The sequence below is a fragment of the Paenibacillus sp. FSL R10-2734 genome, from assembly GCF_037963865.1.
Classification (GTDB): Bacteria; Bacillota; Bacilli; order Paenibacillales; family Paenibacillaceae; genus Paenibacillus_AQ.
Window position 1 is genome coordinate 2998620 of record NZ_CP150170.1, and the last position, 461373, is coordinate 3459992.

General features: G+C 42.9%; 416 protein-coding genes and 2 pseudogenes (2 of these 418 running past the window's edge). 342 read left to right on the plus strand and 76 right to left on the minus strand.

The window, feature by feature from the left end:
- The 4 genes from NSS67_RS13055 to mglC form a co-directional block, all read left to right on the plus strand.
- Positions 1–533, plus strand: the 3' portion of a protein-coding gene (locus tag NSS67_RS13055; RefSeq protein ID WP_339319925.1) for a substrate-binding domain-containing protein. The gene continues 490 nt to the left of window position 1, outside the view; the window shows 533 of its 1023 coding nt (coding positions 491–1023); its start codon lies off the left edge, out of view; the stop codon is at positions 531–533.
- Positions 534–795: 262 nt separating this feature from the next.
- Positions 796–1893 carry a galactose ABC transporter substrate-binding protein gene (locus tag NSS67_RS13060; protein ID WP_339319926.1) on the plus strand — a complete coding sequence of 366 codons (1098 nt, stop codon included), beginning with the start codon at positions 796–798 and terminating at the stop codon, positions 1891–1893.
- A 144-nt stretch (positions 1894–2037) separates the two neighbouring features.
- Positions 2038–3549, plus strand: coding sequence for a sugar ABC transporter ATP-binding protein (locus NSS67_RS13065; RefSeq protein WP_339319927.1), 1512 nt, complete (start codon positions 2038–2040; stop codon positions 3547–3549).
- A 93-nt stretch (positions 3550–3642) separates the two neighbouring features.
- Complete coding sequence (gene mglC, locus NSS67_RS13070) at positions 3643–4650, plus strand: galactose/methyl galactoside ABC transporter permease MglC (protein ID WP_060622771.1); 1008 nt, start codon at positions 3643–3645, stop codon at positions 4648–4650.
- A gap of 475 nt (positions 4651–5125) precedes the next feature.
- Here the strand turns inward: mglC and NSS67_RS13075 are convergent, their stop codons facing one another.
- The 3 genes from NSS67_RS13075 to NSS67_RS13085 all read right to left on the minus strand — a co-directional run bounded on the left by NSS67_RS13075 (position 5126) and on the right by NSS67_RS13085 (position 6193).
- The gene (locus NSS67_RS13075; protein ID WP_339319928.1) at positions 5126–5449 is read right to left on the minus strand and encodes a hypothetical protein; all 324 of its coding nucleotides are present in this window, start codon (positions 5447–5449) and stop codon (positions 5126–5128) included.
- A gap of 29 nt (positions 5450–5478) precedes the next feature.
- On the minus strand, positions 5479–5700 hold the full coding sequence (locus NSS67_RS13080; RefSeq protein ID WP_339319929.1) for a hypothetical protein: 222 nt from the start codon (positions 5698–5700) through the stop codon (positions 5479–5481).
- A 319-nt stretch (positions 5701–6019) separates the two neighbouring features.
- Positions 6020–6193, minus strand: a complete 174-nt coding sequence (locus NSS67_RS13085; protein ID WP_339319930.1) for a hypothetical protein — start codon at positions 6191–6193, stop codon at positions 6020–6022.
- 110 nt (positions 6194–6303) lie between these two features.
- On the opposite strand from NSS67_RS13085, the gene NSS67_RS13090 reads away from it, so the two are divergent.
- From NSS67_RS13090 to NSS67_RS13125, 8 genes are all read left to right on the plus strand, one after another.
- Positions 6304–8268 carry a WG repeat-containing protein gene (locus NSS67_RS13090; protein WP_339319931.1) on the plus strand — a complete coding sequence of 655 codons (1965 nt, stop codon included), beginning with the start codon at positions 6304–6306 and terminating at the stop codon, positions 8266–8268.
- Positions 8269–8526: 258 nt separating this feature from the next.
- Complete coding sequence (locus NSS67_RS13095) at positions 8527–9279, plus strand: CAP domain-containing protein (protein WP_339319932.1); 753 nt, start codon at positions 8527–8529, stop codon at positions 9277–9279.
- Between the two features lie 240 nt (positions 9280–9519).
- Positions 9520–10356, plus strand: a complete 837-nt coding sequence (locus NSS67_RS13100; protein WP_339319933.1) for a GDSL-type esterase/lipase family protein — start codon at positions 9520–9522, stop codon at positions 10354–10356.
- Positions 10357–10463: 107 nt separating this feature from the next.
- A complete protein-coding gene (locus NSS67_RS13105) occupies positions 10464–11444 on the plus strand; it encodes an ABC transporter ATP-binding protein (RefSeq protein ID WP_339319934.1) in 981 nt (326 codons plus the stop codon).
- Positions 11437–12426, plus strand: coding sequence for an ABC transporter permease (locus NSS67_RS13110; protein WP_339319935.1), 990 nt, complete (start codon positions 11437–11439; stop codon positions 12424–12426). Before NSS67_RS13105 ends, NSS67_RS13110 begins: the two co-directional genes overlap by 8 nt.
- A 168-nt stretch (positions 12427–12594) precedes the next feature.
- Positions 12595–14577 carry a DNA topoisomerase IV subunit B gene (gene parE / locus NSS67_RS13115; RefSeq protein WP_339319936.1) on the plus strand — a complete coding sequence of 661 codons (1983 nt, stop codon included), beginning with the start codon at positions 12595–12597 and terminating at the stop codon, positions 14575–14577.
- A gap of 253 nt (positions 14578–14830) precedes the next feature.
- Positions 14831–17272, plus strand: coding sequence for a DNA gyrase subunit A (gyrA, locus tag NSS67_RS13120; RefSeq protein WP_339319937.1), 2442 nt, complete (start codon positions 14831–14833; stop codon positions 17270–17272).
- 192 nt (positions 17273–17464) lie between these two features.
- Positions 17465–17896 carry a MarR family transcriptional regulator gene (locus NSS67_RS13125; RefSeq protein WP_339319938.1) on the plus strand — a complete coding sequence of 144 codons (432 nt, stop codon included), beginning with the start codon at positions 17465–17467 and terminating at the stop codon, positions 17894–17896.
- 43 nt (positions 17897–17939) lie between these two features.
- On the opposite strand, the gene NSS67_RS13130 is transcribed toward NSS67_RS13125, so the two are convergent.
- A complete protein-coding gene (locus NSS67_RS13130; RefSeq protein ID WP_339319939.1) occupies positions 17940–18686 on the minus strand; it encodes an RluA family pseudouridine synthase in 747 nt (248 codons plus the stop codon).
- Between the two features lie 3 nt (positions 18687–18689).
- Positions 18690–19553, minus strand: a complete 864-nt coding sequence (locus NSS67_RS13135; protein ID WP_042190039.1) for a class I SAM-dependent methyltransferase — start codon at positions 19551–19553, stop codon at positions 18690–18692.
- 227 nt (positions 19554–19780) lie between these two features.
- Here NSS67_RS13135 and NSS67_RS13140 point away from each other — a divergent pair, with 227 nt between their 5' ends.
- From NSS67_RS13140 to NSS67_RS13155, 4 genes are all read left to right on the plus strand, one after another.
- The gene (locus NSS67_RS13140; protein WP_339319940.1) at positions 19781–20638 is read left to right on the plus strand and encodes a helix-turn-helix domain-containing protein; all 858 of its coding nucleotides are present in this window, start codon (positions 19781–19783) and stop codon (positions 20636–20638) included.
- 92 nt (positions 20639–20730) lie between these two features.
- Positions 20731–21096, plus strand: a complete 366-nt coding sequence (locus NSS67_RS13145; protein ID WP_339319941.1) for a VOC family protein — start codon at positions 20731–20733, stop codon at positions 21094–21096.
- 170 nt (positions 21097–21266) lie between these two features.
- Positions 21267–21719 (plus strand): flavodoxin, encoded by a 453-nt coding sequence (locus NSS67_RS13150; RefSeq protein WP_339319942.1) that lies wholly within the window; start codon positions 21267–21269, stop codon positions 21717–21719.
- A 25-nt stretch (positions 21720–21744) separates the two neighbouring features.
- On the plus strand, positions 21745–22500 hold the full coding sequence (locus NSS67_RS13155; protein WP_339319943.1) for a hypothetical protein: 756 nt from the start codon (positions 21745–21747) through the stop codon (positions 22498–22500).
- A 75-nt stretch (positions 22501–22575) separates the two neighbouring features.
- Here NSS67_RS13155 and NSS67_RS13160 read toward each other — a convergent pair whose 3' ends face one another.
- Together NSS67_RS13160 and NSS67_RS13165 are read right to left on the minus strand one after the other, a co-directional pair.
- Positions 22576–23421, minus strand: a complete 846-nt coding sequence (locus tag NSS67_RS13160; protein ID WP_339319944.1) for a GNAT family N-acetyltransferase — start codon at positions 23419–23421, stop codon at positions 22576–22578.
- A gap of 70 nt (positions 23422–23491) precedes the next feature.
- Positions 23492–23779, minus strand: coding sequence for a GNAT family N-acetyltransferase (locus NSS67_RS13165; RefSeq protein WP_339319945.1), 288 nt, complete (start codon positions 23777–23779; stop codon positions 23492–23494).
- Between the two features lie 290 nt (positions 23780–24069).
- Here NSS67_RS13165 and NSS67_RS13170 point away from each other — a divergent pair, with 290 nt between their 5' ends.
- The 11 genes from NSS67_RS13170 to NSS67_RS13220 all read left to right on the plus strand — a co-directional run bounded on the left by NSS67_RS13170 (position 24070) and on the right by NSS67_RS13220 (position 38026).
- Positions 24070–24681 carry a 50S ribosomal protein L25 gene (locus NSS67_RS13170; RefSeq protein ID WP_339319946.1) on the plus strand — a complete coding sequence of 204 codons (612 nt, stop codon included), beginning with the start codon at positions 24070–24072 and terminating at the stop codon, positions 24679–24681.
- Positions 24682–24939: 258 nt separating this feature from the next.
- Entirely contained in the window at positions 24940–25584 is a 645-nt protein-coding gene (locus tag NSS67_RS13175) for a YhbD family protein (RefSeq protein ID WP_339319947.1), read from the plus strand.
- Positions 25585–25595: 11 nt separating this feature from the next.
- Entirely contained in the window at positions 25596–26282 is a 687-nt protein-coding gene (locus NSS67_RS13180; RefSeq protein ID WP_339319948.1) for a hypothetical protein, read from the plus strand.
- On the plus strand, positions 26275–26931 hold the full coding sequence (locus NSS67_RS13185) for a hypothetical protein (protein WP_339319949.1): 657 nt from the start codon (positions 26275–26277) through the stop codon (positions 26929–26931). Before NSS67_RS13180 ends, NSS67_RS13185 begins: the two co-directional genes overlap by 8 nt.
- A 42-nt stretch (positions 26932–26973) precedes the next feature.
- Positions 26974–28512, plus strand: coding sequence for an MDR family MFS transporter (locus NSS67_RS13190; protein WP_339319950.1), 1539 nt, complete (start codon positions 26974–26976; stop codon positions 28510–28512).
- 763 nt (positions 28513–29275) lie between these two features.
- Positions 29276–30235 (plus strand): ABC transporter permease subunit, encoded by a 960-nt coding sequence (locus tag NSS67_RS13195; RefSeq protein WP_339319951.1) that lies wholly within the window; start codon positions 29276–29278, stop codon positions 30233–30235.
- Between the two features lie 17 nt (positions 30236–30252).
- Entirely contained in the window at positions 30253–31149 is an 897-nt protein-coding gene (locus NSS67_RS13200; RefSeq protein ID WP_339319952.1) for a carbohydrate ABC transporter permease, read from the plus strand.
- Positions 31150–31240: 91 nt separating this feature from the next.
- Positions 31241–33079, plus strand: a complete 1839-nt coding sequence (locus NSS67_RS13205) for an ABC transporter substrate-binding protein (RefSeq protein WP_339319953.1) — start codon at positions 31241–31243, stop codon at positions 33077–33079.
- Between the two features lie 138 nt (positions 33080–33217).
- The gene (locus tag NSS67_RS13210) at positions 33218–34963 is read left to right on the plus strand and encodes a histidine kinase (protein WP_339319954.1); all 1746 of its coding nucleotides are present in this window, start codon (positions 33218–33220) and stop codon (positions 34961–34963) included.
- Complete coding sequence (locus NSS67_RS13215; protein WP_339319955.1) at positions 34956–36359, plus strand: response regulator; 1404 nt, start codon at positions 34956–34958, stop codon at positions 36357–36359. The genes NSS67_RS13210 and NSS67_RS13215 overlap by 8 nt, the downstream gene beginning before the upstream one ends.
- On the plus strand, positions 36356–38026 hold the full coding sequence (locus tag NSS67_RS13220) for an extracellular solute-binding protein (protein ID WP_339319956.1): 1671 nt from the start codon (positions 36356–36358) through the stop codon (positions 38024–38026). The genes NSS67_RS13215 and NSS67_RS13220 overlap by 4 nt, the downstream gene beginning before the upstream one ends.
- 305 nt (positions 38027–38331) lie before the next feature.
- Here NSS67_RS13220 and NSS67_RS13225 read toward each other — a convergent pair whose 3' ends face one another.
- Positions 38332–38751, minus strand: a complete 420-nt coding sequence (locus NSS67_RS13225) for a MarR family winged helix-turn-helix transcriptional regulator (RefSeq protein WP_339319957.1) — start codon at positions 38749–38751, stop codon at positions 38332–38334.
- 164 nt (positions 38752–38915) lie between these two features.
- Here NSS67_RS13225 and NSS67_RS13230 point away from each other — a divergent pair, with 164 nt between their 5' ends.
- A complete protein-coding gene (locus tag NSS67_RS13230; protein ID WP_339319958.1) occupies positions 38916–40376 on the plus strand; it encodes an MFS transporter in 1461 nt (486 codons plus the stop codon).
- Positions 40377–40406: 30 nt separating this feature from the next.
- On the opposite strand, the gene NSS67_RS13235 is transcribed toward NSS67_RS13230, so the two are convergent.
- Both NSS67_RS13235 and NSS67_RS13240 read right to left on the minus strand, forming a co-directional pair.
- Positions 40407–41480 (minus strand): glycoside hydrolase family 99-like domain-containing protein, encoded by a 1074-nt coding sequence (locus NSS67_RS13235; RefSeq protein ID WP_339319959.1) that lies wholly within the window; start codon positions 41478–41480, stop codon positions 40407–40409.
- Between the two features lie 13 nt (positions 41481–41493).
- On the minus strand, positions 41494–42531 hold the full coding sequence (locus NSS67_RS13240) for a glycosyltransferase (protein ID WP_339319960.1): 1038 nt from the start codon (positions 42529–42531) through the stop codon (positions 41494–41496).
- A 205-nt stretch (positions 42532–42736) separates the two neighbouring features.
- Between NSS67_RS13240 and NSS67_RS13245 the strand changes: the two genes are divergently transcribed.
- Positions 42737–43147 (plus strand): hypothetical protein, encoded by a 411-nt coding sequence (locus tag NSS67_RS13245; protein WP_339320590.1) that lies wholly within the window; start codon positions 42737–42739, stop codon positions 43145–43147.
- 91 nt (positions 43148–43238) lie between these two features.
- On the opposite strand, the gene NSS67_RS13250 is transcribed toward NSS67_RS13245, so the two are convergent.
- On the minus strand, positions 43239–44594 hold the full coding sequence (locus NSS67_RS13250; protein WP_256989813.1) for a PFL family protein: 1356 nt from the start codon (positions 44592–44594) through the stop codon (positions 43239–43241).
- A 13-nt stretch (positions 44595–44607) separates the two neighbouring features.
- Positions 44608–44877: an ACT domain-containing protein gene (locus NSS67_RS13255; RefSeq protein ID WP_339319961.1), complete on the minus strand. Its 270-nt coding sequence runs from the start codon at positions 44875–44877 to the stop codon at positions 44608–44610.
- Between the two features lie 217 nt (positions 44878–45094).
- Between NSS67_RS13255 and NSS67_RS13260 the strand changes: the two genes are divergently transcribed.
- From NSS67_RS13260 to map, 6 genes are all read left to right on the plus strand, one after another.
- Positions 45095–46726, plus strand: coding sequence for a diguanylate cyclase (locus NSS67_RS13260; RefSeq protein WP_339319962.1), 1632 nt, complete (start codon positions 45095–45097; stop codon positions 46724–46726).
- Positions 46727–46747: 21 nt separating this feature from the next.
- Positions 46748–47122 (plus strand): response regulator, encoded by a 375-nt coding sequence (locus NSS67_RS13265; protein ID WP_339319963.1) that lies wholly within the window; start codon positions 46748–46750, stop codon positions 47120–47122.
- Complete coding sequence (locus NSS67_RS13270) at positions 47109–50366, plus strand: ATP-binding protein (protein ID WP_339319964.1); 3258 nt, start codon at positions 47109–47111, stop codon at positions 50364–50366. Before NSS67_RS13265 ends, NSS67_RS13270 begins: the two co-directional genes overlap by 14 nt.
- 267 nt (positions 50367–50633) lie before the next feature.
- Complete coding sequence (locus tag NSS67_RS13275) at positions 50634–52484, plus strand: assimilatory sulfite reductase (NADPH) flavoprotein subunit (protein ID WP_339320591.1); 1851 nt, start codon at positions 50634–50636, stop codon at positions 52482–52484.
- A gap of 46 nt (positions 52485–52530) precedes the next feature.
- Positions 52531–54255: an assimilatory sulfite reductase (NADPH) hemoprotein subunit gene (gene cysI / locus NSS67_RS13280; RefSeq protein ID WP_339319965.1), complete on the plus strand. Its 1725-nt coding sequence runs from the start codon at positions 52531–52533 to the stop codon at positions 54253–54255.
- Positions 54256–54992: 737 nt separating this feature from the next.
- Positions 54993–55739: a type I methionyl aminopeptidase gene (gene map / locus NSS67_RS13285; RefSeq protein WP_339319966.1), complete on the plus strand. Its 747-nt coding sequence runs from the start codon at positions 54993–54995 to the stop codon at positions 55737–55739.
- Between the two features lie 78 nt (positions 55740–55817).
- Here map and NSS67_RS13290 read toward each other — a convergent pair whose 3' ends face one another.
- Positions 55818–56222 (minus strand): CBS domain-containing protein, encoded by a 405-nt coding sequence (locus tag NSS67_RS13290; RefSeq protein WP_339319967.1) that lies wholly within the window; start codon positions 56220–56222, stop codon positions 55818–55820.
- Between the two features lie 183 nt (positions 56223–56405).
- Between NSS67_RS13290 and NSS67_RS13295 the strand changes: the two genes are divergently transcribed.
- From NSS67_RS13295 to NSS67_RS13315, 5 genes are all read left to right on the plus strand, one after another.
- On the plus strand, positions 56406–58514 hold the full coding sequence (locus tag NSS67_RS13295) for a methyl-accepting chemotaxis protein (protein ID WP_339319968.1): 2109 nt from the start codon (positions 56406–56408) through the stop codon (positions 58512–58514).
- A gap of 286 nt (positions 58515–58800) precedes the next feature.
- Positions 58801–59001: a cold-shock protein gene (locus NSS67_RS13300; protein ID WP_036685790.1), complete on the plus strand. Its 201-nt coding sequence runs from the start codon at positions 58801–58803 to the stop codon at positions 58999–59001.
- A 166-nt stretch (positions 59002–59167) separates the two neighbouring features.
- The gene (locus NSS67_RS13305) at positions 59168–59395 is read left to right on the plus strand and encodes a DNA-binding protein (protein WP_339319969.1); all 228 of its coding nucleotides are present in this window, start codon (positions 59168–59170) and stop codon (positions 59393–59395) included.
- 207 nt (positions 59396–59602) lie between these two features.
- Entirely contained in the window at positions 59603–60700 is a 1098-nt protein-coding gene (locus NSS67_RS13310) for an LCP family protein (RefSeq protein WP_339319970.1), read from the plus strand.
- Positions 60701–60744: 44 nt separating this feature from the next.
- On the plus strand, positions 60745–61236 hold the full coding sequence (locus tag NSS67_RS13315) for a DinB family protein (RefSeq protein ID WP_339319971.1): 492 nt from the start codon (positions 60745–60747) through the stop codon (positions 61234–61236).
- A gap of 12 nt (positions 61237–61248) precedes the next feature.
- Here NSS67_RS13315 and NSS67_RS13320 read toward each other — a convergent pair whose 3' ends face one another.
- The gene (locus tag NSS67_RS13320) at positions 61249–61458 is read right to left on the minus strand and encodes a hypothetical protein (protein WP_339319972.1); all 210 of its coding nucleotides are present in this window, start codon (positions 61456–61458) and stop codon (positions 61249–61251) included.
- A gap of 164 nt (positions 61459–61622) precedes the next feature.
- On the opposite strand from NSS67_RS13320, the gene NSS67_RS13325 reads away from it, so the two are divergent.
- From NSS67_RS13325 to NSS67_RS13335, 3 genes are all read left to right on the plus strand, one after another.
- Positions 61623–62156: an HAD family hydrolase gene (locus NSS67_RS13325; protein WP_339319973.1), complete on the plus strand. Its 534-nt coding sequence runs from the start codon at positions 61623–61625 to the stop codon at positions 62154–62156.
- Positions 62157–62187: 31 nt separating this feature from the next.
- Complete coding sequence (locus NSS67_RS13330) at positions 62188–63330, plus strand: GntR family transcriptional regulator (protein ID WP_339319974.1); 1143 nt, start codon at positions 62188–62190, stop codon at positions 63328–63330.
- A 244-nt stretch (positions 63331–63574) separates the two neighbouring features.
- Positions 63575–65683, plus strand: coding sequence for a DUF5054 domain-containing protein (locus NSS67_RS13335; protein WP_339319975.1), 2109 nt, complete (start codon positions 63575–63577; stop codon positions 65681–65683).
- 81 nt (positions 65684–65764) lie between these two features.
- On the opposite strand, the gene NSS67_RS13340 is transcribed toward NSS67_RS13335, so the two are convergent.
- Together NSS67_RS13340 and NSS67_RS13345 are read right to left on the minus strand one after the other, a co-directional pair.
- A complete protein-coding gene (locus NSS67_RS13340; RefSeq protein WP_339319976.1) occupies positions 65765–67072 on the minus strand; it encodes a GHKL domain-containing protein in 1308 nt (435 codons plus the stop codon).
- Positions 67065–67802, minus strand: coding sequence for a LytTR family DNA-binding domain-containing protein (locus NSS67_RS13345; RefSeq protein WP_339319977.1), 738 nt, complete (start codon positions 67800–67802; stop codon positions 67065–67067). The genes NSS67_RS13340 and NSS67_RS13345 overlap by 8 nt, the downstream gene beginning before the upstream one ends.
- Positions 67803–67997: 195 nt before the next feature.
- On the opposite strand from NSS67_RS13345, the gene NSS67_RS13350 reads away from it, so the two are divergent.
- From NSS67_RS13350 to NSS67_RS13360, 3 genes are all read left to right on the plus strand, one after another.
- The gene (locus tag NSS67_RS13350) at positions 67998–68909 is read left to right on the plus strand and encodes an ABC transporter ATP-binding protein (protein ID WP_339319978.1); all 912 of its coding nucleotides are present in this window, start codon (positions 67998–68000) and stop codon (positions 68907–68909) included.
- 3 nt (positions 68910–68912) lie between these two features.
- Positions 68913–69710 (plus strand): hypothetical protein, encoded by a 798-nt coding sequence (locus NSS67_RS13355; RefSeq protein ID WP_339319979.1) that lies wholly within the window; start codon positions 68913–68915, stop codon positions 69708–69710.
- A 104-nt stretch (positions 69711–69814) separates the two neighbouring features.
- Positions 69815–70174 carry a hypothetical protein gene (locus NSS67_RS13360; protein WP_339319980.1) on the plus strand — a complete coding sequence of 120 codons (360 nt, stop codon included), beginning with the start codon at positions 69815–69817 and terminating at the stop codon, positions 70172–70174.
- A gap of 27 nt (positions 70175–70201) precedes the next feature.
- Here NSS67_RS13360 and NSS67_RS13365 read toward each other — a convergent pair whose 3' ends face one another.
- The gene (locus NSS67_RS13365; protein ID WP_339319981.1) at positions 70202–71464 is read right to left on the minus strand and encodes a serine hydrolase domain-containing protein; all 1263 of its coding nucleotides are present in this window, start codon (positions 71462–71464) and stop codon (positions 70202–70204) included.
- A 66-nt stretch (positions 71465–71530) separates the two neighbouring features.
- On the opposite strand from NSS67_RS13365, the gene NSS67_RS13370 reads away from it, so the two are divergent.
- From NSS67_RS13370 to NSS67_RS13385, 4 genes are all read left to right on the plus strand, one after another.
- Positions 71531–72214, plus strand: coding sequence for a response regulator transcription factor (locus NSS67_RS13370; protein ID WP_339319982.1), 684 nt, complete (start codon positions 71531–71533; stop codon positions 72212–72214).
- A gap of 2 nt (positions 72215–72216) precedes the next feature.
- Positions 72217–73485 (plus strand): HAMP domain-containing sensor histidine kinase, encoded by a 1269-nt coding sequence (locus NSS67_RS13375; RefSeq protein ID WP_339319983.1) that lies wholly within the window; start codon positions 72217–72219, stop codon positions 73483–73485.
- A gap of 164 nt (positions 73486–73649) precedes the next feature.
- Positions 73650–74423, plus strand: coding sequence for an ABC transporter ATP-binding protein (locus NSS67_RS13380; RefSeq protein ID WP_339319984.1), 774 nt, complete (start codon positions 73650–73652; stop codon positions 74421–74423).
- Positions 74424–74425: 2 nt separating this feature from the next.
- Positions 74426–76768: an ABC transporter permease gene (locus NSS67_RS13385; protein WP_339319985.1), complete on the plus strand. Its 2343-nt coding sequence runs from the start codon at positions 74426–74428 to the stop codon at positions 76766–76768.
- Between the two features lie 89 nt (positions 76769–76857).
- On the opposite strand, the gene NSS67_RS13390 is transcribed toward NSS67_RS13385, so the two are convergent.
- On the minus strand, positions 76858–77289 hold the full coding sequence (locus tag NSS67_RS13390) for a VOC family protein (RefSeq protein ID WP_339319986.1): 432 nt from the start codon (positions 77287–77289) through the stop codon (positions 76858–76860).
- Between the two features lie 193 nt (positions 77290–77482).
- Positions 77483–77878, minus strand: a complete 396-nt coding sequence (locus tag NSS67_RS13395) for a DUF2871 domain-containing protein (protein ID WP_339319987.1) — start codon at positions 77876–77878, stop codon at positions 77483–77485.
- A 347-nt stretch (positions 77879–78225) separates the two neighbouring features.
- Between NSS67_RS13395 and NSS67_RS13400 the strand changes: the two genes are divergently transcribed.
- The gene (locus tag NSS67_RS13400) at positions 78226–78438 is read left to right on the plus strand and encodes a hypothetical protein (protein ID WP_339319988.1); all 213 of its coding nucleotides are present in this window, start codon (positions 78226–78228) and stop codon (positions 78436–78438) included.
- A gap of 119 nt (positions 78439–78557) precedes the next feature.
- Here NSS67_RS13400 and NSS67_RS13405 read toward each other — a convergent pair whose 3' ends face one another.
- On the minus strand, positions 78558–79523 hold the full coding sequence (locus NSS67_RS13405; RefSeq protein WP_339319989.1) for a nitronate monooxygenase: 966 nt from the start codon (positions 79521–79523) through the stop codon (positions 78558–78560).
- Between the two features lie 266 nt (positions 79524–79789).
- Here NSS67_RS13405 and NSS67_RS13410 point away from each other — a divergent pair, with 266 nt between their 5' ends.
- From NSS67_RS13410 to NSS67_RS13465, 12 genes are all read left to right on the plus strand, one after another.
- Positions 79790–80452 (plus strand): MgtC/SapB family protein, encoded by a 663-nt coding sequence (locus NSS67_RS13410; RefSeq protein ID WP_339319990.1) that lies wholly within the window; start codon positions 79790–79792, stop codon positions 80450–80452.
- Between the two features lie 522 nt (positions 80453–80974).
- Positions 80975–82138, plus strand: a complete 1164-nt coding sequence (locus NSS67_RS13415) for an ROK family transcriptional regulator (protein WP_339319991.1) — start codon at positions 80975–80977, stop codon at positions 82136–82138.
- A gap of 28 nt (positions 82139–82166) precedes the next feature.
- On the plus strand, positions 82167–83171 hold the full coding sequence (locus tag NSS67_RS13420) for an asparaginase (RefSeq protein ID WP_339319992.1): 1005 nt from the start codon (positions 82167–82169) through the stop codon (positions 83169–83171).
- Between the two features lie 86 nt (positions 83172–83257).
- The gene (locus NSS67_RS13425; protein ID WP_339319993.1) at positions 83258–84862 is read left to right on the plus strand and encodes a glutathione ABC transporter substrate-binding protein; all 1605 of its coding nucleotides are present in this window, start codon (positions 83258–83260) and stop codon (positions 84860–84862) included.
- A gap of 112 nt (positions 84863–84974) precedes the next feature.
- On the plus strand, positions 84975–85898 hold the full coding sequence (locus NSS67_RS13430) for an ABC transporter permease subunit (protein ID WP_339319994.1): 924 nt from the start codon (positions 84975–84977) through the stop codon (positions 85896–85898).
- 67 nt (positions 85899–85965) lie between these two features.
- Positions 85966–86877, plus strand: a complete 912-nt coding sequence (locus NSS67_RS13435; protein ID WP_339319995.1) for an ABC transporter permease subunit — start codon at positions 85966–85968, stop codon at positions 86875–86877.
- Positions 86878–86890: 13 nt separating this feature from the next.
- Complete coding sequence (locus tag NSS67_RS13440; protein ID WP_339319996.1) at positions 86891–87892, plus strand: ABC transporter ATP-binding protein; 1002 nt, start codon at positions 86891–86893, stop codon at positions 87890–87892.
- Positions 87889–88881: a dipeptide ABC transporter ATP-binding protein gene (locus NSS67_RS13445; protein WP_339319997.1), complete on the plus strand. Its 993-nt coding sequence runs from the start codon at positions 87889–87891 to the stop codon at positions 88879–88881. The genes NSS67_RS13440 and NSS67_RS13445 overlap by 4 nt, the downstream gene beginning before the upstream one ends.
- 41 nt (positions 88882–88922) lie before the next feature.
- Entirely contained in the window at positions 88923–90377 is a 1455-nt protein-coding gene (locus NSS67_RS13450; RefSeq protein WP_339319998.1) for a M17 family peptidase N-terminal domain-containing protein, read from the plus strand.
- Between the two features lie 24 nt (positions 90378–90401).
- Positions 90402–91094 (plus strand): copper homeostasis protein CutC, encoded by a 693-nt coding sequence (locus NSS67_RS13455; RefSeq protein ID WP_339319999.1) that lies wholly within the window; start codon positions 90402–90404, stop codon positions 91092–91094.
- A gap of 27 nt (positions 91095–91121) precedes the next feature.
- Positions 91122–92078: an ROK family protein gene (locus tag NSS67_RS13460; RefSeq protein WP_339320000.1), complete on the plus strand. Its 957-nt coding sequence runs from the start codon at positions 91122–91124 to the stop codon at positions 92076–92078.
- A 44-nt stretch (positions 92079–92122) separates the two neighbouring features.
- Positions 92123–93400, plus strand: a complete 1278-nt coding sequence (locus NSS67_RS13465; protein ID WP_339320001.1) for an alpha-L-fucosidase — start codon at positions 92123–92125, stop codon at positions 93398–93400.
- Between the two features lie 330 nt (positions 93401–93730).
- On the opposite strand, the gene NSS67_RS13470 is transcribed toward NSS67_RS13465, so the two are convergent.
- Together NSS67_RS13470 and NSS67_RS13475 are read right to left on the minus strand one after the other, a co-directional pair.
- The gene (locus NSS67_RS13470) at positions 93731–94726 is read right to left on the minus strand and encodes a hypothetical protein (RefSeq protein WP_339320002.1); all 996 of its coding nucleotides are present in this window, start codon (positions 94724–94726) and stop codon (positions 93731–93733) included.
- On the minus strand, positions 94713–95060 hold the full coding sequence (locus NSS67_RS13475) for a PadR family transcriptional regulator (protein WP_339320003.1): 348 nt from the start codon (positions 95058–95060) through the stop codon (positions 94713–94715). The genes NSS67_RS13470 and NSS67_RS13475 overlap by 14 nt, the downstream gene beginning before the upstream one ends.
- 163 nt (positions 95061–95223) lie before the next feature.
- On the opposite strand from NSS67_RS13475, the gene NSS67_RS13480 reads away from it, so the two are divergent.
- The 9 genes from NSS67_RS13480 (at position 95224) to NSS67_RS13520 (ending at position 104463) form a co-directional block, all read left to right on the plus strand.
- Positions 95224–96138: a phosphotransferase family protein gene (locus NSS67_RS13480; RefSeq protein WP_339320004.1), complete on the plus strand. Its 915-nt coding sequence runs from the start codon at positions 95224–95226 to the stop codon at positions 96136–96138.
- A gap of 38 nt (positions 96139–96176) precedes the next feature.
- Positions 96177–96872 (plus strand): response regulator transcription factor, encoded by a 696-nt coding sequence (locus tag NSS67_RS13485; RefSeq protein WP_339320005.1) that lies wholly within the window; start codon positions 96177–96179, stop codon positions 96870–96872.
- 28 nt (positions 96873–96900) lie between these two features.
- Positions 96901–98214, plus strand: a complete 1314-nt coding sequence (locus NSS67_RS13490; protein WP_339320006.1) for a HAMP domain-containing sensor histidine kinase — start codon at positions 96901–96903, stop codon at positions 98212–98214.
- 101 nt (positions 98215–98315) lie between these two features.
- The gene (locus tag NSS67_RS13495; RefSeq protein WP_339320007.1) at positions 98316–99029 is read left to right on the plus strand and encodes a type II CAAX endopeptidase family protein; all 714 of its coding nucleotides are present in this window, start codon (positions 98316–98318) and stop codon (positions 99027–99029) included.
- A 90-nt stretch (positions 99030–99119) separates the two neighbouring features.
- A complete protein-coding gene (locus NSS67_RS13500) occupies positions 99120–99587 on the plus strand; it encodes a MarR family transcriptional regulator (protein ID WP_339320008.1) in 468 nt (155 codons plus the stop codon).
- A 104-nt stretch (positions 99588–99691) separates the two neighbouring features.
- A complete protein-coding gene (locus NSS67_RS13505; RefSeq protein WP_339320009.1) occupies positions 99692–100711 on the plus strand; it encodes a ring-cleaving dioxygenase in 1020 nt (339 codons plus the stop codon).
- Positions 100695–101756, plus strand: coding sequence for an LLM class flavin-dependent oxidoreductase (locus tag NSS67_RS13510; protein ID WP_339320010.1), 1062 nt, complete (start codon positions 100695–100697; stop codon positions 101754–101756). Before NSS67_RS13505 ends, NSS67_RS13510 begins: the two co-directional genes overlap by 17 nt.
- 14 nt (positions 101757–101770) lie before the next feature.
- Complete coding sequence (locus NSS67_RS13515) at positions 101771–102337, plus strand: NADPH-dependent FMN reductase (RefSeq protein ID WP_339320011.1); 567 nt, start codon at positions 101771–101773, stop codon at positions 102335–102337.
- Positions 102338–103368: 1031 nt separating this feature from the next.
- Positions 103369–104463: a winged helix DNA-binding domain-containing protein gene (locus NSS67_RS13520; RefSeq protein ID WP_339320012.1), complete on the plus strand. Its 1095-nt coding sequence runs from the start codon at positions 103369–103371 to the stop codon at positions 104461–104463.
- 47 nt (positions 104464–104510) lie between these two features.
- Here the strand turns inward: NSS67_RS13520 and NSS67_RS13525 are convergent, their stop codons facing one another.
- From NSS67_RS13525 to NSS67_RS13535, 3 genes are all read right to left on the minus strand, one after another.
- Positions 104511–104939, minus strand: coding sequence for a PH domain-containing protein (locus tag NSS67_RS13525; protein ID WP_339320013.1), 429 nt, complete (start codon positions 104937–104939; stop codon positions 104511–104513).
- A 125-nt stretch (positions 104940–105064) separates the two neighbouring features.
- Positions 105065–105673 carry an isoprenylcysteine carboxylmethyltransferase family protein gene (locus NSS67_RS13530; RefSeq protein WP_339320014.1) on the minus strand — a complete coding sequence of 203 codons (609 nt, stop codon included), beginning with the start codon at positions 105671–105673 and terminating at the stop codon, positions 105065–105067.
- A gap of 231 nt (positions 105674–105904) precedes the next feature.
- Entirely contained in the window at positions 105905–106441 is a 537-nt protein-coding gene (locus NSS67_RS13535; protein ID WP_339320015.1) for a MepB family protein, read from the minus strand.
- Between the two features lie 132 nt (positions 106442–106573).
- On the opposite strand from NSS67_RS13535, the gene NSS67_RS13540 reads away from it, so the two are divergent.
- The 9 genes from NSS67_RS13540 (at position 106574) to NSS67_RS13580 (ending at position 111672) form a co-directional block, all read left to right on the plus strand.
- The gene (locus tag NSS67_RS13540; RefSeq protein ID WP_339320016.1) at positions 106574–106705 is read left to right on the plus strand and encodes a hypothetical protein; all 132 of its coding nucleotides are present in this window, start codon (positions 106574–106576) and stop codon (positions 106703–106705) included.
- An 80-nt stretch (positions 106706–106785) separates the two neighbouring features.
- A complete protein-coding gene (locus NSS67_RS13545) occupies positions 106786–107013 on the plus strand; it encodes a cysteine-rich CWC family protein (RefSeq protein WP_339320017.1) in 228 nt (75 codons plus the stop codon).
- Entirely contained in the window at positions 106988–107557 is a 570-nt protein-coding gene (locus tag NSS67_RS13550; protein WP_339320018.1) for a hypothetical protein, read from the plus strand. Before NSS67_RS13545 ends, NSS67_RS13550 begins: the two co-directional genes overlap by 26 nt.
- A gap of 153 nt (positions 107558–107710) precedes the next feature.
- Entirely contained in the window at positions 107711–108037 is a 327-nt protein-coding gene (locus NSS67_RS13555) for a PadR family transcriptional regulator (RefSeq protein WP_339320019.1), read from the plus strand.
- Between the two features lie 6 nt (positions 108038–108043).
- Positions 108044–108817 (plus strand): permease prefix domain 1-containing protein, encoded by a 774-nt coding sequence (locus NSS67_RS13560; protein WP_339320020.1) that lies wholly within the window; start codon positions 108044–108046, stop codon positions 108815–108817.
- Between the two features lie 133 nt (positions 108818–108950).
- Positions 108951–109211, plus strand: coding sequence for a DUF305 domain-containing protein (locus NSS67_RS13565; RefSeq protein ID WP_339320021.1), 261 nt, complete (start codon positions 108951–108953; stop codon positions 109209–109211).
- Positions 109212–109375: 164 nt separating this feature from the next.
- Positions 109376–110404, plus strand: a complete 1029-nt coding sequence (locus NSS67_RS13570; protein WP_339320022.1) for an aminoglycoside phosphotransferase family protein — start codon at positions 109376–109378, stop codon at positions 110402–110404.
- Positions 110405–110440: 36 nt separating this feature from the next.
- Positions 110441–110929, plus strand: coding sequence for a GNAT family N-acetyltransferase (locus NSS67_RS13575; protein ID WP_339320023.1), 489 nt, complete (start codon positions 110441–110443; stop codon positions 110927–110929).
- Positions 110926–111672 carry a hypothetical protein gene (locus tag NSS67_RS13580; RefSeq protein ID WP_339320024.1) on the plus strand — a complete coding sequence of 249 codons (747 nt, stop codon included), beginning with the start codon at positions 110926–110928 and terminating at the stop codon, positions 111670–111672. The genes NSS67_RS13575 and NSS67_RS13580 overlap by 4 nt, the downstream gene beginning before the upstream one ends.
- Positions 111673–111701: 29 nt before the next feature.
- On the opposite strand, the gene NSS67_RS13585 is transcribed toward NSS67_RS13580, so the two are convergent.
- Together NSS67_RS13585 and NSS67_RS13590 are read right to left on the minus strand one after the other, a co-directional pair.
- Entirely contained in the window at positions 111702–112967 is a 1266-nt protein-coding gene (locus NSS67_RS13585; RefSeq protein WP_339320025.1) for an MFS transporter, read from the minus strand.
- 62 nt (positions 112968–113029) lie between these two features.
- Positions 113030–113941, minus strand: a complete 912-nt coding sequence (locus tag NSS67_RS13590) for a LacI family DNA-binding transcriptional regulator (RefSeq protein WP_339320026.1) — start codon at positions 113939–113941, stop codon at positions 113030–113032.
- Positions 113942–114253: 312 nt separating this feature from the next.
- Here NSS67_RS13590 and NSS67_RS13595 point away from each other — a divergent pair, with 312 nt between their 5' ends.
- Together NSS67_RS13595 and NSS67_RS13600 are read left to right on the plus strand one after the other, a co-directional pair.
- The gene (locus NSS67_RS13595; RefSeq protein ID WP_339320027.1) at positions 114254–114805 is read left to right on the plus strand and encodes a polymer-forming cytoskeletal protein; all 552 of its coding nucleotides are present in this window, start codon (positions 114254–114256) and stop codon (positions 114803–114805) included.
- 118 nt (positions 114806–114923) lie between these two features.
- Positions 114924–115169, plus strand: coding sequence for a hypothetical protein (locus NSS67_RS13600; protein ID WP_042189863.1), 246 nt, complete (start codon positions 114924–114926; stop codon positions 115167–115169).
- Positions 115170–115232: 63 nt separating this feature from the next.
- Here NSS67_RS13600 and NSS67_RS13605 read toward each other — a convergent pair whose 3' ends face one another.
- Positions 115233–115850: a histidine phosphatase family protein gene (locus NSS67_RS13605; RefSeq protein ID WP_339320028.1), complete on the minus strand. Its 618-nt coding sequence runs from the start codon at positions 115848–115850 to the stop codon at positions 115233–115235.
- Positions 115851–116005: 155 nt separating this feature from the next.
- Here NSS67_RS13605 and NSS67_RS13610 point away from each other — a divergent pair, with 155 nt between their 5' ends.
- Positions 116006–116941, plus strand: a complete 936-nt coding sequence (locus NSS67_RS13610) for a LysR family transcriptional regulator (RefSeq protein ID WP_339320029.1) — start codon at positions 116006–116008, stop codon at positions 116939–116941.
- Positions 116942–116966: 25 nt separating this feature from the next.
- Here the strand turns inward: NSS67_RS13610 and NSS67_RS13615 are convergent, their stop codons facing one another.
- The 4 genes from NSS67_RS13615 to NSS67_RS13630 form a co-directional block, all read right to left on the minus strand.
- Positions 116967–118796 (minus strand): ABC transporter ATP-binding protein, encoded by a 1830-nt coding sequence (locus tag NSS67_RS13615; RefSeq protein ID WP_339320030.1) that lies wholly within the window; start codon positions 118794–118796, stop codon positions 116967–116969.
- Positions 118793–120634 carry an ABC transporter ATP-binding protein gene (locus tag NSS67_RS13620; protein WP_339320031.1) on the minus strand — a complete coding sequence of 614 codons (1842 nt, stop codon included), beginning with the start codon at positions 120632–120634 and terminating at the stop codon, positions 118793–118795. Before NSS67_RS13620 ends, NSS67_RS13615 begins: the two co-directional genes overlap by 4 nt.
- A 42-nt stretch (positions 120635–120676) precedes the next feature.
- Positions 120677–121804 (minus strand): helix-turn-helix domain-containing protein, encoded by a 1128-nt coding sequence (locus tag NSS67_RS13625; RefSeq protein ID WP_339320032.1) that lies wholly within the window; start codon positions 121802–121804, stop codon positions 120677–120679.
- Positions 121805–122132: 328 nt separating this feature from the next.
- Complete coding sequence (locus NSS67_RS13630; protein ID WP_339320033.1) at positions 122133–124001, minus strand: LTA synthase family protein; 1869 nt, start codon at positions 123999–124001, stop codon at positions 122133–122135.
- Between the two features lie 208 nt (positions 124002–124209).
- Between NSS67_RS13630 and NSS67_RS13635 the strand changes: the two genes are divergently transcribed.
- From NSS67_RS13635 to NSS67_RS13690, 12 genes are all read left to right on the plus strand, one after another.
- Positions 124210–124758: a sigma-70 family RNA polymerase sigma factor gene (locus tag NSS67_RS13635; protein ID WP_339320592.1), complete on the plus strand. Its 549-nt coding sequence runs from the start codon at positions 124210–124212 to the stop codon at positions 124756–124758.
- Complete coding sequence (locus NSS67_RS13640) at positions 124748–126046, plus strand: DUF4179 domain-containing protein (protein ID WP_339320034.1); 1299 nt, start codon at positions 124748–124750, stop codon at positions 126044–126046. The genes NSS67_RS13635 and NSS67_RS13640 overlap by 11 nt, the downstream gene beginning before the upstream one ends.
- 67 nt (positions 126047–126113) lie before the next feature.
- Positions 126114–126575: a hypothetical protein gene (locus NSS67_RS13645; protein WP_339320035.1), complete on the plus strand. Its 462-nt coding sequence runs from the start codon at positions 126114–126116 to the stop codon at positions 126573–126575.
- Between the two features lie 97 nt (positions 126576–126672).
- Entirely contained in the window at positions 126673–127086 is a 414-nt protein-coding gene (locus NSS67_RS13650; protein ID WP_339320036.1) for a hypothetical protein, read from the plus strand.
- 54 nt (positions 127087–127140) lie between these two features.
- A complete protein-coding gene (locus tag NSS67_RS13655; protein WP_339320037.1) occupies positions 127141–127665 on the plus strand; it encodes a hypothetical protein in 525 nt (174 codons plus the stop codon).
- Between the two features lie 49 nt (positions 127666–127714).
- Positions 127715–128227, plus strand: coding sequence for an adenylyl-sulfate kinase (gene cysC / locus NSS67_RS13660; RefSeq protein ID WP_339320038.1), 513 nt, complete (start codon positions 127715–127717; stop codon positions 128225–128227).
- Between the two features lie 195 nt (positions 128228–128422).
- Positions 128423–130429 (plus strand): AraC family transcriptional regulator, encoded by a 2007-nt coding sequence (locus tag NSS67_RS13665; RefSeq protein WP_339320039.1) that lies wholly within the window; start codon positions 128423–128425, stop codon positions 130427–130429.
- Positions 130430–130522: 93 nt separating this feature from the next.
- Positions 130523–131527, plus strand: coding sequence for an iron ABC transporter permease (locus NSS67_RS13670; protein WP_339320040.1), 1005 nt, complete (start codon positions 130523–130525; stop codon positions 131525–131527).
- On the plus strand, positions 131520–132521 hold the full coding sequence (locus tag NSS67_RS13675) for an iron ABC transporter permease (protein WP_339320041.1): 1002 nt from the start codon (positions 131520–131522) through the stop codon (positions 132519–132521). The genes NSS67_RS13670 and NSS67_RS13675 overlap by 8 nt, the downstream gene beginning before the upstream one ends.
- A 40-nt stretch (positions 132522–132561) precedes the next feature.
- Positions 132562–133623: an NAD(P)/FAD-dependent oxidoreductase gene (locus NSS67_RS13680; protein ID WP_339320042.1), complete on the plus strand. Its 1062-nt coding sequence runs from the start codon at positions 132562–132564 to the stop codon at positions 133621–133623.
- A gap of 108 nt (positions 133624–133731) precedes the next feature.
- Entirely contained in the window at positions 133732–134511 is a 780-nt protein-coding gene (locus NSS67_RS13685) for an SDR family oxidoreductase (RefSeq protein WP_339320043.1), read from the plus strand.
- Positions 134512–134558: 47 nt separating this feature from the next.
- Positions 134559–134969: a GNAT family N-acetyltransferase gene (locus NSS67_RS13690; protein ID WP_339320044.1), complete on the plus strand. Its 411-nt coding sequence runs from the start codon at positions 134559–134561 to the stop codon at positions 134967–134969.
- 50 nt (positions 134970–135019) lie between these two features.
- On the opposite strand, the gene NSS67_RS13695 is transcribed toward NSS67_RS13690, so the two are convergent.
- From NSS67_RS13695 to NSS67_RS13705, 3 genes are all read right to left on the minus strand, one after another.
- Complete coding sequence (locus NSS67_RS13695) at positions 135020–135379, minus strand: VOC family protein (RefSeq protein WP_339320045.1); 360 nt, start codon at positions 135377–135379, stop codon at positions 135020–135022.
- A gap of 54 nt (positions 135380–135433) precedes the next feature.
- Positions 135434–135895 carry an SRPBCC domain-containing protein gene (locus tag NSS67_RS13700; protein WP_339320046.1) on the minus strand — a complete coding sequence of 154 codons (462 nt, stop codon included), beginning with the start codon at positions 135893–135895 and terminating at the stop codon, positions 135434–135436.
- Positions 135896–135968: 73 nt separating this feature from the next.
- Positions 135969–136796 (minus strand): AraC family transcriptional regulator, encoded by an 828-nt coding sequence (locus NSS67_RS13705; protein WP_339320047.1) that lies wholly within the window; start codon positions 136794–136796, stop codon positions 135969–135971.
- Positions 136797–136913: 117 nt separating this feature from the next.
- On the opposite strand from NSS67_RS13705, the gene NSS67_RS13710 reads away from it, so the two are divergent.
- The 3 genes from NSS67_RS13710 to NSS67_RS13720 all read left to right on the plus strand — a co-directional run bounded on the left by NSS67_RS13710 (position 136914) and on the right by NSS67_RS13720 (position 140242).
- Positions 136914–137618 (plus strand): class I SAM-dependent methyltransferase, encoded by a 705-nt coding sequence (locus NSS67_RS13710; RefSeq protein WP_339320048.1) that lies wholly within the window; start codon positions 136914–136916, stop codon positions 137616–137618.
- Positions 137619–137642: 24 nt separating this feature from the next.
- Positions 137643–138398 carry a DUF4184 family protein gene (locus NSS67_RS13715; protein WP_339320049.1) on the plus strand — a complete coding sequence of 252 codons (756 nt, stop codon included), beginning with the start codon at positions 137643–137645 and terminating at the stop codon, positions 138396–138398.
- Positions 138399–139003: 605 nt separating this feature from the next.
- Complete coding sequence (locus NSS67_RS13720) at positions 139004–140242, plus strand: ATP-binding protein (RefSeq protein ID WP_339320050.1); 1239 nt, start codon at positions 139004–139006, stop codon at positions 140240–140242.
- A gap of 150 nt (positions 140243–140392) precedes the next feature.
- Here the strand turns inward: NSS67_RS13720 and NSS67_RS13725 are convergent, their stop codons facing one another.
- Positions 140393–141802: an MDR family MFS transporter gene (locus NSS67_RS13725; protein WP_339320051.1), complete on the minus strand. Its 1410-nt coding sequence runs from the start codon at positions 141800–141802 to the stop codon at positions 140393–140395.
- An 87-nt stretch (positions 141803–141889) separates the two neighbouring features.
- Positions 141890–142315: a MarR family transcriptional regulator gene (locus NSS67_RS13730; protein WP_339320052.1), complete on the minus strand. Its 426-nt coding sequence runs from the start codon at positions 142313–142315 to the stop codon at positions 141890–141892.
- 280 nt (positions 142316–142595) lie between these two features.
- Here NSS67_RS13730 and NSS67_RS13735 point away from each other — a divergent pair, with 280 nt between their 5' ends.
- The 8 genes from NSS67_RS13735 (at position 142596) to NSS67_RS13770 (ending at position 153656) form a co-directional block, all read left to right on the plus strand.
- Entirely contained in the window at positions 142596–143117 is a 522-nt protein-coding gene (locus NSS67_RS13735; RefSeq protein ID WP_339320053.1) for a CAP domain-containing protein, read from the plus strand.
- 107 nt (positions 143118–143224) lie between these two features.
- A complete protein-coding gene (locus NSS67_RS13740; RefSeq protein WP_339320054.1) occupies positions 143225–144055 on the plus strand; it encodes an AraC family transcriptional regulator in 831 nt (276 codons plus the stop codon).
- Positions 144056–144128: 73 nt separating this feature from the next.
- Positions 144129–145358, plus strand: coding sequence for a multidrug efflux MFS transporter (locus NSS67_RS13745; protein ID WP_339320055.1), 1230 nt, complete (start codon positions 144129–144131; stop codon positions 145356–145358).
- Positions 145330–145923 (plus strand): hydrolase, encoded by a 594-nt coding sequence (locus tag NSS67_RS13750; protein WP_339320056.1) that lies wholly within the window; start codon positions 145330–145332, stop codon positions 145921–145923. Before NSS67_RS13745 ends, NSS67_RS13750 begins: the two co-directional genes overlap by 29 nt.
- A gap of 266 nt (positions 145924–146189) precedes the next feature.
- Positions 146190–146711, plus strand: a complete 522-nt coding sequence (locus NSS67_RS13755; RefSeq protein WP_339320057.1) for a GNAT family N-acetyltransferase — start codon at positions 146190–146192, stop codon at positions 146709–146711.
- A gap of 200 nt (positions 146712–146911) precedes the next feature.
- On the plus strand, positions 146912–148417 hold the full coding sequence (locus NSS67_RS13760) for a hypothetical protein (protein WP_339320058.1): 1506 nt from the start codon (positions 146912–146914) through the stop codon (positions 148415–148417).
- Positions 148418–148429: 12 nt separating this feature from the next.
- A complete protein-coding gene (locus NSS67_RS13765) occupies positions 148430–149188 on the plus strand; it encodes a DUF6063 family protein (protein WP_339320059.1) in 759 nt (252 codons plus the stop codon).
- Positions 149175–153656 carry a hypothetical protein gene (locus NSS67_RS13770; protein ID WP_339320060.1) on the plus strand — a complete coding sequence of 1494 codons (4482 nt, stop codon included), beginning with the start codon at positions 149175–149177 and terminating at the stop codon, positions 153654–153656. The genes NSS67_RS13765 and NSS67_RS13770 overlap by 14 nt, the downstream gene beginning before the upstream one ends.
- A gap of 340 nt (positions 153657–153996) precedes the next feature.
- Here NSS67_RS13770 and NSS67_RS13775 read toward each other — a convergent pair whose 3' ends face one another.
- The 3 genes from NSS67_RS13775 to NSS67_RS13785 form a co-directional block, all read right to left on the minus strand.
- Positions 153997–154881: a DMT family transporter gene (locus tag NSS67_RS13775; RefSeq protein WP_339320593.1), complete on the minus strand. Its 885-nt coding sequence runs from the start codon at positions 154879–154881 to the stop codon at positions 153997–153999.
- Positions 154881–155732, minus strand: coding sequence for an AraC family transcriptional regulator (locus tag NSS67_RS13780; protein ID WP_339320061.1), 852 nt, complete (start codon positions 155730–155732; stop codon positions 154881–154883). The genes NSS67_RS13775 and NSS67_RS13780 overlap by 1 nt, the downstream gene beginning before the upstream one ends.
- Before the next feature lie 92 nt (positions 155733–155824).
- The gene (locus tag NSS67_RS13785; protein ID WP_339320062.1) at positions 155825–157288 is read right to left on the minus strand and encodes an ATP-binding protein; all 1464 of its coding nucleotides are present in this window, start codon (positions 157286–157288) and stop codon (positions 155825–155827) included.
- A gap of 204 nt (positions 157289–157492) precedes the next feature.
- On the opposite strand from NSS67_RS13785, the gene NSS67_RS13790 reads away from it, so the two are divergent.
- Together NSS67_RS13790 and NSS67_RS13795 are read left to right on the plus strand one after the other, a co-directional pair.
- Positions 157493–158215, plus strand: coding sequence for an MOSC domain-containing protein (locus NSS67_RS13790; RefSeq protein ID WP_339320063.1), 723 nt, complete (start codon positions 157493–157495; stop codon positions 158213–158215).
- 83 nt (positions 158216–158298) lie between these two features.
- A complete protein-coding gene (locus NSS67_RS13795; RefSeq protein ID WP_339320064.1) occupies positions 158299–160368 on the plus strand; it encodes a serine hydrolase domain-containing protein in 2070 nt (689 codons plus the stop codon).
- A gap of 66 nt (positions 160369–160434) precedes the next feature.
- On the opposite strand, the gene NSS67_RS13800 is transcribed toward NSS67_RS13795, so the two are convergent.
- Positions 160435–160866 (minus strand): flavodoxin domain-containing protein, encoded by a 432-nt coding sequence (locus NSS67_RS13800; RefSeq protein ID WP_339320065.1) that lies wholly within the window; start codon positions 160864–160866, stop codon positions 160435–160437.
- 232 nt (positions 160867–161098) lie between these two features.
- Here NSS67_RS13800 and NSS67_RS13805 point away from each other — a divergent pair, with 232 nt between their 5' ends.
- From NSS67_RS13805 to NSS67_RS13835, 7 genes are all read left to right on the plus strand, one after another.
- A complete protein-coding gene (locus NSS67_RS13805) occupies positions 161099–161254 on the plus strand; it encodes a hypothetical protein (RefSeq protein WP_339320066.1) in 156 nt (51 codons plus the stop codon).
- 24 nt (positions 161255–161278) lie between these two features.
- The gene (locus tag NSS67_RS13810; RefSeq protein WP_339320067.1) at positions 161279–161620 is read left to right on the plus strand and encodes a DUF4181 domain-containing protein; all 342 of its coding nucleotides are present in this window, start codon (positions 161279–161281) and stop codon (positions 161618–161620) included.
- 242 nt (positions 161621–161862) lie between these two features.
- Complete coding sequence (locus NSS67_RS13815) at positions 161863–162768, plus strand: phosphatase PAP2 family protein (RefSeq protein WP_339320068.1); 906 nt, start codon at positions 161863–161865, stop codon at positions 162766–162768.
- 82 nt (positions 162769–162850) lie between these two features.
- Positions 162851–164206, plus strand: a complete 1356-nt coding sequence (locus tag NSS67_RS13820) for an MFS transporter (protein ID WP_339320069.1) — start codon at positions 162851–162853, stop codon at positions 164204–164206.
- A gap of 33 nt (positions 164207–164239) precedes the next feature.
- Positions 164240–166504: a glycoside hydrolase family 3 C-terminal domain-containing protein gene (locus NSS67_RS13825; protein WP_339320070.1), complete on the plus strand. Its 2265-nt coding sequence runs from the start codon at positions 164240–164242 to the stop codon at positions 166502–166504.
- A gap of 24 nt (positions 166505–166528) precedes the next feature.
- Positions 166529–168229 carry a glycoside hydrolase family 3 N-terminal domain-containing protein gene (locus NSS67_RS13830; protein ID WP_339320071.1) on the plus strand — a complete coding sequence of 567 codons (1701 nt, stop codon included), beginning with the start codon at positions 166529–166531 and terminating at the stop codon, positions 168227–168229.
- Between the two features lie 114 nt (positions 168230–168343).
- On the plus strand, positions 168344–170884 hold the full coding sequence (locus NSS67_RS13835) for a helix-turn-helix domain-containing protein (RefSeq protein ID WP_339320072.1): 2541 nt from the start codon (positions 168344–168346) through the stop codon (positions 170882–170884).
- Here NSS67_RS13835 and NSS67_RS13840 read toward each other — a convergent pair.
- Positions 170832–171677, minus strand: a complete 846-nt coding sequence (locus NSS67_RS13840; protein ID WP_339320073.1) for a lipase family protein — start codon at positions 171675–171677, stop codon at positions 170832–170834. The two genes, NSS67_RS13835 and NSS67_RS13840, sit on opposite strands and share 53 nt — an antisense overlap.
- A 101-nt stretch (positions 171678–171778) precedes the next feature.
- On the opposite strand from NSS67_RS13840, the gene NSS67_RS13845 reads away from it, so the two are divergent.
- The 7 genes from NSS67_RS13845 to nagA all read left to right on the plus strand — a co-directional run bounded on the left by NSS67_RS13845 (position 171779) and on the right by nagA (position 178868).
- Positions 171779–172279 carry a hypothetical protein gene (locus NSS67_RS13845; RefSeq protein WP_339320074.1) on the plus strand — a complete coding sequence of 167 codons (501 nt, stop codon included), beginning with the start codon at positions 171779–171781 and terminating at the stop codon, positions 172277–172279.
- A 234-nt stretch (positions 172280–172513) separates the two neighbouring features.
- Positions 172514–173221 (plus strand): DNA alkylation repair protein, encoded by a 708-nt coding sequence (locus NSS67_RS13850; protein WP_339320075.1) that lies wholly within the window; start codon positions 172514–172516, stop codon positions 173219–173221.
- Positions 173222–173324: 103 nt separating this feature from the next.
- Positions 173325–174614, plus strand: a complete 1290-nt coding sequence (locus NSS67_RS13855) for an L-serine ammonia-lyase, iron-sulfur-dependent, subunit alpha (protein WP_339320076.1) — start codon at positions 173325–173327, stop codon at positions 174612–174614.
- A 198-nt stretch (positions 174615–174812) separates the two neighbouring features.
- Complete coding sequence (locus tag NSS67_RS13860) at positions 174813–176279, plus strand: YdiU family protein (RefSeq protein WP_339320077.1); 1467 nt, start codon at positions 174813–174815, stop codon at positions 176277–176279.
- 37 nt (positions 176280–176316) lie between these two features.
- Positions 176317–176796 (plus strand): DinB family protein, encoded by a 480-nt coding sequence (locus NSS67_RS13865; protein WP_339320078.1) that lies wholly within the window; start codon positions 176317–176319, stop codon positions 176794–176796.
- 152 nt (positions 176797–176948) lie between these two features.
- On the plus strand, positions 176949–177698 hold the full coding sequence (locus tag NSS67_RS13870; protein WP_339320079.1) for a DeoR/GlpR family DNA-binding transcription regulator: 750 nt from the start codon (positions 176949–176951) through the stop codon (positions 177696–177698).
- Between the two features lie 27 nt (positions 177699–177725).
- Positions 177726–178868, plus strand: a complete 1143-nt coding sequence (gene nagA, locus NSS67_RS13875) for an N-acetylglucosamine-6-phosphate deacetylase (protein ID WP_339320080.1) — start codon at positions 177726–177728, stop codon at positions 178866–178868.
- A gap of 24 nt (positions 178869–178892) precedes the next feature.
- Here nagA and NSS67_RS13880 read toward each other — a convergent pair whose 3' ends face one another.
- Both NSS67_RS13880 and NSS67_RS13885 read right to left on the minus strand, forming a co-directional pair.
- Positions 178893–179666, minus strand: coding sequence for an AraC family transcriptional regulator (locus NSS67_RS13880; RefSeq protein WP_339320081.1), 774 nt, complete (start codon positions 179664–179666; stop codon positions 178893–178895).
- A gap of 19 nt (positions 179667–179685) precedes the next feature.
- A complete protein-coding gene (locus NSS67_RS13885) occupies positions 179686–180267 on the minus strand; it encodes a LysE family transporter (RefSeq protein WP_339320082.1) in 582 nt (193 codons plus the stop codon).
- Positions 180268–180353: 86 nt separating this feature from the next.
- On the opposite strand from NSS67_RS13885, the gene NSS67_RS13890 reads away from it, so the two are divergent.
- The 20 genes from NSS67_RS13890 (at position 180354) to hcp (ending at position 207671) form a co-directional block, all read left to right on the plus strand.
- A complete protein-coding gene (locus NSS67_RS13890) occupies positions 180354–180908 on the plus strand; it encodes a GNAT family N-acetyltransferase (RefSeq protein ID WP_339320083.1) in 555 nt (184 codons plus the stop codon).
- A 67-nt stretch (positions 180909–180975) separates the two neighbouring features.
- Positions 180976–182523 carry a response regulator gene (locus NSS67_RS13895; RefSeq protein ID WP_339320084.1) on the plus strand — a complete coding sequence of 516 codons (1548 nt, stop codon included), beginning with the start codon at positions 180976–180978 and terminating at the stop codon, positions 182521–182523.
- On the plus strand, positions 182520–184331 hold the full coding sequence (locus NSS67_RS13900) for a histidine kinase (RefSeq protein WP_339320085.1): 1812 nt from the start codon (positions 182520–182522) through the stop codon (positions 184329–184331). The genes NSS67_RS13895 and NSS67_RS13900 overlap by 4 nt, the downstream gene beginning before the upstream one ends.
- 189 nt (positions 184332–184520) lie before the next feature.
- Positions 184521–185939 carry a sugar ABC transporter substrate-binding protein gene (locus NSS67_RS13905; RefSeq protein WP_339320086.1) on the plus strand — a complete coding sequence of 473 codons (1419 nt, stop codon included), beginning with the start codon at positions 184521–184523 and terminating at the stop codon, positions 185937–185939.
- Between the two features lie 97 nt (positions 185940–186036).
- On the plus strand, positions 186037–186957 hold the full coding sequence (locus tag NSS67_RS13910) for a sugar ABC transporter permease (protein ID WP_339320087.1): 921 nt from the start codon (positions 186037–186039) through the stop codon (positions 186955–186957).
- A gap of 9 nt (positions 186958–186966) precedes the next feature.
- Positions 186967–187824, plus strand: a complete 858-nt coding sequence (locus NSS67_RS13915) for a carbohydrate ABC transporter permease (RefSeq protein WP_339320088.1) — start codon at positions 186967–186969, stop codon at positions 187822–187824.
- A 13-nt stretch (positions 187825–187837) separates the two neighbouring features.
- A complete protein-coding gene (locus NSS67_RS13920; protein ID WP_339320089.1) occupies positions 187838–188938 on the plus strand; it encodes a glycoside hydrolase family 172 protein in 1101 nt (366 codons plus the stop codon).
- 80 nt (positions 188939–189018) lie between these two features.
- Entirely contained in the window at positions 189019–190110 is a 1092-nt protein-coding gene (locus NSS67_RS13925; protein WP_339320090.1) for a glycoside hydrolase family 32 protein, read from the plus strand.
- A gap of 40 nt (positions 190111–190150) precedes the next feature.
- Positions 190151–191947: a sugar-binding domain-containing protein gene (locus NSS67_RS13930; protein WP_339320091.1), complete on the plus strand. Its 1797-nt coding sequence runs from the start codon at positions 190151–190153 to the stop codon at positions 191945–191947.
- 219 nt (positions 191948–192166) lie between these two features.
- Entirely contained in the window at positions 192167–193171 is a 1005-nt protein-coding gene (locus tag NSS67_RS13935; RefSeq protein WP_339320092.1) for a Gfo/Idh/MocA family oxidoreductase, read from the plus strand.
- A 29-nt stretch (positions 193172–193200) separates the two neighbouring features.
- Positions 193201–194124: a helix-turn-helix domain-containing protein gene (locus tag NSS67_RS13940; protein WP_339320093.1), complete on the plus strand. Its 924-nt coding sequence runs from the start codon at positions 193201–193203 to the stop codon at positions 194122–194124.
- 11 nt (positions 194125–194135) lie between these two features.
- A complete protein-coding gene (locus tag NSS67_RS13945) occupies positions 194136–195218 on the plus strand; it encodes a Gfo/Idh/MocA family oxidoreductase (RefSeq protein WP_339320094.1) in 1083 nt (360 codons plus the stop codon).
- 253 nt (positions 195219–195471) lie between these two features.
- A complete protein-coding gene (locus NSS67_RS13950) occupies positions 195472–196155 on the plus strand; it encodes a CAP domain-containing protein (RefSeq protein ID WP_339320095.1) in 684 nt (227 codons plus the stop codon).
- Positions 196156–196378: 223 nt separating this feature from the next.
- Complete coding sequence (locus NSS67_RS13955; protein WP_339320096.1) at positions 196379–199549, plus strand: GNAT family N-acetyltransferase; 3171 nt, start codon at positions 196379–196381, stop codon at positions 199547–199549.
- Positions 199536–200411 (plus strand): amidohydrolase family protein, encoded by an 876-nt coding sequence (locus tag NSS67_RS13960; RefSeq protein WP_339320097.1) that lies wholly within the window; start codon positions 199536–199538, stop codon positions 200409–200411. Before NSS67_RS13955 ends, NSS67_RS13960 begins: the two co-directional genes overlap by 14 nt.
- A 506-nt stretch (positions 200412–200917) precedes the next feature.
- On the plus strand, positions 200918–202471 hold the full coding sequence (locus NSS67_RS13965; RefSeq protein WP_339320098.1) for a spore germination protein: 1554 nt from the start codon (positions 200918–200920) through the stop codon (positions 202469–202471).
- Positions 202461–203645 carry a Ger(x)C family spore germination protein gene (locus NSS67_RS13970; protein ID WP_339320099.1) on the plus strand — a complete coding sequence of 395 codons (1185 nt, stop codon included), beginning with the start codon at positions 202461–202463 and terminating at the stop codon, positions 203643–203645. The genes NSS67_RS13965 and NSS67_RS13970 overlap by 11 nt, the downstream gene beginning before the upstream one ends.
- 31 nt (positions 203646–203676) lie before the next feature.
- Positions 203677–204777, plus strand: coding sequence for an endospore germination permease (locus NSS67_RS13975; protein WP_339320100.1), 1101 nt, complete (start codon positions 203677–203679; stop codon positions 204775–204777).
- Between the two features lie 107 nt (positions 204778–204884).
- Positions 204885–206285 (plus strand): MFS transporter, encoded by a 1401-nt coding sequence (locus tag NSS67_RS13980; protein WP_339320101.1) that lies wholly within the window; start codon positions 204885–204887, stop codon positions 206283–206285.
- Positions 206286–206378: 93 nt separating this feature from the next.
- The gene (gene hcp, locus NSS67_RS13985) at positions 206379–207671 is read left to right on the plus strand and encodes a hydroxylamine reductase (RefSeq protein WP_339320102.1); all 1293 of its coding nucleotides are present in this window, start codon (positions 206379–206381) and stop codon (positions 207669–207671) included.
- A gap of 103 nt (positions 207672–207774) precedes the next feature.
- On the opposite strand, the gene NSS67_RS13990 is transcribed toward hcp, so the two are convergent.
- Together NSS67_RS13990 and NSS67_RS13995 are read right to left on the minus strand one after the other, a co-directional pair.
- Entirely contained in the window at positions 207775–208923 is a 1149-nt protein-coding gene (locus tag NSS67_RS13990; RefSeq protein WP_339320103.1) for an MFS transporter, read from the minus strand.
- Between the two features lie 88 nt (positions 208924–209011).
- Positions 209012–210022, minus strand: coding sequence for an alpha/beta fold hydrolase (locus NSS67_RS13995; RefSeq protein WP_339320104.1), 1011 nt, complete (start codon positions 210020–210022; stop codon positions 209012–209014).
- A gap of 127 nt (positions 210023–210149) precedes the next feature.
- Between NSS67_RS13995 and NSS67_RS14000 the strand changes: the two genes are divergently transcribed.
- Positions 210150–211049, plus strand: a complete 900-nt coding sequence (locus NSS67_RS14000; protein WP_339320105.1) for a LysR family transcriptional regulator — start codon at positions 210150–210152, stop codon at positions 211047–211049.
- 90 nt (positions 211050–211139) lie between these two features.
- Here the strand turns inward: NSS67_RS14000 and sigZ are convergent, their stop codons facing one another.
- Positions 211140–211697 (minus strand): RNA polymerase sigma factor SigZ, encoded by a 558-nt coding sequence (gene sigZ, locus NSS67_RS14005; protein ID WP_339320106.1) that lies wholly within the window; start codon positions 211695–211697, stop codon positions 211140–211142.
- Between the two features lie 116 nt (positions 211698–211813).
- Here sigZ and NSS67_RS14010 point away from each other — a divergent pair, with 116 nt between their 5' ends.
- The 9 genes from NSS67_RS14010 (at position 211814) to NSS67_RS14050 (ending at position 220744) form a co-directional block, all read left to right on the plus strand.
- Positions 211814–212839 carry an aldo/keto reductase gene (locus NSS67_RS14010; protein WP_339320107.1) on the plus strand — a complete coding sequence of 342 codons (1026 nt, stop codon included), beginning with the start codon at positions 211814–211816 and terminating at the stop codon, positions 212837–212839.
- 308 nt (positions 212840–213147) lie between these two features.
- Positions 213148–213723 carry a hypothetical protein gene (locus tag NSS67_RS14015; protein WP_339320108.1) on the plus strand — a complete coding sequence of 192 codons (576 nt, stop codon included), beginning with the start codon at positions 213148–213150 and terminating at the stop codon, positions 213721–213723.
- A 39-nt stretch (positions 213724–213762) separates the two neighbouring features.
- Complete coding sequence (locus NSS67_RS14020; RefSeq protein WP_339320109.1) at positions 213763–214773, plus strand: hypothetical protein; 1011 nt, start codon at positions 213763–213765, stop codon at positions 214771–214773.
- Between the two features lie 35 nt (positions 214774–214808).
- A complete protein-coding gene (locus tag NSS67_RS14025) occupies positions 214809–215558 on the plus strand; it encodes a hypothetical protein (protein WP_339320110.1) in 750 nt (249 codons plus the stop codon).
- A gap of 166 nt (positions 215559–215724) precedes the next feature.
- Positions 215725–216285: a DUF4303 domain-containing protein gene (locus NSS67_RS14030; RefSeq protein WP_339320111.1), complete on the plus strand. Its 561-nt coding sequence runs from the start codon at positions 215725–215727 to the stop codon at positions 216283–216285.
- 261 nt (positions 216286–216546) lie between these two features.
- Positions 216547–217758: a hypothetical protein gene (locus NSS67_RS14035; protein WP_339320112.1), complete on the plus strand. Its 1212-nt coding sequence runs from the start codon at positions 216547–216549 to the stop codon at positions 217756–217758.
- Positions 217759–217886: 128 nt separating this feature from the next.
- Positions 217887–219152: a hypothetical protein gene (locus NSS67_RS14040; RefSeq protein ID WP_339320113.1), complete on the plus strand. Its 1266-nt coding sequence runs from the start codon at positions 217887–217889 to the stop codon at positions 219150–219152.
- Between the two features lie 106 nt (positions 219153–219258).
- Complete coding sequence (locus NSS67_RS14045) at positions 219259–219666, plus strand: DUF6855 family protein (protein ID WP_339320114.1); 408 nt, start codon at positions 219259–219261, stop codon at positions 219664–219666.
- A gap of 703 nt (positions 219667–220369) precedes the next feature.
- Positions 220370–220744, plus strand: coding sequence for a hypothetical protein (locus tag NSS67_RS14050; RefSeq protein ID WP_339265795.1), 375 nt, complete (start codon positions 220370–220372; stop codon positions 220742–220744).
- A gap of 303 nt (positions 220745–221047) precedes the next feature.
- Here NSS67_RS14050 and NSS67_RS14055 read toward each other — a convergent pair whose 3' ends face one another.
- Positions 221048–221239 (minus strand): DUF418 domain-containing protein, encoded by a 192-nt coding sequence (locus tag NSS67_RS14055; RefSeq protein WP_339320115.1) that lies wholly within the window; start codon positions 221237–221239, stop codon positions 221048–221050.
- Between the two features lie 238 nt (positions 221240–221477).
- On the opposite strand from NSS67_RS14055, the pseudogene NSS67_RS14060 reads away from it, so the two are divergent.
- The 6 genes and pseudogenes from NSS67_RS14060 to NSS67_RS14085 all read left to right on the plus strand — a co-directional run.
- Positions 221478–221960, plus strand: a pseudogene (locus NSS67_RS14060) (ABC transporter ATP-binding protein); the annotation flags it as partial.
- A gap of 272 nt (positions 221961–222232) precedes the next feature.
- The gene (gene murQ / locus NSS67_RS14065; protein ID WP_339320594.1) at positions 222233–223120 is read left to right on the plus strand and encodes an N-acetylmuramic acid 6-phosphate etherase; all 888 of its coding nucleotides are present in this window, start codon (positions 222233–222235) and stop codon (positions 223118–223120) included.
- 26 nt (positions 223121–223146) lie between these two features.
- Positions 223147–224565: a PTS transporter subunit EIIC gene (locus tag NSS67_RS14070; protein WP_339320116.1), complete on the plus strand. Its 1419-nt coding sequence runs from the start codon at positions 223147–223149 to the stop codon at positions 224563–224565.
- 27 nt (positions 224566–224592) lie between these two features.
- Positions 224593–225645 carry a MupG family TIM beta-alpha barrel fold protein gene (locus NSS67_RS14075; protein ID WP_339320117.1) on the plus strand — a complete coding sequence of 351 codons (1053 nt, stop codon included), beginning with the start codon at positions 224593–224595 and terminating at the stop codon, positions 225643–225645.
- A 61-nt stretch (positions 225646–225706) separates the two neighbouring features.
- Positions 225707–226558, plus strand: coding sequence for a MurR/RpiR family transcriptional regulator (locus tag NSS67_RS14080; protein ID WP_339320118.1), 852 nt, complete (start codon positions 225707–225709; stop codon positions 226556–226558).
- Between the two features lie 115 nt (positions 226559–226673).
- Positions 226674–227168: an effector binding domain-containing protein gene (locus NSS67_RS14085; protein ID WP_339320119.1), complete on the plus strand. Its 495-nt coding sequence runs from the start codon at positions 226674–226676 to the stop codon at positions 227166–227168.
- A gap of 72 nt (positions 227169–227240) precedes the next feature.
- On the opposite strand, the pseudogene NSS67_RS14090 reads toward NSS67_RS14085, so the two are convergent.
- Positions 227241–227375 (minus strand): annotated as a pseudogene (locus NSS67_RS14090) (XRE family transcriptional regulator); the annotation flags it as partial.
- 436 nt (positions 227376–227811) lie between these two features.
- Here NSS67_RS14090 and NSS67_RS14095 point away from each other — a divergent pair.
- The 3 genes from NSS67_RS14095 (at position 227812) to NSS67_RS14105 (ending at position 230642) form a co-directional block, all read left to right on the plus strand.
- Positions 227812–228117, plus strand: a complete 306-nt coding sequence (locus tag NSS67_RS14095) for a hypothetical protein (RefSeq protein ID WP_339320120.1) — start codon at positions 227812–227814, stop codon at positions 228115–228117.
- Positions 228118–228353: 236 nt separating this feature from the next.
- Positions 228354–229442 (plus strand): DUF1648 domain-containing protein, encoded by a 1089-nt coding sequence (locus NSS67_RS14100; protein ID WP_339320121.1) that lies wholly within the window; start codon positions 228354–228356, stop codon positions 229440–229442.
- Between the two features lie 210 nt (positions 229443–229652).
- Positions 229653–230642: an aldo/keto reductase family protein gene (locus NSS67_RS14105; RefSeq protein ID WP_339320122.1), complete on the plus strand. Its 990-nt coding sequence runs from the start codon at positions 229653–229655 to the stop codon at positions 230640–230642.
- 8 nt (positions 230643–230650) lie between these two features.
- Here the strand turns inward: NSS67_RS14105 and NSS67_RS14110 are convergent, their stop codons facing one another.
- Positions 230651–231550, minus strand: a complete 900-nt coding sequence (locus NSS67_RS14110) for a LysR family transcriptional regulator (protein WP_339320123.1) — start codon at positions 231548–231550, stop codon at positions 230651–230653.
- 207 nt (positions 231551–231757) lie between these two features.
- Here NSS67_RS14110 and NSS67_RS14115 point away from each other — a divergent pair, with 207 nt between their 5' ends.
- From NSS67_RS14115 to NSS67_RS14200, 18 genes are all read left to right on the plus strand, one after another.
- A complete protein-coding gene (locus NSS67_RS14115) occupies positions 231758–232765 on the plus strand; it encodes a zinc-binding alcohol dehydrogenase (protein WP_339320124.1) in 1008 nt (335 codons plus the stop codon).
- A gap of 15 nt (positions 232766–232780) precedes the next feature.
- Positions 232781–233614, plus strand: coding sequence for a sugar phosphate isomerase/epimerase (locus tag NSS67_RS14120; protein WP_339320125.1), 834 nt, complete (start codon positions 232781–232783; stop codon positions 233612–233614).
- 35 nt (positions 233615–233649) lie between these two features.
- A complete protein-coding gene (locus tag NSS67_RS14125) occupies positions 233650–234489 on the plus strand; it encodes a sugar phosphate isomerase/epimerase (RefSeq protein ID WP_339320126.1) in 840 nt (279 codons plus the stop codon).
- Between the two features lie 41 nt (positions 234490–234530).
- Positions 234531–235415 (plus strand): AraC family transcriptional regulator, encoded by an 885-nt coding sequence (locus NSS67_RS14130; protein ID WP_339320127.1) that lies wholly within the window; start codon positions 234531–234533, stop codon positions 235413–235415.
- Between the two features lie 160 nt (positions 235416–235575).
- Positions 235576–237075 carry a HAMP domain-containing sensor histidine kinase gene (locus NSS67_RS14135; protein ID WP_339320128.1) on the plus strand — a complete coding sequence of 500 codons (1500 nt, stop codon included), beginning with the start codon at positions 235576–235578 and terminating at the stop codon, positions 237073–237075.
- Positions 237053–237745 (plus strand): response regulator transcription factor, encoded by a 693-nt coding sequence (locus tag NSS67_RS14140; RefSeq protein ID WP_339320129.1) that lies wholly within the window; start codon positions 237053–237055, stop codon positions 237743–237745. Before NSS67_RS14135 ends, NSS67_RS14140 begins: the two co-directional genes overlap by 23 nt.
- Positions 237746–237893: 148 nt before the next feature.
- Positions 237894–239381: an S-layer homology domain-containing protein gene (locus NSS67_RS14145; RefSeq protein WP_339320130.1), complete on the plus strand. Its 1488-nt coding sequence runs from the start codon at positions 237894–237896 to the stop codon at positions 239379–239381.
- A 102-nt stretch (positions 239382–239483) separates the two neighbouring features.
- Positions 239484–240071 carry an ankyrin repeat domain-containing protein gene (locus NSS67_RS14150; RefSeq protein WP_339320131.1) on the plus strand — a complete coding sequence of 196 codons (588 nt, stop codon included), beginning with the start codon at positions 239484–239486 and terminating at the stop codon, positions 240069–240071.
- Between the two features lie 135 nt (positions 240072–240206).
- The gene (locus tag NSS67_RS14155; protein WP_339320132.1) at positions 240207–241829 is read left to right on the plus strand and encodes a sensor histidine kinase; all 1623 of its coding nucleotides are present in this window, start codon (positions 240207–240209) and stop codon (positions 241827–241829) included.
- Positions 241801–242466: a response regulator gene (locus NSS67_RS14160; protein ID WP_339320133.1), complete on the plus strand. Its 666-nt coding sequence runs from the start codon at positions 241801–241803 to the stop codon at positions 242464–242466. Before NSS67_RS14155 ends, NSS67_RS14160 begins: the two co-directional genes overlap by 29 nt.
- Positions 242467–242567: 101 nt before the next feature.
- Entirely contained in the window at positions 242568–244382 is a 1815-nt protein-coding gene (locus tag NSS67_RS14165; protein ID WP_339320134.1) for a flavocytochrome c, read from the plus strand.
- 187 nt (positions 244383–244569) lie between these two features.
- On the plus strand, positions 244570–247695 hold the full coding sequence (locus NSS67_RS14170) for an ATP-binding protein (protein ID WP_339320135.1): 3126 nt from the start codon (positions 244570–244572) through the stop codon (positions 247693–247695).
- A 243-nt stretch (positions 247696–247938) separates the two neighbouring features.
- The gene (locus NSS67_RS14175) at positions 247939–249093 is read left to right on the plus strand and encodes a glycosyltransferase family 2 protein (protein ID WP_339320136.1); all 1155 of its coding nucleotides are present in this window, start codon (positions 247939–247941) and stop codon (positions 249091–249093) included.
- 15 nt (positions 249094–249108) lie between these two features.
- Positions 249109–250365: an aminotransferase class III-fold pyridoxal phosphate-dependent enzyme gene (locus tag NSS67_RS14180; protein WP_339320137.1), complete on the plus strand. Its 1257-nt coding sequence runs from the start codon at positions 249109–249111 to the stop codon at positions 250363–250365.
- A 20-nt stretch (positions 250366–250385) separates the two neighbouring features.
- Positions 250386–251417: an alcohol dehydrogenase catalytic domain-containing protein gene (locus tag NSS67_RS14185; protein WP_339320138.1), complete on the plus strand. Its 1032-nt coding sequence runs from the start codon at positions 250386–250388 to the stop codon at positions 251415–251417.
- Between the two features lie 10 nt (positions 251418–251427).
- Positions 251428–252684, plus strand: a complete 1257-nt coding sequence (locus tag NSS67_RS14190; protein ID WP_339320139.1) for an MFS transporter — start codon at positions 251428–251430, stop codon at positions 252682–252684.
- The gene (locus NSS67_RS14195; RefSeq protein WP_339320140.1) at positions 252681–253277 is read left to right on the plus strand and encodes a DUF1349 domain-containing protein; all 597 of its coding nucleotides are present in this window, start codon (positions 252681–252683) and stop codon (positions 253275–253277) included. Before NSS67_RS14190 ends, NSS67_RS14195 begins: the two co-directional genes overlap by 4 nt.
- Before the next feature lie 27 nt (positions 253278–253304).
- The gene (locus NSS67_RS14200) at positions 253305–253973 is read left to right on the plus strand and encodes an HAD family hydrolase (protein WP_339320141.1); all 669 of its coding nucleotides are present in this window, start codon (positions 253305–253307) and stop codon (positions 253971–253973) included.
- Between the two features lie 80 nt (positions 253974–254053).
- Here NSS67_RS14200 and NSS67_RS14205 read toward each other — a convergent pair whose 3' ends face one another.
- The 3 genes from NSS67_RS14205 to NSS67_RS14215 form a co-directional block, all read right to left on the minus strand.
- On the minus strand, positions 254054–255733 hold the full coding sequence (locus tag NSS67_RS14205; protein ID WP_339320142.1) for an ABC transporter substrate-binding protein: 1680 nt from the start codon (positions 255731–255733) through the stop codon (positions 254054–254056).
- A gap of 109 nt (positions 255734–255842) precedes the next feature.
- Positions 255843–257450, minus strand: coding sequence for a response regulator (locus NSS67_RS14210; RefSeq protein WP_339320143.1), 1608 nt, complete (start codon positions 257448–257450; stop codon positions 255843–255845).
- A gap of 4 nt (positions 257451–257454) precedes the next feature.
- A complete protein-coding gene (locus tag NSS67_RS14215) occupies positions 257455–259266 on the minus strand; it encodes a histidine kinase (protein ID WP_339320144.1) in 1812 nt (603 codons plus the stop codon).
- Positions 259267–259409: 143 nt separating this feature from the next.
- Between NSS67_RS14215 and NSS67_RS14220 the strand changes: the two genes are divergently transcribed.
- The 5 genes from NSS67_RS14220 to NSS67_RS14240 all read left to right on the plus strand — a co-directional run bounded on the left by NSS67_RS14220 (position 259410) and on the right by NSS67_RS14240 (position 264312).
- Complete coding sequence (locus NSS67_RS14220; protein WP_339320145.1) at positions 259410–260372, plus strand: ABC transporter permease subunit; 963 nt, start codon at positions 259410–259412, stop codon at positions 260370–260372.
- A 15-nt stretch (positions 260373–260387) separates the two neighbouring features.
- A complete protein-coding gene (locus NSS67_RS14225; protein WP_339320146.1) occupies positions 260388–261260 on the plus strand; it encodes a carbohydrate ABC transporter permease in 873 nt (290 codons plus the stop codon).
- Positions 261261–261462: 202 nt separating this feature from the next.
- Positions 261463–262815, plus strand: coding sequence for a sodium-dependent transporter (locus NSS67_RS14230; RefSeq protein WP_339320147.1), 1353 nt, complete (start codon positions 261463–261465; stop codon positions 262813–262815).
- Between the two features lie 234 nt (positions 262816–263049).
- Positions 263050–264042: a hypothetical protein gene (locus NSS67_RS14235; RefSeq protein WP_339320148.1), complete on the plus strand. Its 993-nt coding sequence runs from the start codon at positions 263050–263052 to the stop codon at positions 264040–264042.
- Positions 264043–264057: 15 nt separating this feature from the next.
- A complete protein-coding gene (locus tag NSS67_RS14240; protein ID WP_339320149.1) occupies positions 264058–264312 on the plus strand; it encodes a helix-turn-helix domain-containing protein in 255 nt (84 codons plus the stop codon).
- A 53-nt stretch (positions 264313–264365) separates the two neighbouring features.
- On the opposite strand, the gene NSS67_RS14245 is transcribed toward NSS67_RS14240, so the two are convergent.
- Positions 264366–265262, minus strand: a complete 897-nt coding sequence (locus NSS67_RS14245; RefSeq protein WP_339320150.1) for a LysR family transcriptional regulator — start codon at positions 265260–265262, stop codon at positions 264366–264368.
- Between the two features lie 105 nt (positions 265263–265367).
- Between NSS67_RS14245 and aroA the strand changes: the two genes are divergently transcribed.
- Positions 265368–266714 (plus strand): 3-phosphoshikimate 1-carboxyvinyltransferase, encoded by a 1347-nt coding sequence (gene aroA, locus NSS67_RS14250; RefSeq protein WP_339320595.1) that lies wholly within the window; start codon positions 265368–265370, stop codon positions 266712–266714.
- A gap of 18 nt (positions 266715–266732) precedes the next feature.
- Positions 266733–267788, plus strand: coding sequence for a chorismate synthase (aroC, locus tag NSS67_RS14255; protein ID WP_339320151.1), 1056 nt, complete (start codon positions 266733–266735; stop codon positions 267786–267788).
- A gap of 107 nt (positions 267789–267895) precedes the next feature.
- Here the strand turns inward: aroC and NSS67_RS14260 are convergent, their stop codons facing one another.
- On the minus strand, positions 267896–268570 hold the full coding sequence (locus NSS67_RS14260) for an SOS response-associated peptidase (protein ID WP_339320152.1): 675 nt from the start codon (positions 268568–268570) through the stop codon (positions 267896–267898).
- 139 nt (positions 268571–268709) lie between these two features.
- Positions 268710–269543 carry a MurR/RpiR family transcriptional regulator gene (locus tag NSS67_RS14265; RefSeq protein WP_339320153.1) on the minus strand — a complete coding sequence of 278 codons (834 nt, stop codon included), beginning with the start codon at positions 269541–269543 and terminating at the stop codon, positions 268710–268712.
- A gap of 180 nt (positions 269544–269723) precedes the next feature.
- Here NSS67_RS14265 and NSS67_RS14270 point away from each other — a divergent pair, with 180 nt between their 5' ends.
- From NSS67_RS14270 to NSS67_RS14290, 5 genes are all read left to right on the plus strand, one after another.
- Complete coding sequence (locus NSS67_RS14270) at positions 269724–270602, plus strand: cell division protein FtsQ (protein WP_339320154.1); 879 nt, start codon at positions 269724–269726, stop codon at positions 270600–270602.
- Positions 270595–272343 (plus strand): energy-coupling factor transporter ATPase, encoded by a 1749-nt coding sequence (locus NSS67_RS14275; RefSeq protein WP_339320155.1) that lies wholly within the window; start codon positions 270595–270597, stop codon positions 272341–272343. The genes NSS67_RS14270 and NSS67_RS14275 overlap by 8 nt, the downstream gene beginning before the upstream one ends.
- On the plus strand, positions 272330–273163 hold the full coding sequence (locus NSS67_RS14280; RefSeq protein ID WP_339320156.1) for an energy-coupling factor transporter transmembrane component T: 834 nt from the start codon (positions 272330–272332) through the stop codon (positions 273161–273163). The genes NSS67_RS14275 and NSS67_RS14280 overlap by 14 nt, the downstream gene beginning before the upstream one ends.
- Before the next feature lie 34 nt (positions 273164–273197).
- The gene (locus NSS67_RS14285; RefSeq protein ID WP_339320157.1) at positions 273198–273992 is read left to right on the plus strand and encodes a PHP-associated domain-containing protein; all 795 of its coding nucleotides are present in this window, start codon (positions 273198–273200) and stop codon (positions 273990–273992) included.
- Positions 273993–274249: 257 nt separating this feature from the next.
- Positions 274250–274897: a FusB/FusC family EF-G-binding protein gene (locus tag NSS67_RS14290; protein ID WP_339320158.1), complete on the plus strand. Its 648-nt coding sequence runs from the start codon at positions 274250–274252 to the stop codon at positions 274895–274897.
- A gap of 497 nt (positions 274898–275394) precedes the next feature.
- Here the strand turns inward: NSS67_RS14290 and NSS67_RS14295 are convergent, their stop codons facing one another.
- Positions 275395–275619 carry a hypothetical protein gene (locus NSS67_RS14295; protein WP_339320159.1) on the minus strand — a complete coding sequence of 75 codons (225 nt, stop codon included), beginning with the start codon at positions 275617–275619 and terminating at the stop codon, positions 275395–275397.
- 171 nt (positions 275620–275790) lie between these two features.
- Between NSS67_RS14295 and NSS67_RS14300 the strand changes: the two genes are divergently transcribed.
- The 7 genes from NSS67_RS14300 (at position 275791) to NSS67_RS14330 (ending at position 282040) form a co-directional block, all read left to right on the plus strand.
- Positions 275791–276630: a DegV family protein gene (locus NSS67_RS14300; RefSeq protein ID WP_339320160.1), complete on the plus strand. Its 840-nt coding sequence runs from the start codon at positions 275791–275793 to the stop codon at positions 276628–276630.
- Between the two features lie 171 nt (positions 276631–276801).
- Positions 276802–277509, plus strand: a complete 708-nt coding sequence (locus NSS67_RS14305; protein ID WP_339320596.1) for a response regulator transcription factor — start codon at positions 276802–276804, stop codon at positions 277507–277509.
- A 58-nt stretch (positions 277510–277567) separates the two neighbouring features.
- A complete protein-coding gene (locus NSS67_RS14310; protein WP_339320161.1) occupies positions 277568–278905 on the plus strand; it encodes a HAMP domain-containing sensor histidine kinase in 1338 nt (445 codons plus the stop codon).
- Positions 278906–278946: 41 nt separating this feature from the next.
- On the plus strand, positions 278947–280038 hold the full coding sequence (locus NSS67_RS14315; protein ID WP_339320162.1) for an AI-2E family transporter: 1092 nt from the start codon (positions 278947–278949) through the stop codon (positions 280036–280038).
- Between the two features lie 39 nt (positions 280039–280077).
- Positions 280078–280428 carry an Asp23/Gls24 family envelope stress response protein gene (locus NSS67_RS14320; protein ID WP_339320163.1) on the plus strand — a complete coding sequence of 117 codons (351 nt, stop codon included), beginning with the start codon at positions 280078–280080 and terminating at the stop codon, positions 280426–280428.
- A gap of 80 nt (positions 280429–280508) precedes the next feature.
- Positions 280509–280889 (plus strand): hypothetical protein, encoded by a 381-nt coding sequence (locus NSS67_RS14325; protein WP_339320164.1) that lies wholly within the window; start codon positions 280509–280511, stop codon positions 280887–280889.
- Positions 280890–281023: 134 nt separating this feature from the next.
- The gene (locus NSS67_RS14330) at positions 281024–282040 is read left to right on the plus strand and encodes a S66 peptidase family protein (protein WP_339320165.1); all 1017 of its coding nucleotides are present in this window, start codon (positions 281024–281026) and stop codon (positions 282038–282040) included.
- Positions 282041–282083: 43 nt separating this feature from the next.
- Here the strand turns inward: NSS67_RS14330 and NSS67_RS14335 are convergent, their stop codons facing one another.
- The 4 genes from NSS67_RS14335 to NSS67_RS14350 all read right to left on the minus strand — a co-directional run bounded on the left by NSS67_RS14335 (position 282084) and on the right by NSS67_RS14350 (position 283902).
- Positions 282084–282368 carry a YxcD family protein gene (locus NSS67_RS14335; protein WP_339320597.1) on the minus strand — a complete coding sequence of 95 codons (285 nt, stop codon included), beginning with the start codon at positions 282366–282368 and terminating at the stop codon, positions 282084–282086.
- Between the two features lie 8 nt (positions 282369–282376).
- On the minus strand, positions 282377–282814 hold the full coding sequence (locus NSS67_RS14340; protein WP_339320166.1) for a hypothetical protein: 438 nt from the start codon (positions 282812–282814) through the stop codon (positions 282377–282379).
- A 170-nt stretch (positions 282815–282984) separates the two neighbouring features.
- Positions 282985–283545 (minus strand): carbonic anhydrase, encoded by a 561-nt coding sequence (locus tag NSS67_RS14345; protein ID WP_339320167.1) that lies wholly within the window; start codon positions 283543–283545, stop codon positions 282985–282987.
- 21 nt (positions 283546–283566) lie between these two features.
- Positions 283567–283902, minus strand: coding sequence for an iron-sulfur cluster biosynthesis family protein (locus NSS67_RS14350; RefSeq protein ID WP_339320168.1), 336 nt, complete (start codon positions 283900–283902; stop codon positions 283567–283569).
- Positions 283903–284065: 163 nt separating this feature from the next.
- Here NSS67_RS14350 and NSS67_RS14355 point away from each other — a divergent pair, with 163 nt between their 5' ends.
- The 9 genes from NSS67_RS14355 (at position 284066) to NSS67_RS14395 (ending at position 290530) form a co-directional block, all read left to right on the plus strand.
- Positions 284066–285583, plus strand: coding sequence for a carboxypeptidase M32 (locus tag NSS67_RS14355; RefSeq protein ID WP_339320169.1), 1518 nt, complete (start codon positions 284066–284068; stop codon positions 285581–285583).
- Between the two features lie 56 nt (positions 285584–285639).
- Positions 285640–286287, plus strand: a complete 648-nt coding sequence (locus tag NSS67_RS14360) for a hemolysin III family protein (protein ID WP_339320170.1) — start codon at positions 285640–285642, stop codon at positions 286285–286287.
- 149 nt (positions 286288–286436) lie between these two features.
- Complete coding sequence (gene ylxM / locus NSS67_RS14365; RefSeq protein WP_036688609.1) at positions 286437–286793, plus strand: YlxM family DNA-binding protein; 357 nt, start codon at positions 286437–286439, stop codon at positions 286791–286793.
- A 20-nt stretch (positions 286794–286813) separates the two neighbouring features.
- Positions 286814–288199, plus strand: coding sequence for a signal recognition particle protein (gene ffh, locus NSS67_RS14370; protein ID WP_339320171.1), 1386 nt, complete (start codon positions 286814–286816; stop codon positions 288197–288199).
- Between the two features lie 47 nt (positions 288200–288246).
- Positions 288247–288519 (plus strand): 30S ribosomal protein S16, encoded by a 273-nt coding sequence (gene rpsP / locus NSS67_RS14375; protein ID WP_036688604.1) that lies wholly within the window; start codon positions 288247–288249, stop codon positions 288517–288519.
- Between the two features lie 22 nt (positions 288520–288541).
- The gene (locus NSS67_RS14380) at positions 288542–288772 is read left to right on the plus strand and encodes a KH domain-containing protein (protein WP_036688600.1); all 231 of its coding nucleotides are present in this window, start codon (positions 288542–288544) and stop codon (positions 288770–288772) included.
- 96 nt (positions 288773–288868) lie between these two features.
- Positions 288869–289393 (plus strand): ribosome maturation factor RimM, encoded by a 525-nt coding sequence (rimM, locus tag NSS67_RS14385; protein WP_339320172.1) that lies wholly within the window; start codon positions 288869–288871, stop codon positions 289391–289393.
- The gene (gene trmD, locus NSS67_RS14390; RefSeq protein WP_339320598.1) at positions 289393–290175 is read left to right on the plus strand and encodes a tRNA (guanosine(37)-N1)-methyltransferase TrmD; all 783 of its coding nucleotides are present in this window, start codon (positions 289393–289395) and stop codon (positions 290173–290175) included. The genes rimM and trmD overlap by 1 nt, the downstream gene beginning before the upstream one ends.
- A gap of 220 nt (positions 290176–290395) precedes the next feature.
- On the plus strand, positions 290396–290530 hold the full coding sequence (locus NSS67_RS14395) for a hypothetical protein (protein WP_339320173.1): 135 nt from the start codon (positions 290396–290398) through the stop codon (positions 290528–290530).
- 521 nt (positions 290531–291051) lie between these two features.
- Here the strand turns inward: NSS67_RS14395 and NSS67_RS14400 are convergent.
- Complete coding sequence (locus tag NSS67_RS14400; RefSeq protein ID WP_156113147.1) at positions 291052–291228, minus strand: hypothetical protein; 177 nt, start codon at positions 291226–291228, stop codon at positions 291052–291054.
- A 204-nt stretch (positions 291229–291432) separates the two neighbouring features.
- Here NSS67_RS14400 and NSS67_RS14405 point away from each other — a divergent pair, with 204 nt between their 5' ends.
- On the plus strand, positions 291433–291660 hold the full coding sequence (locus NSS67_RS14405; protein WP_339320174.1) for a hypothetical protein: 228 nt from the start codon (positions 291433–291435) through the stop codon (positions 291658–291660).
- A gap of 56 nt (positions 291661–291716) precedes the next feature.
- Here NSS67_RS14405 and NSS67_RS14410 read toward each other — a convergent pair whose 3' ends face one another.
- The gene (locus NSS67_RS14410; protein WP_339320175.1) at positions 291717–292667 is read right to left on the minus strand and encodes a hypothetical protein; all 951 of its coding nucleotides are present in this window, start codon (positions 292665–292667) and stop codon (positions 291717–291719) included.
- Between the two features lie 414 nt (positions 292668–293081).
- Here NSS67_RS14410 and NSS67_RS14415 point away from each other — a divergent pair, with 414 nt between their 5' ends.
- The 11 genes from NSS67_RS14415 (at position 293082) to NSS67_RS14465 (ending at position 302592) form a co-directional block, all read left to right on the plus strand.
- Positions 293082–293372: a hypothetical protein gene (locus tag NSS67_RS14415; RefSeq protein ID WP_339320176.1), complete on the plus strand. Its 291-nt coding sequence runs from the start codon at positions 293082–293084 to the stop codon at positions 293370–293372.
- Positions 293373–293519: 147 nt separating this feature from the next.
- On the plus strand, positions 293520–293864 hold the full coding sequence (rplS, locus tag NSS67_RS14420; RefSeq protein WP_039874330.1) for a 50S ribosomal protein L19: 345 nt from the start codon (positions 293520–293522) through the stop codon (positions 293862–293864).
- Between the two features lie 381 nt (positions 293865–294245).
- The gene (gene lepB / locus NSS67_RS14425; protein ID WP_339320177.1) at positions 294246–294854 is read left to right on the plus strand and encodes a signal peptidase I; all 609 of its coding nucleotides are present in this window, start codon (positions 294246–294248) and stop codon (positions 294852–294854) included.
- Between the two features lie 29 nt (positions 294855–294883).
- A complete protein-coding gene (gene ylqF, locus NSS67_RS14430; protein ID WP_339320178.1) occupies positions 294884–295744 on the plus strand; it encodes a ribosome biogenesis GTPase YlqF in 861 nt (286 codons plus the stop codon).
- Positions 295745–296024: 280 nt separating this feature from the next.
- The gene (locus tag NSS67_RS14435) at positions 296025–296636 is read left to right on the plus strand and encodes a ribonuclease HII (RefSeq protein ID WP_339320599.1); all 612 of its coding nucleotides are present in this window, start codon (positions 296025–296027) and stop codon (positions 296634–296636) included.
- A 72-nt stretch (positions 296637–296708) separates the two neighbouring features.
- The gene (locus NSS67_RS14440) at positions 296709–298877 is read left to right on the plus strand and encodes a DNA ligase (RefSeq protein ID WP_339320179.1); all 2169 of its coding nucleotides are present in this window, start codon (positions 296709–296711) and stop codon (positions 298875–298877) included.
- Positions 298874–299182, plus strand: coding sequence for an EscU/YscU/HrcU family type III secretion system export apparatus switch protein (locus tag NSS67_RS14445; protein ID WP_339320180.1), 309 nt, complete (start codon positions 298874–298876; stop codon positions 299180–299182). Before NSS67_RS14440 ends, NSS67_RS14445 begins: the two co-directional genes overlap by 4 nt.
- Positions 299179–299565: a YraN family protein gene (locus tag NSS67_RS14450; RefSeq protein WP_339320181.1), complete on the plus strand. Its 387-nt coding sequence runs from the start codon at positions 299179–299181 to the stop codon at positions 299563–299565. Before NSS67_RS14445 ends, NSS67_RS14450 begins: the two co-directional genes overlap by 4 nt.
- A gap of 154 nt (positions 299566–299719) precedes the next feature.
- Entirely contained in the window at positions 299720–300133 is a 414-nt protein-coding gene (locus NSS67_RS14455; protein WP_339320182.1) for a hypothetical protein, read from the plus strand.
- 38 nt (positions 300134–300171) lie between these two features.
- Positions 300172–300681: a phosphoesterase gene (locus tag NSS67_RS14460; protein ID WP_339320183.1), complete on the plus strand. Its 510-nt coding sequence runs from the start codon at positions 300172–300174 to the stop codon at positions 300679–300681.
- Positions 300682–300885: 204 nt separating this feature from the next.
- Complete coding sequence (locus tag NSS67_RS14465; RefSeq protein ID WP_339320184.1) at positions 300886–302592, plus strand: YifB family Mg chelatase-like AAA ATPase; 1707 nt, start codon at positions 300886–300888, stop codon at positions 302590–302592.
- Between the two features lie 315 nt (positions 302593–302907).
- Here the strand turns inward: NSS67_RS14465 and NSS67_RS14470 are convergent, their stop codons facing one another.
- Positions 302908–303336, minus strand: coding sequence for an organic hydroperoxide resistance protein (locus NSS67_RS14470; protein ID WP_042128957.1), 429 nt, complete (start codon positions 303334–303336; stop codon positions 302908–302910).
- 142 nt (positions 303337–303478) lie between these two features.
- On the opposite strand from NSS67_RS14470, the gene NSS67_RS14475 reads away from it, so the two are divergent.
- The 97 genes from NSS67_RS14475 (at position 303479) to NSS67_RS14955 (ending at position 404535) form a co-directional block, all read left to right on the plus strand.
- Positions 303479–303967, plus strand: a complete 489-nt coding sequence (locus tag NSS67_RS14475) for a MarR family transcriptional regulator (RefSeq protein WP_339320185.1) — start codon at positions 303479–303481, stop codon at positions 303965–303967.
- A 449-nt stretch (positions 303968–304416) separates the two neighbouring features.
- The gene (gene sucC, locus NSS67_RS14480; RefSeq protein WP_042128955.1) at positions 304417–305577 is read left to right on the plus strand and encodes an ADP-forming succinate--CoA ligase subunit beta; all 1161 of its coding nucleotides are present in this window, start codon (positions 304417–304419) and stop codon (positions 305575–305577) included.
- A gap of 62 nt (positions 305578–305639) precedes the next feature.
- The gene (gene sucD / locus NSS67_RS14485; protein ID WP_339320186.1) at positions 305640–306569 is read left to right on the plus strand and encodes a succinate--CoA ligase subunit alpha; all 930 of its coding nucleotides are present in this window, start codon (positions 305640–305642) and stop codon (positions 306567–306569) included.
- A gap of 221 nt (positions 306570–306790) precedes the next feature.
- Complete coding sequence (dprA, locus tag NSS67_RS14490; protein WP_339320187.1) at positions 306791–307909, plus strand: DNA-processing protein DprA; 1119 nt, start codon at positions 306791–306793, stop codon at positions 307907–307909.
- Between the two features lie 36 nt (positions 307910–307945).
- Positions 307946–310045, plus strand: coding sequence for a type I DNA topoisomerase (gene topA, locus NSS67_RS14495; protein ID WP_339320188.1), 2100 nt, complete (start codon positions 307946–307948; stop codon positions 310043–310045).
- Positions 310045–311427 carry an FADH(2)-oxidizing methylenetetrahydrofolate--tRNA-(uracil(54)-C(5))-methyltransferase TrmFO gene (gene trmFO / locus NSS67_RS14500; protein ID WP_339320600.1) on the plus strand — a complete coding sequence of 461 codons (1383 nt, stop codon included), beginning with the start codon at positions 310045–310047 and terminating at the stop codon, positions 311425–311427. Before topA ends, trmFO begins: the two co-directional genes overlap by 1 nt.
- A gap of 65 nt (positions 311428–311492) precedes the next feature.
- Positions 311493–312035 (plus strand): ATP-dependent protease subunit HslV, encoded by a 543-nt coding sequence (gene hslV, locus NSS67_RS14505; protein ID WP_042189455.1) that lies wholly within the window; start codon positions 311493–311495, stop codon positions 312033–312035.
- A gap of 33 nt (positions 312036–312068) precedes the next feature.
- Positions 312069–313469, plus strand: a complete 1401-nt coding sequence (hslU, locus tag NSS67_RS14510) for an ATP-dependent protease ATPase subunit HslU (protein ID WP_339320189.1) — start codon at positions 312069–312071, stop codon at positions 313467–313469.
- A 377-nt stretch (positions 313470–313846) separates the two neighbouring features.
- Positions 313847–314254, plus strand: a complete 408-nt coding sequence (gene flgB, locus NSS67_RS14515) for a flagellar basal body rod protein FlgB (protein WP_339320601.1) — start codon at positions 313847–313849, stop codon at positions 314252–314254.
- A gap of 6 nt (positions 314255–314260) precedes the next feature.
- Positions 314261–314710, plus strand: coding sequence for a flagellar basal body rod protein FlgC (gene flgC, locus NSS67_RS14520; RefSeq protein WP_339320190.1), 450 nt, complete (start codon positions 314261–314263; stop codon positions 314708–314710).
- Positions 314711–314800: 90 nt separating this feature from the next.
- A complete protein-coding gene (gene fliE / locus NSS67_RS14525) occupies positions 314801–315112 on the plus strand; it encodes a flagellar hook-basal body complex protein FliE (RefSeq protein ID WP_339320191.1) in 312 nt (103 codons plus the stop codon).
- Between the two features lie 35 nt (positions 315113–315147).
- Positions 315148–316734 (plus strand): flagellar basal-body MS-ring/collar protein FliF, encoded by a 1587-nt coding sequence (fliF, locus tag NSS67_RS14530; RefSeq protein ID WP_339320192.1) that lies wholly within the window; start codon positions 315148–315150, stop codon positions 316732–316734.
- A 4-nt stretch (positions 316735–316738) separates the two neighbouring features.
- Positions 316739–317755, plus strand: a complete 1017-nt coding sequence (gene fliG / locus NSS67_RS14535; RefSeq protein WP_042128934.1) for a flagellar motor switch protein FliG — start codon at positions 316739–316741, stop codon at positions 317753–317755.
- Positions 317748–318596 carry a FliH/SctL family protein gene (locus NSS67_RS14540; protein ID WP_339320193.1) on the plus strand — a complete coding sequence of 283 codons (849 nt, stop codon included), beginning with the start codon at positions 317748–317750 and terminating at the stop codon, positions 318594–318596. The genes fliG and NSS67_RS14540 overlap by 8 nt, the downstream gene beginning before the upstream one ends.
- Complete coding sequence (fliI, locus tag NSS67_RS14545) at positions 318577–319902, plus strand: flagellar protein export ATPase FliI (RefSeq protein WP_339320602.1); 1326 nt, start codon at positions 318577–318579, stop codon at positions 319900–319902. The genes NSS67_RS14540 and fliI overlap by 20 nt, the downstream gene beginning before the upstream one ends.
- A gap of 9 nt (positions 319903–319911) precedes the next feature.
- Positions 319912–320355 (plus strand): flagellar export protein FliJ, encoded by a 444-nt coding sequence (gene fliJ, locus NSS67_RS14550; RefSeq protein WP_339320194.1) that lies wholly within the window; start codon positions 319912–319914, stop codon positions 320353–320355.
- Between the two features lie 18 nt (positions 320356–320373).
- Positions 320374–321309, plus strand: coding sequence for a kinesin (locus tag NSS67_RS14555; RefSeq protein ID WP_339320195.1), 936 nt, complete (start codon positions 320374–320376; stop codon positions 321307–321309).
- A gap of 24 nt (positions 321310–321333) precedes the next feature.
- Positions 321334–322812: a flagellar hook-length control protein FliK gene (locus tag NSS67_RS14560; RefSeq protein ID WP_339320196.1), complete on the plus strand. Its 1479-nt coding sequence runs from the start codon at positions 321334–321336 to the stop codon at positions 322810–322812.
- Between the two features lie 33 nt (positions 322813–322845).
- Positions 322846–323337, plus strand: coding sequence for a flagellar hook capping FlgD N-terminal domain-containing protein (locus tag NSS67_RS14565; RefSeq protein ID WP_339320197.1), 492 nt, complete (start codon positions 322846–322848; stop codon positions 323335–323337).
- Positions 323334–323717 (plus strand): TIGR02530 family flagellar biosynthesis protein, encoded by a 384-nt coding sequence (locus NSS67_RS14570; RefSeq protein ID WP_339320198.1) that lies wholly within the window; start codon positions 323334–323336, stop codon positions 323715–323717. The genes NSS67_RS14565 and NSS67_RS14570 overlap by 4 nt, the downstream gene beginning before the upstream one ends.
- A gap of 105 nt (positions 323718–323822) precedes the next feature.
- Complete coding sequence (gene flgG, locus NSS67_RS14575) at positions 323823–324641, plus strand: flagellar basal body rod protein FlgG (protein WP_339320199.1); 819 nt, start codon at positions 323823–323825, stop codon at positions 324639–324641.
- 89 nt (positions 324642–324730) lie between these two features.
- On the plus strand, positions 324731–324955 hold the full coding sequence (locus tag NSS67_RS14580) for a flagellar FlbD family protein (RefSeq protein ID WP_234533902.1): 225 nt from the start codon (positions 324731–324733) through the stop codon (positions 324953–324955).
- Entirely contained in the window at positions 324952–325419 is a 468-nt protein-coding gene (locus tag NSS67_RS14585; protein WP_339320200.1) for a flagellar basal body-associated FliL family protein, read from the plus strand. The genes NSS67_RS14580 and NSS67_RS14585 overlap by 4 nt, the downstream gene beginning before the upstream one ends.
- Positions 325420–325458: 39 nt before the next feature.
- Positions 325459–326457, plus strand: coding sequence for a flagellar motor switch protein FliM (gene fliM / locus NSS67_RS14590; RefSeq protein ID WP_339320201.1), 999 nt, complete (start codon positions 325459–325461; stop codon positions 326455–326457).
- Positions 326447–327751: a flagellar motor switch phosphatase FliY gene (gene fliY / locus NSS67_RS14595; protein ID WP_339320202.1), complete on the plus strand. Its 1305-nt coding sequence runs from the start codon at positions 326447–326449 to the stop codon at positions 327749–327751. The genes fliM and fliY overlap by 11 nt, the downstream gene beginning before the upstream one ends.
- A gap of 26 nt (positions 327752–327777) precedes the next feature.
- Positions 327778–328143, plus strand: a complete 366-nt coding sequence (locus tag NSS67_RS14600) for a response regulator (RefSeq protein WP_076127811.1) — start codon at positions 327778–327780, stop codon at positions 328141–328143.
- Positions 328144–328152: 9 nt separating this feature from the next.
- Positions 328153–328680, plus strand: coding sequence for a flagellar biosynthetic protein FliO (locus tag NSS67_RS14605; RefSeq protein WP_339320203.1), 528 nt, complete (start codon positions 328153–328155; stop codon positions 328678–328680).
- Positions 328677–329441 carry a flagellar type III secretion system pore protein FliP gene (fliP, locus tag NSS67_RS14610; RefSeq protein ID WP_339320204.1) on the plus strand — a complete coding sequence of 255 codons (765 nt, stop codon included), beginning with the start codon at positions 328677–328679 and terminating at the stop codon, positions 329439–329441. Before NSS67_RS14605 ends, fliP begins: the two co-directional genes overlap by 4 nt.
- Before the next feature lie 21 nt (positions 329442–329462).
- Positions 329463–329732: a flagellar biosynthesis protein FliQ gene (gene fliQ / locus NSS67_RS14615; protein WP_036688516.1), complete on the plus strand. Its 270-nt coding sequence runs from the start codon at positions 329463–329465 to the stop codon at positions 329730–329732.
- A gap of 9 nt (positions 329733–329741) precedes the next feature.
- Complete coding sequence (fliR, locus tag NSS67_RS14620; RefSeq protein ID WP_339320603.1) at positions 329742–330527, plus strand: flagellar biosynthetic protein FliR; 786 nt, start codon at positions 329742–329744, stop codon at positions 330525–330527.
- A 22-nt stretch (positions 330528–330549) separates the two neighbouring features.
- Positions 330550–331644: a flagellar biosynthesis protein FlhB gene (gene flhB, locus NSS67_RS14625; RefSeq protein ID WP_339320205.1), complete on the plus strand. Its 1095-nt coding sequence runs from the start codon at positions 330550–330552 to the stop codon at positions 331642–331644.
- A gap of 17 nt (positions 331645–331661) precedes the next feature.
- The gene (gene flhA, locus NSS67_RS14630) at positions 331662–333695 is read left to right on the plus strand and encodes a flagellar biosynthesis protein FlhA (RefSeq protein ID WP_339320206.1); all 2034 of its coding nucleotides are present in this window, start codon (positions 331662–331664) and stop codon (positions 333693–333695) included.
- On the plus strand, positions 333692–335083 hold the full coding sequence (gene flhF, locus NSS67_RS14635; RefSeq protein ID WP_339320207.1) for a flagellar biosynthesis protein FlhF: 1392 nt from the start codon (positions 333692–333694) through the stop codon (positions 335081–335083). Before flhA ends, flhF begins: the two co-directional genes overlap by 4 nt.
- Positions 335080–335961, plus strand: a complete 882-nt coding sequence (locus NSS67_RS14640; RefSeq protein WP_339320208.1) for a MinD/ParA family protein — start codon at positions 335080–335082, stop codon at positions 335959–335961. The genes flhF and NSS67_RS14640 overlap by 4 nt, the downstream gene beginning before the upstream one ends.
- Before the next feature lie 33 nt (positions 335962–335994).
- The gene (locus NSS67_RS14645) at positions 335995–337317 is read left to right on the plus strand and encodes a chemotaxis response regulator protein-glutamate methylesterase (protein WP_339320209.1); all 1323 of its coding nucleotides are present in this window, start codon (positions 335995–335997) and stop codon (positions 337315–337317) included.
- 34 nt (positions 337318–337351) lie between these two features.
- Positions 337352–339430, plus strand: coding sequence for a chemotaxis protein CheA (locus NSS67_RS14650; protein WP_339320210.1), 2079 nt, complete (start codon positions 337352–337354; stop codon positions 339428–339430).
- Positions 339431–339457: 27 nt separating this feature from the next.
- Positions 339458–339919 carry a chemotaxis protein CheW gene (locus NSS67_RS14655; protein ID WP_339320211.1) on the plus strand — a complete coding sequence of 154 codons (462 nt, stop codon included), beginning with the start codon at positions 339458–339460 and terminating at the stop codon, positions 339917–339919.
- 3 nt (positions 339920–339922) lie between these two features.
- A complete protein-coding gene (locus tag NSS67_RS14660) occupies positions 339923–340549 on the plus strand; it encodes a chemotaxis protein CheC (RefSeq protein WP_339320212.1) in 627 nt (208 codons plus the stop codon).
- On the plus strand, positions 340542–341039 hold the full coding sequence (locus NSS67_RS14665) for a chemotaxis protein CheD (protein WP_339320213.1): 498 nt from the start codon (positions 340542–340544) through the stop codon (positions 341037–341039). The genes NSS67_RS14660 and NSS67_RS14665 overlap by 8 nt, the downstream gene beginning before the upstream one ends.
- A 2-nt stretch (positions 341040–341041) precedes the next feature.
- On the plus strand, positions 341042–341452 hold the full coding sequence (locus tag NSS67_RS14670; RefSeq protein WP_339320214.1) for a hypothetical protein: 411 nt from the start codon (positions 341042–341044) through the stop codon (positions 341450–341452).
- Between the two features lie 189 nt (positions 341453–341641).
- A complete protein-coding gene (locus NSS67_RS14675) occupies positions 341642–342430 on the plus strand; it encodes a FliA/WhiG family RNA polymerase sigma factor (protein ID WP_339320215.1) in 789 nt (262 codons plus the stop codon).
- Between the two features lie 29 nt (positions 342431–342459).
- Positions 342460–343863 carry a FapA family protein gene (locus NSS67_RS14680; RefSeq protein WP_339320216.1) on the plus strand — a complete coding sequence of 468 codons (1404 nt, stop codon included), beginning with the start codon at positions 342460–342462 and terminating at the stop codon, positions 343861–343863.
- 144 nt (positions 343864–344007) lie between these two features.
- Entirely contained in the window at positions 344008–344322 is a 315-nt protein-coding gene (locus tag NSS67_RS14685; protein ID WP_339320217.1) for a hypothetical protein, read from the plus strand.
- A 39-nt stretch (positions 344323–344361) separates the two neighbouring features.
- A complete protein-coding gene (locus NSS67_RS14690) occupies positions 344362–344940 on the plus strand; it encodes a hypothetical protein (protein ID WP_339320218.1) in 579 nt (192 codons plus the stop codon).
- Entirely contained in the window at positions 344937–345581 is a 645-nt protein-coding gene (locus NSS67_RS14695; RefSeq protein WP_339320219.1) for an endolytic transglycosylase MltG, read from the plus strand. The genes NSS67_RS14690 and NSS67_RS14695 overlap by 4 nt, the downstream gene beginning before the upstream one ends.
- Positions 345582–345742: 161 nt before the next feature.
- Positions 345743–346444, plus strand: coding sequence for a 30S ribosomal protein S2 (gene rpsB, locus NSS67_RS14700; RefSeq protein WP_036688493.1), 702 nt, complete (start codon positions 345743–345745; stop codon positions 346442–346444).
- Positions 346445–346576: 132 nt separating this feature from the next.
- Complete coding sequence (tsf, locus tag NSS67_RS14705; RefSeq protein WP_060623080.1) at positions 346577–347227, plus strand: translation elongation factor Ts; 651 nt, start codon at positions 346577–346579, stop codon at positions 347225–347227.
- 105 nt (positions 347228–347332) lie between these two features.
- Positions 347333–348061: a UMP kinase gene (gene pyrH, locus NSS67_RS14710; RefSeq protein WP_036688491.1), complete on the plus strand. Its 729-nt coding sequence runs from the start codon at positions 347333–347335 to the stop codon at positions 348059–348061.
- A complete protein-coding gene (frr, locus tag NSS67_RS14715) occupies positions 348061–348615 on the plus strand; it encodes a ribosome recycling factor (RefSeq protein WP_313641224.1) in 555 nt (184 codons plus the stop codon). The genes pyrH and frr overlap by 1 nt, the downstream gene beginning before the upstream one ends.
- A gap of 78 nt (positions 348616–348693) precedes the next feature.
- A complete protein-coding gene (locus NSS67_RS14720; RefSeq protein ID WP_339320220.1) occupies positions 348694–349461 on the plus strand; it encodes an isoprenyl transferase in 768 nt (255 codons plus the stop codon).
- A gap of 21 nt (positions 349462–349482) precedes the next feature.
- A complete protein-coding gene (locus tag NSS67_RS14725) occupies positions 349483–350286 on the plus strand; it encodes a phosphatidate cytidylyltransferase (protein ID WP_339320221.1) in 804 nt (267 codons plus the stop codon).
- 20 nt (positions 350287–350306) lie between these two features.
- Positions 350307–351446, plus strand: a complete 1140-nt coding sequence (locus tag NSS67_RS14730; RefSeq protein WP_339320222.1) for a 1-deoxy-D-xylulose-5-phosphate reductoisomerase — start codon at positions 350307–350309, stop codon at positions 351444–351446.
- Positions 351447–351601: 155 nt separating this feature from the next.
- A complete protein-coding gene (rseP, locus tag NSS67_RS14735) occupies positions 351602–352876 on the plus strand; it encodes an RIP metalloprotease RseP (protein WP_339320223.1) in 1275 nt (424 codons plus the stop codon).
- A gap of 25 nt (positions 352877–352901) precedes the next feature.
- Entirely contained in the window at positions 352902–354350 is a 1449-nt protein-coding gene (gene proS / locus NSS67_RS14740; protein WP_339320224.1) for a proline--tRNA ligase, read from the plus strand.
- A 270-nt stretch (positions 354351–354620) separates the two neighbouring features.
- Positions 354621–358949 (plus strand): PolC-type DNA polymerase III, encoded by a 4329-nt coding sequence (locus tag NSS67_RS14745; protein ID WP_339320225.1) that lies wholly within the window; start codon positions 354621–354623, stop codon positions 358947–358949.
- Between the two features lie 299 nt (positions 358950–359248).
- Entirely contained in the window at positions 359249–359716 is a 468-nt protein-coding gene (gene rimP / locus NSS67_RS14750; protein ID WP_042128863.1) for a ribosome maturation factor RimP, read from the plus strand.
- Between the two features lie 26 nt (positions 359717–359742).
- Positions 359743–360840, plus strand: a complete 1098-nt coding sequence (gene nusA / locus NSS67_RS14755; RefSeq protein WP_339320226.1) for a transcription termination factor NusA — start codon at positions 359743–359745, stop codon at positions 360838–360840.
- Between the two features lie 28 nt (positions 360841–360868).
- Positions 360869–361177 carry a YlxR family protein gene (locus tag NSS67_RS14760; RefSeq protein WP_339320227.1) on the plus strand — a complete coding sequence of 103 codons (309 nt, stop codon included), beginning with the start codon at positions 360869–360871 and terminating at the stop codon, positions 361175–361177.
- Positions 361170–361493: a YlxQ family RNA-binding protein gene (locus NSS67_RS14765; protein ID WP_042128860.1), complete on the plus strand. Its 324-nt coding sequence runs from the start codon at positions 361170–361172 to the stop codon at positions 361491–361493. The genes NSS67_RS14760 and NSS67_RS14765 overlap by 8 nt, the downstream gene beginning before the upstream one ends.
- A complete protein-coding gene (gene infB, locus NSS67_RS14770; protein WP_339320228.1) occupies positions 361486–364131 on the plus strand; it encodes a translation initiation factor IF-2 in 2646 nt (881 codons plus the stop codon). The genes NSS67_RS14765 and infB overlap by 8 nt, the downstream gene beginning before the upstream one ends.
- Before the next feature lie 18 nt (positions 364132–364149).
- The gene (gene rbfA / locus NSS67_RS14775; protein ID WP_042128856.1) at positions 364150–364497 is read left to right on the plus strand and encodes a 30S ribosome-binding factor RbfA; all 348 of its coding nucleotides are present in this window, start codon (positions 364150–364152) and stop codon (positions 364495–364497) included.
- A 70-nt stretch (positions 364498–364567) separates the two neighbouring features.
- Complete coding sequence (locus NSS67_RS14780; protein WP_339320229.1) at positions 364568–365545, plus strand: bifunctional oligoribonuclease/PAP phosphatase NrnA; 978 nt, start codon at positions 364568–364570, stop codon at positions 365543–365545.
- The gene (truB, locus tag NSS67_RS14785; protein WP_339320230.1) at positions 365542–366456 is read left to right on the plus strand and encodes a tRNA pseudouridine(55) synthase TruB; all 915 of its coding nucleotides are present in this window, start codon (positions 365542–365544) and stop codon (positions 366454–366456) included. The genes NSS67_RS14780 and truB overlap by 4 nt, the downstream gene beginning before the upstream one ends.
- A gap of 37 nt (positions 366457–366493) precedes the next feature.
- Positions 366494–367441 (plus strand): bifunctional riboflavin kinase/FAD synthetase, encoded by a 948-nt coding sequence (locus tag NSS67_RS14790; RefSeq protein WP_339320231.1) that lies wholly within the window; start codon positions 366494–366496, stop codon positions 367439–367441.
- A 148-nt stretch (positions 367442–367589) separates the two neighbouring features.
- Complete coding sequence (rpsO, locus tag NSS67_RS14795; RefSeq protein WP_036656390.1) at positions 367590–367859, plus strand: 30S ribosomal protein S15; 270 nt, start codon at positions 367590–367592, stop codon at positions 367857–367859.
- A 293-nt stretch (positions 367860–368152) separates the two neighbouring features.
- On the plus strand, positions 368153–370255 hold the full coding sequence (gene pnp / locus NSS67_RS14800; protein ID WP_339320232.1) for a polyribonucleotide nucleotidyltransferase: 2103 nt from the start codon (positions 368153–368155) through the stop codon (positions 370253–370255).
- A 251-nt stretch (positions 370256–370506) separates the two neighbouring features.
- A complete protein-coding gene (locus NSS67_RS14805) occupies positions 370507–371490 on the plus strand; it encodes a polysaccharide deacetylase family protein (protein ID WP_339320233.1) in 984 nt (327 codons plus the stop codon).
- 76 nt (positions 371491–371566) lie between these two features.
- A complete protein-coding gene (locus NSS67_RS14810; protein WP_339320234.1) occupies positions 371567–372835 on the plus strand; it encodes a pitrilysin family protein in 1269 nt (422 codons plus the stop codon).
- The gene (dut, locus tag NSS67_RS14815) at positions 372810–373256 is read left to right on the plus strand and encodes a dUTP diphosphatase (protein WP_339320235.1); all 447 of its coding nucleotides are present in this window, start codon (positions 372810–372812) and stop codon (positions 373254–373256) included. Before NSS67_RS14810 ends, dut begins: the two co-directional genes overlap by 26 nt.
- Before the next feature lie 197 nt (positions 373257–373453).
- Positions 373454–374350: a dipicolinate synthase subunit DpsA gene (dpsA, locus tag NSS67_RS14820; RefSeq protein ID WP_339320236.1), complete on the plus strand. Its 897-nt coding sequence runs from the start codon at positions 373454–373456 to the stop codon at positions 374348–374350.
- Between the two features lies 1 nt (position 374351).
- On the plus strand, positions 374352–374948 hold the full coding sequence (locus NSS67_RS14825; protein WP_339320237.1) for a dipicolinate synthase subunit B: 597 nt from the start codon (positions 374352–374354) through the stop codon (positions 374946–374948).
- 250 nt (positions 374949–375198) lie between these two features.
- Positions 375199–376422, plus strand: a complete 1224-nt coding sequence (dapG, locus tag NSS67_RS14830) for an aspartate kinase (RefSeq protein WP_339320238.1) — start codon at positions 375199–375201, stop codon at positions 376420–376422.
- Positions 376423–376438: 16 nt separating this feature from the next.
- Positions 376439–377314 carry a 4-hydroxy-tetrahydrodipicolinate synthase gene (dapA, locus tag NSS67_RS14835; protein ID WP_339320239.1) on the plus strand — a complete coding sequence of 292 codons (876 nt, stop codon included), beginning with the start codon at positions 376439–376441 and terminating at the stop codon, positions 377312–377314.
- A gap of 509 nt (positions 377315–377823) precedes the next feature.
- The gene (locus NSS67_RS14840) at positions 377824–379503 is read left to right on the plus strand and encodes a ribonuclease J (RefSeq protein WP_339320240.1); all 1680 of its coding nucleotides are present in this window, start codon (positions 377824–377826) and stop codon (positions 379501–379503) included.
- A 213-nt stretch (positions 379504–379716) separates the two neighbouring features.
- Positions 379717–380496: an ATP-dependent Clp protease proteolytic subunit gene (locus tag NSS67_RS14845; RefSeq protein WP_339320241.1), complete on the plus strand. Its 780-nt coding sequence runs from the start codon at positions 379717–379719 to the stop codon at positions 380494–380496.
- A complete protein-coding gene (locus tag NSS67_RS14850) occupies positions 380493–380705 on the plus strand; it encodes a YlzJ-like family protein (RefSeq protein WP_339320242.1) in 213 nt (70 codons plus the stop codon). Before NSS67_RS14845 ends, NSS67_RS14850 begins: the two co-directional genes overlap by 4 nt.
- A gap of 78 nt (positions 380706–380783) precedes the next feature.
- Positions 380784–383444 carry a DNA translocase FtsK 4TM domain-containing protein gene (locus NSS67_RS14855; RefSeq protein WP_339320243.1) on the plus strand — a complete coding sequence of 887 codons (2661 nt, stop codon included), beginning with the start codon at positions 380784–380786 and terminating at the stop codon, positions 383442–383444.
- Between the two features lie 272 nt (positions 383445–383716).
- The gene (locus tag NSS67_RS14860) at positions 383717–384832 is read left to right on the plus strand and encodes an IS110 family transposase (protein WP_339315492.1); all 1116 of its coding nucleotides are present in this window, start codon (positions 383717–383719) and stop codon (positions 384830–384832) included.
- Between the two features lie 736 nt (positions 384833–385568).
- Positions 385569–386435, plus strand: a complete 867-nt coding sequence (gene sleB, locus NSS67_RS14865; RefSeq protein WP_339320244.1) for a spore cortex-lytic enzyme — start codon at positions 385569–385571, stop codon at positions 386433–386435.
- A gap of 137 nt (positions 386436–386572) precedes the next feature.
- Complete coding sequence (locus NSS67_RS14870) at positions 386573–387850, plus strand: pitrilysin family protein (RefSeq protein WP_339320245.1); 1278 nt, start codon at positions 386573–386575, stop codon at positions 387848–387850.
- A 2-nt stretch (positions 387851–387852) separates the two neighbouring features.
- Positions 387853–389133: a pitrilysin family protein gene (locus NSS67_RS14875; RefSeq protein ID WP_339320246.1), complete on the plus strand. Its 1281-nt coding sequence runs from the start codon at positions 387853–387855 to the stop codon at positions 389131–389133.
- Between the two features lie 39 nt (positions 389134–389172).
- Positions 389173–389901: a 3-oxoacyl-ACP reductase FabG gene (fabG, locus tag NSS67_RS14880; RefSeq protein ID WP_339320604.1), complete on the plus strand. Its 729-nt coding sequence runs from the start codon at positions 389173–389175 to the stop codon at positions 389899–389901.
- A 134-nt stretch (positions 389902–390035) separates the two neighbouring features.
- Positions 390036–390299, plus strand: a complete 264-nt coding sequence (locus NSS67_RS14885; RefSeq protein WP_339320247.1) for a DUF3243 domain-containing protein — start codon at positions 390036–390038, stop codon at positions 390297–390299.
- 176 nt (positions 390300–390475) lie between these two features.
- Entirely contained in the window at positions 390476–391243 is a 768-nt protein-coding gene (locus NSS67_RS14890) for a DUF3388 domain-containing protein (protein WP_060623113.1), read from the plus strand.
- 42 nt (positions 391244–391285) lie between these two features.
- The gene (locus NSS67_RS14895) at positions 391286–392248 is read left to right on the plus strand and encodes a RodZ domain-containing protein (RefSeq protein ID WP_339320248.1); all 963 of its coding nucleotides are present in this window, start codon (positions 391286–391288) and stop codon (positions 392246–392248) included.
- Between the two features lie 81 nt (positions 392249–392329).
- Positions 392330–392491 (plus strand): hypothetical protein, encoded by a 162-nt coding sequence (locus NSS67_RS14900; RefSeq protein ID WP_339320249.1) that lies wholly within the window; start codon positions 392330–392332, stop codon positions 392489–392491.
- A 205-nt stretch (positions 392492–392696) separates the two neighbouring features.
- Complete coding sequence (locus tag NSS67_RS14905) at positions 392697–393188, plus strand: YajQ family cyclic di-GMP-binding protein (RefSeq protein WP_339320250.1); 492 nt, start codon at positions 392697–392699, stop codon at positions 393186–393188.
- A gap of 152 nt (positions 393189–393340) precedes the next feature.
- Positions 393341–393928, plus strand: coding sequence for a CDP-diacylglycerol--glycerol-3-phosphate 3-phosphatidyltransferase (pgsA, locus tag NSS67_RS14910; RefSeq protein ID WP_036688397.1), 588 nt, complete (start codon positions 393341–393343; stop codon positions 393926–393928).
- A 109-nt stretch (positions 393929–394037) separates the two neighbouring features.
- Positions 394038–395324 carry a competence/damage-inducible protein A gene (locus tag NSS67_RS14915; RefSeq protein WP_339320251.1) on the plus strand — a complete coding sequence of 429 codons (1287 nt, stop codon included), beginning with the start codon at positions 394038–394040 and terminating at the stop codon, positions 395322–395324.
- 300 nt (positions 395325–395624) lie between these two features.
- Positions 395625–396692, plus strand: a complete 1068-nt coding sequence (gene recA, locus NSS67_RS14920; RefSeq protein WP_042128809.1) for a recombinase RecA — start codon at positions 395625–395627, stop codon at positions 396690–396692.
- 167 nt (positions 396693–396859) lie between these two features.
- Positions 396860–397591: a RecX family transcriptional regulator gene (locus NSS67_RS14925; protein WP_339320252.1), complete on the plus strand. Its 732-nt coding sequence runs from the start codon at positions 396860–396862 to the stop codon at positions 397589–397591.
- A 316-nt stretch (positions 397592–397907) separates the two neighbouring features.
- Positions 397908–399449, plus strand: a complete 1542-nt coding sequence (rny, locus tag NSS67_RS14930) for a ribonuclease Y (RefSeq protein ID WP_042128807.1) — start codon at positions 397908–397910, stop codon at positions 399447–399449.
- A 141-nt stretch (positions 399450–399590) separates the two neighbouring features.
- Entirely contained in the window at positions 399591–400385 is a 795-nt protein-coding gene (locus NSS67_RS14935) for a TIGR00282 family metallophosphoesterase (RefSeq protein WP_339320605.1), read from the plus strand.
- A 199-nt stretch (positions 400386–400584) separates the two neighbouring features.
- The gene (locus NSS67_RS14940; protein ID WP_019910496.1) at positions 400585–400845 is read left to right on the plus strand and encodes a stage V sporulation protein S; all 261 of its coding nucleotides are present in this window, start codon (positions 400585–400587) and stop codon (positions 400843–400845) included.
- Positions 400846–400993: 148 nt separating this feature from the next.
- A complete protein-coding gene (locus tag NSS67_RS14945; RefSeq protein WP_339320253.1) occupies positions 400994–401959 on the plus strand; it encodes a membrane dipeptidase in 966 nt (321 codons plus the stop codon).
- Between the two features lie 138 nt (positions 401960–402097).
- Complete coding sequence (locus tag NSS67_RS14950) at positions 402098–402670, plus strand: phosphate propanoyltransferase (RefSeq protein ID WP_042128797.1); 573 nt, start codon at positions 402098–402100, stop codon at positions 402668–402670.
- A 491-nt stretch (positions 402671–403161) separates the two neighbouring features.
- The gene (locus NSS67_RS14955; protein ID WP_339320254.1) at positions 403162–404535 is read left to right on the plus strand and encodes a DEAD/DEAH box helicase; all 1374 of its coding nucleotides are present in this window, start codon (positions 403162–403164) and stop codon (positions 404533–404535) included.
- Positions 404536–404711: 176 nt separating this feature from the next.
- Here NSS67_RS14955 and dapA (NSS67_RS14960) read toward each other — a convergent pair whose 3' ends face one another.
- Positions 404712–405608, minus strand: coding sequence for a 4-hydroxy-tetrahydrodipicolinate synthase (gene dapA / locus NSS67_RS14960; protein ID WP_339320255.1), 897 nt, complete (start codon positions 405606–405608; stop codon positions 404712–404714).
- Positions 405609–405729: 121 nt separating this feature from the next.
- Between dapA (NSS67_RS14960) and NSS67_RS14965 the strand changes: the two genes are divergently transcribed.
- From NSS67_RS14965 to NSS67_RS14980, 4 genes are all read left to right on the plus strand, one after another.
- Positions 405730–406605 (plus strand): LysR family transcriptional regulator, encoded by an 876-nt coding sequence (locus NSS67_RS14965; RefSeq protein ID WP_339320256.1) that lies wholly within the window; start codon positions 405730–405732, stop codon positions 406603–406605.
- Between the two features lie 175 nt (positions 406606–406780).
- Positions 406781–408661, plus strand: coding sequence for a molecular chaperone HtpG (gene htpG / locus NSS67_RS14970; protein ID WP_339320257.1), 1881 nt, complete (start codon positions 406781–406783; stop codon positions 408659–408661).
- 163 nt (positions 408662–408824) lie between these two features.
- Complete coding sequence (locus tag NSS67_RS14975; RefSeq protein WP_339320258.1) at positions 408825–409664, plus strand: aldo/keto reductase; 840 nt, start codon at positions 408825–408827, stop codon at positions 409662–409664.
- A 105-nt stretch (positions 409665–409769) separates the two neighbouring features.
- A complete protein-coding gene (locus tag NSS67_RS14980) occupies positions 409770–410009 on the plus strand; it encodes a hypothetical protein (protein ID WP_339320259.1) in 240 nt (79 codons plus the stop codon).
- A gap of 378 nt (positions 410010–410387) precedes the next feature.
- Here the strand turns inward: NSS67_RS14980 and NSS67_RS14985 are convergent, their stop codons facing one another.
- Positions 410388–412835 carry a glycoside hydrolase gene (locus NSS67_RS14985; RefSeq protein ID WP_339320260.1) on the minus strand — a complete coding sequence of 816 codons (2448 nt, stop codon included), beginning with the start codon at positions 412833–412835 and terminating at the stop codon, positions 410388–410390.
- Between the two features lie 28 nt (positions 412836–412863).
- Positions 412864–414987 carry a DUF5054 domain-containing protein gene (locus NSS67_RS14990; RefSeq protein ID WP_339320261.1) on the minus strand — a complete coding sequence of 708 codons (2124 nt, stop codon included), beginning with the start codon at positions 414985–414987 and terminating at the stop codon, positions 412864–412866.
- Positions 414988–415142: 155 nt separating this feature from the next.
- Here NSS67_RS14990 and NSS67_RS14995 point away from each other — a divergent pair, with 155 nt between their 5' ends.
- From NSS67_RS14995 to NSS67_RS15020, 6 genes are all read left to right on the plus strand, one after another.
- Positions 415143–416027 (plus strand): AraC family transcriptional regulator, encoded by an 885-nt coding sequence (locus tag NSS67_RS14995; RefSeq protein ID WP_339320262.1) that lies wholly within the window; start codon positions 415143–415145, stop codon positions 416025–416027.
- A gap of 90 nt (positions 416028–416117) precedes the next feature.
- On the plus strand, positions 416118–416792 hold the full coding sequence (locus tag NSS67_RS15000) for a GntR family transcriptional regulator (protein ID WP_339320263.1): 675 nt from the start codon (positions 416118–416120) through the stop codon (positions 416790–416792).
- Between the two features lie 564 nt (positions 416793–417356).
- Complete coding sequence (locus NSS67_RS15005; RefSeq protein ID WP_339320264.1) at positions 417357–418433, plus strand: mannonate dehydratase; 1077 nt, start codon at positions 417357–417359, stop codon at positions 418431–418433.
- Positions 418434–418466: 33 nt separating this feature from the next.
- Entirely contained in the window at positions 418467–419123 is a 657-nt protein-coding gene (locus tag NSS67_RS15010) for an RraA family protein (RefSeq protein ID WP_339320265.1), read from the plus strand.
- Between the two features lies 1 nt (position 419124).
- Positions 419125–420120 (plus strand): DUF4432 family protein, encoded by a 996-nt coding sequence (locus NSS67_RS15015; RefSeq protein ID WP_339320266.1) that lies wholly within the window; start codon positions 419125–419127, stop codon positions 420118–420120.
- Between the two features lie 17 nt (positions 420121–420137).
- Complete coding sequence (locus NSS67_RS15020; RefSeq protein ID WP_339320267.1) at positions 420138–420908, plus strand: glucose 1-dehydrogenase; 771 nt, start codon at positions 420138–420140, stop codon at positions 420906–420908.
- Between the two features lie 81 nt (positions 420909–420989).
- Here the strand turns inward: NSS67_RS15020 and NSS67_RS15025 are convergent, their stop codons facing one another.
- From NSS67_RS15025 to NSS67_RS15050, 6 genes are all read right to left on the minus strand, one after another.
- Complete coding sequence (locus tag NSS67_RS15025) at positions 420990–422450, minus strand: ABC transporter substrate-binding protein (RefSeq protein WP_339320268.1); 1461 nt, start codon at positions 422448–422450, stop codon at positions 420990–420992.
- 51 nt (positions 422451–422501) lie between these two features.
- On the minus strand, positions 422502–423254 hold the full coding sequence (locus NSS67_RS15030) for a response regulator (protein WP_339320269.1): 753 nt from the start codon (positions 423252–423254) through the stop codon (positions 422502–422504).
- Positions 423232–424983, minus strand: a complete 1752-nt coding sequence (locus NSS67_RS15035) for a histidine kinase (protein ID WP_339320270.1) — start codon at positions 424981–424983, stop codon at positions 423232–423234. Before NSS67_RS15035 ends, NSS67_RS15030 begins: the two co-directional genes overlap by 23 nt.
- 138 nt (positions 424984–425121) lie before the next feature.
- Positions 425122–426621, minus strand: a complete 1500-nt coding sequence (locus tag NSS67_RS15040; protein ID WP_339320271.1) for an ABC transporter substrate-binding protein — start codon at positions 426619–426621, stop codon at positions 425122–425124.
- 69 nt (positions 426622–426690) lie between these two features.
- A complete protein-coding gene (locus tag NSS67_RS15045) occupies positions 426691–427617 on the minus strand; it encodes a carbohydrate ABC transporter permease (protein WP_339320272.1) in 927 nt (308 codons plus the stop codon).
- A gap of 11 nt (positions 427618–427628) precedes the next feature.
- The gene (locus NSS67_RS15050) at positions 427629–428579 is read right to left on the minus strand and encodes an ABC transporter permease subunit (RefSeq protein WP_076286258.1); all 951 of its coding nucleotides are present in this window, start codon (positions 428577–428579) and stop codon (positions 427629–427631) included.
- A gap of 505 nt (positions 428580–429084) precedes the next feature.
- Between NSS67_RS15050 and NSS67_RS15055 the strand changes: the two genes are divergently transcribed.
- Genes NSS67_RS15055 through NSS67_RS15065 form a run of 3 tightly spaced genes read left to right on the plus strand, consistent with a single transcriptional unit; the run spans position 429085 to position 432615 of the window.
- Positions 429085–430032, plus strand: a complete 948-nt coding sequence (locus NSS67_RS15055; RefSeq protein ID WP_339320606.1) for an ABC transporter permease subunit — start codon at positions 429085–429087, stop codon at positions 430030–430032.
- A gap of 16 nt (positions 430033–430048) precedes the next feature.
- A complete protein-coding gene (locus NSS67_RS15060; RefSeq protein ID WP_076286257.1) occupies positions 430049–430957 on the plus strand; it encodes a carbohydrate ABC transporter permease in 909 nt (302 codons plus the stop codon).
- A 35-nt stretch (positions 430958–430992) separates the two neighbouring features.
- Positions 430993–432615: an extracellular solute-binding protein gene (locus NSS67_RS15065; RefSeq protein WP_339320273.1), complete on the plus strand. Its 1623-nt coding sequence runs from the start codon at positions 430993–430995 to the stop codon at positions 432613–432615.
- A 77-nt stretch (positions 432616–432692) separates the two neighbouring features.
- Here the strand turns inward: NSS67_RS15065 and NSS67_RS15070 are convergent, their stop codons facing one another.
- Complete coding sequence (locus tag NSS67_RS15070) at positions 432693–434957, minus strand: helix-turn-helix domain-containing protein (protein ID WP_339320274.1); 2265 nt, start codon at positions 434955–434957, stop codon at positions 432693–432695.
- A gap of 216 nt (positions 434958–435173) precedes the next feature.
- On the opposite strand from NSS67_RS15070, the gene NSS67_RS15075 reads away from it, so the two are divergent.
- The 12 genes from NSS67_RS15075 to NSS67_RS15130 all read left to right on the plus strand — a co-directional run bounded on the left by NSS67_RS15075 (position 435174) and on the right by NSS67_RS15130 (position 459407).
- The gene (locus tag NSS67_RS15075) at positions 435174–436562 is read left to right on the plus strand and encodes an alpha-L-fucosidase (protein ID WP_339320275.1); all 1389 of its coding nucleotides are present in this window, start codon (positions 435174–435176) and stop codon (positions 436560–436562) included.
- Positions 436563–436589: 27 nt separating this feature from the next.
- Entirely contained in the window at positions 436590–437876 is a 1287-nt protein-coding gene (locus tag NSS67_RS15080) for an alpha-L-fucosidase (RefSeq protein ID WP_339320276.1), read from the plus strand.
- Positions 437877–437905: 29 nt separating this feature from the next.
- Complete coding sequence (locus NSS67_RS15085; protein ID WP_339320607.1) at positions 437906–438931, plus strand: carbohydrate-binding family 9-like protein; 1026 nt, start codon at positions 437906–437908, stop codon at positions 438929–438931.
- 6 nt (positions 438932–438937) lie between these two features.
- Positions 438938–441553, plus strand: a complete 2616-nt coding sequence (locus NSS67_RS15090; RefSeq protein WP_339320277.1) for a transglutaminase domain-containing protein — start codon at positions 438938–438940, stop codon at positions 441551–441553.
- Positions 441554–441557: 4 nt separating this feature from the next.
- A complete protein-coding gene (locus tag NSS67_RS15095; RefSeq protein ID WP_339320278.1) occupies positions 441558–442595 on the plus strand; it encodes a glycoside hydrolase family 18 protein in 1038 nt (345 codons plus the stop codon).
- 179 nt (positions 442596–442774) lie between these two features.
- Positions 442775–443761, plus strand: a complete 987-nt coding sequence (locus NSS67_RS15100) for a glycoside hydrolase family 130 protein (RefSeq protein WP_076300575.1) — start codon at positions 442775–442777, stop codon at positions 443759–443761.
- Between the two features lie 50 nt (positions 443762–443811).
- Entirely contained in the window at positions 443812–445131 is a 1320-nt protein-coding gene (locus NSS67_RS15105; RefSeq protein ID WP_339320279.1) for a glycoside hydrolase family 125 protein, read from the plus strand.
- A 19-nt stretch (positions 445132–445150) separates the two neighbouring features.
- A complete protein-coding gene (locus tag NSS67_RS15110; RefSeq protein ID WP_339320280.1) occupies positions 445151–447889 on the plus strand; it encodes an alpha-mannosidase in 2739 nt (912 codons plus the stop codon).
- 24 nt (positions 447890–447913) lie between these two features.
- A complete protein-coding gene (locus NSS67_RS15115; RefSeq protein WP_339265537.1) occupies positions 447914–450358 on the plus strand; it encodes a glycoside hydrolase in 2445 nt (814 codons plus the stop codon).
- A gap of 27 nt (positions 450359–450385) precedes the next feature.
- On the plus strand, positions 450386–452680 hold the full coding sequence (locus NSS67_RS15120; RefSeq protein ID WP_339320281.1) for a glycoside hydrolase family 3 N-terminal domain-containing protein: 2295 nt from the start codon (positions 450386–450388) through the stop codon (positions 452678–452680).
- 37 nt (positions 452681–452717) lie between these two features.
- A complete protein-coding gene (locus NSS67_RS15125; RefSeq protein ID WP_339320282.1) occupies positions 452718–455870 on the plus strand; it encodes an alpha-mannosidase in 3153 nt (1050 codons plus the stop codon).
- A gap of 129 nt (positions 455871–455999) precedes the next feature.
- Positions 456000–459407: a glycoside hydrolase family 2 TIM barrel-domain containing protein gene (locus NSS67_RS15130; protein WP_339320283.1), complete on the plus strand. Its 3408-nt coding sequence runs from the start codon at positions 456000–456002 to the stop codon at positions 459405–459407.
- A 57-nt stretch (positions 459408–459464) separates the two neighbouring features.
- On the opposite strand, the gene NSS67_RS15135 is transcribed toward NSS67_RS15130, so the two are convergent.
- Together NSS67_RS15135 and NSS67_RS15140 are read right to left on the minus strand one after the other, a co-directional pair.
- Entirely contained in the window at positions 459465–460388 is a 924-nt protein-coding gene (locus NSS67_RS15135) for an ROK family protein (RefSeq protein WP_339320284.1), read from the minus strand.
- Positions 460378–461373: the 3' portion of a class I mannose-6-phosphate isomerase gene (locus NSS67_RS15140; RefSeq protein WP_339320285.1), read on the minus strand. The gene runs 828 nt beyond the window's last position; 996 of the gene's 1824 nt are visible here — the last part of the coding sequence; its start codon lies off the right edge, out of view; it ends in the stop codon at positions 460378–460380. The genes NSS67_RS15135 and NSS67_RS15140 overlap by 11 nt, the downstream gene beginning before the upstream one ends.

Consider the following 461373-nt stretch of genomic DNA (forward strand, 5'->3'; position numbering starts at 1 on the left):
GCATTATTAACTTCACCAGCTCCACTCAGAGTGAGAAGCAGGAGTCTTCCAACGGCATTGAGTATGGAGCAAGAGATGCGGAGGAGCGGGAAAAGGGATTTTTAAATTATACTGCTCGTTATCCGAATATACAGGTGGTTGAGATTTCTTACACGACGTCCAGCATTAAGGAAGCAGAAGAACTTACCCAGCTAATGCTGCTGAAGCACCCGAAACTTCGAGGAATCGCGAGCTTGAATGAGACGGCTTCACAGGGGGCGGCAATGGCTATCCAAAGCCGGGGACTGAAAAATATTAAAATGGTTGCCTTTGACAGCTCCCCTTCCATGATGGAACTGCTGCAGGATGGTGCTGTTCAAGCAACGGTCATCCAAAATCCATTTAACAACGGGTATTTGGCTGTAAAACATGCTGTTGAGGTGATCGAAGGTATCAATGTTCCAGAACGTGTCGATACAGGAACAAAAATAATTGATTTGGACAATATGTTATGGCCTGAGAATCAAAAGCTGTTATTTCCGTTCGTTAGATAGGAGCTATGTAAAGCTTATAAATTTCGTAAAACGGATACCATCCTTGAAATGGGGCGGTGTTCGTTTTTTTTGGGAATATAAGAAAATATAAATTTTTAAATGAAAAATATCCTTATATTTCTTCTTGGGTTCATTAGAATTTTTATAGTATTGAGTAGGATTTTATATTCGCAACCGTTTTCAGGTGAGGCATAATATGGATGTACCCGAGACGATCAGGGGCAAAACAAAAAAAGAAGTATAAATAGGAGGTCAATGAATAATGAAAAAAATCACTTCCGTTCTATTAGCTAGTGCATTGCTGGGTGCTGCTCTGACAGGCTGTGGTGGCAACAACAATACTACAAATAGTGCTGCAGACAATGGTAAAGCAACTAACGCTCCAAAGACTGAGAACTCGGGTGCTGCAACAGAAGCACCTAAAACAGAAACACCTAAAGTCGGGGTTGCCATTTACAAATTTGACGATACCTTTATGACAGGTGTTCGTAACGCTATCGATAGTGCTGCTAAAGGTATTGCTACAGTAGATATCGTAGACAGCCAAAATTCACAACCCACACAAAATGACAAGGTTGACTTATTCATCACTAAAAAATATAACGGGATGCTGATTAACCCAGTTGACCGTACCGCTGCTGGTGTCATTATCGAAAAAGCAAAAACAGCAAACATTCCAGTGGTATTCCTTAACCGCGAACCGCTTCCTGAAGATATGAAGAAATGGGATAAAGTTTATTACGTAGGTGCTAAAGCAGAAGAATCCGGCACAATGTCCGGCCAACTGATTGTTGATTACTGGAAAGCACACCCTGAAGCGGATAAGAACGGTGATGGTGTTCTCCAATACGTAATGCTGAAAGGCGAACCAGGACACCAAGATGCTGAGCTTCGTACTACTTACTCTATCCAAGCTATTGAAGATGCAGGAATCAAGGTAGAAAAACTGGCTGAAGATACAGCAATGTGGGATCGCGTAAAAGGACAAGAAAAAATGGCAGCCTTCCTTGGCTCCCACGGCGACAAAATCGAAGCTGTTCTTGCTAACAACGATGATATGGCCCTTGGTGCAATTGAAGCTCTGAAAGCTTCTGGCTACTTCACGGGTGACAAATTCATGCCGGTAGTAGGTGTAGATGCAACTGCTCCTGCGGTTCAAGCGCTGGAAGATGGAACGATGCTCGGTACGGTTCTAAATGATGCGAATAACCAAGGTAAAGCTGCCATCACGGTTGCTGCTCTGCTCGCTAAAGGCGAAACGCCTTCGAAAGACAATGTTGGTTTTGATATTACTGACAATCAATATGTCTGGATTTCTTATAAGAAGATTACTAAAGACAACGTAGCTGACGCTAAGTAATTACCCACGGATACTGATATATTCATGATCAAATGAAGGCACGGGGAGCGGATATCCGCTCCTCGGTATTTCTTTCAGGCAGGGAACAGGATGGAACCGCTGTGCCTCTCAAAAAAAGAAAAAAAGCGTAGGGGGCGTAACAACATGGAAAAAGCTGAGTTTTTGCTGGAAATGAACAACATCACTAAAGAATTCCCCGGCGTTAAAGCGCTGGATGATGTTAGTTTGAAGGTCAGACCGGGTTCAGTGCATGCACTTATGGGTGAAAATGGTGCCGGGAAGTCCACACTCATGAAATGTCTTTTTGGTATTTATTCACCGGATGCCGGTGAGATTTTTTTGGATGGTGAGAAGGCTTCTATCAGCAGCTCAAATGATGCGTTAAAAAGCGGCATCTCAATGATTCACCAGGAGCTGCATCCTGTGCCGTTCCGAAGTGTGATGGAGAATATCTGGCTAGGACGTTTTCCAACGAAGGGAATCGGACCGATTCAATTTATCGACCATAAGAAAATGTACACTGACACGGAAAATTTGTTTAAAGATCTGGATATCGATCTGAATCCCGAAACTTTAGTGGGTAAGCTGTCCGTATCCAAAATCCAATCCATTGAAATTGCGAAGGCTGTCTCTTTTCACTCCCGAGTTATTGTAATGGATGAACCTACTTCTTCTCTAACCAGTGTGGAAGTGGAACATTTATTCCGGATCATACGGGACCTAAGAAGTAGAGGCGTAGCTATTATCTATATATCTCACAAAATGGAAGAGATTCTTGAAATCTCTGATGAAGTTACTATTATGCGGGACGGTAAAAAAATAGGAACCTGGGCAGCGGCGGAATTAACTACTGATCTTATCATTTCCAAAATGGTGGGCCGCGATTTGACCAACCGATTCCCTGAACGCTTCAACGTACCAGGTGAAGTATACATGAAGGTGGAAGGGTTAACTTCCCCAGAGGAAAGATCTTTTAAAGATGTTTCTTTTGATTTAAGACGTGGAGAGGTCCTTGGTATTGGTGGTCTGGTAGGTGCCCAGAGAACTGAGGTTATTGAAGCGTTGTTCGGTTTGCGAGCTTTGAAATCTGGAACGATCTCTATTAAAGGCAAGAAGGTTAATATCAATTCTCCGAAGGATGCAAAGAAGCACGGAATGGCATTACTTACTGAAGAGCGGCGTGTAACAGGTATTTTTCCAGTCTTGTCTGTTCATGAGAATGGTGCGATTGCTAATCTACATCGTTACCAGAAACCGTACCTCCTACTGGATGGCAAGAAGAAAAAAGTGGAAGTCGATAAAATGATTGAAAAATTACGTACCAAAACGCCAACAACCAAAACGCTAATCATGAATCTTTCTGGTGGTAATCAGCAAAAGGTGCTGCTCGCCAGATGGCTGCTTACTGAGCCGGAGATCCTGCTTCTGGACGAGCCGACTCGCGGGATCGACGTAGGAGCTAAATTTGAGATTTACTCTATTATTGCCGACTTGGCCCAGCAAGGGAAGAGCATCATTATGATCTCCTCTGAAATGCCAGAGCTGCTCGGAATGTCTGACCGCGTAATGGTCATGTCGGAAGGTAGACTCACAGGTATACTAGAAGGCGAGCAAGCTACGGAAACCGAAGTTATGCGTCTCGCTGCACAGCATTAGGATAGGACTACAATGATAGTTTTGCTAGGCGAAACTAGATTAGGTTTACGAAGAGAGTTACTCTTCGCGTAACTTTAAGGAGGAACACTACTAATGAACGCTAAAAGAGCCCAATCTTTTATAACTCAAAATGCTATTTATATTGTCTTAGTACTTCTTATTATGGGTATAGCCTTATATGAACCGGCTTTTATCTCTGTAAATACTTTGCGAGACATTATGATCCAATCATCTACACGAATTATTATCGCGCTTGGTGTTGCTTTTATTCTTATTACGGCAGGTACTGACTTGTCCGCTGGACGGGTTGTAGGTTTTACAGCGGTTATTTCCGCTTCCATGCTGCAAATCCCGGAATATTCCCGTCGCTTTTTTCCAGACCTGCCGCAAGTGGAAGTATGGCTTCCAATTCTTATTGCTATCATTGCGGGTCTCCTCTGCGGGCTCGTAAATGGTTTTATTGTTTCTAAGCTTAACGTTCCACCGTTTATCGCGACACTAGGCACGATGGTTATCGTCTACGGTTTAAACTCCTTGTACTTCGATATGGACCCTAACCAATCCCAGCCAATTGGTGGTCTGCGTCCTGATTTCACCAAAATTGGATCCGGCTTTATAGGTAGTGGCCAATATTCAATCCCGTATATCGTTCTAATAGCCTTGGGTGTCGCCGCCATAGTGTGGGTGGTATTCAATAAAACCAAGCTGGGTAAGAACATGTACGCTATCGGTGGTAACATCCAGGCAGCTAAAGTATCCGGTATCGATGTTTCCAAGAATCTGATTTATATCTATGCCATTGCTGGTGCGCTTTATGGTCTGGCAGGCGTTCTGGAAGCTGCTAGAACAGGTGGAGCAACAAATAACTACGGTAACATGTATGAGCTTGATGCCATTGCTGCTTGTGTAGTGGGCGGTGTATCTACAACGGGTGGTATCGGTACTGTACCGGGTGTTCTTGTAGGGGTTATCATCTTTACCCTGATAAACTACGGTCTGACCTTTATCGGCATCAGCCCGTACTATCAATTGATTATCAAAGGTTTGATCATTATAGCCGCGGTCGCGTTTGATATGCGGAAGTATTCTTCGAAGAAGTAGCAGCGTGGACGCGTGGTGAGTAAGGGCTAACTCCGGGGAGCGTGGTGATTAAGAGCTAACTCCGGGGAATATTGGGCTTACGATCGCTGTTGTTCTCAGATTCCTTGAATGATACCGCAGTAGCGGTTGGAATCTGAGAACAAAGGCGACCACTTCGTTTCTACAGCTCCAAAATTCCCCTCCGTTATCCTCATCACCTCGCTTGTGTAGGGCAGATGAAGCGTTTGCTATATATCGCAAACGCTTTTTGGCCTGTCTGTTTCGATGGCTTCGCTCCGAAACGGGATTGGTAAAAACTAAATTAGTCTTAAACACCTTACGTAAAACCGTGACAGCCAACACTCGTCTCAACCGCCACAGCCACAGCTAACGCCGCTATACCTAACGCCATCAGCAACTGTAGCCGCAACCCCACCCCCACCTGACTTAACCACGGCCAAGTCTATCCTCTATTCCAAGTAGACATTTCCACTCATTATTGTGGTGAATCAACGGTATAAATCCCGTAGAATCGGCTGAAACGAGCTGCAAGTAGTGAATGAACGGTATAAATCCCGTAGATTCGGCTGAATTGAGCTACAAGTGGTAAATGAACGGTATAAATCCCGTAGAATCGACTGAATTGAGCTGCAAGTGGTAAATGAACGGTATAAATCCCGTAGATTCGGCTGATTTGAGCTACAAGTGGTAAATGAAACGTATAAATCCCGTAGAATCGGCTGAATTGAGTTACAAGTGGTAAATGAACGGTATAAATCCCATAGAATCGGCTGAAATAAGTTATATGAAGCCGAAGCATGAAGAAAGAAGGGCATAAATGCCCCAGATTTAGCCGAAACGGGCCATAATGGAAGAATAAGGGGCATAAATGCACCAGAAATAGCCGAAACGAGCCATAGTGGAAGAATAAGGGGCATAAATGCTCCAGAAATAGCCGAAACGGGCCATAGTGGAAGAATGAAGGGCATAAATGCTCCAGAAATAGCCGAAACGAGCCATAATGGAAGAAAGAAGGGCATAAATGCTCCAGAAATAGCCGAAACGAGCCATAATGGAAGAATAAGGGGCATAAATGCTCCAGAATTAGCCGAGACGAGCTAAAGTGGAAGAGTAGGAGGATAACTACCTTTAATTGGTAGAAACGAGCTACATAGTGAGATAGTGTTGACGAAACACGCTGATAGCATCGGAGAGAACGGAAGGATTGTCTACAAGCGTAGCGTTCGCCTTAGTCTCCAAATTTCGTCCGAACCTACGGTACAAATCAAGAAATTTGGAGACAACAGCGATAGGAGCAACGTTCCATTCGCGGATCGACCACTCAGCACATAACGCATCATCAAACGCAACCCAATACTAACTCTTCACATCATACGTTACTCCCCGCACCAGCCCGACCCGTCGTAGTCCCGCCATCCATAGTCCCCCCGCCCGCAAGCGCCGCCCCCGCAAGCTCCGCCTCACCACCCGCACTACCATCAGCCCGCGTCCCCCTGCCTCCCTCGCGCGCCCCCCACAGCCTATTCGCCTCATGCCGCTCCACCTACCACTTACCACAAACCCTCTCACCACATCTCCAAGATCAAAAAGCACATAAACCAACATTCTCCCATATTCTATAGGCAAATGCCTTTGTTAAAGGGGAGCGACTGGATGTTAAGAATTAGATTGAATGAGCTGGGGAAAGGGAATGACAATGGCACGTTACAAGCGGATGTATGGAGATGGGACGGCATTGGCTGGAACGAATATATTACACAGCAAGATGAAGATTTCATACGCACAGAAGAGGAGCTATTCGTTACGATTCCAGCAGAAGCGGGATTATATCGTGTAGACTACTCTAATAAGCCTTACGAGCCGCCGTATCTATTGCCGGAGTGGGTTGAGGACGAACTACGGACTACGGGTCTACATCCGGCACCTTTTAATCTGAAAGAGGGCACGCTTTGGGGATACATTAATGATGAAGGTCGGGCTCAGATTGAACCTAGATACGAATATGCAGAGGATTTTCAGAAGAATGGGTTAGCCATTGTACAGCGAAAAAACAGCAGTGGACTGATCGACAGAACTGGACGGGAGCGGGTAAAGCCCATTTACTCGTTTATTGCCCCTTTTTCAGAAGGACGCGCAGTAGTAGCTGATGCGAAAGGATACACCTTTATCGATGAAAAAGGAAAAGAAGTGACTCCAGCCCGTTATGATTATCTGAACTCATTGCATGAAGGACTTGCATTATTTTCAAAACAAAATACGACTGGCGGCGTGTCACTTTACGGTTATGTAGATGCCCAAGGCAAAGAGGTACTGCCTGCCATTTATGAGGACGCCAATGATTTCATGAACGGTGTGGCTTTGGTTAAGATTAAGGAAGGTGAGTACGCGCTCATTGACCCTGAAGGGAAAATTCTGCATACGTACAATTATCCTTTCGTAGGGAGTCCGGGTGATGGGCTGCTCTCTTATCAAGCGACTGCGAACGGTAAATATGGCTATTTAAACACGGATGGTACGGTAGCTATTCAGCCGCAATTTACTTCTGCTTTACCTTTCTCAGAGGGGCGGGCGGTTGTAAATACCGCTGAGAACTATGGTAACGCCTACGGGCTGATAGATAAACAAGGAAGAATGATCATCCCTGCAAAATATTATGTAGTACTACAGCTTGGTGAAGGCAGAGTAGCCATAGGAACACCAGTGTACCCTGATCAGCCCTATCGTGGCTCACGCTATATTATCGCTGATGCAGAGACAGGAGCGATTTTGAGCAACCATACGTTGCTTGGTGTGAATAACTATCAGGACGGACTGGCGTCTGTGTATGATGCTAAGGAGACCTTTTTTATAGATCGAACTGGAAAAAGAGCCGCTCAGCCTCCTGTCATTCCAGGGATGGGAACACTTACGCTTAGTGGACGTTTGATTAGAGCAGATGTAGATCAACGCACATCATATTATGATCGTCAAGGCAAGCAAATTTGGAGACAAAATGGAGTCATCCCGCTGAGACCTCCGTATTCTGTAGTGGAGAAGAAATATAAACCGAACAGGGATTACTTGGTCTATTATCCGGTCGTTGAAGGGATTGCCAGCTCGGAAGTTTCGAGAGAGGTAAATGATAAACTGCGCAAGCTGTCACTCGCTGAAGATGCTGGTAGCGGCGGGCCTTCTCAGGACTTTAGTTATAATGGTGACTTTTCAGTATCCTTCTTCCGCAAAAACCTCCTAGTGCTGGAGCTAACAGGTTACCGTTATCCTTTTGGAGCAGCCCACGGCATGCCTACCAAAATCTATACACATACTAATTTACGTAATGGAAGGTTCTATAAGCTAGGTGATTTGTTCAAGCCCGGTAGTAGATATGTAGAGAAGCTTAGTAAAATCGTGGGTAAGCAGATTGAGAACGATCCCCAGTATTCATATGTTTTTCCGGATGCCTATAAAGGAATTACCTCGGATCAGCCTTTCTTTGTTGATAATGAGGCGTTATATCTTTATTTCGCACCATATGAGATTGCTCCGTATGCTGCGGGTTTTCCAACCTTCCGTATTCCTTACGCAGAAATTATGGGGCTTATCTCTACTGAGGGAGAATTTTGGCAGTCGTTTCACTAGATACCTGATATCCATAAGCATACAGAAGTTGCCGTTCTCTTTAGAATGGCGACTTTTGTATGCTTTTTTTCGCAAATATCGAATGCATTTAAGATTAAAAAACTTACAATCAAGACTATTAAATGTTAAAAATTAGAAGCGCACAGCTGATAGATTTATGCTACAATGACTGAGGAACAAATTACAACTTTGTAACATTTGTAGCTGGTCACTCTAAGCAGAAACATATATTACACACAAGAAAGAGGAGATGGCAGAATGAAGAACAAGAGATTAAGAGCAATTATTGGTGGTAGTGTAGCAGCTGTTATGGCACTTAGTATTTCTCTTCCACTCGAAGCGAATGCAGCCTCAGCAGAAGTAACATTAGTTAAATCAGGTACTAGCTATGAGCAAGTTTTACAATATTTAAAACAAGCTAACCTACAGGGATTCCCTATTTTTAATAGCACAATCGTGGTGTCCAAGCCTCAAACAGGAACGGTACCGAATAAAGATACTTCCACTGGAACTCCGGTTACAAAGCCTTCGGATACGACAACTGTAACTAAGCCTGTAACTAAGCCTGTGACTAAGCCAGCAACCAAGCCAGTAACTAAGCCGACTGATACTACAACAAATACAGGTGCTGCGACTAATAAAGGAACTTATGTTCAACAGATCGTAACATTGGTAAATAAAGAACGTGCAGCAGCTGGTCTGAAGCCCGTGTCTGGATTGGATAGTATTCATAAAGTAGCCGCTGCAAAAGCTACGGATATGCGTACTAACAACTATTTTTCACACACTTCACCTACGTACGGTTCACCATTTGATATGATGAAATCTTTTGGAGTCACTTATAAAGCAGCAGGCGAGAATATCGCTATGGGTCAAAAAACACCAGAAGAAGTAATGAAAGGTTGGATGAATAGTCCTGGTCACCGCGCCAATATTTTGAATCCTAACTTTAATTATATCGGTGTTGGTTATGACAATAACTACTGGGTTCAGATGTTTGTTGGTAAATAAATATTATTGGATTCGAACGTTCTCCGATGAAAATCGGGGAACGTTTTTTGTGTGAAGGAACTTTTATCAATGAATTTTTTTGATTTTTTCGTATCCAAAACTGGGTCGAATTACTGTAGCAGTTGGATTTATTTCTATAATAGACATTTGCAAAACCGGTAGGGAAGATTTATGTTTATGTACATAGTTAAGATATTTGTAAAATGTGGAACAATACATAATAGAACGGCACACGGAGGGATGGCTTTGAATGATTCAAAGTGGACATGGCGCACTGTCAGCCTGATTTCCATAGTAACAACAATAATTCTAATTGTAGGTTTAGTTTATGCAGTCAGAGACATCATCTATCCGGTTGGAGAAGCGTCAGTGACTAACTTACCCCAGCAAACAGCCGCTCCAGTGACGGAGACTGTTAAGAAGCTCAAAGTCGTTGCGCTCGGAGATTCGCTAACCAAGGGAACTGGTGATAACACCGGAGAAGGATTTGTTAAGCGTACGGTTAGCGGTTTATCCGCTAAAGGTGTCGAAGTCGATTTACTAGGTAATATGGGGATTAATGGTTTAACAACTGCAGGACTGCAAAGCAAGCTGGATGAAGATGGTGTAGATTACGCGCTGCATATGGCGAATGTCATTCTGCTCTCGATCGGAGGGAATGATTTATTCAAGGACTCAAATATTTTACAGAATAGTGGGGCACTTCAAAGTGAATCCACAACCGATCAAGAGCTGACCCCAGAGTCTTTGCTAGCAGCGCTTCCAGAAGCAGCTGGCCGATTGGGTAAGATTCTTGAAAAGATCGCGGAGATCAATCCGAACGCTCAAATTTATTATATGGGGCTATATAACCCCTTTGGAGATATACCAGATCTACTTGTTCCAGGCAATCAGGCGGTTACAATGTGGAATAATGCGGCAATGGATATTATTAATAAGCACAGCAATATGACCTTGGTGCCTACCTTTGATTTGTTTAACAGGCATTTGGCCGAATACCTATCTACGGATCATTTTCATCCGAATGGCGATGGATATCAACGAGTCGCAGAGAGATTCATTCAGGCAATACACTAGAACACAGGTGGGTACCAGTTTTCTAAGGAAGATGATTTGTGTTAGTTAAATATCCTTTGAGCAAGTACTAGCCGAGGAAATGACAGTAACAAGGAGCTAAGCAGAATATGACAAAAGCGAACAGTGGAGAATCCAGCCCGGTCGTGTTGTCTGTAGACGGGGTACGGAAAAAAATAGGACGAAAGTGGATTATTGATGATGTTACCTTTGATGTGAGAGAAGGAGAAATCTTCGGCTTCCTCGGACCAAATGGAGCTGGGAAGACGACTACGATTCGAATGCTTGTCGATTTGATTCGTCCCAGCGAGGGCAAGATTACGGTATGTGGTTACAATGTGAACCGAAATCCGGAAAAAGCATTGCAATATGTTGGCTCTATCGTTGAGAACCCCGAGGTATATACCTATTTGACGGGATGGGAGAATTTACAGCATTTTGCCCGAATGCAGCCTGGCATAGATAATGCACGTATTAGCGAAGTGGTAGATATCGTTCGTTTAGATCAACGAATCCATGATAAGGTAAGTACATATTCGCTTGGGATGAGACAGCGTTTAGGTATAGCGCAAGCGCTGCTGGGACGTCCGCGTCTGCTTATTCTGGACGAGCCTACAAATGGCCTTGATCCTAAAGGCATTAAGGAGTTGCGAGAATTTATACGCAAGCTGGCAGATGAGGGACTAGCCGTGTTCGTGTCAAGTCATCTGCTTAGCGAAATCCAGCTTCTCTGTGACCGTGTAGCGATTATAAGTAAGGGGCGAGTATTAGCAGTAGGTGCGGTGGAAGAGCTAATCGCTCGAAATTCGCCGTATGTTCTTTGGGAGCTGGAGCCCTTTGCTGAAGCTCGGGCATTGCTGGCTGATCGCCTAGACATTCAGATTCAAGAGCTGGAAGACGTTACCTTGGATGATTCTATTATTGCAGGTATGGGTTCGAATTCTTTAATCACAATTATGGATCAGGACTTGATTCCTGAGATTGTGGCCGTAATGGTGGCTGCTGAAATCGAAGTTAGAGCTGTGCATAAAATCAATCCGACACTGGAACAGCTATTCTTGAAACTAACGGAGGGTGAGAACGTTGAATAATATGCTTCCGCTAATCCGTAACGAATGTTTAAAAATCATAAAAAAGAAACGGTTTTATGTTATACTGCTGATTCTGATTGTACTGGTGCCTATGTTCACCTACGCCCAAATGCGCTCAGCTGAGCGTAGCCGAGATAAATTCAACTCCGATTGGCGCCTGGAGATCCAGCAGCAGATCATTGATAATCAAAATTCTTTGGGTAGTGACCGAATTCCAGAGGAATGGAAGACTTATCGGCGAATATTTGTACAGCAGCTTCAGTATTACCTTCACCATGATGTGAATCCGAATGAGCCAAGCGGTGTTACTTTTACCCGTGAGTTTATGGATAATTCGGTTACTTTATTTATTCCGCTGCTCATCATGGCGGTTGCCTCGGATTTGGTCTCTGCGGAGCGAACTACAGGGACGATCAAAATGTTGCTGACAAGGCCAGTTAAGCGCTGGAAAGTTTTGTTTAGTAAAATGGCGGCATTACTTATGTTTGTTTCACTTATCGTTCTTTCTACCTTTGTGATCAGCTACCTAATCTCTGGTCTGGCTTTTGGATATAAGGGCTTTAATATCCCTGTATTTACAGGCTTTACGATCAGTGGGGACTCGGTAGATATGTCTACTGTACATGCAGTACCACAGTGGAAATATATGCTTATGCAAGGTGGATTGATTTGGTTCGTAAGCGTCGTAGTTGCCCTACTTGCTTTTATGATCTCGGTATTGGTAAGAAGCACGGCTGCTAGTATAGTGGTCATGATGGCAGCGCTGATCGCTGGAAATATTTTGACCAACATGGCTGCATCCTGGACAACCGCGAAATATTTATTTATGGTAAATCTTGGACTGACCGGTTATTTGTCGGGAACTCCCGCCCCCATAGAGGGGATGTCCTTGTCATTTTCGATGGCTGTGCTAGCTGTATGGGGGGCCGCTTCGGTGATCATTTCATTCGCCGTCTTTACGAAAAGGGATATTTTGAATTAGAATGTACAAAGTGACGAAAACGTTTGTTTGCATTTTAAGAAATATAAGAAAGTATAAGTACTGCACCTATACTGTATAGCTTATATTTCTCGCTTAAACGCTGACCGTCCCTAAAAGGATACCGAAAGCGTTAATGCTTGAGTATAGAGAAAAGAAGGAGGAGCATGAATGCTCGAACAGATCGATATGTTTGCTGAAGTTTCTAATAACGGCGAGAATGGCCGTACTGGATACGATGCTGACGACATTCAAGTGCTCGAAGGTCTGGTTGCAGTACGCAAACGACCTGGCATGTATATCGGCAGTACAAGTTCTTCGGGACTACATCATCTAGTATGGGAAATTGTAGATAATGCTGTGGATGAGCATTTAGCCAAGTATTGTACGAAGATTGACTTAATACTTCGCAAAGATGGCTCAGTAACGGTGACAGACAACGGCCGGGGGATTCCTACTGGAATGCATAAGACAGGAGTGCCTACGCCGCAGGTTGTATTTACAATCCTGCATGCGGGCGGTAAATTCGGTGGATCTGGCTACAAGAAATCAGGCGGATTGCATGGCGTAGGCGCTTCAGTGACGAATGCTTTGTCTGAATGGCTCGAAGTAGAGATCTATCGAGAAGGCAAAATCCATCGTCAACGGTTTGAATATTGGGTGGACAAGAAGGGGAAAGAGCATGTTGGTGAACCTGTAACCGGCCTTGAAATTCTGGGGAACACCAACAAAACCGGTTCGAAAATAACTTTTAAACCGGACATTCGCGTCTTTCCAAATGGAATTGCCTTGAATTATGACACGCTAGCTGAACGTGTTCAGGAGATCGCTTTTTTGAACTCAGGTCTGCGAATTACACTGCATGATGAGCGAAGCAATCGTCAGGACGAGTTCTTTTACGAGGGTGGTGCAAGCCAGTTCGTAGAATTCCTGAATGAAGGCAAGGATGTTCTGCATGATGTCATTCATTTTAGCGCAGAAAAAGACGATATCGAGGTGGAAGTGGCTCTTCAGTACAATGGTGGCTATACGGAAACCTTGGCTTCCTTCGTTAACTCTATTCCTACTCGTAGCGGTGGTACTCATGAGACGGGCTTTAAGGCTGCATATACTCGTGTGTTAAATGACTATGCCCGCCGTACACAGTTGCTTAAAGAAAAGGATAAGAATTTAGAAGGAAATGATTTGCGCGAAGGTATGATGGCTGTCATCAGTGTCAAAATGTCCGAGGTTGAATTTGTTGGACAGACGAAGGATCAGCTCGGTAGTGCTTCTGCCCGTAGTGCAGTAGACTATATCGTATCTGAGAATATGGCTCGTTTCCTGGAAGAAAACCCACAGGTTGCACAAAGTCTTCTGAAAAAGTCGATTCAAGCCTCTAAGGCTCGTGAAGCGGCTCGCAAAGCCCGTGATGAGATCCGAACAGGTAAGAAACGTAGCGAGAGCTCGAATCTTGGCGGCAAGCTGTCACCTGCGCAGTCCAAGGACGTTACACGAACTGAGCTGTTCATCGTAGAAGGTGATTCGGCCGGTGGCTCAGCCAAGCAAGGCCGTGATTCTAAGATTCAGGCGATCTTGCCACTAAAAGGAAAACCGATGAATCCGGAAAAAGCCAAGCTGCTGGACATCCTTAAGAATGATGAATATAAAGCGATCATTTCCACGATTGGTGCAGGAATTGGTCCGGACTTTACCGTCGAAGACAGCAATTATTCCAAAATTATCATTATGACCGATGCGGATACAGATGGAGCGCATATTCAGGTGCTGCTGCTGACATTTTTCTATCGTTATATGAAGCCGTTAATAGATGCTGGAAAGGTCTTTATCGCTCAGCCTCCGCTTTATAAGCTGACCCGTAAGACGGGCAAGCTGGAGACCGTACGTTATGCATGGAGTGATGAAGAGCTGCAAAATTACTTAAAGGAATTCGGCAAAAACTTCGAGCTTCAGCGTTATAAAGGATTGGGTGAGATGAACCCCGATCAGCTGTGGGAAACGACGATGAATCCAGAGTCGCGTACGCTGCTTCAGGTACAGATTGAGGATGCAGCTAAGGCTGAGCGCCGTGTTTCTACACTAATGGGTGACAAAGTCGATCCTCGTAAACGCTGGATTGTTGAAAATGTCGATTTCACTGAAATTGTAGAGTAGTTGCAGTAAGCAGTGATGCAAGTGACGATAATCCCGATTTTCAAAAAGCTTGGTGGTTCTTGGAACGTAAGGGAATTTTGGAACTGTAGGAGCGATAGCGCCCGCCTTTGTCTCCGGATTTTATTCGCATTAGCGGTGTAATCAAAGAAATCTGGAGACAACAGCGGCCGGAAGTCCAAAAATCCCTGAAGTGTTCATGAGAATTACCACACTATTTTAAAACGGGCAGTTTGAGGAACAGAAGGTGAGCAAAGTGAGTAGTTTATCAGAACAATTTTTGCCGGCTTTTCTGGAAGAGGTCGTCGGTGACCGCTTTGGTCGGTATTCCAAATATATTATTCAGGACCGGGCAATTCCCGATGTCCGTGATGGACTTAAGCCTGTACAGCGCCGGATTCTTTATGCGATGTACGACTCTGGCAATACGCCTGACAAGCCATACCGCAAGTCAGCCAAAACCGTCGGGGATGTAATGGGTAATTACCATCCACACGGTGACTCCTCGATTTATGATGGTATGGTACGTATGGCGCAGCCATGGAAAATGGGGCATGTACTTGTTGACGGTCACGGCAACTGGGGCTCTATGGACGATGATCCAGCTGCGGCAATGCGTTATACGGAAGCACGGTTATCTCCGATTGCAATGGAGATGATGCGTGATATCGAGAAGCGGACAGTACTGTTTAAGGATAACTTTGACAATACAGCCAAAGAGCCCGTTGTGGTTCCTTCCCGGTATCCGAATTTGCTTGTAAATGGCACGAGTGGGATTTCTGCGGGTTTTGCTACTGAAATTCCGCCACATAACCTTCGTGAGGTTATTGACGCTTGTATTGCAGTGATGCAAAAGCCAAATATTGAGCTGGAAGAAATTATGACCTTTATCAAAGGTCCGGATTTCCCTACAGGCGGCACTATTATGGGTGGAGACGGCATCATGGATGCTTACCGCACAGGCAAAGGCCGTATTTACTTGCGCTCCAAGACTGAGATTGAGAACATGCGTGGCGGAAAGCAACAAATCGTGATTACTGAAGTTCCTTTCCAGATTGTAAAATCACGACTAGTTACCTCCATGGAGAACATTCGGCTAGAGAAGAAGATCGATGGTATTGCCGAAGTTCGTGATGAAAGTGGACGAGAAGGACTTCGAATCGTAGTTGAACTCAAAAAAGAAGCTGATGCCCAAGGTGTTTTGGCGTATCTGCTCAAAAAAACCGATCTCCAAATCACCTATAACTTCAATATGGTGGCTATCGTCAATAAAGCGCCGCAACAGCTTGGTCTTAAAGCCATCCTGGAGGCCTATATCGCGCATCAGCGTGAAGTAGTGACTCATCGCACCCAGTTTGATCTCGAGCGCGCAGAAGACCGCGCTCATGTCTTAGAGGGCTTGGTTAAAGCGCTGAATATTCTAGATGAGGTTATCGCTGCGATCAAAGCATCGAAGAACCGTCAGGATGCTCAGAACAATCTCGTGTGGATGTTCGGCTTCAGTGAACGTCAAGCAGATTCCATCCTTACCTTGCAATTGTATCGTCTGACTAATTTGGAGATTACCTCTCTCCAAAAAGAATTGGATGAAATGATGGCAAAGATTACACATCTGCGCGGCATATTGGAAAGTGACAAGAAGCTCGTAGCTGTAATCCGTAAGGAATTGCTGGAGATCCGCGACAAGTATGGGATCGATCGTCGTTCTTTGATCCAAGGTGAAGTAGAAGAGCTTAAAGTTAGCCTTGAAACGTTAGTCAACGCTGAGGATGTATTAGTTGCACTTTCAGCAGATGGTTATATTAAGCGCACTAGTATGCTTTCCTTCACCCGTTCTGGTGGTGAGCGTCAAACTTCAGGGGTTAAAGAAGGCGATCATATCGTCAAGCTGCTCGATGTGAATACCCGTGACAGTCTACTGGTATTTACGCGCAAGGGACAGTACTTCTTGCTTCCTGTGCACCAGATTCCGGAGTTTAAATGGAAAGAACCTGGTACGGCGATTGTTAACGTTATCGGATTGTCTAAAGGGGATGGAATCATTAGCGTGATTCCGGTCAATAATCTTGATGATCCGCAGCAAAGCCTTGTGTTTATCACCCGCAGAGGTCAGGTTAAACGTACAGAGCTCAAGGAATACTCTACAAGCCGTTCTGGAGCCGTAGCAGCCTGTAAGGTAGCTGAAGGTGACGAGATCATCACAGTGGCTACTAGTACGAATGACAAGGACATTGTACTCGTGACTCGTGAAGGAATAAGTATTAGATTCCGTGAGAATGAAGTTAATCCAATGGGCCGTGTTGCGTCTGGTGTAAGAGGAATCCAGCTGCGTGAGGGCGATGAGGTGATTTCTTGCTTCTGGGTCAGTGAAGACGAAGGTGAAATCCTCACCATTTCCGATATCGGATATGCGAAACGTTCATTACTAGTGGATTATCCATCTCAAAGCCGTGGGGGAAAAGGGATGCCAACTTTTGAATTTAAGGAAGGCAAGCGAGTACGACCAAATGGCAGCAGGTTGGCAGGGGCCTTCTATTGCAGAGAACCGCTAGAATTGAATGCAATTACACGGGAGAATGCTCATCACACGTTCTCTTCTGAATCAGCACCGCTTGGAGAGCGTCGTTCTACGGGCAAACAGATTGTTGCTGTAGAGAAAAAAGATGAGATTGCAAATCTATTCCCAGCAGTTAAATAAAGCAAGCTAATAACAACAGATTTATTATAAAGACGCTTAGGCAGCTCTTCTTGAGAAGGGACTAAGCGTCTTTTTTATTTTCATGCTTTTTGGTGCAAGAGATTTATTTTTTCTTCTTTTGCAGGAAATGGAATTTGTTTCGCGAAAATGTACTTATACCGGATAGAACCGCAAGGAAAGGAAGGAATAAGTGTGCACGCTTCTGAATTCAGTAAGATTTGGCATAAAATTTTGAAAGATTATAAATTACATATGGACAGTAATCTTGCCCCAACGTTAACGGATGCCCAACTCACTGTACTTGAATTGCTTCAGGAACGTGATGCCATGAAGCCTTCTGATCTGGCCCCACATCTGGCGACCAGTCCTGCAGCGGTTACTATGTTACTTGATCGGATGGAGAAACATGGGCTAATTGTTAGGGAGAGAGATGCTTCGGACCGCCGTATTGTATGGGTGAGTATAACAGAAACTGGAATTAAGGAAACTGCACGTGGTTTAAAGATCCGCAGCGATTTTTTTGCAGAAGCGCTTGATCCAATCTCCTCTCATAATCAACAGCTACTACTCTACTTAATGGGCAAAATGGTTGTTACAACTACACCAGAGGGTTCTACACCATGAATAATCGAAATGACACTTTATTGCAAAAAAAGAAGGCCATCCGTTAGCGGACGGCCTTCTTTTGTAATTCCTTAGACCACAAATCCCAAGGGTGAGTTTGCGGGGGCAGGGAAATAAGTTCTACCTCTTCTTTAGTGACTGGGTGGGGAAAACCTACAAGTGCTGACCATAGTGCAATTTGCTGTCCAGGTCTGTTCACTGAAGCCCCATACTTCTGATCACCGTATAAAGGGCAGCCAATGGAGCTAAGCTGTACTCGAATTTGGTGTGAACGACCGGTAAGTAAATCGATCTTGAGCAAGCTGTAGCCCTCTGCGCTGCCAAGCACCGTGTAATCCAGAATGGCCTCTTTACCACCGGAGGTTCCTTTTCGGACTACTGTCACGGTGTTACTCTTAGCGTCTTTAAGCAGTGTATCGGTAAGACGGCCGCGAGATGCTGGCGGTTTTCCGTGCACGACAGTTAAATACACCTTATGAAAGCTGTGAGTTCGGACACACTCGGACAGTCTTGATGCTGCTTTAGATGTCTTGGCAAAGATCATTGCACCACCGACTGGACGATCCAGGCGGTGGACAAGTCCCATATAAACGTTACCGGGCTTGTTAAACCGTTCCTTCACATCTTCTTTGAGTAGGTTCAGCAGATCAGGATCTCCAGTGGCATCCTCTTGAACAGGAATATTCACAGGCTTCACTATACCTAGTAGATGGTTATCTTCGTACAACACCTCAAAGCGCTGCGATGCTCCGCCCAGTGGCTCGTTGCTGCCAGATACAGGCTGTGTCATGGCTTACGCCTCCCAGCGTCCCAGAATACCGCACGGTAGGTTCATGCCGGAGGAAGTAATCGGAAGACCGATTTCGCCGGAGGTGAGTTTCCCACCATAACGTTTGCCCATGGTCATCGAAAGCATATTACGTAGTACGGTTGGAGAAATCCCAGTGGTGTATGAGTTGATTAGCATGAATAAAGGTTTATCGCTCATAATTTGCATACAGCTCTCTAGGAATGGATATAAGCTTGATTCCAGCTTCCACATTTCTCCACCAGGTCCTCTTCCATAGGAAGGCGGGTCCATAATAATCGCATCATACTTACTGCCACGGCGTTGTTCGCGTTGTACGAATTTGAATACGTCATCCGTGATGTAACGAACTGGACGTTCTCCCAGGCCAGACAGCTGCACATTTTCTTTCGCCCATTGCACCATGCCTTTGGCTGCATCCACGTGAACTACAGAAGCGCCAGCACTCGCTGCGGCTACAGTAGCTCCACCAGTGTAAGCAAATAGGTTCAGTACTGAGATCGGACGGTTAGCAGCTGCAATCTTGTCCATCATCCAGCTCCAGTTGGCCGCTTGTTCAGGGAATAACCCTGTATGCTTAAAATTCGTAGGACGCAGATGGAATTTTAATTTTCCGTAACTAATCTTCCAATCGTCCGGAATCGTTTTTTTCATTTCCCATTGTCCACCACCAGCCGAGGAACGGTGATAGTGACCATGTACATCACGCCATTTCGCTGTCTCGTTAGAAAGCGGCCAAATAATTTGTGGATCAGGACGGCGCAGGATGATGTCGCCCCAACGTTCAAGCTTCTCTCCACCGCCAGTGTCAATTACTTCATAGTCTTTCCAGTCGCTAGCTATATACATTTTTTAATCCATCCTTCAAAAATTCATTTAGCCTTTATTGTACATCATTTCACCTTATAGCTACAAACAAAATACGCACAGGTTAACACTCTACTTATTTTAACCAATGAAGATTATGTGTATAATATTTCCATGCTCGCAGCTATTATTCTGGCACTTTAAGCAACGATTGTGTATGATCAGATACCAGAGTCCTTACCATTTTTACGATCGGAGAACTTCAGCATATGTTCAATCTATCACCTCTATATTTCCCGATTACTGCGAATCCAGCTCAAACAAGTGAATTTCTACCTAGCCAAGCTTTGCAGCCGTACATACGCTGTTTTTGGGGCTCCGCTGCAAGAGGTCTCCATTCAGAAGCATTAGTAGCTGTTGAGGATACGACGACTTATTACGAACCACGGATGGAAACGATTATTCCGGATACATGTATGGATATTATTTGGAATTTGAATGAATCAACAGGGCTAACAACAACTGTTTTTTCCGGCATCAATGATGCTCCTTTTGAAGTTCCTTCAGACAGAGGAGGTATGATCTCAACCTTCGGTATTCGATTCCATTTCTGGGCTGTTCATTATTTTGCGGATGACCATCTCCGGGATGTCTTGAATGCATTTGTGGATGTAGACCAATACTTTGGTACTTTCAAGAGAGAGCTGGGACTCCTGCTAGAACAAGCCAATTCTATGAAGGAAAGGATTGCAGCTGCTGAGGCTTATCTGTTTCAGCGTCTAGAGCGTGGAGGACGGACTAACGATCGGATGATGAACGCAGTTTATACGATAATTAAACAAAAGGGTGTAGTAACAGCTGAGGATTTGGAAGCCAGCTCTACTCTAAGCAGACGGCAGCTAGAAAGACTGTTTCAAGAATATATAGGTTTATCGCCCAAAAAAAATGCAGATCTTGTACGATTTCAGAATGTATGGCGGGAAATGTATCATCTGCCTGCGCAGACGAAGAATATGCAGGATCTTATTTTTACGTATAGATTCAGTCATCAGCCACATTTTATAAATAGTTTCAAGAAATATGCTGGAAGAACGCCACTTGAAGCTTTAGTCTATGCTGGCAGATAAATGTCGTGATTTTGCAATACAAAGGTTGCTAGCCTTGTTAAACTCAAGTAAGAAATGAAAACTATGATGATGAGAATGGAAGGGGACAAATTATGATTTCGTCTTTTGAAGGCACTAACATTTACACTAAAGATACTGCGGCATTGGCAACATTTTATTCAGAGGTGCTAGGTATTCCTATCCCGTTCGAAGGTTATGGCAACTATGATGGCGCAAAGATTGGATTTGATCAGAAACAGCCGGGAATCATTATTTGGGATGCGACGAAATGGGAAAAGCTTACGACAGGCTTTGTTAATTTAGTATTCGGCTGCGATAATCTGGATGAGACATATGAGCAGTTAAAGGCTAAGGGTCTGGATTGTCAGCCACCGGTTATGATGGAATATGGCGGAAAAGAAATGAACTTCCGTGATCCAGACGGTAACCATATTACCCTGCTCGAAGGAGCATATTAATACAGATTTGAGTAAAAAAAAGGATCAAACGCAAACGTAACGGTGTGAATAGCCGGGAGTTTGCGTTTTTTTATTTATATTCATTTGACAATGATAATCATTATCAAATAGAATGAGGATGAAGCTCATATAATTTAAATTTTATGTTTAGTAATGGGAGGAACAGAAAGATGACTAAAGTGCTTGTGGCATATGCTAGTTTAACTGGCAACACTGAGGAAATGGCTGAATTGATTGTAGAAGGAATACGCCAAGCAGGCGGTGAAGCCGTGTTGAAATCGGTCACTGAATGTAATGCGGTTGAGATAAATTCATATGAAGGCGTTCTGCTGGGAGCATATACTTGGGGAGATGGAGAGCTACCAGATGAAGCTCTTGATTTCTATGAGGAGATGGATGAGCTTGATTTGACCGCTGTGAAGTCAGCAGTTTTTGGCAGTGGAGATACAGGATACGCCATTTATTGTGGAGCAGTGGATTTATTCGTGGAGAAGTTAAAGGAGCGTGGTGCCGTAATCATGCAGGATAGTCTAAAAATTGAATATGGACCGAACGCTGCTGAAAAAGAAGCTTGCCGTCAATTTGGTCGTCAATTTATTGAAACTTGTATGGCGGTAACATAGGATGGGCGGGCCAGCGGGAAGTTGGATGAAGAAGCCAAAGAATTTACATACGCCTCCTTATAAACGACTGCATGATTATCGGATGGAGCACATTATGCTTGGAGGGACTGAGAATTTATCCAGCGGAGCTCCAGCAACAGGACTTCCACGCTGGCGACAACAGGTTCAGTATGCAGTTGGGCATACACTGAATGACTTCTACAGTCTGTTGCCCGAAGTGCGAAGACAGACACCGATACAATTTTTGTTAGAACGTCGGTGGCCACCTAAAGGGGATGCTTTTCCTTCATTGCTGCAATATTGGGATATCAAGACGAGTATAGCAGATGAACTTATGCGGATCGTTTCGACCAATCATCTACAGGAGATTCCAGTAATGCTATATGAGCAATGGTATGTTCCCGTCCCGGAACTAAACCTGGAGCTTTCGATGATTACTCAACTAGCTTGGAATTCTTCGCTTAATGGTCGAAGTCTGAACATTCAGAAGTTTATGGTGAATGGCAATGAAGATACCATTGCGAGCTTTTTGCATATGACTAATGTCTTCTGTTATGCGGCTTTTGGTGAACCTGCGGAGACCGTGGAAATTTACTCCTTACTAGAGGGGCGTAAATACTCTTACAATGGAAATGCGATCCCCCATAAGGAGTCTTTGGATTATGTGCGTTTGCTATCTGTATTTCTGGAGCAGGAAATGCTCGCCAACGGCTCATTAAGCTGTAGTGACCGTAGAGGTGATAGAGCCGAAGCCAACGTTGGGGGCTTTGGACTCATGTGATTACTCTGAGAAAAAAAAGGCCTCCTGTTCTACAGGCGAGAACGCCCGATAGACAGGAGGCTTAATTTCTATGGATTAGCCGATATATCGGTAATAATCCTGTTTATTCTGAATGACAAAGCCACAGCTTTCGTATAGCTTAAGCGCATTGGGATTATCCAGAGCAACCTCCAGATTAATTCCATTATAGTTTTTACGTTCCCGTTCGATCGTTTGAAGAAGTGCACTTCGACCAATGCCAAGGCCCCGAAGCTTCTTACTTACGGTAAATCCATAAATCCAGGATTCATTATCTTCGGTCCATATCCGCATTTTACCAACAGGCTGTCCGTCCATTTCGATCATAATATGCTCTTGTAAGTCTTCCTGTTTCTGCAGGTCATAGAGCTCGGCGGCATCTTCTGTCTTCATGTCAAAGCCTCCGCAATCTAGCTCGACGAGAATAGGGGCTTCGTCTTCACGAGCAGGACGTAAGATCACAGTCCCTGTAGCTGAGCTTGCTTCAGAAGAAGTAACTGAATCTCCGTCCCATTTCATTTGGTATTCAGCGTGATTGAACTGAAGTGGTAGTGTTTGCAGGAATGCAGCTCCAGAAGATGAGGCAGCTGGAGAATTTAGAAGAAGGGTAGCAACATTACCCCTTTTGATAATAGTCTGTGCTCGGTTCCACAGAGTGGTGAAAATCCCCCGTCGACGGTATCCTGGTCGAACCATACCGCAGACTTCCATTTCGCTTCCGAATCCATACAAACCTAAAAATCCAACTAACAGTTCGTTTTCATATGTTACGAGCCATTCTGTATCACCTACATTTGAAGGCCCTCGAAGCATATCCCAATTCAATTTCAGTGAAATTCCATCAAATTGCTCGCAGCGTTCTTGTAATTCTTCTATATTTCTTAAAGTATCAGTAGTAGTCAAACCCGTTTCCTCCTAGAGTAGTTCGAATAGGTTAAGAAAGCTTCACGGAAACGGGAACGGAGATCAGTCTTCACCCGCCTGTGTTTCCGCTCAGCACGTCCTTATACTCCGGATGCTTCTCGAATTGATGAGCTGCATAGGAGCACACAGGAACAATTTTTAAATTTTCAGTTCGAGCCTTATCTACAACAGCCCGTACAAGTTCTTCACCGGTCCCTTGACCGCGCAGTTCTTCAGAGACACGAGTGTGGTCAATGACCATTTCCCCAATTTCTTTATCCAAACTGTATGTGATCTCGGCAAGGTCCTTACCGTCCTTCGCAACAAAAAAACGTCCTGTTCCACTTTGAATTTGCATCTTATGGCTTCACTCCTAAATGGTTATTGCCTATATTTTACTACCACGATTTGCAAAAAGCGAGAAGCCTGCCAGATAAGTTGTGCTTATTAGTGAACAATTCTTCCTTCCTAAGTAATGAATAATTAATGTTAAAATGGAGGATAATACAATTTAAGCCTGTTATAACCTGTAATTAATAAAGTACTTAATGGTTTCAAAGCCAGGTTAATGGGGTAATAGAGAGTGGTTAGGTTAGACGTACATATCTAATCGGTCTAGTATAAAATCCCTACTTAGGAGGAATCATCGTGAATACAACAGTACGTTTGACAGAAAGATCCGGCTCGACTTCTTCACAGCGCAGAAAAGGCTTTGTACCGGTCGTCGTGTACGGTGCGGGTTCAGATAGCCAGTCCTTTACAGCGGATGCTAAGACAATTACCGGGATTTTGGCTAATAACCCTCGGGCAGTTCTAACGCTGGAATTGCCAGACTCGGGTAAAAAGAATGTTGTCATCCAAGAAATTCAGCGCCAGCCAGTATCCAAACAACTGCTGCACATTGATTTTCAACAGATCGACATGAAAGCCAAATTGGACACGAAAGTAGCCTTCCACTTTACTGGCGAGCCCGTTGGTGTGAAGAGTGGTGGCGTACAACAAATTGATTTGCATGAACTGGATATTCGCACACTTCCAGATAAATTAACGGCATCTTTTGAGGTGGATATCAGTGGACTGGATATTGGAGATCAATTGCTGGTATCCGATTTGCCGAAGCATGAGGGCTGGGAAGTATTGACGCCTGAGGATACTTTGATTGTTCGGATTGCACCACCGGCAGCACAGGAACCGTCTGATGAGGATGTTGCTGCTGAACCAGATACAGCCGAAGCTTCTGGAGATGACAAAGCGGAATAAAATAGGAATTGCGTAGTAAATAGTTAACGATAGATGATGTATTAGAGCAGACAGTTTCCTTACCATTAGGAGCTGTCTGCTTTTTTGTGCTGAGCGCGGAAATCGTTCTCTAGACGGAGGTTCACTCTTTGCCTGTGTTGTAAAATCTTGGAGGGAAACTTTAATGCAATGATTTGTTGTAGTTGAAGGTTTAAGGGGGAGTGTTTTATTTACAACGTAACAGTGTTATGTTACGATGTTCTCAAGGAGTGATCACGTATGGATGATGATTTGATTTCGAAGAAGCAGCTGCTGGATTTAACCGGCATTTCATATGGGCAATTGTACCGCTGGAAGCGGAAGCAGTTAATTCCCGAGGATTGGTTTATCCGTAAATCTACCTTTACTGGTCAAGAGACTTTTTTTCCTAAAGAGAAAATCTTGTCGCGGATTGACAACATTGTGAATATGAAAGATGGACTTTCTTTGGATGAAATGGCTGATAAGCTATCGGATAAGGCATCCTTTGAGAAGGTGAGTGTAACTACTAAGGAAATTATAGAACGTAACATTGTTTCGACGACAACATTGAGGAAATTTGGAGAAAGTATCGACGATGAAAGTAAATATACTGTTGATCAGCTCGTTCATTTATTCGCTGTAGACCGCCTGCTTAGTGCTGGGGAGATGAGTATGGAGGAGGCAGAGCTTCTGTTTCGTACTTTAGAGGAGAAAGTTTCGCGGCTCGAGAGTGGAAGCTGGGAGTTGTTTTTTGTCCGGAAAATGGGAGTTTCCTCTTTCATTCTGGCACGAGCGCCTGCGGAGTTATGGTTTGATGAAGGGGTTAGATTGGTCAGTAAAATGGCATATGCAGATTTGATTGAACAATTGAAAGGTAAGCTTGCCTACAAGCTTGTTGAATAGGAGGAAGAGTAATGGACAAACATCAGCTACCTGATTTGATTATAAACGGGGTTAGTGGTGGAGCCGGAGGTACTTACAACAACGTAAATATGGATGGTGTAGGTAAAGTAGTCGGTCCGATTGTAGCGCGAATGTTTAAAGGAAATGGGCATATGAATTTGAATGATGATCTCACAGCAGAAGAAGTTGAATGCAACGGGGTCATCAAAGTGATGGGGAATTTGCGTTTTGGCACCCTAAAGGTGGATGGGGTTCTTAATGTAGGTAAGAGTTTTCGAGGTGAAAGCTGTACCCTTAACGGAATGGTGAGTGTAAAAGGCGATTGTGAGCTTGAGGATTTCGTAGGTGAAGGCAGCTTTGATGTTGGTGGTTTACTCAGTGCCGGTCATGTGGATTTCAAACTGCAGAGTCAGGGGAAGGCCAATGAAATCGGTGTGGAGAGCCTCGTGATACGACAAGTGAATAATGGGTTTTGGAGTAAAATGTTTAGTGGGATCATCCCTAAACTTCGACCGGAGCTCTGTGCTCGAACGATCGAGGGAGATTTTATAGATGTAGAATACACAACTGCGGATATCATCAGAGGAAATATTGTCATTATTGGACCAGGCTGTACACTCGGACGGGTAGAGTATCGCGAACAAATTACAGTGCATCCTGAGGCCAAGGTCGGAAAGGTGGAGAAGGTCGGTGAATGATAATCTGAAAATAATTGGAACAACGTCTTCAGCCGGTGGTTCTTTTAAAGATGTTAAGATCACTGGAGAATGCAAATTTGCCGGAGATGTGAAATGCGAGAAGATGAGTCTGACTGGAAATGCCAATATCGTTGGTAATCTGCATATGAAGCAAATGAAAATAACTGGCGAAATTGCGCTCGAAGGTAGTCTGGAAGGAGATTCCTTACGTGGACAGGGTGAAATAAAAGCAGCCTCTGTAAAAATCGATAAGCTTAATATCTACGGAAATCTGGATGTGAAGGGTGATTGTGAAGGTGAAAAGCTGCTAATTTCTGGTGCTCTCAGCGTAGCTGGATTACTTAGTGCTGAGCATTTGGAGATTAAGCTTTATGGCCCAAGCTCTGTGAAGGAGGTCGGGGGCAGTATCATAACCGTCAAGAAGAGTAAAGCTGGAAAGCTGCTGCATATGATGAAGCCGACTTCGAAAATCCTGTTTGAAGCGGGGCTAATCGAAGGCGATGCTATTGAGCTGATCAGTACAAAGGCGAGTATGGTAAGGGGAGAACGGGTAATCATTGGCCCGGACTGTGAAATAGAAACGGTGGAATTCCGAGATACCCTAGAAGTTCATAAGCATGCAACTGTGAAGCAAAAAGTGAAGATATAAAGACAGCTTTATAGATTTTTTTGATAATGAGGAGTGGAACATATGAGTGCTGTCAAATCACCCAATTTGGGCATTGTTATCGCAGGTCTCTTGCTAGGAATTCTGATGGCCTCTATGGACAGCACCATCGTTGCTACTGCAATGGGGAATATCGTTGGGGAACTTGGCGGAATGGACAAATTTGTCTGGGTCACATCAGCCTATCTCGTAGCCGAGATGGCGGGTATGCCCATTTTCGGCAAGCTGTCCGATATGTATGGTCGCAAGAAGTTTTTTATTTTTGGGATTATCGTATTTATGGCGGGTTCGGCGCTTTGCGGAACGGCTGACACAATTACGCAGTTAGCTGCGTACCGGGCTATTCAGGGAATTGGTGGTGGTGCGCTGGTGCCGATCGCTTTTGCCATCATGTTCGATGCAGTACCGCTGGAGACTAGGGGTAAGCTGGGCGGGGCATTCGGTGCTGTATTCGGCTTGTCGAGTATATTCGGTCCTTTGCTAGGTGCGTATATCACAGATCATATTGCTTGGCAGTGGATATTTTATATTAACTTGCCGCTGGGTCTGTTGGCTTTTGCAATGGTCGTATTCTTTTATAAAGAATCGCATGAGCATTCAAAACAGCCCATCGACTGGTTGGGTGCGGGTACGCTACTAGGTTCAGTCATCTGCTTAATGTTTGCGCTGGAGCTTGGCGGGAAGGAATATGCTTGGGATTCGTCCATGATTCTTGGTTTATTTGCGGCCTTTGTTATCCTTGCAGCTGTGTTTCTTTTTGTAGAGACAAGAGCGAAAGAACCGATTATTTCCTTTGCTTTGTTCAAAAAAAGATTATACGCGGTGAGCATTATCTGTGCTTTATTTAGCGGGGCAGCTTTTATTGTGGCTTCCGTGTATATTCCGATCTTTATTCAAGGGGTATTGGGCGGATCAGCTACAAATTCAGGACTTGTATTGCTGCCAATGATGGTCGGCTCAGTGGTTACAGCTACGATGGGCGGATTTCTAATGTCAAAAACCAGTTACCGCAGCCTGCTGATTCCTACATTCGCACTTTTGGTGATCGGTACTGGACTTGTAGCGACACTCACGCCAGATGCTTCGCGACTGCTTGTTACGTTGTATATGATTTTGATTGGATTAGGGATTGGCGCTTCATTCTCAGTGCTAAGTACGGCATCCATTCACGGATTGACCGCACAGCAACGTGGCTCAGCTAGCGCAACACTTAATTTCATTCGTGCACTGGGCATGACCATAGGCATTACTACCTTCGGTATCATTCAAAGTCACTATTTCTCAGGCAGTCTTACCAAGCTACTCTCGGCTAGTGATGGAGGAGCGGTTCCGGCGGGAGCTATGGATTTTAAAGACCCACATGCATTGCTCTCACCGGAGACTAGGGCGCTCATTCCACCTGAAATTCTGGGGAAGATTACTGAGGGGTTATCCTCTTCCATTGTAAACACTTTTGCTTGGGCGGTGATTCCTGCAGCTTTAGCATTATTAGCTTCATTCTTTATGGGACGTCAAAAGATGGATGCTTCCGCGGCGGGGGATGTTCAGGTGTCTGGGCACTAGGATTTTGTGGAAGGAACGGATTGCAGTATGGGTTAAGCGTGGATTGTCATGTGGATTAATCGTGGGTTGCAGTACGGACTACAGTATGGGTTACAGTGGTATTTGGTGTTAACAAACTAGGATTTAAAGTAATGCGGCAGCTTCCTATTGGGGGCTGCTCTTTTGTTGATATGGCCTTCCCGATTAGACAACGTTGATATTGTGGATGGAGGGTTGCGGACCGTATAGTCGCTATTCCCGTTTTTTTGGCCAATTTGCAGTAGTTTCGGACTGGATGGCTCTTATTGGCATCAAATTGCTCGTATTTGGCCTACATTAGAGAGAATAGCTGCAACTGAGTCCGATAGCACGAAAAAATGTGATAAATCTGCGAAATAGGTGCATCTGAGTCCGATGCAGCAATTGTCAGACGTGAAAGACCACTGTAGCAGACCGAGCGCAGATAGTAGTACATAGCCTATATAGTATCTCGCAGCATACATAGTAGTTTGTAGCACACAAACAGCAATGTTTTTGAACTCTGCATCAGCAGCCGCATTTCGGGAACTTCCGAGATACGGCTTTTTTATAAGCCGAAAGGCATATGTGTTCTCCATCACTAGGCCCATAGCGAAGACGTAGAAAACGGTCGATTGTGCTGCGAATTTGGTTCACAAGCATCTGACGGTTCTCCTGAGAGGTCGTTCTGCGCTCTATCTCGGTGGACGCTTAGGTTCTGATAATCTGAAAGCGTAATCAAAATCTGGGTATAGGAGATTCCGACATGGGGGTACCTTCTGGTGAATTACTTCCCAGCGTCGATCCGGTTCATCGATCCCGCTGGAAGATGAAGAACAAACATAAATTGTTCTTCATGGCTTTTCCATTTCTTGTGGTCACCTTTATTTTCTATTATCTGCCGATCAGCGGATGGATTTATGCCTTTTATGATTTCATTCCCGGTATACCGTTGTCAGACACGCCTTACGTCGGGTTGAAATGGTTCAAGACGATCGTATCCAATCCGACGCAGACCGCAGAGGTTCTGCGTGTGCTGAAGAACACGCTTGCCATGAGTTCACTCGGATTAATTACATCCATCTTTCCAGTGATCTTTGCCATTATGTTGACGGAGATTAAGTCAGGCTGGTATCGCAAGTTGGTGCAGACATTAACAACGATTCCGAACTTTATCAGCTGGATTCTGGTTTACGCATTGGCATTCTCGTTGTTCTCTGTAGATAACGGTGTCATCACTCACATTCTGGTGCAGCTTGGAATAGTGGATGAAGGATATAATTTCCTAGCTTCCAGCTCAAATATTTGGGTCACGATGATCGTTTGGTACTGGTGGAAATCGTTAGGCTGGGGTGCCATTCTCTATCTTGCTGCAATCGCAGGCATTGATCAGGAATTATACGAAGCCGTTGAAGTGGATGGTGCAAGTCGGTTCCGCAAAATCTGGCATATTACCATTCCTGGTTTGATCCCAACCTTTTTTGTCCTGCTGCTGCTCTCTATAGGTAATCTAGTCAATAACGGGATGGAGCAGTACTTTTCCTTTCAAAATGCGATGAATAAGGATTCCATTGAAGTGCTAGATCTTTATGTCTACAACATCGCTTTCGCGAACAACTTTCCTTTTGCCACGGCCGTCAGCATGTTGAAATCGGTTGTCAGTGTAATTCTACTATTCGCAGCGAACACGTTGTCTAAGATGGTGCGTGACGAATCTATCATTTAAGTCAGGGGTGATCCCATTTGAGAAAGAAAAAACTAACGGCTGGAGAACTTATCTTCCAGATTATGATCTATACGCTCTTTGGATTGTTCACCCTCTCATGCATCTACCCATTCTATTATTTGTTCATCAATACGATCAGCTCGAATGATCTTAGCGCAGCGGGGTATATCAAATTTTATCCAAGACAGATCCATTTTGATAACTATAGCAAGGTACTAAGAATTAGCGGTCTAGGACATGCGGCAACAGTCTCTGTGTATAGAACGGTTGTCGGGACGTTGCTTACTGTGGGGTCATCAGCTTTTCTAGGATACTTGTTCACCAAAAAGGAAATGTGGGGCCGAAGTATTTGGTACCGGAGTGTCGTGGTTACGATGTATTTTAGCGCAGGTCTGATTCCTTGGTATATTACAATGCACAATTTGCATCTGACCAATAATTATCTGGCTTATATTTTGCCAACAATTATTACACCCTTTAACATCATTCTGGTCAAAACCTTTGTGGAGGCTATCCCACCATCACTAGAAGAGTCAGCATCTATGGATGGTGCAGGTTACATGCGAGTGTTCTGGAGCATTATTGTACCGCTTACTACGCCAATTCTAGCTACGATTACGATTTTCTCCGCAGTGAATCAATGGAACTCATTCATTGATACGGCATTTCTGATGACAGATACGAAGTACTACACGCTCCAGTTCTTGTTATGGCGTTATTTGAACGAGTCCAGCTCGCTCGCAGCTTTAATTCGTAATTCACCTGATATGGCCGCTAGTGCAGCGAATATGCAGACTCCAACCTCGGTACGGATGACCGTGACGATGATTGTCGTATTACCTATCCTAATCGTATATCCGTTCTTCCAACGCTTCTTTGTCAAAGGAATTATGATCGGTGCGGTTAAGGGCTAATGAGTTACCGAATCGGTCACGAATAGAAGTTTTCCTCTGCTACGAGCAGAGTTGAACTATAAGTGAAGATACGAAAGGGAGGTTTAAAGCAATGAGACTAAGAAGAGCATCGCTTGTCATGCTATCCGTAATCCTGGTCTTTGTTCTGGCAGCCTGTGGCGGGGGGAATAATACGACGGCTAACTCGGGCAAAAACACGAGCACAGAGAAGCCCACGTCCACTGCCACGAATGCGCCGGCGGAAGAAACAGCAGCACCGGATGACAGAGCACTTGATCATTCCAAGCCGCTGAAGCTGACCGTGTTCTCTACAACAGCTAACTATGCGGGTCCACAAACCGGATGGTTTGCCAAAATCATCAAAGATAAGTTTAATATTGAGATGGATATTGTAGCTTCAAACCTGACAGGTGGAGATACCAAAATCTCTGCAATGATGGCTTCCGGAGATCTTGGGGATATCATTATTTTCGGCGATGACAAAAACCATTATCCAAATGCGATCAAAGGAAAGCTGCTCTTAGACTGGACACAAGACGGGCTTCTTGATAAATACGGAAAAGACATTGGGAGTACATTCCCAAAGGCGATTGAGAAAGCAAAGGTTGCTTTTGGCGGCGGATCATCAGTTTTTGGCATCGGGAACAATGTAGCTTCAAATCCGTCCGGACCTTCTGAAGGAAAAGACATGACTTGGGGGCCAGACCTGCGTTTTGATCTTTACCAACAAATCGGAGCACCTGAAATTTCAAAGATTGAAGATTATCTGCCTGTGCTGAAAAAAATGCAAGAGCTTGAGCCAAAGAATGAGCAAGGGAAGAAAACCTATGCCTTCTCGATGTGGTCTGACTGGGATGGCAACTATAAAATGACACTGGCTAAACAGTTCGCCAACATGATGGGCTATGACGAAATTCCTGACACTGCCGTGTATGTTAAAGCAGACGAAGAGAAGTATTATGACTTCTTATCCGATGATAGCTGGTACATGAAGTCGCTTAAACTGTATTTTGAAGCTAATCAAATGGGCTTGGTTGATCCGGATTCTATGACTCAAAAATTCGACGATGTTGTAGCGAAATTTAAAGATGGTCGTCTGTTGTTCTCCTGGTTCCCATGGCTTGGAGCTGCTAACTACAATACACCGGAAAGAACAGCAGAAGGTAAAGGGTTTGCATTAGTTCCGTTCAAGGATGAACTGATGTATTCCACTGGCTTCAATGTATACGGTGGTAACGGTATTATAGCAATCGGTGCAAAAGCTAAAGAACCTGCAAGAATTATGGAATTCATCAACTGGATGTACACTCCGGAAGGTGCAATGATCTCTGCAGGAAGCGGAACAGCGGTACCTAACGGACCTAAAGGTCTGACTTGGGATATGGATGCAAGCGGTAAACCTGTCGTGACTGACTTTGGCTGGAAGGCTTACGCCGATCAACAGAATACACAAGTGCCTGCAGAATATGGTGGTGGTGACTACTACTACGGTTCTAATCAAATGAACTTCTCTTTTGTAGTTCCGGCGATGGTGAATCCAGACAACAAAGAGCCATACGATCACAATCTATGGACGACAACCCTAGAGCGTAATCCGTCTAAGCTTGATAGTGATTGGAGAGCGAAGATGGGCGTTCTGACGCCTAAGGAGTATTTTGAGAAAAATAATTTATTGGCCGTCGCGCCACAAGGCTTCACTGGTAAAGAACCATTGATGATGGACAAAACGCTGGAGCAAAAGAACAAACAAATCGGTACGGTCATTCAACAAATTTCTTGGAAAATGGTATTTGCTAAAGATCAAGCCGAATATGACAAATTGAATAAAGAAATGCATGACAAGGTGAATGGTCTCGGCTATGCCGAAGTTATGGATTTCTCGATTAAAAAGGCAGAGGAACTGTTCGAGGCTCGTAAAAGTGTGAAATAAGTTTCGATTAGAAAAATATAAATAGGGTAGGGCGGCGCGGAAGCTGTTCTGCCCTATTCTATTCAATTAAGGATAAATGTGGTATTCTCTCATTAAAAATATAGAACGCTTACAAGAAGAGGGAAGAGGATCATTCGGATGGTAAGAGTACTTAAGCGTAATCATCCCCCAGCTGTCAAATCCTTACGTAATACCTTATTCATCTATCTAGTTATCGGAACTCTACTTCCACTTCTCTTAGTAGGATTCGTAACCTATACCTCTATTTATTCTATTCTTTCAGGAAAAATTGGCAATGGTATAAGTGCAAGCCTGAAACAGGAAGCCTCTAGCTTGGAGAATGCCATCGACAATATGGATTTTGCCTCTAAACAGTTTGCGCTAGATGGTCAGATCGTGGAAGAAATGTCCTCTTTTATTCAAGAAAAGCAAATTTATCGCAAATCGCAAATGATGAACTCCATCAACCAGAAGATCAACCTCGTTAATTTCACGAATCCCTACATTGGACTTACAGCCTACATTATGCCAAGCAGTGATGATCCGGTTCTGTTCACGAATATGAGTGCGCGTAGAAATTTCGATATCAGTACATTACCTTCTTTTATGCGATATAACGGGGCTGATTATTATGGGCCGCATCCCACGATGTATGCCGTCGGCGATAATCTCGTGTTCTCAGAACAGCGCATTGTGCGCGTACCAGGTGAGCATAAGTTATATATTTATTTAGAGACGAATTATAGCCTGCTTCGCAAAATATTTAATCAGGAATCTTATGGGATGAAAGTAAACCATCTACTTGTTAATCAACAGGGAGCTAGCACTTATGTAATTGATGGTAAATTGCCCTCAGGGATTATCAGAGCAGCGGGAAGCAGCTCCAATCTCTCACATGAAACCCTTACCGGATATCATCTGTTTCGATATGCGAGTCCTCAGGGCTGGAAGCTTATTGCAGTAGTTAAAAAGTCCGAATTCAACAGTGAAATTTATTCTTGGTTCTATAAAATGATCCTGCTCGCGTTCTCGACACTACTCTTTGCCGGAGTTCTGGCTTGGATGATTTGGAAAAAGATTTATGGTCCCCTGCGCAAGGTCAACCTTGAAATCAATCGAATGGCAGAAAATGTCACATCTCCAGTTGCCTACACGAATGTGGAAGAGTTTGATTTCGTGCTTAGTAACTTTCAACAGATGAAGAAACAGGTGAATGAGCTGATTGTTGCAGTGGCCCATAATGAGAAGCAGAAGAGCCAATTCGAGATTGAGAAGCTGCTCAGCCAGATCAATCCTCACTTTTTGCACAACACATTAAATACGGTGCAGTGGATGGCAAGGCTTAACGGTCAGAAGGAGATTGATAAGCTAGTCACTCTTCTTGTAAAGGTGCTTCATTATAATTTGGGCAAGCAAAGCATCATTGTTACGATTGGAGAGGAAATTGAAGCGATCCGAAATTATATGGAGCTACAGCGTATCCGTTATGACTATGAATTTGAATTTAATGTGGAGGCTGATGAGGATGTATTGTATGTGGCAGTCCCCAGATTTTTACTTCAACCTCTTGTAGAGAACTCGATTTATCATGGACTAAGTGATAATGGCAGGGTGGATGTCTTGATTACAGAGCATGGCGAAGGAGAAGTTCAGCTGTGTGTAAAAGATAACGGGGCTGGAATGGATACGGATACGTTAGATCAGCTGTTGTCAGAGGATGGCGCCAAGAAACGGGGGCTCGGAATCGGATTCTCGTACGTGAACCGGATGCTTAGAACCTATTATGGAGAACAAATGAAGCTAGAGATGTACAGCAAGCTAGGGGAAGGTACGGTTGTATCTATCGTGATTCCGAGGAAAGGTAAGGAGGACTTCGATGATTAAGGCTGTAGTGGTAGATGACGAGAGACTTGTGCGGAAAGGCTTCATTTCTCTAATCGATTGGTCATCCTTAGGGGTCGTTATTGTTGGTGAGGCGGGAGATGGCAAATCTGCCTTGGAGCTACTTCAACAACAGGAAGTGGATCTGCTATTTGTAGATTTGACTATGCCCGGTATTTCTGGGTTCGAGCTAATTAAACTAGTGAGGCAGAGTTTCGCAGGTATTCGCTGTGTTGTGCTTACTTGTCATCATGAGTTTGACTATGTGCAGGAGGCCATGCGTTTAGGAGCCGTTGATTATATTGTCAAAACTCTGTTAGAGATGGAGAATGCGGATGAGACTATACGTCGTCTAGTCGATCGTATCAAATGGGAGGACAATACACGGGGTGCACTTGTTCATGGTGAAGGAAAAAGGATAGCTGCAGACAAGGCACTGCTCTATTTGCCATTAAGCGATCACTGTAATGAAAAAGAGTTATTTCATCTATCCTTCGTGAAGAATAATCCGTTGATTACCTTTCATGAGATGTGGATGTCGCCCTTGCTTCACCGTTTCTCGGAAGAAGAAGGTAGGCGTGAGCTTAAGAGTCAGCTTTCTGGGAAATGGCAGACCGCGCTCGTCAGTGGGTTAAGGGATCAGTCGTTACAGGAATTGGAGGAGCAGCTCACCACGAAGCTTTGGCATACGCTATTTTATCATTCTAGCTCTGAAGAACTGACCTCTCTGAATTATGAGGAACTAGAGAAGGAAATAGTGGTTCCCAATTTAAAATCGGATGAAGCTGACCTATTCGTGCAGGCTCAAAATCTCAAGTGGACGATTGATGGAAATGAATGGGAGAATTTTGTGGCGAATATCCTCTTGCAGAAGCCAAGGCAGGATAGATTTCTAACGTTCGCACATTCCCTTTTGCAAAGCTGGAGCTTCTTAATTTTGAAGCCTGAGGATGCTATTCAACTGGAACGGGATATTTCGTATAACTTGAACTGGTGCCATTGGAAGACCTGGCTGCGCCGATTTTCTGATCATGTGGGAAGGAGAATGCTCGAGCTAGGATTGACTAAAGAGGTTATGTCTTGCCTTATTCGCGCAGTTCGTTACATGCAGAGCCATGCAGGTGACAAAATCAATCAGAGTGACGTAGCGGCTGAAATTAATATGAGCCGTGGTTATTTCAGTCAATGCTTCGCTCGTTTTGCCGGGGAAACATTCGGTGAATGCTTACGGGGGATGAGGCTTGAGTTGGCTAAATCATTATTGCTGGATACTTCACTGCCCGTTTGTGAGATTGCTTCAAGGTCTGGCTTTGAAGATGACCGTTATTTCAGTAGACTGTTCAGGGAACGCATTGGTCAACTGCCGCGTGAATATCGTGCGGAGGGGAAGGGTCAATGATGAGATTGTGGAGCTACTTCCTCCTACTTGTAATGATCATCGGACTTACATCATGCCGTGACCAGAGTAAAACAGTAGATTCTACTCGAAATCCTCAGGGAGAGGTCGAAGATGCTTCTGTAACGTATAGCAAATATGAAGATCCGATCGTGATCCGAATAGGATTCAAGGTTCCCGATTCCAGGCTAAATACAGGTGACAGCAACGATAATAATCCGATCACCCGTTATTTGGAGAGCATTACGAATATCAAGGTTGTTCACTCTTGGGAAGCGAAGGGTGAAGATGCTTTTTATCAAAAAGCACAGCTTGCGATCGATAGCAATGATTTGCCGGATGCGATGGTTGTTGATCGAGATCAATTGAAGAAACTTATTGATAATGACATGATAGAAGACCTTACAGAGACCTACGAAGTATATGGCTCTGAGTTAATTAAGGATATGTACAATTCTACTCAAGGGGAGGCATTATCCGATGCTTCTCGATACGGCAAATTATACGGATTACCTAATGTAGCAATTGATGCGGATTCGCCTGTTCTACTCTGGGTGCGTCAGGATTGGCTGGATAAACTGGAGCTGCACGCACCGCGAACCTTCGAAGATATTAAGAACATTGCGAAGGCTTTTATTGAGAAAGACCCCGATGGCAATGGAAAAAGAGATACTGTTGGGCTCAGCGGCTACAAGAATATCATTTATGGGACAAAGCCATTAGTAAATGGTTTGGATGGTGTGTTTAGTGCATTGCATGCTTTTCCTACCAATTGGATTAAAGATAACGCTGGAAACATCGTATACGGATCCATTACACCTGAGACCAAACAAGCGCTGGCCAAGCTGGCTGATTGGTATAAAAGAGGGTTGCTGGACCCCAATTTTGCACTTTATAAAGAAACTCAGGAGCCTATTATTACAGGGAAATCAGGGATGTTCTTTGGCCCGTGGTGGATGCCATATTATCCTTTGTCAGAGGCGGTTGCTCTCGATACTAAAGCAGAATGGAGAGCGTATGCAGCTCCACTTGATGATTCGGGTAAATTTGTTGCTCACTTGGCTCCGGTAACAGACCGTTACCTTGTTGTACGTAAAGGTTTCGAGCATCCAGAGGCGATTATGAAGCAGTTAAACGTGTTTACAAGACTTGAGCGAAGACAAGACCCTAATTCGGAGGAAGTTAAGAAGTTGGATGATTTCTCTGCGCAAACAGGAATTCAGCTGCGTGCTTATTATCCGTTTGACTTGCTAATTGATTATTCGGATGCAATAGAGAAACATTATGCAGATATTCAGCAAGCTTTACATGGCAAAATAGACCCGGATACATTAAATCCAGATACCCGTCTCATCTATGATCAATGGGTGGAGGACACTGAACAACCAAAGAAAGATCTAGAAGGCTGGAAAGCAGCGAATGCATATAAATACGGCGTTGCCGTCTTAACCTCAACGGCTATTGAGGGAGTGCGGGGAGTCTTTTATGGAAACACCAAACTAATGAAGAGCAAGTGGACGGAACTTCAGAATTTGGAGAGTGAAGCATTTTTGAATATCATTGTGGGCGATTCATCGATTAGTGACTTTGATGTTTTTGTAGAGAAATGGAAGAGCCTAGGTGGGGAAGAGATTACGAAAGAAGTTGCTGAAACTGTAAATATGAAGTAAGCACGGGATGATATAGGTTTTTTCTCTAAAAGTAGCGGAGTGAATGGACTGATTTTGGAAAAGTGGAGTGTCCTCACCAAGGAAACGGGAGCACTGATCGATAATTAGGGAATTCCTCCCTATAATTTTGCTGATTCGTTGGCAAATACCGATATTACTCTGATTTTTAGGGAGGATTTCCCTCTTTCTATTCATTTAAAACATTTACCAGCTATTTTCAGGGAGCTTTTCCCTAATAATTCTCAAACAAAGAAGCTGTCCCTTAAGTAGCCTTTACTACTTTTGAGACAGTTTCTTTGTTTGTCCTATTCTTCGTCAGTACTGATTTTTTGAAGTAAGTAACGAAGCTGCTCTACTTCCTCACTAGTTAATTTGCCAATGAGATTTTTATTGTAATCACTTAAAATAGACTGAAGGATAGGCGAGAAATCGATTGCCTTAGGCGTTGGATACAGTAGGTGAGAGCGTCGATCATTAGGATCTGGTTTTCGTTCAATGTATCCCGAATTCTCTAATTGCTTCACGGAACGTGCGGTGGTGGCTTTATCGAATTTCAATTCGGAAGTTAATTGATCTTGTGTAATCCCTGGTTTGGAAAGAATCAATTTGAGAAAGCTATGCTGCCCACCGCTACCTATTCCATAGGGCATGAATTTTTTTACCAATTGCTTTTGATTTTGACGATGAAAATAGGAAATCAATTTTCCTATAGGTTCTTTTTCCAAGATGTAGACACCTCTTTGGGTTTATAGTTCGCGTATTTGCTACTCTCAGACAAAGTGTACAATAAAGTCGTTGCGTACGCAACTAAATTGATGTACACTGGGTAAGCAAGTTTGGTTGCGTGCGCAACTAAACGCTGATTATACATTCAATGAGGTGTTAGTTTATGAGTTCTATTAGTGCATCCTATCAGGAAGACAAAGTAATTCAGAAGAAACGCTGGATGATATTAATTGTCCTGAATATTTTCACCTTTATGTCCACGCTTGATGGTAGTATTGTCAACATCGCTCTGCCTGAATTATCGAAACAGCTAAAGCTACCTATGGCACAAATTGAATGGGTAACCACAGGTTATTTGATGGCGATCTGTGCAGCGATTCTTTTCTTCGGGAAGCTTGGAGATATTGTTGGGAAGATTCGAATCTTTAAGATTGGAACGATTGTTTTTGTTATTGGTTCTATGCTGTGTGGCTTCAGTTTAAGTTTACCTGCATTACTTGCTTCGCGCGTCATTCAGGCTATAGGAGCTTCGATGACCATGGCGAACAGTCAGGGAATAGTTACGGATATCTTTCCAGCCAACGAGCGGGGGAAAGCTCTTGGTTTCATAGGTACATTCGTGTCTCTGGGAAGTATAGCAGGCCCTAGTTTAGGTGGGATTATGGTTTCGACACTAGGCTGGGAATATATCTTTTGGGTGAACATTCCAATTGGAGTGATCGTCATCCTGTTAGGCTGGAAGGTACTGCCTAAGGATTTAACTAGGACGAAATCTACAATAGACGTACCAGGTAGTATGCTCTTCGCTATTTTTATTATAAGTTTGTTCGCGGGGCTATTATTGGGCCAGCAGCTCGGTTATGGCGACAGCTTAATTGTGACATCTTTAATCGTAGCTGGAATCAGCTTCATTGCTTTCTTGTGGACGGAGCTTCGTAGAAAAGAACCGCTTCTGCAATTGTCATTATTTAAGAATCCGTTGTTTTCATTAAGTATTTTATGTGGTTTTCTCGTGTTTACAGCGAATTTCTGCTTTAATATTATCGCGCCGTTTTATGCACAGAATATGCTGAATCTATCGCCCTTTGAAGCGGGATTTCTGTTGATGCTGTTACCGATCTGTATGGTAGTCGTAGCACCAATAAGCGGTGCATTATCAGATAAAATCGGGTCTGAGTTCCTAACTTTTGCAGGGCTGGTGGTCATGGTTATTGCTCAGTTTGGATTAGCTGAGCTTCATGATGGAAGCTCTGTTGTGCTAGTAGGCGTGTGGATCGCTATGCTAGGAATAGGTAGTGGTCTGTTTCAATCACCGAATAATTCACTTGTTATGTCTAAGGTGCCTAGGACTCAGCTTGGTTCTGCGGGCAGCGTCAATTCACTAGTTCGTAATGTGGGCATGGTCGTCGGTATTACGATTGCTACGACCATTCTCTTTCATGTGATGAGTAGTGAAGCAGGTTATCGGGTAACAGGTCTAGTTCCAGGTCGACCAGAGTTGTTTATCAGTGGCATGCATGTAGTATTCATGACTTCGGCATCCATATGCTTTGTGGCTGCATTGCTAACGGGGTGGAGAATGCTGAGTGCAAGAAGCGCAAGAATGCAGACTTCAGAAAGATAATATGAAATAAAGAAGAAGATCCTTCTGACGCTACGGCGTGGAAGGATCTTCTTTGTGATGATATTGAAGGGCTTTCTTAACGGCTTGCAAGTATTGATACCGATAATGTTCATCCGGTTCTAAATAAGCACCCTCAGCCCACTCGTTCCAAGCGTTAATATAAATAAAATCACTTTTGAACATGTTCTTGGCCCTCTCAATTTGTCGTGACAGGTATTGACCGAATTTGTGAGGATTTGCACCTAAAGTACTTTGTCCGGCAGCACCTTTGCGTGGTGTATTATCCCAGTTAACAAATGCTCCCGGATATATAATTTCCCCGTCCCTGTGGGGTGTCCGCTCTAACATGGATTCCCATAACTCATCATAATCAATAACGATATGCTTCTGATCCTCAACCTGCTTGGAGCTCCATAAATGTTTAACGCCGCCATGTGCAAATGTGTAGTGAGGCTCAAATTCCAGACTGGCATCGAACCCTTGCTCTGACGTAAGAGGGAATCCGCCCAGCGTCCTGACCAGATGAAGCCCTTTTAGTCCGTTTTGCTGAGCTAAATCACGCCAACATTGAAGCATTTCATCACAGCGAGGGATGCTGGAGGATCTGTAGATAATAAATACTGGTTTGCCATCTACGCAAATATATCGTTCATCTCTGAATGCTTCCAACAAAGTATAAAAATGCATTCGCCAATCCCGTTCTTCTCCATATTCCTGTGGCATCAAGACATCTTCTTCGGTGCCATCCCAGCTTCGTGTCCAAGGTTCGTTAGCCCAAGAGAGGCAAAAGGGGAAGTCAGGCTCTTTGCTGTCAATAATTTGTTGAACCGGTTGTTCCAGAAGTCGCTTGCCATTGAACCAATAGTGATAATAACAAAAACCGTATATGCCATGAGCCCTTGCTGTCTCGGCCTGCCATTGCTTCACTTTAGGGTCCGTTAAATCATAGTAGTTATTATTTAAAGGCTTCTTGGGCTGATCATGTCCAGGATAAAGGGCTTCAGCCTTCCTGACATTTGTCCATTCTGTAAAACCCTTCCCCCACCAGAAGTCATTCTCTGTGATCTGATGGAACTGAGGTAATACAAAAGCGATGCATTTCAAGTCAGCTCACCCCCTATGGTTCCGTGAATATTTTATTGAGCAGCAGCTTTCCTTGCTGAAGATAAGAATGGTTGTACTTCACGTTCTTTAGAGCACGAGAAGCAGAAATTCTTCTTTCTTCACTATGAGAAATATAGTACTTGAAGCTCTCAGTGAGCTCTTTGAAGTTTTGGAAACGAATGAGATCTTCTTCTGCGATTCGTGAACCCTGGAGATGGGGATGATCTTCCACTAATTGAAATACGCCGCAAGCAGAGACCTCCATAATCTGCTGCACAGAGCCTGTGCAATTGATGACGATCCTCGCTCCATTGTAATAGTTAGACATATCTTTATCGTGCTTAATGTCTAAGAAGTTTCTGATGGGCTCCCAACCGCTGCCGACGGTTATTACCTTGAGGCCATGAAGTAGCTCCGAATAAGCTAGGGTGTGCAGAACACTATTCATTTGAAAATGGCCGAGAATAAGTACATCACTGTGATAACAGTTCTCTACACGCCTTGGATAATAGAGCTCCGTATCCGTAGCATAAGGAAGATAACTCGAATATTTCCCCTGTAAACCCTGATAATAAATTAGATTAACTATGTTCTGCGTGAAAATATAATCGAATAACAGTGCCAGATTACGTTCTGTTCGGGTAAGACAGGTCGCATCTGCCATCCATACGGCTTTAGGAACATTTGAAGCTTTCAGGGCAGGGATATTCTCCTCAGGGAACATTGTCTCGGATCCCAGAGCTAGTATCAGATCAGGCTGATACTGGGCTAAATATTGCTCTAGATTATGCTGAAACTTAATGGCAAGCACTTCTTTGACCAGATGTCTTAGCTGATCTTTAAAAAGTCGTACATTAAGCAATTTATTGCTTATCCCTGAGGGGACCAGAAGCAATACTCTTAATTGCTTAAGCTCCCGTTTTATAGTCTCCGCTCTATAAGAGTTCATCTCAAGAATGAGATTAGGGTGTTGCGATTGATTAACTTGGCTGATGCTGACTTTGTGAGTTGGGGGCCTTTGAGGAGTGAGCAAATTAGCTGTCTTCTTCATAATTCCTCCTGTATTCTTTGGAGCCAGTCGTCTGCTCTAGCACCTAGTCTTGCTAATCAGTATATGTGTAGGTGGATCTTTTGACTTTAGGTATAAGACCATTAATATGAATCCCGAAGGAAAAAGCGGATTTAGTAAAAGCTGTATATCTATCTATGACAGGGTTGGCTTGTTTAACATAAGATATACTATAAACTTGAAAGGGATGATTGCTGTGCCAACTTTCGATAGCATTCTAGTTACAGGGAGTCAGACCATTCAAAATGATCTGCATGTTTATGGGAATGAGACTATCGATTCAAATCTACATTTGAATGGAAGTCAGACTATAATGGGAAGCCTGAATGTGAACGGTAGTGAATCCATAGCAGGTCATTTGGGGGTTACAGGTGAAATTAGCGGTGCAGGCACCATAAAAGCTGCAACCCGTTTGATCACTGTGAATCAGGCTTTGACACCAGTAGCAGCACCTACGAGCCTTCAACAAGTCAGATATTTCGCTGTGGGAGTTGCAGGTCAGACAGGACTTGTGCTGAAGGGCACGGATGGAAATGACTATGTATTATTTATTGATTTGACTGGGGGAACACCTCATATTGGGATCCAACGGGCTTAATTCCAATAGCATTAATATATTCAAACTCTGAATAATAAAAAAACAGCAAGTCTCCTAGGTACAAATAGGGACTTGCTGTTTGATGTTTCTATTAATTTTTAAAGCTGTGAATTGGAGCGGGAATTCGTCCGCCTCGGTTAACGAAGTTCGCGCAGTTGAAGCCGTTAACAGCCATTACTGGTGCATATCCAAGGAGGCCGCCGAATTCGACGATTTCGCCAACATCCTTGCCGATGACAGGAATGACGCGAACAGCAGTTGTTTTGTTATTGACCATTCCAATCGCAGCTTCATCAGCGATGATGCCAGAGATCGTCTCTTTGGTGGTACTTCCCGGTATAGCAATCATGTCCAATCCTACAGAACATACACAGGTCATGGCTTCTAGCTTCTCGAGAGTAAGGGCACCACGCTGAACGGCCTGAATCATTCCGTGGTCTTCACTGACCGGAATAAAAGCTCCACTTAGTCCGCCGACATAGGAGGAAGCCATAACGCCACCTTTTTTAACATTGTCATTTAGAATTGCCAGAGCGGCTGTTGTTCCTGGTGCGCCAGCTTCTTCCAGACCCATGACTTGAAAGATCTCCGCAATGGAGTCGCCAATTTCTGGTGTTGGAGCCAGAGATAGATCGATAATCCCAAAAGGTACGTTCATCCGTTTGGACGCTTCCTGTGCAACTAGTTGTCCCACACGCGTAACTTTAAACGCAGTCCGTTTGATCGTTTCACACAGGGTTTCGAAGTCCTGTCCTTTCACTTCCTCTAACGCACGCTTGATTACACCTGGACCGCTGACACCTACATTGATGACACATTCCCGTTCACCAACACCGTGAAATGCCCCTGCCATAAAAGGATTATCCTCGACGGCATTACAGAAGACAACCAGCTTTGCACAGCCGATGGAATCCCGATCTTTAGTGCGTTCCGCAGTTTGAATAATGATGTCACCCATTAATTTGACAGCATCCATATTGATTCCACTTCTGGAGGAGCCAACGTTGACGGAGGAGCAGACTCTTTCAGTGACTGCCAGCGCTTCTGGGATACTGTCGATTAGAATGCGATCGCCTTTGGTGCAGCCTTTTTGCACAAGTGCAGAGAAGCCACCAATAAAGTTAACACCAACTTCTTTGGCAGCCTTGTCCAAAATTTCCGCTACAGGTACATACGTATCCGTCTTTACTGCTCCAGCGGCAATAGCAATAGGAGTCACAGAAATCCGTTTATTAACAATCGGAACACCGAATTGTCTTTCTAGATCTTCACCTGTTTTGACAAGCTTCTCGGCGGATCTAGTAATCTTGTCGTATACATTTTGGTTAAAGGTTCTCATATCTGTATGGGCACAATCCATGAGGCTGATCCCCATCGTTATGGTACGCACATCCAGATTCATTTCACGGATCATCTTATTCGTTTCTTGTACTTCCACCAGTGATATCATGGTCATCCTCCTAAATGCGGTGCATAATATTAAAAATATCCTCATGCTGAAGCTTGATTTCCACGCCGATCGATTCGCCGAGCAAATGCAAATCCTCAACAATATCCTCAAAAGCTTTAGTCGAGGCAGAAATGTCTACAATCATCATCATGTTAAAATAATCTTGTACAATCGTCTGAGAAATATCCAGAATGTTCAAATTGTGCTCGGCAAGATATGTACATACCTTGGCAATAATCCCTACTTTGTCTTTTCCTAATACAGTAATAATTCCCTTCATGATTACAGCCTCCCTTTGTATATGGTGATTAAGCCGTGTAAACGGAATGAACCATTCCAATCATTATTGCAAATGCTGAAGCAAGCTTCAACCAAAGGTTTTTTGTCAGTTTGATTATTTTTTTGAAAAGTCCTATGAAATCAAAGAAAATTCAATTGACAGTATATAAAAAATGTGATGAAGTGATAAGTTGATAAGATACTCTGAAGGAGTAAATATGAATACACAAAAATATAAAGATATGGTTGAAGAGCGAACCAAACAAACCCTCCAGAAATGGTCGGAACTGTCGGAAGTTAAAGAGAAGGACATTTATCGTTTTTTGCATAATTTGAAAGGCACGGCTGGAACTGTTGGGTTACAAGAAGTTGAACAATTTGCCGATGCAACGTTGCCCTATTTCACGGAAAGCAGCTTCAAGAGCTGGTCTGCTGAAGAGTGGGGGGACTATTTGTACCCGCTTATTCAACTTTTTGACCAAGATTCATCGATTACTATAGATTCAGTTAAGCAGTTAGACAAAAAAAGAAATAATGTTGCGCTCCCACTTAATGATATTTTGCTTATTGATGACGATGTAGAGTTAGTTGCTTATTTAAAAGAATCATTAGAGAAGCAGAACTATTATGTAAGCATAGCCTTATCCGCTGAACGAGGTCTCAAGATTTTTTATGAAAGCAAACCGGATCTGATTCTTCTAGATATTCTGTTGCCAGATATCAGCGGGATTGAGGTCTTAAATCAAATTATCGGCAAAGCCAAAAAAGAACGTATTCCTATCATCATTATAAGTGGGGAGTACTCCAAAGCGACTCAATTGCATGCCTATCGACTGGGTGTGATGGATTTTTTACCGAAGCCTGTAGATATTGATTTATTTCTGGCTCTGATCAAAAACCGCTTTGAGATGAAGAGAGAATGGCAGGAGTCTATCATTGTGGATGAATTGACGGGTGCGTTTAATCGAAAACACTTTAATCAAGTGATGAAGCAGCTGATTTGCGATTTTAAGCGTACGGAAAGGGTATTTACATTAGCGCTAATTGATCTGGATTATTTCAAAAAGATTAATGATACATATGGTCATCTAATCGGAGACGAAGTATTACAGACTTTATCTGAGCTTGTACAGAGCTCAATCCGGATGGAAGATACCTTTTGCCGTTTTGGTGGAGAGGAGTTTGCTGTGTTCCTGCCAAATACGGATGCGAGTTCTGCCTTATCAGTGATACAGCGCATTCAGGAGCAATTTGCTGCCACCGACTTTTTTGCGAAGAATGAAATCTTTCAAGTAACCTTCTCTAGTGGGATATCTGAGGTAACAGAAGCTGAGAATATTGCCGATAAAATTGTAGAGGAAGCAGATCAGGCACTTTATGCCAGTAAGTACGCCGGAAGGAATCAGACGACGCTCTACACGAATAATCTATCGTCTACTAAAAAGCGCTCGGTTCTAAATGTAATTATTGTGGATGATGATGCGTTGATTCGTAGAATTGTGACTCATCAGTTCGCCACTTGGGAGCCAGAAGATATTACTGAAGTGAAGATCAGCAGTTATGCGAACGGGCTGGATTTCTTGCAATCGGATTGGTATTCCGTCGATGAGAAATATATTATTCTGCTAGATGGAGTGATGCCGGATCTTGATGGAGTAGAAGTACTGGAAAGAATTCGCAAGACATATCCAGAAGTGAATATATTAGTGATCATGCTGACAGGAAGAAATAATCAGGCGGATATTATACATGCCCTGCAGATGGGCGCTGATGATTATGTAGTAAAACCAGTTCACATGCCTGAGCTGTTGTCTCGGATGGAACGATTGGCTCATAGATTCTTGTTCTAACACGAAGGGAATTATACAAATATGCAAAAAATATTGGTAGTGGATGATGAAGAAGTTTTACGAATGTTAATCGAGGATACATTGGAAGATTTAGAGAATGTTGAGATTCACACCGCTGATAATGGTCTAGAGGCACTGACTAAGCTATCCGCGGATCATTTTGATCTAGTGATTCTAGATTATATGATGCCGGAAATGACAGGGATTGAAGTGCTCCAGCAGCTGGATGAGGAGAAGAAAAAAGCTACAGCTATTTTAATGCTAACAGCCAAGGCTCAAGATGTAGATCGAATTCGAGCAGTTGATGCTGGAGCGCGTTATTTCATGCCGAAACCATTTAGTCCGATGGAACTCTTGCAGATTGTGGAGGGGATCCTAAGTGGTGAAGAAAAGTAGTTCTAATCACAGTATAAAAAATAGATATTTACGCATTATTGTTGTTGTGTTCTCTTTAATCGTCATTATGGGAACTGTATTCTTTCTTTTCATAAACTATGAGCAAGATGAGTTAAGTAGAGACCGTGAAACTTTACAGTTTAAAGCAGACACGATTAGCGAAATGGCGAGCACTTTAAATGAGGTGTTTTTTCGAGCTAGGGGATTTACTTTGCTTAAGGACGCGAATGAATTAAAGCTCTTAAACACAGCCCTCGCTAACTTTGATCAGGTGCTGGATAAGTATTCTAATCTTAATTTAAGTTCCGAAGAAGCCTTGTTTAGGGATGGTTTAAAATCATTTTATGACCAATATAAAAATAAAACTCTACCAGAAGCGATTCGGCTTGTCGAGGCTGATGATTACGAAGCTATGAGAGCTTTAGCTGGAGAAGGTAGTACTAAATCAGTGAATGATTTTCTTGCGTATACGAAAGAGTACAGATTGCGATCAGATACCGCATTAAACAATATGGCACTGGATTATATTAAACGGGCTAACGAATTTACTTTTATCTCCTTTTTTTTCAGCACAATAATTCTGCTCTTCTTCACTTTTATGATTTGGCGGATTCTTAGGAACTTGATTAATCCCATTCTGAAGCTGGAAGGTGCAACTCATTCATTGGCTGCCGGTGAGGAAATTCTTCTGGGTAATCTTAAGAGTCAGGATGAAATCGGTCGACTTTATACTGCATTTCTAAATATGGCGAGAAGTATTCAGGACAAAGAAGAAGAATTGATGATGCAGAATGAAGAGCTACATGCGCAGCAGGACGAACTTCAGGATCAGCAGTACAGACTGCAACGCTCGCTTAGTGAAATAGAGAGTATGATGAAAGCACTAGATCAGTCGTCTGCGGTTGGGATTCTTACAGATAAAGGAGTCTTTACCCACACGAATGATAATTTAAGCAGATATACCGGCTATAAAAAGTCTGAAATTATTGGTTTTACCTACAAATTATTCGAACTCTATAATATATCTAGAGAACAAATGCAGAAGATCTTCAACAAATTAAATACGGGTGGGGTATGGAGCAATGAGCTTCAGATTCTGACGAAAGACGGATCGCCAATCTGGATGCATCTGACTATCGTACCATACCTGAACAATGATGGAGTGATTTATCAGTATATTCTCATTGCGTATAATATCACATCCATGAAAAGTGTACAGCTGGAGCTGGCGGAAACGCTGAAGAATACGGAACAGACTACAAAGATGCTTGAGCTTTATAATCAGCTGAATCATGACATTACCTATACCTTAGATAAACATGAATTTGCAGATAAGTTTATTCAATTTATACATCGCATGTATTCCTTTGATTCGAGTTTCTTCCTGCTAGTGAAAGATAAGATTGCGGCTGTAAAAGGAATTCCTCAGGAAAATGTACAGCGGTATATCGATAATGAGAACAATGAAATGTTATATCGTTTGAAGTCAGAAAAGTCATATGTGGTTAAGCGTTTAGCCACGCAATCGGAACAGGGAATTTCTGCGAATGAGGTCTACTGTTACGATTTCTATACTACTGTTGTAAATGCTGAAGATGAGATTTTAGCTGTATTCTGCGGAAGCCGGATTGGGCATTCTTTCAGTAATGAAGAGATTAATGAGGTTCAAGGGATGATGAACCGCGTAGCTCTGGTGATTGAACGATTAGTCATGTATGAAGAGATTGAACATGGGCGAAAGCTGAACCGCGATATCGTGAATAATGTAAACGAAGGGATTCAGTTCGTAAATACTGAAGGCATGATGCTGCAGATGAATAAAGCGCTGTGTAATATTGTTAACTATGACTGGACTGAAGGTACAGTGATTCCTAGAAAAGAATGGATGGATTATTTCATCGAACGCTCGAACGAGAACGATGAACTTCGGTTGTTTTTTGAGCAAGCAATCGCTGAGAATGCTCTGGAATCCAGCAGTATGCAATATTCCATTGGCGCAGAATCAAAGAAGCATATCGATGTTTATGCGATTCCTGTTTTCCGTCGTGAGCTCCGAATAGGTACATTGTTCGTCTACAGAGATATCACTAGGGAGTACGAACTGGATCTTATGAAATCTGATCTTGTCAGTACGGTAAGTCATGAGCTGAGAACGCCATTGTCGAGTGTACTAGGATTCACGGAATTATTATTGACCAAAACCATGAAGCCTGAGAAGCAGCTGAAGTATCTGGAGACGATTCATAAGGAAGCGAAGCGATTGACTGAGCTCATTAATGATTTTCTAGATCTGCAGAGAATGGAATCAGGTAAGCAGCAGTATATCACGGAGCATGTGAATCTCAGTGAAATTGTGCTTGGGGTGATCGATCAATATAAACTTAGCAGCATACATCATGTGCTGTTGGTGGATGAAGCTCTTAATGCAGAAGTGGATGTGGACAAGGATAAGATTGTCCAAGTTCTAACGAATCTGTTAAGTAATGCGATTAAGTTCTCGCCTGTTACTAGTGAAATAAAGGTACTGCTGCATAATGAGCCAGGTCAAGTAATTGTGCGCATTCAGGATAATGGTCTTGGCATTCCTAAGGATCAAATAGGACAGCTATTCCAAAAATTCAGAAGGGTCGATAACAGTGCCTCCAAAAGAATTGGTGGAACAGGTCTCGGTCTTGCCATTTGTAAAGAAATTATAGAGAAACAAAAGGGGACCATCGGTATTAATTCGGTAGAGGGAGAAGGGACGACCGTTTGGTTTAACCTCCCAATCCTCCATTCGGAAACAAGCAGACAGCAAGATGAGCTAAACAAGTGGAATGCAGATAAAGAGCTCAAGCCTAATGTAATGATCGTTGAAGATGATTATAGTCTTTCGTTACTTTTATCAGAAGAGCTTAAAGGGAAGGGCTTCCGTGTTACCCATCACTATCATCCGGGGCAAGCCTTTGATCAAGCCTTAAAAACAACATTTGTTGCGATAGTGGTTGATTTGATGCTTGGGGATGAACTGGACGGTTGGGATTTGATCCGAATGCTGAAAAATGATTCGAGAACAGAGAATATTCCGATAGTTATTTCTTCTGCTCTAGATCAATCGGATAAGAACCAACTGAATGATGTGATTCAGAAGTATTTAACGAAACCTTATCCGCCTGGCGAGCTATCGAATACGCTTGAAGAGATTGTGAAGATAAAGATGGGGGTAGGCGAGGTATTATTTCCCCAAAGTAAGAAGGATTTATAGTTTTTATTTATCACAATATTTTATAAATAGTATTACTTTTTATAATGAAACCGATCAAATCAGGGTAAATCATACTGTTTTGATCGGTTTTTACGTACTTTATTGATACTTTTTCAATAATTTACAGTTTTTAGGTGAAATAGACTTCATTGATCGTTTACAATTATTGTGATAGCCTGATTTTATGAGGTTCTAAAAAAGGCTCAGATAGATTCAAATGAGGTACGGATCATAACCAGATTTCATGTTTAGGAGAGGTGGATATTGTTGCAACTACAGGTAACGAACAGTCCTTTTAACGAGAACCAAGTCGAGCTTCTCAATCGTCTTCTACCAACTTTAACGGAGACCCAGCAAATATGGCTCAGCGGATATTTGTCCGCGATTGGCCGAACAGCTGTAGCAGTGCCAGCGGGTGCTGAACTTCAAGTGCAATCGAACACAGAGGTTGGAGCCGCTACTGCGAGTCAACCAGCAGCATCACGGGAAGTGACCATATTATTTGGTTCGCAAACTGGGAATTGTCAGCGACTGGCAGGTAGCTTATCCCGCAAGCTGGAAGAGCAAGGCTTTCAGGTCACACTCTCCGCGATGAACAGCTTCAAACCTACTGCGCTTAAAAAGGTTGAGAATCTGCTTCTACTGGTGAGTACTCACGGAGAAGGTGAGCCGCCAGATAATGCACGGATTTTTCATGAATTTCTTTATAGTAAAAGAGCTCCTCAACTAGAGAACCTGCGGTTTTCTGTTCTGGCTCTGGGAGATACCTCCTATGAATTTTTCTGTCAAACCGGTAAGGATTTTGATCAGCGCTTAGCGGAACTTGGCGGTCAACGTTTAAGTCCACGCGTAGATTGTGATCTCGATTATGACGATTCAGTTGCCGAATGGTTTAAAGGTGTGATTGGTGCATTAAATGCAAATTTAAATGCTCCAGCCATTGCTGCAAAAGCGGTTCAAGCCGCAGAAGACGCAGAGTCGAAAGAGCCTTTATATACCCGGAATAATCCATTTAAGGCAGAGGTGCTGGAGAATCTGAATTTGAACGGGCGCGGTTCGGATCGTGAGACTCGTCATTTGGAGCTATCACTAGAAGGCTCTAACATTCAATTTGAGCCAGGGGATGCGCTGGGTGTTTATCCAGAGAATCATCCTGAATTGATAGATGCAATTATTCATACTATGGGCTGGAGTCCAAATGAAATTGTCCCGTTTAATAAAAAAGGGGAAGAAGGCTCCTTAAGTGAAGCACTTCTCCACCATTATGAAATCACTGTATTGACCAAACCGCTACTTGAGCAAGCGGCGAAGTTATCTTCTTCAAATAAACTAAGTGATTTATTGACGCCAGAGCGTGCGCAAGAGCTAAAGGAATATATTCAAGGCCGAGATCTCCTCGATTTGGTTCAGGACTTCTCACCGTGGGAAGGTACAGCCAGTAGCTTTGTGACTATTTTGCGGAAGCTTCCTGCACGACTCTATTCAATTGCTAGCAGTTATAAGGCTAACCCGGATGAGGTTCATCTAACGGTCAGAGCAGTAAAGTATGAGGCTCACGGCCGGGAACGCTACGGTGTCTGCTCGGTACATTGCGCTGAAAGAGTACAGCCTGGAGATACATTGCCTATTTATATTCAGCATAATCCTAACTTCAAGCTGCCGGCTAATCCGGATGCACCGATCATTATGATCGGACCGGGCACAGGCGTTGCACCTTTCCGCTCCTTCCTAGAGGAACGTGGAGAGCTGGGAGCGGAAGGGAAATCATGGCTGTTCTATGGGGATCGGCATTTCGTAACTGATTTCCTGTATCAGACTGACTGGCAGAGAATGCTAAAGGATGGCGTTCTAAGCAAGCTGGATGTAGCCTTCTCACGTGATACCGAAGAGAAAGTATATGTACAGCATCGCATCCTGCAAAAGAGCCGTGAGGTTTATGAATGGCTGCAAGACGGTGCTCATATCTATGTTTGCGGCGACGAGAAGTATATGGCACATGATGTTCATACTGCTTTGCTTACTGTGATTCAGAATGAGGGTGGACTAAGCCCTGAAGCAGCATCGGCTTATCTGGACGAAATGCAACAGGCGCAGAGCTACCAGCGTGATGTCTATTAATGGATAGATGGAAGTTATCGAATGACTTCGGGGGGAGATAACAACAATGGCAAACAATGAAAAGGTTAAGCCGATCGGCGGGCCTCCAAGCGATGTTGAGCATATTAAGCAGGAAAGTAACTATCTGCGGGGGGCGCTAGTTGAGACACTAAGCAATCCGATAACTGGAGGCTTGCCAGAAGACGATAATCGGTTGCTCAAATTTCACGGAAGCTATATGCAGGATGACCGGGATTTACGCAACGAGCGTGAACGTCAAAAGCTGGAGCCTGCATTCCAGTTCATGCTTCGTGTAGTTGCCCCTGGTGGTGTGGCTACACCGGAGCAGTGGCTGGTGATGGATGACTTGGCTCATAAATATGGTAATGGAACCTTGCGTATAACCACTAGACAAGCGTTTCAAATGCACGGAGTTCTCAAATGGAACCTAAAGAAGACCATTCGAAGCATTAATGATACGTTAATGACGACCCTTGCAGCTTGTGGGGATGTCAACCGTAACGTAATGAGCAATCCGAACCCTTATCAATCAGAGGTTCACGCAGAAGTCTATGAATGGGCGCGTAAAGTCAGTGATCACTTATCGCCACGTACTCCCGCATACCATGAAATTTGGCTAGACGGTGAAAAGGTAGTGGATAGTTTAACAGATCGGGCAGAAGTTGAGCCGATTTATGGTCCTGTATATTTACCACGTAAATTCAAGATTGGTCTTGCGGTGCCTCCTTCAAATGATATAGATGTATTCTCGCAGGATCTGGGCTTAATCGCTATTCTTGAAAACGATAAGCTGGTAGGGTTCAACGTTTCAGTAGGCGGCGGTATGGGCATGACTCATGGCGATACCAGCACGTATCCTCAGCTTGGCCGTATCATTGGTTTTTGCCGTCCTGATCAATTGATCGATGTAGCAGAGAAGACGGTAACGATCCAACGGGACTATGGTAATCGCTCTGTCCGCAAAAATGCACGGTTCAAGTATACGATCGACCGCCATGGTCTAGAATGGTTCGTCGATGAGCTGCATGAAAGACTCGGATGGCAGCTTGAGGCGGCAAGGGAGTACCATTTCGATCACAATGGAGACCGCTACGGCTGGGTGAAGGGTACCAATGGGAAATGGAATTTGACGCTTTATATCCAAAGCGGACGGATTCATGATCAGGAAGGGTACACGTTAATGACCGGATTGCGGGAAATTGCCAAGATTCATACTGGAGATTTCCGGCTTACACCGAATCAGAATCTCACGATTGCCAACGTAACCTCTGCCAAAAAACGAAAAGTGGCTGAACTGGCGAAGCAGCATGGACTTACGGACGGAGCACATCTTTCTGCACTAAGACGTAGCTCGATGTCCTGTGTGGCGTTACCAACCTGCGGACTTGCAATGGCTGAAGCAGAGCGTTATTTGCCTTCGTTGATTGATAAGCTAGAGCTTGTCATAGATGAAGCTGGCCTACGTGATAAGGAAATTGTGATCCGGATGACCGGTTGCCCGAATGGATGTGCAAGACCGGCACTGGGCGAAATCTCGTTTATTGGTAAAGGTCCAGGTAGATATAATATGTACTTGGGAGCAGGTTTTACGGGAGATCGCTTGAACAAAATGTATAAAGAAAATATAGATGAAAAAGAAATCTTAGAGACGCTCGAGCCAATCCTTCACCGTTATGCAAAAGAACGTGAGCATGGCGAGCATTTTGGAGATTTCGTGATTCGTGCAGGTTATGTCAAAGCGGTTACTTCAGGTCTTAATTTTCATGATTAATCCAATATAGCTGGAAGGGGGTGTCCCGGAGCCTGATTATGGCTGCTGGGGCACCTCTTTGCTAGTTGTGAGCGGTCAGTGAGATTTATTGAGGTCATTGGGGGTTGGCATGGTCGGTGTGGTGCAGTGAGGTGCAATGAGGTGCAGTGCGTTGTGCATTGGCGAATCAGTCACTGTGTACTCGAAGTTGTTTACGTGCATCGGATTGCGGATTAGTTCAGAAGACGAGATAATATCGGACTCAGGTGATCTTATATACTGAAATCTCTCCAAATTGGAAGGCGTTCGGACCACAGAGCACTTATTGGTCTGAAAAGAGGCGGAAATATGCCTTTGTAAGAGGAATAACGTCTCTCAGGTCCGAAAGTGGCCTAAAAAGGTATAAAACGCTCCAATAGCGTCATCTGAGTCCGAAAGCAACAACGGAGTGGAAAAATTCCGGTAATAGACTGAGAAAGCAAGCCAAAAGCAGATTACGTAGACCAATGAAAAATGGATAAAACGAGTGGGAATGGAAGCAGCGCCCGCGTTAATAGTCAGCTCGACATAAGTAGCGAGCGTAGTTCACTTATCCTCAGAAAGAGGGAATATTATTAGTTTTAGAAAGGAAATTATATTTTTTTTGCCTAATGATTTGGATTTCTTGTGTTTTTCTTTCATAATATAAAGGGGAAACTAAATACAAACGAAGAGCCATTGCCCGTGAGTGATGCGTTCTGTACAGAAGAGGCGATATTATGATTATCATGAAAACGATGGAAGAGATCGAAAAAATGCGTGCGGCGGGGAAAATCCTCGCGGAATGTCATCGTCAAATTGCGCAAATTTTGAAGCCCGGGATTACTACTTGGGAGATCGATGAATTTGCAGAAAAATTTATACTCTCTCAAGGGGCGACTCCTGAGCAAAAGGGATACCATGGGTATCCATACGCAACCTGTGCATCTGTAAATGATGTGATATGCCACGGATTTCCGAAGAAAGAACCGCTGAAAGATGGAGACATAGTAACTATAGATATGGTAGTAAATTTAAATGGCTGGTTGGCAGACTCCGCTTGGTCTTACGGTATTGGCAATATTAGTGAACAAGCGAGTAAATTGCTCGACACGACTAAGGAATCCTTGTTCCGTGGCATTGAGCAGGCTGTTGCAGGCAACCGGATCGGGGACGTCGCTCATGCCATACAGGTGTATGCGGAGTCTAACGGATTTTCTGTTGTTCGTGATTTTATTGGTCACGGAATTGGTTCGGAAATGCATGAAGCTCCTGAGGTGCCTCATTATGGTCCAGCAGGAAAAGGACCTCGTCTTAAAGAGGGAATGGTATTTACGATTGAGCCGATGCTGAATACAGGCAGCTACAGAACAAAGGTTGATGCGGATGGTTGGACGGCTCGTACGATCGACGGCGGTCTGTCAGCACAATATGAGCATACTTTAGCTATAACCCCACAAGGGACCATTATCCTGACTGAACTTTAATTTTGAATTTTAAAAAAAGACCTGATTAGCAGCATCTTCACTTGATGTTGCTGATCAGGTCTTTTTGCTGTAGCGCAATTAATCAGTAATGTTGCGAGTATAATATTCAATGATATCTTTTCTGCGAATAATTCCAATAAATATGCCCTCATTATCAATCACAGGAACGAAATTTTGATCTGCAGCAAGCGTCAGCATATCCTCCATTTCGGCATTTATGAGAACGCTTTCGTTATGAACATGCTTCTGGATATCACTTACTAGAACTTCCCCTATATTGTCAAAGGTTAAACCTGCTGTGTTCTTCAGCTTCCACAATAGATCACCTTCCGAAAGTGTTCCTACATATTTTCCTTCATTATCAATAATAGGGATAGCCGTATAGTGGTGCTGCTCTAATTGTTCTAAGGCTTCCAGCATGGATAGTGAATTTGTGATATAGGCAACTTGATCTTTAGGCAACAAAAAAGAGGATATTTCCATCGGCATGAACTCCTTTGTATTGAAATTTTTTGGTTAGGCTACTTTTATTTAAACATACTTTTTGAAAAGATATGCAACTAAAATTTAAATGACTTAAATTATAGGAAGTAAGACCTATTCAGTGATAGTCGCATTTTGTCGATTAAAGATATGGTATATTATCCTAGAGTGGAGTTGTTTTAGATGGCGTTGTATCGAAGGCTTTCTTTGACGGTTAAATTTGTTCTGGCAGTTAGTTTAGTTATCATCATTATCTTTTTCTTCAGTTTAGTTGCAAATCTGCTAAATCTGCGTAGTGTGAGCATCTCTAATGGTGAACTTCAGGCAGAAGTCTCGGGAAGAAGTTATGCGGAAACCATTCAAAATAGACTGATAGACATTCAGTCGACTGGCAAAGCGCTCACTGAAGTACTGGTTGAATCAAGAGAACATCAAACCTTAAGTCGTGAAGATGTTATTTCTACAATGAAAACTATGCTTGAGAACAGACCAGAAATTTTTGCGATGAGCATATTATGGGAACCCAATGCCTTTGATCAAAACGATCAGGCTAATATAAATAAGATGCCATATGATGATGGTACGGGGCGTTTTATTCCTTATGCTTTTAGAAATCAAGGCGCGATAACGGTTGAACCCTTAAAGAATTACGATGTAGAAGGTGCAGGTGATTATTACCTTTTACCTAAAAAAGAGAAAAAACCGATTTACATTGAACCCTATTCTTATGAGACGACTGGTGGGGCTATAGAGATGATTTCGGTCATGCTGCCGATTTTAGATAAAACGGGGGTTTTTCTTGGGACTGTGGGGTTCGATGTATCGTTAACCCAATTACAGGAAGAAGCCGTTAAATATAAACCTCTGGGAGGTTATGTTTCTCTAATCACTGGTAATGGTATGTATGCAGCTAATCCTAATGATCCAGAAAGTGTACTCAAAGATTTTGGTGATACGGAAGAGAAAGCTGCACTGTGGAAACAAGTGAAGAATGGGAAGACGGTTCAGGGGTATACCCATAATTCTAAGGGAGAAGAAGTACTGCGGATTTTTGTTCCGATTCCAATGCCAAGTAGCGATCAGGTATGGTATACACAGACTGCGATTCCTAAAGCTACAATCATGGCTGACTACGAACAAGCTAAAACAGAATCTTTTATCATCATGCTTGTTGGGATGTCAATTCTAGGCGTAGTTATAGGCTTTCAATTATGGTTAATGGTGATCAAACCACTTAAAGTGTTATCTGAGAAATTGCAGCTTATGGCCCAAGGGGATTTAACTCAAACCTTACAGGTTCGAAATGATGATGAATTTGGCAAGATGGCTTCGCATTTTAATCAGATGACGTTTAAGCTGCGAGAAATGTTTGGACTTGTTTCAGATCTATCGATGTCAGTGGGAGCTACTTCTCAAGAGTTGACAGCTAACGCTGAACAGACAGGGAAAGCTGCTGAACAGATAGCAGTATCTATTGGAAGAGTAGCCGAGGGATCGCAGCTGCAGAGTGCTTATGCTGGAGAATCTTCGCTGGCAATGAGCGATCTTACCAATGGAGTGCAACGTATCGCTGATTCTTCATCAACGGTGTCTGCATCTGCTGATGAAGTGACTGATCAAACAAAGAGAGGCAGTGAGCAGCTGCAAATGGCAGTGAGCCAGATGACAGAGCTTAAGCAATCTGTGGACGAGACGAATCTTGCGATCGAACGATTAGGTGAAAGATCTGTTCAGATCAGTGGGATTATTGGACTGATCTCGAACATTAGTAAACAAACTAATCTATTGGCATTAAACGCAGCAATTGAAGCATCCAGAGTGGGGGAGCATGGTCGTGGATTTGCTGTAGTAGCTTCGGAAATACGGATGCTGGCGGATCAAACTAAAAAAGCTGCCGAACAAGTTACTGAATTAGTCGAACATGTGGTTCAAGATACGAATCAAGCCTCACAGGCTATGGCCGTCGGCAATGAGCAGGTGCGTATTGGTGTGCAGAGTGTATCTGATAGTGATCTTTTATTTACATCCATACTTGCTGAAATGACACAGGTGACAGATCAAATTCAGGAAGTGTCTGCAGCCGCGCAGCAGATGACCGCTGGTACGGAGCAAATTACAGCTAGTGTCAAACAATTATCCGAACTTGCAACGGAAGCATCCGCTGATTCACAAAGTGTAGCAGCAGCCTCAGAGGAGCAGCTTGCTTCTATGGAAGAGATTACTGCCTCGACGGAGTCCCTCAGCTCGATGGTACAAGATTTGCTGGACAAATTGTCTTATTTTAAAATTTAATATGAATGTGATGTCGTGATTACAGTTGGGGAACCCTGTCCTTTTCTAAAGGGTCAGGGTGTTTCCATTTATTACATTATGCTAAAGTGTATCTTCATGACTTTAGATGTGCTATAATCAATATATCGAAAGTAGTTACCTAGCGAATTCACATAGCGTAGAGGGTTATTCTTAAGATGACAATAACCTTGTACCATATGTGAATTTTTATTTTTTTAGAGATTTTGTAAGAGATTTTTTTGGGATAAGAATAACATGTAAATAAAAAAAAGGTGGTAATTATATTATGCAAACAGGAACAGTGAAATGGTTTAACGCAGACAAAGGCTTTGGTTTTATCGAGGTTGAAGGTGGAGAGGATGTATTCGTACATTTCAGCGCAATCACTGGAGACGGATTCAAGTCTTTGGACGAAGGACAACGTGTAGAATTTAACGTAGTTCAAGGCAATCGTGGTCAACAAGCTGAGAATGTAGTTAAACTCTAGAGTTATGAAAAAAATCCCCAAACTTATCGTTTGGGGATTTTTTTAAAATATAAATAAAGTATAAGTTTCACACAATACCTTATGTCTTATATTTCTCGCTTAAACGCTTTTCGTCCTTATAAGGAGGTCGAAGGCGTTTATGCTTGTAGGAAGGTGGCGGATGTAAATGCAGGTGTTTGAAGACTGGAATTTAAAAGTGAAAAAAACCTTTAACGCTACAAGCAACAAGGAAGTATTGACGGTGTCTGAAGCAGGCAGCTTGCTCGGTCTGTCTAAAGATCAAATGAAAAGCTATGTTGACAAGCATAAGCTAACTAAAGTCCCAATCATGAGAAGTGTGGTCAGGTATCTTTTACTGAAAAGTGAAATCGATGCGATTCTGAACAAAATCTAATATATCTTCAAAAAGCTTTGTGGACCCATCCTTGATAGGATGTGGTCTTTTTTTTGCCTCAAATAGTTCATAAAAAAAGAAACTTATCGATCTGATGATCGTCTATAATAATGGGATATTTAGGTAACATGAAATTCGGCAACAACTTTTAGGATCCCCAATTATCAACTGATAGAAAACATCCACAGGAAAGGGTAATTGATCCAAATGAAAAATAAACAGAGCACTCATCCACCGGCTTCATTTACTTTAAGTAGAATCGAGAAAAAGAAGGTAAAGAAGAGTAATAAAATCAGCAAGAAAATGAAGATCTGGTACTTTTCGCTTGCTATCGTACTTATTGCAGGGCTGGGATCTTTTATTTTCCGTAAAGAATTAATGATTTTTGGGTTTGATAATGTTGTAGCCCCAACTATTGAACACACCCTTAATGAGTCCTATGTGCCGTTAGAAGATACTGAAGATCCTGGAGCACAAGCAACGACGACGGAAAATAAAAACGATCCGTTTTCTATCCTTCTGCTAGGCACCGACCAGCGTGGTAAAGAGAATGGACTTTCTGACTCCATAATCTATACCGTCATTCGACCTCTGGACCATAAGGCACTGCTCGTCTCCATTCCTCGCGATTCATTTACAGAAATTATTGGAGCGGAACATATTAAAGGAGCAAGAACAAAAACCAAGATTAATGCGGCGCATTCATACGGTGGTCCACAGATGAGTGTAGATACCGTTAAGAATTTATTGAACGCGCCAATTGATTACTATGCCACTATAAATTTTAATGGGCTTGTGGGTGTTACGGATGCTCTAGGAGGCGTGGTGCTTCCAATCACCAAGGTGATAGAGAATAAGAATCCAATTCATGAGAAACTAAGAATTGAGCCAAACAAACCGATCTATTCTGGTAAAGAAGCTTTAATGTATGTAAGATATCGAGAAGACTCTGATTTTAAGCGAACAGAACGGCAACGGATTTATTTGAAATCAGCGCTTGAACGAATGAAAAGATTAGATAATATTCTTAATATACAGAACATTATTGAAATTGCCGGGAGTAACTTTAAAACCAATATGAAGTCTGACTTTATTCTAGATTTGGCTAAGAAAGTAATCCTTGAAGGGGGAACCCCTGAAATAACGAGTCATATGTTGCAAGGGGAGGGAAAACATACGGATCAATGGTATTATATACTCGATGAAAATGATGTAAAGCATACCCATGATATGATCGAGATTTGGTTGAATCCAGAATCTACTGAGGCTGATCTCATAACCGCATCTAAGGATGATGACGCATAATTTTTTTGGTAGACTATTTTATTTTTACACGGAGGTAAGCTTCTATGGCAGTAAAAACAAATGAGCAAATGCTACTCGATTTTAAGTCGCTCATTCCATTCGTGGAATCATTAGAAGAGGTGCCAGATCAATATTGGAATAAGCCCTTAGCAACTGGTAAATGGACCGTGAAGGATATCCTCTGTCACCTCATGCTCTGGGATAAGTATTTCTATGAAGGTGCTATAAAGAAGATTATTTTGAAAGAACCGTTAACAACAAAACATCTGGATTTTAACGAGTTTAATGCCAACGCTATTGAGTATGCCAAATTGTTATCCAAGCAAACATTGATTGAACAATTTGTGTTCTACAGAACAAGAATTTTAGATGCAGTCTCTGGATTAACGGATGAAGAATATGATCAGGAATATAAGGATGGAGACCGCATGAAGTTCAGTGTTCGCAAGTATTTGAGAAGTTTTATCCCGCATGATAAGCATCATCAGAAACAGATTGAGCATTTCTTAAAATACATACAGCAAGATGAATCCTAGGCTTCTCATGGTTTAAGCCTTAGCGCGATTCTGCACGAATTTCATGGATTGGCGAATGAGTATTGGACCAAACATGCTGCCGGCAGAGGCGGCTAAAAAGGAATGTAAGGGAAACTTTATAGCAAAATAAATGACCGTTCCAGCTACAAAATCAATTAAAATGAATTTCTTGATCTCGGATATTGGGATTGTGATGAATACAAACGATTCTTTATTTTTCAAACGGTTGACCTCCTAATTAAAAATGCTTCAAATAAATTCACTGTTCATTCTATTTAGAGAACAAGATGTCCCATTCGAAAAATTTAGAGTGTTAGCAGCAGGACTGGTGATTCGAGAGTATACAGGATTAGCACAGTAGATGTTTAAGAATGGAGATGTGAGGTATGGAACAGAAACAGATCATTGTTTTTTTGGATAGTGGAGATACGCTAGTGGATGAATCCACGGAGATCAGGGACGAGGACGGGATCGTGCTAACAGCGGATCTTATACCGGGTGCGGACGTCATGATCAGAGCTTTGCATGAGAACGGTTATACCCTGGCGCTGGTCGCAGACGGCGATACGCAATCATTCAAGAACGTATTTAATCAGCATGGGCTTCATGATTATTTTACGGCCATGATTATATCAGAGAATATTAAGGCAGTTAAGCCTAGCTCTCGAATGTTTAAAGCCGCTATTGGTGCCCTTGATTTATCGGAAGCAGACTTCTCACGCACTGTCATGGTAGGCAACAACTTAAGTCGAGATATGAAAGGAGCAAACGCGCTCGGCATTACGAGTATTTTTCAAAGCTGGACGACGCGTTATCCTCACACACCTGCCGATGAGTCCGAACGTCCAGACTATACGATCAGCGAACCGATTGAATTGATCGAACTAATCGATAAACTCAACGAGGAGCTACAGTATTAACGGCAAAGAAGAGTAAAGGATGAAGGCTCGTATGGACAATCAGAATCAACAAAAAGAGCGGAAACCGTTATTATATATTCAGACTGCAAATCATGTTATGGAGGAAATCCGGAACAGGAAGCTTCAGCCACATGATCTCGTCCCATCGGAAGGGGAGATCGCCAAGTTATATGGTGTCAGCCGTATGACGGCGAAGCTTGCCCTGCAAATCTTAGAGAAAAAAGGGATCGTTTATCGCCATGCCCGTCGCGGGACATTCGTATCTGCTGATTACCAGGCACATTCTGAGGAGCTGGTGCTAGAAAAGGCAATCGAGGCGAAGAAACCGATGTGCAAGATTGCATTGGTAATTCCCATCATGGATGATTATATTGGGAGAATCATCGCTTCCGTCGAAAGGGAAGCTCGCGAGGTGAATTGTCATTTACTTATACGAATGACTGCGGATAAGGAAGATGAAAGTGTATGCTTGCAAGAGCTGTATGATGATCAAGTGGATGGTATTATTTTATATCCGCGTGGGAGTACGCAGTGCAGCGAGAAAGTGATGGAGCTTAGTCTACTTAACTATCCACTAGTTATTATTGATCGTATCTTTCGCGAGGTGCAGATTGACTGTGTTTATCATGATCATTACCATGGGGCTTATAAGACCACCCAGTATTTGATTGAGAAAGGTCATGAGGAAATCGGATATATCTCGATGGCATTTGACGGTGTGACGAGCAGGGAAGATCGGTACAGAGGTTATCTTCAAGCCATGCTGGATCATGATCTGCCGGTCAACAGCCGTAATATTTACTTGAATTGCACTGAGGATTATATGCATCAATTGAGTGCTCCTAATAAGCAATTGGAAATGTTTCTAGGTAATCATTCGACGTTGACGGCAGTTGTATGTGTAGACGACTATATCGCTACATCGTGTCTGTACACGGCAATCTCAATGCAAATATTGGTGCCGGATCAATTGTCCATCATAGGATTTACCGACATTCAATTGGTGAGCTTGCTGCCGGTTCCTTTAACTACTGCAAGACAAGCGACAGAGAAACTCGGACAAGCTGCCGTACAGCGAGTTATTAAACGGATGGATCATTCACGTGAAGGGGCGCTAACGATCAAAATCGATACCACCATCGTCGAGCGGAGCTCCGTTCGACCACTAAAGTGATAAGCTGTTAAATGATCTACTTATTTATTATCTTTTGAAGCTTTTTCTTTCACCATTTTGGTGAGGGGAAGAGCTTTTTTATATCAGTGATATAAATTGAGAAATCATAATAGAAGCACTTTATCTAATGTTTATAAGCTAATGATTTAATTGTATAGATCAGTGACATATATTAATCTGAAAATAGATCGTTGGAAATTTTAGTTCTCAATAAACGATAACCTAACGGAGGCAGAGCGGGAAAATGAATAACACTAAGAAGGTCCATGTTGTATTTAAAACGCATTTGGATATTGGTTTCACGAATATGGCTGCACATGTGCTAAGACAGTACATGGAAGAGTATATTCCGAAAGCGATCGCTTTGGCTGATACACTCGAAGCTGAAGGTGGTCGTGCGCAATTTGTATGGACGACCGGATCTTGGCTCATTCGTTATTATTTAGATCACGCGTTTGCTTCGGAAAAAGAAGCGATGGAGAAGGCGATCCGTAAGGGGCATATTGTGTGGCATGGATTACCATTCACTACACATACTGAGCTTATGGATAAGGAGCTTTTCCGATACGGGCTGTCGATCAGCCAAGAGCTTGACCAACAATTTGGAAAACAAACGTTAGCCGCGAAAATGACAGATGTGCCTGGACACACACTGTCTATGGTTCCTTACATGCATGAAGCAGGTATTCATTATATGCATCTTGGAGTTAATCCAGCTTCTATGCGTCCTGATGTTCCAAAGCTGTTTCGATGGCAGGCGGGGGATGGTAGCGAATTAATTGTGAACTATGCCGGAAGCTACGGAGAGCCAGTTGAGGTCGAAGGGATCGACGATATATTGCTATTTGCGCATACAGGTGATAATTGTGGGCCGCCAAGTGCTGAGGAGATCGAAGAGCAATTCCGTGAAATCCAAGAACGATATCCTGACGCTGAGATTATAGCTTCTTCGCTAGATGCATTCGCCAGAAGTCTTATGCAGGTTCGCGAGCAGCTTCCTGTGGTTTGTGAAGAAATCGGTGATACTTGGATTCACGGTGCAGGCACAGATCCACTGAAGCTCGCCAAGCTTCGCGAGCTACAGCGTTTGAGAAGCAAATGGCTATCCGAAGGAAGCTTAGACGAGCATAGTGATGCCTATAAAGGGATGAGCGATGCTATGTTGTTGGTAGTAGAGCATACATGGGGTTTAGACGTAAAGAAATGGCTTCCTGACTTTCGTAACTATGCGAAAATAGACTTTAATGCAGCTAGAATCAAAGATGAGATTGATGTAGACGATATCCCCGCGAAATTCAATTATATTGGTGCATTTGCTATGGATGAATTTGATAAGCATTCTAGTGGCTTATTTGCGTCGGAGCAGAGCGTCCGTACTTACTCGATGATCGAACGTTCATGGGCGGAGCAACGGGGATATCTAGATCAGGCAGTCGCCTGCCTGGATGAAGACAAACAAGCGGAGGCAAAGGAAGCGTTTAGTAAGTTAGAGCCTGCGAAGGGAGACTTTTTCGCTGATGCTGAGCAGGCAAGTATCCAAGAAATGTATGCGGTAGAAGGTTATAAGCTGGCTTTTGGTGTGAATGGCTCACTTGTTCATTTATCGGATGCTAATGGAAAAGTATGGGTTGACGAAAGCCATCCCTTCGGCGTTTATTCCTATGAGACCTTCGGAACGGAGGACTACGCCAGATACTTCCGCACCTATATGCAAAACCTAGGCTTCACCCACCCTTGGTCTGATGCCGACTTTAACAAGCCTGGCTTTGAATTCGTTCGACCATTGCCTAGTCATCAGCTATATGAGCCTATCGTGACTGATATGAAGCGAATAAACGGCAACAAATTCTTGCTGCGTTTACGCATGCCAACTCAAGCTCATGAATTGTATGGCGCTCCGAAGGAACTTGAATACCTGTACAACTTTGAGCAGGAATGTGCCGTCGACGTATCTCTGCAATGGTTCGGGAAAGAAGCGAACCGCCTACCGGAAGCAAGCTGGTTTGGTTGTGCGTTGAATGTCGATAACCCCAATCTTTGGATGATGGAGAAGATGGGCTTGCCTGTCTCACCTTTGCGCGTAGTGAAGGACGGGAATCGAAATCTTCATGCATTAGGCCGTGGAGTTAGTTATCAGGGTGCGGATGGGAGCGCCTTTATCGAAACTAGGGAATCTGCTTTGGCTGCACCGGGTCAAAAAAGGCTGCTGCAATTCGATAATTCTTTTGCTTCGCTAGATAAAGGATGGCATTTCAATTTGCACAACAATATCTGGGGTACAAATTTCCCTATGTGGTACGGTGAAGATGCAGTATTCCGTTTTCGTCTGAATTTACAATCGAACCGTAAATAAAATAATGGAAGTATACTTGTGACTGAAGTACACCTCTTTGAATAGACATTGGAAAAACCGCTGAGTTTATCCGATGTAATTCTAGGAGGTGCATTTTTGTCCAGCTTCTGCAACAGATAAGATCCCTATGTTAAAAAGGCAAATTTCAACTTGGAAAATTTGGTTTTCATAGGTGATATCCCAAATTCCACCGGTTTCCTCAACCGCCTTCTTTACGCTTTTTAGACCGATACCATGAAAATGCTTATCTCGTTTTGTTGTAGCTAATTCTCCAAAATGGTTAGTACGTATTAAATGCTGATATGGATTCTGTATTCTGATAAATAAAGTACCCTTATGATAATGAAGTTGGAATTTAATATAGGGCTCAGTCAAATCTGGATGCTTACATGCTTCAATAGCATTATCGAGAGTGTTCCCTAGAATAATACTAATTGCATAAGCATCTAGGTCGAGCTGAGGTGGGATTTGAATGTCTGAATGAAAGGCAATGCCCAGTTTATTGGCAAATTGCTGTTTGTAATTAATGATAGAGTCGATTAGGATCGAGCCGGTATTACATCCGCCTGAAGAGAGTTCGATCACTCCAAGCAACTTATCTACATCATTCAGTCCTGCTTCTTTCTCCCCAGCTTGTAATTGTGACCTCAGGCTTAGCAAGATATTCCTGAAATCATGTTGGAACGTAAACATTTCTTGCTGCCTTTCTTTCGTGAGCAGATACTGGTTCATATAATAGTTGTTTTGTTGTTCCAATAGGTGATTTTTATTCTGTGCCGATTGTATGGTTAGTACGCGATCGCACAAAAGAATGATCAAGAAGTTAATCAACAGCATTCCCGCGGACAAGGTCGGATACAAGGCAGGATATTCCCGCAATGACAGCTCACTCGATAATTTTGCGATACTGAGAATGCTTATAAACGGAAAACAGAACAGCCCAATCCAATACAAACTGCTTAGATTTCCCTCGCCAAAAGATTTGGTAAAACGAAGCGTGATCTTCACCAGTAAAAACATCAGAAGCTTGGACAAAAACAAGGTGAAGATGTATCCGCTGGTCGTATACACAGGTGCGGTAGCTGCATCTGATAAAATAATCAGTGCAACTATGAATAAAGCGGCACCAATACGCCATTGTATTTTTCCTTTGTACAAAAAGGACAAGAGAACGATCCCCACTATATTAAGCCCAAGTATCCATAAGCCGGGGAGTGGGCTGTAGTGAAGGAGGAGTACGAAAACATAATAGGCAGCGTATACGGAATAAAGGATTATTTTGGATTCCCAAAGTCGTGGAAAACAATGGTTATAGAAATAATGGATGATAAATGGGAGAGCAGCAAGCGTAAGGACATAGAACAGTTCATCTAGAACAATATTATTCAAGTAGACTCCCCCTGAATTGCAAATAGCTCTTTTTCACTACAGTGCTCTGCTTATCACTGATCGGAAGTTCTTCCCCACTCGTTAATACAATTTTTTTGCCCTGAATTTGTTGTATGTAATCGAAATTCACAAGATAAGATTGATGAATCCGCACGAACTGCTTCGAAGGGAGCTTTCCTTCTTCTATAGATAAAGTACTGTAATATTCCGTTTGATCTTCCGTTGTTTGCAGAATAATTTTTCGACGGTCACTTGCCAAGTACATAATATTACGAATCGGAACAAGTATTTTAGTTCCACTTTGTTGTACAGGCAGTAACTTTGGTTGGTTTTGCTGACGCTTGAGCATTATTTGTTGAATAATGGAGATTAGTTTTTTTTCAAAAGACTCGTTATGTATAGGCTTCTTTATAAAACCAGAAGGTTGAACGTCAAATAGCTGAACATGATATTCTTCGTGGCTTGAAACATAAATTAACCGAACCCTATCATTATCACAATCTCTCCGTAATATATGACCCGCTGTTATTCCGCTTATTCCGTTCATTTCTATATCCATAAAAATAAGATCAAATGGACAGCCATGTTGAATCGCTTTCGCGAAGCTTTCACCAGAATAGAATATGGATACTTCTATCTTTACGGATTGCTGAATTGGATGGTTATTAATCAATCTCTCAATAGATTCTGCTGCCTTGAAATCATCATCACAAATGGCAATATGTATCATGCGAACTTCTCCTCCTGTGTATAAAGCAATAATACATTATATGGGTGTATAATCAAACGTTATCCTATTAGGAATCACTTGGAAGTGGCGAAAGTTACAATTATTCCAGTGTTTTTTACTATAGTGATAAATAATCCTAGTAAACATGCTAATTTATTATTAATTAGTAGTAGCAAAGGCTAGGGGAGTTGAAATATGAATACAACCATCTTTGAAGCTGAGGGATTAACTAAACAGTATGGCAGGGCAATTGCGCTTCAAAATATAAATATGCAGATAAAACAGGGAGATATCTATGGCTTTGTAGGAGAGAATGGGGCAGGTAAAACCACACTCATGAAAATAATTAGTGGATTAGTTTATCCTACAAAAGGAACTTTCCAATTGATGGGTAAAAGTGGTGAGAAGGACATCGCACGGATCAGAAAAAAAGTGGGAGTTTTAATCGAGCTCCCTGCCCTCTACCCCCATATGAATGCCGAAGAGAATTTAAGCTTTTATTGCAAGATTCATAGGATTTCGGATTTCAATAGAATTAAAGATGTACTGCATCTAGTGGGACTAACGAACGTTGAAAATAAAAATACATCAGACTATTCTCTGGGCATGCGTCAACGCTTAGGGCTGGCGATCTCTCTTCTCAACGAACCGGAATTTTTAGTTTTGGACGAGCCGATTAATGGACTTGATCCTACAGGAATCGTAGAGATGAGAAGATTATTGACTAAGCTGGCACATGAAAAAGGGGTTACCATTTTGATTTCCAGCCATATTTTGAGTGAACTCCAATTGCTCGCTACCAAATTCGGATTTATTCATAAAGGACAGTTCATTAAAGAAGTCTCTGCGGAAGAACTTTTGCAATCAGCTGAAGCGCAAATTTGTATTAAGACCGTTGAAGTAGAAGCAGCAATAAACGTGCTTAAGAACGATCTTAATATTCATTCGATCACATTGTCAGGATCCGGAGAAATATTAGTTCCCAAGGATTTGACAGATCTTGAACAGTTGATGTCAACGTTAATTAAACATGGGATTCCACTCGAAGGAATCAATCTATCCGCTGCAAATCTGGAGCACTATTATATGAATCTGATAGGAGAATGAGCAATGAGGGATTTTCTGAGAGCTGAGTCTTACTTTATAAAAAGGGACACCATGTTTAGGGGGATTTCTCTATTGTTTCTTATAGCTAGCTTAGTATTAGCATTCTGGATTGGTAGTAAAGCTGGTTTTGAAATTGGTAATCTTGCGGAACCCTTAACGATTGTGACGCCTTTATCTTTATTTTTTTATTTTATTATTCCTATCTATGTATGTTTTTTTGCAACCGAAGGATTTGAATATGGATCTATCAAAGTTATCCTTGCTTCAGGACAAAGTAGGTTTATCTATATCACGGGGAAATATTTTTCTGCTTTAAAAATTATTATATGGTGGGTATTACAATTTACAGTAGTATTTTATTTCACTTATATGATAGCTGCCTTGATAATCGGAACTGACATCGGTAATCGTAATTTCTCTGCTGACTTGATTCAGGTTTCCAGTGTATTGGGATTAAATGTCCTTTATTTATCAGCTTATGCGGCTCTAATCATTATGGTAGGCATTTTTATTAAAAGAACGGCCTCGGCGGTGGTTGTAACTTTTCTAATTGTATTCGGTGATTTTATGATATCGGGTTACTTCCGTGATGTGTCCTCTGCATGGTTAAGGGGGATTTCAGACCATGCTTTAACGACCCAAATCATGAAATTTTCCGGCATCTATGTCGTCAACTCGCAACATATAGTCCTGACCGGAGCAAAGAGCTTTATGGAAGTGGTGCTGATCCCTGTGATTATCATAGCTATCAGTTTGTCTGTCACCTATATTTCATTTGGAAAAAGAGATATACATGCGTAGATAAAAGGAACGTATTGAAAGTCACAGTAGATTTTTTTAATCCTAGCTATAATGTAAGCGTTATCTTTTATAGGAGTTTACTTATAGACTGAAGGAGCGAAGCTATGAGAGTGAACAAAGTTTCTTTTAACCAGCTGGTGTTTATTTGTTTAGGGATTCAATACATGTTAATGCATTTGTTCTCTGCAGGCGAGGCGATTGTCATCACATCCATAGAGCTTGTTATATACATGATTTTTACAGTTGTTGGCCTTGTAGGATTATTTATGCGGAGCAGAAAAGTGGATAGTGAGGCTATTTCCGGATTGGTTGCGTTATTTTTCAGTGTATTATGGATGGTATCTTTATTCTCACAATTTAAGAAGGAAAGCTACCCAGATGCCTTAACTGTAATTAATTCGCTTGGAGTATCTACTGCGTTACTTGTGCTTCTAGCTGAGTTTATAATTATAGCCAAGGCCTAGTGTAAAAAGAAAGCAAGACAGGTCTATTTAAGACTTGCCTTGCTTTTTTTGCATCCCCAGAAATGTAATCTCGCCTTGACCATTCCGTTTAAATTCATATTCTGTGTCATGCTTGGTATGATGGAAACTTGTTTCCGAGATTGGATAAAACGGTGTAACCTCTACATCATTCCAGATAAAATAATACTCTTGGCCACTACGCTCCACGCTCGCTTTGCAGCCAAATCCCTCGTAGGTTCCCATATATTCTGCATAAATACTGTCATCAAGCGGGATGGCTTGCGGTGAGATCGGCACCCTTGCAGGTTCTCCAAATACTAATCCAGCGAGAGATTCCGTTAACTTGGTGACGAGAACGCAGTCATAATTGGTCAACATGATTACGGTCGTTTGTTCTTCTGGATATCTGTGCAGTTCACTTCGGAAGCCGCGATATGCGCCGCCGTGATACATTCTTTTTCGATCAAAACGTTCGTCCAAGAACCAACCAAATCGATATTTGAGATTACTTGAATGAAAGGCCATCTCTAGGGTGTCGTGAGATACTAATTGATCGGAGTACAAAGCTTGATCCCATAAGAAAAGATCAGCAGCTGTCGAATACATCGCACCAGCGGACAGGATAGAGCTCATATCGATGTATTCCCCCTGAGTGTACTCTCCCCAAGAGGAATGATAAGGTGAGGCTAATTTTGAAATGATTTGATGATTGTTATAAACTCCTGTATTTACCATACCCAGAGGCTGTAATATAAAAGTAGTGATATAATCTTCAAAGGTCATCCCTGTAATCTTCTCAATAATCATCCCTAGTAAATAATAACCTGAGTTGTTATAGGCAAATGAAGTACCAGGCATAAACGCAGGTGGTTGACTCACAAATAGCTGTACCATCTCCTGTGGAGTCAGCTTCAGCTTATTTAATCTTTGATTATATTCGGGTATGGAAGTGTAGTTGGCTATACCAGAGGTATGTCCTAGCAAGTGAAGGATGGTAATCCCCTCTAGTGCATGCTGCTGAGGAAGATATTTTAGAATTGGATCTTCCAGTCTCAGACGTTTTTGTTCTTTTAGCATCAGGATGGCCATGCCAGTGAATGATTTGGTAAGTGACCAGATCCGGAATTTGGTATCTAAAGTGTTCGGGACCTGATGTTCAAGGTTTGCATATCCGTACGCTTTATGTAGCTTGATTTCACCACGCTGAGCTATTAAGACTGTGCCGCTTAATGGCCAGCGTTGTTCGTATTTATCTAAATATTGCTCCAGACGCTGGAATTGTATATCCACAGGTAACCCCTCCTTAAAGGCATATTCTAACATAATAATAAATTCTGTTGAAGCGGAGAGAAATCCATGAGATATGATTGTTTGATTATTGATGATGAAATTGAGCTTGCGGAGACCACATGCGAATATTTTAATTTGTTTGATGTTCAAACCGCGTTTGTTACAAACGCTGATGCTTGTCGGAGCTTTTTAAGTGAGCATTCGGTGTCAATGTTACTCCTTGATATTAATTTAGGTGGTGAATCCGGTTTCCAGTTATGCAAAGAGTTGCGTCAAACGACTGGAATTCCCATCCTGTTTATTAGTGCCCGCTCCAGTGAGGATGATGTATTGATTGCTCTTGATATTGGGGGAGATGACTATATTCATAAGCCGTATACCTTGAGAGTGTTGCTGGCAAAAGTTAAGGCGGTGCTTAAACGGTACAATAACGGAGTTGTGGCTGAGTCCTCTATTCTTGAATCTGGCCCCGTCCAGATTGATCCCGAACTTAGAAGGGCTAGTCTAAATGGCGTACCCCTTAAGCTGAAAACGATGGAGTATAAATTACTCAGTTATTTGATTCAGCATAAAAATCGGGTCATTCCCAAAGAGGAGCTATTTACTGGGGTATGGGGGGATGTTTTTGCGGGAGACGGCACCTTAAATGTGCATATACGCCATCTTCGTGAGAAGATCGAGCAGAATCCTAACGATCCTCAGTATATCCGTACCGTATGGGGCATCGGTTATGCTTTTGAGGATAAATAACCATGACTAAGAAACTGCTGTTGGCTCTACTGCTCACTATCCTCGCTGCAAGTATAGCTCTCCTATTCCTGATTTTTAATTTGAAAGTGGAGCCTTCGACGGATCGAGTGGCGATCAATACCATTGTTAAGCTGACGGAGCAGAATTGGGACAAGCTTGATCCGAAACTGTACAAGGAGAGTCCTTATGACTTTGCCATTATCGATAACTCGGGTGTACTTCAATATCAGACGAAGAATGCGATTTCCGTCACCGTTAACGAAGCTATCAACAATCGGGATACCGTAGTCGATGTTGTTGTTCAGGATAAGATAGTGGGTAAAGCGATTATTAATAATGATTACCGAACGATAGTTATACATATGAAACAACAATTTATTCAAGTTTCTGTTGCGATGCTGCTTCTACTTACGATTCTGGGCATCCTCTATATTTGGTTCCTAAATAGATCCATTCTTCGTCCGTTTCGCAAAATGCAGCTATTCGCGAAGCATATCGCGAGAGGTGATCTTGAGGTGCCACTAGAGATGGATCGTAATCATCTGTTTGGTGCTTTTACCGAAAGCTTTGATATGATGCGGGAAGAGCTTGCAGCGGCTAGGCACAGCGAATATTTGGCGAATAAGAGTAAGAAAGAGCTGGTTGCAAGTCTCAGTCATGATATTAAGACACCTGTCGCTTCGCTGAAGGCGATCACGGAACTAATGTTATTAAGCGCAAAGGATGAGAAGACAAGCAGACAGCTGAACACCCTATATTCCAAAGCGGATCAGATTGATCGTCTGGTCACAGATATGTTCCATTCGACCTTGGAGGAACTGAATGAGCTTAAAGTCAGTTTAACGGAGGAGCATAGTCATCTGCTGATTCAAATAATAAATAATGTGAATTTCTACGAACGGATTTCAGCGGCAGCTGTGCCGGACTGTATCATTACGGTGGACCCCTTGCGGCTACAGCAGGTCATCGATAATGTAGTGAACAATTCCTACAAATACGCCAACTCTGGTACACCCATCGAAATTAAATTCGAGATTAGGGATCATTACCTGGAGGTAGATATTTTGGACTATGGCCCCGGTGTTTCTGAGGAGGAGCTGCCTTTATTATTCAATAAATTCTATCGGGGAAGTCTGGCTGTGAGCCAGAACGGTGCGGGTCTAGGTCTGTACATTTCCCGTTATATGATGCAGAAAATACATGGCGACATTGTATGTTCCAATTGGGAGAATGGATTTACAGTAAAGCTCTTGATTCCATTAGCAGGATAAAATTAAGAAATCGCTAAGGATTGCACAAAGACATGTTAAGAACATTTAACGTACGATAAGGTTGTAATTGCGAATGAGCTTGTAATTGCAGCCATTTTATTTCGCGTAGAGCTTACGTTCTATTAGCGCAATTAATGAGCATGAATGTAAATGGAGTGTTCAATATGAGCGAAGTGAATCATAAAGTACTGATGCAGACCCATAAGCTTGGAAAAACCTTTTCCCATGGGGGAACTCAGCAGCACGTATTAAAAAATCTAGATTTGACCTTATATCATGGTGATTTCACAATTATCATGGGCAGCTCAGGATCTGGTAAATCAACACTGCTATATGCCATTTCGGGGATGGATAAGCCAACGCTTGGCGAGGTTTTGTTCGAAGGCCAGGATATTACAGCAATGAGTAATGATCAGCTTGCGGTATTCCGGCGGAAGAATTGTGGATTTGTTTTTCAACAGATTCATTTACTCGATACGATGAGTGTTCTCGACAATGTATTATCAAGCGCCTTTCTTGTACAAAAGGATAGAGTTGGGGCTGTGAAAAAAGCAAAAAAGCTGCTTACGGATGTAGGTTTGGATGACTCAATCTGGGGTAAGTTTCCGGCGCAAATCTCAGGGGGCGAAGCCCAGCGTGCCGGAATTATCCGGGCCCTGATCAATAGTCCAAAGGCGGTGTTCGCTGATGAGCCGACTGGAGCTCTAAATAGCTCAGCTGGAATTGGAGTACTGCGTGTCCTAACAGAGGTGAATAAACAGGGGCAAAGCATAATTATGGTTACGCATGATCTCAAAACCGCGCTACGTGGCAATCGGATATTGTATTTGCAGGATGGAGTTATCGTTGGAGATTTACGCCTTGCCCCTTATAGCGAAGATAGTGGACCTGAACGGCAGCAGCAATTACAGTCCTTTCTAACCGAATTGGGGTGGTAGGGATGAGAAGCTTAATAGGAAAACTTGCTTGGTCCAATATTCGTAAAAGAAAAAGTGCAACGATTACGCTTTTCATTCTGATTATGATAGCAGTGCTGCTACTGAACATTGGCCTCACGGTCAGCTTGAAGCTTAATTCTTTTCAGCAAGAAAAAATATCAAAGCTAAATACTCCAGATATCACCGCTTATTTTCCTGTAAACGAGAATGTGAAGTCATATGAATCTCTTGTGGATGATTATCCTTATACTGAAACTTGGGAGAATGAGTCGGCACTACTGCTACCTGACGTAAAGATAAACTACGGGGGGAACAATACAGCGATTGCCTTCTTGATTCTTAATAAGGATTCCCAGCGGTCCATGGGACTATTTAATACAACGTCTCGCTTGGAGCTTGAAGATCAGAATACGATTTATCTGCCATATATTTTCCACGGGGGTTCAGGGTATGACCTTGGGGATACGATCTCGTTTGAATATGGCAACAACAAATTCACTTATACCATCGGTGGATTTACGGAGGAACCTCTTTTTGGAACATTGACAAACGGGGCTTTGAAAGTGTTTTTGAACGATGAAGGTTATAAGCAATTGGAGGCACAGCTTGGAAAAGAGGTGCAATTTAATTTTCTATCTGTACAACTAAACGAACGGGCGAAAGAGGTCAAGCTAGAGCAAAAGCTGAGTGAACAGATTTTTGGCTCTGGAAATGCGAGTTCATTTTTAGTCATGCGAACAGAAGTGGGTCTCGAAGGAAACCGCGTTTTTGTGAATATTTTAGCCGCCATTCTTATTGTATTTGCACTGATTATGGTTGTAATCTCGTTGATTGTGATCAGGTTTCAGATCTTCGGGAATATTGAGGATAATCTAACCAACATCGGTGTTTTGAAAGCAAACGGTTATACGTCCAGGCAGATCATATCCTCATTTCTGTTACAGTTCGTCTCAGTGTCTATAATGGCTTCCATACCAGGGAGTTTGATTTCCGTTCTAGTCATGCCCTTAGTAGGTAATATGATCTCGTCTTCAGTTGGATTGCTGTGGCCGACAACCTTTGAATTATTAAGTGCTTTAGTTAGCTTGCTTATCGTTACGCTACTGATTCTATGTGTTGCCTATCTGTCTAGTAGGAAGATCCGAACGATTACCCCTATAGTAGCTCTTCAGAGCGGGCTTCTTACCCATAATTTCAAGAGAAATCACTTTCCACTAGCAACCACTTCACTGAATTTGCAATTCACTTTAAGTCTGAAGTCTTTATTCAGGCAGACCAAACAGAATTTAATGATTGTACTGATCGTTGCGGGATTGACCTTTTCTAGTATATTTTGCTCCATCCTTAATTTTAACTTTAAAGGGGATACTTCAGCCGTTTTAGATTTAGTGGGCTTAGAACGCACGAATGTGCAACTTGATCTAAAAAATACTGACCATGATCCAAAAATATTTGCAGAAGTTGAAGCTATGTCTGAGGTTCAAAAGATCTCCATATTGGAAAGTAGAGTAGCTTCCATTAATGATTCCAGCTTTATGCTCCGTGTATCTGATGATTATGCCAAGCTGGAAACGCAGACGGTCTACAATGGTAGGCAGCCCATTTATGATAATGAAATTGCGATATCCGGTGTAATTGCGAGAATGAAAAATAAGGCCATTGGGGACGAGGTTCCAGTTACGTTTAATGGGGTAACTCAAAATTATTTGGTGACTGGCTTTAGTCAGCAGATAAATCAGTTGGGTATGGTCGCTACCATAACAGAAGATGGAATGAAGAGATTGCAGCCAAATTATTCAGTCCAGTCTATTAATGTGTATTTGAAGGAAGGGGAAGATCCTCAAGCGTTTATCCAAAAGATTGAAGAACGCTTCCCTGGGCAATGGAACGTAACAAACATTTTAGACATGTTAGAAAGCACGCTCAGTACATTCACTGCAGCAGTATCTTCTATGACAGCACTCATTACGGCGGTCACAGTTATAGTGGTCAGTCTAATCTTGTATTTGGTAATTAAGACTTTGATTATGAAGCGCAAGCGAGAGTTCGGTATTCTTAAAGGTATTGGATATACCACCTTTAATTTGATGACGCAGATTACGTTCAGTCTTTTTCCAGTGATTGTAGTTGGAGTATTGCTGGGGAGTTTAGCGGGTTATTTTTACTCAGATTCAGCGTTTGTGCTATTGCTCTCAAGTCTAGGGATTTATAATGTCCAACTGGCGGTAAGTTTGCCTCAGGTGCTTCTACTGTGTGCAGTCATCCTAGTTGTTGCTTATGTGGTGTCTATGCTAGTTGCAAGGCGAATTCGGAAGGTCAGCGTATACGATTTGATTATGGACTAAGCACTTGAACAAAAAAACAACGAGCTGGAAGTAGGCTGCACCCATGTTAATAGGATTCACAGCCGCTCCAGTCTCGTTCTTATTCGGTATTACATATTGTTCATTTGGCCATCATCATAATTGAATTGCCATTCGATTCCGAATTTATCCTTCAAACTGCCATAACACTTGCTCCAGAAGGTTTCTTGTAACTCCATCACTACTTTACCACCTTCTTGAAGTTTATGAAAATAGCTCTTAATGTTATCCATATCCTTACTAACAACGGCGAGACTAATATTGTTTCCTTCCACAAAAGGCATGCCTGGGAAAACATCTGAGAACATTACATTGCTGCCTTCAATATTCAAGCGGGTATGCATTACCAAATCTTTAGCTTCTTCAGGAAGAGTGAAATTGGGATCGGGTGGTGTTTCTCCAAAGGTCATGATTTGTGGAGGTTCGGTTCCAAACACCTCTGCGTAAAATTCTGCGGCTTGACGACAATTCCCGTTAAAATTAAGATAAACATCGATAGACATTTACTTCACTCCTTTAAAGTATTGTTGGCATTGTAAACGGTGCTTAAAGTTAAAAATTAAAATTTCTCGTGACTTCCATATTGTATCATTTACCAGTTTATAAACAAATATACTTATAGTCTCATTTGGTATGAACATTTATATCAACATTCAAAAAGAACCACTGGAATGTGATCCAGTGGTTCTTTCCCTATTATTTAATTCGTTTGCCGAGCAGAATTAGTAGCCATATGATACCAGCTCCTACTGTGGCATGACCGAGACCCGCAATATGAGGTAAGAAACTGATATCAGTCCCGTTAATTTGCAGCATCCCGCGAGTAGCCATAGTACCGATCGTGATCAGGAGACCAATGTTATAGACAATGTACCATGCGCCAAAGGATTTAGCCTCATGGATCTTAAATAACTTGGCTAGGATCAATGTGATTATAAAGAAGAAGAACCCCAGCACAAGGATATGGGTATGAAGCGCAACCAAGATGGTGTTTCCTTCGAAATCATTCATTTTTGTGATTTCACGATATGCAACACCTGCTATCAAACCAAGTACGGCATAGAAAAAAGACGTGTAATACAATTTTTTCATGATCATGACTCCTTTGTATTTATCGTTATATCAAAATCATATCACGCAAATAAGAACGCAATATGAACGAATGGCTTTATAGTGAATGATTTCACGGAATTGTCAAAAATTAATCCCTAGCTAGACCCACACAGTTTCCACACAATATTGATCTATAATGATGAATATTATTGAACCCGCTGTTCATGGGAGTCAGGGTGTTCGATGGTGCGGGAGGATAGATATGAAAAAAGCGGATTGGATCATAGCCATTCTAGTTATGGGAATGGGTCTGATGTGCATGTTGGTCTCTGCAAATTTTTTTTCGTATTGATTTTTTCCGTATTATAAAGTAGGAGATGGTTTTTTTGAAAAGAGGAGTATTTGCAGTAATCTGTGTAGTTATTTTGTCATTTGGAATTGGAACAGCAGCTTATGCTGCCGGGTTTGTTCCGAGCACTTTTAAAGAGATGTTACCCTTTATGAAAGAAAGACATCCGAACATGAGTGATTCCGATCTAGAGCAAATGTATAAGAGCTGTCATGAAGAAGACAATTCGAATACTCGTGGAATGATGTAAAGGCCATATTGATGCAGAAATAGCTGTAATCAACGCCGTTTAATAAGAACCTTTTGTTGCATACAACAAAGGGTTCTTATTTTATTGTTATCATCACTTTTGCGTACCCCAATAGATCCTTAAGTTATTGGATTTATAGCCCCTTGATACTCATTCATTAAATTGTCGATAATCTGCTGTACGGACAATATTTCTTTAATTTCATGAACCCTTGACCCGGCAAACACTAATCCGTTCTTTACATCTCCCCTAAGGGAAGTAAGCAGGGATTCCATGGTACAGAAGCGATGTGAACAAACCTTTAGACAATCATAGCATTTTTTTATTTTTAATTTGGCATCATCACTAATTCGATCTGTGAATTCATTGCGAATGGCTCTGCCATCTAGACCCACCGTAGACTTGATCAGGATCGTATCGCCTTGCTGAGCATCTACATACTTTTGCTTGAAGTCTATAGGAGCATCACATTCATGGCTAGCAACGAAACGGGTACCCATCTGAACACCAGATGCGCCCATCCGAAGGGCTTTTGCAATATCATCTCCTGTTAGAATCCCACCCGCAGCAATAACCGGAATCGAAACGGCTTCTACAACTTCAGGAAGGATATCAAACATGGATCTTTCTGTACCTAAATGGCCCCCGGCTTCAAACCCTTCCACAACGACAGCAGAGGCACCAAGTCTTTCGGATATTCTGGCTAATTTGGCAGAGGAAACAATAGACACCACAGGGGTGCCATATTCTTTACCCCAAGCATAAATATCTCTGGAAATTCCGGCTCCAGAAATAATAAAATCCACCTTTTCTTCTAAAGCAACCTTCATTTTATCGGCAAAATCCTTCATTGCGAATAGTACGTTCACACCGATATATCCATTCCCTTTTAAGAGTTCTCTTGTTTTGCGAATATGCATTCTTAGTTCTTCAGTGGTGATTCCTGTACCAGAAATGGTGCCGATCCCGCCTGCATTGGCTACAGCAGCGGCTAATCCACTTAAGGATATGCCTACACCCATTCCACCTTGAATAACAGGAACTTTGGATTTAATATGTCCGAATTGGATTGTTGGAAGTTTCATATACGCACCTCTTTCACTAGTTGTAGTTCGATATAAATCTCTACCGAAGTAACAGCTATAAAGGTATCACAGTAAAATCATTGCAGATATGACTGTGCGCATGCTCAAACTATGTTAAATATCATGTCTATCTCATTAGAGTAGAAAATATGGAAATCCGTTTATGATACAATAAATAGCATATTAACATGATCCTGCGTACGCTAAACTCTTTATTTAGGGCATCGCATGTAAGGCATACATATTATAAGGAGAGAAGGACAGGTATGGAGTTTGAATATTTACTTCGTGTAGTTGGAGCTGGAATTTGTGGAGTTTTAGTTGGATTTGAAAGAAAAAGCAGGATGAAAGAAGCGGGAGTTAGGACGCATTTTATCGTAGCCTTAAGTGCTGCACTTATGATGATCATCTCAAAATATGGATTTCAGGATCAAGCTACTTGGTCCAATGTTAAACTCGATCCTGCACGTATAGCTGCCCAGGTAGTAAGTGGAGTGGGATTTCTTGGAGCAGGGATGATTTTCATACACAAAAATACCGTGAAGGGCCTTACAACTGCAGCGGGGATTTTGGCAACGGCGGGGCTAGGGCTGGCGATTGGATCAGGCCTTTATATTCTTGGCGGAGGAGCAACGATTATAATCTTACTTGGCCAAAAGATATTACATGGCCGATACAGTTGGCTGGCCTCACCAAAAACCCAACAGATTGTTATTTGTCTATCTAATACAGAAGGAGCTGTGAGTCGAATTCAAGGCCTACTTGAAGAAAAAAACATTACCATTCTAAGCTTTCACGCTGAAAATAATAGTGTTGCATCCGAATTGAATTTAGAAATTATCGTAAAATTTCCTGAATCGTTCAATTCTGTGAATTTGTTATCACTAATACAAGAGGACGCCTCTGTTAAGGCAGTGGAGTTTCAATAAATTCTTCTCAATAACTTCTCATGACACTCCGTATCAAGGGTTGGTTTCTTTAAAGAACTTACTTTTGATACGGGTGCAATCTCCATTTCACTATTAATCCGCGCATGATTCTACCTTTTTTTGCAATATTCAGGGATCGCAAACCTTCTGATCCGACACTTTATCCTAAACCTCTCGTTGCTCTAAGATATATCCCTCTCTAAATTTAGGTTATTTCTATTTATAGTTTCCATTTGGTCTATTACGGTATAATTTTTGATTTTTAATGTTAGGTATATGTTATGTATTTAATAAGTTTGTTATAAAAATCACATATTAAACGCTTTCATTTATTTCGAATAAAAAAATATGTCATTTATATTGACATACATTCAATGAGCCTTTATTATTAATCCCATCACTGGAGAAACTAGACTAAAATTTAAATCAAACAATACATTATCGAAGTCTAATTTGCAAATATTTTCTTATTTTTGTAGTTTTATTAGTTTGATTAATGCACTGAAGAAAATAATTAGGAGAATGCCTGTGAAAAAGCACGATCAGGATTTTATGAAGCGGCAAAATCGATTGACGGTCTTCGAAATCATTAAAAACCAACAACCGATTTCTCGCGCTTCCATCGCCAAACAAACGGGTATGAGTCCTACCACTGTAAGTCGGATTGTTGGGGAATTGACAGAGCAGGGATATCTACTCGATTCGGACCAGGTATCGTCAGGATTAGGTCGGAAATCAACATTGATAGCTATGGTTGACGCTTCTGTGTTGTCAGTTGGGGTTGAACTGGATCGCAGTCTTATGATTGTTGGGATTGTAGATTTGCAAGGCAAGCTTCTCTGCAGCAGCCAATACCCACGTACACCAGATGAGAGCCCAGACAAGACGCTGGAACGAATTAATGAAGCGATAGAACAACTGACGCAGCAGCATGTGATTGACAGAACACGTATCGTCGGTATTGGCGTTGGACTTCCCGGCATTGTGAATAACGAAGAAGGTATTGTTGTCTTCTCGGTTCAGCTTGGATGGAAGAATGTTCCCTTAGCTAAACGGCTAAAGGAATTAACGGGTTTTGAAATTGCTGTAGATAATGAGTTGAAAGTTAGAGCTCTTGCTGAACACCTCAAAGGTGCTGCTGTTGGATCTGTCCGTACCGCACTATTGGGCTTCGGGCAAGGCGTTGGCTCGGCGATGATCCTCGAGGGAGAGATCTATCGCGGGGTGATGAACAGTGCTGGTGAAATAGGGCATACGACAGTGGATCCTAACGGAATGATGTGCGAGTGCGGTAAGGCGGGTTGCTTACAGACCTATATAAATATCAGTTCATTGTTGTCAGAAGCCAATCGGATTCGTCCGATTCGCACGATCGAGGAGTTATTTGAAGCAAAGGATGCAGGAGAGCATTGGGCGGTTCATTTGATCGAGCGAGCGCTCATGTATATGGCGATTACAATCAACAATGTCGTATGCATGTATAACCCCGATAGTGTGATCTTGAGTGGAGAACTCGTAGACAAATTCCCGGATATTTATGAAGCAGTCGAGAAGCTATATCTTTCACGCTTCACATGGGAACCCCTTCGTGGATCTTTCTCCATTCATCGTTCGATGTTGAACGAGAATGGTGTAATTATCGGATCTGGACTACTATCGCAAAATCGTTTTTTCGCATTGGATTAAAAGAATTACATCGAAGGAGGTTGTACAGATGGGGTTTACAACATTAGTAGAAGAATATCGCGGTGGCTTACTGGAGAATGTCCATTATGGTGCAGTTAGCGTGGTCGATGAGAAAGGTAACCTTTTGTACAAAGCAGGTAATCCGGAGCATATGACCTATCTTCGTTCAGCGGCTAAGCCATTCCAAGCTTTGCCGGTTATGAAGCGACGGATCGACGAGGTATATGGATTGACAAGTAAGGAAGCCTCACTTTTTACTGCATCACACCGAGGAGAAGCCTTCCACATCGAAGCCCTGGAATCTCTTTTTCAGAAAATGGGATTACAAGAAGAGGGACTTCATTGCTGTTCTACATACCCACTGAATGAGGGAGCCAAAGCGGAGCGTCATCGGGCGAATGAGCCTACTCGCAAAATCTTTCATAATTGCTCAGGTAAGCATGCAGGGTTAATGGGCCTTAGCAAATATATGGGTTGGGATATAGATACTTATTATGAGCCTAACCATCCCGTGCAACAGGAGATCCTAGAGATCATGGCCTATATTGCTGAGGTACCAAAGGAATCCATTCGTCAAGGGATTGATGGCTGTGGCTTACCTATCTTCGCACTACCACTTCACAAAATCGCTTATTCATATTTAAAGCTAGCCTGTCCTGATTTGATCGAGGATATAGAAATACGCAACGCAGCTGCTGTGACTGCGAAGCTTATGAACGATAATCCGGTGATGATTGCAGATACGAAATTCGTCTGCTCAGAGCTTCTAAAGGATGATAATCTGACGGCAAAGGGCGGCGCTAAAGGTGTATATGGTATTGGACTCCGAAAGGAACGAATCGGTATCTCGCTAAAAGTATCCGACGGATCCGAACAAGTCTGGCCGTGCATCATTGCATCGATTCTGGAACGTTTAGGCTATAGCAATCAAGCTACGATTGATCGTTTATATGCACTCGTACCGAACACTATTGTTAATGATGGCGGTACTATTGTAGGCGAACGCCGCGCTGTGTTCCAATGGGAAGTCTGAATATAAGGATCGAGAATAATCTTCAAGTCTGAATAATCGGACTGGGGGCTTTTCTAATACATCGTTTCTAAAGGGGAGTGTATAACATGAAAGCAAAAGGAAAAGTATGGTCAATGTTCATGCTGCTGCTTATTACAGTAGTCATGACTGCAGGGTGCGGCAACAAAGCGAGCAACGAGGGACAAGGCGGCAATACCGCTGGTGGAACTGAAACTAGCACCCCAACTACAAAAAATGATAAAGACATTGTAATTGCCATCAATTCTAACTTTATTACGCTGGACCCACATAACGCAAGCGATACACATTCAATTAGCGCTGCCAGAACGATGTACGAAGGTCTAATGGGTTTTGATGAGAATATGAACGTAGTTCCTGTTCTTGCCGCAAGCCATTCCATAAGTAAAGACGGGTTGGTTTACACGTTCACGTTGCAAGAGAATGTTAAATTCCAAGACGGTACTGACTTTAATGCTGAAGCGGTTAAAGTAAACATCGCCCGTATTCAAGATGAGAAGAACAATCTTAGACTGCGCAAAAGCTTCGCAAAGGTAGCCAAAGTGGAGACTCCTGATGCCAAAACGGTAGTTATTACACTTAGCGAGCCATACAATGCATTTTTAAATAAGGTTGCGATGGCGCCGATCATTAGCCCGAAAGCTATAACAGATAACGGTGCCGATATTTCGAAAAGTCCTGTTGGAACGGGTCCGTTTAAGTTCAAAGAGTGGGTCCAAGGCGATCGCTTAGTTGTTGAAAAAAATCCGGATTACTGGCAAAAAGACTTGCCGAAAGTGGATAGTATAACCTTTAGACCCGTACCAGAGAACGGATCACGGATTGCGATGCTAAAAACTGGTGAAGCGGATTTCATTTATCCAATGCCAACAGAACAAGTATCCGAGGTTGAAGGGCTTGAAGGAATTACTGTAGATACTATCGATTCAACCATTGTTCGATATGTAACTTTGAATACGATGAAAAAGCCTTTCGATGATGTAAAGGTACGTCAAGCCATTAACTATGCTATCAACAAAGATGCTTATATCAAGGTTGTGAAATCAGGTTTAGGAGCTAAGCTTGATTCCACAATGTCTTCGAAAACTCAATACTATTCCCAACAAACAGGTTATGACTATGACATTGAAAAAGCTAAACAATTACTTGCTGAAGCAGGATATCCTGACGGATTCGAAACCGAAATTTGGGGAGAAAACGAATCTGAAACTATGAAAGGTATGCAATTTATTCAACAACAGCTAGCGCTTGTAGGTATTAAGGTAGAAGTGAAGTCCATGGAAGGCGGTACATTGTCCGACCAGATTAACTCCGCTAAAACGCCTGAAGAAGCAAAAATTCAAATGTGGTATGTCAGCTGGTCTCCATCATCAGGTGATGCAGATGGCGCTACTAGAGGTTTGTTCAGTAGTGAAATGTTCCCACCTGCTGGCTCGAATACAGCTTATTACAAAAATGAGAATGTAGACAATTGGATCGCTGAGGCGAATAAAGCTGTTGATCCAGAAGCGGCTAAATCCATCTATGCAAATATTCAAAAAACAGTATGGGAAGATGCTCCGTGGGCATTCATGGGCGTTGATCAAATCATCTCTGGAAAAAGATCGTATCTGGAAGGTGTAAAGGTCTTCCCAGATGGTTCCATTAATGTCCTCAATGCAGAAGTGAAATAACGTAAAACAAATGTAAGATTTAATATCCCAAGAATTGAACGAGGCCGCTTCTATAGAATGGTAGGAAGCGGCCTCACTAAATCATTTGTCGATACTGAAGGGGGCTTATGAGTTGGGTAGATATGCTTTACAAAGACTCCTCGGGGTTATTCCGCTGTTGTTCATTGTATCGGTACTAGTCTTTTTGTTTATTCACTTAATTCCGGGCGATCCGGCCCGACTTATTGCGGGTAAAGACGCCACGCTTGAAGAGATTCATGGCATTCAAGAGCAACTTGGTCTCAATCTACCCTTGTGGAAACAATACATAAACTACATGGGTGATCTACTAACTGGTAATCTGGGTAATTCGATTCGATCAGGGATTCCAGTAACCGATATGCTGGAAAGTAGAATAATGCCTACCTTGTGGTTAACGTTTCTCAGCATGGCTTGGGCGCTTGTTATTGGTCTTCTAATTGGTGTTATTTCAGCGGTTTATCGCAATAGATGGCCTGATCACTTAGGCACATTGACAGCTATTTCGGGGATGTCGATGCCTGGATTCTGGTTAGGTTTGGTACTCATTCAGATTTTCTCGGTAGAGCTTGGCTGGTTTCCGACCGGTGGTGTGGATTCCTGGAAGTCCTATATTCTTCCTTCCATTACCCTTGGAATGGGAATTATGTCGATGTTGGCTCGTTATTCACGGTCTTCGATGCTGGAAACGCTTCGGGAGGATTATATCCGTACTGGACGTGCCAAAGGCTTACGTGAGTATGTTGTTATCAGCAGGCATGCGCTGCGCAATTCACTTATTCAGGTCGTTACTGTAGCTGGACTTCAATTTGGATTCTTGCTTGGTGGATCGGTAATGGTTGAGACGGTTTTCAGTATTCCTGGTCTTGGTAGACTGCTGGTAGATTCCATTTTGTTCCGGGATTATACAGTTATTCAAGCTTTGCTGCTACTCTTTTCAACACAATTTATTCTAATTAATTTAATTGTAGATTTATTGTATGGAGTACTCAATCCGAAAATCAGGTTTTCTCAGTAGCTGAAATGCGACTAAGAAACAGACATACGATAGTTTTATAGGTGAATATAGGATTAGGAGGGATATCATGAGCGACAATTCGGCGGTAATGGGAACTAATTCTCCTATACCCGGAGAGGTTATAACCCCGGAGAAAATGAAAGGCCGCGCAGGCGCTTTTTTTCGCAAGTTCAGTAAACAAAAGATGCCCCTTGCTGCTGCATTTTTTATCATATTGCTTTTTTTAATTGCCATTTTCGGGCCATTTCTGACCCCTTATAATCCTGATGAACCAAACTACGATGCACTAATGCAGGGCCCATCTGCCGCTCACTGGGCCGGAACGGATGAATATGGTCGTGATATTCTAAGTCGCCTTATTGATGGTACACGGTTGACTTTGGCAGTCAGTCTCAGTTCTGTACTTATTGCGGGTATACTTGGAACCATTCTTGGTCTAGTTAGTGGATATTATGGCGGCTGGTTGGATCGGATTATTATGCGGGGGAGTGACGTGCTGTTCTCATTCCCAGATTTACTGCTTGCCATTGGGATCGTCGCCATACTCGGGCCTGGATTATCCAACGTTGTGATTGCCGTTGCAGTCTTCGGCACACCATCCTTCGCTCGAATTATTCGAAGCGTAACATTGTCAGCGAAGGAAACATTGTTTGTTGAAGCTGCTCGTTCAATGGGTGCGAAGAATCGTCGAATCATTTGGAGACATATTTTTCCTGAAACCGTTCCTAGTATTATCGTTAATCTATCTATGAAAATTGGCGGGGCAATCTTGGCCGCTGCGTCACTGAGCTTTCTTGGAATGGGCGCGAAGCCTACAGAGCCCGATTGGGGCGCAATGTTAAGTATGGGGCGCGATTATTTAAGTATTGCTCCGCATATCGTTTATTTTCCAGGGATAGCTATATTTTTGACAGTACTTGCATTTAACCTGGTCGGGGACGGACTGCGCGATGCTCTTGATCCCAAAATGAAAAACTAAGGAGGGACAAGACATGACTCAAAATTTGCTGGAAGTACAAGGGCTGAAAACGGAGTTCAAACGCGGCGATGGAAGTATAACGGCAGTTGCGGGTGTTGACTTTGTGATTAAGAAAGGTGAAGTGCTGGGTCTAGTTGGAGAATCCGGCTGTGGCAAAAGTGTAACCTCACTGTCGATTATGCGGCTTCTTAAGGATACGCCAGGCAGAATCTCCGGAGGTTCTGTTCGCTTCGAGGGAACGGATCTGACAAAGGTTACGGACAAAGAGATGCGCCATATACGGGGAAATGAAATGGCGATGATCTTCCAGGAGCCGATGACTTCGCTTAATCCTGTGCTGAAGATTGGGTTGCAATTGATGGAGCCGATAATGCTGCATTTGGGTTATGGTCGGAAGAAGGCTCGTGAACATGCCATTCATATGTTGCGGCTAGTTGGTATACCACGTGCGGAAGAATTGGTGGATGAATATCCACATCAACTCTCAGGCGGTATGAGGCAGCGTGTCATGATTGCGATGGCTATGTCTTGCCACCCGAAACTTCTGATTGCAGATGAACCGACAACGGCGCTTGATGTAACGATTCAAGCTCAAATCCTTGATCTAATGAAGCATCTGAAAGAAGAACAAGATATGGGAATGCTGCTCATTACCCATGACCTCGGTGTAGTAGCTGAACTATGCGACCGTGTAGTGGTTATGTATGCTGGTCGTGTAGTGGAGGAAGCTTCCGTTCATGAACTATTTGCAAGACCACAGCATCCTTATACTAAGGGACTAATTCAATCCGTTCCGAAGCTGCGTCAAAACGTACGTCGCTTGGATTCCATTAAAGGGAATGTACCTGATCTTTCACAAATGCCAGCAGGTTGTAAGTTTGCGCCACGCTGCGAATTTGTCACAGAACGTTGTCTGTCGCAGGAGCCGGAGTTACTACCAATTGAGGGGCTGGAGCGAAAGAGTCGCTGTTGGCTTACACAGCAGGAGAACACAGAAGGAGGGGGACGTTTGTGAAGGAGACTCCACTAATTGAAGTAAAAGGTCTAAAGAAGTTTTTTTCGGTGAAGAAGGGCTTTCTCGGAACTACTAGATATTTGCACGCAGTTGATGGGATCTCATTCGCTATACGTAAAGGAGAAACGTTCAGCCTTGTGGGTGAAAGTGGCTGTGGTAAATCTACTACGGGTAGATTAGTGACTCGCTTGCTGGAGCCGAATAACGGTGAAGTGTGGTTTAAGGGTCAAAATATTAGCCATATCTCAGACAATCAAATGCGGCCTATTCGTAAAGATATGCAGATGGTGTTCCAAGACCCCTATGCTTCGCTTAATCCACGGATGAAGGTGAAGGACCTTGTCGCTGAACCTCTGCTCATTCATACAAAGCTATCGTCCAAAGAGCGGGATAAACTAGCATGCGAGCTACTAGAGACAGTGGGATTGAATAGTATCCACGCCGAGCGCTACGCTTTTGAATTCAGCGGTGGACAGCGACAACGGATTGGAATCGCTCGAGCCTTATCTGTTCGTCCAAGCTTGATCGTGGCGGATGAGCCCGTGTCTGCACTGGATGTATCGATTCAGTCACAAGTGCTGAATCTATTGCAGGATCTACAAGAAGAGTATGGGCTGACGTATTTATTCATTTCTCATGATCTAAGTGTTGTTGAGCATATTAGTGATCGAATCGGTGTCATGTATCTTGGTTCCCTCGTAGAGACGGCGGATAAAGATACTTTGTATGATCGTCCAATGCATCCATACACACAAGCACTGTTATCTTCTGTACCTGTACCCGATCCTACTTTAAAGAAAGAGCGCATTATTCTGAAGGGAGATCTTCCAAGTCCGGTTGATCCACCGACGGGTTGCCGTTTTCATACAAGATGTCCTTCCTGTATGGAAATCTGTAAGCAGCATGTACCTATATTCCGAGAAGTCGAACCAGGTCATGAGGTTGCGTGTCATTTATTTGATGAAGAAATGCTGAAATTAGAGCGATAACTGAAATGGTGAGTAAACTTTAAGGAAAAGAAGGGGCAGCGATGAATATCTTAATCGATTCCGCTAATGTGGTGGATACTCTTGTCTATTTAGCTTATGACGAGGAAACTTTTCCTTTTAGGCTGGGAGCAGCCCACAAACAGAGCAGCAGTGTGACTTGGTTACATGCTCGCTCTGAGGAAGAGTCCGATGTGTTAGCGGTAGGAATGGGAAAGCGCAAGGATATTACGCTTGAGGAAATTCGCCGAGCAGGTGGAGCTGCTGCTCGTGCAATCTTGAAGGAACGTCTTAACAGTGCTTCATTTGTTCGCTTAGCATCCGATGCTGCAATTAGGAATAGTGATATTTCTGCTGCTGATGAATTACAAGCTTGGATAGAGGGCTGGATGCTCGGTTTATATCGTTTCCAAACCTATCGGGGAACTACCAAGGTTGAAGGGGCTGTTGATTTACAGCTTCAGTCGATAGATTGGCCTGAGCTATCCTCGGCTGAATTAGAAGCTGTACGGGTTTCTGCACAGATACGCGCTGAAGGAGCAGCAGTTGCTCGCGATCTTGTAAATGAGGTGCCTGGGACACTTAACCCTGATCGTTTTGTGGAATGGATGGCTGAATTTTTCGACCGTGATGATGCTGCACTGAAAGTTCATATTTATCGAGGACAGGAGCTTGTGGATCTTCAGATGAATGGATTGCTCGCAGTTGGTGTAGGAAGTAAGCACGCTCCAGCCCTAGTTGAAATCCGTTACGAGAGCAACCCTGAAATGCCGATGTTAGCACTGGTGGGTAAGGGTGTAACCTTTGACTTAGGTGGTATGAATGTGAAGACGGCCAGTGATATCAGTGATGCACGCATGGATATGGGCGGTGCGGCAGCTGTTATTGGGGCTATGGACATTTTGGTTCGTAAACGGTCTAATGTAAATGTGACCGCACTTATTCCAGTCGTTGATAATGTGCCAGATGCTGAGGCGATGTTGCCTTCATCTGTTATCCGCTACCCTAACGGGCTAACTGTTCAGGTTGCGAATACGGATGGTGAGGGTCGACTTATCCTAGCAGATGCGCTTATTCATGCCTCGAATATCGGAGCGAACCAAGCTATTGATATCGCTACCCTAACTGGAAATGTCGGTGCGGCGCTCGGATTAGGCATCGCGGGCATATGGGGCGATGCAGATATAACACAGAGCCTGGTTGAGATCGGTGTGCGTAATGGAGAACGATTGTGGCCCATGCCGTTAATGGATGAATATGAAGCAGATCTTCGGAGTAATTACGCTGATTTACGCAATGTTAGTACTTCCCCCTTTGCAGGTGCGATAACAGCAGCCCTATTTATTCGGCGCTTTGTAGCAGAATCGATGAGCTGGGTGCATATTGATATGGCTGGGACGGTACAGTACAAACAGGATGTGGGGTATTCAGAAGCTGGAGCGACGGGATATGGTGCACGCCTGCTCGCTGATTATGTCATGAAGCAAGTACATCAATAACAACTGGAAGAGTGGAGGAAAGTTATGAGATTGGAAGTCATCGCTACTTGTATGGATGATGCACTGACGGCTGAGGCGAATGGCGCAGATCGCCTTGAGCTCATTACTGCCTTTACGGAAGGTGGATTAACACCAGGAATAGGGCTGGTGGAGCAGGTGGCCAAATCGGTTAATATTCCTGTCTTTGTCATGGTCCGTCCGCACAGTCGATCATTCAACTATTCCAAGTATGATATTTTGACTATGGCGGCAGAGATCAGACAGATCGCAGCCAGTGGTGCGTCGGGTGTCGTTCTCGGCGCATTAACATCAGAAGGAACGATTGATGAGCGAGCGCTTGAAACATTATTGCCTTTGACAAATGGGTTACAAGTAACCTTCCATCGTGCTTTTGACGAGCTGAAGGACCAAAGTGTAGGTTATCGAACGCTTTGTAATTATCCGCAAATCACTCGTATCCTTACCTCTGCTGGACCTGGTCCGGCAACTGAAGCTATTCCCGCTATGCGTAAGCTAGTAGAGGAATCAAGAGGTGGTTCGATAAGTATACTGGCCGGAAGTGGTCTAAAGCCAGAAGGTATTACATCCTTTATTCAACAGACTGGAGTCACAGAGGTACATTTTGGATCAGCTGTTCGTTATGGAAAAGAAGCTTTATCGCCAATCGATCCAGTAGTCCTGCGGGCGTTAGCTGAGGATATTCATTCTAACGGCTAATAATAGATAGTGAAAAGGTGAATGGTTATGCATAAGGCTGAGAGCTACGTAGTTGGAATTGATTTAGGCGGAACAAAAATTGCCGCGGCGTTGTTTGATTCAAAGGGTACCGTGTTGAATCGGGAATTAATGGAGACAGCCGGCGCGCGTACCGCTGAAGAGGTGGTACAGCGAATGATCGGGATGATCCGTTCCGTATCCGAAGGACGACCGCTGATTGGGGTCGGACTTGCTTCTCCCGGAGCAGTGAATAGCCAGGATGGAATCGTTATTCACGGGACCAATCTTCCTGAATGGGACAATGTTCCGCTGAAGCAGTGGATGGAATCAGAGCTTGGCGTAGAAGTGAAAGTGGTTAACGATGCGAACGCAGCGGCTTGGGGCGAGTATGTAAGAGGAGCTGGCAATGGTTCGAACAACATGGTATATGTTACCTTCAGTACAGGTATTGGAGCTGGAATTGTCATGGATGGCGAGCTACTGCTCGGCACGAACTCATTTGCTGGAGAGCTTGGTCATAATATTATCGACCCGAACGGAACGGAATGTAGCTGTGGTAGATATGGATGCTGGGAAGTTTTCGCTTCGGGCACAGCGATTCGGGACATGGCGCTGCGAAGTATGGAGAGTAGAACGTCGATGATTACGGAACTGGCTAATAGGAGCGGTGAAAAGATTACGTCTCGGCACGTCTTCGAAGCGATGGCACTTAAAGATCCTGTGGCTGTCGAGGTGATTGATCGGACGATTCATTATATGGCGATTGGACTAGCCAATGCGGTACATACGTTTAATCCTGATCGCATTGTAATCGGTGGAGGCGTAAGCAAAGCTGGAGAACTACTGTTTCCGGCCCTGAGAGAGAAAACGGAAGAACTTGTCATGAAGCCGTACAAAGGAACTTATACTATTGAATCAGCTGGTCTCAAGGATGATGTAGGACTTATAGGCGCTGCGGCATTATTTCATACTGCCCTAGGCTAGGTTAACTATTTATCAAAGCTATCAAAAACGGAGGGACTGAAGAGATGGGTACAAGAGAAGAAAGAACGAGATGGTTCTTGCAAGATAGATTCGGTATGTTCATTCACTGGGGATTATATTCCATTCCAGCAAGAGGTGAGTGGATACGTGGGAACGAGCGGATGAGTAGAGAGCACTATATGACGTATTTCGATGAATTTGACGCATCTCGATATGACCCGAAGAAGTGGGCCAGGGCAGCAAAAGCAGCGGGGCAGAAGTATGCGGTTCTTACGACTAAGCACCATGACGGATTCTGCTTGTTCGATAGTAAGCTTACAGACTTCAAGGCGACTAACACGCCTGCTGGACGTGATCTCGTACGGGAATATGTAGACGCTTTCCGAGCAGAAGGCATTGCTGTAGGTCTATACTACTCTATCATTGATTGGCATCATGATGATTACCCTGGATATGGTGATAAGGCCCATCCGGATCGGGATAATGAAGCGGCTAAAGATAAGCCGATCGATTTTGATCGGTACTTGGAGTATATGCATGGGCAAGTGAAGGAACTAATGACGAATTACGGCAAAATCGACATCATGTGGTTTGACTTCTCCTACGACAATATGACCGGAGAGAAATGGAAAGCAACGGAGCTAATCCGAATGATACGCTCTATCCAGCCGAATATTATTATCGACAATCGTTTGGGCGGCAATATCCGCGCGGCTGAGCCAGAAGAATATGCTGGAGATTTCTTCTCTCCCGAGCAGATCATCCCTCCTGGCGGCATTGTTGACGTGAATGGTCAATCGATCCCTTGGGAAGCATGCATTACGCTCAACGATAACTGGGGTTACCATTCCGAAGATAAAAATTATAAATCAACCCAGCAGGTCATTCGCTCGATGGTCGAATGTATCAGCAAAAACGGTAACCTGCTCCTTAACATTGGTCCAGATGCCAAAGGTGAAATGACGCGAGAATCACTTGTCATTCTAGATGAAGTGGGCGAGTGGATGCGTCTGAATGGTGACAGTATTTATGGCTGCGGCAGCTCCTTGCTTGCTAAGCCAGAGTGGGGTCGTTATACGCAAAAGGGGAACAAGTTGTATGCACATGTCTACGATCGTGGAATTGGTCCAATCTATTTCCAAGGCTTGAAGGGGAAGATTAAGAAGGCTAGATTACTGCGAGATGGTACCGAATTGAAGGTAGAAGTACCGTGGATGGCTGAAGAATATTCGGATGTCAACGGTGGAGCATTTATTACATTAAAAGGTGCAAAGCTTCCCGACGAGATGGATACGGTGATTGAGCTCGAGCTATTTAATTAAACCAGACAGAGTGTCCCATAAGTCATGAATGACTGCTGGGGCACTCTGTTGTTTTTCGTTTGAATCGGACACAGATGACCCTAACCGTAGTATTTTTGCATTTTTGGGATGCTAACGGACCGCATAGTCACTATTGGTATGAAAAACACCATATATGAACCTCTTTCTAGGGAATAGCTGCACTGGAGTCCGAAACTCTGTTCAAAAGGTTGGAAATTCACAAATAACGTCATCTGGGTCCGTAACTCTTAGTGAAGGATGATACTATTGAAGCAGGTGACCAACGACTACAAACACATAGCAGCCAGTTTGCAAAAAAATAAACAAAAACTAGAGGCGAGACTTGCGGAAGCCTTCGTAAATATTTACAGCCGCAGCTAAAATGAACAAAGAAATTCCACCACCGACCAACCCTGTTTCAAATTGATTCGTCGTAATGGTAAATAGATCCGACATGTACGTAATGAAATCTTGGTTAAATAGATTCGGATTTATTAGTATAATAGCGAAAACAATGATCGTAATTAGCTCTAAGGCAGTAGTATATAGTGCCAATCCTTTGGTCCACTGTCTCTTGATTAATTTATAAATAGATAATAGGACGTCTAGTCCAATCACTACTATAACCATTGGCCAATACTGAAGTAGCACATCCTGATTAAAAGCCGGGGCTACGAAGTTAAGTGCGCCTTCCCCCCCTCTGTAGACTCCGATCAGATGTTCAGCATTAAAATAAAAAGTCGCCCAGATCGCAATCCACATTAAGCTTCCGAAAACATCGAAATTTGTAATCGCCTTTTTCTTATGAATTGAAGTGATATCCTTCAAATCATTAGGTGTCCATTTGCTCAACTTTGTAGTAAGTGGATGACCATCTTTTCCGTTATCAGTTCGTTCGATAATAGCAAAAACTACGGTTATCCAAAAAAACACTTGGATTCCTACTTCAAGAATACTCGCAATTCCCTTGCTTATAACAGTCGTAACAATATTCACCACTGATTTATCACCGCTATACCCAATCAAATATTCGGCAGTCATCGCGATTAAAGCAACCATTACAGCAATCGGTATAATCATTTTTAATAACGTAATGTATAATTCATAATAGCGCGGTCCGATGAGGTGCATGGGCTGATCGCGATATTCGCTGGCTAGTACTGCGGGATTCCCCAATTTTGCAAGTACAGCCTTCACCTCTTCTTCGCCATGATCATCCGGTAACATATCCTCAATGGTTGATCGTAACTCGAGAGCGATATCCTCCCGAGATTGTTCAGGTAGCCTCCGAGTTACTTCATGGATGTAAATTTCAATTAGATTCATGTTCATCCTCCCCTTGTAATAGGCCGTAGAGTTCTTTCGAATTCTTTAGCCATTCCTCTTTCAGCTGTAAAAAGATTTCTACGCCATAGTCACTTAAGACATAATACTTACGGGGTCTGCTCTCGGATGTATCCCAGTTGCTCGTTACTAATTCCTGTTTCTCTAATCTGCGAAGCAATGGATATAAAGTGCTCTGATCAATCGTAATGCTGGATTGTTCCAATAATTGAACGAGTGAATATCCATACTGGGGTGTTCGTAATTGACTTAATACAGCTAGCGTTAACGTGCCTCTTCTAAGCTCTGTGATTAAAGAATTTAATAAAGTACTCATTCACCCACCTCATTACTATGCTGGTTGTCATACAGTATATGTTTTATACTATGTATCATACACTATTGTTGTTACAGCATCAATTGAAATAAAATAATCTTCTGAAAAAACAAGAAAAATTTTCTATTTGGACTATCGATCTAATTAAAAAGGAGGTTATAAAATGAATTCATTCTATACAGACATACCAGATGCTTCTACATGGGAAGCTATTGAACCGGTTCATAAAGGCTGGTCAAAGGATATGAAATACTACATAAAGGCCCATAACGGCAAAGAACTATTGCTGAGAACATCAGATATCTCCCAATATGATCAGAAGAAACGGGAATACGAAGCTATCCTGCTGCTGGAGGATCAAGATATTTTGATGTCGAGACCGCTTCAGTTTGGAGTGTGCAATGGTGGTCAGACCGTATATTCCTTATTGACTTGGATTGATGGGGAAGATGCGGAACATGTTATTCCTACGCTAAGCGTTGAAGAGCAATATCAACGGGGTCTAAAAGCGGGACAGTACTTAAAATCAATACATCAAATGCCTGCGGGGCAAGATCAAGCACCATGGGCAGATTATTATAATAGGAAAATCGATAAGTACATCACCAACTATAAATCGTGCGGCATTGCTCTAAAGGGAAGCGATAAAGTCATTCACTTTATAGAAGGAAATCGATACTTATTAGAAGAACGTCCGCAAACCTTTCAGCATGGTGACTATCATGTGGGAAATATGATCGTTACGAAGTCAGGTGAACTTGGGATTATTGATTTCAATAGGTTTGATTATGGTGATCCATGGGAGGAGTTTAATCGGATTACTTGGTGTGCTTTTATGAGTCCAGCGTTCGCATCGGGACGAATTCAGGGGTATTTTAATAATAATGTCCCGGACTTGTTCTTTAAAATGATGGCTTTATACATTGCTAGCAACCAGCTATCAAGCATTCATTGGGCGATTTCGTTCGGGGAAGAGGAAGTTGCTAATATGTTGAAACGCGCCGAGAATGTGCTGGAGTGGTATGATGATTTTGATCTTTATATTCCGAAGTGGTATATGGCTAACTCTAAGGATTGAACAAATTCCTCAATGGAGGCAGTTGGAGGTTGAGAATAATGAATATACTCATTGCTGAAGATGAAGCAGATATTAGGAGACTACTAAAGATAAGTTTAGAAGAAAAAGCATTTCATGTCTTTGAGGCGAAGGATGGGGTCGCAGCCTTGGAGATTATGGCTAATCACGAAATTCATCTTGCCTTATTAGATGTTATCATGCCTAAACTCGACGGACTTAATTTATTGCGACAGATTAGAGAGACTAGTCATATTCCAGTCATTTTGTTAACTGCACGAGGTGAAGAAATAGATAAGATTGTAGGTCTAGGGCTTGGAGCGGATGACTATATAGTGAAGCCATTTAGTACTTCGGAGCTTGTGGCTAGAGTAGAGGCGCAGTTAAGACGAAGAAACGTATACGATCTTTGTCAGACGGTAAATGAAGAAACAATTCAATATGGAGATTTAAAGTTAAATCGTAAGGAATGTATGTTGTACATAAATGAAAGGAAGGTTCTTTTAAATGCCAAGGAGTATAAGATATTAGAATGTCTTATGCAGAGTCCGAACCGGATTTTCACACCAAAAAAGTTATATGCAGCGGTGTGGGAAGATGATTTCTATAGTGATAACAACACGATTATGGTTACAATCAGCCGATTAAGAAATAAGATCGAACGGGATCCACATCATCCCGAATATATCATTACAGTGCGTGGACTTGGTTACAAATTCTACAGCTCAGGTAATTAACATGAGGAAGCATAATATATCCTATCAATTGTTAAAAAACTATATCGCGATTTTTCTCATAACAACGGTTATAACGTTATTGGTGATTATAGGTTTGTTATGCATCAATAGATTGGGATCTGAAGATATTATTTATAATCAATTAACGGCATCCAAGCTCATGCAAAATGATTATCGAAGGATTGACACTAGTGTTGTTGAAGATGTCGGGGGTGGATTACAAGTTGTGAATTCCAATTTCGAAGTCGTATACGCCATTGGCGATTATCCTTTTGTCTCTGATCAGATTAGCGTAAAAGAGTTTACGGATTTTTTAATGAATACTGGTTCGAACAAAGATATGATCACCGCTTCATATAATGAGAAGGAACATTTCTGGCTCATTGTCTCTTTACCAATACAAGTGAAAATAACAGGTATTGTTCACTGGAATTCAAATTCACCGATGCAGGACAATACGATAAAAATGCTTGGATTTATTGGGCTAGGTTATTTGTTGATTCTGATCTTAAGCACGATGATTTATGCGAAGATTACCGCAGTTAGTTTCATTAAACCATTAGATCAGCTATCCAATGCTGTTGAAAAGGTACAAAACGGAGATTATTCAGCAAGAGTGAAGGTAGGCGGGAATCAGGAGTTCAGTCAACTGGAGCATGCCTTTAATCATATGGCAGAAGTGATTCAGATTCAGACCTCATTAAAAGAACAGAGCGAAAACAATCGACAAAAACTGATATTAGATATATCGCATGATTTAAAAAATCCATTAACGAGTATTATGGGGTATGCAGAACTTGAACTAAAAGAACAGGGACGCGGTAGAATAGAGCATTTAGAGTTTGCAAAAATAATTTACAAAAATAGCACCCGTGCCAATGAATTGATTCAAGATTTGTTTGAATTATCAAGAATCGAAAGTCCAGAATTTCGATTGGATGTTACAACGGATGATTTCTCAGAATACATGAGAGAAGAATTGATACATATGTTACCCGAGCTTGAGATTGCTGGACTCATCCCCGATTTTGTAATCGAACCAGAAGAAATCATTTTACAGTTTGATAAAAAAAGAATGAACCGTGTATTCTCTAACCTGCTTTATAATGCAATTTCATATCAGGGGAAAGGTTCTAAGTTTCAAGTTGTACTGGAAAAGGTGAGTGATGGAGCAAAACTTACTTTTACAAATGGCGGTCAATCCTCTCCCCTTAACCCAGCAGGTTCTGGTTTAGGATTACTCATTGTTCAGAAAATAATAACTGCTCATGGAGGTACTTTTCTGCTAAATACACAGGACAATCGGTTTGAAATTATGATTTGGCTGAACGGACAAATTTAAGGTCAGTGTAAGATTACGTTAAGTTGTATGAAATTCCCCAATGATACAATGGTTATTAGTCAATTTATTCACAACAATATGCATTGGGGGATCTGTTCATAATGATTAATGATACCATAGGTAAAAAGCATTTCATCATGGGCGTTACATTAGCAGTAATGTACTTTTTTGGACTGTTCTCTTTTCTGATGATTAGACCAGTTATGGGTATCCTTAATTATATTTTTATTATGCAGCCTGAACTAAACAGTCGAATAGCGCTATCGTTAAATAGCCTTATATACATAGGTGTGATTATAGCTTTTTGGGGTTTCTATAAACATGATATACATGATTTTAGACGATACTGGATCCGAAATATGATGTGGATGTTTTGGGGACTTTGTTTGATTATTGTCATAGGGAATATTGTTATCCCTACTCTTATTTCTATCTTTCATCCTGTAGCGAAGTCTGTTAATGAGGTGGATCTACGGTCAATGTTGTCTTCGTATCCATTTATTTATACGGTGAATGTGATCTGGATCGGCCCAATGATTGAAGAACTAGTATATCGGGGAACTATCTTTAGAACGATCCGAACGAAGAGCCGTATTCTGGCTTATCTAGTATCCTCCTTTTTATTTGGATTTCAACATGTCTACAAAGCCGTGGTGTTCCAAAGTAACTATAACGAATTGTGGAACATCTTCTCTTATATGACTGCTGGTTTAATACTTGCTTATCTATATGAGAAAAGAAAAAACATCTTGGTACCTATAGGTGCGCATATGATTAGTAATGGTTTATCGGTGGTTCTCTATTTCTTAAGTTAATACGAAGCTTGACTTCTTATCAGTTTACTAGTATACTCATATTAACAAATCAAATAACAAACAAAATAAACAAACGATGGACGTGACCAAATGAGAAGCAATGGATTCACCGAAGATAACAAATTAAGCTTATTGATCTGGTTGCGGTTAGTAAGGGTATATGAGAATAGTAACGATCTTTCCAATGAGTTCTTGAAGCAATTTGACTTGAGCGTCAATCAGTTTGATACATTGGTACAAATATTAATACATCAGCCTGTATCACAGATGGAAATTGCAGAACATCTAACCATAACTAAAGGCGGAGTATCACATATGTTAGGCCGATTAGAGAAGGAAGAGTTAATTGAACGCAAGCAGGATTGGAAAGTGAAGTACATTACTTTAACGGAAAAGGGTCAGACTCTTATTGAGAAGGTACTGCCCCTGCAATCGGATTTCCAAGCTTCGTTATTCGATCCATTGACTGATGAGGAGAAAAAAGTGTTCTACAGTATGCTTAAGAAGATTCATCGGCATAGTCAAGATGAGAATCGTCTCCCTAGAGGTGTTCAGTAGTGTTACAAAAGCTTTATTGATAATAAAGCTTACTTTTTTTCTTATCAGTATACTAGTAAACTCAAATCCAATAATAAACATAACTCATTTAGGAGGTTTTTATAATGAAACAACAACCAATAAACGGACAACATCATGTATCCATGATTACTAAAGACGCTAAACAAAACTTATGGTTATATACAGAGGTATTGGGACTCAGACTTGTAAAGAAGACGGTCAATCAGGATGATCCATCCATGTACCATCTCTTTTACGGAAATCGTAATGGCGCCCCTGGCACCGAAGTATCTTTCTTTGAAATGCCAAATGCAGGTCAGACTCGCAAAGGGACGAACAGTATTAGTTCTTTCTCTCTGCTAGTACCTAGCGATGAAGCATTGTCGTATTGGGCCAGTCGATTAGACTCCTTTGAAGTTCCTCATGAAGCCATTGTGAGTATAGGGGAACGCAAGTCGCTTACTTTTTATGATAGAGATGAATTGATGGTACATCTAGTATCAGCTGAAAAAGATAACGGTATCGAGCTAGTTGAGCCGTGGATTACAGAAGATATTCCTCCACAGTATGCCATCGTTGGGTTAGGACCCGTTGAATTGACTGTACGTGAGGCTAGCCGAACTAAGGCGGTGTTGGAAGATATTTTAGGCTATACACAAGCTCGGACAGTACCATCCATGGGTGATCCGAAGGTTATGGTGGATATATATGAAACAGGTAAGGGTGGCCTATACACCGAGCTCCAGGTCAAAGAAGTAAATGACAAAGATCGGGAGAGACCAGGTAAAGGGAGTATCCATCATGTGGCTATAAGAGTGAAGGATGTTGAAGAATTAACCGAATGGGCCGCCAAAATCACTGCTGCAGGGTTTAAAAATACAGGGGTCATTGATCGTTATTACTTCCATGCACTGTATTTCCGGGATCCAAACCATATTCTTTTTGAGCTTGCTACAGATGGCCCAGGGTTTGAGATTGATGAATCCTTTGATGCACTTGGAGAGAATTTGACTTTACCTTCATTTCTGGAAGAACGCCGTGAAGAGATTGAATCGAAGCTTCATCCTATCGCTAATACAAATACAACAATGAAAAGAGGACATAATCATGATGGAACAATATAGAATTGATGAGAATAAAGGGTTGGAGCTAGGTTTGTACACATTAGGTGATCACACCACAGACGCTTTAACAGGTAAAGCAATCAGTGAACGGCAACGGATCAAAGAGATCGTAGCTGCTGCCAAATTAGCAGAGGATGCTGGATTAGATGTTTTTGGAGTGGGTGAGAGTCATCAACCGAAATTCATTACCTCTGCAGCCTCGGTCGTCCTTGGAGCCATTGCGAATGCAACCGAACGTATAAAGCTTGTCAGTTCAGCAACAGTGCTAAGTACTGCAGACCCAGTACGTGTATATGAAGACTTTGCGACTTTGGATTTGTTATCTGGCGGTAGAGCGGAGATTGTTGCTGGACGTGGATCGCGTCTCGGTGCTTATGAACTCTTTGGATATGATGTAAGAGATTATGAAGAATTGTTCGAAGAGAAAATTGAATTGCTCATGAAAATAAATGAGAACGATCGTATTACGTGGGAAGGGAAATTCCGCCCGGCATTAAATGATATGGAAATCTTCCCTAAGCCTTTGAATGGAAAGTTACCTATCTGGCGAGCGGTTGGGGGACCCCCAGCAAGTGCAATCAAAGCAGGAAGAATGGGAATTCCAATGATGCTGACAACCCTTGGGGGACCGTCATCTGCATTTAAAGGTTCTGTGGACGCGTATCGTATGGTTGCTGAGCAATCAGGATTTAATCCAGCGGAGCTTCCTATCAGTACAACTTCACTAATGTATATTGATGCTGACTCACAAAAAGCATTCCGCGACTATTATCCATATATCAATCACTTGATGAAAGAGCTTCGTGGATCTTATTATCCGAAAGAACAATTTGCGGAAGCGATGAGTGTGAGAAATGCTCTGCTCGTGGGTAGTCCACAACAAATTATTGAAAAAATCCTCTATCAACATGAGATGTACGGACATAACCGTTTTCTTGCACAGATTGATGTCGGAGGCTTACCTTATGCTCAAGTGGAACAAATTATTGACTTGTTCGCATCAGAAGTGGCACCAGCCGTAAGACGCGCTACAGCTAAGAAATAAGAAGGAGGATTATTATGAAGATTATTGGGATTTCAGGATCCATTGTTGGATCGAAGACTAGAATAGCCGTGCAGCAAGCCCTTAACAATACTATTGAAAAGCATCCGGATTTCGAAGTTGAACTAATTGATCTAGGCGATTATAAGCTAGAGTTTAGTGATGGACGCAGCTACATGGATTACACAGGCGATACCAAAGTTGTTCTGGAGAAAATCATGGCGGCCGACGCGTATATCATCGGAACCCCTGTTTTTCAAGCTTCGATCCCGGGGACACTTAAGAACTTATTCGATTTACTTCCGGTTAATGGGTTCAAAGATAAAATTATCGGAATTGTGGTCACTGCCGGTTCTTCGAAACATTACTTAGTGGCAGAACAACAACTGAAACCGATCCTCTCTTATATGAGAGCGGTGGTGGTTCCTAAGTATGTTTTTATTGAAGAGAAACAATATGACCGGAAAGTAATTGTGGATGATGACATCATTTTCAGACTGAATCGACTAGCGAGTGATTTGGTGAACACCACGAATGCGATGCAGCAAGTGAAGAAAGAGGAAGAAGCAGCGTTCTTCTTTTAAAAAGAATGTCGTTGTATTTCGTGCAACAGAATGGATCCGAACGAAAGTGGATCTGAATTCTGTTGCATTTTTTATTTTGAGGACAATGAAGATTTTCTATTGCACAATAGGCAGGCGTGTTGATTAGCTGATTTTTTGGAAATGGGAAACGTTGTATTGGCTAAGTAAATACCAGACCAAGAAACCAAGCTAACTAGTTCTCACTCTGCGGGAGATCTTACGTGGACGTGGGGGTTTGGTTGTATTTTGTGCAATAGAACGTTGATTAAAGAGTCAGAATGGTCATTTCATTGCACTTTGTACAATTGAAATAGTCTGACACCGTCTTTTTTGTGGATTCCTCGACAATCTATTGCACGAAATACAATAGACGGTACAATTAGATGGTTTCAGGTCGATTCAATTGTACAGAGTGCAATTGAACGTTACATTTTATAGTGAAAAGTTACCAAACAACAATGCAATCAAGTCATAAAGCAGGTATCAGCTGCTCTGACGCTTGGTACCTAAATCGCTCTGACATCATCCCAGACACAAATAGTTGCATTTCGTGCACTTAAACTAACTTTCCTTAAAGGATTTGGCAATATAGTTGCAGTTTGTACACTTATATCAGCCAAATATCCGCCGAAAGCTCCTAGTAACGTTTTTTAACTGCACAGAGTGCAATTAAAATGGTGGAGTATTACATACTCAGCAGGATAGTTGCAGAAAGTGCAACTACCCAGTCGGAGAAGGTGCTATTGTGTCGATCCTAGGAACGGAAGCAAGGAAACGGGAAAGTGAGTGTTGTGATAGTAAAGGCTAGGCAGAGTGGAGGATTTATTTGGCGAAAAAATCTCTATTATACCATAATTTGGTTAATCAACAGGCGTACACAATATGCAATGGAATGGAGAAGAGGAGCAAGTGAAACCCATGAAAAGTCCGCTATTTATCATACATTTTTATTCAAAATTATGAAGTGTATAATGAAAGGATTCATAGTGATTACACATCATTCTAATAAATTTATTTAAAGGAGGAGAAGTGTGACTAAGAACCTTATTGCTAATATGCGGTTACATAACCATATGATCGCAGAACCATTACATCACTCACCAGAGCAGATCGTGAAAAAATTAGGCGCTATGCAAGCGCAAGATTATATGCAGGCGGTTTGGGCTATCGGATTACGTTCTCCAGCTACGAAATTAGCTGATATTGAGCGTGCTATCGCTGACCGTAAAATTATTCTTACTTGGTCGCTGCGAGGTACGCTTCATTTCGTCCCAGCAGAAGATGTTAAGTGGATGCTTCAGCTATCTGCACCACGTTTAGTATCACAAACGAAGCGGAGAATGGCGGAGCTTGGACTAGATGATCAAATACTGGAGCGCTGTAGAGAAATTATTGTGGATGCTTTAAAGGGCGGTAAACAAATGGATCGTTCTGCGTTGCTACAGCTAATTGAAGAGGAAGGCATCCACACTGGAAATCAACGTGGTTATCACATGCTTTGGAATAGTGCTTACCAAGGATTAATTTGTTTCGGGCCGATGAATGGAAAACAGCAAACGATTGTGTTGTTAGAGGAATGGGTGCCAGATAGCCGAGAGCTAACTTACGAAAGATCGTTGCAAGAACTCGCATTGCGGTATTTTACAGCTCGTGGATTGGCGACCGTTCAGGACTTCGCTTGGTGGGCTGGCATAACGCTTACAGATGCGAGACGAGGGCTAGAAGCGGCCAAAAGCGAACTTCAGTCTGAATTAATAGAAGCTAGTGAGTATTGGACGTCTTCAAAACTACAAGCTAGAGCGGAGGAAGATTCGAACGTTTATTTACTACCGGGTTTTGATGAGTACATTTTAGGTTATAAAGACCGGAGTGCTGTACTTGAGCCTGAGACAGCTCCTTTGATTGTTCCTGGGAACAACGGTGTTTTCCTGCCGATGATTATCGTTGGTGGCCAAGTAGTAGGGACATGGAAACGTACATTTAAGAAAAAAGGAATTGAAATTGTCATTCATCCATTTGGAGAGCTTGGAGAAGCAATAGATGCGGTGTTTAAGGCTGCTGAACGATATGCTGCATTTATCGGGCTGCCGATACTCAAAATAAGCGTGTCCGGTCCATTGACATAAGAAAAGAGACCCGAGGGTCTCTCTTTGGTTAATGCTTATAGGATAGCTTAGGAATTAATACGCTTATAATTATCATGTGCAATACTCAATAGTGCTGTATACAACGGTTGAACGTTGAATCTCTTCCCGAATTCGAATTTATAAAATGCAGTCTGTAAGTTGTTGGATTTGTGAAAAGGTGAGGTAATATAGTGTAGGGTGACTTCACAATCATCGAAACCGGTGCCGCCCGTCTCCATAGTGACCTCATAAATAGAGCTGAGATGGATCGAAGCTACACGTGTTTTTTTTCCAGTAACCCCTTGGTGGTCAATAAGAATTAATCTATCATCTGTAATAATGAATGCATCACGGATTAACTTGAAGCCCATTTGAATTTCTTCCTGTGGCATAAGATAAGCTCCGTATTGACTCTTTAATTCTGGAATGGTTACCTCTGAATAGTTTCCCATTAACCCGCCCAAAAAATTGGCCATTAAAATCCCTCCTGTATGTAATTCCTATTTGCTAATGTACAAGAAAACTGTACGTTGTTGATATTCTATATTAGAATATATATTCCTTCTGCTCTTTTTAACGAATTTAGGGAAAATAGAAAAGACTAACCAAAAATATATCTAGGTGTATTATTACAATATTTAATATATTCATCTCCGAACACGGACTTTAAATGCTGTTCTTCCTGTAGAATAAGCAAATGAATGGCGACAATGTTAAGAATGAATATAATAAGTGTTAATGGATTTGGATACATAAGATACAATCCCAGAAACATGAGATCAAAGCCGACAAATGCAGCGTTTCTACTATATTTATATATACCGTGCGTGATGAGTTTTGTTACAGTAGTCTTATCGATCCCAACTCTCCATGAGGTGCGCATGGCAATCATTGCTTGTATGAAAATAAAACATCCGAGGGCCCCAACACCAACGCCGATAAAGTGAATCACAGGATTATCAAAATGTTCACCTACTAGTGTAACTAGGTATGACTCAGCTAAGGAAAACGCAAGCCACGCTGCACCCCACACAAAAGTAGTAATCTTAACGAATAGCTCGGTATAATGGATCTTAGATAGCTTAGATCCTTTCGCTAATACGTTTCCTTTAATATGGTTCTTTTTGTATAGTATGACGAGCTTCAAAACGTAAGAAATAAGGAAAATAGAGAAAAAAATCAAGGATAGGATATTCTTTAGATTGCTCATAATAAATTCCTCCTCATCATAACATATGAATGTTTGCTCATATGTTTGTTTATATTTTATTTCCTGTAGCTGTGCATGTCAACCAGTTTTTGGTTTGGGTGGATAATGTGCAATCAACAGTGTAATGCTGTTCTTCAACTGAAGCCTTATCGCTCCGGTCTACAAATAAGAGGAATGGAATTACCAGGCCGCTCCTATAATTAAATATCCAGAAGCGGTGATCAAAGGGGATTAACGGGGGAAGCCGTAAAGCATTTGCGCGCGAAGGAAATCTACGGGCTTATTTATTGGTATCTCTAAAAAGTATTCAGACTGCCATTTTTGTGTTTTTCGAGCTTGTGTACTCGTAGGACAATCCCAAGGTGGGTAGACTCGCATAGCTCTTTTTCCACCTTCACCTTTATCGGACAGTACATCCTGATCTCTTAGGACAGCTTTTGGAAAGATAAACTGGCCAAAGTAATTCTCTTTCCGTGTACTTATCACGTAGTAATCAACTTGATCTGATACGTCATAGGGTTGGATTGGGCCTTCTTCACTTCTCTCCCATAACGTCACAAACTGCCCGATTTTTGTCGGGGTGATTTTTGCCACACGAAATCTAATAGAGAGCGCGTTTAAGTTAAATACATAGGCTCCATATTCATCATTTTGTGGTTCGAGAATAGGTGGAGAGCAATCAAATTTGCAAGGGTTGTATACAAGTTCCTTGATGGCGAGTAGGTCACTATGTATGGTATCTAGAAAGCCTTGATGTTTAATTTTCATCTGTTCAAATCTCCTGTTTGAGTTCCATATAGGTACCCCTAATGTTCACTATCTTAATGCAAGAATAACGTGTTCACAAGGGTGAATAGAGTAGATGTTCGGATTGTAGAGATCTATAGGAGGGATGAATCGATGGGGAAGAATGTGAAATTACTTTATTGTATACTGGGAAGTGGCGTGCTTGTATTGTTGAACGGCCCTATACTTGGTTACGCTAAACTTGGAATGTTCAGTAGTGGTTATGGAGGAAATATATTTGGTTAGGAATTTCAAAGAAAAGAAAGGAAAGTAAATAGATAGAAGTGAAATATGATAGTGATCTTTGGGGGAGTAGAAGCTTGGAAATGAAGAACAAACATGATGAACAACGGAACTGTCCCTTATGTAAAGAATTAAATCATTGTGGTGCTGACAGTGGTGACTGTTGGTGTTTTCACACGAAAATTCCCACTGAACTACTAGAAAGGGTACCTATAGAACTAAAAGGTAAAGCCTGTATCTGTCAAAGATGCGTAGAGGCGTATACAAACCAACTGGGGGACAAAGATGAGAAAGCCAATAATTGCAGTTGATATGGATGACACGATATGCCATCTAGTCAAACGAGCTATATACCATAACAACAACGATTTCCCCACGCATTTGCTGAAGTACGAGGAGATGCTCGAATGGAATACGGATCATTTACGTCATCCAGATTGTACACAAGATGTATTCTATGGGCGACCTGGACTATATGAGGAGCTTGAGCTGTTTGACGAGCATGTTGTAGGGGAAATGGAGAAGCTACATGACGCGTATGATGTTATTATCGTTACGGCAGCCCAGCCCAATGCAGTTGTTGAAAAATGGAACTGGCTGCAGAAGCATATGCCGTTTATTCCTATTGAAAATTTCTTCCCATGCAAGCGAAAGAATCTTATTAATTATGATCTTCTGATCGATGATGGGGTTCACAACTTGGTTCCTGCATTACAGGATGGAAGGAAAGTACTCTGCATTCCGCATCCATGGAATTTGAGAGCCCGTGAACAATATGGATTTCCATTATTGACCTCCTGGGAAGGCGCTAAAGAGAAGATTGATCAGATACTGGGAGTTCAAGAGAATAGCTGATTTGTGGAGAGTTGTTCACTTAGAACAACTCTCTTTTTTTATGCTGTTCAGATTTTTTTGCCTATTTCTCCGTTAACTACTTCATCTGTCGTAGTAATTATGTTATACTGCAACTACTACGACAGATGAAGTAATCATAGGGGGATACCATTTTTGATAAGCAGTGATGTTATACGTGGTTACAACGATACGATGATCCTCTACATGCTGCTGGATGGGGAATCCTACGGGTACGAGATTTCCAAGAATATCAGACAGCTGACTCAGGAAAAGTATGTCATGAAGGAGACAACGTTGTATTCCGCCTTTACCCGGCTGGAGAAGAACGGGTACATTGAATCCTTTTTCCTGGATGAGAGTCTCGGCAAGCGACGCACTTATTATCGTATTACCCCGCTTGGTCTCGACTATTACAAAGAGAAATGCGAGGAATGGAAGGTTACGCAGGAAGTTGTAAACCAATTTATCAGAGAGTGGTGACAGAGCATGGAGACGATCATAGTATACCTGGATAATATGTTTGCTGGTCTGCCGAAGACTCCGGAACTGGAGCATATGAAGCAGGAGCTGCTGTCCGGGATGGAAGATAAGTACCTGGAGCTGAAGCGAGATGGCAAGTCTGAGAATGAGGCGATCGGTATCGTTATTTCGGAATTCGGCAATATTGAGGAGCTGACTGCTGAGCTAGGCATCTATCCAGCCGGACAGGAGAAGACTGTGCCCATGCTGAGTGAAGAAGAGGTTTATGCTTATGCGGCTGCCAAACGTAGCTCTGGATTATTGACCGGTCTCGGTGTTTTTCTATGCGCATGCGGGGTGGCGTTGTTAATTACGCTTAGTACACTGTTTGAAAATAATGCTGATATGGCTGATAAAGGTTCGATGCTGGGGCTGGTCGGAATGTTCGTGCTGGTCGCTGTAGCCGTTGGGATGTTCATTCACAGCAACATGAAACTCGAGCGTTTCGAAAGTCTAGAGCAAGGCTTTCAGCTACCTTATGCGCTCAAAACGGCACTTCAGCGCAGTCAAGCCCTTTATGCTCCGACTTATCGCCTTGCTTTGATTGTGGGCGTCTGTTTATGTGTGCTGTCGCCGACCTTTATCTTCGCAACTTCGTATGTCAACGATGACTTCGCCGCTTATGGAGTCTCTGCCTTTCTGGTGATTGCAGCAACTGCGGTGTTCTTGTTCATCTATTACGGAAATATCCAAGAAGCTTATACGAAGCTACTGAATGAGCCACATATCGATGCAAAGTAGAAGGATGAAGAACGATTTGTGGGGGCTGTAGCAATGTCTATCATATTCTAAAGCGCAAAAATGACTCCTGATTCATATAGGATCATACCCATAAAGCTTCTCATATACTATCCAGAAAGGAGTTATGAACCTTATGGATAAAAACTGCAAACTAAGCAATGTGACACAAGCTTATCTGAATACTTACTATACTATTCTAAACACCATGATTAGAAGGATGAGCAGCGTACCGCTGTCGTGCAGCAGTTCAGAGACCTTTATAGGGCAGATGATTCCCCATCACGAGGGCGCTGTGCGAATGTCAAATAACGTTCTTCAGTTCAATATCTGCCCAGAGCTAAAACCTATTTTGTATGCCATTATAACAACCAATGCGAAGGCATTAAGCAATTAAAAAAAATACTAAATCAACTCGATCATTGCTAATATAGCCTTATCCATTAAGCGATTGCTTACCCCGGACCTCCGGATCAAAGCGATTGCTTCTTTAGTTTACGACTCAGCTCTATAGCGATATACTCTATATGTTTTTACTTCATCCGGAAAGGGATACATAACATGGGAAATCTGAATTATAATTTAAATTTTGAAATGCTATGTGCAAAATACGAGTTAGGTCATCTAAAAAATGAACCCGAACAGGTAACAGGCGGTCTTCTGCACAGAATGTATCGTCTACAAACGGACAAAGCGCTATATGCAGTGAAAGCACTAAATCCTCAAATCATGCAGCGGGATACAGCCATGTACAACTATACTCTTTCTGAAAAAGTTGCGAATATGGCTTATCAAAATGGAATAAATGCAGTACCGGCCATCGTATCCAAAGATCGATTTATGCATGAAGTTGAGGGTCAATTCTATTTATTGTTTCCATGGGTCGAAGGTAAGGCTTTACCATCAGGAGAAATAGACATGGAGTGTTGTAAATGGATTGGGGAAATCCTTGCGAAAATTCATAAGATTGATTTCTCTACACTTCTTGATCATCATCCTAATGAGAATTTTGAGCCAGTAAATGCATCCACTGTTCGTTGGAATGAGTATGCTCTCCAAGCAAAAGAGGAGGGTTTGGAATGGTCTAATTTATTATTTGATAACCTGAGTAAAATAAATCATTGGGAACAACTTGTTAAATCTTCAGCGGAACAATTATCGAACTATAGGGTTATTAGCCATAGGGATTTAGATCAAAAAAATGTATTATGGGATGTGCAGCACGTACCAATAATTATTGACTGGGAAGCAGCAGGCCCTATCCATCCAACACAGGAGCTGATTGATGTAGCCCTATATTGGTCAGGTTTTGAGTCGGGAAGTATAAGCAATGATGCTTTCTGCACGCTTATTAGTTCCTACCGAGATCATGGTGGCGAGATTTATGCTAACTGGTCCGATGTACTCAACTATGGTTTTCATGGAAAGCTAGAATGGTTAGCTTATAATATCAGACGGTCACTTGGACAGGAGAGTGCGGATGATGCGGAGCGAGAACTTGGAACCCTAGAAGTAATTAGTACAATAACAGCTTTAAATGACTATGATGATTTTATTCCTATGTGTTTATTATGGTTAAGTGATCTTTAAGTTGATTTTATCTAATCCGGTAAAGGAGAACTTATCATGAATGTAGTAAACGCTACTATGGAGGATATAAGAGGGTGGCTTGAGCTGGCGGCAGAAGTGGAGTCTCTTTTTGGGCCGATGGTAGATGATCCGAACTTCACGCTAGCCTTAGAAAAAAATATCATTCGTCAAAGCGCTTTTTGTATACGAGAGAATAATGGTTCGGCAGGTTCACGATTACTTGGAGGCGTGTTATTTTCTTCATCCAATGCTCCTAACTACAAGATTGGGTGGCTATCTGTTTCAAAGCAAGAAAGAAATAAAGGAGTCGCAACAGCCCTGCTTAACCACATTATCCAAAGTATCGAAACTCCATCAGAGATTCTCGTTACTACTTTTGGTGAGGATCATCCAGAGGGTCAACCTGCTAGACGATTTTATCAGAAGTTTGGTTTCGTTCCTATGCAGGATGGGGTTCCAAATGGCCTCGAAGGTGGCTCAAGACAAAATTTCAAGCTGACGATCGCTCACAAGGATTCATTATGAAAAAAATAATTGTTTTATCGGCGATTTCATTGTTCTTGTTAGCGATTTCTTTTAGCCCATTATTCAATTATATCCGAGAGTATATTATTTCAGATCAAATCAATCAGCGTTATGAGATAGACCATGCTGAAAAAGGATACAATACGTTAAACGTTCAAGAACTAACGATTGATGATAAGAATATTAAGATCCAAGAAGAAAATACAGGCAGGAAAGCAGAATTGACCCTTTGGGATGAGGATGAAAATGTCCCACCTGGTGATATTGTGAAAATTCAGTATCTATTGAATGGTCAAAAAGTCTCAACTTCTGATGAAATATGGCTGTCTAATCGGGATAGAGGAAGCAGGTATTTCTCATGGATAGATATTCTCACGGTTAAGGATCGAAAGACTGGTGAGGAAGAAATAAGTATTGTCCAAAGACTTACCGATGATAGTCAACCAATGGACAAGAGAAAATGGAAAATAATCACGATTTTACATGATGGAAGCGTAGAAGAAAAAGTGCTAAGTTATGCTCAAAGAAGTGATAATCATCTAGGCGTCAAGCTTATCGAATTCTCTGGTACATCACGTATGAGTATGGGCTATTATTCGGATATAACAAAAGGCTATCCCAGCGTATTCTTCCCTCTCATATTTCCGTTTCTAACCTCAGTGGTGGGAATCTTTTTATTGATCATTATAGTTGTTTTATTATTGATGGAGTTTCATTTCAGACGCGTTATTAGGAAAAGATAGCGATAAAAGCGATTAGGTACGCCCTAAAGTTACTTATAGTTACGAATTACCTTTAACTTGGTCAAGGTTAATAAAGCAAACAGAAGTAGCAAGACTCCGATGGAACCCATGACAGGGGCTGGACTATAATGATCGGATAGGAATGAAACGGCTGTTAGACCAAGTGAGGGTGCTACACTCATAATGGAGCCTAGTACACCGAAGACTCGACCTTGTATATCCTCCGAAACTTCCAGTCTGAGGATGGTATTAATCAGCAATGTACAGAATGAGAACATGAAGCCAATTAGAAGAATGATGGGAATGGCTAACGCAGCTGTTGTAACGAACGATAATAGGAGGTACATGGGACCCAGACATAGCAGCCCAGTCATGATCAGGAAGCCGCGATTCTTTAATTTAGAGCCAAGAAACAATATCATGCTGGAACCAATCACATAACCTAGTGGAATACAGGCTTCCATGAGGCCAAACTGAAAGGGACTAGAATTCCATACTTTGACGGCCATAACTTGCGTTAGCATCAGTGAAGGCATAAGGAACAAAGTGAGTGTGGGGAGCATTATGATAATTGCTCGTGCAAAGGGATATCTCCAAATATAACGAACACCATCGGCAAGATCTTGCGTGAATTTTCTTTTTTCTTTATGTGCGTAATTCACTCGGTTAGGTAGCGGAAGAGAGCGGACGGCCAGAACCAGTAAAAAGGAAACAAAAAATGTAGCCCCATCAAATAATATAGCATCGGCCGCTCCAAAACTCGCTACAAAAATACCTCCAGCCGAGAATCCGATAGTCCGACAGATGTTCTCCGACAAGTTCAGAATCCCGACCGCCTTTTGCACATGTTCTTTGCCGACAACTGTCGTAATAGAAGCTTGATACGCAGGGGATTGGAATAAAGCTGAGACTGTCGTAAGTCCTGTCAGTATGGCCACGATAATGAATGATGTTGAAGACATAGAAATAGCTAAAGCAAGCGTAAGTGCTAGACCGCAGCTTATCAGATCTGTGATCAGCATGATTGTTCTGCGATTGATCCTGTCTGCAACTGTACCTCCGATTGATCCGAGCAAAGAACTAAGCAGTAAATTGATTATCGTAATAATGGCTATCATTTTAGCGCTTCCAGTCGTCTGAAGCACCCATAAACTTAAAGCAATGCTGTGAAAGGTATTTCCAAACAAGGATATAGAATAGGAGCTGAGTAGTAGCATAAATCTCCGATTTCCCCAAAGGGGTGGATAGGATTGAACGGCGGTAGATGCATGTTTTGCTAAAACAGGATCTGTCATGGGTTACTCTCCTCTCAACTTAAACGCTTAAGTGAATATCGAAAAAAAATTAATCAACAAAATTAATCAACAAAATAACGATTATTCTCTTGTCTGGAATAGTCAGAACGATTTAATAACTCTTGCATTAATTCAAAAGCGGTAGCTGCTTTATCCCCTGTGAATACGAATTTCTGAACGTCTTCTCCGAGCATTTCTGGGCAATTACAGGTACAAAGAACAGAAAGACGTGCGAATACCTCGGATTTTTCAACATAACTTCCGATAAACTCATTAATAACGATGGCTTCTTTGTAGCTCCCCTCCGATAAGATTGTATTCAATTCCTCCAGATTTTGAACTTTAAATATCGCTTTCTCAGGTAAAGGAAGACTGTCTTGGATAAAGTGAGTGAGCAGGGAGTTATTGAAGCACTCCATAATTAAACATACCTGCGAAAGATCCTCCGGCATTACCTTTTGTAGAGCTAAACGATAATTGTAAAGAACTTGCTTAAACAGCTTATCTTCAATCATGCTGTCGATCAAAATCAAGGGGATTCCTTCTACAAAATGCTTGGAAATCGAATAGAAGGCTTCATCGCGGACATCGATCAGAAAGACGGCTTCGAGTTTTCTTTCGACGATGATATCTAGAGAAGGATGCTCTGTACCAAGAGAGTATAACAGCGTATGATATCCGGCATCTGTTAAACGCTGTTCCAAAGCACGGATAAATGTGAACTGGGCATAGAGCTTCCAAGGTGGCATATGGGCAGAATTATTGACAAGTATGCCTATCAATCCTGTTTTTTTATTGGCAAGTGAACGGGCTGCTAGATTAGGAATGTAATGAAGCTCTTCCGCAAGCAACAAAATTTGATTACGGGTCTTCTCAGGAATGGTTTGGTTATCGACGCGGTTCAGAACATAGCTCACAGTTGCAACAGAGACATTAGCCCGGAGCGCGATGTCCTTCATTGTAGTCTTTTTCACCAGTAAACTTCTCCCTTGCTGAGATATTTATTTCCAAATATTATCACTAAAACTTGAGAAGAGTCAACGAGTGACTTTATACCAAGAAGAAAATGATTCCTTGTGATCATTTTAATAATTTGGGTAAATAGATTTAAGAAGCTAAATTAGTCAGCGAGAAGAGGTGTAACTCATGGATACGAATTCTACACGAGAAGAAAGAGCGCTGTGAAATCGCTTTATATACTGACACAAATTCGTGAAATAATTCACTTAATAATTAAGATTTTTAATATATAATTTATTTATAATCAAAATTAGGGGGAATCGAAAATGAGACTATTTAAAATGATTTTAGTGGCTGGGGTTTCGGTAGCAGTATTGGCTGGTTGTGGTGCAAATGAGGATAAAGCAAACAATTCGGCGGCAACTTCTGCTCCGGCTACTGAGCAGACAGATGCGGTTACTACAGCCTCGATCGTAAATCAAGCAGATGCATTTACTAAGGCTGTAAGCAAAGATGGAAACTGGATTGTTGCTATTCTAAATGATGTAACAATTCCGGATGAGGTTGTTGTAGCTGGAGAATTCCGTAATAAAGGAGCCGCAGATGGCGACATCTACCGTAAGATTGCCCTTTATTCGCAAGATGCTGATCACAAGATCACTGCTACTTATACACTAACCGTACCCAAGTTCACAGTACAAAGTGAGAATTTGAAAGTTGAAGGCGGAACGATTAAAGGCGATGTTTATGTAGAAGCGAAAGGTTTTACTCTGCCTGAAACCGCAACGATTGATGGTAATCTTTACTTCACAAGCGAGGATCTGAAAGCATCTGCAAAGATTGATGGAAAAGTGACTGGAACAACAGAAGTTAAGTAATTACGTAATCATCTCATACAATAGAAGCTAATCCATAAACAATGGGTTGGCTTCTTTTTATGTTGATTTTATTCATATTGAACTTATAATATTACTACCACTACTAGGAGGAACACATATGTCTAAGGAGTATTCACGAACGTATATTGAGAGTGTAAAGCTTGAAATGCTAAATAGATTGGGATTGAAGCAAGTGTTTTTTAAGGAACAAATAGGTGATGGTCTGATTTTTGAAGCTGTAGGATTTGATAAAGGGAGCAAACATCGTTTTTGCGTTAGACCGAAGACGAAAACGATTGACGAATTCATTTCAGGAAAATGGATGAAGGTCCGTAGCTTTACAATCAAAAGTGTGGAAATTTAATGTTGAAATCTAGAAGGTAACCCCGTTAATATCGGAGTTGCCTTTTTTATTTTTGTGACTGATTTAATGATAATGTGAAGTATCGCCGTAAAGATCGACGCTTGTATGGTTTTCCGTTAGGGTTACTTTACATAAAGCTGTGGAGAGAATATCCGGTAGTCCCCCTAATTCCTGCAATGATTTTCCGAGGAAATGAGCCATAATAACTTTCAGAGTCATCCGATGAGTGACAACAAGCACCTCAAGCCCTACGTTGTCGCTTATGATACCCTCAATAGTCGGTATTACTCTTTGTTCAAGCCGACTATAGGTCTCGCCTGAGGGTAGAGGAATATATAGATCAGGACTTGTGAAGAAATGAGAGTATTGTAAAGGGTAATCCTGTTCGATCTGGACAGTGTTCATTCCTTCCCATATGCCCATGTTAATTTCCATTAAAGAAGCTTGCTGTTGAATGGGTAAACTTCTATTTCCTCGTAAAATTTGCGCAGTATGCAATGCTCTTGGACTAGTACTAGAATAGATTGCACCTAAATGTTCGCTTTCCAAACGTTCTCTCAACCATTCGGCTTGCTGCTCGCCCAACGCTGTTAGCTCTGAGTTTTGATGTCCTTGCATTCTTTTCTGCAAATTCCACTCGGTCTGCCCATGACGGGTTAAGAATAATACTGTCTCTTTCATTAACGAAACCTCCTTTATGAATAGTTGTAAGTATAAGATAAATAAATATAAATAAACAATATATAATAGTTAATATCCATAATGTATAGTTATAGTAAATGAGCCGAGGTCCGTTGAATAATAATTTTATTTTATAGAGTTAGGAAGATTTCACGATGAACTTTCATGTATTGAAATTATTTTACTGCGTTGCGATAACAGGTAGTGTAACTAAAGCCTCTGAACGTTTGCACATCAGTCAACCCGCTATTTCCGCGCAGATCCGTAAGTTTGAACGGGAAAATAACATTTTATTGTTAGAGGTTAAAGGTAAGAGGATGGTGCTCACACCGATTGGAAAAAGACTGATCGAACCCCTTGAGAAGTTTTTTGCTATGGGCGATCAAGTACAGCAAATCATTGAGGATTATCAGAAATTTCCCGAGGGGCATATTCGGATCGCAGGTAATTATCTGGCTACAAGTATGTTCATTCCCAGGTGGGCGTCATTATTTAAACAATCTTTTCCGGAAGTTAGAATTCAAATCACTACTACTAATTCTCACGAAGTATTGGAGCAATTAGATAACTTTGAAGCAGACGTGGCGATTTACAGTGATATGGAGTTTCCTTCGCATAATACAGGAGTATTCGATCATCGGGAGTTATACAAGGACGAGTATGTGTTCGTGGTTGCTTCTAATCACTCTTTTGCCCAGCAGCAGGTTAGCTTTGAAGAAGTTATATCTGAAGCATTTATTATGAGAGAAGAAGGCAGCGCAGCCAGGGAGAGACTTGTTCGATTGTGTGAAGAAAGAAAGGTACAACAGCCGAAGATCGAGCTTCAATTTAATGGAGTGAATGAGGTTATTCAAGCCGTGATTGCTGGGTATGGGATTAGTTTTGTATCCGCTTTGTTAGCTCAGCCTTATCTTGATCAGGGAACCTTAGCTAAGGTAGAAGTAGAAAATGTAGTTTCAAAGCATTCGATATGGATGGGATATAGAAAGAAGGAACTTCAGGAAAGCTATATTCAATCCTTTATTACGCTGGTCATGAAACAATTAAAAGAAGAGAATCATTTACTCACCAATCCAGCTCATACACCTTAATTATGATGTATAAGCTGAACTGAAATCATAGATGTGAATGTAATTGAAGTAACTCATTTTCACTATTGTCAGCTGCTTCTGATGATTTAAATTGAATGTTATATAATTGTGAGTAGAGCCCATTCATTTCTAATAAAGAGTCATGTGTGCCTTCCTCAACAATCGAACCCTGATCTAATACGATAATTCTAGAGGCTTCACGTATGGTGGATAGTCTATGTGCAATAACCAATGTAGTTCGATTCTTCATTAACAAATCAAGTGATTGCTGAATCATTCGCTCAGATTCGTTATCGAGTGCGGAAGTGGCTTCATCTAGAAGAAGGAGTGGAGCATCACGAAGAAAAGCTCTGGCAATGGCTATGCGTTGTCTTTGTCCACCAGATAAAGTCGATCCATGTTCACCTAGGACAGTTTCATAACCATTAGGCATCTTCGTAATAAACTCTTCTGCACCTGCGAGGCGAGCGGCTTCTCGGATATCCTCTTCGCTAGCTGTACTAGAACTGAAAGCGATATTGTCTCTTATAGTTCCTGAGAACAAATAAGGAGTTTGGGGAACATAGGTAATCATTGCACGTGCTTCTTCAAGCTGATCATGAACAGACTTTCCATAAACCGAAATGCTTCCTGCAGTAGGCTCATAAAGTCCATTACATAATCGAACGAGCGTCGTCTTCCCTGACCCACTTGGCCCGACAACAGCGATAGTCTCTCCATGTTGTATATGAATATTAAGCCCCTTAAATAGTGAAGCTGTATTATCATTTTTACTCGAATAGTTGTAGTGGACATCCTTTATTTGTAATGCAGCCACCTCTACAAAAGCTAATGGTGAAGAGCAGGATTCTGGTAAAGGATGATTAGCCCCTTCATCCGGTGTATCGAGTATTTCGAATACGCGGTCAGCCGCACCTAAAGCTTCCTGTACACCTCCCCATGTTTGTGACATATGGACAAAGGGCCATTGGACCCTACCCATCAGAATAATAAAAGCGAGAACTTCACCTGCTGATGTTCCGCCACTTAGCGCTGATAACGCAATTAAAGCGGCGCATGACACCATTACAAGATTGTTGATAAACGCGGAAGATTGCCATAAGAGACCATTCAAAAGTGATTTTCGCAGCTGCATTCTTCTTAACTTCTCACGTTCTAACGCATATTTGTTTAAGAGAGTTTCTTCAAGGGAAAAGGCTCTGACGACCTTCATTCCTTGAAGGGTTTCCTGTAAAACTCCTCGTAATTCCGCCTCTTTTGCATTTATTTGAGTAGATAATTTACGTAATCTGCGATCAAAGAATCGTCCAGAAAGAAAAACAAGAGGGCCTGATCCAAGAGCTAGCAAAGCGATCCAGACATCCATTTTGGCCAAATATAGAAAGGAAATGAAACACAGAAGAAGATTATAGCCTAAATCATATACAATGCTGTTTATCATCCCCATGGCCATGCTTGCATCCTTAGTGTTACGCGAAGTCAAATCACCCGAATGCATGGACTGAAGGTAACGGAAAGGAATTCGGTGACTTTTGTCAAACAGCTTCGCACGAATATCCCAAGCCATCCGACTCTGTAAGACGAAGCGGAAGTAATGCTGCAGCATAAGACAGCAGATAATGATGACACAAGCAATGGCACAGATTACAGTTACACGAGTTAATGCATCCATATTGGCGTTGTTGATCGTATCAATAAATACTTGCTGGATGGCTGCAAATCCTATGTCCATAACAAGCTTAGCAGTGAGCAGGAATACAGCGACAATAAACCCAATTCGATAAGGGCTAGCATAAGACATCAAACGACGCAGAGCATACCCAAGTTTAAGTGGTTTGGATTCTATCTCATTCATATCTCTTCCTCCTTGACCAGAGTAGAAATATTAACCTTTTTCATTGATGCCTCAACCATGTTGAAATACTGTCCTTTTAAAGCCATTAACTCCAAATGATTTCCAGCTTCAACAATAGAACCCGCTTCCATGTAATAAATGTGATCTGCATTTCTGATGGTGGATAATCTATGCGCGATAACAACCGTTGTACGATCATGCATAAGTTCTTGCAGGGCTTGCCTGATAATTTCCTCATTATGGCTATCAAGGGCAGCTGTTGGTTCATCAAGAAGGAGAAGCTTAGGCGCTCGGACAAACGCTCTGGCAATGGATAGCCGCTGCCGCTCGCCTCCAGATAATGTATGGCCTCGTTCTCCGATGGGAGTCTGATATTGTTGTGGGGTGCTCATTATAAATTCGTGTATCCCCGCACTTTTTGCTGCACGAATTATTTCTTCGTGGGTTGCATCAGGTCTTCCCCATGCAATATTTTCAAAGAGGGTTCCTGTGAAAAGATAGGGCTCTTGAGATACAAAGGCCAAATGATTACGCCAAGTCCGAGGAGGTATGCTGCTTAACGGCAACTCTCCAGACTGGATGATACCTTCATTAGGTTCATAGGTTGCGAGTATTAGTTGAAGAAGGGTGCTTTTTCCACTGCCGCTAGGGCCTGCAAAAGCGGTTACCTTACCTGGTTCTATGGTTAGATTAACGTTAGTTAGTACTTGATCATCACCATAAAAAAAACCAACATTCTTAAAAGTGATAGGGGATAAGCCACTAATTGCTTGGTGGATATTCTTCGGCATTACTTGATGAGAATCTTCTTTGTTAATTTCACGACTTTCGCCTTCTTCTTGTAAATCAAGAACCTCAAACAATCGCTTACCTTGCGCCAGCGAGGCTTGTAATTCAGTCCACAGATTAGCTAGCTTTGATACAGGATTTGTAATTTGCTCGAAACAAATAAGAAACGCTGCCACTGCACCCACATCCAATCTCCCTTGGATAACTAGGTATCCGCCATAGGAGAGAACATACAGCAATCCACCAAGGATAACGGCAAAGGGCATATTATAGCCGACTGCTTCTAAGCGTGAGACAGGTAAATGAATGTTGAAGTATTGCCTAACACGCTGTGTGAATTGATTGTGAAGCTTGGGAGCAAGGGAGAAGGCCCGAACAACCTCAGAACCCTGTACTGTATCTTGAATAAACATTTGCTGAGCAGTTTCAATTTGCTGTCTTTGCTCGTGCTTGGAACGTAGGCGGGAAGTGAAGGGAAGCATCACGAGTGGAACTAGCGAGCAAATTAATATAGTTCCCAAGGTTAAGGCATATTGAAGTGAGAGCAGATAAGTTAGCAGAAATGTTATTTGCATCAAATTACTGAATAGTTCGATAGTCTTCTGATTGATGCCTTGCTGAGCTGCAGGGGCAGAATCATTGATACGACTAATGAGATCGGCAGAATGATAACGGTCTAAATCTTTCATCTTTACGTTTAATAATCTACCTAGAAGAGATACCTGAAGCTTAGAGGTCGACTTGAACTCAAGTACACCTGATAAGTAAGTCAGTAAGAAGCTGGCTAAAGCATCTACAATAACGATTACTAGTGCAAAGATGGCGCCAGACATCAAAAAGGACATGTTCTGATTCGTAGCAGCGTTGATTATACGTCGTAAAGATTCGGCTATCCCTACAGTTGCTAGAGAAACGACGGCTGCTAAGAGACACAATATGAGGTACCAGCCTAAATAGGGTTTTCCAAGTTTGATTAAACGCATAAAAGTGTTAGAAACTACTTTGGATTTTTTAATGGAGTCTGCTTCTATGTTTGTAGATCCATTCAATGTAGACCCTCCCCACTATAGTTTGAATTTGCTGTGGTTCACTTAAAAGATGGAAGGCTCCTCATCCAACATGACTTTTGTGGTGGTGGCAAGTAATTCTCTCAATTTATCCATCCGAAGATGGTAATATAATCGATGATCCGTTCTTTTTAATTCGATAAGGTCTAAAAAGAATAAGAAGTTGGCATGATAAGTTACTGCCGCGGGCGTAATGCCAAGTGCTGATGCAATTTCTTGTCCATAGTGAGGGCGATTCCTTAAGAGCAGCAAGAAGTCTAAACGTCGTTTATCCGAGAATGCTTTTAAAAAAAGTTCGGTTTTCTCTCGATCAGCAGCAGGTCCAAATACATGATCATTAAAAATGCCGAATATAACCCATGCGATACGAGTACTTCCTGCGTATAAGGAAAGAACATGATTCCCAACTTGTGAGAAGAAGCTGACATGAAAAGTAGTGGGAACATCATAAACTGCAGGTTCATTTTTGTTGATATCACGAATGAATCTTTCAGGATTAGCTAGGAATAGTCCTTCATAACGCTGCGAGGCGTGTTCAGACTCTCTTCTTAACTCCACTTTCCAAAGTGAAAAGACATCCTTATAGAACTGGTTTAAGAGCTGCAAATAACGTAGCTTGGTTTCTTCTGGATAAGCAAGACACTCTAGCAATGGCCCCTGCGCTTCAATTACCTCAAGCTGTGGTTTTGTTCTTCCAACAAGCTCAGCCATTAAACGGGTATCCTTTTTGACGATTTCCCAATCGTTTCCGTTTAGGAGCTCATCTAATTTATCGTAATACACGCCATATACCATTTCAGCGACTACTTTTTCTGCAGGACTCTTTTCCAGTCGAGTGATCCAGGCTTCCGCAGTTTGTGGTTCTGAACACGTACAAATGGATTCATAGAAAGCAAAGTCGAGCGCTTTATGAAAAAAGTTGTACTGGAAAAAAAACTGAAGCTCTCGGTAGGTGTGAGGTGACAACTGTGACCGTGCATCTTCATGATAAGACAACGCTCGAGAGTCCATTTCTAACTTATAGTCCTCTGCTACCTTAAGCATTTGCTCTTCACAAGCGATCATTCCCATTGAAACAATGAATTCTAAAGCTTCGTTGTACGCAAATTTTATGTTCGATAGTAAGGTATCCTTCATGTTATCTTCCATCATGGCCTCCGATATTTCTTGATATAAAATTTAAATGTTGGGACAATACTAACAATATTTAATGAATACTTAATGTTAAAATAAACCATATATCTTCTTTTGTAAAGGAATATTTTACAATTCGTACTAACCTTGGGATTCAGTTGTCGGGCATCATTTTTCTTGGAATTAATTTCGGAAATTAATAATGCATTTATGGTAAACTATGGATGACGGTTGAGAAACTGATTGCTGCACCACTTAAACTGGTTGTAAAAGAATAAATAAACGGTTAAAGAAAAACACTGCATCCGCCAAATTGGTGAATGCAGTGTTTTTGGTATATAGAGGCTTATTTTTCTTCAATCACTCTATCCGGTAACTGTGTTACATAACTATCTGACAGATGGAGAAGCTCTAACGCGCGATCGAACTCATCCTCTGTAGTATGTTGCGTGTGGTTGCCATCACCAGATAAGGTATAATGCTGACCATCCTCGAAGCCACTGCCGGATAGGAAGAGCTCTTCGTTATTTACGAAAGAACCTGTCGGTAGATAATAACGCTGAGGGAGCAGGTTATAAGTTGATTGATTCAATAGATCCTGACCGAAATGAATATGGTCCGCAAGAGATACTCCAAGTAAATTAGATACTGTCGGCAAAATATCCACTTGTCCGCCTAGCTGTTCTTTTACACTTGGCGTTGTAATTCCCGTCGCGGATAGGATCAACGGAATATTAATTAATTCGCGCTCCGTATATTCATGACCAAGGATCTCCTTTAATAAGATGTGATCATTCTCTTTTAGAGAGAAGATAGGAAGTCCGCGGTGATCTCCATACAACGCTATCAAGCTGTTATCCCATACACCATTTTGTTTGAGTTCATCGATAAACAGTCCAAGTGCATAGTCAGCATAATTCTGAGCACGAATATAATCTCCGACTAACGTTCCTTCGAATCGTTCTGGAAGGGTCATTTTGTATTTATCCTCAGGGATCGAGAACGGATTATGAGCTGACATCGAAATTACATGTGAGTAGAAAGGCTGATTATTCAGATCCATTCTTGCAAGTTCTGCAGCTGTTTTCTCATACAATACTTCATCAGAAGCTCCATAAAATACAGTGTCCTCTTCACTAAAGTAAGACTTATCGTAATATCGATTAAATCCTAAAGCACTATAAAGCTCACCACGGTTCCAAAAGTCGACTGCATTCGTATGGAATGTTGCCGTATCATAACCTTGTGCTTGGAGTAGCTTAGGTAAGCTTGGAAGCTCTTTAGGCGCATACATTTGAGTGGCTGGACCATCAGGTGGAACGTAAAAAGAAGTATTTACAATAAACTCGGCGTCAGAAGTATTTCCTTGTCCAACTTGCTGGTAGAAACGCGGAAAGTAGTAGCTGCTAGCCGCAAGCTTGTTCATATTCGGTGTAATTTCTACTCCATCAATCTTAAGATTGATTAAGAAGTTCTGGAAAGATTCCATTTGAAGAATGATCAGATTCTTTCCTTTGGCGGCTCCAAATAAAACCGGATCAGAGGTAGCTTGAATCCCTTTGGTTGCATTAATCGCTGATTGGGTAATCTCAGAGACGTCAATTTGTTCTTCCTCTTGATTAGCTAGCAGAGAGTAAGCTTCATAATTAAGAATGCCCATTTGCTCCGCTTTAACTGTTTCGTTCATACTGGCTCGGTTAGGAAAAATATTCATTGCGCAAATGACGATGGAAATACAGAACAAGATCGCAACCGCTTTCCGGTTACTTTTACGCGACATGGCTTTTTTCCAATTAAGTGCCTTTTGTTTTCTAAACATGACCAAACCAATGACAATGATATCCACGAAAATAAGCATATATTGCGGACGCATGACCGAGAAAATACTTTTCTTAACGGCTCCGACTTGTTTAACCTGATCTAATACTTGCGAAGTAGCAATGATGCCAAAATGATTATGATATACAATGAGTGAGAAAAATAGTGTAGTGATCAACACATTGACTAGCATGTAGATGGCAATTTTTTGTTTGGTTGCGAACCATTCAATCAAGCAAAAGACTAGAAGCACAAAAGGGATTTCTTTAAGCCATGTGGTCCACGTAGGCCCGTCTTCAAATAGAAAATACCAGGCAAAGTAACTTTTTACTAGCATAATGAGAGAGAAAAATAATAGCGATCTTTTACTAAGTGTACGAGGTTCTTTAACCGGCATCTCTTATGCCCATCCTTTTCTTTTAGATTAGTTCATTCTATTACATTGAAGTGTTTAAAATCAACTAGATTGGGGTATGGAAGAGACTTATTTTCCTTAATATTACATTTAGGTGAATGAAGCCATACCTATTATAAATAAAAATATTTTTAAGGGAAATGAACTTTTTAAGGTACTCCTAACTCTTATAGGGGAGAGAGGTGAAGGTATGGATGTCGCTCGATGGGTGAAAAAAGCCAAAAAGGGAAATAAAGAAGCATTGCTTCAATTAATTATGTCTGAAAAAGATGTTTATTATAGGCTTGCGTTCAGCTATATGCGAAATGCTCATGATGCTATGGATGCCATGGAGGAAATGATCGTCACTGTATACGAAAAGATCGATCAGCTTAAGAAGGAAGAGGCTTTTTATAGCTGGAGTAAGACGATTTTGGTAAATGGCTGTAAAAAGCTACTTCATAAGCGAAACAAGCTGGTGTTGTTAGAGGATTGGAGTACAACTGAAGTGAGGGAATTAGGCCAAGCCGTGAATAGTGATCCTTACCACACAAGTGAGCAACAAATTGATATAAAGGCCTTATTATTACACATAAATGAGCATCAACGAGAGGCGATTCAGTTAAAATATTTTCATGATCTTGATTATCAAACGATAGCTGACATTACTGAGGTTTCAATCGGAACTGTTAAATCCAGAATATACCATGGGTTGCAAAAGCTAAAAGATCATTACAGAGGTGATGTTGATGAACAATAACATTGAGCAACGGTTAGCTGATGAGAAGACGCGCATGGAGTCCATTACCGCACCTGAAGAATTAGAAATGAGATTAAGAAATGCTTTGAATTCGGCTCCCGCAAAAAGATCGAAAAAAATAGCACCCATTTGGAAAATCGCAGCGGTTGTCTTATTGGTCACAGTGATTTCTGGACAAAACTACAATGCTTTTGCTTATTATGGCAAGCAGCTTTTTGGCTTTGATGAATTGCTTCAAGGCACAACTTTACAACAGTTAAATAATAAAGGTATGGGACAAAACGTCAACAAGAAGATTACGCTACTAGACGGGACGGATCTTACCATTAACGGAATTATGGCGGACGCCAATCAATTCATTATGTATTACACTTTAGCTAACCCAAATGGGCTAGATGACATGTCTGTGGACACTTTTAGACCCTCCCAAATAAGTGGTTTTTTAACTGATTCTAATGTAGTAAGTGGGACATCATTAATCAATGAAGATCATACGGAGATTAAAGGAACGATGTCGTTTGACAGCGTAAATCCATTTTCAAAAAAATTAACATTACACTTTTGGCAGCAGCTAGAAGAGAATGGTCAGATGAGCGAAGGAACAGTTACGTTCCCTTATAACCCTAATGAGGCCATGCAAACTCAGATTAAACAATCGATCAATAAGAAGATTAAAGTCGACAAAGGTACGATTACCTTCAAATCGATAACAGCTACACCAACAATGACTGTGATCAGAGGGAAATTAAATGTAGATAATTTTGATCGAGTGAATTTAGGATTACATGGCATACAATTATTGGCGAATGGAGCGCAGGTAGAAATCTTGGGTAGTGGTAATCAAACCTCGGTAGGTGGGAGAACATTTGATATTCGTTTTGACACATTGCCGAAGGATTTACACTCACTCCAGTTAGTTGTCAAAGAGTTTGCCGGATATCAAAAGCTCGAAGAAAAGTATCCCATGAGTTTTATTAGTAATAAGCCATTTACGCTAGGGGACAAAGAATTATGGATAAAGGAAGTATCCAAGACCTCCCAAGGCATTGAAGTAACGATCGCTACAGATGATGATGTAATGCTGGACGGTGTATCTATAGAAGCTAAGGGCGTTAGCACGCCATTAAAAACAACGATCAATCAAAAAGAGGTAAAGCAAGCGGACGGCAAACTGATGAAGGAACGTACCTTATTATTTGCTACACAAACGAAGCCTGAGTCACTACTTATAGAAGGAATGCATTACATGAAGGAATACAATAAGATGATTGAGATTCCTGTTAATTAAAAAGAGATGTAATATCCATTTTTTATAACATATGGTAATCTGTAAGAGTGTGGGAGGAGGAGGGCTAATGGATAATATAGGAGTTTATGAGGTGAGTCGTCCGTCATTAATGTCACTTCTGCTATCCATGATTTTTTCAAGTGGCATACTATTGACAAGCGTCATAAATAATACTAACAGCAAAATACTTTCATTTATTGGATATGCCTGGGTAATCTTTTGTCTGATTGTTGCAATCGTATTGCTCTATAGGATCATTACGATTAGAAGATTCATTGAAATCAAGATTCTTCCGGACTCAATAATTGTTGGAAATAAAGAAATTGAAGCAAACCGAATTGAAAATATTTATGTGAGGGGCTATTTCAAGTCCGTAATAGGGATTAAACCTGTCGATCATAAATTTGCTCCCTATAGATTATGTTTTAGTTTTCTTGACCGAGAATACAGGGGAATGAAAGAACTAACCACATGGGCTGAACGTAATCAAGTTAAACTGTCTCAAAAAAGATTTTTGAGATGGCTCTAATCAGGGGCTGTGACAATAAAGGAGGGGGAATAAAATAGAAGTTTATCAAGTAAGGCGCCCGTCGTTAATACCGCTGCTGGTAGGTATCAGTATGCTAATGGGTATTCAAGTATTTCAAATTTATAACCTGAACTATCGCTATACAGATAGCGACGATTTAGTGCTTTCTTGTTTACTTTATGGTCAGGCTATTCTTTGTCTGATTGTCGCAATTGTATTGATCTACAGAATATTTACGATTCAAAGGTTGGTTGAAATTCAAATTCATCCGGATGCTATATTAATAGAAGATCTAAGAATTGAAGCAAAGCGGATTAATAATATTTATATAAAAGGATATTTTAGTCCTGTAGTTGGGATTAGACCTAAAGTGAATAAATTTGTTCCATATACTTTATGTTTTAATTTTCTTACACAAAAAGATGAAGATGAAGTGATGAAACAGTTAAAAGCTTGGGCAGAACGAAATCAGATCGAAGTAAACTATAAAAATTTTTCGAGATGGCTATAAGCAGGCGTGATGGTAGCAAAGGGATGTTCCAAAAGCACATAACTTTCATTACATTTGTGCATTGATAAACAACGCAAAGAACGCTCAGATAATAATCCGGGATTCCCATCCTTTGAAGATATTTCTGATTGGGCGGCGAAGTTTGAACTGTACGAGGATTTCTTGAAAGCGGTATTTGGGACTTTATTTAGTGAAGAGCATTATAAACCGATGGTCGAGCCTACTGGTTTTAGAAAACATATTGCGGTACTACAATACATAGAGAAGGATGAGTTCTTCTATACGCTGACTTCTATACGACAATACAGTAATGCTAGTGTTATCACACTAAGTATGGATTGGGATATTACCACTGAACTATATATTAATAAGCCTAATCATTTTGAGCTACATATAGAGGAATCGTATGACTGTCGAATGACGAATGGCGGAAGTTCATCCGGACATGCAGCTTATAACTACGTAGTATCCCGGCCACTACCGGACGATATCTCCGGCATTAAATTAGTGTTCAAGGAATTTAGTGTACCGTTAAAGAACGATGGGACAGGCAATGGAATTGTTTTTAGGCTAGAATAACGATCTAAAGAATTTCAACAATAGATTCTAGCAGGAAGAGGTATGTTCTATGAATCAAATGATATGGCTAACTGGGCTATCGGGTTCAGGTAAATCAACACTTGCTGAGGAATTGAAAAATCACATTGAGAATTGCTACATTCTGGACGGAGATACACTGAGGAGGGGAATAAATCAGGATCTTCAATTCAGCGAAAAGGATCGATTGGAAGTAGGAAGAAGGATTGGTGAGATTGGGAAGATACTGCTTGATGCGAACCTGAATGTGATCGTCGCCTCGATCTCTCCATATCGCTCCACTCGTGACAAAGTCCGCACTTTGATCGGAGATTCGTTCATGGAAGTATATGTTCAATGCCCTTTGGTAGTGTGTGAGGAGAGAGATCCGAAAGGACTCTATAAACAAGCTAGATCCGGACAATTCAAGCATTTCACGGGTATTGACTCTCCTTATGAAGAACCTATACACCCGGATGTGATTGTGGCGACAGATAAGTTTTCTATAGATGAATGCGTGTCGAAGATTCTTCAGCACACATCAGCTACGTCATCCAGAGAGTAGCTGGAGGGGGCGTAAGGGATTTTCGCAAAGCTATCGAAATAAATTTGATAGAAAAGACGAGCGAACCAATCAACTGTTGCTCGTCTTTTTTTATGTCCTGTTGCCAGTAACACTGCTAGAAAATAGTTATGCTAATATCATTGTAAATGATAATCATTATCATATATGATGGAGGTATAAATCTCTCCAGATGGAGTGAAAGAGAAGGGGGAGAGCAAGACGGTGACATTGAATGATCAAGCTTTGCTATGGAATCAGGCATTCATCAAAATCATAGATGTACGACATACAAGAATGGAACAAGGCGAGGAGCTGCATGCGTACAGAATGCCCTCAAGCGCCTTCTTATATGTGACTAGAGGTAGTGCACAGCTCCAGTTGGACGGCATCGCACACCACGTTAGCCGGTTTTCATTGCTCCATGGGGGTAAGGGTTTCTACCTTGATATTACGGCAGATGAACTGCTGGAATACTATATTATCCTGTATAAAGCGGTGCTAGCACTACCATCCCGTCAAGAAACGATCAAGCTGATGGAGCAACACAATCCGTTTCAAATGCAATATGTGTTCAAGCCCCATTACCCGATCTCCGTCTTCCATCATGTCACCTCCATGCGCAAGGAGTGGCATCGTTCGAATCTATTGGATAAGCTTCAAGTTAAAGCGATATTTTATCAAATGGTTTATGAAATACTAGAACAGATGGAACGCCAGAACGTCATAGCCGTTAAGCCTGATTTGGTGGCCCAAGCGGTACGTTATATTCATGAGCACTATCAGGAGCCGATTACGCTTGAGATACTGCTTGAACACCTTAGTTGCAGCTCTAGACAACTGCTGCGCGCCTTTAAGAAGCAAGTAAGAACAAGCCCGATCGATTATTTGATTCAATTACGGATGAGCAAAGCTAAGCAGTTGCTTCTTTCTACAGATTTCACTCTGAAGGAAATTGCCGAGAGTGTAGGCTATACCGATAGCTATTATTTCAGCCGTATCTTCAAGAAATACGAGGGTGTTTCTCCCACTAGCTTTAAAGAAGCTGCGTTGCAACAGGAGCAACGTCGAAATAATCCATCCGTTGTGTTCAGATCTCCCATTGTTGTTAAAAGGCAGCAACGTTATATTGGTAATGAGTTTGAGAATCATTATCAATATAAAAGAGAAGGGGAATTACCGATGTATCGTAAGTCAAAAACAACAATGGCAGCAACCTTATTATTTTGTTTCGCTCTCTTTCTGAGCGCATGCTCGACAGGGGGAACGAATGTCACACCGACAAACAGTAGTACGTCTACTAGTAATGTAGCAACTTCTGCAAGTCCTGCTGCAAGCGCATCGACAGATGTAAGCAATGACACAAGAGTGATTAAGCATGCGATGGGGGAAGAAACGCTCTCCGGCACCCCTGAACGTGTTGTCATATTGACCAATGAAGGAACAGAGGCACTATTGGCACTGGGCATCAAACCGGTCGGAGCTGTTCAGTCTTGGATTGGCGACCCTTGGTACGACCATATCAAGAACGACATGGAAGGCGTCACTGTTGTGGGAGACGAGCTTCAGCCGAATATTGAATTGATCGCGAGCCTCAAGCCGGATCTGATTATCGGTAATAAGGTCAGACAAGAGAAAATCTATGACCAATTAAAGCAGATAGCTCCGACGATATTCTCCGATGATCTGGCGGGAGATTGGAAAATCAATTTCAAGCTATACTCCGAAGCTTTGAACAAGCAGGACGAAGGAGTGCAAGCGATGGCGGACTTCGATAAACGTGTTGCGGAAGTCAAAGCGAAGCTCGGTAGCAAAGCAGACACGAAAGTATCTGTGGTCCGCTTCTCCGCGAAACAAGTGCGCATTTATCAGAAACAAACGTTCTCCGGCGTGCTCTTGAGTCAGTTAGGAATTGCACGGCCGGAGTCGCAGGATAAAGACTCCTTTATCGAAGTTATGACCAAAGAGACGATCCCTAGTATGGACGGCGATGTGCTCTTCTACTTCGTGTCGGAGACTCCGGGCAAGGACGATGCATCGAAGGTCGTGGAGGAATGGAAAAAAGATCCTTTGTTCCAAAATTTGAACGTTGTTAAGAACAACAAGGTGATTCAAGTCGATGAAGCGATCTGGAACTCGGCAGGTGGATATGAAGCAGCCAATCTGCTGCTGGACGAACTCGTTAAATACTTTGATGTGAAATAATAAAGGCGTATCGAATCAACAAGCTGACGCTGTATTCGCGTCAGCTTGTTGACGATTCTAGGACTGTCAATGAATAGGAGGCTCGGTGCGGACGTGAATGGTTCTTTCCTAAGCAAGAGAAAGCTCGTCGGCCTAGTTGTCGGCGCGATTCTGCTACTAATTAGTATGTTATGCAGTGTATTGTATGGTCTTCATCACTTCGGGTTGAAAGATCTATGGCTGGCTTATAGTCAATTCAACGGTTCCAACGAACATCTTATTCTGACGAGGGTTCGTGTTCCCCGAACCCTGATTGCGGCACTGGTGGGGGCAAGTTTAGCTGTAGCCGGGGCGATTATGCAGGTTCTGACAAGAAATCCGTTGGCTTCGCCCTCTGTCTTCGGTGTAAATGCGGGCGCTGTGCTATTTATTGTCATCGGGCTACTTGCATTCGGCTCCTCGTTAACGATGAGCGGTATGGTCTGGCTTGCTTTCGCAGGTGCGGTCGCAACATCGGTGGTCGTCTATATGCTTGGCTTGCAAGGAGGGGGATTCGAGCCGGTAAAGCTAACCTTGGCCGGCGCTTGCATGGCAGCTTTCGCTTCCTCTATTACTTCCGGCATTATTCTTATAAATAAGCAGTCATTGGAATCTGCCCTATTCTGGATGATAGGCTCTGTGGAAGGAAGAAATCTGGAGCATTTGCTGATGGTACTACCTTACATGGCAATAGGAATGACGATCTCACTACTACTCTCGGGCTCATTAAATATTATGGCGATTGGAGACGATAGTGCGAAGAGCTTGGGACAGCGTCTGACGCTGGTCCGCGTGCTGTCGACTACGGCAATTGTACTATTAGCGGGAAGCTCGGTAGCAGCCGCTGGTCCGATTGCTTTCATCGGACTTATTGTCCCTCACTTATGCAGATACATCGTTGGGCATGATTTCAGATGGCTGCTTCCTTATACCGCATTAGTCGGCGCGATCCTTTTGGTGACTGCGGATTTAGCATCGCGTTTTATTCTGGAAGCTAAAGAAGTTCCGGTTGGCGTCGCAACGGCGATTATTGGAGTTCCCTTTCTGATCCATGTGGCAAGGAGGAAACAGCATGCTTAAACCGCGTAGAGCGAAGTATACGATCTTGTTGTTTATAGGTTTAACTTGTGTCGTTGCTGCCTTGTCGCTGCTTAGTTTATCAGTTGGGGGAGTTAGCGTTCCGTTAAAGGAGGTATTTGCTTCACTTACCGGGCGAAACGCGGAAGCCAGCAATCTGATCATCATGCAGTTCCGTCTACCTCGAATAACAGCCGCTATTCTTATTGGTGCAGCATTGGCTGTAGCCGGTGCGCTATTACAGGGCGTCATTCGCAATCCGCTCGCTTCACCCGATCTTCTGGGTGTAACCGGGGGGGCGTCGGTAGCTGTGGTTGCCTTTATGACTTTTGTGACCGGTTACAGTATCCACTGGGTACCGTTCATTGCCATCGGTGGCGCTTTGGTTGCGACCACCATTAATTATGTATTTGCTTGGAACAAAGGTGTATCGCCGTTTCGGCTGGTGCTGATCGGCATTGGCATTTCTACCGCTATGGGTGCGCTCACTACGTTCCTGCTAATTAGCGGGCCTGCATATTTGGCCGCTCAAGTGCTGAATTGGATGACGGGAAGCATCTACGGCACCAATTGGAGTTATATTGAAGTGCTGTGGCCGTGGGTAGCGATATTCATTCCTTTATCGCTGCTGCTCGCGAAGGAATTAAATGTGCAATCCTTAGGTGAGGATGTCGCTCGCGGGCTTGGAAGCAGGCTTCAGCTAAGCCGGATGATTCTCTTGTTTTATAGCGTTGCACTTGCCGGCGCTGCAGTTGGGGTAGCCGGGACGATATCGTTCATCGGATTGATGGCACCGCATATCGCCAGAATGCTTGTCGGAAATTCTTACAAGCTGATCATCCCCGTATCCGCGTTTATAGGCGCGGTCATTCTACTGTTGGCGGATTTGGCAGGAAGAATGCTTTTTCAGCCGCTAGATGTTCCGGCAGGCGTATTCACAGCAGGCATTGGAGCTCCTTTTTTCATGTATCTGCTGTTTAAGCGCAAGAAGATTTAGATCTCCTTTCGAGGGGATTGAGAACAGAGAGAGGCAAAGAATGACTCAGGCATTGGAGCTTTTTGACGTAACCATAATCGGTGGAGGGCCTGCGGGCTTGTATGCTGCCTTTTACAGTGGAATGCGCGATATGAAGACGAAGCTGATTGAGGCGAGAGAGGAGCTCGGAGGAAGGACGTTAATGTATCCGGAGAAGATCGTCTGGGATGTCGGGGGCATGGCTCCTGCTCGTGCCGCTCAACTGACAAAGCTCATGATCCAGCAAGCTCAAACCTTTGATCCGACCATTGTGCTAGGTCAACAAATTACCGGGTTGGAGAGATTGGCTGATGGCACGATGCGCATAACGTCTGCAACCGGAGAGCAGCATTGGAGTCGGACGCTGATTTTAGCCGTAGGCCATGGCGCACTGAAGCTTGCTAAACTTAACCTGCCCGGAGCGGAGAATTACGAAAAGGAAAATCTCCATTACACAATTACGGAATTGGCAGGCTTTCGCGATAAAAGAGTGTTAATCTCCGGAGGCGGGGATTCAGCTGTCGATTGGGCTAATGAACTAGTGGGAATCGCTTCATCGGTTACGCTTGTGCACCGCCGGGACCACTTTAATGGTCTAGAGCGGAATGTGAGGCAGATGAAGGCATCGGGCGTTCATGTTCTTGCACCATATGCCATTACGGATTTATACGGGAATGGCAGTCGCCTTGATGCTGTTTCAATCACTCCATTAAATGCGGACGGGGAATGGGCGGACGAGACAGAACAGGAGCGTATCGCGGTGGACGCCGTCTTGATTAATCATGGGCTACGCGGGGATCTAGGTCCTATTATAGATTGGGGATTAGCGAGAGAGGATTGGAATTTTAATGCAGATGAGAAGCTGGCAACTAATCTTCCGGGTGTGTTCGTGGCTGGAGATACGGCAAATTACGGCAGCAAGCTGTATCTTATTGCTGGAGCTTTTACGGACGCGGCTTTAGCCGTGAATAGTGCAATGCTGTATATCAAGCCGGATGCGCCAACAAGAGCGCAGGTTTCTTCGCATAACAGTAAGTTTGATGAGAAGAACAGGGCGTTCGATCTTGTAGAGGGACGAAGCTGAAGGAAGGGATTTATACTATTTTCCTTATAGTTTAAGCTTGTAGAATCTGCTAATGTCTATGTATCTCTACCTGTCTATCCTTCTAATTAATGATCGGAGGTGCTATACATGAACGCATTAAAAAATAAAATAGCAATCGTTACTGGTGCCAGCAGATCCACAGGAATCGGTACAGCAATATGCCGTTCTCTTGCAAGCCAGGGGGTAGATATTTTCTTTACGCATTGGCATCCTTTTGATGAAGCAGAAGGGAATGGTGGAGAAAAGGAATGGCCAGAGCAACTTTGTGCAGAACTGAAAAGCATGGGAGTCAGGGCAAGTCATATGGAAGCGGATTTTGCCAATCCTGAAATCTCGATAAATATTATGGATCAGGTAGAAGAGTCATTAGGAAATGCTTCGATTTTGATTAACAATGCGGCTTATTGCGTGCCCACGAATTATCAGAATCTGAGTATCACTTCGTTAGATCAACACTATGTAGTGAACAATCGTGGAACGGTTTTACTCAGCACTGAGTTTGCCAGAAGGTTTGAAAAGAATCATTCAAAGGGGACGGCGGGTAGAATTATCTTCATGGTGTCAAAAGGGCCCGATCCTGATAACTTGGCGTATATAATGACAAAGGGTGCATTAATTGGTTTGATCGAACCTCTTTCGGTTGGTTTAGCTCCGCTAAATATCACAGTTAATGGTTTTGATCCGGGCCCTACGGATTCTGGTTGGATAACGGATGAGATGAAAACTCATTTTTTGCCTATGTTTCCAATGGGAAGAATCGGCTTGCCAGAAGATGCAGCTAAAGGAATTAGTTTCTTAGCGAGTGATGATTCACAGTGGATTACGGGTCAAGTGATAAAATCTGAGGGTGGATTTCTTGGGAAATAATAAATAATTATTTGGAATGAGTGAAATGAATGATTCCCAATGTAAGGTTGGCAACGATAAGCGATGCAGAGGCGTTGTCTAAACTGAATTTTGAGTTCAATGGTGGAGACAAGCGTCCAGTATCAGAAATCATCAAGTGCTTAAATAGCAATAATGAATGTGTTGCAGTGGCAACCTTAATGAACGAAGTGATTGGCTTTGGATGTGCTCAAAGTTTCAAATCATTTTGTTATAATGAAGCTTACGGTGAAATTACTGAAATGTATGTTAAAAAATCTGCTCGAAGGAACGGTGTTGCTACTTCTCTGATTTCTTTTCTGGAAAATCAACTCCATTCACGTGGAGTCAAATCAATTAAGATTTTGACAGGAAGAGATAACAACTCAGCCATTAAAGTGTATGAACTAAGCGGGTATGTAATGGATGATGAAGTAATGCTAATGAAAGAGCTTGAATAATGAACAAAGATAAACCGCTACTTCAAGATGCAAGTAACGGTTTATACTTGTTATCTATATTCTAACAGCTCTATTACATTGCCAAATGGATCTACAATGGCGCTGTAGATGCCTGGAGGACACTCGCGAGGTTCATCGTACAGCACTTCGATACCAAGCTGCTTATATTGCTGAATGGAAGCAGCTAGATCCTCGACTTGGAGTCCAATCACAACTTGTGATTCTCTCGGATACTGAACTTTAGTAGAGAACTCCACTTGACAGAGCACAACCGTGATAGGTTCATGTTTCAAGCTAACAAGGGAATCATCATATTGGGTGGAGATTTCAAATCCTAATTTATTACAATAAAAATCAATAGCAACAGTCATATCTGCTATGTTAATAGAAATAACGCTGATATTAGGCATACAATTATACCTCCAATAGGTTAGAATATGTGCACAATCAAGAGATAAGATCATTTATTGACAGCACAACATTCCTTGACCAGCCTCTAACTTGCTTTTAAGACTTGAAAGCATCTGCGTCCAAGCTTGCTCATGCCAGCTTTTAGCGGTTTGTGACGGTTCAGCTTCTGTCCAACCCGAATGAAATATCGTAACAAGTGTACCATCGGAAAGAGCTTTCAAATTTAGCTCAACCTGTGTTAGATTTGCGGGATTATTCATTACTTCAGCAAACGGATCAGGACCTTTCCATTCAAAGACGAGTGTATGCGGTGCTTCTATCCGAATTATTTTACAGCCGGCGGTACTCATCGATTGATTGTTGCTTGGATCGAAGTAAAGTTCGTATTTCCCGCCTTCCTTCAAATCGACTAATACTTCTGGTGCAAACCATTCCGATAGACGATCCGCTTCAGTCCATGCCTTCCATACCAATTCTAGATTACTGTTAACGACGATTTGTGATACTAGACTCATCTGATCACCTCTTATCAGGAAGATTATTGTCAATTTGATTAAGTATATGGGATTATTCAGCTTATAAAGTCTTCTAGTTTGCTCTCTTTCGGTTAAATTTCTCAAACAATAGTAGCGGCAAACTAACGACGATTGGTGGATCATACGGGAGCGGATCTCTTAAGAGGATCTGTACGTGCAACTTCGTTGAAATATTCACTTCAATAGGTTCATCAAATTTTCCTCGTAAACATGTATCTAACTTAAAATAGTCAACAGGATTACGACTCCAGGGAATACCTGCTGCAAGTATGTAATACGTACCAGGTGAGATATCAGTAAATATGCATTCGCGATTGCGCATATTGAGCGCAGTGCCGACGATGGGTTTCTGATCAGGAATGGGTCGTGGAAATAGCCCTACAAATAATAGACCGCGAAAATCCGGAGGTGTCTCTAGCTTACAATGAATGCACATTCGTGGTGAGGATGGCAGTGTATCAGATGTTAAGGGTTTGTGTTCATACTGATTCATATGGGAGGCTAATTCAGAAGAGGTGGCTGCAAACTTTTTAGGTGATAGTCCAACGAATTGCTTGAATCGATGATGGAAGGAGCCGGCACTTCGGAAGCCTATCGAAAGCATAATCTTCATTAGCAATGAAGGCTGTTTCAGTAGCGCCTGTTTACCCGATTCCATTCGCAAGGCGGATAAGTATTGGCGTGGTGAAATTCCTGTGACCTGCTTAAAAATTCTAGTGAAGTGATAGGAACTGTAACCAACCCGATGAGCAAGTTGCTCTGAAGTTACTTCTTCATCAAGATGGTCTTTCATGTATTGAATAGCTAGCTCCGTCGCGTGGATATAGCTATGATGTGGTAGATGAGTAGGCTTTACGATAACCATCTCCTTCATTAACATTGGGAGTGCATAGTGGGTAATATTAAAAAATCTTATATATGTAGTATTTTAGGTTTTATTTGAACGCAGTACAATGCGTAGTTGAAAATATGTAATAAGGAAAGCTCGAGGTGAGGTATGGACAGAATAGCGAATATTAGAACAGAAGAGAAGAAATATCATGACATGTGTTACGATAGTTACAATTTGTTTGAGCCAGGCTCCTGGCTACACAGACCCGTAAAGACGGTAATCGATCTTTTAGAAGAATACAGAGATCAAGAATACTTAAGTGTATTAGATTTAGGAGCTGGGATTGGTAGGAATAGTATACCCATTGCGGAATCCATGAAAAATAGAAATGGGAAGGTAGTTTGTGTTGATTTATTGGAGTCGGCGATTGAAAAATTGGAAGGTTATAGTCGGAAATTTGGAGTCGAACCATTTATTGTGACAAGATTATCTGACATTGAACATTTCATTATCGATCAAGGGGAATATGAAATTATCTTAGCAGTGTCAGCCTTGGAACATGTAAGTTCCGAAAAAGCACTCGAAAAAAAACTTAGTGAAATGATTTCTGGAACAAAAACAAATGGGACCAATTGTATTATTATCGGATCGAACATACAAGAGGTAAACCTTGAAAATGGACAAGAACTAGACCCGATGTTTGAAGTGAATATATCTAGAGAAAGAATGATGGAATTATTAGATCATCAGTACACTGGATGGGAAGTTAAACAAAGATTTGTAAAACAATTAGAATTTGAAATTGATAGAAAAGGACAACCCGTAAAACTGACAACAGATTGTATAACCTTTGTAGCTAAGAAAGTATAATAAACACTAGGAGATTGTATTGTTATGCCTTTCACTTTTGCTCATCCTATTTTTGCACTTCCTTTTAAATATGTGAAACCAAAATACTTTAGTGCTACCGGCTTGATTCTAGGAAGCATGTCGCCTGATTTTGAATATTTTATTATGCTTGAGCCCTATCAAAGTATAGGGCATTCAATAACAGGATTATTTCTACAGGCAATTCCCCTATGTGTGATCCTTGCACTAATTTTCCATTCTATAGTTAAGGAGATACTAGTATTGCATCTTCCTTCGAACTATAATATTGATCAACGAGCTTACAATACCTTGAGCAGGTGGAGATTGACCACTAAGGGCTGGATAGTATTCATCATATCTGTGGTTATTGGTTTCTTTACTCACGTGTTCATCGATGGATTTACACATTTTAATGGTTACTTTGTAGAACAAGTTCCCTTATTAAGGGATATAGTGATTAATAATTTCCCTCTTTACAAAATATTGCAGCATTCTTTTTCGGCTTTCGGATTACTCATGCTAGCATGGATAATAATTAGTTCTTTGTATCGACACAATGAAACGGGAACGACAATACCGACAGTATCAACAAAACAAAAAAATATTTTCTGGACATCAGTAGTTATTGTAGCGGTAGCTTTAACGAGTATGAAGTTACTTTTAAGCTCGAGTAAGAATATAATCGGTATTCTAGTAGTTTCGCCTATTACAGGGGCATGCTTAGGAGTATTGCTTGTATCGATCATAATAAGAGGTTTAAAAAAGATAAAACAATTTTAATTCGTTAAATAAATTACGAGTACGAGCCAAATGTATTCGAAAAACCGAATACAATGTGCCGATGGTAACGTAAACGAGCCAAATGTATGCGAAAAACCGAATACAATGTGCTGCCGGTAACGTAAACGAGTCGAATGTATGCGAAAAACCGAATACAATGTGCTGCCGGTAACGTAAACGAGTCGAATGTATACGAAAAACCGAATACAATGTGCCGCCGGTGACGTAAACGAGCCAAATGTATGTGAAAAACCGAATACAATGTGCTGCAGGTAAGGTAAACGAGCCAGCGCTGTTATTCACCCCAAATCACCCGGAAATGGGCTTGTTATTAGGGAATACGTGTAACACGGTCCGTAAGCGGAACCTCACTACGAAGGTGTATATGGATACGAGTATGGAATTACGGATGTACTCAGCTTGTAACTCTACCTCCAAGGACGCCGTCAGGCGTTTTTTTTGTTATTATTTGAAAAATGGTTGAGAAATACATAGTTAATAGAATGAACTTTACTTATAATAATAACTTAGCGTATTTTTCCAGTGTTTGATTAAAACTTTAGATTTGTTCATTTAGTAACACTAGGCTGAAAGGAAGTTATCCCTTGTTTGAGACTTTGCTTTTGAATTTTTTGTTTATATTATTTCCAATCTTAATGTTTCTAATTTTCTTTGAGAATCGAGCTTTTGCCTACAATAGTAAGATACTAGTCCTACTGTCGGCAGTGACTATGTGTCTATGTATAGCTAAACCGTTTAAACTCGATATTGGCTTTATTTTTGATTTGAGATATGTCCCATTTATTATTGTGGCTCTTTTTGGTGGATATAAGAACGTTCTACCACTATATATCCTTTTAAATATCTATCGATTCTATGTGGGTGGAGAGGGTACGTTTCAATCATTTCTTTTTGCTACATCAATCCTGATCCTGGTCCCTCTATATAGTAAAAGGTTCATAAAACTAGATTCGAAAGGTCGCGTCATCGCGGCAACGATAATTTCTTTTCTGACGATGGGACTTTACCTAGTTACATTAGGTTTTACACAGGGGACGTTAAATAGGGAATTTTGGTTTCTCACTTTAAATGCCTTTACGACGCATGTCGGAGTGATGAGTATCAATATGATTTTAATAGAAAAGATTATCACCAATATTAAGAATCGCGATCGAATTATGCAATCGGAAAGATTAAATGTCGTTAGCGAGTTAGCGGCTAGCGTATCACATGAAATAAGAAATCCACTTACTGTAACCAGCGGTTTTTTGCAGCTACTAAATAAATCCAAGACGATCAGCCCAGAGGAGAAACAATACGTAGAGCTATCTTTATTAGAACTACAGAGGGCAGAAAAAATCGTGAGTGACTATCTCTCATTTGCCAAGCCACAATCCGAAAATATGGTTTATTCTAACATGTGGGCGGAGTCAGAATATACTAAAAATATCATCATGCCTTATGCCACGATGCATAAAGTAGATGTGCAATTTAGTTTTAATAATTCGCTTAATAAAAGTTATGATCGGAACCAGATTCAGCAATGTTTAATTAATCTATATAAAAACGGAATTGAAGCTATGAAGGATAAGGATGGCGGTACGCTGTTCATTGATATTTCGGAAAAAAAGCAAAATATTATCATCAGTATTCGAGATACTGGAATTGGAATGACAAAGGAAGAAATAACGCGTCTGGGTAAGCCGTATTATTCTACAAAAGAAGAGGGCACAGGACTTGGGATGCTAATGGTCTATAGTACCGTCAATAAAGTAAAAGGCATTATTGAAGTCGATAGTGAAAAAGGCAAAGGAACAACGTTTCTAATCACCATCCCTACTTAAGCGAAAACATGCCACGAGCCTATGTGAATCCATTTTTATAACTATAGGTGTCAAACTGAATATCAGGACTATTTATGAAAAGAATTTAGAATTATGTACGAAAACATAGACAGCGGACAGCTCATGTCCACTGTCTTTTTTTGATTACAATTAATAAACTTTAATACGCTTCACAAATAACGATAAAATCAATCCGATACCTGCAATTGCTGCGATAAATAAGTATGCATGTGTAATTCCAGCGGTTAAAATTTCAGGCTGTGCAGCGGCTGGATGTGTGTTAGCGTATCGTGTTTGCCCGCTAGACATTAGCGTAACAGCGAAAGTTGTACCAAGAGCACCTGCTATTTGCTGAAGCGTATTCATGACAGCAGCGCCATCCGGATAGTATTTCACGGGTAACTGATTTAAGCCATTGGTTTGTGCGGGCATAATGACCATTGCTAATCCGATAAACATAGCACAGTGTATTAAAATAAAGGTCAGGTTACTGGTTTCAGTAGTGTTGCTTGTAAATAGAAAACCTGCAATTGTTGCGATGGAGAATCCAAGCGGCAGCAATAATCTCGGACCGAATTTGTCGAATATTCTACCCGTAACTGGAGCCATAGCTCCGTTAATCACACTGCCTGGAAGGAGTAGAATTCCTGCAGCTGTGGCTGATAACAATAAACCTCCTTTTAAATATAAGGGTAATAAAATGGCAGAGGATAAAATGATCATCATTCCTAAAAAGACCATTATCAGACCTATTGTAAACATGGGATACTTAAACACTCGTAAATTCAGCATTGGCGTTTCCAACTTAAACTGTCGTAATACAAACAGAATTAAGCTGATGATACCAACGATAAGAGGTAAATAGACAATGATTTCACTTAAAGAATGATCAGCGATGTTGCTAAAACCAAATACGATGCCACCAAATCCAAAAGTAGAAAGTAGGATGGATAGAATATCAATTTTAGGTTTTGAGATATTGGCTACATTTTTGATGAATGTTAATCCGAATCCAAATGTAAATAATAATAAAGGTAAGCTTATCCAAAAGATAAACGCCCAGCCCAAATGATCTACGATCAAACCAGATAAAGTTGGCCCGATGGCCGGTGCACACATAATTACTAGTCCCATCATCCCCATGACGGTTCCACGTTTATGTGCAGGGAAAATAATTAGAATAATGTTCGTCATTAGGGGCAGCAATAATCCAGTTCCCAAGGCTTGCACTATACGCGCAATTAATAACGAGGTGAAATTAGGCGAGAGGGCAGCGATTAATGTTCCAACGATAGATAATATCAAGGAAGCTGTGAATAATTGTCTAGTGGTAAACCATTGCATTAATAAGGCGGATATAGGAACGAGGATTCCTAATACAAGTAAATATCCTGTGGTTAGCCATTGAACCGTGGAGGCGTTGATTGAAAATTCATCCATTAAGTTGGTAAAAGCCATATTTAAGGCAGTTTCACTAAATAGCCCGACGAACGCACCTAACATAAGCGAGAAGGCCATAAGGGCGGGACGTTTAACTTGAACAGTTGCTGTTGATTCCATGATAGGGATAATCCTCTTTTCAGAAATAGATTCGTATTATTTTTGTAGAATAGATGATGTGTCAACTATAGAGCGGGGGAAATTCATTTAGGCCTCTCTTACATTATTCTGCACACGAGTTAACAGAGTCTTTAGTGTTGAGTAATCTACAGGAGACAATCCTGTTGCAATAACTTCGTTTAATTTAATTGTCACCTCATTGATGGCAGACTCTAATTTTCTGCCTTCTTCTGTGACAAAAACATTTACCGAACGTCGATCCTGCGTACTGTTTACTTTATGAATGTAACCCTTGTTCTCTAAGCTAGCGATCATCCGGGCAACACTGGCTTTGTCCTTCCCAAGTTTATTAGCAATGTCGTTCTGAGATAAACCTTCTTTCTCAAGCAACAAAGCCATAAGTAAATGTTGTTCAGGAGCAAGTCGAACAGGGGCAAGCAATTTTGTTATATAATTGGCTATTTCTAAATGCAAATCTCGAATAACTAAACCTAGCGGGTCTTTGGAATCCATATGATCTCTCCTAAATAAAATATAGATGATATATCAACGTTTTGGTTTTGTTTATATTAACATAAAGTAACTAATACAAGTCAAGTAAAAGCAGAATAATCAAGCTAATCATTCCTTGGTGCTAGCTCACGAATAGAATATCTATTAAAATATATTCAGTAGGAAATTTATTTGAGGTCATAGGGTTAACAAAATTTATAGTAGAATTATAGACTTTGGTACAAGCGAGAAAACCTCTTCCACAATATATTGTTATAAATACAATGCTGGAGGGGAATTTATGAGAAAAAGAATATCATCAATAAGAAGAGTAAAGAGTTCGATTTCTAAAGGGTCAGCGGTGAAACGCACTTCGAGTAAAACAACGAAAAGAGTAGGGCGGTCAAGAATTCATGTTAGACAAGCTAATGCGTTTGAATTACAAGTATTTAGATTAGTTAACGAAGAACGGACGAGTAGAGGAATTGCTGCCTTAACCCTAAATACGCAGCTTAATGATCTTGCGATTTTGAAATCAAGAGATATGAGGGATAATAATTATTTTAGCCATACCTCTCCAACTTATGGCACCCCATCTCAAATGCTAGATCAAAATGGTGTGGCTTGGCGAGCTTATGGAGAAAATATTGCGGCGGGACAAGCAACACCTGAAGCAGTAATGAGAACTTGGATGAATAGCACTGGTCATAGAGCTAATATTTTGGATCCTCGCTTTACGGATATTGGGGTTGGTTATGTAGGGGGAACAGCTAATAGTCAATATCAACATTATTGGACACAACTGTTTATCCAGAAACCATAAGCATTTCGTTCGACAAGTTATAGAATATTGAGGAGGGAACTTTGGTCTCTACGGTAACGTGACCTATGGTTCCCTCCATATGTAACTGATTACATACGGGGGATTTTATGAATATAAATAATCTATTTTTTCACATTCTGTATTGTAATTACAGATACTTCGATGACCCCAAGAGAAATTGGAGCAAGCTTGTTAGAACCCTCCAGCATCATGAACTTCTCTTAGTGACTGGTGGGAAGGGCAGTTTTATGATTGAGCGAAAAAAATATTCGTTTAAAGCGGGTATGTTATTCTATATTTCTCCAGGTGTTAAGCAATCAATAGAGATAGATGCTGAAGATCCCTTATGCTTTCTGTCCGTTCATTTCAACTATGCGAAGGTGAGCATGGACGAGGAGAAATGGGGAATTAATGGTCATGTAGAGACACTCAATCTTCAAGATGTAACGGAAATGAAGGATTATTATCAGGTGGAAGATATCTTCGGTAAAATGATTCAGAGCTGGAATACTAAACTGCCAGGATATGAGTTTGTAGCGAAGACTTTTTTACAGCAGCTAATCATCGCGATTGCTCAAAATACACAAAAACAAAGTCAAAATTACTCTACTTCCTTAAAGGTGGAAAAAATCATCAACTATATGCATCAAAAGATAAACCATAAAGTGACCTTGGGTGAATTGTCTGACATGGTGCAGCTGTCACCTGCTTATTTGTCGAGAGCGTTCAAAGAGATTACAGGTTATTCGATCATTGAGTTCTTTAATAAAATGAAAATGGATAAAGCGAAAGAGCTAATTCTCGAAGGGGACATAAAAATCAAAGAGGTTGCGCAAGCCATTGGATTTACGGATGAATTTTATTTCAGCCGAATTTTTAAAAGAATGACAGGCATCAGCCCTTCTGAATTTCAGAGCAAAAATGTCCATGGAGTTTAGAATAATGCATGGTATAGAGCTAATCTGACTGTTAATATGAGGTTGTTATTGTTAGCAGAAAGAAGGCTTTTTTATGTCCATGTGGAAAAGGAATTTGATCGTTTGCTGGTTTGGTATGTTTGTAACGGGTGTAGGTATGAGCCAGATTGCGCCAGTATTGCCACTCTACATTAAGCATCTTGGCGTGGACAACGCCGATTCCGTAGCTCAGTTTTCGGGCATTGCTTTTGGGATTACCTTTATCGTTTCAGCCATATTTTCACCTATTTGGGGGCTGGCGGCAGACAGGTTCGGACGGAAACCAATGCTTTTGCGGGCAAGTCTTGGGATGGCGATTGTGATAAGCTGTATGGGTTTTGCACCCAATGTGTATGTATTAATTGCACTAAGATTATTACAGGGCACAATTACGGGTTATAGTACAGCTTGTACTACATTAATCGCAACTCAGACGGATAAGGAACATGCAGGATATGCTTTAGGAACCCTTTCAACGGCTAGTATTGCTGGAGCTTTGCTTGGCCCAACGATTGGTGGTTTCATTGCAGAGAGCATGGGTTTACAAAGTTCATTTTTTGTTACGGGTGGACTGATGCTGGTTGCCTTCATTACAACGGCTTTGTTCGTGAAGGAATCTTTTCATCGAGAAGATAAAAAGACGCTTAGTATGAAGGAAGTCTGGAGTAGTGTTCCAGAGAAAAGCCTAACGCTAACCTTGTTTGTAACCTTCTTTATTCTAACTGTTGCTTTATACACTGTAGAACCGATCATTACGGTATATGTTACTCAGCTCTCCAAGAGTGCTAGTCATGTGGCTCTGCTTGCAGGGATGACTTTCTCAGCTTCAGGGCTGGCTAATATCATTGCGGCTCCAAGGCTTGGCAAGCTGTCTGACCGAATAGGTGCTCAAAAAGTTATACTAGTTGCGCTTATAGCGGCAGGACTTCTATTCATCCCACAAGCGTTTGTTCAGAATCCTTGGCAGTTAATGGGTCTGCGTTTTCTACTAGGATTAGCGGCAGGTGGGTTAATACCTTCTGTGAATATCCTCGTTAAGAAAATAACACCAGATGCTCTTACAGGCAGAGTATTTGGCTTTAACATGTCGGCAGGTTATCTTGGCACATTTGCGGGTTCGGTTCTAGGTGGGCAAGTGGCAGCCTGGTTTGAGATCCGAGATGTATTCTTTATTACGAGTGTTTTGCTATTGATAAATGCAGGCTGGGTTTATTTTAAAGTGTATAAAAAACTAAGCTTAAATGGGAGAGAAAACAATGGGAGACTTAAAGAGATCAGAAACTGAATGTCTTGATGCAAAGAAAACGGCACTGGTTGTAATCGACTTGCAAAATGGAATTGTTAACATGCCTAATAAGGCTCCATATACAGGTGAGCAGGTGGTTCAGAAGGGTAGCAGTTTAGTTCAAGCCTTCACGGAAAAGGGTGCGTTTGTAGTACTTGTGAGAGTATCCTCGTTAGATGGACATGATATGTTAAGACCTCAAACAGATATGAAGATGAATGCAGGATCCATTCCAGAAGGCTGGGATACCTTGGTACCTGAATTATCTGACTTCAAAAACGCATATGTGATATCTAAACGTCAGTGGGGGGCATTCTTCGGAACGGATCTTGATTTGCAGCTACGGCGTCGTGGTATAGATACAATTGTCTTGTGTGGTATTTCTACATCCATAGGTGTGGACACGACAGCTAGAGAAGCTTATCAGCTTGGGTACAACCAAGTTTTTGTGGAGGATGCAATGACTGCCTCTACAAAAGAAGAGCATGACTATGTGTGTAAAACCATTTTCCCTAGAATCGGCAAGATTCGGACCACGGAAGAAGTCGTATTGGCTTTAAAATAGAATGTCGGAGGCCAGTACTAAAGGTGCTGGCTTTTTTGTGTTTATGTGGACTTGACTACACAAGTTATAATATTCTTGGATGGCTTGTTCACTAATCCAGCCTATCGCGAAAGTAAATTAAATGAGGTGGAACTATTTGTAGTACATTAATTAAAATTCATCGGCAGGACATTCCGAGAGCCGCCAGTGTTCTGGCAGAAGCCTTCGCAAAGGATGATCCATTGTATCAGCATATTTTGCCTGATGAAACAACCAGACTCCGTGTATTGAATATTTTTTTTCATCGTTATATTGAGATGTTGTATCCTTATTCGGATTTACTAACGACGTCAACTAATTATGAAGCTGTCGCATTGGTGTTCCATTCGGAGCGTCAGACAGGGACATGGATTTCGAACGTCAACTATATGAAACAGATTGGGCTTGCGATTCTCAAGTGTTTACCGATTTGCCGAATCATTGGTGTGCGAGGATTTATTAGAGGACTAACTATTCTACGCAGTATGAGTTCCTTATGGTTATCGATGTTTGGTGATCAGAAGTATTTGCATTTGGATATGCTTGCAGTGCAAGAACGCTATCGTGGACAAGGATACGTATCCAAGATCATGAAACCGCTGCTCGCCGAATGCCGTGAGAAGAATGCTTTATGCACATTAGAGACACAGACACCAAGCAATCTACCCATCTACGAGCATTATCAGTTCCTCACGGTCAAAGTTATCCCTTTACCAAATAGTTCTCTAGAGCAGTATTGTATGGCATGTACTCCAGATGCTACTGAGTAGAAATGATATATAGCGCATAAATAAAAGACGTTGGGATTCTATAACAAAAAATAGCATAACCTTCGAAGGATTGATATAATAGAAACATATATTCGCGTACTTCAGAACCCTATACGGATGTATACGGGTTTATTTTTTTGTGAGGATGATCGATTGAGAGCAGTTTTAAATTATGAAGTGATGGCGAGGTTGGCAGAAAGATGAATTGGTCGGATTTTGGCGAACGAAACAAACGATTGAATCCCCTATGGAATCTGGGGGCTGGGATGAACCTTGGCGAAATCCAACCGTATAAAGAAATGGTGTCTTTAAGCATCTTGTTGCAAGTCTATTATTTAGAGCTAGAATCCAATGAGAGAAGATCCAAGGAAGATATTGTAGCGCTGGCTTGGACTGCACTCGAACGCTTTAATATCGCGAATCTCGGGACTACCGAATCGGTAGAACGTTTAGTGGACGGCCTGCTCTGGAGCGGAAATGGTGGAGATTTCGAATCCTATTATTATGATGATGCGGCACGGCAAATGTCTGTGCAGAAATATAAGTATTTCATGGTGGATGAGGATGCGACCCGCAGTAGCTGGGAAGAGAGTGGCAGAACAATTTATCGACTCTCCGAATATGCTATGGAGCTTATTTTTATGAGTCATGAGATTATCGAAGAGTTCCAGATCAGCATCAAGCTGCTCGAGATTCAGATGCATATTAAGCATGGTCGTGTAACTCGGGCGCTTCAGGATGTGAATGAGCTTATCTCCCGGGTCCGGAAGATGACCCATGAGCAGCAGGAATACCGGAATGCATTGCGCCGTAACCCCAAGCATATTTTTAGTGAATTTGGAGTGGCTCGGCATCAGCGACTCGAAGAAATTCATCAGCAGTTCGATGAAGAACGCAAACATTTTGATAATATTCATCGTTCTTTGGCCCGGTTAGCTAATGACGAGAAAGATGTGATCGACTTCAATGAGATTCGTATTCTTTCTGAACGAGTTGAGCTCTCTAGGCGTGTACACGATGAGCTGGCCGAGGTAGTCTTGAACATTTTTGAGGTGGAGACTAATTTGAGATTGAACTTCCCTGAATTATTCTGGGGAGCCGCCGGCTTTAACTTTCGTACTCATGTCTGGGAGGAATGGGTTAAAGAAGAGGGTCTCCCAAGCGGCGACAGCCTTGAACTGCTACTCGGCGGATTATTCGCTCCGAATCAGGATTTTGTTTATCCACTTCCCTGGGCTTGGGAGGAGCAAGAGGTTGGCTTTATCCCGGATGTGGTGATGGATGAATTTGATGATGAGATAGATGCTGAGACCGTTCAATATATTCCTAAAAGTATCCCATGGGCGGAAGTCGTTGAACTGTGGAAGCCTGTGTTCAATGCGCTAGCCCGGCTGGGAAGTTTCACGTTTACTGCTGAAGCTTTTACCGCAGAGGAATTAACCCGTTGGGCGCGCACACCGGATGCTATTGATCTATGGGTGCAGTTTTTTCAATCAGAGATTACAGTACAAGAACAGGCTCCAGAGAGCAGCAACGGCTCCGATGAATGCCAGTTGCTAATCCGGTATGTACTTGCGGATGATCCTCAACTGGATAGCCTGCGCGGTAAGCTGCTACATACGAGCATTGCTCCAGAACCAACCCCAAGAGTACGCTGGTCTGGTCTGGATATGAGTCCATATACTATTACGATCGTGGAGAGGTGAGAGGTTACTAGCATGAGTTATACATTAGAACAGGTACAGCTAGCTTCACGGCTATTTTTTGAATTACTACGTAAAAAGGTAATCCCTCTCGATGATCCTGCGGCTGCTGAATGCCTTCAGGATGCAGGAACATATGATGCGCTTCAATATGTTGCTAAGGAGGCAGGCTGCCGAGTGATGAATTCCGGACACCGTCTCCATTTGTTGGTCAATCCACTCGGGTCAGTGTTCGCCACCAACTTTACCCAGTTGAAGAATAAATATTCACGAATTGAGCGCAAAACTCATTTACATATCATTAATATCATCATCCTTGTTTTTCTGGCCGAGATGGATCAGGACGAGACTCACTTTAAGTCCGGGCAGGACAGTATGTCCTATATACAGATATCCGATCAGGTGTCTTCACTTTTTCAAGCATGGATGCAGATGGATGATGAGGGGCGGTTTAGCCAGCAGTGGCGTTTGGATATCCAAGCGATGTCGAAGGTGTGGACTAATCTCTATATGCAAACTAAGAGTCAGGAAGAAAGCGATCTTCTGACAAGAGGCGCAGGCTCACGAATTGGTCTGATTCATGAAGGCATGAAGCTTCTGGAAGAGGAGAAGCTCGTGTTCATCTCGGAGTCAGAGAAGCGGATATTCCCACGGGAAGAGCTTTATGAGAGAATGCGGTATTTATATCATGATGTCGACCGGTATCAGGAATTAAAGAAACTCATCGGACGAACTTTAGCTGAGAAAGACGGTGCTATTAATGCCGCGGATTGAACGCATACGGATTACAGGACTTAAATACGAGAAAATGCTCAAGAAATATGATGACATGATTCTGGACCTCTGCAATGAAGAGGGACCAGCCAATACGCTTATTACGCTTATGAATGGTGGCGGGAAGGGCGTACTGCTGCAATCCATATTTCAGTTATTAATGCCCAAAACGCCATGGGGAAAAGACAGTGAGAACCAAGTTGAAGCATTTTTTCATAATCATAAAAAACAACTTAAGCCTTACACCTTTCATGTAGCTATCGAATGGCATCTCGACAACATTGAGCGTAATGAGTATATGACAACTGGTATTGCTATGACGGCACATAACTCGCTGGATCAGCAAGACATTAAAGTGGATTACCTACTATACGCACTCACGGATTACGGAGAAGCGTCTGAACTTAGCCTTTCGACGTTGCCACTCTTTGATGAAGAGACTGCTGAACCTACGAGTTTTGAAACGATCCAGCAATTTGTACGAGATAGGCGTGGGGAGATTGTACCTTTCGGTAGCCATAGCTCGGATTTAAAAAGATATTATGATTTCCTGGCTACTCGGGATATCCATATCGCCGAGTGGCGCAATATGCGGCGGATCAATGGAGAAGAGGGCGGTATCAAAGGTTATTTTAAAAAGAATGATGCTTTTACCAACCATAACTTGTTCGAAAAGCTGATTATTCCTGAAATCGGCTCCAGTCTGAATGAGGGGCTAAGAGAAGACGACAATACGCTGCAGCGTATGTTTATTGATACGGCAACAGTAGCTCAACGACTGCCAATGCTTGAACAGCGGGAACAAGTCTACACAGAGTTTCTTGGAATGGCTACTCCTTTATACGAGCTGGTGAAGCAAGGAGTAGAGGCGGAGAGCGCTGTTCAGGAAACAGAACTGCTTGGACGTCAGATCTATACGGTTATCCACGAAGAGCAGAGAAATGCGGAAGAAGAGCGAAGTAAGGCTGCAAATGAACTGGCTGGGCGTTATCAGGAAGCGAAGCAGCTGCGATTTGAGACGGACAATCTCAAGTATTTGCGCAGCAAGGAAGAGACGGAGCTAAAACAGGAAGAGTTCAACAAGCTCAGTGATGATCAGAGACGTGCACGTGGACGGCTGGATGATTCTAAGGCTCAGGAGAAAAAGCTAGAAGTGGCTCATTTCTTGGCTAAACGAATACTCCACACACGCCAAATTGAGCAATGGCAAAAGGAAATTCAAGCGATCGAAGGTTCTCTGGAGATGAAAGAACGTCAAGAGGTCATTCAGGCTGCTAAAGAAAAGCTTCGGAAACAGTGGGATGTGGTGTTTAGCCTCTGGCAACAAACGATCAGAGGGTTTGGAACAGCAGAGCGAGCTCTGACGACTGAAGAAAAAGGTTTGCGTAAGGAGCGGGAAAGCTTCCTGCTGGAGTTAGCAGGTCTGGATATCCAGATGAATGAATTGACGTTATCGATCCGGCAATATACAGAAGAGCTCGGTACATTCGCAGCCCAGCAGGGTCAGGAAGCTGCCCATGCTCCAGTGGCGGCGCTGCAACGTACGATTTCAGCTGCCAAAACGATACTGCTGGATATCGAAGCGTTAGGGGAACAGCATAAGGAGGCAGAGAATCGAAAGCTTGCATTGCATAAGAATCATGCCGAGCTCAGCGAGAAACATCGCTCTTATGAACGAGAGGTAGACGAGCTTGGGGTACATCTCGATTCACAGACCTATAAAGAATCACAGCTATGGTCACAAATCGTTGTGCTGCTGGAAATGTTTGATGAACATAATCGATTGGGAGCTACGGGCCTTTTTGAAGAACAAGAGGCGATTCAAGTACGCTTTATTCGAAAATTAGATGAAGGGGAGCAGCAGACGAAACGTTCCAGACGGGAATACTATAATCAGCTCATGGACGTGGAACTTCAGAACCAATCCTACTGGCTGCCGAATTCAGATATTCTGACGGTAAAGGATACACTCGATGCGCTTAAGATTCAATCCACACCAGGTAGTTCGTATTTAAATGATCGTCCCTACATTGAACGTGAGGAAGAACTAGAGCGCCATCCACTCCTTCCTTATAGTCTGATTGTAACCCGGCGCGAAGCTGATAAAATCAGCCCGGATTTGCTGAAGGGGACATTGCTGAAATCAGCGGTGCCTATCTTTATTCGTGAAGAGATGGCAGCTTCAGATCAAGTAGCTTTTAAGCTTTTAGCTAATCAAGGACCACAAATGGTACTGGAGCCAGATCGTTTCTTAAACTTTAAGAGCGGGATTCAGGCGAAGCTCAAGGAGCAAGAACAGGTGCTTCAGGACGCGGAGGCTTATTTATCAAAGTTGAAATCTGTGCGTCAGGAATATGATCGGTTATATCAAAATGAGAACACTGTGACGATTACAGCCAAACGTAATACCCTTATGAAACTACAGAGTGAACTTCAGCAAAGCATTATCAGTCTGAGCAACGAGATGGATGAGAACGAGGTCACCCTTACTCGGATCGGTCGGGAACTCGCCGAGAATAAGGCGCTTAGTGCAGAGCATGAGCAGAGAGCTGTAGCGTTGCAAGCTTGGATTGAACGTACAAAGAAGCATGAGCAGGATCAAAAGGAGAAGAAAAAGTATACAGATCGTAAGAGTCTGGTGAGCAAGGAGCTAACGAGTAAAGACCAGCAGCTTGAGCATCTTGAAGCGCAAATGGTAAGCCTTGGCGGAGAACGAGAGAAATGGATGGGAGATGCCAAGTATGCTCTTTTTCCTAGAATGCAGATTTGGTTTCCTGAGATCGTATTTCCGACATATCATCAGCTTTCGGATGATATGGAAGTTACACCAATAGATCAAGCTGAGCAGAATCTTCTGTTACAGCAGCTTAGTACTGTTGAAAGTCTGCAGCAATCGCTGACGGAGAATGAGCTTGAAATTCGAACAAGAGCAACCCAGATCAAAGCGGCAAGCGAGAATCTAACGGAGCTTGAAGGCAGCCTGAATCAAGTGGATGTGGATTGGCGGAAGGCGACAGAACCTGGTGAATCTACTGAATCCATTATGGCTGCAAGAAACCGTCAAAAGTCGGAAACATCTTCGCTAGAAGAGGACTATCAGATGGTACACGACTCTTTCATCCGCTGCCAGACCGAATTGGATAATTTGCAGAAGGAACTGCGCAAGGTAGAAAAGGGAATCAAAGAGAAACACGAGCGTGCCGTGGAGATTTGGAATGAGCTGCTTGAGCAAAAAGAGGCAGACATTCAAGAACGTTTTCAAGAGAATGAGCTCATGCTTAACCAGTGTAAACGATCTTTGGAACGAATGGATGCGCTCCTTCAGACGTTATCCAATCAAATTAAGATCATGAACGCACATATTGAGGATCGGGTCAATCTAAGGACTGTGCCAGAAGAATTAATGCTGAGCGTAAGAGAAGACTGCGAGTCGCTTGTTGCTGACTGGCTTCTTCAGATTAAGGATAGCTGGGTTAGTCGGGACGAGGTCGCAAGAAAAGTGAAGGAAGAGAAAAATTCATTAACTGGAAAACTTGCTAAGAGCGAACGGAATTCTGAACTGGAGATCAAGATTCAAGAACGTTTAAATACGGTTCATTGGGATAACTTCGCTATTGCTCAGCAAGTCCTAGATTCGATGTTACGTAGTTCACGTGATCAGATTGAGAGCATTCAAAACGATAAGGAGGATATGGATCAGTCTCGTAAGATGTGGGTGGCTCGGGCTTCTTATCGTGTAGTACAAATCATTGATATTATGAAGCGAATGGAAAGACGGATGATTATTCATAACGAGAATAATTATGCCTTCCCGCTGGTTCGTCTGAATTACAAAAACATCAATGTACCGAGAGCGAGCGATGAGGTAGAGCCGATGGTGAGCGATTATTTCAATCGGTGTATCCAGGAATTGCTCGCAAAATATCCAAAGATTGAACAAGTGCCAACACTTATAATCAAAGAGGTTATTAATGACGGACGAATCGTCTATGCGGCGCTTCAGAATCGCTTCCCGATTCTTCAGGTATATAAACCAGTAACGGAAAACTACTTCCTCTACGCCGCGCCGGAAGACTATCATTATTCCGACTGGGAGATTATCAACCGCGGTGCGCTGGATGAGGCTGTCGGCAGTGGTGGACAGCGCCAATCGGTACAGCTGCTAGTAGCAATGATGATCATGACGCATAAACGTGTGAATCGTGAGAATAAAGTGTGGACGGTCTTTTTATATGACAATCCTTTCGGAGAAATGGTGTCCAATAATGTACTTGACCCCGTATTTGAGATTTCAAAAGCGCTCAAGTTTCAGTGGCTGATTGTTACACCACCGGAGCTAGTGAAGAATGACGTCAGTGTTCGTTTTGGAGTATACTGGCAGCTCTATTTCGGAGGTGTCAAAGGGGATATGCTAGAATCTACCCTAGTCAAGGGAGGAAGAAAGCTCATTCCTGTTTCGCTTTTTTGACCAGCAGCGTTTACCAGCGTCCATAATGAAAGGGGCGTACCGAAGTAGCATTAAGCTACTCCGGTACGCCCCTTTTTTCGCGTTGAGGATGAATTAGGGAAATTGTCCCTGAAATTAGCCAATTACCGGTTCAATGTGTGACTTTTAGGGAAATCCTCCCTAATAAATACGAGAATACCCGCTTTACGAAGGAATCACCCTGATAATTAGGGAGATTTTCCCTAATTGTCGCTTGGAGCACGATAAGTCTCACATAATTAGGGAGGTTTTCCCTAATTAGTTTTTAGACCCACTCCATATATTGGGATAGCTTCTTACTTTAATCCTAGGAAATGAATGACTATTTAGCTTTACGTTCAGAAATATACGAACCGGTTAGTGTCAACAAGGTTCCCAGTATGGTTGCCAAGGTAATCTTTTCATTCAGGATAAGGGCAGAGGCAATCACTGTAACTACAGGGACGATATAAATATACACACTTGTTTTTACGGCTCCTAAGATTCCTACAGCCCGATTCCAGGTCACAAAACATAAAGCTGAAGCTCCCAGTCCTAAGAAGAGGATGTTGGTAATATTTTGGGTGTCTTTGAACCTACCTAGATCCAGATGGAAATCAAAGATAAACAAAGCTGGCAGCATAAAGAGGATGCCATAAAAAAATACTTTGCGGGTAGCCCCAATCGTGTGAACCTGTAAGCCGCTTATTTTTCGCATTAATACAGAGTAAATGGCCCAAACCATAGGGGCTATGAAAGCCAAGAGGTCTCCGATCGGGTTCAGTTTTAGTAGAAAACTCCCATTCAACCCGATTAAAATAATTCCTGATAGCGCAATTACAAATCCAATAACAAACTGACGATGAAATTTCTCCTCCTCTAAAAAGAAGTGAGCTATAACCGCTGTGAAGAAAGGAGCGATCGAGACAATCACGCCTACGTTGGAAGCAAGGGTATAGACTAGAGCAATATTTTCCAGAAGAAAATATAAAGTAATTCCACATAATCCTGCTGCAATAAATAGTAATTCTTCCTTAAACGACTTCGTTCGCACTGGACGTGAATAGATCAGTAACAAAACAAAGTAACCCAATAGAAAGCGGAAGAACAGAATTTCAACAGGAGTAAAGTCTGTTAACAGTATTTTTGAAGAGATAAAGGTTGTTCCCCAGATGATAATCGTAATTAGAGCCAGCAGATGTCCCGTATTGGGCTTACGATGATCCATCATATCGTGCGTTCTATTGATTGCGTTTGTCCCGGTTGCTGAATAAATATACGCATATATTGCTTAGGGGTTAAGCCAATCAATTTTTTGAAAAAATTTGTGAAATGGCTCTGATCACTGAATCCGGTTAGAGAGGCCACTTCTATGGGGAGTATTCCTTGTTCTAATAGTCGTTTAGCCTGGTTAATCCGAATGGTTTCCAAGTATCGATAAGGTGATATCCCTTTTTGTCTTGTAAATAAACGCAGCAAATGATATTTGCTTAAGCCTGTCAATTCACTTAATTGATTGAGGGTAATATTCTGCGCATAATATTTCTCTATGTATTCGCAAATCGTTTTGATTTCAGAGGTAAGGTCTTGTGAAGAATAGAAGGGCTCTGCATCGGAATATTCTCTCAGAAGCTGCTCCAGGAGAAACAGAAACAATTCTTCTTTTTGAAAATCAGTTTGATCCTCTACTATCATTTGATGTAGATCATCTAATGAGATCGCCAGTTCACTTTGGTAAAGAGCATTATGTGTGAACCGAGGCAAGTAGTCCATGCCGGTAATTTCAAGCACATACTTACGCATAATCTCTGGCTGAATATTAAAGGCACGATAGTCAAAGGAATTCCCGTCCAGCGGTTCACAGGAGTGGGGATCCTGCGGATTAAAGATAATCACGTCTCCGCTGTTAAGGATATGCTCTGCATTGTTACAAATCATAAGTCTTTTGCCTTGTTCAATAAAACCTATAACGTAATGGTCATGGAAATGGTTGGGGAATTTCTGCATGATCCCTTCAAAGCGATAGGCTTCAAAATTCAAGTCGCTATCGAAGACGATGGTTCGAACTTCACGAGTCACTGCTGCACCTTCTTTTCCAGTTAAGTAACCCCATTATAATGTTAAAATTAGGAGCATTCTTGCACGATGTTGCGATTGGGGTACAATATATGCTAGATCGCAGTTTCCTCTGGCTCTAATAGTGTTGGAATGGTTACGGTAAAGGTGGTACCTTGCTCAGGAATACTTTCTACAGTTATAGCTCCGCCATGATTATGTACAATATTCTGTGTGATCATAAATCCAAGGCCTGTTCCTGTTTCTTTTGTCGTATAAAATGGTTTGCCTAGTGCTCTGATTTGTTCCTCATTCATCCCGCAGCCTTCATCCTGCACACTAATTCGAGATTCAGTTTCAGTTGTATGAACATGAATATATATGTTTCCCCCATGATTCATTGCTTCCATCGCATTTTTAAGTAAATTAATAAACACTTGCTTAAGCTGATAGTCCTCTCCATGGATCCAAATGGGTTGATCTGCGCAGACAGGAAGAATCTTAAGGTCTTTCAGTGCAGCTTGTCCATTCATTAGTGTGGAGACCTGTTCCAGCAAAGATAATAAATCCACAGGTTTACTGGTATGCGTCGTTTGTGGCTTGGATAAGACAAGTAGCTCGTTGACGATAAATTCGATGCGTTTCAATTCTGACTCAATGATGAAAAAATATTTATCATTCATACGCTCGGAAGAGCGAAGCAGCTTCATAAAGCCGTTAATGGCTGTAAGCGGATTCCTGATTTCATGAGCGATTCCAGCTGCTAATTGCCCTGCGGTGGATAATTTCTCAGATTGAATTAGCCGTTCTTCTTCCAGCATTTGCTGAGAGATATCTTTGAATATTCCAATAAATGCTTTGTTTCCATTAAATGTAATCGGTAATGTGAACCCATCCACATATTTCTGTTGACCATTTAAGCAATTAATTAAGTAGCAAACAGAACCTAAGGTATTACCGCTGTAATACCTTTCCCTTCGCTCTTGAACGATTTGATAATTGGAAAGATCTACAATATCATTTGTAGATGTAACAAGAACTTGATCCAGGCTCTCCGCATGGATTAATTGTAAGCCCGCTGAGTTCGCGTACTGAATAATCCCATTCGCTGTAATAACAACGGTCAAAGGTAACCCCTCTAGTAGTTGCAGGAAGGATGTTTCTTTCTCTAGTAGATTGTTTTCCGCTTCCTGTAGCTGAGCTTCCATTTGCCTAATGATCGTCTTATTCTCGAATTGAGTAAAATAATATAGGGGAACACCGTCGCAATCTGAAATGATAGATATGGAGATCTCTAGTGATAACAGTTGTCCGGTTGGTTGGTAGTAATCCTGTTGGAATCGATGCGGATGGATATTCAAGGAGGATAGAGACCTTCCAAGCTCAGCGATTTCACGGATCTGAGTTAGAAGAGTACGAACGGTTGAAGAGGGAGTTTGTAACTCGTTATGTTCATACCCCAAGAGGGTACTTAAGGCTGAATTCCATTTCAGGAATGTTCCATCAAACGAAACAAGAGCCATTCCAACTACAGCATGTGTAAAAGTAAAGTCAAAACTTTGGAATTCATTGGGCCGCACTACACTTCACCTCTCATGTTCTTTCCGCTATATGTAATAGTCATAGTATAAAACATATATTCTAGTAAAATATATAAATTTTTATGTAAACAAGAACCGTTCGAAATAGCTATGTGTTGTTGTGAAAATAAGGGTGCAAGTGCCAAACGATTTCAGGTAATATTAGTGAATACGTGCATTTATAGAAAGTGGAGGCGTTGTACCGTGCAATCAATCGTTGGTGAAATCCGAGAAATTAATCGCTATCCAGTCAAGTCATTTGCAGGTGAACGATTGGAAACCTGTATGATAGAACCGTATGGAATGCTTGGGGATCGTTTCTGTGCCTTTTATGATGAGTCAAAAGAGGGCTGGTGGCGTTATTTTACGGCTAGAAATAATCCTAAAATGCTTACCTATCAAGCGCAATTCATTAATGGAGAAATCCATGTAAGGACTTCGGATGGACGAACCTTTGGGTGGGATGACCGTTTATTGGAAGAAATCCAAAGCCAAACTAAAACGCAAATTTCCATGTCTAGTGTAAAAGCTTCACATCCACAGCCGGAGCATCCGCAATTGTTATCAGTGGATGGCGCTAGTATTTTGCTCATTACAGATGCCAGCCTAAAGAAGCTAGAAGCTGCTTGGGGACATTCCTTAGATCAGCGGCGGTTTCGTGGAAATTTCGTTGTAGCTGTGAACGATGAATCGCTTTTCGAAGGGGATTGGATCGGGCGGCGGCTCTCCATAGGAGATGTGCAGCTACAGGTAGATAGTTTTTGTGAAAGATGTATGGTCATCACGATGGACCCCGATAGCCTTGAAAGAGACCCTAAACTATTGAAAAAACTAAACCAAGAGTTTGAGCTACACTTCGGAGTGTATGCTTCTGTAGTTAAGACAGGGGAAATCAGAATCGGAGACAAAGTAGAATTAATGGAATAGATAATGATATAAACTTCCTTTACATTCCCATATGGATAAATTAACCTTTAAAGGAACGGAAAATTTATAGCGGGAGGGTATGTATGAAGAAGAAAATAATATCCCTGTTGATGGTATCTCTACTTTTCGTGGTGTATTTTCCTACGAATGCTTTAGCGGCGGATAGTAGTAAAACGCAAACATATGTGAACACTCAGAAGGTGGCGGCGGAGAAGGCAGCATTCTTAACGGAAAAGCTAGGAACGACAAGTCTTCAATATGCTCTTATTGATGGAGATAGTATCGTTGTGAGCGGCCAAGCTGGATACAGCCATGTAGAAAGCAAGACAGCACCAAGCAATACAACGATGTATGGAATTGGCTCGACGAGTAAGATGTATACGACAGCTTCTATTATGAAGCTAGTTGATCAAGGAAAGGTAGATTTGGATGCACCTGTCGTATCTTATCTGAATAATTTTACGATGGAAGATTCACGTTATAAGCAAATCACCGTACGCATGCTGCTGAATCATTCATCAGGTCTTGGTGGCTCGAGCTTATCAAACGCTTTCTTATTCAATGATTCTGATCCTATCGCCAAAGATAATTTACTAGCTACTTTGGCAACACAACGTCTAAAGGCAGATCCAGGCGCCTACTCAGTATATTGTAATGATGGATTTACAATGGCGGAGTTGATTGTTGAGAAGGTTAGCGGAATGGACTTCACTACCTTCATTCATCAAAATTTCACAGGTCCTTTAGGGCTTGAGCATACGAAAACACCAGTAGATAGTGTGGATTCTAGCCAACTGGCAAGTGTCTACAATGCAGCTTACTCAGCGGCTTTACCAAAAGAGACGATTAACGTGATTGGAACAGGTGGGATCTATTCCACCGCTGAAGATTTGGTGCGTTTTGCAACAATTTTTACTGGAGGATCGAATGGGATTCTGTCAGAAAAATCTGTACAAGCGATGGAGCAAGAGGAATATAAACGTGGCATGTGGCCGAAAGGAACAGACAATTCCTTTGCTTATGGTTTAGGCTGGGACAGTGTGAATTTATATCCTTTTAATCAGTACGATATCAAGGCTTTGACGAAGGGGGGAGATACAGTTCTGTATCATACTTCACTTGTCGTGTTGCCCGAACAGCGGATGGCAGCGGCCGTTATATCTTCTGGCGGAGCGAGTACAACCGATCAGATGCTTGCAAACGAAATTTTGCTCAGTGCACTACAAGAAAAGGGAATTGTTAAGGAACTGAAAGCTACTCCTACATTTAAAGCCTCAAACAAAGAGAATATGCCAGAGGAATTGCTAAGCTATGCTGGTGTCTATGCTGATTCTACGCAGCTGCTGAAGATAGAGATAAGTAAAGCTGGGGAATTGAGTATATCTTCGATTATGGCGTCCACGTTGCCAGCTCAGAAATTTTCGTATAATACGAACGGTGAATTTTTAGATGCAGAGGGTACTAGTAAAGTTAGCTTTGTGAAGGAGAGCAATGGTCGTATCTATCTTTGGACACAAGGGTACGGGGTGATTCCAGGACTTGGTGAAACTGCCAGTACTCAATATGCAGCTGAGAAGCTTGAACTGAATTCATTATCCAATGAGGTCACTTCTGCATGGCAGCAGCGTCAAGGGAAATTGTATTTTTCTGTCAGCGAGAAGTATAGCTCACAATATTACATGAATATGCCAATAGCTGGAATTGCTATGTTCCCTGATGCACCGGGCTATATGGGCTCGAATAAAATAACTGGGCCAAATAAAGCAGAAATGACCGTGCAGATTCCAACATTAGGTGGGCGCGATCTTTCGGATATTATTTTTGAGACGAAAGATGGTGTAGAGTATTTAAAGGTTGGCAATCAATTGTTTATTCCACAGGATGCCATTAAACCTATCTATGCTGGACCGCAATCATTGGTAACTATCCAAGCAGATGGACATGCAAGATGGTATGAAATACCTGATACAGCATCAAGTAAGTTGCTGACAGTAGAACTACCACCTAAAGGTTCCTTTGCTGTATATGATGAGAATGGTATGTGTGTGAATTTCTCAACTGTAAGTGGTCTTACGCAAGTTAAACTTCCGAGTAACGGGATAATTGTATTTGTAAGCGATGTGGGTGCGAAGTTCGAATTGACAATCAAATAGTTCAATTATATTTTTTTAAAAAAAGAATCCTGTTACCCAGATCATTTATCTTGGTAACAGGATTTTTTATTTGAAATTCTTTGAGAATTCTCTTATTTTATCAACAAAAATCCCTTTGAGCTGATCCGTTCCTTCCTTGGGTGCCTTATAGGCCTTATAACCGCCAAAGGATTCGATGCAAATCGCAGCTTTTTTTAGCTCATCCGGAAAATTCTTCTCTATTAATTCCTCAGTTGTCTTTGGTTTCTCGTTGCAAATATAGTAGCCCATCTTCTTATTTAGTAACTCATCTTTATTCTTTTTGATGAAATCACGAATCGCTTTATATATTTTCTCATCTCTTACTCCAGCACCTAAAATAATGCTATCAAATGCCTCGAGATTTGGCTTCTCTGTTTCAATATTACAGACCTTACTATGAGGAAGCTCTTCTGATAATACCTTTGCGCATTGCTCAGTTGCCCCTGATTTTGTAGCGTATAGAATAAGTACTGTCATTGTGGTTCCTCTTTTCAGCTTAGATTATTCAGGTTCCAAAAACTCTCGTAATTCATATATCTTGATTATCGAGATATTATATATATTATCGAAAACGCAGATCTTTTGTCAAGTTATTAGCAAGATCTCATACATTAATCCAACATCCTTATTATGGTATCATAGGGATAATTGCTCTATCACTAACTACATCTTTAAAGAATCAAACGATAAAGAGGGGAGTGGAGATAAGTTGAGTATCATCGTTATGCTAATCATCTATTTTTTGCTTGGAGTATTTGTGATTAAATTAGGTATCGATAACTCTAGAAGTACGCAATTATCAAAAGAAATATTAAATGAGTTAAGAGAAATCAAAGAACTAATGATAAGAAATAAATACGAATAACTTCTTAGAAGGAGGTCAACAAGCATGATCATTCCATTTTTATTATTAATTCTTGCTTTTTCTGGTTTTTTTCTAAGGATATGGATTGTTGGCCCGGATAAAGAAAAACTTTCTGACGACGGTAATGAGCTAAATATAAAAGGTAAATTAATACTCGGACTTATTGGATTAATTTCGGCAATTGTCATAATGATAGCTGATGGCGTACAGGGGATGGGAATGAAGTGGTTTTGGATTGTATTCATAATTATTACCCTAGGATTTCATTCATTTATTGATTGGAAATTTTTAAAGCATACGAAACAACATATCGTTTCACTGATTTTGTTAGTCGAAGGTGTGGTGTTAGTTTATTTTCTTTTCTAATCGATTGAACCATAAAGCCTAATCTCCTGTCAGCGTGCACAAGGGATTAGGCTTTTTTGCTTATTGTAGATAACCGAACTGACGAGATATTTTTTTGCTGATTTATTGATTACTTTTTCACATGCGAGGAGGGTTAAAATCCACCCTAGTTTTAGTTATTATTCGCCTATCCGAATCCATTAAGGGAGCTTTATAATCTTCAATGAAAGCGTTTTCTAAATGATTAAAAAGGGGATAAGGAGATGACGACGAAGGGGACAAAACGTTTTATCTGGGGATTTCTTATATTATGGGTGATGTTAATGACGATCTTTACGTTTAATGATCTGAATCTATCCAAAGCGTTGTACAACGAACATGAATCTAGGTTTGGTTGGTTTTTTGAGGTGTATGGAGAACATCCAGCTTTCCTAGTGTTATTGGCAGCTAGCAGCATACTCTTCAGTAAGGTTAGAAATGAACGGATAGTGAAGAAGGTTGTGGTCCGGTTGGTATCTGGATTATTCATCCTTCTTAGTGGATTTAGTATTATATCCCTCGCTCTCATGCGTGGGTATGGGCTGGCTGGGAACAATGTGATGCTCATCAGCTTAGCTATAGCAGTACTGATCGCAATTTTGTCGCAATGGCTATTAAATCGTATATCTGTTCAAACGCTAAGCCAGTATAACCGTGCTGCTTGGGCAGCCTTTGTGATCGTATTTGCGGAGATCCTCCTTGTAAATGTCCTCAAAATCTTTTGGGGTAGGATGCGTTTTCGTAATATGGAAGGTGATTATTCAATGTTTACGAGCTGGTTTCTCCCCCAAGGCATTCAAGAGAACGGCGTCACAACGGAAGCTTATAAGTCTTTTCCTTCGGGTCACTCTGCCAATGGCTGGACCATGATGCTGTGGATGCTGTTTATGCCTTTCGCAAGCAAATGGCGCAACTTCATGCTGGTCTGTGCAGTGGCGTGGGGGATTTGCACATCGACTAGCCGCGTGATCATGGGAGCTCATTTTGCGACGGATGTACTCTTTGGAGCCTTTATCACGATCACATGTATGCTACTTGTCTGTAAGCTCTTTAAGGTTGATCTGTACCCTAACAGTCAGCATAACGTATCCGTTTTGCTAAAAGATAAAAATACCCCCTATTTCCGATAAAATACGGACAGTTTAGAAGATGAGGTAAAGGTACAATGCAATTAAGAAAGCGCTAACAATAAGTTGTGAGGGAGATGCTAGTATGAATGAGAATCAAATGCCATGGAGAGAGCGCATCAGTTACGGACTTGGCGATACTGCATCAAATCTGATTTTCCAGATGACCACACTTTACCTCATGTACTTCTATACGGATGTGTTTGGTCTAAACCCTGGTGCAGTAGCTGTAGTATTTCTTGTTGCACGTGTTATAGATGCAATCGCGGAGCCTTTTATTGGTGTGATGATTGACCGCACTCAAACGAAATGGGGGAAATGCCGACCCTATTTCCTTTGGCTTGCTGTTCCTTTCAGCTTGACTGCAGTACTTATGTTTTTAACTCCGGATTTTGGTGATACGGGTAAACTTGTATACGCATACATTTCGTACACCGTGCTCGGTATTATGTATTCCGGTATTAATCTACCACTATCAGCGATCCTGCCAAGTCTGACTAGCAATTCTAATGAACGTACAGTGATCAATACGGTTCGCATGATTTTCGCCGTGATTGGGGTTGTTACAGTTAGTGCCGGAACGATGCCGCTTGTGAAAGCTTTTGGTGGTGGGGATCAAGCAAAGGGTTTTCTGGTCACCATGATCTTATTCTCAAGCATTGCACTGCTGCTCTTTCTAAACATGTTTGCCAACACTAAAGAACGTGTAAAAGCCATTGATGAGAAGCCGCTTCCGATGCGAGAAGGTGTAAAGGCCCTCAAAGGGAATGTTCCTTGGTTGATCATGCTTCTGATGAGCTTGTTCCTGTGGATCACTACTTCGATCCAAGGACAGACCAGCATTTATTACATGACCTATTATATGAAAAAGCCAGAACTTATTCCTATCGTAAACTCAATGCAATTATTGATGATATTTTCGATGGTAATTGCTCCTTTTATAGTTAAAAAAATCGGGAAAAGAAACACAATTATTATAGGATCAGTGGTCTCTATCATTGGCTACCTTATCGCCATTACTGGGGGAAATGCACTTTCTGTTCCGGTGCTGTTGGCAGGGCTACTTATAAGCGGGCTTGGCATGGGAGTAGGGGCGGGGCTGATTTTTGCAATGATGGCCGACACGGTTGATTATGGGGAGTGGAAATCAGGCGTTCGGGCACAAGGCCTACTTTATTCAGCTGCTAGCTTTGGGGTTAAGGTGGGAATGGGACTCGGGGGAGCACTTGGTGGCTTGATATTGTCGATGGGTGGTTATGTAGCTAATTCCACGGCGCAGTCAGAATCCGCATTAGCCGCGATTTCATTTAACTATTTATGGGCACCGATTATTGGCCAAATCATTATGATTACTCTGCTGTTGTTCTATCGTCTAGATAAGGATCAACCCGTTATGATACGTGAGCTCGAGGAACGTCGCAATGCTTCTATTGCAATGTAGATAAACTAATCAATCATTAGGAGTGAAATAAATATGGTACCTAACATTCAAGAGCTTATTGCACAAATGACTATAGAGGAAAAAGCAGGTATGTGCTCAGGATTAGATTTCTGGCAGACCAAAGCCGTCGAACGACTAGGTATTCCATCCATCATGATGACAGATGGTCCGCATGGTCTGCGTAAGCAAAAAGACGGGAATGACCATTTGGGTATCTTTGATAGTGTACCTGCTACTTGTTTCCCAGCGGGAGCTGGAATGGCTTGTTCGTGGGATCGAGAGCTAATTAAGCAGGTAGGGGCAGCCATTGGGGAAGAGTGTCAAGCAGAAAATGTCTCTATTTTGCTAGGCCCTGGAGCTAATATTAAACGTTCACCTTTATGCGGCCGTAATTTTGAATATTTCTCTGAAGATCCGTATTTATCCTCCGAGATGGCAATAGGCCATATTGAAGGTGTTCAAAGTCAAGGTGTAGGGACTTCTTTAAAACACTTTGCTGCAAACAATCAAGAGCATCGGCGAATGTCCGTAGATGCGATTGTGGATGAGCGTACACTAAGAGAAATTTACTTGGCGAGCTTCGAGAGTGTGGTGAAAAAAGCGCAGCCCTGGACCGTTATGTGCTCTTACAATCAGGTGAACGGAGAATATGCTTCAGAGAATCCGTATTTACTCAATGATATTTTAAAAGAAGAATGGGGACATGAAGGATTCGTTGTTTCTGACTGGGGTGCGGTTAATGAGCGAGCTAAAGGCTTAGCGGCAGGCTTGGAGCTAGAAATGCCGTCAAGTAATGGCGATGGTGATCAGAAGATTATCGATGCTATACACAGCGGGACATTATCTGAAGAAGCACTGGATCGTGCGGTTGGTCGTTTGCTTTCTATTATTTTCAAAGCTGTAGAGAATGACAAAGAAAATACTTCCTATGATCCTGAGGCACATCATCAATTAGCTAGAGTTGCTGCCAGAGAGAGTATGGTACTGCTCAAAAATGAGGGCGGGTTGCTTCCTCTGAAACGTGAAGGCTCATATGCGGTGATTGGTGATTTTGCCCGTAATCCACGGTATCAAGGTGGTGGAAGCTCACATATCAAGCCAACGAGGCTGGATGATATATATAACAGTCTCCAAGCAGAAGCGGGTTCATCTGCGAACTTGACCTATTCTCAAGGTTACACTTCTGATAGCGATGAGCCGAGTCTGGAGCTTATTGAGCAAGCCGTAGAAACCGCTTCGCAAGCGGACACTGCGATTATATTCGCTGGATTGCCGGAGCGCTATGAATCTGAAGGCTACGATCGGACGCATCTTCGTATTCCAGAGAGTCAGATCCGCCTTATCGAAGCAGTCGCGGCTGCTCAGCCTAACACTGTCGTTGTGCTGAGTAACGGATCGGCCATTGAAATGCCTTGGATTAGCAACGTCAAGGCTGTGCTTGAGGGCTATCTAGGCGGGCAAGCGCTTGGTGGTGCTATCTCCGATCTGTTATTCGGAAACGTAAGCCCATCAGGCAAGCTGGCAGAGACCTTCCCTTTGCAACTGGAACATAATCCATCCTATTTAAACTTCCCTGGCGAAGGAGATACCGTTGAATATAAGGAAGGACTGTTTGTAGGATACCGCTACTACGATGCTAAGCGAATTTCACCTTTATTCCCTTTTGGCTATGGTCTCAGTTATACAACATTTGCATACTCCGATCTTTCAGTAAGTTCGCACAGTCTGAAAGATACTGACACGCTACAAGTAAGCGTGAAGGTTACAAATACTGGCGCTCTGCAAGGCAAAGAAGTAGTACAGCTGTATGTGAAAGACATACTCAGTAATGTGGTGCGGCCAGAGAAAGAGTTAAAGGGCTTCGCGAAGGTAGATTTGCAGCCTGGGGAAACGAAGCTGGTGAGCTTTACGCTTGATAGCAGAGCGTTTGCTTATTATAACGCGAAGCTGAAAGACTGGCATGTGGAAACCGGTGAATTCGCAATTTTGGTGGGTGCCTCATCCCAAGAGATCGTACTTACTGAATCTGTGGTTGTTGAATCGACAGTACCCCTTCCTAAATCCTATTCTCGTAATTCGACTGTAGGTGATCTTATGGGAGATCCACAGGCTGCTGCTATTATTCAATCCATGATGACACAAGGTGGTGAGATGATGCCCATGCTTCAGGATGGCTCGGATATGATGATCGAGATGATGCGCAACATGCCGCTCCGTGCAATGGTTGCGTTCAGTCAAGGGGCTATGACAGATCAGGGGCTGGAAGAGCTGCTTAAACATTTGAATTCTATTAAATAAACCTGAGAGAGTGAGGCGGGATAAATGATTGATTTGAAGGCAAAGCCTTTTCATCTAGATGATGAGGGGATTAAGTGGGTAGAACAAACCTTAGGCTCTCTTGATTTGCCTGGAAAGGTCGGGCAACTGTTTTGTCCGATCGGATTCACCGATGATAAGGCGCAGCTTGCACTTTTGACACAAGGGATTAAGATTGGTGGGATTATGTTCCGTCCCGGGCCCGGAGAGATGGTGCAAGAAACACATCGCTACTTGCAGGATACATCGGATATTCCGCTTCTAATAGCAGCAAATCTTGAAGCAGGGGGGAATGGCTCTGTTGCAGAGGGGACATTCTTCGGCAAGCAGCTGCAGGTAGCGGCGACGGACAATACAGAAATGGCTCGTAAGCTTGGCATCATTGCTGCGCGGGAGGGTGGAGCTGTAGGTTGTAACTGGGCTTTCGCGCCGATTCTCGATATCGACTATAATTTCCGTAACCCTATAACCAATGTTAGAACATTCGGTTCTGATCCGCAGAGAGTAGCTCGTATGAGCAAGGCTTATACCGAAGCGATTCAAGAGCATGGCATGGCCGTATCTATTAAGCACTTCCCTGGAGATGGCGTTGACGAAAGAGATCAGCATTTATTAACCTCTATTAACTCACTTTCAGTGGAAGAGTGGGATGCTACATTTGGAAAAGTATACGCGGATTGTATCGATGCTGGCGCACATACGGTTATGGTAGGGCACATCGCTCATCCAGCCTATTCTAAACAATTACGCTCGGGGATTACAGATTTGGAGATCATGCCTGCAACGTTAGCCCCTGAGCTTTTAAATGATTTGTTGCGCAATAAGCTCGGCTTTAATGGATTGATCACTACAGATGCTACGCCAATGGCGGGGTTCACGATGGCAATGAAACGGGAGCTTGCGGTTCCGTCATCCATAGCTGCGGGTTGTGACATGTTCCTCTTTAACAAGAGTTTAGAAGAAGACTTTGCCTATATGATGAAAGGAATTGAGAATGGCATTCTGACAGAGGAGCGTGTGAATGAAGCAGTGACTCGTATCCTTGCGGTAAAAGCTGCGCTGGGACTTCATAAGAAGAAACAACAAGGAACCTTAGTTCCAGAAAAAGAGGCACTTGCCGTCCTTGGCTGCGAAGAGCATGTACGCTTTGCCCAGGAATGTGCGGATGAGTCAGTTACACTAGTGAAGGATACACAGGAGATGCTTCCCATTAGTCCCGAGAGTCATAAACGTCTACTGGTATTCACACTAGGAGGCGAGGAAGGGTTGTTCGGAGGGGCGGATATTGCTCCCTATTTCATTTCCAAGCTAGAAGAGGAAGGCTTCGAAGTAACGCTATTCAATAAAAGTGAAGTTGATTTCAGTGCAATGTTCGGTGGTGTAAAGGCATTAACGGATCACTACGATGCTGCGGTCTACATCTCAAATTTGGAGACCCATAGTAATCAAACAGTTGTGCGGATTAATTGGGCGCCTCCATTTGGTGCTGACATGCCATGGTTTATTCAGGAACTACCAACGATGTTTATTTCTGTAGCGAATCCATATCACTTGCTCGATGTACCACGCGTGCAGACGTTCATTAATGCCTATTCACCAAGTAATTATGTGGTAGATGCACTTATTGAGAAGCTTGTGGGGCGTTCCTCCTTTAAAGGAGTTAATCCTGTGGATCCGTTTTGTGGCTATTGGGATACACGTCTTTAAACGAAAAGGTTAGAGATTAAGCGATTGAATAGGATAGTCCTATTCAATCGCTTATTTTTTTTATATATAATAGGACATAAGACTTATCCTGAACAAGTGAGAGGAGGGCACAAGTTGCAAAGCTACACCTACGAAAATATTGAGCTGGACGATCATCTTCCAGTCCACTTGTTTTTGCACAGTACCCATCAGGTTCCGAATCATTGGCATGACAGCATAGAGATATTATTCGTGCTCAAGGGGAAACTTGAACTTTTCACAAAAGACAGATTTACAGAGTTAAATGAAGAGGATTTGTTCTTGATTAATGCTAATGAGATTCATGCGATTAAGGCTGAAGAGAATAATTTGGTGCTGGCTCTGCAAATTCCAGTTTCTTATCTACTTCAGATTGAACCGCAGATCGAAAGAATGTCATTCGATTGTAACTCTGCGACTGTTTCTAGCGCTGAAGAACAATCCAAGTTCGATGAACTTCGTACTTTGCTGGCTGAGATGATGCTGCTCCACAATAAGCGCCCACAAGGGTATCATCTACGTATACAGTCCTGCCTGCTTAATTTAACGTATTTACTTATGCAAGGATTTTGTGCACAAGGCCAAAGTCCTGAGAAGCAGGATGATAAGCATCGTGAGCGGCTATTGCGTATTACTTCTTACGTCAAAGATAATTACAATCGGGCAATAAATATCCAGCAGTTGGCCCTTCAAGAGTATTTGACCGTTCCGTATTTGTCGCGGTTTTTCAAAGAATATATGGGGACTTCGTTTACCAAATATGTGAACGCGGTGCGTTTGGACAAAGCGGTAAAAGATTTGACGCTTACCAATTTATCCATTACACAGATTGCTCATGATCATGGGTTTCCGAATCTGAAATCCTTTAATGCGGTATTTAAAGAGTTCTATAGACAGACACCTGGAGAATATCGGAAGACAGTTTTGGACGGACGAAGTTCATTTCGTAAAAGCAGTGTGGCCCAGTTTAACTACTTTGACATGAATCCCACACAGGCCTTTGAGTCGCTTTTCAAATATCTTCCTAACAAAACTGAATCAGCAGCAGCATCCAATCTACCAGTTGTCCTTCATTTACATAAGCAGACCCATAAGATTTCGATAGCGTCTAACCAAAGCAAGGAGCTTGCGCATACTTGGAAGAAGCTCATGACAGTGGGAAAGGCCAAAGAGGTATTGTTTGCAGAGGTACAAAGACATATCAAGCAATTGCAACAGGAGATTGGGTTTCAGTATATTCGATTTCACGGTATTTTTGATGATGAGATGATGATTTATGGCGAGAATGAGCGGGGAGAAGTGAGCTTAAACTTTGCTTATAGCGATTCATTATTTGATTTTTTGCTTAGCGCAGGATTGAAACCGTTTTTAGAGCTTTCCTTTTTGCCACGCCAGCTTGCGGGAGATGGATCTACTTCTGTTTTTTATAAAAAGAGTTTGGTAGGTAGTCCGAAGGACCTCGGCAAGTGGGATCAGTTAATTCATCAGTTTATTACACATTACATTCGTAGATATGGTATTCATGAAGTTAGGCAGTGGTATTTCGAGGTGTGGAACGAGCCGGAAATCCATATTTTTTGGCCAGATACTTATGAAGCATACTGTGAGCTGTTCATCTCCACATTCCAAACCATCAAAACCATAGATCCTGAGCTACGCGTAGGGGGACCGGGTATTTTATCCCTTACACTGTTGGAGTCAGATTGGTTGACACGTTTTGTGCATGATGTATGCATTCGAGGTGCAAAACCAGATTTTATATCTTTTCATAGTTACCCGTATGATGAATCGCTAAGATCAACTCCAGTGATTCAGATGGATTATGAAGAGAATCCGGATATGGTGTTTCAGAATATTGAGCTTTCAACGGATACAGAGTATTTATCGCGAGTCATTACTAAATTGAAGGAAACGGTAAGTGAAGCTTTCGGGAGCAATGTTCCAGAACTGCATATGACGGAATGGAATGCCACTGGCTCTCACCGTGATTTGGTGAATGATACATGCTTTAAGGCGGCTTATATCGTGAAAAATGTGCTGGAAAATATGGATGGTCTTCATAGTCTGGGGTATTGGACGGCGACCGATCTGCTCGAAGAGTTCAAAATGTCGTCTGAGATGTTTCATGGAGGTTTGGGGCTGATGACGTATAATGGCATTCCGAAGCCAGCCTTTTACGCGTTCAAGCTGCTCGCAAAATTAGGCCGCCAATTCATCAATCAAGGAAAAGGTTATTACATCACTAGCAGTGATATGGGGCTGCAGGTGTTGACGTATGCTTATGCACATATCGATTCATTGTACCGACAAGGTGATGCCTCGCTCATTAGCCGCACGAATAGATACGAGGTATTTGAAGAAGATGAAGCTATAGAGCTGACATTGGAGCTAACAGATCTTCAACCAGGATGGTATACGCTCAAAAGACATACGATTAACAGAGAAAATGGAAGTGTTTTCGACTTGTGGGTACGAATGGGGGCGCCTCATCCTATAGATGCTGACACTCTGGATTATTTGCAGCAAGCAAGCTGCCCGCAACTGACCTTTGAACAAGTCGATATAACGGGCACCTATTCGTTAGTTAGTAAGTTGTCTCCACATGAGGTGCAGTTGGTGGAATTGATGCGTTTATGATGGGGTTGCTTACAACTGGACAGAATCCAGGGTTTGTTAAACAAAGTTCCTCGGAGTACTGCGGTTGAAGCTTGGAGAGCTCTGTGAAATAGTAGCTGATCATATGATTACCACTTGCCGATCCATTCTGGAATGACAGTGATAAAAAAGTGTGGACATGACTGTAATAATACTTCGTTTCCCGTTTAGGTAGCCTAAATACATGGGGAGGCAAGTAGGTAACAACATCAAAGAGATTGGCATAACGGTAACTCTTGCGGACATATCGTTTAGCAGCATTGGTGAAGTCCGGATCGCCTACACGTGGGGAACCATATGTGAACAGGTTAGGTGAGGTGTAAGCGGTGTTGGCCGCAATATCAATAGCACATAAAGTGGCAAGTGCTCCACCAAGGCTATGACCAGTAATGTATAAGGTCTTATCGGGAGATAACTTTGCGAGTGTAGAGATGATCCCATCGCGAGCTGAATAGTAGATATTCGTGAAACCGCGGTGGGTAAGGGTATCTTCTTTAATATAATTGAATCTCTCCTGTGAAGCCATTACGTTTGACATCCAATCGGTTGTGGAGCTGGTTCCTCGGAAGGCAATAATAATCTCTTGTGGTGATTCCAGAATAAATCCAAAGCGTTCCCACACCTCGCTGATGGATCTTGCTTCAATCGTATTCACGATCTGATAATCTAATGGAACGACGAACGAACCGTCTTTATTTGAGAACTGCGCATAGGTCTGTCCGCAGATTGCAGCTAGAAAGATAGCCCTTTGCTCTTGATCATTTTTGGCACCCATGTGCATCCCGCCCTTCTTCCTAAACTATATTAGGGGGACGAGGGAGAGATTCCTATAACCGTCACTAATAACATTGATTTTAGAATAGTTGGAGGGGTCTCGTGAAGTTTGCTTTCAAGGAAGAGAAAATATTTGTAACACTGCTTCGTATTGTTGGGACTATGCTCTTGGCGTTAACCTTTTATCAAGATTATAGCGGTCAAGGCTTCATCAATCTTGTAGGTGGCCTGATCGTGTTGTTGCTATACATGGTGTTGGTTTGGGCAAAGAGCTCTTGGTGGACTGAAGTGAAATTTTATGCAGTTTCTTTTTTAATCGTTTCGATGATATTAGTGCTTCATTTTGTTTTTGATGTACCGAACACAACCTTATTATGGCCGCTTTATTTTATTATCCTATTTATGAATCGTGTGTATCCTCGTGCTTCTTTCATTATAGGGATCACTACGCTTACTGCTATTTTTTTGATCTATTCATTGTCCTTAAGCAGTCTTTTGGGTCTGCTCGGTGTAATTTCAATCCTTTGTTCGAAGAGACTCCGTTGTGTTCAAAAAGAAAAGCTATCTCCCATTAATGATTGTCCTACTCAATTTTATTGTTAAATATGTTCTGAATGTAATGTTGATATTTTATCATGATACCTTGTTTCACCTCATTTATTCTTTCACTAATGGGCTAACAGTTGGATTGTTCTTTGGAGGAATCTCATATGCGTTTTATATGAAAGGAAAACTGAATTAACTTGCGGCAAGGAAACTCATACAGTACACTTTCTTTAACAAGTACAAGCCTAAGTTAACTTGGAAAAAGAACTTTGAAAAAGGAAGTGTTAAATAGTGGATTTTGAGATGGTTATGCAAGAGCTGGAAGCGCTCGGCAAGGAACGAACCAAAAAAATATATATGTCCAATGGTGCAAAAGAACCGCTATTTGGCGTGGCAACCGGAGCAATGAAGCCAATCTTTAAGAAAACCAAAATAAATCAGCCTCTGGCTGAGCAGCTTTACGCGACAGGGAACTACGACGCCATGTATTTTGCCGGCATCATTGCTGATCCCAATGCAATGACGGAAGCGGATTATGACCGATGGATGGATGCGGCTTATTTTTATATGCTGTCCGACTTTGTAGTGGCAGTAACCTTGGCAGAAGCTGATATTGCACAAGAAGTTGCTGATAAATGGATTGCGAGCGGTGAAGATCTAAGGATGTCAGCGGGCTGGAGCTGTTACTGCTGGCTGCTTGGCAGTCGCCCGGACGTTGAGTTTTCCGAAAGCAAGCTTGCCGGTATGCTTGAGATGGTGGAAAATACGATTCATGATTCTCCAGAACGAACCCAATATTCAATGAACAATTTTTTATACACAGTGGCATTATCCTATTCCCCGCTTCATGATAAGGCATGTGAGATCGCAAGGACTGTAGGCCCAATTGAAGTCAACAAGGATAAGGCAAAAAGTAAATTTATTCACGCGTACGCAAATATTCAAAAAGCTATCGACAAAGCTCAGCTTGGTTTTAAACGCAAGCATGTAAGATGTTAAACTATGACAAGCTTCCAGACTAGAAAAAGGATTCCCTGAAACTTCACTCTGAGTTACTATATAGAAATGACACCAAGAGGAGAAAGTAGGGGGAAAAGCATACATGGGCAACTTATTGGAAATTTTACACAAGGAAGTCGTGCCGGCAGAAGGCTGCACGGAGCCGATCGCTGTTGCGTATGCCGTCTCCTTGGCGGCAGAGCTTCTCGAGGAAGAAATTACGGGGATTCAGCTGCATCTCAGCGGTAATATTATCAAGAATGCGATGGGAGTGGGCATCCCTGGAACAGGCCAGACAGGTTTACCCATCGCAGCAGCCCTTGGAGCGGTGGTCGGCCGTTCTCATAAGGAGCTGGAAATTCTGTCAGGCTTGACCCAGGATGAGCTAAAGTTGGCTAATGACTTGCTTGATCGAAAGCTGCTAAAAGTGGAGATCATGGACACTCCTGAAAAGTTATATATTGAAGCACAGGTGAAGACAGAGAACCATACAGCGACTGTCATTCTTGCTAAGGAGCACACGAATATAGAATATTTGGCTCTGGACGGGAAGCAAGTGACACCTAAGAAGTCTAAAGCCGACTGTGGCAAGCCTGGTCTTTCTGATAATGAAGTTTATGAAGGCTCTGTAGATCGGATATTTGAGTTTATAAGTACGGCTCCCTTTTCAGACCTTAGCTTCCTCTTGGAAGGCGCTCGGATGAACAAGGCGATCTCCGATGAGGGACTCCGAGGCGATTATGGCTTGCAAGTAGGGAAAAAGATGAATCAGCAATCTGCTGTCAATTTGTTCGGTAATGATGTAGCGAACAGAATTATAGCAGCCACGGCCGCGGCTTCAGATGCTCGAATGGATGGCAGCGCAATGCCTGTGATGACAACAGCAGGGAGCGGCAATCAGGGTATCGCCTGTACACTTCCCGTTATATCACTAGCGGAATTGCTCGGCAAGGATGAAGAGACACTAGCGCGGGCGCTTGCACTGAGCAATCTGGTCACTGTGCATATCAAGCATTATATCGGGCGGTTGTCGCCATTATGTGGTTCAGGGATTGCAGGCGGAGTAGGAGCGAATAGCGGGATCATTTATCTCATGGGCGGCAGTCTTGAGCAGATCAAGCATGGGATACAGAATACGATAGCTTCTTTGTCAGGCATGATCTGCGACGGTGCGAATTCAACCTGTGCATTGAAGATTTCTACCTCCACCAATACAGCGATTCAGGCAGCTACACTCGCTATGAACAATATTGCTCCTACTACCAAGGATGGAGTTATTTTCGAAGAGGTGGAAGACACTATCCGCAACATGGAGCGTCTGGTTCAAGAAGGTCTTGCTGATACTGACAAGACTATTCTGAATATCATGCTCTCCAAAGGCGGAGCGAAGTAACCTCCTAATAAGGTAACAACAGAATAGGACAGCATCATTAAAGACCGCTCAGTTATCTGCACAAAATGGCAGGAGATTGGGCGGTCTTTGTAACTATTCGGTAAGGACTATGTTTTCGAGAAGATTTGCATTAAATTTTAACATAATTTATCCTGAGATTATAAAGGATTAGACTGATGGTATAACAAAGGAGATATTATGACGGAGAAGATAGATATAGGATGGAACTTTGAGAACAGTTATGCTCATCTACCGGAATCCATGTTCACACGGATCAAGCCAACGCCTGTGCGCAAGCCGGAATTGATAATTTTTAATGAACCATTGGCTACTACGCTAGGGTTGAATAGTGCAGCATTACATAGTAAGGATGGTGTCCAGATTCTTGCAGGCAATGAAGTTCCTGATGGCACTGTATCAATTGCTCAAGCTTATGCTGGACATCAATTTGGCCATTTTACGATGTTAGGAGACGGGCGAGCCGTGCTGCTGGGAGAACAGATCACTCCCCAAGGTGAGCGGGTAGACATTCAGCTTAAGGGCGGGGGAAGAACACCCTATTCTCGTGGTGGCGATGGTCGAGCCGGACTTGGTCCAATGCTGCGTGAATATATCATCAGCGAAGCCATGCATGGCCTTGGTATTCCTACCACCCGCAGCTTGGCGGTGGTAACAACGGGTGAAGCGATTATTAGGGAGACAGAGCAGCCGGGTGCTATTCTGACCCGAGTTGCTGCCAGTCATCTACGGGTGGGTACTTTTCAATATGCTGCAGCATGGGGTACTGTGGAGGATCTCCGCACTCTGGCTGATTACACGTTACAAAGACATTATCCCGATGCTCCTATGGAGGATAACCGTTATCTTTTCCTGCTTCGGGAAGTAATTGGACGTCAGGCACAATTGATCGCCAAATGGCAGCTGGTAGGATTTATTCACGGAGTGATGAACACCGACAATATGGCGCTTAGCGGAGAAACGATTGATTATGGTCCTTGCGCCTTCATGGATGTGTATGATCCGGAGACGGTATTCAGCTCCATTGACCAGCAGGGTCGTTATGCCTATGGCAATCAGCCAGGTATTGCCTCTTGGAACCTCACGAGATTCGCGGAGACTCTTCTACCACTGCTGGATGAGGATCAGGAACAGGCAATCAAGCTGGCTGAAGAGGAGATTGCAGGTTTTAAAGAGCGGTCTTACCGTCATTGGCTTACAGGAATGAGAGCGAAGCTCGGTATCTTCAACGAAGAGTTAGAGGATGTAACGCTAAGTGAAGACCTGCTTGATATCATGCAAAAATATCGGGCGGACTATACCCATACCTTCCGTGCTTTAACTTTAGAAAAGTTGGAAGAGACGACTCTGTTTGGCACAGAGGAATTTACCAAGTGGCATGAGTTATGGCAGGCTAGACTTAGTAGACAGGAGCAGTCGAAAGCTGCTTCGCAAGAGCTAATGCGCAAGAGTAATCCTGCGATTATTCCACGGAACCACCGTGTAGAAGAAGCACTTGAAGCGGCGGTACAGCGGGAAGATTACGGTGTGATGGAGCAGTTGCTTGAAGCTCTTTCTAATCCTTACGCCTATTCCCCTGAACAAGAGGAATACTCGGCAATCCCTGAGGAATCGACACGTCCATATCGCACTTTCTGCGGTACCTGATTTGTGGATCATGATCTGAAAAATGGGGTGAATGAAGATGTTTCATGCATATGATGTTCTGGCTAACCAGTTGCTAGCTAATGCAAATGATCCAAGCTGGTATGTGCCCTTTGAGGTAGCCGTACAAGACTTAAGTGAAGAAGAAGCTTTTTGGAAGGTAACAGAAGAAAGCAATAGTATTGCTGAGATTGTGCAGCATCTGCTCTACTGGAATGAAACTTGGCAAACAAGGTATAAAGAAAAGAGTGTCGATTCAGTTCCTTCAGTGGATAACAATAACACCTTTGTCGTTGGAGAAGGAGTAACGTTCCAAGAGCTTCAACAACAACTTTTAGAAGTTCTTCTACGTTGGCAGGAACTGCTTACGAAAGAACAATTGGATGCCGATATTCAAGAATTCCAAGGCAGTCAGTGGTGGGAAGTAATGGGCAATGTGACAACACATAACGCTTATCACGTGGGGCAAATTGTTTTTATTCGAAAGATCCAAAAGAGTTGGAATCGCACTGTAAAGTGAAATGAGAGACGTTTACCGGATGTGTATTCATCTGTGTAACGTCTTTTTTTCATACGACTGATTTAAATACTTATAATTACTTATGTTATTTTATATATTACTTGTAAATACTTAATTCATGGCTTATGATGACTTTAGGAGGTGCATACAAGATGTTTCAAGAGGAAAGATTGTTAAAAATACTCGAATACTTGAAACAACATCAATCGATGAGTGTTCAAGAGATCTGTACGGAATTTGAAGTATCCAGAGATACCGCTCGTAGGGATATTGTTAGACTAGTACAAGAGGGTGTTGTGATCCGTACGCATGGAGGGGTATCGTTACCTGAGCTACAAAAGGAATTGTTATCTTATCAGGATCGATTGATCGATGAATCCGAGAGTAAGCAGAGGATAGGGAAGGTTGGGGCTCAGCTTATTCAAGATCATGAGACTGTGATTTTAGATGTATCCACCACTGTACAGTTTGTAGCAGAACAGATCAGAGCGAAGGATATTACGGTTGTCACGCACTCGATTGATAACGTAGGGATCTTGTCAAAGCGAGAGGATCTGCAAATTTATGTTCTTGGTGGTTACTTGAATGTGAAAAACCGCTTGTTATATGGCCCTTCTATTATCGATAAACTTAGTGAAATCCGTGCAGATAAAGCTTTTATTGGAGCATCGGCGATCAGCGCTGATGGACTCTATTATCCATATGAAGAAGATGTGCGGGTGAAGAGAGAAATGGCTCGAAGATCAGATCAAGTCATCTTAGTGGCTGATCACACCAAATTTATTGGCAAATCATTTTTCCGTCTAGACTTTGATTGCGTTGATATTTTAATTACCGATCGAGAACTCCCTAGTCAGATCAGAGAAGTTCTAGATCAGAAGAACATCACAGTTATTGAATGACTGATAACGAAACAGAGGAGGATGTTTATGACTTATATTCTGCAAAATGTACAAGTGGCGCTTCAGAATCGTATTATTCCAGCCGCCAATGTGTGGATTTCTGAAGGGGAAATTATAAAGATAGATGCAGAGGCTCTTTCGATTCCAGAGGGAGATGGTGAACGGATATATGGTGGTGGCCATTTATTAGTCCCCGGGATGATAGATGTTCATATTCATGGCGCCAATGGATTTGATATGATGGACGGTACTGAAGAGAGTATTCAAGAAGTATCAAAGGCTTGTGCTGCATCTGGTTGCACCTCATTTCTGGCTACATCTGTGAGTTCTACGCTAGAAGATCTTTTAGAAATGATTCGTAGTGTCAAGCGTGTGATCGGACATGAAGTGGGTGCAAAGATCGCAGGTATTCATTTAGAAGGACCTTACTTGAACCCGAAGCGAAAAGGAATGCAGAACGAAAAGTATCTGCGCCATCCCGACTTAGAGGAAATGAACCTAATTTTTGAAGAAGCGGGTTCACTCATTAAGATGGTTACAATTGCCCCGGAGCTGCCGGGGGGGCTGGAGCTCATTTCCTTTCTGAAAGAACGGGAAGTTGTAATAGCCATCGCTCATTCGGATGCTACTTATGAGGAAGCTAAACAAGCCTTTGCCTCAGGGGCAAGTCATGTTACACATTGTTTTAATGGCATGCGGCCTATCCATCATCGAGATCCAGGGGTAATCGTGGCTGCTTTTGAAGAGAAACATGTAAGTCTTCAAGCCATTGTGGACAACGTCCATCTGCATCCAGCAATTATTCGATTAATGCATACCTTGAAAGGACCAGAAGGAATGGTGTTGATTACAGATGCACTGCAAGCTATGGGATTAGGTGATGGGGATTATATGTTCGGAGGCCATCATGTTACGGTATCCGAGGGGATAGCGAGATTGAAGGATGGAACGCTAGCTTCAAGCACAGTGACTATGAATGAAGCCTTACGTTATACTGTCGAAACTGGAATTCCCTTGATAGATGCTGTACAGATGGCATCAACTACGCCGGCCAATATTCTGGAACTTCAACGGAAGGGGACAATAACAACTGGCTATGATGCTGACCTGGTCCTCTTGGATGATGAATTTAAAGTGCTCTGGACAATGGTGGATGGCCAACTTTTATAAATCATGATATAAAAAGGTTACAACTCAGTGCAGCTGTAACCTGTATTCATGTGCGGTAATGCCAAACACACTCTTAAAATGCCGGTTCAGATGAGTCAGATCCACAAATCCACAATCTACTACAGCGGCATAGATATCTTTGCTTCTCTCAATAGACTGCTTGGCATGCTCAACCTTGCAATTTAAGAAAAATTGATAAGGTGATATTCCTGTAAGTGTCTTAAACTCTCGAATAAATTGATATTTGGATAGTCCAAACTCTTTACAGAGATCGTCTAACTTCAGGACATGGTCTAAACTGCAGTACATCATTTCCTTTGCTTTTTTGACAAATTTATTACTTATCCTGTGCTCGGTAACTATTTCAGTATTAGATACTAGATGCACCAGGTTTAACAACAGCTCACTGCACAAGGACTCCTCTTTGCCATTCTGGACGGCATGACTTAGTGCTAATATGCTCTGCGCCAATTTGTCATCATATAGGATAGGAGAGGCGAAGCGGAGTTCTTTTTTTCCTAGGATCTCTTGTATCAAGGTTGGCTTGATATATAACATGACATAATCAATACCTGCTCTATCATATGAATTGCCATCATGAGTTTGCTCTCTATTAAAAAGCATGACCCCATTTTTATGAGAAGATTGCAAGCTACCGTCGAGGTTATATTGCTGAATGCCACGGAGAGTTACACCGAGTGCATATTCCTCGTGGCAATGCTTTTTATATGTGAAATCAGTAAGGCTGGCGGATAAGGACAGGATCTCTGCTGACTTTTTATAATTGAATTTCTCCACGTTCTTAACCTCCGCGACTTTATAAAATTCCTGATATCATAATGGCCGAGTATACTAAAAAAAGTGCCATTAGCGTATTTAGAACTTTTTGATGATTTTGCAGAAATCTTCTGAAGATCGAGCCAAAAACAACCCATGTTGTGAATGCAAAAAAACCGATCACAGTGATAATTATAACAAATAGGGTCAAGGCAAGTGATGAAGTGTAGAATGGCATTACATAGCTGGGAATGACTGTTAAAGTAAATAAAAGCACCTTAGGATTCACGAGCTGCATTAGTAAACCCGAGCGAAAATTGGCATTTGGGTTAGGCTGGTCTTCCATTGCACCCATCTTAAAGATTTTATAAGCAAGGTAGAGCATATATAAACTCCCAATGACTTGCATAATGATCAGGATATTAGGGATGACCTCAACCAGAACATGGTTCAGCAGGGTAGAAAGAATTAGCAATAATCCAAAAGCTATCGTGGCTCCATATACATAGTTCATAGATTTTTTTGCCCCGGAATGTTGTACGGAAGAAAGAATAACAATATTGGCAGGCCCGGGTGTAAATGTAGCTACAACGCAATAGATCAGAAAGGAAAATATATTCATGATGACCTCCAGTAAAAGTTGTCTTATGAATATAAACCTTCTAACTTAAATGTTAATAGTACATTATTGCAGAGGAGATCAACATCATGAATAAAACGAATCATTTTACCATTGCTGTAATCACTGAGGCCGACTATGAATCTACATGCCGGGTTTTTGAAGAATCAATATCTGATGCCTTTAACAAAGAGGGGCTAGGTCACTTACAAGAGGATATCCAAAGTGAAATCGATCATAAAAAGCAAAAAGCGTTTTCCTCGCTGGACCTGGCAAACTCGGATACTTATTTCCTTATTGCTAAAATGGATGAGACGGTTGTGGGTACGATTTCCTATGGCCCCTGTGGCGAGGCTATTCAAATTTGTGCAGAACATCAGTTGGATCATTTGGGGGAACTGGGCAGCTTATACGTGTTGCCAAGCTATCAGGACCAAGGGATTGGGTCGGCATTAATTAAGGAATTGATGATATTCTTAAAAGAAAAAGGGATCGAGCAATTTTGCTTGGACAGTGGATATAAACGTGCACAAGCGAGGTGGCAGCGTAAATTTGGGGAGCCTTATAAGGTGGTTGAAGATTATTGGGGACCCGATTCTGTTCACATGGTTTGGTTGTGTAATGTAGCCTTTCTTCTTGCATAGTCATAGCACTGTTTATATACTTGGTGTGATTGCTTGCCAAGACAACTGCTGAGATAGGAGGTAAACTATGTATCGAGTTTTGATTGTTGATGATGAATCGGCGCATAGGAAAGGTGTCATTCAATTGCTCAACAGAATCAAGCCGGAGTATTTTTTATTTGAAGCCAAGGATGGTAGTATGGCCGAACTGATATTAGACACAGCGGATATTGATATCATACTTACGGACATCCGAATGCCAAACAAAGATGGGCTTGAGTTCTTACAGGACTTACATAAAGCCAACTACCATGCAAAAGTGATTATTATTACGGGTCATGGTCAATTTGATTATGCCAAACGTGCTTTATCCTTGGGTGCCTTTGATTTTTTATTGAAACCGATTGATATGAAGGAGCTACAACAAGCTCTGGACAACGCTGAAAGTAGCATACAGGCAAGGAATGTCCAGCAATTCACCCAAACTCTTGGGATCGATATGCTATTGGGTAAGCTGGTTAAAGGTAAACTAGAGCTACACGAGAAACAGCAGTTAGAAGGAATTATCCCTACTAATGTTCCAGGTTTTATAATTGTGATCAAGATTCCTCCATCTCTCACACTTAGTGTAGATTCTGATTGGGGCAAATCTACCAAGTCAGCCATAAAAAAAGCGCTTAAACCCATTGGACATTGTAACGTATTCCAGCTCTTGGATGGTGACGTCTCACTTGTTGGCATGGTACTTCTTGATTGTAAACAAAACGAAAGTGATATTAACGAACTAGTTAGCCGTGTAATAAACAGATTGGTAAGTGAACTTCCTAAAGATTTCAAGGTAGGGATCAGCTCATATTTTGATAACTTGTATCCTGATTCTGAACAGGCATATGGCCAAGCCAGCGAAGCATTGCTAATGACATTTTATTCGCAAGAAATTTGTGAGGAATACAGAGCCCGAGATAACAATGATATTCGTTTGTTAAAAATACTCAATGACCATGAAGCGCAGCTCTCGAACGCAATCAAATATGAGGATCATTCGGCGGTCACTGAAGTGTTATCTGTTATGTTCAAAAAAGTAAGCGCTTACGATAAACCCAATCCCAATCGACTTAAGGAATTGTTTTTGCTGACCAGTCTGCGATTGATCTATTTTCTGCAAGGCAAAAAGGTTATTGCGGATTATCAGAAGGAAATGGCAAGCTACAACCAAAAAATATTGGAGGCTCCAAGCCTGGATTCTTTGCGATTAGCCGTTGAGGAATCCTGCCTAATGCTTAATGACATTTCCAAGCAGAGTGAACAGTCTGATGAAGCCATTGCACTTGCGTTGAATTATCTGGAGGAACATTTTGCTGAGGATATAAGCTTGAGCCAATTGGCAGAAAAATTTTATTTCACGGCCTCGTATTTCAGTATATATTTCAAGAAAAAAACAGGACAGAATTTCAATCCCTATTTAACTTCACTGCGTTTGGATCGTGCATGTATGTATTTGCGTGAAACAAACGACAAAATCGGAGGGATCAGCCAAAAAGTTGGTTATAACGATTCGGCCTACTTCGGAAAAATTTTTAAAAAGAAGATTGGCTGCAGCCCCGATGAATATCGAAAGCGAAACTACAAGATTTGATTAAACATAGAAAAATCAGCCTTAAGACAACATTAATTCTGTCCTATATATTAGTTGCTCTTACGGCGTTGAGTTTGTTTGCATGGCGTTCCTACAGCACTACAGAAAAATTCATGATTAAAATGGCGCAGGAAAATGTACATCAGCTTATAACCTCAAAGAATAGGATTCTGGATATGTCTTTTTCCGGAATTCGAGAGGCAACTTTGAACCTGCTGGTAGATAAGGAATTGTATAATCTGTTTGAGGATCTGGATTTTAAAAATGACATTGGCTTAATTGAAGCAGATAAGCAGGTTAAAGAGCTGTTACAAAAATATTTTTACAGCTACAAGCAGATCGCGTCTGTTGTGCTGGTAACTGAGGATCACTCATTTGGATATTGGCAAGAAGACATAACCTTTGACCACTCCTTTTTTAACAGCGAAATCTATCGTATAGCGGAGGAGAAGAAAGGGGGTAGTTTCTATTTACCAACCTATAATTACAATAAAGCTATGGGTAAAAAGGCTTTAGATCAACCTGACTACCCGCGAGAAATGATATTCTCACTCGTACGTGTAGCCAATTTTACTTATATAAACAAGCAATATACTACTGAAAAGCTAAAGCGGTTTTCACTTAATCCTACACTAGTTATCAGCTTTACCGACGCTACCTATCGCTCAGAACTGCAAACTCTCGCCTTACCTGATGGTTCAGAATATATGATACTTGACGCTAACGGTCATGTGGTTTCGCATAGTAATGCTACATTAATAGGACAAAAATATAACAGCTCATGGATCTATCCGCTCATCGAGCAAGAGTCAGGTGTGGATTATCTTAGGATTGATGGAGAAGACACCATTATAAGCTATGACACATCTGCCGCTACAGGGTGGACAACTATGGTCACTATTCCCCGTAGCTCGTTACTAAAGGATGTACTGCGTAAGATTAGTAATGATATCTTATTGTTCTCAGGGATTGCACTCATCGTTGCTCTTTCCCTCTCCCTCATGCTTACGCGAAAGTTTAGCGGTTCACTCAACCAAGTGCTGAAGGCCATTAAAAATGTCGGCAACGGTGATTTTAATGTAACGGCTGAGTATACCAATATTCCGGAATTTGACTACATGGTAGACAGCTTTAATGAAATGAGTGCACAAATTAAGAAGCTGATTGATGAGAACTATTTGACGAAAATTAGACAGCGTGAAAGTGAAATTGCCATTCTCACAACGCAGCTTAATCCACATTTTTTGTACAACACGCTTAACGTGATCCAATTGGCGAACTTGAATGGTGAATATGAAAAAACTGGGGAGATGATTGTCTCTTTATCCAGAATGCTTAACTACACCGCAGACAATCGGAAAGAAATGAAGCCATTACGTGAAGATTTGGCCTGGCTGAACCAATATATTTACATTATGAAATGTAGATATGATGACGAATTCGAGATTGTTTGGACGATGGATGAGGAGATGATGGATCTACTGGTTCCGAAGCTATTTATCCAACCGATACTGGAAAATAGTATCTTACACGCTTTTAATAATCGTGATGCAGGAGGAATCATCAGAATCACTGGCCAGCTCATAGATAATGGCATGACCTTTACGGTTGAAGACAATGGAGAAGGAATGAGCGAAGAGCAAATCACTACTTTTTTTGAGAACATCAATGATACTATTGGCATCAAAAATGTGTATCAACGTCTCCAGTTAATTTATGGTCAATCCGTGCAATTTGAGGTAACAAGCCAGCTCGGCAAGGGGACCAAAACGACAATTATTATCCCAATCAATGAAACGAATAGTTGAATGAAGCTTTAAAAGGCAGAAGTTTTTCTTCTGCCTTTTTTATTTTGATGTCTGATGCCAAGAGCATAAATTTGTACCTAGTATCAAAAATTTCCCCTGTATAATTGCCATTTTTATCAGGGTTATAATTAGGTTGCAACAAAGGATGCTGGTTAGCACTCAGTAATCTAAATGATAGGAGAGGGTTATATGTCCAAGTTGAAAAAAGGATTGACGGCAATGTTAGCTACGATGCTGTTTACTGTGGTCGCTGGTTGCAACAGTGCTCCAAAGGCGAATCCAGATTCTTCGGCATCAAATGATTCCCAAACTTCCACAACTGCTCCTGCCAAAAAGCCTGGGGAAAAGTCTATCGTCAAATTCATGTACTGGGGTTCACCTGCAGAAAAAGCTGCTGTGGAGCAGGCGATCACCGATTTTGAGACAGCTAATCCAGACATTATGATTCAGGGGGTAAACATTCCTGGCGGTGATTTTTATACCAAGCTAACTGCCATGATTGCAGGTAACGAAGCACCAGACCTCAGTTATTCTGGGCCTTGGAAGCTCAAGCTTGGTGAAGATGGTTTTATTTATGAGTTCAACGAGTTAGCCAAAAAGTATCCAGAAATGAGCCAGGAGGGTCTGGTCAAGTACGCTGAATGGAAATGGGCTCCCGATAAGAGTGCAGGTCCTTTTCAAGCAAGTGTAACACCAACGCTCGTGTATAATAAACAGATTTTCAAAGATCTAGGGGTGGAATTGCCTCCTACAAAGGCTGAGGAAGCTTGGAGTTGGGATGAGTTTGTTCAAGTAGCCCAGCAGCTGACTTTAGACAACAAAGGTCGCAATGCGCTTGATCCTAACTTTGACGAAAAAAACATTAAGCAATTCGGTGTGAAGTTCAATACAGGCTGGAATGGATATATGCCATTGGTTCTTTCAAGTGGAGGTAACTATCTATCTGCCGATGGGGCGGAGTTCGGACTGAACAAACCAGAAGCCACGAATGCAATCCAGAAGGTTGCCGACCTGATCAATGTACATCACGTAAATCCAACGCCATCACAGGCTAAGAGTATTCCGGCTCCCGCTACTGCACTACAATCCAAGCGTGTTGCCATGACTGTGGACGGCAGCTGGACCCACGCAGATTTAGCTCTAACGGATATGGACTGGGGCGTCGGTGTTCTACCTCAAATGGGGGATAGCTATAAGACCTTCTTCCATGGAGGCTCGATAATCATATACAAGAATGCCAAAGATATCGATGCCACACTCAAGTTTTACAACTGGATTACTAGTCCCGAAAGCGTTCTGACTTTACATCAGGGCTTGTGGTTACCTCAATACGATAAGTATTACACAGATCCAGAGTATATTGACAAGTGGGCGAATGAGTCTCTTCCCGGTCGTCCTGAGGGATTCCAAGACGCTGTTATGAAGTCTACTTTTGAAAACGCTGTCTTAGCTCCCGAGCAAGGGGTTAAGAACTTTCAAGAGATAGATCCGCTTGTGACAGCCGCATTAGATGAGGTGTGGTCAGGCAAGAAAACTGCTCAAGAGGCTATGGATGGTGTATTGCCTAAGGTCAAGCCATTAATTAAAGGCTGGTATTTCAACGACTGATTAACCACCTGATTATCCCTCCTTGAAACGAACGACGGGTAATTCCGCTGCTGTAGAGAGGAGGGATGTTAATTTTTCGAAAGGAGGCTGAATCTTTGTGGCAACGAAAACTGTGACTTTAACGCAGGGAAGTTCCAAAAGAGCTTTTCGCAAAAATATTACCGGCTACCTGTTTGCGGCACCGGCTATTCTGGGATTTCTAATCTTTACGATTGGTCCGATGATTGCAAGTCTAGCGATGAGCTTTACGGATTACTCAGTAACTGGTGGCGCAGATTATATTGGTCTGAGTAACTTTACGAACCTATTCAGCGGTACAGATCCTTATTTCTATAAGTCTTTGTGGGTTACTTTCTACTACGTTTTACTAAGCGTACCTATGCAGATTGTTTATGCTTTTTTGCTGGCTATCCTGCTTAACCAGAATGTGCGTGGATTGTCCATATGGAGGACTATTTTCTATCTTCCCTCCATTGTGCCTGCGGTTGCTCTTTCCTTGATTTGGTTATGGATATTAGACCCTGATTTGGGTCTCGCAAATGAACTGCTGCGAATGATAGGACTACCAACCTCGCAATGGGTATTTGCGGAAGAGACCGTTATTCCGACATTGGCTGCCATGAGTATGTGGACTACTGGCGGGACTACGATCATCTTCTTGGCAAGTTTGAAGAACATATCTAAGCAAATGTACGAGGCCGTCGAAATTGATGGTGGCAGCGCTTTGCAAAAGTTCCGTCATATTACACTTCCCACGATGACGCCAATCATTTTCTACAATTTAGTTATGACTCTGATTGGCTCTTTCCAGGTGTTCTCACAGGCATACATCATGACGGATGGTGGACCTAATAACGCTAGTATGTTCTATGTATTCTATCTGTATCGTGAGGCTTTTCAATTTTCAAGACTTGGCAGCTCAAGTGCCATAGCCTGGGTACTGTTTATTATCATTATGGTGGCAACGATGCTTATTTTTAAGTCGTCTAGATCTTGGGTCTATTATGAGAATAAGTAGGTGTCAGAAATGAAGATACAATCTAGTCAATATTATAGGAATAAAAGAATAGTCTCAAAAACACTAGTCTATATCATGCTGATTGGTGGAGCGATCTTCGCACTTTTACCTCTTTACTGGCTGTTTCGTAGTTCGCTAATGGATATGGTGCAAATTTTTGAAATGCCGCCTGTATGGATTCCCAATCCTGCTCATTTTGATAACTATGTGCAAGCAATGACAGTGGTCCCCTTTGCTCGATACTTTGTTAACACAACCGTGATTGTAGTAGGTGTCGTTGTGGGCACATTGTTATCCAGCTCGATCAGCGCTTTTGCTTTTGCAAGGTTAAAGTGGAAGGGACGCGACACCATCTTCGGTATTCTAATGTCTGGCATGATGCTTCCATTTGCAGTTACTCTTATACCTACTTTTATTGGGTGGAGTGCATTGGAGCTTAATAATACTTATGCACCGCTGATTATTCCCGCATGGTTTGGAGGCGGTATGGCGAACATTTTTATGCTCCGGCAATTTTATACGACACTTCCAAAGGAGCTGGATGAGGCTGCCATTGTAGACGGTGCTAATACTTTTACTATCTTTATCAAGATTATTCTTCCTCTTTCAAAGTCCGCTTTGATTGTGGTTGGACTCTTTTCCTTCATGGGTGCGTGGAATGATTTTCTGGCTCCGTTGGTTTATATCAGCTCGCCGGATAAGTACACTGTTGCGCTAGGTCTACAGCAATTCAAGGGCATGTATAATGCGGAGTGGCATTTGATGATGGCTGCTGCCACTGTAGTTATACTTCCTGTCATCATTGTCTACTTTATTGGTCAACGTTACTTTATGGATGGTATTGCCTTAACAGGTCTAAAAGGATAAGGAGAGATAATATATGAACACAGATCTTGGTCGATTGGCTATTTTGGATAAGGGACAAAGCCGCGCAATTAATGCAGAGAATCCCACTGGAGAGAAAGGTAAGGGTGGCATGGCAAGCAGTCATCTAGGGCAATCTCGCAAGGGATCACCCTGCATACCACAAATTGCTCCTGGCGAGACAGCGGTGCTTGCAGATATTGTTGGAGCTGGAGTAATTGAGCATATTTGGATGACTGTCACTAACAAGACCAGCGATCGCAATCCCTTTGTACTGCGTGACCTAGTGATAAGAATGTATTGGGACAACGAGACAATCCCCTCAGTGGAAGCACCATTAGGCGACTTCTTCTGCTGTGGATTCGCACAAGGGACTCAGGTTAACTCCATTCCAGTGGTAGTTATTCCTAACAGGGGCATGAACTGCTACTGGGCGATGCCATTTCGCAAGCATGCGAGAATTACCATTGAGAATCAGTCTGAAGAAGCGATCCCGTCATTCTTCTACCAGATCGATTACTGTAAGTATGACTCACTCCCAGATAACTCAGCTTATTTCCATGCGCAATGGCGCAGACAACGTATAACTGAAAAGGCTAAAGACTTTGTGGTATTGGACGGAGTTAAAGGAGCGGGGCGCTATGTCGGAACCTACCTTGCATTGACCACATTAGAAAGATATTGGTGGGGCGAGGGTGAGATGAAGTTCTTCATTGACGGAGACGACGAGTTTCCGACGATTTGCGGAACGGGAACGGAAGATTACTTTGGGGGCGCATGGAGCTTTGCTACTTACGATGAACATGGGAAAATGGAGGAGATTACTTACTGCACGCCTTATATGGGTTATCCCTATCATTCCAAAGTGGATCAAACCGTTACGCACCCCTGCCATGATGACGATGCTCCTACCATGCGGGGATTCTACCGCTGGCATCTTCCAGATCCCGTGCGATTTGCAAGTGATTTGAAGGTGACACTTCAACAAATTGGCGTTGGACACCGAGGATTATTTGAGCGGCAAGATGACGTGGCTACCATTGCTTACTGGTATCAGACCGAGCCACATAACGAATTCCCAGCGATGGATTCACGCGAAGAACGCTGGCCAAGATAGAAATGCCACTTCTCACTAAATTGCTAGTCATAATGAATAGCAGCATAAAATAAAAAAGTAGACCGGGAGATGAGCATAAGATGGTTGAACGACTGAAGTATCACTTTGAGCCTCAAACTGGGTGGATAAATGATCCAAATGGTTTGATATTTTTCCAAGGCCGTTATCATGCTTTTTTTCAGCATTATCCTTTTGCGCCTCGTTGGGGCCAAATGCACTGGGGACATGCGGTAAGCGACGATCTTGTTCATTGGGAAGAGCTGCCGATTGCTCTCTACCCCGACCAAGAGTATGAGGACAGTAAACAAGGGGGTTGCTTCTCAGGCTGTGCCGTCATTAAGGATGACATTCTTTATCTTATCTATACCTCAGTGTCTGATCAATATGGTCAAACACAGTCGGTTGCCATGAGTCATGATGGAATAAACTTTGAAAAGTACTCCGAGAACCCCGTCATCAGACAGATTCCTTCTGAGGCAAGTTTCGATTTCCGCGATCCCAAGGTTACTCTTATAGATGGAATCTATTATATGGTATTGGCATCAGGGAAGGACGATGTTGGCAAAATACTGCTGTATAAGTCTCTCGATTTGCTAGATTGGGACTATGTAGGGGTTCTATTCGAAGGGTCCGAATATGGAGGTATATTAGAATGCCCAGACTTCTTCCCCTTTGCTGGAAAATACCTATTGATGTTTTCACAGATAGGCTGCGACACTCGTTCGACGATATTTGCCTACGGTGACTTTGATGGCAAGAAGTTGACTGACTTCTCTATACACACGCCACAGATAGGGCCACATTATTATGCTCCTCAGACTTTTCTTGATGAACAAGGTCGCAGAATCCTTATTGGTTGGCTGTTCAACAAAGATGAGAAGCTTAATGGTGGAGCAGACTATGCTGGTGCATTGACTATTCCGTGCGAGCTGAATATGGAGAATGGTAAATTGCTTGCCTATCCTGTCGTGGAAGCACAAGATCTTCTTGACAGCTCTAATGAGTTGGTCGTTGTTGAGAACGATAAAGTTTGGATAAAAGCGAGCAATGTTAGTTTCCCTGTGGAATATAATGGAGTAATAAACACCATTAAGATTCTGCGTGACACAAAAACGATCGAAGTGTTTGTTAACGAAGGTGAGGCTGTGTTTACTTATTGGTATGCCAAATAGATAGTTTATTTCATATTAATTGAAAGGAAGTAGATTCAGAATGAAGAGCTATATCAAAGATTACCCTCGTCCTCAGCTGGTCAGAGATGCTAGCAGCTGGGAAAACCTGAATGGAAGCTGGGATTTTGCTTTTGACGATGATGGTGTAGGTATAAAACAAGGCTGGCATAAGAACTTGAGTAAGCAGTCGGAAATTCTGGTACCGTTTACACATGAAACTGAATTAAGTGGGATTGGTGATGAGAAGCAGCATGATCATGTATGGTATAGTCGCAGCATAAGTGTGGATGCAGCTAAGCTGGATGGCAATCGGCTATTTATACATTTCGAAGGTAGTGACTATGTTACAAAGGTATGGGTAAATGGTGACTATCAAGGTAGCCACACGGGTGGGTATGCACGGTTTTCTTTTGATATTACTGATAGTATACAGCCAGGAGATAATATGGTTACTGTGATGGTAACAGATCTTTCTGATGAACAACAAGCTCGCGGCAAGCAGCGATGGATTGACAAGAATTTTGGGTGCTGGTATGTGCAGACTACTGGAATATGGAAAACCGTGTGGCTAGAATATGCACCTATTACCCGCGTAGAAACTATAAAGCTGACTCCAAAGCTTAGTGAAGCAAAGATTGAAATCGAATGTGATGTTGAATCCAATATTTATGGAAAAGACATTACTATAGAAGCAATTGTCACCTACAACGGAAACTTCATTAACAGCTGCAGCATGTCGGTGTTAAAAAAACATATTACGCTTTCAGTCGACCTATACAACCCACAGGAGACCGAGTGGGGGATACATAAATGGACTCCTGAGAATCCAGAGCTATACGACTTAGAACTACGCCTGAATAAGAATGGAAAAGCAACAGATGTCGTACTGTCGTACTTTGGTATGCGTGAAATTAGAATTGATGGTCAGAACATTCTGCTCAATGGTCATCCGATTTATCAAAGACTGATGTTGGATCAAGGATATTGGAAAGAAAGTCATCTCACACCGCCATCAGAAGATGCGCTAATTGCGGATATCGACCATATCAAGCGGCTGGGCTACAACGGTCTGAGAAAGCATCAAAAGATAGAGGATGAAAGATTTCTTTATTGGTGCGATGTGAAAGGCATGCTCGTATGGAGTGAGATGGCTGCTGCCTACCAATATAGTGATTTTGCTGTGGAACGATTCATCACCGAGTGGATGGAGGTCGTTCGTCAGAACTATAATCATCCTTCCATAATTACCTGGACTCCAATCAATGAGTCTTGGGGTGTGAGAGAAATCAAGACCAACCAAACACAACAAAAATTTACCGAAGCGGTCTATTATCTCACCAAAAGTTTCGATCCTTATCGCCCTGTTATTGTAAACGACGGATGGGAGCACACGATCTCCGATATAATTACATTGCATGATTATACGGAGAAAGGTGAAGAGCTTCTTAAGCGTTATACCGAGTATAAAGACGAAGTGCTGGGAAATAGACTTTATCACTGCCTGGACAGATCAGCTTTTGCCGAAGGCTATGGGTATCGTGGACAGCCGGTTATTATAAGCGAATATGGTGGGATTGCTTTTAATAACGACGATAATGGCTGGGGATATGGTAACAAGGTCACCTCTGAGAAAGATTTTATCGCACGTTTTGACGCCATCACTACAGCCATTAAACAGATTCCTTATTGTAGCGGCTATTGTTACACGCAACTGACCGATGTCCAACAGGAGATTAACGGTTTAATGACTATTGATCGACAGTTTAAGGTGAATCCAGATGAGATATATGAAATTAATTTACGTCAAGTGAGTATCTGCCATCGTCAAATAAAATAACATAGCTATTTAAAAATTGAAGCCTTTAGCTTTTATAGTAGAGGTTTCTTTTTTGATGAGTGAATCTTCAGCTATTTAATGGAAATTGTATATCGCATAAAATAATTATGTCGTAATATTATATACTATATGTCGCATTTAGCTACTAATAAAGGGTTTTGTTATATGATATTTTATAGTTAGATGTCAGAATAACATATATACGGGAGGCACAAGCAAATGACGATTAGAATTGGTAAAATTAGCTTTTGGCATGTGCATGCTTGGGACTATACGAAACAAGCTCAAGAGCATGAGGATACTATATTGACTGCCGTTGGGGATGAAGATGCAGAGCGTGGAAAAAAAGCTGCCGAAAGCTTAAATGTTCCTTTTTTCGAATCACTGGATGAGCTGCTTGCGCAAGAGGATATAGATGCTGTTATAGTGGATGCGCCAACCAATGTGCATAGAGATGTTATGGTGGCTGCTGCCCAAGCGGGTAAACATATTTTTACGGAAAAAGTGATTGCCCCAACGTTAAAAGAAGTCAACGAAATTATTTCAGAGATTGGCGAGAGCAAGGTGAAGTTTACGGTCTCCTTACCTCGTCTAAATGATGGCTATACATTATCCATTCAAGAAGTGCTAAGTCAAGGGCTGCTCGGAAAGATTACGTACGTTAGAGTTCGCTTATCCCATAATGGGGCAACGGAAAACTGGCTTCCAGAACATTTCTATAGCTTGGAACAATGTGGGGGCGGAGCTTTGATTGATCTTGGCTGTCATCCTATGTATTTGACGAAGCTATTCTTAGGTCAAGATGTGACCGGTGTAAGTGCTAACTTTGGTTACGTAACTGGCAAAGAAGTAGAAGATAATGCAGTGGTGACGCTATTTACGGATTCTGGCGCTATCGGTGTGGTGGAGGCTGGTTTCGTGAATAGTCATTCGCCGTTTACGATCGAGGTACACGGAACAGAGGGAACACTGCTTTACGGAACACCAGAGGATAAGCTTCTTCTTAGAAGTAACAAATCCACTGATCAAGAGGAAGGCTGGAAAGAAGTAGCGCTACAAACCAATCGCGAAAGCGCATTCCATCAATGGGTTAATCATATTCGCAATGATACCTTCGCTACCCAGAATGTTCAAATCGCTGTGGAGCTCACGAGATTAATGGAAGCGGCAAATCGTTCTGCTAAAGAAGCTCGTATGATTCGGTTAGCAGATCTAGACGCTTAATGGTCTCCACCTGTTAGGAGGATTTAACATTGAGTAACTTTCCCTATGAGATGATGTTTGAGAAGCATGATATGCTCGAGAGATTGGATATTTCGATCGGGTGGGGACATTACGAGATAACAGTTCTTAGATTTCATTTGACCTCTTTTCCACCGGGAAGAGTCATAGATTTTCATAATCATTCCGAATTCGAATTTCATTTTATTCCACGAGGAAAGGGAGAAGTTATTCTTGGCGATTTAAAATACCCCTTATCTGAGGGAATGCTCTATTTAACCGGACCGGGTGTCATGCATCGTCAAGAGGCGGATCCAGAAGAATCCATGGAAGAACTGTGTCTACATGTGGACATCAAAGAGAAGATCAGAGAGGATGTAGATCCATGGGAGGTTGCGGAGGCTGAGACATGTGTTCAGAAGCTTAAGCAATTACCACTGATTCCAGCACAAGATTATCACAGCGCTATGAAGTGTTTTCTTGAAGCCTATGAAGCTTGTGAGGGTAAACTGACGGGTTACTATACTTCCATTAAGCATCTCGTAATCAGCATTTTATTAAGGGCAGTAAGAGCATATGATTCAGGTGAAATCCGTACAGAAGCGCCTGTTAGAGATATGTTAGCTTATCGGTACCACTATGCCATTCAATATATGGAAGCTAATTATTCAGGAACCGTTACCTTGGAGAATGTTGCAGAAAAGCTGAATATTAGCTCCAGGCAGTTGCAACGAGTATTTAAGCAAGTAGATGCTGAGAAATCTTTTAGTCGATCGCTTGAGGATATTCGATTACAAGCGGTCTGCCGAAAGCTTAAGGAGAGTAATTATCCGATAGAACAAATCGCCAAATCGGAAGGGTTTACGAATGCAACGTATTTGCATATCGTATTCCGCAAACGCTTAGGCATGACTCCGGCGACTTATCGAAGTGCGAAACAAACCAATTTGAAGTGAGGGTGAATGATATGAGTAAAGTTTTTCGCGTAGGAATTATTGGATGTGGTGGAATTGCGAATGGCAAGCATCTACCAAGCTTGAGCAAGCAAAGTAAAGTAGAGATCGTTGCTTTTTGTGACATTGTTAAAGAGCGGGCTGTTGATGCGGCTGCAAAATATGGAAGTGCTGAAGCTATTGTCTATACCGATTATACAGAATTATTGAAAGATCATTCGATTGATATTATTCATGTGCTTACCCCTAATGATGCTCATGCAGAAATTTCAATCGCTGCTCTTGAAGCAGGGAAACACGTCATGTGTGAAAAACCAATGGCCAAGACGGCGGCAGATGCCAAACGCATGGTTGAAGCGGCGAAACGTACAGGCAAAAAGCTAACCATTGGATATGACAATCGGTATAGAGAAGACAGCTTATTTTTGAAAAAAGCATGTGAGTCCGGGGAGCTTGGACATATTTATTTTGCGAAAGCACATGCCATTAGACGGAGAGCTGTACCGACATGGGGAGTTTTCCTCGATGAAGAGAAACAAGGCGGCGGCCCGCTGATCGATATCGGAACCCATGCCCTCGATCTAACCCTTTGGATGATGGATAACTATAAGCCAAAAGTCGTGCTGGGTACTAAATATCATGAACTGTCTCAAAAAGAAGAGGCTGCGAATGCTTGGGGACCGTGGGATCCGAAGAAATTTACCGTTGAAGATTCAGCTTTTGGAATGATCGTGATGGAGAATGGCGCCACGATTATGCTGGAAGCGAGCTGGGCTCTCAATTCGCTGGATGTACATGAAGCTAAATGCAGCTTAAGCGGGACTGAAGCAGGCGCAGATATGAAGGACGGACTTAGAATTAATGGAGAGAAATTCAGCAAGCTGTACACCAATGAAATTGAGCTTGGCGCTGGTGGAGTAGCCTACTATGAAGGAAAAGCAGAGAGTGCACCTGATATTGAATTAAGAAAGTGGATCGAAGCCATCGAACAGGATAAAGACCCTGTTGTAACTCCTGAACAAGCTTATGTTGTATCGCAGATATTAGAAGCGATTTATGAATCTGCACAAACGGGTAAGGCTGTGTATTTGGATTAGAACTAAAGATGGGCTAGGTAAGTTCATAGTTATAAGAAGATAACCACCTTTATAGGGTGGTTTTTTCTATTATTAGGTAGGAATAAATCAAGGGAACTTTACAGAAACTTTATTCGATAAACGTTACTATTTTGCCAATTCAGGAGGGGTTGTTATAAAACCATTTATTGTAATAGCAGCATTCTTACTTGTTACCGCTTGTTCGAATAATGAGTCGGCAAACGAGCAAATGACTGCTAAACAAACGAATGAAATGCATGCTAAACAAACAAATCATGAAATGCATGCGCGTAATGTCACTACAAAGTCAAACAAGTCAAACTTAACTCAAGCCTCTTCCATTTCCACAATGGATGCAGGGAATTCAAGAATTACGGCTAAACAAGCAGCACCTGCTAACGATTCGAATTGGCTAGATTGGCTCATGAGAAATAATGCACCAATAGGCTCAGGAGGTCAAACTGGAGTTGCGCAGCCATCCGCTAATCCGCAAATGACCGCCAATCCTCAGATGACCGCCAATCCGAATCCGCAAATGACCGCCAAACCTCAGCAGCCTGCCAATACGTCTCAAGCCGAACAGAAAGTGTTGGAATTGGTGAATAAAGAAAGAGCGAACGCAGGCTTGAAGTCACTAAGTTTGAATAGCGAGCTCTCAAAAATGGCTATGGCAAAAGCGAAGGATATGCATGACAACAATTATTTTGATCATCAGTCTCCGACTTATGGTTCTCCGTTTGATATGATGAAGGCATTCGGGATTAGCTATAGCTCAGCGGGTGAAAACATCGCGAAGGGCCAGAAGACCGCGGAGGAAGTAATGAATCAATGGATGAACAGTCCTGGTCATCGTGCTAACATCCTGAACAGTAGCTTCACCGAAATTGGAATAGCTTTATATAGCAGCGAATGGGTTCAAGAATTTATTGGTTTGTGAGTAGCAACTTAACAGCATCAAAGGTGATAATAACTCATGTCAATCGACATGGGTTTTTATTTGTTTGCACATGCACGAAAAACTACTGTAGCCATTGTTTGGTAGTTTTTATTTATAAGTATTTGTTATGTAGTTAAATACTTCCATTTCATAGTATGATAAGAGTATTGTTTATTACGATAAAGAATACATGCTTGTAGATGAAAGTAAGGAGCTGAGAGTATTGACAGCAATAACTAAAGCGGAGCAAATCCGCATTATCGAATATGATCCATCTTACGCTGGAGCGGTCGCTGAGATGTGGAACCGCAGTAATGAAAGCTGGGGTGGCGGCACCAACCAGAGAACAGAGGATATGGTGCGCAGAGAGATGGAGATTTCATCCAATCTATATGTGTTTCTCGCCGTTGATGGCAAGGAGGTCGTTGGGTTCTGCAGTTTCGCTCACTACCGTCATGACGAAGGTGCGTTGTATGTACCGTTATTGAATGTACGACCTGATTATCATGGTTACAAGGTCGGTCGCAATTTAATTCTGAACGCCGTCCGTAAAACAGTCGAAGCAGGTTGGCCACGCCTAGATCTTTTTACCTGGGCAGGCAACACAAAGGCTGTCCCGATGTATAAGAAATGCGGATTCTTCTGGGAACAAAATGAGGATTACGTCCATCTGATGAACTTCATTCCAACCGTTCTGCAAACAGAAGCGCTTGCTCCTTATTTCGAGGAGCTGGATTGGTACGCAGATAGCACCCGCGAACTCCCCATCGAGCCAGATGGTCGCCGAGAGCGTGGTTTTGATTTCTTCGATTACACTTGGCAAAAGGGAGAACTCTCCTTGCGGGCAGAATTCGAGAAGAGTGGTCGCGGGCTGACCGCCCTGGACACACCAGATTATGAAATTTCTACTGAGATCGAAGATCATGATCTTGTGTTCGGCTCCACCTACAAGATTCGCTACCACATCAAGAATCGCTCTACATCTGAGCTTTCGATTGAGATTAAAGGCGAAAATGATAAAAATATTCGGTTTGGCTTGGTCGCTGCACCGATGCTCGCCCCAGGGGAAACGGTCATTGTAGAAGGGGATTTTGAGCTTGATTCTGTTCGTGAGGAGCAGAATGATAAGAAGACCCATCCTGCTGTTGTAAGCAAATGGATCATCGGTGGCAAGAAGGCTGAGTTCCGCATGGGGGTCGCGCCTAAATTTCCGGTCAAAATGAAGGCAGCGCTGCCAACAAGGGAACTTTATCTAGGTCTTCCAGCCGAACTTTACCTGAATGTGGAGAATAATTTTGCTTCGGAAGCAGAGTTCTCTTTTGACTTGCCGGAGGATGAATTCTTGGAATGGACAGAGCGTTCGATACGCTTCTCGATTCCAGCTAAGGGTAAAACCTCTGTGCCAGTACCCTTCACGCTGCGGTCATACGGTCTTTATTCACGTGATGTTGAGGTAACAGCCATTCCGATTGGGAAGAAGGCCGTTTCCTTTACAAGTAACTTGTCCATGCTAATGAAGGGCACACATGGCCGCTATGGTGGACAAAATGGGGATCAATGGGTCGCTGTGAACGGCGCATACTCCCTCCATATGGGCAAGCTCGACAGTGCCATGTGGATTGAGTATCCCGGCTCAAGTCACAACTTCTGGTGGACCTATCCGAAGCTAGGCAAGCCATTCTCAGAAGAATTTTCCAAGAAGCAAGCCAAAGAAGTGAAAATCTACTCGGAAGGGGAAAGTCAGATTCTTAGTGCCCTCTACGAGTCGGAAGAATTCCCAGGTCTGGAGATAACAACGGTGGTTAAGCTGTCCGCAAACGGAATTGCTGAGTTTCATCATGAGATCTGTAACACCAGCAGCAATACGCTGGAAGAGAACATGTATGTGCTGACGAATTTCGGTTTCTTTGGCAAGCAACTTATCCTCCCATATCAAGGCCAATTTGTAGACATGGGAGAGGCTTACTCCGGTGATCCAAGTCGTTGGGACAGTGCCCAAATTACGGAGAACTGGCTGTTCTGCAAGGAAGAGAACGTTACATGTGGAATCTGCTGGGATCCTTCACTGAAGCTGCTTCGTCCAGAATACACACTTGGGCTAGAGCATAATCTTGGCCGGATTTCCGCTGGAGATGTCGTAAGGACAAAGGCGACTGTTTTTGCGCTGAACAGCTTTGTCAGCTGGTCGGATTTTCGTTCCTTCGCCCGAAAGCAAAAGAATCCAGTCGCACCGTTGCTGGACAATCATCTGGAATTAACACTTGGCGGCGGAAATCCTTTTGCATCAGGTGAACTACATGCAGAACTTATTGAACGTAAGATGACTCCACTTGCTGGAAGCCTCGAACTGTATATTCAAAACGATACCGGAGCGGAGCGGAAGGCTGCTGATATGGAGTTACATAGAGAGCAGGATTTACGTTCAGCGGGCTTTGAAATCTCTACTGAGGAGAAGAAGTCGTCGGGACAAAGCGAATCCGGTGGGAAAATCCGGGTCGTCTATCGTGGAGAGGATCGCGTTCAGGAACGGTCGGGTCTTTGGTTCCCACAGACGGAAACAACTATAGCTTGCGAGATGGAAGAAGGTCCTGCAGGTCCAATATACACGGTGAGCAACGGAATTCTCTCCATAGCGGCTGCCCCTGAGTTTGGAAGCTTCGTGCATTCTCTGAAACACCAAGGAGAGGAATGGCTGGATAGCTCCTATCCGGTAGCGGTTCCGCGTTCTTGGTGGAATCCTTGGCATGGTGGACTCGGTGTGGGAATTCCAGGAATGGGAGGCTTCAGTCGGTTACTGGAGCCAAGAACGGCGGACTTTGTAGAGCGAGCGGATGTTTACGGCAACGTCTGGAAAGGTCTAAGAATCACCACATCCATCGAGAAGCAAGAAGCGAACCGTGGAATCACTATCAACCAGCATTACCTTATGCTCCCCGGCGTCCCAGTGCTCTGTGTAATGCATTCGGTGACCAACGAAAGTGGATTGACCTTGCCGCATTACTCACTTTCGGAGGATAGTTACTTCAAGCCTTCGGCACAATTATCCGAAGGATGGATGGAATTCCCCGAGGAAGGCAAGTTCCTGCTTGGAACGGTGGAAGCCCATTTTGATTCTAAGGGGATCATGAGAATGGGTGCAGCTTCGCGTAAGGATCTGCTGCATATTGTGAATAGTTATCCCAATCAGAAGGGTTCAGCATATGTAAACAATCAGGTGTTTAATTACGGTGTGAATCAACACCTTACGCTGCTGGATGGAGAAACTGCTTGGACACAGCCGAGCTTCCTGATCATTGGGGAGATAGCCTTTAATCCAGAGGATGTATATGGCCTATTGAAGCTCAGCTTTAACAGCACTAATGACAGCAAGGAGACGACAAATGCCAATTATTGATATTCACATTCATCTATCGGACATCGATAGCTTTCATCAAACAGCTAAAGATCTCTCCAAAGTCGAATATACTGCAGCTGGGCTCAAGGCGGAGTTTGACAAGAACGACGTCGTTCTCGGCATTGGAATGGGGGTAACGGAGCAGACGAAGGGAGCCTTTCCTGACTCCACCTCACCTAATCCGATGAGCCTTGACCTGGAAGAAAGTGTTCCACCGTTCCTAATGGAATGCGTTGGCATTAATCCAAACATGCTTACTGGGAAACAAGCCCTCGAGGAGCTGGACCGAATCGAAGCGCGGCTGCAAGCACCCGAGGTAGCCGGAATTAAGCTGTATGCAGGATACTATCACCATTACGTCCATGACAAAATCTATTCACCAGTCTATGAGCTGGCTGCCAAGTATGGCGTGCCTGTGGTCATTCATACTGGTGATACGTATTCGATGAATGGATTGCTTAAGTACTCGCATCCTCTTACCGTAGATGAATTAGCCTACCAGCAGCGGAGCGTGAACTTTATGATCTGCCACTTAGGTGATCCATGGGTAATGGACGCTGCTGAAGTGGTGGCTAAGAATCCGAATGTCTATGCGGATTTGTCGGGCCTCGTTGTCGGTGATCGGCCCCATTTCGAACGTTTCATGAACGAGCCCTTGTACATGGACCATTTTCGTCGGGCGCTTATTTACTCCGATCACTACGAGAAAATGTTGTTCGGAACCGATTGGCCGCTCGCACCCATTGGTCTGTATGCGGAATTCATCCGCAGACTTGTGCCTGAGCAACACCACGAGAAAGTATTTTACGAGAATGCCTTTAGGCTGTTTCCGCGCATCGAGCAGCGGATTGCCGCACTCTAAACAGAGCGGTGTCAGCACAGCTAGAATATAACGAAACACCAGTGAATAATGTACAGGCAAACAAGCCACCCCTTAGATTCGTGCGAAGGGGTGGCTTGTTTTTTTGTGAAAGGAGTGGTCTTGTTAATTACTCTGGTTGTTGTCGGCGTACTCGGGTGATTGATCCTGTGATGATGGCGACTGCTGCGGTAGCCAATTCTGAATCATTGGCCACAATAAATAAGTTATTGTGCCTATGATCATGAAATTAAAGAGGATAAGTTCTGAGGGAATCATTACGCGCATTGATGCAATTAGATTTCGAAATGATTCTTGTAAGCTAAAGAGTGAAATGATGTCAAGCAGAAAGATAAGTGCTAATACTGAGACAAATAATAGTAAAGTTACGAAGATTAATTTCATTCCCTTCCCCTGCTTTCATTATTAACCTTTCAATAATATTTGCTGTTAATGGGTAGAATAATCACGCAAAGAGCAGCAAATAATGGAGAGAAAGGTGAAGGGGTATGGCAAAGGATAGCAAAGAGAGTAGTAAAAGTGCTGAAAGCAATCCACAATGGACCGTCCCTTCAATTCCAATTGATTCAACTGAATTAAGAGTCAATTTAGAGCAGATTCGTCAAAAAACCGGGAATAGTGGAGATATCATTATTCGTGAATTTACGATTGGCTCGGGTGAGGAGTTTCAAGCCGCAATTATTTATGTGGATGGCATCGTTAATAATACAACCATCAATCAATTTGTCATGGAAGTCTTATTGAACGTCATGCTGAGTAGTGAACAAAGGACATTAAATGATTTAGTCCAAGTGATAACAGATAAAATTGTCCCGATCGGCGGCATGAAGACTCTTTTTCAATGGGATGAACTCTATGATGCGCTGCTGTGGGGGCAGACTATCCTGTTAATTGATGGATCTAATGAGGCCCTAGCGATTGCCACATCGGGTGGTGAGGTTCGCGCTATAGATGAGCCTGGTACGGATAATTCAATTAGGGGATCACGTGAAGGGTTTGTTGAAAACTTAACGACGAATATATCGATGGTTCGACGCCGCATTCGAAATCCTAATTTATGGCTGGAATCGATGACGTTAGGACAAGTTACACATACTAGGATAGGGATCATGTACATAAATGGGATCGCGGATAATTCCATTGTTGATGAGGCGAAGCGACGTCTCCGTAAGATCAAACTGGATGGCATTCTGGAATCGGGATATATCGAGAAAATGATTGAAGATCAGAAGTTCACGCCGTTTCCAACAATCCTTCCCACTGAACGTCCAGATACCGTCGCTGCTAATCTCTTAGAAGGTAAAATTGCAATTTTGGTGGATGGGACCCCCTTTATGCTAATTATCCCAGCTGTCTTTAATCAATTTTTTCAAATTACAGAAGATTCGTATCATCGATATGATATTAGTATCGCGTTACGACTATTACGAGTTGTAATGTTTATCATTTCGATGATTGGACCTTCTTTCTATATCGCAGCAACAACCTTCCATCAAGAAATGATACCGACGCAGTTAGTGATATCGCTTGTTTCACAGCTAGAAGCAACGCCATTTACTGCGTTTGTTGAGGCATTATTAATGGAAATTATTTTTGAGATTTTGCGTGAAGCGGGTGTTCGTATGCCCAAAGCGATAGGAGCAGCAGTATCTATAGTTGGAGCGCTAGTCATTGGACAAGCAGCTGTACAAGCAGGATTAGTGTCAACCGCTATGGTTATTGTCGTTTCACTGACGGCTATCTCTAGTCTAGCGACGCCTATTTTCTCAATTGCTGTATCAGCGAGATTGTTACGTTTTCTCCTTATGATCAGTGCAGCAACGTTTGGTTTCTTTGGAATGATTCTTACTTTGATTATGATCATTGCTCATATGTGCAGTTTACGTTCATTTGGTGTACCCTACATGTCTCCATACAGTCCTGTAATGCCCGTTAGGAATAATCAGGTTCAAAATCATTTGCCGATTTGGATGAGACATTTGGTTCCTAAATTAATGAAGAAACCAACAACAGAGCAAGTGGGTGATCAAGATGGAACGTAGAATGGCAGGATTTTGGTTGTCGATGTCTATGATCTTTTTGCTTACGGGTTGTTGGGATAGTCGAGAGCTAACAGATATTGGCTTTGTTGTTGCGCTGGCGATTGATAAAGGAGAAAAGAAGAACATTCGGGTTACGGTTCAGATCGTTAATCCAGCAAATACTTCAAATTCACCAGGGGGAAGAAGTCCTTCGCCCTTACCTCCAACAACATATTCAGCTGAAGGTAATAATGTATTTGAAGCCACTCGCGTTCTTTCTAAAAAACTTTCTAGGCAATTGCATTATGGTCATGCGGTTGTTCTCTTGGTGGGTGAAGAATTAGCTACAACACAAGGGATCAAGAAGATTTTTGACGGTATTGAGCGGGATAATGAATTTCGTTCTTCTGCCACAATGGTCATTGCGAGGGGGGCGACAGGAGAAGAAATCATTAAACAACCAACAAGTATCGATAATTCACCGGCCATGAAAATCATGAAAATGGTATCTGATACAGAGCAAGCTTGGGGTGAAAATATAGATGAGAAAATGTACCAAGTGATTCAAGCAATTGTCTCATTTGGTAAAGAGCCGACCATTACGGGCGTTCAACTCGATCATTCAAATAAAGAAGATAAAATCATGGCTAATGGGATCGCTACTTTTAAAGATGGGAAATTAATGAAGTGGTTAGACGGGAGCGAGGGTCGTGGACTCTTATGGGTTCTAGGTAAAGTTCGTTCAACATTGTTAACCTTGGATTGGAATGATCAGCCACATACGATAGGGATCGAGAATATACGAACAAAATCATCCTTTCATTCAAGCTTTAATAAATCTGGTAAACCAATGATTGAAGTGAAGATTGGTGCGGATGCGAATATTGGAGAGGTTGATGTGCCAATTGATGTAACTAATCCTAAGGTGCTCTTGCAAATTGAGCGACTTTACACACAAGCTATTCACGATGAAGCGCTAGCCACAATTAAATTAATGCAACAGCAAAAGTCGGACATTTTCGGATTCGGAGAGGTGGTACATCGTGATCATCCTAAGCAATGGAGAACGTTGAAGCAGGATTGGAATGATGTGACCTTTCCCGAGATTGAAGTAAAAGTGAAAGTGGAAGCTTATTTACGTAATACCGGATTGCGTAACAGGACAATACTGGAAAGCATCGATGTTGGCGGATGAATAAGTTCTCTATAAGAGAGGAAGAGTGACTTTGGAAAAAGCAAAGATTAGCCCCCGTCAATTGCTTATCCTTGTGTTTATGTTTGAAATCGTCAGCGCGATTATCTCTGGATTTGGTGCGGAAGCCAAACAAGATGCATGGATTACTGCAATAATAGGGATGCTCGGGGGAATTTGCTTATTTCTACTCTATCATCGATTGTCTTTATTTTATCCAGATCTTCCACTTACTGAATATGCAAAAAAAATATTAGGACCCGTAGTGGGTCGTGTCGTTGCCTTGTTATATGTTGTCTATTTCTTGTTTAATGGGAGTTTTGTAATCCGTGATTTTGCCTCAATGGCCGTATCCTTTGTTTTTGCGCAGACCCCCTTTCTCGTTATTATTGCTTTGATGCTAGTCACGGTTATGTATGTCATTGGAAAAGGAATTGAAGTGTTGTCGAGAACTGCGGAGCTTTTTTTTGCTGTGTTATTTCTTGTTTCAACTACCGGTCTAACCTTGATTCTTACGTCTGGGAATGTGGATCTTCAGAATTTAAGACCTGTACTGGAAGAGGGATGGTTTACCATCCTGAAGCAATCTATTCCAGGGACTGTTGTTTTCCCCTTTGGTGAGGTTATTGTGTTCTTGATGTTGTTTCCCTATGTGGATAAGCCGCAACAAGTAAAGAAAACAGTGATTACTGGGTTATTGATCAGCGGATGTTTTATCGCTTTTATTATGATGATAAATGTGTCCGTTCTCGGTGCGGATTTATTTACAAGAACACAATATCCTTTGCTGACAACTTCGCAGTTAATTGAGGGGAAGGCTTTTCTGGAACGTTTGGATGCATTATTTCTCGTCACGGCTATTGTAGGAGGCTTTTTTCGGATCGGTCTATTCTTATATGCGACATTAATTGGGGCTGCAACATTGTTCGGAATTCCATCCTATCGCAAATTAATTATCCCCGTGGGCATGGTCATGTTCATCTGTTCACTAGCAATGGCAAGCAATAACGTAGAATTTAACTACACGGGATCTCGTATCGTTCGGTACTATGTTCAGATTCCGATCTTAGTCATATTTCCTCTAATACTACTGTTAGTAGGCTGGATTCAAGAAAAGAAGAAGTCTGCGAGTTGAAACGATGAATACCTCTCCATCCCATCTTTATGGGATTGTCCTTGCGAGGGATCTACTTATAATTGTTAGTAATTCTTAGACAAATATGAGTGGGGACGGGGATCAGCATGAATGTTGCAAAAAAAACGGAGCTAACAGGCACGCGCAGGCAGCGGTTGGGCATGATGGCGGCTATTTGTATGGGGGCTTTTATTTCCCATTTTACAGCCGGAATTATGAATGTATCGCTTCCTTTTTTTATAAATCATTTTCAGACTGAGCTTGCACAGGGGTTATGGATCACAACAGGGTATTTGCTAGTGATTACAGCGCTTCTCCCAGTTATGGGAAAACTAGGCGACCGTCATGGTTTTCGCCGCATTCACAATCTCGGATATGTGATTTTCACAGTTGGCTCGATCCTGGTCGCTTTTTCACCTAATCTGCTAAGTATACTGACGCTTAGAGTTGTGCAGGGTATCGGTGCAGCGATGTTCCAAGCTACCAATATTGCGCTAATTACTATTCATATGCCAAAAGAGCAGAGAGGACGTGCACTTGGAATTCTGAGTACGGCTGTCGCGCTGGGGGGGATGACCGGCCCTATTGCGGGAGGTTTGATTGCGGAGTGGCTCAGCTGGCAATGGCTATTCTTGATCCATGTTCCTGTGGCGATTGTGGCTACAGCTATGGCATATCGGTACATTCCCACCCGCGTGCAAGAGCGTAAGTCCGGAACTGTGAGTATCATGGGGGCTAGCTTGTTCATGGCATGGATCACCTTGCTTCTTCTCGTGATAACAAATGGGAGCAAATGGGGGTGGACCTCTGCGCGGACGATGGCTTTTTTGGTGGGGGTTGCCCTGCTATTGGGCGCTTTTATATTATGGGAACGGAGACAAGAGGTACCTTTTCTACCCCTTAAGGCGCTGAAAATTCCCGCTGTGGCGGGGGGCTTGATCGTTAGCTGTGCTTCTTTTATTCTTTCAAATACATTGCTTGTCCTTATCCCATTCTATTTGATGGGGACGGTGGTTGGTTTCTCTTCAGCTACGACCGGCTATGTCATGGCGGCTTATCCTATTGCTTTGGCGTCTGCAGGCCCTCTAGCAGGCTGCTGGTCTGATCGTTATGGCTCTCATCGGCTGATGCTTATGGGGCTGAGCAGTATGGGAAGCGGGTTCATCCTGTTACTAGTTTATTTAGAGAGTATCCCGATTTATGGAATGGCTGCGATTCTATCTCTTATTGGTCTTGGGATGGGGCTCATTGCCTCTCCGAATAATAGCTATATTATGCAGCGAACGCCTCGGGAGCATGTAGGCTCGATTGGAGGAATAATTGCCTTAACACGTAATGCAGGTATGGTCTTTGGATCAGCGTTTGGACTTGGAATCGTGAGTGGAGAGGCAGGCCAGGAGAATCAGCTTCAAGCGTTCAAAATGGTTTTCGAGATTAATATTTTCATTTGTATAGGCGTTATTATATTGATGGTTATCATAAATAAATGGACTTATAAATCACCTTGACTTAAAAAAATGTGTTTGTAATCACACTTCAAGGTTTCGTGTTCTGTTACGTTGGGAGTAGCGAATGATTATCTAGATATGGAGGATAACGATATGTTTTGTTACCAATGTGAACAGACACCGAATGGCGGATGTACCGTTGTTGGGGTGTGTGGCAAAAATGAAACCATTGCGAGTTTGCAGGACACAATGATTTTTGCATTAAAAGGAATCGCAGCTTATGCGACACATGCCCGGCAGCTAGGATACAGTGATCCCGAAGTGGATCGTATCACCCACGAAGCTTTGTACATGACCTTGACTAATTCTAACTTTAATACGCAGGAGCATTTGGAGATGGCGATGAAGGTCGGAGATGCAGCGGTTCGCATCATGGATCTGCTGGATCGCGCACATACGGATCGCTTCGGCATCCCGCAACCGATCACAGTCAGCCAGAACAAAATTGAAGGTCAATGTATCGTAGTGACAGGACATAATTTGTATGCACTCGAGGAATTGCTGAAGCAGACGGAAGGAAAGGGCATCAACATTTATACTCACTCGGAAATGTTACCTGCCCATGGCTATCCGGCGCTCAAGAAGTATAAGCATCTGAAAGGTAATATCGGAAAAGCCTGGTACGATCAGCGTAGACTGTTCGAGCAGTTTCCCGGTGCGATTCTCGCTACCACAAACTGTGTGATGCCGATTAAAGGTACATATGCAGACCGCTTTTTCTCATATGAAGTAGCGGGGCTGGAAGGTGTAGAGAAAATCACGGGCGATGATTTCTCCCCACTGATTAATCGCGCGTTGTCATTACCTGCGGCCGATGTAGAGTCAGATTTAGTACTCACGACCGGATACCATCATGAAACTGTAATCGGGCTAGCACCAGAGATCATTCAAGCTGTTAAAGACGGGCATATCCGCAGGTTCTTCGTCATTGCAGGCTGTGACGCGCCAGGTACAGGTGGGAACTACTACCGTGAGTTGGCGACTTCCTTGCCAAACGATACCGTCATTTTGACCACTTCTTGCGGAAAGTTCCGCTTTAATGACGTAGATTATGGCACCGTTGGAGATACGGGCATTCCGCGTTATATTGACCTTGGGCAATGTAATAATTCCGGTTCTACGGTGAAGATTGCCTTAGCTTTGGCTGAGGCATTTGAATGCACTTTGAACGAATTACCTGTCAGCATCGTGCTGTCTTGGTTTGAGCAAAAAGCGGTTGCTATTCTGCTGGGCTTGTTCAGTCTAGGCATTCAGGACATTCGCATCGGACCGAAGCCGCCTGAGTTCATCTCGGATGGGGTGCTGGATGTGCTCGTGGAGCTTTTTGGATTGAAGCTGATTACTACTGCTGAGGAAGATATGAACGCAATGTTGGCGTTGTCATAAGCCACCTTTTATTCCATTATTTTATTGAAGTCAACTTCTACAAATAACAGAAGGCAGCCGCCCGGAAGGGATTGGCTGCCTTTTTTTTATTAACGTAATGCCATTATTTTTTTTTGATTAGCAAGATGGCAAGAAGTAAAGCAATGCTAACAGCAGACAAACCTACCCAATTCAAATTCAGGACAGAGGTACGGCTGATGATAAGCCCGCCTAATCCAGATCCCAGTGCAAAACCAAATTGGATGAAGGAAGTATTTACGCTTAGGGCAATGTCCGGATTTCGTGGTACCAGTGTAACCAGATATAGCTGCTGGGCAGGGGAAATACTCCAAGTTGCTAACATAAAGATCATTAAAATCAAGATCAAAACAAAGAAATTGAAACCCGCTAGAGCGAATAAAAGAAGAGTTGCTCCTTGTAACAGGAGCCCTAGAGTAATTGTGAATTTCGATCCCTTTGCATCTGCCAATTGTCCGCCCATTCTTGATCCGACGAAGCTGCAAATTCCCGCCAGGAATAGAACGCCGCTAATTTCGGTTATGGAAAGAGAGGATGTGGCTTGCAAGAATGGCGTAATATATGTGAATAGTGTAGAGTAGCCGCCGATATAAAATAAAGTAATAACCAGGGCAGTCACAATTTTTGGATCTTTTAAAATGGAGAGTTGCATCCTGAGGGTAACTTCTTCTTCTTCTTTGATTGCCGGAACCTTTTTATAGATGATGAGCATTGGAAGAATGCTTAACAAACCGATCGAAATAAATAAAACTCTCCATCCAAACATCTCACTAAAAAAGGTACCAATTGGAACACCCAGCACGAGGGAACTGCTGAGCCCCATCAAAATAATACCGATGGCACTGCCCCTTCTTTCTTTTTCAACGAGTCGTGTCGCCACTGCCATGGCTACCACGGTAGCAATTCCTCCACTAGCCCCTTGAATAATTCGTACCCATAGTACGATTTCGTAAGAGAGCTTTACAAACATAAGTCCGTTGCTAGCAATAAACACACTGAGGGTAGCCATGAGTAGCTTCTTGCGATCCACATTGATCGTTAATGCAATCAGAAGCGGAGCGATAATGGCCGCTGAAAGAGCAAATACAGTTACTAATAGCCCAGCTTCGGAAGTAGATACTCCCAAGTCCATGGCGATCATTTCAATGACTCCTGTAATAATGTATTCAATGGTCCCGATCAGAAAAACAGTAAGTGCCAAGACATAAATGATCAGGTTATTTTTATTCCTCAATTCAATCCGCTCCTACTCCCATTATCTATTTATAATTGGAATTTGTATTTCCATCAGTTGTGTATCTTCACTTTTTTCAGCGAAGTTCTCATTCATGCAAAAACCTTTTTAGGTTTGTATCTATAAATTCTGAATCTGGTACATGCTGTCCGATGCCTGCGCAATGCCCCCAGTTCGATTTAATCGGGAGGAAGAATGCATCAGGCATATGTTGTGCCTCATATTTGTTATCCTGGGGAGGAAAGAAAAGATCCGTGCTTCCCGGCATGACCAGTGCCCGTGCGGTAATCCTGCTTAATGCAAGTTCAAAATTGCCGTCATACACCGGATTTGCGCTAATGTCACCGTTGATTCCAGTACGCAGCATGGTGATCAGGTCATTAGCGTCAAAGGTCAAAAACACTTGATCCCAGTAATCTACAAGATATTCCTCTAGTGTGTGGTAGCCCTCTTGCTGATAGAGCTGCTCCAGATAATAAGCCTGTGAGAAGCCCCAAGCTGCATAGATCCGACCCATGGCTGCCAATCCCGCTTTCGGCTGCTGCGTGTAAAAGCCATTCTTCCAAGCAGAATCAGCCTGAAGGGCAGCGATCATTCCTTCAAACACAACCTTTGCATGTGGCCGGGTCTTGGCAGTTCCTCCGAATGGAGTGATTCGTTCGACCATATCGGGATAGCTTGCTCCCCACTGAAAGGTCTGTACGGCTCCAAGTGACCAGCCTACGACGAGGGCGATTTTCGTAATGCCAAACTTCTGAGTAACGAGTTGATACTGCAGCCGCACATTATCATAAATCGAAACCTGTGGAAAATTAGCTTGATGATAGGGCGGGGGCGTATTACTTGGCGAAGAAGATAATCCATTGCCCAACATATTAGGGATGATGATAAAATATTTTTCCGGGTCCAGTGCCTTACCAGGTCCAATTAACCATTCATTATCGGTATGCTGGCCTGCAAACCAGGTAGGGTAAAGGATGACATTGTTTTTTTCTGCATTTAGCGTTCCGTAGGTTTTGTAGGCGAGAAACGCATGTGGCAGGGTGTCACCGGATTGTAGCAGAACGTCCCCCAGTTCATAAATTTCAAAATCTCTCATTTCAAAATCTCCTTTTCATAGATGGAATCCTTTTCTTGTCATCACTCTACGACGATGCTATTGTTAAGTCAAAGAAACGTTTCTGAACATAACGTTCACTTTTTTTGAATTAAGGGGTGGATGTACCATGGAATTGCGCCAACTAAAGACCTTTCATACGCTTGCTTCCACACTCAACTTTAGCCGCGCCGCAGAAGTGCAAAACTATGTCCCTTCAACGGTTACAATGCAGATGAAAGCATTGGAGGAAGAACTGGGTGTCAAGCTGGTGGACAGATTGGGTAAAAAAGTGATCCTGACCGACGCGGGCAGAAGCTTTCTGCGCTATGTAGACAACATATTGAGTGAGCTTGAAGAAGCACAGCATGCAGTCAAACAATCTGGTGAGGTGACGGGTACGGTGGTCATAAGTGCAGATGAAACGTTGTGCACGTACCGGCTGCCGGTTGTACTTCGCCGATTCCGCTTGCGCTACCCGGGGATTCGGCTGATGTTTCGACCGCTAGCGAATCCGAACCTCAAACAGAGCTTACGGGAAGGGGACGCGGACATTATTTTTATGCTGGATGAAGACAAGGGCGAGACAGGATTTTGCGGAGAAAAAATGCTGGATGAGCCCTTTTATCTATTGGTATCGCCCGATCATCCATTAGCTGCTTATACTGCGTTGGCCATTGAAGATTTTCATGGCGAGACCTTTTTGTTGACGGAGAAGGGATGTTCCTACCGCACTTTTTTTGAACGAAGTCTTTCACAGAAGGGCATGGGAGGGATTACCGAATTGGAGTTTACTAGCGCAGAGGCGATTAAACAATGTGCGAAAATAGGAATGGGCATCGCGATATTGCCTGAAATGGCTGTGATAGCAGAAGTGAATCGGGGAGAACTGGTTCCGTTGCCGTGGGATTTGACTGCCACATCGTTTGCAACCCAAATGTTTTGGCATGAAGAAAAGTGGATTTCGCCTGCGATCGAAGCCTTTTTAAACTTGACCCGAGAAACATTTTTGAAAAATAGCACCCTATAAAGTAATTTTAAAATCACATTCCATAGGTATAGGGCACCCCCATATGGGGATGCCCTAAATAAAACTCTTATACGAAATAAGCATTGGATATTAATCGGACTTCTTCTTTGGTTTCGGTTCATCATGAATAACGGAGTATCCTACGATATTCCCGTAATGATCCGCTTCGATAGCGCAGCAGCTTGTCATCATCTCTTTCATTAGCTCGCGGCCTCGCTGTACTCTGGATTTCGCTCCAGAATAGGAGATATTCAGATGTTCGCTTAACTGCTTTTGCGACATGCCCTGCAGCTCGGATAGCTCAAGCGCCTCCCGATATTTATCAGGCATGCGAGTCAGGATGCTCATCATCCCTTCAGAAGCCTCCGAATTACAATCTGCGACTGGTTCTTCCTCCACGATGTTCACATTATCCAGGAGTGCCTCCGTCTTTTTTTCCTTCCGGAAATGATCAACGATGCTATTTCTTGCGATTTGAAAAATCCATGCGCGTCTCTTTTCCTCATCCTGCAGACGGGCCATCCCTTCATAAGCTTTCATAAAGGTCATCTGAACAATGTCTTCGGTATCAGTGTGATGATTCGTTTTATGCAAAACGAAATTCCTGACGTGCTCATGGTATTCATCCCATAATCGCTCTAAATTCATCGGCGCGGTCCCTCACTCCACAAAATTTATTCGAAAAAAGTTTCTCTTATTTGCGTCCATTCCGATTTGACTTCGTCTCCATTAATATAAACCAAATAATGGAGGGCGTAAAGACGATGAAATACAACTTGCTTGGCAATACGGGAGTGCTGGTATCGGAGATAGGATTGGGAACAATGACATTCGGCGGCGGAGAAAAATGGGGTGTTTTCGGCGGTCTGGGCGAAAAGGAAGCGGGTTTTCTGATCGATCAAGCGATGGATGCCGGCGTGAATTTTTTCGATACGGCCAACGTATACTCGGACGGACAATCGGAAGAAATTCTCGGCAAAGCCCTGAAGAACAAAAGGCATCAAGCTCTGATCGCGACGAAGGTCAGAGGACGCACGGGATCTGGTCCGAACGAGCTCGGGTTATCTCGATTGCATATCATAGGGCAAGTCGAAGCAAGCTTGAAGAGGCTCGGAACGGATTATATCGATCTGTATCAAGTCCATAACCCCGATCAATTAACGGACTGGGAAGAAACACTTCGGGCTCTCGACGATCTGGTTCGGAGCGGGAAAGTTCGCTACATCGGCAATTCTAATATGACCGGGTGGAACATAATGAAAACTCGGGGTCTCTCGCAGCTTCACGGACTTCACAGTTTCAAGAGTAGCCAATCTTACTACTCTCTCGCCGCGCGCGAGATCGAACGGGAAATCATTCCAGTGCTTCAGGATCAAAATATGGGCTTAATCGTCTGGAGTCCGCTTTCTGGGGGCTTCCTGTCTGGCAAATACACGCGGGATAATCCGGGCAATGGCAATGACCGGCATGCGAACATTCCGTTCCCTCCGGTCGACAAGGATAAAGTATTTCCAATTATCGACACGCTTCAGGATATTGCGGCTGCAAACAAGACGACGGTGGCCAGAATCGCTCTTGCTTGGGTGCTGAATCAAAAAGCCGTAACGAGTGTCGTTATTGGCGCAAAGCGACCCGATCAATTACAGGATAACCTCGCGGCAAGCGGGATTATTCTAACAAGCGATGAATTGTCCAGACTGGATGAGGTCAGCCGCATACCGATCGAGTACCCGGCATGGCCATTCTTGGAGGGCGATGATTCTATCGTGAGGAAGCATGCGAAATACTAAACTAGAGGCATTTGAGTGAGAATGGAGATATAGGTTCGCGGAATTTACGGTAAGAGGCAGGATTGAATGCAAAAGAAGACAAAAAGAGTTCATCGTAAGATGAGCTCTTTTTTTTGTTGTGGAAAGTTGAAAAGTGTTGAAGGGATGTGGAATAGTTCGACAGAGGGTGTCCAAAAATTCAGGTGAAAAGTAGGTAGACTCAGAACTAGCGATCACTATAATGGAAATAAGAGACATAAATAGAACCAATTCATAGGATTTAAACAAGAATCAGGCTGAGTAAAAAAGCGATTAGAGGAGGCCATCTCGTGGGAAGATCATTCGCGAATTTGCATATCAAGTCGAATAACCTTGAGAAGACTGTCAAAGCATTAAGAGAGCTAAGCGAAGGGCATGCCAAAGTATTAGGCGAGCCAAATAATGAGGCACAAGAGATCAAAGTTGTCATGTACGTAAGCAAAAGCAACGAGAACTGGATCAGCGTGCTCCACGATTATTTTGTATGGGGTACGGTGAAGGAGATCGGCAAAACATTATCCCGGCTTATCGAGGAGCCAGTGATGACCGCCGGATATATGAATGAGGAAATATTCGAGATGTCGTTGTTCGAGAATGGTGACATGGAGGCTGAAAGAATCTTTTGTGAACAGTGGACAAGGGATGAATATGAACAACTCAAAGAAGAGCGTCTTAATGATGACTACCTGCAGAAAGTGTTGGATATCCGCAATGAGGATTTTGACGACTTCATTAGCATTACGAGACCGGAGCAAGCCGTAGATAAGCTGTCAGAAATCGTAAGAATGTCTTTATGGAGTGATTCGGAGTGGATCCCGCACGAAGAAACTCTCAGAGAACGTTTTGAAAAATATGAGTTTCAGTAAATATTGACCGTGATCAATGGCAAATAGGAGGATTAATGAATGCGGAAAATATGGAAAAAAAGGATTCTGATCAATAATCCTATTACGCTGGACCGGGATCAGATCGAGCTGGATTTGCGTGGCGGTAACCAAGTGATTATTCAATTCTCTCACCCGGATTTTTATGGCTCCATATTGGAAGAAGTGGATGAGCTTTGCGCGCGCTGGGATGAGGATTTCGGAGTACGTTTCTACGCCCACTATTCGCTGTCTTTTGATTGTCATACTCTCTTGCGGATTCCCAATGTCAAAATGCTGCACCTCGATAGTCTCATTCAGGCACATAACACCGAAGCATTGGCCATGCTGGATCACCTGTGCAGTTTGAGCTTAGGCATATACGAGCTGGAGAATTCGGAAATTCTGGGGATTGATACGTTGAGCTCTCTAAAAAAATTAAACATTATCTCGGATAAAAAGACCCTCAACCTGCAATATTTTAAAGAATTCTCTTCTCTTGAAGAGTTGCATGTAGGGGGAAAGGTTAAAAACCTTGAAGCTATAGGGTATTTGAAGGACTTGAATTATCTCGCGCTGCATTCGATCAGCAAACTGCCGTTACATTGTGTTAACCGGCTTAGGAAGCTGAAGCACCTTCGCATTCTGCTTGGAGGCCGAGAGCATATTCAGGAAATTGAAGAGAATACAATCGAGAGCCTGGAGATCACTAGAGTCCGCGGCTTCCATGACCTGACCAATATTACGGCTTTTCAAGCGCTGAAAAGACTTGTTATTGAGGATCAAATCCAGCTGCAGGAAATCAGCTTTGACCAGGAAATGAAGGCACTGGAGGAGCTGTCTATCAGGAATTGTAAAGGCTTAACCCGTTTGACGGGAATGGAGCAACTGCCTTTGCTGCACACACTTCGTATTCTCAAAACGGCAATCGATTATGATTCCTTTATCCATCAGAAACTTCCAAATGCTTTATCTTCAGTGGAGTTTGCAACATTCAAAAGTAAAACAGACCGGGAAATACAACAATCTTTAGCGGCATTGGGTTTTCAATAAAGGGTAGGATCGTTCTGTAAACAGGAGGAGTATTTATGTACATCGTATCTCGGCCAAAACCGCTGTCTGATGGCCAAATCCAAGCACTTATGAAGGAAGACGCCACTGTTTATCCACCGGGCTACCTCCGGTTTTTACGGCGATTCGGCGAAGGAACTTACAGAGGGTGGATGAATGTCCAGTTTCCGGATGCGGAGGTGCTTAAACCATTTGCCGAGTACGGATTATGGGAGCATGACGAAAACAGCCCTATTACTGAGCAACAGATCAGCGAGTGTATCGTTATAGGTACAACCGTTGACGGTGATTTTCTGGGAGTACATCCCCAGACAGCTGGGCTGCTCTGGCTACCTCGGCATGCAGAGCACGTAAGGGCGATTTCCCTGCAAGCACAGGAGCAAAAAGACGAAGGGATGTACGCCTTGGTGCTGGACGAAATATATCGTCAGGTGTATGGAAGGAGTCAAGAGGAGACCGTCTATTATGAACCGTGGACGGGCACTCGGGGCCATCTCTTTTTGCGTTTGCCTCAAGGGCAGGACCAGCTTACGCTGCCCGAACTGGCCGAATTGTGCAAAAAAGAATTTCAGCCGGATTTGACCATTGAGAATGCCTATGTCTGTTTCCTGTTCTACCGGCAGCTGGGCGGCTATGTGCGATTGAATTATGCCTACCAGCAAGAGGTGGCCATCTTTTATGAACAGGATGCGGGAGAGGCGTTTGCTGTTATGGAGCAGTGGCTCTTGTCGAAAGGGTGCGAAGCGATTTCAGAAAATAACAGATGACCTGGGTGCAATGAGCCAACTGACGTTCACCCTGACAACCTTGTAGTAGGAAAAGGAATGGTGGATAGATCGGTTTCCCCACAGACTGGATTTGTTCGTGCCGAATAGCGACGAGCATTCTTATATAACCTGAACTGATTCACTAACGGAAAGGAGGGCCATTGTAATGAAGCCGATGCAAGAAATAGAGACGCTGGCAATAGAGATCGCCGATGCTGCCAGAACGTCTTTTCGCGCTCTTTTTGAAAATGGCGAACATTACTATTACTGTACGCTATATACTACTGGCGAGGGACATGCGCCAAGCATCTCCGCCTGGTCGTGGGAAGCTTTGGAGATGGAATCGGCCAGGCAAGGGGATGAAAGTGACACACCGGGATCGACGATAGCGGAACTCATCAAATGGTCCTATGCCGATTCTCCCTATTGTTGTTTTGGGGATGAGAACTTCGATAACGTTAAACAACGATTTCTCGGGCGTCCTATCATTGCGGATCTTGAGAATGACGAAGGGAATCGCGAGTTTGATTTGAGGTTGAAGGCTATGGAGCTGGCGATGAAAATGCTCGATGATGAAGGCGTGTTTGCCTTGAATCAACTGCGAGAGTCAGTATGCGTCCTTGTCGAAGTCATGCCGCCGGATGAGCTCAATACTGAAATCGCCCTACGTTTGAATCGGGCGGAATCTCCGGCTATGCAGGTATGGTTGACGGAAGCGGCGGAGTAGAGCTCTATAATAAAGAAAATGGGAAAACGATTGTTAAAGGTGATCTCAGCGCTGTGGTTTTAGTTCAGGATGACGATACAGTCTCAAAGTGGACGGACATAAATCGATCGCATGCTTTGTGAATGTGTGGGAAGGTGGACCTTAGGTGCTGGGAGGCATCAGAGCGGTATTTTACAAGATTCAAACAATTTATTGCTCAGAAGATAGAGACAGGTGTGAATAGTTAGATCTTGATATGTATTAGAAGAAAGGATGATAGAAATGCCAAATGATAACCAAGCTTGTCCTTCAGCTGGTTCTATTAGAGAAGCTGGTAGTTATCCTATCGACCTGACAGGTCCACGCAGTCACACTCTTGTCATTAAGCCCGGTGTGGGCAGTCTATCCATTGGTCCGCCACAATTGGGGAAGAAGGCAGATCTTCATGTCGCGTCTGATGTGCATATCGATTGGACTGTATTCGATGTCTTTGCCACGCCGGCTGGCTCTCCCTGGCCACGATTTCTGCATTATACAGGCAGTGACCTAGGCTTCTTTGACTGGGCACAGAAACGTCCGATTGAAGAGATGACGTGGACTCCGATCCTATCTGCAGATACGATGGCGGACGCCAGTCAGTCCAATTTGCATGGCTTGCATATCGAGTTGGACCCTTCCTCCGGGGGACTTCTGAGCCTGAGGCTTCCGAAGCGGCCTTTCCGCCTGAGTGTGTCCGGCGATCTATCACGCTTCTCGGCCACAGGCGATATGCCATCTTCTCTGACACTAGCGCCGCGCACCGGACGACGCAAGAATGATAGCCCTTTCTTACTGCCCGACATGGGTGAGTTGCACCAGGTAACGAGCTTGACGCTACGGAACGCGCCGCTGGGACAGCCCATTTCGCTGGAGTGTCTAAACCGGTACCCAAATCTTAACTCACTGAGTTTGTGGGGAAACTTCTGCGACCTGGACTTATTAGCTCAGCATGCCCAGTTAACGAATCTGGAGCTGCGTTTCATGCCTGATCTGGGGGATCTTCCTACCTTGAACACTTGGCCGTTGCTTGACAGATTTATCGCCTACAATGTGGAAGAGATCGCTGGCAAGCGTCTAAAAAAGCAAATGAAATCTCGCGCTGAAACCCGCCCTTGGACCGACCATGCTTCAGTGAGCCAATTACGAAAGCCTGAGTGGTGGACAACCGAGTTCGGCCGCCCGTTCTCGTCCTGGGCTAAACGTCTGGCCAAGCTAGCTAATGAAGCTTACAATGTTGCACAGGCAACTTTGTCTGAGGCCCGTAGCTTTGCCGAAGCCGAGGCCGCCATTACCGCTTTCACCGTGCGCTTCAACAACCTCAAAGGTATCGAAACTACTGAGCGTGAAGACCTTAGTGAAGCAGTATGGCAACTCAGCAAGTCTGACCACCTGATTGGCGAGCCTATAACAGAGGAGATGGCTCAACGCTGGTTCGATGCAGCGCGCGATTACTGAATGAATTGACAATCATTACAAGCTGGAACAGCTACAATCGAATAGATAACAACGATGATTTGCTGCGCTTCATAATCATTGCTAAGTAATGTTATGATGTAGGCATCAATTTTACGGGGTGCACTGATATGGATATACGAATCAAAGAACTGCTTGATGTCACACAGCAAACCTATGGATTAGACAACTACTACTTACATGCTCATGAAATTTATCGCGAAGTTACGATGCTGGGAGAAACCAACTATTTGCTTAGTATGGAATGGTTTCCTTCCCATCTAACGGAATGGGAGGAAGATTACAATCCAGAAGGTACTGCTGTTATCACGATTGACCTGCAATCCCGTAACTATAAAAGTGTAATTTTTGTTGGTGGGAAATCTTATGCGAATGGGACACCGTTCCAATATATTGAATTAAATGGCGTCATCCAATGGATGGAGACCGAGGTAGGGATTGTGTACGGTAAACAATTTTACCTAGAGAAGGAACAGTTAGGCGAATATCATTTTGCCGAATGTATAGAGGGTATACCCGTCTCCCCCGGTGGGCGGATGGAGCTCCGCTTCGATGCAGAAGGTAGGCTCACCTTTTACAGTATATATGGCCAGTTTCCTTCCAACTCTATGGTGCTAGAGGAGAATTATTCCCTCACGCTTCAAGCCGTAGAGCAACTAGCGAGGAAACAATTGCAGCTTATAGAATATCCAGTGTACGAGATGAAGCATCTCCTGCCTATCTATGGGTTAGAAGAAATCTACATCACAAATGATGGAACAACCACAATCCCATTTGAGATATCAGGTGCAAGAGCGAGACTGAATATTGATCAAGTGATGCATTGGGAGCACACGAATAGGGCGCCGTTCGAAAAGAGGGAAGTGCGCCTGCACGAAGTGGTTACGATCGAACAGGCAGTAGATCGTGAGCCGCATCCGGACTCATTTCCAATCACTGATGTAGAACAAGCCAAATGTATATCCGCAATCGAAACTGCTTTAAGTCAGCTCTATTCACATGAATCCGGACAATGGATACTGAAGACGTTGCATCGAGAAAGAGGATATATTCAAGCAATATTGAGGATGAAAACGCCAAGCAATCGTATATTCCAGCGTAAGCTCCTCCTGTTCATCGATGCGCAGATTTATAAGGTTATAAATGTTATGGATAACAAGCCAATGCTCGATACGTTTGATGAGTTCCAGAGCGAAGGGGAAATTGCCGTAAGCCATGACGAAGCCTATGACAAACTCAAGGAATGGATCGAATTATCACCAGTCTATGTGTATGATTATGGGCAGAACAAGTATGTGCTGTGCGGGAAGCTAGATTGTAACTATGCCGTGAAGGCTTCTAGCGGAGATGTAGTGGAGTTGAGTAGCTTGGGATAAGGGTGAACGCTCTCTTATACTGATTATGATTAGGACGAATAAAGATTATCGGAATGAAGTATAGTAAGGTGATTAATTTTGTAAGTTAACTTTGGGAGTTGAAGATATGTCGATAGGTACAGGAACCAAGGGAAATCCATGGAAATTAAAGACACCACCGCAAACATCCGAATATGAAATATACAAGGCCGAAAAAGACGGTAAAGAGATTATAGTTTGCACTGTAGGAAAAACGGTTTTGCATTATGACTATCGCTGTATTGAAGATCTACACGCCATGCTTATACAAAATGGTGATTGGATGGAGTTAGGAAGTGCTGATGAGCAAAAACCAGCAAAAGAAGGTACAGTTGAAGCATGGGGGCGTTCACCTGAAAATCCTGTTGGTGGTTGGTATGGATTAAAGAAAGGGCTTCGAGGGCGATTCGGAATGTATATCCCACCATTGCTGGAAGAATTGGGTCTTGCGGAAGTAGAGCATAATCCAAGAAACAACCGTATGAAAGCGATCTAGTCCTACGATATGTCCCAATCTTCTTCAATATGAAGACGCATAGCGCCTGTTTCTTCCTGTTAAATATAAGCGACAGACGTTGTTTGAAGGAGAGCCTAAGGGCTCTTCTTTTTTTGACCCGTGTCCTCCACCTGAGATCTTTCATACATATTGTAGTGATCACTTTAGTTACAAAACATTTTTTATGGGGCTTAGGTATCCGTTAACGCCTTTTTTAGGCCTTTGTCCCCGCCGATTCTATGCTCGGTGTCGTCCGCACGTTTGCGGAACATCAGCATTGTTGGAAATGTCCATTCGTCCTACGGTAACTCCTCTGAAAGATAGCTTCACTCTTCACCAGATCATGGTTCATTGCGCATTGGCGTGACTTCTGTTCCTGTTTGCTCAGAAAATGGCCATTTAACTGTGACTGTAGGGTGGACGTTGATTATACGTACAAGATATGCCAACTGTATAATATTCATGGTCAGAAGGAAATGTGAAGCTAATCTGCTTGAATTGTTTTTTTATATTCGCTCCTAACGTATAAGAAAGTATATAGTAGTTAGACTCATATAACTGGAAAATCACTTCGACTGCTATTTTGGATCATATCACCGGAGGGAAATCTGGAAAACAAACATTTGTACAACTGTATTTGTCTTGTACCCTTCTCTGAAGTTGGTAATAGAATATATCAATCTTAGAGAAGGAGTTGATTTAGTTGGCCAACAGTGATATTCGTCTTGCTCTTTGGTCGGGCACTAATTTTACCAATCGCAGGATTCGATTCAGACGTGGAGGAGTTGCAGTTCGTGATCTTGGAGCGTTTCGGTTTAACAACGTTCTCTCGAGTTTCCGTCTCAGAAATGTTGTGCAGAGCTCTGAAGTAACGCTTGTACTATTTTCACGAATTAACTTTCAGGGATCTTTCCGTGTATTCCGTGGCAGCCAAAACGTAGCGAACTTGAATAATTTTAACTTTAACAATGTCACATCTTCGTTTATATTGGTAGGCCGTATCCTTACAAGCTCCGAAATTTCCCAAATTCAAAGCACTGGTAGAGCGCCTCGAGATATCCTCGTAATAAGACAATAATAATGAAAAGGGTGCCCCTAGGGTGCCCTTTTTTACAATCAATTTGCAGTACCGTTATGGTTTGCAGTCTGCTGTCAGCAGGCAACGGAACGACCTATGCCAGTGACGCCAATAACTTGATGCTCCTACCAACAAATCGGTCAAGAACGTGATCCTGTTTATCACGGATGGGATGAGCTTATCCGATGTGAACTTGGCCATATGGTATCCGGGGCGCTTGCGATGGATAAGTATTTCAGCGGCCTGGTGAGAATCTATTCTACGGATTCACTTACCACAGATTCCAGGAGGAAAGCGAAACTTTTATCGTTTTATTGCAGGCTTCGTTCCATATGTCATCAAGCGCCAAACCTTTTCTAAGGGGCCCAAGGAAAAGAATTTGAACCAAATTGTGCTAGAAATGATTTGAGTAAAATAAATCAGAACTGCGATGTAAAGAATATTTTTGGGTGAAACAACTTCGAGACCTATAATTTTAACGATCGTATTGTTCATCCATGTTATATTAGTCGTGTTTGGTAATGAAAAACGCCGCTTTTACTTTGATGAAGCTTTCGATTTATATACAACCGAAAAAAAGAAATCTATTCAATAGCAAAGAGGTACCCCGTAGTCTTAAATGGCTAGGGGGTACCTCTTTTTGTGGATTTAAGCTTAATGTAAGGTTGGCATGAATTTGCTGTAAGGTTGAGGCCTATAGTATATAGTATCAGCAAATTAAGAGGTGAAATGAATGGAACCATTATTAAAAGTAGAAAACATAAAAAAAGTGTACAGGAAGTTAAGAGCTGCTTACACAGCATTAGAAAACGTGTCTTTTGACATTCAGGCCGGTGAATTTGTTGGGATTATGGGGCCTTCCGGAGCGGGGAAATCAACCTTGCTAAATTTGTTAGCAAGCATAGATTCTCCAACAGAAGGAAAGATATATATGAAGAACAAGAGTATTCATGATATGAAGGAAGAAGCTTTGTCAGACTTCCGACGTGATCATCTCGGTTTCATCTTCCAAGATTACAATTTAATCGATTCCTTGACTGTAAAGGAGAACATATTGCTTCCACTGGCGATTGCTAAAATTCGAGCGAAGAATATTAATCACCTCGTGACTCAGATCTCTAAAGTATTTGGGATAGAAGATTTACTGGAAAAATATCCTTACCAAATCTCTGGTGGTCAAAAGCAAAGAACCGCAGCGGCTCGAGCGCTCGTGACATAGCCTGCACTGATTTTGGCTGATGAACCAACAGGTGCACTTATCTACATTATAAAGTACTTTAATTCTTTCGCAAAAAAACCACGCTTCATACCCATGAAGCCGCTGAATACTTTTCAAGCATTGAAGACGTTTATTTTGAGTAGAGATAGTTTTAATGTTTTGATATTTTATTTCAATACAAATAAAATAATGTTGAAATAATATTTCAAAGATGTTATCCTTCAATTAGAAAGCGATTTCATAAACGGAAAAGGATGATGATGAAAATCATGTTAGAGCATTTGACAACGGAGACGCGCAATAAGAAGACAATGAACTTGGATGAATTAACACCTCTGGAACTTCTGGAAGTGATGAATGAAGAAGATCAAAAGGTCGCAAAGGCTGTTAAGCAAGAAATTCCGCAAATTGCCAAAGCGGTAGAAGTGATTACAAAGGCGATCAAACAAGGTGGACGCTTAATTTATATGGGGGCTGGAACGAGTGGACGCATCGGCTTGCTAGACGCGGTTGAATGCCCACCCACCTTTGGGACAGCACCAGAAGAGGTAGTTGGACTAATTGCTGGTGGAGAGAGAGCGTTTATTAAAGCGGTCGAAGGTGCAGAGGATAATGAACAATTAGGGGTGCAGGATTTACAAGATATTAAGCTAACGGCCAAAGATGTTCTCGTAGGTATTGCCGCTAGCGGACGTACGCCTTATGTGATCGGTGGATTAGAATATGCCAATTCTATTGGAACACCTACGGTAGCTGTGAGTTGCAACAAAGATTCAGCGATTGGTAAAGTTGCCAAGATTGCGATTGAAGTCGTAAACGGACCGGAAGTGTTAACAGGATCAACTCGTTTAAAAGCTGGGAGCTCTCAAAAATTAATTTGCAATATGCTTTCAACAGTTTCGATGATTGGCACGGGGAAAGTATATGGGAATTTAATGGTAGATGTACAGTTAACTAATGAAAAACTTGTAGAACGTGCTAAACGTATTGTTATGGATGCGACAGAGTGTGATGCTGAAACAGCAGAGGATTATTTAAAAAAGGCAGATCATAAACCGAAAATTGCAATCGTAATGATTCTTGCTGGGCTTTCTAAAGAAGAAGCTGTACAGCGTTTGGAAGAATCACAAGGTTTTGTACGTCAAGCGATAAAATAATACGAAAATAAGAAGGGGGTATAAACATGAGTAAATATTATGATTTAGCAGTCAAAATATTAGGTGCTATTGGTGGCAGTTCAAATGTATCCGAATATACCCATTGCATGACTCGTCTTCGTGTAACTGTAGTTGATCGTAGCTTGATCGATGAAGTGAATTTGAAGAAGATTGATGGGGTTCTAGGTGTAGTGGACGATGAGACGTATCAAATCATTCTCGGACCTGGAGTCGTGACCAAAGTAGCCGATGAATTCGGTAAGGTATTAGAAGGAAGTGTCTCAGAGCATACAAGTTCAGCATCTGCTGAACAACTGCAAGCAAAAGGCGCAGAAATGAAAGCGCAGCTTAAAAAGAAAAATGATACACCATTCAAAAACTTTTTGCGAAAAATAGGGAATATTTTCATACCACTCATTCCTGCATTCGTTGGAGCGGGCTTAATCGCAGGTATTGGCTCGATTCTCGCTAACAATATTACAGCAGGCAACTTAGACGTTGCAACTTGGCAGCAGTATGTAACGATTTTAAATGTAATTAAAAATGCAATCTTTAGTTATTTAGTCATATATGTCGGTATTAATGCGGCAAAAGAATTTGGAGCTACGCCATCACTTGGTGGAGTGATCGGTGGGGTAACGTTATTAACAGGTGTTACCGCTGATCTGACCATCAATAATATATTTACGGGAGCTCCTTTAACACCAGGGCAAGGTGGAGTTATTGGCGTACTAATCGCAGTGTGGATTTTATCAATCGTCGAAAAATATTTACGTAAAGTGATTCCGGATGCCGTTGATATTATCGTTACGCCTACAATTGCCTTATTAGTCGTTGGACTGACTACGATATTCCTAATCATGCCATTTGCTGGATTTATTTCTAGTAACCTAATTGGAGCAATTAACTGGACGATAGGTGTAGGTGGTGCATTCTCAGGTTTTGTATTAGGAACAGCATTTTTACCACTTGTTATGTTAGGGCTACATCAGGTATTGACGCCGATTCACATTGAGATGATCAATAGTTCAGGTATGACGTTATTACTTCCTATGCTGGCTATGGCTGGTGCGGGTCAAGTAGGGGCATCCATTGCATTATGGATTCGTTGCAAGAAGAACAAATCATTAACGAACATGATTAAAGGTGCGCTTCCAGTAGGTATTCTGGGTATCGGAGAGCCATTGATTTATGGGGTAACTTTACCGCTTGGTCGTCCATTTATTACAGCTTGTATTGGTGGAGGTATTGGTGGTGCGGTCATTGGTTTGTTTGGCAATGTTGGAGCGATTGCTATCGGACCTTCTGGAGTCGCGTTAATTCCATTGATTGCGAATGGATTATGGTTGAAATATGTAATTGGGTTAATTGCAGCTTATGCTGGTGGATTTATAGCCACTTATTTGTTTGGTACACCAAAAGAGGCTATGGCAGAACAAGAATAACTGACTAGAAATACTGAGGTGATTACTTTGCTGGGAATTTCAATTTTTGTAGCAGACCGGACGTTAGAAGAAAACATAAATTATATGAAAGAAATGAAGGAAGCGGGCTGTACAGAAATATTCACATCACTTCATATGCCAGAAGATGATTTTGATTTATTGAAGAAGAAATTCATGGAAGTTGCAAACGCTGCCAAACACTTAGAAATGGACTTGGTGGCAGATATTTCAGGGAAGGCATTGGAGAAATTCACTTTTTCCTTTTTATTGGAATCTGGTGTTACAGGCTTGCGGATGGATTTTGGATTTGGCGCCCATGAAATTGCTGCCTACTCGCAAAAAATGAAGATTGCCTTAAACGCAAGCACATTAACAGCAGAGTTCTTAGCTACATTAAAGGATCATCATATTTGTCTTGAGAATATTGAAGCTTGGCATAATTATTATCCCCGCCCAGAAACAGGTCTTGATAAAGAGACGTTTATTGAAAAGAATAAATGGCTGCAAGCGGAAGGCATTACAACAATGGCTTTCATTCCTGGAGATGGGCTGAAGAGAAAGCCGTTATTTGAAAGCTTGCCTACATTAGAGAAGCATCGGAATCAGTCTTCTTTTCTAGCTTACTTGGAATTAGAGAAGGATTGTGCCGTGGACAAAATTTTTGTTGGAGATTTAACACTTTCAGAATGGTCTCAGCAGCAATTTAAAAGGTATGAAGAAGGAATTATTCCTTTGCGAGTAACCAAGGAACTACCCTATGCATTATGGGATATTGTTCATCAGAATCGCCTTGACGCTGCTCGGGATGTGGTTCGCTCAGAAACTGCACGAACAGATGATAACCGTTTTATAATGAACAAAAATATTGCGCCTATGCATACGACCAAGCGACCTAAAGGAACGATTACTGTTGATAATTATTTGTATGGCCGCTATGAACATGAGTTACAGATTACGTTAACGGAGCTGCCGGCACATGAAGGTGTTAATGTGATTGGTCATGTTATAGAGGAAGACATTCCTCTGCTCTACTATGTTAGAAAAGGCGGAAGCCGTTTTTCCTTCATATCTGCAACTTAATGATTACTCCCTACTATTTTGATACAATAAGATAAATAGATAAAGCAGAGGAGATAAGGACTTGGTAGTAGGGAGTATGATTTCTCAGATTGAACTGGTATTAAATGAGCTGCCAGAATCAGAAAAAAAAGTTGCTGAGTACATTCTTGCAAATGCTAAAGATGTGATGCATATGACCATACATGAGTTAGCGACGAAATCGGAGGCAAGTAGTGCGGCGGTTGTTCGTTTTTGCAGGTCGTTAGGAATAGACGGTTTTCCCGCTCTGAAAATCCGTTTATCAGCGGAAGTAGAAAACACGCAGCATGTTGGCTTCTTTGATGTTGAAGCGAATGAAACGGTGAATTCTATCATTGAGAAAATGTTGTCAAATACAATACTGACCTTTCAGAATACGGCCAGTCAACTGGATGCGCAAACTATTGAGCAGGCAGTGAACATGCTGCAACAGGCAGAAGTAATTTATGTTTATGGGATTGGTGCCTCATTCATTATTGCAGAAGATGCAGCACAAAAATGGCTTCGGCTTGGAAAAAATGTATATGCGATTTCAGATCGTCATTTATTAGCAGCGGCCATGGCTACGAAATCAGAAAATGCCGTCTTCTGGGGAATTTCGTATAGCGGTGAAACAAGAGAGGTTATTCAATTAATAAAACGAGCTAAGGAACAGGGGATAAAAACAATCAGCCTCACTCGTCCTGGAAATAACAAGCTTTCTCAGCTAGCTGATGTTTCTTTATATACATCACGTGCGCCGGAAGCAACACTACGTAGTGCGGCAACAAGCTCTAGATTTGCTCAATTATTTGTGCTCGATATTGTTTTTAGCGCATATGCTTCTGCTCAGCATGATTTTACTTTGGAGCAGCTAGCGAAGACAAGACAAATGATTGAAGTTTTGTATGATTAATGTTGTGATAAGAAGCTTCTGCCAGAGTATGGGGGAAGCTTTTTTATTTATAATTACTTTAAGCAAATCGAACTATTCTTCCATTTAATAGTATAATCAATTGTATTCCTTATATTTGATTGGAGGAGATTTTCTGGAAGCTAAAGTAATAACATTACCCCCTTTTCATGTTGTAGGTTACAAAATTGAAGCAGATATTAAAGAATTTGAGTCTGGTCTTGGTAAGAACATTTATCATTCGCTATTTGAAAGAAAAGACGAAATTCAAAACAAGAAAAATGAGAATGTAATTTTAATGCAGATTTATCCTATTAAGCACGATTTTAATCCTCAGGTGGATAGGTTTACACATATTCTTTGCTATGAGGTAAGCAAACAAGGCGATGTTCCTTTAAATATGATAAGTCATGCTGTGACTGAGAGTAAGTATGTTACTTACACACATAAAGGACTTGAATCGGAACTTAGTAATTCGTATGACTATGTATATGGTCAATTGATTAGAGAAACTGGAAATGAACCAAAGGATTATGATTTTGAAATTTGGGATGAAAGATATAATCCTGAAAGTCTAGACAATGAGATTGATTTGTTTGTAGCATTGAAGTAATTATTTATGCTTTAGCCTAGACGTGAACAAGCTCCTGTGAATATCACAGAAGCTTGTTTGTGTTGCGGATTATTATTTTTTGCCGGGATTGCGCTTAGGGTTATCTGTCTGACCCAAAATATAGTCGATGCTTACTTTATGGAAATTAGCTAGCGTAATTAAAACGGCGCTCGGAACATCCAGATTTCCATTCTCGTAACGGGAGTATCCGAATGAGTTAATTAAGCCAAGTGATCCGGAATTGCAGAAGATTAATCAGAAAATCATTAATTTTTTGGAGATGCTCAAAGTGAGGTTATCCGAAGATTATCTTTTATCCAAGGCTATAAAATAGGAGCATTAATGATGATTGATGTATTTAGTGGTGATAAAGATTCTATTTACGATGGCATATAATAAGTCAGTAAAGGAACCGGGGTGTAAATACGCTTCGGTTTTTTTTGGGTTTATTTTATGGCAAATAAGAATAGGATTTCAAGCAGAAATATCCGTGGAAGCAATCAGGTTAGACTGGAAGGTGAACAAACGATCCCAGAATAGCTTTAAGGTGAAAATGAGCAGTCAAGCATTGAGCATCAGGTAGAAGAAATTCAAATTCATGAAGAGATAAGGCAAGAATTAACTCAATGTATCCTTTGACTTCATGTCCATTTTTGCCAGAATAGAATACAAAACGATTAAGCGAAGAATGAAGCAGGACAAAGAGGCTGGAGCGAAGAAAGGCATTTGGACAAACGGAAAGCAACTGTTTCCATACTATTATGATAAGAACACGAGGTCGGTACTGGTGGATGAAATGAAGCGTCCGATTTATCGAGCGATTGTAGAGAAATATCTTAACCATTGCAGATACGAGGCGAGCATTTCGCACAATTTTACTACTGCTGGTTATCCCACCCTTCATCCGAAATCCTGTTCTTTACCTACACAGAATTTCAAACAGATGTAATTGCCATAATTGAGTTGTCAGATGAGTAGCTCTGCGTAGCGAAAAAACTGGATAAATTGTTAATTTCACCCCTATAGTCAGTAAAATCGATTATAATAAAATTTATGTTCAAGTCGATTACTTATCCTAAGTTAATAGGATAATCATACGCAAAAAGGCATAGTGATGAATCGCCTATGCTATAAGGGTTATTGAGTTTTCAAATACACACTTATGTATAAGAGGAGGCGAATGATATGACGATAATGCCTGTTATAGTAATGATCTTTGTATTTGTACCTGCCATTGTACTTATGGTAAGCATGCCTTATTTAACAAGAGAGACGATTAGTTTTGGGGTCACCGTCAGCCCTGTACAATTCCATAGTGAGCCTCTGCGCCAGATGCGGAAGTCATATGCTAGGATTAGTGCTACCTTGCATACCATCCTATTCATTGTTTGTATCATCTGTCTAATATACGGTGATGAACATTCCAAGCAACAAAGTTGGATCATTGTCACTTATTCACTCGCCATGGTCGTAATCTCCCTAGTCATAAACATTAGCTATCATTTCAAAATGAAAAGTTTACTACCTATGCTGCCTATTGCTCTGGAACCATCGATCATGGCAGTGGACACTGGATTTCGGAAAAGAAACATTGGCTTGTCTAGTATTTGGTTCCTCATTCATGTTTTATTTATTGTTGTTAGTATTGTAACTGTGCTACGCAACTACGATCAGATTCCTGATCAGATTCCGATCCATTTCAACAGCAGTTTGAACGTAGACCGTTATGCAGCTAAATCTTATAGTATTGTGTTTATGCCTACCATAATGCAAGTGTTCATAACACTTTTGTTCATATTTGAGAATTGGAGTATTCGCAGAGTGAAGCAGCAGGTTAAACCCACTGATCCTAATCGTTCCATCAGACAAGACGTAACTTTCCGCCGTACTTGGTCATATTTTATGATTACAGCAAGCTTCTTAATAGTTATCCTGTTTTCCGTCGTGCAACTAAACATGATATCTCTGCTTAACATGAATTTCGCTATCCCTATTATCCTAATCATAATAGCCCTTATCATCCTATACGCCTTCGTCTTATCGTTCTGGGCTGGTCAGGGCGAAAGCCGCTTGGAGCGATCTGCCGATAGCTCCAATGTCAGACCTGTCCATGATGATGATAAATGGCTATTAGGTATGATTTATTTCAATCGCAAAGATCAAAACCTAATCGTCAAGAAAAGGCTCGGAGTCGGCTGGGGATTAAATTTCGGTCACCCAGTAAGCTGGCTGTTTTGTCTCGGAATTATTGTACTGTTAGTTGTGGTACGGTAACAAGGCTTGTAGGTTAATACTCACCGGAGTATAGGCGAAGTTAGAGTTTCGAAACAGAATATTTACCGAAAAAAACGCCTAAAGGGCGTTTTTTATTATCTTTAAGGTTCTCAGTAATATCTTTTTTGAATTAAAACACATATTAAAGAGTATTTCTCGTATTAATATCTCTTTGTTACAATCAAATTGTTATCTAAAGGAGGGTATAAAATGAACTATCGCAAATTAGGAACGAGTGGCTTACATCTAAGTGAGATTGCTTATGGTAATTGGATTACACATGGTGCTCAAGTGGACAATGATACTGCCCATGCTTGTGTTCATGCTGCATTGGATGTAGGGATCACAACATTTGATACTGCAGATGTATATTCCGATACGAAAGCTGAGATGGTGCTGGGCCAAGCATTAAAAGGAGTGCACAGAGCTGATATCGAATTGTGTACTAAAGTGTGCCATCCCACAGGGACGGGACGTAACGCAAGAGGTCTGTCTCGCAAGCATATTATGGAGGCGTGCCATGCTTCACTGAACAGATTACAGACCGATTACATTGATGTCTATTATGCGCATCGTTTTGATGCAACAGTATCCCTTGAAGAGACCTTTTTGGCTTTTTCGGATCTGGTGCGTCAAGGTAAAGTTCTTTATGTCGGGATAAGTGAGTGGACGGCGGATCAGATAGCAGAAGGTGCTGTTTTAGCTAGAGAATTAAAGGTGCCGTTGGTGGCTAGTCAACCTCAATATTCGATGTTATGGCGCGTAATGGAGGCGGAGGTAGTTCAAGCTTGTGAGCGGGAAGGGATTGGACAGGTGGTCTGGTCGCCGCTTGCTCAAGGGATTCTTTCAGGCAAATATATGCCAGGGCAACCATTGCCAGAGGGTTCTCGTGCTTCAACAGCTGCGGGCTCACCTTTTATGAATAAATTGGCGGGTCAGTGGCTTCGGACTGAGGTGCTTGAGGCGATCTCGAATCTCTCTTCAATCGCCAGCGAAGTTGGGTTGACGCTTCCGCAGTTGGCTATAGCATGGGTGTTGCAAAATCCACAAGTCTCATCTGCAATTATTGGGGCATCGAAGCCTGCGCAGGTAATAGAAAATGCCAAAGCTGCGGGAATTCGTCTGGATAGGGAAGTGATGATGCAAATCGATAGGGTGCTAGAAGGACTCGTTGAACGTGATCCTAGAAAAACGGGCTGAATATTATATTATTCAAGATTAATAGCTTCTGAACTCATTTGTCCTATGATCTCTAGTAACGCGGATAAGGAGGCACGATCGCAATCGGTTCTCCAAGCGGCATAAAGGGGAATCGATGGTGTGCTTTCTTCAAAAGAACGAAATACGACACCTTCGCGCTGAAAAATAGCGACTGAAGAGGGCACAATGGAAACTCCAAGATTAGCAGCTACCAAGTTTACAATGGTGTACATCTGAATGGCTTCCTGCACAACATTCGGATACATGTCGTGTTGGGCGAAAAAGCTCATAATGAGGTCATGAAAAGGAGCTCCTAAATGGCGTGGGAACGATATAAAAGGCTCTAATGCTAAAGAACGAATGGATAATACCGGTAAATGAGCTAGGTGATGCTGCTCTGGCAAAACGGCAATAAGCGATTCATTGACTAGGGGACGATGATCGATATGTTTGCCCGACTCTGTATAACGTACAAATCCAATGTGAATCGTTCCTTCATGTAAAGCCTGCCACTGCTGAGCAGACGTCATCTCATGTAATGTGAGTTGTACTTGGGGATAACGTTCCCGAAACATTTTTAACATATCAACCAATACTCCACCAGATGCAGAATCTATAAATCCAATGTTCAAATGTCCGATAATTCCTTGATCGACTAATTGTGTTGTTTTAATAGAGCGTTCCAGTTGAGATAGAATGGATTTAGCTTCCTCTAGAAATACTGCCCCCGCTGGCGTGAGCCGAACTTGTCTTTTATTCCGTTCTAATAGTTTCACACCCATCTCATTCTCCAGAGCTTGAATTTGCTGGCTTAAGGGAGGCTGCGTCATATTTAGCTTCTCTGCAGCACGGTTAAAATGCAGTTCCTCTGCTACAGCAATAAAGTATTGTAATTTTTTTATGTCCATACTTTTCATTCTCCCTTGAAATGCTTCTCCAAGCAAGTATAAGGATCTTTGAAGGAAAATGAAAGGAAGGGCATGTCGTCTCCTCACTTAAACTCTACCTCCCATCTTACTTTCAGACAAAAAACCATTTTTGCAGTCAAAGACATGACCCCTAAAAAAGCATAAATTTAAATAGAACGCTAGATGATTATAGGGAGTGTAATGTCGATGATAAATAGAAAAATAATGTTCATAAGTCCATTCCAAGTGGAAACGGTTGAAGAGGAATTTGCAGTAAAGCCCTTAGGTGATCATGAAGTTCTCGTGAAATTGATTTATTCGCTGATTAGTCCGGGTACAGAAATGGCGATGTTATCTGGCAAAGAGGATTGGGCGAAGCTCCCACTGTGTCCAGGCTATTCAAGCGTCAGCCGGATCGTAGAATGTGGCAAAGGGGTACAGGATTTTCAAGCGGGTGATGTGGTTTTTCATTACGGAAATCATTGCGAATATCAAGTTGTTGAGGCTAAGGATGTTTTCATTCGAGTGCCGGATAAGTTAGACTTGAAGTGGGTACCGTTTACCCGGATGGCTACGGTAGCTTTTACATCGATACGTGTGTCAGAAATCGAACTGGGAGACAAAGTGAGTGTGACAGGTCTTGGCTTGGTGGGCAATCTTGCTGCTCAATTGGCTCGTTTGCAGGGGGCTACTGTGATTGGCATGGATTTGTCCAAGGAACGGTTGCGGACTGCGCGTCAGTGCGGTGTGGATTACACCTTGGATAGCGGTGAAGGCTCGTTGCAAGAGCAGATTATGACGTTGACTAATGGCAAAGGTGTCTCCAGTCATATTGAGGCAACTGGCATCTCCAAGGTTGGAGTTGATAGTCTTCAATATATCGGCTCACAAGGAGAAATCATCTTTTTAGGCAGTCCGCGTGGGGAATACAATACAGATATTACGGATGTACTTAATTACTGCCATCTGTATAATCGGGGATGTATTACATTTAAAGGAGCTCACGAGTGGCGTTATCCTACAGAGCCTAATCAGTTTGTTAAACATTCCTTGGTTCGTAATTCTGGCATTGTATTTGATCTTATGCAACAACAGAAGCTGCAAATCGAGCCTTTGATTAGTCATGTCATCAAGCCGGAGCAAGCGAGCGAAGCATATGAGGGATTAAGAACCAATAAAGATCAGTACAATGGCGTACTGTTTGATTGGTCATAAAAGGAGAGAATGAAGATGATAAGAGGATTAACAACAGCAGGCTTAGGGGAACTCAGTTCAAAAGAAGAATACATCAGACTTGCGAGCCAATTTGGCTTCCAGTCTATAGATGCGAATCCATTGGAGTTGGTGCAGCAGTATGGCAAGGATGGGGCTGTACAATTGCTTGCAAGCCATGGCATCATCTTAGGATCATTTGGTTTAGAGGTAGATTGGCGTACGACTGAGGACAGCTTCAAAGTGGGGTTGCAATCGCTTACCGAGATGGCTGAGGCCGCTGCTGCATTAAATTGCACCACATGCTGTACATATATTTTACCTTCGACAGATCTTCCGGTCGCATCGTTCATGATTGCAGCCACAAGACGTTTAAGACTATGTGCAGAAATATTAGGCGCTTATGGAATTACATTAGCATTAGAGTTCGTAGGTCCTCATCACTTACGCACACAATGGGCAAATCCAATGATCTGGTCAATGAAAGATACGTTGAGCTGGATGGAAACGATTCAAGTGAGAAACGTAGGGTTGTTGCTGGATTCCTACCATTGGCATACGAATGGATTAACGAGTGAGGATTTGCTGAAATTACAACCACATCAAATCGCGTATGTCCATATCAATGATGCTAAACCTCTACCGATTGAAGAATTGCTAGATTCCGATCGATTGTATCCAGGGGAAGGATCTATTGATCTTACAGGATTCCTGGGAAGCTTGAAAAAGATCGGATATACCGGCGTGATCGCCCAAGAAATTCTAGCACCAGCTTCCGGGCAAAGTTCATCTGAATTATTTGCTCGTTCCAAGGCAGGTTTCGATAAAGTATTCGCATCGCTGGAAATCTAAACACATCGAATCCTGCACAGGAAGGAGAATGAAGGATGAATCCGTTCAAAGGTAGAATCGCTGCACACACCATCACTTGGGGACAAAATCATATTAAGGCATTGGAGGAAGTTTCCAAGCTAGGTTATACAGGGATTGAGCCGTGGGCGTCTTTTGCGCTTCAATATGAAGACAATCCAGAACAATTACAAGAAATCTTGGCTGGGTATGGTCTAGAGATGACAGCATTGTATGGAGGGACTCCTGGAGGACAGCATCAAAGATTCGGCAATCTCGCGGACCGTTCGAGTACCATTGACTACAATGTGCGGATAGCTAAAATCATAGCGAAATGTGGAGCAGATATTCTTGTGTTAGGTCCAGGTGGCACACGAGATCAACCAACAACGTTGGAAGAATTGAAGGTAGCCGCAGCTACAATAAATGAATTGGCTAATAGAACCTATGCGTTAGGGGTGAAGGCTTGTGTTCATCCGCATTTATGGACGGAATGGCAAGACGAGAAAGAAATCGAGATTTTGATGAGTCTGACAGATCCGAAGGTTGTATGTCTTGCACCGGATTCAGCACATTTGCTAGGAGCGGGCATGGACCCAGCATCCATCATCCGAACGTATCAGGACAGAGTGGCCTATGTTCATTTGAAGGATCTGACAGATAAGTCTGCAGCTACGCCTGATTCACAGCTTCCTTATTTTTGCGAGTTAGGCAAAGGATCTGTTGATCTACATCGAACCATTGAAGCGCTGAATGAGATTAATTATTCCGGTTGGGTGACACTCGAAGTGGATGAATCGCCCAATAGCCCTTATAATACCATGGAAATCTGCCGAGATTTTGTAGAAGAACAATTAAAGATTCCGGTTAGGATATAAAATAGGATCATTTAAATGTCAGATGAAGGAGGAGATTCGAGGTGAATCAGTCATGGATGAACAGTATTTCTCCCTATGTTCGATCAGCAAGAATCATGGAATCCTCCTCACTAGCAGGTGAATGGTTGGATTACGATCACGTCTACACCTATATAGATCAAGGAGAAGCGGAGTTTTTCTTGAATGGTGTGAAATTCCTGGCTCGAGAAGGGGATATGCTGCTCATGCATCCATGCATGCCCCATATTATTCGATCCACCTCGAACTTACCCTTAGTGCAATATATCTTTCATTTTGACCTATATTATGACGAGGATAGAATCTCTTCTAATCAAACGGATGGACCTTGGCTCGGGAGACAGGATATCGTGCCTAGAGAGCTGCAGCTTGCCGATATTTATCCGCTATCTCACTTGCAGCTCCCGGACAGAATCGAATTGAAGAGAAGATTCATGCAAATGCAAAAAGAATTGCTATATCCAACGTTTGGCGGGATATTAATCAATAAGTCTATATGCTTGGAAATGTTGTTTTTATTCTTTAGGAATCAGAACCCGTCCAAAGGTACGGAAGGGAAGAGTACAAAAGGATGGCCTTTAATTGAAGGTGCCATTCATTATATACATCAAAGCTACCAAGATCCGGAGTTAAGCAATAAATCCATCAGTAGGCATGTGGGTGTGACTTCCAATCATCTGTCGTATGTATTCAAGACGCAGCTGGGGGTCACCATTCATAATTACTTAAAGCATGTTCGTATCGAGCAGGCCAAATTGAGAATTGTTCAGGGAAGTCAGAATTTGACGGAGATCGCTGAAGATGTGGGATTCTCTAGTATTCATTTGTTCAGCCGAACGTTCAAAGCAAATGTTGGTGTAATGCCTAGTAAGTTTGCCGCGATGGATTCTGCGTTAATTAACAAGTAACGATAAAGGAATCAACCATTTGCTCTTTGGGATGGTTGATTTTTTTTGAATTGAAATAATCTAACCGCTCGTAGCAAACTTTTTCTCCATGTGATAGTATTTCACTAAAATACGGAGATGACTATTTAGCGGATCTAATGCTAGTGAGAGGGGAAGAGTCGTGTCGATTCGGATAAAATTGCTGTTATCTTATACGGGAATGCTAGTCGTTAGTTTACTTATGATCGTAATGACGGCAGCTTTATTTACAATTGCTTCTACAGGAGATGTTCACAGCCTTCGGGATTTTTATAAAGTGCACTATCAATTAAATCCGTTGTCGGAGCAAGAGGAATCTATTTTTTTAGAATTAAAGTATTTAGCCAAGCATGACCCGGATGAATTACAGAACAAGGATTTGTTACTGGAATATGATTTTAAGCTAAAGACAGAGAAAGCGGGACTATTTGTAAGGCGAGTGAATGACCCTGTGTTTGAATCACGCACCTTCAATCAACCTGAATTAAAGGATGCTTTGCCTCCTTACGATCTCAATAACTATCAGATTCGTAACACATTTAATATCAAAGAAAGATTTTATGGGTATGCCAAATTTGACTTTAAATATTCGGATGGTGCGAAAGGCAGTGTTTTCGTCATAAAAGAACATAGTCCATTTGCGGAACTCACACGGAGGCTGTTGCCAATCCTTTCGTTGATATTGGTTGGCGTTCTTGTGGTTGCGAATGTGTTATTATATCGCTGGATTACACGAAGTGTTATTAAGCCACTGAACAAGTTAAGGGATTCCGCAGAACGAATTCAAGAGGGTGACCTTCAATTTGAGCTTAACCTGCAATCCAGAGATGAGATCGGGCAATTAAATAAAGCGTTCGAGACGATGAGACAGAGGCTGCAAGAGTCAGTGAATCTACGTCTGCAATATGAGGAGAATCGGAAGGAGTTAATCTCAAATATTTCACATGATTTACGTACTCCGATTACGAATATTAAAGGGTTTATTGAAGGCATACGAGATGGCGTCGCCAATACACCAGAGAAGATGGACATGTACGTCGACATTATTTATAACACAACTATTGGGATGGATAAATTGGTTGATGAATTGTTCCTATATTCTAAGCTGGATTTGAATCAGGTCCCGTTTGCGTTTGAAGCTGTTGATATTATTGCATTCCTTGACGATTGTATCGAAGAGATGCGCTTCAATAACGAAAATAATGGGGTGTCTTTTCAGCTGGACGAGCACAACTCAGAGCGTATTGAGGTGCTTGCAGATTTGGATAAATTAAAACGCGTATTACTGAACGTAATTGGAAATGCGCTAAAGTATATGGACAAGCCACATCCTTTAATCCGTTTTTCACTTCAATATGATAGTAAATGGGTGACTGTAGAAGTGAAGGATAATGGAATGGGGATTGCTGCTGAAGCTCTTCCACATATCTTTGAACGGTTTTATCGTGCGGAACCTTCTCGAAACTCATCGACAGGCGGCAGCGGACTCGGACTTGCGATCGCTCGACAGATTATTGAAGGGCATGGTGGGTCGATATGGATGGAAAGCGAACAAGGTGTAGGTTCAAGCCTGTTCTTTACGTTAAAGCGAACGACCGATGAAGGAGGATTTCATTCGCATGACACGGATTCTGATTATTGAAGATGAGACAACGATTGCGCAATTGCAAAGGGATTATTTTGAGCTGAACGGTTTTGCCGTTGATATATGTCATACAGGTTCTGAAGGGCTTGGGCGTGCTCTTGAAGGGGATTACAATCTTGTTATCGTAGATTTGCAGCTACCTGGCATCGATGGTTTTGAATTGTGCCGCCGTATTAGGGAGGCGAAGGAAGTGCCGATCTTTATTGTATCTGCGAAGAAAGAGGAGATCGATAAGCTTCGGGCATTTAATCTCGGAGCGGATGATTATATTACGAAGCCATTTAGTCCGAGTGAATTAGTGGCAAGAGCAAAGACACACCTAACAAGATATGAACGCATGCGCAGTAAGCTAGAACCTATGGAAAAGCATGAGATCCAAATCCGTGGAGTTCATATCGATAAAAATTCTCGCAGGGTGTTTGTGCGTAATCAAGAGGTTTTGTTTACAGCGCGTGAGTTCGATGTACTGGTCTTTTTAGCGAGTCATCCGAATCGGGTGTTTAGCAAAGATGATCTATTCGAACGGATCTGGGGGATGGATTCCAGTGGGGATATCGCAACGGTCACGGTTCATATTCGCAAAATACGAGAAAAGCTGGAAGCGGACCCCTCGAATCCGCAGTATATTGAAACGGTATGGGGTGCAGGGTACCGGTTTACGGTGTAATGGTGTTTTCTTGACGATTTTTGATAATTTTAAGCTCTAGTTAATACTTTATTAATAAATCGTTTCTTGGGAGTTTATTTCTTTCCATTATCATTTAGTTATAGACAGGAGCATCAAATAACTTAATGATTCTTGAGGGGGAAATACAATGAAAATCATTTCTAAAAAAGCAGCAGCATTGATAGTCGCAGCAACACTAGGCGCAGCCTCTTTACCCTTTGCGGTGTTAAATGTACAAGCAGCACCTGCAGTATCATCTAACTTATCAGATCAAGAAGTTCAAGCAGCAGTTGAAGTACTTACAGGACTCGGTGTGTTACAGGGTTATGCAGATCGTTCGATGGGTGTACACAATCCAATCAATCGTGCAGAATTAGCGAAAATGGTAGCGTTGACCTTTAAATTACAAGGTGCCGAGGAGAACGCTACTCCATTCACCGATGTGAATTCGAACGTATGGTATTACAAATATGCGTCAGTACTTGTTGGTTTAGGAATTATGGAAACGGAAGAAGGCAAATTCAACCCTAACGAAACGGTAACGGATGCGGAACTTGTTCAAGTAGTATCAAAGGCGTTGAAGCGTGATGTCTTATCGGTGAACTACTGGGCTAATAAATTGAATTCCACTCCTGAACCCGCAACACGAGGTGATGCAGCGGCTTTACTAAATACAGCGCGTAAAGCAATTCCTTCCGATAAAGCTCAAATTACAAGTGTAAAATCGATCAATGAAATTACCTTAATCGTAACCTTGGATGCTCCTTTGACAGCTGAGAATGAAGTGTTTGCTAAGGCGAAAGAAGATTTTGTTTTCAATGACGGTCTAACCTTGACGAATATGCCGCGGTTGAAAACCGGCTCCATCGCAACGTACATCGTTCCTACATCGGTGCAAAAAGCTGGAACAACCTATAACTTAACGTACAATGGTAAGAAAGCAGGATCATTTGTAGGAAACGCAGCTAAGGTGGATATGACAACAACTAATCAGGTAACCAACGACACCTTTGAGATTGAAGCACTGAAAACAAATGGCGTCATTGACTATGGGTATGTCATCTCTGCATACAGTGGTGGTCGTGGTGCGAACGCATTTGTATTGGATGAGAATAACAAAGCGAATGGCATAACGTATCAAATCATTCCTTCCATGCAGGGCAGACAAGTAACCATAACACCAGAAGGTGGGGAATCCATCGTTGCCAAGTATGTCCCATTCACCCAATCGACAGACGGTAGGATTGAGCCGAAATTCCGGCTCCCTGAAGGACAGGTATTGAAACCGGGCGTGAAATATACTGTAACGTCCGACTGGGCTAATATAGCAAATCCATCATTCGAAGCAAAAGAAATCGCGTCATTGCAAATCTCAGGTGCAGAAGCTGTCAGTGAAACATCAATTAATGTAACCTTGGCGCAAGACCCTGGCGATGAATTATTTTCGGGTCGTAGTGTACAGCTAACAGCTCCAAACGGAGACAAATTGGTTGCAACGTATAAATTCTCCAGTCGTAAAGGTGCCGTAGGTGTATTCGATATTACGAATAACGGTAAATTGGCCGCAGAGACAACATATACTGTAACACCACTAGGCGCATGGGCTACTTCCCAAGCAGCATTCACTTCGAAATAAGGCAAATCTACATGAAAGGGGTTGGTTGCCATACGCTTTCTCGTGTTAACACTAATCCTCTTTATTTCAGGATGTCAATCAACTCAGGAGGTGAACAATGAAATGGAAAAGTTAAACCAAGCACTGTTAGCTGCTGCCCAGCAAGGAGATAAGGATCTTATAATAAAACTATTGGAAGACGGTGCAGATATTGACGCTACAGACAGTGAGGGTAGAACGTCTGCTATGATCGCTGTACACAGTAATCAACTCGATATATTTAAGCTTTTGCTTGAAAAAGGTGCCAATATCAATATTCGCGACAACCGTTCAGATAATCCTCTGCTCTATGCTGGAGCTGAAGGTATGCTTGATTTTGTGAAGGCTTCTGTTGCCGCAGGAGCGGATACAGCTATTCTGAACAGGTTTGGTGGAACTGCACTTATTCCTGCTGCCGACCGCGGTCATGTGGACATTGTGGAAGAGCTTCTTACAACCTCTGACGTCAATATTGATCATATCAATAATCTTGGTTGGACTGCATTACTTGAAGCTATCATATTGGGCGATGGAGGAAAGGAGCACCAAGCTATTGTTCAACTGTTAATTCATCATGGTGCTGATATTCATATTGCAGATGCTAAAGGAATTAGTCCTTTACAGCATGCGCAAAATAGGGGCTATCAAGAAATGGTAGAAATGTTAAGCTAAAATATGAACTTTTAAAAAGGAAATTCCATATTGAGAGGAGTTTCTTTTTTTTCTCCTCACATACATCTTTGTGATAAAATGAACGTACTTTCACTTTAGTGGAATCACAACAATGAATCAGATTGGAATTATATCATGAGACGAATAATTAAGCTTAAACTAGCACAAAGAATTTCATTATTAGTAATTATGATTGTTCTTATATCCATAATTTTAAGTATTACTGCGGTGGGCTATTGGAGTATTTATCATATGTCGAACAACATTAAGAAGAATGTTCTGAATATTGTAAATATTAGCAAATTATCGCCTATTCTGATTGAAGGATTGGAGAATCCTTCGGACAATGGTTATAAAATTCAGGATTTCATTGAAAAAACACAAGCAGCTAGTACCGACATTGATATTATGGTTGTTGCTGATACAGAAGGAATTCGTTATGGACATACTAAGGAAGATAGATTAGGTGATTTCTTCTCCGCAGAAGATCATGAAAATGCATTAAAATATGGTCAAACTTACGTGTCTACAGGACCAGGAACTTTGGGGGACTCCATGAGGGCTTTTGCGCCCATCAAGACCAAAGAGGGGGATATTCTAGGATTTGTTATGGCAGGTTCCCTATTAACTTCTGTGGCAAAGGCAAAGCAACAAATCATTCTAATCATGTTGTTATTCATTGCCCTTAGTGTAACCCTGGGCCTTATTGGTGCTTTTTATGTTTCACGAACGATTAAGCGTTCTCTACTTAATTTTGAGCCGGAAGATATTGCTAGATTATATTCAGAGAATAAAGGGATATTAGCCACGATTCGGGAGGGGATCATTGCCATAGATCTAGAGGGTAGAATCACATTAATAAACAAGCAGGCTCTGGAGTTAATTAGATGTGGGAACGAGGATGTTCTCGGAGAGTATATCACAAAAGTATTTCCACAAAGTAAACTACCTGATGTGATCGATACTAAAGAATCGATCTTCGATTACCAACATGCGTTAAAAGACATTATCGTAAACTCAAATAATATCCCCATCATCAATGACGATAAAATAATTGGTGGTGTATCCTCTTTCAGGGATCAAACCGAAATTATTAGGCTATCTGAACAAGTAACAGGTGTACATAAAATAGTCGATTCTCTGCGAGCTACCACCCATGAATTTAAGAATAAGCTTCATGTGATTCTTGGATACATTGAATGTGATAAGCTTGAAGCGGCTGTTAACTATATCTCAACAGTTAGTGATGATATACAGAATAATGTCAGTCATATTTTGAAACTAGTTAAAGAGCCTACGATTGCTTCCTTATTGATTGGCAAAATTAGTCGTGGTCATGAGCTGAAGGTTGATGTTCGATTACATGAGGATAGTTATTTTGACAATCAGTTTCTCATGGATATTAATAGTCTGGTTGTTATTATAGGCAACTTGATTGATAATGCTTTGGAACATTTAAATGTAGTGGATAAAAAAGAGAAAATCATTGATATTCTTTTATTAGAAGAGGAATCACTGATCCGGCTGGAGATTTCTGATAATGGTCTAGGAATTGTTGATATTTCATTGGCTTGTCAGAAAGGTTATACAACCAAAGATAGCGGCTTAGGCTATGGATTATATTTGGTGAAAGAGAATGTTGAGAAATATCAGGGACTGCTAGGTATAGAGAGCATACCTGGAAAGGGCACAACATTTACGATTATTTTTAACAAGGAGGGAACATCAATTGATTCGAGTACTTATCGTCGAAGATGATCCGATGGTTGCAGAAATTAATACACAATATATTCAAAATGTTAAAGGTTTTGAGGTCGTTGGATGGTCTGAAGATGGGGAACAAGCCTTGGATTTAATGGGAAATATGTCAATTGATTTATTAATTCTCGATGTGTTCATGCCAAGGATGGATGGACTTGAGTTACTCAAGCAATTGCGAAAGAGCTATAGTGAAGTTGATATTATATTCGTTACAGCTGCCAAGGAAAGAAATATTATTGATCAGGGCTTGAAGCTTGGAGCGGTTGATTATTTAATCAAACCGTTTAAGTTCGATAGAATCCGAATTTCATTAGAGAAATATCGGAAAAGATATGAATTATTCAATGATCATGAAGAAATAAATCAAGCTAATCTGGATTGCCTCTTTGAATTGAAATCAGAAGCCGAAGTACCTAAAGGGATTCATTGCCATACTTTAGCTTTGATTAAAGAGTATATAACAAAAGCTGAGTATGAGATCGAAGTTCGAAAACTTGCAGAAGATCTGGCTATTTCCACTGTAACTATAAGACATTATCTTGATTATCTAACTGAAATTAATGTGTTGACCAAAGATTTGAAATATGGTTCTGTGGGCAGACCTATTTATATTTATCATCAGTGCGTGATCTAGAACTCACTTTTTTTATTTGAAAAACTCTTTAGAAACTTTACTTATGTAGAATCCTTCCTGAGCTATGTTACGATCTTTGAAAAAAGGAGGCTTCTTTCAAAATGAAAAAAGGTTTAATGATTGCATTCTCATGTATCTTCTTAATTACAGGCTGTAATTCTGGTGGGGGTTCGACCGGTGCCAATTCAACCGAGGTCAGTTCTAGCGATGTCAAATCAACTAATCAAACTAAGGAAGTAGATGTTGTAGTAGTCGGAGGAGGAGGCGCTGGCTTAACAGCAGCAATAGAAGCTCATGATGCAGGTGCGAAAGTAATTGTGGTGGAGAAAATGCCTTTTGTTGGGGGGAACACTGTTCGCTCTAAAGGTGGGTTAAATGCAGCTGAAACTAGTGTGCAAAAGAAATTAGGAATCAATGATTCTATAGACACTTTCTACAAGGATACAATGGAAGGCGGTAAGAATTTAAACGATCCCCAATTAGTGAAATATTTCACGGATAATTCTGCTGAGGCTGTGGAGTGGCTGATTTCCATCGGTATGGACTTGGGTGATGTAGCTCCAGGTGCAGGAGCCACAAATCCTAGAATGCATCGTCCAACGGGTGGTAAAGATGTTGGGGCTGTTCTAATTGAAACTTTAAACAAGAACATGAAAGAGCGTAATATTGAAACAATAGTTAATACAACGGTTACAGAAATTATTGATGCTACTGGTAAAATTGGTGGTGTCAAAGCGATCAATAATGATACTCAACAGGAAATCCAAATTAATGCTGATGCAGTCATTGTAGCAACCGGCGGATTTGCAGCAAATGAAGCACTTTATACAAAGTATAGAGAAGATTTGAAAGGATTTATTACTACTAATCATGCAGGTGCTACGGGAGATGGCATTATTATGTCTGAACCACTTGGAGCTGGGTTAGTAGATATGGATCAAATTCAAACGAATCCTACTGTAGAACAAAGTAAGGCTGAAGTAATATCGGAATCTGTTCGTGGTCTTGGAGCTATTTTTGTTAATCAAGGAGGAGTACGTTTTACCAGTGAAATGTTAACTCGAGATGTGTTGTCCGCCAAGATATTAGAACAAGAGGGTAAATATACATATATTATCATTGATCAGCGGTTACGAGATAATATGCAAGCAATTGAGGGATTGATTAAAAAGGGTCTCGTTACTGAAGGCAGTTCGATTGAAGATCTCGCGACTAAACTAGCAATTGATCCATCTACGCTTAAATCAACGTTAGATCGTTGGAATACGTCAGTAGTAAATAAGAAAGATGAGGAATTTGGTCGTAATACAGGTATGGATAATGACCTGACTAAAGCCCCTTACTATGCAATTAAAGTGGGTCCTGGGGTACACCATACAATGGGTGGAATCAAAATTAATACAAATGCAGAGGTCTGTAAGAGTGATGGAACTCCAATCCAGGGGCTTTATGCTGCTGGTGAAACAACTGGCGGTATTCATGGTGCTAACCGGTTGGGTGGTAATGCGGTTGCCGATATTATCATATTTGGTAGACAGGCTGGCATCAAAGCGTCTGAGCTTGCTATCAAGAATGGAAGTCTTCTTAATGAGCAAGGGACTAAGGACACCGAAGTAAAAGTTACTGGGGTTAAGGAAGGTTTAGTAGGAAATTACAAAGATGGCACTTATACGGCTTCTGGTAAAGGTAATAATGGTGATTTAACAGTAGAGATAGAAGTTAAGGGAGGTCTTCTTCATAGCATTGAAGTTAAGGAGTTTTCTGAAACTGGCCCGATCTTCACCACAGTAGAAGAACAATTAATACCGAAAATTATTTACGAACAATCGACTGAACAGGATGCTATCAGTGGTGCAACCAATTCTAGCAAAGCCTTGATGGAAGCAGTGAAATTAGCCTTAGATCAAGCTAAATAAATGAAATGCGCAACTTTTGTTAGACGAAAAAAGGAAACTCCGCTCAAATGGAGTTTCCTTTTTTATCCTTTGAAACTAGGATTACTTACGTTCACAGACCTCATATTATAGTATAATCAGACTATATTGTTCAATAGTGAAAGATGGGAATATAGCACTATTAGATTTATCGAAGAATGAGGCGTACATGAGAACTTCGGAGAATAAGATTAAGTTAAGCCATATGTTTTACATAGTAGTATTCATCTGCCTGCTGCTTGTGGTGCGCTGGAGCTGGCATAATCACTTTTCAGCGTCCAATCCTCCCACAGTGAAGGAAGGTGTGCTGGATCTACGGGGAGTAGACATTGAATCACTAAGCTCTTTTCCGCTGGATGGAGAATGGGAGTTCTATCCTGAACAATGGGTGAATGCCACCAATATCGACAATGCGTCAAAGGGTCAGAGGCTTCAGGTACCGGGTAACTGGAATGCTAAATTCAATCCTCCAGCCGATCATGAGAAGGCATATGGTTACGGAACTTATCATTTGCGTATTCTGCTGGATCAGCCCTTGTCTGAGCCGCTTAGCTTTTGGTTTCAATCGGTCTATACTGCTTCTGAAGTGGAGATTAATGGAACAGTTCTCTCACGGTTTGGTGTGTTATCTGATAATAAGGAAGGCCATGTTTCTGTCGCGAAGTCATTTCTAATCAGTTATGCGCCTACGGATCAGAACCAACTGGATCTGTTTGTTCGAACGTCAAATTATGAGTCTCCGTTAAAAGGGGGCATTGTTCGGTCAGTGAAGTTTGGCATTCAACATGAGGTTGATACAATCTACTGGAATTCCATTGGCTTACAGCTTATCGTTGGAGTCATTCTTCTGCTTCACGGGTTCTATTTGCTGATTATCTATTTGATGGATGTGCGAAAAACAGAGTTATTTAATTTCGTTATGATGATGGTCGCAGGGGCTATGACCGTTGGGGTTAAGCACAACGGCTTGTTATTCCGGTTTCTTCAGGTTGATTTTGCATGGACGTTGAAGCTAAACGCTCTTTCATATATGGGGTTCTGTTTGTTCCTTTTCCTGATGGGTAGAGTTCTGTTGGGTAATCAGCGTAATGGTAAGGCTTTTTATAGCTACATCCTCATACTCCTAGGTTACACCCTATATATTGTACTGGGGCCTGAAGAGAACGTTCTATATTCGATTGAAAAAGGATACTACATGATCCTGTACTATGTTCCAATAATTTGGACGGCATATTATTTTGCGAAAATGGTATTCATTCGGGCTGAGGGTGCTCTATTTTTGCTATGCGCAGTACTAGCTGTAATAAATAATATATTGTGGGGGGCGGTCTATTACGCAGGAACCTCACAATTTATGTTTTATCCAGTAGATTTGATTGCTGCACTTGCGGCTTTCTCTGCCTATTGGTTTAGGAGATATTTTCATCAATCCCATCAAAATGTGTTACTGAATGCTCAATTGGCTGAAGCCAACAAATTAAAGGATCGTTTTCTGGCCAATACATCACACGAGCTGCGCACCCCACTGCATGGAATTATGAATATTGCCCAGAGCGTGTTAACGAGGAAAAAAAATGTGCTGGATAAAGAGAGTCAACATGACATAGAACTGCTAATTATGGTCAGCCGGCGGATGTCGCTTATGCTGAATGATTTGCTTGATGTGGTGAGATTGCAGGATAAACGGATCGTGTTGAATATAAAAGCGGTGCAAGTAAGGTCATTGGCTGAAGGTGTGCTGGATATGCTACGCTTCCTCACTGGCGGGACGAAGGTGGAGCTTCGCCAGAATATAAATGAGGATTTACCGCGTGTTTATGCTGATGAGGAGCGATTGGTACAGATTCTGATTAATTTGGTTCATAATGCGCTTAAATACACCGAACAGGGAAGGGTAGAGCTGGCAGCAGAACAAGTAGGCGAGGATGTATGGATACATGTCACGGATACTGGAATAGGTATGGATGAGGCATTGCAAAAGCGTGTGTTTATGCGCTATGAACAAGGGGCTCACAGCGAAGGTGGTATTGGCCTTGGACTTAGTATCTGTAAGGAGTTGGTTGAACTGCACGGCAGTGATTTATTTCTGCAATCGCAGCCAGGCCACGGTAGCAAGTTCAGCTTCAAGTTACCCGTAGCAGATGAGAGTTTGCAGTTACCTATTCCTGATGTTCATTTAGAAATGGAAACGGACGCTATGTCACCATTCAGCAGGTGGATAAACACAGAGAGATCTGCTATGGAAGCTGCCACATACAGTACGAAGGAAGCTGAGTCGCTCTCGAAGCTTGAAACAGGTTCTGACATCATTCGGATTCTGGCGGTAGACGATGATTCGGTCAATTTAAAAGTTTTGCAAAATATTTTGTCAGATGGAGCTTATCGGATTGAGACAACGACTTCTGCACGTGAGGCGCTGGATAAGTTACATCATGAGCGGTTTGATTTGGTCATCGCTGATGTGATGATGCCAGGCATGTCTGGTTATGAATTAACAAGATTAATTCGTGAGCGATTCACAATGTATGAACTGCCTATTATTCTACTGACCGCTCGAAGTGAGCCGCAAGACATCTATGCAGGTTTCTTGGCAGGAGCGAATGACTATGTCACCAAGCCAGTTGATGCAATGGAATTGAAGTATCGTGCTTGGTCTCTCTCTTCTATGAAGCAAGCGGTCAATGATCGATTGCGGATGGAGGGGGCTTATTTACAAGCACAGATTCATCCACATTTTCTCTTCAATACACTGAATTCGATTATGTCCTTGAGTGATTTTGATACTGGAAAGATGAGAGACCTATCAGAAGCTTTTACTACTTATCTGCGCATCAGCTTTGACTTCTTGAATGTTGGTAAGCTTGTTACTTTGTCGAGGGAACTTGAGCTAGTGGAGAATTATGTATATATCCAGCAGCAGCGTTTTGAAGAGAGATTGCATGTGGAATGGGAAGTGGACGCGGATCTTGAGCTTTTAATCCCTCCGCTTACGATTCAGCCACTAGTCGAGAATGCCGTTCGGCACGGGGTTTTAAGTCGGGCTAAAGGTGGAACGCTACGCATTCACATTGAGACACATGCGGATGCTGTCCATTTTAACATTGCAGATACGGGGATTGGGATGAACGAAGCTCAAGTCAGTAAGTTGTTAAATCCTAAGGGCTATAAGGATCAAGGGATTGGACTGCTTAATACAGATCGAAGATTGACTCAATTGTATGGGCAAGGCTTGAAGATTCAAAGTATTCCTGGCGTGGGAACTACGGTGTCATTTATTATTCCTGATCAGGATTGATTGTGTAAAGCAAGATTAGTAGATTGAATCTGATAGTGATCATGGGGTAACTCCTTGGAGTTATCCCTTTTTGCTGTTTGAAAAAGTTCAATTGGTAATAATTTTAGAAAAATATGTAATTATTTCACTATTGTTCCATCATAGATTGTAAAAACAAAACCTACCTGCCATTATTACAAAGAAAGGAAAATTTGTAATCAAAGGGATTGAAATCTTTTTATTTTAACTTTGGAGGTAATGATCATGAAGCATTCCATCATTGTACCAGTTAATCAAGATTACAACATCCTGACTCTATTTACAGAGTCTCTAATGAGGACCATCGAACCTTTCACGGAAATTATTTTCATCAATGATGGCTCTGGTCTGAAGGTCCAAGAGCATTTGGAGCGCTTACAGCGTGAAGCATCAGCAAAGGTAAAGATAGAGATTATACGTCATGAATATCCGAAAGGCTGTGCAATATCAATTAACGAAGCGTTAAGTAACGTGCAAGGCAATTATATTTATTTGCTAGATTCCGATATCATCCTCAATCCAAATTGGCAAGAGCAAATGGAAGATACGTTGAATAGCAGCCCTTCCATCGGCATGGTTGGCGGTGTGCTCCTCTACCCGCAGACGGGTGGGATACAGCATTGCGGTATTACTTTTGCAGATACCATTGGCCGCCATTTGTTTCTGAATGCAACGCTTGAGGATATTCCACAGCATATATTTGAGGTGCAAATGGTTATCTTCGCAATGTTTGCCATGAAGCGAGAAGTATTCGAAAAAGTCGGGTATTTGGATGAAAAATTTTTTAATGGCTATGAGGATTTCGATTATCAAATGAGAGCTAAAGAGGCCGGATATACAACCGTAATCAATCCTAAAACCCAAGCTTATCATTGGGAAAGAAGCAATGGCATTCATCGGAATTTCAATCGGAAGAACAACTTAGCGCGTTTTTGGAAGAAGTGGGGCAATCAAATAAGCAGTGATACGTGGAATTTCACTTTATTAAATCTTGAACATCGCCTTTTAACACACCGTCTTGAACATGGAGCAACTTATATTGGAGTCGATTTGGCTGAGGTTCGCAGCGATGCAGATTCATTGTGGGATCATTTACAACAATCAGAGCTCGTAACCTTAACTGACATATTAAATTATTCTAATCGTTTTAATTCCAATGGTGCGATCTGGCTGCCACAAGTTCTTGGCAAAGAGCTTATTCATTCTTCATCAAGGTTGTTGTTCTTGGTAGACAATTTCACTCGATTACTCGACAACCGATATTGGATTGAAATACGGCGGAAAGCTTCACACGATGATCTTATCGTAGATTTATATGGAAATGTGCTTTTAATCAACCAGATATACGCTAGCTGCTGGCCTGGAACGAAGGTTCGCTGAATGAAGGAGATCCCAATGGAACCGACTAAACAGCACCATAATTTCACAAAAAGTTTGGATTGGCTAGAGCAAGCTTCCACAATTATTCCAGGTGGATGCAGCACACTCGCCAAAACACCAGAGAGACTTTTCCCCGGTTTCACAGCTTTATGCTGTGCGGAAGCAAATGGAGCAAACTTTACTGATATTGATGGTAATGAATGGCTGGATTGTGAGATGGCAATGGGAACTGTGCCGTGGGGACATGCACGAGTAGAAGTAACAGATGCGATTATACAACAATTAACAAAAGGGACCAGCTTCTCAACTGCGGCGGATTTAGAGCTAGAAGCTGCGAAGCTCATTCTAAAAAGATTTGACGAACGTTATAAGATGTTGAAATTTGCGAAAGGAGGGGCTGATGTTGTAAGTGCGGCTATTCGTGTATCTCGTGCCTATAGTGGAAAATCAAAGGTGATTGCCACAGGGTATCATGGTTGGCATGATTGGTCTGCTTACGGGTATTACGGTGAAAATACGGAAGCCCTTGGATTACCGCCATTCATTAGAGACACTACATATTTTATGAACGGTGACGCATTTGAAACTTTGAAGCTAATTAAGCGCGATGCTGATGATATTGCTTGTATTGTGTTATGTCCGAACGAATGGAAGAAAGAAGAGCTTAGTGTCGTTGTCGACAGCTGTAAACAAAGGAATATAACCGTCATCTTCGACGAAGTCACTTCAGGCATTCGGATGGGAAAACAGGCAACAGCGGGTGAATATGATATTTGGCCAGACATATTATGTCTCTCAAAAGGAATGGCTAACGGATTGCCTTTAGCGGTTATTATGGGCGGCGAGCGATGGATGAAGTTATTGACGGACGTTCGGTTCAGCGCTGCGCATGCAAGTGAGACGATTGCTTTAGCAGCGCTAATTGCCTGCGAGCAATTAATCCAGCAGGCTCCTGTCTGGCCAAGTTGGCGTGCTAGAACCACTCGGTTAATCCATGATCTGAAAGAAATGATTGAGCTGCTTGAAATTCAGGATTTAGAGCTGCAAGGCACATATGCAAGCTTTTGTATTCGTAAACATGCCTGCGATCAATTTTATAATGATCCGTTCCGTGAGTTTCTTGTGAAACGGCTGGCGAAAGACGGCATTTTCAGCAAAGGATTTTTCGTGTTCTCTGATAGTCATACTGATGCGGATTATGACCGAATCCAGCAATCCATTCAGTCAGCATTGCAAGTCTGGAGTGTTTCTAGCAAAGAACAAATTAAATAATATATTAGGAGGAATATCAAATGAAAGCACTTGTATACACAGCACCAAAAACAGTTGAACTAATGGAAATGGAAGAGCCGAATATTCAATCTGATATTCAAGTAAAGGTTAAGATTTATGGATCGGGTATTTGTGGGACCGACTTGAATGTCATTAAAGGTAAAATTTTTGCCAACAAGGGCACTGTGATCGGGCATGAGGGAGTAGGTACTGTAGTAGAAGTAGGCAAGCGGGTTCGTAGCGTTAGTGTTGGTGATCGGGTTATCGTTGACCCTACCCAAGCTTGCGGAGTATGTCATTATTGTCGGAAGAGTCAATTTTGCTACTGTGAAAATTTTGAGGACCATCAGGTGGGAATGACCATACATGGCACTTTCGCAGAATATTACGTCGGTGAAGAAAAGTATATGTACAAAATTCCAAGCTCGATGAGCTGGGAAACGGCAATGCTAATTGAACCGCTTGGTTGTGTGCTGAATACGTTTCTGAAAGCGGACATTAAGCCAAGTGATTCAGTGGTTGTATTAGGTTCTGGAGCTATAGGATCTTTATGCCAGCTTATCAGCAAACGCCTCGGACGTCTGACAGTAGGAACGGAGCCAGACGATTATCGCCGCAACTTTGCCAGCAACATTGCCGATCATGTATTTGATCCAGCCGACATGTCCATTGAATCGGTCCTAGCTTTGAATGATAATCGTAAATTCGATATTGTTGTGGATTGTGTAGGAAATCAATTGCATACCGCACTAGAATTGATTGGTAAGGGCGGACGGATTATTCCGATGGGCTACAATGATCAATATGAAGTTTCCATTCGCCCAACGGACTTTATTAACAATGGTGTGAACATTATAGGTAAGGTTGCCGTTCATCAAATCGTTGGTATGGCGTTGGAATTCGCGCAAAGCATTCCAGAGCTTGAAAGTTTGATTACATCTAAAGTAGCATTGGAGCACTATGAGCAAGCTTTTAACGAAACTATGGGATATCATATGCGTACTGGTGATCCACTACCTATGACCTCAGTCAAATCGATTCTAGTATGTTAGGGTGAAATCAATGATTTTCCAAAAGTTCAGAGAGCTCCCAGACAATCCGCGCTATTCGATCTGGCTAGAACCGTTATGGGCAATTCCCGGTACGATTGTATTATTTTATGCCCCTTTGTACATGAAAGGGGCAGGTCTTTCTGATATTCAGATAGGCCTTATTAATTCAATTAACTTATATTTTGCGTTTGTGTTTCAGATGTTTGCGGGAGCGGTCACAAATAAATGGGGGAGGAAACGAACATCTCTTATTTTCGATCTAGTAGCTTGGAGTGTTCCAATGTTTATTTGGGCTTTTTCAAATAATTTCTGGCTTTTTTTGATCGCTTACTTATTGAATGCGACGAATAAATTTGTCACTGTCGCCTTTAACCTACTAATTATCGAGGACGTAAAAAAACAGCAGCGATCGCATGTTTTTGCAATGATGAATATTATCATTATTTCTGCTGGGGTGCTGGCACCTCTTGCAGGTGGGGTTATTAGCAAATATGGAATTATGCCGACGCTTAGCGTCATCTATTTCGCCGGCGGCATTAGTATGACGATCATGTTTGTTCTAAGAAACTATTTAACAAAAGAGACCGAAGCCGGAAAAGTGATGATCGAAGCGAATAGCAATACCCATATTTTGCGAGGTGTTCTCCAGAGCTTTCGTTTATTCGGACAATCATTGCGTGATCGGCAAATATTGCCCATCTTATTGATTACAATTATTTCAAATATTATTTTGCAGATGAACTTTTTCCAGGTTATTTATCTGAAAGAGGAGCTTGGCTTCAAGGATCAAATGATTTCGTGGATTCCGTTCATTACGGCGATTGCCACTATTCTTGTATACAGTGTTGTGATGCCTAGAATGAGAAATCAAAGCGATGAATTCTATGTCAAGCTGTCCTTGGCATTATGTGCAATAGGATCATTATTATTCTTGTTTATTCCAAGTGGAAATACTGTTATGTTGTGTATAGTGACAACGATATTGGCCGCAGGAATGTTCTTGCTTCCTACTTACAGAGATGCGCTGCTAATGAACCGGTTAGGTAAATATGAAAAAGCAGATATGTTCTCTTCTGTACAAGTAGTCATGTCCATTGTCGCGATTCCTTGGGGATATATTTCAGGACTTATTTATGCCTATAAGCCATCTTTGTTATTTATTCTCATCTTTATCAGCTATGCCAGCGTGATAGCCCTGGCTTTTCCTATGGGGCGAAAGACAAGGCGTCTTGTTGAAAAACCATTGATGATAGGAGAAGAAGAATGACTGTAAACTTATTCGTAAATGAAACAAGAAAACAACTGAGCTGGATGAATCGCCCTGCAACCTGGGAATTTACAGATTTAGATGGACTGACCTTATTAGCACCTCCCAAATCAGACTTTTTCCAAGACCCAGCAGGTAAACATATCGCAAGCTCAGCACCATTCTTATCCGTACCTGTTGGGGATTCCTTTGAAATGACAACCAGAATTAGTGTCGATATGCAGCATAAATATGATTCAGGATGCCTTATGTTTATGATAGATCATCATAACTGGGGCAAAATTTGCTTTGAATTTGACGGACAGCATCCCATAATTGTGTCTGTGGTGACAAGAGAAGGGATGTCAGATGATTGTAACTCCGTTAAAGTTGCCGTTGACAAACCTTATTTGCGTATCACCAAGCAAAATCATTGTGTCACCTTTTCCTATTCGGAGGACGGCGCGAATTGGACACTTATCCGATATTTTGGAATGAATGAAGGTGCTGAATGCGTAGCAGGTGTTGTCGCGCAATCTCCGCAAGGTGAAGGCTGCTCAGTGAGTTTCGACTATTTAAGTTTATCGGAATCGAAGCAAGAAAGCCGCTTCTAAACGAATAAATGAAGTGGGGGAGCTTATATGAAAGCAGTAATATTTGACTTCGATGGTTTACTGCTCGATACCGAAACGCCATGGTATTACGTATTCAAAGAAGCTTATTCTGCGTACGGACTGGAATTACCTTTGTCGCTTTGGGCCGGCAATGTGGGCACTAACTTTGAAGAGTTTCACCCTTATAAATATTTGGAACAGCAAGTAGGGGAACCAATTGACCTGAAACGACTTCAGTCTGATTTGGAACATAACTATGAGCTTCGCATGAAAAATGCACAATTGCTACCAGGTGTAGATGAAGCGCTGCAACAAGCTCGACAGCGGGGCATGAGGCTCGCTATTGCTTCAAGCTCTACTCGCGACTGGGTGTTTAAGTATTTGCAATACTTTGAGCTGCTACCTCTATTCGATGCAGTAGTTACATCTGATGATGTCAAATGTGTAAAGCCAGATCCTGAACTATATAAGCTGGCGATGCACCAATTAGGCGTAAGCCCAAACGAAACCCTCGCGTTCGAGGATTCACCCAATGGCTTGAAAGCAGCTAATGCTGCAGGCATTCGTTGTATTATTGTTCCGAATGAAGTAACTAGAGAGCTTGACTTTCCACCTTATGAGAGGAGACTAGCATCTCTCCTTGAATTTGATTTCGAGCAATTGTCGTTGGAGGATGAGCTAATGGATCTGGCATAATCGTGTAGTGATGATGACATAAAATAGAAACAAGCCGAAGCGATTGCACGCCTCGGCTTGTTTCTATATATAGTTGAAGTTTATTTCGCAGATACAGATTTGAACCATTCGTTAACTTCTTTAGTGATTTGGTCACCACCATTGGTTTTCCAATTGGCAACAAATTGGTCAAAAGCATCTACAGGCAGTTTACCATAAATGATTTTGTTGAAAGTTTCCATTTCGGACTGACGAAGCAGGTTCCATTTGGAAACCATCGTTGGTGTAGCAGCACCAGTGAAGTAGTTTTGTTTACGAACGTCTATTTGTGACATAACTACTTTTCCTGCCGCCCAGTTTTCTGGTTTACGGAACTCTGCCATTTGTTTTTCATAAGGTGTTTCAGCTTTCTCGCCATCAGCAAGTTTAACCAAGGTCTTCATAAACAGATCAGGAATACGTGCCGGACCTGTTAAGAATGGGAATTCATTGGAGAATTCTTTAATCTTGTCTTTATCACTTGTAGGTTTTCCATCAATCATGTCCCAATCGTAACCTTTAGCAAAGCCATATTCATATTGGCTGCCTGCAGCAGGGTTAGCTAAGTTATCAAGCAGGTAGTTATAGTACAAGAAAATCGCTTCAGGATGCTTAGCATCCTTGTTAATCATGATACTAGCGTTCACACCAGAATTCTGCCATTTGGTTCCAATCAAACCATCTGGTCCTGCTGGAACTGGATAACCTTTAATCTTCGCTCCAGCTACGTTCTTCATAAGATCGGGAGCCGGCCAGTCTGGAACCCAGTTAGCGCCTGGCAGAATCCCAGCTGCACCCTTCGTGAAGCTTTCAGCAGATTTACCTTCATCCCAAAGAGCGGAGTCCGCATGAATATAACCTTTGTCCATCCATTCACTAAGCTTTGCGAGTGCTTGCTTAGCACCTGGATTAATTGATCCATATTCTAGATTTCCGTCTTTGTCTTTGTTCCACTGTTCCTCAATCGTACCGTATGCCCCGAATAACCAGTCGAGTTGGCCCATCCAGGTGTTTGTATTGTTTTTCAAAGAAATTGCAAGCGGGTACACATCTTTAGGTGCTAAGCCATCAGGGTTTTCGTTCTTGAATTTGTCCATGATGATCTCAAGATCAGCGATGGTCTTAGGAGCCTGAAGATTCAGCTTTTCCATCCAATCTTCACGCAACCACAGAAGCGTATCATCATTGTCGGTATATTCAAGGATCGGCAGATTATATTTCTTACCGTCTTTAGTGAATGGGTACCAAAGTTCTGGATGTGCTGTAACGTGGTCTTTCAGAATCTTATTGGCATACTTATCAAACAATTCATCGATGGCAATAAACTGACCAGAATCAATTAGCTGATTGGTCAATACTGCGTTAGTTGGTACAAAAACGAAATCAGGCAGCTTCTCGCCAGAAGCAATGGCAAGCTGAAGTTTTTGTCTGTATTGATCGTCGTTTGCAGGATACCAAGTATCTTTATGCTTCATGCCGAGTGTTTCAAGCATCCAGCGATCGTGTACGTTGTTTTCTTTGGTATCACCTTGAACATACTTCTTAGGCATCAATACGGAGCTGAACTCAATCGGTGGATCGTATTTTCCTTTTGCGAAAGCAGCATCTGCTTCGGATTGGGTATTTTCAGTTGCGTTACCATTTTTAGCGTTCTCATTAGCTGTGCCGCTACTGCCACATGCTGTGAGAGTGATAAGTGCTGTGACCGTGAGTAGCGACCACATTTTCTTAAACTTGATCATTCTTCAATTCCCCCTACTGTGTATGATCTTTACAAGTGTAACTTTAACAACTTGTCGGGGATGTCATCTATATGAGATTTTTAGTTTCGATAGGACTCTATCATGCTATTTATTTTGTGTCTCTATATTCCTGCGGCGTTACCCCAAACTGCCGTTTGAATACTTTAATAAAATAAGCAGGGTCCATATAGCCAATCTCCATGCTGATTTCATAGACTTTTTTAGAAGTCGTCTTCAGCTTATGACAGGCACGATCCATCCGTAAACGCGAGATATAATCGCTAATTCCTTCACCCGTTTCAATCTTATATATTTTTGATAAATGCGTCGGATGGAGATTTACATGATCAGCCAGAACACGTAATGATACATCATCATGTAAGTTCTTATCCGTATAATCCTGAATTTTCTTTACATACTCGGAACGTATATCTTTGATTTCGTTAGATGTTCCTTCTTTTAGATTGGCTAGAACACTTAGTGACCATTTTCTTAGTTTACTAATGCTGGTAAAAGCATCCCCACTCTGCAACGCTTCCATGTCGGTCCCCATTAAGCTTGCCAGTGTATGACCATTGCGATGGGCAAGATTCGTGAAAGAGGCAGTAATTAAAAAGCCAGCCTCCATACAATGTTCCCAGGATTCAGACCATTTCTCATCCAATTCAGCACAGACGGCAAGTAATTTCTCTTCGGCCGCATCCCAATGTCCACTCTCCAGTAGGTGAATCAAAGTGGGAGGGGTATATAGAGCATCCAAGGGGCCGTGCGCTGAAGGAAGTTCCAAGTCACTGACCCGCATAATGAATTCTCGCTCATCTCCGACAATTTGACGGAAAGAGGAGGAGGCTTGATGGAAACGATTTGACAACTGCTCAGGAAACTTGAACCACTCCGTGATTACAATGGAAAGTGAACCTTTCAGGAATTGTTTAACCTTGTACTGAAGTTGTAAAGAAAGCTTTTCTAATATGGATTCTTTTCCAAGATCAGTTCCTTGTTCTTTAAGCTGGAGCAGAAACACAAGATATCCATGTTCCTCTTTAACGCCCCAAACCTCCATAAATTCACCCATAATCTCTTCAGCCATATTAATGATCGCATATTCAATCAAGGTTTGATCTGTATTATCAAATTCTCCGAATTCTTCTTCCATTCGTACAAGCATCAATGCGGATTCTCCGGATTGGAAGGGTAGATCGTAACTCACGAGCTTCCGTTCCCATTCTCCGGCTTGAAATCGATGACCTTGTAAGGCATCCAGTAACAATCGCCCCCGTAAAACCGGAAGATTCTCCCGGAGGGTAAACTGGGTTCGCTTAAGAGAACTAATGAGCTCCCATTCTGCATTTAATTGATTGATCGCATTTTTGACTGCTCCGAGCAATTCATCATCAGTAGGCGGTTTAAGCAAGTAATCCACGGTCTTATTCTGGAGTGCTTTTTTGGCATAATCGAATTCTGAATGGCCGGATAATATAATACATTTTATTTTTTTGTTGTGTTTTCTTATCCGCTCTATCAATTCAATTCCCGTCATTTCTGGCATTTGAATATCTGAGATTACTATATCAATGGGATGCGTATCAATAATTTGTAAGGCTTCACGTGCTGAATAAGCTTTATGCACCTGTTCAATTCCCAGCGTATGCCAGGGTTTAGTCATGGAAAGATTATCTACCCAGTGTGCTTCGTCGTCTACTATGATCATCTGCATGTTGTTAGTCTCCTTGATGGTTCTTTAATTTATAACTTTCATCCTCAGTTGGGATCTCCCAGATAATCTCTGTTCGGAATCCACCGAGAGGGGATGGCTTGAATGTAAGACTTGAATGATTGCCGAATAGGTGTATGATCCGCTGATTCGTATTCCAAAGACCACAACCCATTTCTTCCTGCAAAGGCTCCTGCATTTTACGATTTAATGCTTCTAGCTGATCCAGATTCAAGCCGGGACCATCGTCATCAATATAAATTTTGCAGAAACCGTTTGACTTCTCACCACTAATTTTGATTTCACCTGATGTATAAGACTTCGATACTCCATGAATCACAGAATTCTCTACCATCGGTTGAAGCATTAGGCGTGGCACAGACTGGCTTAGCATATCCTCAGGAATATCAATATGATATTCAATTCTGCCATTGCGCAGCTTCTGGATATCTAAATAGTTGACAAGAAGCTTGATTTCTTCCTCCAAAGAAGCTGTCTCTCGTTCCATTCGGGTGGTATAGCGATAGTAAGCACTTAAATTATACGCCATGGAGACGACAGCGTCCTCATCTTTCATCTGGGCCATATTGATAATATAACCAAGGCAGTTATAGAGGAAATGTGGATTGATTTGCGCTTGGAGCTGCTTCAGGGTAGCTTCTCGGGCTCGGATCTTTTCATTAAATACATTTTCTATCAAGTCTTGAATTTGATGGGACATATCATTAAAACGGTGGAACAGAAACGAAAACTCATTTTGCTCTTTGCTATGAAGACGTACGGAGTAGTCTCCCTGCTGTACGCGCCGTAACCCGCTGACTAGCTTTTTAATTGGATATTGAACATTTCTATATAGCAGAATTGAAGAGGAAATTCCCACAACAAATAGCAAAATCATAGTGATATAGAATAAATCCCGACTAATAGAAATCGGTTTGAGTATTTGATAAAGCGGGACAACATCTATCAAATGCCAGTCCAAAGAGGATGACTTCACAGAGCTGACCAAATAGTTCTTCCCATTCAGTTTCACTACATCCTCGGTTGTATTATCCGGAGAGTGGTTGTCCAAATAACGAATAAGTTCATCTGATAGCTGCTTGTCCGCACTACGGTTCAAGATCGGTTTATCCCCTTTGTGATAGAAGAAAGGATCACCTTGCCCACCTGCTTTATATGAATCTAGCATGTTTTGAATGTTCTCATAACTGAAACTCGCTTCAATGACTAGGCTACTTCCCGTTAAAGTTCCTGGCTGAGCTAAGGAATCCGTAAAGAACCAGTAAAAGGATTTTAGATCGCCCTGAGATTCCACGCCATGATCACCATACGTCCATTTTCCACTCATATTTGCTTTTAAATAATCCTCATCATACCCAGTGGGTCTGTCGTAGTTGGCAATGACATCTTTATTCTGCTGTGAATGAACAGCGTATCTGGTAGGCCAAATATCTGTAACCCCAGCCTGCAGCACCATCTTTTCCTGAATAATATATCTTGTCTGCATTTGATCATATCGATCTTCCCATACATTTAATCCATTGAATGCCCTGACATTGGGATCTTTGGAAAGAATAAGAGTGAAATCCATCATCTGATTAATTCGCGAATCGATCTGGTTGGATAAAAAAGTGAGTTGTTTCGTGTTGGACATCTGCAGCTCTTTACCTACAACGTCGAAAGTGACGTTATTTGAGAAGGTATACATGATAATGATGGGAATGAATAAGATTATGATCAAGCTGTTTATCTTGGCAAACAGACTAAATCGAGAATGTAAGTTTTCTCTAACTTTTGTAAAGCGCTTCCATAAATTCATAAATGCCCCTCCAAATGATGTCCTAATAAAACCCTATCAAGCCCTAACAATGTTATATAGTCAAACCTAAGAAACGCCTGATACTATTTATAGCAGAGATCCCCATCACACACAAAATATTTTTTTGGGAACAGGAGAGAGCTATGGAGGCTAATATGGAGGTTAACTCGATACAGCAGGCGAGCCTAGAAAGTCAGCCAGGTAAAAAAAGAAAAAAAGGCTTTAATCAACCATGGATTCTCCATTTAATGGTGTTGCCGGCGGCAATTATGGTTTTTATTTTTTCTTATATTCCGATGTCCGGAATTCTTATGGCATTTCAAGACTATAAACCTGCACTAGGTTTTTTTGATTCCGAGTGGGTCGGACTTAAGCATTTCAGGTACATGTGGGAGAATGATTACTTCCTGCAGATCACATGGAATACGTTGTTTTTTGCATGCTCCAAAATTGTTTTGAACTTGATTATTCCTTTCATCTTCGCGTTATTGCTCAATGAGGTAAGGAGGATGGGGCTTAAAAGAACCATTCAAACACTCGTTTATCTCCCGCACTTTCTGTCTTGGGTTACCCTTTCAGGGATTCTCATTGATATCCTTGCTCAGACAGGTATTGTCAATCAATTCCTCACATCCGTATTCGGCATCAAGCCAATATTCTTTCTAGGGGACGGCAACTGGTTCAGGTTCACAATTATTGCTAGTGATGTCTGGAAAGAGTTTGGATTCAATACGATTATCTTTCTAGCGGCACTTTCGGGTATAAATCCATCACTCTATGAAGCTGCTGAAGTGGATGGGGCGGGCCGTTGGAAACAGACGATATATCTTACAATTCCTGCGTTAATCCCGATCGCTATCGTAATCGCAACCTTGGCGCTGGGTAATGTGCTAAACGCAAACTTTGACCAGATCTTTAACTTGTACAGTCCATTGATCTACCAACAGGGAGATATCATTGATACCTTCGTATACAGAGAAGGTCTACTAAGCGGACAGTTCAGCTTCGCGACCGCAGTTAATCTATTCAAATCGGTAATCAGCCTAGTCTTAATCGTTGTCTCTTACCGACTAGCTTATAGATTTGCAGGGTACAGAATTTTCTAGAAAGGATGACATCTGATGTACCATAAAACAATTCCATATCGAATATTCAGTATAATCAATAATGTGTGCCTAACTATCCTTTCCGTGCTCTGCTTGCTACCTTTGTATCACTTACTCATGGTATCTTTAAGCTCTTCCGCACCTGCTAATGCTGGATTAGTCACATTCTGGCCGATTGACTTTACACTTGAAGCCTACGCAAAGACGTTTAATAATGTCAATTTCCTTACCTCCTTGTGGGTGTCTGTACAGCGGACAATCCTCGGAACAGCACTTGCGCTAATAGTAAATACGGTTGCAGCTTATGCGCTGTCTAAGGAAACAAGAGTGTTTCGTGCAAGAAACGTCTATCTTTGGTATTTTGTAGTCACCATGCTGTTCAGCGGTGGTCTAATTCCGGGTTACATCTTAATTCTGAAGCTTGGCCTTATGAATTCATTGATGGCGCTTATTCTTCCTGGATTAGTTGCTGTATTTAACATCATTTTGCTTCTTAATTTCTTCCGTACCGTACCTAAGGATCTCGAGGAAGCAGCTTTTATTGATGGAGCAGGGCACTTCAAGACCTTTGTGAAAATATATTTACCGGTCTCCTTACCTGTCATCGCAACCATTTCTCTATTCCTTATGGTAGGACACTGGAACGCTTACTTTGACGGTATCATCTATATTAGAGATGCAGACAAGCTTCCACTAGCGACGTTTATGCAGACAATTATCGTTCAGGCAGATATGTCTAAGCTTGATCCGGCCGCTGTTGCTAATTTGTCACAACGTACCATTCGGGCTTCACAGATTTTCATAAGCGCGTTGCCAATTCTATTAGTTTATCCTTTCTTGCAACGTTTCTTTGTAACTGGGATTGTAGTTGGTGCAGTAAAAGAATAATCTCTTTTTAGCAAAAGAGTTTTAACAAGGAGCTACGGTTCTAGTCCATGACTAGACCTTGTAGCTCCTTGTTTTGTTATGAAGAAACTCATAACTAATTGGATAATTATTGAAAAAGTTAAAAATATTCAGAAAATTTTCATATGACGTTCATGCTTACTTAAGCTATAATGAGGTCAAAAAGAGAAAACGGGGCATTGTAATGAATCAAATAAAAGGTGACAAAAGTCTTCTCTCAGAGAAAAAGGAGCGTTTCTCTTCTGCCGGCTTTATTTTTGCAGCCATCGGGAGCTCAGTAGGACTGGGGAATATGTGGAAATTCCCTTATATAACTGGGGAAAATGGGGGAGCGGCTTTCTTCCTTCTCTTCATTGTATGTTTAGTATTGATTGGTTTACCCGTACTATTAGCAGAACTGGCCATCGGCCGCAGCGGACGTGGAAGCGCGGCCACCGCATTTGTACGGGCTGGAGGCGGGAAGAGTTGGATGGCAGTCGGCTTTCTACAAGTCCTTGCACCATTTCTAATTCTCTCCTTTTATATCATTGTTGCAGGATGGACGCTGAACTACGCGATGATTGCCTTCAATGGACAACTGTTCGGTTCTAGTAACTATGCAGGTGAATTCAGCTCCTTTATATCTGGACCGATGCCAATTGTTTGGCAGGGGATCGCAATCCTAATTACGGCAGGTATTGTCATTCTTGGAGTTTCAGGCGGGATTGAGAAATTTAATAAAGTTTTAATTCCTGGTCTGGTTGTTCTCCTTTTTGTATTGATGATCCGCGCAGTAACCTTACCGGGTGCAAACGAAGGGGTAGCCTTTTTCCTTAAACCTGACTTTTCGGTGCTGACGGCGGAATCTGCGTTAGTCGCATTAGGGCATGCCTTCTTTTCATTGTCGCTCGGGATGGGGATTCTCCTGACTTATGGATCTTATGTGGATAAAAAACAATCACTGGGTACTGCTGCATTGGCAGTCGGTGCGGGAGATTTGTTATATGCATTTATCGCAGGATTGATCATTTTTCCGACAACCTTCTCATTTGGTATTGCTCCTGATCAAGGGCCTTCGCTAATTTTCATTGCGTTGCCAGCGGCTTTCTCAGCGATGCCTTTTGGTGCATTTTTCGGTGGTCTGTTCTTTATCTTGCTAGCGATCGCGGCATTAACCTCTGCCGTATCTCTGCTTGAGGTGCCTGTATCTTTCGCAATGGAGCGCTGGAATTGGAGCCGGAAACGTTCAGTTTGGATTTTGTCTTTAGTATGTTTTCTACTCAGTGTGCCTTCGGCGATGTCGCTGGGAATGTTCCCTGAGCTTTCGTTTGGTGGCAAAGCGCTGTTCGATTGGGTGGATTTTGTAACTTCTAACATTATGTTGCCATTAGGCGGTCTGCTGGTTACTATCTTTGCCGGTTATTTCTGGAAAGGTGCAGCAGAAGCGGCTGGGCTTAAGGCAGGTTGGTTCCGCGTTTGGTTGTTTATGCTCCGTTATGTTGCGCCGATTTTGGTGTTCTTGGTGTTGCTTCATACTTCGGGGATAATTAAATTTTAATTCGATAAAACTTCCTGAATTGTACCGCTGTTCGTGGTTGGAATTCGGAGACAATTTAGCAGGGCCCCTTCCTCGATCAGTTTGAGGAAGGGGCTTTTTTTGTTTTTTAAGAATATTTGACAATATAATGTAATTGTCATATATATAAGTAGTAAGTAGTAAGTAGTAAGTAGTAAGTAACACGAAATAAACATCATCCAGTAAATACGAATTTAAGGATGGGGGTGGATGGTTATGACGGATTTAAAATTAGCACCAAGTTTTTCATTGATCGCGTTAAATGCACAGAGAAGTCTTCATATGACTACTGTCAAGAGGGTGTCTTTACGCTGCATGGCAGCAGCGGTTATATTGGAGCTTTACTTAGAGGGATGTTTTACACAATCTGAGAACAAGTTAACCTTGCGCAAGGAAGCTCTTGAGCAATCTCATTCAACACTTTACAGAGAAACTGTTCTACAACCCGTGCTTCATAAAAGTGCTGAGGTGAAGGGTGACCTAAATTGGTGGTTAAAAAAAGCTTCTATGCTGTCTAACAAACAATTAAAAAAGTTTGAAGCTGCGATTTCAGATGATCTTAAGGCAATGAATTTACTTGATGATATCCCAAGTCTGTTAGGAAGCGACATGTTTTTTGAATCTGCTGAAGTTGAAATTAGAGTGTATCGCAGTAATATAGAGGCGTACACAAGCATTACAGAGAACATTCGGGCAGAAATCTTGGAAGAGGGTCCAGTAACGGATGAGGTCATTTGTATGCTGTGGCTACTCCGTGAATGTGGATGTATGCATGATTTCTTCTCGCTGAACGAATTAGAAAGAGTGAATATCAAATTACATGATCTATACCAAAGTAACTTATGGGCAAAGGCGTTGTTTCCTACACAAATTCGCCATGGAATTGAGTTAGGCGTAAAACGTTTTTTAGTGTTGAAGTCAAAGTTTGCGAAGACATTTATCGGTAGTAGTATCAATTATCTCTTCCCAGCCTTAGAGCGATCACAAGCTGTCTTTATTGAAACAGAGGCATGGTTTGATAATTCTGATAAAAGACTAGACGCAGTTATTACTAGATTAAATTCCTATGGACATGAAGTTAAGGTGATAAAAAGAGGATCGATTGCGACCCTTAAAATTGATAATCTATTATACGATGCTTTGCCGCATTTTGTAGTAATGAATGTGCCAATTCAAGGTGTGCGTCTTGTTCCAAAGCACCCGCTGTAAAGGAGTTGGTTATCATTGTCTAGACAACGATCCATGGAGAATATTTTGGCGTCAGAGTATGTATCTATTGGAGAATTGGTAAGAATCACAAATTCTCGTTATAGTACACTCAAACATTACACAGAAGAAGGTATGCTGCCCTTTGAACAGGCAGAGGAGAATTTAACACGCAGATATAAAAGAGAGGAAACCGTCGCACGTTTTCTTTGGATAAAAGAACTGAAAGCGAACGGCTTAACTATCCCACAAATTAAAGAAGCTTTAGAATGAATTAAACATCGGGATGGTTTCCGGTGTTTTTTTTGTTTTTTTTAATCAAAGAATTAATTATTCTCCGTCAGCCGTGCACCAATCATTTTAACAAATTGCTCAGCCGCAACGGACAGCTTTCTATCCCGTCGTACTGCAAAGCCTATACTGCGAGGTAGAAGCGGATCGTCCAAGCGCAGCTCATAAAGCTTTCCACTTTGAAGATCCTCTAGCACGAAAGAACGGCTAATAAAAGCCGCCCCATACCCTAATCTAGCGAACTCAGCCAGCAGCTCTATACTCCCCAATTCTATATCTGGGATGACCGATAAGCCCTTAGTGGCAAACCATTGCTCAACAAATACTCTTGTGCTGCTTCCGGGTGAGAATAAGATCAAAGGCAACTCCGACAGCTCTTTCATAGTTAGTGAACGACTCGCTAATTCTTGATAGGCTTCACCTACTACAAAACAATCCTCCAATACGGCCAGCGTCTGTATATTTAGCAGCGGATCGTGAAGAGGCATATGGACGAAGGCGCAGTCGATCTCACCATTTTTTAAACGCTCAGTGATGTCTGGTGTTTTTCCATGTGAAAGACGAATTCGTATACCAGGGTATGTGCCATGAAAGGTATTCAACTGCGGCAACAACAGATGCTTGATCAAATAATCGCTGGCCCCAATCCGTATTTCTCCTTCATTTAATTGCTTCAAGTTCTTGAGATGCTTCTGTGCAGAATCCAGCATGGAAAAGGATTGCTCTACATATTCGAAAAGGGCTCGTCCTTCTTCTGTAAGCTCTACACCTTTGGATAGTCTGTGGAACAGCTTCAGTCCCAAAGCTTCTTCCATTTGCTTAATGGCATAACTCACAGAGGGCTGTGTAATATGTAGCTCCCCCGCAGCTTTTGTTAAATTTCGATGACGTGCTGTTTGCAAAAAAATCCGATACCATTCCAAGTTAAACATGTGGTATAGAACACCTCTATATCATTATGGTTAAAATCCAATTTCATTTATTTCATTTCATTCATTATAATCAAGCTAGATGAATAATTCAAAGGGGTGGATAAAATGGTATCCAATCAACCGGATTGGGAAGCGCGTTCTCCATGGTCACGGAATAGCGATAAACAGGTAGTGAAGGTTAGTCCAGCGAAAACGGCAATCAATGGGACGTTAACAATATCGGGTAGCAAAAGTCTGACGAATCGTGCGTTGGTGATGGCTGCTTTAGCTGAAGGGCGTTCAGAAATTAAAGGAATATTGCTCAGCGATGACTCCTACTGGTGTATTGAATCATTAAAGATACTGGGAATTCCGGTAGTAATACAAGAAGAAACGGCAATCGTGGATGGCTGTGGAGGTAACTGGCCGAATCCGACTGGCGAGCTATATGTAGGAGCTGCAGGTACGGTAGCAAGATTCTTACCCGCAGCGCTGGCGGCAGGGACTGGCACTTGGACAATGAACGGAAGTAAACGACTGTGTGAACGACCATTAGCTCCATTACTCGACGCATTAACGAATCTTGGTACACAGTTTGAATATAAACAAGCCGAACGCTGTTTACCTTTTACATTAAATGCACAGGGTCTGCAAGGCGGAAAGGCAACGCTGCCCGGCTCCACTTCAAGTCAATTTATTAGTGGATTACTGTTAGCAGCACCGTACGCTAAAGAGCCGGTAACCGTGTATATCGATGGAGAAGTTGTGCAAAGAGACTATGTCGAGATGACCCTTGCCATGATGGCCTCCTTTGGAGTAACACCTGAAGCATCTCAGGACGGTCAATCGATAACAGTTCCTAGCGGAAAGTATAAAGGACAAAGTATCCATTTAGAGCCGGATATATCCACATGTTGTTACTTTTGGGCGGTAGCTGCGCTTACGGCAGGCCGTGTACGAATTGAAGGGATTGACGCAAGAAACACCAGTCAACCTGACATAGAGTTCTTAGACGTTCTGGAGTTAATGGGCTGTACAGTTCTTCGTGGGGACAACTTTGTTGAAGTGCAAGGCGTCCCACAGCTTAAGGGTGGATTCACAGTGAGTATGAAGAAGTGGTCGGACCAAACACTAACTGTGGCTGCTATGGCTATTTTTGCCGATGGACCAATCACTCTAAAGGATGCCGCGCATATCAGACATCATGAATGTGATCGGATATCTGCTATATGTGAAGAAATAAGTAAGCTCGGAATACGTGTGGAAGAGTTTGAGGATGGTCTAACAGTATATCCCGGTCAGCCAATCCCTGCTTTACTAGATTCTCATGACGATCATCGCATGGCTATGGCACTTTCTTTAATTGGATTGAAGATTGAGAATATTCAGATTATGGACCCTGGCTGCGTCTCCAAGACATGTCCAGATTATTTTGATCGTTTGTCAGCATTAGGCGTACAGATCCAATACTAATTAAGGAGTGCATATATAATGGCAGGAAATACATTCGGTGAAGTGTTTAAAATTACGACCTTCGGGGAGTCACATGGTGTGTCAGTCGGGGTCATAGTGGATGGAGTAACACCTGGCGTCGAGATTGATGAAGCGTACATTCAGAAGCAGATGGATCGGAGAAAGCCGGGCCAATCTTCGGTGACTACACCTCGTAAGGAATATGACATTGTCCACATACAATCAGGAGTATTTGAGGGGAAAACAACAGGCACACCACTCTTTGTAGTTCTTCAAAACCACGATATGCGGCCAGAAGCGTACAGTGAAATTCAGGAAGCTTTTCGGCCTGGTCATGCCGATTTTACTTATTTAGAGAAATACGGCATTCGAGATCATCGAGGTAGCGGACGTGCTTCAGGTAGAGAAACAGCAGCAAGAGTAGCTGGAGGAGCGATAGCTCGTAAGCTATTAGAGAGAAGAGGTGTAGAGGTAATAGCGTACACACAAGAAATCGGTGGCATAAAGTGTGAATCCTTCGATGAGGGTGTGATTGAACAAAATGCTGTCCGTGCCTGTGATCCAATTGCAGCTGACAAAATGATTAAAAAGATTGAGCGATTAGCTGAGATTGGAGATAGCTGTGGTGGCATCGTGGAGTGCCGTATTCGTGGCGTGATTCCGGGTCTTGGGGAGCCGGTATTTGATAAATTGGATGCAGAACTGGCGAAAGCTATGCTGTCCATTGGTGCTGTAAAAGGGATAGAATTCGGAGCTGGCTTCGAAGCGGCAACGATGCTGGGAAGTGAGCATAATGACGCGATGAATAGTGATGGTTTCCTTACTAATCATTCCGGAGGAATCATCGGCGGGATTAGCACCGGACAAGAAATCGTATTTCGGATTAGTGTAAAGCCGACCTCGTCCATTTCTGTTCCTCAGCAAACGACTAACATCAAGGGGGAAGAGCAAGAGATACGCACCGAAGGTAGACATGATCCATGTATTTGTCCGAGAATCGTCCCTGTTGTAGAGGCTATGGCCTGTTTAGTGTTGGAGGATCAATACAAACGACAAGCTGCTATGCTTGGATAATTCAAGAGTGGTATTAACAATAAAAGCAGCGGTATGCTAAGACTTTAGTTCCAGTCCTAGCACCGCTGCTTCATTTTTAGAGCATCAAATACCGTTTTGCTATTATTTCAGGGTTTAACCCAGGATTCGTTCAGATCCATTTCTCGGATACATTCAGCCGAGTCGTTCCTGTTGTTGTTAATCATTGGTGTGACCGGGTACACCTGCATTTCATCTGCTGAATAGGGCTGCAGAATCGGATGCAGTGCTTCCAGATCATTTGTTTCCTCATCAAGCCATCGAGTAATATCCTGTGGGGACAAAATCGCCGGCATCCGGCTCTCAAATTCACTAATTAGTGGATTTGCTTCTGTCATAACTAGACTGCAGGTGCGCAGAGGCTCCCCGCGCGTATCACGCCAAATTTCGTATAGACCAGCTACTCCGAACATACTGCGATTATTCATGACTACCCGAACTGGATAAGTCTTCTTACCTTCTTTTCTCCAATAGTAAAATCCATTGCACGGGATAATACAGCGCTGCTTATCCACCATCCTGCGGTAGGTTGGATTCTGATGCACATTTCGGAGATCCGCATTGACCGCATCTTTTCCCCAATAAGGAACGAATCCCCAACGGAACTCATCCAGAACTCGCTCACCATCCTGCTGTAACACGACCGGCATATCCTGCATGGGACTAATGTTATAGCGGTCTTTAAAGTAGTACATCACCCGGTTAATTTCAAAATGATCCCTTATTTCCTGCAGCTCGGCCGCCAGAGAAAAACGTTGACACATGTAATTTCAGCCTCCTTTTGTTCAGTAGTGTTTGTAAAAGAAGGTAAATTATTCATGGTTTCCGTGGCCAATAGATAGAAATAGAGGAGCCGTAAGGTAACGGCCCCTCGTAGTTTATTTTGCTTGCTTCTAACTCAATCTAGTTCCGAGGGAGCTTCCCCCCATACTGTGCCCTTAGCTGCTGCAACTTGTCCAGCTTGCTCAGGCTGCTATCCCTATTTGCTAGACCTACTCCGAGAATCAGATTCTCGATAATATAAGTGGGACCGACCATGGAGTGAAACTCCCAAACCTCGCCCCTACCGGCGTACAGTACAATATCTGCATCTTGAGATCGAGGATACACGAGTCTGTCGGTGATCAGAATGACCTGATATTTAGCATCACGTGCATGATCTAGAATTACCTCTATTTCAGGCAGCAATTGCACAAAACCAAAGACAAGCAAGACATCTTGTTTATCGGTATGCATCAAGGTCTCTAGCAGCTCATGACCGCTAGGGGCCATTTTTTTCATCTGTAGACCAAAACGCACCATTCGATAGATCATCAGCTCCGCCAGTCCGGCACAGGGACCGGGACTATATACATAAACAATCCGTGCGGTTGTCAGAGTATCTATTGCACGCTGCAGCGCCTTGTCGCTCAAATAGCGGCGGGTCTCTTGTAGATGATGTGTGCAATTATCTAGCAGCAGCTGAGGTAGCGAACTATCATCCGATCTCTGCATTGCATCGCGCATTTTTATGGAAGGAGTGGACTCGAAGCGGAAACGGAGTCGATTCTTGAAATCCTTGGCATGCTTATACCCAGCCGCTTTCCAGAACCGAGAGACGGAGGCGATGCTCAAATGAAGCTCATCTGCCATTTCTTGTTCTGTCATATAGACCACACGTTGCTCATTTTTCTGAATAAAGTCAGCAATAATCCGTTGATTCGGTGAGAATGCGCGACGATTCCAATCTTTATACAATTTCTCATTCCTCCTAATATGAAGCGATAAATAGAATATAACGTGTGAAGATGTTGTAAATATTTTTACAGCGTTAAAAATATTGAAAAAAATATTACGCTCATTTAACAAATGGTAAAAGTTGTGCTGACATGGCCTTTTTATAATGAAGATAAATTCCTGTAGGGAGGCCAAATATTCATGAGTACGATAAAAACGCGCTACACGCTGACTCAGTCACAAAAAATGATGATTTTTGTACTGTCGATGTCGCTTTACGGCTTGTCCAATATGTTTACCGAGCTAGTGCCTGGGATCAAGCTAGGCCCCATTGAATTATCGATCGAATATTTCGCTTTCATTCCTTTGACCTTATGTATGTTGTTTCATCCATTGTATGCAGCTCTTGGAGCAGCAGTTGGGGAAGTGATCTTCGGAGAATTAATGTTAGGTCAATTTGGTGGATTGGGAGAGCTAGAGAAGTTCATTACCTTCTCGCTGGCGATGTATACGGCAGGACGTATGGTATCCGATCCCAAGAATCGTAGACAAGTCGGAGTAGCCGCGATTACCGGCGTGGCGATTCACCAGTTCTTTAGCTCCGTTGTAGATATAGTGAAGGTATGGGTAGGGGTAGAAGAGCTTGAAGCTGTTAAAGGGCTGGCTGAAAGTATCGTTGTAATTGAGGGAGTAGGCTTTCTAAATGATGTACTCTTCTCCGGTATCTTGTTCGCGCTGATTCCTACCATGTATCTGGTTCCGCGTCTATATGGAAAGATCGAACCATTGCTCGGAATGAAGCCGCGTGAACGGAATATGAAATACGCGTCAGGGGCCTGGTTATCTCCTAAGCTCGTCATAACTGGAACGATTCTGGTAATGGTTGCGCTTGGATCGGAACTGTTGTCGGAATCCGGATGGAACTTCGGTGACTTTGAGTTCGCATGGGCAGAGTCCAATGAAGAGAGCTTAATTTGGCTGAGTATGCTGGTAGCAGCAATCATTGCTGCAACGGCGATTATAGCCTTGATTCGGCGGTCAGCACGAAAAAGACAGGAAGCGGGTCAAATAGATGCGTAAATCAATACTCGAGCTGAATGGAGTCACCTTTACTTATCCGGGTGCGGAACAACCTGTACTCCAAGATGTGTCTTTGCGGCTGGAAGAAGGCGATTTCATTGCCATTATAGGTAGTAATGGTTCGGGGAAATCCACGCTGTGTAAATGCTTTAATGGCTTAATTCCTCATTATTACACAGGAGATTTTACTGGAGAAGCAACGATTTGCGGGCAACCGGCGGATGGCAAAAGTGTAGCGGAGCTTTCCAAGCATATAGGGTATGTCTATCAGGATTTTGAGAATCAATTGGTGCGTCCGACGGTACTTGATGATGTGTCGTTTACACCGCTCAATTATGGATTTGCTGATTACAAGGAACGGGGAGAGCGGGCACTGGCGCTAACCGGACTAAGTGATTTAAGAAATGAATTCATCTGGCAATTAAGTGGCGGGCAAAAACACTTGCTCGCTATAGCCGGAGCACTAGCTATGGATCCGGAAATTCTGGTCATTGATGAGCCGGTGGCTCAGCTGGATCCGCAGCACGCCCGCCATATATATGATATTCTGCGTCGTTTAAATGAGGAGCATGGAAAGACCATTGTAGTGATCGAACACCATGCAGAATTTATTGCAGATTATTGTAGGAATGTCGTTCTGATGGATCAAGGCAGAATGCGCTGGCAGAAGCCTGTACGAGAAGCTCTGTCATCTGTAAAAGAACTGCTGGAGCTGGGCATTTATCCACCGGATGTGACCCGGGCAGCTTGGCTGTTGCAATCTGATGCACCTCTAACTCAAGTACTTCCTTTGAATGCTGAAGAAGGAAGTGCCCGCATGATATTACGCCAGGCTGCAATGGTGAGGAATGATCAATCTGACCGAATGGATGAACAGCCACTTCGTGCAACTAAGGTAGTGAAGACTGTCGTTCAGATGGAGAATGTTCATCTATCCTACCGAACGATTCATAAGACGATGCATCCTGTCCTGAATGGCGTACAGTTAGAGCTGCGGCTGGGCGAGTCTATAGCTCTTATTGGCAACAACGGAGCGGGCAAATCTTCTTTAATGAAGCTGATTGCTGGAATTGTCAGGCCTACAGCTGGAACAGTTCATGTGAAGGGGATAACCGTAAACGGTCTGCCACCCGAACGTCTCTCCGGAACCGTAACCTACGTATTTCAGAATCCAGAGGAAATGTTTATTGAGGATTCAGTACGTAAAGAAATTGCGTATTATTTGAAGGCCCGGAAGCTAGTGGATACAGAAGAGAGAGTAGAAGAAATGCTAAGGGCATTTCGTCTCAGTGAATTAGCAGAACGTGACGCTCGTCTTTTGAGTGGTGGTCAGCAGCGACGAGTATCACTGGCCATCGGTGCTGCTGTTCGTCCTGCCGTCATGCTGCTTGATGAACCAACGGCTAATCTGGATATTTCGACCAAACAAGAAATGGTTCACGTACTGGATACGCTTCGCAGTCATGTAGAGACCGTAGTGATCGCGACTCATGATATGCAGCTTGTGTCCGAATGGGCGAGTAGGATTATCGTTATGCATCAAGGCCGGATTATTGCTGACGGGACCAAAGATGAAATTTTCGCTGACGGACTACTTTTACGGCGTGCGGGTCTGGCTCAGACGCAATTGATGGAGCTGAGTCGGATGCTTGGCTTGCCCCGCATTTGCAGTAGCTTAGAAGAGTTTGTAGGTCTAGTGGAGATACAAAAGGAGGTAGCTGCAAGCTATGGAAGCCGTTAAACGGGCACTTGACCGTATATCAGTAGAACAAATCAAACTGGAATTACTTGGGACTGCTTATAACAGTAGCAGTACTTTTCTAGGTAGGCTTGATCCGCGAACACTGCTACTTTGGTATTTGTTTTTTGCCATCGTACCTTGGTTCGTACATAACCGTACGGTCCTGTTAGGGATGTTCGTACTTATGGTCTTAACGACCGTCCTCTCCCGGGTCAGTCCTTATATTATTTTTATTTTATGTATGGGATTAATCAGCCAGATTGGGTGGATGTTCATATTGTCTCTTTTTTTCGGCGGAGGGATTGAATCATTGCTGCCCATGTTGACACTGACACTTAAGCTCTCAGTCATTTCCCTAGCAAGTATTACGGTGTTCTCCAGTCTCGATCCAGAAAGACTAAGTGACGGCCTGCTATCCTTAGGGATACCCGATACTTTTGCGTTTAGCTTATCTTATGGTTATCGTATTTTGCCAACATTATTGGAGGAATTTCATCAGATTCTATTGTCCTTCAGACTGAGAGGCCAAAGACCCCTGCAACACGGACTATTGTATTGGCGAACGGCAACGTATTATTTGCGCATTGTAATATTGGCCTTTTACCCGCTCATGCTGAACACCGCTAAACGTTCTCGAACCACGATCGAGGCACTTGAGACTCGGGGATTTAGCTATGGACTTAACAACAAGAAAGTGAAGAAGATTAAGTTATCTTATTTGAAAATGAAGCGGTCCGACTGGTACTTTTTATCCGGATCTACAGCTTATGTCGTCTTGCTATTCTGGATCGGTTATCTCTTCCCTAAACTGGTGTATTAACATAACTTACGCGCTCAAAGGAGACGAATTAGACATGAATATTGATCTGCACACCCACGGTAAATTATCCAAAAAATCAACCTTTTCCCCTGAATATTTTGCTGAAATGATGTTCGAGGCGAAAGCGAATGGATTACAAGCAGTAGCTTTGACCGAGCACTTTAACACTTCTAATTTCTTTGCGATGTATGAAGCGCTGGACCAGATGTACCCATATAACGGACATTATTATGATGTAAACGGGCTTAAACTGTTTCCAGGTATGGAAGTGGATATCGCGGAGACAGGTCATATCCTGCTGATCGGACTTAAGGAGAATGTTCTAGCTGTTCGCGCTTTACTGGATGAGCATACTGTGGAGGGGAACTTCATTCCTTTCAAGGAACTGCTGGACATGGCTGATGAACATAATCTTTGGAAAATCGGAGCCCACCCATTCCGAACTTCTACGCCATTACATCAACTGGACCCGGAGCTGCTTAAACGACTAGACGCTTTTGATTTTAACGCTAAAGATATTTACATGCAGGGTGCGGAGACTTACAAGAAGCTGATCATGCCATTTGCTGAGAAGCTGGGTGTACCTGTGATTGCTGGTAGTGACAGTCATCAATGTCTGCAATACGGGAGCGTTCTGAATCGTTTGAATACCAACTGCTCGACTGTTGAGGAGTTGAAAGAAGTTATTAAGCAAGGCAACTACGAAATTGAGCTTTCCCCGTGTCTTCACACCAAAGTGAAAGCATCGGTCATGATGAAGAAACTATTGAAGCAGCTAGTTGGCGAAGCTCCCTCCAGAGATGAAGCGGAGATCGGCCATATGGCATAATGAAAATAGGTTAAACCAGCAAATTGTCCATTCCGAACATTCCTGTTATACTTTTTCGTGAATGTAATTGGAGGTGGTACTGTGCTAATGTTGGTTTGCCCATTAGCTAGAAGTTCCTCACGCAAAGCCTAGAATTAGGGCGATACTTTGCGTGAGGTGCGATAGGATGGATGATCGCCCAAACTAAACATTATCGTTTCTAATAATGGGCTTTGCACCTTATGGAATTTTCATAACAAATAAGGGGCTGAAGAGCAATGAATACACCATTTATTAGAAACCATCAATATAATTTTATTAAAAAACAAACGGATTTTCTTCTAAAGACACTGCGAACTGTAGCGGATCGAAGAGTGTTGGAGACTGTAAGATATCGTTCGGCATTGAACGTAGTTGAAGCTTTTCTAACGCTTCCTGACTATCAGCAGCAAATGCTTCAACAAATATCTACCTTTGAGACGCAACACGATTTTCAGAAATATTTAAGTGGACTAGAGCCTTATTTGGAACCTTTTCCACAGATTACGCTGAAGCAGATCCAGAAGCTATTCCCTAAGAATAAGAAGCTGAAGGTACCTAATTTAGAAGCCATCGATTTTCGATATATGACGTATCTGAGCTGGATAGATATTGCTACCAACAAATTATTTATTGTATATCCGTTCGAAGGACAGTTTATCGGTATTGAGGGTAGAATTACACCGATGAACAAGAAAGGGTATTGTCTGTTCTGTAATCGGCAGCAGCAGCTTGCCTTCTTCACAGTCAAAACCAAGCTTGCGAAATCTTCGCCGGATGATTATTCCTCTATTGGACAATATGTATGTCTTGAGAGCGAAGGCTGTAATCATAGTATTACTGATACCGCATCGCTTGAGAGATTCATTCTCTCTACTCGTGTTTGATATTAAGAATAGCAAAGGGGTCGTCCCTAAGTAGTTTTTGCTACTTGGGTACGGCCCTTCTTTTTATATAGAAATATAGGACCAATATAAGCCTAGATTCCGTTCTCCTTGGATTACTGCTGCCCCTGACCAAGCTCCGAAAGAATAATTAGGGAATTTCTCCCCGAAATTCTGAGGTTATTAGCGTCAAACTTATAATTAGGGAAAACCTCCCTAAAATTTATCTGATTTGGTGAGAATCACAGGGGTTAACCTGATTTTTAGGGAGAAATTCCCTGATTTCATTCATTATAAGCGAATATAGACTATTTTCAGGGAGCTTTTCCCTAATTGGTTTTAGACCCACGCTGTACATCGCATATCACTTACTGCCAATCAACGACCCAAACTTAAAAGTCTAATGGCTAAGTGAGAATCTGCTACATAGATTTTTCTATAAAACGAAGTTGCCCCATAAGTAGCAATCACTACTTTTGAGACAACCTCTCATTTCAAAGTTATTGTTTATCCTTGGAATCTTTATTAATCACCCGTTTAGGGCGAGTTACCCAGTTCGTGCGATTCATTGGTTTTACGGTTTCAATTCTGGAATTCGAAAGGTCATTCGAAGGTTCTGCTTGTTCTGTTTCAGTTGCTTCTGAACCTGCTTGTTCCACAGGTTTTTTCCTCGATAGTCCTGTACCGTCATGTTTGCCTCTGTTCCATACTCTTCCCTTACTCATACATACACTCCATTTCTATACGCTTATTCATAAACCATATCATATTAGGACAAGTTAAGGAAGAAAGACATAAGCACAAATCAAAGGATTTTTCAAGTTATATTGGTTACTGGAGATTTTATTTTGTGATGGCTATAATAGTACTGATATTGAAAGGAGAGTACTTATATTATGGCTATCAAGATCATAACAGACAGCGGCTCAGACCTACCCCTTGACTACATGGAGAAGTATAATGTTTCCGTGATCCATCTACCGGTTCATTTTGGGCATGAGCTCATGCCTGAGGATACGGATACGAAAACCTTTTATGCTAAAATGGCTGAATCCAAGGAGCTGCCTACTACGGCAAGTCCAAGTCCAAACCAATTCCTTGAGGCATTCAGGCGAGTAGAGGAAGGTACTGACATTATGGTCATTTGTATGTCCTCTAATATTAGTAGCACTTATCAGACTGCTATGATTGCTATGGAAATGTACCAAGAAGAAGGTCACTCCAATGCAATAGAGGTTATAGATTCTAAGACCTTCTCAGGAGGATTGTCACTGATTGTGGGCCTCGCGGCGAAGTGGTCAATGACTTGTACGAGTCTGCAGGAATTGAAGGAAAAGGTGCTTCAGCAAATTAACGAGGTTCGTGCATATTTTACACTGGATACGCTTGAAAATGTGATGAAAGGCGGACGCCTAAGTCGGATATCGGGAGCGGTTGCTTCTGTGCTAAATATCAAGCTATTGCTGAAGATCAGTGAAGAAGGTACTGTTGAGGTAGTCGAGAAGACCCGGGGTCTTCCAAAGGCATTGAACCGTCTGCTTGCGCATTTGGATGAGAAGCAGCATGACTACGAGAAGGCTGTTATCGCTATAGTACACAGTAACTGTGAGAAGCTGGCGCTTGAGATTAAAGAACGGATTTTACAAAAGCACCCATTCAAAGAGGTTTTGCTCTCAAGTATGGGGCCTGTAATGGGAACCTATGCTGGTGAAGGTGGAATTGGAGTAGCTTTTTAAGTTGATGTTCAGATTTCTGGGAATTTACGATCGTACATGGGACAAGTTCCCGTGTGCGATTTTTATTTAAATAAGAGAATTGATATCCTTCGTAACTATAAGATTTAGCTATTCTTTAGATTGGATTTAGGTGGGTTTAATAATCGCAGAATATAGTTAGTTGGGGTGATTATCATGTATACGATTCTAATCGCTGATGATGAAGCAGAAATTGTGGAGTTATTGAGATTATATTTAGAGAAAGATTACAACATTGTGGAAGCGAATAGTGGTACGGATGCGTTAATGCAAGTACAGAACCATAAAATTGATTTAGCAATTCTTGATATTATGATGCCTGGTCTAGATGGACTACAATTACTCAAGAAAATTCGTGAGGTCCATCATTTTCCGGTGTTGTTTTTATCTGCAAAAAGCGAGCATTACGACAAAATTCTGGGTCTCGAGCTCGGTGCCGACGATTATATTTCCAAACCGTTTAATCCATTAGAAATTGTAGCTCGTGCGGGAGCTTTGCTGCGCCGGGTACATCAATTTGATGCACAAATCGTTGAGGAAAAGGCAGCTGAACAGATTGTATTGGGAGAATTAAGACTGGATCAAAGCCAGTGTATGATCTATCGTTCAGGGGAACCCGTCGTTCTTACCTCTACCGAGTACAAAATTCTTGAATTAATGATGAAGCAGCCGGGTCGGGTCTTTACACGAAAAAAAATATATGAGGCCGTGTGGGAAGATTTCTATGTGTACGAAGATAATAGTATCATGGTACATATCAGTAATATTCGGGAAAAGATTGAGCAGGATTCTAAGAAACCAGTATATTTAAAGACTATTAGAGGGCTGGGATACAAAATTGAAGCGCCTATGGAGCAATAGAGATCAACGACCGTTACAATCATCGCTGACGCTGGATTTTTTGTTGTTTATCTGCATTTTGTTTTTTCTCGTGATTGTTTATTACTTGTTCATTAATCTTGATGTGACCCATATGTTCGAAAAAAATAAAATTGCTGACCCTGATTTGAAGGTTGAAGCTAGTGCCTATCGAGATAATCTGGAGCATGGGGTAGAAACCAAAAGACTGCTCCGTAGTGGGGGATGGATCGAGGTCTTGGGTCAAGACAAGAAGATCATCGAGATTGTAGGAGAGAAGAAAGACGAAATAACACAATATACCGATAACCAGCTCTTGAAAAGCTTGGAAAACGGAGAAGATCAGTCTTACTACTACTCGTTGGCTTCACGCAATAATCAGAATGAATCAGAGTGGCTGCTTCTGAAAATCCCTAGAGAAGTCATCGACATTTCAATTAATAGTGATCCATTTGTTGCGTACTTTAACCACTCGATTTCATACTATGTCTTTTTGGGAGTTGGGATGATTCTCTTGCTTATTATCGTGTACAGCTATTGGGTGGCGAGACGAATCAGGAAACCGCTGCGTATCATCACACTTGGTTTGAAACAGATGATTGAAGGGAATTATGATACTCGTATTTCGCTATATGCTGAGAAAGAATTTTCTCAAATCGGGGAGACTTTTAATTATATGGCGGACGTAATTGCGAAGACGACCAAAGAAAAACGCCAAGCAGAGGAAAGTAAGCAACGTATGATGGTGGATCTTTCCCATGACCTAAAGACACCCATTACGAGTATACAAGGTTTTGCACAGGCGTTGGTTGAAGGTCGTGGTGAGGATGAAGAACGCCAGAAAAGGTATTTAACCTATATCTATAACAAATCCTCGCAAGTAACGAAGCTGATTCAAAACATGGTAGAGCTGCTTAAAATTGATTCCCCGGATTTTATATTACGTATGGAGCGTCATGAACTGGGTGAATTTATTCGTGAAATTGTCGCAGACTCCTACGGTGAGATTGAACAAAAGAACTTTATCCTACAGCTGAATGTCCCTGAACAGGAAGTATTCGCAAGCTTTGATGCGGAGCTACTCTCGAGTGTAGTTCATAATCTGATCTCCAATGCTTTGATCTATAACCCTCCAGGCACACATCTACGTGTGGAGGTTATACCCATGGAGAACGAGGTTGCCATTGAAATTGCAGATACTGGAGTGGGCATTCCTGAAGAGCTTTGGTCAACAATGTTTGATCCGTTTGTTCGAGGAGATAAAGCGCGGTCAACCACAGGTGGGACGGGGCTTGGTTTATCCATTGCTATGAAAAACACAGAGAAAATGGGTGGCACACTTCATCTCAGTCGGCGAAAGAAGGAACCAACGGTATTCACCATACGTATTCCCAAATAGCGAGATGAAAGACACCCGAAAATAGAAGATGGGAGAGAACTATGGCTAAACTGAACACATTCATTCGAGTTTGTATAGCGATCCTTTTAGTATTAGGTATCGTATTTCTAGGCTCACAAGTTAATTTTATTTTCAGACCGATCTTGTCTTTGTTCAATGTTATTATCGTCCCCTTAATGTTGGCGGGATTTTTCTATTATCTACTCCGACCTCTAATCAATACTTTGGAGAGATATAAACTAAATCGCTCTGTTGCGATTATCATCGTATATGTGGTCATTGCATTGCTCTTGTTTGCTTTTAGTATTGGAGTTTGGCCTTCACTTCGAACACAGCTAACTAATTTCGTCGATAATATGCCAAATCTGATCGCAGCCGTGAATCAGCAGCTATTGAGACTCGAGGACAGTGGATTTTTGGCTTCTATTATCCCAGCGGATATGGATCTTGCTTCCCAATTGACCGAATATTTGAATAAAGGATTTAATCTGATTTCGAATTACGTGACGGGTTTATTCTCCTTTGTTTCAAATTTCGCGATTATTTTATTTACCTTTCCTATTATGTTGTTTTACATGCTTAAGGAAGGTGGGAAATTTGGACGTAAGATTGTAAGTTTCTTCCCAAAGAAGTATCGTGGAGAAGGAACTACAATGATGAGTGAAATTGACAGTGCGTTAAGTGGATTCATCGTTGGGCGGGTATTAGTCAATTTGGCGCTTGGTGTTCTGATGTATATTGGTTTCCTTATTATTGGTCTACAGTATGCATTGTTGTTAACCGTGATCGCCGTTGTGATGAATTTTGTGCCTTTCATTGGTGCAATTCTGTCCAGTATCCCTATTTTTATTATTGGATTCATTCAATCGCCGTCCATTGCAGTGTGGTCCATCATCATCGTTCTCGTAGCTCAGCAAATCCAGGATAATCTGATCGCTCCCTACATTTTTGGGAAAAAGCTTGATATTCATCCGTTGACTACGATCATCCTAGTGTTGGTTGGTGGAGATATAGGTGGTATTATTGCGATATTACTGATTATTCCACTGTATATGATTGTGAAAATCGTTCTGACTAAGGCGTACAATTTGTTTGTTAAGAACCACAGGGTAGAGGTAGAGGAGAGTCTTTAATATCTCATAAAATTATCAAATATAATGGAGGTTGTTTATATGAATGAAGGAACGGAGCAAGGACTAATTCATATCTCTGATGATGTAGTCACTTCGATCGTTGGACAAGTGGTTCTGGAAACGCCAGGTATAGCTGGGATGTCAGGAAGCAATATTTCGAACAACTGGGCCAAACGCTTGGGCGGTAAAAATGTGAAAAAAGGATTGTCTGTAGAAGTGAAGGAAGTAGACGTAGCCATCGACCTAAAGGTTATTGTTAATTACGGATGTGTGATTCAAGAGGTCTGCTATATGTTACAGAAAAATGTTCGTAATGCTGTGGAAAATATGATGGGCCTGTCCCTTGTTTCGGTAAATGTGAAAGTTGAGAAAGTAGTTCTTCCGTTATAAGGATAATTCTCGAAATAGGCACCGTGATATAGGCATCTGCATAGAATGGAGCAAATCCATTTACGGAGGTCAGAACATCCATGTCGACATATAACACTGGGCAAGAGCAGAATGTGATTTATCAGGCCGATCCTGCTGTGATCCGGCACCTGCACGGTGTCCGTGATTCTTTACATCAATCCTGCAAGCCATACCTAAACCATAAAGTGAATGTACAGACTATAGATGGCTTAGTGCATGAAGGCACTTTAGCCGGAGTAGATAACAAACACTTGTATTTGAACGTTGCAGTTAATGGACAAATGCAGCGCGGATACTATAATCCATACCAGCCTTATCATCCTCATCCGGGCCAAGGACATTACCCAGGAGGCCCAGGTCATTACCCAGGTACTCCTTACAATAATAATGTGATCTTGCCGCTTGTGTTGTTCGAACTGCTTGCCATTTCTTTACTCTAAAGCTTGCATACTTCTGTATAAGGGCATGTGCTGGATTCGCGATCGTATGTTGACGCGTCTAGCCATGTTCTTTTTTTTTTTGTGTAAAAGAAGCTTACAATTGATATAATTGCTCTATAACCTGGAGGTGTCATATGATTAGATATCCTATTTTGAACAAGAATGCGACAGTAGGGGTAACAGCACCCTCATCTGGAGTGGGCGCTCAAAATGCAGAGTTAATTAAGTTGGCTTCAAGCCGCTTGGAGTCTAAAGGATTTAATGTGATTTGTGGGGAAACGGTATGGACGCAAGAGAAGGCCAAATCAGCACCGGCAAAAGTGCGTGCTCAGGAGTTTAACGAGATGATGAGTGCTGAGCCTATCGATATCCTTATTCCACCTTGGGGTGGGGAGCTGTTAATTGAGACACTTGAATTTATTGATTTTGATGCCATGAAGGACAAGTGGATCTTAGGCTATTCGGACATTAGTGTGCTGTTGCTTGCAGTCACATTAAGAACGGGGATTGCCACGGCTCATGGGACGAACCTTGTTGATCTTAGGGGAGAATATTCGGATAATACCACAGCCATGTGGCAAGCGGTTCTAGAGACGAAAGCTGGGGGTTCTATCGTCCAGCATTCTTCGCTTAAATATCAGGGGGAATGGCAGCACGATGTTCCTTCACCTTGTGTCTTTCACTTGACAGAAGATACCCGCTGGAAGACTGTATCATCTGGTCCTGTAGCTATGAAAGGGCGTCTACTTGGGGGCTGCATTGATATAATCAGGCACTTAATCGGCACTCCATTTGGAAACCTACAGCATTTTCAAGAACAAATCATTAATAATGAACCGATTTTATGGTATTTGGAAAATTGCGAAATGAACACGACTGATTTGCGTAGGTCACTAGTTCAGATGAAGCTGGCAGGTTGGTTTGAGAATTGTTCTGGGATTATGTTTGGCAGAAGTCCTGCTAATCGACCAGTAGAGAACTATACGGCCGAAGATATTTATGCTGAACTCTCTGAGGAACTTCAGGTGCCTATTGTTTATGATATCGATTGTGGTCATACTCCACCGCAAATTACGCTTATTAACGGAGCATATGCTGAAGTAGATGTGACAGACGGAGTAGGGACGGTAACGCAATTTTTCTATGAATAGCTGTATACGAAAAAGGGACAACCACTTGGGGCTGTCCCTTTTTTTAATTTTGTGTATTTACAATAGCGGTGATTTCCTCATCCAGGTCTAGCCTTACATCTTCACGATATGCGCGAATGCCATATTCGCTAAGCATATAACGTAGGATCGCCTCAATCATGTTGGACTCGACTAGATATTGACTACGTCCCTGTACCCAAACCTCCGCAGAGTAGCCAGTGTCTTCTTCCCAGCTAAGTTCTACCTGAACATCTTCTGGGCGAACCGCTTTGCGTTCAGCCATGTGTATACATAAGGCATTGATGATCTCATCCATGCTTAGAACCATTGTTGACATTAGTAACGCCCACCTTGTTCTTCTAAGCGACGTTTTTCTTTTCTACGACGGAAGAAGGACATTACGAGCATTACGAGTACATAGATCGCAAGCATATTAATGGCGAAGCCTAGAATGTTACCAAAGGCACCCATTCCGGCGAACATTCCACCGAATAGTAACCCAGCCAAACCACCGATCATCATACCTTTCATTAAGCCGCCACCGCTGAAGAATCCACGTTTCGTATTCGCAGTTGAGCCTGCTGTGGAGCTTTTAGTGCTATCGCTTTTTCTTACGTTATCGGTTGTTGATTTTTTTGGAGTTGTTGAATAGCTACGAGTGCCGGATTTAAATCCGCCACCACCTCGCTTCGCATCCACAAAGTTCGGGGTAGCTACGGCGAAAAATAGAGTAAAGGCCATTACAATCATCATTACGCGTTTCATTGGTTTCATATAGTACGAAAACCCTCCTGTGAGTATGAATTTGTGTGCATGTTCAGTAATACGCAGCTAGTCCCACCAGGTTTCAATTTTTATCTATCATAATTTATACTTTTTATTCACAAAAAAAAAGCGTGGATCTAGGATCCACGCAAACAGCAGTTAGAGAGTCGTCACTTAAGTTATTTATACCCATCAGCGACAAGTTCAAGCGCTCCAGTAGCCGGATCGATGATCATGCCGTGTACAGGTACATTAGGAGGAAGCAATGGATGACGTTTAATCAGGTCCACCGTTTGAATTACCCCATGTTCTACGTTGTCAAATCCGCGCAGCCATTTAGTAAGCTTGATCCCGGAATTCTCCAGTGTGGATAGCACCTCTTCAGATACTCCACGCTCTTTAATAGAATTGATCATATGCTCCGCATTAAGTGAGGCCATACCGCATTCATAGTGTCCAACAACGATAACTTCCTCAGCGTCAAGTTCATATAGCGCGACCATGACACTACGCATAACACTACCAAAGGGCTGTGAAATAACCGCCCCGGCGTTTTTGATGATTTTGACATCACCGTTCTTAAAATTCATAGCTTTTGGTAATAGTTCAACCAGACGGGTATCCATACAGGTGATAATTAACATTTTTTTATCTGGATAACGACTAGTTAAATACGCTTCATACTCTTTATTCTCAACAAAACTCTTATTAAAATTAATAATTTCGGATACATGGCTCATGGCTGTTCTTCCTCCCTAAAATCACTGAAATGTACTTACATTACGCAAATCTCTTACCAGGATATTTTTTCCGTAAATCTGTGAATCACTGTCTAGCTTAAAGGAAGAGAACCGTTCCTCGGCATCCAGACGCATCTTGTCCTCATAAAAGATTTCCTGCTGGCGGCTTACGATAAAGGGAAGGGAATCACTTTCAATCCTAGAATCGCTGTCCTCTATTTCTGAAACAATCAGTAATACATTAATTCCGTCACACCCGCAGCCTTCCGTATCATAAAAGAGCTTGAAAAATCCTGGCCGATCTTCAAGCCTTTCCTTCAACTTCCTTTCTGCGAGAGGTGTAACTTGAATCATCATAGCCTGTTCACGCTCCTTCAAATTTTGTGCGAAGCAAGCTCTGCTTCTTATGTAACCCATTGAATAATTTAAATTAGAGATGTAATCTCTGAAGTTGATTATACTCATTCAAAAAAGTATCATCAAGAGGAGTCGGCAAAACAGAGAAAGCAGGTGTAATAAAATGGAACAGCTAGTGAAGGAACAGTGGGAGAAATTTAGCGAGTTATTATCAAAAATAAGTGGATATTCAGAGGCCATAGAATTACTTCACTGGGATTTGCGCACCGGTGCGCCGCGTAAGGGAGTAGAGGTTCGTTCGGGTACGATAGGGATGCTAAGTGGAGAGCTGTTCAGACTCGGGATTTCAGAGGAAATGGGAGAATTTACAGCATATTTTAGCCGTCCTGAAGTGATTACTCAACTCTCTCAAGATCAGAAAAAGATTGTTTCTGATTGCCGTAAAGAGTATGAGCGCAGCAAGAGCATACCTTCCAAAAGATTTGAGGAGTACGCTGTTCTCTCTGCACATTCCCAAACCATCTGGGAAGAAGCCAAGGAGAACGATGATTTTGCCACTTTTGAACCTTACTTAAGCAAAATAGTTGCTCTGAAAAAAGAATTTATCGATTATTGGGGTGTAAAAGGAACGCGCTATGATACGCTTCTTGATATGTATGAGCCTGATCTTACTGTAGATAAAGTGGATGAAGTATTCAGCCGCCTGCGCAGTCGTTTGGTTCCATTGGTAGAGGCTATTGCTGCTTCTCCTAATAAATCGGACACAAGTTTCTTACAGCAGATCTTCCCTAAAGAGCAACAGGAAAAGTTCGGAAACTTTATTTTAGAGCAAATGGGCTATGATTATGACGCAGGTCGTCTAGATGAGAGTGTGCATCCTTTTGCTACGGGCCTGAATCCAGGCGACGTTCGTATTACGACCAATTACCTGCTTGATAATGTGACTAGTGCTATATTTAGTTCACTGCATGAAGGTGGACATGCGCTTTATGAACAAAACATCAGCAAGGACTTTGTTGGAACACCACTTGCACAAGGCGCATCGATGGGAATTCATGAATCTCAGTCAAGACTATGGGAGAATATGATTGGACGCAGCCGTGCTTTCTGGGAACGTTATTACGGTGATCTTCAACAGCAATTCCCTGAGCAGCTTGCAAATGTGGAGTTGGAAGATTTCTACCGGGCGATCAACAGCGTGCAAAATTCATTTATCCGGATCGAAGCAGATGAGCTTACATATAATCTGCACATTATTGTGCGTTACGAGATCGAAAAGCTAATTTTTAATGAAGGACTTTCTGTAAAGGATCTGCCGCAGGTATGGAACGCTAAATATCAAGAGTATTTGGGGATTACTCCGCCTTCTAACGCTCTTGGAGTATTGCAGGATGTACATTGGTCTGGTGGGGATTTTGGATATTTTGCTTCCTACTCCTTAGGTAATATGTATGCTGCACAAATTCTGAATACATTGCGCAAGGAACTGCCGGAGTTTGATGCGTTAATTGCTGCGGGGAACCTACTACCTATTAAAGAGTGGTTAACGGATAAGATTTATCGATTCGGAAATAGCTTGACCCCTTCCCAAATCATTGAACAAGTAACTGGGGAACCACTAAGCCCTGATTACTTAGCTGATTATTTAGAAGCGAAGTATACGGAGATTTACAAACTGTAATCCAGTAAGGTACGCGTGGTATAATAGAAAGAAAGCTTAGACGGAAGGATATGGATATGGCAAATACTCACACCTACAGCCGGAGAGAAGAAGTCGCGAATGCGATTACGCACGGGATCGGAACGGTATTAAGCGTGGCTGCACTTGTCCTGCTCGTTGTTTTTGCAAGTCTGAAAGGAACGACGTGGCATGTGGTCAGCTTTTCCATCTATGGAACGACAATGCTGCTTCTGTATCTTAATTCAACACTCGTGCATAGTCTCAAAGAGGGTAAGGCGAAGGATTTGTTCGAATTTTTCGATCATTCCGCTATTTATCTTTTTATTGCAGGCACGTATACACCCTTTTTGTTAGTCGCCATTCGGGGTACGCTTGGATGGAGCCTATTCGGTGTTATTTGGGGGATCGCAGTGTTTGGCGTTTTCTTCAAGGCATTTTTTGTTAAAAAGTTTCTGTTCATGTCTACCATATTCTACATCGCAATGGGGTGGCTGATTGTAATCGCCTGGAATCCTCTTTCAGCTGCTGTAGCAGACGGTGGGATGATCCTGCTGATGGCTGGTGGGGTGCTCTATACATTGGGTACGGTTTTCTATGTATGGAGAGGATTTCCGTATCATCATGCGATCTGGCATGTATTTGTCCTCGCAGGTAGTGTTACACATTTCTTCGCCGTGTTGATTTATGTACTGCCGATCCAATAATTCCAAGCGGATTTTCTGCAGGAATAAGGGATTTTTAATAAAGAAAGAGATGACAAGCAAAAATGCTTGACATCTCTCTTTCTTTTAGGTATCATAAGGGACGTTGTGAAGGTGTAAAGTGTTTTTCCTTGACGAAGGGAGTGCCCTTAATGAGTCAGGAGAATAGGCTCGAGAAAACGAATCGTATCAATTTGCTTTTTGCCTTCTATGAACGACTGCTTACAGATAAGCAGCAAACGTTTCTTAAATATTATTTTCACGATGATTTTTCCCTGGGAGAAATCGCCGCTGAATTTGAAATCAGCCGCCAAGCCGTTTATGAACATATTAAACGGGCGGAGCAAGTATTAGAGAATTATGAAGAAAAACTTGGTTTATTAGTGAAGCATGAGAGTCGTACCAAATATTTAGAAGAACTGCGCAGACTGCCGGAGAATGGGATGCTGCCTGAGCAATATAAACTTCGGTTCGCGGAGATCGTGGATCGCTTGCAGAGGTTAGAGTAGCATGAAGGGAGAAACTGCATATGGCGTTTGAAGGTTTAACCGGAAGATTGCAGAATGTGTTCAGCAAGCTACGCGGTAAAGGTAAAGTATCCGAAGATGACGTAAACGAAGCTATGCGCGAAGTACGGCTGGCCCTTTTGGAAGCCGATGTTAACTTCAAGGTAGTTAAAGAATTCGTAGCTAAGGTGAAAGAAAAGTCTATTGGTACAGAAGTGATGGACAGCTTTACACCTGGTATGGTCATTATCGACATCGTTAACAAGGAACTAACCGAGCTGATGGGCGGAAGCCAAGCGAAGCTGGCCAAGTCGAACAAGCCACCAACCGTCATTATGATGACGGGTCTACAAGGTGCTGGTAAGACAACCACTTCGGGTAAGCTGGCCAAGCTGTTACAGAAGGGTAATCATCGTCCCTTGCTCGTTGCGGGAGATATTTATCGCCCTGCTGCGATCAAACAGCTTCAGGTGCTTGGAGAACAGATAAAGGTTCCAGTATTCTCGCTAGGTGATCAGACCAGTCCGGTAGAGATTGCCAGACAAGCTGTACAACATGCGAAGGATAACGGACTTGATTATGTAATTATTGATACTGCAGGCCGCCTGCATATCGATGAAGAATTGATGGAAGAACTTAAGCAGATTCACAACGTTGTAAATCCTGATGAAGTTCTGTTAGTAGTAGATGCAATGACCGGTCAAGATGCCGTGAACGTAGCTGAGAGCTTTAATAAGCAGCTTGAGCTTACAGGGGTTGTATTGACGAAGCTCGACGGCGATAGCCGTGGTGGTGCTGCGCTGTCTGTCAAAGCCGTTACTGGTTGCCCGATCAAATTTGCCGCTTTAGGTGAGAAGATCGACGCACTAGAGCCGTTCCATCCGGAACGTATGGCTTCGCGGATTCTGGGTATGGGCGACATGCTGTCGCTGATTGAGAAAGCCCAAGCGAACATTGATACTGACAAAGCTAAGGAAATGGAACGTAAGATGCGTAATGCGGAATTTACGTTTGATGATTTCCTTGAGCAGATGGACCAGGTGAAGAAGCTTGGCCCGATCGATCAAATACTTGATATGCTGCCTGGTATGAATAAAGCCAAGGGCATTAAGGACTTGAAAGTTGACGATAAGCAGATGGGTCGCGTTGAAGCCATAGTTCATTCTATGACTAAGACGGAGAAGCGTCAGCCAGAGATTATCAACCATAACCGCCGCAAGCGTATTGCTGCCGGTAGCGGAACCTCGGTCGCTGAGGTCAACCGCCTCATCAAGCAATTTGATGAGATGCGTAAGATGATGAAGCAATTCTCCGGTATGATGGGCGGAGGCGGTAAAGCCTCTAAGAAAAATGCGATGAAGCAGCTTAAAGGCCTAGGTGGAAAAGGGATGAAGTTCCCTTTTAAATGATCTTGCTGTTTTAATATCTCGAAACTATTATAAGGAGGTGATTTTTCGTGGCAGTACGTATTCGTCTGAAAAGAATGGGAGCGCATAAAGCGCCTTTCTATCGTGTAGTGGTTTCCGATTCCCGGTCCCCTCGTGACGGTCGTTTTATCGAGGAAATCGGTTATTATAATCCGATTGAACAACCGGCAGTAGTTAAGATCGATGAGGAAAAAGCTCTTAAATGGCTTCAAACAGGTGCGCAAGCATCTGATACAGTACGCAACTTGCTTTCCAAAGCAGGCGTAATGAAGAAGTTTCATGAGCTTAAGCAACAGAAATAATGACTGATTGCGAGGGTCCTCTATGGAAGAATTAGTTGGAGTAATTGCTAAGGCTTTAGTGGATCATCCAGAAGATGTGACGGTACGAGCGGTGGAGAAGGAACACCTAATTGTTTATGAACTGTCCGTACATCCTGATGATGTAGGAAAGGTCATTGGCAAGCAAGGTAGGATCGCTAAGGCGCTCCGTACAGTAGTCACATCTGCAGCAGTCAAGAGCGATAAACGCGTAACTGTAGATATTTTATCTTAAATGATGCGTACAATGAGGGGCTAGGGATAGTATATCCCGGCTCCTTTTTGTTCAAATATATAGATTATAGATGAAGCTTGTAAAGGAGAGGGTTATATGACAGAAGAGTTAACCGTAGGCAGACTTGTGAATACACATGGTATTCGCGGGGAAATTAAAGTACTATCCCATACCGATTTCCCTGATGTTCGTTTTGCTGCAGGTAAGAAGCTGATGGTGATCCCTGCAGATGGCAGTGCTAAATTCGAAGTAACTGTAGAATCCGCTCGTGAGCACAAGGGTATGTTCATCGTTAAGCTCAAAGGGTATACGAACATCAATGAAGTGGAAAAGTATAAAGGCAGCCTCCTGAAGGTTCCAAGTAATGATCTTGTTGATCTGCCTGAGAACGAATACTACTTCCACCAAATCGTTGGTTGTGAGGTATACACGGACGAAGATGAAAACAAACCACTCGGTACAATAACAGAAATCTTACAGCCAGGTGCGAATGACGTGTGGGTAGTTAAACCTGAAAAAGGACAAGACATCCTTATTCCTGTTATCAACGATGTAGTCCTGAATGTGGACATAGAAGCTAAACGAATTACTGTTCATTTGATGGAAGGGCTATTGCCATGATGAGAATTGATGTGCTTACGCTGTTTCCAGAAATGTGCGAAGGCGTATTCAGCACAAGTATTCTTGGTAAGGCTCGTGAAAAGGGAATCGTATCTTTAAATGCTGTGAACTTCCGTGATTTCTCGGGAAATAAGCACAACAGTGTGGATGATACACCGTATGGCGGTGGCGGGGGCATGGTGCTCAAGCCTGATCCGATTTTTAATGCAGTCGAGCATGTGCTCGGTATTACACCCACTGAGGAATCTAACGAACGATCAGATGAAGAGGTTACTGTGAAACCACGTATAATCCTTATGTGCCCACAAGGAAAAACCTACAATCAGAAGATTGCTGAGGAGCTGGCACAAGAGGAACATCTAATCTTCATATGTGGACATTATGAGGGATATGATGAGCGGATTCGTGAGCATCTGGTAACCGATGAACTTTCAATCGGGGATTACGTGTTAACGGGTGGAGAGTTGCCTGCGTTGACGGTTATTGATTCCATAGTCCGGCTTCAGCCAGGAGCGCTTGGAAATGAAACTTCTGCGATATCTGACTCTTTCAGCACTGGGCTGCTGGAATATCCACACTACACACGTCCTGCTGAGTTTCGCGGCTGGAAGGTACCAGATATGTTACTGAGCGGTCATCATGCAAACATCGACATATGGCGGAGAGAGCAGGCTCTGCTGCGCACATTGGAACGCAGACCAGATCTGCTTGAGACTGCAGAACTTACGTTGAAAGACAAGAAGACACTGGAACGTCTGAGAAATGCGGACAAACCGGAGTGATAATTTAATGAAACAGACATATCTGACGTCTTTTTAACGTATCTTACGTTAAGGAGGCGTTTTTGTTATGCCTATTGAAAACAAATAAATCAATAGTTTTTGAATTAAAACGAGCATATGTGCGTTGAAAGCTTCTTTTTAGGGTAATGAATAGAGGTGCCGCACTAATATATGCAGCTTATGATGTAGCAAGCTTAACTATTGAAGGGAATGAACTGAAGTGACTACGAAGACGCGTGAAGAATTCAAGCCTAACGTGGACACCGTCCACAAGGAAGCGGAGCCGCTCCGCACCGTGAATGATATTATCGATTTTTATACAAATCGCAATTCCCATTCGCCATTTAAAGAGTGAACATATAAGACTCAACGTTAGGAATTGATTGTTAGGCTGAATAAAACCATTAGACACAGTGAATTTTTGGTTCGCTGTCGCTAATGGTTTTATTTTTTTCGTAAATGTAAGTATTGATCGAGGTGTATGTAGCACGGTGTAGCTCAAGCTGCTGATGGTTGACTAAACAGTAACGATAACCGGCGAATAAACCTGCAAAGGTACATTTATTAATGATAAGAGGATGGCTAAAGCATTAATTCCTGCAAATCTGCACTTATTCTTGCACCAGGAGAAGCCTTCGAGCCATAAGTGAGGATATACCTGTACTTTTGCAGTTTTAGGACTTAATGGAGAGGATATCAATGCAAAAAACTGTACTGCAGCAGGCTTTCTCTAGTCGAGCGAAAGGTAGGAATGAATAGGTGGAGATAACATCCTGTTACTCCGATTAAACTGTAAATAACCACTTTCCTATGAGATCTAGTATCTCAGCGAAAAGTGGTTATTTTTTTGACTATAATATTTCGTGGAGGCACATGTTATTCTTTGCGTAAGATTTTGTGTACTCCTGTAAGGAGTGAGTACAGCGCAACACATACGAGAACAGTAACAGCCCATGCATAGTTGCGAACGGTGTAAGTAAGCGAAGCTAAAATAACGAAAATGGTGATACGCAGTACACCTTCTTTAATAAACTGTTTTCTTTCAACATTCATGTGATTGGCCTCCTCGAATGGATGGGATAAGACGAACTACAGGTGAATATTGGTCTTACTGTATATCACCTTTGTGGAGTACGAAAGATACAGAGATCAAAAAAAGTAAATATTGACTCAATATCTGACCTATGTAAGTTCGCCGTTACCGACCTGTACTCCTACACATAGAGTATATCATTACGAACAAGGAGGAGTACACTAGTGGAAGCTTATTATAACTGTTTGCGTTGTAAGAATAGAAGGGTGCGTATTATGACTAGAGATGGCAGACAGTACGAAGGCGTTATTACAGATGTAGACAGAAACAATGTTTACTTAAGAACTGACAATGGTTCTGTGCATACTTCTGCTTTTTGGGGAAATTCTTTTGCCGGAAATCAGATTTTAACTTTGAGTTTGTTCACTCTGCTGGCTATCGCATTAATCTAGTCACTAGGAATCACAAACAGACCGTCCGGTTATCCGGACGGTCTGTTTGTTGCCGATTACTGCACTGTAATTGCACCTATATCTGAACTTAGGGACAATAATGGTCCCCCTCCATTGATATCGGTCTTTCCACCTTCAACTCCTTTGATCTGGCCGAGATCACTTTCGGCTTCCACGCTACATTTCATGCCATCGGCTAGAACCGCACTGAGGCTTCCCACATTCGTTTTGGCTTTTAAACTGCTGTCATTCTTCATTTCTGCTATATCCATACGTATGCTTCCAGTATCGGATTCTACAGTGGATTTGCCAGTGATTTTAGCCCCTTCAATATTGATCGCTCCAACGTTGCTGACGATATGATATTTTCCCTCTAGATTGCGAAGACGAATTTGACCAACGTTATTTGTAATTATATATTCATCAATGCTGGTGGGGAGCTCTATATTATAGCTTATGCTAAAATCTGAATAACCATATTTGTCTTGCGCCCATGTCCATAAATCTTTCTTTGGGCTTGATTTGGAATTTGTGTACACCTTCAATGTATCTCCGCTAACCTTTATTGAAACTTCAGCATCATCCATAATCTTTTGACGGTCAGATTTATGGAGTGAGCTGTTGTGGGCTGAGATTGTTGCAATTACATTGATCTGATCTCCAGTAACAGCTGTAACTTCTACTTCACCGACTGCATTGTCCATGCTGAGCACGGATGCTGATCCGATCGCTTGGGATACAGAAAGCTCTTTGGTAATGCTATCTGCTTTAACTTCGTCAACCACCTTAGTAGCTGTTTCCTCAACGGCTTGCTGCACAGTGGCAGCTGCCTTGCTAAGCTCTTGCTTGACAGCTTCACCAATATTCTGCTGTGCTTCTTCTGTAATACTCTTGTCAACCTCATTTTTCGCGGATTGCCTTCCTGGTAATTCAGTGCAACCTGCCAAAAGTACGATGGACAGTACGGCTACTGCTGCCAATACACTATTATTATTTCTTTTCCTCATTGAACGAACTCCTCCTCATATATGGGTGTATGTGATCTTACCTATGTGTCTTCGTTATGTACTTCTATAAGTATATCTTATGGGATTTTTATGTAAAAACGGCTGAAGGCGGGTTTTGTACTGGACCAAAGACTAGGTCTCAAAAGTGTTCACTACACTTCGATTTTCAATTGTGCTAAAATAAATTCATAATCACTCGGTGATGAAATAAGGGTATGGGTACATACTAAAAAGGGCGCAGAAGCTCTCATATAGAACCTTCAGCAACTACTGGAAATCGCTTTAGTCGGATAGAAGTGTAGAGGTGTGCTAAGGCTACATTGTATACAGATATAGACCGTTACCTCACTTGCAGAACAGGGCGGTCTTTTTACTTTCTTTCTTTAATAAATTCTGAAGGGTGGAGGGAGCTAGATGAAATATGTAGCCATTTTGTTTGCCTTAGTAGTTTTGGCAGTTGTATATTTTTTAATCTGGAAACGGAAAATAAACACCACAAGCAATCATTTTCGTACCACTAGTAGTAACGTAATCTCTATGGACAGTCATCGTAAAGCCAAACAGAGCTCAGGGGAGCAGCCTTGCTCTGCTTGTAAGAAGAAGAATGGAAAGCTAATCTTCTATGCACAAGACAATGGAACTGTAGTTGGCTTGTGTAAGGATTGCCAGTCAAAGGCAAAAAAAAGAGATATGCTACCGCTTTAAATAGAAAAAATAAGTTGTATTAGCCCGTCCTTTATGGTATTATTATTTCTGTTGTGTGGAATACGGTGGTCCGCTGCGGATAATGAGGGAGAGCAAAGATCTCTCCGGAAGAGGCAAGAACACCTGTACGGAAGGAGGAAGTCCTTAATGAATATCCTACAAGCTATTACGCAAGAGCAACTTCGTAAAGATATCCCGAGTTTTCGCCCGGGTGACACTTTGAAGGTGCATGTAAAAGTTATCGAGGGAACTCGTGAGCGTATCCAGTTGTTCGAAGGCGTTGTAATCAAACGTCGTGGCGGTGGAATCAGTGAGACTTTTACGGTTCGTAAAATTTCTTACGGTGTTGGTGTGGAAAGAACATTCCCAATCAACTCGCCTAAAATCGAGAAGCTCGAAGTGGCTCGTCGTGGTAAAGTGCGTCGTGCTAAACTTTATTACCTTCGTGAACTACGTGGTAAAGCAGCGAGAATTAAAGAAATTCGTCGCTAGAATAGTGACAAAGGAAAGGGGCTTGAATTCAAGCCCCTTTCGTTTTATTATTTTTTGGAAATATAAGAAAGCATAAGTTTCACGTTATAAATTATTCTTATATTTCTCGCATAAACGCTTACCGTCCTTAAAGGACGCTGAGGGCGTTGTAGCTTGGTATAGAATGCGTGCGACATATTCGCTTGGGGATCAGCTTCTCCGAAAAGGCCTCCTGAAGGAGTATCTGTGGAGGGGTTTTTGGCAGGAGTTTTTTTGACTTATAAGAAAGTATTTATTTGGGGCCCCCGCAAAGTACCTGAGTACGCATCAACGCAAAGCCTCACTTTGTGGGGATATTTTGTGTTGTATAGTAAGAGTAGTAATAAGAGAGGACGGTGAACTATGCAGCAGGAACAAAGTGAAACTTTGGAATCAAGCGCGCAGAACCCACGTAAGCCCAAAAACGAAGTGTTGGAATGGGTAAAGGCCATTGCGATTGCTTTAGTGTTGGTATTTCTGATTCGCTGGCTTTTGTTCAAGCCGTTTATTGTAGATGGACCTTCCATGCAGCCTAACTTCCATACTGGAGAACGTGTTATTGTAAATGAGATCTTGTACGATATTAGATCTCCACAGAGGGGCGAGGTTATTGTATTCCACGTGCCATCTGAGGGTAGAGATTTTATTAAACGTGTAATTGGTGTGGCTGGAGATACTGTGAAAGTAGAAGGGGATGTAGTTACAGTTAACGGGGAAGTTGTTAATGAGACATACATTCAAGATGCAATTGATGCAAAGCATAGTATCAACGCTCTGTATAATAATAAAGACTTCCCTAATGAAGAATTTCCGGATGGTACTGTACCTGAAGGACATGTGTTCGTTATGGGGGATAATCGCTCGGATAGTACCGATAGCCGAATGATCGGTTATGTACCTCTGGATGATATTGTAGGCCGTGCAGATTTAATCTTCTGGCCATTGAAGGATATTACACTGATTAACCATTAAGTTGACAGAAGTCAAAGGAGGTGACGGCAATGGCCATTCATTGGTTTCCTGGTCATATGACGAAGGCTAGGCGGCAAATCGAGGATAAGCTGAAGCTGATTGATGTTGTAATAGAATTGCTCGATTCCCGTCTGCCGCTTTCCAGCCGCAATCCGATGATTGACGATATTTTGCGGGACAAGCCAAGACTGATTATTTTGAACAAGGCGGATCTGGCAGATCCGGAAATTACACGGAAGTGGCTGGCGTATTTCAAGGAACAAGGGCATGTTGCTTATCCTGTTGATGCATCTACTGGAACGGGTATCAAGGATATTCCAGAGCAGGTTAAACTGCTGCTAAAAGAAAAGATTGACCGGCAGATCGCAAGGGGAATGAATCCGCGAGCTATGCGTGCATTGATCGTAGGTATTCCTAACGTCGGCAAATCAACGCTTATTAACCGGATGGCTGGTAAGAGTATCGCTGCTACTGGTGACCGCCCAGGGGTTACTAAGGGTCAACAGTGGATTAAGACAGGCGGTAACTTGGAGCTTCTGGATACCCCAGGTATTCTGTGGCCGAAGTTTGAGGACCAAGAAGTAGGTTATAAACTAGCTGTAACGGGTGCAATAAAGGAAGAAATCCTGAATATTGAGGACATCGCCTTTTACGCAGTGAAGTATTTAGTGAAGGATTACGGATCCAAATTTCAAGAACGCTTTGGTATTGAAAAGCTTCCTGAAGATTTGGAGAATCCAGATGAGATCATAGCTGTAATGGAAGCCGTGGGTCGTAAGCGCGGTTGTCTGATTAGCGGTGGACGTGTAGATCTGGAAAAAGCTTCGCGGGCCTTGCTGCATGAGCTACGGGCAGGTAAGCTTGGACGCTTTACGCTGGAAACGCCTTAAGTGGCGTGAATTCTGCGTTTAATGGACTAGGTATTTGAAGAGCCATCCGAAATTTCGGAGGCTCTTTTTTATGTGTCAGAAAGGAAGATTTTGGGCCCCCATAAAGTACCTGAGTACGCCTCGAAGCTAAGCTTCATTTGTGGGGATATTTAATGGGGAATGGATCAAATTGGAACGTCTATTATAAGGTGACCATGTAAGCTTTACTATGATAAGCTGACTTATATAGATCATAGAATAATTCATAATTGGCGGTGACAAATTAGTGAGTTCGATAGATATGTTGGCTTATGAAAAAGAAGGCTGGGAACAGTCTTATTGCAGAATAGCAGGCGTAGATGAAGTGGGTAGAGGCTGCTTGTTTGGGGATGTCGTCGCAGCAGCGGTGATTTTGCCGGAGGGGCTTATTATTGATGGTGTAAATGATTCGAAAAAGCTCACAGCTAAAAAGAGAGATGCTTTATACGAGATTATAATGGAGCAAGCGCTGGCGGTGGGTGTGGGGTTAGTGGACTCTAATGTCATAGACGAAATTAACATCAAGCAAGCTTCACGCCTGGCTATGAAAAAAGCGGTAGAGAGTCTGGAACACATTCCTGACTATATGCTGATCGATGCTGAAAAGGTAGACCTCCCATTGCCACAAAGGGCAATTATTAAAGGGGATGCTAATAGTCAGTCCATCGCGGCAGCTTCGATCATTGCTAAAGTTACACGAGACAGATTATGTGAAGGTTTATGGGAGGAATTATACCCTGATTATGGGATTGCGATACATAAAGGTTATGCGACCAAGCTTCACCGGGAACAAATTACGGCTCTAGGTCCAACACCTATGCATCGACGGAGTTTTATTGGGAGGATTCTCGCGGAGCAGCAAACGTTATTCTAAAAGCATCGCTTAAAAAAGTGAAATGAATACCGATATAGTAAGAAGAGAGAAAATGGAGGGAGGAGAAACGGTATGAATATCGGAACATTGATCCGTGGATTGCTTGGAGATCATAAACCGGGCGCGGCCAAGTCTTTAGAGTTGAAAGAAGGGCAAGTTGTTCGTGGTGTTGTTCTCTCTGTATCGGATTCTGGAAAAGAAGCGGTTGTGCAAATTCAAGGTACGCCTGTTCGCGCAGAATTAGAAACACCGCTACTGCCAGGTGAAACTATGAACTTACAGGTTGGACCACCCGGAGAAGGCGGATTACCCGTATTGAAGCCGGTCTCCCTCGGTGAAACAGTGTTAGTCACCCCCAAAAGCATGGGTGAGGCCTTGGAAACGTTAGGGCTGACCGATTCCAAAGCAGGTCGAGAAATCGTACTAGCGATGCAATCAGGAGGCGTCCCGCTGACCAAAGAGACAGCGGCTTTGCTGGATGCGGTAATGAGTGCTAAGCCAGCTGGTGTGCCTACATCAGAGTGGCTTGATGCGGCTGTCATATCTGTAAAGCGGGGACTCCCTGTTACAGCTGAGAGCGTAAGAGGATTGCAGCAGGCTGTATTTGGCCCGCAGCTGCATCAGCTACTATCAGCTCTAGAAGATCAGGTTGCGATATGGGCAGGGCAAATTGCTAGCGAAGAAACAACAGCGGAACCTAAAGCTGGATTGAGTACCAGTTCTGCAAAGCTAGAATCTACTGTAACTGCAGGCTCAGGAAGTGGGAATAGCTTGGGAGCTGTAGTGGGTGGCGATGCTGAGGCAGATGCTGTGCTGCTGGCAGCTAAAGGAAATGGACAAGCCGCCAATAAAGCCGCTGGTAGTACTGTCGCAAATGGAAGTACTTCTCTTTCGGGAGGATCGACTGAAAGTGCTTCTGGCCTTGCGACTACTCTGAATACAGATGAACAGAGTGCGTCAGTTAAGGGAACGCTTAACATAGCTTCCGATAATGAAACGGGTACTGCAGCTGGCAAGCTATTGGTCCTTGATGAGGCAGGTGAAGGTGCGCAGATCCCGAAGGGTGGAATTGTTTCGGAGGCTACGACTGGTAAAACATCTCCTACCATTCTAAATAGTACAGTAAGCGCTCAAGCTAGTGGTGCAGCGAGTAATCTTATCGGTTCTAGTGAAGTTGAGATTCAAGGTAATACCTTGAATTTGAATAAGGATGGAGCACTGGATAGTGCTATTAATGCAGATAAGAGTCGAGCTATCAATATGGATAAGAGCGGGACAATAACAGGTGGCGCGAGTGTGAGCGCCGATGGAACTGCGGGTGCAGCGCCTCAGGCCGCTGCACCTAGTGGAGCCGCCCTGCTCGCGAAGCTGCAGGGCGTGCTCACCGAGCTGCGCGGTTCCCTGCCGCAGCTCGCTACCCTCCCGCCCGCTGACGCGGCGGGAGCAAGCCCTGCCCCCGCGGCAGCTGTGCCGCGCGGGGAGACCCCGGCTGCGACGGCTTCGCCGATGCAGCCGGACACCGCCCCACCCGCGGACGCGGAGTCGTGGGTGGGGCGGGTGCTGAAGCTGCTCGGTGCGGAGCACGAGCAGCAGGCGGTGCGCGGCGGCGCAGTAGCCGCCGCTGAGACGGCCCGCGCGGCGGCGGGAACGGCCGCGCTTGGCAGTGCAGGTGTCATCGGCGGCGAACAAGCCACCGACACCCTGAAGGGCGTGCTGCTGCAGATGATGAGCAGCAGCGACGTGCCGCCCGCGGTAAAAGAAGCCGCGAGCGGATTAGTGCAGCAGCTGACAGGACAACAGCTGCTGCTTAATACAGATCGAACGGCTCCTTTCGCGCAAGTGACGTTGTTCTTGCCGCTGCAAGGTCCAGATGGGCAGGAGACAGCGTCAGTTCATATTCAGTCGCGTCGGGGACGCAAGGGTGAATTGGATGCTGCCAACTGCAGGCTCTGGTTTGATTTGGATATGAAGCAGATCGGGCAGACACTGGTAGATGTGCAGGTTGTCGATCGAATCGTTAGTCTTAAGCTACATAATGATCATCCTTGGGTGCTTGAGCTGCTGGAACAGCGGCGTGATGACATTAAAACGGCAGTAGAATCTATTGGTTATCAGCTGTCGGGCTTAAGAACTGAACCCTTACCAGAACTGAAGCTATCCACAGAGCTTGTGAGTGCCCATACTAGTAAGCTTGTTGATTATGTTCCTGAAGCCTACAAAGGAGTGGATTACCGTATATGAATGAGAATGAGCCTGTACAACCAATCTCACAAGGGCTCAAAAAAGCGGTCGCTCTCAAATATAGCCCAGGACAAAACGAGGCTCCTGTCGTTGTCGCCAAAGGACAAGGGGCGATTGCTGATCTGATTCTGCAAAAGGCCAAAGAGAGCGGGGTTGCTGTCCAGGAGGACGCAGCTCTTGTAGAGGTTCTATCAAAGCTCGATCTTGATCAACAGATTCCTTCTGAACTCTATCAACTGGTGGCTGAAATTTTAAGCTTTGTGTATCAGAGCGACCGTTCTGCCGGCGAATGGAGACCGGAATGAAAGAGCCATACATAAGGGAGCGATACAACCGCAAACAGAAGGGGACTGCTGCTGAAGAAGGAGCTGTGCAGTATTTATCTACTTGTGGGTACAAGATCTTAGAACGAAATTGGCGTTGTCGAACCGGAGAACTTGATATCATTGCGGAAATCGATGGCTGTATTATTTTTGTTGAAGTTCGCAGTCGTAGTGGTGAACTGTATCAGGGGACTCCGGAGGAATCGGTAAATGCTCGAAAAATACATCAAGTGCGAAATACAGCACAGGTTTATATGCATATGAAAGGTTATGATGATGAAAGAGTTTCTTTTGACGTTATCAGCATTTTATTGAATGATGATTTAAGCATAGCTTCTCTGGGGCATATACGTGAGGCTTTTTAAGCAGCACCCCATATTCTCACGCCATTCATTATGGGCACTGGCATTCTTGTGAAAAAAGTCTTTACATAGCCTCCGCACAGTGGGTCATTTCTCAAAAGAAATGGGTAAACATTAGAGTAACTTTTTAATGTCATCATGAGGAGGGCTGTTTTAAGTGAAGAATAAACCTTTTGAAATGCAGGTTAGTTTTGCTTGCCAATATTGCCAGCAGAAAATTGAAGTGAAATTTACCGCAGAGCCAGTATCCGTTGTCTGTTGTGCAAATTGCAATAAGAACTTCACGGTTATGCGGCCCACTATAGCTGAGGAAATATTAATCGATTGGAAAAATGAGGCGCTATTTCAAAAAATCCGTGCTGAGGAGTCACAAAACTGCAAAAACAGCCTCTTAGCGCTTGTTATTAAAGTTATAGAGCTTCTTACTTGGCGTGATAGAGGGAATGGACAGGTGGAAGCAATCAAGGAGATGCGTGGCTGGCTCATTGAGAATGAAGAGACTCCCCCTCTAGCTGAGCTGATCCAGAGCGATAATAAAAAACGATCACGGAAGCGGCGTGACTGGAGATAATCATACAACCTATGATCAGAAAAGAAAGAAGGGTGAATATGAGTAACGTTTTTTTTACATCCGATCATCATTTTGGACATAAGTTGATTATTGATTTTGAATCCAGACCCTTTATAGATGTAGAGCAAATGAATGAAGCTATGATTGAGAGTTGGAATTCAGTAGTGAATCCGGATGATAAAGTGTTTCATTTGGGTGACTTTTCGTTTCTTAACAAGGAAGCAACACATGCTATTGTGAAGAGGCTACATGGATACAAAATACTAATTCTCGGGAATCATGATCGCGGCCGCAGCCGTGGGTGGTGGCTTGAAGCGGGCTTTGATGAGGTTAGTGAATATCCACTGATTTATAAGGATTTCTTTTTTCTCTCCCATGAGCCTATGTATATGAATAAACATATGCCTTACGTAAACGTGCATGGTCATATCCACGGACAAAAGTATGAAGGGAACAATCATTTTAACATTTGTGTCGAGCACTGGAATTATAAACCTTTGACTTTTGAACAGATCAGGGACTCTGTTGTGGTTAGTGAAGAAGGGTGAATTAGGTCTAAAGACCTTGATATGCGTACTTATGCAATGCGCGGACCTTCGATACAAAAATATAATAATGGTTGATTACGATAAGATTCCCTCTATATAATGAGGTATAACAGCTAAATTATTGCCGGAAAATAAGGAAGCACCTTTTTTCTTGAAGATTTTGACACCCAAGCAGGGGTGTATTTCAAGAGATGAGGTGTTTTTATGTATGGAAAAATGCATAGTGCGTGTCTGTATGGAATTGAAGGGGTAATGATTGGTGTTGAAATTGATCTAGCGAATGGATTGCCGCAGACGAATATTATTGGGCTTCCGGATTCAGCGATTCGTGAGGCAGTAGAACGAGTAAGAGCAGCCGTGAAAAATTGCGGTTACCGGTATCCCCAGCAGCGTATTACGATAAATTTAGCACCAGCCGACTTACGAAAAGAAGGCTCAGCCTTTGATCTTGCGATAGCTCTTGGGATACTGATAACTAGTGGTCAATTGATTATGCCCTTTGCTAAAGAGGTGCTCTTCATTGGAGAGCTTGCGCTCGATGGCAGTCTGAGGCCAGTATCGGGCGTATTACCAATGGTGGAAGCTGCTCGTAGGAATGGTTTTAAAGCTGTATTGCTTCCGGAAGGCAATGCAACTGAGGCAGCTTTGATCGGTGGTATTCATGTATACGCAATCGATCATTTGCGCGCATTACCAAATTCGGGCGAAGCACAGTCCAATTCTGCTTTGAGTATAGAAGGGAAAGACGAACAGAAGCTAAAAGTTGGGGGAGTCTCTGCTGAAATGCCTTCTTTATCATCTCTACCTTTTCCTGTATCTATAAGCAGGGGGATGGATGCAAATGAACGACCTCCGGTTCTTGTGCTTTCTTTGGAACACCTTAAATATACCCCAGCTCACGGTACTTCTGAGGCATCCTCATTCGAAGTGAATGAGATGATGGATGATTATAGTGATGTGCTGGGTCAACAGCATGTGAAAAGAGCCTTAACCATTGCGGCAGCGGGAATGCATAATATCCTGCTTATCGGTCCACCCGGGACAGGTAAGACGATGCTGATTAAACGTCTCCCGAGCATTCTTCCGAAATTGTCTGAGAGTGAGGCACTTGAGGTAACCAAAATTTTTAGCGCAGCGGGAAATTTAAAAGATGCCCACAACGGCTTGCTGCGTAGTCGCCCATTTCGCTCTCCTCATCACACAATATCGGCCGCAGGCCTTATTGGGGGCGGAGGTATTCCAAAGCCGGGTGAAGTTAGCCTCGCGCATCGAGGCATTCTTTTTCTAGATGAGTTGCCCGAGTTCTCTCGGAATGTACTTGAAGTGTTGCGCCAGCCGCTCGAAGACGGGGTTGTTACTATAAGTCGAGCTCGAGCTTCTTTTACCTATCCAGCAACATTCATGCTCGCTGCATCGATGAATCCATGCAGCTGTGGTTATTTTGGGAGTGGGCTTACTCAGCAACATTGTACTTGCAGTCCCGCTAGAATTGCCCAATATCGTGCTAAGATTTCAGGGCCTTTATTGGACCGTATCGATTTACAGGTGGATGTTCCTCGTCCAAAGGAATGGGATCGGCAGGGACATGTTCTATCCTCTGCTGAGATGTATGCGGAGGTAATGGCGGCACAGGCGATACAAGCTAAACGGTTTAAACGCTTGCCTATTTCTTGGAACAGTGAACTTTCCGGCGCTTCCCTTCGGCGATATGCAAGTCTTAGCCGTGAGGGCTCTCAATTGCTGTATGACATTCTAGAAAATTTAGGCCTAAGTATGCGAGCACATGATCGAATTATTAAGCTATCCCGTACAATAGCTGATCTTGAAGGTGCACAGGAGATTACTTCCGCCCATCTTGCGGAGGCTGTACAGTATCGTAATTTAGACCGGCAGGCGATTACAGAAGAATAAATAGAATAGAGCAGTAATTCCTGTATTGGCGATTTACTGCTCTGTATTTTGGGTTATTGATTCAACCCCGCTGAAATTGTTAAGCTCCCTGGATCCTTACGGACCTGAACGACTTTACATGGGGGCTTTTAGCATTTGGAGCGTGGTTTCGGACCCCAGAGACATTATTCCTTAGGAAACGGCTCAAATGGAGTGTTTTTAATATCAATAGCTGCTATGAGATCCGTTAGGAATTCAAAAGCGAGCTATTGATGCGTTTAAGATCATCTGTGTCCGATAGGGCTTCGTATGCGAATTTATTACTCTGAAATCCCCTTAAAGAACATTCAATTCTACAGCGATATTACCACGGGTTGCGCGGGAGTACGGGCAAGCGCCATGAGCAGCTTCTACTAAAGAGGTTGCGGTTTCTCTGTCAACTCCTTTAACGAGCACATCAAGCTTAACCGCAATGCCAAAACCTCCATCTTCCACTTTGCCGAAGCTGACTGTAGCCGTTACTTCGCTACCTTCAATTTTCACTTTTCCGAGTCGAGCAACCATGTTTAGCGCACTATCGAAGCAAGCGGAATATCCGGCTGCAAATAATTGTTCAGGATTAGTACCTTCACCACCGGCACCTCCCATTTCACGTGGTGTGCTGATTGTAAGGTTGAGCTTAGGGCTTTCTGATTCAATATAACCGTTTCTTCCACCTACGGCTTTAACAGTGGTTTCATACATTTTTTGCTGGATGGTCATCATAATAATCTCTCCAATTCAATATTAGTTTGTGTACAATCTAATTTATCACAATTAATATAAATGTCAAATTAATTTTTTGCTATTAACATGATGTTATGAGGAAATTATGATAAAATACAGATATAAGGCAGGTGAATAAGATATGAAAATGAGTGAAGAAGATATGCAGAAGATGACAACTACACCTGAGTTGCTGATTGAGAATCAACTCTGTTTTACCATTTATGCTTGCTCACGTGAGATCACAAAACTGTATCAACCATACTTGGATAAGATCGGTTTGACATACTCGCAATACCTAGTAATGCTTGTGTTATGGGAACGGCAGCAATGTACGGTTAAAGAAATAGGTGAGGCGTTATTTTTGGATTCGGGAACGCTGACGCCACTACTGAAACGATTGCAAGCTGCTGGGCTGATTGTGCGTGAACGCTCGACTCAGGACGAACGAAAAGTTTTGATTTCACTAACGGAACAGGGCTGGGCGCTTCAAAGCGATGCAGCTTGTATTCCAGGGAAGATGATGGAAGAAACGACCATGTCAAGTGTTGAGACTGTAGAACTGCTTGAGCAGTTCAAAAGCTTGTTGAATCGTGTTCACGAAGCGAATATTCAAGATGATAAAAAATAGGTTTGATTAGGAGTCAATGTGATCGTTCGCATTCCGGCATCAAATCAAGCGAAAAAATGTGTACAAATCATGAATATATTTAAGGAAAGCGTTTTAAAAACATGTTACACTATTCTGGGTTCCTTTATATGGCATATAGGTAAGTATAAGCTTAGTCTTATAGATTTACTCAATGTCTCTCACAGAAACAAGGCCATTTTTAAAATTATAAGAATGTATAAGTTTCACGATATACATTATCCTTATAATTCTCGCATAAACGCTTACCGTCCTTAAATGGACGCCGAAGGCGTTTTAGCTTGCAAGTGGTAGAGCAGTTTCTGTTGGTTCCGGAATAGTGCTGCATGTTTAGCATCAGCCTATCCCTAACCCCGCGGCAATCAAAACGGAAAGCGAGATGACAACAGGCTGCCTGTTAGATCACCACGCTACTTTAGGAGGCTACCGCTATGAATATCCACGAGTATCAGGGAAAAGAAGTGCTTAAGAAGTACGGTGTAGCCGTACCGAATGGAAAAGTAGCTTATACAGTGGAGGAAGCGGTAGAAGCCGCAGAGTCACTGAGTACACCGGTTGTTGTAGTTAAAGCTCAGATTCACGCAGGTGGACGCGGTAAAGCTGGAGGAGTTAAGGTTGCTAAGAATATCGATGAAGTGCGTACCTACGCAACCGAGATTCTGGGCAAGACTTTAGTTACTCACCAGACTGGACCGGAAGGTAAGGTAGTGAAGCGGCTTCTCATAGAAGAGGGCTGTCAAATTGTTAAAGAGTATTACATTGGTATCGTTGTTGATAGAGGAACGGGTCGAGTGGTCATGATGGCTTCTGAAGAAGGTGGCACAGAGATTGAAGAGGTTGCAGCTACACATCCGGAGAAGATTTTTAAAGAAATCATTGATCCGGCAGTAGGTTTGCAGACCTTCCAAGCTCGTAAGCTGGCTTATAGTATCTCTATTCCGAACGAATTGGTAGGGAAGACTGTGAAGTTCATGCAAGCGCTATATCTAGCATTTGTGGATAAAGATTGCTCTATTGCCGAAATTAACCCATTGGTAGTTACTGCGGATGGTAATGTGATGGCTCTGGATGCTAAATTGAATTTTGATCCCAATGCTTTGTTCCGCCACAAGGATATTCAAGAGCTCAGAGATCTAGATGAAGAGGACTTGAAAGAAATTGAAGCCTCGAAGTATGACCTAAGCTATATCGCACTTGATGGCAATATTGGCTGTATGGTGAACGGTGCAGGCCTAGCGATGGCAACGATGGATATTATTAAATATTACGGAGGCGAACCCGCCAACTTCCTTGATGTAGGGGGCGGTGCAACGACCGAGAAAGTTACAGAAGCCTTTAAAATCATTCTATCTGATGAAAAGGTAAATGGAATTTTCGTTAACATTTTCGGCGGTATTATGCGCTGTGATGTTATTGCTAACGGTGTTGTGGAGGCGGCCAGTCAATTGGGATTGACCAAACCGCTTGTTGTACGTCTTGAAGGAACAAATGTTGGATTGGGTAAGCAAATTTTAGCTGGATCGGGACTTAACATTGTAGCTGCTGACTCTATGGCGGACGGTGCCCGTAAGATTGTATCTCTTGTGCAATAATGGCTCGGAAGTTGGAGCCAGTTATCGTATTTGACAATATAAGTAGGGATGTGACTTAAGGCATGAGCATTCTTGTAGATAAAAATACGAAAGTTATCACGCAAGGTATTACGGGAGCAACGGGCTTGTTCCATACTAAGGGTGCGCTGGATTATGGGACACAGATGGTTGGAGGAGTAACGCCAGGTAAAGGTGGAACGACAGTTAATATCACCCTTGAAAATGGCAGTGAAGTTAGTCTTCCGGTATTTGATACTGTTGCAGCTGCTAAAGCGGCTACTGGTGCAACCGCTAGTGTGATCTATGTTCCGCCAGCATTCGCAGCAGACTCCATCATGGAGGCTGTAGATGCAGAGCTGGATTTGGTGATCTGTATTACCGAAGGTATTCCTGTGCTTGATATGGTAAAAGTCTCACGTTATATGGAAGGCCGTTCTACTGTATTGATCGGTCCAAACTGTCCGGGTGTTATCACTCCTGGAGAGTGTAAGATTGGAATTATGCCTGGTTATATTCATATGCCTGGTTATGTCGGAGTAGTTTCTCGAAGCGGAACTCTTACCTATGAAGCTGTTCATCAGCTGACTACGCGTGGAATTGGGCAATCTTCCGCTGTAGGTATTGGTGGAGACCCGGTTAAAGGCTCTGAGTTTATTGATATTTTGAAGCTGTTTAATGAGGATCCGGGCACGAAGGCAGTGATCATGATCGGAGAAATCGGTGGAACAGCAGAGGAAGAAGCGGCAGAGTGGATTCGTGAGCATATGACCAAGCCAGTTGTAGGCTTCATTGGAGGAGCAACTGCACCTCCAGGCAAACGGATGGGGCATGCTGGGGCTATTATTTCTGGAGGTAAAGGTACAGCTAGCGAGAAAATCGCCGTACTGGAAGCTTGCGGAATTAAGGTAGCTCCTACGCCAGCTGAAATGGGCTCAACACTTGTAAGTGTGCTTGAAGAACGCGGCATCCTTAATGCATTTACAACGCACTAATTTATTGTCATTAAGTCAAGAAAAACGCTCCATGTAGTGAGCTTCGTTCGTGTATAATCAATTTAGAGGTAAGCAACCTTTTGTTCCTAACTATGGGATAAAAGGTTGCTTTTTTTATTTTTAATTGAAAATTATTGAATTAAAAGAAATACTTGCATTTTTAAGATGCGTAACACAAAATAGGGAAGGCTAAGCCTTCCATTTAAGGAGAGAAAACTAATATGGAAGAACGGGATCTACTATTCGGTTTTAATGAAGTGGAGGGTATTGGCTGGAAAAGTATCGACAAGATTCGCAGAGCAGGTCTTTTGTCGGAAAAAGCATTTTTGTGTAGCGCAGAAGACTGGGAAAAGGTTGGATTGAGTGAGAAAATGTCGATGCATCTTGCTTCCATATATACGTTGGAGTGGATTGCAAAGCGTCGCTTACTAATGAATGAAAGTGCCGTGAACATGGTCACGGTATTTGATGCAGACTATCCCAAGTTATTGAAAGAGACGGTTCAGCCACCATGGATCCTATATTATCGTGGGCGTTTGGAACTGTTATCGACACCCAGTGTGGCGATGGTCGGCACTCGTGTGCCAACAGCTTATGGGCGGAAGGTAGGGGAGATTCTCGCAAAAGAGCTTAGTGTAGCGGGTCTAACGGTAGTTAGTGGACTGGCAAGGGGAATTGATAGCGTATGTCATGAAGCTGCGCTAAGAAGCGGTGGAGGCACTGTAGCGGTAGTAGCGACGGGGCTTGATCGCGTCTACCCGCCCGAGAATAGGGAACTTGAACAATTGATTTCCCATGAAGGATTGGTGCTCACAGAGTATCCCATCGGAACGAAAAGTCATCCAGGATTATTTCCGCAGCGCAATCGTATTATTGCAGGGCTTACACTTGGGACAGTAGTCGTAGAAGCGGATAGCCGTAGTGGTTCACTAATTACCGCGGACGCTGCCTTGGAAGCAGGACGGGATGTATTTGCTGTTCCTGGGCCTATTACGTCACCTAAAAGTAGAGGTGCTCTTGATCTGATCAAGCAGGGGGCAAAGCTGGTAAGCAGTGCATTAGATATTTTAGAAGAATATACTTCGTTTCTCCCAACAAACCTCTCAAAAACGGGTGATAGTGAACCTCCTAAACAGGGGATTGATGACTTGTTCATTGAAAAGAAATTGACAAATGAGGAGTCACACCTATACCATATACTGCATCAAGGACCCTTTATTTTGGATGATCTGCTCGTGAAGACAGGATGGGATTTTGGACATTTGCATTCAGTTCTGTTATCTTTAATCATAAAAAAAGCGGTAGCACAATTACCAGGCGCTATTTATAAGGTAATTTAATATAGAGGTACGAGTGTTAACGAGGAGGAAGAGTCTATGGCAGATGCATTGGTTATTGTCGAATCGCCCGCAAAAGCGAAGACAATTGGCAAATATCTAGGTAGTAAGTATATTGTAAAGGCATCTATGGGACACATCAGAGATTTACCTAAGAGTCAAATTGGTGTTGAGGTAGAGAATGATTTCAATCCGAAATATATTACGATTCGTGGTAAAGGTTCTATATTGAAGGAATTGAAAGATGCTAGTAAAAAAGTTAAGAAAGTCTATCTCGCAGCTGACCCCGATCGCGAGGGAGAAGCGATTGCTTGGCACTTGGCGCATGCACTGGATTTAGATAATACACAGGAATGCCGAGTTGTATTTAATGAGATCACCAAACAAGCGGTGAAGGATGCTTTTAAGACACCACGCAAGATTAACATGGATCTTGTGAATGCACAGCAGGCAAGACGGATACTGGATCGGCTAGTAGGTTACAAGATTAGCCCCCTATTATGGAAGAAAGTCAAAAAAGGTTTATCTGCAGGACGTGTACAATCCGTTGCTGTAAAGATCATTATGGATCGTGAGAATGAAATCTCCGCTTTTGTACCTACTGAATATTGGAGCATTACGGCCAAGCTAGGGATTCGAGATTCCGTCTTCGAAGCTAAGTTTCATAAGCTGAATGGTGTGAAGAAAGAACTAAATCAAGAGAGCGATGTTCAAGAGGTTCTTGAAGCGATCAAGAATGCTGCTTTCAAGGTAAGCAATGTTAAGGAGAAGGAAAGACAACGGCATCCTTCGGCCCCTTTTACAACAAGCTCCCTACAACAGGAAGCAGCCCGTAAGCTTGGATTCCGTGCGGCTAAGACGATGTCTGTTGCACAGCAACTATATGAAGGTGTGGAGCTAGGCAAAGAGGGAACTGTAGGTTTGATCACCTATATGCGTACGGACTCGACACGAATATCTGTCACTGCGCAGGATGAAGCTAAAGAGCTGATTACTGCTAAGTATGGTGAAAAGTTCGTGCCTGAAGCACCTCGCCAGTATTCGAAGAAGGCGGCTGGAGCACAAGAAGCGCATGAAGCGATTCGACCAACCTCAGCACTTCGTGAGCCGGAAATGGTCAAAGAGTTCATGAGTCGAGATCAATTCCGCCTCTACAAGCTGGTATGGGAGCGGTTCGTATCAAGTCAAATGGCTTCTGCCCTGCTGGATACGCTCTCGGTCGATATAGATGCAGGTTCCGCCACATTCAGAGCTGTTGGTTCGAAGGTTTCATTCCCCGGGTTCATGAAGGTTTATGTGGAAGGTAATGATGATGGGACAACAGATGAAGATAAGTATTTACCGCCTCTTCAAGCGGGAGATGCTTTGAATAAGCAAGAAATCGAGCCTAAGCAGCATTTTACACAGCCGCCACCACGATATACAGAAGCAAGGCTTGTAAAGACACTTGAGGAATTAGGGATAGGACGTCCAAGTACGTATGCGCCAACGCTTGAAACGATTCAGAAGCGTGGTTATGTAGCTATTGAAGAGAAAAAATTCATGCCTACTGAGCTTGGAGAACTAATCATCGAGCAGATGGAACAATTTTTTCCGGAAATATTAAACGTTGAGTTTACGGCTAATATGGAAGGGGATCTTGACCATGTGGAAGAAGGCTCAGAAGATTGGGTGAAGGTTCTCGCCGAATTTTACGAGTCTTTTGAGAAACGCTTAGTGTTTGCCGAAGAAGAAATGAAAGAAATTGAGATTGAAGACGAAGTCTCAGATGAGATCTGCGAGAAATGTGGTAAACCACTTGTATATAAATTAGGGCGTTTTGGGAAGTTTCTAGCATGCTCTGGCTTTCCGGATTGCCGAAACACGAAGCCGATCATTAAAGATATTGGTGTAACTTGCCCTAAGTGTAACGAAGGTAAAGTTGTGGAGCGACGTAGCAAAAAAGGGCGTGTTTTTTATGGCTGCGATCAGTATCCAGGCTGTGATTTCGTCTCATGGGATAGACCTTCGACTAAGCCATGTCCTTCATGCGGGGCTTGGATGATTGAGAAACGCAATAAACAAGGCACTAAGCTACAATGTACGTCTTGTGACCATACAGAGGCAGTTCTAGACAACGAAGAAGAGTTAGCAGACTAATAGTCTCCACAGGAGGAAAGAAGACAGTGACAGATACAGCAAAAGTAACAGTAATTGGAGCAGGTCTCGCAGGAAGTGAAGCGGCCTGGCAAATAGCATCACTTGGAGTTCCAGTAAGATTGTATGAAATGAGACCAGTGGTGAAGACGCCAGCACATCACACCAATCAATTTGCAGAATTAGTATGCAGCAACTCCTTGCGTGCAAATGGTTTAGGCAATGCTGTTGGTGTATTAAAGGAAGAAATGCGCCGTTTAAACTCTCTTGTACTAGGTGCAGCTGATCGCCACGCAGTACCTGCTGGAGGCGCACTTGCCGTGGATCGGGATGGTTTCTCTGGAGAGATTACGAGTACATTGCATAATCACCCGCTCGTAGAAGTCATAAATGAAGAACTTACGCATATACCGGAGGAAGGGATTGTTGTTATTGCAACAGGTCCACTTACTTCCCCGGCATTATCTGCTGAAATTAAGGGTCTATTAGGTGAAGAGTATTTCTATTTTTATGATGCTGCAGCACCGATCGTTGAGAAGGACAGTATTGATATGAATAAAGTGTATCTGGCTTCCCGTTATGATAAAGGAGAAGCGGCATATCTGAACTGTCCAATGACTGAAGAGGAGTTTGACGTATTTTATGATGCGCTGATTTCTGCAGAGACGGCGGCACTCAAGGATTTTGAGAAAGAGATATACTTTGAGGGCTGTATGCCTATCGAAATCATGATGAAGCGCGGCAAGCAAACAGCATTGTTTGGTCCGATGAAGCCTGTAGGTCTTATTAATCCGCACACAGGTAAGCTTCCTTATGCGGTAGTACAGCTTCGCCAGGATAACGCTGCTGGAACACTTTACAATCTTGTTGGCTTTCAAACGCATTTGAAATGGGGCGAGCAGAAGCGTGTATTCTCGCTCATTCCAGGTCTTGAGAACGCTGAATACGTTCGGTATGGTGTTATGCATAGAAATACCTTTATTAATTCCCCTAAACTTTTGCATCCTACTTATCAGATGAAAGGCAAAGAAAGGCTCTACTTTGCTGGACAGATGACTGGCGTAGAAGGTTATGTGGAATCAGCGGCCTCAGGTCTGATTGCCGGTATTAACGCTGCTAGAGCCGCACTAGGTCAAGAAGGTCTAATCTTCCCACAAGATACGGTGCTTGGCAGTATGCCTGCTTATATCACATCAGCCGATCCGGAGCATTTTCAGCCTATGAATGCCAATTTCGGTCTTTTACCGAAGGTGGAGAAGAAAATCCGTAATAAGAAAGAAAAGAATGAGATGTTAGCGCATCGCGCATTAGACAGTCTAGCCGAGTACGCCAATCGTACGGGCCTCGCTTATTTAGAGCCGGAGGCTGTCGATAACGAAGCATAAACGCCCTCGGCGTTTATACTTTCTTATATTTGAACAAAGCCCATCTTAAGGAGGTAACTACAATCATGGTACCCAGCTTTCATGCGACTACAATTTGTGCTGTAAGACATAACGGACAGGCAGCAATAGCAGGTGATGGTCAGGTTACATTCGGAGAGAGTGTAATTATGAAGACGACGGCCAGAAAAGTTCGTCGTTTATACAGAGGACAAGTAATAGCAGGGTTTGCAGGATCTGTGGCGGATGCTATCACCTTGTTCGAAAAATTCGAAGGCAAGCTGGAGGAGCATCATGGTAACCTGCAGCGCGCAGCCGTAGAACTAGCTAAAGACTGGCGTCAAGATCGTATCCTTCGTAAACTTGAGGCATTAATGATTGTTATGGATAAGGAAGGAATGCTCTTGATCTCCGGAAATGGTGAAATTATCGAGCCAGATGATGATGTGCTTGCTATTGGTTCCGGTGGTAATTTTGCACTTGCTTCCGGCCGCGCGCTCAAACGTCATGCTCCTAATCTTGCTGCTGCGGATATAGCTAGAGAGGCTCTTCAGATTGCATCTGAAATATGTGTGTATACTAACTCCAATATTATTGTTGAGCAATTATAGGCTCAGTGCCATAGAGACAAGGAGGAATTCACGATGGTGAATCAATCGCTAACACCCCGTCAAATCGTAGCCGAATTGGATAAATATATTGTAGGTCAGAAACAAGCTAAGAAATCGGTAGCTGTTGCGCTTCGTAATCGTTATCGGCGCAGTCTGCTTGCTGAGGAACTGCGTGATGAAGTCGTTCCTAAGAACATCTTGATGATCGGGCCGACTGGTGTAGGGAAAACAGAGATTGCCCGACGTCTAGCAAAGCTTGTTAATGCTCCGTTCATCAAAGTGGAGGCAACCAAATTCACTGAGGTGGGTTATGTAGGGCGAGATGTGGAGTCTATGGTGCGTGATCTGGTAGAAACCTCTATTCGTATGGTGAAGCTTGAACGTACGGAAAAGGTAAAGGACCGTGCAGAAGAATTGGCTAACGAACGGATTGTCTCAATTTTAGTGCCTTCGACTTCAAAAAATAAATCTCAGAAGAATCCTTTTGAGATGATTTTTGGCGGGAACTCTTCACAAGAGGATTCTAAAGAGGATTCTGAGCCAGACGGAAGCCTAAGTGAACGCCGTCGTGGGGTTAAATTTAAGTTGCTCGCTGGTCAATTGGAAGACGATATCATTGAAATAGATGTTGAGGATACAGCGCCATCTATGCTGGATATGTTCGCAGGGCAAGGGAACGACCAGATGGGGATGAATATGCAGGAGATGTTTGGTAGTTTACTTCCGAAACGGACGAAGAAGCGTAAGCTTCCTATCCGTGAGGCTCGTAAAGTGCTGATTCAGGATGAAGCGGCCAAACTGATTGATATGGACGATGTCATTCAGGAATCTGTGACGCGTGCAGAGCAATCAGGTATTATTTTTATCGATGAGATCGATAAGGTTGCGAGTCAAGGAAAGGGCTCTGGTCCTGATGTATCACGTGAAGGTGTGCAGAGAGATATCCTTCCAATAGTAGAAGGATCTACAATTATGACGAAGTACGGACCTGTGAAGACGGATTATGTGCTCTTCATGGCTGCCGGGGCTTTTCATATTGCCAAACCATCTGATCTTATTCCTGAGCTTCAGGGGCGGTTTCCGATTCGCGTAGAGCTGAGCAGTCTGACGCTGGAGGATTTTGTATCCATTTTAACAGAGCCAGAGAACGCTTTGACGAAACAATACGTTAATCTATTAAAGACCGAGAATATTGAAGTGGAGTTCCAGAAGGAAGCTATTCATGAAATCGCCAAAATAGCGGCTTCAGTGAATCAAAATATGGAGAACATAGGTGCTCGGCGTCTTCATACCATTTTGGAGAAGCTGTTAGAGGATCTATCCTTTGAAGCTCCTGAACTGACTTTGGACACTATGGTGATTACACCGGAGTATGTGCGTGAGAAATTGGCAAGTATTGCGCAGGATCGTGACTTGAGCCAATATATTCTCTAATGCGACAATTCTTTTTCATTTGAATTTGGGCACAACGAATTAGAAAATTACAATTATGTGTCATTAAAAGGTAAATAAATGTAAAAAAATGCAATTTAAAAGATATTTTCGAGTTAAAATAGGAATAAAATAGCAAAAAAGTGCTTAAAGCCCTGTCTTTTTTAAAAAGATAGGGCTTATTTCTTATTGTAATAATATACAAATTAAATGAAAATCAATGTATGTGAAAAACTAATAAGTTATTCTTTACGACAAGGTTCGACGTGAATATTGATAAATAGAGGATTTTCATACTTTATTTGTCGAAATCAAGCGAGTTTTTTAAGGAAAGTTGTGGAATTCTTTTCATTATGATAGCTTTGAAAGGAGGAATTATCTTGGGATTGCTGAATAATGTCAGTTTTCAACGATTGCAGGGAGGCATTGATGCCGCCTACAAACGACAAAGTGTTCTAGCAAATAACGTGGCTAACGAAGATACGCCAAATTTCAAACGTTCTGATGTTTCATTCGAAAGTTTCCTTCAGCAACAGGAAAGTGGTATAAAACCTACACTTAACGCGAAGGTAACGGACTCCCGACATTTTCAATTTGGTACCAACAGAATTGTACCAGCTGCTGTCGCTAGTACGGATGAAACGACCTCTATGAATAATAACGAAAACAATGTGGATGTAGAACGAGAAATGGCGTTAAGCGCTGAGAACCAACTCAGATATAGTTCTTATGTCGAGCAGATAAACAGTCAGATTTCGATGATGCGAGCTGTAATTCAAGGAGGATAAGATTGCATGAACTTTGGGAGTAGCTTTGGAATAAGTGCATCAGCATTAACAGCTCAACGATTGCGGATGGACGTGATTTCCTCGAACGTGGCCAATGCGGAAACTACAAGAGCTTCGGTGGTTGATGGCAAAGCCGTTCCTTACCGGCGAAAGCTTGTTGTTATGGAAGCCACGGATAGTAATAAGTTCTCGAATATTCTAAATTCGAAAATGAACGGTGGAAGTAGTGAAGGCGTAAAGGTGCAGTCGATCATAGAAGATACTTCACCGTTAAAACCAGTATACAATCCAAGCCATCCTGATGCAGATGCCGAAGGTTATGTCTATATGCCAAATGTAGATGTAACTAAAGAAATGGTAGATATGTTATCTGCATCACGTTCTTATGAAGCCAATGTAACGATGCTGAATGCATCTAAAGCTATGGCAAGTAAAGCACTTGAAATTGGTCGTTAAAAGTAATTAACACAAGTAACGCTTCCGAAGTGTTCTGTACGAAGTAAATCTAGGAAGCATGTGCTTATAAAACTTTTAGGAGGGAAACAGTTGATACAGAATATCACTAATGGGGTTCAAGCTGTACAGCAGCTTGCCATGAAACCAACATCTGCCGAAAGTTCATCCACTCCTGCTAATTCCATGGAGAGCTTTGGCTCTTATCTTGAGAATGCACTCAATCAAGTGGCAGACCAGGAACAACAAGCTAAGGATATGAGTAATAAATTTATTTTGGGAGAAGTGAATATTGACGAAGTAATGATTTCTTCCCAACAGGCTTTACTGAGTTTGCAGTTGACTACACAAGTCCGGAACAAAGTGATAGAAGCCTATCAAGAAATTATGAGAACTCAGATTTAATTAAATCCTAGCTTAGTTCCGGATGGGGTGACACTGTGAATGAAAGATTTGCCCAATATCGGGAGAAGCTTACCCTGTATTGGAACAGATTTAGTGGTAAACAGAAGATTTTATTCTTTTCTACATTGTTTATCATTCTAATAATAATCGTAGTTTTAACCATGCAGCTTTCAAAGACAGAATATGAAGTAGCATTTCAAGATTTGGACAGCACAGATTCAGCTGGAGTAATGAACTACTTGGATTCAGCAGGTGTGTCATACCGATTAAGCCAAGATGGAAAGAGCATCTCAGTGCCAAGCACAGAAGCGGCTCGAATTAAGGTGGATATCGGTTCTCAGGGGATTGTTCAGGGGGGCTCTATCGGTTATAAAGTCTTTAATGATAATTCGTCAATGATAGGAACGACAGATAGTGAGTTTAATGTGAAGTATAATAATGCATTAAACGGCGAAGTAGAACAGTTAATGAGACGTATGCAAGGAATTAAGGATGCAAAAGTACTAATTAATCTTCCTAAAGAGACAGTTTTTGCTTCTCAGGCTGACCAGGAGCAAGCATCAGCATCCGTTGTGCTTTCATTTAATCCAGGCTTTAGACCTAGTCAAGATAATATCGATGGGTATTTTAACCTTGTGAAGACAGCTGTTCCTAATCTACCAATCGATAACATTACGATTGCTAATAATGAAGTCGAGTTAATGCCAACGGCTAAAGGTGGACAAGCTGGAGTTTCTAACCAAGTCGAAGAGAACTTCGCTCTTCAGAAGAAATTTGAAGAACAAGTAAAGAAAGATGTGAAACAATTCCTTAGCACTCTTACGGGCCCCGATAAAGTTGATGTTCTCGTATTCTCGAAGCTGAACTTTGATAAGGAAAACCGGAAGGAGGATCTCGTAACCCCTGTGGACACAGAGAACATGAAGGGGATTGAGATCAGTTCACAAATCATCAGTAATTCTTATTCTGGTCAAGGTAATACAACTGGCGGAGTAGCAGGCACTGGCTCACAAGATGTAGCGGGCTATCCTTCTGATGCGGGTTCGGACACTTCAACCTCGGAGGAATCTTCTGAAACGAGGAACTATGAAGTCAACCGAATCACAAAGGATGTCATCGCTAGTCCTTTTACTGTTAAAGATTTAACCATAAATGTTGCGGTTGAACCACCTACAGGACAAAATACTTTGGACGATGCAACATCAGCGGCAATTCAAAATATTTTGGTAAATATTGTTCGTGCTTCTCTTGCAGATTCAGGTGCTACATATACAGACGCTGATTTAACTAAAAAGGTTTCGGTGTATTCTCAACAATTTGGCGGTAATGCTGCTAATACCGCATCAGGTGGTCTCGCCACATGGATGCTATGGGCTATCGGAGCAGCTGCATTGCTGGTTGGAGCAGGTGGAGGATATCTAATCTACCGGAGTCGTAAGAAGACTGTGGAAGAGGAAGATGAAGACATTCCATTGCAGGTTCCTACCGAGTTTCCATCTATTAATTTGGAGAGTGTGACGAATGACAGTCAAGTTCGTAAGCAATTGGAAAGTTTGGCAAAGAAGAAGCCAGACGAATTCGTAAATCTGCTGCGTACATGGCTTGCAGACGAACAGAGGTGAACTAATGGCAAAGGCAAGTCAGCAGGGGCTTAGTGGTCGTCAAAAGGCCGCGATCCTGCTTATCACTCTAGGGCCCGAGGTATCGGCGCAAATATTTAAACATTTAAGAGACGAGGAGATTGAACAACTGACTCTTGAAATTGCCAATGTCCGTAAAGTGGACAGCAGTGAAAAAGAGTCGATCATGTCTGAGTTCCATCAGATATGCCTCGCCCAGGAATATATTTCACAAGGTGGTATTAACTACGCCAAGGAAATTCTGGAGAAAGCGCTTGGTTCAGCAAAAGCTATGGAGGTCATTAACCGTCTGACCGCAACATTGCAGGTAAGACCCTTCGATTTTGCGCGCAAGGCTGATCCTAATCAGATATTGAACTTTATCCAGAATGAGAATGTTCAGACTATCGCGCTTGTATTGTCTTATTTACAATTCGAACAAGCCGCAGCTATTCTCTCCTCGCTACCTCAAGAGAAGCAGGCGGAGGTGGCTAGAAGAATTGCTGTAATGGACAGCACCTCTCCAGAGGTTATTACACAAATTGAAAGAGTACTGGAGCAGAAGCTTTCAGCTACGGTAACTCAAGATTATACAAATGCAGGCGGTATCGAATCGATTGTACAAATCTTGAATGGGGTTGACCGGGGGACAGAGCGCACGATTCTTGATTCCCTCGAAATTCAAGATCCAGAACTTGCCGAAGAGATTAAGAAGCGGATGTTTGTATTCGAGGATATTGTCAATGTGGACAATCGTTCGATTCAGCGCATTATTCGTGATATTGATAATGCGGATCTGCAGCTTGCCCTTAAGGTTGCAAGCGAAGAGGTACGGGATGTCATTTTCCGGAATATGTCCAAACGTATGGCAGAAACATTCCGAGAAGAAATGGAATACATGGGTCCAGTCCGGCTGCGTGATGTAGAAGAGGCACAAACACGTATTGTAGGCACGATCCGCAGACTCGAAGAGTCTGGGGAAATTATCATCGCTCGTGGCGGAGGAGATGACATCATTGTCTAAGCTGATTAAGCACTCTCAGTATGTTCCAGTTGATGTTCTGAAAAGATTGGAGCAGGCCCGGCATTATGCGGGCCTTACTGAGGAGCCCGTTCCTGAGGAGACTGCAAGCGAAACAAACTATCATGATCCCGCACGTGAAGAGGCAGAAGTGGCACGTAAGCAAATGCTTAAGGACGCCCAGGAATTTGCTGAAGAGCAGGTTCGGAATGCCTCTCTAGAAGCGGAACAGATTGTTGAATCTTCAAAAGCAGAGGCTGAAGAGTGGTGGAAACAACGCCGTGAGCAGGATGAGCATATGGTCGAGGCCGTCAAATCCGAAGCTTATCAGCAAGGGTATCAGGAAGGTGTTTCTCAAGCTGAACAAGAGATGAAGCTCAAAGTTGCAGCGATGATGGATGAAGCGCGTGCTGTTTTAACCGAGGCATATAAGGCAAGAGATGTCATTATTCAGGAAGCAGAACCTTTTTTAGTAGAGCTAAGCTGTGATATTGCAGAGAAAATTGTGGATAAACAATTAACGGTAGAGCCACAGTTTGCAATGGACCTGATTCGGAAGAATCTAGCTCGCAAACGAGAGCAGGGGCTGATCTCACTGTGTGTATCCCCTGCGCAATTCGCTTTTGTGAACGCAGCGAGGGAAGAATTGTCATTAGCGGTTGACTCGCAGGCTGAACTACAGATCTTGCCTGACTCGACTGTGAAAGATCAAGGTTGTGTAATCCGCTCCTCCTTTGGCAGCATAGATGCCCGAATTGATACTCAGCTTGCAGAAATCAAGAAAGAGCTGGTTAGAATCGCGCTGGACACCGATGAGCAGAGAAATGGGGAAGAAGATGCTTGATAGTAACCGTTATAAGGAGCAGCTTCGTAATCTCGATCCGGTGAGGATCAATGGGAAAGTGACGCAGGTTATCGGTCTTATGGTTGAATCGGAAGGTCCTGATGCTAGCATAGGAGATGTATGCTACATCTACCCTTCCAAAGGAAATAAGCCGCTGCAAGCTGAGGTCGTTGGTTTCCGTGACAACAAGGTACTATTAATGCCGCTTGGAGAACTGCAGGCTATTGGACCAGGTTGTGATGTTGTGGGTACAGGTAAGCCTCTAAGTGTACAGGTGGGTTCAGAATTACTGGGTAAAATACTGGATGGTCTAGGACAACCGCTGGATGGTTCACTTATCCCAGCTCGAATGCCACATAGTTCGACCTTTAATATTCCGTCCAATCCACTCAATAGACCACGCGTGCAAGAACCCATCAGCATCGGAGTAAGAGCGATTGATGGCTTGCTTACGATCGGTAAAGGTCAGCGGGTGGGGATTTTCGCTGGTTCGGGGGTCGGTAAAAGCACGCTGATGGGAATGATTGCACGTAATACATCAGCTGATGTTAATGTTATCGCTCTGATTGGAGAACGTGGCAGGGAAGTGCTTGACTTCATTGAACGCGATTTGGGACCTGAGGGTTTGCAGAGGTCGGTCGTAATTGTTGCTACATCTGATCAGCCCGCATTAATTCGTATTAAGGGAGCACTTATTGCTACAACAATTGCTGAGTACTTTCGTGACCGTGGATTAAATGTGATGCTCATGATGGATTCGGTCACTCGTTATGCTATGGCTCAACGTGAAGTTGGACTTGCAGTCGGCGAACCGCCTGCTATGAGGGGTTATACACCTTCGGTGTTTGCAAGCTTACCCAAGCTGCTAGAACGCGCCGGAACTGGTCCTACGGGCTCCATAACGGCCTTTTACACTGTGTTGGTTGACGGTGATGACATGAATGAGCCCATCGCTGATGCAGTTAGAGGAATACTCGACGGACATATCGTACTCAATCGAAGTATTGCGAATAAAGGACATTTCCCAGCAATAGATGTGCTGTCCAGCATTAGCCGTGTAATGAAGGATATTGCTCCAGAAGAGCAGATCGCCGCAGCAGAGAATGTGAAGCGACTAATGGCCGTTTACAAGGATTCAGAAGATTTAATTAATATCGGAGCTTATCAGAGAGGCTCCAATGCTCAGATTGATGAGTCGATGGAGTACATAGACAGTATATGGGAATTCACCAAACAAAGGGTGAATGAGAAAGTTACGCTGGCTGAAGTTCAACAGTCTTTAATTTCACACTTCTCAAGGAGTTGATTCAGTATCATGAGATTTCATTATACTTTTCAAAAAGTCGTTGACTTGAAGGGCAATGAGAAGACACAGGCAGAATGGATGCTCTCAAGCGCGCTTGGAGAATTGCAGGCACAGGAAAGAAGCCTGGATGAACTCACCTTTCAGCGGAGCGCTATCATGCTATCCTTACAAAATGCCGCAGAACAAAAGACACCTATGGCGAAGATTCGTGAAATGCAAGAATATGTAGAATACCTGGATAAATGCATTTCCCGTAAGCATGCGGATATAAGAAGTGCACATCAGGAAGTTCTGAAGAAGCAAGATCAGTTAAGTACAAAGGTATTAGACGAAAAAGTATGGTTAAAGGCAAAAGATAAGGCTGAGACTGTGTTTCAGCAAAGTATGATTTTACGGGAACAAAACGAACTGGATGAGATGGCAACCGTCCGCTTCGCGATGAAATCCCTCTAACCCGGGAGGTTTCCGCTAGTGGCTAACAATGATATAGAACTTGAAAATGAAGGGTCAGCGGGGAAATTTGAACGGTTCTTATTTTTAATGATACCGATTATCTTCACGCTAGTACTGCTTGGAGTACTGTTGACGCTTTTTAATATGGACATTCGTAATAACGTGTTTCAGATTGCGAATAAAATTCCTGTGCTGGAAAAGTGGGTTCCAGATCCACCCGCAGATCCTTCTGATCCGAAGCAGCAGAGCAAGAAACAGGAAGTGAGCTCGGATACAACGATCAAGGAACTCAAAGCTAAGCTCGCGCAGCAGGAAGAGAACTTGAAAAAAGTTATGGACGAAAAAACAGCCCAGGATACCAAGGTTCAGGCGCTAGAATCGCAGATTGAGGGAATGAAGAAGGAAGCTGCTGCCGCAATTGAGGTAAGCACGGATGAAACAGAAGACCCTTATCAGAAGCAGGTTGCTGATCTGGCAAAGCTGTATGCGGGCATGAAAGCTTCTAAAGCTGCTCCGATTATGGAGAATTTAACTACGGAAGAAATGGTGCAGATATTCAGCGTAATGAATAAAGCGAGTAAAACTGCCATTCTGGAAAAAATGGATCCGCAAAAAGCGGCAGATGTCACCATTAAGTTGAAAGAAACTACCTCTTCAAGTGATATGGCTATTGCAGCTCTTCAATCTAGATTGAAGAAAGAAGCAGGCACCACACAAACGACTAAAACTAGTACAAATCTAGATAAGGAAAAGTTGAACCAAACCTTTAGTTCAATGACTCCTGCTAATGCAGCTTCTCTACTAGGAGAAATGTACAAGATTAGCCCTGATAAAGTAGTAACGATTATGAACACCGTTAGTGATAGTGTTCGCTCTTCTATTTTGGGGGAAATGACCAAAAAAGACAGCGCACAAACTGCGAAGATTGTTAATCGTTTGATGGGCGCTAAATAAAGATTGAAGGGAGGTGAAATGAATATGAGTTTAGTTGTTCAATCACTTGTGAGTGCTAATACAACAGCCACAAGTGGTAGCTCGTCAACTTCTACTGGCACAACAGCAGCTGTACCTTTTGCTCAGACATTAGTGCAAACTATGGGAGGAAACACAGCTAATACCACATCGGTACCGACTGATCCGATACTGGGAAATCTAGCTTCTTTATTGCAAGGTCTTTTAAAGGAAGTGCAGACGACTGGAGATGAGCAGGGGGGACAAGACACACAGCATTCAGATCTCCTTGAGAAACTCACTGCTGATCTTGAAAATCTGGATGAAAGCATCAATAATGATCCTGCTATGCTGGTAGCTTTGCAAGCTTGGCTTCTTCAGGTCTCTGCACTTCTATCAGGGAGTCAAGCCACTGAAGGTGATGCAACATCTGAAGCGGAATCGGCAGGAGGCTTATCGCCTTTAGCACAGAATGCGGATACGCTGCGTTTTGCTGTTCAAGATGATTTGCATAGTTTAGTTACTCTGATTCAGGAAGCTACAGTGAATGGGAACGAAGAAGCTGCTAGTAAGGGAATAAGTTTGTTAAATAATTTTACGGCCCTACTAGAACAGTCTTCCGTTAACCTTAACAAGGGGAAGGGACAGAACTCCAGCGTGAATGATAGCTCTGGTGTATCTGTACAACAACCAATAGTGACTGAAAGCAACGGCAATACGACGGACAAGATCATTCACAACCTTAGTAATCGTGCTGGAGAAGCTGCTGCAATTAAGAATGAAGCAGTCTTAACTTCAACTGTGACCTCAGGGACTGTTCAAGATGCTGAAGCAGAGACTACGAACACACCTTTGGTAAAGACCGGTATTACTGGTGAAACGAAGCTGGCAGAATCTTCACAAGACTCCACATCAGGGACTGTGAGCATAGAAGGAGATCATGAGGTTGTTACCGCGGGTCAACTATCTCTACGGGGTGGAATTACGGCACCTTTGAAGGCTGAGGTTCCAGTAGCTCCTGTACCGGTTCAGCAGTTTGCTCAGGAAATGAGCGGTTTCATTACAGGCAAATTGGAGATTGTGCAAAAAGGCGGAGTAGCTGAGGCTACGATATCACTCTTTCCAGAAAATCTCGGACAAGTTGATGTTAAGATTACCATGCAAAACGGCCATCTGGTTGCACAGTTTATGACTGAACATGCTGGAGCTAAAGATATGCTGGAACAGCAGATGAACCAACTTCGAGCTGCATTACAGTCTCAAGGCCTCCAAGTAGAAAAATTGGAAGTCACACAAAATAATACCCCCCTCAATTCACAATGGGGTCAAGAAGGACGCCAACCTGGTTCTGGAAGTGGTCAGCAGGGAAGACGCTCCAAAGAAAGTCGCGAGGAAGCTAATGATGCTGTTCTAGCCGCAGAGCTAAATGGTGAATGGAATGATTGGGTTGCAAATGCAGGGCAAGAAGATCAGGCTCAAGGTGGCTCTTTTTCTGCTAAAGCTTAAACTTCTAATCTATGGAAAGAGAGGTGAACGGTTATGACGACAACAACACCCCCTGTTTCAACGAAAGATCAGTGGAATTATACAACTCCTGAATCGACTAAAACAACAGGGAATTCTGTCTTGGGTAAGGATCAATTTTTGAAAATATTGATTACCCAGCTGCAGAATCAGGATCCGATGCAACCGATGCAGGATAAAGAATTTATAGCGCAAATGGCACAGTTTACATCTGTAGAGCAGCTGATGAATATCTCTACACAGCTTACATCAATGAATCAGTCACTTGGCTCAGTATCTGGCTTGATTGGTAAAGATATCACATGGACGGATACTGCCACAGATCTACCTAAGACAGGGAATGTTGAATCAATCGTTGTCAGCAAGGGGATTCAATATGCGGTTGTGGGGAAAGACAGAATCGCTTTAACCGATATTACACAAATTCAGAATCCATCTACAGAAAATGGTTCTGGCACAGATAGTAATACTCCGGAGAATGGCGGAGGAAGCGGGGAGACAGTATGAGTGACAGGCTAACTATTGGCCAATTGTATCCTGCGTCCCTACATTCTTCAACGTTACAGCGATCTTCGATAACGAAACAGCCTCTAACTGGGGAATCGTCATTTGAGAGTGTACTGCAACAGAAATTACTAAAATTCAGCAATCATGCGGCTAAGCGTCTTGAACAAAGAGGAATAGAGCTTGGAAGCAGACAACTGGATCAAATTTCTTCTGCTGTGGATAAAGCTGCAGCCAAAGGAAGTAAAGAATCCTTGATATTAATGAAGGACTTAGCATTCATCGTAAGTGTTCCCAATCGTACGGTTGTAACAGCTATGGATGGGAATTCGATAAAAGATAATGTGTTTACGCAAATAGACAGTGCAATTGTGATTTCATAACCGGCTGGTCCTAACGGAAAGCCGAGGCGACCGCTGACCGACTGATGCGGGCCCAATTCACTTAGTAAGTTATTAGGACTCTATAATCTGGGAGGACAACAAAACATGTTAAGATCAATGTATTCAGGAGTTTCGGGGATGAGAGGCTTTCAAACTAAACTCGATGTAATCGGTAATAACATTGCCAACGTTAATACAATCGGTTTTAAATCCGGACGCGTTATGTTCAAGGACATTATGAGTCAAACCGTTTCTGGAGTAACAGCTCCAAGCGACGATGGCGCGGGTGGAGTGAATGCTAAACAAGTCGGACTGGGTGTAAGCATCGGTTCTATTGATACACTCCATTTGGCTGGTAGTGCTCAAACTACTAATAACCCGACAGATTTACGTATTGACGGAGATGGGTTTTTCCTAGTAAAGCTTTCAGAAGACCAAGAAACCCCTTTCTTGACTCGTGCAGGTGATTTCCACATAGATGCTGCGCGTAATCTTGTTACTTCTGACGGACTACATGTGCTAGATTCCGGAGGTGGACTGATTCAATTGGGTGATGATGTAACAGCATTCTCCATTTCCAATGATGGAACGATTGTTCAGACCATGGCAGATGGAACGACTGAAGCAGGTGTACAGATTGGAGTGGCAAAGGTTACTAACCCGTCTGGTCTAGAGAAAATCGGTGGTAATCTCTACCGTATGACACTTAATGCGAATGCAGAAGGTGAACTTGTTCCGACTACAGCGAATAATACAGAAGATGGTACAGGGTCGATCATTTCTGGTCAACTCGAAATGTCCAACGTAGATCTGACTAATGAATTTACAGAAATGATTGTATCGCAACGTGGTTTCCAGGCGAACTCTCGTATCATTACGACTTCAGATGAAGTGCTGCAGGAAGTAGTTAACCTGAAGCGTTAATTTTATCAATAATTAAATATTTTATTTAAAGGTTAACGCGGAGTCGTGGGGGAGATACTCCTCCCCCAATTTTTGTTAGGAGGCCTGTTATGATATCGGTAACGAGATTAAATGGAACACCGATGTGGATCAATGCCCTACTGGTAGAAATGGTAGAAGAAAGCCCGGATACATATATTACGCTCGTAACCGGAAAAAGACTGATCGTGCTTGAAAAAGCTGAAGAAGTTATTACGAAAATCCGGGATTATAACAGGGACATAGGCACATATGCTGCCACCATTAAAGTCCAGTCAATGGAGGAGCTAACATGAAGAAGATGCTGCCGTGGCTACTAACGATTTTACTTGCGATTACACTTATCGTGATAGCCGCATTTTTATTAATGGACAAGATCTTTCCGAAAGATGCGAATGATGTAAATGCTGCGGTTCAAAGTGTGGAGACGAAGTATTTAACTGCAGATGAAATCGTCGAATTAACGGCAGAGATCACTGAGATCAAAACAAATCTTGCTGATCCCGATTATATCGTTCAAATAGATTTCGCCTTCCAACTGAATTCTGCGAAATCAAAGGAAGCATTCGAAAAAATAAAAGAGATCAAAATCAAGCCGATAATTATCAAGACGCTTGCAGATACCAAACCTGAGGAGCTTAACGGAGCAAATGGCAAAGATCAGCTTAGCAGCAAACTTGTTAATCTGATCAATAAGACATTGACCGAAGGCAAAATCACACAGATCGAAGTCACCAAATTCCTATTGGCTTCTATGTAGCTTCAAGTCTGATAATTCTTTGATGGGGGGGTGATTGAAGTGGTTGATGTACTTTCACAAAACGAAATAGATGCTCTACTTGCTGCACTTTCTTCAGGTGAGATGGATGCCGATGAACTTAAAAAGGAAGAAACTCAGAAGAAGATTCGAGCTTATGACTTTAAACGGGCCGTTCGCTTTTCCAAAGATCATATCCGTAGTCTTACAAGGATACATGACAATTTCGCCCGTTATCTTACAACGTACTTTTCAGCCCAATTACGCACCTTCGTGCAGATTAGCGTCGTTCAAGTAGAGCAGCTCCCTTATGATGAATTTATTCGTTCCATTCCGAAAATGACGATACTTAACATTTTTGAAGCTGAACCCTTAGAAGGTCGAATGGTAATGGAAGTTAATCCAAACATCGCTTTTGCTATGCTGGATAGATTGCTGGGGGGCTTTGGAATTGCTCCTTCTAAGATTAATGCTTTGACTGAGATCGAAACAACAATCATGGAGCGTATCTTTAGCGGGTGTTTTGAGAGCTTACAAGAAGCTTGGAAGACTGTACTGGATATTAATCCACGTATGGAAGCGCTCGAAACGAATCCGCAGTTCATGCAAATTGTATCGCCCAATGAGACGATTGCATTAATCTCGTTAAGCACCAAAATTGGAGATACAACAGGTATGATCAATCTTTGTATCCCACACGTTGTTCTGGAACCTATAATGTCTAGACTATCTGTTCACCAATGGTTTGTTTCAGAAAAGAAGACGAGGGATGCATTAGAACTCGAAACGATCAAAGCTAGAGTTCATAAGGCGAAACTACCGATTGTCGCTGAACTTGGAGAATCGCGCCTATCTATATCTGAGTTTCTTGGACTTAGCATCGGTGACGTGATCTCACTCAACAGGAATGTAGATTCCGGACTCTCGATTAAGGTAGGGGAGAAGCTTAAGTTCATCGGAAGTCCCGGAATGGTGAAAGACCGGGTAGCCGTGCAAATAGACGAGATTGTCAGTGAAGGAGTTGAAGAATTTGACGAGTAAAGATTATTTATCCCAAGAAGAAATCGACGCCCTTCTGAGACAATCTGCGGAAGGCTCATTAGCTCCTTCAGAGAAAACGGTAAATGACTATTTAACACCGTTTGAACAGGATGCTTTGGGTGAAATCGGTAATATAACATTTGGTAGTGCAGCGACAGCTCTTTCGACTTTACTGGGGAAAAAGGTTGATATTACAACCCCTCAAGTTTCTATCATTACACGTGGGGAATTTGAAGTAGCTTTTCCTAAACCGCATGTAGCAGTACATGTAGAGTATGTGGATGGATTTCAAGGCATTAATTCATTAGTTATTAAGATTAGGGATGCACAGGTTATCGCCGATTTAATGCTTGGTGGTGAAGGTGAACCTAAGGATGAAGAATTGAATGAAATTCACATTAGTGCTGTGCAGGAAGCTATGAACCAAATGATGGGTTCTTCTGCTACATCGATGTCTACTATTTTTAATCGGTTTGTTAATATTTCGCCTCCGGGTATCGACATTCTTAATATGTCCAGCGGTGAAGGCGTAGGCAACCTGCCGAATGACGAAACCTTAATCCGTATTTCGTTTCGACTTAAAATAGGAGATTTAATAGACTCTACTATTATGCAGCTCTTGCCTGTCCAGTTTGCTAAGGATATGGTAACGATGCTTCTAGGTGATGTCAGCCCCGCGGCGCAGGAAGCTGCAGTTGCGTCAACAGAGGCTCCTGATAAACCAGCTCATGTGGAGACACCTCCTGTAGCACCACCAGTGCAACAGACGCCTCCGCAGCCTACAGGAGTAACACCTCCGCCATATCCACCACAGGGGATGCCTGCTTATCCAGGGATGCCCGAAGGCGGATATTATTATCCTCCAGCAGGAATGCCAGCGTATGGCATGCCGGGGATGCCACCATATGGAATGCCACCACAAGGCATGCCTTATGGACAGACACCACCGCTTAGTCCTGAAGCAAATCGCAATGTAAATGTGCAGCCTGTACAATTTGCTAACCTTAACGGTGGAGCTTTTGGTCATATTGATGAAAATAATTTAAATTTATTGATGGACATACCGCTTAGAGTAACCGTAGAATTAGGGAGGACCCAGAAGCAGATTAAAGATATTTTGGAAATGTCACAAGGCTCGATCATTGAGCTGGACAAGCTCGCCGGTGAGCCTGTAGATATTTTGGTTAACAACAAGCTTATTGCCAAAGGCGAAGTCGTTGTTATCGACGAAAACTTCGGCGTACGCGTTACGGATATCGTCAGCCAGTGGGACCGAATTCAGAAACTACAATAAGCATACTTAGGGAGGATTTTGTAAAAATGGCTAACCGAATTCTAATCGTGGACGATGCAGCATTTATGAGAATGATGATCCGTGACATTTTGTCGAAAAATGGATTTGAAGTAGTGGGCGAAGCTCAGGACGGTTCTCAAGCGATAGAGAAATTTAAAGAACTGCGTCCGGACCTTATCACGATGGATATTACTATGCCTGAGATGGACGGAATCGCCGCCCTGAAAGAAATCAAGAAAGTAGATCCGGCTGCAAAGGTCATCATGTGTTCAGCCATGGGCCAGCAGGCTATGGTAATCGATGCAATTCAAGCTGGAGCGAAAGACTTTATTGTGAAGCCTTTCCAAGCTGACCGTGTTATCGAAGCTATCAACAAAACGTTGGGTGCGTAGGAAAGAGACATGCCCGTCAATACAGAACCGCTCGGGAGCAATAACACCCTGCTGAATTTACTTAACGTTATTATTGTCCTTGCGGTAATCATTGTACTTATTGTGCTGCTGATCCGTTTTCTTGGACGTCGTAATCAGACCTTTATGAGCGGGCGCTCCATACGGACGCTTGGTGCTGTAGGGCTGGGACCTAACAAGTCGATGCAGGTTATTGAGCTGGGAAGCAGTCTTTACTTAATCGGGATTGGTGAGAACATATCCATCTTGGATAAAGTCACTGATCCAGATGAGGTGGCTTTGATCATTGCAGCGTTTGAGGATCAAGCCTCTAACCAGAATAATTTTCTCGCACCGCTTATCGCCAAGGTTAAGGTTAAGCTGCGTGGGGAGGTTTCATCTGAGGAAATCGAGCTTAGTGATACATCATCTTTTTACGAGACACTGCAATCCAAACTTCGTTCTGCACCAGAGCGCAAAGAGAAAATGGAAGAGCTGTTCCGGGATGATGCTACTAAGGATGAGTCGAGGAATTTATGAAAAAGAAGCTAATTCTTGCTATTCTGCTGTTCGGGTTCATTAGTATAGTTATGATGCGGCCGATACATGCTGATCCTATACCTAATGTTAATATTCAGGTCGGTAATGAAGATGGTTCAAGCGGTGGTACCAGTTCCATATCAATTCTTCTTCTCGTTACGGTTCTGAGTATTGCTCCTGCGTTTCTAGTTCTTATGACTAGCTTTACTAGAATTGTAATCGTGCTCGGTTTTGTTAGAACATCACTTGGTACTCAGTCTATGCCTCCGAATCAGGTGCTCGTAGGGCTTGCTCTATTTCTGACCCTGTTCATTATGTCGCCAACTTTGGCGCAAGTGAATGAAACGGCATTACAGCCGTATATGAAGGGGACGATTACGCAGACGGAGGCTTTTGATAAAGCTGCAGATCCAATGAAAGAGTTTATGTTTAAACAAACCAATTCCAAAGACCTTCTGTTATTTATGAAATATACCGGTTATACGGGATCGGCTAAACCGGCTACATACAGTGATATTCCACTGACAGTAATGGTGCCTGCTTTCGCAATTGGTGAATTGAAAAAAGCTTTTACAATGGGCTTCTTAATTTTCATTCCATTTCTGATAATAGATATCGTTGTGGCGAGTACGCTGATGGCCATGGGGATGATGATGCTTCCCCCGGTTATGATATCATTACCGTTTAAAATTATGCTCTTTGTACTGGTAGACGGCTGGTACTTAGTCATTAAATCACTACTTCTTAGTTTTAACACCTGACCTAAAGAGGAGGCATGAGGAATGAGTACGGAGTTTATAATCGGTCTAGCAAGCCAAGCCGTATATTTAGTGCTGGAAGTCAGCGCTCCCATGCTGATTCTTGGTCTGGTGGTAGGGCTAATAATCAGTATTTTTCAAGCTACGACACAGATTCAGGAACAGACGCTAGCGTTTGTTCCCAAAATCGTCGCAGTGCTGCTGGCTTTATTGCTATTTGGTCCGTGGATTATCACGAAGCTGATTGACTTTACTAGCCAAATTTTAGGGAATCTTTATATGTATATTGGTTAACCCATGAACATGGATACCCTACTGCAAAGTTTACCCGTCTTTTTGCTTATTTTTTGTCGAATAACAGCCTTTTTTGTTGTCGTTCCTGTGTTTTCTTCTCAAGGGGTACCGACAACCTTTAAGATAGGTATTTCTTTTTTTGTAGCCTTGGTAGTCTTTAGTGCTAATGGAACAGGGCTTACGATTCCGCAGGATTTTAGTTATATTTTGCTGATTATGCGAGAGGTATTAATAGGTTTATTACTAGGTTTCATTGGATATTTGATGTTTATGGCGATTCAGACTGCAGGTTCTTTCATTGATATTCAGATTGGCTTCGGTATTGCCAACGTCATTGATCCTATGACTGGAACGTCAGCGCCTATTCTCGGTAACTTCAAATATATGATAGCGCTGCTAATGTTTCTGAGTATGAATGGACATCACCATCTGCTTGATGCCATTGTGTACAGCTATAAATGGATTCCTATGAATAATGATTTATTTTTACGCATGGTAGATGGTAGTTTGTCAGAGTTTCTGGTCCGAACATTTGCGCAGTCGTTTGTACTAGCTTTTCAAATGTCGGCTCCTTTAGTAACTGCATTGTTTCTGACAGATGTGGGTCTTGCCTTTTTGGCGAGAACGGCTCCTCAATATAATGTATTCGTTATAGGGGTTCCGCTCAAAATCATTATAGGTATTGCACTTCTTCTTGTGCTGATGCCAGGTCTGGCTGTGCTGTTTCAGAATCTCTTCGAAATCATGTTTGAATCCATGGAGAATTTACTGGGTCTCATGGGGAAGAAGCCGTAGGTGACCGTAAGGGGAGAGTATTATGCCTAAGACGAAGCGTTATAGACTTGATCTTCAACTCTTCGCCGGTGAAAAGACGGAAAAAGCAACCCCGAAGAAACGGCAGGATGCTCGTAAAAAGGGTCAAGTAGCCAAAAGTGCTGAGCTGTCTGGTGCAGCTGTATTGCTAGCTGCGGTAGCTAGCTTGATGATGTTTGGTAACTTTATGAAGGAACGCTTCATGAAGCTATACATGGATGTATTTCAGAATCGAATGATGCTGGATGTTACTCCTGAGAATATTACACAGCTTTTTAATCAGTATGGATTGCAAATATTGATTTTGCTAGCTCCATTACTTGGAATTACATTTGTTATGGCACTTGTATCCAATTTGGCTCAGGTAGGCTTTATGGCCACAGGAGAAGGGATTACCCCTAAATTTAGTAAGATTGATCCCATAAAAGGCTTCAAAAATATTTTCTCCATGCGTTCATTTGTAGAATTCCTGAAATCAATATTGAAGCTTCTAATTATTTCTTATCTGGTATATAGCACATTATGGGGAGAAAAGAAGAATTTTGCATCCCTATCGCATATCAGTGCGGAGGGGATTTTTAAATTTGCGGCCAAGCTGACGATGAGTCTTGGTTTGAAAATCGGGGTTGCCTTGCTAGTTATGGCTTTCCTTGACTTTTTATATCAGAAGTACGAGCACGAAAAAAGTCTGAAAATGTCTAAGCAGGATATCAAAGATGAATACAAAAAAATGGAGGGTGACCCTCTAATCAAAGGTAAGATCAGGGAACGCCAACGCAGAATGGCCATGCAGCGTATGATGCAGGAAGTTCCTAACGCGGATGTAATTATTACAAATCCAACGCACTTTGCGGTTGCGCTAAAATATGACGGTTCCAAAATGGAAGCGCCTCAGATTATAGCAAAAGGGCAGGATTATGTAGCACTTCGTATTCGGGAGCTGGCTAAAGAACATGGCGTCGTGACTATGGAAAACAAACCGCTGGCACGGGCATTATTCCAAAGAGCAGAAATTGGAGATGTCGTTCCAAATGATCTGTTTCAGGCTGTAGCTGAAGTGCTGGCATATGTATATAAGCTTAAAGGTAAGAGGAAATAAGACGGGGGGTTAGGACATTGAAAGCTAAAGATTTAACAGTTTTGCTAGGCATCATCGGTATCGTGCTTATGATGATTCTGCCTATCCCGTCCTGGCTTTTGGACGTTTTGCTTGTTATCAATATTTCTATCGCATTAATTATCATTTTGGTTGCAATGAATACGAAAAATTCGCTCGAATTTTCGATTTTTCCTTCATTGTTGCTGATTACGACATTGTTTCGTCTAGCACTTAACATTTCAACAACTAAACTAATCTTGACTTATGGTGAAGCTGGTTCAGTAGTAGCAACTTTTGGTAGCTGGATCGCAGGTGGACAAATTGCCGTCGGGTTTATCGTGTTTCTGATTTTGGTAGTGGTTCAGTTTATCGTTATTACCAAAGGTTCAGAGCGCGTAGCTGAGGTTGGAGCAAGATTTACCTTGGATGCGATGCCTGGTAAGCAGATGAGTATTGATGCTGATCTTAATGCAGGCATGATTAATGAAGTCCAGGCACGTGAGCGACGCCGCAATGTTGAGCGGGAAGCGGATTTTTTCGGAGCCATGGATGGTGCGAGTAAATTCGTTAAAGGTGATGCGATTGCGAGTATCATTATCCTGTTGATCAATCTTATTGGTGGATTTATTATTGGTATGGTTGTCCACGGAATGGATTTTTCCACTGCGTTATCAACTTACTCCGTATTGACGATCGGTGACGGTCTAGTTAGCCAAATTCCTGCTTTGCTCATTTCGACTGCGGCGGGTCTAATCGTTACAAGAGCTTCATCGGAAGGTAATCTGGCAGAAGATTTGACAGGGCAATTATTGTCTTATCCAAAATTGTTGTACATTGTCGCAGTGACTGTTGCTTTTTTAGGGCTCTTCACACCTATACATATGATCACTACGCTCCCGCTGGCTGGTTTGCTGGCTTTTGCAGCCTACAGTATGGGACAAAATTTAAATCGAAAACAGATTGCCGAAGAGCAGCTTGTTGAAGAGAAGCAAATTGAAGAGGTACGAAGTCCAGAGAGTGTCATCAATTTACTCAATGTAGATCCTATTGAATTTGAGTTCGGCTATGGTCTTATACCTTTGGCTGATACGGGTCAGGGTGGAGATTTACTAGATCGTATCATCATGATTCGACGGCAATGTGCATTAGAAATGGGTCTTGTAGTACCTGTTATACGCATTCGCGACAATATTCAACTAAAACCGAATGAATATGTCATAAAAATTAAAGGAAATACTGTCGGCGGCGGTGAATTATTACTTAATCACTACCTTGCTATGAGTCCAGGATATGATGATGAATCAATAAATGGTATTGAGACCATTGAGCCTTCCTTTGGGCTTCCTGCGCTGTGGATTGACGAATCTGTAAAAGAGCGGGCTGAATTGTCTGGTTATACCGTGGTTGATCCTCCATCCGTTGTTGCTACACATTTGACAGAGCTCATCAAGCGGTATGGACATGAGCTGTTAGGTCGACAGGAAACTAAGATGTTGGTGGATAACCTTAGAGAGCATTATCCAGTGCTTGTCGATGATCTTATTCCTTCCGTATTGGCGATTGGGGATGTGCAGAAGGTACTTGGCAAATTGTTACGCGAAAAAATATCGATTAGAGATTTGGTTACTATCTTCGAGACGTTGGCGGACTATGGGACCTATACCAAAGATCCTGATATTCTTACCGAATATGTTCGTCAGTCGTTGTCCAGACAGATTACTCAGCAATTCTCGCAAGTAGGAGAGACTCTGAAGGTAATTACGGTAGGACCTAACCTGGAGAAGAAAATTTCGGAGAGTGTACAGCAATCAGAACAGGGCAGTTATTTGGCATTGGATCCAGCATCGACTCAAACGATCTATCAGCGGCTTAGTGAACAGATCAATCGACTGCTGCAGTCAGGACAGCAACCCATTGTACTCACATCACCAACCATTCGTATGTATTTGCGACAGGTGATTGAACGGACGATGCAGGACATTCCTGTACTGTCTTATAGCGAGCTAGAGCCTAACATTGAAATACAAAGCGTCGGAGTGGTGAATTTATGAGAGTGAAGCGTTATGTGGTTGATACGATGCCTGACGCCATGCATTCCATTCGCAGCGAGCTTGGAAGCGAGGCCGTCATTTTAAGTACAAAAGAAATCAAGATTGGCGGGGTTTTAGGGTTATTTAAGAAGAAAAAAATAGAGGTTGTAGCGGCCGTTGAGACAGCTCAGAAGGGAAGTGTTCCTGAAAAGCCTTCTAAGCCTGCCATGAACATTCCGCGCAGCGCTGTCCCACAAGCGTACCAAAAAGCTTCATCTGCATCATCTACACCAACTGTCACGTTGGAAAAGTCCGAAGAGCCTCGGTCCTTTGCGGAAATCGCCGCAGCCTTGTCCGAAGCTATTGATCTAGAGCAGTCGACCATAAAGGATCCAGAGTCTTTACAAGAAATTAGGAATGTAAGCAAGGATCATCTTAAAGCGACTGAAACAATTCCGGACGAAGTGACCTCTGTACCAGCTCATTATGAGTCACTTGGTCTGGAATTAACATCAGCAGATGCTTCAACGACTGAAAATGATGTTCTTCGAGAGATTAGAGATATGAAGCTATGGATGGAGCGAATCGCTAGACAATCTTCAGGGGCGAGAGAGTTGCCAGACAGTCTTCAGCAGCTTAGAGATCTTTTGATTGAGCAAGAGATGGATGCCGTACTTGTTGAAGAGTGGATAAGTAATATCTCAGAAAGATGGGCAGATGAAGGGCGTACTTGGGGACCTGAGAAATTTCAGGAGTCCTTGAAAGAACAACTCGATGGATTCCTGTCAGGTCGAATTGCTGATGGGATTTCACAGGACACCCAAATCGTATATATTGCAGGACCCACAGGTGTAGGGAAAACTACTACAATAGCCAAGCTTGCGGCTGAACAGCTATTCAAATACGGACGCAAGGTTGGTTTTATCACTTCCGATACGTATCGGATTTCAGCTGTGGAGCAATTGCGTACATACGCAGCCATCCTAAATGTTCCGCTAGAGGTTGTGCAATCACCAGGAGATTTACAAAGAGCGCTTTTTCGGTTGGAGAGTTGTGATCTTGTAATTATGGATACAGCTGGACGAAATTATCGCAATGATATGCTCGTGGCAGAATTGCAAAGCTTGCTAGCAAAGGAATTAAGAAGTGAGACCTATCTTGTGCTTAGTTTGACTTCGAAAAGCCGTGACATGAAATTGATTGCAGAGCATTTCGGCAGGTATAAGCTGGATAAAGTTATTTTTACCAAGCTAGATGAGACGGGAAGTTATGGGCCACTCTTTAACGTCCTGAATGATTTCCCTCTCACATTATCTTATATGACCAATGGTCAAAATGTACCCGACGATTTATTGATGGCTTCTAAAGAACAACTCAGTGAGATGCTTCTTGGAACAGGTGAATCATGATGGATCAGGCACAATCCTTAAGACAGCTTGTATCCAGTCAGGATCCTAAACTAGCTGTAAAAGGGGAAACATCTGCCCGTATCATTACCGTGTGTAGTGGGAAAGGTGGCGTAGGAAAATCGAATTTCACACTTAACTTCGCTTTAACTTTAAAGGCAATGGGAAAGCGAGTATTGTTGTTCGACGCAGATATTGGCATGGCTAACATAGACGTGTTGATGGGCGTTTCGGCAAAGTATAACCTATATCATCTGTTAAAAAGAGAAGCGGATATTGCGCAGATTATTCAGTTAGGGCCGAATTCTCTCCCTTTTATAGCCGGTGGATCGGGTATGGATGAGTTGTTCTCCCTTTCGGAATCGGATCTTAATTATTTCAGTGCCCAGATAGCCCTTATTGCGGACAGTATGGATTATATTTTGTTCGATACAGGTGCTGGATTATCTAAGGAAACGATGAAATTTATAACCTCTGCGGACGATTGTCTAGTAGTTACAACGCCAGAGCCAACTGCTATTACAGACGCTTACGCATTAATGAAGGTTGTAAATCGGACGTATCCGGAAATTTCTTTTAAACTGATCGTGAATCAAGCGGGTGATGAGAGAGAAGCGACAGTTACGAGTGATAAGATTCGTATGGCCGCCAGTCGTTTTTTGCAACTAGATGTTTCCTATCTTGGTCATATAAGCTCAGATGCCCATGTAGTGCAGGCTGTCAAAAGGCAAACACCATTTTCATTGGCTTTTCCAAACAGTGTTGCTGCAAAAGATATACATCGGCTAGCCCTTAGTTATTTGACCATAGATGGTAAAAAAGCTACAAAAGTTCAAGGGATTAAAGGCTTTATCCATAAATGGTTAAAGCGAAGCAAATAATTGTTCTGAATCTGGAACAGAGGTGGAAATGATATGAAGCCATATAAAGTTTTGGTTGTTGATGATTCTGCATTTATGCGCAAGATCATTTCCGATTTAATTGAAAAGGACGCTGACTTTCAGGTAACGTCAACAGCCACTAATGGTCGAGAAGCTATCGAGAAAATAAACGAGCTTCGTCCAGATCTAGTTACCATGGATGTGGAAATGCCAGAGATGAACGGCCTGGAAGCGCTGAAAATAATAATGGCGTCATATCCGCTGCCAGTGATTATGCTGTCAGGCATTAATGAAGAGGGCATGAAGGAAACCATTCTTGCACTGGAATGGGGCGCATTTGATTTCATTCGTAAACCTTCGATATCTAACTCTCAGGATATAACGGGTGTAGGGGAATCCCTAAGAGAACAAATGAAAGAAGCTATGCTGGCTCGGGAGCAGCGTGAAGCGCGAGCATCTGCTTTTAAGACGCCTGTTAATGTGCCTTTAGAGACAACAGCACCGAGATTGATACCTGACAAACCTAAGGTAGAGATTAAATCTTCTCTTAAAAATGAATTGATAAGAAAACCTAGGGGAAAGCAGCCAATAGATAGTACTATACCCCCAAAAGTAACTAAACCTTTAATCTCTACTCGAACACCAATCTCTGATAAGACTAAACCTAGGTCTAAAGTAGAGAAAAAAACGATCCCGCCCAAGCCGGTGCTGAATTCTGTAGTGGAGGTATCCTCTGAACCTCCTGTACTTTTTTCGGATCGAATATCTGGTAGTAAGGACTTGCACAAATTAGTTGCTGTCGGCTGTTCTACAGGCGGACCACGTGCACTAAAGGTATTGTTGGAGAAAATCCCTGCGGATTTTCCGGCTCCTATTGTCATTGTGCAGCATATGCCACCTAACTTCACGAAATCACTAGCCCAGCGACTGAATACATTCAGTCCGCTAGAAGTGTTAGAAGCAGAGCAGGGGATGATATTACGAAAAGGAGCTGCTTACATTGCACCTGGAGGCTATCATTTACAAGTTACCCCATCAACTAGAGGGCAATATGCAGTTGTACTCACGAAGGAAGAGCCACGTAATGGCCACCGACCTTCAGTGGATGTTTTATTCGAATCGTTGCTCCCACTCACATCGCTAGAAAGGCACGTGTTGCTGATGACAGGGATGGGTAGTGATGGTGCAAGGATGATGAAATCTCTCTATGACTCAGGGGTAACTTCAACTTTTGCTGAAAGTGAAGAGACCTGTGTCGTTTACGGGATGCCGCGATCCGCGGTGGAATTGCAGTGCGTCAAATATGTACTGCCTTTGCAAGAAATTGCTCCAAGGCTAGTGCAAGCCGTTAAATAACGGACAAGCGAACTCGAAGGGGAGGTGCTCAACTATGGACATGAACCAATATTTATCCATGTTTATTGATGAGTCGAATGATCATCTGCAGTCATTAAACGAGAGCATGATGGGGCTGGAAGCGAATCCTGAGGATCTTAGTATCGTACAGGTAATATTCCGCTCTGCGCACACTTTAAAAGGTATGGCAGCGACTATGGGCTTTGAAGATTTGGCTTCACTTACACACCAAATGGAAAATGTGTTAGATCTTGTACGTAATAACAAGCTGCGCATGCAGGATTTCATTTTTGATACGTTATTCAAAAGTTTGGATGCCTTAGAGTCTATGGTAGAAGATATTACTAGGGGCGGCGAAGGTAAGGCAGATGTATCGGCCATTGTCTCATCCCTACAGGCTATAGTCCGGGGAGAGGTTCCTGCTGCGGGCGGCGCAGGAGCTGGTGCTGCTACACCTGCTGCACAAGCAGCTGAAACACCAATTCATTTGGATGAGTTCCAATTTTCTGTTCTAGAACAATCGATTCAAGAAGGGCATCAAGTATTGTATGTGGATGTAACTATCCGCAAGGATTGTCAACTTAAAGCTGTGCGTGCATATATGGTGTTCGATCTTCTCGAACGCTCAGGCGAAGTGGTTAAATCCTTCCCATCCGTTCAAGATATAGAACAAGAGAAATTTGACCAAAGCTTTTCACTCTATTACATAACCCAAAAAACCGCTGATCAAATTCAGGCCATGATTATGAATTTGTCTGAAATTGATAAAGTAACGGCAGTAGCACTAGATCAAGAATCCTTAAAAATGCTTGGTCAGGAATCGGCAGCAGCCGTTTCTGAGGTAGCTGCTACAGCTGTTGAGACAAAACCTGCATCTGCGCCCGCTCCAGTAGCATCTGCTAAGCCAATGCCTACCAAAGATGAAGGTAATAAGCCGGGAACAGCCAAAGCAGGTGGTGCACCTTCACGTACGATTCGTGTAGATATCGAACGTTTAGACGTGCTCATGAATTTATTTAGTGAGCTTCTGATTGACCGAGTTCGTTTGGAGCAGCTAGCTTCAGAGGTTCAGAATGGTGATCTTACGGAAACCGTCGAGCATATGGGCCGTGTAAGTGGAGATCTCCAGAATATTGTTATGAAGCTTCGAATGGTTCCTGTAGATACCGTATTTAACCGGTTTCCACGCATGATTCGCGATCTAGCAAAGTCGCTTGACAAGAAAGTAGATCTAATTATAACTGGAGCCGAAACGGAGCTTGACCGGACGGTAATCGATGAAATCGGTGATCCGCTAGTACATTTATTACGTAATGCGGTAGATCACGGTATTGAATCCATTGCTGACCGCGTTGCTGCTGGTAAACCAGAGACTGGAACGGTCCATCTACGAGCTTTCCACAGTGGAAATCATGTCTTTATTGAAATCGAAGAAGATGGTACAGGTATTTATCCTGAGAAGGTTCTGAAGTCTGCTGTGAAAAAAGGCGTGATTACGCAAGAACAGGCAGCCAATATGTCGGATGAGGCCGCGTATCAATTGCTATTTGCACCAGGTTTCAGTACGGCAGAGGTTATTTCTGATGTTTCAGGTCGTGGTGTAGGGCTGGATGTTGTAAAAGCTAAGATTTCTTCCTTGGGTGGTCATGTAACGATATATTCTTCACCAGGCAAAGGTACGAATTTCTCAGTGCAGCTGCCACTTACACTATCTATTATTGCAGCAATGCTTATTCGATTGGGCTCTGAGAAGTATGCTATTCCATTATCCTCTATTGTGGAAACTGGTATCGTGAAGAACACTCAAATCCGTACGATTCATGGTAACAAAATGTTGGAATTCCGGAATTCTCATATTCCATTAGTTTCTCTTAGTCGTATCTTTTCGGTGCCTGATTATGATGAGAGTACTGAAGAAGAGACAGAAATCGTAGTTGTTCGCAAGGGAGAACGTCTTGTCGCTTTAGCTGTACAGGATTTTATTGGTCAGAACGAGATCGTTATCAAGAATCTAGGTAAATATTTACCTGATATTCAAGGGATATCTGGCGCAACCATACTTGGGGATGGCCAAGTAGCACTTATTATTGATCCGAATGCGTTTATTAAATAACTAGGATAGAACAGGGAGGTTCATTCCATGGCTGAAGATATTAAAGTGATAGTGTTCAAATTAGGCTCAGAGGAATACGGTATCGAAGTTGAGAAGGTACAAACGATTGAGCGCATGATGCCAATTACCCGTGTACCTAAAACTTATTCTTTTATCAAAGGTGTTATTAATTTACGTGGTGTTGTTATTCCTGTAATTGATCTTCGAGGCCGCTTTGGGATCGAAGAGGCTGAACACACGGATCAGACTCGTGTAATTATCGTATCTGTTAATGAAATGGAAGTAGGTTTCATAGTAGATTCAGCAAATGATGTAATAGATTTGAACAGAGATTCTATCGATACACCTCCAGATGTTGTTGGCGGCATCAAGGCGAAGTATTTAGATGGGGTGGCCAAGATAGGTGAAGAGCGCTTGCTCATTATGCTTAATTTGTCAGAAGTGCTTAACAAAGCCGAAATCGTTCAATTAGAAAGCCTGGAGGGCTAACCTGTGGAATTATTTAAGCACTATAAGGATTTCAAAATGGACGTGCTTAAGGAAGTCGGGAATATTGGAGCTGGAAATGCAGCTACCGCATTATCACAGCTCTTAAATAAGCCAATTGATATGGCTGTTCCCAAGGTACAGCTTCTCAACTTTGAAGAGATTACGGACAAAGTTGGTGGAGCGGAAGAATTAGTATATGCAGTTTTCTTACGTGTGGAGGGTGAAGCTCCAGGTAATCTGTTTTTCATTCTTTCACCGGAAGCAGCTTTAAACTTACTTAGTCGTATCGCAGGCATCGAGATTTTGAGTAACCAAGAACTTGGAGAAATGGAACTTTCCGCGCTAAGTGAAATTGGAAATATTTTGGCGGGGTCGTACCTATCTTCTCTTGCAGACTTCACCTCACTTTCTATGTATCCAACAGTTCCTGCGCTTGCCATGGATATGGCTGGAGCCATCCTAAGCTACGGCTTGCTGCAATTTGGGCAAATGGGCGACGATGCATTGTTGATTGATACTACCTTTTTTGAGGGGAAAAACGAAATTGAAGGGCAATTTTTCCTAATTCCCGACCCGGAATCATTCCCAAAAATCTTCAAATCGCTAGGAGTTCCTTTTGAAAATGATTGAAGAACAAAGCATTATTAAAGTAGGGATGGCCGATCTTAACATTGGAAGCCAGGATAGTTTGATTCGTACAACGGGTCTTGGCTCCTGCGTGGGATTGACATTGTTTGACCCTGGAAAAAAACTCGCGGGAATGGCGCATGTGATGCTCCCAACTTCTGAGATTGCTAGGGAAGGACAGTTAAACATCGCAAAGTTTGCAGATACTGCAGTGCCGGAGCTCTTATCCCGTTTGCTGGAGCTTGGGGCGGTTCGTAGTCGGATCGTAGCCAAGATGGCAGGAGGATCACAAATGTTTGCCTTTGCCGGGGGGAGCGACACCATGAGGATCGGGCCTCGTAATGTTGAATCTTGTAAACTTGCTCTTGAGCATTTAAGAATTCCGTTAGTCGCGGAAGACACAGGCGGTAATTATGGCCGTACGATAGAAATTGCCTGCAACACTGGCGTATTGTTCATCCGCAGTGTGCAAAAAGGCGCTAAGGAAATATAATTATGAAGATGATTGGAAACATTTGGGTAAACTTGCTGTTTGGTTTGGTAGGTTTTGTTTTCACTTTTTTTATAACCTACAGTAATAATGTTCTCGGTACTAGTTTATTACGAAGTCTATTAGGTTTTATCATCTGGTTTCTGCTTGCATTCCTTCTAAGATGGGTATTGGGTTTTATTGTGTATCAATCATCGCCTCCGGATGAACAGGATATAAGTGGAGAGGAATTAGGTGCGAAGCTAGACATCAGTACCCCTGATGAGGATGAAGAGTTAATCAACCTGCTTAAACCGAAGCCAGGACAAGGAAGCGGGAACAGTGAGGGGTTCAAGCCTCTTACACCTCCTAAACTAGTTTCTATGAAAGATCCAGAAGAATTGGCCAAGGCCGTTCGTCACCTGAAAGAAGAATAAGCGAGCGCTGTGGCGAAATCGATTATCTTAAAATATAAGAATGTATAAGTTTCACGGTATACATGATCCTTATATTTCTCGCTTAAACGCTACCGTCCTTATAAGGACGCCGAAGGCGTTTATGCTTGTGACTAGGCAGGTTTCGCCGCGACAAGCTCTCTGACTAAACTTTGGGAAGGGTGAAAGCTATTGAACGAGCGTAAAGCTTCTCAATTGGAAACTGACGAGCTATGGGAACAGTGGAAAGAACACGGTGACCCTGAAGCTAAGAAGAAGCTGATAGAGAGTTATCTCCATATTGTAGATTATGTATCCAGCCGTTTGGCTGTGGGGTTGCCCAAGAATGTATCTAAAGATGATTTAGCTAGTAATGGAGTAATGGGATTGATTGATGCGATTGAGAAATTCGACTACAAACGAGGATTGCAGTTTCAGACTTATGCGTCCTGGCGTGTACGCGGTGCAATATTAGATTCATTACGCCAAAGTGATTGGGTACCTAGATCAGTGCGAGAAAAAGCTAAAAAAATCGAGGATGCCTATCAGCAGCTGGAACAGAAGTACCTAAGATCCGTTAGTGATGAGGAAATGAGTCTATATCTAAATATCAGTGTAACAGAATTTCAAAATATGTTGCAGGATGTGGCTGTAATGTCACTATGTTCACTGGAAGATCCAATTCGTGAAGAGGAATCAGAGACCCGGATGTCCATACTGGTGGACGATAAAGCTAAAAATCCGGATAGCAAGGTAAATGAGTTCTACTTACGTGAAGCGCTCACCAAAGGTATAGAGAAATTAACGGTGAAAGAACGGACCGTTGTGTCCCTTTTATATTATGAAGATTTATCATTGAGCGAAATCGCAGAGGTTATGTCCTTATCTCCTTCACGGATTTCGCAGCTTCATTCCAAAGCCATTTTGCGGCTGAGAGGAACGCTTGAGAAGAATCGCGATCTACTAATGCAGAACGATTAACCGTTAGCGGTGACAAGGGGGAGCAAAATTTGATCGGTCAAAATGCTTTGAATCAGTACTTGAGTATTACTTTTTCGGAGGACAAAGGGATCGCGTATTTGCAGTTTTCCAAAAAGGATGAGAATTTTTCTACCTCACCTCAAGAATTGGAAGCCTTCTTACACAGTCACAATATTCGCTTCGGTATCCAGCGTGATGTTGTTGAACGTATTTGTAGTCATCCGGAGGAATTTTTTTGGAGTAAAGTCACTATTGCTATAGGCGAAGCTGCTGTGAATGGCATCGATGGCCGAATCATGCTCACTGTTGATTTGGAAGAGGATCGCAAGCCGATTGAAAAAGCAGATGGTAAGGTAGATTATAAGGATTTGGTTCGGCTTCGTAATGTTCTCAAAGGAAAGTTGATAGCTAGAATTATCCCTGCTCAGCCTGGTAAGCATGGAAAGACTGTAACTGGTGATGAGCTTGCTTTCAGAGTTGGGAAGGAAGCTCATTTTAAAATCGGAAAGAACGTACTCGTTGATAACAATGGAACTTCGATGTATGCCGCGATTGATGGTCTAGTTACTTTAACCGATAGCGGAAAAATCAATGTGTTCCCTGTGTATGAAGTGAATGGTGATGTGGATTACAGCACGGGGAATATTGATTTTGTAGGTACAGTTGTTATTCGGGGAAACGTACTGTCAGGATTCTCTGTAAAGTCCGCTGGTGATATTCGTGTAGTTGGTGGAGTTGAAGGAGCAGAATTAATCTCTGGTGGATCCATCGAAATTACGGGTGGAATTATCGGCTATAACAAAGGACATGTAACCGCTGGAAAAAATGTTAAGGTCTCATTCATTCAAGATGGTAATGTTACAGCCGGTGAAGATGTCATTGTATCCCAGAGCATTATGCATTCCAATATTCGTGCGGGTAGAGATGTTCTTTGTAACGGAGCAAAGGGATTGATTGTTGGCGGAACTGTTCAGTCCGGGGAAAGAGTCGTAGCACGTACAATAGGCAATACCATGTCCACATCGACTTCAATTGAGGTAGGAGTAGTTCCTGAGCTCAGAAATGAGATTAACGAGCTACGTCAATCACTGCGTCAATTGCTTGAAAATGAGGATAAAACCTCTAAAGCCTTGTACCTCTTAAATCAATTGGCAACCAACGGTCAACTACCTGCGGATAAAGTGGCGCTTCGCGTTAAATTGAATGCTACCAAACAATCTCATCAACGTGAGGAAAAAAGAATTAAAGAACGCGTGCTAGAGATTGAAAGAATGCTAGAAGATACAGGCAGAGCTAGAGTAGAAGTGATCAAAACGATCTATGGTGGATCCAAAATTATGATCGGGAGATATACGCGATTTGTGAAGGACCCTACAGAACGAGTTGTGTTTGTTTATAGTGAAGGTGATATATCCTTAACGCCATACAATTAATCGGGCGGGCAGCATTAGCGGCCGGCCATTCTTGAAATATAAGAAAGTATAAGTTTCACGTTATACATTATCCTTATATTTTACGAGAAACGGTTATCGTCTTAAGAAGACGACAACATCGTTTCTTCTTATGAGAAGAGGGTTATGATGAGCCTAAAACCAGTGGAACTGCAAATTGCTCTACCTCGGACCACGGAGGCGGGTAAGATTCAGAATGAATCTCAGCAACGCCCCGCTATTGATCAGCATCAACTGGCCGGGCAAAATGTGAAACAAAGCCAAGAATTGTCCATGCGAAGCACAGAAGTGGATGAGTCTTCTGAATCTGCTTTGCGCGATGGTGGAGGTAAAGACAATCAGCATTCGGGAGGCAATCCTTCTTCGGAGAAACGTTCGAAGTCAGGCACTCGTGATGCGGAACATCCTTACAAAGGACAACGTATAGATCTGAGCCTTTAATAAGTAATAATATTTGATATGTAAAAGGAGATAAGGCACTTGCAACCATGGGTGTATATTGTGCTAGTAGGTGTCGCCGCTATTCTTTATGCCCTTCTACTTCCGGCACGTGTGAAGGAAGGAAAAGCAAAGCAGCAAAGCCTCAAAGAAACGGAGGCTGCGCTTGAGCTATATATGGCTGACATAGAGCGCGAGAACGAAGAACTAGTACAGTTAGTCAGCAGTATTAAGCAGCAATCACAAACTAATCATAATATAATGCAAGATCAGATTAGCGGATTGCAGGGTCAATTATCAGAATTACAGAAAAGCTCTTTATTACTTGAGGGCCGAGTAACTGACGAAGAAAAGCGTTTAAGAGAGTTGGTAGTTTCAGTTGAGAAGGGTTCGTATGTTAAAGTTCCGGCGATCGAAGACACGTCTGCCGGATCTGAGATGAATTCAATACAACCAGAAGTCAAAGCTAAACCTATCAGTTCTATTAAATTGCGATATCCAAGATTGTTTGAACTGCATGAGCAGGGCAAATCGATAGACTCCATTGCCAAGACGGCTGGACTTCAGCGGGGAGAAGTGCAACTGATTCTGCAACTCGCCAAACAGGAGGAATCGGTATGATGAAGAACCGTTCTTTTTTGTTCGGACTTGGCACTGGATTAATAGCGGGTGCATTACTACTTCAATTAATGATATCCGGTGGAGCAGCTCCACTCACGAAGGAACAAGTTTTACAAGGTGCTGAGAAATTGAACTTGAAGGTCATCGACGAATCTACTGAATCCCCTTCGGATGAGACTGCTTTGGATGACGCTGCTCAAGATCAAAAGACTGACGGACTAACGGATGGAAGTCACGAGAATGTGGCGCCTTCTGAGCCTACAGTAGCAGCTTCTCCCGCTCCTGTAGAATCTCCTACAGTATCTGGTGACCCAAGTAAGGTAAATCTACCTAAAGAGCCCTCTACGCCTAAAGAAGGCACGGTTAAGAAGCCAGAGGTCACTACTGCACCAAGCGCTGTTGCTCCTGTTACACCAAAAGTCACTGCGAATGCCGAGATTTTCGTTCGTATACCTTCAGGTACCACATTGACAGAAACAGCAGATATTTTGGAGAAGGCTGCGGTCATTAAAGATAAGGCTAGTTTCCTTCAAGCTGCCAATAAACGTGAAATCAACAAAAAAATACAATCCGGTTCTTACAACTTTAATAAAGGCGAGAGCCTAGATTCTATATTAGAAAAATTAATAAGTTTTCAATGATCGTTGCATACACTAATAAAATATGGTATAGTAATTGACGGTGTTAAAACACACGCCGGTTGATTTCGACAAGGGGTGCTTTCTTCTGAAGAAAGTCTTGCTGAAAGATGACACACGGCGGAGGAGACACACAATAAACCAAACTTAGGAGGTGTGTGAAGATGGCAGTAATCTCCATGAAACAGCTTCTAGAAGCTGGGGTACACTTCGGTCACCAGACTCGTCGTTGGAACCCAAAGATGGATCGTTATATCTTCACTGAAAGAAACGGAATTTACATTATTGACTTGCAAAAAACAGTCAAGAAGGTAGAAGAAGCTTACAACTTTGTAAAAAGCGTCGCTGGTGACAACGGCACAATCCTATTCGTAGGAACAAAGAAACAAGCACAAGATTCCGTAAAAGAAGAAGCAGAACGTTCAGGTATGTTCTTCATTAACCAACGTTGGTTGGGCGGAACTCTTACTAACTTCCAAACTATCCAAAAACGTATTGATCGTTTGAAGAAATTGGAATCTTGGGAAGAGGACGGCACTTTCGAAGTTCTACCTAAGAAAGAAGTTATCCTTCTTCGCAAAGAGAAAGATCGTCTTGAGAAATTCTTGGGCGGTATCAAGAACATGAAAGGTCTACCAAGCGCGTTGTTCATCATTGACCCGCGTAAAGAGCGTATCGCAGTTGCAGAAGCTCGCAAATTGGGTATTCCAATCGTAGCTATCGTTGATACTAACTGTGATCCGGACGAAATCGACTACGTAATTCCAGGTAACGACGACGCTATCCGCGCCGTGAAATTGTTGACTGGTAAAATGGCAGACGCTGTTGTTGAAGCTCACCAAGGCGAAGACACAACTACTGCTTAAGTAGCGATTAACACATACAAGAACTTAAATGAAAAGGGTGGTTGGCAGGTGGATAACCTCTCACTGCCCTTTTTTTAGGATAAAGGCCTTGAATAATGTATTAAAACGACAATTACCTGGAGGGAATAAACAATGGCAGTTGATGCAAAAGCAGTAAAAGAACTTCGTGAAAGAACAGGCGCTGGTATGCTTGATTGTAAAAAAGCGCTTGAAGAAGCTAATAACGATATCACTAAAGCAGCAGAATTGCTTCGTGAAAAAGGTCTGTCCGCAGCAGCAAACAAAGCAGGACGTATTGCTACTGAAGGCGTTGTAGAATCTTACATCCACGCTGGCGGCCGTATTGGTGTACTTGTAGAAATCAACTGCGAAACTGACTTTGTTGGTAAAACAGATTCCTTCAAGGACTTTGCTCGCGATATCGCTATGCAAATCGCTGCGGCAAACCCACGTTATGTACGTCGTGAAGAAGTTCCACAAGAAGATGTAGAAAAAGAAAAAGAAATCCTGAAAGCTCAAGCTTTGAACGAAGGTAAGCCTGAGAAAATCATTGAAAAAATGGTTGAAGGACGTATTGGTAAATATTACGAAGAATATTGCTTGCTTGAGCAATCCTTCGTTAAAGACCCTGACAAAACGATCTCCCAATTGTTGAACGAAAAAATCAGCACAATCGGAGAAAACATCTCGATCCGTCGTTTTGCTCGTTTTGAACTAGGCGAAGGTTTGGAAAAGAAAGTGGATAACTTTGTAGAAGAAGTTATGGCACAAGTTAATCAATAATAATAGCTTCATCATAAATGTGAAGAATTGAATAAAGGCAAGCATCAGAAGAGCGGAACACGTACACGTAGTGTTCCGTCTTTTGTAGAAAGTGAGGGTATACATTTGGAACAGCCGGTATTTAAGAGAGTAGTCCTTAAGGTAAGTGGAGAGTCTTTGGCAGGACAAAACGGATATGGTATTGATGCCGACATGATTATTTCCATCGCTGAACAGATCAAGGAAGTTGTAGAGCTTGGCGTTCAGGTTGCGATTGTTTGTGGCGGAGGTAACATTTGGCGCGGGATCGCTGGCAGCGCAAGCGGCATCGATCGTGCTACTGCAGATTATATGGGCATGCTGGCAACAGTAATGAATTCACTTGCACTGCAGGATGCATTAGAGCAAATCGATGTGCCAACAAGAGTGCAGACTTCGATCTCGATGCAGCAAATTGCTGAACCGTACATTCGTCGTCGTGCGATTCGCCACTTGGAGAAGGGCCGCGTTGTTATTTTTGCAGCAGGCACAGGTAACCCATTCTTCTCAACAGATACTACTGCAGCTCTTAGAGCGGCAGAGATCGAAGCAGAAGTTATTCTGATGGCGAAGAATAAGGTTGATGGTGTATATTCAGCAGATCCGTTTAAAGACAGCACAGCCGAGAAGTTTGAACAGCTCACTTACATGGATGTTCTGAACAAAAACCTTGGTGTTATGGATTCAACAGCTTCATCTCTATGTATGGATAATAATATACCGCTCATTGTATTTGCCATTACTGAACAAGGCAATATCAAACGTGTCGTTCTCGGTGAGAAGATCGGAACGATTGTTAAAGGGAGTGTAGATTAATGCCACAATCGGTCAAAAAAAATGCCGAAGAGCGTATGGACAAAGCGATTTCATCGCTGAAACGTGACTTGGCAACATTGCGGGCAGGGCGTGCAACAACATCTCTGCTAGATCGCATTCAAGTTGAATATTACGGTTCCCCTACTCCAATCAATCAGCTGGCGAACATCAGTACTCCGGATTCCCGGACGCTGTTAATCCAGCCGTGGGACAAAACATCGATGTCTGACATTGAACGGGCGATCATGAAATCGGATATCGGTTTAACGCCTGCGAATGACGGCACAATTATTCGTCTTTCTATCCCTCCGCTGACTGAAGAACGTCGGACGGATTTGGTGAAGCTGACGAAGAAATTTGGTGAAGAAGCGAAAGTAGCGATCCGCAACATTCGCCGCGATGCCAACGATGATATTAAGAAGATGGAGAAAAACGGTATCTCGGAAGATGAGTCCCGTGGACATCAAGAGGACATTCAAAAGACTACGGATAAATTCATAGCCGAAGTCGATAAAGTGCTTGTATCCAAAGAAAAAGAGATTATGGAAGTATAAAGATATTCTAGAGACTTAAGGCCCCTCCGTTAATGGTGGGGTTTGTCTCTTTCTGATAAGAGCTTGGAGGAAACGGAAATGATCAAACGGGTTCAAGCGTGGCTGAGCCGTAAAGACAGGCAACAGCCAGTCGAGATTTCACCGGATAACATTCCCCGGCATGTGGCTGTTATTATGGACGGCAATGGGCGTTGGGCCAAACGACGCGGGTTGCCGCGCGTTGTGGGTCATCAGAATGGCATGAAGGCTGTCAAACGTGCTACAATCGCTGCAGACGAACTGGGTATCGAGTTTTTAACGATGTATGCGTTCTCGACAGAAAATTGGAAACGACCAAAGGAAGAAGTCGATTATCTGATGCGCTTGCCAGTGGAGTTTCTAGCCATTGAGCTTGATGAACTGATTGAGAAGAATGTCCAAGTACGAATGATGGGTGATACTGATGCATTACCTTCATTTACACGCAAGGCTATGGAAGAAGCGGTTTCCCGGACACAGGGCAATACAGGACTTATATTGAATTTTGCTCTTAATTATGGGGGACGCAAAGAAATTGAGGACTGCATGCGCAGCATTGGTAAGGACATCCAATCGGGGGCGTTATCACCGGACGATATTACCACTGATCTAATCGATAGCCGAATGTTATCAGGTGGATTACCAGATCCGGATTTGCTTATACGTACAAGCGGAGAAATGCGACTTAGCAATTTCATGCTATGGCAGCTTGCTTATAGTGAGCTGTGGTTTACTGATGTGTATTGGCCTGAGTTTAACAAAGAGCATTTGCATCAAGCAGTTGCTGAATATCAACGCCGTACACGTCGCTATGGTGGACTGAAGTAGCTTGTTAGGAGATGGAAACCTTTGAAGCAGCGATTGATTACCGGAATTGTTGCCGGAGCACTATTTTTAGGCTTATGCGTGTTGGGGAACTGGCCATATCAGTTGTTACTCACTGCCATGGCTTTTATCGGGTTTTATGAATTTGTGAAAATGATAGGGATACCTGCGCTTTCCGGTTCTACCGTTCTTGGTTATGCAGCCATTCTAAGTTTCATGATCCCTTGGAATTTGCTTGGGATCTCTGCACCCTTTTCGTGGGAACAAGGAATTTGGATTCTGCTGCTGTTGTTCCTTTTAGTTACAGTTTTTACTAAAAATAAATTGGATATTCGAGTAACAGCCTTGCTGTTTACTGGTATAGTATACATTGGAATGGGTTTTTCCTATATGGCCATGGCTCGTGCATCGGATGACGGACATGGTTTGTTATGGACGTTCTTGCTCCTTTTCTGCATTTGGGGCAGTGATGCCGGAGCCTACTTTGTTGGAAAAAGCATGGGGAAGAACAAGCTTTGGCCTGCCATTAGTCCTAACAAAACGGTGGAAGGTGCGGTTGGTGGAGTAGTGATCTCGATGCTAATAGCTATCGTTTTTGCAATAGTTGCTCCTGAACAATTAGCGATAGGACGAGCGATCCTTATAGGGCTTTCTTGTGCGGTATTGGGTCAGCTTGGTGATCTTGTGCAATCTGCTTATAAACGTGCGTATGGTATCAAAGATTCAGGCACGCTTCTGCCAGGGCACGGTGGTATTCTTGATCGATGTGATAGCTGGATTATCGTATTTCCATTCGTACATATCGTAACGCTTATGCCTTACTATTAACGGAAGGAGAGGGTATAACTATGAAAAAAATAAGTGTTCTTGGTTCCACAGGTTCGATAGGCACTCAGACTCTAGATGTCATCGCTATGCACCCAGACTCTTTTCAAGTTGATGGCTTGGCGGCTGGAACGAATACAGCATTATTGCTGGAACAAGTTCGCCGGTTTAACCCACGTCGTGTTTCTGTTGCGACAAAGGAACTGGCTGATGAGATTAGATCCAGTCTGCCTTCTGGCACACAGCTATACAGCGGAAATGAAGGTCTTGTTGAGGTGGCAGCTGGTGGAGATGCCGAAATGGTCGTAACGGCTGTTATGGGTAGCGTAGGCCTCCAATCCACGTTAGCTGCAATCGAAGCAGGCAAACATATTGGACTAGCCAATAAAGAGACTTTGGTAACAGCAGGACATCTCGTCACTGAACTCGCTAATCGTAAGGGCGTTAAGCTGTTACCTATTGATAGCGAGCACTCTGCTATTTTTCAATGCTTAAATGGTGAGAATCTTGCTGATGTTGCTTGTATTACTTTAACAGCTTCTGGTGGATCTTTCCGAGATTTCACTCGTGATCAACTCAGCAATGTAACGGTAGAAGATGCACTTCGTCATCCGAATTGGAGCATGGGCGCGAAAATAACGATTGATTCTGCTACAATGGTGAATAAAGGTCTTGAGGTTATTGAAGCGCATTGGTTATTTGGCCTTCCTTATGAACAAGTGAATGTGCTATTGCATCCAGAGAGTATCATTCACTCTTATGTTGAGTTCCGCGATAGCAGCATTATTGCTCAGCTTGGTACTCCCGATATGCGTGTCCCTATTCAATATGCGCTCACATATCCCGATCGCTGGGAGTCACCGGCACAGCGTTTATCGTTAGCTGAAATTGGACGTTTGACTTTCCGAGAAATGGATTATGAACGATTCCCTGCGCTGAAGCTAGCCATGGAATGTGGAAAAGCTGGAGGGACAGCTACTACTGCTTTTAATGCTGCAAATGAAATCGCTGTAGCTCGTTTCTTGAGTCGTGAGATTCCATTCTTGCGCATTGAGGAGATCATCGGAGAAGTGTTACATCGTCATGTTAACGAGGATAATCCAAATCTGGAGCAGATTGAATCCTGCGACATTCGAGTTCGTGAGCTGGCAGCAACGCTGTAGAACGTAGAAAGAGCCGAAGGCGTTATTGCTTGGCTGGAAATACTTACTTTGCCCTAAAATAGGTTGGGTCAGTTGATTCTCTTGTGCCTGATCGGAGAATAATGATAAATTAAGAGGACATACTTCGGTCTTACACCTAAAGGGGGATGATACGTTTGGAAATGGTTCAAGTCGTTTTATTAACGGTGCTCATGTTTTTTGTTCTGGTGACTGTTCATGAATGGGGTCACTATTATTTTGCCAAACGCGCCGGTATACTCGTGAGGGAATTTGCTATCGGTTTCGGTCCGAAACTGTTTTCTTATAAACGGAATGAGACACAATTCACTCTGCGTTTACTGCCTTTTGGCGGTTATGCTCGGATGGCTGGTGAAGATCCAGAGATTATTGAAATTGGCTCAGGACAGACCATTGCGGTAAGACTCGGCCAGGATAACAAAGTGAAGAATATTTATTTGGACGCACTGGATACACGTAAAAATGTCATCCGTGGTGAGGCTTTACACACCGATCTGGAAAATGATTTGCAAATCCGCTTGGATGTGGATGGCGAAGTTACTACTTATGAAGTCCATCCGCAAGCTATGATGATCAGAGGGACTCAGCAGACTCAAATTGCGCCCAAAGATCGTCAATTTGGTAGCAAGACCGTAGGTCAACGTGCACTGGCTATTGTTGCGGGTCCTGTAATGAACTTCCTTTTAGCCTTTGTACTGTTTGCCATCCATTTGCAGATGGTTGGTATTCCGGTCGAGAATCCTACTTATGTTAAGATTGGCGACATCTCTGAAGGAATGCCGGCGCAAGAGGCAGGATTGCAAAAGGGTGACATTATTGTCTCCATAAACGGTGAGAAGATCGGTTCCGATTACAAAAAAATGATTGACTTAACCTCAGAGTCCAAAGGGAAAGAAATGAAATGGACGCTGCAACGTGGTGATGAGACCCTTAACGTGACTCTCGTTCCTCGTAGCATGGAGGGACAAGAAGGCGGTAAAATTGGGATTACACCTGAACTGCCTACCCGCAAAGCAGGGATTGGCGAGACGTTGACAGGTTCAGGTAAAGCTATGGTCGATACGACCGAAGCTATCTTTCTGGGCTTTAAGCAATTGATCAATAAATTCAATATGGATGATATTGGAGGCCCGGTTCGTACCTTTGAGGTAACCGGTCAAATTGCCCAACAAGGTATCCAGTATCTTACTTACTGGGCCGCTATCCTAAGTCTGTATTTAGGGATCTTTAATCTACTACCGATTCCAGCACTAGATGGAAGCCGACTGGCGTTCCTAGGTGTGGAAGCATTACGTGGTAAACCTGTAGATCCGAGTCGTGAGGGTATGGTTCACTTTGTTGGATTTGCACTGCTATTTTTATTAATGATTGCTGTTACGTATAATGATATTTTACGTTTGATCAGCGGCTAATTTTCTTCGGGAGGCATTCCATTACATGGCAAAAGATAAGCAATTCGTTACGGAAATCACGCCGCAGAGCGAGGATTTCTCACGCTGGTATATTGATGTTATTAAAAAAGGAGACTTGATGGATTACTCTCCTGTTCGAGGCTGTATCGTATTTAAGCCAGAAGGCTATGAAATATGGGAGCATATTCAGGCGGAGATGAACCGTCGCCTCAAGGAAACTGGGCATCGTAATGCTTATTTCCCGGTGTTCATTCCAGAAAGCTTCTTTCAAAAGGAAAAGGATCATATTGAAGGCTTTAATCCCGAACTGCCATGGGTAACTGAGGCAGGTGGTGACGTGCTTGAGGAACGTCTGGCAGTCCGTCCTACCTCTGAGACCATGTTCGGCCATATGTATTCCAAATGGATTCAGTCCTATCGTGACCTTCCTGTTCTTATCAATCAGTGGGCGAATGTGGTGCGCTGGGAGAAGCGTACATTACCATTTATTCGAACCACTGAGTTTCTCTGGCAAGAAGGGCATACCGCGCATGAGAATGAAGCTGAAGCTCGCGAAGAAACAATGAAGATGCTAGACAACTACCGTGATTTTGCAGAAACTTTCCTTGCCATTCCGGTAATCACTGGACAGAAGACACCTTCCGAGCGTTTTGCTGGTGCAGTAGATACTTATTCTATTGAAGCGATGATGAAAGATGGAAAGGCTGTGCAGGCTGCAACCTCACATTACTTGGGTACCAAGTTCGCAACAGCTTTTGAGATCCAGTATTTGAGCCGTGACAATAATTTGGAATATGTGCACACTACTTCATGGGGATCCACTACACGCTTGATTGGTTCGCTGATTATGGTGCATGGTGATGACCGTGGTCTTGTTCTGCCACCTAAAGTAGCGCCAACTCAAGTGATTATGATTCCTATCGGACCACCTAAGACTCGCGAAGCTGTGATTGGACGGACGGACGAGCTGTTCAAGGAGCTGAAGAACGCTGGCGTTCGCGTACGTGTGGACGACCGCTCCGATGTAACTCCAGGTTGGAAGTTCAATGAATATGAAATGCGTGGTGTACCAGTGCGCTTAGAGCTTGGACCACGCGACATGGAGAATGGCGTCTGCGTGATCGTCTCACGTGTCACAGGTGAGAAGAAGGTTATTCAACAGGAGAACCTTGTCGAAGAGGTTCAAGCAATGTTAGAACAGGTTCACAATGAAATGTTCGAACGTGCCCTGAAATTCCGTGAGGATCATTTCTATTCTGTAGATTCCTTAGAAGAAATGAAAGCTTCGATGGAAGAAAAACGCGGCTTTGCACTGGCTGGCTGGTGTGGTTCCGAAGAATGCGAGTCCAAAGTTAAGGAAGAGACAGGTGCGGGCAGCCGTAACATTCCTTTCGATCCGGCGGAGAAGAAGGAAGTCTGCATTTGCTGTGGTAAACCAGCTGAGCACACTGTGGTTTTTGCAAAGGCATATTAATCTTTTGGCACCGATCAACAGTTTTGTAGTATTTTAATCTAGCTTCTGGAGAGAGGAGTCAGCGGGCCTAAAGAACCCAATGCTTTTTGAATCCAGAAGCTTTTTAAAATATAAGGATATATAGGCTTACGCAAAAAATTATCCTTCTATTTTTACGAGAAACGGTTATCGTCTTTAAAAGACGACAACGTCGTTTCTTCTTATCATATTGTACGTTCACTGAATATCATTGGATGTGTTTTACGGAGTTATCAAAGGTGGGAGGAAAGCATGGAACAAAACCAGGAGAGAAGAAAAAGATTCGAGCTCTTGATGAAGCAAGGTGAAATTCCACCTGCAATCATGGATCCCTACTTTTTAGATGGATATATAGAACGTGTAGAGATCAGCCGCGGTAACCGAGACTGGCAAATTGTCATTGCGAAAGAAAGTCTGGTTCCAGCGCAGGTATACCGGACATTTTGCCTCAGAATGCGTGAGAAGCTGCAGCATATAGCCAAGGTAAGCTTTTTGTTCGTATATGATGAAAAAGTTAGTAGAGCAGAGCTAATCCAAGAATATTGGGGATTGTTTCTGGAGTGGGTGACCCGCGAGATCCCTTCGGTTAACGGCTGGCTGACACGCTCTAGCCAAGAGCTAAAAGATGACACCTTAATGTTGACGATGAGTGACTCCACTTCTATGGAGCTGGCTCGTAAAAAGGGCATCGATGGGGCAATTATTAAATTTTATGATAAGTATTTCGGACTCACTTTAAAAGTTAAGTTGCTAATGGCGGAGAACGAAAATAATAATGTTGAAGCATACGAAGAATTTCAGCAAAAGCTTCAGCAGGAACAACGAGAGATCGTTGAACAGATGATGTCTGCAGTAGAAGCCGAAGAGCCTGTTGATGATAGTGATCCGAATGAAGTGATCAAGCTTCAAGTGGGATATGAAATTAAGGAACAGGCTGTGCCGATGCTTGAAATTCAAGATGAAGAGAAGAAAATTACAGTTCAAGGTACCATTTTTGGTCTGGATCGAAAAGAGCTTCGCAACGGAAATACCTTATTCACCTTTACGCTCACTGACTTTACAGATTCTTTACAAATGAAGATGTTTGCTAAGACCAAAGAGGATCTGAAGGTTATGGGTCAGCTTGCTAACGGTAAATGGGTGAAAGCACGCGGAAAAGTAGAATATGACCGTTTCATGCAGATTCCGGAGCTAGTGATGATCCCTTCGGACTTAACAGAAGTTAAGGCACCGCCTGCGCGTAAAGATACAGCTCCTAAGAAACGCGTGGAGTTCCACCTTCACACTACGATGAGTACGATGGATGCGGTCACACCGATCACTACCTATGTCAAAACAGCTGCCCAGTGGGGGCATCCAGCAATCGCTATTTCTGATCATGGCGGAGTTCAGGCTTTTCCTGATGCGAACCATGCAGCTCATAAGCATAAAATAAAAATGATTTATGGTGTGGAAGCCAATGTCGTGAATGACTCTGTGAATATTGTGGAGAATGCTCAGCCTTTGGACTTGAAGACAGCTACCTATGTAGTGTTTGATATAGAAACCACGGGGTTATCGATTACCCGCAATAATATTACGGAGCTGGCGGCCATTAAAATGTGCGAAGGCAAAGAAGTAGACCGTTATTCTACTTTTGTTAATCCGCATGAGAAGATCCCTTATCATATTCAGCAATTGACCAATATTACGGATGAAATGGTTAAGGATGCTCCTGATCTTGAACCAGTACTGCATAAGTTTGTTGAATTTGTAGGTGACAGTATCCTTGTTGCTCATAACGCCAGATTTGATATGGGTTTTATTCAGGCATCGTTAGTTAAACTGGGTCTGCCTACACTGCAGAATCCATCACTCGATACCCTGGAACTCGCACGTTTACTATATCCGTCAATGAAGAATCACAGGCTGAATACATTAGCCGATAAATATAAAGTTCTTTTGGAAAGTCATCACCGTGCGATAGACGATACCATAGCACTTGGCGGGATTTTAACAGGCTTGCTCGCGGATGCTGAAAAGATGAAGGGCATGACTCGCCTTGATCGACTAAATGATTATGTGGGTAATGACCTTTCGAATACAAGACCGTTTCACTGTAATATTTACGCGCTTAATCAGGTGGGCAAAAAAAATCTCTATAAACTCATTTCCATGTCGCATACGGAATATTTCAAACGTGTACCTTGTATTCCTAAATCCAAGCTGGAAGAGCATCGAGATGGACTGCTCGTAATATCCGGTTGTGAACGTGGCGAGTTTTTTGAAGCAGTACTCAATAAAACGACTGAAGAAGCCATGGAGGTTGCTCATTTTTACGATGTGCTGGAGATTCAGCCATTGACCATGTACATGCATTTGGTGGACAAGGGTTTTGTAGCAGGTCCAGACGAGCTTCGCGATGTAGTCCGTAAGGTTTGTGAAATAGGGGAACAGCTGAATAAACCTGTTATAGCAACGGGAAATGTACATTATCTCGAACCGAGGGACAAGCTGTATCGTGATATTACGATTAACGGGATTACAGGCTTTAGTCCTCTTAAAGACCAACGCAAACCGGATGCTCATTTCCGAACAACGGATGAAATGCTGGCTGAATTCGAATTCCTCGGTGCTGAAAAAGCGATGGAGGTCGTGGTTACGAATACAGTTGAGCTGGCTGAACGTTTTGAAGAGCTGGAGCTTTTTCCAGATAAGCTATTTACACCAATTATTGACGGAGCAGACGAAGAAATTCGCGAAACCTGTTACAACACTGCTAAATCTATTTATGGTGAAGAATTACCTGAGGTAGTTATAGCTCGGTTGGAGAAAGAGCTTGCTCCAATTATCAAATACGGTTTCTCTGCCAACTATTTGATTTCTGAACGTCTTGTTAAAAAATCAAATCAGGATGGGTATCTCGTAGGATCGCGGGGTTCTGTAGGCTCTTCTGTTGTAGCGACATTTCTGGGAATTTCAGAAGTTAATCCTTTGCCAGCTCATTATATTTGCCTTAATCCTGAGTGTCGCCATAGTGAATGGTTCCTGGACGGCAGTGTGCGGAGTGGATTCGATTTACCAGACAAGGTTTGCCCAGATTGCGGGGAGAAGCTCAAAGGTGAAGGTCAGGATATTCCGTTTGAGACTTTTCTTGGATTTAAGGGGGATAAGGTTCCCGATATCGATTTGAACTTCTCAGGGGAATATCAGCCGAATGCACATAACTTTACCAAAGAAATGTTTGGTGAGAAAAATGTGTTCCGTGCCGGAACCATCGGTACGGTAGCTGAGAAGACAGCCTTCGGTTTTGCAAAAAAATACGAAGAATTGCACCAGAAACGTTGGCGTGGAGCTGAGGTCGGCCGTCTGGCGGCTGGCTGTACAGGCGTTAAACGTAGTACGGGGCAGCATCCCGGTGGTATAGTCGTTGTTCCAGACTATATGGAGGTAGAAGATATTACGCCAGTGCAATTCCCGGCGGATGATGTCAATGCCGAGTGGAAGACAACACACTTTGATTATCACGCTTTTGACGCCAATCTGCTGAAGCTTGATATTCTGGGTCATGATGATCCGACGATGATGCGGATGCTGCAGGATTTAACAGGTGTTGATCCAACCACTATACCGATGAATGATCCGAAAGTAATGAGCATGTTTAACTCTACTGATGCTCTTGGTGTAAGACCTGACGAGATCAGATCACCGGTTGCAACCTATGGAGTGCCCGAAATGGGCACCAAGTTCGTACGGCAAATGCTTATTGAATCGAAGCCGTCCAGCTTTGCTGACTTACTGCAAATATCAGGCTTGTCTCATGGTACTGGGGTTTGGCTTGGTAATGCGCAAGAGCTTATAAAGAATAACACCTGTAACATTAAGACCGTTATTGGTTGCCGGGATGATATCATGCTCTTCCTGATTTATAAAGCGGGAATGGATGCGGGCTTGGCCTTTAAGATTACCGAGAGTGTTCGTAAGGGTAAAGGGTTGTCTGCCGAATGGATCGAGGAAATGAAGAATTGCAAGGTTCCGCAATGGTATATTGATTCTTGTCTGAAGATTCAATACATGTTCCCGAAGGCGCATGCTGCTGCATACGTTATCTCTGCAGTACGTACCGCCTACTTCAAGCTGTATTATCCTATTGAATATTATGCGACCTATTTCTCTGTACGGGCAGCAGATTTTGACATTGAATTGTGCTGTAAGGGATATGAAGCCATCAACCGTCAGATCGTAGAAATTGAGCAAAAAGGATTCCAAGCTTTGCCTAAAGAAAAGGCGATGTTACCTGTCCTTGAGATGGCTTTGGAGATGACGGCACGTGGTTTCACATTCAAAAATATAGATCTTTACCGTTCCGGAGCGAATAAGTTTATTGTTGATGGGAAAAGTTTGATTCCACCGTTTTCTTCATTAGCTGGAATCGGTGAGAATGCTGCGATCAACATAGCTGCTGCGAAGGATGCTGGAGAGTTCCTTTCTATTGAGGATTTCCAGCAGAAATCAAAGGCGAGTAAGACAGTTATTGAATTGCTGACGGGCATGGGCTGCTTCCGCGGCTTACCGGAGAGCAATCAACTTTCCCTATTTTAAAGGCTTTAACAACACTTATTTCATGGTAAGCAGAAACGGCTTTGCCGTCCTTTTTGGGACGGTACCCGTTTCTGCGAAAAATACAAAACGTATAGGATGACGTGAAACTTATACTTTCTTGTATTTCTAGAAAAGAGCTCACCAAAGGGGGAGTCAAGGGCTAGCACTTGTCAGTCCAGACTCACTATGGTATAATTTCTTTGGTAATAATGAGATAAGTCCGTTGTGTAAAGAGTGGGGAAACCCACTCTTTATCTTTGGTATATAGCAAAAGACAAGTTCGTGGAGGTAATTTTCTTTTGAGCACACCCAAATCTAAAATTAAACAAACGGTAGAGCAGATGCTCGGGCCCTATCTCGACGACAATGGTTTCGAACTGGTGGACGTTGAATACGTGAAGGAAGGCTCCAATTGGTTTCTGCGTATATTCGTAGATAAAGAAGGCGGCATTGATATTGATGACTGCGGAAGCATTAGCGAATATTTCAGTCAGCAATTGGATGAGAATGATCCTATCCCTGAGGCTTATTTCCTTGAGGTATCCTCGCCGGGAGCAGAGCGTCCTCTCAAAAAAGCTGCGGATGTAGCGAAAGCGGTAGGTAAGGACGTGTATGTGACTGTTTATGAGCCGATTCAAGGGCTCAAAGAATTTGAAGGTCGTTTGCTCTCGTTCGAGAACGAGGAACTGCTCATCTCCGCGGGCAAAAAAGAACATGTAGTACCGTACGCCAAAGTCGCAAGCGCGAGATTGGCCATTATTTTTTAACGTCTTGAAAGGGGGGCCGGAAATTCATGAGTATGGAGTTTATTGAAGCAATGAATGAGCTGGAAAGGGAGAGAGGCATCAGTAAGGATGTGCTGTTTGAAGCCATCGAAGCGGCGCTGATCTCTAGTTATAAACGTAATTTCAATGCGGCACAGAACGTGCGTGTTGATATGAACCGCAACAACGGTGTCATTAAAGTGTTTGCCCGCAAGCTAATTGTTGATGAGGTCCTGGATACAAGGACTGAAATCTCATTACCGGCAGCCAGAGAAATTAACCCGCATTTCCAGCTTGAAGATATTGCTGAGCTTGAAGTGACACCACGTGATTTCGGGCGCATTGCTGCACAGACTGCAAAGCAGGTTGTAACTCAACGGATTCGCGAAGCAGAGCGTGGACTCATCTATAATGCTTTTATCGACAAAGAAGATGATATCGTTACAGGACTTGTTCAACGTCAAGATATGCGGAACATTTACATTGATCTTGGTAAAATCGAAGCGGTCTTGCCGCTTAGCGAATTGATGCCAGGTGAGAAGTTTAAGCAGAGCGAGCGTATCAAGGCTTATATCACTAAAGTTGAGAACACCACTAAAGGGCCGCAAATTATGCTGTCCCGCAGTCATCCCGGATTACTGAAGCGTCTGTTCGAGCTAGAAGTTCCGGAAATATTTGACGGTGTAGTTGAAATTCGTTCCGTGGCTCGTGAAGCTGGCTTCCGTTCGAAGATTGCTGTGTATTCCCGCAATCCGGAAGTGGATCCAGTTGGTTCTTGCGTAGGTCCAAGAGGAACACGCGTTCAGACCATCGTTACTGAGCTTCGTGGCGAGAAGATCGATATCGTCCGTTACTCAGATCTAGTGCAGGAGTATGTGGCTAATGCACTCAGCCCTTCCAAGGTTCTTGAAGTTCAAGTCTTTGAAGCGGAGAAAATGGCACGAGTAATCGTTCCTGACTATCAATTATCACTGGCTATCGGTATTAAAGGGCAAAATGCACGTCTTGCTGCTAAGCTTACCGGCTGGAAAATTGATATCAAGAGTGAAACTCAAGCGGAGCAGGAATACGGTAGACCAAAATCTTCAATTGATGAAATGCATCAGGATTCCGTCTCCATTGATTAATTAACCTGCTTGACGGGAGGCGTATGTTATGAAACAAAGAAAGGTGCCGCTGCGCAAATGCGTTGTTACCCAAGAGATGATGCCGAAGAAAGAGCTGATTCGAGTGGTTAGAACGCCCGAGGGCGAAGTGCTGATTGATCTGACAGGTAAGAAGTCAGGCCGTGGTGCTTACATATGCGGCAAGCTTGAATGCTTTAAGCTGGCACAGAAGAATAAAGCACTTGATCGCGCTTTGAAATGTCAAGTGAGTCCTGAAATCTATGCCCAGCTTGCCCGGGAGTTTACTTCTGTGGAAGAGCAGTTTCTAGCAGCAAAGGATAGTGAGAATAATGAGTAAGGCACTTTCTTATTTAGGGCTTGCCATGAGAGCAGGCAAGATAGTCACCGGCGATGAGGCTGTACTCAAAGCTGTACGGTCTTCAGAAGCGAAGCTGGTCGTTCTGGCAGGTGACGCTTCAGATAATACCCAAAAAAAGTTCCGTGATAAATGCGGAACCTACGATATTCCACTAGTAATCGCATTTCACCGAGACAGCCTCGGTGCAAGTATTGGTAAAGACCAGCGTGTAGTACTGGCCATTACGGATAAAGGATTCGCGGAAATGATCTCCAAGCAACTAGGAGATACTGTCGGAGGTGGATTTATTGACTAAAGAAGAGAACAAAGATAAATTGCGCGTGTACGAATACGCCAAGTCACTAAACATGAGTAGTAAAGAAATTATTACAATTCTGAAGCGTTTGAATGTCCCTGTGAATAATCATATGAGTGTCATGGAGAACGGTTCCGTGAACAAAGTAGAGCAATTCTTCAAGGATATCAAGTCGAACGCTGCAGCCAAACGGGATACCAGCTCCAGTAGCCGTCCGGTGACAACCGGTGCGGTAACTGCCGAACCCCAAAGTGCTCAGAATGCCAACAAAAATCAACAGGAAAAGCAGGTAGGTATGAACAGTAACCAAAACAACAACCAATCGACGACGTCCCCAAGGCCCCAAAGCGGACAAGATTCCCGCAGAACACAAACAGGTTCAACGCAGAACGCACGTCCGCAACAAAGCGGAGCTCCACGTACAAACAGTACTAGCGGAAGCCGTCCGCAAGGAAATAGCACAGGCGGCAATCGTCCACAAGGTAGCAATACCAGTGGTAGCCGTCCGCAAGGAAGTAACACTGGCAGCCGTCCACAAGGTAGTAATACTGGTGGCAGCCGTCCGCAAGGTAGCAACACAGGTGGCAGCCGTCCGCAAGGTAGCAATACCGGTGGCAGCCGTCCACAAGGAAGTAATACTGGCAGCCGTCCGCAAGGACAAAGCAGTGCACCTCGCACTGACAGCCGCCCACAAGGTCAATCTAGCACTGGCGGTGGTTTCACACGCGGTGACGACAGAGGTCCTAAGAAGAACACAACTGGTGGTAGACCAAATACGAACAATAGACGGTTTGATGATGGCAAAGGCGGTAACTACCGCGGTCGTGGTGGTAAGAATGGCCGCGGCAAGAATCAGCCAATGGTTCACCGTGAGAAGATCGATAACACACCTAAGAAGATTATCGTTCGTGGCAGCATGACCGTTGGTGAAACAGCGAAATTGCTTCACAAAGACGCTTCTGAAGTAATTAAGAAGCTGATCTCTATGGGGGTTATGGCAACCATCAACCAAGAGCTGGATATCGACACCATCCTGCTACTCGCTGCTGAATTCGGCGTAGAAGTAGAAGTGAAGATTCCTGTTGATGAGGATAGCTTTGAAACTGTGGAAGAGAATGATGCTGAAGAAGAACTTCAGTCACGTCCTCCTGTAGTTACAATCATGGGTCACGTTGACCACGGTAAAACTACTTTGCTGGATGCCATTCGTTCGACGAGTGTATCTCTAGGCGAAGCAGGCGGAATCACACAGCATATCGGTGCTTATCAAGTTGAAATCAACCAGAAGAAAATCACGTTCCTAGATACACCTGGTCACGAAGCGTTTACTGCTATGCGTGCTCGTGGTGCACAGGTAACAGATATGACTATTATCGTAGTTGCTGCTGATGACGGTGTTATGCCTCAGACCGTTGAAGCTATTGCACATGCTAAGGCTGCTGGACTTCCGATTATTGTCGCTGTTAATAAAATCGACAAGCCGGGTGCAGATCCTGACAAAGTGAAGCAAGAGCTTACAAGCTATGAACTCGTTCCTGAAGAGTGGGGCGGAGATACCATCTTCGTTAACCTTTCTGCGAAACAACGTATTAACTTGGAAGAACTGCTGGAAATGATCTTGCTCGTTGCTGAAGTAAATGAGTACAAAGCGAACCCTGACAAACGGGCACGCGGTACGGTTATAGAAGCTGAGCTTGATAAGAACCGTGGACCAGTTGCACGTGTTCTGGTACAGAACGGTACATTGAAAGTCGGCGATGCTTTTGTAGCAGGTAACTGCTTCGGACGTGTACGTGCGATGGTCAATGATAAAGGACGTAAGATTAAAGAAGCTGGTCCATCTACTCCAGTAGAAATTACTGGTTTGACTGAGGTACCACAAGCTGGCGATCCGTTTATGGCTTTCGAAGACGAGCGTAAAGCCCGTGCGATTGCTGATAGACGTTCTACATCCCAACGTCAATCCGAGCTGAATACAAACACCCGTGTAACATTGGATGATTTGTTCCAGCACATCAAAGATGGCGAGATCAAAGACCTTAACGTTATTATTAAAGCTGACGTACAAGGTTCAGTCGAGGCGCTTAAAGGTTCCTTGGCTAAGATCGAAGTGGAAGGCGTACGCGTGAAGATCATTCACAGCGGTGCCGGTGCCATTACGGAATCCGATATTACACTTGCAGCAGCATCCAACGCTATTGTTATTGGCTTTAACGTTCGTCCGGACGCTCAAACCAAGGCAGCTGCTGAACAAGAAAAAGTAGATGTTCGTCTTCATAACATCATCTACAATGTAATTGAGGAAATCGAAAGTGCAATGAAGGGTATGCTTGATCCTATCTATAAAGAGATCGTTATCGGTCACGCCGAAGTACGTAGCGTCTTCAAAATCAGTAAAGTGGGTACCATTGCAGGTTGTATGGTTATTGATGGTAAGATTACCCGTAATGCTGAAATGCGCTTGATCCGCAGCGGAATCGTTGTGTTTACAGGTAAAGTTGATACCTTGAAACGCTTTAAAGATGATGCCAAAGAAGTGGCGCAAGGTTATGAATGCGGCATAACTTTGGAACGCTATAATGACGTCCAAGAGGGCGACATTATCGAAGCGTTTCTTATGGAAACTGTAGAGCGCTAAGCGAAGAGGTGAATATAGATGTCTAAAATTAGAGCAGGACGAGTGGGCGAGCAGATCAAGAAAGAGCTTAGCCAACTAATCCAAAGTGGACTGAAAGACCCACGAATCGGTTTTGTAACTGTAACTGGCGTAGACGTGACTAACGATCTGTCGCAAGCGAAAGTATACCTAAGCGTGTTCGGGGATGAAGAACAGAAGTCAGGCTCCCTTAAAGCGATTGAGAAAGCAAATGGTTTTCTTCGCTCAGAGCTTGGCAAGGCGATTCGCCTCCGGCATACACCGGAACTGATCTTCAAAATCGATGAATCTGTCGCTTACGGCAGTCACATCGAGAAACTTCTCGGAGAGCTTCATAAGAACGATTAGAAATAGGTACTAAAAGTTGTTCAAAATAGCTTAATGCTAGTTTGAACAACTTTTATAAAGGAGACGGCGAATGCAGAGCTATGAACAAAGTCTCCAGCAGACCCGTGAGTTTCTGCTGGAACACGACGATTACCTTGTAGTGTCGCATGTTCAGCCGGACGGAGATGCAGTCAGCTCCACCCTAGTGGTGGGCTGGCTTCTCTCATGTCTGGGCAAAAAATACACTATGCTGAATGAAGGACCGATACCGAAGCGGATGGAATATTTATGGCATTCGGATGAAATCATCAATATGGCCTCTAGTGAGCCGCCCCGTCAATACAGCAATGTGATCTGTGTGGATTGTGCTGATTTTCAACGTGTAGGACTGACCCATCGCTATTTTGCGAACGATGCTCTCATCCTGAACATTGACCATCACCCAACAAACAATGGTTATGGACTTGTGAATCTAATCAAGCCGGATGCTGCTGCGACTGCGGAAATTTTGTTCGATCTGCTGAAGACGTTCGAGATTGAATGGGACATCGATATTGCCACAGCTATATACACAGGTCTTTTGACGGATACGGGTGGCTTTCGTTATACCAACACATCACCAAAAGTAATGGCAGCCGTATCTGAACTGCTATCCTATGGTGTTAACGGTCCTGAACTAGCTGAGACATTGCTTGAAGAAATGACATTGCCACAGGTCAAAATTTTAAATAAAGCGTTAAATACTCTTCAATTATCACCCGATGGGGATATTGCCTGGCTCTATGTTACACCGGAGGATATGATCGAATGTGCTGCTGCTAATGAAGATTTGGAAGGAATCGTGAACTACCCCCGCAATATTCGTGGTGTAGAAGTAGGGATTCTGTTCAAAGTCATTCATGAACATGCGGTTAAAGTTAGTTTGCGATCTGCTGGTAAGGTCGACGTGGCTGACCTAGCGCAAACATTTGGAGGCGGCGGTCATACCCGCGCTGCAGGTGCGCGTATAGAAGCTACACTCGAAGAGGCAATCGACCGGGTGCTTGAGGAGGTAAGACGTCATTTATGAGTGAATTAGAAGGTGTACTGGCGGTTTACAAGCCGGCAGGCTTCACTTCACATGATGTTGTGGCCAAGGCGCGTCGTATTCTTGGCATGAAACGCATTGGACATACGGGGACACTTGATCCACAGGTGACAGGTGTATTACCGCTCTGTCTGGGGCGTGCTACTCGTGTTGTAGAATATATTCAGGAGTTACCTAAAGAATATGTGGCAACACTGAGACTGGGAATGTCTAGTGATACCGAAGATTTAACGGGGACCATTACAGAAACTGTAGATGAGGTTCATGTAACTGAAGAAGAAATTCTATCCGTGCTTACTTCATTTAAAGGTGTTATTTCTCAGGTTCCACCGATGTATTCTGCGGTGAAAGTTGACGGCAAACGTCTTTATGAGTTGGCCAGAGAAGGTAAAACCGTTGAACGTAAAAGCCGTGAAGTAGAGATTTATGAAATTGAAATGACGGATATGACTTGGGAAGGTAATCATCCCGATATCACATTCCGTGTTCTTTGCTCTAAGGGGACATACATCCGTACCCTTTGTGTCGATATCGGCCGAGCACTTGGACTGCCGGGTGTGATGGTAAAGCTAGAGAGAACGATGTCGGCAGGGATTTCAGCTAGTCATTGCCTTTCTCTAGAGGATATTGCGGCACACAAGGAAGCCGGAACATTGGAAGATCATTTAATCGCTGCAGACGAGGCTATTTCTCATATGCCTAAGCACACTGTAATGGATGAGAAAAAGAAGGCAGCGCTGCAGGGTCAGCGTTTGTCCTCACGATTTATCGCTCCAGAAGTGAAGTTGAACGGTCAATTTCGGCTATACGATCTTCAAGGTGAATTTCTTGGCATTTATGAACTGGAAGATACAGGTGCAATTGCTCCAGTGAAGGTGTTTGCACAAGCTTAAATCAATTTTACCAAGTGAATTGTAGGTGAGAAACAGCGTGAGAACCGTAACGTTAACTTATCCGATGTCTCCGGAGACTGCTGCTAAGTGGGCTCAGCCTCAAGTGGCGGCTCTAGGGCAGTTTGACGGATTGCATCGTGGACATGCCAGCGTCATTACATCCGCTGTGGCCCTAGCCCGTAAACAAGGCGTGCCGGCTGCAGTCCTTACATTTCATCCCCACCCTAAAGATGTTATGGGCAAGGGGGATTATGAAGGGTATTTGACGCCACCCTTGGAAAAACAAGAGATTCTTGCCAGTATGGGTGTCGATATCTTATATGTTATTGAATTTAATGAGCAGCTTTCCCGGGTAAGTCCACAGAATTTTGTCTCTGTTATGCTTTTGCCGCTACATATTGTAACTGCAGTTGTTGGCTTTGACTTTCGTTTTGGTTATCAAGGTGAAGGCGATGTTGAGATGCTTCGCAAGCTAGGTGAAGGTGTTATGAATGTAGAAGTTGCACCTCCTTTTCTTCTTGAAGGTGAGAAGGTCAGCAGCTCTGGTATTCGTAAAAGTCTCCAGAACGGGGATTTAGGACTAGCCAACTCGTGGTTCGGTCGTAGCTATCATCTGCGTGGAACAGTGGGACATGGTGAGAAGAGAGGGCGTACGATTGGATTTCCAACAGCCAATTTGAAGCTTAGTGATCATTTTGTCATTCCTACTAAGGGTGTATATGCGGTCCGAGTCTTTTATAAGGATAAAGTTCTGTATGGAGTTATGAATGTGGGCGTAAAGCCTACTTTTCATGAAGGGGTTTTGACTCCAAGTTTTGAAGTTCATCTTTTTGATTTCGACGGTGATTTGTATGATCAAGAACTCAAGGTAGAATTAGAATCTTACATTCGTCCGGAACGGAAATTCGAGTCCATAGGTGCATTGATCACCCAGATCGGTGAGGATGCAGAAACCGCGAAGAAGATTTTGGGGTACAATCTATAGTCATCTCGGACAAGCCGTTTACTTTTGTTATTGGAGATGCTATACTAATAAACGTTGCTGGCTAACAGCATCATAACCTTAGCTTGGTTGCACGTTCTCACCGACGGTGACGAGGCTAGTGGCGATTATATTGAAGGAGGTGAACAGGATGGCATTAACTCAAGAACGTAAACATCAATTGATCGACGAGCACAAAACTCACGAATCCGATACTGGATCCCCTGAGGTGCAAGTTGCTATCCTAACGGAGAACATCGTTAATTTGACTGACCACTTGCGTACGCACAAGAAAGATCATCACTCCCGTCGTGGATTGTTGAAAATGGTTGGACAACGTCGTAAACTTCTGGCGTATTTGAAAAACAAAGACATCAGACGTTACAGCGCCCTGATCGAAAGACTGGGATTGCGTCGTTAATTTTCCATAAGATAACCCTTAAAGCAGCCTGGTTGTATACCGTATGTCCTTCTCGGAGCGACAGCGGGACAGCCGGGTTGCTTTTTGAAAATTTAGGGAAAACTTTATAGCAAGACTGATGAGATTATTCGTAAAAACGGCTACTTTACAATATCTGTAAGACTTAGCCGTTTCTTCTTATATGCATACAGAACAGGCTACATACCATTGGGACAAGCCTTTCCGATTCATTAGATCGATATGTGAACCTGCTATATTTGACTGCGGGTCTACTACTATTCAAGGAGGTATTTATGGAAAAACGTGTAGAAATGCAGCTAGGCGGAAGACGCCTTGTGCTGGAAACGGGCCGTCTAGCTAAACAAGCAAACGCAGCCGTTATGGTGCGTTATGGGGACACTTCGGTATTATGTACCGTTACGGCTTCGAAAGAGCCTAAGGATCTGGATTTTTTCCCGCTTACAGTTAACTATGAGGAAAGATTATATGCGGTAGGTAAAATTCCTGGCGGATTTATTAAACGGGAAGGTAGACCGAGTGAGAAAGCGATTCTGTCAAGCCGTTTGACAGACCGTCCAATCAGACCACTGTTCCCTGAAGGATTTCGTAACGATGTTCAAGTATTGAACATGGTAATGAGTGTGGATCAGGACTGCGCACCAGATATTGCTGCTATGATCGGTACTTCAGCTGCACTTAGTATTTCCGATGTTCCTTTTGATGGACCAATCGGCGGCGTTGCTGTAGGTCGGATTAATGGAGAGTTTGTGATTAATCCGGATATGTCTCAGCAAGCAATCAGTGATGTTTATGTAGTGGTTGCTGGAACGAAGGACGCAATCATGATGGTTGAAGCAGAAGCAAACGAAGTAACGGAAGATGTGATGCTCGAAGCGATTATGTTCGGTCATGATGAAATCCGCAAGATCGTTGCAACCATTGAAGAACTGGTCAAAGTGGCTGGTAAAGAAAAAATGGCTGTGAAGCTGCATGCAGTGAATGCTGACGTGAATACTGAGGTTCGTGCATTTGCTGAGGCTCGTCTGGTAGAAGCCGTTAAAATTGCTGAAAAACATGCGCGTCAGGAAGCGATTGATGTCGTTAATGATGAAGCGGTTGCGTATTTCGCAGAGAAGTACATAGAAGCACCTGAGCTTCTGAAAGATGTTAAAGAAGTCCTACATGATATCGTGAAGGATGAAGTAAGACGTCTAATCACGCATGATAAGGTTCGCCCAGATGGACGTAAACTTGATGAAATCCGTCCGATTGAATGTGATACAAGCCTGTTGCCGCGTACGCACGGTTCCGGTCTGTTTACACGTGGACAAACACAAATCCTTAGCGTTTGTACCCTTGGAGCACTAGGTGATGTTCAAATTCTCGACGGAATCGATCCTACTGAAACGAAACGTTTCATGCACCATTACAACTTCCCGCCGTTTAGCGTAGGGGAAGCTCGTCCGCTTAGAGCACCAGGACGCCGTGAAATCGGTCACGGAGCACTTGGAGAACGTGCATTATCCAAGGTTATTCCTAGTGAAACTGAATTCCCGTACACGATTCGTCTAGTATCAGAAGCGATTGAATCTAACGGTTCTACTTCCCAGGCAAGTATCTGTGCCAGCATTCTGGCTATGATGGATGCTGGTGTGCCAATCAAAGCACCGGTAGCCGGAGTAGCAATGGGTCTGATCAAGGATGGAGACCATGTGTCTATCTTGACTGATATTCAAGGGATGGAAGATCATCTTGGTGATATGGACTTTAAGGTAGCTGGTACAGCAGAAGGTGTTACAGCTATTCAAATGGACATTAAGATTGCCGGTATCGACCGCAACATTCTTCAGGATGCACTTCAGCAGGCTAAAGAAGGCCGTCTGTTCATCTTGGACAAAATGAATGAAGCGATCTCTGCGCCAAGACCTAATCTGTCCAAATATGCTCCAAAAATCATTATTATCAACATCAATCCGGACAAAATCCGGGATGTTATCGGTGCTGGTGGTAAGATTATCAATAAAATTATTGAAGAAACCGGCGTAAAAATCGACATCGAACAAGATGGCCGTGTCTTTATCGGTTCTTCAGATGAAGAAATGATCCAAAAGGCTCGTTCGATTATCGAAGGTCTTGTGCGTGAAGTACAAGTCGGAGAAATCTATGTGGGTACTGTTAGACGTATTGAGAAATTTGGTGCATTCGTTGAACTTATTCCGGGCAAAGACGGATTGGTCCACATTTCTCAATTGTCCACTGAACGTGTAGCTAAGGTAGAAGATGTTGTTGCTATTGGTGACACCATTACCGTTAAAGTTACCGAGATCGATCCACAAGGCCGGGTTAACCTGTCTCGTAAAGCGGTGTTGACTTCGGAAACTGGCGCTAAAGCGTAAGTTTGATCTTAGTAATACCTTTACTAAAGGGTTCGAATTTCATATAAAAAAAGAGACAGAAGCGATTTTCGCTCTGGCTCTTTTTTTATATGAACGAGATTAAAAACCCGGAACAAGCATTCCTATAGTCATTAGTCTTGTATCTGTTCTTATGACATAAATTTCTCCCTTGTCTCATAGATTGGGACAAAGTGTCTTTGTAATCGTGTGGAACGAACCTAAAAGTCGTTTCTACCGGGGAGGAAGTCGTCATGAAGACGGAAAAAGTGGCATTAGTGGTTGCTTGTGTAGCCATCGTGATAGGAATCGGTAGTACTCAGGGGCCCCTAAAGGACATGCTCATGCAATTGAAACCGCAGGATGACCTGGCTGTGTGGATGGATATTCCTAAGGCGGAGAACAATGATCTTCGTTTGCGGATTGAGACCGCCGCGGCTAAGCTCAATGCGCCTCCAGTGAATGCTGTGGTTGATCGGGTATGGAAGGCGATTCCGGGCTATAACGGGCTTGAGGTTGATGTAGAGAGTACCTATCGGAATGCTCTATTGGCACCAAAAGAGCCCATAAAATTTGTGTATCGGCAGATCGAACCACAGATATCCCTGAATGAACTGGGAGCTGAGCCCATATATCGAGGAAATCCGGCGAAACCTATGGTTTCGTTGATGATAAATGTGGCGTGGGGGAATCAGTATATTGGGCCTATGCTGGATACTCTGGATGAGGAGAATGTGAAGGTTACATTTTTTTTGGATGGGAGCTGGCTTAGTAAGAATCCAGAGGTTGCCAAAGAAATGCTAAAACGTGGACATGAGATGGAGAATCACGCCTATACCCACCCCAATATGAGTACTTTAAGTCGTGCACGGGCTACCGTTGAAATTGAAAAGACGCAAAAGCTATTAAAGGAGTCACTTGGGGTCACTAATACATGGTTCGCCCCGCCATCAGGTGATTTCGATCAGGAGACAGTAGAGATCGCTAGCAGCTTAGGATTAAAGACTGTACTCTGGACTGTGGATACGGTGGATTGGCGCAATCCTTCTCCTGAATCTATAGTTGCCAAAATCACAAGCAAAGCTGAACCCGGCACACTTGTTCTAATGCATCCTACTGCCTCATCTTCCAAGGCACTGAAGGCCATGATACGGGGGATTAAGGCAAAAGGGTTACAGCTAGGTACAGTTAGCCAAACGCTGTCAGCGGAGCGTCTAATCCCCTCTGATGTTGAGTGAGAGATCTATTTCTGGTAGGATTATAGGCACGTGTATTAATTTAGATAGAAGAGGGCTATTGCCAGGAGGACTTCAAGTGGAAAAAATAGTATTATCCAATGGATTACGAGTAGTTATGGAGAAAATTCCGACCGGTCGGTCCGTTTCTTTCGGAATCTGGGTAAAGACAGGTTCGCGGAATGAAAACCCTGGAAATAACGGGATCTCTCATTTTGTAGAGCATATGCTTTTTAAAGGTACCGATCGATATAGTGCTAAGGATATTGCCGAGCAGTTTGATGCTATTGGCGGCAATGTAAATGCTTTTACCTCTAAGGAATATACATGCTATTATGCAAAAGTACTGGATGAGCATCTGCCCATCGCAATAGATGTATTAGCGGATATGTTCTTCCGTTCACGGATGGATGCTGAAGAGCTGGAGAAAGAAAAGAACGTCATCCTTGAGGAAATTTCTATGTGCGAGGATACGCCTGACGATCTTGTGCATGATTTGATGTGTGCTGCTGCCTATAAGGATCATCCACTTGCTTATTCTATCCTTGGCTTAAAGGAACGGCTGATGGAGATGAAGCCAGATGATCTTCGTGCCTATATGAAGGAGCAATATACGATTGAGAACACAGTAATTAGTGTAGCTGGTAACATTAGCGATGGACTAATTGAACTGCTGGAGCAGCATTTTGGTTCTTTTGCTAATCATGGCACCTCTGCGCCGCTGACTCCACCGGATTATTATGGGGAATTGTTGTTTCACCGCAAGAAAACAGAACAGAATCACATCTGTCTTTCCTTACCAGGTGTCCGTTCCGGCGATCCATTGCAATATGCTATGGTACTTATTAATAATGCCATTGGTGGTGGAATGAGCTCACGGATGTTCCAAGAGATTCGTGAAAAACGTGGCCTGGCCTATTCTGTATATTCATACCACAGTTCTCAAGCGGATTCTGGTTTGTTTACGGTCTATGCTGGAACAGCACCGAAGCAAACCAAGGATGTAATGGAGCTAATTAAGGAAATGATGTACGAACTTGCTACTAAGGGCCTCAGTGAAGATGAACTGAGAAAAGGCAAGGAGCAGCTTAAAGGTAGCCTTATCCTTAGTCTGGAGAGTACTAGCAGCCGTATGAATCGTATCGGAAAAAATGAACTTATGCTCGGAAGACATAATACACTAGATGATATGATCGCAAAAATTCAGTTAGTAACGATGGACAATATTAACAGTGTGCTTGATAATATGTTTGCTGAGCCGCTTTCTTTAGCGATGGTAGGTTCAACAGATAAAGCTATTGCAAATGTTAGGAGAGATGATCTTGTCTTATTACGTACAAATCAATAAGCTAGCTGGAAACGAGGATGTTAATCTTCCTTGTAAAATGTCAGAGCAGGCTTCCGGCTATGATCTTTATGCCGCTGTTGAAAGCGAAGTTGTGCTTGCTCCAGGAGAGCGTGCATTAATTCCAACAGGAATATCGCTAGCTATGCCAGACGGATTAGAAGCTCAGATTCGTCCACGAAGTGGACTGGCCTTGAAGCATGGGATTACTTGTTTGAACACACCTGGAACGATTGATGCTGATTATCGTGGAGAGATCAAGGTGTTGTTGATTAATCTAGGGCAAGAGCCATTTGCTATCGCTCGTAATGAGCGTATTGCCCAAATGGTATTTCAAGCGGTCCCCGTTGTAACTTTGGTTGAAGTTGAAGCGTTGTCCGAAACAGAGCGTGGTGCCGGAGGCTTTGGTCATACTGGGAAATAATACGAATTGTTAGAATGAAGCTTGCGAATTTATGCCTAATAGGCGTGATTCGTGAGCTTTTTTTTGTTCAATCATAAAAAATATAAGGATTACATTAAAGGCTTCATACTAATTCTTCTCCGCGTTTCACCCATTAAGAATGCCCAGCATAAGATGCTCTATAGTCGATAGTGTATGTTGAAAGGAGCGTCATCCCTATGCTTACTGGCGTCAGGATCGTGTTCCTGGGCGGGGACGCGAGACAGCTTGAAGTGATTCGGAAATGTGTGGAATTGGATGCGACGGTAAGCGCTGCCGGGTTCGATAAGTGGGATACCCCTTGCCCAGGGGTGAACCTTGAACAGATGTCGGTAGAACTGCTTAGTAATGCAGATGTGCTAGTGTTGCCTACGGTTGGTTGTGATGATGAAGGGAATATCAGTGCTCTATTTTCTTCTGAACGCATAATGCTCTTGGAGGAACATTTTGCTGCTCTGCCCCCCGATTGTTTGGTGTATAGCGGTATGGCCAAAAGCTACCTGCGCGGAATGTGTGCCAAGCATTCATTAAAGTTAATTGAATTGCTTAATCGTGACGATGTAGCCATCTACAACTCCATCCCAACAGCGGAAGGAGCACTGGTTATGGCTATTCAGAACACGGATTTTACTATTCACAGTTCCAAATCGATGGTACTGGGCTTGGGTAGAACGGGTTTTACAATGGCAAGAAGTCTTCAAGGACTGGGTGCTACTGTAAAAGCAGGAGTTAGAAAACAGGAACATTATGCACGTGCTGAGGAAATGGGCTGGAAGCCTTTTATGACCAGTGAACTGTTACTTCATGTGCCGGATGTTGATCTGATATTTAATACGATTCCAAGTATGATCATCACCGCACAAGTACTCTCGCGAATCTCACCGCATTGCTTAATTGTCGATCTGGCTTCCGCTCCAGGTGGATGTGACTTTCGTTATGCAGAGAAAAGAGGAATTAAGGCGATGCTGGCACCTGGACTCCCTGGCATTGTAGCTCCTAAAAGCGCTGGGATTATTATGGCAAATGCGCTGGTTCAGTCGATATCGGACGAGGCTTTAATCAAGGGGGACGAATAAAATGGATTGGCACGGAAAAACAGTAGGGTATGCGATTACCGGATCTCACTGCACATTTGCGGAGGTAATGCCGCAAATTCAACGCTTTGTAGATGGAGGAGCAAACGTAGTACCCATAGTTTCGGCATCTGTACTAGGGACCGACACCCGCTTTGGAACATCGCAAAATTGGCTAAAACAGTTGAAAGATATAACAGGTAATGATATCATTTCTACAATTGTTGAAGCGGAGCCTCTGGGTCCTTCCAAGCTGCTGGATGTGCTTACGATAGCACCTTGTACTGGAAATACAACAAGTAAATTGGCAAATGCCATGACTGATAGCCCAGTGCTCATGGCTGCAAAATCGCAGATGCGCAATGGACGACCGCTTGTTCTGGCGATTTCAACCAATGACGGTTTGGGTCTTAACGCCGCAAATATTGCAAAGCTTCTAGTGGCCAAACATATTTACTTTGTGCCATTCGGACAGGATAATCCTGAGGGCAAACCAAACTCGTTAGTAGCGCGTATGGATCTTATCCCAGAAGCTTGCTATTCCGCTTTGCAAGGTAAACAACTACAGCCGATGATTGTCGAAAAGTTTCATTCCGTCTAGAAGGCGAAATCGGCGGATCAAGTTGTGTACAATAAAAGGGGAGATTTGCTGGAATCATTGTTACCAAAAAATATAAGTACTACTGCTACCGTCCTCATTTCGAGGGCGGTACAACCATTTTTCAAAATTCAAGAAAATTACTTAAGAAATAAGCTTACGTACTGTAATGGAATGTCTCATTTAGAAACTTAATGAATTCTGATTACGAATGATTAGTGTGTTTGCTTTGACAATAATGGAGGAATTATTCATGGGTATTCTGGTACAAAAATTCGGAGGAACATCACTCTCAACACCACAAGCTAGAGAACACGTAATTCGTAATGTCAAACGGGAGCTCGCAAGCGGCTATAGTTTGGTCATTGTTGTTTCGGCTATGGGCCGACGCGGAGAGCCTTATGCAACAGATACTCTGCTGGATTGGGCCGTGCAGAATGGGGATTCACTCCCAGACCGTGAGAAGGATCTTTTGATGTGCTGTGGTGAAATTATCTCTGCTACTACACTTTGTGGGCTGCTGGAGAATGAAGGCATTGCTTCTACGGTATTAACGGGAGCTCAGGCTGGTTTCATGACAGATAATAACTATGGCAATGCAAGAATTCTAGATGTTCGTCCTGAACGTATTCTCCGCGAACTGCGTGAAGATAAAGTGGTTATAGTGACGGGATTCCAGGGACAGACTGAAGCCGGTGATTTGACGACTTTGGGTCGGGGCGGAAGTGACACCTCTGCAACTGCACTGGGTGCTGCTCTTCATGCAGATATGGTAGATATCTATACAGATGTTAACGGGATTCTTACAGCAGATCCGCGGATCGTTGAAGATGCTAAACCGCTAACTTATGTTAGTTATACAGAAATTTGTAATATGGCTCATCAAGGAGCAAAAGTGATTCATCCACGTGCGGTTGAGATTGCTATGCAGGCACAAATTCCAGTACGCGTTCGTTCAACATTTTCTGAGAATGAAGGTACGCTGGTTACGAATCCCGAAGGATTCAACGATATTCAGGCTGGTGGCATCGTAGATCGCTTCGTGACAGGAATTGCTTATGTCAGCAACGTCACACAGATTTCTGTGGAGTGCCCAGACGGAAATGGTACGGGCGTTCAACTGCAAATTTTCAAAAGCATGGCCGACAACGGAATAAGCGTTGATTTTATTAATGTTACACCTACAGAAGCTATTTATACTGTGTTCGATGACAAATCAGAAAAGGCCATTTCTGCTCTCCAGCAATTAGGCTTGCGTCCTAAAAGTTTATCTGGTTGCGCAAAAGTTTCCGTTATTGGGGGCGGAATAAACGGTGTGCCTGGTATTATGGCTCGGATCGTTGAGGCGCTTAGCACACAAAATATTCAGATTCTCCAATCCGCAGATTCAAATACAACGATTTGGGTGCTGGTGAAGAAAGAAGATATGGTGCAGTCTCTGCGTTCGCTGCACGCTATGTTTGAATTGCACCGCTGACAAGGAGGAATTCAAAGTGGATTTCGGAAGATTAATAACAGCCATGGTAACCCCCTTTGACGGGGATGGAGAAATCAACTGGGATGTAACTTCACAGCTTGTCGATTATTTAATTGAGGAACAGAAATCAGAGACATTGATTGTCTGTGGCACGACTGGTGAGTCTCCTACGTTAAGTGATGAGGAGAAACTACAGCTGTTTTCTTTTGTACTAGAGAAGGCAAATGGACGCTGCAAAATCATCGCTGGAACTGGCAGTAATAACACGAAACATTCTATTCACCTCACGAAGGAAGCTGAGAAAATAGGTGTGGATGGCGTGCTTTTGGTCGTTCCGTATTACAATAAGCCTAATCAGGAAGGGCTTTATCAGCATTTCTCCGCGATTGCTGCGGAGACTTCATTACCGGTGATGCTGTATAATGTTCCAGGTCGTACAGGTGTTAGTATGAGCGTGGCGACAACCCTTCGTCTTGCTGAAATTTCGAATATCGTTGCGACAAAAGAATGTGCATCTGTCGATCAAGTTACGCTTATTGCTTCAGCATGTTCAGATGACTTCCGTGTCTATACTGGTGATGATTCAGCGGGGTTAGCTAGTCTAGCCGTTGGAGGATACGGAATTATCAGTGTAGCCAGCCACGTGGTTGGTGCGCAGATGTCAGAAATGATCTATGCATACACGTCAGGAAACGTTCAGCGAGCGGGAGAGATCCATCGACAATTGTTCCCAATTTTCAAGGGATTGTTCGAATGTCCACAACCTCTGCCGAATCCTTCCGCGGTTAAATATGCTTTAGGTCTGAAGGGGCTGCCTGTTGGAGGCGTCAGATTGCCGCTTATTTCACCTACGGAAGCCGAGGCGGCCTTTATTGAGGCACTATTTCACTAAGTGCTGGTCAGTGATATGCTACGTTTCAAACCGGCTTCTCCTTTGGAGAGCCGGTTTTTGTATTTATAATATTTTGCTAAAATATTGGATCATATTTAAGGAAAGAATTTGGATACGCGACAGGGTGACTTGTCTTTTGCCAAAAAAATCATGTATAATGATCTTAAGTGACTGGGTGCGGTTAAAATTAAATATGCGGTAATCTTCCGTCAATGGTATACATTGTAGACAGGATAGGTCCCAAGATGAGTCTGTGTAAATGATTGACAAGTCTTCGCGCGAGGGGCGCGACGGTGAATTTTGACGGCATTTGTCCGCTTCAATATGAACTTTACTGCCCGGAATCGGGAGCTTTCGCATTGCGCATTTTACAGATTTCAGGAATATCCTTGTTGATTAAGGAAGCTATCAGCTGTTTGAAGAATGTGTTCAGCGCCGCTGAAATAATCGAAGTTCAATATTTACCAATAAAAGTATGACGTCCAACATCATAGGAGGGTTAGATTCATTTGTCCAAAAAAAACAACAACGATAAATTGATGATTTTCGCATTGGGCGGAGTCGGAGAAATCGGGAAAAACATGTATGTCATTCAATATGGAGCTGACATTGTAGTCGTGGATTCGGGACTGAAGTTCCCAGAAGAAGATATGCTCGGTATTGATATTGTTATTCCTGATATCTCTTATTTGACAGAGAACCGTGACAAGGTAAGAGGGATTGTACTTACCCATGGACACGAGGATCACATCGGTGGTCTCCCATATGTCCTGAAGAACTTGAATGTTCCAGTTTACGGAACAAGACTTACATTAGGCCTTGTAGAGAACAAACTGAAGGAAGCAAACCTGCTGGGTGACACCAAACGAATTCTGATCCATGAAGATTCAGAAATTCAACTGGGCAACTCGCTCAAAGCTACTTTCTTCAGAACAAACCACAGTATTCCTGATTCAGTCGGTGTGTGCATTGAAACACCGGAAGGTAACGTAGTTCATACGGGCGATTTCAAATTTGACCACACTCCAGTCAACGGTCAATTTGCAAATCTGCATCGGATGGCTGAAATTGGTCAGAAGGGTGTACTTGCCCTTTTGTCGGATAGTACGAATGCTGAGAAGCCAGGCTTTACGCCTTCTGAGAAGAATGTCGGTATCGTTCTGGAAGATATTTTCCGCAAGGCTGAGCAACGTGTCGTTGTAGCAACTTTTGCTTCTAATGTGCACCGTATTCAGCAAGTGGTCAATGCAGCAGAATCTACAGGTCGTAAGATTACAGTAATTGGCCGTAGTATGGTAAACGTTGTATCCATCGCTTCTGAGCTAGGATATCTGAACGTACCAGACGGTATGCTGATCGAGCCTGAAGAAATGAACAGAATGGCAGCGAACCGTGTCGTTGTTCTTTGCACAGGTAGCCAAGGCGAGCCAATGTCCGCATTGACCCGTATGGCACGTTCCAGTCACCGTAAAGTAGATATCTTGCCAGGTGATACTGTTATTATTGCGGCAACACCTGTACCTGGTAACGAGAAATATGTAGGCCGTACCATTGATGAATTGTTCCGTCTTGGCGCTAACGTAATTTATAGCGGTTCCAATTCCGGCGTTCACGTATCCGGTCACGGTAGCCAGGAAGAGCTTAAGCTTATGCTCAACCTGATGAAACCGAAATATTTCATTCCAATTCACGGTGAATACCGTATGCAGCGCAAACATGCACTTTTGGCAGAATCCGTTGGCGTAGACTCGCAGAATATTTTCATCACTGAAATCGGTGAGATTGTGGAAATTCAAGGTGGTGCCGCTCGTAAAGCTGGTAAAGTAACGGCTGGTAACGTTTTGATTGACGGTCTAGGTGTAGGTGATGTAGGTAATATTGTGTTGCGTGACCGTAAGCTGCTGTCGCAAGATGGTATTTTGGTTGTCGTGGTTACACTAAGCAAGCAGAATGGTGCGATTGTCTCCGGACCTGACATCATTTCCCGTGGTTTCGTATACGTTCGTGAGTCCGAAGGACTGCTCGACGAAGCGAACCGAATTGTTTCCAGTACACTGCAACGCCTGATGAGTGAGAAAGTAAATGAGTGGGCTTCGCTTAAAACAAGCGTGAAAGATTCGCTCGGACGTTTCTTATATGAGCAAACGCGTCGTAGACCGATGATTTTGCCAATTATCATGGAAGTGTAAGGAGAATTCTCCTTCAAAAAATATATAGCTTGGGCATTGGCCCCTTTTCCCCGGAAATATTGGACGGTTTCTACGGGAAAAGGGGTTTTTGTATTGTTTATATTCACATCATGAGGAGTGGTTGCATAATGCGGGGCCCTGAGATGTCATACTAATGAAAGTTAGTAAGGTTATTGCAGTCTAGAACTGCATATGAAAAGGGGAGCTGCGAAGATGAACTACATGAATGGATCAAATGGACCAAAGAATGAGGAAGTTGTCCCTGGAGAGGTAAATCCGAGTACAAATGAGAATATGCCGCCCACTACTATGGGGGCATTGAAGGAGCTTGGACAAACAACGGTTCCTAGTGGAGAACCAGATATCTTTTGCATAACGATCATCGGTCAAATTGAAGGGCACATTGTAATGCCTCCTCAGAACAAAACAACAAAATACGAGCATATCATTCCGCAGCTAGTGGCAGCTGAACAGAATAAGAATATCAAGGGTCTGCTAATTATTTTAAATACTGTAGGTGGAGATGTAGAGGCTGGTCTTGCGATTGCCGAAATGATTTCTTCACTTTCTAAACCAACGGTAACGGTGGTTATTGGGGGTGGTCATAGTATTGGTGTGCCGATCGCAGTATCCTCTACGTATTCGATTATAGCGGAAAGTGCAACGATGACGATTCATCCAATTCGTATGAATGGCTTAGTAATCGGAGTGCCGCAGACGTTCGAATATATGGAGAAAATGCAGGAACGCGTAGTTAAATTCGTTACTACTCATTCGCGTATTTCTGAAGATCAATTCCGGGACCTCATGTTTAAGACAGGTGAACTCAATCGTGATATTGGAACAGCCGTCGGGGGACTCGATGCCGTTAAATTTGGTCTCATGGATGAGGTGGGCGGCATAGGAACGGCCTTAGCGCATCTTAACCGCATGATCGGTGGAGATTTCTCTGCAGCACCTACAGCAGCGATTTCGGGAGGGCTTACCCAATGACACTTTATACAGTAATGTCGATGGAACAGGTGTGGGAGGGGGCATTTAACAATTACGCTACAACGCGAGAAGTAAGTGTTCAAGGGATGCTCATGCAGGTTGAACCGATGGAGGAAGGACGCGCTCGTATAGTAAGATTACTGGATTGTCCTTTGCAGCGATATTTGGATCCGTCGTACTCTCCTGGAGCGATAATTACGTTAACATAAAGATTCATTTTCTGACAAAAGAGAACATAGGTACGCCACGCCATTATATGGTATAATGTTGTTCCGGGGGTGGCTGGCGTGGCTAAACGAAAAAAGAAAAAGAAAAAAGCGCTGCTCGGCAGCGTTTTAAAATATGAAATTTACGGAATTTTACTAATAACGATCTCAGTTATTGCTCTATCCGGTGAAGCGGCTGTAGGCCGGTCACTTTCGAGTATGGCGGGTTATTTATTAGGGAGATTTTATTTTGTGTTGCCGCTTATCGGCATTTTTTATGGTCTTATGGTTATGATCCATCGAAGATGGCCTTCTTCTTGGAACAGTCGACATACAGGCGTGCTTCTGCTTCTGCTGTCTATGTGCCTTATGAGCACTATTTCTGCAATGGAGCAGAAGCTTGGCCCGTTGTCCTTGCTCCATCCAGGCAACGTGATGACACAAATACATAATGATCTTTCAGGATCTCTTTCACCTGGTGATAACAATAGTAATGTCTATATGCTGGGCAAGGATATTAGCGGTGGATATATCGGCGGATTGGAGTATGCTGCGCTGCTGTGGCTCTTTGGTAGTCTAGGTGCTAAGCTGCTCATGATCGTCATGCTTGCCATCAGCTTTATGTTAATTACAAACCTTTCCTATGTAGAGATTATTACTCTTTTGCGAGTTCGTACGGTTAAGTTTGTGGAGGGGATTCGTCTCCATGCGGCAAACCGTCCGAAGGCAGTCCCAGTAGCGGCGAGACCTTCCAAAGTTGCCGCACCAGCTAAGGCTCGGCAGGTGAAGCAGCCTGCCTATGACGAGGATGACGAAGAGGAAGATGATGAGCGGTTTTTGCCTAATCGCAAGCAACCGGTCCTATTGAAAAAAATATCGGGCTGGTTCTCAGGCTCCACACGTTCAGCGGTGGAAGCAGATCCTGAGGATGATGAGGGTCCAATTGTGACAAGTGCTTCGCAGGGTCCGATCATTTCGGGACTTTCAACAGACAGTCGTGTGGCCCCATTTGAAGGTATTCATCATGATTTTGATGATGCTGAAATGGATATGGAACCTGTGACTCCAATTATTCGTGACTTCTTTGAGCATATCCGCTCAGAAGGGCTGAATGAGGAAGATCGGGAGGAATGGAGTGAATTCTCTCCTGCGGCTCGTGGCGTTACCGGCAAAGCTCCTGTCACTGGGGGGAATTCTTCAGTTAGTCAACAGCCTTCAAATGAGCCTGAGGAGAACGTGACCATAGACTTGGATGGATTGCTAAGTGCTACTCCTGATGGTGAGATCATCCCTGCTCCACCGGCACCACCTCCACCAAAGCCTTATAAGCTGCCATCTTTCCGTCTTCTAGCCAAGCCTAACAACAGTGGCAAAGCGGGAGATCAGAATGATTATATGCAGACCGCCCGTAAGCTAGAAGCTACACTGGAGAGCTTTGGTGTAAGGGCAAAGGTTCTTGAAGTAGTTAGAGGCCCAGCAGTTACCCGGTATGAGATTCAGCCGGATATTGGTGTCAAGGTTAGCCGCATTGTTAATCTGACGGATGACATTGCACTTGCTCTTGCAGCCAAAGATATTCGTATGGAAGCGCCAATTCCGGGTAAATCAGCCATTGGGATAGAGGTACCAAATTCCGAAGTGTCTATTGTTACCATGCGTGAAGTTATGGAAACACAGATCTTTCAGGAAGCTGAATCCAGATTATCTATTGCTTTTGGACGTGATATTTCGGGTCAGACGATTATCGGTAATTTAGCGAAGATGCCCCATCTATTGGTGGCTGGTGCAACAGGTTCTGGTAAATCCGTATGTATTAACGGGATTATTACGAGTATTTTATACAAAGCGAAACCTGATGAGGTCAAATTCCTCATGGTCGATCCTAAGATGGTAGAACTGAATGTTTATAACGGAATTCCCCATCTTCTAGCTCCAGTCGTTACCGATCCGAAGCGGGCAAGCTTAGCCTTGAAGAAGATCGTTGTGGAAATGGAGAAAAGGTATGAACTCTTCTCCAAATCGGGAACGCGCAACATGGAAGGCTATAATAAGCTGATGGCAGAGAACCCAGCTGCTATCCTTCCGTATATCGTTGTTATTGTGGACGAGCTTGCGGATTTGATGATGGTTGCCGCTAACGATGTTGAGGATGCCATCTGTCGTCTCGCTCAGATGGCGCGTGCAGCAGGTATTCATCTAATTATCGCTACTCAGCGTCCTTCTGTAGATGTTATTACAGGTTTAATTAAGGCTAACATTCCATCTCGTATCGCTTTCGGCGTATCGTCCAATGTAGACTCACGCACCATTCTGGATATGCCAGGTGCGGAGAAGCTGTTAGGTCGAGGGGACATGCTGTTCTTACCGATGGGAGCTTCTAAACCGATACGTGTGCAGGGTGCTTTTATGAGCGATCAGGAGGTTGAGACGATCGTTCAATATGTCAGCAGTCAAGGTGAGGCAGAATATGACGAGTCCATTGTTCCAGAGGTCGATGACTCAATCGCTGATGACCAAGAACCGCAAGATGAATTATATGAGCAGGCCGTAACGATCGTGCTTGAAGCGAAGCAGGCTTCGGTCTCGCTTCTACAGCGCCGGATGAGGGTTGGTTACACCCGTGCTGCCCGTTTGATTGACTCTATGGAGGCACGTGGGGTCATTGGGCCGTACGAGGGTAGCAAGCCGCGTGAGGTGCTTGTGTCTCTAGAGCAGTATCAGCATAACAAGCTCAGTTCTTAAGCTGGACAAGTCAGTTCAAGCATTTAATAGACAGTAATAAGGACCGTACCAAAAGTAGGTATCAGCTACTTAAGTGCGGTCCTTTTTATCTGGAAAAAATTATTGCTCCAATAGAATAATTAGGGGATTCCTCCTGAAATTCTGAGATTATTGGTCCTCAGACTTACAATTAGTTATGATGAACGAAAGGCAGCCCCTGTTCGCACACCGTAGGTTAAAATGGAAGTTGAAGGACAACCATTTCAGAGCTACATGCGAAAGGAGCTGTTAATATGAAGAATACCATAAAATACGTAGGTTTGGATGTATCAAAAGAAAAAATTGCGGTGGCGATTGCAGATGAGGGTCGAGAACCCGCACGATATTATGGAGCCATATCTCATACCCCAGATGCTGTGGCTCGAATGATTCGGAAAATCAAAGGTACAGGGATTACACTGGAGGTCTGCTATGAAGCCGGGCCTACGGGGTACGACTTATATCGCTGGCTGACGAAAATGGGGATTTCCTGCGTGGTAATCGCACCTTCGCGTATGCCACAGCGTCCCGGCGATGCTATAAAAACCGATCGACGGGATGCTGAAAAACTGGCTCAACTGCACCGCGCAGGAGAATTGACTGCGATCCATGTGCCGACTCCTGAACTCGAAGCCTTAAGAGATCTCATTCGTGCACGAGAAGATGCTAGGCAGGACTTACATCGGGTTCGGCAACGGCTCATTCATTTTCTGTTGCGTCACCAAATTCACAAGCCAGAAGGCATGAAAAAACGTTGGACCAAAAGGTACCGGGAATGGCTGTCTATGTTGAAGTTTAATAATGTAGCTCAAGAAAAAGTTTTCGCGGAATCCCTGCAACAGCTCCGGGAAGTGGAGGAGCGAATCAAGCGACTTGAAGCCGCAATGCGAGAAGAAGCACAGATCTGTCCATACGCACCTGTCATTCAAGCGTTGCAAGGTCTGCGGGGAATTGCCCTGCTGACGGCTATGACTTTAGTTGTCGAGATTGGAAATTTTGAGCGTTTTCGTTCACCGGCTCAGCTCATGAGTTACCTGGGACTAGTGCCACGGGAGTATTCATCGGGAGCAAGTACCAAAAGAGGAAGTCTTACAAAAACCGGAAATTCCGGTGTGCGACGTGCACTGGTGGAGTCCGCATGGAGTTACCGTCACCGTCCTGCAGTTAAAGGAGATTTAGCAGTGCGCTTAGAGGGTCAGAGTGCTCATGTCCATGAAACGTCGTGGAAAGCCCAAGAACGGTTACACAGCAAGTATTTAAAGTTAGTCAGACGTGGGAAACACCGAAATTTAACTATGGCTGCGGTAGGTCGTGAGTTAGTTGGATTCATCTGGTCAATAGCGGTAGATGCAGAACGGAAAATGGCGTAGGTGAAATGAAAAAAACACAAAAAGTATACCCAAAAGATTTGAATTCTTGGGGCATGGAGACAAAGAGAAAGGTACGAGGAGAATCCGTGAATTCCCTATGCACAGGATCCCAGATCTGACGTGCGAAATTAGTTTGCGGAAGCTCCTTCGACGTAGGCATAATATGTGGTAACCAACCCACGGATAGCAGATTGCCAGCCGACGACTCGCATTTTGTCTCTGTGCCCAAGGAATTGAAAACCCTTTGGTTTAAAGGGGAAAACAGGGGTATTGACTAATTCGTTCATAGCAGGGAAAAGCTCCCTATAATTCGTCTAGTTTGGTGAGAAATAAAGGAATTGACCTGATTTTTAGGGAGGAATTCCCTGATTTCATTCATTCTTAGGGAATAACGACTATTTTCAGGGAGTTTTTCCCTAATTATTTGACTCTAGGAGCAGCAAGCAAAGCTCATCAATATAATCCAACTGAGTAGGCTGGTCTGAAGTTGTATTTTTCAAATAATAGTCAGGATAATGTTCTAGGGCTGCTGTTTACAGCCTCAGCTAATTTTTCAAGAGAGTAGGTATCTTTATAAAAGTTTGCATATAACAGATGGCTCGTAGTTGATAATAATTCTCAATTATAATGAAATGCTATTTCTTCTTTTTTAGTAATGCATAGGATGCACTGACAGTCGTCATAATAACTTTAGCCATCCATGCAGAACTTACAAAAGAAAGGTAGAGCGAACCCTATGAAGAAACAAAAGATGTGGATATTTGCTGCTTTAACTCTTGCACTTGCTGCCGCGCCGTTTGCAGGAACGTTTTTCAAGGGGAATAGCATTGTTGAGACCAAGCAAAGTGCTGCTGCGTCATTTGTCCACGAGTTAAATAATCCTGACGAGGAAGTCTTGCCGGCTTTCAGTACAACAACTATAAAACTCGGGTCCAAGGGTCAGGATGTCTATGAATTGCAAGGTCGTTTAAAGCATTTAGGTTATTATGCCGGAAAAATAGACAGTCAATTTGGGCCGAAAACAAAGAATGCGGTAACCTGGTTTCAATGGAAATTCGGAATGAAGTCTGATGGCATTGTAGGTGCCAAAACTAAGCTAAAGCTATATAACGCAACTAAGAATTGGAAACCGACTGAGCCTTCTACGGGAACGGGAAATAAGACAGCACAGAATAACACTGGCAATAAAACAAATACGACCAATAAGGAGAATTCTGCAGGATTGTCTTCAGGTAATACGTTGGGCTTGTCGGAGAATGATCTGAAGATCATGGCTAATGCCGTTTATGGTGAAGCCAGAGGTGAGCCTTTCGAAGGTCAAGTTGCTGTTGCTGCTGTCATTTTAAACCGCGTGAATTCACCTAGCTTCCCGAATACACCGTCTGGCGTTATTTTTCAACCGAGAGCATTTACAGCTGTGGCCGATGGTCAGATCTATCTGGAGCCGAATGAGCAAGCTCGTAAGGCAGTACAGCAAGCACTCAGTGGTTGGGACCCAACTGGAGGATGTTTGTATTACTTCAATCCTAAAACAGCGACCTCTAAATGGATTTGGACCCGTCCTCAGGTCAAGACGATAGGTCAGCATATTTTCTGTATGTAGTGAAGAAGTATAGAGAATTCAGAGAGCAACCGGGATGAGGCTTCCGGTTGCTTCCTTACTTTGGAATGGTTTAGAATGGTTATTAATTCATAAACATGATATAGAGCAACTATACACGCCGTAAAGGAGTTTTGGACTTGACTAATAATGTATTTCAGCATGGCACCGTTGGAGGCTTGCGTATTCATGTAATGCCTACTAAGGCGTTCAAGACCTACGCGATCTCACTTTATGCGGGTATCCCTCTTGACGAGAATACAGTGACTTCTACAGCACTTGCACCATTCGTGCTTCGCAGAGGTACCGCGACTTATCCGGAGACTACGCAATTCCGCGAGCGTTTGGAGGAACTGTATGGCGCTGGATTCGGGTTTGATATTTATAAAAGAGGCGATTATCAGATTGTTCAGTTCCGCATGGATACCATTAATGATTCTTTCGTACAAAGCCAGGAGAGCTTGCTTGAAGAATCCTTTGCTTTCTTAGGAGAAGTACTGACTCGTCCATTGGTTGAAGACGGTAGCTTCCGACCTTCGTATGTTGCAACGGAGCGCGAAACCGTTCGCAAAAAGCTGGAGTCCATTGTAAATGACAAGATACGTTACGCTGCTGAACGCTGTATTGAGGAAATGTGCCGCAACGAGCCATATCGTCTTCACCCTCTGGGGCAAAGAGCAGATCTTGATCACATCACCCCGAAAAGTTTGTATGAATCCTATAATTCTTGGCTGGATGAGGCCATCCTTGATCTTTATGTAGTAGGAGACACAACAGCTGAGGAAGTAGAAAAGCTAGTTCAGCGTCATTTCGGCCGAGTTCAGTCTGAGGTGGGCTTATATAGCTCTAAGTTTGTACCTGTATCCGTTAATGAGGTGCGGACAGTAGAGGAGAAGCTGGATGTCAATCAGGGCAAGTTGAACCTGGGGCTGCGCACCTCTATTACTTACAAGGACGATACATATGCGTCCGCGCTTATGTACAACGGAATATTAGGGGGATATCCACACTCTAAACTCTTCGTTAACGTACGTGAAAAGGCAAGTCTTGCCTATTATGCTTCGTCTCGTTATGACGGCCACAAGGGCATTGGAACGATTCAATCAGGCATCGAAACGCAAAATTACGGCAAAGCCGTGGAAATTATAGAGCAGCAACTGGAAGAGATGAAAGCTGGCAATATCAGTGACTTGGAGCTAAGTCAGACCAAAGCCATGATTCGCAACCAGCTTTCCGAAATTCCGGATTCTGCTTTTGAAATGATCTCTTACGACTTCAACCGCCAGTTGTCAGGAAAAGAACGGACAGCAGATCAGCTATTGCAACAGGTGGAACAAATCGGTGCGGAAGATGTAAAAGCCGCCGCCGAAGCCTTTCAGCTAGATACGATTTATTTCTTGACAGGGAAGGAGGAATAACAATGGAGCAAATTCATTACGACAGACTTCAAGAGACCATTTATCATGAGGTTATGGATAACGGACTTCAGGTTTATGTGCTGCCGAAACCAACATTCAAAAAAACCTATGCCACATTTGCTACTAAATACGGTTCTGTTGACAATCATTTTCATGTAGCAGGTGGAGAAGAGACCACAGTTCCTGATGGTATAGCTCACTTTTTAGAGCACAAGATGTTCGAAGAGCCTGAAGGCGATATTTTTGCTACTTTCGCTTCAAATGGAGCCTCGGCCAATGCCTTTACAAGCTTTGACCAGACGGTTTATCTTTTCTCAGCAACAGAGAATATAGAGACCAACCTTAGTACACTCGTTGATTTTGTTCAGCGACCTTATTTTACAGATGAGAATGTAGAAAAGGAAAAAGGGATTATTGGTCAAGAAATCAATATGTATGCAGATAATCCGGACTGGCGCGTGTATTTTGGCCTTATTGAAGCGATGTATTCGAAGCATCCGGTTCGGATTGACATTGCCGGTACGGTAGAATCGATTAGTACGATCACGAAAGAAACACTGTACACTTGTTATAACGCTTTTTATCATCCTAGCAATATGCTGTTGTTCGTGGTTGGAGGTGTGGATCCGGAGAAAGTATTTTCTTTGATTCGCAGTAACCAGAAGGGTAAAACCTACGGTAAGCAGGGTGAAATCAAGCGTATTTTTGAAGATGAACCCGAACAAGTTGCTACAAAACGACTAGAAAGCAAGCTTGCCGTCTCGATGCCAAAAATCATGTTTGGCTTCAAAGAAAAGGTAGATGGTCTAGCGGGTGAAGCTTCTTTGAAACGTGACCTAACAACCAAGCTAATGCTTGATTTGTTGGTAGGTAGTAGCACAGCATTGTATCAAAAGCTATATGATGAGGAATTGATCTCGGACAGTTTTGGACATGAATTTAATAGCTCTCCCCAGTATGCTTTTTCTGCAATGGGTGGGGATACAAAGGACCCGGATTTGCTTTTGAAACGAATTAAAGAAGAAGTGGATCTAATCTTAAAGTCTGGCTTTGCTGAGAAGGATTTCGAGCGTGCACGGAAAAAGAAAATAGGCGGATATTTGCGTATGCTGAACTCCCCTGAAAGTATCGCACATGAATTTACACGTTACCAGTTCCGCGGTGGTGACTTGTTTGAAGTTCTGCCTATCTACGAATCGATTACTTTGGCAGAAGTTAATGAGCGTTTGCAAGCCCATGTGAACTGGGAACAGCTTGCCGTATCATTGGTGGTGAGTCCATAGGTGGCACTTTTGGGAGAGAGTAGCAAACCATTAGGTGAAATGACGGTTCTTGTAACAGGGGGCAGCGGGGGAATTGGCGGCGCCATTGCAGAGCGGTTTGCCTCTGTAGGCATGAATATTGTTATTCACTACAAGCACTCACATGAAGCTGCTAATGATGTCGCTCGGCGTTGTATGGCCCTTGGAGCAAAGGTAATGACAGTAAATGCTGATATGAAGGATCGTAGCCAGATTGTACGTATGGCTGAAAAGCTTGAGAGTAATGGGATGCAGCCGGATATCCTCGTCAATAATGCAGGTAAATCGCATTACGGAATGCTAGCTGATGTGACCGAAGAGGAATGGGATGATATTATGTCCATTAACTTAAAGGGAACCTTTCTGTGCAGCCAGATTTTCATGCCGTACATGGTGTCCCAGCGTTATGGTCGAATCATCAATGTTTCTTCCGTATGGGGAATTTCGGGAGCCTCTTGTGAGGTCGCTTATTCAGCTAGTAAAGGTGGAGTGAATGCCTTTACAAAGGCTTTGGCCAAAGAGTTGGCTCCATCTGGCGTAACTGTAAACGCGGTAGCTCCAGGAGCGGTTAATACGAATATGTTGTCCAATCTACAGGAGGATGAAGTCCGTATGCTGGAGGAAGAAATTCCGGTAGGACGTTTGGCTACTCCTAATGAGATTTCTTCGCTAATTTATTTTTTGGCTTTGCCTGAGTCTGGGTATATTACTGGCCAGATTATTAGTCCGAATGGTGGATGGATTACTTGATCTTGTAGGGGAAAAGCTTCTGCATAAGAACGCAGCGTCTGAGACATATTATAAGTGTTGTTTTTAAATCTCACGTAAGGCGGCTTACAGCCTGTATGCAGGTGTTTGACCGTAAACATGAAGGAGGATTTAAGATGACACCAGACGCAAACGTACTCAAAAATTTCGACACCTGGAAGAAGTTTCTAGGAAATCGGGTCGTACAGGCGGAGAAACTTGGGATGAGTGAAGACACAATCTCAAAGCTGGCTTTTGAAATCGGGGAATTTCTCGACCAAAAAGTTGATCCAGCAAACTCTTCAAACCGGGCGATCAAAGAGCTATGGGATGTCGGCAACGATGAAGAAAAGCAGACGATTGCTAAACTCATGGTCAAGCTGGCGAAAAACAACGCCTAAGCTTGCGGAAAAGCTCCCCTCGTGGGAGCTTTTCTGCAATTATTACAGTACTGACCTTGCCTTTCATTTTTATTTTATATATCATTAACATGACCCGTGTTTCAGACCGCTTTGTCTGGACGGCATTTTTTTGATGTTATCAAAGTGCAGGGAAAAGGAATCTATGAGGTGTACAAGTGGAATATAAACAATGGTATATGGAATACAAGATTCACAAGAACAGACCCGGTCTGCTTGGTGATATCGCTTCAATGTTAGGGATGCTAGAAGTCAACATTCTGACGATTAATGGCGTTGAAGGAAAAACTCGCGGAATGTTGCTGGAGACCAATGACGATGACAAAATAATGCTGATGGGCGAAATGCTCAAGAAAGTTGATAATATTACAGTTTCAGCTCTGCGGTCTCCAAGACTCGTAGATAAGCTGGCTGTGCGCCATGGGCGATATATTGAACGGGATTCAGATGATCGGAAGACGTTTCGTTTTACTCGGGATGAGCTTGGTTTATTGGTCGATTTTCTCGGGGAACTGTTTAAAAAAGATGGGAATCAGGTAATAGGACTTCGAGGTATGCCCCGTGTAGGAAAGACGGAATCGATCATTGCTGGCAGTGTCTGCGCGATGAAGCGGTGGACATTTGTCTCTTCGACACTTTTACGTCAGACGGTGCGAAGTCAATTGGCAGAAGATGAGTTGAACCCACATAATGTATTTATTATTGATGGTATTGTTAGTACGATCCGCTCTAATGAGAAGCATTATAATTTATTACAAAATGTTATGAGCATGCCAAGTACGAAAGTGATTGAGCATCCAGATATTTTCGTGCGGGAATCTGAGTACACTTTTGATGATTTTGATATTATTATCGAGCTTCGCAATAATCCAAATGAAGAAATATTGTACGAGTCGTTCACGACGAGCTACAGTGATGATCTATAGAACACCAATGATGATTCATTGAAACTTACAGGAGGTGATGGTATGTCGGAACTGGGCCGGCAATTGAAAGAGGCACGTCTGCAAAAAGGGATGAGTCTTGACGATGTCCAGGAAGTAACGAAAATTCGCAAAAAGTATTTGGAAGCCATCGAGTCTGGAGACTATAAGGTGCTTCCAGGAAGTTTTTATGTGAGGGCGTTTATCAAAACGTACGCAGAGGCAGTAGGTATGAGTCCTGACGAACTGCTCGAGGAGCATGGAAATGTACCTGCCCCTCCCGAAGACACGGCCATGGAAACGGTGATTCAAAAACGCAGCCGTAGACCAGAAACAGAACGGAATGCAAAATGGCTGCCAACAGTGCTAATGTGGACATTCCCAATATTAATTATTGTTGTGATTTACATTTATGCTTCTAGTTTGAACAAAGCGGACCCTGCTCAGATTGATCAGACAAATCTGACGAATGAACAGCAGGATCCTACGACTGCACAAACATCTCCACCGGCTTCAGGAGGAGGTGTTGTGGCGCCAACTGCATCAGCAGGTACTGAAGCAACAACTGCGCCTACAGCAGAGCCTACGCCAGTACCAACACCAACGCCTTCTCCGCAATCCTTTGCGGTTACTCCGGATGGGAAGTCAGGTAAAACAACAAAATTCAAGGTTTCAGCTCCGGCTGGAAGTGAAGTTAAGGTTGAGATTTCTGCTACTGGGGTAAGCTGGCTTGAGGTATATAAAGGTGAGAACTCTAAAGGTGAGAAACTCTCATTTGGCAATACAGCGGCAGGAGATCGGATGAGCTTTGTTCTTGGAAGTGAAGGAATCTATATTAAATCTGGTTATTCACCAGCTACTGAGATTACTGTCAATGGACAAGTAATTACAGATGAAAAGACTTCATCCCGACTGCTACTTAAGCTGGATGAAGGCACTGGAAGTGAAGCCACCCAGAATGAAGGAACCACAGATACTACCGGCCAGACTAATGACACAGGTCAATAAGAAGTACGATGCATAGAACTTAGCTTTGCGGGGAACATAAGACTGTTTCCAGTTCTTAGCCAAAGTGAGGTGTACATTCTTATGGTCGTTAGCTGGATTGTAGCTGGACTTGGGGTTATTGTCAGTCTCATCGGTTACTATATGACACCAAGTGCTTGGGGTTATGGAATTCTCGGTTTCGGTCTTGCACATATTGTGCTTGGAATTCTGGATATGTTTCGAAGCCCGCTCCGAAGCAGATAGAGAGCTTAGAAATGAGCGTCTCCGAGGGTATACTTCCGGAGGAGACGTATTTCTACCGATTGAACAGAGCTCATTTCGAAGGAAAAGCTCCACTTTGTGGGGCTGTTTTCTGTGTCGGGTGAGGTACATATTATCCAAAATTAGACTTAAGAGTACCATTCTTTTATAATAGTAGCAGACTAAAAAGTACAAAGGACGTGGAGTTATGAGTTCAGAATGTTCATTTGATATCGTATCTAAAATGGATATGCAGGAATTAACCAATGCTATCCACCAAACGGAGAAAGAGATTGACAACCGCTTTGACTTTAAGAACAGTAAAAGCAGTCTGAAGCTGGAGAAAGACGCACTTATAATCGCCTCTGAGGACGAATATAAGCTAAACGCTGTTATTGATATTTTACAATCGAAGATGGTGAAGAGAGGCATCACACTGAAGAACCTGGATTTCGGCAAAGTAGAGCCTGCTTCACTAGGAAGTGTTCGTCAGCGCTTAGGCCTTAAGCAAGGGATTGATCAGGAGAACGCGAAAAAGATTAATATTCTGATTCGTGATTCGAAATTGAAGGTGAAGAGCCAGATCCAAGGAGATCAGATCCGCGTAACCGGTAAGAGTCGCGACGATTTGCAGCAAATTATCCAGATTTTGCGTAAAGCTGATTTGCCGCTGGACCTGCAGTTCAACAACTTAAAATAGAATTTTGAACCCCGCAGTGCACATCAGCACCATTATGCGGGGTGCTTTGTATTTTTTTTGACACCTATTTATAGCTATAATATACTTGCTTAAGTAGAAAAGATGAGCCTGACTCAGGCAATTTGTATGAACGATTTAGGGGAGGAACTTCAGTGAATTTGCCCAACCGCATCACGCTAGCACGTATTTGCCTGATCCCGATTATGATGTTTTTTTTACTGGTGGATTTCAGTTTCTATCCAGAACCGATACATTGGGGCTCTTTTCAGCTATCTGTTAATCATTTGGTAGCAGCTGTAATCTTTTTACTTGCAGCCAGCACAGATGGAATAGACGGATACATAGCTAGGAAATATAATATGGTCACCAATCTCGGAAAACTCCTTGATCCACTAGCGGACAAGCTGTTAGTTTCCGCAGTACTGATTTCACTCGTGGAACTGGGCAGATGTGACTCATGGATCGCAATTGTTATCATTAGCCGTGAGTTCGCAGTAACCGGGCTTCGCCAGATAGCACTATTAGAGGGAAAAGTGGTTGCCGCCAGCAAATGGGGTAAGATAAAGACGGTTGTACAAATTGTAGCGATCTCACTGCTGTTGTTGAACAATTTCCCATTTCAATTCGTCAGCATTCCTGTAGACGATATTGCCATTTGGGCTGCAGCCTTGATCACTATTTACTCTGGGATTGATTATTTTGTAAAGAATAAGGATCTGTTACAGCTGCATAATGCTTAAGCATTTTAAGTAGCTATTTATAGAAAAGGTAATAGGTAAAGCACCTATTACCTTTTTTAAACCCTAAAAGCAGTGCGTCTACATTATAACGAGGAGGCGAAAGCCAGGTATGAAAGCGGAGATTATTGCAGTAGGCACGGAGCTTTTGCTCGGTCAAATCGTGAATAGTAATGCCCAGTTTTTGTCTATAGAGCTAGCTGCTATTGGGATCGATGTATATTTTCAAACTGTAGTTGGCGATAATAGCAGTCGCTTGCAGCAAGCCATTGAGATCGCTCAAAGTAGAGCTGATGTTATCATATTTACGGGTGGCATTGGCCCGACAGAAGATGATCTTACGAAGGACGCACTGGCTGCAGCTTTAGGTCGTACACTCCATATAGATCGTTTGGCAATGGATCATGTACAACGTTTCTTTGACGATCGAAAGATCGTAATGACAGAGAATAATCGTAAACAGGCACTTATAATTGAAGGAACCACACCTTTGCCAAATGAGATTGGTCTTGCTGTTGGTATTGCTTTTGAGCATGAAAAGAAATATTATATTGTGCTTCCTGGTCCGCCTCGCGAGATGAAACCGATGTTTGTAGATAAGGCTGTACCGTGGCTTCAGCAGCATGCTCTGACGTCAGAAATGCCACTTTATTCTAAAATGCTTAAATTTGCCGGTATCGGAGAATCCTTGCTTGAGGATAAGCTCATTGATCTTATTCACAGCCAGACTGATCCAACGATAGCTCCATACGCTAAAGAAGGAGAAGTAACTGTCCGCATTTCGACAAAGGCGCCTTCCGAGCATGAAGCTTTCAAGAAGCTGGACATTTTGGAGAAACAGATCAAAGAGATTTTACCAGAGCATTTATATGCGAATATTGACGTGCCACTGGAGCAATTGATTGTGGATTGGATGGCGGATGCAGGTCTGACTTTAAGTGCGGCGGAGAGTTGTACCGGAGGTTTACTAATGGAGAGTATAACCAACATTCCAGGCAGTGCTTCGATGTTTGCGGGAGGAATCGTCTGTTATTCCAACGACCTAAAGAAAAAACTTCTGAATGTACCGAGTGCTTATTTGGAGGGGGCAGATGCGCCAGGGGCAGTTAGTCGTGAAGTTGCCGAGGTGTTAGCTGATCAGGTGAGAATGATCGCGGACAGTGATTTCGGCTTATCTGTTACTGGTGTAGCAGGACCAGGCTATTCTGAACGTAAGCCAGTTGGACTTGTTTTTATTGGTTTAGCTGAACGCGGGCGTAAGACAGAGGTATATGAGCTTAATCTTAAAGGTACACGTGAAAATATACGACTGCGAACTGTTAAAGCTCTGCTGTATCGACTATGGCGCAGACTTGAGGAACGGAAGGTGGAGACACCTCTTGAAGGCTCAGACTTGTAATGGGAGATTAGCCCAGTTATAATTGCACTATACGGAAGAACCGTGGCACTGAGATTTCTTTGCTGCGGTTTTTTGTATATCTGCAGAGATTTTGATCACAGTTTTCGGTTTTGATCATAAGTCGTTGATGTCCGGTGAAGTAGAGAAAAGAGTTAACTTCTATGTCCGGAGGGAGGCTTACAATAAAAGGGATAAATATCGCTTGAGACAAAAAAAACGAATGTATGTTCGAAAAAAAGCTTGGCAAGACCTCAAAAACACGTTATTATATTATTATAAACAGTGAAGGAAGTGGTCTGATTGTCAGATCGTCGTGCAGCGCTTGATATGGCGCTTCGTCAAATAGAAAAACAATTTGGTAAAGGTTCGATCATGAAACTGGGAGAATCCACTCATATGCAAGTGGAAGTTGTACCTAGCGGATCTTTGGCTCTTGATATTGCGTTAGGTATAGGCGGACTTCCAAAGGGACGTATTATTGAAGTATACGGACCTGAATCCTCCGGTAAAACGACTGTTGCTCTTCATGCTATTGCAGAAGTGCAAAAACAAGGAGGACAAGCTGCATTTATCGATGCTGAGCATGCGCTCGATCCGAAATATGCTCGTAACTTGGGCGTAAACATTGATGAATTGTTGCTATCTCAGCCAGATACAGGTGAGCAGGCACTTGAGATTGCTGAAGCACTTGTTCGTAGTGGCGCAGTAGACATTATTGTCGTTGACTCCGTAGCCGCTTTGGTTCCTAAAGCAGAAATTGAAGGCGACATGGGTGATTCTCACGTCGGTCTACAGGCTCGTTTGATGTCTCAGGCGCTTCGGAAGCTATCAGGTGCCATTAGCAAATCAAATACAATTGCTATCTTTATTAACCAGCTTCGTGAGAAAATTGGTGTTATGTTCGGTAATCCAGAGACAACTCCGGGTGGTCGGGCGCTGAAGTTCTACTCTTCCGTACGGTTGGATGTTCGTCGTGTCGAAAGTATCAAGATGGGTAACGATGTCGTAGGTAACCGCACAAAGATCAAGATTGTGAAGAATAAGGTAGCACCTCCATTTAAGCAAGCTGATGTTGATATCATGTACGGTGAAGGGATTTCCAGAGAAGGAAGCCTTGTAGATATCGGTACTGAAATGGATATCGTGAATAAGAGCGGTGCATGGTATTCCTATGAGGGCGAACGTTTGGGCCAAGGCCGTGAGAATGCCAAACAGTTCTTGAAAGAACACCAAGATATTGCACTTATCATTGAGAACAAGATCCGTGAAGCAAGTAACCTGTCCACTATTGTTGCTGCACCAAATGAAGCAGAAATCATTGCAGAGCAAGAGGAAGAAGAAAAGCTGCTTCTCGAAATCGAACAATAGAATAATTTATTAAGGAATAGGACGCCCTGTGATTCATTGTTGCAGGGTGTCTTTTCTTAACGCATTAGAAAATATATATTTGGGCCCCCCGCAAAGTACCTAAGTGCACATCGAAGTTAAGCGCCACTTTGTGGGAATATTTTATTGCTATGAGGTGACAAGCAACTATGGTAATACAGCTGGATATGGATTTTGAATCGGACGAGCAGGGCGAACAGGTCCTAGCTGATTTTCCTGAGGGTGAACTTTTAGAAATTACTAAGGTGGAACGTCAGAAGAAATCGGACCACCGTTATATTATACATTTCGGAGCCTATAACATGACTGTACACGAAGACGTCATGATTAAATATCGGATGATTACTGGAAATTCTTTTATGAAAGCCGATTTGGAGGAAATTGTTGTAGCTGATGAGCGTCAACGAGCCTATGTAGAGGGGCTTCGTTATCTAGAGCGAAAGCCACGAACCGCTATGGAAATGACTCGCCGTTTACGGCAGAAGGAAATAGGGGAGACTATTATTGCGGAAGTGGTGCAACGGCTACAGCAGGAAAGACTTCTTGATGACCCCTTGTATGCCAAGCAATGGGCGGAGCAACGCATTACGAACCAGCGAAAGGGGAAAATGTGGATTCGACAAGAGCTACGTGAGAAAGGAATCGACAAATCCTTGATCTCGGAAGCCTTAGAGAATATCAGTCCTGAACAAGAACTAGAGAGTGCGCTTCAGACCGGACGTAAGAAATGGAATCTCATTCGAGGAGAAGCTGCGGATAAGCGAAGAAAGACTGGAGCCTTCTTAATGCGGCGTGGATTCTCGGGTGATATGGTACGACAAGTGATCAATACTTTACTTGAAGAAGACAATTATGAGGGTGAAGATGAGGAATTTTACTAGACTCACTGATTCTCTTGACATTAATGCGTATATCGACTCTCTTGACAATGTCTTTTTATAAATAATAAAATATAACATGAATCGGCATAAAGTAAGAATCCTTTTTCCTTCCCAAAAAGGAGACTTTTTAAACGGTTCGCGTACAAACTCATATGAAATGTAATCGCCGGATAAGGCGGGCAGTGTGCATGTGCAGCATGTGCAGTATGGCAATCGGTTATTTACCGGTTTTTTGTATGGTGATGAACGGATAGTTTAACAACTGCACAATTCCCAGGGATATACCTTGGAGAGGAACCAACGAGGAGGTGAACAGATGCAAGCATGGATCTGGGTCATTATCGTTCTCGTTGTAGCTGCATTATTCTTTGGGTTCGGTTATTTTATTCGTAAATCCCTTGCAGAAGCTAAAATTCAAAGCGCAGAAAGAGAAGCTGTTGTCATCGTAGAAAATGCGAAGAAGGACGCTGAAGCGCTGAAGAAAGAAACAGTATTGGAAGCTAAGGACGAAGTCCATAGAATCCGTACTGAAGCTGAGAAAGAAACTCGTGAACGTCGGAATGAAATCCAACGGCAAGAGAGACGTTTGCTGCAAAAGGAAGAATCTCTGGATAAAAAAATGGAATCGCTTGAAAGAAAAGAAGAACAAGTAGCTAACAAAGAGAAACGAATTGATGAAACCCAACAGCAAATTGATGTTATTTACAAAAACCAAGTTACTGAATTGGAGCGTATCTCCAATTTAAGCATCGAAGATGCAAGAAGTATTATTCTTAGCAATGTTGAGCAAGAAGTTCGCCATGAAACGGCTCAAATGATCAAAGAAATTGAACAGCAGGCGAAAGAGGAAGCGGATAAGAAATCCCGCGAAATCATCACACTCGCTATCCAACGCTGTGCAGCTGATCACGTAGCGGAGACAACGGTTTCAGTTGTTACCCTGCCGAACGAAGAGATGAAGGGTCGGATTATCGGTCGTGAAGGCCGTAACATTCGCGCATTGGAAACTCTTACAGGTATCGACCTCATTATTGATGATACGCCGGAAGCAGTTATTTTGTCGGGATTTGATCCAATCCGTCGTGAAGTGGCCCGTACGGCACTTGAGAAGCTAGTGGCTGATGGACGCATTCATCCAGCTCGTATTGAAGAGATGGTGGAGAAATCCCGCAAAGAAGTGGACGAACGGATTCGCGAATATGGTGAACAAGCTACCTTCGAAGTGGGTGTTCACGGATTGCATCCAGATTTGATCAAAATTCTGGGTCGTCTGAAATTCCGTACAAGCTATGGTCAAAATGTATTGAAGCACTCCATGGAGGTTGCTTATTTAACTGGACTGATGGCCGGTGAGCTTGGGGAAGACATCGTGCTTGCAAAACGTGCAGGATTGCTCCATGATATCGGCAAAGCGCTGGATCATGAAGTAGAAGGTTCGCATGTTGAGATCGGCGTTGAACTAGCGAAGAAATATAAGGAACATCCGGTTGTTATCAACAGTATCGCGTCTCATCATGGAGATTGCGAAGCTACCTCGGTTATTGCTATGTTGGTTGGTGCAGCTGATGCATTGTCGGCAGCAAGACCTGGCGCTCGCCGTGAAACACTGGAAACGTATATTAAACGTCTAGAAAAACTGGAAGAAATCTCAGAGTCGTTCGAAGGCGTTGAGAAATCATTTGCTATTCAGGCGGGCCGTGAGGTACGCGTGATGGTACAGCCAGAGAAGATTGACGATGCAGAGGCATTCCGTCTTGCTCGCGATATTACGAAAATGATTGAAAGTGAACTGGATTATCCAGGACATATCAAAGTTACCGTTATTCGTGAGACACGGGCTGTTGAATACGCTAAATAGGTGGAATATAAGGTTAAGGGATAAGATGTAACTTATACTTTCTTATATTTGATGAAAATTGGCCCCTAAGCGGGGCCTTTTTTCTTTCAATATGAGGTCTTATCCATTAGATATAGCGGTTAAGATTAGGGGGAGAGAATCATTAAAGTACTATTTATTGGAGATATCGTTGGAAATGTTGGCAGAAAGGCTCTTCGTGAGATGTTACCCTCACTAAAAAGTAAATATCAGCCACATATTATTATTGTTAATGGTGAAAATTCCGCTGCTGGTAGAGGGATCACAAAAGCGATCGCTAATGAATTTTTTAACTGGGGCGTTCACGGTATAACTATGGGGAATCACACATGGGACAACAAGGATATTTTTGAGTTCATCGACGACGAGGCTCGGATTATTCGTCCCGCCAATTTTCCTCCAGGAACACCGGGAAGAGGCTATACAGTTGTTAAAGGGAACGGTAAAGAACTGGCCTTAGTAAATTTGCAAGGCCGGACGTTTTTACCCGCTATTGACTGTCCTTTCCGTGTCGGTGAAGAAATTGTTGAAGAGCTTCGTAGAGATCATAAATGTATTCTTGTCGATTTCCATGCAGAGGTAACCTCTGAGAAAATCGCCATGGGGTATTTCATGGATGGTCGCGCTTCGATTGTAGTGGGAACTCATACTCACGTTCAAACGAATGATGATGTGATCTTGCCAGGAGGAACTGCGTATTTGACCGATGCGGGAATGGTTGGTTCAAGCGAAGGAATTCTGGGTATGGAAAGAGATGCAGTACTTTATAAGTTCACTACACAGCTTCCAGCACGTTTTGTTGTCGATGAAGGCAAGTGGCAGCTTCATGGTTTATTTGCAGAATTAGATGAAAATACTGGCGCGGCAACTCGTCTGGAGAAGATACGGCTTCGTGAAGATGAATGGATTATGAGCTAAGAGAAGAATAAAGTTTAGTTTAATCCGGGTAATTTCGCCGTGTAGGGAAAAGTGTGATATTTTTTATATCGAAAAAGAGTATCTTCTATACCATTTTTGGAAGACGTGGTCCGTAAAAAGAAGGAATTATTTCTTCTCTCGCGAATAACATCTAAAGTAGTGGAAGAACACCATTATTTTCCCAGGGGAGGTACTTACTATGGATGTATTAAAAGTATCAGCTAAATCCAATCCGAATTCCGTCGCCGGCGCATTAGCAGGTGTTCTTCGTGAACGTGGATCGGCCGAATTACAAGCTATTGGAGCTGGAGCACTGAATCAAGCAGTCAAAGCAGTTGCCATTGCCCGGGGATTTGTAGCACCAAGCGGAGTTGATTTAATCTGCATTCCTGCGTTCACAGACATAGTGATTGATGGAGAAGATCGAACCGCGATTAAACTGATTGTTGAACCCAGATAATAGACCTATAGAATGATTGAACCTGTTTACTTTTGTAAACAGGTTTTTTGCTTTTGATTTATAGTCTGGAGTTTTGATGCATAGTATCTGAAATAGGCACTTGGAAATGAATTGTGATGCTGGAACTGCGAGAAAGTGGGGTTGCAGAATGAGGGCTAAAAAGCTTAAGGTAGCGGATTTTCATTGTGATGTGCTGAGCAAAATGCAGACTTTTCCGGATATTAATTTTGACAACGATCCTCGGCTAGATGTTACTGCAGACCGGCTGGCGTCTGGTGGAGTGGAGCTGCAATGTTTTGCGATATACCTTTCAGCTGCCAGAGGTAAACCTAGCTTTGAACATGTTCTAGGACAAATTGATCTCTTTAGGCAAAAGATAATAAACACAGATGGGCTTCAGTGGTTACGGTGGAGGGAGGAAGTGGGGAATCGATTAGTTGGAGCACCTCCTCAAGCAATGCTCTCTCTGGAGGGCGTAGACGGCTTAGAAGGGAACTTGTTTTATGCGCAGCTCTGTTTCGAACTCGGAGTACGGTTTCTTGGTGTGACTTGGAATTATGCGAATTGGGCAGCAGACGGTGTGCTCGAGAAGCGTAATGGTGGATTTACGGAGAAAGGGAGAAAGCTGATAGAGTGGTGCAACCACAGTGGAATGCTGCTGGATGTCTCTCATTTGTCACAAGCAGGATTCTGGGAGCTAGCAGATCTAAGCTCTCGGCCATTTATAGCCTCTCATTCGAATGCTGCAGCCATTTGTGGTCACGTTAGAAATTTAAATGATGAACAGATAAAAGCGCTAATTGCAATGGACGGAAGAATGGGACTGACCTTTTACCCGTGGTTTGTATGTGATGATGGGAAGGCTCGAATGGATGATTTGTTAAAGCATATTGAACATGTGTGTAGTCTTGGTGGAGAGAAGCTTATGATGTTTGGTTCTGATTTTGACGGCATTGATACATGGGTAGAGAAGTTGGAGCATCCGGGAAAATACCCTGATCTTATAGAGCAGCTACTTCGATATTATCCGGAGGATACTGTGAAAGGCTGGATGTATGAGAATGCGACCTCTTTTTTAAGCACAAACTTGCCCTCTCAGGTGTCTAAACCATGACAATCTTGTTCAAAAACCATAAAATATCGGAAAAAGGGCCTTCGTTATGATGCAGGCCTTTTTATTTTTGGGTAAGAAGATGTATAATGATTAATGGCTTGTACAGATACTAGAGAAAATACAAGGAGTGACTTTACTATGAGTAAGACTGTACCCGTAGGTGTGTCGGCTAGACATATTCACCTTACGCAAGAGCACGTGGAGGCTCTGTTTGGCCCAGGATATCAATTGACTGAGTTCAAACCACTCTCCCAACCAGGACAATTTGCAGCAAACGAACAAGTAGCAGTTATCGGTAGCAAAGGTAAATTTGACAAGGTAAGAATTTTGGGACCTGCTCGTCCGGCTTCCCAATTGGAAATTTCCCGTACTGACTCCTTCGCACTTGGCGTGAAAGCTCCAGTTCGCGAATCTGGAAATATTGAAGGAACACCTGGCATTACGCTTAAAGGACCTGCTGGTGAAGTTGAACTAGAACAAGGCGTTATTATCGCTGCTCGTCACATTCACTTCCACACTTCCGAAGCTGAAGCTTGGGGCATTGCTGATAAGCAATTGCTTAAAGTTCGTCTCGGTGGCGACCGCGGTCTCGTATTGGAGAACGTAATTGCTCGTGTATCCGACAGCTTCAAGCTTGATATGCACATTGACACCGACGAAGCTAATGCTGCTGGTGCCAACAATGGCGATACTGCTGAAATCGTAGACTAATCTTAATACGAATGATGAGAAGCGGGGGAGAATTCCTCCGCTTTTTTTGTTGTGTGCTGGGAAACGTTGTGTCTCAGAGCTAACCGGTTAAATGTATCGGACTGTATTGCAGCTATATCAGTTTTTTGACGTGTTTTGTTAAGATATCGGACTGCATAGCTCTTATTGCCTTATATTTGTATTGATTTGAGCTTCAATTACGTGAATAGCTGCATCTGAGTCCGATAGCGCCGTAAAATGCCACGAATCTTCAAAATAAGGACGTCTGAGTCCGATCGTTCCACAAAAAGGTGGCTCAGATAAACTGGTAGAAGTAAATTGCTATTGCAAGAGCATAGTGGATCGTATCCTGAAATGGATTTTTAATGAAAAATAATGTGATGATAAAGAAAATCTATTATTATGTGACTAATTGTGTTATGATTATTGTTTATGACGTGACAAAAGGATTTTTTGTTAAGAATATATGTATTAGAAATTAAGGAGACCCAATGACATTTAACGAACTGAATATTATGCCTGCGATATTAAAGGCTTTAAGCAAAGAAAACTATACATCACCTACACCGATACAGGAGCAGTCGATTCCAGCTGTATTAGCGGGTAGAGATTTACTTGGATGTGCACAAACGGGAACAGGAAAGACAGCTGCATTTTCCGTGCCAATTATTCAATTATTAAGCGAACAAATAAGCCCAACCAAATCAAGCAATGTGCGACGCATTCGCTCATTAATCTTAACACCGACAAGAGAACTAGCGATTCAAATTGCTGATAACATAAAAGCGTATAGTCAATACACAGATATCCGCTCTGCTGCCATAGTTGGCGGTGTATCACAGAAAGTGCAGGAGCGTGCCCTGAATCAAGGTGCTGATATTCTTATTGCTACACCAGGTAGACTCATCGACTTAATCAATCAAAAACGTGTAGATCTACAGTATGTTCAAATACTTGTCTTGGATGAAGCTGACCGGATGCTTGATATGGGCTTTATCCATGATGTGAAGAGAATTATCGCCAAAATGCCTACGAAGAAACAAACGCTGTTCTTCTCGGCAACGATGCCTACTGAAATTTCTAAATTGATCAAAACCTTGCTTGTGAATCCAGTGAAAGTAGAAATCACACCTGTGTCATCTACTGCGGAGAGAATCAACCAATCGATCTATTTATTAGAGAACGGAAATAAGCAAAATCAATTGAATCTTCTGTTACAGGATAAATCCATCGTTTCAGCGTTGGTATTTACTCGTACAAAACGTGGAGCGGACCGTGTTACACGCGATCTAGCGAAAGTGAACATTGCTGCTCAAGCCATTCACGGTAATAAATCGCAGAATGATCGTCAGAATGCATTACGGAATTTTAAAAGTGGGGCAACCCGGGTTCTTGTAGCTACGGATATCGCTGCTCGAGGCATTGATATTGATGAGCTGTCTCACGTAATCAACTTCAACCTGCCGAATATTCCAGAAACCTATGTGCACCGAATCGGTCGTACCGGTAGAGCTGGATTAAGCGGAACGGCAATTTCTTTTTGCGAATCTGAAGAGCTTCCATTCCTTAAAGATATCGAGAAATTGATCGGAAAATCGATTCCAGAAGTGAAGGATCATCCGTATCCTATGTCTCGTAAAACGCAAATGAAGACAGAACGCTCTTCGAAACCGTCAGGTTCGAAATCAGCATCTGCTAAATCATCATTTTCCAAACCAGCAACAGCTAAGCCAGCGGCAGCTAAACCAGCGTCATCTAAATCAGTGGCAGCTAAACCTGCTAAAGCAAAGCCTAAGTCTAACCCTCCACTCAAGCCAAAGTCTGAATGGTTCACAAAGGGAAAACAAAAAACGACCAGCAGATAAGCTTTCTTTAAGTGCTGAACGTTCTATATAGTAAGATCTCAAAACCGTCAGAGTAATACTGATGGTTTTTTTGTTTGAAAGTGTGTTTGATAAATGTAAGCATTAAGAAAGTTTGAAGGAATACAAAAAAAGCCGCTAAACAGTTCTTCACTGTATAACGGCTGTTGTATGTTCTCTTATACGGTCGCTTCAATCACGCTGTCCTGAACATAAGAACTGAGCTCTTGCTGAAGCACTGTGCTGATAGATGTCATAGGGAGGCGAAGCGTATCCGAATCGATTAAGCCATTCTGGCTAAGCATCCATTTGATAGGAGCGGGATTCGATTCCTTGAACAAGAGATGGATGATCGGCAGTAGCTGTTCAAAGTTTTCTTTTGCCAAGTCTAATTGACCCGATTTGAAGGCTTCGAAGATGCGGATGCATTCTGCAGGATAAACGTTCGCAGTAGCAAGCATACCTCCAGCTGCCCCGCAGCTAAGCATTTCGTAAAAGAGGGAGTCATCGCCACCAAGCACAGGCTTGGAACCCGTACGGACTAACTCGGTAACCATTTTAGTGCTGCCTGAGCAGTCTTTTAAACCGACAACATTATTCATTTCTAGGATCGTGCGTGCAGTATCAACGGTCATAGCGGTACCCGTACGACTTGGAATGTCATAAGCCATGATCGGAATGCCTACTTCTGCTGCTTTGCGGAAATGGGCAATAATGCCCTCTTGCGATGGACGACTATAATAAGGGACGACTACTAGTGCGCAATCAGCTCCAAGGTTAGCTGCGATCTCAGTGCGTGCTACCGTGGAAGCAGTGTCATTGGTTCCTGTGCCGACTACTAAAGGGATCGATGTAGATTGTAAAAGCTCACGAGAAGTGTTTACTAGAAGCTGCATTTCATTTACGGTTACAGTTGGCGATTCACCGGTGGTTCCATTAACGACCAGACCTTGTATGCTGTTGTTAATAATGTTCTTTACATAACGCTGATACGAATCCAAATCAACTTCACCAGCAGCATTGAACGGGGTGACCACGGGGACATAAATTCCATAAACCTGTTGTTCTGTAAGCATAAATTATCGGCCTCCAAATTATTTTAATTCCTCTACATACACTTTACCATGGAATGTTGCATCGTCGTTAGCTATAATAAATGATGTGTATCATCAAAAATATTGATGTTAGGGTGAGGTAATGGATTTAACCTATTTACGAACCTTTCGCGAGGTGGCTAAACGTCAGAGCTTTACACGGGCTGCGGAAGAGCTAGGTTACGCGCAGTCGAGTGTTACGATGCAAATACAGAAAATAGAGAAGGAATACGGTGTGCCTTTAATAGAAAGGCATGGCCGACAACTGCGTCTTACTCCGCCTGGAGAAGAGCTTTTGAAGCTGTTTGTGGAGATTTTGGATCTGTATGATCGTTCTAAAGAAACTATCGCCCAGCAAATAGGGGGCACGCTAACGATTGGTACGATTGATTCATTAGCTGCATTTTATTTACCACCTTATCTACAGCAGTTGAGGACGAAATTCCCGAAGCTGGATATTCATCTGCAAACGATGCAGGAAGCTAATCTTGTGGCTAAAATAAAAGATGGGGAAGTAGATATCGGCTTAATGCTCGACCGTACCACGACAGATTCTCTGCTTGAGCGTACGATCGTTAGAGACGAACCGCTTGTATTGATAGCCCCCATTAATCATCCACTTGCCCAAATAGATAAGGTAACTCTACAGGATCTAAATAACTGCGAATTAATTGTCTCTGAAGAGAGCTGTATTTATCGGAGTCTGTTCGAGAACTTGTTAAAAGAGCACGGGATCATATTCCGCATAGGTTTTGAGCTTTCGAATTTGGAGGCGATCAAACGTTGTGTTATGAATGGTCTTGGAATTGCTTTGTTACCGAAAATTGTTGCAGAGGAAGAAATTGAGCGGGGGAACCTGGCCGAGCTGTCCTTTGTACATCCAGAAATTCATTTTGATCTGCAGCTTCTGATGCATCCTAAAAAATGGAAGTCGCAGCCGTTGCAATTTCTAACCCAAATGTTACTTGAGAATCATTAGTTATTTCCTAAATTTATATGCAAAACATAGCATTATTTAACGAAAATCGCTGTAAATATTGACATTCAAAATCAGTTTATGTTATATAAAAAGAAGAATTAGCACTCAACACATTTGAGTGCTAACCATACTGTGTTGGACAAAATGTTTATTTTGAAAGGAGATCTACTTATTCATGGCCAAAAAAGAGTTTAAAGCCGAATCGAAAAGATTGCTGGAAATGATGATTAACTCCATTTATACACAACGGGAAATTTTCCTGCGCGAGCTGATTTCCAATGCAAGTGATGCGATTGATAAGATCTATTACAAAGCATTAGCCGATGAAAGCCTGGTCTTCAATAAAGAAGATTATTATATTAAAGTGACTGCCGATAAGGCGAACAGAACCTTGACGATTTCCGATACTGGTATCGGGATGACACAAGAGGAGCTGGAGAGCAACTTAGGAACGATCGCGAAGAGCGGATCTCTTGCTTTTAAGAAAGAGAATGAAGCTAAAGATGGCCACAATATCATCGGACAGTTCGGTGTTGGCTTCTACGCTGCGTTTATGGTGGCTGATGATGTTATAGTGATCAGTAAGGCGCTTGGTAGCGACGAGGCCTTTAAATGGGAGTCTAAGGGCGCTGATGGCTATACCATCGAGCCTGTCGAGAAGGATTCTGTAGGTACTGAAGTGATTTTGAAAATTAAAGAGAATACCGAAGAAGATCAATATGATGAATATTTGGAAGAATATCGCCTGAAAACCATCATCAAGAAATACTCTGACTTTATCCGTTTCCCAATCAAAATGGATGTGAAGGAGCAAAAGCCAAAAGAAGGCACAGAAAATGAGTTCGAGGAAGTTGTTCAAGAGCAAACCGTGAACAGCATGGTGCCAATCTGGCGGAAGAACAAAAATGAGCTGACTACTGAAGATTATGATAATTTCTATGCAGAGAAACGTTATGGCTTCGACAAACCGCTTAAACATATCCATATCAGTGCCGATGGTGCTGTAGTATACAATGCAATCTTGTTCATCCCAGAGAATACGCCATTTGATTATTACACGAAGGAATATGAAAAAGGTCTTGAGCTCTATTCCAATGGTGTACTCATTATGAACAAATGTGCGGATCTGCTGCCTGATTACTTCAGCTTTGTAAAAGGTATGGTGGATTCAGAGGATCTTTCACTGAACATCTCCAGAGAGATGCTCCAACATGACCGTCAGTTGACCTTGATCGCTAAGAACATTAAGAATAAGGTGAAGAGCCAACTGCAAAGCCTGTTGAAGGATGAAAGAGAGAAATACGAGCAGTTCTATAATGCTTTTGGTAGACAGCTTAAGTTCGGTGTGTACAATGATTATGGTATGCACAAAGACACCCTTCAAGATTTGCTGATGTTCTACTCCTCCAAGGAGAAGAAGCTGGTAACGCTGGATGAATACGTATCAAGAATGCCAGAAGATCAGAAGTATATCTATTACGCTTCCGGTGAGTCGATCGACAGAATCGAGAAGCTTCCACAAACCGAGCTTGTATCGGATAAAGGCTATGAAATTCTCTACTTCACTGATGATATTGATGAGTTCGCGATCAAGATGATCATGTCTTATAAGGAAAAAGAATTCAAATCCGTATCCAGCGGAGATCTAGGGATCGAAGCCGACGAAGCGGACAAGCCAACGGAAGCGGAAGAGAACGAGAACAAGGAGCTTTTTGAAGCGATGAAGGACATCCTGTCCGGCAAAGTTAAGAATGTTAAAGCTTCCAAGCGTTTGAAGACTCATCCAGTTTGTCTCTCTGCAGAAGGTGAATTGACAATCGAGATGGAAAAAATCCTGAAATCGATGCCGAATGGCCAAGAGGTTCAAGCGGATAAGGTACTCGAAATCAACATTCATCACGAAGTATTCCAGTCCTTGAAAGCTGCTTCTGAGAACGATAAAGAAAAGCTCGGCTTATACACGAACCTGCTATACAACCAAGCTCTGCTGATCGAAGGATTGCAAGTAAGTGATCCTGTTCAATTCACGAATGATATTTGCAAAATCATGAAATAATTTTAGCGAAAAGATCATCCAATGGTATTACGATTGGGTATTATCCTCTTCAAGTAGATACTCGAAAAAACCAACATGTTATCTTGTAGGTTCGAGTGGCACTTGGAGGGGATATTTTTATGCGAAAAAAAGGGCAAGCATGTCACAAGGAGGTATTTCCGATATGAGGAATTTGAAATTAAGCAATGGTTATGAAATACCACAGATGGGTATTGGCGTATTTATGATCAAGGATCATGAAGAATGCAAACAAAGCGTACTGAATGCATTGAAAATAGGCTACCGCCATATTGATACTGCCCAGGTTTATAAAAATGAAAAAGCAGTTGGAGAAGCTATTAAGGAGTCTAGAATACCTAGAGAGGATATTTTTTTGACAACAAAACTTTGGCCAACAAACTTTGGCTATGATAAAGCAAAGAAAGCGATACAGAATTCTCTAGATGCATTGCAGGTCGATTATATTGATTTGATGCTGTTACACCGTCCATATGAAGATTATATCGGCGCATGGAAAACGATGGAAGAAGAGGTGGGTGAAGGGAAAATCAGATCTATCGGCATCAGTAACTTTAATATCAGCCGCGTACAAAAAATTCTGGATGTTGCAAAAATTAAACCGGTTGTAAACCAGGTGGAATGTCATCCTTATGAACAACAGAAAGAGCTAAGAACTTTTTTGGAGAAGAACGACATTCTTATGGAAGCATGGTATCCGTTGGGACATGGGAATAAGAAACTGTTATCAAATCCTGTAATAACAGAGCTGGCTAAAAAATATGGCAAAAGCAATGTTCAGATTATACTGCATTGGCACATCCAGATTGGGAATATTGTTTTCCCAAAGTCAAGCAATCCAGAGCATATTAGAAGCAATTTTGCGATCTTTGACTTTGAATTATCAAAAGAGGATATGGCTAAAATAGCATCCATTGATAAGAGAAAACCATATTTTAACATACCGGAATGGGTACAAAAAATTATGTTGAATTTTTCTAGTTAAAACGAGGATACGCCAAAATCTTTGATGAACTGGCGAGTGTCTATTGAAACTGGTTATGAGAATACGAATAAGGCATTTTCAAATATTGCTAGTTGGAGGTCTTGAATGAGCCATATAAGAGGAATTATCATAGAGGGTTATTCACATGCAGGAAAGACATCCGTTTTAAAAGCGCTGAAGCTACTTCAAGCACAAGATGAATCATCCGAGCGTAGTATTATTGTTCTTAGCGAACATTATTCCCAAATATTAAACAATGATCATGGAGAATTTCAACGTTTAAATCGTGATGAACATCTTCAAGTATTGAAAGAACGAGTTAACATGTTAAAAAGCTTAAATTGAAGAAATTGAAAAGGAATTACTCCTTCTTGGGGCTAAATGTGTATTATTAACAGTTTCATCTGAGATTATAGAGCAAAGAATGAAAAGTAGATCACCTCACGAATGGAAGAACAAAACAAAAGAAGAAATCAGAAAATCAGCCGATGAATTTATGCACACCCAATCAGAGCTTCGAAAACAATCAGCTTTATCTATCCTACCCACAATAGAAATAAACACTGATAGTAAGGATTGGACTGTGTACGCAAGACGCCTGCTGATTAACCAATAAAATACATCACAACATAGCAAAAAGGACGCCTCTTTTTGTAGAATCATTTGTACCATCAAATGACTCTGAAACAGAAAGAGGCGACCTCTGATAAAGTGATTATTCGCTTACTTACTAGTTCTCCATGCAAGGATACCCGCGTTCATACTCTTACAAGTCTCTAATGCGACTTCTGGCGTATTAAGCTCATCTCCCCAAGCGATATAATAACGGATTTCATAGAATCCACCTAGTGTCGCCTTAAAGTTCGTTTCCCAATAATTATTCATGGGCCATGAATAGAGATGGGCTGGATCATTCGCGAGTCCAGGGTGTCCGCTCAGTAGTCGATCTTCATAGTCTAAGGAACCGAGCTGGATGAGCGGTGTATCTGGCATCGCAATGGCAACACCACGAGTGTCACGGACATAAGCTACACCTTCATCGACACAATAGAAATCTGCTAAGGATCCAGGTAATTGATCCATTCGTGGACGTAAGGCTGCGCCTGTCTTTTCTATCCAGAGCGCATCCTGCCCAGTAACGGGAGCACTTCCAAACGGAAGTGAAATGTACACATTTTCTGGATCCCATACACTTTCCTTATGCATGCGTACGGCTACATCAGCACGTGCGCGATCACCGTATACGGTGACGAGTAAGGAATAGTGACTGCAACCATTCACGCGATAGGTTAATTGAACTTTTCCATAAAGGGCACCCTTTTCAACGATATTGACATCAACTAATGTTCCGACAGAGGTTATCGCATCAGCGCCTCGGCGATTTCGTCCCATCTTACGGCGTACATCATACATGCCAAATTCATTAGGTGCTTGTGTTACGTTGTAGACAGGGGAGAATGCATTATGATTCCGGTCAGATCGTAGTAAATCTTGTTGACTGCTCTTGTCGAACCACTTCGTAATCCCTGCCCCAAGTTCCCATTCGATCCGAACGAAAGGAGACTCTATAAATTTCGGTGTCACATGCAGCTTCGGTGGAACCGGTGGAATAATATCCAGCATGCGATCGGATCCAATATAATCGGTTCGATAAGCTGTCACGGGCGGACGCGCTTCGCTTGCCTTAATCGTCAATTGTACCTTTTGATTCGGCTGCAAGGTTACTGGAATTGTAATGATTACCCCGCGATGTGCCGTCACCATTTGAGCATCGTAGACGGTTCCAGTCACTTCATCGAGTACTTCAAAGCCATTGTTCAGCTCTGTAATGTACCAGCCCTCCATAATTAATTGGGCATAATCCGTTTGTACAAAGTCATTTGGGTTATGCAATTCAAATTTCATAGGACGATCTGGTCCTAATAGTGCATCTCCTTGTGCCTCAAGAATATCGTATAATGCGGTATGCGCAAGTGCACTCGCATTGGCGGCATAAGCTTCTTTTCGACAGCCAAGCTCTTGTACGAACGGGTTCCAAGGTTCTGTCACAGAGGAATGGTATCCCCATGTATGTTCAGCGAATAAAGCCAACTCATATTCAATCGCTTCGAGTCGCTCTTGGGAAACAATCTCATGGGCAGGATCTAACTGCTTCACCTTCGTGTACACGCGTTGTGCCTCACGGAAGATCTGAACATGCATTGGGGTAGTCGCTGAGCCATCTGTCCACCAATCCGGCCAATCTCCTCGGAAGGTCTCGATCTCATCCGGATGCTCGTTCGCATAGGCTCTTAAATCTGTAAAGAAATCATCCAGTGTCGCTGGTTGAATCAAGATCCGGTCACCATGCAACGCATTCCATTGGTTTACAAAATCCATTAATGCGGCATTCGGTGAGCCATTATCTGTAGGGAGCCCAGATACCATGACAGGTACTAACGGGAAGGTATAGCCATCTTCAACCAATTGCTCTAAATATCGATCAAATCGCGCTTCAGCGACTTCCAAGGACACGCCTTTTCGCACATCATGATCATCACGAATTGTATAGGAACCTCCGATACCAGGAATCAAGCCGAGGTCATTTCCGAACATATAATGCTCGCCACTCCACGTTAGAATCCGATCACCTTTTGGTGTTTCCCACCAGAATGGAATTTGCTTCTTCCATAGCGGAAACATAGAGTGATGTGTATGAATACAGGTTATTAAATTCTCGATACCAGCATCGGCCAAGACTTGACTATATCCCCAGCCAAAGCCAGTGATGTCCGCAGTCATTGCAGAACGTACCGGGAACTGAATCGATTGACCATAGTTGGTAATCCGCTGAATCATGACGGAGAGCATCTCTTGATTTAATTGCTCACCGAAATTGAGATAGGTTCCAGATAGACCGATATAACCTTTTTGTACCGCTTGCGCGAATTCTTCTTTTTCTGTTTGTGTCGCTTTTAAGAGGAAGGATTCAACGGGCCAGAACGTTTCGCATACCCATTTGTAGCCCTTCCAATCCAGGCGAGCACCGCTTTCGATTTCACGTACAATTTGTAACGCTTGGCGAATGTAATTGACATGATATTGGCGGATTTTCTCCTGACGTTCTGTGTAGCCAACATCCGTATGAGAATGTTGAATGACGTAAATTTTCCATGGTTTGTGGGTGGTCATTGTAAAGCTCCTCTCAGGTATTTAATGATTAAAGATGAGATTGGAATTTCAGCTTGAAGCGGAATAACGCATCTTCTTCGTACCAAGCCTGGAAATTTGTCCCCCAGACATTATTGTGTAAATTGACATGCATCCCTCCAGTAAGTGAAGCAAACGTATGATCAAATTGTACAAGCCGTGGTTCTCCAGGAGATACGAGCGCGGCATCTAATGTCGTGATATCCACTTGACCGTCCGCTGCCGCATAATACATGCCCTGATCTACCGCATGCATATTGCGATTTCCCCCTTTTACAACGTCTAGTGGGGAAGTGAGTTGTCCGATTTTATCTAGCTTCCATTGATTTGGATTATTGACGAGCGGATTGAAGCTCATCCATGCTGCTTCTGGGAGGCGATAGGCATCCTTATGGAACCATTGAAGCTTACATTCTACGGTAGCAGTGTGCTTTTTAAATATATATTCGATGGTTAATTCTCGTGGAGCACCCATTCCTTCACTAGCTGCTTTAGGCATCTTTAACGTAGCAAGGACAACATCCTGTTCTTCCCCATATACCGCTTGCAAGGATAACAGTTTGGGCTTCGTCACGGTATGTGTTATCCATTCTTTGGTCAGATCCATACCTGGTTTCCCGAAATCTCCGGTTGCCCATACATGCGTATTTTTCCATCGTACGTGATATTCACGATACCAACGATCATAATCCGCTTGGGAGAAAGTCTCATAAGAGAATAATCCGAGCGGGTTGTTCGGCCCAGCCCAGTTTCGATTACGTTGGTCTAGTAAACTGATAATAGAACCGTTATCCTCAAACACAACCTCAAAGTCTCCTAAAGTATAGGATTGATCCGTGTGCAGAATTGTCGCATCCGCAGCAGCAATCTGTGGATGAACCGGTCGTAATGAGGCTAGCGCAGCTCGTGCTTCGATCTGACGTTCTGCGCCTAGAGCAGATACGGCACTTTCTAAATATTCTCGTTGCTCTTGCCAAGACTGCTCCATGAGACTAAAGGAGCGGGCATTAAGCTTCTCCACGGCTTCCACGCCGAACATCTCAACCATTTCAGCACGTGAATTTTTTTCGTAAAAACGATATTCAAGTGGGTTTAAGTTCACATCAACCTTGTCTCGCGCTCGTGCTTGCTGGAAATCTTCCTTATCATAATGAATGTAATCTGCCAGATAACGCTTAATATCTACACCCCAAGTATGCTCAGGAATCATAATTAATTCATCGCAAAAGTTGTGATATTCCTCGTCGGTTGTAGCAAGAGAACCTTCTAGTAGCCACTTGCTCTTTAAGCGAAGTAATTCACGATAACAAGCTAATTTGTAGGGATCTGTCGAAGATCCATGGATCCAGCTGTCCCCAATCTCTTCTTCGACGATCGGTAACGTATCACGAATGGCCCATACCTTCTCCGCATATTGATCCAACGTGGACGCTCTGATATTCGCATGTGGATAGGCCTCACGTAGTTGAGCGAATTCTGCTTTAATTTGTTCAACAGTGGAAGGACCGTGATTATCATGCGTATGGGCGAAGTATAAAACATCATTCAAGCCTTCTGTTTCGAAGGTCGTTCCATAATCTTTACTATATTGAACGACGATCTCAGAACCATCTGGATTTCTCCACAAAAACATCTCCGGTACATGAGGAACATGGCTTGAGGGGTTTACACCTAAATGAAGATACTTCATACCCGCCTTGGCCATATGTGTAATCAGCGCACGTGTATGACCAGGTACATCCGTCATTTTGGCTGCAATGGTGTGGATACCAAAGCGTTGGTCAAGACGTGTAGCCATTTGAATACCGTAATCTAATAGCTCGGCATCGTATAACTCGGTATAGGTCGTGAAAGGGAGGCCATGCCATCTTAAATAGCCTTTTGCAATAGCTTCCTCTACCTGCTGTTTCTCCTCGGTTGTGCCATGTTTGAGTAAGTGATGAATTAACCAAGAACCCGTTGTCCAAATAAAAGAACCTTGATCAGGATGTTCATCAAAGTACTGTGCTGTTGTGATCGCACTCGGGAAAAATAGTTTCATATAACGATCAGTAACATGTTTCGCGAGATCGGTATAACCGATATCTAAATGTGTCTTGAATACAACATGGATCTGTGGTGCATTGTGTGGCATGTTTATCACTCCTTATTCAGGTTTACGGCTTCAGTTTAAAACAATTTATCTCATTTGACTTTTCAATTTGTATCTAATAGGATCAGAAACATAAATGAACAAATATACGATTTAAAATGAGCTAATATGATCACAAGAGAGGCAGCGTGTTTACGATGACAGACGCTATAAAGAGTGAACGCTGGGTATATTTTATCGATTGGGAAGAGGGTCCTGCAGCCCATGTTAAAGATCTGGTCCTTCTGGGATACGACCATTTCAGTAGAGCCATGCCTTTAACAAGTCACGTGCACGAAGAAGCCTATGAATTTGTATTTATAGAGCAAGGAACCGCAGTGTGGGAAGTAAATGGACAATTTTATCCAACAAGCGCACAGCATATCATTCATACACGACCTGGTGAACGTCACCGTGCTAGCTTTGATTATATTGGGCCATGTACGATCTGGTGGATCAACGTTCGTGATCCGCTGCAGCATGCGAATTGGTTCGGACTGGGTGATGCTGAACGCCAAATATTTGCACAATGGATGCAACGCTGTCCTCGTATTCAGTTGGTTAGCAAGGAAATCGTAGACTATTTCAAAAGGGTCAAGCAGTTAATTAACCAGCAGGATACAGAGCTTGTGGAATTTCAGATCCGTCATGGAGTTCTAGAAATTTTACAACGCATTTTGCATCACACACCGCTCAATACGCTATCGCATGATATGCACGCGTATACGCTGGAGCTTAAGACAAGACTGGAACAGAATCCATCTGAACGCTTTACGATAGGACAGCTTGCGTCGGAGTTTGGTTTAAGTGAGTCGCACTTTTATCGTGTATTTCGTGAAACGAATGGACAATCACCTACAGCGTTTATGGATCGGATTCGAATGGACTGTGCTTGTCGTATGTTAGAGGAATCGAAGCTGAGCATAACGGACATTGCCATGGAGCTTGGGTTTAAGACGAGCCAACATTTCGCGACGGTCTTCAAGAAATTAATTGGTGTAACGCCGAAGGCATGGCGTACACATTCGACAGTCTGCAATTAAGTATTGAATTTCTGTAAGATGCATCTTATAATGAACTCGAATCTAAAATCTGATATTTCAGTTTAAACTTGAATCTAATGGAGTTGTCCTATGAATGTAAAGATTGAACGACTAGATTTAAATGAGCAAGTGTACCAAATTTTGAAGAATCAAATCCTTTCGAGGGAATATAAAGGTGGTGCACGACTGGATCTCAATGATTTAAGCGAGAAGATGGGGGTTAGTAAAACTCCTGTGAAGCTTGCGATTCATCGTTTGGCGAATGATGGACTTATTGAAGTCGTATCACGTTCAGGTACCTATGTGAGTCAATTAACGAGTGGGCGAATCGCTGAAGTGATGGATGCTCGCATCATGATTGAGAAATGGTGCATGGAACACCTATCGCAGGAAGATCGTGAGCAGCTTGTTACGCAATTGACAGAGTTTGTGGAGCGTGCCAGAACCCATTTGAATAGTTCCCAATTTTTGTATCATCAATTTCTAGAGGCAGATGTTCTGTTTCATAAAGCAATTGTGATGATGAGCCATAATCAGTTAATTCTAAATCAATATGAGCTCTTAAATAGCTTTCTGTATATTTCACGAATATTTCATTTTCAGAACTTCGATCGATCTAATGAAGGTTTACAAGAGCATGAACAGATTATTGAAGAAATAAAGTATGATCGTCTGGAACAAGCGACTTTTTTACTCGTGTCGCACTTGGAGAAGAGTAAGCAACATATGATGGTTCTAATAGAAGAGAATGGTGGCGCTATCTAAGATCGGGTGGAATCCCATTACCAATTTCACGCACATTCGCCCTTAAAGGACGACGTAGTCGTTTATGTATGACATACTAGAAAGTATAAAATTTCTAGACTGCGGAGAAATAGGATACAATGTGCTACCAGTAACGTAAACGAGCCAAATGTATGTGAAAAACCGAATACAATGTGCCACGGGTAACGTAAACGAGCCAAATGTATGCGAAAAACCGAATACAATGTGCCGCCGGTAATGTAAACGAGCCAGCGCTGTTATCCGACCCTAAATCACCCGGAATAGGCTTATTAGAATTAAGATTTACTTGGCATTAGAAAAGTAGAAGAAAGCACCCAAGTAGAATAGAAGGGGACGGATATGGAATGGAAACACAAAAATAATAAAGGAAACAAGAACTTCAACAGCGATTGGAATCCATATCCGTCCTCCACCCCTGCAGTGTGACGGATTTGCTCCAGATCTTTAAAGGACCGAGCCGTAGGTGAGGTTTTCTTGCTTTAACTGATATTTCAGATTCCAGTTTAGATGATCTAACGAAGTGAATGCAAAGGAGCAGAAAACATGCGATTAGGGATTGGTTTATATCGTCATATGTTACGTACAGATTATTATCGATTTGCGAAACAGGCAGGCTGTGAGGCGGTTGTTGTCCATCTCGTAAATTATTATGGAGATATTGATGATGAGGGACTTCCTTCAACGGATGGGCAACAAAATTATGGTGTAGCACGCTTAAATGACCCGATCTGGGAATATGAGAATCTGGTGAAATTAAAAGAAGAGCTTAATCAAGAAGGACTTGAGTTCGCAGCGATTGAAAATTTTAATCCAGCGGATTGGTATGATGTGTTACTTGCTGGCCCCAAACGAGACGAACAAATTGAACATATTAAGCAGATCATACGGAATGTAGGTCGAGCAGGAATTCCTGTAATTGGATATAACTTCAGTATTGCTGGTGTGTGGGGACATATTCAAAAGCCATCTGCACGAGGAGGAGCGCTAACATCCACGTTTCATCCCCACAGCAATGAGTTAAATAATCCAATCCCACTGGGTCAGGTGTGGAATATGACATATGACGCGAATTTGTTAGATAAGGGATATCTCCCACCAACCTCGGAGCAAGAAATATGGGATCGTTTGGCCTATTTTCTAGAACGTGTTCTACCTGTTGCAGAAGAAGCTGGGGTCAAATTAGCATTACATCCAGATGATCCACCGATGCCTCAAATCCGTCAGCATGCACGATTAGTGAATGAGCCTGATAAATATCAGAAAATGATAGACCTTGTTCCTAGCCAAAGTAATTCAATTGAGTTCTGTATGGGCTCTATTCAAGAAATGGTGAGCGGAGATGTGTATGAAGCGATTGACCAATATGCCTCACAGGATAAAATTTCATATGTTCATTTCCGTAATGTAAAGGGGAAGGTGCCTCATTACACAGAGGTTTTTGTCGATGAAGGTGATATTGATATGTTGAAAGCATTACGTGTATTGAAGAAGCATCGGTTTAAAGGTGTACTCATACCCGATCATACGCCATTAATGACTTGTGATGCGCCTTGGCATGCGGGGATGGCGTATGCGTTAGGTTATATGCGTGCCATTATGCGTCAAGTTGAACAAGAATAAGAGCATAAATATTATAGAAAAGGGATGAATCTTATGAACAATCAAGCCTATTTAGATCAATTGCAAGAAAAGCTATATTCTGCCGTCATATCTGATATTTTGGATAGTCTAGAGCTACGAAATCAGGCACTACCACAGCATATTCGTCCCCTAGACCCGGATATGGTTGTATGCGGTTACGCCAAAACGGTCCAAGTAGCAGACGTCTCTCGTAAACCGGCTCAAGCCTATAAAAAGCAAATTGAAGTGCTAGATGGTATACAGCCTGGTGAAGTTTTTGTTGGTGATGTCGGGGGTTCCGAGCGATCGGCCTTCTTCGGTGAGTTAATGTCCACTGCTACGAAGGTCGCTGGCGGGAGAGGCGCTGTTATTGATGGCTTGTGTCGTGATGTAAAGAAAATCAAACAATTAGGGTTCCCCGTATTTGTAAAAGGGACGCGTCCAACCGATTCTTATGCCCGCAATGAGGTGATTGATTATGATGTGCCGATCAAAATTGGTGACGTACAGATTCAGCCAGGTGATCTTATTTTCGGAGATATAGATGGCATTGTTGTCGTTCCGAAGGAAGTCGAGGATGAAGTGATTGCAAAAGCATTCGAGAAGGTGAACGGGGAGAATATGGTTCGTGAGCATATTTTGAAGGGGATGAAAGTATCCGAGGTATTTGAGAAGTTCGGGATCCTGTAATATGGATGTTCGAACCCTTTCAAACCCTGGTCAGATGGACGTGTTACAAGTCGTGGGTGACGGATTGATCGTAGAGTTTCTGCCAGAGAAAGGCGGAGATATCTATAAAATTTGTATTGATCATACGAATATATTATGGGAAAGCCCTTGGGGAATCTCAAAGCTAGGGAATCGCATCGATTTCTGTCATACGTCCAAGGAGCGCTGGTTACAAGGCTATCCTGGTGGTTGGCAAATTTTATTCCCCAATGCAGGAGAAGAGAGCTATAACTATGGAGTTATGCATAATTTCCACGGAGAGGCTTGTCAGGTACCCTGGGCATATAAGCACGTAAAAGTAACGGATACAAAGGTTCAGATCATATTTTCCACACGACTCTATAAATCACCCTATGCGATGGAGCGAATTGTAACGATAGACGAAGTAGAGCAGTGCATTGAGTTGAAGGAATCCGTTACGAATCAGGGGCAGCAAGATTTGTATGCCGAATGGGGACAGCATATCGCGTTCGGTGCGCCATTCGTTGGACCTGGAACACGGCTTGAAGTACCTGCAAGATCGGTTGAATCGTATGAGCGGGATATTGAATTATCTCGTTTGAAAAAAGGTGTATTTTCATGGCCGATCGAAGATCTTGCTTGTGATCTTGGTCAAGTTCCTTCAGGTAAAGCCACAGATTTTGCGATTCTAAAAGAGTTGACGATGGGATGCTATACGATAATAAATGATAAAATAGATTTACGTGTACGTGTAGAATGGGATGTAGACATGATGCCAAACCTGTGGTTGTGGCAAGAATTTAACGGTCTTCAAAACTATCCATTCTATGGGGCCTGTTATGTCATGGGCGTAGAACCGAATTCCGCTTCACATGAAGCGGGGTTGCAGGAATCGATCCAACGTGGTGAAGCGATTGAGATCAAGGCGCAGCAGACAAAGACATTTGCATTGACATTATCATGGAGTAGCTCGATGATTGGAAGTCATACGAGTTAGTGTAAGGAGATGTTCCTATGTTTGACGATTTACTAGGAAAGGTGTTTATTGTCACAGGTGCAGCGCAAGGCATTGGTAGAGGGATCGCGCTTCGCTTAGGCCAGGAAAAATGCAAAGTCGTTATTAATTTTGCTAGTGATCGAAGTAAAGTTTTAGCCGAAGAAGCGAGTGCGCTTATTGAAGCCTCAGGCGGGCAAGCTGTTGCGTGCCAAGGTGATGTAGGACAAGTGGATACCGCCAAAAAATTAGTTGATGTGGCGGTAGGTCATTTCGGTACATTACATGGAATTGTTAATAATGCAGGGGTACAGTCTGAGTATCCATCGGAGAAATTGCCTGTAGATGAGTGGAATCGGATCATGGATGTGAATTTACGCGGAACATTCCTAGGGTGCCAAGAAACGATCAAATACCTCCTGAAGAAAGATATGCAGGGAAGTATTGTGAATGTATCTAGTGTGCATCAACAGATTCCTAAGCCTCAATATGTACATTATGCTTCGTCCAAAGGTGGATTAAAGCTATTAACGGAATCATTAGCACGTGAATATGCCGATCGAGGAATTCGGATTAATGCCGTTGCTCCTGGAGCAATTGATACGCCTATGAACGGTAAATTACTCAGTGATCCACAGATTACGGCGCAAATATTGAACAAAATTCCTTCACGTCAAATTGGAACACCAGAACAAATTGCTGCTCCTGTAGCTTGGCTATTGTCTCAAGAAGCAAGCTATGTGACGGGAGTTACGATATTTGCTGATGGTGGAATGGTTCTGTATCCGTAGAGTATTTGATGAATATGGATGTGTAAAAACCCCATGACGCATTTCATGGGGTTTTTACCTAAATCTATGAAAGGATAAAACTTACTTGGATTGATGCTTCTGCCAAGTATTTAACTGCGCTTGAATGGCTTTGCGTACGTCGTCAATACCTGCTTCGTGCAACTCTTGATTGAACTTGGGCAGAAAGGTATCTACATCGACGCTGCCGGTCATGAGAATCGGATAATATTTATTCCAGACGATTTCGATCTCATCGACTTGCTCAGATAGCGAGGAAAGGTCTGGATTAAAGCCGAGTACTTTAGATTCCACCACTTTTGCATTATACGCTCGGTATTGTTCCCATTTATCCGGCGGATCAGGATATTTTCCGCCAAGTGTTTTTAAGATAAACCAATTGCCTTGTGTATATTGTATCCCGGTATAATTTGGTGAAACGAAGATAACCTGGCCCTCTTTATTTAAATTGTAATGGACTCCTTCGATCCCATAGTTGAATAAATTACGTAACTCGGGATCGGTATTTAATAAATTTAGAAATTTAATACTTTCCTCGGGATGCTTCGTATTTGCATTTACAGTCATCATACCGCCAAGAACGGATTCAGTCGTTGCCACTTCTGGCGTTACCGGATGAGCGACCACTTGATACCCCAGATCCTTACTCCAAACACTCTCGGATAGCGGGCCTCCGCTTGCGGATTTCCAGAAAACCTTCAAACCGCGCTGAAGTGAACTTGGTTCACGTAAGGCAGCATCTTTATTAATGAAGCCAAGTTGATAGTATCGTCGAACGGTCTTTAAAATCTGTTTGGCTTCATCCGTTTCGAAAATATTGACGATCGAAGCATTCGAATGTGTCGATTGAATCATTAATGGTATTTTATAGTACGCTATATATTCATATCCAATCATCGCAAAAAAATTATGCGCATCTCGGTTCAATTCCATGGGTAAGTAATCGGGCTCATTCATTTGAATCATTCGTAACAGTGGCTCTAGCGATTCTAGCGTGTTGTATTTCGTAATATCAATATGATATTTCTTAACAAGATCAGCAGGATACATCCAATGCTCAACTACGGCTAATTCTTTATTCGTCGGTATGCCGTAAATGCTGCCATCAGGTAAACGGGCACCTTTCCAAAAGATTGGATCAATTGCATTATACATATCCTCGCCTTGATTCATTAAATAGTCATCCAGCTTCAACCACTTTCCCTGTTTTGCATACGTAGAGTAGTCCGGTGCAAAGGCAATATCATAGGGGGTATCGGATGAAATAATTGTATTTAATCGGCTACCGTATTCTTGCCAGCCAAGTTTGTTATAGGTGATCGTAATGCCGATTTTACGCATAAGGACCTCATTTATTTTGTCATTCACCTTACGTAGATCTTTGTCCGGCTCGCCGATCGTATAATAAATAAGGTTAACGGGCGTTTCATTATTAGAAATTGGAACCTCTGTATGTTTGGTGCAGCCGATTAATTGAATGATGAGTAACAGAAAAAGGCCAAAAATAAACCAACGTTTATACATGACATGCATCTCCTTGACTCGTTCTTGGTAGCAAATCGTTGTCTAACTTCTTTAGCGCAGATCGGAAGGAGATTTTCCGTAATAGCTATGGAAATGTGTGTAGAAATAATTCATGTTATTATATCCAACTGAACATGCGATCCAATGGATTTTCTCATTCGTGGTCTGGATAAGCTCTTTAGCACGTTGCATGCGATACAGCATTAAATATTCGGAAAGCTTCATGTTCGTTTCTTTAATGAACAATTGCCCAAGATAGGTGCTATTCATTTGAAAACGATCGGCGACAGATTTTAAGGTAATATTCTGATTGAAATCTTCTCTAACCATGAGCAAAATGCGATTTACTAGCTTCGATAACGAATCGTAAGGAACACCCATGACTGGATCCAAGTGGGCAGTGCTACTCTGCGGATCTCCAATGACACCATGAAGATCGTCAACAATTATTTTCTCAATAACCTGCTGGAGCTTATCTTTCTCTAATGGCTTTAATAAATAATCTTTAACGCCACAGCGGATAGCTTGTTGAGCGTATTTAAAATCACTATATCCGCTCATAATTATATATTTCGTAGGAAGTTGAACTTCATTGAGCTGTCGAATGGCATCATAACCAAGATTTTTACCAATACATACATCAAAAATAGCGATATCAGGAATTAATTGCACAGCTCTGGATACAGCAGCATCCGTAGAATCACAGGTTTCGACATAATCAAATCCATAGTTCTTCCAATCTAGAATTCGTTTCATGCCTTCTAAAATTTGGGGCTCATCATCAACGATTAAAAGTTTGTACATCTCTAGTCACCTCTTTAGAAATCTGTACAGAAATCCTTACGCCTGCTTCATCATTGTTCTCAATTTGTATTGAAAAACCCTTATCATAGTAAAATTTCAATCTTGCATAAACATTATATAAACCAATGCTCTTGGTCGACATTTCATGTTTACTAGATAGTATTCGTCGTATATCGGCTAAGCGATCTTCCTCAATCCACACTCCATTATCTATAAATTCCAATCTGTAGTAATGCTCATCTTCGCTACCCTTGACGACAAACAAATTAAATTCTTTCTCTTTGTCAAAGCCATGAATGAAGAAGTTCTCCGCCAAAGGCTGCATCCAAAACTTAATGGTGGGTACATTAAGTAACGAATCTTCCATATCAATCTGGTAATAAAAGTGGTCAGGATACTTGAACTCCATAATTTTTAAATATTTTTCGAGTAGCTCTAACTCGCTTCCAATAGAGATAATGTTCTCTTTTTTTACCATTTCACGATAAAGGGCACCTAAGGTAGCAATCGCATCGGCTGTATGTGCATCTTGATTGACTAATGCGGTAGAGCGAATGACCTCCAAGGTGTTATATAGAAAATGAGGGTTAATTTGATGCTGTAGCGCTTTCATTTCGGCTTCTTGCTGTTTCAATTTTAGCAAATATTCATTACGAATATGTTTATCTAACTTGTGAATCATGTCATCCACTTCACGTGCAATCATACCATATTCATTTCGACGATAGCGTGCAGGTTTGTTTGGAGTGAAGTTCGCTGTCTTCACGCGTTTTATAGACTGAATAATACGGTGCAGGAATCGTGCGTCATCTCGCAGGTTATAGACAACGAGTAAAAGAACACAGATCATGGCTGTTAAAATAACTAGAAATAATAAAATAAGCGTAGACGCATGCTGCTGAACCAATACCTTTAATTCAATGGTGCTAACAAACTTATAATTAAATTTGGTAGATGGAAAAGTGACATAGAAAATGGGAGACATCCAGTTTTTTAGTATTACACCATGCGTATTTTTATTGGCAATGGCCTGCTGAATGAGCTGCTCAGACATTGGATTGTCGTTGCCGATTAGATACACTTCTCCTGATTCATTAATCGCTGCTGCATGGCCAAGCTGATAATTATTAACGATGCTAAAAATTCGCTCACTGCTAATTTGAAAGCGAATTTCGGCGGAACCCTCCGCAAGCTGAAGCAATTTTTTGCGATATACAAACCCCCGTTGAATATTCTCAGTAAACATAAGATCATCATTGGATAGACCAAACTGGAAGTGGGGAATGCCATTACTATTAAAGTCTATAACATTGCCTTGCTTCACTGTATGAACACTAATTTGTGTAATATCTCCTTGCGCCCAATTGTACAGATAAGTTTTCACATCTTCAGGAAAAGAGATAAGCGGTCGTTGATTGAATGTACTGTTCTTTAATCGTTTAGTAAGATACTCATCAATGGTTGGACTCAGAAAATAGCTAGCATCGTTCATCAAATCTTGATTTGAATAAATACGCTGCATATAAGCTTCAATACGATCTGCGTCATTCTGTAAGTTGTTCTCTGTGCGAGAAAAGGCATTTGCAGCCTCGATGCGGGCATTACCAACGGACTGATTGATGACGATGGCACTGGTCAGTGCCCCTAACGTCAGTCCGATTAACAGAATGAATATCACATAGGTCCAAAATTTACTACGATAAATTTTAATGCGTAGAAACGTATTCATGTGGCACCTCAATACATGTTGGTTGTAATTGAATATAGTATAAAAGGATCTATATAATCAATTACAACTTGCCTATTCTACAACAAAAGCACATGGTATAGTTGTAAAACTATACCATGTGTCGTATTGGTGTATGGCTTACTTGAAATAATTATCGATTTCTTCCTGCGCTTTTTGTATTATTTTATCCAGTCCGGCTTTTTTTAATTCGGCTAACATTTTTGGTACAATCTTCTCTGGGTCAGAAGCACCTGTTAGCAATTCGTATTTATATTTATCAAATGTAGACTGTGCGTTCGCAACTTCTGTCTGAATTTCACTGACATCGAGTGCGAAGCCCAGAACAGTGGAGGCTACAGCTTGTTCATTTAATTTCTTCACTTGTTCCCATTGATCTTCAGGTGCGCCTTTGGTTATAGCCATATTGAAGAAGGTACCTTGTGAGTAAGCAGCGAGCGGCCAAGTATCCGTTGTGCGCTCGATAACGTTATCTTTACCATCTACATATTTGAAATCAACGCCTTCTTCACCAAATGCTAGCATATTACGGAGCTTTGAATCTGTGTTTACTAATTGCAGATATTTCAAAGCTTCATTTTTGTACTTGGAATTCGCAGAGATTGCATTTAAGGAGCCTTGAATTGTACTTGTCGTATAAAGTGGACCAAATGTTTTGTTCATAACAAATTTTTCTACGCCCGCATTGATTTGCATCGCGATCTCAGCACCTGGGAAGGCTTGTTGTGTACCAAATGGGTTATATTTTTCTTTTTCTGTTTTGGTTGGAGCATCTGGATTGATGATTCCATCTTGATACCATTTATGAAGCAATTTCAAATTTGCCATGACATCAGGCTGTTCGAAAACAGAGATCACCTTGCGAGAAGGATCATCTACTTTTACACCAACAGGGAAGAAGCCTAGCGTTAAATCATCATAGTTATTGAACATTCCCGAGAAGGCTTCACTTTGAATAAGTCGTACTGGGTAGAAGCTTTTGCCTTCACCAGCTTTTATATCATGAAGTGGTTTGTCTAAATCTTGCATCGATGTAATGTTCTGGTAATCGATGTTGTATTTCTGTACGAGCTTGTCATCATAGCTCCAATATTGAGAGACAGATGAGTCTTTATAGGTTGGAACTGCGTAGTATTTCCCGCCAACTTTTGTGCCATCCCATACTTCGGATGGAATGGTTTTGTACAGATCAGGGGCTTCGCTTTGGACTAAATCCGTGATGTCCGTAAGAGCTCCCATCGCGACTTGTTTACTGTACTTCGTGTTATTCGTGAACATCATGTCGAACGGCTCACCTGTGTTCACAATGGTGTTCATCTTCGTATCCCATTCGCCCCAGCTGGCCACACGAAGATCGACTTTTACCCCGATTTTCTCCGCAGTATATTCATTCATCTTGTCAATGGCTTTACTGTAGTTCGCAGGAAGTGGCGTATTACCGATTTGCCACCATACCAGGGTCGGAATGTCCTTTTTACCTGCTGCTTCTGTTGATGTAGAGTTGTTTGATGGTTCATTCGTCGATGAAGCCGAGTTGTTGGAACTACCGCATGCTGCTAAGGCGGATCCCATTAATGACAGAATACAGAGTGTTGAGGCAATCTTGAAGATTTTCTTCATTTTAACTCCCCCTATGGATTGTTTGTTTGCTATATCATAAACCAGTATAAATTTGGCTTACTTCGTAATTTAGCCTTTGACGGCGCCGACTGTCAGACCAGAAATGAAATATCTCTGGAAGAATGGATATGCACAAGCAACAGGCAAGATGATGAGGATGGCGACCGCCATACGTGCGGACTCTTTAGGCATTTTCGCGATGAGCTCTGCAGAACTAACGCCCATACTTTGAGCATTTCTGGCAAGTGCATCGGCATTAGTCATTAGATTGTTAAGCAACGCCTGTAACGAGTAGAGATTCGGGTTATCAATATACAGCATGGATTGGAACCAGTCGTTCCAATAGCTGAAGCATAGGAACAATCCTATCGTTGCAAGAACAGGTAGCGATATAGGCAATATGATCGAGAAGAAGATCCTAATTTGATTAGCACCATCAATTTCGGCCGATTCGATTACACCATCTGGAATCGTGCTTGTGAAAAAGGTTTTACAAATAATGACGTTAAAGGATGAGACCGCAAGCGGTAAGATCAGAGCCCAGAAACTATCCTTCAACCCTAGTAAGTTTGCATTGATGAAATAACTGGATACGAGACCACCATTGAAAACCATCGGAATGAATACGATCCAAGTCAGAAAGCTTTTTAACTTGTATGACGGGCGTGAAATAACATAACCCATCGATGTTGTAAGAAGGACGCCAAGTACAGTACCTACTACAGTGACAAGGGTCGAGGTGCCTAGAGCACGTAGAATCATCGTTCCTTGCTTGGCAATAAAACTGTAAGCTTCAAAAGAAAAATCGGCTGGAAAGATACTGTAACCAACGTCTCGGATATAAGATTCATTGGTTAATGAAATCGATAATACGACGATAACGGGCACAACACAGGCAAGTGCGATGACCAGAAAAATGGTGTTAAATAGGATGTTAATTCCTTTACTTGTTCGATTAAACTTATCAAGCCCGGATTCATAGGTTTTTGTTGCCATGTTCTTACCTCCTAAATCATTGCGCTATCTGGATCAATCTTCTTAACAATCCAGTTGGCGGACAGAATTGTAATACATCCCAAGACGGATTGAACAAATGCAGCAGCAGATGCCATACCGATCGTTGCGCTTTTCAGTTGCTTATAGACGAGGACATCAACGGTCGTGGCCACATTATATAAGGAGTTAGAATCACGCGTGACCTGGAAGAAGAGACCGAAGTCGGTATAGAATATCCGTCCGACCGACAGGATGAACATCATCACGATCACCAGTTTGAGTAAAGGTAGTGTGATGAAGCGAGTCTGTTGCCAAATTGAGGCGCCATCAATGACAGCGGCTTCATAATACGAACTATCGATCGCTGTAATGGTAGCGAGATAGATAATCATGCCATAGCCGATACCTTTCCATATATTTAATAGAACGAGAATGTAAGGCCAATACTCAGGCTGCATGTACCAATTCACGGGATCATGTCCGATGTTGCCGAGAAATTGATTCAGAATCCCTTTGTCAAAGCTGAAGAATGCCCAACCGACTGCAGAGATGACGACCCAAGAGAGGAAATAAGGGAGGAACATCATCGTTTGATACACTTTGCTGGCTTTGCGATTATGGAGTAATCCAATCATGATCGCGAACAACACTGGGAGTACGATGCCCGTAATAATAAAAATGATGTTATACCCAATCGTATTGCGGATAATAATCCAGGCATCATTGGATTTAAATAAAAATTCGAAGTTTTTAAAACCGACCCAAGGACTATTTACTACATTGCTAATAAAGCCCCCAGAAATTTTGAACTGCTTGAAAGCGATGATAATGCCGAACATGGGTAAGTAACAGAACAGAATGTACCAAATCGTTGTGGGAATGGCTAATAGTGTTAATTCAAAATCTTGTTTCCTCCAAGTAAAGCGCTTTCTACGCTTCAGTTGTTCAGGTTTTGCGCTCATCTCGTTCACTCCTTCATGTAAGTCATTTGTAAATTCACACGCTCTTGAAACCGCTTTACGCAAGTTCATTGTATAAGAGCAATGCGATTATCATCCAGATAACAAACATGATTTATTAGTCAACAAACGTTAGATTATGTGTGAATTGACTTGTACTACGCAAAAAAAACACATGCTGCGGAGATTTACATACATTGCCCTGTGTGCAGCGGTGAGCATTGTAATACAACGAAATGATCAACGAGAAAGCACAAGAATGACATACTGTTATGATGCCCACATAGCGTTGTGAAGCGGTTATTCCCGCACTACAACACGTAATTTTTGACAAGCGAGAATGACATATTTACGATTGGGTCAATTGTTTATATTGTAAATGTAAGCGCTAACAACAATGCAATAGATAACAATGCAACAGATAATGATGCTCACTCGATGATCTGAGTGTTCTCATCATTACCTACAAGGAGGGGATGTCGCGATGCATGAAACGGAAAGCGTACACATGCGAACTGTGAATTCAGAACCGAAAGAAAAGCGTAAGGGCAGAAACGAGACATGGAAGAAGATTTGGCAGAATTGGGAGCTTTACATTTTTATCGCACCCGCATTCTTTTACTTCCTCATTTTCAGCTATGGACCGATGTATGGGATTCAGATTGCTTTTAAGAATTACATACCGTCAAAAGGCTATTTTGGCAGTGAGTGGGTAGGCTTTGATCATTTCACTCGATTTTTTAACTCGTATTATTTCTGGGATTTGCTGTGGAACACGCTCAGTATTAGCTTGTATGAATTAGCCATTGGATTCCCAATCCCAATTATTCTGGCGCTTGCGTTTAACGAAGTGAAGGATGGCTTCTTCAAGCGACTTGTTCAGACCGTTACTTATGCTCCTCATTTCATTTCTGTCGTTGTTATGGCGGGGATGATTATTACCTTCTTGTCTCCATCGAACGGAATGATTATTCATGCCATTGAAGGCTTAGGCTTTAATGCACCGCAGTTTCTGACAAGCCCTGGTTGGTTTAAGACGATGTATGTATTCTCAGGCGTGTGGCAGAGTGCGGGATGGGGGACGATTATTTATTTGGCGGCACTTTCAGGTGTAGACCCAGGCTTGCATGAAGCGGCAATTATTGACGGGGCCTCTCGCTTCCAGCGTGTTCGCCACATCAATATTCCAACGCTTATACCGACCATGACTATTCTATTAATTCTGAATATGGGTGGCTTGTTAAGTGTAGGTTTTGAGAAAATATTACTTCTGCAAAATTCATTGAATATGTCAAGCTCTGACGTGATTTCAACCTTTGTCTATCGATCTGGTCTTGTCGATGCGCAATATAGCTTCTCAACAGCTGTTGGTTTATTTAACTCCATTGTGAATTGCATCCTGCTTATTACGGTGAATCAAATTGTCCGCCGTACAAGCGAGAACAGTCTATGGTAGAAGGAGGTTGGAATTTATGGTATCAGGTATAAAGCTATCTAAGCGAGATCGAATATTTCTAATTTGCACCTATACGTATGTGACAATTGCATTGTTGTTAGTCGCATATCCCATCTTATATATTATTAGCGCATCCATCAGTGATCCGAAGATGGTTGCTTCCGGTGAAATGTGGCTTCTTCCAAAAGGTATTACCTTTAAGGGGTATGAAATTGTATTTCAGAACTCGAAGATTTGGACGGGGTATGGAAATACGATTTTGTATACATTGCTAGGCACAACGATTAACTTGGTCGTTACGATGCCAGCGGCATATGCACTCAGTCGTAAGGACTTTGTAGGCCGTGGGTTTTTCATGGGGATGTTCATGGTAACGATGTTCATTGGAGGGGGTCTCGTCCCTACATACATGTTGGTAAAAGGGCTAGGCATGGTCAACACGATGTGGGCACTAGTACTTCCTGGCGCAGCGTCAATCTGGAATATTATTGTCTCTCGTACCTTCTTCGCGAACTCCATTCCAGCTGAGCTTCAAGATGCGGCTCAAATCGATGGTGCGACGAATATTCGCTTGTTCCTGCGGATTGTTCTCCCGTTATCGATGCCAATTATCGCAGTTATGGCCTTATTCTACGGGGTAGGGCATTGGAACAGCTATTTCGGCGCCATGATCTACTTGAATGATGATGCGAAGTATCCATTGCAGCTTGTGCTTCGTCAGATTCTCGTGCTTCAGGAAATGCAATCGCAAGTAGGTGGCATTATCGATGCGACAGCTGCTGCAGCCCAGAACAACAAGGCGGAAATTGCTTCACTTGTCAAGTATGGGGTCATTATCGTATCTACGCTTCCGATTATTGTTGTCTATCCATTCTTACAACGTTATTTCGTGCAAGGTGTCATGATTGGCTCTGTTAAGGGTTGATCTTAAGATACAAATAACAAAGGGGAGGTTTTTGTATGACGATTTATCGTAAAGCTGGACTTATGTTGTTAGTTCTTTCCATGTCAATGTCTATTCTTACTGCATGTGGATCAAGTAGCGATAAGGGGACAGCAAGCACAGAAGGCACAGAAGGCTCAGACACAGCCACAGAGGTTCATAAGACTGGCTTTCCTATCGTGGATAAACCGATTGAGCTATCCATTATGGCACCGGATGTAGGACGTCAGGATTGGAACAAGATGCCTGTTATTCAGGAATACGAGAAGATGACGAATATCAAGTTAAAGCTTCAAAACGCCCCACAAGACAGCTTTGAGACGAAAAAGAATTTAGTATTTGCAAGCGGTACGCTTCCCGATATTTTCTATGCGGCGGATCTAAAAGGATCGGATCAAGTTACTTACGGAAGTCAAGGATTGTTGCTGCCTTTAGAAAAATACATTGATGAGGGCTATGCACCAAATTTGAAAAAAATTCTTGATGCTAATCCGGATATTCGCAAATCAATGACAACACCGGATGGACATATCTATGCATTACGTAATATTCAACCATCTGCAGTATGGTACCGTGGACCGATGTGGTATAACGGCAAGTTCTTGAAGAAATTCGGTATGGAGAACAAATTGCCACAGACAACAGAAGAGCTATACACCTATTTGAAGAAGGTAAAAGAGGAAGATGCGAACGGTAACGGTAAAGATGATGAGATCCCTCTAGCCTCTGTGAAATTAGATGATTTACGGATGTTCTTCTTCGGATTTTGGGGCATGTACAATGAGGATATCTACACAGATAAGGATAATAAAGTACACTTTCCACAAGCTGAACCAGGCTACAAAGAATACTTAACTTTCTTGAATCGCTTGTGGAACGAGAAGTTACTGGATCATGAGACATTCTCACAAACCAATGATCAGAAGGTAGCGAAAGGTAAAAATAATCAAGTGGCCTTATTCTCCGATTATTTCCCATACTTCACGCTTGGTGGTGAACCGAGTGAAGATAACCCGATGATGCAGCCTGTATCTAGTGATATTGCTGGAACACCTGTATATGGCAAGCATCCTGGTATTAATACAATCGGCGGTTTCGCGATTTCAAATACGAATCCGAATCCTGAGGCAAGTATGCGTTGGATTGATTACCAATTTAGCGAAGAAGGGTATTCCTTCTGGGCGTATGGACCTGAAGGAACGATGTTCAAATACAAGGATAAAGCAACGGGTGAAAAAGAATGGCTGCCTGTTCCAGATGGCAAGGATCGTGAAGAATACCGCGGTACCATCACGCCAAACTATGGTATTAATACACCAGGCGCATACGAGAACAGCTATGTGCTAGGACTTCGTACTAGCTTTGATGACTGGATTGACAAAGAAACAGCTACAAAGCTTACACCTATTGCGAAAGTTCCCTTCCCATCGGTATTCCTGACGGTAGACCAACAGACTGAAATCAAAACACTCCGTTCCGATTTGGATAAATACGTGAAGGAAATGGAAGCGAAATTCGTTACAGGTGCAGAGCCATTATCCAATTGGGATAAATATATCGCACAAATGAAAAAAATGGGGTATGAGAAGCTCGTATCGACGTACCAACAAGCATACGATACTTGGGCTGCTTCCAAGTAAGTTATTCCATATTGAAAAACTTCCCGGTCATGCTAGGCACGACCGGGAAGTTATGATGAACCCTAAGCGATGAAGGATTATACGGTATCGTTAGGCTCAGTATTGGGATGATTACTATGCATCTGTCGATACTGGCCCGGGGTATAACCGGTTTCTTTTTTGAATTTTCGAATAAAGTTTGGTGTGTCGAGGTAGCCGACGCGCTGGATAATATCTTTTAACGGATCACTTGTTATTACGAGCTGTTCCTTGACCTTATCTAATCGTTTTTGCCAAATATATTGGACGAAGTTGATGCCGACCTTATCCTTGAATGAACGACTGAGATGGGAAGGTGAAATCGTAAACGCAGCAGATACAGATTCAAGGCTAAGCGAATGATCAATATAGTGCTGGTCAATAAAAGCAACGATATGATCCATGAGTGAATGTTCTTCTTTTTTATGCGTCTGCTCCACCTGAGTACAAATCTGTGCGGCTAATCGACAAAAATTTTGCTCTATAAGGTTTACGGGACCATTCATGAAATGGGGTGGAGCATGTTGCATCATGTTATCGATATGTAGATCAGCGGCAGCTTTGAGCATGGTATTCAGCAGGTCGAACAATACGCATCGCATCAGCAGGGTAGATCGTTGTTTATTATCAAGCCCATGGATGGCTGTGTGAATAATTTGTTTGGCGACTTCGTAGTTGCCCTGCTTCAAGCTTTGTGCAAACTTCAATTGTTCGCTATTGGGAAGTAACACCGTTTGGTCATGGGCACTGGATAGCTTTTCAAAATACACGGTGGTTCCATGCTCGGTCGATTTACGCAATTCAAAGGCGGAGCAAGCCTCGATAAAGGATAGATTGAGCTGCTGAGGGCTCTCGTAACATTTACCTACACCGATCATCGGGTGGATATCAATCATGCCAAGCGTATAGTCACGGATCGCATCCACGATGTGAACGATCTGTGTAGTATGTTCTTCATCATCGGCGAGCTGCATGCTTACAATGAGTGCGAGCTGATCTAACTGTGGGAGTTCTACACCGTATACTTGTGCAGTAAGCGATGTGAATTCGATGTGCGCAAGCTTGCGATATGCTTCTTGTCTCGACTGCAGGTGTTGTTGCTGTTCTAATTCATCCCAGCCCATCACCATTACAAAATGATGACTTTGGTCGAAATGCAGATGAAAGGCTTCGAATATTTCAGGCGTCATCAGTTGTGCATTCCCGTGCTTTAATAGCATGGATAGAACATGGTTGCGTGCATAGGGTTCTTGTAGATCAACCTTGGAGCTATACTGCTGCAATGTTGTTCGTATATACTCGAGCTCATTTCCGGAGGCCGGTGTATCTGTTTTTTTGTTCGTGAAGCGAACCAGCTCTGCAATCGGAAGATATTGCATCCGAGCGAATAATAGAGCGATGGCCGTTCCTACAATGGCGATCACAATGAATAAAATAATGATGAAGCTCCGAACATTAAGCACGCTGCTGAAAAATTGATTACTCGCCATTAAAGTCACATATGACCAGCCATTGACATCCGATGTGACGGAAATAACCGAATGATCTTCGTTGTTTATCGATAGATTATGTATGCCGGGTGGAAGCTCTGATAACCGTTGGATATCCTGTTGGCTAGCTGTATCTCCATGGCCACTATAGGATAAAACACGTCCATGATTATCAAAAATATACGTTAATCCTCGATAGTTACCGAGGACGGAATCGATCAGATATGCCAACTCTTTCTCTTTAATGAGGTACATGACCGAAGCATATGGATCAGAGGTGTTGGGAATGATCGGCAGGATATAGGTTAATACAGATTGCTCTAGTGGTGAATTTTGATTCAGCATGTTCGTAAGTCGAATGGATGGGAATTTGGACGTGTTTAAAGCAGTCACAAGTTCATCATTCTTCCAGCTTCCAAACTGATAGGAGCTACGAAATACATCTAGGCTATACATGCCATGGTTGGAATAAATATTAGGGTCATGATGATAGTACAGAAATATATCCTCCACAATGGAATTGGAAGATTTGTAGCTATCTAGTGCCGCTATCGCGTCACGGCTCTCATAAGGATCCAGTATGCGATAATGAGCGAGACGATCGTCGTATGACATCCGCGACGCCATATCTCTTAAATCATTCATGCGTCCATCCACCACCGTTTTAATTTGGGTGAGCTGATTAAAGTGAGCGTTTTCAATCTCCTTTTGTAAATTGTCGGTAGCATTTCGGTAAATGAAAACGATTACAAATATGAGTGGAATAAGAAGGATAAGCAGATACGAACCGGTGAATTTCAGAAATAATTTCGATTTGAAATAGTTATAGTTCAAAGTGTTTTCCCCCTTTTCATGGCATATACATGGAGATGTTACTATCAAGCTATAAATATAGCAAGATACAGATCGGCGCTTGAATGCTTATTTATTTTCCATAATAGGATGTTTATAGCTGATCTTTACTTTTATGTCAAATATTTTTTCGGGGAAATAGATCGTACTAAATCAATAGAATCGCAGGCTCAAAAGAGCTGCATGGAGGTTGTGCAAATGAGTGATATCAATGTTGAAGAAGAGCAAATTGTTGTTGAAGGAGTACATAATTACAGCACAGAGGCGGAGTACGTTAAGCCGGAGGATTCGCAGCTATTAGATCAGCTGGAATGGTTCAAGGATCAGAAGCTGGGCTTGATGATGCATTGGGGACCTTATTCGCAGCTTGGACTTGTTGAATCGTGGGCGCTTAGTGATAAGGATGGAGATTGGTCACGAGATGATATTGATTGGGGAGTTGATTCGGCGGAATTGAAGCGGCAATACTTCGGGCTGAATAAAACCTTTAATCCGCTCCGTTTCGAACCTGAGAAGTGGGCAGAGGTTGCGGCAGAGGGTGGCTTTAAATATTTGAACTTTACGACGAAGCATCACGATGGCTTCTGTATGTGGGACACGCAGACAACAGACTATCGCATTACGGGCAAGGATTGTCCTTTCCATGCACATAAGTACGCGGATATTTCTAAGAACGTATTTGATGCTTTTCGGGCCAAGGGACTTGGGATCTCCGCCTACTTCTCCAAAGCCGATTGGCACACACCAACATACTGGGCCCCAGGTATGGAGACGGGGACGTTCATGAATCGAGGTCCTTCGTATCCAACACAAGATTATCCATGGCTATGGGAGCAATTCGTACAGTTCACACATGATCAGATCATGGAATTGATGACGAAATATGGTCGGATTGAAATGCTCTGGTTGGATGCGGGGTGGGTATGTCCACAGAATAAGAATAATCCACAGGATATTCGGTTGGGTGAAGTGGTGGAGAAGGCACGTCAGCATCAGCCATGGCTACTAAGTGCAGACCGTACCGTTGGCGGCCCGTATGAGAATGTCGTTACACCTGAGCAAACGTTGCCCGAGCATCCCCTGCATATTCCATGGGAGAGCTGTATTACGATGGGGACAGCGTTCTCTTATCGGTACGAGGATCACTACAAGACGACACGTCAATTAATCCATTTGCTCGTTGAAGTTGTAGCCAAAGGCGGAAACCTAGCACTTAATGTCGCTCCACAACCAGATGGCCGCTTGTCAAGAGCAGCGATGGATCGGATGAAAGGAATGGGCGCTTGGCTCAACGTTCATGGGGAGGCGATCTATGGAACGCGCGTATGCGCGCCATACTCTGCTGGAAATACACATTTCACGAAAAAAGGCGATATCACCTATGCCATTCATTTGTACCCGAAAGAGCAGGAAACGGTGAGCAAAGTAATTTGTATTCCACTCGAGCAGGCTGTAACGCAAATGGATCTTGTTGGCGGACAAGAAAATCTAACATTCGAACGAACAACAACGGGATTGATCGTTCATTTACCAGAGAGCGAGCTTACGGGAGTTGCCCCAATTGCACATGTATTTCGCATAAAATAACGAGTTGAACTATGGGAGGAAGAGCAGATGCAACAATGGTTTACGGACGCAAAGCTAGGAATTTTCATTCACTATGGGATTTATGCGGTGCAAGGTGTAGCGGAATCATGGTCGTTTTATAACGGGAAAATGTCACATGAGGAGTATATGAAGCAGTTGGATGGTTTTACAGCGTCCAAATTCGATGCGAAGCATTGGGCAGATATCATTGCGAGGTCAGGTGCAAAATATGCAGTGCTTACAACCAAGCATCATGATGGTGTTGCGTTGTTCGATACGCAGTACAGTGATTTGAGCGTCATGAAGGCGACACCAGCCAAGCGGGATATTGTAAAAGAATGGTCCAATGCGATCCGTGAACGTGGTCTGCATGTAGGCATGTATTATTCCTTAATTGACTGGTCTCATCCCGATTATCCTTCCGTATTCGAGAGTGGTATCGTACCGGCTGATTTGAGTCAGGTGAATCGTTTCTCAAGTCCGGTAGATGGCATACAGGATGAAGAGACATGGCAGAAATTCCTCACGTTTAACAATAATCAGCTACGTGAAATCATGACGAATTACGGTACTGTCGATTTATTATGGTTCGATGGTGACTGGGAGCGTAGTGCAGAACAGTGGGGGCTGCCAGCATTCAAGGAATATTTGAGATCCTTGTCTCCGAATGTGATTATCAATTCACGCTTGCAAGGGCATGGCGATTATAAGACACCAGAGCAAGGCATTCCCATTACTCGCCCAGAAGGCGCTTGGGAATTCTGTACGACCATCAATACCTCATGGGGTTATGTGCATACAGACGACAAGTATAAATCCTTGAACCAAATTATCCGCATGTTCTGCGATTGCATCAGTATGGGCGGAAATATGTTGCTGGATATTGGACCGATGGAGGATGGCACCATTGATCCAAGACAGGAGGACATTCTTCTGGGACTAGGTGACTGGATTCGTGCACACGAGAAGGCAATCTACGGTACGCAGGATGGAATTATGACACGCTATTATCTGGGTGGGAGTACCTTATCCGCGGACAAGAAGACCTTATATTTATTCGTCTACGATGCGCCGAAGGAGAATATCTGTCTCAAGGGACTATGCAATCCGATCAAGAAAATTACGGTACTACACTCGGGCAAAGAACTCACTCATGAAATTCATGGCGGTGTACCCTGGTTCGATATTCCGGGAACGACATGGATTCATATGACACCAGAGGATATGCATGAACAGGTAAGCGTGCTTAAGCTGGAGTTTGATGAAGAGGTTCGTATGTATGGCGGTGCAGGGGCTGTTGTTACACATAACTAATTGCAGAACGTAGGGAGAGGTCAACGATGATGAACCGAAGCGGAGTACCAGAACCGCAAGTTGTGACATATGCGCCTAAGCATTATTTATGCAGACGAGCGACGGAGTCGCTTCATTTGGATGGGAAGCTAGATAAACCATTCTGGGATCGAGCAGCATGGACGGATGATTTCGTAAATATTGAAGGGGATCTGCGTCCGCTACCTGCAAAGCAGACACGTGTAAAGATGCTATGGGATGATGAATATTTTTACTTTGGTGCAGAGCTAATGGAAGATCAGATTTGGGGCACGCTGACAGAACGTGATTCCGTTATTTTTTATGATAATGACTTTGAGATTTTTATCGATTCAACAGGGGACTCACATCAATATTACGAGTTTGAGATCAACGCTTTGAACACGGTGTGGGACTTATTACTTGTGAAACCTTATCGTGACGGAGGCCCTCCGGTCAACGGATGGGATATCCAAGGTCTGAAAACAGCTGTTCATATCGAGGGGGAGTTAAATAACCCGCATGCTGATAATCGGAAATGGACGATTGAAGTTGCCATGCCATGGCGTAGCTTGAAAGAATGTGCTGCAAATGGACAACCACCGCATGCTGGACAATTTTGGCGTGTTAATTTCTCTCGTGTTGAATGGCGGACTGAGGTTGTGGACGGTCAGTACCGCAAGGTTATGAACCCGGATACTGGAAATCCTTATCCGGAAGACAACTGGGTATGGTCACCTCAGGGAATTATCAATATGCATTATCCAGAGCTATGGGGTTATGTGATGTTCGTAGATGTTGATGGCCCGCAGCCATTCGACATGCCTGCGGATGAACTGGTGAAATGGCAGCTCCGTAAGCTGTATTATCGTGAACGTAATTATTTTGAAGCGCATGGACACTATGCAGCAACGTTCGAGCTGCTGCGGGGTGAAGATGATTGGAGTATTGAGCCTCACATGGAGATAACGAGTAAATCATTCCATATTTCAGCCTCAACTACCGATGAAACCGCTCGCTTATATATTCGCGAAGACGGCTTACTGTGGAAGGAGTAATCATTCATGACCATGTCGATCCCTACCTCTGTATTTTCATTGTCGCAGGAAACCTTAGCGTTCATTGAACAGAAGTTCCAGGCGAAGAAGCAGCTCGCCAGATCACGTGAGCAGCAGCTATTCCATGTATTCGAGTACGAGCTAACGGAAGAAGAACATTGGGCATTAAAGCTTCTCTTCGCATATATGCCAGCCAATGACTTGGCGGATTATAACGGAGAGATCTTCCTCAATCATGTAAGAACGATGCTGCAGATTCGCCGCGATATGCCGTGGCAAGTACCTGATCATTTATTTGTACATTTCGTGCTACCATATCGTGTGAATACCGAGAACATTGAAGAACATCGGCAAATTCTTCACGAACAGTTGGCGGAAAGAACACGTAATCTTCCCATGAAGGAAGCGATTCTAGAGGCCAATTACTGGTGCCACGAAGTGGCGACGTACATTGGGAGCGATCTGCGGACGATTTCACCATTAACGATGATGCGAAATGCACGCGGTCGTTGTGGGGAAGAATCTACGCTAGCTGTAGCAGCGCTTCGTAGTATCGGGATCCCTACACGTCAAGTGTATACCCCGCGTTGGGCGCATTGTGACGATAACCACGCATGGGTGGAGGCATGGGCTGATGGTGAATGGTATTTCATTGGGGCTTGTGAGCCGGAAGCGCGTCATAATCAAGGATGGTTTGGCCCACCAGTGCGCCGAGCCATGCTCATTAACACACGTATTTTCGCTAATTATGAAGGACCCGAAGATATTACACTCGCAGATGAATGGTTTACTGAAATTAATGTACTAGAAAATTATGCGCCTACGAAGACAATTACGGTACATGTAAAAGATGCATGCGGACAGCCCGTACACGCTGCAGAGGTGCAATTCCAGTTATATAACATGGCGGAATTTTACCCAATTGCCAGCATTCCGTCTAATGCACAGGGGGAAGCTTCGTTCAAGACAGGTCTTGGTGACCTCATCATTCGTGCAGCGAAGGACGGCATTTGGGGAGAAATGAAAATATCGATGGCTGATTGTGAGCACATTGAGCTTGTATTGAATCAAGAGGATCAGCCACTTGTAGGAACGATCGTTGACTATGATATGGTTCCACCACCAGCGCGTGAAGGCGAGGTCATGGAGGACTTGTCCGAGGCACGGATAGAGCGACACAATAAGCGTTTGGAGGAAGGAATCGCGATTCGTACGAAGTATGAAGCGACGTTCGTGACAGAAGAAGCAGCTAGGGAGCTCGGGGTATCCGTTAGTCTACCAGCGGATCGAGTATGGGCTGTACTTCAGAAAGCACGCGGTAATAGTGCGGAGATCGTAGCATTTCTAAGCGAAGCAACACCCGTATATGGAGATTGGGCATTACGGTTATTGGAATGTGTTCATGACAAGGATCTCATCGATACATTCCTTCCAACCCTTACAGATCATGTGGCTGGCGCACTGGCGGTACGTGGTGAGCTCACGGAGGACGTCTTCATTCCCTACATTTTGTGTCCTCGCGTTCATTACGAGATGATTACACCGTACCGTACATTTTTCCAACAAGCCTTCACTTCAGAAGAAGTGGGATTGTTCCGTCAGGACCCAACGAAGCTTGTACAATTCATCGATGAAGCGTGGGATATATGGAATGATCTACCGAATTTGCAAGGGAAGGGTACGGCTGTTGGAACTTTCGAACTGCGTGTAGGAGATCGTAGCTCTCTCGATATTATGTTCGTATCCATATGTCGTAGCCTAGGCATTCCAGCGCGACTGCATCCCATTGAAGCTAAGCCGCAATTTATGGTGAATGGTCATTTTGTGGATGCCCCATTTACGAAAGGTATAGTTGGAAATGAGGCAGCAGTAGCGAACGGAACTCTAATTATTCTTCGTGATCAGGATGCAGCGTCAGACCAGCCAGCGGCTGCATACTATGAGAATTTTACGATCGCTCGTCTGGAGAAAGGTTTTTATAAAACGTTAAGCTACCCGCACGGCGCCAATAACCTGTATGATACGCCCCTTGAGATGGAGCAGGGAGCATATCGTCTGACGACGGGGATTCGCTTGAAGGATGGAACCGTGCTGACCAAGCTCACCTATTTTGAAATGACAGAAGTCGAAGAGACGAAGCTGGTTATGAAGTATCGTCAAGCTACGCAGGACATTCCCGTGTATGGCAAGGTAGATCGATTCGAGAAGCTAGCTACATGGGATGGATCGGAGCAGATCTTCGCTGAGTTTCTGGGCAGTCAAGGCGCCTATGTCGCATGGCTGGAACCGGAACGGGAGCCTTCGAAGCACCTGCTTCGCGAGCTGTCGGAGTTGAAGCATGAGTTCGATATGATAGATGCTCCTATCATTCTTGTGGTGGGTGACAAGCAATGGACAACTTCATTTCAACCAGCCGATTATCCGAATCTTCCAGCAAGGACATTATTTGTACGTGATTCAACGTATCATCTATTACCTGAATTGTTTACAGTGGCCCAATCGAGTGAAGCGGGCTTCCCACATCTGATGATTCTAGATCGTGATGATCAGATTCGTTATATGTCTTCGGGATATAAGATTGCAGCCAGTAAGGAAGCGATGCAAATTTTATCGAGGATGTGAAAGGATGGATCAACAAATGATTGTAGCAGGCTACGTGAGTGATTCCAAATTACCTGAGCTAACGCGCGACCACGTGATGAAGCTGACGCATATGAACGTTGCCTTCGGTTATGTGTTGGATGATCAGATTACAACGGCACATTTGCAATATACGAACCAGTTGCACGAGATTAAAGCGATGAATCCGAACATACAGCTGCTGCTCTCTGTTGGCGGATGGGGAAATGGGGGCTTCTCCGAGGCGGCATCTACCGAAGAAGGACGTCAGAAATTCGCAGCTTCGGCTGTACGAGTAGTAACAGAACTTCCATTCGATGGTGTCGATCTGGACTGGGAATATCCCTGCTACAGTGAAGCCAATATTGCCTCGTCACCGGATGATAAACGTCATTTTACGCTGCTGTTGAAGACCATTCGAGAAGCGTTAGATATGAAAGGTGCAGCTGAGGGCAGGCATTACTTGCTTACGATCGCTGCAGGAGCAGATCAATATTATATCGATGGTACAGAGATGGATCAAGTACAACAATATTTAGATTTTGTTCAATTGATGACCTACGATATGCGTGGAGGATTCCAGATTCTAACGGGACATCACACCAATCTGTACAATTCAACGGGAGATTTGTTCCGAATTAGTACAGAAGCATCCGTCAATATGTTCATGCAGGCAGGTGTACCCCGAGAGAAAATCGTCATTGGCGTAGCATTCTATTCCCGGATGTGGAAGCAGGTGCCGAACAGGAATGATGGATTTCTACAAATGGCGGGTACAACAGGAGGTTATGGTCCGGAATATACAGAACTTCTAGCCTATTATATCGACAAGAATGGGTTCACACGTCATTGGGATGATGAGGCCAAAGCGCCACATTTATTTAATGGAGATACGTTTATTTCCTATGATGACGTGGAATCGATCACACATAAATGTGAATATGTCCAACGTGAAAAGCTTGCGGGTGCGATGTTCTGGGAGTACAGCTGCGACAAGACACATACACTGCTCGATGCGATGTATGCAGGCCTATCGAGAGACTGAAATGATGCGCCCCATTCAATTAGTTAACAAACATGATTTCCTAGTCAACAAACGTTAGATTACGAATAAATAGACTTTTAATGCGCTTTATTATCATTTACAGTATGGGGGAAAGGTTGGACTCAATCGTTGAGGACAGGCCGTAGACTACATTCAAAGACGTGGGAGGAGTTTAGGAAATGAGCAAAATTATTGGTGAGGCACTACCAAATATGCCGTGGCAGGATAAGCCGAGTGGCTATAATGCCCCAGTGTGGCGGTATACTCAAAATCCGATTATTCAGCGTGATGCACAGGTGAACTCGAACAGTATTTTTAATTCTGCGGTGATTCCGTTCGAAGGTGGATTTGCAGGGGTGTTCCGCTGTGACTCTAGATCCGTAAGTATGGATATATTCGCTGGCTTTAGTCAGGACGGGCTACATTGGGAAATTAATGAGCAACCGCTCCAATTCGAAGGTGACGAATATGTAACGAAGCGGGAATATCGCTACGATCCGCGCGTGTGCAAAATCGAGGATAAATATTATATTTCATGGTGTAACGGGTATCATGGACCAACGATTGGTCTTGCTTATACGTATGATTTCAAAACATTTCATCAATTGGAAAACGCTTTCTTGCCATATAACCGTAATGGAGTGCTCTTCCCACGCTTAATAAATGGCAAGTATGCCATGATAAGCCGTCCAAGTGATACAGGCCATACGCCATTTGGAGATATTTTCTTTAGTGAGAGTCCAGATCTAACGTATTGGGGTAAACATCGTTATGTGATGGGGACGATTAATTCAGATGCATCCGCATGGCAATCGAAGAAAATTGGTCCAGGGCCGGTTCCGATTGAAACCGATCGTGGTTGGTTGTTGATCTATCATGGTGTCATTAATACATGTAACGGGTTCGTATATCGTATGGGCGCGGCATTATTAGATCTACACGAACCATGGAAGGTGCTCGCACGATCACGGAATTACATTCTTGGACCAGAAACATTGTATGAGTGTGTAGGAGATGTACCGAATGTCACTTTCCCTTGTGCCGCATTGTCAGATAGCGAGACAGGTCGCATTGCCATTTACTATGGTTGTGCCGATACCGTAACAGGCGTGGCATTTACAACAGTGGATGAGCTGCTGGACTATATGGATAAGTATCCGCTGTAACGACATCATCAGATGCAATGACAGAATTTCAATTGTAGAGGAGCTTATCAATGGAACAGTTTAGATTACCCAAAATTACGATGCCATCCTTAACCTTGCCACAATCGATTCAAGAAGTTCTACAAGAAGCAGAAGAGAAGCTTGCGCATCGACCGAAGCTACTTCAGCTATTTAAGAACTGCTTCCCGAATACTTTGGAAACGACGACGAAATTAAAAGAGGATGGAACGACTTTTGTCATCACAGGAGACATTCCAGCTTGTTGGTTACGGGATTCGGTAGAGCAGGTCATTCATTATGTACCGTTTGCCAAAGAGGACGAAGCTCTTCAACGCATTCTTAAAGGCTTAGTAAAGCGTCATATACAGTACATTCATATTGATCCATACGCGAATGCATTTAATGAATCTGCGAATGATTGGCATTGGAATACGACGGATATAACAGACATGTCCCCTTGGGTATGGGAGCGTAAATTTGAAATTGACTCCTTATGTTTCTCGATGCGGCTTGCTTATGCGCTATGGAAGGAAACAGGGATTACAGATATATTCGATGCTGGGTTCAAATCGGCTATGCGTATTATGTATAACTTGTTCATCACAGAACAGCGTCACTTTGAAGAATCGCCATATCGCTTCACTCGAAATAACGGTATTCCTGAGGATTCCTTACGAAATAAAGGTCTTGGAATGCCTGTCAACTATACAGGAATGGTGTGGTCAGGCTTCCGCTCAAGCGATGATGTATGCGAATTCCACTACAACATTCCAGGAAATATGTTCGCGGTGGTTACACTTCGCCAAATGCAGGAATTTGCGGAGTGGGTATTCCGTGATATGGAATTTTTGCAAGAGTTGAAGGATTTAGAAGCAGATATCGATCATGGGATCAAAACATACGGTATTTATCGTCATCCGCAATTCGGACCGATTTATGCTTTTGAGACGGATGGCTATGGTAACCACTGTCTCATGGATGATGCGGGAACACCGGGATTGATTTCGATTCCTTACTTGGGCTATTGCACAACTGAGGATGAAATCTATCAGAACACGAGAAGATTTGTGTTATCCAAGGAAAACCCTTATTACTTTGAAGGTAAAGTAGCAAAAGGTATTGGTAGTCCACATACACCGGCAGGTTATGTTTGGCATTTGTCACTATCTATGCAAGGGCTCACAGCAACGACAGCAGAAGAGAAGCTAGCGATGATCGAGTTACTGGAGAAGACGGATGCGGATACAGGCTATATGCATGAAGGATTCCATTCTGACGATCCAACGATTTTCACAAGAAAATGGTTTGCTTGGTCGAATAGCTTGTTCTCTCAACTCGTGTACAAGGCGATGCAGGAAGGTATCTTGTAGTGAGAGGGGGAGCAATGGCATGACGAAGAAAAGAACGGCACATATCGTTTCCCATTCGCACTGGGATCGTGAATGGTATTTACCCTATGAGAAGCATCATGTTCGTCTCGTTCAATTGGTAGATAGTTTGCTAGATCGGTTGGACGAGGAGTCAGAATTTCGTAGCTTTTTCATGGATGGGCAGACGATCATTCTCGAGGATTATCTTCAAGTTAGACCGGATCAGAAGGAGCGGCTGTTGCGTCATATTCAAAATGGTCGAATCCTTATTGGTCCATGGTATATATTGCAGGATGCGTTCCTCACCAGTAGTGAAGCCAATGTAAGAAATATGCAGATCGGTCATCAAGATGCACTGAAGTATGGGGAAGTATCCAAAATTGGATACTTTCCTGATACCTTCGGGTTGTGTGGACAGACACCACAGCTGATGCAGCAGTCAGGTATTCAGAACGCCTTCTTCGGACGTGGTGTGAAGCCGACGGGCTTCAACAATGAGGTATCGGATGGAGATTATGAATCGTCTTACTCCGAATTGATCTGGGAAGGCCCAGATGGCTCCAAGGTACTCGGTATTCTATTTGCGAATTGGTACTCGAATGGAAATGAAGTCCCAGTAGATCCGGTAGAAGCCAAGGCATATTGGGATCGGAAGCTAGCGGATGCGGAAAAATATGCATCGACGAGCGAGCTACTATATATGAACGGCTGTGATCACCAGCCAGCTCAGCTGGACTTGCCGGAAGCCATTCGGACAGCTAGTGAACTCTATCCAGACACGGAGTTTATTCACTCCAATTTCAATGATTATCTGAATGCACTGCATCGTTCACTTGATTGTGAATTATCAACCGTCCAAGGTGAGCTTCGAAGTCAGCGTACAGATGGATGGGGAACGTTAGTGAATACGGCCTCCTCTCGTGTGTATTTGAAGCAAATGAACCAGCAGGGTCAGACATTGCTCGAGAAGGTTGCTGAGCCGTTATCTGCTTATGCTCATCAGTTGGGACATGCGTATCCACATCACTTATTCACTTATGCATGGAAGACGCTCATGCAGAATCATCCGCATGATAGTATTTGTGGCTGTAGTGTGGATGAGGTACATCGTGAGATGGTAACGCGATTCGACAAGAGCCGTCACGTTACAGAATCTATTGTACAGAACAGTATGGAGACGATCGCAAATCATGTGGATACATCATGCTTCGCCGAATACGGGGATCACGCATGTCCATTCATTGTGTTTAATACGACAGGCCATGACCGCAGTGGGGTAGTTACGGTGGAGCTGGATATTGCTCGTATCTATTTCCGGGAAGGCGAAACGATCGAGAAGATGCGTAATCAGATGACATCGCACGAGATTCATCCTCATCGCGTGATTGATCATGGTGGGCGTCAGCTAGAATATCAGCTAACCGATCTGGGGCTCCACTTTGGTTATGACTTGCCTGATGATAAATTTCGTCAGCCGTATTTCTCACGCCGTGTTCGATTAGAGCTTCATGTCGAAGCAGTTCCTGCAAATGGTCATCAAGTTTATGCCTGGATGGAGGATGTAGTAGAGAGACCACATTCTGAAATAAAGGAAAGCTCGCTACTTCATGAACGGACGCTAGAGAATGAGTTTATTGCTGCACGGATTGAAGATAATGGCTCGATCACATTAACGGATAAGGCAAATGGTAAAGTATATCGCGGTCTCGGTATTTATGAGAATAGCGGCGATATCGGAAATGAATACATGTATTGTCAGCCGAAGAATACGAACGTATTGACGACAGAAGCGCTTATAGCTGATATTTCTATCGTATCCGATCAGCCATACGCATGTACGGTACAAATCGTTCATGATTGGGACATTCCAGTAAGTGCGGATGAATTGCTCGCAGCAGAGCAGCAAGGCATCGTGTGGTTCCCGAGTCGTCAGGCTGGACGTTCAACCGAAACCGTGAAGCTCCATATAACAACGACTGTAACGCTTGAGAAATATAGTAAGGGACTTCAAGTGAAGAGCTCCTTCGATAATCAAGCGAAGGATCATCGCATCAGAATGCTGTTCCCAACGGATCTCGTCAGCGATGTGCATCAGGCGGATTCGATGTTTGAGATCGCAACACGAAGCACAGAACCTTCGAGTGAGTGGACGAACCCAGACAATAGTCAACATCAGCAAGCGTTCGTTAGTGTGAAGGACGACGTGACGGGCTTAACCATCGCTAATAAAGGGTTAAATGAATACGAAGTGTTACGTGATGGACGGAATACGATTGCCGTTACATTGCTACGCTGCACAGGTGAGCTTGGAGATTGGGGCGTCTTCTACACACCAGAAGCACAATGTCTAGGTCCTGCTCAGGCGGAGCTCATGATTATTCCACATGGTTCTGCGGTAGCTGAAGAAGCGTATGCGCTTGCCTATCAATATCAAATACCATGGATGACTGTATCGACAGATATTCATAATGGTAGTCTTCAGCCGAAACATCAATGGTTGCAGGCGAGTGGAAATGACATGCAGCTCTCTTCCGTGAAGGTAGCTGAAGCAACGGGTGATCTTGCGATTCGTTGGTTCAACATGACCACTTCACCAACGACTTTAGCCTTCGAACCTCGTATGAACTATAGTCAGGCGTATAAAAGTAATATACTCGAATCACATGAGGAAGCGCTTACGGCCGATTCAAACGCTGTCATCCAGCTTGAAGTAAAGGCGGCCGAGATCGTAACTGTTGTTCTTAATAAATCGATATGAGCACCAAGTAGAGGAGAATAAAAGATGACTAACACAAAACCTTGGAAAATTTATGCAATTCATCATTCCCATACCGATATCGGCTACACAGAGCGTCAGGAGAAGATCCAACAATATCATGTAGACTTTATCCGGCAGGTGCTTCACATTTTGCGTGAAATTCAATCCGGTCGTCGACCTGAATGGGAGGGGTTTAAGTGGGTATGTGAAACATTCTGGCCTATCGAAACCTTCCTGAGTCGGGCAACGGAGCAAGAAAAGGAAGAGTTCGTAGCCGGAGTTAAGCGTGGTGATATCGGCTTGTCCGGTACGTACTTGAATATGACGGAATTAATCGGCAAAGATTTGTTCACATCGATGATTGCCCGTGTACGAGATTTTGGATATTCCATTGAAGCTCCAATTACATCAGCGATGACTGCAGACATTAACGGCTTCAGCTGGGGGTATGGTCAGGCATTGTTAGATGCCGGTATTCATAATTTATCTACCTGCATTCATACCCATCACGGAATGTTTCCTTGCTGGAAGAAGCAGCAGCCTTTCTGGTGGGAAATGCCTTCCGGTGATCGCTTGCTGACCTGGAGTGGGGAGCATTATGTATTCGGTAATGATCTGGGGCTTGTACCTGGTATGGGCGGGAAATATACGATCAAAGATGAATTTGATATGAGTCATGGCGCTACATTCGAGATTGCTGAACAGCGTATACTTCGCTACATTGAGCGTTTGCAAGAGGATGGCTATGCCTTTAACTTCTTCCCGGCTATGTTCTCAGGGCTACCAACGGATAACAATCCACCGAATGCGGAGACGATGACCTTCATTCGTCAATGGAATGCGAAGCACGGCGAAAATATTGAGATTCAGATGGCAACTTTAGATGATTTCTTCGATGAAGTTCGTGCTCATGCACAGCAGCATGCGGAAGATATTCCTGTGTATCGTGGAGATTGGCCAGACTGGTGGACGGATGGCGTAGGTTCAACACCGAAGCATGTACAAGTATTCCGTGAAGCACAACGTGTATATCAAAAGGTTAGAAGGCTGGATCCGAACTGTGAAATCGTTACATCGGAGACGATGAAGGAGATGGAATATCAGTTAACGATGTTTGCTGAGCATACATGGGGCTATCATTCATCCATTTCCGAGCCTTGGAATCCGTTCGTTCAGGAATTAGGCTTGCGGAAGGAAGCCTTTGCTGCCAATGCAAGTACGATTGCGCATCGTGCGTTGTATGACATTCTTGAGGCGAAGGGCGATGCATTACTTGCTCCTGGGCGCCCTATGAAGTTTAAAATTCATAATCCATATCATTTCGTACAAGAAGATTATGCGCATCTCATTCTCGAAGGATGGTATCACGATGAGATCAAGAATGGCTTCGAGGTGCGTGATATTACGACGAATGAGGTCATTCCAGCACAGCTTCGTCTGGCATCTCGAGGTGTGATCGTAACGATTCCGGTAACATTGCAGCCAAGTGAAGAGAGAGTACTTCAGATCTTCGCCGTGAAACCAAGTATCGGAACCGCTTTTATGAACGATTATTTAGCATCCGATCGCGTGATGGATCTGGATGTTACGCATGATGTGAAGAATTTCCGCATGACATCTTCCTATGTAGAAACTCCATTTGTACACATCACGTGGAAAAAGGGCGAAGGGATCACCTCGTGGGTCGATAAAACGACAGGAAAAGAGCTACTTCGAGCTGATCGCCAGCACGCAGCTTTTACGCCAGTCTATGATGTTACACCTGCAACGAAGGTTGGAGAAATGACCGAGGTGCGTCGTCTGATGGGCCGTAATCGGAAGGGACCGGATGCGATCGTTTCAACGGGCGAGTTAATTAGTGCGGAGCTCATTACGCAAGGTCCGGTGTATGGCATTATTCAATTGACCTATAAGGTGGATGGCTGTGAGCATTATTCCTTGTTCTTAACAGTATACGCGGATCGTCCACGTGTGGATGTGGCCGTACGTATGCATAAAGAGAGCGTATGGAAGCCTGAAAACTTATATGTTTCACTTCCTTTTGGTGGCTCATTATCAACGGATAAGTATGACTTATGGGTGGATAAGATGGATGCGTTGACACGGATGCGGAAGGATCAATTACCAGGCAGCTTAGCAGATTACACAGCGGTTGGAGAAGGAGCTGTATATGTTTCCGAATCGCAAGGCGTTGTGATCGCGATGCCAGACACTCCATTAATTCAGCTAGGTTCGCTAGAACATGGGTATCGACTGCTTAACGGTGATGAGAAGCTAGAGCAGGATCCAGCTCATTTGTACGCTTGGGTGATGAATAACTATTGGGAAACTAATTTCTCTGCGACATTGGGTGGTTTCTATGAATTTAGATATTTCATCACTTGGGGCGAGAACTATAGCAAACCGGATGCTTCCATGGATGCATGCCGTGGAATGAATGCTGGCATTCTAGCTTGGCGCCAACACTAGCTCAACAAAACTGGAGGTATATATCGAATGAAATATAAAAACCCTTCGTTATCTATTGCTGAGCGTGTTGCAGATTTGTTGGCCGAAATGACGCTGGAGGAGAAGCTTGGACAGCTTCTCCAGCCTTTTGGCTGGAAGACATATGTAAAAGGCGACGGAGATGTTCAGCTCACGGATACATTTAAAGACGCAATTGCGAATGGTGGAGTCGGTTCACTATATGGTGTGCTTCGAGCAGATCCATGGACAGAGGTTACACTTGAAACAGGCTTGTCCCTGCGTGAAGGGGCCGAGGTTACTAATCTTATTCAGCGATATGCAATGGAGCATACGCGACTAGGCATTCCAATTCTATTTGGTGAGGAATGCTCCCATGGACATATGGCCATAGGGAACACGGTGTTCCCTGTACCACTGACCATAGGAAGTAGCTGGAATACAGAGTTGTTCCGACAGGTTTGTCAAGCTGTAGCGGTAGAGACTCGTGCACAAGGGGGAGCAGCTACCTATTCTCCTGTATTGGACGTGACACGTGATCCGCGATGGGGGCGGACAGAGGAATGCTTTGGTGAAGATCCTTATTTGATTAGTGAAATGGCAATAGCTGCGGTGAAAGGGTTGCAAGGGGATTCGTTAAATACGGATCATACCATTCTTGCAACCTTGAAGCATTTTGTAGCTTATGGTAGTCCAGATGGTGGGCGTAATGCGGATACCGTACGTATGGGCATGCGTGAGCTGATGGAGAAGGATTTACTTCCTTTCCAGCGTGCGGTTGCAGCAGGTGCCAAATCCATAATGACAGCTTACAACGAAATTGATGGCGTACCTTGTACGTCTAGTAAAGAGCTGTTGACGCATATTTTACGTGACACATGGGGCTTTGACGGATTCGTCATCACGGATTGTGGAGCGATGAGTCAACTCAGACACGGTCATCAAATTTGTGAGACGGAAGAAGAAGCGGCCAGTCTATCGCTGAAAGCGGGCGTAGATATGGAGATGTCCGGTGAAACCTTCGGGCAATATTTACAAACTGCGCTGGATCAGCAATTGATCGCAGTGTCAGATCTAGATCTTGCGGTGGAGCGAATCTTGCGCTTGAAATTTGAATTAGGATTGTTCGAACACCCGTATGTGAATCCAGCGTTGGCAGAGCAAGTTATTGGTCAATCGTCTCATCGAGAGCTGGCTCGGCAAGCTGCACGCGAAGGCATTGTGTTACTGAAGAATAAGGAACAGGCATTACCGTTATCTCCATCCCGTGGCAAGATCGCCGTGATTGGACCGAACGCGAACAATATGTATAACCAGTTAGGCGATTATACGTCACCGCAGGAGCGGGAGCAGATTGTTACCGTATTGGATGGCGTTCGCGCGAAGTGTTCAGGCTTTAGTGAGGTTGTGTATGCACCAGGCTGTCGAGTCAAGGATCCGTCGAGAGAAGGGTTTGAGTCAGCGATTGCAGCTGCCGCTACAGCGGATACAATTATTGCTGTTGTAGGCGGATCGAGTGCACGTGATTTTGGCGAAGGTACGATTGATTTGAAGACTGGGGCTGCGGTCATTACCGATACGTTTATGCTAAGTGATATGGATTGTGGAGAAGGGTTTGATCGTGCCCAGCTGAATTTATGTGGAGTACAGCTCGAGCTGTTGCAGGAGCTTCACAGTTTAGGCAAGAAGCTGATTGTTGTGTATATCAATGGTCGCCCAATTGTTGAGCCATGGATTGATGAGCATGCTGATGCGATTGTGGAGGCATGGTATCCAGGACAAGAAGGAGGTCATGCGATTGCGGATATCCTGTTCGGTGACTACAACCCATCAGGTCGATTAACATTATCCATTCCGAAGCATCTGGGACAATTGCCTGTGTACTATAATAAGAAGCGTTCGCGTGGGCATCGATATTTAGAGACGGATTTCCAGCCGCAATATGTATTTGGATATGGGCTGAGCTACACGAGCTTTCACTACGATAGTATCCAATTGGATCAGTCGAGTATTTCCGTTGGTGGTACTTGTACGGTTTCGGTGGATGTGACGAATACGGGAGATGTGGCTGGACAAGAGGTCGTTCAGCTGTACATCAAGGACTGTGTCAGTACGATATCACGCCCAGAGAAGGAGCTGAAGGGCTTCTGTAAAATAGTTTTGGAGCCTGGGGAGAAGCGTACGGTTCACTTTACAATTACGTCACAGGAGCTGCAATTTGTCTCAGCAGATTTAACATGGATCGTCGAGCCTGGTCGATTCGAAATTCACACCGGTTCGAATGTAGAGCAAACATTGTCCATCGATTTACAGGTTGTACAATGAGTGCGATGAAGCCGACGAACGATCAGGAGGATTACTAATGATTAGAATACAACGATTCATTCGAGAGTTATCTGAACGACAGTGGCTCGAATCGATTCCCATTAAGGACTGGGACGTACAAGCAACGGAATATATATTACCTGGTAAATATACCGAGGAACGTCCCTTTGTCGGAAGCGATGCTTTTGATTTATTTCCAAGCAAACAAGGTACAACGTATATGCTGCGTACGACGTTATCCATTCCGAACGAATGGGCTGATGACGCAGTAGGTTTATATTTTACCTCCGGATCAGGTGGGGAAGGGCTGCTTCGTATCAACGGGCAGTCCTTTCAAGGGTTAGATCGAAATCATCCATTTGTTAAATTACCAGATCAGGTAGGCAAACAAATCGAAGTGGAAATTGAATTGTTTGATGCTGTGCCGGAGCCTGTAGATCCGTTAAACCAGCAAGCGACCATTCATGCTCCTATTCGTAAGATTCATAGCACGCTAGTCTATGTGAACACAACAGTGCAGTCACTGATGTATTCTGTAAGCGTCATTATGAAGGCTGCCGAATTGCTACCCACGTCAGATTTTCGTCGTACTCGCATGATGGAAGCTTTATATACAGCGATGGATGCATTTACTCTGTTATTACCGGAGAAGATTGCAGGCGGTGCCGCAGCTTCAATTGAACACCAGCTTGTCGAACAAATAAGACAGATCGGTGGCAATAGCGAAGGTGTCATCCATATGGTAGGACAATCTCATATTGATATTGCATGGCTGTGGCCATGTCGTGAGACGGTTCGCAAGACGAGCCGGACGTTCTCAACTGTAAATGCTTTAATGGATGAATTTCCTGAATATCGGTATGCACAAAGTCAGCCGTTACTCTTCGAATATTTAAAGATGAATGATCCAGCGTTATATGAGCGTGTAAAAGAACGAATTCGTGAAGGCCGCTGGGAGCTTGTTGGTGGCATGTGGGTGGAGCCGGATCTCAATATACCAAGTGGTGAATCGTTGATGCGGCAAATGCTCTACGGCCAACGATTTTATCAACAGGAATTTGGCAAGCGATCCTTTATAGAATGGTTACCGGATACCTTTGGCTACTGTGCCTCATTACCGCAAATTTTGAAGCATGGTGGCATGCGTTACTTCATGACGACGAAGCTGAATTGGAATGATACGAACCAATTCCCGTATGACTTGTTTTATTGGGTAGGAATTGACGGAACACCGCTGCTATCGTATTGCAACCATGGGGTGAACGAAGATACGCAGCCGAAGGATGTTCATGAGCATTGGCAATCTTATCGGGAGAAAGCTAAGCATCCGGAACAAATGTTATTGTACGGGCATGGGGATGGCGGTGGCGGTGTCACGCGTGAAATGCTCGAATACATTCATCGCTCGGATCTCATGATCGGTCAGCCCTCCTCTCAATTTAGTAGCGCGGAGGCATTCTTCACGGATATTTCCGAAGCAAATCCAAATTTACCGAGCTGGCACGGTGACCTGTATCTTGAATTACATCGAGGTACGTATACGACACATGGGCGTAACAAACGTAATAATCGGAAGGCTGAGGTTCTGTATCGTGAAGCAGAGTTATGGTCTACGTTGGCCCGATCATCGCTGAGCTCAGAACAAGCAACGACGTTACAGCATGATTTACATGAGGGATGGAAATTGATTTTATTAAATCAGTTCCATGATATTATTCCGGGTTCTGCCATTACAGAAACGTATGAGACATCGATGAAAGAGTATGTGGAAGTATTCGAGCGTGGGACAGCAAGCTTACAGACCGGGATGGCAGCCATTGCAGCACATATTCAGATCGAAGGGACGATGGAAGGAACACCGTTCCTTGTATTGAATAGTTTGGGCTGGAGCCGTGATTGTGTGTTAGAGCTGACTACCCAGGATCTTATCGATCAAGGTGTTACGAATATTGAATGGGATCGCTTAACGATCGTGACTACGGATGGCGAATCATTGGATTATGAAGTTAGTACCTATGGAACGACCAAGATCCTTCGAATTCGCGTACCGAATGTTCCGGCAATGGGCTACAATACGATTCTAGTACGTGAAAATGTAGTAGCTGCAGTGCCAGAAACGCCGAAAGTATTACCAGAGCTGCTTGATGAGTGGGAGACAGCCTATTATCGTATACGCTTCAATGAACAAGGAGAAATATTAAGCTTATACGATAAACAAGCGAATCGTGAAATCGTGAAGGCGGGAGAGCGGGCGAATCAGTTACATTTCTTCCATGATCGTCCGACGCTATGGGATGCATGGGACATTGATCCGCGCTATGAAGAGCAGTCTGCTGGAGAGGCAGTTCTGTTAGAGAAGAAGCTCATCAGCTCAGGAGCTGTTACCGATGTCATAGGCTTTTGTTGGCGCCTAGGACAATCCACGATTGAGCAGGAGATGGTTCTATATCATCATCATGCTCGCATTGAGTTTAGAACAAAGGTGGATTGGCAGGAAACCCATAAGCTGCTGAAGGTGGGCTTCCCACTCGATGTTGTAACAAGTCGAGCCACTTATGAAATACCGTTCGGCGCATTAGAGCGGAATACACATCGCAATACAAGCTGGGATCAAGCACAATATGAAGTGTGTGGTCATCGCTTCGCTGATGTGTCTGAGCATAGCTATGGTGTCAGTGTGCTGAATGACTGTAAGTATGGTTATGATACCCAAGGAAGCACGATTCGTCTTTCCTTGCTACGTGCGCCAAGATGGCCGGATATAACGGCAGATCAGGGATATCATGAGTTCACCTATGCACTGTATCCACATGCCGGTGATTGGCGCCAAGGACACACACTTCGAGCAGCAGCAGAGCTGAATCATCCACCTGCTTATATTGCAGTATCCACCGTAGATGCTACAGAGCTACCGAGCACGAATGTATGGGATCTATGTTGTTCGTTGCTTCCATTTATAAGTGAGCATGTTGTCTTGGAGACGGTCAAATGGGCTGAGGATGGCGATGGCATCATTCTTCGTATGTATGAATCCGCTGGAGGTCGTGAGACGATCGAGCTGAAGTGGCCGTATCCACATCAAGCGGTGTATGTATCGAATGCCTTGGAAGAAGAAGTCATGTTAATGGACAGCTGGCAACTGACCTTTACACCTTATGAAATAAAAACGATCAAGATTAAGACTGTATAGTCAAAATTGGACGAATCCTGCATCTGAACGACATAGGAAGACGACGGCGGTTCGTTCTCTTCCTATGTCCATTTTGGAATGATATTGACGCTAGGCATCCATCAATCTATGTTCGGAGGTTGAATTAGCATGATCATGGCAACATCAGTACTAAACAATTCGACAGCATGGAAAAGACCTACAATAATTACGAAGCCTACCTATACTTCGGGCACGAAAGATCCTGTGATATGTCTCAATACATGTCTTGAGAATCCATGGTATTTCAGTATGAATCCACTCTCAACTGAACATATTGAGGCACAAAACCTCGATTCTTATGATTGGCATGAAATCATTGTTCCTGGTGAAGTTGCAATGCAAGGCTATAATATCGAAAATGACACACCATACTACTACACAACTTCTTTTATGATTCCAGAAGATTATGATGGAAAGCATGTAATACTAAGGTTCCATGGTATATATTCCAAAGCTAAGGTATGGATAAACGGGTTGTATAACCGTGATCATCAGGGTGGATTTACGACATGGGATTGTGATATTACGGATCAGATCCGCGCTGGGCAAGCTACTACTATCGTCGTTGAATTCATCGATGACATATGGGACCCTTCAATTGGTAGCAAATACGCTCATCATAATATTGGTGGGATTCTAAGATCGATAGAGCTTATTGCAGTACCTAAGACGCATCTTACTAGATTTCATTATGACATTGAATTTGACACCGCTTACAATAATGCGTTTTTGCAGGTATCACTAGGTGCCGCACTCCATCAAGCTAAAGCTGTTTATGTTCAACTTGAGCTAACAGACCAACAACAAGCCCTCGTACCACTTGAAGAGCATTCTATCGTTTTTGAGCCTGAGCAACAGCACCTCGATATATCGTTCAACATTCAACAACCAAAGAAATGGAATGCTGAGCAGCCCTATCTATACACCCTACAAGCCAAGTTATTTGACGATGAGCTTCAATTGATCGAGCAAGCTGAAGTACAAGTTGGATTCAGACAAATCAGCTTCGCAGGAAAGAACGGGACGGATCCGAAAGAAGTCTACATTAATGGAGAACGAATTAAATTAAGGGGCACATGCCGCCATAGTATTCATCCAAAGCTCGGTAGAACAACAACACCAGAAATGGATATACAGGATGTCATATTGCTACGAGAGCAAAATGTTAACTACGTACGAACCTCTCACTATCCACCGTCGGAGGAGTTTCTTGCGGCATGCGATGCGCTTGGTATGTATGTAGAGGAAGAAACAGCTGTTAATTTCCAGTATGCAAATGGACCTGGACCATGGCGAGATGACGAACCATGGTATATGAATCAATTAGCAGAAATGATAGAACGTGATCGTTCTCATCCTAGCGTTATTATATGGTCCTTAGCTAATGAGAGTGGCTGGCGCGCAAATGAGGAAGGGGATAAATTTAGAAGACAGCTGCAGTACGTTCAGCAAGAGGAGACGACTCGGCCAACTAAATTCAGTTATCCGTTCTTAGTTGAGGATGGCAGTACAACCGATATTTATAGCGCACATTATATTGATTATACAAATGATATGGATTACCACTTAGTTACTTATGGGGTGTCTGAGAAAGATATCGTCATTAACTATTCTTCCCCTGTTATTCACGATGAATATGCACATATCGCTTGCTATAACATCGAGGAACTTGAACGAGACAATAACGTACGCAACTTCTGGGGAGAGAGTGTATATAAGATATGGGAGAAGATTGTCAATACACATGGTGCGCTTGGTGGTGCATTGTGGGCTAATATTGATGATATATTCTTCCTGCCTGATGGTGTCCCCGAACGACATCAACAGCATTCAATTGGTACTGCCGCAGGATACGGAGAATGGGGTAATATGAGTGATGTCTGGCGCAGACATAAGCCTGAATATTGGATGACTAAGAAAGCCTACTCCCCAATTCGGATTAAGGAAGGCACCGTTGGGAATCCAGGATATGCCCCACTCATCATCTCAATTAGTAACTGGTTCAATCACACTAACCTGAATGAAGTGAACATTGGCTACAGCATTCACGTGGATGGGCAAATTATTGCCCAACCGTCTTTCTATGGACCTGATATTAAGCCATACTCAAGTGGGCAACTCGAACTCCCAGCACGAGATTGGAGCGATCGAGAGCGCATACATTTACAGTTCCAAACATCGGATGGCATTGTCGTAGATGAATATCTGCTCCCAATTGCAACAAGACAGTTCATATTCTGTGATACCGAGTATGAAGCATTAAAGGTCGAAGAAACGGATGAGCAATATCTCATTCGTAACAACATGGTTTCTTTCACATATTGCAAAGAATCAGCGATGCTCACTCAAGCAACTTTCCAAAACCGAGTTATACTTACAGGTGGACCGCATTTGAATTTGACCGGTGTCGATCTTGGTCATTGGATTCCAGGTTCCATTCATGTAGAAACTTGCGAGAATGACCAGCAGATTGTAGTCACAACTACTGGTCAATACACACTAGGCATAAAAGTTTTATTTGTTCAGAAGCTGTTCGCAAGTGGTAAAGTTGAAATTCGCTATACGCTGGACAATGTTGAACGTGAGCTTGAAATGCAAGAACTTGGCGTTGCATTTGATATGCCTGAGCACATCGATTATGTGGAATGGCAAAAATCAGGACGATTCAGTGTTTATCCTGAGCATCATATAGGGAGACTTACCGGCCGTGCCAACCGGGTTCGTGAAGCTAGTGATGAACAACCAGACATTTACGGAGAGCAACCTGCGTGGGAATGGAAGGACGATATGCGCAACTATTACTTGGAACTTAAAGACGATTCTACTAAAGGATTAGTTACTAATGATTTCCAAACGATGCGAGAGTATATTCACTTCTATGGTGTTGGTCTAGCAGATACGGACGCCACTCTACGCGTAGAATCCAACGGAAACGAGGCTGCTCGAATAGCTTATATGTATCAACCGCCTACACTAGTTAGCGATGCGGATACCGATTCATTAACCTATACGGGCGAATGGCAGCACCTACAAGATTCAAAAGGTATCAAAGGTACGGTGTGGCATTCGAATACTCCGGGATCTACCATTGAATTCTCATTTTACGGTACAGGCGTTCAGTTCATGTATAAGAAACATAAAACCGGTGGAACGATGCATGTTCACGTAGATGATCAGCCCAAGCACATCATTGGTACACATAGTGATATTGGTATGCCACTGTACCAACAACGATTTACTTGCAGAGAACTTCCACTGGCTCACCATAAGATTACCATTGAAGTCCCCGTCGATTACGAGGGAGCGGAAGTTGTCATCGAGGCATTCGAAATTCTGAATGATACCATTCCTGCAAAAATCAAAGCACAGCTTATTATCAATCAAGCCTGGTACTACCCAGCGTTAGGCTGGGGGAATTATTGCGGAGAACCGATCCGTATTGAATCAGGTTATTCGCAAATGACTACGATCAGAATGACTAATAATCCTCAAATGATTATAGAGTACGGTAAATAGCGTATGGAGGTGTGAAAGGTCGGCTACTCAAATAATGGGTAGCCGACCTTCTGTCTTTTATGAGAATAATTGATCAATACCTTTGAACGTATTCTCTATAACATGTTCAGATGTATATATAGATAGATGATGTGGTAGTAGTCCCTGTTCGAGCGCAGGTCCAAATACATCAAAACTTTTCGCGATTTGTCCGCCAAGCACGAGTCGCTGTGCTCCAAAGCCCACGATATAGGGATCAAGCATCTCAGCTAGACATGAACCAAATTGTTCGAATACTTGTTGATAGGCGAGATTTCCCTGTCTTGCCAGATCAGCGAGCTCTTTCACTTCCATGCCTTCTATTAATAATCCACGTTCCTGTGCGGCATGTAGAATACCACGACGGGAGAACACTTCATCGATCATTGTATGGCGATAAGGCTTATCATAGAGCTCTCCATTACGAGGAACTCCCTCACCCTCAATTCGAATTTTTCCTTGATCAATGAAAGCGGACCCCAGCCCTGTACCAAGTGTTAAAGAGATAAAACGTTCTTGTGGAAATAATGTACTAACCCCTAGCGCGAAAAGCTTAGCATCATTCTCGAAACGAATAGGTGCATGAACGAGTGCTGCTGCCCATGACTTATCATTATTTGCTTCCAACAAGCTACGAAAAACCTTCTTGAGATTCATGCCGTAAAGCGATTCAAACTTGCATAAGCCTTGAATATAGGAGATTCCTTGCTCATAATCAAATGGCCCGGGAAATGCAATTCCGATGTGCCACTCTGCAGCAGAAAGATCGTTCAACAAAGTTGTACCAAACATATATTGGTATTGCATGATCGTCATGAATTGCTGGAGCGTAGTGCTGGCATCTTCAGCTGCAAGTGAAGGGACTTGGAATTGAGAAGCCTGAATGGAGCAGCCGTTCATGACGAGACTGGACTTGATAAAGGTACCGCCAACATCGAGTGCGATAACGAATTTAGTCTCCAAGGAAGCTCACATCCCAAGCTTTGGATACCCCGGATTTAATGAGCGTACAAGGCTGGCTACCTAAATTCTCAACTCGATAGGCACCGAATGCAGCAGGCAGGATATAGGACTCCGCATACCGAAATTCGACTGAGACGGATTCATTGTCACAAGATACAATACGAACCTTTTCGCCTTCTACGAGATTGAACATGACCATTTCGTGATCCGTATGATCTTCCCATATATCGGTTAAATGTAATCGGTGTACATAGAAAAGTAGATCCTCCCGTTGACCGAGCTCCACCATTTCGTTGCGACCTTGGGATTGTAATAGGACGGGCTTAGCGATTAAATTCTCCTGCACCCATGATGTTTTCTTATAGAAATCGATATTCGGAAAGGCGTGATCAATATTAATCGGACGAGGTTTACCATCCATTCCTTTACGCAAGAAATCATAGATTTTAAACGTAAACCACCATGTTGTTGACGAAATCTCGAGTACAAGATTATTTTTTCCTGATGCATGCACCGTACCTGTTGGAATGAGGAATAGGTCGCCTTTTTCAGCTTCAAACTCATTTACATAGTCTGTTAATGGGATTGGAATAGCCGTTTCCTGCGCTGTCTTCACCGCTTGATAGAAATTTTCTTCGGTGCAAGTATCCGTTAATCCCAGATAGACATGGGATGTTCCTTGCTTCTCCATGATGTAATAGGATTCTTGTTGCTCCATAAATTCATTAAATTCACTTCGAATATACGATTGCTTAGGATGGACTTGGCAAGATAAATTGCCACCCTCGATCGTATCCAAGTAGTCGAAGCGAATCGGGAAGTAATCTCCGAATAATTGAACGTTGCGTTCGCCGAGAATGGCGAGATGCTCATAATGCATCACAGTAAGGAAAGGGATTTCGATGTGCTCACCTTGATATTCCAGAATGATAGAGTTCTCAGGTGCGATCGGTTCGAAGCTCCAGGCACAGTTCACCCAGTCCTG

Bases quoted from the DNA above. Each gene is read 5' to 3' on its own strand.
- flgG (WP_339320199.1), top strand. From the start codon at position 323,823: ATGTTAAGATCAATGTATTCAGGAGTTTCGGGGATGAGAGGCTTTCAA.
- NSS67_RS15055 (WP_339320606.1), top strand. From the start codon at position 429,085: ATGCGAACTGTGAATTCAGAACCGAAAGAAAAGCGTAAGGGCAGAAAC.
- NSS67_RS13615 (WP_339320030.1), bottom strand. From the start codon at position 118,796: ATGAATGAGATAGAATCCAAACCACTTAAACTTGGGTATGCTCTGCGT.
- NSS67_RS13475 (WP_339320003.1), bottom strand. From the start codon at position 95,060: ATGAGTACTTTATTAAATTCTTTAATCACAGAGCTTAGAAGAGGCACG.
- NSS67_RS13735 (WP_339320053.1), top strand. From the start codon at position 142,596: ATGAGAAAAAGAATATCATCAATAAGAAGAGTAAAGAGTTCGATTTCT.
- NSS67_RS13710 (WP_339320048.1), top strand. From the start codon at position 136,914: ATGGACAGAATAGCGAATATTAGAACAGAAGAGAAGAAATATCATGAC.
- NSS67_RS13625 (WP_339320032.1), bottom strand. From the start codon at position 121,804: ATGATGGAAGATAACATGAAGGATACCTTACTATCGAACATAAAATTT.
- NSS67_RS14315 (WP_339320162.1), top strand. From the start codon at position 278,947: ATGGCTAAACTGAACACATTCATTCGAGTTTGTATAGCGATCCTTTTA.
- NSS67_RS14175 (WP_339320136.1), top strand. From the start codon at position 247,939: ATGAAGCATTCCATCATTGTACCAGTTAATCAAGATTACAACATCCTG.
- NSS67_RS14180 (WP_339320137.1), top strand. From the start codon at position 249,109: ATGGAACCGACTAAACAGCACCATAATTTCACAAAAAGTTTGGATTGG.
- NSS67_RS13705 (WP_339320047.1), bottom strand. From the start codon at position 136,796: ATGTTAATGAAGGAGATGGTTATCGTAAAGCCTACTCATCTACCACAT.
- NSS67_RS13795 (WP_339320064.1), top strand. From the start codon at position 158,299: ATGAAGAAGAAAATAATATCCCTGTTGATGGTATCTCTACTTTTCGTG.
- NSS67_RS13825 (WP_339320070.1), top strand. From the start codon at position 164,240: ATGGTACCTAACATTCAAGAGCTTATTGCACAAATGACTATAGAGGAA.
- NSS67_RS13775 (WP_339320593.1), bottom strand. From the start codon at position 154,881: ATGGATCATCGTAAGCCCAATACGGGACATCTGCTGGCTCTAATTACG.
- NSS67_RS15105 (WP_339320279.1), top strand. From the start codon at position 443,812: ATGGAACAGTTTAGATTACCCAAAATTACGATGCCATCCTTAACCTTG.
- pnp (WP_339320232.1), top strand. From the start codon at position 368,153: ATGGAAAAACGTGTAGAAATGCAGCTAGGCGGAAGACGCCTTGTGCTG.
- NSS67_RS13150 (WP_339319942.1), top strand. From the start codon at position 21,267: ATGACTAAAGTGCTTGTGGCATATGCTAGTTTAACTGGCAACACTGAG.
- NSS67_RS13965 (WP_339320098.1), top strand. From the start codon at position 200,918: ATGGCAAAGGATAGCAAAGAGAGTAGTAAAAGTGCTGAAAGCAATCCA.
- NSS67_RS13890 (WP_339320083.1), top strand. From the start codon at position 180,354: ATGAATAAAACGAATCATTTTACCATTGCTGTAATCACTGAGGCCGAC.
- NSS67_RS14200 (WP_339320141.1), top strand. From the start codon at position 253,305: ATGAAAGCAGTAATATTTGACTTCGATGGTTTACTGCTCGATACCGAA.
- NSS67_RS14010 (WP_339320107.1), top strand. From the start codon at position 211,814: ATGAAATACAACTTGCTTGGCAATACGGGAGTGCTGGTATCGGAGATA.
- murQ (WP_339320594.1), top strand. From the start codon at position 222,233: ATGTTAGAGCATTTGACAACGGAGACGCGCAATAAGAAGACAATGAAC.
- hslU (WP_339320189.1), top strand. From the start codon at position 312,069: ATGGTGAATCAATCGCTAACACCCCGTCAAATCGTAGCCGAATTGGAT.
- NSS67_RS13675 (WP_339320041.1), top strand. From the start codon at position 131,520: ATGCTTAAACCGCGTAGAGCGAAGTATACGATCTTGTTGTTTATAGGT.
- NSS67_RS15005 (WP_339320264.1), top strand. From the start codon at position 417,357: ATGCGATTAGGGATTGGTTTATATCGTCATATGTTACGTACAGATTAT.
- NSS67_RS14380 (WP_036688600.1), top strand. From the start codon at position 288,542: ATGGAAGAATTAGTTGGAGTAATTGCTAAGGCTTTAGTGGATCATCCA.
- NSS67_RS14825 (WP_339320237.1), top strand. From the start codon at position 374,352: ATGGATTGGCACGGAAAAACAGTAGGGTATGCGATTACCGGATCTCAC.
- fabG (WP_339320604.1), top strand. From the start codon at position 389,173: ATGACGGTTCTTGTAACAGGGGGCAGCGGGGGAATTGGCGGCGCCATT.
- NSS67_RS15050 (WP_076286258.1), bottom strand. From the start codon at position 428,579: ATGAGCGCAAAACCTGAACAACTGAAGCGTAGAAAGCGCTTTACTTGG.
- NSS67_RS13415 (WP_339319991.1), top strand. From the start codon at position 80,975: ATGCCTGTGAAAAAGCACGATCAGGATTTTATGAAGCGGCAAAATCGA.
- NSS67_RS14900 (WP_339320249.1), top strand. From the start codon at position 392,330: ATGGTCGTTAGCTGGATTGTAGCTGGACTTGGGGTTATTGTCAGTCTC.
- NSS67_RS13860 (WP_339320077.1), top strand. From the start codon at position 174,813: ATGACGGAGAAGATAGATATAGGATGGAACTTTGAGAACAGTTATGCT.
- NSS67_RS15115 (WP_339265537.1), top strand. From the start codon at position 447,914: ATGACTAACACAAAACCTTGGAAAATTTATGCAATTCATCATTCCCAT.
- NSS67_RS15075 (WP_339320275.1), top strand. From the start codon at position 435,174: ATGAGTGATATCAATGTTGAAGAAGAGCAAATTGTTGTTGAAGGAGTA.
- NSS67_RS13515 (WP_339320011.1), top strand. From the start codon at position 101,771: ATGAAGATTATTGGGATTTCAGGATCCATTGTTGGATCGAAGACTAGA.
- NSS67_RS15130 (WP_339320283.1), top strand. From the start codon at position 456,000: ATGATCATGGCAACATCAGTACTAAACAATTCGACAGCATGGAAAAGA.
- NSS67_RS13180 (WP_339319948.1), top strand. From the start codon at position 25,596: ATGGACAAACATCAGCTACCTGATTTGATTATAAACGGGGTTAGTGGT.
- NSS67_RS13855 (WP_339320076.1), top strand. From the start codon at position 173,325: ATGGGCAACTTATTGGAAATTTTACACAAGGAAGTCGTGCCGGCAGAA.
- NSS67_RS13635 (WP_339320592.1), top strand. From the start codon at position 124,210: ATGGATGTCGCTCGATGGGTGAAAAAAGCCAAAAAGGGAAATAAAGAA.
- NSS67_RS14460 (WP_339320183.1), top strand. From the start codon at position 300,172: ATGAGTAACGTTTTTTTTACATCCGATCATCATTTTGGACATAAGTTG.
- NSS67_RS14955 (WP_339320254.1), top strand. From the start codon at position 403,162: ATGACATTTAACGAACTGAATATTATGCCTGCGATATTAAAGGCTTTA.
- hcp (WP_339320102.1), top strand. From the start codon at position 206,379: ATGTTTTGTTACCAATGTGAACAGACACCGAATGGCGGATGTACCGTT.
- NSS67_RS14100 (WP_339320121.1), top strand. From the start codon at position 228,354: ATGACGATAATGCCTGTTATAGTAATGATCTTTGTATTTGTACCTGCC.
- NSS67_RS13610 (WP_339320029.1), top strand. From the start codon at position 116,006: ATGAACTTTCATGTATTGAAATTATTTTACTGCGTTGCGATAACAGGT.
- aroA (WP_339320595.1), top strand. From the start codon at position 265,368: ATGGTATCCAATCAACCGGATTGGGAAGCGCGTTCTCCATGGTCACGG.
- NSS67_RS14600 (WP_076127811.1), top strand. From the start codon at position 327,778: ATGGCTAACCGAATTCTAATCGTGGACGATGCAGCATTTATGAGAATG.
- NSS67_RS15015 (WP_339320266.1), top strand. From the start codon at position 419,125: ATGGATGTTCGAACCCTTTCAAACCCTGGTCAGATGGACGTGTTACAA.
- NSS67_RS14225 (WP_339320146.1), top strand. From the start codon at position 260,388: ATGTACCATAAAACAATTCCATATCGAATATTCAGTATAATCAATAAT.
- NSS67_RS14205 (WP_339320142.1), bottom strand. From the start codon at position 255,733: ATGATCAAGTTTAAGAAAATGTGGTCGCTACTCACGGTCACAGCACTT.
- NSS67_RS14560 (WP_339320196.1), top strand. From the start codon at position 321,334: ATGAGTTTAGTTGTTCAATCACTTGTGAGTGCTAATACAACAGCCACA.
- rimM (WP_339320172.1), top strand. From the start codon at position 288,869: ATGACAGAAGAGTTAACCGTAGGCAGACTTGTGAATACACATGGTATT.
- NSS67_RS13140 (WP_339319940.1), top strand. From the start codon at position 19,781: ATGTTCAATCTATCACCTCTATATTTCCCGATTACTGCGAATCCAGCT.
- NSS67_RS13525 (WP_339320013.1), bottom strand. From the start codon at position 104,939: ATGGCCAATTTTTTGGGCGGGTTAATGGGAAACTATTCAGAGGTAACC.
- NSS67_RS13290 (WP_339319967.1), bottom strand. From the start codon at position 56,222: ATGGAAATATCCTCTTTTTTGTTGCCTAAAGATCAAGTTGCCTATATC.
- NSS67_RS14185 (WP_339320138.1), top strand. From the start codon at position 250,386: ATGAAAGCACTTGTATACACAGCACCAAAAACAGTTGAACTAATGGAA.
- NSS67_RS13145 (WP_339319941.1), top strand. From the start codon at position 20,731: ATGATTTCGTCTTTTGAAGGCACTAACATTTACACTAAAGATACTGCG.
- NSS67_RS14640 (WP_339320208.1), top strand. From the start codon at position 335,080: ATGATGGATCAGGCACAATCCTTAAGACAGCTTGTATCCAGTCAGGAT.
- NSS67_RS13450 (WP_339319998.1), top strand. From the start codon at position 88,923: ATGAATATCTTAATCGATTCCGCTAATGTGGTGGATACTCTTGTCTAT.
- NSS67_RS14230 (WP_339320147.1), top strand. From the start codon at position 261,463: ATGAATCAAATAAAAGGTGACAAAAGTCTTCTCTCAGAGAAAAAGGAG.
- NSS67_RS13600 (WP_042189863.1), top strand. From the start codon at position 114,924: ATGTCTAAGGAGTATTCACGAACGTATATTGAGAGTGTAAAGCTTGAA.
- NSS67_RS13480 (WP_339320004.1), top strand. From the start codon at position 95,224: ATGAATTCATTCTATACAGACATACCAGATGCTTCTACATGGGAAGCT.
- NSS67_RS13550 (WP_339320018.1), top strand. From the start codon at position 106,988: ATGAGAAAGCCAATAATTGCAGTTGATATGGATGACACGATATGCCAT.
- NSS67_RS14045 (WP_339320114.1), top strand. From the start codon at position 219,259: ATGTCGATAGGTACAGGAACCAAGGGAAATCCATGGAAATTAAAGACA.
- NSS67_RS14140 (WP_339320129.1), top strand. From the start codon at position 237,053: ATGACACGGATTCTGATTATTGAAGATGAGACAACGATTGCGCAATTG.
- NSS67_RS15000 (WP_339320263.1), top strand. From the start codon at position 416,118: ATGAATGTAAAGATTGAACGACTAGATTTAAATGAGCAAGTGTACCAA.
- NSS67_RS13800 (WP_339320065.1), bottom strand. From the start codon at position 160,866: ATGACAGTACTTATTCTATACGCTACAAAATCAGGGGCAACTGAGCAA.
- NSS67_RS13355 (WP_339319979.1), top strand. From the start codon at position 68,913: ATGAGGGATTTTCTGAGAGCTGAGTCTTACTTTATAAAAAGGGACACC.
- NSS67_RS14035 (WP_339320112.1), top strand. From the start codon at position 216,547: ATGCCAAATGATAACCAAGCTTGTCCTTCAGCTGGTTCTATTAGAGAA.
- NSS67_RS13500 (WP_339320008.1), top strand. From the start codon at position 99,120: ATGAGAAGCAATGGATTCACCGAAGATAACAAATTAAGCTTATTGATC.
- NSS67_RS14260 (WP_339320152.1), bottom strand. From the start codon at position 268,570: ATGTGTCAACGTTTTTCTCTGGCGGCCGAGCTGCAGGAAATAAGGGAT.
- NSS67_RS13255 (WP_339319961.1), bottom strand. From the start codon at position 44,877: ATGAAGGGAATTATTACTGTATTAGGAAAAGACAAAGTAGGGATTATT.
- NSS67_RS13260 (WP_339319962.1), top strand. From the start codon at position 45,095: ATGAATACACAAAAATATAAAGATATGGTTGAAGAGCGAACCAAACAA.
- NSS67_RS14860 (WP_339315492.1), top strand. From the start codon at position 383,717: ATGAAGAATACCATAAAATACGTAGGTTTGGATGTATCAAAAGAAAAA.
- NSS67_RS14095 (WP_339320120.1), top strand. From the start codon at position 227,812: ATGTCCATTTTTGCCAGAATAGAATACAAAACGATTAAGCGAAGAATG.
- NSS67_RS14975 (WP_339320258.1), top strand. From the start codon at position 408,825: ATGAGGAATTTGAAATTAAGCAATGGTTATGAAATACCACAGATGGGT.
- NSS67_RS13230 (WP_339319958.1), top strand. From the start codon at position 38,916: ATGAGTTCTATTAGTGCATCCTATCAGGAAGACAAAGTAATTCAGAAG.
- NSS67_RS13100 (WP_339319933.1), top strand. From the start codon at position 9,520: ATGGCTTTGAATGATTCAAAGTGGACATGGCGCACTGTCAGCCTGATT.
- NSS67_RS13095 (WP_339319932.1), top strand. From the start codon at position 8,527: ATGAAGAACAAGAGATTAAGAGCAATTATTGGTGGTAGTGTAGCAGCT.
- NSS67_RS13870 (WP_339320079.1), top strand. From the start codon at position 176,949: ATGTTTCAAGAGGAAAGATTGTTAAAAATACTCGAATACTTGAAACAA.
- NSS67_RS13770 (WP_339320060.1), top strand. From the start codon at position 149,175: ATGCCGCGGATTGAACGCATACGGATTACAGGACTTAAATACGAGAAA.
- NSS67_RS15080 (WP_339320276.1), top strand. From the start codon at position 436,590: ATGCAACAATGGTTTACGGACGCAAAGCTAGGAATTTTCATTCACTAT.
- NSS67_RS13175 (WP_339319947.1), top strand. From the start codon at position 24,940: ATGGATGATGATTTGATTTCGAAGAAGCAGCTGCTGGATTTAACCGGC.
- NSS67_RS14320 (WP_339320163.1), top strand. From the start codon at position 280,078: ATGAATGAAGGAACGGAGCAAGGACTAATTCATATCTCTGATGATGTA.
- trmD (WP_339320598.1), top strand. From the start codon at position 289,393: ATGAGAATTGATGTGCTTACGCTGTTTCCAGAAATGTGCGAAGGCGTA.
- NSS67_RS13360 (WP_339319980.1), top strand. From the start codon at position 69,815: ATGAGAGTGAACAAAGTTTCTTTTAACCAGCTGGTGTTTATTTGTTTA.
- NSS67_RS14410 (WP_339320175.1), bottom strand. From the start codon at position 292,667: ATGAGGAAAAGAAATAATAATAGTGTATTGGCAGCAGTAGCCGTACTG.
- fliQ (WP_036688516.1), top strand. From the start codon at position 329,463: ATGAGTACGGAGTTTATAATCGGTCTAGCAAGCCAAGCCGTATATTTA.
- NSS67_RS13075 (WP_339319928.1), bottom strand. From the start codon at position 5,449: ATGCTTCGGCTTCATATAACTTATTTCAGCCGATTCTATGGGATTTAT.
- NSS67_RS13460 (WP_339320000.1), top strand. From the start codon at position 91,122: ATGCATAAGGCTGAGAGCTACGTAGTTGGAATTGATTTAGGCGGAACA.
- NSS67_RS14295 (WP_339320159.1), bottom strand. From the start codon at position 275,619: ATGAGTAAGGGAAGAGTATGGAACAGAGGCAAACATGACGGTACAGGA.
- NSS67_RS14165 (WP_339320134.1), top strand. From the start codon at position 242,568: ATGAAAAAAGGTTTAATGATTGCATTCTCATGTATCTTCTTAATTACA.
- aroC (WP_339320151.1), top strand. From the start codon at position 266,733: ATGGCAGGAAATACATTCGGTGAAGTGTTTAAAATTACGACCTTCGGG.
- NSS67_RS14055 (WP_339320115.1), bottom strand. From the start codon at position 221,239: ATGAACAATACGATCGTTAAAATTATAGGTCTCGAAGTTGTTTCACCC.
- NSS67_RS13345 (WP_339319977.1), bottom strand. From the start codon at position 67,802: ATGATACATATTGCCATTTGTGATGATGATTTCAAGGCAGCAGAATCT.
- NSS67_RS13570 (WP_339320022.1), top strand. From the start codon at position 109,376: ATGGGAAATCTGAATTATAATTTAAATTTTGAAATGCTATGTGCAAAA.
- NSS67_RS14125 (WP_339320126.1), top strand. From the start codon at position 233,650: ATGAATCCGTTCAAAGGTAGAATCGCTGCACACACCATCACTTGGGGA.
- NSS67_RS14275 (WP_339320155.1), top strand. From the start codon at position 270,595: ATGCGTAAATCAATACTCGAGCTGAATGGAGTCACCTTTACTTATCCG.
- NSS67_RS13195 (WP_339319951.1), top strand. From the start codon at position 29,276: ATGGGGGTACCTTCTGGTGAATTACTTCCCAGCGTCGATCCGGTTCAT.
- NSS67_RS13210 (WP_339319954.1), top strand. From the start codon at position 33,218: ATGGTAAGAGTACTTAAGCGTAATCATCCCCCAGCTGTCAAATCCTTA.
- NSS67_RS13935 (WP_339320092.1), top strand. From the start codon at position 192,167: ATGACGATTAGAATTGGTAAAATTAGCTTTTGGCATGTGCATGCTTGG.
- NSS67_RS13135 (WP_042190039.1), bottom strand. From the start codon at position 19,553: ATGTATATAGCTAGCGACTGGAAAGACTATGAAGTAATTGACACTGGC.
- map (WP_339319966.1), top strand. From the start codon at position 54,993: ATGATTATCATGAAAACGATGGAAGAGATCGAAAAAATGCGTGCGGCG.
- NSS67_RS13915 (WP_339320088.1), top strand. From the start codon at position 186,967: ATGAAGATACAATCTAGTCAATATTATAGGAATAAAAGAATAGTCTCA.
- NSS67_RS14110 (WP_339320123.1), bottom strand. From the start codon at position 231,550: ATGGACATAAAAAAATTACAATACTTTATTGCTGTAGCAGAGGAACTG.
- ffh (WP_339320171.1), top strand. From the start codon at position 286,814: ATGGCGTTTGAAGGTTTAACCGGAAGATTGCAGAATGTGTTCAGCAAG.
- NSS67_RS13440 (WP_339319996.1), top strand. From the start codon at position 86,891: ATGACTCAAAATTTGCTGGAAGTACAAGGGCTGAAAACGGAGTTCAAA.
- NSS67_RS13640 (WP_339320034.1), top strand. From the start codon at position 124,748: ATGAACAATAACATTGAGCAACGGTTAGCTGATGAGAAGACGCGCATG.
- rny (WP_042128807.1), top strand. From the start codon at position 397,908: ATGCAAGCATGGATCTGGGTCATTATCGTTCTCGTTGTAGCTGCATTA.
- NSS67_RS14355 (WP_339320169.1), top strand. From the start codon at position 284,066: ATGGAACAGCTAGTGAAGGAACAGTGGGAGAAATTTAGCGAGTTATTA.
- NSS67_RS14300 (WP_339320160.1), top strand. From the start codon at position 275,791: ATGGCTATCAAGATCATAACAGACAGCGGCTCAGACCTACCCCTTGAC.
- NSS67_RS14905 (WP_339320250.1), top strand. From the start codon at position 392,697: ATGAGTTCAGAATGTTCATTTGATATCGTATCTAAAATGGATATGCAG.
- NSS67_RS14875 (WP_339320246.1), top strand. From the start codon at position 387,853: ATGGAGCAAATTCATTACGACAGACTTCAAGAGACCATTTATCATGAG.
- dapG (WP_339320238.1), top strand. From the start codon at position 375,199: ATGGGTATTCTGGTACAAAAATTCGGAGGAACATCACTCTCAACACCA.
- htpG (WP_339320257.1), top strand. From the start codon at position 406,781: ATGGCCAAAAAAGAGTTTAAAGCCGAATCGAAAAGATTGCTGGAAATG.
- NSS67_RS13425 (WP_339319993.1), top strand. From the start codon at position 83,258: ATGAAAGCAAAAGGAAAAGTATGGTCAATGTTCATGCTGCTGCTTATT.
- NSS67_RS13840 (WP_339320073.1), bottom strand. From the start codon at position 171,677: ATGGGTGCCAAAAATGATCAAGAGCAAAGGGCTATCTTTCTAGCTGCA.
- NSS67_RS13650 (WP_339320036.1), top strand. From the start codon at position 126,673: ATGGGTATTCAAGTATTTCAAATTTATAACCTGAACTATCGCTATACA.
- NSS67_RS14190 (WP_339320139.1), top strand. From the start codon at position 251,428: ATGATTTTCCAAAAGTTCAGAGAGCTCCCAGACAATCCGCGCTATTCG.
- NSS67_RS13330 (WP_339319974.1), top strand. From the start codon at position 62,188: ATGGACAATCAGAATCAACAAAAAGAGCGGAAACCGTTATTATATATT.
- NSS67_RS13335 (WP_339319975.1), top strand. From the start codon at position 63,575: ATGAATAACACTAAGAAGGTCCATGTTGTATTTAAAACGCATTTGGAT.
- NSS67_RS14885 (WP_339320247.1), top strand. From the start codon at position 390,036: ATGACACCAGACGCAAACGTACTCAAAAATTTCGACACCTGGAAGAAG.
- NSS67_RS14220 (WP_339320145.1), top strand. From the start codon at position 259,410: ATGGAGGCTAATATGGAGGTTAACTCGATACAGCAGGCGAGCCTAGAA.
- NSS67_RS14925 (WP_339320252.1), top strand. From the start codon at position 396,860: ATGGTAATACAGCTGGATATGGATTTTGAATCGGACGAGCAGGGCGAA.
- NSS67_RS15020 (WP_339320267.1), top strand. From the start codon at position 420,138: ATGTTTGACGATTTACTAGGAAAGGTGTTTATTGTCACAGGTGCAGCG.
- NSS67_RS13060 (WP_339319926.1), top strand. From the start codon at position 796: ATGAAAAAAATCACTTCCGTTCTATTAGCTAGTGCATTGCTGGGTGCT.
- NSS67_RS13760 (WP_339320058.1), top strand. From the start codon at position 146,912: ATGAATTGGTCGGATTTTGGCGAACGAAACAAACGATTGAATCCCCTA.
- NSS67_RS14330 (WP_339320165.1), top strand. From the start codon at position 281,024: ATGATTAGATATCCTATTTTGAACAAGAATGCGACAGTAGGGGTAACA.
- NSS67_RS14985 (WP_339320260.1), bottom strand. From the start codon at position 412,835: ATGACCACCCACAAACCATGGAAAATTTACGTCATTCAACATTCTCAT.
- NSS67_RS13155 (WP_339319943.1), top strand. From the start codon at position 21,745: ATGAAGAAGCCAAAGAATTTACATACGCCTCCTTATAAACGACTGCAT.
- cysC (WP_339320038.1), top strand. From the start codon at position 127,715: ATGAATCAAATGATATGGCTAACTGGGCTATCGGGTTCAGGTAAATCA.
- NSS67_RS14685 (WP_339320217.1), top strand. From the start codon at position 344,008: ATGATGAGCCTAAAACCAGTGGAACTGCAAATTGCTCTACCTCGGACC.
- NSS67_RS14965 (WP_339320256.1), top strand. From the start codon at position 405,730: ATGGATTTAACCTATTTACGAACCTTTCGCGAGGTGGCTAAACGTCAG.
- NSS67_RS13680 (WP_339320042.1), top strand. From the start codon at position 132,562: ATGACTCAGGCATTGGAGCTTTTTGACGTAACCATAATCGGTGGAGGG.
- NSS67_RS14345 (WP_339320167.1), bottom strand. From the start codon at position 283,545: ATGAGCCATGTATCCGAAATTATTAATTTTAATAAGAGTTTTGTTGAG.
- NSS67_RS13080 (WP_339319929.1), bottom strand. From the start codon at position 5,700: ATGGCTCGTTTCGGCTATTTCTGGAGCATTTATGCCCTTCTTTCTTCC.
- NSS67_RS13465 (WP_339320001.1), top strand. From the start codon at position 92,123: ATGGGTACAAGAGAAGAAAGAACGAGATGGTTCTTGCAAGATAGATTC.
- NSS67_RS14895 (WP_339320248.1), top strand. From the start codon at position 391,286: ATGTCGGAACTGGGCCGGCAATTGAAAGAGGCACGTCTGCAAAAAGGG.
- NSS67_RS14585 (WP_339320200.1), top strand. From the start codon at position 324,952: ATGAAGAAGATGCTGCCGTGGCTACTAACGATTTTACTTGCGATTACA.
- NSS67_RS13090 (WP_339319931.1), top strand. From the start codon at position 6,304: ATGTTAAGAATTAGATTGAATGAGCTGGGGAAAGGGAATGACAATGGC.
- NSS67_RS13765 (WP_339320059.1), top strand. From the start codon at position 148,430: ATGAGTTATACATTAGAACAGGTACAGCTAGCTTCACGGCTATTTTTT.
- NSS67_RS13530 (WP_339320014.1), bottom strand. From the start codon at position 105,673: ATGAGCAATCTAAAGAATATCCTATCCTTGATTTTTTTCTCTATTTTC.
- tsf (WP_060623080.1), top strand. From the start codon at position 346,577: ATGGCAGTTGATGCAAAAGCAGTAAAAGAACTTCGTGAAAGAACAGGC.
- NSS67_RS13325 (WP_339319973.1), top strand. From the start codon at position 61,623: ATGGAACAGAAACAGATCATTGTTTTTTTGGATAGTGGAGATACGCTA.
- NSS67_RS13715 (WP_339320049.1), top strand. From the start codon at position 137,643: ATGCCTTTCACTTTTGCTCATCCTATTTTTGCACTTCCTTTTAAATAT.
- NSS67_RS13925 (WP_339320090.1), top strand. From the start codon at position 189,019: ATGGTTGAACGACTGAAGTATCACTTTGAGCCTCAAACTGGGTGGATA.
- NSS67_RS15100 (WP_076300575.1), top strand. From the start codon at position 442,775: ATGAGCAAAATTATTGGTGAGGCACTACCAAATATGCCGTGGCAGGAT.
- NSS67_RS14995 (WP_339320262.1), top strand. From the start codon at position 415,143: ATGACAGACGCTATAAAGAGTGAACGCTGGGTATATTTTATCGATTGG.
- NSS67_RS14765 (WP_042128860.1), top strand. From the start codon at position 361,170: ATGAGTAAGGCACTTTCTTATTTAGGGCTTGCCATGAGAGCAGGCAAG.
- fliI (WP_339320602.1), top strand. From the start codon at position 318,577: ATGGGGAAGAAGATGCTTGATAGTAACCGTTATAAGGAGCAGCTTCGT.
- frr (WP_313641224.1), top strand. From the start codon at position 348,061: ATGCCACAATCGGTCAAAAAAAATGCCGAAGAGCGTATGGACAAAGCG.
- NSS67_RS15065 (WP_339320273.1), top strand. From the start codon at position 430,993: ATGACGATTTATCGTAAAGCTGGACTTATGTTGTTAGTTCTTTCCATG.
- NSS67_RS15085 (WP_339320607.1), top strand. From the start codon at position 437,906: ATGAACCGAAGCGGAGTACCAGAACCGCAAGTTGTGACATATGCGCCT.
- NSS67_RS13995 (WP_339320104.1), bottom strand. From the start codon at position 210,022: ATGAGAGATTTTGAAATTTATGAACTGGGGGACGTTCTGCTACAATCC.
- NSS67_RS13580 (WP_339320024.1), top strand. From the start codon at position 110,926: ATGAAAAAAATAATTGTTTTATCGGCGATTTCATTGTTCTTGTTAGCG.
- NSS67_RS13560 (WP_339320020.1), top strand. From the start codon at position 108,044: ATGGAGACGATCATAGTATACCTGGATAATATGTTTGCTGGTCTGCCG.
- NSS67_RS13865 (WP_339320078.1), top strand. From the start codon at position 176,317: ATGTTTCATGCATATGATGTTCTGGCTAACCAGTTGCTAGCTAATGCA.
- NSS67_RS15125 (WP_339320282.1), top strand. From the start codon at position 452,718: ATGATTAGAATACAACGATTCATTCGAGAGTTATCTGAACGACAGTGG.
- NSS67_RS14325 (WP_339320164.1), top strand. From the start codon at position 280,509: ATGTCGACATATAACACTGGGCAAGAGCAGAATGTGATTTATCAGGCC.
- NSS67_RS13960 (WP_339320097.1), top strand. From the start codon at position 199,536: ATGCCAATTATTGATATTCACATTCATCTATCGGACATCGATAGCTTT.
- NSS67_RS13495 (WP_339320007.1), top strand. From the start codon at position 98,316: ATGATTAATGATACCATAGGTAAAAAGCATTTCATCATGGGCGTTACA.
- NSS67_RS14415 (WP_339320176.1), top strand. From the start codon at position 293,082: ATGAAATATGTAGCCATTTTGTTTGCCTTAGTAGTTTTGGCAGTTGTA.
- NSS67_RS14470 (WP_042128957.1), bottom strand. From the start codon at position 303,336: ATGATGACCATCCAGCAAAAAATGTATGAAACCACTGTTAAAGCCGTA.
- sucC (WP_042128955.1), top strand. From the start codon at position 304,417: ATGAATATCCACGAGTATCAGGGAAAAGAAGTGCTTAAGAAGTACGGT.
- NSS67_RS13305 (WP_339319969.1), top strand. From the start codon at position 59,168: ATGCAGGTGTTTGAAGACTGGAATTTAAAAGTGAAAAAAACCTTTAAC.
- NSS67_RS13830 (WP_339320071.1), top strand. From the start codon at position 166,529: ATGATTGATTTGAAGGCAAAGCCTTTTCATCTAGATGATGAGGGGATT.
- NSS67_RS14440 (WP_339320179.1), top strand. From the start codon at position 296,709: ATGAATATCGGAACATTGATCCGTGGATTGCTTGGAGATCATAAACCG.
- NSS67_RS14945 (WP_339320253.1), top strand. From the start codon at position 400,994: ATGAGGGCTAAAAAGCTTAAGGTAGCGGATTTTCATTGTGATGTGCTG.
- NSS67_RS14235 (WP_339320148.1), top strand. From the start codon at position 263,050: ATGACGGATTTAAAATTAGCACCAAGTTTTTCATTGATCGCGTTAAAT.
- ylqF (WP_339320178.1), top strand. From the start codon at position 294,884: ATGGCCATTCATTGGTTTCCTGGTCATATGACGAAGGCTAGGCGGCAA.
- NSS67_RS13930 (WP_339320091.1), top strand. From the start codon at position 190,151: ATGAAGAGCTATATCAAAGATTACCCTCGTCCTCAGCTGGTCAGAGAT.
- NSS67_RS14720 (WP_339320220.1), top strand. From the start codon at position 348,694: ATGATCAAACGGGTTCAAGCGTGGCTGAGCCGTAAAGACAGGCAACAG.
- fliR (WP_339320603.1), top strand. From the start codon at position 329,742: ATGGATACCCTACTGCAAAGTTTACCCGTCTTTTTGCTTATTTTTTGT.
- NSS67_RS13745 (WP_339320055.1), top strand. From the start codon at position 144,129: ATGTCCATGTGGAAAAGGAATTTGATCGTTTGCTGGTTTGGTATGTTT.
- NSS67_RS14245 (WP_339320150.1), bottom strand. From the start codon at position 265,262: ATGTTTAACTTGGAATGGTATCGGATTTTTTTGCAAACAGCACGTCAT.
- NSS67_RS13375 (WP_339319983.1), top strand. From the start codon at position 72,217: ATGACTAAGAAACTGCTGTTGGCTCTACTGCTCACTATCCTCGCTGCA.
- sigZ (WP_339320106.1), bottom strand. From the start codon at position 211,697: ATGAATTTAGAGCGATTATGGGATGAATACCATGAGCACGTCAGGAAT.
- NSS67_RS14670 (WP_339320214.1), top strand. From the start codon at position 341,042: ATGAAGATGATTGGAAACATTTGGGTAAACTTGCTGTTTGGTTTGGTA.
- NSS67_RS13905 (WP_339320086.1), top strand. From the start codon at position 184,521: ATGTCCAAGTTGAAAAAAGGATTGACGGCAATGTTAGCTACGATGCTG.
- NSS67_RS13390 (WP_339319986.1), bottom strand. From the start codon at position 77,289: ATGTCTATCGATGTTTATCTTAATTTTAACGGGAATTGTCGTCAAGCC.
- NSS67_RS13685 (WP_339320043.1), top strand. From the start codon at position 133,732: ATGAACGCATTAAAAAATAAAATAGCAATCGTTACTGGTGCCAGCAGA.
- NSS67_RS14745 (WP_339320225.1), top strand. From the start codon at position 354,621: ATGGAACAAAACCAGGAGAGAAGAAAAAGATTCGAGCTCTTGATGAAG.
- NSS67_RS13370 (WP_339319982.1), top strand. From the start codon at position 71,531: ATGAGATATGATTGTTTGATTATTGATGATGAAATTGAGCTTGCGGAG.
- NSS67_RS15110 (WP_339320280.1), top strand. From the start codon at position 445,151: ATGACGAAGAAAAGAACGGCACATATCGTTTCCCATTCGCACTGGGAT.
- NSS67_RS13895 (WP_339320084.1), top strand. From the start codon at position 180,976: ATGTATCGAGTTTTGATTGTTGATGATGAATCGGCGCATAGGAAAGGT.
- NSS67_RS14450 (WP_339320181.1), top strand. From the start codon at position 299,179: ATGAAAGAGCCATACATAAGGGAGCGATACAACCGCAAACAGAAGGGG.
- NSS67_RS13470 (WP_339320002.1), bottom strand. From the start codon at position 94,726: ATGAATCTAATTGAAATTTACATCCATGAAGTAACTCGGAGGCTACCT.
- rpsO (WP_036656390.1), top strand. From the start codon at position 367,590: ATGGCATTAACTCAAGAACGTAAACATCAATTGATCGACGAGCACAAA.
- NSS67_RS13820 (WP_339320069.1), top strand. From the start codon at position 162,851: ATGAATGAGAATCAAATGCCATGGAGAGAGCGCATCAGTTACGGACTT.
- nusA (WP_339320226.1), top strand. From the start codon at position 359,743: ATGAGTATGGAGTTTATTGAAGCAATGAATGAGCTGGAAAGGGAGAGA.
- NSS67_RS13920 (WP_339320089.1), top strand. From the start codon at position 187,838: ATGAACACAGATCTTGGTCGATTGGCTATTTTGGATAAGGGACAAAGC.
- dapA (WP_339320255.1), bottom strand. From the start codon at position 405,608: ATGCTTACAGAACAACAGGTTTATGGAATTTATGTCCCCGTGGTCACC.
- NSS67_RS13420 (WP_339319992.1), top strand. From the start codon at position 82,167: ATGGGGTTTACAACATTAGTAGAAGAATATCGCGGTGGCTTACTGGAG.
- NSS67_RS13405 (WP_339319989.1), bottom strand. From the start codon at position 79,523: ATGAAACTTCCAACAATCCAATTCGGACATATTAAATCCAAAGTTCCT.
- NSS67_RS15025 (WP_339320268.1), bottom strand. From the start codon at position 422,450: ATGTATAAACGTTGGTTTATTTTTGGCCTTTTTCTGTTACTCATCATT.
- NSS67_RS13980 (WP_339320101.1), top strand. From the start codon at position 204,885: ATGAATGTTGCAAAAAAAACGGAGCTAACAGGCACGCGCAGGCAGCGG.
- NSS67_RS14115 (WP_339320124.1), top strand. From the start codon at position 231,758: ATGATAAATAGAAAAATAATGTTCATAAGTCCATTCCAAGTGGAAACG.
- NSS67_RS14335 (WP_339320597.1), bottom strand. From the start codon at position 282,368: ATGGTTCTAAGCATGGATGAGATCATCAATGCCTTATGTATACACATG.
- fliJ (WP_339320194.1), top strand. From the start codon at position 319,912: ATGAGATTTCATTATACTTTTCAAAAAGTCGTTGACTTGAAGGGCAAT.
- NSS67_RS14105 (WP_339320122.1), top strand. From the start codon at position 229,653: ATGAACTATCGCAAATTAGGAACGAGTGGCTTACATCTAAGTGAGATT.
- dprA (WP_339320187.1), top strand. From the start codon at position 306,791: ATGGAAGAACGGGATCTACTATTCGGTTTTAATGAAGTGGAGGGTATT.
- NSS67_RS13545 (WP_339320017.1), top strand. From the start codon at position 106,786: ATGAAGAACAAACATGATGAACAACGGAACTGTCCCTTATGTAAAGAA.
- NSS67_RS13300 (WP_036685790.1), top strand. From the start codon at position 58,801: ATGCAAACAGGAACAGTGAAATGGTTTAACGCAGACAAAGGCTTTGGT.
- NSS67_RS14760 (WP_339320227.1), top strand. From the start codon at position 360,869: ATGAAACAAAGAAAGGTGCCGCTGCGCAAATGCGTTGTTACCCAAGAG.
- NSS67_RS14340 (WP_339320166.1), bottom strand. From the start codon at position 282,814: ATGAAACCAATGAAACGCGTAATGATGATTGTAATGGCCTTTACTCTA.
- NSS67_RS13065 (WP_339319927.1), top strand. From the start codon at position 2,038: ATGGAAAAAGCTGAGTTTTTGCTGGAAATGAACAACATCACTAAAGAA.
- truB (WP_339320230.1), top strand. From the start codon at position 365,542: ATGAGTGAATTAGAAGGTGTACTGGCGGTTTACAAGCCGGCAGGCTTC.
- NSS67_RS14980 (WP_339320259.1), top strand. From the start codon at position 409,770: ATGAGCCATATAAGAGGAATTATCATAGAGGGTTATTCACATGCAGGA.
- NSS67_RS14780 (WP_339320229.1), top strand. From the start codon at position 364,568: ATGCAGAGCTATGAACAAAGTCTCCAGCAGACCCGTGAGTTTCTGCTG.
- NSS67_RS15090 (WP_339320277.1), top strand. From the start codon at position 438,938: ATGACCATGTCGATCCCTACCTCTGTATTTTCATTGTCGCAGGAAACC.
- NSS67_RS13385 (WP_339319985.1), top strand. From the start codon at position 74,426: ATGAGAAGCTTAATAGGAAAACTTGCTTGGTCCAATATTCGTAAAAGA.
- NSS67_RS13815 (WP_339320068.1), top strand. From the start codon at position 161,863: ATGACGACGAAGGGGACAAAACGTTTTATCTGGGGATTTCTTATATTA.
- NSS67_RS13455 (WP_339319999.1), top strand. From the start codon at position 90,402: ATGAGATTGGAAGTCATCGCTACTTGTATGGATGATGCACTGACGGCT.
- NSS67_RS13575 (WP_339320023.1), top strand. From the start codon at position 110,441: ATGAATGTAGTAAACGCTACTATGGAGGATATAAGAGGGTGGCTTGAG.
- NSS67_RS13945 (WP_339320094.1), top strand. From the start codon at position 194,136: ATGAGTAAAGTTTTTCGCGTAGGAATTATTGGATGTGGTGGAATTGCG.
- flhF (WP_339320207.1), top strand. From the start codon at position 333,692: ATGAGAGTGAAGCGTTATGTGGTTGATACGATGCCTGACGCCATGCAT.
- NSS67_RS14805 (WP_339320233.1), top strand. From the start codon at position 370,507: ATGAAGACGGAAAAAGTGGCATTAGTGGTTGCTTGTGTAGCCATCGTG.
- NSS67_RS13505 (WP_339320009.1), top strand. From the start codon at position 99,692: ATGAAACAACAACCAATAAACGGACAACATCATGTATCCATGATTACT.
- NSS67_RS14145 (WP_339320130.1), top strand. From the start codon at position 237,894: ATGAAAATCATTTCTAAAAAAGCAGCAGCATTGATAGTCGCAGCAACA.
- NSS67_RS13595 (WP_339320027.1), top strand. From the start codon at position 114,254: ATGAGACTATTTAAAATGATTTTAGTGGCTGGGGTTTCGGTAGCAGTA.
- NSS67_RS14290 (WP_339320158.1), top strand. From the start codon at position 274,250: ATGAATACACCATTTATTAGAAACCATCAATATAATTTTATTAAAAAA.
- NSS67_RS13630 (WP_339320033.1), bottom strand. From the start codon at position 124,001: ATGCCGGTTAAAGAACCTCGTACACTTAGTAAAAGATCGCTATTATTT.
- rpsB (WP_036688493.1), top strand. From the start codon at position 345,743: ATGGCAGTAATCTCCATGAAACAGCTTCTAGAAGCTGGGGTACACTTC.
- dpsA (WP_339320236.1), top strand. From the start codon at position 373,454: ATGCTTACTGGCGTCAGGATCGTGTTCCTGGGCGGGGACGCGAGACAG.
- NSS67_RS13730 (WP_339320052.1), bottom strand. From the start codon at position 142,315: ATGGATTCCAAAGACCCGCTAGGTTTAGTTATTCGAGATTTGCATTTA.
- NSS67_RS14025 (WP_339320110.1), top strand. From the start codon at position 214,809: ATGTACATCGTATCTCGGCCAAAACCGCTGTCTGATGGCCAAATCCAA.
- NSS67_RS14000 (WP_339320105.1), top strand. From the start codon at position 210,150: ATGGAATTGCGCCAACTAAAGACCTTTCATACGCTTGCTTCCACACTC.
- NSS67_RS14040 (WP_339320113.1), top strand. From the start codon at position 217,887: ATGGATATACGAATCAAAGAACTGCTTGATGTCACACAGCAAACCTAT.
- NSS67_RS13585 (WP_339320025.1), bottom strand. From the start codon at position 112,967: ATGACAGATCCTGTTTTAGCAAAACATGCATCTACCGCCGTTCAATCC.
- NSS67_RS15045 (WP_339320272.1), bottom strand. From the start codon at position 427,617: ATGGCAACAAAAACCTATGAATCCGGGCTTGATAAGTTTAATCGAACA.
- lepB (WP_339320177.1), top strand. From the start codon at position 294,246: ATGCAGCAGGAACAAAGTGAAACTTTGGAATCAAGCGCGCAGAACCCA.
- NSS67_RS13950 (WP_339320095.1), top strand. From the start codon at position 195,472: ATGCATGCTAAACAAACAAATCATGAAATGCATGCGCGTAATGTCACT.
- NSS67_RS14650 (WP_339320210.1), top strand. From the start codon at position 337,352: ATGGACATGAACCAATATTTATCCATGTTTATTGATGAGTCGAATGAT.
- NSS67_RS15035 (WP_339320270.1), bottom strand. From the start codon at position 424,983: ATGAATACGTTTCTACGCATTAAAATTTATCGTAGTAAATTTTGGACC.
- NSS67_RS14170 (WP_339320135.1), top strand. From the start codon at position 244,570: ATGAGAACTTCGGAGAATAAGATTAAGTTAAGCCATATGTTTTACATA.
- parE (WP_339319936.1), top strand. From the start codon at position 12,595: ATGCTCGAACAGATCGATATGTTTGCTGAAGTTTCTAATAACGGCGAG.
- sucD (WP_339320186.1), top strand. From the start codon at position 305,640: ATGAGCATTCTTGTAGATAAAAATACGAAAGTTATCACGCAAGGTATT.
- NSS67_RS13240 (WP_339319960.1), bottom strand. From the start codon at position 42,531: ATGAAGAAGACAGCTAATTTGCTCACTCCTCAAAGGCCCCCAACTCAC.
- rplS (WP_039874330.1), top strand. From the start codon at position 293,520: ATGAATATCCTACAAGCTATTACGCAAGAGCAACTTCGTAAAGATATC.
- NSS67_RS14730 (WP_339320222.1), top strand. From the start codon at position 350,307: ATGAAAAAAATAAGTGTTCTTGGTTCCACAGGTTCGATAGGCACTCAG.
- NSS67_RS13810 (WP_339320067.1), top strand. From the start codon at position 161,279: ATGATCATTCCATTTTTATTATTAATTCTTGCTTTTTCTGGTTTTTTT.
- NSS67_RS13695 (WP_339320045.1), bottom strand. From the start codon at position 135,379: ATGCCTAATATCAGCGTTATTTCTATTAACATAGCAGATATGACTGTT.
- NSS67_RS13740 (WP_339320054.1), top strand. From the start codon at position 143,225: ATGAATATAAATAATCTATTTTTTCACATTCTGTATTGTAATTACAGA.
- NSS67_RS14030 (WP_339320111.1), top strand. From the start codon at position 215,725: ATGAAGCCGATGCAAGAAATAGAGACGCTGGCAATAGAGATCGCCGAT.
- NSS67_RS14665 (WP_339320213.1), top strand. From the start codon at position 340,542: ATGATTGAAGAACAAAGCATTATTAAAGTAGGGATGGCCGATCTTAAC.
- mglC (WP_060622771.1), top strand. From the start codon at position 3,643: ATGAACGCTAAAAGAGCCCAATCTTTTATAACTCAAAATGCTATTTAT.
- fliG (WP_042128934.1), top strand. From the start codon at position 316,739: ATGGCAAAGGCAAGTCAGCAGGGGCTTAGTGGTCGTCAAAAGGCCGCG.
- flhB (WP_339320205.1), top strand. From the start codon at position 330,550: ATGCCTAAGACGAAGCGTTATAGACTTGATCTTCAACTCTTCGCCGGT.
- NSS67_RS14120 (WP_339320125.1), top strand. From the start codon at position 232,781: ATGATAAGAGGATTAACAACAGCAGGCTTAGGGGAACTCAGTTCAAAA.
- NSS67_RS14850 (WP_339320242.1), top strand. From the start codon at position 380,493: ATGACACTTTATACAGTAATGTCGATGGAACAGGTGTGGGAGGGGGCA.
- fliP (WP_339320204.1), top strand. From the start codon at position 328,677: ATGAAAAAGAAGCTAATTCTTGCTATTCTGCTGTTCGGGTTCATTAGT.
- NSS67_RS14215 (WP_339320144.1), bottom strand. From the start codon at position 259,266: ATGAATTTATGGAAGCGCTTTACAAAAGTTAGAGAAAACTTACATTCT.
- NSS67_RS13540 (WP_339320016.1), top strand. From the start codon at position 106,574: ATGGGGAAGAATGTGAAATTACTTTATTGTATACTGGGAAGTGGCGTG.
- NSS67_RS13510 (WP_339320010.1), top strand. From the start codon at position 100,695: ATGATGGAACAATATAGAATTGATGAGAATAAAGGGTTGGAGCTAGGT.
- NSS67_RS14605 (WP_339320203.1), top strand. From the start codon at position 328,153: ATGCCCGTCAATACAGAACCGCTCGGGAGCAATAACACCCTGCTGAAT.
- NSS67_RS14435 (WP_339320599.1), top strand. From the start codon at position 296,025: ATGTTGGCTTATGAAAAAGAAGGCTGGGAACAGTCTTATTGCAGAATA.
- NSS67_RS13245 (WP_339320590.1), top strand. From the start codon at position 42,737: ATGATTGCTGTGCCAACTTTCGATAGCATTCTAGTTACAGGGAGTCAG.
- NSS67_RS14940 (WP_019910496.1), top strand. From the start codon at position 400,585: ATGGATGTATTAAAAGTATCAGCTAAATCCAATCCGAATTCCGTCGCC.
- NSS67_RS14695 (WP_339320219.1), top strand. From the start codon at position 344,937: ATGATGAAGAACCGTTCTTTTTTGTTCGGACTTGGCACTGGATTAATA.
- sleB (WP_339320244.1), top strand. From the start codon at position 385,569: ATGAAGAAACAAAAGATGTGGATATTTGCTGCTTTAACTCTTGCACTT.
- NSS67_RS13970 (WP_339320099.1), top strand. From the start codon at position 202,461: ATGGAACGTAGAATGGCAGGATTTTGGTTGTCGATGTCTATGATCTTT.
- NSS67_RS13435 (WP_339319995.1), top strand. From the start codon at position 85,966: ATGAGCGACAATTCGGCGGTAATGGGAACTAATTCTCCTATACCCGGA.
- NSS67_RS14915 (WP_339320251.1), top strand. From the start codon at position 394,038: ATGAAAGCGGAGATTATTGCAGTAGGCACGGAGCTTTTGCTCGGTCAA.
- NSS67_RS15120 (WP_339320281.1), top strand. From the start codon at position 450,386: ATGAAATATAAAAACCCTTCGTTATCTATTGCTGAGCGTGTTGCAGAT.
- NSS67_RS14150 (WP_339320131.1), top strand. From the start codon at position 239,484: ATGGAAAAGTTAAACCAAGCACTGTTAGCTGCTGCCCAGCAAGGAGAT.
- NSS67_RS15010 (WP_339320265.1), top strand. From the start codon at position 418,467: ATGAACAATCAAGCCTATTTAGATCAATTGCAAGAAAAGCTATATTCT.
- topA (WP_339320188.1), top strand. From the start codon at position 307,946: ATGGCAGATGCATTGGTTATTGTCGAATCGCCCGCAAAAGCGAAGACA.
- NSS67_RS14210 (WP_339320143.1), bottom strand. From the start codon at position 257,450: ATGCAGATGATCATAGTAGACGACGAAGCACACTGGGTAGATAATCTT.
- NSS67_RS13395 (WP_339319987.1), bottom strand. From the start codon at position 77,878: ATGAAAAAATTGTATTACACGTCTTTTTTCTATGCCGTACTTGGTTTG.
- NSS67_RS13215 (WP_339319955.1), top strand. From the start codon at position 34,956: ATGATTAAGGCTGTAGTGGTAGATGACGAGAGACTTGTGCGGAAAGGC.
- NSS67_RS13410 (WP_339319990.1), top strand. From the start codon at position 79,790: ATGGAGTTTGAATATTTACTTCGTGTAGTTGGAGCTGGAATTTGTGGA.
- NSS67_RS13750 (WP_339320056.1), top strand. From the start codon at position 145,330: ATGGGAGACTTAAAGAGATCAGAAACTGAATGTCTTGATGCAAAGAAA.
- NSS67_RS13485 (WP_339320005.1), top strand. From the start codon at position 96,177: ATGAATATACTCATTGCTGAAGATGAAGCAGATATTAGGAGACTACTA.
- NSS67_RS14070 (WP_339320116.1), top strand. From the start codon at position 223,147: ATGAGTAAATATTATGATTTAGCAGTCAAAATATTAGGTGCTATTGGT.
- NSS67_RS13350 (WP_339319978.1), top strand. From the start codon at position 67,998: ATGAATACAACCATCTTTGAAGCTGAGGGATTAACTAAACAGTATGGC.
- NSS67_RS14280 (WP_339320156.1), top strand. From the start codon at position 272,330: ATGGAAGCCGTTAAACGGGCACTTGACCGTATATCAGTAGAACAAATC.
- proS (WP_339320224.1), top strand. From the start codon at position 352,902: ATGGCAAAAGATAAGCAATTCGTTACGGAAATCACGCCGCAGAGCGAG.
- hslV (WP_042189455.1), top strand. From the start codon at position 311,493: ATGGTACCCAGCTTTCATGCGACTACAATTTGTGCTGTAAGACATAAC.
- NSS67_RS14845 (WP_339320241.1), top strand. From the start codon at position 379,717: ATGAACTACATGAATGGATCAAATGGACCAAAGAATGAGGAAGTTGTC.
- NSS67_RS13130 (WP_339319939.1), bottom strand. From the start codon at position 18,686: ATGACACAGCCTGTATCTGGCAGCAACGAGCCACTGGGCGGAGCATCG.
- NSS67_RS13190 (WP_339319950.1), top strand. From the start codon at position 26,974: ATGAGTGCTGTCAAATCACCCAATTTGGGCATTGTTATCGCAGGTCTC.
- NSS67_RS14350 (WP_339320168.1), bottom strand. From the start codon at position 283,902: ATGATGATTCAAGTTACACCTCTCGCAGAAAGGAAGTTGAAGGAAAGG.
- NSS67_RS13315 (WP_339319971.1), top strand. From the start codon at position 60,745: ATGGCAGTAAAAACAAATGAGCAAATGCTACTCGATTTTAAGTCGCTC.
- NSS67_RS13295 (WP_339319968.1), top strand. From the start codon at position 56,406: ATGGCGTTGTATCGAAGGCTTTCTTTGACGGTTAAATTTGTTCTGGCA.
- NSS67_RS14400 (WP_156113147.1), bottom strand. From the start codon at position 291,228: ATGAATGTTGAAAGAAAACAGTTTATTAAAGAAGGTGTACTGCGTATC.
- NSS67_RS13105 (WP_339319934.1), top strand. From the start codon at position 10,464: ATGACAAAAGCGAACAGTGGAGAATCCAGCCCGGTCGTGTTGTCTGTA.
- NSS67_RS14020 (WP_339320109.1), top strand. From the start codon at position 213,763: ATGCGGAAAATATGGAAAAAAAGGATTCTGATCAATAATCCTATTACG.
- cysI (WP_339319965.1), top strand. From the start codon at position 52,531: ATGGCAAACAATGAAAAGGTTAAGCCGATCGGCGGGCCTCCAAGCGAT.
- NSS67_RS14990 (WP_339320261.1), bottom strand. From the start codon at position 414,987: ATGCCACACAATGCACCACAGATCCATGTTGTATTCAAGACACATTTA.
- NSS67_RS13885 (WP_339320082.1), bottom strand. From the start codon at position 180,267: ATGAATATATTTTCCTTTCTGATCTATTGCGTTGTAGCTACATTTACA.
- NSS67_RS13605 (WP_339320028.1), bottom strand. From the start codon at position 115,850: ATGAAAGAGACAGTATTATTCTTAACCCGTCATGGGCAGACCGAGTGG.
- NSS67_RS14465 (WP_339320184.1), top strand. From the start codon at position 300,886: ATGTATGGAAAAATGCATAGTGCGTGTCTGTATGGAATTGAAGGGGTA.
- NSS67_RS13700 (WP_339320046.1), bottom strand. From the start codon at position 135,895: ATGAGTCTAGTATCACAAATCGTCGTTAACAGTAATCTAGAATTGGTA.
- NSS67_RS14570 (WP_339320198.1), top strand. From the start codon at position 323,334: ATGAGTGACAGGCTAACTATTGGCCAATTGTATCCTGCGTCCCTACAT.
- NSS67_RS13380 (WP_339319984.1), top strand. From the start codon at position 73,650: ATGAGCGAAGTGAATCATAAAGTACTGATGCAGACCCATAAGCTTGGA.
- NSS67_RS15040 (WP_339320271.1), bottom strand. From the start codon at position 426,621: ATGAAGAAAATCTTCAAGATTGCCTCAACACTCTGTATTCTGTCATTA.
- flgC (WP_339320190.1), top strand. From the start codon at position 314,261: ATGAACTTTGGGAGTAGCTTTGGAATAAGTGCATCAGCATTAACAGCT.
- NSS67_RS14565 (WP_339320197.1), top strand. From the start codon at position 322,846: ATGACGACAACAACACCCCCTGTTTCAACGAAAGATCAGTGGAATTAT.
- NSS67_RS13205 (WP_339319953.1), top strand. From the start codon at position 31,241: ATGAGACTAAGAAGAGCATCGCTTGTCATGCTATCCGTAATCCTGGTC.
- NSS67_RS13310 (WP_339319970.1), top strand. From the start codon at position 59,603: ATGAAAAATAAACAGAGCACTCATCCACCGGCTTCATTTACTTTAAGT.
- NSS67_RS14155 (WP_339320132.1), top strand. From the start codon at position 240,207: ATGAGACGAATAATTAAGCTTAAACTAGCACAAAGAATTTCATTATTA.
- NSS67_RS15030 (WP_339320269.1), bottom strand. From the start codon at position 423,254: ATGTACAAACTTTTAATCGTTGATGATGAGCCCCAAATTTTAGAAGGC.
- rbfA (WP_042128856.1), top strand. From the start codon at position 364,150: ATGTCTAAAATTAGAGCAGGACGAGTGGGCGAGCAGATCAAGAAAGAG.
- NSS67_RS14360 (WP_339320170.1), top strand. From the start codon at position 285,640: ATGGCAAATACTCACACCTACAGCCGGAGAGAAGAAGTCGCGAATGCG.
- NSS67_RS14580 (WP_234533902.1), top strand. From the start codon at position 324,731: ATGATATCGGTAACGAGATTAAATGGAACACCGATGTGGATCAATGCC.
- NSS67_RS14270 (WP_339320154.1), top strand. From the start codon at position 269,724: ATGAGTACGATAAAAACGCGCTACACGCTGACTCAGTCACAAAAAATG.
- ylxM (WP_036688609.1), top strand. From the start codon at position 286,437: ATGAGTCAGGAGAATAGGCTCGAGAAAACGAATCGTATCAATTTGCTT.
- NSS67_RS15060 (WP_076286257.1), top strand. From the start codon at position 430,049: ATGGTATCAGGTATAAAGCTATCTAAGCGAGATCGAATATTTCTAATT.
- NSS67_RS14645 (WP_339320209.1), top strand. From the start codon at position 335,995: ATGAAGCCATATAAAGTTTTGGTTGTTGATGATTCTGCATTTATGCGC.
- NSS67_RS14195 (WP_339320140.1), top strand. From the start codon at position 252,681: ATGACTGTAAACTTATTCGTAAATGAAACAAGAAAACAACTGAGCTGG.
- NSS67_RS14285 (WP_339320157.1), top strand. From the start codon at position 273,198: ATGAATATTGATCTGCACACCCACGGTAAATTATCCAAAAAATCAACC.
- NSS67_RS14655 (WP_339320211.1), top strand. From the start codon at position 339,458: ATGGCTGAAGATATTAAAGTGATAGTGTTCAAATTAGGCTCAGAGGAA.
- NSS67_RS15095 (WP_339320278.1), top strand. From the start codon at position 441,558: ATGGATCAACAAATGATTGTAGCAGGCTACGTGAGTGATTCCAAATTA.
- NSS67_RS14475 (WP_339320185.1), top strand. From the start codon at position 303,479: ATGAAAATGAGTGAAGAAGATATGCAGAAGATGACAACTACACCTGAG.
- NSS67_RS13565 (WP_339320021.1), top strand. From the start codon at position 108,951: ATGGATAAAAACTGCAAACTAAGCAATGTGACACAAGCTTATCTGAAT.
- NSS67_RS13165 (WP_339319945.1), bottom strand. From the start codon at position 23,779: ATGCAAATTCAAAGTGGAACAGGACGTTTTTTTGTTGCGAAGGACGGT.
- NSS67_RS14950 (WP_042128797.1), top strand. From the start codon at position 402,098: ATGAGTAAGACTGTACCCGTAGGTGTGTCGGCTAGACATATTCACCTT.
- NSS67_RS14445 (WP_339320180.1), top strand. From the start codon at position 298,874: ATGAATGAGAATGAGCCTGTACAACCAATCTCACAAGGGCTCAAAAAA.
- NSS67_RS13645 (WP_339320035.1), top strand. From the start codon at position 126,114: ATGGATAATATAGGAGTTTATGAGGTGAGTCGTCCGTCATTAATGTCA.
- NSS67_RS13725 (WP_339320051.1), bottom strand. From the start codon at position 141,802: ATGGAATCAACAGCAACTGTTCAAGTTAAACGTCCCGCCCTTATGGCC.
- NSS67_RS13535 (WP_339320015.1), bottom strand. From the start codon at position 106,441: ATGAAAATTAAACATCAAGGCTTTCTAGATACCATACATAGTGACCTA.
- NSS67_RS13265 (WP_339319963.1), top strand. From the start codon at position 46,748: ATGCAAAAAATATTGGTAGTGGATGATGAAGAAGTTTTACGAATGTTA.
- nagA (WP_339320080.1), top strand. From the start codon at position 177,726: ATGACTTATATTCTGCAAAATGTACAAGTGGCGCTTCAGAATCGTATT.
- NSS67_RS13220 (WP_339319956.1), top strand. From the start codon at position 36,356: ATGATGAGATTGTGGAGCTACTTCCTCCTACTTGTAATGATCATCGGA.